The sequence below is a fragment of the Bacteroides sp. RCH18 genome (assembly GCF_058231005.1).
In genome coordinates, this window is sequence record NZ_JBIPTC010000001.1 from 288357 (window position 1) to 749729 (window position 461373).

Sequence of the window (461373 nt, forward strand, 5' to 3'; positions counted from 1 at the left end):
ATCAGCAATGAGAAAGTCAATGTATTGGAAGCTTTGGCGATGGCAGGTGACATGACAATTTACGGTGTACGTGACGATGTGAAGTTGATACGTGAAGATATCAATGGCAAGCGTAGTATCATTAATTTAAGCTTAAATGATGCTAGTATCGTTACATCTCCATTTTATTACTTGAAACAAAACGATATTATATATGTAACTCCGAACAAAACGAAAGCGAAGAATTCAGATATAGGTAATAGTACGACTTTGTGGGTTAGTGCCACGTCCATTCTTGTTTCTATAGCAAGTTTGTTAGTGAACATCCTTAAATAATTAGATAGCTAGACAAATGACAGACGAAAGAAATATTTCTACCGACAACATTGAAGCGGAACAGGAGATTGATTTAATAGCACTTTTTTTTAAATACTTTTTTTATTGGCGTTGGTTTGTTACTGGCGTATTAGTATGTTGTATAGTAACTTACCTGTTTCTACGTTATCAAACGCCAGTATATAAAATCACCAGTTCGGTACTGATTAAAGAAGAAGACAAACGTGGTGGATCTGTAGCTAATCCATTAGCCGCCATCCAAGATTTAGGTATGTTTTCTATGACGAACAATTTTAATAATGAAGTAGAGATATTAAAATCTCGTTCATTAATAAAGAAAGTAGTGAATGATTTAGGACTATACATCCGAACATCAGAAAAACGTCCGTTCGGCTATGCGATTCCACTTTATCAAAATACTCCGGTGAGGGTTTATATGACTCCTGAGGAAGCAGAAAATCTGAAAGAATCGATAAAACTAGATATCACTTACACGAAATCCGGTAAGCTATCAGCTAAGGTTGAATATGCATTGAATGATGAGAAACAAGAGGTAGAGCAATCTTTTGATCAATTACCAGCTGTATTCCCGACTCCAGTGGGCGTGTTAAGTTTTACACAAGGGGATTCTTTATATATGAAGAATAATGAGGTCAATTTGATTGCAACAATTAACACACCTACTGAAACCACTGAGACTTATATGAAGGACCTGAGTGTAACGGCATCGTCTCAAACAACAACTATCGCAAAGATTAGTGTTAAAAATACGGTGAAAGAACGAGGTGTGGATTTCATTAATTGTCTAGTAGCTATCTATAATCAAGATGCTAATGATGAAAAAAATGAAGTGGCGCAAAAGACGGCAGAATTTATTGAAGAGCGGATAGGCATCATTAATCATGAATTAGGTAGTGCAGAAAGTGAACTGGCAGATTTCAAACAGCGATCTGGTTTAACGGATTTGACGAGTGATGCTCGCTTGGCTTTACAAGAGAGTTCAAAATATGAGCAACAGAGCACGGAGAGCGCTACTCAGATTCGTCTGGTGCAATTCTTGCGTACTTATATTAATGATCCTGCAAATCAAGATGAGGTAATTCCTGCAAACGTAGGTTTACAGGATCCGAATCTAACGCGGGTAATTGAGCAATACAATACAATGATCATCGAACGAAAGCGGCTGTTGCGGACTTCGTCAGATAGTAATCCAGCGGTAATTAATATGAATACGGGGATTGAGGCAATGCGACGTAATGTTCAGACAACTGTGAACAGTGTCTTACGTGGCTTACAGATTACACAAACGGATATTGAACGACAAGCAAGCAAATTTGAGAGCCGGATCAGTAATGTTCCAAAACAGGAGAAAGAGTTTATGACAATCTCCCGGCAACAAGAGATTAAAGCGACACTGTATATTATGTTATTACAGAAACGGGAGGAAAATGCGATAACTCTCGCTTCTACGGCTAATAACGGTCGAATTATTGAGGAACCATTAGCTGCTAAAGATCCGGTTGCTCCGAGAAAGTTATTCTTTTTTCTAGCAGCTTTGGTAATCGGTTTGTTTATTCCTGTCGTTATAATCTTCGTTGTAGAGTTGTTGAAATATAAAATAGAAAACCGGGGTGATGTGGAGCTACTAACAGATGTGTCCATTCTGGGTGAGCTACCATTAAGTGACGTGCATTCAGGAAAAGGAGCTATTGTGGTACGTGAGAATAAGAATGATATTATGGAAGAAACTTTTCGGGGACTACGTACTAATCTGCTCTTTATGCTGAATAAGGATCAAAAAGTGATTTTATTTTCCTCTACACAACCAGGTGAGGGGAAATCTTTTGTGACAGGTAATCTTGCAGTCAGTTTGGCCTATCTGGGAAAAAAGGTTGTTGTGGTAGGTATGGATATCCGGAAACCAGGTTTGAATAAAGTGTTCGACCTATCTAAAAAGTCAGAGGGTATCTCTAATTATTTAATGGATCCGGAAGGTATTAATCTTTTTAATTTGGTAAGAAGTTCTGGCATTAGCCCGAATTTGGACATTCTTCCTGGTGGATCAATCCCTCCAAACCCGACAGAACTAGTGGCTCGTGATGCATTGGAGAAAGCTATTGATTTATTAAAAGCACGTTATGATTATATACTATTAGATACTGCACCGATTGGTATGGTGACTGATACGGCAATTATCGGTAGAGTAGCAGATATGTGTGTCTATGTTTGTCGAGCAGATGTAACCTCAAAAGCTGGTTTCTCTTATATCAATGTTTTGCGTGATGAAAAGAAGTTTGATAAACTGGCGATAGTGATCAATGGAATTGACCTGAACAAGCGCAAAAATACTTATGGATATGGCTATGGTAAAAAATATGGTTACGGCTATGGCAAGAAATATGGTTATAGATATGGTTATGGGTATGGATATGGTTATGGTTTCGAAGCAGAGATTAAGAAAAAGAAATAGTATGAGAAATATTTTATTTAGTCCTCCTGATATTACGGAGGTAGAAATTAACGAAGTAGTTGACGCATTGAAGTCTGGTTGGATTACAACAGGACCTAAGACTAAAGAATTGGAACGAATGGTTGCAGAATGTTGTCATACATCAAAGGCTGTTTGTTTAAATTCAAATACAGCATGTGCTGAGATGACTTTACGAATATTAGGTGTGGGGGCAGGGGATGAAGTGATAGTTCCGGCTTACACATATACAGCTTCTGCCAGTGTTATAGAACACGTTGGAGCGACTCTTGTAATGGTTGATTGTGAACCGGGAAAATTTACAATGGATTATGAAAGATTGGAAGCTGTAATTACTGAGAGAACTAAAGTTATAATTCCTGTAGATTTATTTGGAATTCCATGTGATTATGATAGGATTTTTGATATTGTAGAGCGGAAGAAAGGATTATTTAATCCAAGTGATAATAGCATTCAACAGGCTATAGGAAGAGTGATAGTTATGGCCGATGCAGCCCATTCTTTTGGTGCTTTTTATAAAAAACGTCCTATAGGGTCGATTGCGGATTTTACTAATTTTTCTTTTCATGCAGTTAAGAATCTTACAACTGCAGAAGGAGGAGCTGTAGTTTGGAGGGATATTTGTAATATTGATAATAATGAGTTATATCATAAATATATGCTGTTGAGTCTGCATGGTCAAAGTAAAGATGCGTTGGCAAAAACAAAATTAGGAGTATGGGAATATGATATCTTAGGACCATGGTATAAGTGTAATATGACGGATGTATGTGCGGGAATAGGTTTAGGACAGATGAGAAGATATAATCAGATTTTAACTCGCCGGAAAGAAATAATTAATCGTTATAATACGGCTTTCGCTGATCTTCCTCTTTCTGCAGTGACACATTATACAGATAGCTATACATCTTCAGGACACTTGTACATTGTGAAATTAGATGGATGTGGAGCGGAACAAAGAGATAAGTTTATAGAAAACATGGCGGAGCTTGGTGTGGCTACAAATGTTCATTATAAACCTCTCCCTATGCATACTGGATATCAGAAACTTGGGTTTAGAATAGAAGATTATCCAATGGCTTATGAACAGTTTAAAAATGTGGTAACATTACCCTTACATACTTGCTTATCAGATGAGGATGTGGACTATGTGATAGAATGTGTGGGAAAATGTTTAGAACAATGAAAAATGTTTTGTACAAGAAATATATAAAGCGGTGCTTGGATTTTATTCTCGCATTAATAATCTTACCATTTGTTTTGCTTTTAATCATTGTCATGACTCCTATTATTTATATCTCCGATCCTGGTCCGATATTCTATCGTGGATTGAGAAGAGGTATTGGTGGAAAAGCCTTTAAAATGTTTAAATTCCGTTCTATGTATGTCAACTCGCCTGATATAAGGAATCAGGATGGATCGACGTTCAATGGTGATAATGATCCAAGAGTAACAAAAGTTGGTAAGTTTATGAGAAAGACCTCTATAGATGAGATTCCGCAACTGCTAAACGTTTTGATAGGAGATATGAGCTTTGTAGGTCCGAGACCTACTTTGGCATCAAAATCATTTGATGAAGTTGAGATGGAGAGAAAGAAGCGATATGATGTGAGACCTGGTATTACAGGTTATGCACAAGCTTATTATAGAAATTCTATCTCACAGAAAGATAAGTTTATTTATGATTTACATTATGTAGATCATGTTTCGTTTCTGCTGGATTTTAGAATAATATTAAAAACAGCTTTATCGGTGTTGAAGCATGAAAATATTTATGTTTCCAAAGAAAAAACTATGATTGGAGGTAATGCTAAGGGAGGAGACTTATAGATGAAAAGATTATTAATTATTGGAGCGTCTATTCTTCAATTACCAGCTATTTTAAAAGCCAAAGAGTTAGGGTTATATGTGGGTGTAGCAGATTTTAATCCGGAAGCAATGGGGATTTCTTATGCTGACGAATATTTCAATGTAAGTACGATAGACGAATTTGGTGTTTACCAAGTAGCGAAAGAGTTTAAGGCTGATGGCATCATGACACTTGCTACTGATATGCCGATGCGGGCTGTTGCTTACGCTACACAAAAATTGGGCCTTGTAGGAATTACTTATGATACTGCAGTTAAGGCAACTGATAAAGGAGAGATGATAAAAGCGTTTGAATCTTCAGGCGTGGAGCATCCATGGTATTATATACTTCAAACGCCGGAAGAATTGGGTACGGTAATTCAAAAGATCACATATCCTTGTATCAGTAAACCCGTAGATAATGCAGGTAGTAGGGGAGTCATGTTGGTTGAAAGCAGTAAAGAATTAGAGAACGCAGTTCGATATAGTTCATCAAATGGACGGAATGGAGAAGTAATTATTGAGGAGTATCTGCAAGGTGATGAAGTAAGTGTTGAGATCATGGTTATTGATGGTGATGTCCATGTGTTGCAGGTTACGGATAAACTGACAACGGGAGCACCTCATTTTGTGGAGATGGGACACAGCCAGCCGAGTCGTTTAGGCGATGAAAATGTGGAGGTAATTAAGGATTTGGCTATAAGAGCGGTGAAGGCTGTTGGTATTGATAGGGGACCTGCTCATGTTGAAATTATGTTGACTTCCAAAGGGCCGAGAATGATTGAACTGGGGGCTAGAATGGGAGGAGATTGCATTACCACTCACCTTGTTCCACTATCTACGGGGATTGATATGGTAAAAGCAACAATACAAATAGCGTTGGGAGAAAAACCTAATATTGTGCCGGAGTTTGAAAAAGGAGCCGCGATACGCTATTTAAAGGAGAAATATGGTATTATTAAAGGTATTTCGGGTATTGATATTGCAGAAAAAATTGATGGTGTTAAACAAATAACACTTGTTAAAACATTAGGAGATAAGGTTGGGGAAATTGGCAGTAGCATTGATCGTATGGGGTATGTGATTACTCAGGCAAGTACTGTAGACGATGCTGTTATCTGTTGTGAGAATGCAATAAAACAAATAGTCATTACTATTTAAGAGTTTTGATTATTTGATTTGAGAATATGATATAAAAAGGAGTATTATCATGAATTTGAGAGGAAAACGTCTTTTGTATATTGGAGGTAGTGCATCAGTAACTGATATTGCAAGTTATACAAAAGCAAATGGAATCAAATTGCTGACGGCTGGAAAAGTGATTTCTGATGAAATGATAGCTTTAACAGATGAACAGTATGTGGTTGACATTTCTGATAGGGAATGTCTGAAAAAGATTGCGGTAGAGCAAAAAGTTGATGGTATATTAGTTATAGGTAATGAGGATATCATTACTTGTGTAATTGATGTTGCAGAGAACATCGGACTTCAGTTCTATGTAAATAGAGAACAATGGACAGAGTTACAGGATAAGAGAAATTTCAAGAAGAACTGTATAAAACATGGCATTTCAGTAGTGGAGACATATGAATTGGCAGATAGCTGTGATACAGTACTAATTCCAATGAATGCCTATCCTGTAGTTTTGAAGCCTGCCGATAGTTGCGGATCAAAAGGTATTTCAATCTGTAATTCTAGCGAAGAAGTGAAACAGGCTATGCAGAAAGCAGAATCGTTTTCCAGGACAAAACGCTTTTTGTGTGAGAAGTATATGGACTGCCCCGAGATCACTATTAAATATTTATTTGATCGTGGTAGTATATATCTTTGGGAAGTAAATGATCGGTATGTTAATCGAGAACAGAAAAACGTAGGTGCAATTGCTAATTGTACCGTATATCCATCGAAATATACAAAACTGTATTTGGATACTATGCATTCAAAAATGGTTGAAATCTTTAATGAGTTTAACTTCTATAATGGAACGATGTTCATTCAGGCATTTGTGGATGGAGATGTTATTCGTCCCTATGATCCGGGTATTAGGTTTTCTGGTGGATTATCGTACTTTATAACAGAATATGTTTTTGGTGTTAATCCTTTAGAGTTTATGATAAATGCAGCTCTTGTAGGGCAGATGTACTTGGGTGAAGAGAACCCTCTTGAGAAGATAAATGTGGATATGGACGGTAGATACATAGCGAATTATTCTGTTTTGGCAAAGGCTGGCATCATTTCAGAAATATATGGTATGGACACTGTCATGCAGATGCCGGAAGTTTTTAAATCATTGCAATTACTTAACATTGGTGATGAAGTGAGAATGGTAGGTACTTTGCAACAGGTATTTGCAAGATTTCAAATAGAAGCTAGAAGTAGAAAAGAACTGAATGAAGTAATAGTTACAATATATAATACCATTCAACTTAGAGGAGTAGATGGGGAAGATATGAAGCTTTATCAGAAAATCAATATTCTGTAAGGTATAGAAGATTATGGAGAACTATACAAAAGCATTAGTGGATTTTGCTGCGGAAATCGAATATAGGGATCTGTCTCATAGTGTTATTGAGCAAACTAAAATGTTCATTGCAGATTATTATGCGGCGAGTCTGGCGGGGTATCGGGTTAATGGAAAGTTTAACTCAGTGGTAATGGCTGTTCTGAAAGAAGAAGGAGGTACTGAGCAAGCATCCATATTGTTTGAAGAAAAGAAATATCCAATAAGTAATGCAGCTTTTATGAATGCAGTTTATGCGCATGGTGCGGATATGGATGATGGTAATCGAAAATCTGGAGGACACATAGGAACACACATAATGTCTTCTGTCTTTGCATTAAGTGAAAAGTTGGATGTGACTTGGAAGGATGTTATTGTTGCAATTAATATCGGGTATGATTTTTTCAACAGGGTAGCTGGGGCTGCACAACCAGGGCTTTATAGTAAGGGTTTTCATTCAACAGGAATTGCGGGTGCGATAGCTAGTGGAGCAGCCTGTGCCAAACTAATGGGGTTGGATAGAAATGGAATTTATAATAGCGTTTCTTTAGCTGCATTTCAGTCAAGTGGGTTAATTATTATAGATGAAAGTGGGCAAAGTTGTAAGCCTGTGAATCCTGCGAATGCAGCAAGAACAGGTGTAATTGCTGCTATGATGGCTGAAAAAGGTCTGGTAACTCCTCGGAATCCATTGGAGAGTAAAAAAGGCTGGTTTCATGCTTTTACAGATCAAGTTAATGAAACGGTTCTTTTGGATGGTCTTGGTATAGATTTTACAATTTGTGAGAGTTATCTAAAACTATATCCAACTTGTCGTCATACGCATAGTTGCATTGACGCTGCTATAGAGATCAGGAAACAAATTTATGAAAGTAATTACCTCTTATATGATATAGAAAAAGTCTATGTTTTCGTGTATCCGAGTGCGATTAAGTCAGCAGGGACAATTAGCAACCCACAATCACAAGAGGAAGCCAAGTTTTCGATTCATTATGCAGTGGCAACTGCCTTTAGTAAAGGCAACTTTTCCTTGGAGGATCTTGATACAGGAAACCAAGATCATACCATAATAGATAATTTATCGAAAAAGATAGAGTTGATAATTGATGATTCAATGGAGAATAGAGAGAAAGGAATTCGAGGAGCTAGAGTGAAAGTAATTCTTTGTAATGGAAGAATTTTTGAGAAAACTATACTCATCCCAAAAGGTGAAGGGATCAATTCACTTAATTGGGATGATATACAAATGAAAATGCAGGCATGCTCGCAAGGAATTGTTGAAGCAGAACAGGCAAGACTATTTGTAGAAAAGTGTCGATGTATTAATGATGATGATCGTTTTACTCCGATATTATCATTTTTAACCAAAATAAAATAACAAGGAAGGAGCAAAATCAATGAAAGAAAATATAAAACTAATCCTCGGAACAATGACTTTCGGGGAACAAGTATTTGGTGAGGATGTAAAATGTATGGTTCAGAGTTATCTGAATCACGGTTATAAGGAATTGGATACAGCCTACGTATATAATGAAGGAGAGTGTGAGCGTTTGTTGGGGACAGCTTTGAAAGAATTGGATAGAGATACGTATAAAGTTGCAACAAAAGCAAACCCAAGGATTACCGGACGATTGGATAAGGAGGCAGTAATATCACAGTTGAATGAATCATTGCAAAGGCTTAAAGTAAACTATGTAGATACCTTATATCTACATTTTCCAGATCCGGCAACACCTGTGAAATCTGTATTGGAGGGTTGTGCACAGCTTTATGAAGAAGGGAAATTTTTGGAACTGGGACTGAGTAATTTTCCCGCATGGCTGGTAGCCGAAGTTTGGCATATTTGTAAATCTCATGGTTGGATGTTGCCCAAAGTATATGAGGGACTTTATAATCCGTTAAGTAGGCATGCAGAGCGGGAATTGGATAGAGCATTAAATAATTACGGTATGCGCTTTTATGCTTATAATCCTTTAGCTGGAGGAATGTTGACAAATAAATATTCCAGTCAAGACAAAACAATAAAAGCTGGTAGATTTATAAATCGGCCAAATTATCAAAAACGTTATTGGAAAGATTCGTTCTTTGAAGCGATCGATCGCATAAAAGAAGTTTGTGCTGAACATAATATGAATATTGTAGAAGCGGTTTATCGATGGTTGGCATACCATTCAATGCTAAAAGTAGAGCGTGGAGATGGAATTATTATAGGTGCGTCGAGATTAGTTCAATTGGAGCAGAATATGGCAACGGTGGAAAAAGGTTCTTTGCCGGATGAGATAGTCGAGATTATTAATGATGCATGGGAAATAAGTAAAATGGATGCACCGGAATATTTTACATATTATGTACCCAAAAAGTAAAAACACAAAAGAAGTTTAAGAATATGATTAATCAAGAAATCTTTTTGCATACACTGCAGTTGGAAGGTGTGGAATTCTTCACCGGAGTACCAGATTCCTATTTGAATGGATTTTGTGACTATTTGTTAAGGAATATATCACAGGAAAAGAATGTTATAGCGGCTAATGAAGGAAATGCAATTGCCATAGCTGCCGGTCATTTTCTTGCTACTCAGGAGATTCCCCTTGTTTATATGCAGAACTCCGGATTGGGCAATACTATAAATCCTCTTGTTTCACTTGCTGATAAACAGGTTTATGCGATTCCTATGATTCTGTTGGTAGGTTGGAGGGGGCAACCGGGCACTGGAGATTGGGCACAACATGAACTTCAGGGAGAGATTACCCCCGGATTATTGGATTTGATGCATATTCCGTATGATATCTTACCGGATGACAATGATAAAGTGACAGGCATTTTAAAACAGGCTGTTTTGCTGGCAAGGAGCAATCGGAAGCCTTATGCATTAATTGCTCCTAAAGGAGTGATGGCAGGAGAAAAAATGAATAACAAAGATCAAACATATCCTATGAGTCGTGAAGAGGCAATAGAGGTAGTACTTGATCATATGCCTGCTGATACGATTTATAGTGCAACAACAGGGCGTGCAACACGGGAATTATTCTTTTTGCGAGAAAAAAGAAATGAGAGTAAAAAAACAGATTTTTTGAATATTGGTTCTATGGGGCATGCTTCGTCAGTAGCTTTTGGTATTGCTTTGGCAAAACCTCAAAGGAAGGTGGTCTGCCTTGACGGAGATGCTGCCGCAATGATGCATTTGGGAGCTATGACAATGTTGCATAAGTATAATGTACCGAACTATCTGCATATTATATTGAATAATGGAGCGCACGAGTCTGTAGGTGGACAACCTTCAGCGGGACATTTGATTGACTTTACAAAAATAGCGGAATCTTGTGGATACAAGACTATAGGGCATTCCGTAACGACTCGGGAGGAACTGACTCAAGCTATTGAAATATTGGCTAAAGAGCCTTTTGCAGCATTCATTGATGTGCGGATTCATAAAGGGATGAGGGGGAAACTTCCACCACTTGATTTTTCGCATAGAGAAGCCATTGATAACTTAATAAAAGAATTAAATAAGAAAGACTGAAAGGTCAGGGAGGATATGAAAGTGAATAATAGTATGGAACAAACAAGGGCCTTTTTGAAATCAATAGGTTTGCCGGAAGGTGATGCTTACAATTTGCCGACATCCATAAAGAGATTTGAAGATGGAGGTCAATACCGTTTTGAAGTGCCTGGTATCCAGGGACCTAAAGTTATGCAAGCGTTGCTTGAAGCAATGGATGACTATGGAATCTGTCTGCATCGCGTAACACAGACACAAGGTATCATGCGTTTGACTGATGATGAGATTGTTAGAATGGTAGAGTTGGCACACCAATGGAGTACAGACTTGATTTTGGCTATTGGTCCTCGTGCAACTACCGATACTAGTGCGTCTGTCAATACTCCTGAAGGAGTCCGTATGGGGTATCGTCTTCGTGGTCAGGAGCAGATTGTACGCGCTGTAGAAGATGTGAAACGTGCAGCCCGTTTGGGTTGTCGTTCTTTCCTTATTTATGATGAGGGGTGTTTGTGGCTGCTTAATGAAATGCGTAAAGCAGGAGAAATTCCGGAGGAATGTCATTTTAAAGTTTCAGCACATGCCGGTCACGGTAATCCATGTTCTGCTAAGGTTTTGGAGAAGATTGGTGCAAACTCTATAAATCCGGTTCGTGATATTCAGTTACAAATGCTGTCTGCAATGCGTCAGGCAGTAGATTGTCCTATTGATATTCATACGGAAAATCCAAAGTCGACAGGAGGCTTCATACGCCATTATGAAGTTCCGGAGATGATTCGTATTGCAGCTCCGATTTATCTTAAGACCGGTGGATCGGTTGCGCAAACACATAGTTGGGATAGTACACAGGATGATGCAAGGAAGCGTGCGAAACAGGTTGCATTAGTTAAGAGAATAATTGACGAATACTATCCTGAAGCACTTTTGTCACCGAAAGGAAGCATTCGATAAAAGAAATATAAATAAAAGCAAAGAAGAAATGAGACACCATAAATATAATCCGAATTTTGAGTTTATTGTAAAACCGGAAGAGTTTAACAAGTATTCGTATAAGGAAATACTCCAATATTGTCTTGGAGCGACCATGTATATGCCGGGGACAAAAGATTTTTCTCAAAAAATATTGGATAATGAAATACCGGGCTTAACTTCCATGGTATTTTGTTTTGAGGATGCATGCCCAGAGAGCCAGGTAGAAGAAGCGGAAAGAAATGTAATTCATGTACTGGATGTACTTTCTACAGCTCTTGATAATGGAAAACTTACTTATGATAATTTACCACTTATTTTCTGTCGTGTCAGAAATCAGGAGCAGTTTATTCGATTTGCAGGGCAGCTCACAAAACACCATGTGAAGGCTTTAACAGGTATTAATTTCCCGAAATTCAATGCTCATAACGGAAACGTATATATGTTTTATTTGAAGCAACTAAATGAGAGGTTAGGGGATATCATCTATGGAATGCCGATTATAGAAGACTCTGAAGTCGCATTTAGAGAGACGAGAATGACGGAATTGATTGGCATCAGAGAAATACTGGATAATTATAAGGATATAGTTTTGCAAGTACGAGTTGGTGCTACTGATTTTTCTTCTTGCTTTGGAGTACGTAGAGGAGTAGATTATTCTATTTACGATGTATTGACAGTCAGGGAAATTTTATCTGATATTATTAATGTATTTGGAAGAAATAATGACTATGTGATCTCTGGTCCTGTATGGGAATATTTTCGTGTGAGTAAACAAATGATGTTCGAACAACTTCCCAATTATGATATTGAAGACTGTCTGTTAAAAAGGATTCCTATTGTAAATACCGAAATTGACGGATTGTTGAGAGAGGTCGTTTTAGACAAGGCGAATGGTTTTGTAGGAAGAACTGTCATTCATCCATCTCACATTAAATATGTTAATGCGATGCAGGCTGTGACAAAGGAAGAATATCAAGATGCGATGAATATTCTTAATAGTGACAAAGGAGGTGTTTTTAAAGGTGAAAGTGGTAATAAAATGAATGAAGTAAAACCTCATACAAACTGGGCGACCAAGGTGTATATGAAATCCCGAGCTTATGGGGTGATCGATAACGAAAATAGCTATATTAAGCTGTTCTCATAAACGAAGGAGAAGCAATGAAGACAATAACGACACCAATTTCAGAAGAAATGGCTAGTGATTTGCATGTTGGAGATATGGTTCTGATAACAGGTAAGATATACTGTGGACGTGATGCTGTACTCCCGAAAATTTGCAAGTTGATAGAAAATGAAACTTTAGGTGAATACGATATTGATTTGCGGGGGAGTGTTATTTTTCATACAGCTGTTAGTCCGGCAGGAGTTGGGCCAACTTCCAGCAATAAGTTGGAGATAGAGGAAAGTTTTCCCTTGCTTTCTAAAGCAGGAGTGAAAATGCATTTGGGAAAAGGAGTAATTGGGAAAAATACGATTACTGCACTTGATGAATATAATTCCGTTTTTGCAGTGATCCCCCCAGTCACGGCATTGCTTGGGGAGAACATGCTCTCGCAAAGACTGGTTGCTTTCCCAGAGTTAGGAATGGAGGCATTTTATGAGTTGGAGGTAAAAGATTATCCAGCGATCATTGGCGCTGCACATAATGAAAGTATTTATTGAGGAGGACAAGGCATGAGGTATGATAAAAGAATTGTAAATAGAGTATGCGAAACATTGGTTAGTTCCGGTTCGACTTTCCTTCCGGATAAAATAAGAGCATATGAGAAAGCAATCCAGAGCGAAACTAATGAACAGGCAAAGTGGGCGATGAAAGCTATTTGGGAGAATGCATTGGTTGCAAAAAAGAATAGAAGCCCTCTTTGTGACGATACGGGCATACCGCATCTGATATTAGAAGTAGGACCTGATAGGGTAGTGACTGGCAATATGCTGGAATCTATAAAAGAAGGAATAAGGCAAGGATTAAGAACATTACCAGGACGCCCTATGGCAGTGAAAGGTGATGATAGCCACAGAATTGATCAGTCATTGGGGCTGGATGAGGATCCTGCCGCTTTGGAAGCAGCACCAATTTTGATTCGAAATATTGAAGATAATGTAATAAAACTTCATATTTTAATGTTTGGTGGTGGTCCTGCTATCAGAGGAAAAACTTATCGTGTTTTTCATAAGCATAATGTGCAAACAGTATTGGATGAGATTATATCATGGGCAACGGAAGGAACAACTATGCTCGGATGCACCCCATGTACTTTGGCTGTAGGTGTCGGTCGCTCTCATTATGAGGCTTCGTCAATGATGCTTCAGGCTTTGGTTGATGGGACCTATGACAAACAGAACGACATGGAGAAAGAAATAACAGCTAGAGTAAATGCGGTTGGTGTAGGGCCTTTGGGATTAGGTGGCAATACTACTGTACTTGCTACTTTTATGAAAGTCGGTCCGCAAAGAGCCAGTGGTGTTCGTGTGGTGTGTATGCGCCCATGCTGTTGTGTTGAACCGAGAATTGCAATGGTGGAATTGTAAATAAAATACAACGAATGCATGCGTAAGAAAATGTCAAACTATAAAATAGATAGGAATGCCAAAAGTATCGATTATTGTTCCTGTATATAACGCTGAGAAAACACTTTGTAAATGCCTTGATAGTTTGGTGGGGCAAACATACAGGGATATCGAAATACTGCTTATAAATGATGGATCTTCTGATAATAGTCAGAAGATATGTGAGTCATATGCAAATAGATTTTCGGAGGTGCTATTAATCAATCAGAATAACTCAGGGCCGGCAACGGCACGTAACACCGGAATAAATCGTGCGAGAGGCAAATACTTGTCTTTTGTAGATGCTGACGATTATGTTGAGAGTAATATGATTGAAAAGATGATTAGTGTTGCGGAAGATAATCATGCAGAAATGGTTATTTGCGGGTATTATCAGGAGTTTTCAGAAACGATCAAAAAACACGAATTCTCTTATGCTCCTGGATTATATGTAGGAGATGAGTCAAGAAAAATAGCAAAAGAATTAATAAGTGATGTCTCTAATACCAGAATCCCGCCTTACTCTTGGATAAGGATGGTTTTGAAAACTTCATTAGATAAGCCTGAAATACGATATGCCGCAGGAATGATACGAAGTGAGGATTATTATTTTTTTGTTCAACTTCATTTTCGCATAAATCGTTTGTTTTTGCTTACGGACAAACCGCTTTATCATTATATGGAGATAGATAGCTCCATAACTCATAGATATGTGCCTAAATATTGGAATTCTGTGAAAGAAATATACTTTGGGTTGAGGGATAGGCTTCCAAAAGACGAAGACATAACGAAGAGGCTGGATGTGATGCTTATTCAGCGTTCCCTGATAGCACTTAATAATTCGGCAAGATGTAATAATAAGGATGTATTCAGAAAAGAAGTATATGAAATTGTCAGTGATGATGATCTTAAATCAGTTATATGCCGGATGAGAATATCGGAAGGTGTCAGAAAATTCCGGGCTTATTATTTTTTAATGCGAATGGGTATGTATGTCGCTGTGTATTGGAGATTTCTGTTGAAATATAATAGAGAAATGAAATAAGCGGTTGTTTGAGATAACAGGAGAATTCTAAATGTTTAAAATAGATAAGAAAACTTTTAATTATATATTGTATTTTGGGGTAGCCTTTGGTGTGTGCGGAAGTTATATTCTGCTTACAGAAAGCTATTCATTACTAATTATCCTTCCATGTATCATTTTCTGCTTAGGGATGAAATATGCCTTAAGAGATTTTTACAATAATATTTTCTTGTTTTCGTTTCTGGTTTGTTTCTTTACCTTTTTATTAGGTGGTCAGGTTCTTAATAAAATTATGCATGTGTATGGTTATGATTTTCCAGAAAAGATTGAGATACATACAGATTTTGTTTTATTGATAAGCTTAGTTGGATTACTATTAGGGTATATACTTGTTGATAAGACGAAGACGAAAAAGAAAAAAACTGTAAATCTTATTGATTATGATAGTGGTTATTACAAAAACGTGAGGAAAATAAGTAAATACTATTTTTATGCAACGTATTTTCTGTGGATTCTAATTCTGTTAGATATTGTTCTTTATGTAGTACAGTATGGATATATTAATTACTATTTGTCATATTCGAGCAGAATACCTGCGGTTATGAGGGAAATAGGATATATGGCTCCAGCAGCATTGTTCATATATTTGGCTACAATGCCGAAAAAGAAAGAAGCAAAAATTCCAATAATTATGTACTCTATCTATCTACTTTTGTCGTTGGGGACAGGGAGACGTATTTATTTTATGACTGGCTTACTAGTAATTTTTGCTTATATGATGTTGCGGAATGTTATTCATCCGGAGGCAAAACCTTGGATCAGTAAAAAGAATATCATCAGGATTTGTATTGTAGTACCATTTTTGTTGATATTGATGTATTTGTTTGAATATATACGATCAGAAAATTATGTGGGGACTGCATCACAATACTCACCTTTATTCGGTTTTTTTGTTCGCCAGGGAACCTCAATTAATGTTATAAAATATACAGAACTATTTGAACTGAGACTTAATCCGGATGCTTATTATTCATTGTATAATACCTTGAGATGGCTACAAGACAGTTGGATTGACAAACTCTTGAATTTAGATATGTCATTTGCATTTGGAAGACAATCACCGGAGACAGCAACAACAGGAACATATCTGGCAGATTTTGTTTCATATAATGCAAACTCCAATATTTACTTGGATGGAATGGGATACGGTTCTTGCTATATTGAGGAATTATATGTTGATTTTGGTTACATAGGAGTCTTTTTGGGTAATATGCTATATGGTATTTTATTATGCAGACTTTTGAAAAACTCAATGCGAAAAGGTAATATATGGCTGATGGCGGTTGGATTGTTTATAATAGATGCGATATTTAAAGCACCTCGTGCCACTTATGATTCATTTTTTGGTCAGTTTCTATATTTTAATTCTTGGGGACCATTTTTGGTGGTTTTTCTTTTCGTCAATTTATATAGCAGACACGGTATAAGAAGTAACAAGTCTAATTGTGTTAATGTTTGATTATCAATAGTAGAAGATAGCAGAAAGCGATCATGACTAAAAATAAATCGTTAGGTGTAAATGCTTTATTGAACGGGATACGAACAGTACTTAATTTACTTTTTCCGATCATAACCTTTCCTTATGTGTCACGTGTTCTTCAAGTAGAGAATATAGGTAAGTATAATTTTGCATTGTCACTGAATCAATATTTTCTATTGATTGCTGCTCTGGGAATTACAACATATGCGATAAGAGAGGGAACAAAATATAGAGACCAGAGAAAAGAATTTGATCAGTTTGCCAGCGAGATTTTCTCTATCAATTTAGTGTCAACTATTGTAGCATATTTGCTTATGGTTATTTGTCTTATAACCGTTCCAAAGTTTTATAGTTACAGATTGATCATATTGATATTTAGTATTGAACTCATATTTACAACTATAGGTACCGAATGGATCTTCTCGATTTTTGAAGAGTATGCATATATTACGATTCGCAGTATTGTATTTAAGATCGTTTCCATCATTCTATTGCTGGTTTTAGTAAGGAAACCAGAAGATTATATTATTTATGCAGGAATTACAGTTTTTGCGAATGCAGGATCAAATATCTTGAATTTTATTCATGCCAAAAAGTACTGTCAATTAAGAATTACATTAGATTGTAATTGGAGAAAACATATAGCTCCAATTCTGGTTATATTCGCATCAACTATGGCTACCTCCATTTATGTGAATTCGGATATGACAATGTTGGGCTTCATGGCTACAAATTATGAGGTGGGCATATATTCTGTGTCATCTAAAGTTTATAGGATAGTAAAAATGATGCTTTCATCAGTTCTTGTCGTGTCTATACCTCGATTGGCATTGTTAATGGGACAGAATCGTATGGGAGAGTATAAGAAAACTCTCATGCGGATATTTAATGTATTGACTATTTTGGTTCTGCCGGCTGTTGTTGGATTGTATTTACTAAGTAAAGAGATTGTTTTATTGATTTCGGATGCTACATATATTCAAGCAGTAACTTCTTTGCAATTGCTTAGCATTGCGCTTGCTTTTTGTATATTCGGGTGGATTTTTAATCAGTGTGTATTGATTCCGGCAAAAAAAGAGAAAATAGTCTTAATAGCAACGATTGTTAGTGCAATTGCAAATATTGTTATTAACTTCGTATTGATTCCGGTTTGGAAAGAAAATGCAGCAGCATTTTCAACGGTTGTAGCAGAGGCTATTATGATGATTATTTGTTTATACTATGGATTGAAAGTTGTGAGACTGAATTCTGATGTAGTAAATAACATTGTGACAGTTGCTTTGGGATGTATAGTGGTTTCACTTATCTGCATTCTAATTCGACAGCTTGGCATGCCTGATATTTTCACACTATGTATAAGCGTTTTTGCATCTGTTTTAGGATATAGCTTTTCACTAATTCTATTTAGGAATAGAATTGCATTAGAGTTCACAAAAAAGGTTTTTATAAGACTAAAAAAATAAGAAACAGCTGGATTTTTACCGCTAAAAGAAAATAAGCATGATCATTTGTTTTCATAAATGCAAAAATAAAGGTGGTTGAAAACCACCTTTATTTTTAATACCTATAAAAGACTTTTATAAATTCTCATACTCCTTCCTCGCATCAAAACAAGGACACGTTTTATGAATACTCGCACTTAACTGATAATGCCCCACAATCTTTGCCTCGGGATAAAGTTGTTTCAATTCTCCCAATACCCGCCGAAGCGTTTCTTTCTGTAAAGGCGTCCGTGTATCGGCCGGCTTTCCCTGCTCGTCCAGACCGCCTTCATAGCAGATGGCAAGACTATGCAGGTTAAAACCTATTGCATGAGCACCGATCTGTGCCATGGGACGGGTATGGTGAAGCATTCCATCCTTGGTGACATAAAAATGATAACCGATGCCTTTAAAGCCGCGTTGCAGATGACATTGAAGCAGTTGTTCTTCTGTGAAAGGAATATTGACGCGGGTGGCGCTGCAATGTACTACGATGTACTGAATGCTTCGTGCTAAATATTCCTCTTTCATATACATGAGGTCACACCCAGGGCGGACACGATAGAAGTAGCTACTGTGATGATGATTTGAAGAATCTGTTTCCAAATTGATTTTTTCATGATTTTTGAATTTTATGTTAGAATTATACTGTCGGGTCCGGTGCTTCTTCGTCACCTCCTCCGGGATTAGGGTTCGGGTTAGGATCGACAACATCGTCGTCATCCTCTTCCTCCTTACCCGCTTTAATCAGCGAATATTTCATCGCCTTACACATATCCATAAGCATAGAGCCGGGATGGAAGCGTACGCGGGAAATTTTGATACAGCTGGAAGCCTTGAACTCCTTGGCTGTTTCGGTGGCAGTGCCGGTAACAATCGTCACACGGAAGCGTCCCAAATCACCGAGAATGACGATATTCCCCAATTCCAACTGATTCTTGATTTCTAACAGAAACTCAGTGATGCAGCCTTTCAATTCACCGATGGAATAAGAAGAACGTTCGGAGATACGCTTGATGACTTCGTTCGTATCCACCTTGCGGTTACTGTGAGCCGTTGCATAGAACTTCGCTGTCTCTAATGGTTTAAGCGGATTCTTCCGCGCTACTAATACATACTTTTGTGACATACTTTAATTTACAATTTAATGGTTACTTTTTTAATTGATTGTTCTCAAGTCAGGATCCTTTTCTCATTGATTACTCTGCAAAGATACAACACAAGGGAAAGAGAACGGACGACAGTGAACGGTACTAAACTATGGTTAATATATTTGACTAAATATTTGATATTCTACAGAAAAAGCAGTATCTTTATATCATTAAAGAACATACAAATCCAAACAAAATGGAAGATATTAAATTCAGTGTGAGATGTTATGATAAAGTAGAGTTGGCGAAAATGTATTTCCCGAAGCTTAGTAATCCGGTATCCGTAGCAAAGCTGCGCCGGTGGATGCGCAATTGCATGCCACTGATGGAAGAGCTGACGGCAGGAGATTTTCATCCGAAAATGAAAATGTTCAGCGCACGGGAGGTTCGCCTGATTGTACGTTTTCTGGGAGAACCGGACGGATACACAACGGCCTCGGAAGAGAATCGGAATAATCGACCGTTCAATTAAACTGAATCAACCGCTCGATCAGACTAAAATGACCGCTTGATTGAACAAAGATGACCGCTTGATTTACTCCACTCAACCGTATCTTTGTATCAGAACGACCGCTCGTTTTCACTTAATTGAGCGGTCGTTTTTCATGCCAATATAGGACGTGGGTAAAGGGACGGGTGACAAAATGACAAAGCATAAAAGGAGTAAAAGACTATATATAGGAAAATAATTAAATATCTATTTTTATTTTTTCTGTATTCTATTAATTATTTATTTTTCCTATATATGTTAGAAAACAGAGTTTATTTTTGCCACTTTGTCACCCATCTACTTATTTAGAAAAAGATATCAGGACCATCTGTCTCTTCTTTTGAAGGAGTATAGCGCTGGTTTTCAGCAATCTCTTTATTGGTAAGCTCTATGACCAGAAATCCCCGGAGTTTTTTGGTACGTGCCTGGCGAAACCCGAATTTCTCCAAAGCCTGACGGGTTTTCGTATGCGAAAGTACATACTTGGTTCCCAGGCTGACAGTCGTCATGATTCTGGTAACGGACAGTAACACCGGCTTTTCTCCCGGTAGGGGAAGACGGTAATGTTCCAGAACCAATTCTTCTTCAATGCTGGGTTCCTTAAACCATTCATTGTGCTCTTTGACATCTTGTGCTTCATCTCCCTCAAACCAGTAGCAGAAACCGGAACAGTAGAGTGACCAAGCCTGAGCATACATTCCATCGTAAGGAAGGGAATCCAGCGCCGAAGCATTGATGTTGAGTACATATATGGAGAGCCATCGGCGATTGTACCCATCCGGCAGGTAATACCGGTTGTTGCCTGTGGCACAGAAAGAACTGCAGTGTGACAGGTATTCTCTGTTGTGGGCATACGCGGCACGGGTATTGACTTCGGGCAGCGTCACGCTTGCCTTGATCCGGTTCATTTTCGACATACTCATGCTGTCGATCTCTTCCAGACAGATGATCAGGCTCTCGGCAATCTCCAGCAGATCGTCTTTGGTAAATGCACCGGTGCTGACTTTCGGACAGAAATATTTTTGCAATTCCGGTGGAATCAGTTTTTTGATGAAAGTGGTCTTATAGACTCCTTCTTCGCCAATGAGTGTCAGTATCTCATGGTTGATGACTTCCGGAACGAGATTGGATGCCACATACGCAACGAACCATTTTTTGAAAACATGCTGGAAATAACGGCGGTCGGTTGTCTCAACCAGATCGGCTACCTGAGAAATGTAATCGGTTACTCCGTCCCACTTCGACAGTCCCTCGACATACGTCTGAAACGGATGAAAGTTGCCTATAAATTCCGAATTCAGGATGCTTGAGAAAATCCTATAGGAAGTATATAATCCTTTTTTCTGAGCGCGCAGCCAAAGAGTGTTTTCATCACTATCCGTCAATGGCCGGAATTTTGTTTCTTCCACCATGCAGATTTCCCGGCGATGATTGAAGACATTAATACGAACCTCTGTCTGAGTATTGATAAAATCCTCTAGTTCCTCTATTGTAGCGTAGTTAAATTCGGGAGTATCTTTGCGCTTTCGGGAAGGGTGGGGAAGTGGCCGGCTACCATGTTCTTCGGTATGCTGGTAGACCGAATGACAGATGGAGGCGATGACGGAGGAGTTATAATCCTCGAAATGATTCACCGCCCAGTCACAGGCATCTTCTTCGGGTACTCCGAAACCGTTCATCAGATAAAGGGCGCAAGATACATATTCATTGTAGCGTCCTTCCGTATACGCCTTGCCTTGCTGTGCGAGCATGTCCAAAACGGCGGGTTCGGCAAGTCCGACTTCGGTACTGTGTATCTTGCGTGGGCGACCCGGTTTCTTTTTCGTCTTTTTTTCTTCGGAAGGGATTTCAATATGCATCCTCTCTGCCTCCGGATTGAAATAGGCATGCTTGTGCTCGCACAATACACTGCATCGGGTAGCATCCTTGCACTTCGGATCGGCTTTGAACGAAAGAAGGCGTGCGTAATGTTCGTTGCCTTGGGAATAAGCATGCGGATGACAGGCTATGTCCGTCACGTCTGTCCGGTAGATGATGCGCAGCCCTGCGTTGGAAATGGTAATGTAGGCAAGCACCACATAAGGATCATCGGCAAGCAACTCCAGGGCATGGAGAAGTTTCTCCATAGGCTGATCGTCGAAATCGACCATGCAGCGACCGGTGTAGGCAGTTACATGCTTTTGGGCGTGTCCTCCTTTGCAGGTCACACTGGGAGTGAAGCACAATGCTTTCGTTTTCTCCTTGTCGGCATCTGTATGGAGACCGACAGAAGTGAAGTAACGAAATTTCTCGGTAGAATCGTGAAGAGAATCACCGGTTATAAGACGATGGAGTTCCTCCATCGTGACGGGTACGGGAGCTTTGTCCCGCATACCCTTAAATAAACTAGCTTCTTCGTTGAGCTCAGGTTTATCCATGTTTATAGAGTTTATAATGAATTGAGATGGAACTGGATTTTCCAGCTCTGCGGTGGCAAAATTAGATTGAAAAAAATAGTCTTTGCTCCCGTTTTCGGGAACAAAAAGAAAATAATTTTTATAAGTAAAATAGAAATAGGTATACTAAAAAGTTTGATATGGAAAATAATGAAGAGACTTTACTGGAAAGAGTAAGAAGAATTGAGAAAATATTGCAGGGAAAAGGAAAAGGCCATATAACTTTCCGTGCGATAAGGGAAGAACTTTCGTGCGGATCGGGAAAGGCAAATGCTATGACACATGGGAAAGATTGCAAACTGATGAGTTATTCGGAGTTCTTTTCTTTTCTGTTCGACTGTCGGAACATGAAAATAGAAACTTCTCTGGCTTTGGACATGGTGGAAGAAGCGATAAAAAACAAAGAAGAAATCGCCATTGTCCGATTGGATAAACGTACGCATCAGGTGGTGGGGGAACTAGAAATTATCATGAAACAAGAGGGGTAATTGCTAAAAAACAAATTTTTTACGCATGCTTTGTGTTGAAACGAGGAAATTTTACCTATTTTTGTCTGTCTATTTTTGAATGCTATGATACAGGTAATACAATTAAAAGGAAAAGACAAACATTTATATCAGCTTTTGGCGCCTCTAGTAATGGATCCGGATGTAATACGTGCAAATAATAACTATCCGTTCAAAACAAGCGAAGATTTCGTTTGGTACATTGCGATTGATAACAGAGATGTGATAGGCTTTATCCCGATTGAACAGAAAAGCGGGAAAAAGGCTGTCATTAATAATTATTATGTAGCTGCGGTGGACGAGAAACGAAAAGAGATCTTGTCGCTTCTGCTATCTTCTGTAGTCACGGCATTTATACCTGCGGGTTGGACGCTTAACTCTGTCACGCTGATACAAGATCAGGAAACTTTTGAGAAATTCGAGTTTGCATCTATGGACAAGAAGTGGACACGCTATGTAAAAATGAACAGATGAATTATGGGAAAAAAAACAATCACAGGAACAAAAAATGTATATGAATTAGCACAAGAGCGACTGAAGGTAATATTTAACGAGTTTGATAATATTTATGTATCTTTCTCGGGGGGAAAGGATAGTGGGGTACTGCTGAATATGTGTATCGACTATATCAGGCGGAATAATCTGAAAATACGTTTGGGAGTATTTCACATGGACTATGAGATTCAATACAAGATGACCATCGACTATGTGGACAGAATACTGGAGGCGAACAAGGACATTCTGGATGTATACCGGGTGTGCGTGCCTTTCCGGGTATCTACGTGTACATCCATGTATCAGTCTTTCTGGCGCCCCTGGGAGGATAACAAGAAAGATATCTGGGTACGCTCCATGCCTAAGAAGGCCATGAAGAAGGAGGATTTTCCTTTTTATAATACGACCATGTGGGATTATGAATTCCAGATGCGTTTTGCGCAGTGGCTCCATCAGAAAAAGGATGCAGTGCGCACTTGCTGTCTGATCGGCATCCGTACGCAGGAAAGTTTTAACCGCTGGCGCTGTATCTACATGAGCCGCAAATTCCAGATGTATCACAAGTATAGATGGACTTCAAAGGTAGGAAACGACATCTATAATGCCTATCCCATCTTCGACTGGAAGACGACGGATGTGTGGACGGCGAATGGAAAATTCCAGTGGGATTATAATATCCTGTATGACCTGTATTATCGTGCCGGTGTGAATCTGGAACGTCAGCGGGTGGCAAGCCCGTTCATCAATGAAGCGCAGGAGAGTCTGGCGCTCTACCGGGTACTCGACCCTAACACCTGGGGAAAGATGATAGGACGGGTGAATGGTGTGAATTTCACCGGTATGTATGGCGGTACGCACGCCATGGGATGGCAGATGGTCAAACTTCCGGAAGGGTATACCTGGAGGGAGTTTATGTACTTCCTGCTCTCTACCTTGCCTGAACGGGCACGAAAGGGATATCTTCGCAAACTGTCTGTCAGCGTACACTTCTGGCGAACCAAAGGAGGTTGTCTGAGCGATTCGACCATTCAGAAACTGATTGATGCCAAAGTGCCGATTATCGTGATGGATAACAGCAACTATAAGACATTGAAGAAGCCGGTACGCATGGAATATCAGGATGATATCGATATTCCGGAATTCAGGGAAATACCGACTTACAAACGTATGTGTATCTGTATCCTCAAGAATGACCATGCCTGCAAATATATGGGATTCTCGCCTACAAAGGAGGAGATGAGTAAGAGAAGTCAAGTAATGGAACAATATAGAATCATAGTATCATGAGTGTAGATAAAAGTCCAGTCTACGAGGTGAAAGCAGTGCCCGTAGAAAAAGTATTAGCGAACGATTATAACCCGAATGTTGTAGCTCCTCCCGAAATGAAGTTACTGGAGCTTTCGATCTGGGAAGACGGTTTTACGATGCCTTGCGTGTGTTATTACAATAAAGAGGAAGATAATTATATCCTCGTAGATGGTTATCACCGGTATACGGTATTGAAGACATCGAAACGAATTTATAAGCGTGAGAACGGATTGCTTCCGATCGTAGTAATCGATAAGGATTTGTCCAATCGCATGAGTTCTACCATTCGCCACAACCGTGCCCGTGGGATGCATAATATCGAGCTGATGTGTAACATCGTGGCGGAACTGGACAGAGCCGGTATGTCCGACCAGTGGATCATGAAAAATATCGGAATGGACCGGGATGAACTGCTGCGTCTGAAGCAGATTTCGGGACTGGCGGATTTGTTTGCCAACAGGGAGTTCAGCATACCCGATGAAGTAGCGCCTACAGAGACGGAACGGAAATCTCTCTAATTCTCCGACTGAATATACAAACAGATATAAAAGCCTTTGAATGAACTCATTCAGAGGCTTTTTCAGATATATAACAGGGTTCGTGTAGTTTCGAAAAACGAACCTTGTTGATTCTTTTAGATTCTTATTTCGAAAAAGTGTGCCTTTTCTGTATTTTTGATTTTCGAAATTCGCAATCATGTTTCTTAATAATCTCATTATTAGCCTTTCTGCTGAACTTTCGTTGTCTATATGAGAAATGAATGGAATTCATCGTTCCGTAGAATATACCGAATTTTGCAGGGTGAAATTTGGAAGATATCAACTATTGGTAAAGACGTATCTTTTTATAAAATGTAAAACTTGGAAATTTGGAACAACTGATTCATTTAAAACAGAGAATAGTAATTGCTGCCGGAGATATACTGAAGTATATGCCTGCTGATAGTATGAACGCAAACGGTGATGAAATGAACTGTTTTTGCCTTACCGGGCAAATTGAAGATGGTGATGATGACCCTAAAAACTGGATAAGATTGTGTCCAGCTTCAATGACCGGACAAGAAATGACAGACCGCATTATTGTGGAAGACGGGAAGATATTCATCGAGGTACTGCCTAACCCGACTTCCGAATCCAGAACAGGTATTGTACATTTGGCAACAGTCGCGACTTCCCCGTATACAGGAAGTAATACGGTGAAACGGATTAAGATAAGCATCATGCAACTGGGACAGTAAATTATAGCTGTGAGATAAATAAAAGCCCTTGAATAATTACATTCAAGGGCTTTTATTTATAATGAGTTTATATATACTATTATAGTAATTTAATTTCGAAATTCGAAACTTTATGGTCTTATTTTTTCTTGTTGTGTAATAAATTGTTTTATGTATCGGTTTGTTTCATAATATGTAATTCTGTTTTTTGATAATATGAATAATAGTCTTATTCTGTGACTATTATTGTCTGTATGAGAAATGAATGTAATTCTTCCTTTCATGGAATATTCCGAAATTTGCATTATGAGATTTTAGACTATTACAAGAGCCAGTTGGAAAAAGGAATGTTTGATAGAGAATGGAGAAAATTAGAAGTATATATATTAAGGGCTTGTTCAATTTATTATTGATGTTGATTTTTTCATCTTGTATTGATGAAACTTTCACAGACAATAGCACAAGCAATAGCTCATATATTATGATAGGAGGAACGACGACGCGGGCTGCAACGAACCCGGGAGATATTCCTGATGATTATGTTATTAAATCAATTCGTGTTTTGGCGTTTGAACAAGTCAATGGAAAATGTGTATCTAACAAGCTGTATACTGCTGCTAACGGGGATATTATAAAACATCCCATTAATCCCGGAGATTACGATTTTGTCTTTTTGGCCAATGAACCGTCCAATACGCTTATTATAAGTGGGTTGGATGGAATAAAGGAATATACTGATCTGGATGGAATAGCATATCCTGAACGCTATTTTTCGTCCGAACAGATTATTCCGATGATGCAGGAGATTAAAGGCGTGGAAGTTCTGCCGGGTGGACGGGGAGCTGTATTGAGTGATAATTCAACTGTGAATCCATTGCAACTGGGGCTTGACAGACTAGCTGTGCGGATAGATGTTGTATTGGAGTCGGAAGATGATCTGGAGGATATTTTCTCAGGACTTACATTTGAGAACATTCCGGATGCGGTGCCTCTTACTTCTAATTATCAAGGTACGATCGGACAGGATAATGTGCGCATTCTCACCAGAGCAGATAATGAAAGTTATTTCTCAGATGCAACTCCGAGCAGTGGAAGAGTATGGGCGAAGAAAATAAGCAGAATTATATTACCTGCTAAGGAACTGAAGACAAAAGAAGATAAAACGAAGGCAGTGGTTCTTACGTTGGATATGGGAAACCATTATAGTCCTTCTTGTGAGCTGAAGATAGCTTCGAACCCGGTGGATTACAGTTTGCCTATTAATACAATGCTGGATTTTCATGGTGTTGTCAAGGAACCACTGGAGGTAAATATAAAGGCTTCCAAGTGGGTGGATGAAGATAACGATTGGGATATAGATAATCAGCGTATATTGAGAATTTCGCATACGGATGCTTCGATAACAGACTTTAACGGTGCCCGGATTTCATTCTCGTCAAATATGCCTGTAGTCAAAGTGTTGCCCAAAGCGTACAATGTAACTACCGGTGTGCCTGTGGAGGTAGAGACCAATCGTATTTTCAACAGCCTTGCGTTCCAGACCACTGCAAACGGTACTAATGCTCCCGAACGGTTTATGTATACAGTTCAAAATGATGGCGGACAATTGTCGGGTACAGGATATATGGATCTGTTGGCTGATGGATGGGTTGAGAATGATTATTGGGGAAGTGGGGAAAATGATTATTATAGTATGGCAAAAGATGTAAGCGGTACATATAAAATTACCTTGTCGGCAGAGAATGAAGATGGTAGTAATGCTTTGCAAAGGGAGATCACTGTGAAGATTGAACAAAATGGTAAACGTCTTCAATTCTATCATCCTGCCGCTTATCAGGCAAATGGTGCGACTGGTTATACCGGCGCTTTCTGGAAGGACAATCAGTATGGAGAACGTATTATTATGGGACAACATGCCAGAGCCGGAGCAGATGCTGAGATACTTCCGGATTGGAATGCATGGGTAGATGATGACCCCTATAATATGGTTATATTGAGTACGACACCTAGCCTCGATCCTAATGTCGGAACATCTAATCCGGGAGATGCTGAGAATTTCCGGGTAACGGCCAATCTCCTGAAAGGAGAGGATGGCAGGAGTGTAAATGGAAAGGGACGTATTTATTTTCGTGTCGGATTGACAGGTGCGAATACAAGGAGCACCCCAAGATATGCAACAGTAAAATTGAGATATAGATTGTGGGGATGGCATTATGAAGAAGCTACAATTTACTTGAGACAGGGCGAAAAACCGGATTATTTATATTCCGGACGAAAAGGATCGAGAGCATTTGCAGTTTATAATATGACTCATAGCAGTTTTCTAACTGCTCCTGCAACAAGTCCTTTTAGTGTGGAAGTTAATAAAGGAAATGCTTCGGAAGTCGATTTCCCGACAAAAGCGGGAGCGCATTTCCAATGGGCAAGACTGAAACCTGGATCATACGGTAATTACTCCGAAGGATTGGAATTGGACACAGACTATGATAATTTTGGTTATAGAGCACTGAATCCGCGTCCAGATATGAATGCTATCAATCTTACAGGGTGGGGATGGAGCTATTATAAATATAATCAGTATCTGATATGGGATAATGGAAATGCATCCGATAGTTATAGTAACGATTTTGAAATCTGCCCTACCGGTTATCATCGGCCGAATGACGGAAGTATATCCGGAGGGGCTTCACATAACAGTACACTTGCGGAAGCGAATGCGTCAGAATGGAGAGCGTCCATATTTGCGGAACCAATGACAGGGGATGGGAATGAAATGTATGATCCTGCTAATCTGTATTATAATTCGAATCCTCCAAATGATGGACAAGTAGGTACTGCGCCCTCATATTATAAACCTGTACCTCTTCCCGACAATATGACATTCGGTTTTTATGCAGACGGATATTTTGACAGACGTCCGATAGAACAGAATTTTCTCCCGGAAAACAAAGTACAATATGGAGTTGGAATACATAGTGCAGACCCCGCATACTGGGGGTGTCTCTTCTTTAATGGTAGCAAGTCTTTGTTCTTCCCTGCTGCGGGTAGACGGAATTATGGTGCAGGAACAGAAACAATAGCCGGAAAAGAGAGAGCAGGCATATTGGAACATCCGAGTGGTGGGTTTTATATGACGGCATCGGCTGCCGATATACCCGAAAAACCTGGTACAGTATGGGCTGATTGGAGTTCTATATGGAACATGGAATTAAGCTATATAGAACCAGCACCTATAAGCACCTCGTTTAAGCATGGGGTGTCTTTAAGATGTGTGAAAAATGAATGAATTAATGAGTAAAGAATGAGATTGCAGATTAAAACATATATGCTCTTTTGGTTACTTCTATGCATGGTATCATGCGTACAGGAGGAGGTGGCTTCTTTGGTTCCTGCTGAAGAAGTAGACCAAGTCAGCATCGAGCTGTTTACAAGGCTAAGATCATATGATACTCCCGTGTCCAGAGCGGAAGCGGAGGAAGATGAAGTGTCCAAAGATCCTTGGATTCTTGTATTCACAGATGTTGGTGGGGGCGTATCTGATAATGCGGTATTTGCAGAAGCGGCACAGGCAAACATTAATGTCGGTAACAAAAGTTATGTGTTGCTTAAGCCACAGAATGTTACCTCATGGATTCTGATATTGGCCAATCCACAGGAAAAGTTCTATATTGGCAATATGGCTTATGACTTTTCGATTGATAATTTCAATAATCGTTTTACAGGTCAGACGCTTGCCAGTGTGACTTCTCAGATTTCGGCTATACCGATGAGTACTGTAAATGAGCCTCCATTTGTCGGAAAAACACTGCCGATGAGCTACCTGTATGAGGCTACAGGAGGGATTAATGTAAATACGAAAATAGGTACGTCTGACGTTCCATTGGAACTGACGCGTGCGGTAGCCAAGATCGTTGTGAAAAGTAATACTGCTGACTTCACTTTGTTGGGAGTGCATTCGGTATACAATATGAACAAAAATACGGTGCTGCATAATCTTTCCGGCGTTCCGGAAACGGCAACAAATGTGCTTGATTATATCAAAAGTGACACCGATGAAGATTTTGTCTTTGCAACTATTAATATAGCAGATCCTATATATGTATATGAAGCAGAGGCGAATAGTAATACTTACATGATCATACATGGACTCTATAAAGGAACTGAATATTATTATAAAATGGCTATAGCTGATAGTGATTTTAATTATATGGATATAAAGCGTAATCACGAATATGAGTTCACGATAGTATCTGCTAATTCTCCGGGATTTGCGACTTACGCTGATGCGCTTTTGTCGAAGCCTAATAACATGAACTTGAAGCATGAGGTTAAAATAACAGATCTTGCTTCTTATGAGATTAAAGCCAACAGTGAATATTTTCTTGCTGTAAGTAACCGGCTTTGTATCATATATGACGATACGGAGAGTTCGGGAAATCAGTATATTGCTTTTACGCTGACAACGGATTGTACTTATGCGCATCAATTCTCGGATAAAAGCAACTATCTGAAAGTGTCGAATGGTGCGATGAGTATCGTTTCTCCCACACCTGCAAGAATTCCTTCTGCCGCGAATGCAAATTCTCCGGTCACGACAGAAGTGATAGTAAAGCTTCCTGCCGGCAGTGCCGATAAATCAAGTATTAATATCAAGCTTGGTAATATCGAACAGACAGTCAACGTGGTAAGAAAATCTATTATTCCGGTTGGAGGAGCGGTGGTAAACTATTATACGGAAAATGCCGGCGCATATGATTTTGAATATTATCTTCTTACGGCAAAAGTAGATAATAGTGCCAATGTGCCATGGATTACAATGAAGAACAAATACGGTGTGACCAGTGCCGATCCTAATAGTATTATGGTAGAGGATGGAGTAATTGATATCCATGTGGCTTCCACCTCTGTTGCAAGAAATACGGTGATCTATCTGACAACTATAAGAAATCCGAATAAACCCTTGGAGGATGACAAAGATATGCCGAGACGAATCAAAGCGTATTTATATCAAAAAGGATCTTGATAATAGAAAAAAATAAAAAACTGATAAATGAAGAAAGTATTCATACTCATATTAGTCATGCTCTGCACATTTGCAGTGAACAGTAAAGCGCAGAAAGTTGCCGTCAAAAGTAATCTTCTTTATGATGCTACTACTACCATGAATCTCGGACTGGAGGTTGGGCTGGCACGTAAATGGACGCTTGATGTACCATTCAACTATAATCCTTGGAAGTTTAATGACGGAGCCAGACTCCGGCATTGGGGAGTCCAGCCGGAAATCCGTTACTGGTTCTGCGAAAGCTTCAGACGTACCTTCATTGGAGTGCACGGACATTATGCCGATTTCAATGTCGGAGGATTCCCCGACTGGTCGTTTATCAGTGAGAATATGCAGAACAGCCGTTATCAGGGGCATCTGTATGGCGGAGGTATTTCTGTCGGTCATTCATGGATATTGAAGAAACGGTGGAGTATAGAGGCATCTGTGGGAGTAGGATATGCGCACATTGTATATGAAAAGTATCCATGTAAAGCTTGTGGTACCAAACTGAAAGATACCAGCAAGAATTATTTCGGTCCTACGAAAGCGAGTGTATCACTTATTTATGTAATTAAATAAAAGAGAATAGAATGATGAAAAGAAATATACAGTTCATCGTATGTGTGTTGGCTGTTTTATGTCAGAATATAGGTTCGGCTACCGCCCAGACACGCTCTTATGACGGAACCATTTCTGTGGCACCGGTACAACTGGAGCAGCGTGGTAAAGTAGTTCATATAGATATTGATTTTATTTTGGATGATGTCAAGGTGAAGTCAGCACACGGAGTGGATTTTATTCCACAACTGGTGGCTCCGGCGCGTACTCTTGCTCTTCCGAAAGTGTCGATCAAAGGTCATAATGAATACCTGGCTTATGAACGCTGGCTTTCGTTGATGAGTACGAAGGAAAAGAATAGCTACGAGAAACCGTATGTCGTAGAGAAGGGGAATAAGAGAAGAAGTGGTACGATTCAATATAGATATATATTGCCATACGAAACGTGGATGGATGATGCACGTGTAGACGTGCAGCGTGACGAATGCGGTTGTGGTGAAACTGCACTGATGGGGGTGGATCCCCTTGGACCGATTAATCTGGAACGCGTACTGGAACCATATGTAGTGATGCCCTACTTTGCTTATTTTCAGCCTGCTGCCGAAGAAGTGAAAAGTCGCGATATACAGGCGGAATGTTTCCTTGATTTCGAGGTGAATAAAGTTAATATTCGTCCCGAATACATGAATAATCCGAAAGAACTGGCGAAGATTCGTGCAATGATCGATGAATTGAAGTCTGATCCCAGCATAAAGGTGAACCGCCTGGATATTGTAGGATATGCTTCACCTGAAGGTTCATTGGCCAACAATAAGCGATTGTCCGAAGGACGTGCGATGGCATTGCGTGATTATCTGGCATCCAAATATGACTTCTCACGAAATCAGTACTACATCATCTTTGGCGGTGAAAACTGGGACGGTTTGGTGAAAGCGCTGGATACGATCGATATAGATTATAAGAATGAAGTGATGGACATCATTACCAACATTCCTATAGAAAATGGAAGAGAAACGAAGCTGATGCAGCTTCGTGGAGGAGTACCTTACAGATATTTATTGAAGTATATATTCCCAAGTCTACGTGTGGCTATTTGTAAAGTGAATTATGAGATTAAGAATTTCAATGTGGACGAAGCGAAAGAAATGATAAAGACGCGTCCTCAGAATTTGAGCTTGAATGAGATGTTTTTGGTAGCTAATACCTACCCGAAGGGTTCTCAAGAGTTCATCGATGTATTCGAGACAGCTGTCCGGATGTATCCTAAGGATGAAATCGCTAATATCAATGCTGCTACAGCAGCTCTTTCACGCAATGACTTGGTGTCTGCGGAACGCTATTTGAACGTGGTAAATGCTAATAAGCAATTGCCGGAATATAGCAATGCTATGGGTGTATTAATGTTATTAAAAGGAGAGTATGAAAATGCGGAGAAATATTTGAAAGCCGCTGCCGAATCGGGTCTGGAAGCTGCCGGACACAATCTGGAGGAACTGGCTAAGAAAAAAACGAATGCAGCTGAAATAGAGAAAAAAAATAGAGATAAATAAACTAGTTAGAAACGCTTTTATTAATTTGTACAAAACAATGAAGAAAAAGAATTTTTTTATGTTAGCGCTTGCTGCTATGGCATTTGCTGCATGTAGTAATGAAGACTTGGTGCCGACGGATAATCCGGGTGGAGATAATCAACTGGTGACAGACCCGACTGGAGATGCGTGGGTGGCTTTAGCAGTAAAGACTCCGCAGACTCGTGCATTACATGACCCGAATCAGGAGCCTGCAACTGAGGCTGAGTCAAAAATCACGAAAGTACGTGCTATTTTCTTTACAGCAAACGATGCTAATGAAGATGCCGCTACTGTTACTGCTGATATCACATTGACTAATGACCAAGCTGGTCTTGGTAGCAATGGTATACCTTCGGGGGCCGGTAAAGCTTTTAAAGTTCCTGCAACTTCTAAACGAATATTGATTATTGCGAATCCGTCTGCAAAGTTTGAAGCTAAGACTGCTTCTACGGATGGTAAATGGCCTGCTGGAACTACTACCTATGCAACAGTAAATGCTGCTCTGGATGATACTGCAGGTGATTTGAGTACTGCAGGTAGTTTTATGATGTCTAACTCTAAGGGATCCTTGGAACCTTCAAATGAGGATGAAAATCATGCGACTTTGAATTTAGGAGATCCGATTGATTTGAGTCTTTATAAAACAGAAGCGGCTGCAAATAGTAATCCACTGTCAATTAGAATAGACCGTGTTGTTGCAAAAGTTCGTGTTTATATAACTACAACTTCAGAAGCTAAAGCTACTATTTCTGATGCAGGATGGATATTAAATGCTACTAATAAGACATACTTCCCTATATCTAAGAGAACATTGACTTGGAATGAAAAGCCTGAAAATAAAAATGCAGGTATTGGTAATGCAGGTCGTGGAACATGTATTACTCCGTTTGACCAGTATAAGATAGGTTCATATAGAATTGACCCTAATTATGATACTCAGGTATTAACTAACTATAATGCGTATGATAGTAACAGTGATGTAAGTCTGATAAATTGGAACCTTGATAAAGCTAGCGAGTATTGTCTCGAAAATACTCAAACAGCTGAACATAACATGCACGCTTATACTACACATGTTTTGTTGAAGGCCAGATTTATTCCGTCTGAATATGGTTTGCCTAATGACGGTAAATCTACTGATCAGGAAGGTGAAAGTGATCCGGCAGGTACACCGGGTAAAGGTGACTGGATGTTAATCAGTGGTGGTTTTTATACTTATACTACACTAATGGTATGGATTGAAGCAGAATTGACTGAAAAGTATACAGATAAGGAACCTGCTACTTTCCCGACAACCCGGACTACTGCATTGAACAGATATTTAGATGCTGTTGGTGTTGGAGCAGTTTCTCTGCCTGCTAAAGTTGATGACCCGGCTAATATTCCAACTGTTGTTGCTGGTCTTATACAGGATTTTGAGGATAAGAAGCCTCTTTTATTAGCTAAGACTGATAAGGAAAGGGCTATCTCTGTAGTGGGTCTTACTTATTATGTGAACGCTGTTAGTTACTACAAAATCATGATCAAACATGATGATACAAGTGCTGCAGTAAATGAATTGGGTGAATTTGGTGTAGTACGTAACTCTGTTTATGATATTAATGTTACGAAGTTCAATAATCCGGGATATCCTGGTATTCCAGATCCGGAAAAAGAGACTCCAGATGAAAATGACGAAGGTTGGTTGTCTATTGAAATTAAGACTAATCCTTGGACTTGGTACACTCAGACTGAAGAATTCTAATTTTGAATCAGTAATTTGAATTCAATTTCTTTAAATAAGTTGTGGGAGAGTATCTCCCGCAACTTTACTCTCAACTCAATAAAAAGTTTCCGGAAACTTTTTGCAAAACTTCGGGATATTACTTTTAGACGGAATCAATGGTTATTCTGTCCCTTCATTTGGAAATAACGAGAAAAGAAATGTTTCTTTTCCTCTATATATAATTGAAAAAAAGGAAAATATGAATCTAAAAAGCTTTATATGTCACATTACTCTGGGAGTTCTTTTATTAGCCTCCGGAATAATGACTTCATGCGACAGCTTCAACGAAGACCTGCCGGAATGCCGCTTGTTGGTCAAATTTAAGTATGACTACAATATGCTTTTTACAGATGCTTTTCATACTCAGGTGGATAAAGTAGAGCTTTATGTATTTGATAAAGACGGAAAGTACCTGTTTAAACAAGCAGAAGAGGGGAGTACATTATCGACCGGCAACTATCAGATGGAGGTCGAACTTCCTGTCGGGCAGTATCAGTTTATGGCATGGGCTGGTGCACGTGATTCATACGATATAACTGCATTGACTCCGGGCGTTTCTACTATTTCAGACTTAAAGCTAAAATTGAAACGTGAAACATCTCTTGTCATTGATAAAAAGATAGAGACACTTTGGTATGGTGAAATTATCGATGTGAATTTTACCGGCACTGAACATCAGACCGAGACTATCAATCTTATCAGAGATACAAAAATGGTGAGATTCGGCTTTCAGGCTTATACAGGCAACTGGACATTAGATATGAATGATTATGACTATGAGATTATAGAATCCAATGGACATTTGGGGTATGATAATTCATTGTTGAATGATGATGTATTGAGCTTCCGGCCTTATTATATGGAACAAAAGGATCCGGCTACCGCTTTTGTTGATTTAAACACAATGAGGTTAATGGAAGATCGGGAAACCCGTTTGGTCGTGACTGAAAAAGCAACAGGGAAAAAAGTGTTTGATATCAATTTGATTGCCTACCTTGCTATGACTAAAATGGAAGGGTATAATATTGGTGTACAAGAATATTTTGATCGTCAAAGTGAATATCATATCATCTTTTTCATGTCTGAGTCATGGCTTGCCGTTCAGATTGTAGTCAATGGATGGGTGCATCGTATTCAGGAAGAAAATCAATAAGATATAAAGAAATATAATAGTGGGGAACTATTATTAGTGGGACAGGATGAATAATCCTGAAAAGGGAAGGCAGACCAGATTGATAACGATCTGGTCTGCCTGTTTTTTACAGCGTATCGATGATAGCCTGCTGTTTTTGCAGGAACTCGATACGTTGGGCTTCTCCACTTTCTGAAATCAGTGTAGAGTGGCGTTTCAGTGACTGGATCCAGTTCCGCTGTATCTGACAGATTTGCGGACTTTGCGAATCCATTGAATTGATAGAATACACCCGGAGCAGACTGACTTGGTAGTCTTTTTTCTCTATGTAGGTGTAAGTGGCCTCAAAATCGATGTTAGAGAGGTAGAAAGATACTTTATGTCCTTCGCTGAATTCTCCCTTGATCGACAGCATTTCCATGACTGCAAGTAGCTGATAAAGCTCTTCTTTCAGATGAGCTACATCCTCCTCCGTAATTAGATTCAGACTGGCGAAATACTTGATTTCTTTGATGAATGAAAGAAAGATGTTGCTATCCCAGATAAAGTAGGTCTTCGGACATTGCTTTACGCTTTCGCTCAGTTTCTTATGTGCATTTACAATCTTTTCATCAACCTGCATCTCCGCCAGTGAATTGGGAGTCTTCATCTGTCCGTTCTGATAAATCCATCGGCAGAGACGGAACTTGGACATGTATTCAAAAGACGAATAAAGGGTGAAGGGGAGAAGATTGGAAGCTGTATATACTTCCGTGGTTTCGTCTCCTTTCACATATTCGAATATCTTCTGATAACGATTAATAATCTCATAATAACTGTCTAAGGTGTTAGGTGAATTAAGCAGGTTCATGTCAAAAGTAACTCTGTTAGATAGATGGTTACCTATAATTTGATCAATAGAAATACCGAGCTTTTTGGATAGCAGTGCTACTTCATCGATAGTGAAGGCTACTTCGCCCCGAAGCCTGCGATAGACAGCTTCTTTTCCCATATACAAAATGTCTGCCAGAGAATTGGCTAGATTTTGTCCTTTAGGGATACGCTCTTTCATTGCAATAATCAACTCGTTTACAATACCATTTTTCATTGTTTGTTCTCTTTTATATACGTTAATACTCTATGTGATACATTCTATGCAAAATTACGGCATGTAAACGAGAGTTTTGTGTGGGAAAACAGCTTTGAGGGGTAAGGGATTTTTCTTATTTGATAGAATAGAGGTAGAAAGAGGACGTATAATGGAAAAAAGTAGGCAAGATGCTTGTCTACTTTCATGATTTGGAACTATAATTTTTAGTTAGTTTCGATTATCGAAAATGAGGAAAAAAACTACAGAGCATCAATAATTTCCCGCTGTTGCTTGAAAAATTGAATGCGTTGCATCTCGCCGCTTTCCGAAATTAGTGTTGAGAATTTCTTTAGTGATTGAATCCATTCTTTCAGACTTTGGAACATCTGAACGTCCTGCGTAGTGAGTGAATTAATGGAATAAACACGTATCAGACTAAGTTGCAGTGTATTTGTCTCCAGATAACTGTAAGTTGCCTCGAAGTTGATCTGTGACACATAGATATGCACGTCGTTACCAAAGTCTGTCTTTCCTTTTATAGCAAGTTTTTCCAGCTCATCTGTAAGTATCAGCAGTTCTTCTTTCAGGTTTTGCTTCATTTCGTCTGAAATGAGATGAATATCAGAGAAATACTGTATGTCATTGATCAGATGAAGAAACACCATACTGTCCCAGATGTAATCAGTAGAATGAATGTGATGAGAAAGCTTTGCGAAATCTTGTTGGGCATTGATTATCTTTTGAGGAATATCCAGTTCCTCGAAATGCTTACAGTTGATATGTTCATTCTGATACATCCACTTGAAGAAACGGAACTTGGCCAGAAGCTCATGTCTCAGATAGATCGTTTGGGGAATAACGTTGGAAGCAGTTCCCAGGGTAGCACTTGGGTCATCCCTCAATGTATGGAATAACTTGACGTGCTTGTTCAGGAAATCATAGTAGGTTTCGAAGGGCTCGCCATGATCTACTACATTGATATTGAACATCGCATTGTTGCTGAAGCTGACTCCTGCAATTCTGTCTAATGATATCCCCAGTTCTTTTGAAATAATAGCTGCTTCCTGGAAAGTGAAGGGGACTTCGCCGCGCAGCCTCCGGTAGATAGCTTCTTTACCCATATAGAGGGTATCCATTAGTATATTTGCCAATTGTCCTTTTGCAGGGAACTTTTCTTTGGCCGCTTCTATCAGGTTTGTATTAAGTTCATTCATTATCATAATCCAATTGAATTAGTGGTTTGTTTCCATTAATAACACTTGACACTGGGAAGTTGTTTCGGAAACTGAAACAATTTTATTTTTGCTTTTCTTAAAAAATATCCACCTCTAAAATTGTATATTATGAGCAAATCGTTTACATTTGCCTCTATAAACAAGACGGGGAAGTTATCTTCTCTGAAAAACAATAGTTAAAATTAGAAGATGAAAAGAATATTGGTAAGTGGCGGGGCCGGATTTATTGGTTCGCATCTTTGTACTCGACTTGTAAATGAAGGACACGACGTTATATGTTTGGATAACTTCTTTACAGGTTCTAAAGACAATATTAAGCATTTGATGGGAAACCATCATTTTGAAGTTGTAAGGCACGACGTTACTTATCCTTATTCTGCCGAAGTGGATGAAATTTACAATCTGGCTTGTCCGGCATCTCCGATTCATTATCAACATGATCCGATTCAAACTGCCAAAACATCTGTGATGGGTGCTATCAATATGCTCGGATTGGCGATGAGACTGGATGCCAAAATACTGCAAGCCTCTACCAGTGAAGTGTATGGCGACCCGATCGTTCATCCCCAGCCGGAAAGTTATTGGGGAAATGTGAATCCGGTAGGCTACCGGTCGTGCTATGATGAAGGTAAAAGATGTGCTGAAACCTTGTTTATGGATTACTACCGTCAGAATCAGACTCGCATCAAGATCATCCGTATCTTTAATACTTATGGTCCGAGGATGCTTCCTAACGATGGTCGTGTGGTCTCGAACTTTATCATACAGGCGCTGAATAATGAAGATATTACGATATATGGTGATGGAAAACAAACACGCAGTTTTCAGTATATCGATGACTTGATAGAAGGAATGGTTCGGATGATGGATACGGAGGATGACTTTACAGGTCCGGTGAACCTTGGAAATCCGAATGAGTTTCCGGTTCTTGAATTGGCGGAAAGAGTGATCCGGATGACCGGCTCTACTTCGAAGATAGTCTTTAAACCTCTGCCGACCGACGATCCGAAACAGCGTCAGCCGGATATAAAGTTGGCTAAGGAGAAACTGGGATGGCAGCCTACCGTTGAACTGGAAGACGGATTGAAGCGTATGATTGAGTATTTTAAAAATATCTGATGTAATATAAAAAATAGAATGATATGAATGTGGAAATTAATCCTTCCGAATATAAGGTCCTTATTGTGGACGACGTAATTTCAAATGTCCTTCTGCTGAAGGTGCTTTTGACCAATGAGAAGTTCAATATTGTAACAGCAGGCAATGGTACCCAGGCTTTGGAACAGGTGAAGAAAGAAAAACCTGATCTTGTATTGCTGGATGTGATGATGCCGGATATCAGCGGTTTCGAAGTAGCACAGCAAATGAAGGCGGATGAGGAAATGAGCGAAATTCCTATTATTTTCCTCACTGCTTTGAATAGTACGGCGGATATCGTGAAAGGATTTCAAGTGGGCGGTAATGATTTTATTTCCAAACCGTTCAATAAAGAGGAATTGATTATTCGTGTAACGCATCAGATATCATTAGTGGCGGCTAAACGGATTATCGTGGCACAAACAGAAGAGTTACGCAAGACTATTATGGGACGTGATAAACTCTATTCCGTGATTGCACACGACCTTCGTTCGCCTATGGGCTCTATCAAGATGGTACTCAATATGTTGATTCTGAATTTACCGAGTGAAACAATCGGCCCTGAAATGTATGAACTGCTGACGATGGCTAATCAGACAACAGAGGATGTATTCTCCTTGCTTGACAACTTATTGAAATGGACGAAGAGCCAGATTGGCAAGTTGAAGGTTGTTTACCAGAATATCGATATGGTAGAGGTCGTGGAAGGAGTGAGCGAGATCTTTACGATGGTAGCCGGACTGAAGAGTATCCACATCGCAATGGAAGTTCCGGAAGAACGCATGGAAGTACGTGCGGATATCGATATGATTAAAACAGTTATCCGTAACCTGATAAGTAATGCTATTAAGTTCAGTAACGAGGGATCGGAAATTTTGGTATCACTGAGAGAAGAGGATAACATGGCGATAGTGAGCGTGAAGGATAGTGGTTGTGGTATTGATGAAGAGAATCAGAAGAAATTGCTGCATACCGATACGCATTTCAGTACCTTCGGTACCAATAATGAAGAAGGTTCGGGACTCGGACTGTTGCTCTGCAAGGACTTTGTTACCAAGAACGGTGGTGAGCTTTGGTTCACTTCGAAGAAGGGAGAAGGTTCTACGTTCAGTTTCTCGATTCCGTTGTTGGAAAGCTGATATAAGCTCGATATAGGTTAACAAAACTGTCCTGTTATTCTGAGTGGACATTACTTTAGAGAAGTGATGACAACTCAGAATAACAGGACAGTTTTGTTTGATAGTTATAAATTATTCTTTCAGCATTTTATCGTTTGCAAATGGCCTTAAAATCACAATAAGTACATTTCTTTGTATCTTCAGTCTGTGTGAAAGGCTCATTCTCATCGAATATTTCTTCTAACAGTCTTTGCAGGCGTTCGCGGAATTCATCTTCAAAAAAGGCAAAGTTGTTGACCGGAATTTTCGGCTGGCGTGGCTCTCCCATTTCAATGACGGGCGAATAGCTTTCAGAGGCTGCCCGATGGATGTAGAGAAGGGAAGGAGCTACTTTCAGAGATTGCTGCCGACTCATAATGGCGGCATACAGGAAAGTCTGGAAGATATAGTTGGGACGCGTTTCCGACGGAGTAAACAATTGCTCGATGTTGGCAGGCGTCTTGGGGCTTCCTCCGGTCTTATAGTCTACGATACGTAGGGTGGTGTCTTTGGCATCCATACGGTCGATGGTTCCTCCCAATCGGAGGGTGATGGGACCTTGTCCGGTCTGAATCGTTATCTTCTCGGCAACAGGCTTTTCCATGGCAACCATTTCGAAGGGGGCGTATTGCAGGTCATTCCTCAGTAATTGTTTCAGGTAGGAGACGATTACTTTGGAGTTGATAAGCTGTACACCATTGTATTCGGGCTTTTCGTCTGCCGGAACTTTGAAAAGCTCTTGCTTGAAAGCGAGGTCAACATAGTTTTGTAGTTTGACTTCGTTGCGCAGCAAGCGTTCCAAATCTTCTTTTTGTATCATTTTCCCGTTGGCGGTCAGGTCTGTATAAGCTAATTGGGCGGAGAGGTGGAAGATGGTTCCGAACAATGCGGAGTCGATTTCCGCACTGACTTCGTCCGGTGCTTTTAGTCTGGTTACATAACGGTAATAGAATTTCAGCCGACAATCGAGATAGGCGTTGAGGGCTGAAGGAGAAAGTATATACGATTGGGGATTCGAACAATCATAAGAGCAGCGAAGTCGTTCGAATACTTCCGGAGTTTTCTCTATGCTGATATCTGTTGTGCCTTGGGGAGATTGTCCGGCTTCGAGATATTCGCGGGTAATCTTGTGAGGTCCTTCTACAAGTAGTTGCAGCATGAAACGGGATTCTTCTCCACGGTTCAGCCCATTGGAGGAAGTGTTGTAAAGCAAGGTGATGTTTTCCGCCCGTTGTATCAGTCGATAGAAATAATAGGCATAGACCGCATTTTTGTGTTCGATGGTGGTCATACCGAAAGCTTTCCGGAGGTTATAGGGAATAAAGGAAGAATCTCCTCCTGATTTAGGCAACTGTCCTTCGTTGAGAGAGAGAAGGATGATATTGCGAAAATCAAGGTTACGGGTTTCCAGTACTCCCATGACTTGCATACCAATGGCAGGTTCACCATGGAAAGGAATGTTGGAGGCGGTCAGCACTTTGCTGATCAGGCGTCTTAGTGTGTCGGTGCGTACGTTCAGCTCTCCGGTTTCTATCAGGCTATAGAGACGGTTGATAGTGGTATAGCTCTTGAAGAGGGATTCCCGGTAAAGTTGGTTGAAGATATCGTTGTACTCGTTTTCTTCCCGATAGAGAAGAGAGATGTCTTTGATTAATTCGGTCAGGTAGTCGCATAGCTCCTTGATGCCGCTTCGGGGAGTGAAAAGTTTGATCAGAAAATCATCCATTTTCAGTTCCGAAGGGAGTGGGTAGAAGCGGTTGGTCTTGGTCAGTTCCCGTTCCAGAGGTTCGGCGTTGATGGACAGCTGACGGGTATATGGGTGCTTCAGTATAGCGGATACGGTTTCGTAGGTGAAACGTCCGGTATCGGTACGATAGCCGTTGGTTTGTAATTCCATAGCGGCATTGATAAAGCTGTATACTGGAGTTTGTGCAAGCGGGAAACCCATCGTGATGTTGACGTTCTTCACTTCTTGCGGGATGGAGTGGAGTACGGGAAGCAGCAAGGCTTCGTTGCAGAGGACTACGGCGTTCTCTTTTTCTTCGTTGGCAGTGGAAAGAGTACTTTGTACCCATTCCGGAAGAAAGCGGGCTTGCGCGTTCTCGGTAGAAGCAGAGATATAGCGTATGTTCTTCGGCTTCCGCAGAGTGTCGAAACAACTTTCGGGCAATTCATTCGGGAATCGTTTCAGATTACGGTTGATGAATTCTCCGGCTTCGTGTTTGGGGATCTGAGTGGTATAGAAGATATCGTAATCCCAGTAAAACATGGCTTTATCCGCATCTTGTAATAGCTGGAAGAATTTGGTCTCTACTTTATTGAGCACGTTGAAGCCGACAAAGATGTATTTGTCATATTTCAGTCGGGTGGTATCGAGTTGCTCGATTACATTGCGATAGAGCATTCCTTCGTAGGCTATTCCGAGTTCCGCTAAGTTCTCACGGTAGCGGTGGTAGATAGTACCCAGTTTGTCCCAAAGGGAGATAAACTTCTCTTTGAGTACGGTACGGCGCTCGATAGAGAAGTTTTGGAAGAACTGTTGGATCGCTTCTTCCTGCTCTTTATCAAGGAATTCGTAATCGTCCATCAGATTCTTCAGGTCTTGCAAGTTGCTGAAGAGTTTATCCGCATCTACCAGGTTTTTATCTACATCGTCGAAATCGCTGATCAGCAGCTCGCCCCAAAAATAGAAGTCGTCCAGTGTTTCCTGACTTTCTGTTTCTTCACGGAATACTTTATATAGCTCGCAGACCAACCGGATAGGGTCACCCGCTTTCTGCACAGATAACTTCCGGAACAAGTCGCTGATACTCATTGCGGCAGGAGACCAGATCGGTTGGTCGGATTCTCCTGCCAGATATTCGTTGAAGAATAAGTTGGCACGCTTGTTAGGGAAGACGAGTACTGTACGAGACAGATCGTTTCCTATCTTGGCATATAAATCATGAGCGACTAGTTGGAGAAATGATTGCATATTTGTTCTATATTTTCTATCTTATATATTTGTTTATTGTTGCCTGAACATTACAGGGATCGTGAAGTGGACGGCAACTTTCGTTCCGTCATCCAGTTCTCCTGGTTTCCATTTAGGCATAAGACCGACAATACGTAATGCTTCTTTATCTAAATATGGATCTACACTACGTACCACTTTAGGTTGAATAATATTCCCTTCTTTATCAACGATAAATCGAACGATGACGCGACCTTGTCCCATGTCTCCTTGGGCTATTTCGGGATATTCTATGTTTGCACTAATGAATTTCATTAGTTCTTGTGCTCCTCCCGGAAATTCGGGCATGACAGCAGCTACTTCTAATACGTCGGTAAGCGAGTCTTTTTCAGTAAGCGAGTCTTTTACTGTTATTATTTCACCTGATATAGGGGTAATCTCAATTAATCCCATGTTTTGGGGTAGTTCAGGTAATTCTTGTTTGTTTACTGTATCTTTCTCTACCATAGGTATAGTATCCTCTACAGGAGTCGGGCATACTTCTCCAAACATTACACTTGCATTGGTAGAGTCACTGATAGTTTCCTGACTAGTCCCTTTATTAGGAGAACTACTACATGAAGTCATTGGTGCCATTGCTACCAGTCCGGCAGATAATCCTAATATAGTTATGGCCTTTCCAGCCATCCGTTTACGTTCCAGTTGCTGTTCCAGATAACGTACTTCAGCTTCGCACTTGGGACAAGTGCCCAGACAATCACCTTGATATTGACACTCGGAAGTAATGAATTCAATATCATTAGCTTCTGCTATTTGTCTGCGGATATCCTTCAATATCTTGCAGGTTTGTTTTCCTCGTTTCATGGCTGATAATTGTTAGGTGTTTTATAAGTAAACCGATCGAATTGGGTGATTCCCATTTCTTTCAGTAAACGGATGCTATAATCGACGTCGTTCTCTGTATTGTATGCGGGAATGACGGGGGTACGAACAATGATTTGTTCGTTTTTTCCGTGCTCAATCAAATATTGAAGATTATGCAGGACTTTTTCATTATCTTTTCCGGTGTACTTCTGGTATATGGCATTATTAATGTCTTTGATATCGATGATATAAGAATCAACAACAAGTACTAATTTCTCTATATTCTCTTGTGCTACATTGAGTGACGTTTCTACGGAAAGCTGCCATTCCTGTCCACAGAGTTGACGGAATTCATCAATGAAATCGCTCTGTAAACAAGGTTCTCCGCCTCCGAATGTAATGCCTCCGTGAGTGGCGAGAAAGTATAATTCATCCTGTCGGACTTCCTCATAAAGCTGCTCGCAGTTATAGTTCTTCCATATACCTTCCGAGTGAAGAGATTGCGGATTGAGGCAATATTTGCAGCGTAGCGGGCAACCATGGAAAGCCACCAGAGTAGTGACTCCCTCTCCATCAGTACTGAGCCGATGGCGGCTAATTCCTATGAGCGGTGCGGCTTTCATTATTTCACTTTTACAATTAGCTCTTCATCTACGTACCACAGGTAGCCGGTGATATTTTTATATCCCATCTTAGTAAGCAGTTGCATATATCCTTTTACCTGTTTGTTATATTGGAGGTTCTCTTTTCCGAATTTGAAGTCAACTACAACTACTTGACCGTCTTTCATCATTACACGGTCGGGACGCCGGGTTTGCAACACCCCTTTTTCTTTGTAGATGATGGCACATTCGTTGAACAGGGTCCATTCCCCCGAATACCAGTCCTGAATCTCCGGGGAAGAGAATGCTTTTCGGGCTACTTCCCGTATTTCTTCAGCCTTTTCGCTGCTAGCGATGACCCCTTCGAAAATGAGGCGCTCAATAGCCGGATCAATATCTTCTGCTGTTTCTATGGCAGAAAATAGCGTGTGCAACATACGTCCGCGATGAATGAAACGGTCATCCGATTCTTCTTCCTCGATCCCCTGAATGAAATCGGCGGAGCGGTTGGATTGACGGAATTCAATCTCATGACGCATGGATTCCATGCGGACAGGCAACTTATCTGGCTTCTGAGTCAGTTTATTGGTCGAAGTTTTTGCTTTTTCTTCTTCCGAAGGACAGAGTTCTCCTTGCTCATAGCAGTCCTCCTCCCAGTCGATGCCTTCTTTGAGGGCAACTACAGGCAGTGTATTGGCCAACAGTTCGGACATGGTTCCTTTTTGTCCTTTCTTGCTCCAGATGATAAGATTCTTTCCGGCACGGGTGAAGGCTACATAAAGCAGATTGAGATTATCCACCCACAGTTGAAGACGTTCCAGCAGATAATCGTTCCCATAGATGGATTCGGCCATTTGTGTCGAGTAATTGATGGGGAGGATATCCATGGCGTTGAACGGAGCTTCCTGAGGGGCACACCATACCAGTTGGTTATTCGTTTCATTCTCCAGTTTCCAGTCGCAGAAGGGAAGGAGTACTGTATGAAATTCCAATCCTTTGGATTTGTGGATAGAGAAGATTCGGATACCTTCCACTTCACCGCTGGGAATGGTTTTGCTGCACAACGTCTCATCCCAGTAGCGGATAAAACTGTCGAGCTCCGAGGAGTTACTTTGCAAATAATCCGTTACGGCATCGAAGAAGGCAAACAGATAGGCATCCTGTTCTTCAATGTGACTCATTTCGAAGATGCTGAATAGCTCTTCCAGCAATTCGTAGAGAGGCATGAGACGGAGTTCTTTCTGCTTTTCAAGAAATGCGGGCGGCAGATAGTTTTCTATCGGAAGGAGCAGAAGGGTGTTCCAGTCCAGATTCTTTTGCAGAACTTCGTTCTGATAGGCTATTGCCAGTTGGGCCCGTGCAATCTTATTGTTCTCGTCAGATAGAAATCGCAGTGCGTCTATCATCATGCAGATGGCAAGAGAGGCATCGAGGCGGAAGGCCTCGTCTGATACAATTTTATAATGTAACTCTTTGTCGAAGTAGTCCGCGATGCGGGGAATGCTTTTGTTCTTGCGTACAAGGATAGCTATGTCATTCAGCCGTACACCGGAAGAAAGCAGATGCTCTACTTCTTCACTGAGACTTATCAGTGTCTGTTCAGTATAGTCGTGCGCTTCGTCCGGTTCCAGAAAAGTGGCTTTGACATATCCTTTCTGTACACTTCTCGGAGATTCCTGTACCACATCGGCATAGGCTTTCTGAAGATCATCGCAATCTTTGCCCAACTGTTTTTTGTAGACTTCGTTCAAGTAATTTACAGCAGCAGTGAATATCTGATTGTTGAACCGGATAACATTGGTCTCACTTCTCCGGTTGGTGGCTAAGGTCTTTACCTTGATGGGGAAATGCTCGATGCGGTCGTTCAGACCGTTAAGGATTCCCCAGTCACCGTTTCGCCAGCGGTAGATGGACTGTTTGACGTCTCCTACTATCAGGCTGTCTGCTCCTTGTGAAAGCCCTTCGAGCAGGAGTAGTTTGAAATTTCCCCATTGCATCCGGCTGGTGTCTTGAAACTCATCGATCATGACATTGCGGATGTTGGTCCCTATCTTTTCGAACACGAAAGAGGAATCTCCGTCCTTAACCAGTTGATGGAGCAGGGCATTGGTATCTGATAAAAGGAACCGATTATTGTCATGGTTCAGCTGTCGTACTTCTTCGTCGATATTGGCGAGAAGCTGTACCTTGTTGAGATGCTGCAGGGAAAGCCGGCAACTATTTAGCAGGAGATTGTTTTTAGAACGCAGCTTCTCCGCATCCTCCAGTATCTGCATCAGGCTGGATTTCGCAAGGGCAATAATATCGGCAAACCGTGGAGATGTTTTGGTAGCCCAGTGTTTGGCATCTTCTAGGCATTTCTCTACAGTGGCATTGCGGATGTCATTACTTAGAATGCCATTATTCAGCTTACGGAAATAGCTGCCGATTCCCCGTGAACCGTTTTTTAGTTCATCTGCGGTAAGGGCGTGTCCTTCCAGTTCTCCTTCAAACTGATCATAGAATCCTTTCATCTGCTCCAGGATTTCTGTTTCCAGCGCTTTCAGCTGCTTGCGGTATTCTTTGATGGTATCCGGATTGCGGAGGCGTTGGCGGAGACCTTCGCCTTTTTCTATATATCCTTCGTCGAAGATGTTGCGCCCGAAATTTTTGACTTCATCCGATACATTCCAGCGTTTGTCATCGGCTATTCGTTCGTTGATGTAATCTAACAGCCATGCGAGGACAGGAGAGGTGGGACCCAGCTTCTCAATCATGCTGTCCACCGCATCACTGAGTACTTCCGCATTGTTCAGTTCGATATTCAGATTCGGACTGAGTTCCAGTTCACGTGCCAGATTGCGCATGACGGACTGGAAAAAAGAATCGATGGTCTCTACACGGAAGCGACTATAGTCGTGCAGCATATATCCGAGGGCGATTCCTGCGGCTTCCCGTATTTCTTGTTCTGTTCTCTTTGTTTCTTCTTTGATGCGGTTCAGGTAGGCCTCGGAATCTTTGTCGCCGATCTGAATGCCATATAGCTGACTGAGGATACGTTCCTTCATTTCCGCTGTTGCCTTATTGGTAAAGGTAACGGCGAGAATCTGCCGATAGGCACGTGGATTCAGTATCAGCAACTTTATGTATTCCACTGCAAGGGTAAAGGTTTTGCCTGAACCTGCCGAGGCTTTATAGACTAGGAGTTCACTCATGCTTTTGATATGAATTGTTTCATGATTGTTTGAATATGTCAAGCCCGAAATAAAGAATAAATAAAGGCAAATAGTCTTTTAGGGCAATGCGTAATAGCTTTAAAGCCTGTCCGATACGATAGTTAACGGTTTGGGGAGAGACGTTCAGCTTTTCTGCAATTTCTTTATGAGTCATCCGGTGATTACGATTCATCTCATATGCTTCCCGATAATCTTTGGGAAGCTGCTTCAGAGCATTCTCATAGAGGCGGAACAACTCATTTTCCAGATAAAAGTCAGGATTGTCGAATTCTTTCTCGAATTTTTCTGTAATCTCCTGATGTACTTTTCGTCTGATCTCGAAATGGGAAATACGGTTCAGGGCTTTGTTTTTGACAATCGTAAAGAGAAGTGTTTTCAATGTAAGCTCTTCCATAAGGCTACAGCGATTTTCCCATAACCACATCATCGTGTCCTGTACAATCTCCTCAATCTCCTCCTGCTCGCTGACATATTGCGAACAAAAGGCGCACAATCTACGGAAATAATGCCTGTAGACAGCGTCGAATACATATTCTTCGCCTGCTTTCAAGGCAGTGATGATAGATTTATTATTGTTAATATCTAGGTATATAGGAGGTTGTTGCATTCTTCATTATTTTTTATGCAGAGCAAAAATAATGAAAGCAATGAAAGAAACGAAATAAAACGGAAGAAAATATTTTTTTCTTTTTTAGTTTAGTATATTTGCGCTGCCAACTGTATTAATAACAGAGGTATTATATTTTTTTTATAGTAAAAGGATGATTGAACATGGATGAATCTATCTTGATGAACTACCTGAGGGGAGGATGCAATGACGAAGAATGTCAGCAGGTAGAACTATGGTGTGAAGAAGCGCCAGAAAACCGACAAATACTAGAGCAGCTATATTATACCCTTTTTGTAGGCGACCGTATGGCAGTGATGGATGCTGTAGACACAGAAGCGTCACTGACGAAGTTTAAGTCGCTCGTACGTGAAAAGGAGAAAAAAGCCAAGCGAAGAAGTATATCGGTTCGATGGGGACGTTATGCGTCCGCGGCAGCCGCTTTTCTCGCAGGTCTTGTTTTCGCAGGCGGAATTGCGTGGGGACTGCTTTCCAATAAACTTTCTGATTATACAGTGATGACTACCGGCGGACAGAGAGCGCAAACAGTACTTCCGGACGGTAGTAAGGTTTGGCTGAATGCATCTACGAAGCTCATTTACCGTAACTCTTTCTGGAGTACGGATCGTCAGATTGATTTGTCGGGCGAGGCTTACTTTGAAGTGGCTCGTGACAAGCATGCTCCATTTATCGTAAATACGAAGCATATTAAGACTTGTGTATTGGGTACAAAGTTTAATGTACGGGCACGTGAAGAAGAGGGCAGGGTAGTAACCACTCTGTTACAAGGTTCTGTACGAATGGAATCTCCACGAACCGTCAATAATGGCTATCTGCTGAAACCGGGACAAACGTTGAACATTAATACAACGACCTATCAGGCTGAATTAATAGAATATGCCGAGCCGACCGAAGTTCTTCTGTGGATTAACGGAAAACTGAAATTCAAGCAACATTCATTGCTGGAGATTACAAATATTATGGAGAAACTATATGACTTGAAGTTTGTGTATGATGACGAAAGTCTGAAGACCGAACGGTTTACCGGTGAATTCTCTACTGATAATCTTCCGGACGAAATATTGAATGTATTGATGCATACAAATCACTTCAGCTATAAGAAGGAAGGACGGATTATTCGATTGTCTAAAAAATAAAGAGGATAAAGAGAATGTTTAAAAAAGGTATGTCGCTGGGCGGCATACCTTTTTAAGTTTTATTCCAGTCCTATTTCATCTACGAATATAAATGCCGGTCTTCCTTTACCCCAATGCCATGCCGGTATGTTATATTCCGGACGGGCTGTTATTTTCACATAACGTGCCTGCACTGTATCGAAAGAAAGTTCATGGGTATAGATGCCATTCTTATCTTCCTTACTGACGGCGGGGTAAACTTCGGATTTTACTTCTTTGTACTCTTTCCCATCGTTTGATACGGCTACGGAAAGTTTGCGTAAATCAAGAATTTCTTCTCCTATTTCTACGTAGGTGCGTACCCATGCTTTGCTTATCGGAGTCTCCTGTTGCAGGTCAATCACTGCTTCAAGATCGTTCTGATAGAAGGCAATCCATCGTCCGGTACGGTAATTTCTGCTTCCTGCTAGTCCGTCAATGAGTGTATTCTTTCCTTCGAATTTATACTTTTCATTAATGGGCTGCTGCATGGTGATCGGCTTCATGGTGGCTTTGTTGAATTTGATATCCTCTTTCAACTCTGCACTACTGCCGTTGGGACGGATAGTGATTGCTTTCAGTGTGCAGCTTTGGCCGATTTTCAGTGTGTCCGTGTATATATTGGAACTGGCTGTAGGTTCACTGCCATCAAGTGTATAGTAGACCGGAGTATTATCAATAGTAGATAAGACAACATTCAATACGTTGGCTTCGGTATCAGGGATATATTGGGACTTTACCTGGAAGATATGTTTGGCATAGTTATATTGATTGATGTCATAGACAGCGATCAGTCCGGGTAATCGTTTCAGGAAATCCGCATATTCCTTTTTCTCCGGCATAGTCCACTGTATTTCTGATAATGCGGCCATACGGGGTAGTTCCATATATTCTACCTGACTATAAGTAGGGATATATTCCGTCCATAAGTTGGCTTGTACGCCTACGATATGCTTAGCTTCTTCGGGAGTGAGTATCTGAGGAACCGGTTCGTAGCTATATACCTTTTCTAAAGGTACATACCCTCCGATAGCAGGCGGTTCATTGTCTGTATCCATGGTCTGATAGTAATCGAAGTACAGGAATGAACTGGGTGTCATGATTGCGTCGTGTTTATGCTTCACTGCTTCAATTCCTCCTTCTATGCCTCTCCATGACATGACAGTGGCATTGGGTGCCAGTCCTCCTTCCAGTATTTCTTCCCAGCCAATGATCTGACGTCCTTTGCCGTTAAGAAACTGTTCCGCATAATTTATGATATAACTCTGAAGTCTTTGTTCGGCTGTGTGACCTTTATCGGCTTTTAGCCCCAGTTCCTTGATACGTGCCTGACATTTCGGGCATTTCTCCCAACGTACCTTCGGGCATTCATCACCACCGACATGAATATATTCGGATGGGAAAATATCTACAATTTCATTCAGGACATCTTCTATAAATGTCAGTGTCTTGTCATTTCCTGCACAGAGCACATCCTCTGATACTCCCCACATTTTCCATACTTCATAGGGGCCGCCCGTGCAACCCAGTTCGGGGTAAGCAGCAAGCGCAGCCTGCATATGTCCCGGAAGGTCAATTTCCGGTATTACTGTGATATGGCGTTCCTGTGCATATTTTACAATTTCCTTAGCTTCATCCTGTGTGTAAAAACCGCTATAGGGAATGCCGTCATATTCTCCGGAATTATGTCCGATGACTGTCTCCGAGCGTTTGGAACCGATAGTGGTCAACTCCGGACGTTTTTTGATTTCAATTCTCCATCCCTGGTCATCGGTCAGATGCCAGTGAAGACGGTTGATATTGTGTAAAGCCATCATATCAATAAAGCGTTTGACAGAGTCGGCCGGGAAGAAATGGCGTGAAACATCTAAATGTACCCCGCGATAGGAGAAACGTGGATAGTCGTTGATTTCGGCAGCAGGAAGGCTTATGTCTCCTTTGTTTGTAATTGGGAGTGACTTCCGCAAAGTCTGTATGCCATAAAAAGTTCCTGCTTCTGAAGTACCTATGATGGTTACGTTGTCTTGGGTTACTTTTAGTTGATATGCTTCGGCATTGTCTGCATTCAGACCTGTTGCTAAGATTATTGCATTTGAAGTGACTGGCTCGTCAGTGACTTTCAGCTTTTTGCCGGACATCTGATGAATGTATTCCGCCAACAGATTTGCATTTTGCTGCATTTCCTTGTTATCTTTCGGATAGACGATGGAAGTACGGTCATTTAGTACAAAGTTTCCGGTCGTAATTTTGATTTCCTGAGGCAGAGGAATAACTTCGTAGTTTGCCTGCTGAATAACTCCTGAAGAACAGGAAAATAGTCCACTGCATAAAAGAATGGCTCCTAATAGATGATGTTTTTTCATTTTATCTAATTTATGTTTGCTAAAGGTGGATTGTAGCTCTATATAAAAACAAGAGCAAACTTATACATTTTTTTTGTAAGTCTGCTCTTGTCCGGTATTTAATAGATGGAAAACCTATTCCATACGCTTATTCCCAAGAATATATATAGAATCTTGTAATATCTACACGACCGGGAACAGTGATCATCTGATACTTCAGATAGCGTGTTTTGACACTTTCTTCAAAAGTGATAGTCTGAGTTCCTCCCTTTGTGGTCCATTGACCGATGGATACCCATTTTTCGCCATCTTCAGATGTGAAAATCTCGACTTTCGTAGGAGCATATCCGGCTCCCCAATGTCTGGTTTGAATGCCTGTCAGAGTTTTCACTGTTTTTAGGTCAACAGTCAACCAGAAAGGTATTCCGTTGGTTGCAACATCACTGCTTCCTGTTCCTGCGACCGAGTTTGATTCAGGATTTTCTACTCCTTCCATAAAGGTGAAGATCCAGTCTTTAGCATTGGTGAGCAGTACATTCTCTTTTTTCCTTTCAGCGCTTTTAGAGATTTTCAGCACTATCTCCTGATAGTATGCTGCATTAGCAACATCTGTTGCTGTTGATTCTATACCTGTTATTTTTATTTTCAGAGTATAGTTTGCCTCTCCTTTGATACTTTCCAACTCATCCCAGTCCGTAATACTTAAGGTAATAGGTTCTGAAGCTGTAGCATTTGCCTTTATTACGGCTGTTTTGGAAGTTAAGTTGATTTTATCTGCTGAGATTCCATCACAGGTAGCGTCAATGTTTACATTTATATCCTGGGCGGCAGCTTTTTGTGTTGTAGCCATAAACTGAAACTCAACATTGCCTTCAATTCCTTCTTCTTCCACATGCTTCAGTGTAAACGAAGGAGTCGGTCTCAAATAATCTGCCGGCAATAAAGAAACATAGCTCATATCCCATTCGCTGACCGAATCATCATCGCTGCAAGATGAGAAGAAAGGGATCATTGCACTCATGAGTGCAATGATTATTGGTTGAAATACTTTATTCATAGTAACTATATTAAAATTGTGCCATCATTTTATTTCCATGGAGTAGCTTCGTCGGTAGACAGAATCTTATCTATCCACACAGGAGTGACTGTTGTGGTAATAGTATGCCCTTTACCGGTAGCATCTTCAAATACATTACCTTTACCTTCATTGAATCTCCAATAAGCTTCTAATCCCGGAGATTTCGGACTTGTGATAGTCATGTTGTTCTGAATCTGAATTTCCGACCGGCATACAGACCAGATACGGGCTTCACTTACCAAGATTTTACATCCGCTCCACCAGCTACCGCCACTGAACCAACTCATATTACCAAATATGCAAGGCCCACCGGCAACGTCTTTTGAACCTCCGTCTTTACCGTTAATATAGATACGATATTTAGAACCGTTGTATGTCACAGCAAGATGTTGCCACTTATTAGGTTCGAAAGAGTAGGTCGGGTTCAGATAGGTTTCATGAGTCTGAATCTGAACTAATGAGTGAGCTTTGTGGTCACTATTGTCGCTTTGCGGATCTTCGAAACGCAATAACAAGCTCTTGCCGTCGCTACCGGATGTGCTGAATACTGCACGGTTACGATTGGCTGTATTGCTTACCTGGAAACGAACTTCGACAGTAAACTCGTTGTAGGTTTCAGGAGCTTCAGAGAATTTTTGGGCTACGAGTTCTGTACTTCCGACAAATTGCGGGGCGGAAAATTCCATGATACTATTGGCAAGAATCACCAAGCTGCCGGTAACGGGCATTACATCAATACTACCTTGTTTTGCTACCAGGCGTACGGGTAAAGCATATGATTCACCGGATGCATTCATTTCTTCGGAGAATGCTTTGATATGTATGGAAATGGGATCTGCATTATAAGCGCCTGCCTTAATCGTTATATTGTCCGGAAGGGTGTAATGGGTTTCCGGCAATGCGATATAGTTTGTACCATTAGCCTTGTTGTATGCGTCAAGAGCAGCCTGATCTATTGCCAGACTATAGCTGTTGTCTTTCTGTTGTGTATTGCTGATATGCGCGTTCAGTGTGACATTGGTTTCACCGCTGCCCATAACAGTCACTTTGGTGCTTGTTGCAGTTAAAGCTTCTTCGAAGAAGACGTGTGTGTCCAATGTACTATAATTCGCATCGTCACAGCCGATCCATGCACCGCCTGCGATAAGCGATATCAACAAGAAGTTTCTTATGTTTTTAATCTGTTTCATAGTGAATTAATATTTAATTAACGGTTTGGTAGAAGGATTCATAATCTGGATGGCTTTGCGTAGATTCTTGTATTCTGGGTTTGTCGGATACTCCGCTTCCATATGATAGCTTCCTACTCCGCCTTTACGGAAACCATTTTTCGGTTGCCAGCGTGCCATTCCTTCCAAAGATTTCATGCTGTTGCCATAACGGTCGGTATAAGGATATCCACCATCCATAGCAGCATCTACAGCCTCAAAGTTTTCGGTCATGATGGTCATCTTTGTGATTTGCTCTTCGGACATTACGCTACCGTAAGTCTGAACGAGTCCCGGACCTGCTACACCACCGTCTATCAGACGTTTATCCAGATTGTTGTCATTACCGGGTTTATAGGCCTGAATGATAAAGTAATCAAAGTAAGGGCCTACATCGGGTCTGTTCTTTATACTTTGCGGTTCGCCGTCAATGATCAATAACTTGCCGGTTCCCGATTTAGGACCGAAGTGTTTGCCAAGTTCGTCTACGAATATGAACATTCTGTCATCGTCGTCCACAATGTTACCATTGTTTCCATAATTCGGTTCGTAGTCGATATCGAATCCGTCATAGCCGTATTTGTTGATCGTATCAGCGATAGCACTTGCATATTTGCGGATAGATGCTTCGACGGCTTCTTTATCAGATTCGTCCGAAGGCCAGCCCCAGAAATCATTAACGGCTTCCTGTTGGCTTGCAAATCCCATTGATTCCCAATTGTCATATATATGTTGCGGAGTGATCTGTGTACCTACCGAAGTGATGATAAAGCACATAGTGAAGCGAGTTCCTTTTACTTCTTGACAGAACTTGAGATCTTTCTTTTGTGCTTCTGTAATATTCGACCAATTCCCCCAGATGGAAACGACATCCACGCTATCCGGTATTCCTGCCATGCTGTTTACTAATGAAGCGCCTTCGCCTGTCCAGTTGCCGAACCATCCGAAAGCTTTGGGATGATCAGACTTTTTATATGCGCGCAGGGCTGCATAGTATTCTTCTGAAGGACCTTCGAAGTAATCTTTTGCTTCTGATTCTGTCCAGTCATTACAGCTCACCCATATTGGGGTGCTCAACGCTAACAATAAAAAATATAGTAAATAATTCTTTTTCATATTAATTCTAGTTAGGAGGTTATATTAATTAGTTTTTCCCCACGACAAATCTGTGGCTTCATTATCCGGACCACCATTTTTCAGATACGAAACACCTTGCTGATAATTGGAATGGTTGTTCTGTACTTCCGTGTAAGGGAATCTCAGACGACGCATACCACGCTTGCTGTCTACTCCTGATGGAGACAGATTGTCGATGCAAGGATAGAGTTCCGGATAACCGGTACGGCGATATTCAGCCCATGCTTCCAGTCCCAACGGATAGTTGGCTATCCATTTCTGAGTAATGATACGCTGAAGATTTTCTTCTTCATTGTTGTCATTCCATGCAACGGCAACGGTGTTGGAGATGGTATATGCATGGCCTCTGGGATCATTATTATGTGATACTGTCGGTTTTTCGGTATTTGTCAGATAATTGTCAGGCATTGTTGTGCCGTACTGTTCCATGGAGAGTTTGATTCCTTCTTCATAGTACTCTTTAGCCGATTTATTGCCGACAGACCAGTTCTTCAGTTTGCCTTCCGCACGGAGGAATGCTGTTTCAGCAGCGCAGAATACCAATAGCTTTGAAGTTCCTGTGATGGCCGGTATGGAATAACCTGCAACGTCACTTTTGGCAAAACCATCTTCTCCGGAGCGCATGCCCACATATTCCTGAGTGTGACCAGTGAATGTTGAATGGTTGAAGTATTTAGACATACGCGGATCACCGTATCCGTTCATATAATCAACGATATTGGCATTGACACGCAAATCACCCCAGCTTACAGCTGCCAATTGGTAAGGGTTTGTCTGCGAGCCGCAATCCATCATGGCATTGTCATTATTTGCTTCGATCAGTCCGGCTTCATGAGATGCGGCAGCTTCCGCATTTTCTTTTGCCATCTCCGGATATGCTGTACTGATGCGGATAGCCACCCTCAGTCGCATGGAATTTGCGAGTCTTGCCCAGTTGGCATAATTGCCGCTGAATACAGGGTCGTTGCTGGCGAGCGGTGCGTTACCATTGGTATCTTTGTAATAGTTATAGAGTACGTTGGCAGCGCTTGCAAAATCTTCCATTATATTCTTATAGACTTGTTCTTCTGTGTCATAAGCTACATAGAAGTTACCTTTTTTCACTTGACTGTAGGGCATCGGACCGTAACAATCGGCAACACGCAGCATGGTTATGGCCCGTATCATACGTGCAAAAGCATAATAGTGCCCGCTTTCATTAGTTGCTTCCTGTATCTGGAAGAAATTACCGTATATTTTCTCGAAATTAGTATTCCAGGGACCTGCATTCCAGGCATCACTTTGATTGAATGTGCCGAAGTTAGTGCCGCTCCATACATTCGCACATGTCAGATAGCCTCCTAACTGACCGACCATCTGATCCATCATCTGCGAGTCATTCTGTTGAATGTTTACGATCGTCTCAATCATTGACTTCATCAAAGTAGAAGGGTCAGCTTCATGAATCTGGAATTGATTGGTGTTGTATTCTTCAAAATTACCAGTACAACTCCCGGCAACTAATACCAAAGCAGTACCGACTGTTATATTTCTTAGATATTTCTTCATAATAATTTTCTCATTAATTTAGAATTGTACTTTTACATTAAATCCTATATTGCGCATGCTCGGTTGCATGAAGTAGTCCACATTCATATAGTAATTACTGGATGTAGAAGCAGACAATTCAGGGTCAAACGGTGCTTTGCAATAGATCATCCACAGGTTGCGTCCTACAAGCCCGAAGGTTACATTGGCTACATTGTTCAGCCATTTCTTGGGAAGTGTATAGCTAAGACTGAGTTCCTGAAGACGGACATTGGTGGCACTGTATAAATAGTATCTTCCGTAACCGCCTTCACCGGTACCGATGGTCTGATAGTATTTCTGTGTATCCACTTTTCCGTTATTCATTGGTACACCTTTATTGTCACGTGCATTTGCCGTGATACTTGATACACCATAGTAGTCCAGAACACCTTGCGTGGCTGAGTATGCCAGACCACCTACACGTGCGGAAAGTACGACTCCCAGATTGATTCCTTTGTAAGTGAAATTGTTGGTCCAGCCTAAATTATAGTTAGCGTTCAAATTTCCGACTTTGGTAGGAGTCTCTGCCGTATGCATACTAAGTCCTCCGGTTTGAGCATCCACTTTTATATTTCCGTTATTATCTTTGGTTAATTCATTGTACACGTATATGTCGGTCATTGTACCTCCTTCTGTCAAGATTACTCGGGGAGCTACATTCTCTTTACCAAGCCATCCTACAGGCATGTTTGGCATATCAATCAGTTCGCCCGTTACAGGGTTGGTGCTACCGCCTGCCAGACGTTTTACCTTGTTGCGGTTCAGAGTGAAAGTAGCATTTGATGCCCATCTGAATCCTGCCCATTCGTCGGTGAAGCCGAGCGCCAGCTCGATTCCCTGGTTCTGTACATTACCAGTCTGAACGATTGCCTTATTATATCCGGAGGAAGAAGGAATATCTACCTTAAATGTCTGGTTTAAAGTATTGGAACGATAATAGGTTGCGTCCAGATTGAAGCGGTTTTCCCAGAACTTCAAGTTCAGACCGATTTCCCATGATTTGGTTTTCTCCGGTTTCAGATTGTCCATCGGGTAAACTGTCGGGTTTGCCCAGTTGTGAGTCTGGCTGTTATATTCGTATCCCGGGTTAGTCAGGTAACGGTCGAAAGAAGAGGCTACAACTGTGTAAGAACCACGTACTTTTGCATAAGATATAATTTTAGGCAGAGCGAACATTTCCGTCAGTACAGCCGATAAGCCGACAGAAGGGTAGAAATATGAAGACTGATTGGAGAAAGCCAGTTTGGAATCCCAGTCATTACGTCCGGTCAACGTGAGGTAAAGTTGACTTCTCCATCCTAATTCGACATTAGCGAATATACTTTGTACTTCGTCATCGTATCCGTCCGGCAGCGGTTTATAGTTTGCAGCGTAATTAATATTATTCAGTGCAAAGAAGTTAGGGATTATCAGGTCACCTGCAAAGCCGATTGTCTGCATGGATGTGTGATAAAGTGACATACCGATATTGGTATTCAGACGGAAATCTCCGAATGTTTTATCAACAGTAGCCATTAAATCGGTATATAAAGAACGTTCCTGACGCATAGCATCTTCAAAACCACCATTGACAGAACAGAAAGTGGCAAGTGTTGAAGCGTATTTTTCTGTTTTGTTACGATAATCCGAATTGTCCAGATTGACACGTCCGGTGATATTTAACCAGTCTGTAACTTTCCATTTCAGAGAGGCATTCAGCATATAGCGTTTTTTGTCAGAGGTGCGTCTGATACGGTTTTGAGTCCAGTAAGGATTCTGCAAAGACAGGCCGCCGTCGCCATAAGGCCAGTATTGTTTCATAAATCCGTAATTTGTATCGTAACGTTCGTACAGGCGGATTTCATCAAAATTATCTCCGCGTGGAAACAGATACAAAGCGGGTAGGGGATTGTAATATTGTCCCTGAGATACCATATTGGTATTATTCTGTATGATGTATTGTGCACCGATATCCAGTGTCAGCTTATCATTTAGGAAGTTAGTTGTATTGCGTGCGGTAAAGTTATAGCGGTTGTAGCTGTTATTTGGCAAAATACCATCTGAATTTGTCGTGGAAGCTGAGAAGTAAGTCTGATTTTTATCGCTTCCTGTCGATAATGTGATGGAGTTAATGATATTACTACCGGTATTGAAGAAGTCTTTCGGATCATATCTTTTATCTGTCAGATCTCCCCAACTGAACAAACCTGAACTTGTTCCGTATCTGTTCTGCATCTCAGGCATAATATATGCCTTGGAGAAGGTCGTACTATTGGAAACTGTAAGTGATATCTTTTCTTTTTTCCCTTTCTTCGTGTTAACCAGGACCACTCCATTGGCAGCGGCAGAACCATAAAGGGCAGCAGCTGACGGTCCGGTCATCATACTTATACTTTCTATATCGTCCGGGTTTAAGTCTGCTACTGCATCAGAACCACCCATTGATCCGTACTGACCGTCACCACCACTTGAACCGGTGTTAAACATAGGTACACCATCAATCACATATAAAGCATTGTTGTTCTTGGTCAATGACTTCATACCCCGCATTACAACACGTGTAGCACCACCGGCACCTGTAGCACCGCTGCTGATCTGTACACCGGCTACTTTACCTGCCAGCGAATTGATAAAGTTGGCATCTTTCACCGCTGTTAAAGCTTCTCCCTTTACTTGCTGTACATTATAACTCAATGCTTTTTGTTCACGTTTGATACCCAACGCAGTAACTACTACTTCGTCCAAGGTTTGCGTATCTTCACCCATTGTGACTTTTAGGGGTTGGGCGTTAGCAAGCGTGATTGCTTGGGAGAAACTGGAGAAAGGAAATAAAAAGAAACTTTCAAAATACCATAGGCATCCTACTATTAGGATTTGAACAGCATTATAATGTCTTCAAAAATACAAATTTAAGAGATCTTTTTATGTACATGTTTTGGGGTTAGATATTTACAAAAAGAAAGCTGACCCAGTAAAATGAGCCAGCTTTCTCGTGCCATATTATTTATCAAACTTTAAACTTGTCATTCATTCGGAATATAAACATAAAATGCTGTTATATCTACACGAGAAGGCACTTTTATCATTTGGTATTTTAAATAGCGTGCTGTGACTGGAGCTATGAAAATGACATTTTGTGTGCCGCCTTTAATATCAAGAACACCCATGGACTTCCATATACTTCCATTATCGGAAGAAAACACCTCAATTTGAGTAGGTGCAAAAGTAGAAGCCCAGTGTCTAGTCTGTATCCCTTTTATCGTTTTAACTGTTTTAAGGTCTACTGTCAACCAAAATGGGACTCCATTGGTTGCGACATCGCTTCCACCATTTCCAATAACAGAATTTGAATTTTGATTTTCTACTCCGTCTTGGAAAGTAAAGCTCCATTCGGTTTTGGCAGTCCAAAGCTTGCTATCTGCTGGAGTACCACTTCTTAGGTTACAGAAAGCTGATTTATTAATAACAGCAGGTAAAGTTTTTAAGTTACTACTAATAGTTGTATTTCCATTACTTGTACTTATATTTTTGATCGAGATACTAAATGAGTAACTAACTTTATCATCGATAGTACCAAATATTGTTCGATCCACTGTTGCTATAACCTCTTCTGAGACTTGTTGTCCTGCCTTAATAGTAACCTGAGTTGAACTCAAAGATATTTTGCTTACATCAAGCCCTTCGGTATCACTTTTAACATCCAACGAAACAATAATATCTTTTGATACAGGTTTTTGAGTCTTGGCTGCAAAAGTCATACTTATCTCATCTCCTCCAACTCCTTCTGCATCATGAGTTAGATTGAATGTTTTTACATTGCCGACTAAGTAGTCCTCTCTTTGTAGATATACATAGGTAGCATTCCACTCATCAGCTTTTTCATCATCACTACAGGATGTGACGAAGGGAACAGCCCCCAAGGATAGAGCTGTTATAAGTATTATTTTATAGAAATTCTTCATAATCAATTAGCTTTAATGATTTTCATCTTATTTATCGAAACGGACATCATTCTCCCATTTTAGTTCATCTTCAACTGCCATGTCTCGTCCTTGCCCAGTGCAATCCTCAAACGTATTTCCCTGTCCCTCATCTAGCTTCCAATATCCCATCAGATTCGGATCTGTAGATCTTACAGCATAATACATATTGGAAATTATTTGAGTAGGAGTAATGGCTTTTCTCCATAAACGTACTTGTGCCAATTTACAATTATTTCTAAAATAGGTAGAACCACTACATACCATTTCAAGGAATGTAAATGTTAAAGGCCCACCTTTAGTCTGTAAAGTCACATCTTTTACTCCATTTATGTAAATTGTGAGTAATCCGGAAGCGTCATGAACAAATGCCACATGGTACCATTTATTGGGTAAGAAATGAGTAACAGTATTGACTTGTGATCCAAGCGTTTTTATCTGTAACAAGTCATAATCAATCATAGCATCTCCAAAACGAATATAAATATCTTCAGAATTAAAAATAGCTTGATTATTAATGCGGAATCCATCCATTTGCACCCAGAATTCAAGGGAATATTCTGTAACACTTTCATTCCATTTTTTCTCTTTATCAGTACTCGGATGATTTTTCCAGTTCATCACTGGTACTGCTTGAATTAAAGGCTGATTCAGCAAAATTAAATATTTACCGGAAGTACCTATTGTTGAAACATTACCTTTGGTAACACTAATAGCAACTGGTATAGCATATGATTCTCCATTTGGAGTTGCATAAGGTTTGATGGAAAAGTCAGTTGCTTCTGCACTCACATCACCAGCTTTGATTTTTATATCTTTGTTAAAAGTGTAATATTTCCCCGGTAATACTTCATATGATGTAGAGTTCGCTGCATTATACTCTTCCAAGATAGAAGGATCAATTATCAGAGTTGCTTCTACATCTTCTACCAATGCTTCTGCCAAACGAATATTGAGAGAAGTGGTTGTGACATTCTCCGGATCGGCCGTAATCTTCTCAAAGCTTCCACTTTCCGCCTCTGAAAAATAGATTGCATTGTCTAATATTTTATAGTCGGCATTATCGCATCCAGTCATGAAAGAAACTAGAGCCGCACATGCTATAAAATAGTTCTTTATATTATTTCTTTTCATTTTTCCAGTATATTAAGTTATTTAACAGAAGGATTCATGATTTGTATAGCTGCACGAAGCCATTTATACTCTGGAGTAAATGGATAATCATACTCCATGTGATAAGTACCGACTCCTCCTTTACGTACTTTTTCTCCATCTATTATTGGTGTCCATCGAGCCATACCTTCAAGTGATTGCATCTTGTTTCCATAGCGATCAGTAAAAGCAACACCACCATCTTGAGCATAAGACTCGAAATTTTCTGTTACTACATATTTCTTCGCTACTTCTTGGGGGATAAGTGTCCCTCAAAATTATTAATAGTAGATCGTAATCTCGAATCTAAATTGGCATCACCATAACATTGATAGGCTTGTACAATAAAATAATCTAGATATTTACCTGCTTCTGAGGCGATAGTCTGCGGCTCACCGTCTACAACTATTAGTTTTCCAGTTTCTTCTCTTGTTCCCAATCTTTCACGAAGTGTCTTAATAAATAAAAACATACGTTCATTATAAGAAGACATATTGCCTGCTGCACCATAGTTAGGTTCATAATCAATATCAAAACCGTCATAATTGTATTTATCAATCGTATCACAAATACAGTTAGCGTATTTTATGATTGCAGAATTGATACTTTCAGGATTATTATCATCCCATCCCCAATAAGCTTTTACAGCTTCTGTTTCTGAATTAAAGCCATTCGCTTCATAGTTAGTACGTACTTCTTCTGGGGTGAGTTGGTCACCAATGTTTGCTATAATAAAACACATTAGAGCTTTGGTGCCTTTTACTTCTTGAATGTACTTTAAATCTTTTTTTTGATCCTCAGTTAAGTTACGCCAATTACCCCAAATAGAAATAACATCGACACTATCCGGAATCCCTCTCATACAATTTACCAATGAAGCACCTACTCCTGTCCAGTTACCAAACCAGCCAAAAGAGATTTCATGATCACTTTTTTTATACTCACGCAAAGCTTCATAATAACTATCTGAAGGTGGAGTGAAAAAGTCTTTTGATTCGACTTCCGTCCAATCGCTACATCCCCAGAATATCCCTCCAAGCAATGCTACAAGTGCTATATAAATGTATCTTACTTTCATATTCATTTACTATTAATATTAAAACATTAGTTTTTCTTAGCCCACCACAAATCAGTAGCTTCGTTATCGGAACCACCTAATAAACGTATAGCAGTTTCTACATTAGCTTTGTTGTTATCCTTCTCTGACTTGGGAAATCTTAAACGACGCTGTTGACGTTTTGAATCAACACAATCACTTAAATTATCTACAGCAGGGAAAATTTCCGGATATCCTGTTCTTCTGTAATCGGCCCATCCTTCGAATCCTAATGGGAAATTTGCAATCCATTTTTGTGTGATGATACGTTCTAATTTTTCTGTATCAGATGCCCCTTCATTCCAGCTAACAGTTATAGTCGTTTTAGGAACATAACTGCACTTACCCGGTTCGACAGGAGAATTGTATGCTGCAGGAGTACTTTCACTGTCTTTTATGTAGGTTTCAGCTTCATTGGAAGAAATCCCTCTTTCACTAAAAGATAACTTGATGCCTTCTTCATAGAAGTGTTGTACAGTGCCACCCATATTCCAACCTTTTAATGCCCCTTCTGCACGCAAAAAAGCAGTTTCTGAACAATAGAAAATAGTGATAGGGTCTATCTTTTCATATTTAGGTTTTGAGAAATTGGCATATGTAGCAGGTTTTGCTCCTTGTATACCTGAACGCATACCCACATATGTACCATAATTTCCACCAATGGTAGATGCTGTAAAATAAGCAGAACGACGCGGATCATTATAACCATTCATATAGCTTGCGATCGTAGCATTTACGCGAATTTCGCCCCAATCGTTAGCAACTAGTTGATATGGGTTAGGTTCGGCACCGACACTACACATTGCATTATCTGAAGGAGTTTCAATCAGTCCTCCATTATCAGCAACAGCCTCTTCAGCCTTTTTCTGGGCCAAAACGGGATCAACAGAACTAATACGCAATGCCAATCTTAACTTCATGGAGTTAGCAAAACGTACCCATTTACTATAATCACCATTAAATACAGGGTCATATCCTTCAAGCGGTTTCATACCACCGGTTTCTGTAACATATTCTTTTAGTATATTGATTGCATAATCAAGATCTTCAAACATATGTTTATACACGTCTTCTTGAGAATCATACGGAGTAGCCGCAACCCCTTTAGATACTTGACTGTAAGGAATTGGACCGTATGCGTCGGTTACACGATGCATGGTGTTCACGCGAAGCAATTTAGCCATTGCCCAGAAGTGTCCTTTTTCTCCAGTGGCTTCCTGAATTCTATAATAGTTCGCATAAAACTTTTCAAATGGAGTATTAAATGGAATTTGATTCCAATTATCATCAGCATTGTAGGTATAGAAGTTATTTACTCTACCCCAGTCCTGTGACATTGAGAGATATCCTCCGAATGGTCCCCCTACCATCTGATCAATCATCTGATTATCATTTTGCTGTACATTTACTCCTGATGTAATCATTGTAGTGTAAAGCATCGGCGGATTCAGATCGTGAGGCTGATAAGGATTTGTATTGTAATCCTCAAAATTGGAAGTGCATCCACAGAATATAGGAGCTAATGCTGCAGCTGCAATCGTTTTTATTATTATTCTTTTCATAATTCAACTTGTATTAGAACTGGAATTTTAAGTTAAAACCAATGTTGCGAGTACTTGGCTGCATGAAGTAGTCTACACCTTGGTAGAAGTTACTAGTTGTAGAAGGAGTCAATTCCGGATCGAAAGGAGCTTTACAATAAATCATCCATAAGTTTTTTCCAACAATACCGGCTGTAATTCCTACTTTGTCATTAAACCACTTTTTAGGAAGTGTATAACTTAAACTTAATTCTTGCAAACGAACGTTCGTAGCACTATACAGATAATATTCGCCAACACCACCGGAAGAACTACCGATTGTCTGATAATAACTCTGTGCATCTACATAACCATTATTAATCCATACACCACCTGCATCACGGGCATCAGCAGTAGTTTGAGAGACGCCATAGTAATCAAGGATCCCCTGAGTATTGGATACAACTAAACCTCCTACACGAGCAGTTAAAGTAAAACCTAAGTTTATGCCCTTATAAGTAAAGTTGTTGCTGAATCCTAAATTACATTTAGCATATAAACTACCTACTTTACGTGGTTCCGGATATTCTGCAATACTAACTTTACCCGTTTGGGAATCGACTTTTATATTTCCATTGCCATCAGTTGCCAAATGTTTCTCTACATAAATATCTCCCATACCTCCGTCTTTCCGTAGAATAATTACAGGTGCATATCCAGCAGCCCCTAATGTAGCGACACGACGTTCTTCATCAGCAATCAATTCACCTGTTTCAGGATCTTTAGCACCTTCCATCAATTCTTTGATCTTGTTACGATTCATGGTGAAAGTAAAGTTGCTATTCCACTCAACATCGCCAAACTTATGCCTGTATCCTATACCCATTTCAATACCATAGTTTTGTACATTACCGCTTTGTACTACAGCAGTAGAGAATCCACTGGCTGAAGATTGGCTAATTTGGAATGTCTGATTATATGTGTTTGACTTATAGAATGTGAAATCAAAGCTTAAGTCATTCCAAAATTTAGTATTTAAACCGATTTCCCATGATTTCGTTCTTTCTGGCTTCAAATTGACAGCCGGACGAGTAGAAGAAGTACTCCATTGATGTGATTGTTCTAAAAACTCAAATCCCGGATTGGATAAAAAACGATCAAATGAAGATGCAACAGAAGTATATGAACCACGGATTTTGGCATAAGATATAAATTCTGGTAATTTAATCATCTCAGTCAATACTGCAGACAAACCTACAGAAGGATAGAAGAATGAAGAATGATCCGTAAATGCTAATTGAGACTCCCAGTCATTACGTCCTGTCAAAGTTAAATATAACATACTCTTCCAACCAATTTCCAAATTGGCAAAAATACCTTGAGATTGATCGTGATAACCATATTGCTTAGGTTTATAATTAGAGGTATAATCTAAATTATTTAAAGTAAAGAAGTTCGGTATACCAGCTAAATTACCTTCGCCACCAGCTTGTTCATACTTTAAGTCCTTAATAGATGCACCGATGTTAGCATTAATACTAAAATCATCAATACGTTTGTTTATATTCAACATAACATCTGCGTAAATATTCCGGTCAGTACGGGTTTGGTCTGAATAAAAACCATTAGTTCCAGAGAAGTTGCCCAATGTTGAAGCAAAACGTTTCTGAGTTAGTCTATAATGTGAATTATCTATTTTCACACGACCGGAAATGTCAATCCAATCTGCAATTTTATAAGTCAGATTTCCATTAATCATATAACGTTGCTTTTCAGTTTCGCGATTCATACGTTTCATAATCCAATAAGGGTTCTGTAAACTCATACCTTGGTGGCTATATGGCCAGTATTGCGTCTTAACACCTAATGCTTCATTATAACGTTCAAACATTTGCACTTCTTCAAAGCTATCGCCACGAGGGAATAGATAAAGAGCAGGAAGCGGATTAAAATATTGCCCCTGAGATATCATATTTTTATCATTTTGAACAATGTAACTAGCACCAACGTCTAATGTTAATTTATTATTCAAGAAACTAGCCGTATTCCGAATAGAGAAATTATAACGACTATATGAATTATTGGGTAGGATACCAGTAGAGTTTGTAGTAGAGGCTGAAGCGTAAGTTTGGTTTTTATCTGTACCGGTAGAGAAAGTTATTGCATTAATAACGTTTGCACCTGTATTAAAGAACTTTTTCGGATCATACCTCAAAGATGTTTTATCACCCCAGCTTGCAAATTCACCAGACTTATTACCATAGGTATTTTGCATCTCAGGCATAATATATGCATTAGAAAATGTAGTGTTATTACTTACGGTTAATGTAGTACGTTCTGCTTTTCCTTTTTTCGTATTAATAAGTACAACACCATTTGCTGCTGCATTTCCATAAAGAGCAGCTGCTGACGGTCCGGTCAACATGTTTATACTTTCAATATCATCAGGATTGATATCAGCTACACCATCGGATCCTGCCTGAGTTGCAAACTGTCCTTCACTTTCACCAAAGCTTACGTTAAACATTGGAATACCATCAATTACATATAAAGCATTGTTGTCTTTTGTGATGGATTTGGAACCACGCATAACAACACGTGCAGCACCGCCAGCACCTGTTGCACCACTGTTAATCTGGACACCGGCAACTTTTCCAGCTAATGAATTCATGAAATTGGCATCTTTCACAGTTGTCAACTCATCACCTTTAACTTGCTGCACATTGTAACTTAATGCCTTCTGTTCACGCTTAATACCCAATGCGGTTACAACTACTTCCTCTAATGTTTGAGTATCTTCTCCCATTACTATTTTTAGTGGTTGTGTATTAGCTAATGTGATTGATTGGGAGTAATGAATTTATAGCTGTTTTTATACTTCTTTATGTTCTATTTTTAAGAATAGCCAGGTAGTCAAAGTCTATGAAATCTGATAAATAGCAAAAAAAACGTATAATTTATTGCAAGATTATGCGATGTGTTTGCATAAAACAATTGCTTAGTGCATAAAAATGCCATCTTCAATTCTATGAAAGAGCTTTATAATATACGAATGGGGCAGTCGTTGGTTTAAAAGGAACGGCATTTTGTTTTTAAAGGAAACACCAGTTCCTTTAAAAACAAGATAAATATGGGCACTTTGAAAGAACTTTTTCTCTATTTGATTTAATTTTTCGCCTGACTCTGAAATGATAATATGATTATATATATTGTTATTTATATTAAAACATCTGTGTTTTACACGATTTAATAACTATATAATCATTAATAACGTTTATTTGAATCAAGCTGTTGAAAACAAATCGAGAATAAAGGCTTTATTTCTAAATTCTTATATAGTTTAGTGTAATATATACATTATAGACACATTAAATATGCATTTTTTTAAGAATGTGCTGATTTTACTGATTTCATATTTTCTATTATTTATAAAATGCGACATTACAAGATATGATTAGCCATATGGCTAATCATATCTTGTAATGATATTAGACACAATGAGATTTTTCTATAATTCATCATATTATCGTATAATCATTTATTTTATGCCTATGCAATAAACACCAAAAGTAGCGTTGTGCATACAATTTGCATGCACCATTCAAATTTACATTTTATTATCGAAATTAGTCAGTAATCGGGCATTTCTAATCCTCTCTTCCTTTTCAAAACATGCTAAATAATTCTCAGTAACAGCTAAATTAGAGTGACCAAGACTTTCGGAAATATAAGACGTTTTGGCTCCACCACGTTTTAGTACTGTCGCAAATGAATGTCTTGCTGTATAAGTAGTCAGTTGAGCAATACCTGTACCTTGGGCTATTTTTTTTAATTTTCTATTACATTTAGTGACGATACGACGCACTAATTTAATCTTTTCAAAAGCATCTTCATTCCCTTTGGCATATTTGAAAATATAGGTTTGTGGGCTTATATTAGGGTTTCCCCACTTATGAATGATATCCCACATCTCAGGAGTTATAGTAGCGCGTATTTCTTTACTATGTTTAGTAGTCCTGGATGTTTTGGAACGTATAAAACAGATTTCTCCATCTACAATATTTGAGTACTGGAGAAATAACAGATCCATAAAATTAATTCCATTACATAAATAAGAGAAAAACCATAAATCACGAAATTCCTCTAATTCATTGGTAGAATCCTGGAAAGACATGACTCTTTTTATCTCAGGAAGAGTGAGAGCCAGCTTTCGACCATGTCCTTCTGGTATTTCATATTTATTCTTTCCAAAAGGGAATGATGATTCTTTCAATATTCCATCTCGTACTGCACGGTTTAATATGCACTTTAAAGTTCGAAAATAAATACTCACACTTGAATAGCTCTTACCGTTAGAAATCCAAAACCGCTCACAGTGCTTCAGCCACTCCACTGTAATTCTGTCTAATGGAATATTGGTACCACCAAAACATTCTAAACTCTTCAAAGCACTTCGATAATTTAAATATGTACTTGCCTGCTCATTATCCTCTAATTCCTTCATCTTTAATTCGAAAGCTGTACGCAGATTAATTTCTTTCGTATGCCTTCCAAGTCTGATACTCAATATTTCAAAACTAAATTCTCCTTTTTGGATAAGTTCGCTGACTTGTTGTTTTATAATAGAAAAACTACTTTCTATATCAGTTCTTACCTCCATTAATAACTGACTTTTTGCCTTTAATAATCTATCCCAGTCCTCTTTTGATAATTCTTTCCCCGTAGAATAATATTTCTGCTTTCTCCGAAATACGACTTGAACTTTAACTGGAAATAATCCATTAATTTTAGCTCTTCTGGTGTCTAATATGGTCAATACAGAAACTCCATCTTTTGAATATTTGAACATAAAATGATTCTTTATATCTATCTGTTATTTGAATATATGCAAATTGCATGCAAATGTAATAAATTGAATAGTTTTTTAGAATTACTTAATACTCTATTTATCAAATGATTATGTATTTATTTTTCAAAAGAAAGCCTAGTCTAACCATTTTTTACGAAAAAAAATCTTATTTTCGTTTAGTATGGTTGCAGTATCAAATGTATTACTGATGAATAAGCGCTTATGAAAAATCATTTTTAGTGTAACCTTTAATTTTATAAATATGAGAAACAGAGATACATAGATCCTTTGTATGAGTGGCGGTTATATTTATTACCCGCACATGTTTGTTAACTACCTAAAAACTATTTCTAATTAAAAAGAATAAGATGAAAGAAATTATAAAACACAAGTTTCCATACTTGTTATTTTTCCTTTTATTGTTTTCGAGTTTTGCCTCAGCTTATGGGCAGGAACGAATGATTACCCTTAATCTATCGAAGGTACCTCTAAATACTGCATTGAAAGAGATAGAGAAACAAACTTCAATGTCAGTAGTATACAACACAAATGACGTCGATATTAATCGTGTCATATCTATTAAAGTTTCTAAAGAGTCGCTGACTAACGTTATGGGTCAGTTGTTTAAAGGAACAAATATCAGTTATTCAATAGTCGATAAACATATTGTACTTTCTGCTAAGAAAGAAGTAGAACAACAGAAAAAAACACCAATCGTTGCAACAGGAACAGTAACAGATGCACAAGGTGAACCTTTAATTGGAGTTAGTATTCTAGTGAAAGGAACCGCTACTGGTGCAATTACTGATATGGATGGAAATTTCAAAATACAAGCTGCCAAAGGTGATGTGTTAGAAATCTCCTATATCGGTTATGCCTCCCAAGCAATCACGCTTGCTAACGCCCAACCCCTAAAAGTCACAATGGGTGAAGATACGCAAACCTTGGACGAAGTAGTAGTTACTGCGTTGGGTATCAAACGTGAACAAAAAGCATTGAGTTATAATGTACAGCAAGTAAAAGGAGATGAATTGACTAATATAAAGGATGCTAACTTTATTAATGCTTTATCAGGAAAAGTAGCTGGCGTAACGATAAATGCTTCTTCAGCCGGTGCTGGGGCTGCGGCTCGTGTAGTTATGCGTGGTACAAAGTCTTTGGAGAAAAATGATAATGCACTTTATGTTATTGATGGTATTCCAATGTTTAATGTAAATTCAGGAGATAATGCTGGAGGTACGATGAACAAACAGCCAGGATCTAATAGCGTAGCTGATATTAATCCTGAAGATATTGAGAGCATGACAATTTTAACAGGACCTTCCGCTGCAGCCTTGTATGGTTCGGATGCTTCTAATGGAGTTATTCTTATCACTACTAAAAAAGGTACTGTAGGAAAAGTGCAAATTTCTTATAGTAATAGTACAAGTTTTTCATCTCCGATGATGATGCCGAAGTTTCAGAATATTTATGGTAATCGTGAAGGAGAGTTAGGCAGTTGGGGGAGCTTGATGGATACTCCTAACAAATTTGATCCATCTGACTTCTTCAATACGGGAATGACAGAGATGAATGGTTTCACGTTGACCACCGGTACTGAACAAAATCAAACTTACGCATCTGTCTCTACTACAAACTCCACAGGTATCTTACCTAATAATGCTTATAACCGCTATAATTTCTCTATTCGTAATACCGCTAAATTCTGTGATAATAAGTTGAGTCTTGATTTGGGAGCTCAATATATTATTCAAAATAATAAGAATATGGTAGGTAGTGGACAATATTTTAATCCCTTGGTATCTCTTTATCTTTTCCCACGAGGTGAAAACTTTCAGGAAGTACAGATGTATGAACGCTATAGTGAGGCTCGAAACCTTATGGTACAATATTGGCCGGAATCTATATTTGGTACTGATTTGGATATGCAAAACCCATATTGGATTATGAATCGGATGCAGAATGAGCTTTCTAAACGTCGTTATATGTTTAATGCTAGTCTGAAATGGGATATAACAGATTGGGTGAATGTAACAGGGCGAGTACGTGTGGATAATTCAGATAGCGATAGTTATGAAAAGTATTATGCTAGTACACGAGGTACTTTTACAGAAAGTAGTTCTAAAGGTTATTATGGACATACTAAACAAAATGATCGGTCTGTTTATGCTGATGTAATGGCTAGCATAAATAAGAATTTCTTTGATGACAAACTTTCATTGAATGCAACTGTTGGTGCTTCTATTAATGATATCCAGGAAGATGCTATGTATCTAAAGGGAGGATTGGAGCAAATTCCTAATTTCTTCCATTATGGCAATATCAATGTCAATACTTCCAAGCGTAATGAATCAAAATGGCATGATCAAGTACAGAGTGTTTTTGCAAGTGCAGAATTAGGATGGAATCATCAATTGTATTTGACTGTCACTGGGCGTAATGACTGGGCATCTCAATTAGCTTTTACTAGCAAAGGTTCCTACTTTTATCCGTCTGTTGGTCTGTCATGGCTTGTTAGTGAAGCTGTAAAGCTACCAAAAGCTATTTCTTATTTGAAAGTTCGTGGTTCGTGGGCGGAGGTCGCTTCTTCCCCTAATCGATACCTTACCCAAATGCAATATACTTATAATGAGCAAACAAATACATATGAATATCCTGCAAGTCATTATAATACTAATCTGAAACCAGAAAATACAAAGTCATGGGAACTAGGCGTCAATGCTAAATTCCTTGGCAACCGTATTAATTTAGATATGACCTTCTATCGTTCTAATACCTTCAATCAGACATTCTATGTTGATGCATCGGCTTCATCCGGATATAAGAATAATATTGTGCAGACTGGTAATATTCAGAATCAGGGTATTGAGCTGGCTTTAGGATATTCTGATACATTTGATAAAGTGAAGGTATCTACAAATTTCACTTACACTCTTAATCAAAACAAGATCGTTAGTTTAGCGAATGGTGCCATCAATCCGGAAACCGGCGAAGCTATCGAAATGGAGTATTACTCAAAAGGAACATTGGGAACTAGTGGTGGTCCGACTTTAAGACTCTATGAAGACGGATCAATGGGAGATATTTATATCAATCAGCGTTTGCGTCAGTCTCCTAATGGATATATTTGGAAAGACCCCTCCAATGGAAGTTTGGCTATTGAAAATACGGAATACCGCAAGGTTGGCTCTATTCTTCCTAAATATTATTTGGGATGGAATGGTAGTGTTGCTTGGAAGGGATGGAATCTTGGATTTGCATTCACCGGACGTTTTGGAGGATTAGTTGTATCGGATACACAAGCCATGATTGATAAATATGGTGTATCTGAAAGTTCTGCAGTTGCTCGTCAAGCAGGCGGTGTATGGGTTGGAGGCAGTAAAGTGGATGCTGAGGAATATTATAGTAAAGTAACTACCGCTGTTGGTACTTATTATACATATAGTGCAACGAATATTCGCCTTTCTGAACTGAGCTTGAGCTACCAACTTCCTAAAACATGGTTCAAAAATCATGTAAATATGACACTGGGGCTTACAGGAAAGAATTTATGGATGATTTATTGTAAAGCACCTTATGATCCGGAAAGTACATCTTCTGTCACTAGTAATTTCTATCAGGGGGTTGACTATTTTCAACAACCTAGTTTGAGAAGTCTCGGATTTAATGTCAAACTAACATTCTAGTTTAGATTATGAAAAAGAATAAGATAATAAAGAAGTTTGCAAAACTGTCTGTGTATACTTTGTTAGTAGCACTAGGAACAGGTTGTACCGATAAATTTGAAGAGTATAATACAAATCCCTTTGGACCTAAACCTGACCAGATGCTGGGTGATAATGCAATCACCGGATCATTGATTAAAAGCATGATTCCTGCATTAGTACAAGGACAACAGAACAATTCACAGATGTTGGATCAGATGATTGGATCTGAATATGGTGGAGAAATTACTTGTATCGCCCAATGGGGTAATGGAGGTAATTATTATACTTACAATCCAAGAGTAGGGTGGTATGGAAATATGTTTGATACTACTATGCCACAGATTTATACCGGATATTTCCAGATACGTGATCTTTCTGATGGCAAAGGATTGGCTTATCAATGGGCACAGATTCTTCGTGTGGCAGCTTCACTTAAAATTAGTGATTGTTATGGACCGATTCCTTATTCTCAAATTACAGGAACTGCTTTTACTGTAGAATATGACAATATGGAGGATCTTTATAAACATATGTTTGATGATTTGGATGAAGCGATTTCTGCTTTTAAAGTAGCTGTGTTAGGTAATGAAGATATGAGTTCTTTATCAGAATACGATCTTGTATTTAATGGAGATTTTAACAAATGGGTGAAATTTGCCAATTCTTTAAAGCTTCGTATGGCAATGCGCATTTCTAGTGTTTCTCCAGCACTTGCCAAGGAGAAAGCAGAAGAAGCTGTTTCTGATGTAATTGGTGTGATGACTTCTGCATCAGATGCTGCATATAGTAAATATAATGACGGTATGAATCCATATTATCGTGTTACTTCTTCATGGAATGAAATTCGTATCAGTGCTAATATCACTTCATATTTAAGCGGTTATAATGATCCTCGTTTGGCTAAATATGCATCAGAAGCAGATGCTTCTATCGGTGGAGGACAAATAGGAGTACGAAATGGTATTTACCAAAGTGCTACAACTCAGGCAAATTATACAAAATTCTCCCGCCTGAATATTGGTATAGATGATGAATTGCTCATTATGTCTGCATCTGAAGCTTATTTTTTACGTGCAGAAGCTGCATTGATGTATAAATGGAATATGGGAGGAACTCCCAAAGAACTTTATGACGCAGGAGTGACAGTGTCTATGGAAGAACGTAAAGCTACTATTGGCGATTATTTGAAAAGTGAAAAGGTTCCTGCTGCTTACAGTGATCCTTCGGATTCAGGTAAGGACATAGCAGCAGTGTCAACTGTAACTCCGAAATATAATGAATCAGCAAGTGTTACAGAGAATTTGGAGCGTATTTTGATTCAGAAGTGGATTGCCAATTTTCCGAATGGTTGGGAAACGTGGGCTGACATTCGTCGTACAGGTTATCCTAAACTATTCCCTATCGTGAATAATCTGAATACAGACGGAGTGACAGTGCAGCGTGGTATGCGTCGTTTGCCTTTCCCTCAGTCAGAATATAATACGAATAATGCAAATGTGAAAGCAGCTGTATCAATGTTAGGTGGTGCAGATAACTCTGCCACAGATCTTTGGTGGGCTAAGAAAAATTAAATCAGAACGTTAAAATAATTTTTATTATGAAAACGAGCAAATTGAAAAAAATAATATACGGAATAGGAATTTCTCTCTTTTTTTCGCAGGGATTCTTAAATACCGCATGTAGTGATTGGACCGACATAGAGGCGAAAGATTATTATGAACCTCCTACGCAAGGTTATGAAAATAATTTGAAGGATTATTTTAACTCTCCACATAAGATTATGTTTGGCTGGTTTGGTAACTGGGCAGGTAAGGGAGGTTCTTCCATGCAATATGCTTTATGTGGATTACCGGACAGTACGGATTTTGTGAGCCTTTGGCTCTGTTGGGGAAATCTGACGGTTGAGCAACAGGCTGATTTAAAAGACTTTCAGGCTAAGGGTTCCAGAGCAGTGCTTTGTTGGCGCGCAGGAGATATTGGTGATAATCTCACACCGGGGGGTAACGATGATGCAGTGAAGGAAGCGTTTTGGGGCTTTGATCCTAAAGATGAGCAATCTTGCATTGAGGCTGCTAAGAAATATGCACTTGCTATTGTAGATACATGTAACAAATATAATATCGATGGATTTGATTATGATATTGAGGATTGGGGGACTTTAATGAACTCCAGTATGCCATCAGTACCCAATGCGTTTATGAAGACTTTACGTGAGGAGTTTGATAAGACAGGGAAAATGTTGGTTGCTGATATCCCTGGTGGTGCAGGTTGGTTGAGCTTTTATGAAGTGCTTTCAGAGGAAACAGTTCTAAGTCTTGATTATATAGCTTGGCAGACCTATGAACTAGGACATTCTGGATTGGATTCTTTCTTTGAAGCTGTACGTAGAAGTCACCCTAATGTCTTTAAAGAAGCTATGGGGAAATCTATTGTGACTGCAACTTTTGAAAGAGCAGTGGATAAGCATTACTTTACCGAGCAACAGAGCTATCATCCGGCTTGTGGAATAGAACATGCAGGTATGGGGGCTTATCATATTGAGTATGATTATCCTGGAAATCCTGATTATCCCACAGTGCGTGCAGCTATTGCTGCACAGAATCCTCCTATTAATAACTAAAAGAAAGGGTTAAACAATGAAGAGAATATCTTTACTTAAAATAATGGCATTTGGGGTACTGGCACTGGTCCATACTGCATGTGAAAATGCTAAGTATGATGTTATAGATAATTTAGTCTATATAAATGAAGCGTCTACATCCAAAACTAAAGAATTGACATTGACAGAGGGTACGACGCGTACTTCGTTAACTGTACGTTTGGTGAATATTATTAATCAAACAATAAAAGCTAATTTATTTATTGACGAATCTGTATTAGATGCTTATAATAAGAAGAATGAAACTAATTATAAAATGCCTCCTAAAGAATATATATCATTTCCTGAATCAGTGACAATTGAAGCAGGTTCTGTAAGTGCAGATCCTGTGAATGTTGATATTAAAAGTTTTGAAGCTGAAGGCGGTGCTCAATATGCAATTCCCATCAGTATTAAGAATGTGGAAGGAGGTATTGAGAGGTCGGAATCCTCTTCCAGTTTTTTATTGGTTCTTGTGAAGCCTTTGAAACAAGCTGTTCCTAAATTAACATGGTATAATGGTATGCATGCAGCTCCGGAAGGAGCTTGGGGGTTAGCTTTGCCAAATTATACATTGGAATGGTGGAGTAAAGTCACCTCTAAATCAGGGAACGGTGGATATACTAAGAATAATCAGGCTATAATAAACTCAGGAGGTTCAGGGACAGAACTATATATACGGTTTGGTGACTTAATCTATTCCGAGAATGGTAGCTATAAAAATAATTTCCTACAAGTAAAAACGATGGGGTCTCAGTTTGATACAGGTGATCCAACTAAGGGAAAAGGTTTAGAAGCACAAAAATGGTATCATTTTGCAGTGAGTTATGATGCAGCATCCGGTACTACTTTATTGTACCAAAATGGTACTGTAGTTGCCTCATTATCTTCTTCAATAGGACAACCGATGAATATTGATCAATTTCAGATGATTTCTTCAGGAGAAGAATATTTTCCGGATTTCTGTGAAATGTGTCAGGTTCGTTTTTGGAAAGTTACACGCACAGTTAATCAGATAAAGAAATCTATGTATACCGAAGTTGACTATACAGACAAGAATTTGTTGTTGTATCTGCCAATGAATGAAGGTGAAGGAGCTACAATACTACACGATGTAACCGGTAATGGTCATGATGTGGAAATTGGCAATTCTAACCTGGGTAACGAAAACCGTCAAAAGGTGACATGGGAAACATATTCATTTGCTCAATAATTTAAAACAGTATGATATGAAAGCATTATTTAAATATATATTATACAGTACATTTTTTGCTATGTCATTGCCATTAGTCACAGCATGTGACGATGACGAAGCAACAGATCCGTATGATATCAATTATGTCTATATTTATAAACCAAGTGAAACAAATGCTACTTTAGAGTATAAAGGAGACGGAACTTTTTTGAAAGAAATCGCCACCGAACATATTTTGTCTCCTGTCAGGTGTACTAAACCTGCACCACAAGATTTGACCATCCAATTAGCTATTGACAGGTCATTGGTAGATGCATACAACAGTGAATATGGAACGAGCTATGTAGCTTTACAAAATGCAGAACTGGAAAATGCAACTTTGTATATAAAGCAAGGGGAATATATCTCTGCAGATACTTTAAAAGTGCATTATACTAATATGGAAGAATTTAAGAACGGATCGGAAAATTATATTCTCCCGATTGCTATAACTTCTATTAATGGAACAGGAGTATCAGCGAGTGAAAGTAATAGTAAGATATTCTTGACATTTGAATCGACTTACAAACCAAATCATGTCACACTGACTTCAAGTAAAGAATATCTGTTAGAGTATCAGTATAGTCAAGGATTTACAAATTTAAGCAGTGAATGGAAGCTTGACGGTATCTTAAAATCGGCATGGGCCGCAGATGGTGACACCAAAGTTACTCTTGCTATTAATCCGGCATTAGTTGGAACGTATAACGCATTGCATGGCACAGATTATTCTTTACTGACTAGTGCAAGTTTGAAGCAATCGACAATAATGATTAAACAAGGGAAAATAACTCCGGAAGAGAGTGTTGCCTTGAGTTTTTCGGATGATATGGCTTCTGTGCAGCTGGGTACTAACTATGTTATTCCAGTGACAATCACGAATGTTGATGGAGTAGGAGCAGATATAGGCGAGAATAAAGTTATATATATTGTTTATAAAACAGCACTTGTCGGATTTTTATCTTGTGTAGACAAACCGGTAGGTTCTGTAATAAATGACCATTCGGGTTGGAGTTTTACTTTGAATGGACAATCTAGCGACTTGTATGATTATGTTCCGGATGGCAGCATACTTGATATCGATTTGGGAAAACAAGAGAATATAAAAACTATTGCTTTACATTTCTATGAATGGTTTTATTCTTCGGAAAGTGCAAGTATAGCGATAAGTAATGATGGAGAGAAATATGAGGATCTTGGTGTAGCTTCAGGATTTGCAAATAAGACAAGTTATATTCTTCTTCTTGTGGCTAAACAAGCGCAATATATAAGAGTAACTTTCCATGGAGCTCTTTATTATTCTCCTTATATTAATACTGTAGGTATTTATACTGAAACTGAATAAAAAATGGCCCAAGTTTATTACTGAATGAGCTTGGGCTATTTGCTGTTTATATCATGTTGTGATCAGTTCTAAGTTTTCTTTGTTAATAAAACTTAGAACTGATTTTTTTCTTGAGTATCTTATATTTTTGGATTGTATTATCTAAAAACTAATTAAAGGAAATGCTATGAGAATCATTCGCCGTATTATTTTTCAGCTGCTTTGTTTGTTGGGAGCATGTTGTTATATTCCTGCAACAGCACAAGTCGTTTTAGTTGATAATGGAAAAACTAAATCCAGGATTATTCTATCAGAAAATGACCAGATTAATCAAATATCAGCAAATTTATTTCAATTGTTCCTTCAGAGAATTTCAGGTTGTACATTTCCCATTGTAAAAGGGCAGAATGCAAAAAAAGGAGATATTATAATCAGTAGCAAACCCCCAGCTGGAGTGACTGAAGACGGCTTCAGCCTATCTACGAAAGATGGAATCTTACGTATCTCAGGCAGCGGAAATGGGACAGTTTACGGAGTTGTAACTTTACTCGAACAATATCTTGGAGTGGATTACTGGGGAGAAAACGAATACTCTTTTAACCCTGCGAAGACAATCGAACTGCCGCTTATCGATAAAATAGATAATCCGGCTTTCCGTTACCGCCAGACACAATGTTATGCTATTCGTACAGACTCCATATATAAATGGTGGAACAGGCTGGAAGAGCCAAACGAAGTGTTTGCTGCCGGTTATTGGGTACATACTTTTGATAAGTTGCTTCCTGCTTCCGTATATGGAACAGACCATCCGGAATATTATTCTTATTTTAAAGGCAAACGCCATCCCGGGAAAGCAAGCCAATGGTGTCTGAGTAACCCGGAAGTTTTTGAAATCGTGGCTCAGCGGATTGATTCTATTTTTAAGGCAAATCCGGATAAGCATATTATGTCTGTGAGTCAGAATGATGGTAATTATACCAATTGTACATGTGATGCCTGCAAAGCGATAGATGATTATGAAGGAGCACTCTCAGGAAGTATCATTACTTTTTTGAATAAGCTGGCTGCCCGTTTTCCTGATAAGGAATTTTCCACGCTTGCCTATCTGTATACGATGAATCCTCCGAAACATGTGAAGCCATTGCCGAATGTGAATATCATGCTTTGTGATATAGATTGTGACCGTGAAGTGACTTTGACGGAAAATGCCTCAGGTAAAGAGTTTGTGAAAGCAATGGAAGGCTGGGCTGCCATCACTAATAATATTTTCGTGTGGGATTATGGTATTAATTTTGATAATTATCTGGCTCCGTTCCCTAATTTTCATATCTTGCAGGATAATATTCGTCTGTTCAAAAAGAATCATGCCACTATGCATTTCTCACAGATTGCAGGAAGCAGGGGAGGAGACTTCGCTGAGTTACGTGCCTATCTGGTATCTAAGTTAATGTGGAACCCCGAAGCGAATGTTGATTCTTTGATGCAGCATTTCCTGCATGGATACTATGGAGAGGCTGCGCCATACCTTTATCAGTATATCAAGGTGATGGAGGGAGCGTTGATAGGCAGCGGACAAAGATTGTGGATTTATGATTCTCCTGTTTCCCATAAATACGGAATGCTGAAACCACAACTGATGCGACGTTATAATCAACTGTTTGATGATGCAGAGAAAGCGGTGGCTGAAGATAATAAATTCCTGAAGCGTGTGCAGCGTGCCCGCTTGCCCATTCAGTATTCGGAATTGGAAATTGCCCGTACTGAGACTGGTACGGATATGAATGAGATCAGTCCGAAATTGGCACTTTTTGAAAAACGGGTGAAAGAATTTAATGTACCGACATTGAATGAACGTTTCAATTCTCCTGTGGAATATTGCCAGTTGTATCGGGAGAGATATATGCCCCGTGCAGAAAAAAGCGTTGCGATAGGAGCGAAGGTTACTTATCTTATTCCTCCTACCGGTAAATATGCAGAGATCGGAAAAACGGCATTAGTGGACGGATTATTCGGAGGATCTACTTTCGTTGAAAGCTGGGTTGGCTGGGAAGGAACAGACGGTACTTTTGTTATAGATTTGGGTAAAGAGAAAGAAATACATAGTATAGAGACGGATTTCCTGCATCAGATCGGAGCCTGGATTCTTTTCCCTCTGAAGGTGGTTTATTCCTATTCTGAAGATGGAGAGAATTATACACATTGGGGAACACATGATATGCCGGAAAACCGTTCGGGGAAAGTGGAGTTCCGCGGAGTGAAGACTGAATCGGAAATGCCAGTGCATGCCCGTTATGTGAAAGTTGAGGTCACCGGTACGAAAGAATGTCCCGAATGGCATTATGGTGTAGGGCATCCTTCGTGGTTCTTTATCGACGAAGTAACAATAAAATAAAAAAAAGTAGGGGCAAGCGTTAGTAGTTTGCCCTTCTTAGTTGTATTATATATAGATGGGTCAGAAAAACGACCCTTTCATCTATATACTATTGAACTATGCAACAGAATAAAACTGCTTCTCAAGGAAAAACTATCAACCCGATTTATTGGGTACCTACCGCTTATTTTGCAATGGGACTTCCCTTTATTGCTATCAATCTGGTTTCCGTATTCATGTTTAAGGATTTGGGTATTTCTGATACTCAGATAACGTTTTGGACTTCTCTTATCATGATGCCCTGGACACTCAAATTCTTATGGAGTCCTTTTCTTGAAATGTATCGGACCAAAAAGTTTTTTGTACTGGTAACCGAACTGTTGAGTGGTATATTGTTTGGAGTAGTAGCTTTTTCGTTATTCTTTGATTATTTCTTTGCTATCAGTATTTCCACTATGGCGGTGATTGCGTTCAGTGGAGCCACACATGATATCGCCTGCGATGGTGTATATATGGCGGAACTGAATAAAGAGAATCAGGCTAAATATATTGGAGTACAGGGAGCTTTCTATAATGTGGCAAAATTGGTAGCCAATGGTGGATTAGTTGCTTTGGCAGGTATGTTGGCCGAACACTTCGGGGCAATAGAAGGAGCTTCGATAGATGCCAATAAGGGTGCATATTCATCTGCGTGGATGATTATTTTTGCCGTAATTGCTGCAGTAATGGTATTGCTCGGTCTTTATCATATAAAGATGTTGCCTTCTACACAAGTTCCTGCTACCGGAAAAAAAACTACTTCAGAAATCATGCAGGATTTGGTAAATGTGATTGGGAACTTTTTTACTAAAAAACATATAGTATATTATATCTTCTTCATTATTCTCTACCGATTGGCGGAAGGATTTATAATGAAGGTTGCTCCTTTGTTTCTGCGTGCCTCCAGAGAGGTCGGAGGTCTGGGGCTGTCATTGACAGAAATCGGAACATTGAATGGCGTCTTTGGTTCTGCCGCCTTTGTTATCGGTTCATTGCTGGGTGGAATATTTGTGGCCAGATATGGATTGAAGAAAACTTTATTCATGCTTTGTTGCGTGTTCAACCTTCCTTTCCTTGCTTATACTTTCCTTGCTGTAGTCCAGCCGACCAGTCTTTATCTGATCGGAACATGTATCACAATGGAGTATTTCGGCTATGGTTTCGGATTTGTCGGACTGACCTTGTTCATGATGCAGCAGATTGCTCCTGGCAAACATCAGATGTCACATTATGCATTTGCTTCGGGAATCATGAATCTGGGAGTTATGCTTCCGGGAATGATCAGCGGCTATTTTAGTGATTTACTGGGATACCGTAGTTTCTTTATCTATGTACTGATCGCAACAATTCCTGCTTTTTTGATGACTTATTTTATACCTTTTACGTATGATGATTCAAAAAAGAAAAAATAAATTGCTATTTTTGAGTGATAATAGATAACCAATTACTAAATAAATAATTATTATGAATAAGATTCAAATTCCCTGGGAAGAACGTCCTGTCGGATGTACAGATGTAATGTGGCGTTACTCGCAAAATCCGGTCATCGGACGCTATCATATTCCTTCATCCAATAGTATTTTCAATAGTGCTGTCGTACCTTTCAAAGATGGATTCGCCGGCGTATTCCGTTGTGACAACAAAGCTGTACAGATGAATATCTTTACAGGATTCAGTAAAGATGGTATTCATTGGGATATTAGTCATGAACCGATTCAGTTCAAAGCCGGTAACACGGAAATGATCGAATCCGAATATAAATATGACCCACGTGTTACATGGATTGAAGACCGATATTGGATTACTTGGTGTAACGGCTATCATGGACCTACTATCGGTATTGCCTATACATTTGATTTTGTAGATTTCTTCCAATGCGAGAATGCCTTCCTGCCTTTCAATCGTAATGGAGTACTTTTCCCGCAAAAGATAGATGGCAAATATGCTATGTTAAGTCGCCCCAGCGACAATGGACATACACCGTTCGGTGATATTTATATCAGCTACAGTCCGGATATGAAATACTGGGGTGAACACCGTTGTGTTATGAAAGTGACTCCTTTCCCTGAAAGTGCCTGGCAGTGTACCAAGATTGGTGCAGGTTCGGTACCTTTCCTTACTGATGAAGGCTGGTTGCTTTTCTATCATGGTGTTATCACTACTTGCAACGGTTTCCGTTATGCAATGGGTTCGGCGATACTCGATAAGGATCATCCCGAAAAGGTACTTTATCGTACCCGTGAATATCTGATAGGTCCGGCTGCACCTTATGAACTTCAAGGTGATGTGCCCAATGTGGTATTCCCATGTGCGGCATTGCAGGATGGTGAGCGTGTAGCTGTTTATTATGGAGCTGCAGATACTGTTGTAGGAATGGCTTTCGGCTATATCCAGGAAATAATTGATTTTACAAAACGGACGAGCATTATCTAAGAAGGATATGAGACGTATATTATTAACTTGCACAATGGCTTTCACCCTTCTCCCCGTATTTGGGGGAGAGGGTAAGGCCCCCCCTATGAATAAGGAAAAGAGTCTGTTGATAGATTATGTAGATCCTTTTATTGGAACGACAAATTTCGGTACCACTAATCCCGGAGCTGTTTGCCCGAATGGAATGATGTCCGTAGTACCTTTTAATGTGATGGGTTCTGCTGATAATACTTATGATAAAGATGCACGTTGGTGGTCCACGCCTTATGAATATACCAATTGTTTCTTTACAGGATATTCTCATGTAAATCTGAGTGGTGTCGGTTGTCCTGAACTGGGTTCTTTATTGCTGATGCCTACTACCGGAGAACTGAATGTAGACTATAAGGAATATGGGAGCAAATATAAGGATGAACAGGCTTCTCCCGGCTATTATTCCAATTATCTGACGAAGTATAATATAAAGACAGAAGTCTCTGCTACTCCGCGTACAGGTATTGCCCGTTTCACTTTTCCTAGAGGAAAGAGTCATATACTTCTGAATTTGGGCGAAGGCCTGACCAATGAGAGTGGAGCCATGCTTCGTCGTGTAAGTGACAGCGAAATAGAGGGAATGAAACTATTGGGTACTTTCTGTTATAATCCCCAAGCTGTATTTCCCATCTATTTTGTGATGAGAGTGAACAAAGTTCCCACCACAACCGGATATTGGAAAAAGCAACGTCCGATGACAGGTGTGGAAGCAGAATGGGATCGAGACCAAGGCAAATATAAATTGTATACCCGCTATGGAAAAGAAATAGCAGGTGACGATGTGGGCGCTTACTTCACTTTTGAAACAGAGGAAGGAGAACAGGTCGAAGTACAGATGGGAGTTTCCTTTGTAAGCATAGAGAATGCCCGTTTGAATTTGGATAAAGAACAGTCGGGAAAAAACTTTGAACAGGTGCTTTCCGATGCCCGTGCACAGTGGAACGATGACTTGTCACGTATCACTGTAGAAGGAGGAACGGATGCACAGAAAACAGTTTTTTATACGGCACTTTATCATTTGTTGATTCATCCGAACGTTCTGCAGGATGTAAATGGTGAATATCCGGCTATGGAGAGCGATCAGATTTTGACAACGAAAGGTACCCGATATACTGTATTCTCTTTGTGGGATACATATCGTAACGTACATCAGCTTTTGACTTTGGTTTATCCCGAACGTCAGATGGAAATGGTACGTACCATGCTCGATATGTATCGTGAACATGGTTGGTTTCCTAAATGGGAATTGTATGGAAGAGAGACTCTTACGATGGAAGGTGATCCAAGTATCCCAGTGATTGTGGATACATGGATGAAAGGATTGCGTGACTTTGACGTAGATCTGGCTTATGAAGCTATGTACAAGTCGGCTACATTACCCGGGGCGGAAAATCTGATGCGTCCGGACAATGATGACTATATGTCAAAAGGATACGTGCCGCTTCGTGAACAATATGATAACTCCGTATCTCATGCACTGGAATATTATATCGCAGACTTTGCCCTTTCCCGTTTTGCGGATGCTTTAGGAAAGAAGAAAGATGCGGAAATGTTCTATAAACGCTCTTTGGGATATAAGCATTATTATAGTAAGGAGTTCGGTACATTCCGACCTATTCTTCCGGACGGAACTTTCTACAGTCCGTTCAATCCGAGGCAGGGAGAGAACTTTGAACCGAATCCCGGTTTCCACGAAGGTAATTCTTGGAATTATACTTTCTATGTACCACATGATGTATATGGATTGGCTAAACTGATGGGTGGAAAGAAACCTTTTGTCAATAAGCTGCAAATGGTGTTTGATGAAGGACTATATGATCCGGCTAACGAACCGGATATTGCTTACGCTCATCTGTTCTCTTACTTTAAAGGTGAAGAATGGCGTACACAGAAAGAGACACAGCGACTGCTGGATAAGTACTTTACGACCAAACCGGACGGTATCCCTGGAAATGATGACACAGGTACGATGTCTGCATGGGCTATTTTCAATATGATAGGTTTTTATCCCGACTGTCCGGGATTGCCGGAATATACATTGACTACTCCGGTATTTAATAAAGTAACGATCCGCTTGGATCCTAAATGGTATAAGGAAAATGAGCTGGTAATTGAGAGTAATCGTACCGGATCGGAAACTCTTTATATAAATAAGGTGTTATTGGATGGTAAGAAGTTCAATAAATACCGCATTACCCACGATGAACTTGTTCATGGTAAACGCTTGATATTTGATTTGAAATAACACACAGTGTTTCATAGGTATCGTTTTTGGGTTGACAAGGCTGTCGGACTTTTCAGGGTTCGGCAGCCTATTTTTTTTACATCTTACCTGAATAATCCTTTCAAAAAGATAGTGTCACTATATGTCTGCGATAGTGACACTATATCAGTGGTATAGTGACACCATTTACCTGGGATAGTGTCATTATCTTATTTTTATAAATATCCCCTTTTCCGTTTTAGTATTAAATATTTGGAATGTAGCCGATTACAAAGTTTCCTTTCATCCGTCTTTTATACGATCAGCGTATAATTAAGATGATGAATAGAAAGAAATTATTTCAACATATCCTTTGGATATTAATCGTAGCAGAATGTTTTCCAATGCTGGCTGTTGCTGCATCGAAACAAAAAGAACAACGTTACAAGATCGCCGTATGTGACTGGATGATATTGAAACGTCAGAAGATTGGTTCGTTCCAATTGGTGCATGAGTTGAAAGGAGATGGAGTCGAGTTGGATATGGGTAGTCTCGGTAAAAGAGAAATGTTCGATAACAAATTGCGTGAGCCCCATTTCCAGCAGCTATTTCGTGAAACAGCTCAGAACTATAATTTAGAGGTTCCTTCTATTGCTATGTCCGGTTTTTATGGACAGTCTTTTTTAGATCGTGCTAATTATAAAGAATTAGTCCGGGATTGTCTGGATGCAATGAAAGTAATGGGTGCCAAGGTCGCTTTTCTCCCTTTGGGTGGAGTGGAAGCAGGCTGGCAGGAAACTCCGGAACTTCGGACAGCTTTAATAAAACGGCTGAAGGAAGTAGGGGATATGGCTGCTTCGGAAAGAGTTGTAATTGGCATTGAAACTCAATTGGATGCAAGAGAAGAAGTGAAACTATTGAAAGAGATTAATTCTCCCGGTATCAAGATCTATTTTAAATTTCAGAATGCATTAGAGAATGGAAGAGATCTATGTAAGGAACTCAAGATTCTTGGAAAAAATAGAATTTGCCAGATTCACTGTACAGATACGGATGGAGTGACTCTTCCTTTCAATGAGCGGCTGGATATGAATAAGGTAAAAAAGACGCTTGACAAAATGGGCTGGAGGGGCTGGCTGGTTGTAGAACGCTCACGAGACAAGGATGATGTGAGGAACGTGAAGAAGAATTATGGAACGAATATTGAATATCTGAAAAAGGTATTTCAATAGAATATCTTAGATGTTTTAATCGACTGCTTCTTTGAGTGCAGTCAACCGTTCGTTTTACTTCAATCGATCGCTTCATCTGACCCAATCGACCGCATCTTTTTTTCTGATCGACCAATTGATGTATTCAGATCAACCGCTTGATTATATCTTGTAAATAGGACATTTTTTAGATTCTATGATTTTTTATTCTTTTTGAGTGATTACATATTTTTAAGTTGTACGTCATTAGTATATTAAGCGGATGGCAATATGAAGTTATATATGTCTAAAGTAAACAGATGAAAAAAGGAACAATTCTAAAGAAAAATTGAAGGTGTGAATATGCAGTTATTTTGTATTAATTAAAATTTAATTTATGAATAAACATTTATTTTCGCGTAGAAAGATGTATGGCCTAGCCTTTGTGGTTGCTGTACTACTTTTTAGTGGTTGTACTATAGGGTACGACGAAAATGCAACTTGGACCTCCAACGTGAAAAATGCACAGCTAGAATCTCCGACGGAGGTAATAGTGGCTAATAACAACGATGGAACTGCCACAATCAAATGGAATGTCGTGGAAGGTGCCGGTGGATACGAGGTCTCATTTTATAATGTAGATAATCCGGAAGAAAAGGTTCCGGTTGGAGAGGAAAACGAATTTGTAGATGGATGTAGTGTAACACGTGATATTGGTGATGATACTAAGTATCTGGCCTGCGTCAGAACTTTGGGAAATACTCAGTTAAACAATACGGAAGCGAAAGCTGCAGTTGAAAAAGATTTCACCACGTTGATTGAGACTACCGGAACTATTCCTGTAGGCACGGACATTGCCGAATATTTCAAGGCAAATCCTCTACCGGATTCGGCTACGGAACTTGCTTATGATTTGGTTGCCGGTGGTACATATACAATGAATGACGTTGTTGATTTCGGAGCTCGTGCAGTAACCTTCCGTGGCGATAAAGTGAATCATCCGAAAGTAACTTTTGGAGAATCTGCCAGATTCGTAACTTGTGCAGGTCTGAAAATCAAATTCATTGATTTTGATTGTAATGCGGCATCAAGCGGCTCTTCCAGTAACTCCTTTATTCTGCTTAGCAACGATGCAAGCGGAGCCGGTTTGACGGCATCAGCTCCCGGTCAATTTGTGATTACTGATCCTATTATGATTCAGTCTTGCGAAGTCAGAGGCATTAACCGACATCTGATTTACTGTAACAGTACGTCATATTGTGTGAAACAATTCACTGTAAACGATTGTATTCTGGGTTTTAACCAATCTAATATTATTATTCACATGAATTCGTCTAATGCATTCATTGCACACTTGGCTTTCCAGAATAGTACTCTTTATAGTACTGTAGCGTCTAATCAACGTTTCATACACTTTAGTTCTCGTGGACCACATTGGTTTATTAATCAACTTAAGAGTGACGTATATGGTATCAGTACTATGTATAATGGTGTGTCATACAGAGGTGGCCTTATTATTCAGAATTGTACATTCTATAATGTTGCCAACAAGGGAGATATGGCTAATTGGAGTGGAATGCTTCAGAATACTACTTTCATGAATATTTCAAATAATATTTTTGTAGACAGCGGAAATAATCAGGTTATCAGACGAATTACGAATAATAATAATAACGTAATAAAGAGTTTCTCCAGAAATTCTTATTGGTACGGAGAAAATTATTCTACAGACGGATCTATTGCCACTTATGAATCAAATCCGATTGAAACAGATCCTAAACTGACTGATCCGGGTAATGCTGTTGAAACAGCGAAAGACTTTACTCCTCGTGGAGATGAACAGTTATCTGCCCGTACTGGAGACCCGCGCTGGCTTCCTTGAGGAGAGATGAATAAATAATGTATAAAATAAAAATAAGATACTATGAGTAAAAAATATATTATATTTAATTTATGTCTGGTTTTCTTGCTGGCATTTACTCTGTCTGCCTACGCCCAAAATACACGGACGGTAACTGGTACAGTAATGGATGATTTGGGAGAACCGATTATCGGTGCTGCAGTCAAGGTAGTGGACTCTCCGGTCGGTACGGTTACAGACATTGATGGTAAATTCAGCCTTTCCGTTAAGGAGGGATCTAAGCTGACAATTTCATTTATAGGATACATTTCTCAGACGATAACGAATCTGAATAATCCGAAAATTGTTCTGATGGAAGATGTGGCTAAATTAGATGAAGTAGTGGTGGTCGGTTATGGAACGCAAAAAATGAAAAACGTGACAGGTGCCATTGAAACTCTTTCCACAGATGAGATTAAAGACCTTTCGGTAGGTAGCTTGGGAGATGCATTGAGCGGAATGATGAGTGGTTTGCATGTAAGTTCGGGCGGTGGTCGTCCGGGTAGTACGCCGAGTTTGCAGATTCGTCAAAGTAGCATTAATACAAGTGTTACTCCTACTTCCACAAGAGGTGGAGATGCTGACCCGAGTCCGCTGTATGTAATAGATGATTTTATTTCTACAGAAGAAGCTTTCAATAATCTTGATGTAAGTGAAGTAGAAAGTATCACTGTGCTGAAAGATGCTTCGGCAGCCGTATATGGAGCTCGTGCAGCTTACGGTGTAATATTGGTGAAAACGAAACGTGGTAAAGTAGGTACACCTTCGATTTCTTATAACGGACAGTTTGGTTTCACTGATGCGCTGAAGCTTCCTAAGATGCTGAGTGCTTATGACTATGGACGTATTTATAATGCGGCTCGTGCAGCTGGTACATCTACCAGTGATACGGAATCGGACAACTTAAGGACGCAGTATTTCCAAACAGACGAGTTGGATACAATGAGAGGGTTGAACTATGATTTGGTAGACAAGGAATGGAGTGCAGCATGGACTCAGCGTCATAGTCTGAATATTAATGGTGGTACGGATAAAGCAACTTACTTCGCAGGCGCTTCCTATTTTAGTCAGGAAGGTAACATGGGACGCCTGGATTATGACCGTTGGAACTTCCGTGCAGGTGTAAATGCCAATATTGGTAAATGGACAAAAGCTTCTTTTCAGATATCAGGTGATATGGGTGAACAGAATAATGCGCGTAATGGTATAAGTGGTGGTGGAACAGATGCTGATTTCAATTCACTGATGACTCACTTGCCTTTTGTGCCCGATTATATTGGTGGTCGCCCTGTTGTTTATACAGGTATGCAGAATGTATCTTCCAATTTAACAGCTGTGCAGTTGTACAATTTCAGAGCTGTTCAGAATTCTCCGGATAATACAGAGAATCAGACTAATAATATGTCTATCAATGGCTCATTGGAACATGATTTCGGTTGGTTTAAGTGGACAAAGGGATTGAAACTGAAAGCTTCTTACTCCAGAAATATCGTAAATGGCAAGAGCAATAATATTGGTACTAAAATAAATGTATACAGATTGTTGAACCGTGGCGGTAGTGGCGGTCATCTATATACAGGTGATGATATTGATCTTGATGAAAGTAACTTTGGTACTTTTACTTTGGATAATGGCAACTTACTGACTCGTACGATGAATAAGACGGATAGCTATCAGATGAACTTAACGCTCAGTTATGCCCGTCAGTTCGGTCTGCACAATGTTAGCGGTTTATTCTCAATTGAAAAGGCTGAATCGGAATATGAATATGTAACAGGCAATATTACCGATCCTTTCAGTTTCACTGACGGACAGTCTAATTCTACTGCTACCGGCGCTACTCAAACAACAACTTTCAGCCGTACAGAATCGGGTATGCTTTCTTATATCGGTCGTTTGAATTATTCGTATGCCGACAAATACTTGTTTGAGTTCCTGCTCCGTTCGGATGCTTCTACAAAGTTTGCTCCTGAAAATTACTGGGGAATGTTCCCGTCCTGGTCAGCAGGTTGGGTAATGTCAGAGGAGAGCTGGTTTAATAAAGAAAAATTGGGTATTGATTTCTTGAAAATCCGTGGTTCATTCGGTATTTTGGGACGTGACAATATACAACCTTGGTTGTGGACACAGCTTTATAGCCGTAATGCAGACAAGGGCCCCGTATTTGGTACTTCTAGCAACACGTCCAGTGGTGCATCATTCCAGATGCCTCAGAGAGGTGTAAACAGAGATGTTCATTGGGATAAAACTTATAAAACCAACTTGGGTATTGATGTCAGAATGTTAGATAACCGATTCGGTATCACGTTGGATGCATATTATGATATGGGACGTGAGTTGTTTACAACTTTCACCGGAACTTCTTTCTATCCGACCACTGTGGGTACACAGGCTACTCCTGAAAACTTTGGAGAGGTTGATACATATGGTGTTGAACTGACTTTGAACTGGAAAGATAAAATCGGCAAAGATTTCTCATATTGGGTAAAACTGACTACTGGTTATAGTGATAATAAGATTAAGGAAGCAGGATTCCAGGCTACTCCGGGTTTTGATGACATTGTTCGTGGTGAACGTTCTGACCGTGGTGTATGGGGGTATGAATGTCTTGGTATGTTCCGCAGCTATCAGGAAATTGAGGAATATTTTGCTACGAATAATATTACTTCATATTTAGGAAATTCTAAAGAGAATATACATCCGGGAACATTGATTTACCGTGACGTGCGTGGACAACGTAATGCTGACGGAAGTTATGGTGAAAAGGATGGTGTGATTGATGAAAATGACTATGTGAAGATTTCTCATCGTGCTAATAACCCGTATGGATTGACTATGAACTTTGGAGCTTCATATAAGAACTTCTCATTTAGTGCACAGTTTGGTGCCAGCTGGGGTGCTTATGCTCTGATGCAGACAAATTTACGTCAAGAAAGCTATTCCAATATGGAGTACAAAAATGTATCGGCAATCTGGAAAGATATGTATATATATGAAGATGTACTGGATGCAAGTGGAAATGTGACGGCAGCAATGAACCGGAATGCAAAATATCCGAATTTGAAATACAGTGCTATCAATGGTCAGGCTTCTACATTCTGGAAAGTTAGCGCAGCCAACATCAGATTGCGTAATCTGACAGTTGCTTACAGCCTTCCGAAAGAGTGGATGAAGCCACTTGGTATCAGTAGTTGTCGCTTAAACCTGACCTGCCAGAATCTATTGAGTTTCTACAACCCTTACGATGGTGGTGTATGGGACACATGGGCAGGCACTTATGGAAATTATCCTAACTTGCGTAAATTCACTTTAGGTGTTAATGTTTCATTCTAATAGTAAAAGAAGATTATGAAAGAAAAGAGAAATATATATTGTTTGAAAGCATTGACGGTAGCAGCGGTAATCTGTTTTGCCGGATGCAGCGATGATTTTCTGAAAGATAAGAAAGTATATGGAAGTTACGACTCTTCAGTTGTATATGAAAATTACGAAACGGCTACAAGCCGTGTGGATTATCTATACCAGTGTTTGTTGCCTAGCGCAACAGGAGGTTCCAATGCTTTGACTGATATAACCAGTGCCGGAGGAGATGATGACTTCTCAAAATGTACGGAAGAATATGGAGGTTATTCTGCATTTAATAATCCATCGGAAATATTGACGATACAGACTGTTCCTGACTATTTTTACGTTATCAATGGTGAAACGAGTCCTTGGGGACGTATCCGTGAATGTAATGATGTCATTGAGGGTGTAACAGGAAGTGCCACACTCTCTAAAGAAGAAAAAGAATTGTTGCTTGGGCAGGCTCACTTTTTCCGTGCATGGCGTTACTATCTGTTAGTGAAGATGTATGGCGGTGTACCTATCGTAGATCATGTCCAAAATCCGGTTATTGGTGACGGAAATGGTGAAAACCTGGTAATTCCCCGTTCTTCAACCAAAGACTGTGTGAAGTTTATATGTGATGACCTGGATTTGGCAGCTTCATATCTTCCTGCACGCTGGCCAAATGATGGTCAGGATTATGGTCGTATAACTTCCGGTGCCGCACTTGCTTTAAAGGGCCGTACATTGCTGCTTTATGCTAGCCCGTTATTCAACCGTGCTGATAATACTGAACGTTGGAAAGATGCTTATGAGGCTAACGAAGCTGCTATAACTGCATTGAAAGCAGGTAATTTCGGACTTGCTTACGAAAGTGATGGCGGAACGAGTAATGCCAAGAAATGGGCCCAGATGTTTGCTACTTATACAGGAGCTGATGAAGGTGTGTTCATTACTTTATATAATAACATATCTCCTGTCGCTTCACAGAATGTACACAAATATAATTTGTGGGAACAAGGAATCCGTCCTGGTAATATTAATGGAAGCGGAGGTAAAACTCCGACCTCAGAGCTGATAGATCTTTTCCCGATGGCTGATGGTAAAAAGCCTACAGAATCGGAATATGACTACCATCATAACAAGTTCTTTATGAATCGTGATCCTCGCTTCTATCGTACTTTTGCATTCCCGGGTGTGGAATGGCAGTTCAATAGCGGAGATGTCGATTTTTCTGGAGAAACGATGGTCAATTTATGTCCAAGCCGCTATAAAAGCGGTAATGACTACGAGCTATGGAACTATTGCTGGTATGCTACCGAGGCAGAGCGTGACGATGCAAACAAAAGTGGCTTTGCTGCTGATATGTTGGGAACAAAAAACAGAGGTATCTATGTACGTAAACGTTCGAATGATGATCCTACCAGTAGTCTTAATGTATTTTCTGATAAAAGTAGCGGCGATCAGCAAGGGTTTAGACGTTCGGCAGCTCCTTACATGGAAATCCGTTATGCGGAAGTATTACTGAATCTGGCAGAGTCTGCTTGTGGAGCAGGTGGAAGTTATCACGCAGAAGGAGTAAAAGCTTTGAAGGCTGTACGTGGTCGGGTAGGATATACAGAGTCTAATAATTATGGGTTGGATGCCGCTATTGAAACAGATCGTGCTAAATTATTTGAAGCGATTTTGTATGAACGTCAGATAGAATTGGCTTTCGAAGGTAAACGTGCGTATGACATGCGTCGTTGGATGCTTTTTGATGGTGGTGTAGGACAAGGTAATTTGAATCCTAGTTGGGCATTAACCGGATTTGGTGGCAATACTTGTAATTATCTAGGTGTGACTTCAATGAATGATCGTGGCAAGAGACACCGTATCGAAGTTTATATTGACGATTTGGGCTCTGCTGCTGATAGTAGTGATCCTTTGAAAGATGTAGAACGTCCCGCGGCTTTGACTCTGAATGAAAAAATCGGAACGGAAGCAGATGGAACAACCATTGCTAACGCAACTGTAAAAGCTGTGTGCGACTTCTATGACACATATTTCAAGCGTAAAGATATAAGTGTAGATGGTAACGTGGTTGATGTTAATCCTGTTTTTCAACCAAGATATTATTTCTTAGGATTGCGTCAAAGTGCTCAGCAAACAAATGCAACATTATATCAGACTATCGGTTGGGAAGATTATTCTCACGGTGGTATGGGGACATTTGATCCATTGGCAGAATAAAAACTTTTCTGATTTTTAGAAAAGAATAAGTTAATAAAAAGGTGAACTCAACGTATTTCCTTTCTCTAAAGGGATATTTTGAGTTCATTATTTGTCTTTTTGTCTGGATTAAAAAAGAAAATCTATTCCACTAAATAAAAAACTCTTTTTCCTGATTACAAACTCTTTTCTCTCTCGTCTTATTATTGTATTTTTGAATTAACAATCTCACAAAACCCAATAAAAATGAAGAAGAAACATGTACTTTTAGTAGCTTTTGCTGCTGCAATATTGACTCCGACTGTTGTCTGGGCACAATACCCGCAAATAAATGACGAAGCCAAAGAAAATTATAAAAAGATGATGACAGAAGAACGTCGTCTCTCTGATGAAGCATGGGAGAAAGCGTTACCAATAGTACTGAAAGAAGCCAAAGAGGGACGTCCTTATATTTCATGGGCCGGTCGTCCTTATGACTTGCCACAGGCTAAAATACCTTCGTTTCCGGGTGCTGAAGGAGGCGGAATGTATAGTTTTGGTGGCCGTGGTGGTAAGGTAATTACGGTTACAAATCTGAATGACCGTGGTCCGGGTTCTTTCCGTGAGGCGTGTGAGACTGGTGGTGCCCGTATCATTGTGTTTAATGTTTCCGGTATTATCAAATTGAATTCTCCGATTATCGTTCGTGCTCCTTACGTTACTATTGCCGGACAGACAGCACCGGGTGATGGTGTCTGCATTGCCGGAGAATCATTTTGGGTGGATACACACGACGTAGTTGTACGTCATATGAGATTCCGTCGTGGAGAAACAAAAGTATGGCATCGTGACGACTCTTTCGGTGGTAATCCGATTGGTAATATCATGATAGACCACTGTTCATGTACATGGGGACTGGACGAAAATATATCTTTCTACCGTCATATGTACGATCCGAGTGAAGGTCAATATGAAAGCAAGGATTTGAAGCTTCCGACAGTCAATGTAACTATTCAGAATACAATTTCTGCGAAAGCGCTGGATACCTATAACCATGCATTCGGCAGTACGCTGGGAGGTGAGAACTGTGCATTTATGCGTAACCTTTGGGCCAGCAACTCTGGTCGCAATCCGTCTGTAGGCTGGAATGGAGTATTCAACTTCGTTAATAATGTAGTATTTAATTGGGTGCATCGTTCTTCTGATGGTGGCGATTATACCGCCATGTTCAATATGATCAATAACTATTATAAACCCGGTCCTGCTACTCCAAAGAATAATACGGTAGGCTGCCGTATTCTGAAACCGGAAGCCGGACGCAGTAAACTGAATTATAAGGTATACGGTCGCGTGTATGCTGATGGTAACGTTATGGAAGGCTATCCGGAAATCACGAAAGATAACTGGAATGGTGGTATCCAAATCGAGAGTCAGCCAAATACAGAGGGATATACTGAGAATATGCGGAGCTATGAGCCGTTTGCAATGCCTTATATCAAAATTACATCAGCTAATGATGCTTATGATTATGTGACAAAACATGTTGGTGCCAATATACCCTGCCGTGATATCGTGGACGAACGCATCATAGAAGAAGTAAAAACAGGTATTCCTTATTATGACAAGAAACTTGCGAAGGATGCTAATGGTGATCTTACAGGCTTGTCTCCTAAGTCAATGGGAGAAGACGGTCAGTTTAAATATCGTCGTTTACCTAAAGATTCTTATAAGATAGGTATCATTACTGATATTCGTCAGATGGGTGGTTTCCCCGAATATAAAGGAACTCCGTATGTGGATACGGATGGTGACGGTATGCCGGATGAATGGGAAATTGCTAATGGATTGAATCCGAATGATCCAAGTGATGCTAATAAAGATTGTACAGGTGACGGATATACGAATATTGAAAAGTATATCAATGGAATCAGTACAAAACACAAAGTAGACTGGAGAGATTTAAAAAATAACTACGATACATTGGCTGAGAAAGGAAAATTAATGTAATCTGCAACTGGTATCGGTATAAGATGCCGGAACTGGGTTTCCTTTTGGCATATGGTATAAAAAATAAGATGAAATGAAAAAGATAGTTTTAATGTCTCTGTTGTTGCTTTGCGGTTGGATATCTGCCGGAGCAGTCGATTTGAACAAAGAGAATCGTGATCCGAAATATGTAGAGTCTATAGTCAATCGTTCGCAGAAAATTGTAGATAAACTAGGACTTACGGATGTGAAAGCAGCCGAAGACGTTTGTAATATTATTGCCAATCGCTATTTCGAACTGAATGATATTTATGAAATACGTGATGCAAAAGTAAAAACCGTTAAGGAATCAGGTTTGACCGGTGATGCGAAAAATGAAGCGTTGAAGGCTGCTGAAAATGAAAAAGATGCAGCTTTGTACCGTTCTCACTTTGCTTTTCCTGCCAGTTTATCTCTCTTTTTGAATGAGGAACAGATAGAAGCCGTAAAAGATGGAATGACTTATGGCGTAGTGAAAGTGACTTATGAAGCTACGCTTGATATGATTCCTTCTTTGAAAGAAGAAGAAAAGGTACAAATCTATGCTTGGTTGGTGGAAGCGCGTGAGTTTGCCATGGATGCGGAAAATTCAAATAAGAAACATGCGGCTTTCGGCAAGTACAAAGGACGTATCAACAATTATCTGGCTAAGCGGGGATATAATTTGACGAAAGAACGTGAAGAGTGGGCCAAACGTGTGAAAGCACGGGGAGGAACGCTGTAAAAGTATAGAATCTGGTAAGAAAGGATTGGTAACCAATGAGATACTATAAAAAGAAGTGGAATTCTTTCCCATTATTAAATGGTTAGTTTGTTTGATGGAGGAAAGGGTGGCTCGGAGAGTCGCCCTTTTTATCGTCTCTAAATTTTGATTCTGACGAATCTTCCAATCTATTTGAGTACAAATCCGGCTTTTCATCGTCTCTGTATAAAGGATATTAGTATAGTGTAAAAGAATCAATCATAGAAATGGGAAAGTTAAGAAATACATTAGCTGCAATAAGCATCCTGCTTTTAGCTTCTTGTGGAGGGAATAAAGATTATTATATGTTCACTTCATTTCATGAGCCGGCTGATGAAGGTTTGAGATATCTGTATAGTGAAGACGGAATGCACTGGGACAGTATTCCCGGTGTCTGGCTGAAGCCGGAATTGGGACAACATCGCCTGATGCGTGACCCTTCCATGGTGCGTACACCGGATGGTACTTATCATTTGGTATGGACCACCAGCTGGAAAGGGGATTTAGGCTTTGGTTATGCAAATTCCAAAGACTTGATTCACTGGTCGGAGCAACAAATGATTCCTGTAATGGCAGACGAACCGACCACTGTCAATGTATGGGCTCCGGAGATTTTTTATGATGACGAGAGCGAACAGTTTATGGTAGTATGGGCTTCATGTGTACCAGGTCGTTTTGAAAAGGGAATCGAAGAAGAAGAGAATAATCATCGTTTATACTACATCACTACAAGGGATTTTAAGACAGTATCCAAGACGAAAGTATTATATGATCCCGGTTTCAGCTCAATCGACGCTGTCATTGTAAAGCGTGCGAAAAATGATTATGTAATGGTACTCAAAGATAATACACGTCCCGAACGTAATCTGAAAATTGCTTTTTCAGACTCTCTGACAGGACCTTATTCGCCGTCATCACAACCATTTACCGAATCGTTTGTAGAGGGACCGTCTGTCGAGAAATTAGGTGATGATTATCTGATCTATTTTGATGTTTATAAAAAGAAAATATACGGTGCCATGTGTACCCGTGATTTTAAGAACTTCACGGATATCACAGAAAGTGTGAGTGTGCCTGTCGGGCATAAACACGGAACCATCTTTAAAGCTTCAGAATCAGATGTTAAAACATTGCTGGAAGAAAGCAAGAAGAAATAAACTTAAACCGGATAAGTTGAATCCGGAATAAACTAAAACCTGAAATAAATCATGAACAACTCAACGAAGATTCTTCTTGTATTGGCTGCCGGATGGATGGCGACTACCATTCAGGCGCAGACTCCGCAGGATAGAATCCATTACACAGGAAAAGAATTATCGAATCCCACCTATCACGACGGACAATTATCTCCGGTAGTGGGAGTGCATAATATTCAACTGGTGCGTGCCAATCGCGAGCATCCGGAAGCGTTGAACGGCAATGGATGGACTTACAATCATCAGCCTATGCTGGCTTACTGGAACGGTCAGTTTTATTATCAGTATTTGGCAGATCCGTCAGATGAACATGTACCACCTTCCCAAACGTTCCTCATGACCTCGAAAGACGGTTATCAATGGACAAATCCGGAAATAGTATTCCCTCCTTACAAAGTGCCGGACGGATATACCAAAGAATCCCGTCCGGGTATGCAGGCAAAAGACTTGATTGCTATCATGCACCAGCGTGTAGGCTTTTATGTATCTAAGTCGGGCAGATTGATTACGATGGGAAATTACGGAGTAGCTTTGGATAAGAAAGATGATCCGAACGACGGAAACGGTATCGGTCGGGTAGTACGTGAGATTAAGAAGGACGGTTCGTTCGGACCGATTTATTTCATTTATTACAATCATGGATTCAACGAAAAGAATACCGATTATCCCTATTTTAAAAAGAGCAAAGACCGGGAGTTCGTAAAGGCTTGTCAGGAAATACTGGATAATCCGCTTTATATGATGCAATGGGTAGAAGAAGCTGACCGTGAAGATCCGATCATTCCACTGAAAAAAGGATATAAAGCATTCAACTGCTATACATTGCCCGATGGACGCATTGCGAGTCTTTGGAAACACGCTTTGACTTCGATCAGTGAAGATGGGGGACATACCTGGGCAGAACCGGTGCTTCGTGCAAAAGGATTTGTCAACAGTAATGCGAAAATCTGGGGACAACGTCTGAGCGATGGAACCTACGCTACGGTTTATAATCCGTCGGAATTCCGCTGGCCGTTGGCTATCTCATTGAGTAAGGACGGATTGGAGTATACTACATTAAACTTAGTACATGGTGAAATTACTCCGATGCGCTATGGAGGAAATTACAAATCATATGGTCCTCAATATCCCCGTGGCATTCAGGAAGGAAACGGAGTGCCTGCAGATGGTGATTTATGGGTTTCATATAGTGTGAATAAAGAAGATATGTGGATTTCCCGCATTCCTGTTCCGGTAGAGATTAATGCTTCTGCACATGCGGATGATGATTTTTCGAAATTTGGATCAATAGCTGAGTTGACCAACTGGAATATTTACTCTCCGGTTTGGGCACCGGTTTCTTTAGAAGGAGCTTGGCTGAAGCTACAGGATAAAGATCCCTTCGACTATGCGAAGGTAGAACGTAAGATTCCGGCTTCGAAAGAATTGAAAGTCTCATTTGATTTGTTGGCAGAACAGAATGATAAAGGTAGACTTCAAATTGACTTCCTGGATGGGAACAGCATTGCCTGTTCGCGATTGGAACTCACTCCGGACGGTATTTTCCGTATGAAAGGTGGGTCACGTTTTGCAAATATGATGAACTATGAAGCAGGAAAGACTTATCATGTAGAAGCTGTTCTTTCGACTGCCGATCGTAATATTCAAGTGTATGTGGATGGTAAGAGGGTAGGGCTGCGTATGTTTTATGCTCCGGTAGCAACGATTGAACGGATCGCTTTCCGTACCGGAGAAATGCGTACATTCCCGACTGTGGATACTCCTGCCGACCAAACGTATGATTTGCCCGATGCAGGCGGACAGGAACCATTGGCAGAATATCGTATAGCCAATGTAAAGACTTCGTCCACTGGTAAGGACGCTTCTTCCGCTTTTTTGAAATATGCAGACTTTAGTCATTATGCCGAATCTTTCAATGGCATGGAAGATGAAAATATTGTTCAGGCAATTCCCAATGCCAAAGCTTCGGAATGGATGGAAGAAAATATCCCTTTGTTTGAATGCCCGCAGCGTAATTTTGAAGAAATGTATTATTATCGTTGGTGGTCATTGCGCAAGCATATCAAGGAGACTCCCGTCGGATATGGTATGACCGAGTTTTTGGTTCAGCGTTCTTATTCGGATAAGTATAACCTGATTGCCTGTGCTATCGGACATCATATTTATGAAAGTCGTTGGCTGCGTGATCCGAAATATCTGGATCAGATTATCCATACATGGTATCGTGGCAATGATGGAGGACCGATGAAGAAGATGGATAAGTTTAGTTCATGGAATGCAGATGCTGTACTGGCACGCTATATGGTGGATGGCGATAAGGATTTCATGCTGGATATGACGAAGGATCTGGAAACGGAATATCAGCGTTGGGAACGTACCAACCGTTTGAAGAACGGACTGTATTGGCAGGGTGATGTACAGGATGGCATGGAGGAATCCATCAGTGGCGGCCGAAAAAAGAAATATGCCCGTCCGACGATTAACAGCTATATGTTTGGTAATGCAAAAGCCCTTTCGATAATGGGAATCCTTTCCGGTGATGAAGGAATGGCTATGAGGTATGGTATGAGAGCGGATACATTAAAGAGTCTCGTAGAAAACGATTTATGGAATACACGCCATCAGTTCTTTGAAACGATGCGTACTGACTCTTCCGCCAATGTGCGCGAGGCAATCGGGTATATCCCGTGGTATTTCAATTTACCGGACACAACAAAGAAATATGAAGTTGCCTGGAAAGAAATTATGGATGAGAAAGGATTTTCTGCTCCTTATGGATTGACTACGGCAGAACGCCGTCATCCTGAGTTCCGCACGCGCGGAGTCGGTAAATGTGAATGGGACGGGGCTATCTGGCCGTTTGCTTCTGCACAGACGTTAACTGCCATGGCTAATTTCATGAATAATTATCCTCAGACAGTTTTGTCTGACAGCGTATATTTCCGTCAGATGGAATTGTATGTAGAGTCGCAGTATCATCGTGGACGTCCATATATTGGCGAGTATCTGGACGAAGTAACCGGATATTGGCTGAAAGGCGATCAGGAACGGAGCCGTTACTATAACCATTCTACTTTCAATGATTTGATGATTACCGGACTGGTCGGACTTCGTCCGCGTCTGGATGATACGATAGAGGTGAATCCGCTGATTCCGACAGATAAATGGGATTGGTTCTGTCTGGATAATGTTTTATATCATGGTTATAATCTAACGATTCTTTGGGATAAGAATGGCGATCGTTATCATTGTGGAAAGGGATTGCGTATCTTTGTGAATGGAAAAGAAGTAGGACATACAGATACGTTGACAAGACTTGTTTGCGAGAATGCATTAAAGTGATATATTTAGGCACGGATTACACGGTTTTGCTTCGACTGACCATGTGGGAAGAACCGTGTTCATCCGTGTAATCCGTGCCTAAACGATTATTCATAACGAATTAAAAAACGAATAATGACTTTTAAGAAATATCTTCTTCTTTTACTTTGTCTGCCATGCTTCGTACAGGCAAAGAATATAACGATCAGCCGCCTTACCTGCGAAATGCAGGAAGGGCTGGTGGTCGTTGAAAGCTGTCCCCGTTTGGGATGGGCAATGGAATCACCGGAGAATGGCACGAGACAGACTGCTTATGAAATAGAGATTAGGGAGGCTTTTACCGGACGTTCCGTCTGGAATAGTGGAAAGGTAACTTCTTCACAGAGTCAGCTGGTTCCGACTGAAGGAGCGGATATATGTCTGAATAATCCATTTAATTATAGTTGGCGTGTGCGTGTCTGGGATGAGACGGATACTCCTTCCGAATGGAGTCAGGAATCAAAATTCCGTTTGGCATCCGATGGCTTTTCTTCAGGGAAATGGATCGGCGTCATCACTCGTAAGGATTCGCACCTTCCCGAAGGGCGAAAGTTTCATGGCGGCGAATTGAAGAAACCGGAGGTGAAAGCTGCTTGGGAAGCGGTAGATACTTTGGCAAAGAAAAGTATTTGCTTGCGAAGAACGTTTCAGACAGGAGAGACAAAAGGGAAGAATGCGAATCGGAAATCCGGAAAGAAAATCGTGGAAGCTACTGCGTATGTTTGTGGCCTGGGATTCTATGAGTTTTCTCTGAATGGCAAAAAAATAGGAGATAGTGAATTTGCTCCGCTTTGGAGCGATTATGATAAGAGTGTTTATTATAATACATACGATGTAACAGAGCAGTTACGGGATGGTGAGAATGTTGTAGGAATCTTATTGGGGAATGGATTCTACAATGTACAGGGAGGGCGCTATCGCAAATTGCAGATTAGTTTTGGTCCTCCCACACTTTTATTTGAATTAGTAATCAATTATGAGGATGGAACACGCGAGACGATCCGTTCGGATCATGAGTGGAAATATGATCTGAGTCCGATAACCTTTAATTGTATTTATGGAGGGGAAGATTATGACGCCCGTCGCGAACAGAAAGGATGGAATCAAGTTGGTTTCAATGATAGCCACTGGCGTCCGGTAGTGGTTCAGGAAGCGCCGAAAGGAGTGCTCCGTCCGCAGATGGCACCTCCGGTGAAGATTATGGAACGGTATGATATTCAGAAAGTAACCAAGCTGAATTCAGAACAGGTGATGGCTGCTTCCAAATCTACCAAACGAACAGTAGACCCTTCTGCTATTGTTTTGGATATGGGACAGAATCTGGCCGGTTTTCCGAAGATAACCGTACGTGGTAAACGAGGACAGAAAGTCACCTTGATAGTAGCGGAAGCATTGACGGATGAAGGAGCTTGTAATCAGCGTCAGACAGGGCGTCAGCATTATTATGAATATACACTGAAAGGTGAAGGTGACGAAATCTGGCATCCTCGTTTTTCATATTATGGTTTTCGGTACATTCAGGTAGAAGGTGCTGTATTGAAAGGGCAGAAAAATCCTCAGAAACTGCCTGTCCTTAAAAACATTCAATCCTGTTTTATCTATAATTCGGCAAAGAAAGTCTCTACATTCGAATCTTCCAACCGAATATTCAATGCAGCTCATCGATTGATTGAGAAGGCGGTTCGCAGTAATATGCAATCCGTATTTACTGATTGTCCGCATCGGGAGAAACTCGGATGGCTGGAACAGGTGCACCTCAATGGACCGGGGCTGCTCTATAATTATGATCTGACAGCGTATGCTCCACAGATTATGCAGAATATGGCAGACGCCCAGCATCCGAATGGGGCAATGCCCACAACGGCTCCGGAGTATGTAGTCTTTGAAGGTCCCGGAATGGATGCTTTTGCCGAATCCCCGGAGTGGGGAGGTTCACTGGTTATTTTCCCGTTTATGTACTATGAAACTTACGGGGATGATTCTTTGATTAAGAAGTATTATCAGCATATGCGTCGTTACACTGACTATCTTAAGACTCGGGCAGATAACGGTATTCTTTCTTTCGGATTGGGTGACTGGTATGATTATGGAGATTTCCGCGCCGGATTCTCCCGTAATACACCTGTTCCGTTGGTGGCTACGGCACATTATTATATGACTGTTATGTATCTGATAAAGGCTGCCCGAATGGTAGGTAATGAATTTGACGTTCGTTATTACAGTTCATTGGCATACGATATAATGGTAGCGTTTAACAAACGGTTCCTGGATAGTAATACAGCACAATATGGTACAGGGAGTCAAGCTAGTAATGCACTTCCCATCTTCCTTCAGATGACTCAAAGTGCAGGAGATAAAGGAGATTACACGCCGGATGCAAGTCTGGCTGCCAAAGTGTTGACGAATCTGATTAAAGATGTGGAATCGCACGGCAATCGTTTGACTACCGGAGATGTGGGAAACCGCTATCTGATTCAGACATTGGCACGTAATGGACAGCATGAGCTTATTTATAAGATGTTCAATCATGAAGAAGCTCCCGGATACGGCTTCCAGCTGAAGTTTGGTGCAACTACATTGACGGAGCAGTGGGACCCGCGTCAGGGTTCTTCATGGAATCATTTCATGATGGGACAGATTGATGAATGGTTCTTTAATTCATTGATTGGTATTCGTCCGTCTACAACATTATCAGCTTCTGTAAATGAAAAGGATGAGCCAATGCAAGGTTATCAGAAGTTTGTCATTGCTCCGAAGCCGGTAGGAGACTTGAAATACGTTAAATCAACTTATGAGACTCTCTACGGTACGATTCTGGTAGACTGGACTCGTCAGAACGGAACTTTTACTCTGAATGTATCTGTACCGGTGAATACCACTGCTATCGTTTATCTTCCGGGTGAAAAAGAACCGAAAGAAGTACAAAGCGGGACATATAAGTTTGTTGCTGCCGAATAAGATATAAAAAAGAAGAACTATTTAATAATATAGAATATGAATTTACGAATTACTCTTTTGGCTTTTCTTTGCCTTTGCGCAACAGCGATCCTTCGTGCCGAACGCGTTGATATGTTGAAAGCGGGTGCAAAAGCAAATGGGAAAGCTCTCAATACAAAGCTGATAAATTCAACGATTGACCGTTTGAATCGTGGAGGCGGAGGTACGCTCTTTTTTCCTGCCGGAACGTATCTGACGGGAAGTATCCATCTGAAAAGTAACATTACACTGGAACTGGAAGCCGGAGCTACCCTGCTTTTTTCAGACAACTTTGATGATTATCTTCCTTTTGTAGAAGTACGTCACGAAGGAGTCATGATGAAAAGTTTCCAGCCGTTAATCTATGCGGTTGATGCGGAAAATATTACTATTAAGGGAGAAGGTACACTGGATGGTCAAGGTAAGAAGTGGTGGATGGAGTTCTTTCGTGTAATGATTGACCTAAAAGATAATGGTATGCGTGATATTAATAAATATCAGCCGATGTGGGATGCTCAGAATGATACGACTGCCATCTATGCAGAGACGAATAAAGATTATGTCAGCACTTTGCAGCGTCGTTTTTTCCGCCCTCCGTTCATTCAGCCTGTTCGTTGCAAGAAGGTGAAGATTGAAGGAGTGAAAATTGTCAATTCTCCTTTCTGGACTGTTAATCCGGAGTTTTGTGATAATGTGACCATCAAAGGGATCACAATAAATAATGTCCCTTCTCCCAACACGGATGGAATCAATCCTGAATCCTGCCGGAATGTACATATCAGTGATTGCCATATTTCTGTAGGCGATGACTGCATTACGATTAAATCCGGAAGAGACGCACAAGCCCGCCGCTTGGGAGTGCCGTGTGAGAATATTACTATTACCAATTGTACGATGCTTGCCGGTCATGGTGGTGTAGTGATCGGCAGTGAAATGAGTGGCAGTGTACGTAAGGTCACAATCTCTAACTGTGTATTTGACGGAACCGACCGTGGTATCCGCATCAAGTCAACCCGTGGAAGGGGAGGAGTCGTAGAGGATATCCGTGTCAGCAATATCGTAATGAGTAACATCAAGCAGGAGGCTGTCGTCTTGAATCTGAAATACAGCCAAATGCCTGCAGAAGCAAAGAGTGAGCGTACTCCGATATTTCGTAATGTTCATATCAGTGGTATGACTGTGACGGATGTAAAGACTCCGATTAAAATAGTAGGACTGGAAGAAGCTCCGATTTCTGACATTGTATTGCGTGACATCCATATTCAGGGAGCCAGACAGAAGTGTATCTTTGAAGATTGTGAACGTATCACTATGGATGACGTAATCATTAACGGTGAAGAAATGAAACTGAAATAAACCTCTTGGGAGGTTACATATTTATAAATATAAGAAAATGAAACGAATCCTTTTCTCATTGCTTCTCGCTGCATCTCTTTCGGCAGAAGCACAGACGCAGACATACGAGACGGAATTTGCCCGTCCCTTGAATGAAGTATTGGCAGATGTTCAAAATCGTTTCGGAATCCGTCTGAAATATGATATTGATACGGTAGGAAAGATTTTACCTTATGCTGATTTCCGTATCCGCCCTTATTCTGTAGAAGAATCTTTGACGAATGTGTTGTCACCATTCGATTATAAATTTGTCAGACAGAGCGGTAATCTATATAAGTTGAAGGCTTATGAATATCCTCGTCGTACAGATGCTGACGGAGAAAAAATGCTGGCTTATCTCAATACGCTTTATGCGGATAAGCAGGCTTTTGAACTTCGTGCCGATTCACTGAGAAAAGAGGTCCGTCAACGTTTGGGGATCGATACTTTATTGGCCCAATGTGTAAACTCTACCCCCATTTTATCGAAAATACGGAAGTTTGATGGCTATACTGTGCAGAATTTCGCACTTGAAACTCTTCCGGGACTATATGTTTGCGGGTCTGTTTATACACCTCAATCGAAAGGGAAACACGCTCTGATTATTTGTCCGAACGGACATTTTGGTGGCGGTCGTTATCGGGAAGATCAGCAGCAGCGTATGGGCACATTAGCTCGTATGGGAGCTGTTTGTGTCGATTATGATTTGTTTGGCTGGGGAGAATCAATTCTCCAGGTGGGAAGTGCGGCGCATCGCAGTAGTGCGGCACATACTATTCAGGCAATGAATGGATTGTTGATTCTCGATTATATGCTTGCTTCCCGTAAAGATATCGATACCAAGCGTATTGGTGCCAACGGTGGTTCCGGTGGTGGAACGCATACTGTACTACTGACAACGTTGGATGACCGTTTTACTGCTTCTGCCCCGGTGGTTAGTCTGGCTTCTCATTTCGATGGTGGTTGTCCTTGTGAAAGCGGTATGCCTATTCAGCTATCGGCAGGAGGTACTTGTAATGCTGAACTGGTTGCAACATTCGCTCCCCGTCCGCAATTAGTGGTTTCTGATGGCGGGGACTGGACAGCAAGTGTTCCTGCACTTGAATTTCCGTATTTGCAGCGTATCTATGGATTCTATGATGCGAAAGACAACGTGACGAACGTTCATCTTCCCAAAGAAAAACATGATTTCGGTCCGAATAAAAGAAATGCAGTCTATGATTTCTTTGCCGAAGTCTTCGATTTAGATAAAAAGATGTTGGATGAGAGTAAAGTAACTATCGAACCGGAGTCTGCCATGTACAGTTTTGGAGAGAAAGGGGAGTTACTACCGGAAAATGCAATTCGTTCGTTCGACAAGGTGGCTGCTTATTTTGATAAGAAGGCTTTTGCCAAATTGAAATCGGATGCTTTTCTTGAAAAGAAAGCAATGGAATGGGTAGCTTCACTCAATCTGGATGATGAAAAGAAATCAGGTTTTGCGGTGACGACTATTTATAATCATCTTCGCCAGGTTCGAGACTGGCATAATGATCATCCATATACGACAATACCTGCGGGTATCAATCCTACAACGGGCAAACCGTTAACTCAGCTCGAACGTGAGATAATAGCAGACTCAGCTATGCCCAAGGAGGTTCATGAAAGACTGATGAAAGGGTTGCGCAGAGTACTGACGGAAGAACAAGTTGAGCAGATTTTAGATAAATATACAGTTGGCAAAGTCGCTTTTACCATGAAAGGGTATCAGGAGATTGTTCCTGATATGACGGAGGAAGAAACAGCCTTTATACTTGAACAGCTGAAACTGGCTCGCGAACAAGCTGTTGATTACAAAAGCATGAAACAGATATCTGCTATCTTTAAAGCTTATAAAACGAAGATCGAACTGTATTTCTATGAACATGGCCGTAACTGGCGCCAAATGTATAAAGACTATGCAGAAAAGCGAAAGGCGGAAAAAGCAAAGGAAGGGAAATAGAGCCTCAAAGATACTTTTTTATTAATGCATACTATAAGCAGCAATATCTCTGACATAGAGAGAATTGCTGCTTTTTGCTTCATTTGCTTGTAGAATAATAGAGCTGGTCGGACATCTTTTATTGCGGAAAATGTGTTATATTGTGGACAGCTAATAAAAACGTATATTATATGGATAAGCAAAAAGTAGCATTAGTCCTTTCTATGGGTGGCGCACGTGGTATTGCGCATATTGGAGTTATTGAAGAATTGTTACGTCATAATTTCGAGATAACTTCTATTGCCGGAAGCTCGATGGGAGCGATGGTAGGCGCAATGTATGCTTCGGGAAAGCTGGAGGAATGTAAAGAATGGCTCTATAGCTGGGATAAACGTAAGATGTGGGAACTGGCGGATCTGACATTAAGTCGGGACGGCTTGGTGAAGGGAGATCGTTTTATCAAAGAACTGAAGCAGATTATTCCCGTTATGAATATTGAAGATTTGCCTATACCATACGTAGCAATGGCTACTGATATTGTTTGCGATCAGGAAGTGAGGTTCGATAGTGGTAATTTGTATGATGCTATCCGTGCTACTATTTCTATACCGATGCTCTTCCGGCCTTTACGGAAAGATGGTATGGTTCTGATTGACGGAGGAATACTGAATCCCCTTCCGCTGAATCAGGTGCATCGTACGGAAGGGGATATTCTGATAGCAGTCGATGTCAATGCTCCGATTGATTGCGGTAAGAAAAAGAAAATGAGTCCTTATAACTTGTTGACAGAATCTTCAAGAATGATGATGCAGCAAATTACCCGTTATCAAATAGAACGTTGTCAGCCGGATATCTTAATTCAGATGTCCGGCAATGCTTATGATATGCTGGAGTTCCATCATGCAGCTTCTATTGTGGAGACGGGAATAGAGATTACACGGGATGCGTTGAATACAGAACTTTATTCCGTATAAATCATCTTTTTCGTCATACCTCCGTCAATGGTTATATTCTCACCATTGATAAAATCATTCTCATCCCGGCAGAGAAATAAACACATACGGGCAATATCTTCCGGTTTGCCCACTCGTCGGGAAGGGTGCTGAGAATGGTCTTCCGGTCGGAGCTGATCATAATCTTGTGTTTGTATCCACCCCGGAGCAATGGAGTTTACTGTGATATTCCATTCGGATAATGATAAAGCTAATGCATGAGTCAGAGAATAGATACCACCTTTGGAAGCTGCATAACCTTCACTTCCCGGTTCACTCATCAAATAACGTGTTGAGCAGATATTAATGATTCTTCCATAAGGATTAGAATCAGACTGTGCTTTACGATGAATGGCAAATAACCGTGAAGTAATAAATACAGGACGAAGATTGACAGAAAGAATCTTGTCGAAATCTTCGACACTTGTTTCTGTAATGGAAGAAAATTTGCTGATACCGACATTGTTGATGAGGATGTCAATGTCCTTCCATTCATCCAATATCTGTTGCATACAGCTTTCAAGTGCTTCTTTATCACTAACGTCAACAGGATGAAATATGGCTCCGGTATCTCTTGCCGTTTGTTGACCGGACACAGCATTAATGTCACAGAAGGCTACTTGATGTCCGTCTTTACAGAATGCTTCTACTATTGCTCTCCCTATGCCTTCCGCTCCGCCTGTCACGAATACTCTTTTTTTCAGGCTGTCCGGTTTTGAAACTATTTCACCTGCTACCTCCGTTTTGACTTGACTGCTGGTAGTCGTTTTCTTTTTCCCATATTTCTGTGCCTGTTTCCAAGCAGCTTTTCTAGCCTCGTATTGTTCTTGTTGTCTTTCTATATAATTATCTGCCATGATTGTTTTACATTTAAATCTGAGGAACAAAAATAATATATTTATGTGGTCTATGCAATTTATACAGCAATTAGGAGTATTGATAAACCTGTAAACAACAAAATACCGCACTGATACGATAATTGTCAGTGCGGTATAATGATAACAGAGAATCTGTTTTTCTTTTATTCAGCTACTACTTAAACTTTGAGAGATCTATCTCCGTATACTTGATCCGTTGGCGACGCCAGGTATAGATTGCATGTAACTTTCCATCTTTTCCCTGAATAATGCTTGGATAAGAATATTGGCTGATAGGGCTGTCTTCTAATGTCAGAATCGGTTTCCAGTTGATTCCATCTTCTGATATGGCTACGCAGAGAGGAGTACGGGGACCTTTTGGTGTGCCTGACAATGTGGAGAAATGATTGTAAATGAGAATGTGACGTCCGTCACTCATTGTCACGGCATCTGTTCCGGAATTGTTGTTCGGAACATTGCTTAATGTCACTTTACTCCATGTTTCACCATTGTCGCTGCTCCATGATGTTGCAATCTTTGCATTGCGTGTACGGCAAAGTACCTGCAATCTTCCATCCTTATGCTTTAGAATACTGGGTTGGATGGCAAGAATCGGTTGTGCCCCTTCTCCCTGGATAGCTTCTCCCGCTTCCTGATCATCTACGTTAATACCACCTTTTTTACGGTTCTGAGTCGGGACAGACAGTTCGGCAGGTACCGACTCTGTCGTTTTCCAGGTTTTGCCTTTATCATCCGAATATTCAAAATGAATACGCCATCCCCCTTTGCCCTCTCTGCTTGACGGGCAGATGATGCGACCGTTGATGTATTCCGGTTTGTTCTTGATAGGACCTAGAAATCCTTCCGGCAAGGCTTCGCGTTTGCCCCAAGTTTTCCCACCGTCTTTTGAACGAACCAGCCAGCCGGTCCAGTCGCCTACATTTAATCCTATTTTGTAGAACAGAATTAAATCTCCTCCCGGTATCTGGAAAAGTACAGGATTCCAGCAAGCTTTCCGGCGGGCAGTCAGTTTTCCTTTGGCATCCAGTACAGGAGTGCAGGTCGAATCTATGCCGGCTAAAGCAGCCTGCGAATCTTTGAGTGAAAAAACTCCGTCGGCAGCCAGCTTGGGAGCCGTCCATTCTTTGGCACCTTTGGGCTTGCGGCAAACCCAGATACAGCAATCCGGATTACGTTCTTTGGTTCCACCGAAGAAAGAAGCAACGAGGTCACCGTTTTTCAGTTCTACAATGGTCGCCCCGTGACATTCCGGGAAAGAAGCTTTCTCGTATAGAAATTCATCGCTGATGATGGCAGCATTCCGTGTCGGTATATCTACGCTGAAATGATATTTGCCGGAACCTATTTTTTCTTTTCGTCCATCCGGCAGATGTACTTCTCCTGTAGTATTGGCAGGAAGTTCGATATCCCATTCCAAATGCATAGGAGTCTTTTTCCATCGGCTGGTAATCTTTCCGTAGATACTCATATAAGAAGCATCCACATTACTCAATTCCTGAATTTCGAAAGCAGGCTGGAAAACAATATGTTTGTAACCGGATTTCCAACGGTCGGCACGGATACCTGCCAGATTGTTGAAACACCAGGGGAGTAAGTCTCCTAATAACATAACATGATTTCCGCTGTTCATTCCGGGATTTGCCGTGTCACCGTTCCAAAGTTCCCAAATAGTGGTGGCACCTTGTGCTGCCATATATCCCCATGAAGGATATGTATCATTGGTGGCCAACAGATAAGCTACATCTGCATGCCCCCGACGACTCAATTCACGCATCAGCCATTGCGTACCGATTACTCCGGTACTGATATGCCCTTTGTTCGTTGTAATAATGGTGGTTACTGCATTCTTTGCTACTTCTTTGATATGCGCTTTGGGCACGAGACCGAAGGCAAGTGGCAGAATATTAGCTGTTACAGTATTATTCCCGTAGAAAACACTATCCGGATACAGAGTATGACCGGGTACAAGTGAAGTACCTTCCTTTATATGCAGGAAATGTGCATTGAATGCATCCTTCATTTTATGTTCCAGGTCTTCCCACTCTTTGGCATCCGCAGTCAATCCCTGAAGACTGGCGAAGCGATGCATCAGTTGCAACACTTTCAGGTAATAGGCAGTAGCAATCAAGGCACCATCCGTTTTGCGGGCAGGATCTTGACTGTGAATCATTTCCAACGATTCGGGTGGAACACACCAGTCTCCATATTTATCTTTGGTGATGATGTAGTCCTTTGTCATATAATACTCACGGATGTGCGATATCCATTTCTTGATAGCCGGATAATTATCTTCTATCGGACGTATGTCTCCATAATTGGTGAAGAGCATATCACAGACTAGGGGCAGGGTAGCAGGCCATGTGACATTATCCGAATAATAGTTCCAGTAAGCCGGAGCTACATCAGGAATACAGCCGTCTTCGCGCTGTGCTTCGCGGATATCACGTGCCCATTTGTTGTACATGGCATGATTGTCGAAGAACATACTTTCTCCCCAAGAGCCCATTGCATGATCTCCCAGCCAGGGCTGACGTTCGTTACGCTGGGGACAGTCTACCGGCATACCTTTATAGTTACTCCGAATCCCCCAGAATGCATTACGTATAACTTGGTTCAATGTTTCGTCCGAACAGGAAAAAGAGCCTGTATGATCCATCTCATCTTCTACGACTTCCACTACGAAATCCTCGGTCTTGGCATCCGGATATCCGCTGATTTCCACATAACGGAAACCATGATATACAAAACGGGGAGCCCAGGTGGCACCTTGCGGTTCACGTCCGCTAACTACATATATATCCGTACAATGTGCGTCGCGCAGATTTTTCGTGAAGATTTCTCCATCTGCTTCCAGACGTTCTGCAAAATGAAGACGAATGCTGTCGCCTGCCTGGCCTTTGATACGGAAACGTACCCATCCTGCCAGATTCTGACCAGTATCCATAATGTATTTGTCACCCATTTTTTGGATAGAAACAGGTTTCAGCGTTTCCGTTACTTTCATCCCCGGCATCATTTGAGCACGAAGTGTACCCGAAGGAATACTGACGCGTTCTGCCGGCATCCATTTTGTATCGTCATAACCTGTCTGCGTCCAGCTCCCCAGTTCTTTGCGGGCGTCATATTCTTCGCCGTCATATTCGTTATTGCTGCGGACAGGACCTTCGGTTGTCAGTTTCCATGAAGTATTCGTAGCGATTGTCTCCTTACTGCCATCAGCATATTCAACGATCAGATTCAGGCGTAGTTTGGGATATCCGAAGGTCGGAATCTTGTATGGCTTGTAATTCTGACGCATGGTATAAAAACGACCATTGCCTAAAGTAACACCGATGGCGTTCTCTTGCTGAAGTTGGGAAGTGACATCGTATGTGTTATACAAGATTGTCTTCCGGTAATCGGTAGGAGCGGGGGCTAGTACCTGATCACCTATGCGTTGTCCGTTGATGAACAGTTCATACAATCCCATTCCGGCAATGTGCACTGTGGCACGCTTTATTTCTTTCTTCAAGGCAAATTCCTTGCGAAGATAACGGGCTGCCAGGCGGCTCCATTGAGTTTCACTGTCCCCCGGAGCTGCACGGTCCAGACCGATCCACTGACCTTGCCAGTCTGCTTCATTGAATAGTCCCATGCTCCAGAAAGCCGGACTACTCCAATCACTTTCACCTTTATTGGTGTAAACCTTCACCTTCCAGAAGTAGGGAGCATTGCGCTTCAAATTTTCTCCCTGGTAGGTTATCCATTGGGAAGCATCTGTTTCTACTTTTCCGGAATCCCACATATCTCCTTTCCCTTGTGCCAATAGCTCGGGGGAAGATGCAACGAGAATGTGATACGCGGTTTGCATCACATTCTGTTCGTCCGATTCGATACGCCAACCCAGTCGGGGTTGGCGCGTATCGATACCCGACGGATTCTTTAGCTGCTCTGTCCGTAGGTTGGTTACGTCTATGGCTGCACGTATCGGACCTGCTGCAAGAAACAGAACAGAAAAGAATGATAATATAAGTATCTTTTTATTCATGAGTGTCAATTTGATAGCAGTCTTTCTTCACATAATCCTTACTACTGTCTACTACAATCAAGACATGATCGTTTCCGCTGCTGTAGCCGCTGTCGTGCTGGAACTTGTGCACACCGTTGTCAAATTCACCGATATATTCCAGTTTACCATCCTTGGTAGTGTACCACCATGCGTTCTTCTTGGCACCGCTGATTTTGCTGAAATCAACTTCCATCGGGCGTCCGGTGTAGTTATATACCATCAGATAGTCATTGCCGCGTGTTGCGATGGCACGGTCATAACGTTCGCCATTCTGTCCGGCGATGACAGACTGATCCGGTACTCGTTCGAAGAATGGGAAAGTCAGCATCAGATTCTTCAGATATTTCATTTGATTATATCCGGGATCATTCAGAGCATCATACCAAGGCTTTTTAGCACCATAAGCACCGCCTACGCCCGGTTTGATAAACTGCATGATGGAGTTATGACCATACGTATGTCCGAAAGAACCGGCAAATACAGACCAGTAAGCGTACCGGCGTACATCATAATCTTTCCAAAGTAATTCGTTCTCATCATGCAGACCGTGCGGTATTTCTTCGTAGATGGGTTCACCGTCTATAACGGGCTTCATCGGTTTCATAGCCATACTGCGTTCTACAAAACGCCAGTTGTCTTCTTCCGTATTTTCTTCGATGGGATAATCTCCGTCACCGAAACGTTGTCCATAACGGCGGTGTCCGCTCTGGAACATATTGAAATCCAGCCACGGTGCATTGTTGAACCAAGTAGCAGAAGTCGTTCTGCCACGCGGGTGGAAGGTCATCAGATGGTTCTTGTCGATTGCTTTGATGGAGGTTGCCAATGCTTCCCATTCGGCAGTCTTCACATCACCACGGATATCCCCACCGATAAACCAGATAATGTTAGGTTCGTCTTTATAGCGTTCTGCCAGGAACTTGCCGTATGCTTTTGCCTGATCTACATTCATTTCGCCATGACTTACCGGACTTCCCCAGATGCAGACCATGCCGATATAAAGACCTTTCTTTGCTGCGGTACGGATAATGTAATCCATATGATCCCAATAACCATATACACCTTTCTGATTGATATTCTTGAAGTTGTAGCCGTCAGTCATGGAATACTGTCCGTAGATATTCATAGACGGGACATTATTCAATGTCTGAACCTGAATCACGTTATATCCGCGGCGTTTGCATTGTTCCAGATAATATTCGGCTTCGTCACGATTCAGACGTTCAGGCAGCAGCCAGCCGGTTTCTCCCAGCCAGAAGAAAGGAGTGCCGTTTTCGTGTTTCAGATAACGTCCTTCTTCAGAAACGACGAGTTTGCCGTTGCTCCATGGGATATACGTCTTTTGTGTTTTCTTTTGTGCTGCGGCAGAGGTTGCCAATGTCAACAGCAGCAATAAGAGAGGAAGAATCTTAAATTTTCTCATTGTACTTTATCGTTTTTGGAGTTCATATCTTTACATTTATTTGTCTGTCATTTTCTCATATTCGATGGCCGCCAGAATAAACGATCCTACTGATTTCGGGTCATTCTCTATAACCGGTTCGCTGATATAATATTCGAATGAACCGTCACGGTATTTTTTGGAGTCTCCGCCCAGTCCGGCTACCGCACAACAATTCGTAATGGTATAGCTACCGTCTTCTTCAAGACGGGTAAATGTCTTGACCATTCCATCAAAAGCTTTGCGGGTAGGTTCGATGTAATCCTTGCTGATATATCCCTTATTGACAGCTTTGGCAAGTGTATAGATAAATAAGGCGGTTGCCGAAGATTCCAGGTAATTTCCTTCACGCGCTCCCTGATCTGTTACCTGATACCAGGTGCCGGACTGAGGATCCTGATATTTCACTAAAGTTTTTGCCAATCCCTGAAGAATCTGCATGACGCTGTCTCGTCCGGTCGTTTCCTGAGGGAGATAATCCAGTACGTCTACCAAGGCTGCTCCATACCATCCGATACTGCGGCTCCAAAAATTAGGAGAACAACCGGTTTCGGGATTTGCCCATTTCTGTTCGCGGCTTTCATCCCACCCGTGATAGTAAAGTCCTGTGGTGGGGTCGTATGTTTTGCGTGCTATCAGAAGAATCTGTTTCACAGTTTCATCGTATAGTGCCGGTTCCTGGAAAGTACTGCCGTACTGTACCAAGTAAGGAGAAGCCATGAAGATGCCATCCAGCCACATCTGATGGGGATATCTTAGCTTATGCCAGAATCCTCCTTCGCTTGTGCGGGGTTGTTCTGCCATCTGTTTACGTAGGGTATCCATGGCTATTTTATAGCGTTCATCTCCTGATTGTGCATAAAGATCAAAAAGAATCTTGCCGCCATTGACGTTATCAATGTTGAATGAAAGATATTTCATCGTTTTGATGTGGCCGTCCATATCGATCAGACTGTCTGCGTAGATTTTGGCATATTCATAGTAAGTGCTGTCTCCGGTATGTTTCCATTCTTCCAGCATAGACTTTACAACAAGTCCGTGGGTATATCCCCAACGGGGTACTTTTGCTTTTTCAATCATCCAGGGTTCGGGAAAACGTTTCATCTCAGAGCGTGCCATACGTTCGCTCCATTTTTCTGTTTCTGCTTTTTGAGGTGCTGTGCAGGCGATGAAGCAAGCAGCTCCGCAAGCAACAATCAGTTTTAACAAGTTTCTGTTCATATAGGTAGAGTTATTATTTTCCAATCAATATATATTCTTGCCCTGCTTTGGTAGGCAGGTCATACAAGTAAGTCCTTGCAATTTCCACTTTATTCAGGCTGGCTTTTTCATTCACCAATGGCTGGGGAATCGTGGGGACTGCATAGAGAGGGTTCGGGTTCTCTCCTTTGGCACGTTTCAAGCCCTTTCCGGTCAGTGGGTTGAGTGAACGTAGACGGCAGTTACCACCTTTATGAGATTTCACAACCAGGCGATTTACTTTTCCATTCTTCCAGTTTAAATCAAGTTCGAAACCTCCACGGGCGATAATACCTGTGACAGAACCGTCCTTCCAAAGAGTCGGAAGTGCCGGAAGCAGGTAAATAAAGCCATCGTAACTTTGCATCAGCATTTCGGCTATACCTGCAGCACAACCGAAGTTTCCGTCGATTTGGAAAGGCGGGTGAGCATCGAACAGGTTAGGGTAGGTACCTCCTTTTTTCTTTTCGTTACGTACCAGAGTCAATTGGTCGGTTATCAGTTTGTAGGCATGGTCACCATCAAGGAGGCGTGCCCACAGGCAAACCTTCCATCCCATGCTCCATCCGGTGGACGGATCTCCACGGTGAATCAGAGAAGTGCGTGCAGCGTCAAATAGTTCCGGAGTGCGGTAAGGAGAAATCTGGTTGCTGGGGAATAATCCATATAGATGGGATACGTGGCGGTGTACATCGTTCGGATCATCCCAGTCGAACATCCATTCCTGCAATTGTCCCCAATGTCCTACTTGCATAGGAGCCATTTCCTTGAGGCGTTGTTCCAGATGAGCGGCAAATCCTTTGTCCGTATCCAAAATTCGGGAAGCTGAAATAATAGCTGTCCAAAGGTCGAATATCAACTGATTGTCCATCGTGCATCCGACGGCTGTAGTTGCCTTGCCGTCGCTGCCGGAATGTACATTTTCGGGGGAGTTGCTCGGGCAGACTACCAACCAGTTGTGTACAGGTTCTTTCACCATAATCTCGTCAAAGAACAGTCCGGATTCTTTCAATATCGGATAAACGGAACGCAGGAACTCTGTGTCTCCGGTGTACAGATATCGTTCCCATAGATGACGGCATAACCATGCACCGCCGCTCGGCCACATACCCGAAGGGGCTTTGTCCAGTGCTCCTGTGATACGCCATATATCCGTGTTATGATGCAATACCCATCCATTGGCTCCATACATGATTTTTGCCGTTTCCTTTCCGCTTTCGCTTACCTCTTTTATCAGCCGGAAAAGTGGCTCGTTCAAGTCACTTAAATTAGTCACTTCCGATGGCCAGTAATTCATTTCCAGATTGATATTACAGGTATATTTGCTATCCCAGGAAGGGAAAAGTTTATCATTCCAGATACCCTGTAAGTTAGCGGGTTGTCCACCCGGTTGTGACGAGCAGATTAACAGATAACGGCCAAACTGGAAGTAAGTGGCAACCAGATGCGCGTCATGTGTGTCCTTAAAATTCTCTACACGCTTGTCGGTTGTCACATTTTTATATTGGTCTTCCCCTAAATCCAGAGATACTCTGGTCAGATATCGACGATAAAATTCTACGTGATTCTTTTTGGCTTCTGCGAATGGACGAACCAGCGCTTCGGACAAATAGCTCTTTGCACGTTCTGTCTGATTGCCTGTGATGTCCAGATAATTATTGAAGTTGGTGGCTATAGACACATAGATTGTGGCTTCGTCAGCTCCTTCTACAGAGAGGACGCCATCGGTACAAGCTATTTTTCCTCCTTGGTTGCGGGCGGTCAGCCTTCCCTGAAATTCTACTTTTCCCTTCAGTCCTTCATGTAAGGAAGACACCCCTGAAAGGGTCACACAGTTTCCTTCTTCAGAGTGAATCATTACATCCTGATGAGGGGAGGTGAGCTGTGCGTTGAAGGTTATTTGTCCCGGACGGTTGGCGGTCAGTCGTACCATAACTACCTGATCGGTAAATGAGGTGATCGTTTCACGTTGATATTGGACTCCGTCTACTTCATAACGGACGATGGCACGTGCCGAGTCCAGGCTCAGTTCCCGATAATAATCGGAATAGCGGGTATGTCCGGGGAAGGCAATTCTCAGGTCGCCGAAACTCTGATAAGGCATTCCCGAATTTGTTTTTGCCATCACTTTCTCCGTAGCGAGCGTTTGTGCTTCCAGATATTTTCCGGCAAAAACAAGTTCACGTACCTTCGGAATATACTCCAGTGCGTTCGGGTTTGCGTTGTTGTTGGGGCGTCCTGCCCAAATGGTTTCTTCGTTTAGTTGTATTTGTTCTGTTCCCGGCGTTCCATATACCATTGCCCCCAGACGCCCGTTTCCCAAGGGTAAAGCTTCGGTCCATACCTGTGCGGGACGGTCATACCATAGCTTATATTCCTGTGCAGATACTTTTTTCTCCTGCGCATGAATACATCCTGTAGAGACCATTACAAACAGATATCCGATTAATCTCTTTTTATTCATTTTCATCTAATCGCTTTTATACTTTTATAGGAGGACGATTAAAAAGGAATTTTGTACCCAATATACAGGCAATAAGAAGCAGGGATAATCAAAAGTTATCGGGTATAAAAAAAATGAACTTCAATATCTGCTCAAAAAGGTCTTACTTTGCATACGTAAGAGCACTAGGAAGAAGTTGTTTCCTGAGTGTGGATTCATATCTTTAATCTAAAAAACAGATAATTGAAAATGTATAATTTAATCGTTAGACCGTTATTATTTCTCATTGATCCTGAAAAAGTACATCGGATGCTCTTGAACTGGTTAAAAATCTATCGCTATCTGCTTCCGGTTCGTGCATGCGTAAGAGGACACTATCAAGTGGACGAACCTTTTTCATACGGAAGCCTGCGATTCAAAAACCGGATAGGCTTGTCTGCCGGATTCGATAAAAATGCGGAAACATTTGATGAGTTGGCAGATTTTGGTTTCGGATTTCTGGAAGTGGGGACTGTAACTCCTGATTATCAACCGGGAAATCCTTCTCCCCGTATCTTCAGGCTGGTAGAAGACGAATCACTGATCTCACGTACAGGGTTCAATAATTGCGGTGTCGATGTAGCTCTGGAGCATATCAGAAGACACAGAAAACATTCTTACATACTCGGAGTAAATATCAATAAGAATCCGCTTTCTGCCGGTGAGCAGATCATCAAAGATTTTGAGCTGGTTTTCACTCGTTTATATGAAAGTGTAGATTATTTTACGTTGAACTGGGGTAGTATAGATAAAGAATCATTTGCTAAAGTTTTAGAAAACTTCACAACATTCCGTGAGGCAGTGAACAAACGGTGCAGTATTTTCATTAAGCTCCCGGCCGATATTGATGAGAAGGAATTGGATCTGGTCATTTCCCTTGCATATAAATATTCCATAGAAGGCTTTATAGCCACGGGTCCGACGATGGACCGCTCAGAATTGCATCAGACAAAAACAAAACAGTTGGAAAAGATCGGTAACGGTGGCGTCAGTGGTCGGGGTATCGGAAAGAAATCGCAGAAGGTAGTGCGTTATCTGTCCGGGCACACCGACCGCCACTTTCTGATTATCGGGGCAGGAGGAATAATGACAGCAGAGGATGCAGCCAATATGATTTCCCAAGGGGCCGATATGATACAGATTTATTCGGCATTTATCTATTCCGGTCCTTCTGTTGTTCATAAAATAGGGAAGAAACTTAAACATTAATCGATATGAAGAAATTAATTTGTATTAGCTTGTATGAGGACTTATCCATGACGACCTATGATTTGGCGGAAGTGGACAATGCCGAACTGATTGGAATCGTAGAAAATGCTTCCGAAGGAACTTTGTTTGTTTTTACTTGTGACAGGCCCAATGGAAGCAGTGTTATTATGTGTCCCGGAGGTGGATTTCTGAAGACTAATCTGGAGAATGAAGGCATTGATTTTGCCGAATGGTTTACGAAGCTGGGAATTACATATATCGTCTTTAAATATAGAATGCCTCATGGTAATCCTGATGTTCCCGAACAAGATATCCGGTTGGCATTGAAGGTTGTGCGAGAAAAGTTTCCGGAGTTTTGTGATAAACTGGGAGTGATGGGGGCTTCTATCGGAGGATATCTGGCAACTTTTTCAGCTACGCTTTTGCCTGATGATGAGAAGCCGGATTTTCAGATATTGATGTATCCGGTAGTCAGTGTCGATGATCGTTTGACACATTTTCCTTGCCGTGAACGAATGTTTGCTCATTCCTATTCACCGGATAAGATGGAGCAGTATTCACCGATTGAGCATATTACTTCCGACACACCTGCCGCTTTCATTGTAGCAGCTGCAGATGATGCTGTGGTAAGCCCTCTGAATGGTATTATGTATGCTGCCAGACTACAGAAAGCAGATATCCCCATTTCTCTGCACATCTATCCTGCGGGAGGACATGGATTCGGTTATAATGATAGTTTTGTGTATAAGCAGGAGTGGCTTCAGGAACTTGGAGAATGGTTGGCAAAATTGTAATTCTTTTCTTGTAATTCGAAATATACTTCCTATATTTGTCATTAAAATATTTAATGAAAAGAAATTATGAGAAATTCAAAGGTTACATCTATGTTGGTAGTGCTGATGTTTCTGTTGGTCACAGGAATACAGGCGCAGACCGTTACTCCCAGTAAGAAATATATCACAAAAGAACTGAATAACGTAAGCAACTTCAGCTCAATCAGCGTATTAGGCAGTCCTGATGTTGAGTATCGTCAGAGTAATGGTTCTAAAACGACAGTTTCTATATACGGTTCGGATAATTTGGTAGACTTGCTGGAAGTTTCTACAGTAAATGGAGTATTGCAGGTGAATATCAAAAAGGGTGTCAAGATTCTTAGTGGAGAGCGTCGTTTGAAAGTGATAGCTTCTTCCCCTTCATTGAATCAGGTAGATATTAAAGGTTCGGCAGATGTATATCTGAAAGGTACAATCAAAGGGAATGACCTGAATTTGAATATAGCCGGTTCCGGAGATATCGAAGCGGAGAATCTGCAATATACTAATATATTTGCTTTGGTGAAAGGAAGCGGGGACATTGATTTGAAAAATGTGAAAGCGACTACTGTGGTGTCAGAAGTTAATGGTTCCGGTGATATCAATATGAAAGGTTCTGCACAGAAGGCGACACTGACAGTAAATGGTTCCGGAGATATTAGTGCTGAAAAACTGGCTGCAACTAATGTCGTTGCTACAGTTGCAGGTTCGGGTGATATAGTATGCTACGCTTCCAGACAGTTAGATGCGAGAGTTAGTGGTAGTGGTGATATTGAATATAAAGGAAGCCCTTCAGTTGTAAATAAGCAGGGGAAGAAAAATTCGATTACCGGTAAGTAAGATACGAATCTTATTTTTTATAGAAAGCGGGCAAATATGTTATTTATCACATATTTGCCCGCTTTTATTCAGACATTCATAGATCTCTTATCGAAGTATATACAATGACAATATGTTAAAAATATAGTTAGCCAAGATACAATTAACTTGCAGATCTGTTTTATTTATATGGGCTTATCTGTATTTTCTGATATTGCACATTATGAAATATTATTCAATTAAGTCAAGTAGTATATGAATTTAGATGAAGTTTTAAATTATCGTCGCTCTGTACGGGTATATGATAAAGAAAAGGAAATAGATACAGAGAAAGTAAAGCATTGCCTGGAATTGGCAACTTTGGCTCCCAATAGTTCTGATATGCAACTATGGGAGTTTTATCACATCACACAGCCTGAATTGATGGCAAAGGTATCAAGAGCTTGTCTTGACCAAAAAGCAACTTCCACGGCTTCGCAGATTGTTGTTTTCGTCACACGTCGTGACTTGTATCGGAAGCGGGCGAAATTCGTTCTTGATTTCGAGACAGGAAATATACGGCGGAATAGTCCTATAGACAGGCAGGAGAAACGTATTAAAGACAGAAAACTGTACTATGGGATATTGATGCCGTTTGTTTATGCCCGTTTCTGCGGTATCTTAGGACTTTTCAGAGTACTACTTGCTAATATTATCAGCATTTTCCGCCCTATGATGCTCGAAGTATCTGAAGGTGATGTGCGTGTGGTAGTACATAAATCCTGTGCGCTTGCAGCTCAGACATTTATGATTGCTATGGCGAACGAAGGATATGATACCTGCCCCTTGGAAGGCTTGGATAGCCGACGGCTCAAAAGGTTGCTTAAGTTGCCTCATGGTGCTGAAATAAATATGGTAGTTTCTTGTGGAATCCGGAATGGAAATAAAGGAATTTGGGGAGAACGGTGCAGGGTACCGTTTGAGGAAGTTTATCGTAAGATTTGATGTTATTGAAATTTTCATATTTATAGAGTTTGAGTATTACTTTCTTTCTTCTTTCACTAACTTCCTCCACCTTTGAAATGCTTTTATCAGGCTCTCTTCCTGTACCAGTTCCACCATTTCATAGTGTTCCACAAATAGTGCCATTGACTTCTTGAACATCACCCCCTTATTGAACTTATTGTCCAGCAGAAACGAATAGAGTTCCGCCTTCATTTCCGTTTCAATTTCCTTTTCTATGATCAATGCGCTTTCCTTTCCTATATAATTATACGTTTCGGGATTCTTTCCATAGGCTGGATTGGGCAGTACGAACGTGATATTTCCTGTTTCTTTCCAGGATACTTTGAGTGGATGCGGGACGGACAGGCGGTGTAGGAAATGATAGACAGGAGTGATGTGGGAGAGACGGATGGGAACCGGTTTTGGGGGAGAGGACGGTGAGGAAGGCGAGGGGCGACTTTCGGATTCGGGTTCTAGACTTTGTGCGTAACGTACGTACATATACCTCGCCAGATACGGCTTGATGGTAATCGTAACTGTAACCATGGGATTTCAATTCTTAATTGTAAATAAATCTTATATGCATCAGACCGCTTCGGGTCATGAATTCCGTTTTGTTTGTTGAGAAAAATCCCATAGGTTACGGGGACGGAATTCTGCTTTTATAAGAAATTGAAAATCAAGTAGTTACAAATGCCTCTTTTTGGTTTAAAACCAAAGGGCCGTTCCTTTAAAACCAACGCCCCGTTTCTTTAAAACCAAGAGGGTGTTTCCCGGTGAGAAACGGGCGATTAGTTAAAAACCGAAGTGCAAAGCTAGAGTGAATATTCGTATTTTTCAAAATGGAGGAAATACCGGTTGATATTAATATGTAATGAAATAAGAATCTTTTGCTACCAATTAAATTTGCGCGTATATACGCGGAAGGCGATGTCAATATATAGTACAGTAATTGTACACAGCGTATTTAACAAAGTTTATTACAGTCGAATCACTTCCCTGCGTCATTCACTGCCTTCTGATTCTTTTATAACTTGCTCACATCCTTTATTTTGCGTTTACAAACAATCTCCGTGTATGCCTGTTTGGAAAGACATGCGCATATCGCGCGGATATAAAATCGTGAAATTATGGATAAAGAAGAAATTGTAAATGAAAGGATGGTTACCGGCTTTCCCGTTTGTATGTCAGCCATTATCAGTGAACTGGAAGCTGCGGGAAAATATGCCGCCGTGCATACGTATAGCTGTACGCTGCGTTCCTTTACAGAGTTTTCCGGTGATACGTCAGGACTGCTGCCTGTATGCGAGTTGTTTACTCCCGGTCGTCTGAAAGCCTATCAGGAGTGGCTTTTGAGCAAGTCATTGAGCTGGAACAGCATTTCCACCTATATGCGTACCTTACGTGCGGTATTCAACCGTATCTTTCCTGTGGGCAGTTCCGGATATATTCCCGGTCTTTTCAATGATGTGTATACGAAGGTGGAATCCCGTACCAAACGTTCCTTGACGCAGAAACAGATGCGTCTGCTTTTGGAGAGTGATATAGGCTTATTGCCTGAGGATACGGGACGCTCGCTTGCTTATTTTCTGCTGATGTTTCTTTTCCGTGGGATGCCATTTATTGACCTTGCCCATTTGCGTAAACGTGACGTTCAGGGTAATGTGATTGTTTATTGCCGTCATAAGACCGGGCGTCAAATGACAGTCCGCATTCCCAAGGAGGCTTTACCGTTGATGAAGAAGTTTTCCGACAGGCGTCCGGGTTCTATTTACCAATTCCCCATTCTGGATAGTAGTTTGGATAACGGGGCGGCACTTCACCGTTGCTATCTGGATGCCTTGCGCAGCTTTAATGGTCGTTTGGTGAAAGTTGCTTCGTTACTCTTGCCGGGTGTGAAGTTGAGTTCTTACACCGCGAGGCATACGTGGGCTACATTGTCCTATCATTTGGGTACTCCTGTTGGGATCATCAGTGAAGCGTTGGGGCATTCTTCCGTTCGTGTCACTGAAACTTACCTTAAGCCTTTTGCCGGGGAACGGATAGACCGGGCGAATTATAAACTAATTACTTCGGTCGTGAGGCGGGATTTAGCTAAAAGTATGATTTGTAACACACTGTATACCAGCGATTAGTGTGGTGTATTACTTACCAAGTAATGGAATATTTCCGGTGACAAAGTTGAAAATATTTTTCCATTAAACCAAATAAAACGCTAATTTTTATGTCAAGGCACTAAAAAATCTTCATAAACAGAGACACAAACCCTGAAAACACAATATTGCCCACTGCTACCACTTAAAAAAGTGCATAAAGCCTGCCATCCATCTTTGACTCTTCAAAAACGGACTGTACTTTTATTCACCTAATGTCTAAGCAAAGTGTCTTTTTTCAATCGACAGTCACTTGGAAAACGCCTTTTCCTATAGTTCTGAAAGTATAGTTACCATTACTTGGTAAGTAATAAACCTCTTTTCAACCTGTTACTTGGTAAGTAACAGTAACAATAAACAAAACAACAAATGCTAACAGTTCTGACACAAGCCGCTATATCCGTTTTATACGACATCTCATTAGGAGCATGTCTGCAATCAGCAAACTTCCAGTTATCGGAAGAAGAGTTAAGTATACTGCTCCACAAGTTAGAAGCCGAAGGACTCGTTCGACGCTTGCCCGAAGAGAAAGAGTCATACGAATTATGCCGTCCCTTGTACGACCTCTCCCTGCTCGATGTGATCGAAGCGACAGGGGAACCTATTAATTGTAAATGTCCCACTCCCGAATCATTCTATACCCGTCACGGTAGGATAGCCCACAAAATGGGTGTTGTCAACCACATGATACGCGTGTTTCTAGGTGATATAAAACTTTCTGATTGGTAACCGATCGGAAAACAACCAGCTTATGACTATAATTAATGTACATATAAAACAGTTTCTCCTCAGTTGCGGAATGTTGTTTGCCATACTGTCAAGCTATGCACAGGAAAGATACAATCACAATATATACGTGCAAGATACGTTCAGCAAGCCGATGGTACTCCAATTCCGTATCAACGAGGCTGTAGTGGATAGCGAATACATGGATAATGCCCGTACCCTCCGTTATCTGGATGAAATATTCTCCAACCTCAGTCTGACGGAACGAATCGACTCTATCCATATCCTGTCTTTTGCCTCGCCCGAAGGCAGACGAAAGTATAACGAACGCTTGGCCCGGCAACGCTCGACAGTCGTAAAGGACTATCTGATATGGAAATACTCGAATCTTGTCCCATCCCGCATCCATCCCCGTCCACAGGGTGAGAACTGGAAAGAGCTCCGAGAACTGATAGCCGGTGACAAACGACTCCCCAACCGGAAAGAAGTGCTGAAAATCATAGACCGTACTCCTGACACCGATCGTTGCAAGGTATTACTGAAGGAACTGAACGGAGGAAGTACCTACCGATATATCCGAGACAGATTACTGCGTTATCTGCGTAATGCTTCTCTCTGTATAGTATGGATGCATCCGGACAGCCTGTCCGCACTTCCCACAGCTACCCCTTTGGATATAAACGGCTTGAGGGATAGAAATGACAGAAGTACTATTCTTCCACGTCTACAAGGAAATTCAGTAGCTACCCCCTGCCACCATCCTCTTTTCGCCTTGAAAACAAACTTACTGTTCGATGTCGCAATGATGCCGAACATAGAGCTTGAGATACCGATTGGCAGACGCTGGTCTGTGAATGCCGAGTATATGTTCCCGTGGTGGTTGTTCGATGGTGACAAATATTCCATGCAAATATTGATGGGCGGGCTGGAAGGCCGCTACTGGCTAGGCAGTAAGGAAAAACGGATAAACTCGGAAGTGCTTACCAGACATTTTCTCGGACTGTATGCCGGAGGCGGCAAATACGACCTGCAATGGAAAGAAGACGGCTATCAAGGAGAATTTTTTATCGCTGCCGGCATCAGCTATGGCTGGGCGACACGTATTGCCCGCAACCTGCATCTGGAATTTAATATCGGTATCGGTATACTCCGAACTGATTATCGTTACTACCATGCCCGTGATAACTACCAAACTTTACTGTGGCAAAATAATGGGCGTTACACCTGGTTCGGACCGACAAAGGCGAAAATCTCGCTGGTATGGCTGCTGAACCGCAAGGTGAAAATAAAAAAAGGAGGCACAAGATGAATAAGGCACGTAAATTCTGCATGAATCAATATATATGGTACATCTGTATCCTCCCCTTCCTATTGACGGCTTGTGACCGCCGCGAACTGACCTACTATGAAACAGCGGAAGTGACTCTCACCGCCGACTGGAGCCAATCTGGTTTGGAAGGTGAAGACAATTACGGAGCCACCGCTGTTTTTTATCCTAAAACCGGCGGAGAACCTAAAATAGTGCTGATGGGCAACCGCAACCGGACTATCGCCCTACTGCCTGAGGGACACTACAGCGCAGTGCTGTTCAACCGCTCATTCGATGATTTTAGTGCGATAGGCTTCCGTGGAATAAACTCTTTTAATACAATTGAAGCCTATGCCCGGCAAGTGGAAAACCGCAGTACTCCTGAAACCATCGTCAGTTCTCCAGATAAACTGGCAGTAGCGGTAATAGAAGAATTTGAAGTAACGGAAAACATGCTGGGTAACAATTATACTCCTGTCTCTTCCCAAAGTAAAAAAGAGATTTCGCAGGATTGCTCCCTACACTTCGTCCCCCTTGAACTGACCTGCACGGTTAAAGTGAAAATAAACGTAGACGGGCTGAACAATGTCAGGAAAGCTACTTGTCGGTTGAGTGGAGTTCCCGTTTCCGTCTTCCTTGCTACCGGGCATTCAAGTAGCGGACGGGTGACACAGGAGTTTCCCGTTGGTAATCCCGTTTTCAATGAAGACGATTACCCCAAAGGGAGTCTTACAGGACAGTTCAATGTCTTCGGCTTCAACAAGGCGGAAGAACATAACGTGGAAACCGTCTTTCTATTGGTAGATGAAAAAACCGAAATTTCTCAATCGCTGGTTCATGTTCATATTGCCGAATCAACCGATGAAACTGGCACGATTGTAGTGAATGTAGAAGCAAGTACCCCGGAGAAACTTCCCGATGTCGAACAAGAAGATGGTTCGGATTCGGGCTTCAACGCCGACGTTGACCAGTGGGGCAAGGAAGAGAATACAGAATTTCCCTTGTAAAACGGTACCGGGATATATTGATTAACATATATAACGCTAATAAACAAAGACAAACGCATAGGAAGTATTACTTAATTAACAAAAACAATATGAAAGCAAGAAATTTTCTGATGGTTGTATCAGCACTGTCGATAGCAGGCTGTTCGCAGAACGAGGTTACGGAAATGAGACAGGACACAAATCCTGTACTGGGATTCAATGTGTATACGGGCGTGCCGACCAGAGGTACGGACGTTTCGACTACAACAATGCAAGGTACGTGTGACGCCACGCACTTCGGCGGATTCGGCATTATGGGCTATTATACCGGCAGCAAAGCATGGGATACCGCCAAAGGAGATGTGGCACCCACTTTCATGTATAACCAAAAGGTGACGTGGGATGCAACCCTAAACAGCGGTACAGGTGAATGGACCTACAGTCCCAAAAAATACTGGCCAAACAATACAAACGATAAAGTATCTTTCTTTGCCTATGCCCCCTATGAGGAAACCGGCAATAATGGAAGCAGGGTAGGCATCGTTCCTTCCGGTATAACGGATACCGGAATACCCAGCATCGAATTTACACTAAAAAACAAAGATAATCTGGATAAGATGGTGGACCTTGTGGTAGCCGATGCGCTCGATAAGACTTATAATGACGGAACCATCGGATTCCAGTTTGCCCACACTCTCTCCAAAATGGGATTTAAAGCCAAACTGGGTGACGACTATGCCGACCTGGACGGAGACAATAGTTTCGTATATATTACCCACATGTGGATTGTAGGCAAAGACGGAAGCATGTCTATGCAAACTCCCGCACAAGTCAACAGCAACTCCAAATTCTATACTAAAGCTAAATGGGCAGATTTGCACTGGAATTATGAATCCGAGTATACAGAGATTCCTACAGCGGATTTCAGCATCGAAAAAATTATGAATATGGATGCGGAGAAAATCACCGAAATATGGGAAGATGGTTCGACAAACTCCGTTTCAGGAATCAAGCTGGTAAGAGCCAATAAAGATACCCCGAAAGACTTATTCAAAACCAACCAGTTCCTTTACCTGATTCCGGTAAACGATACTGATAAGACAGTAGCTGCAGAGGGCCAGGGCGGATGTGAAGAAGGTGACATCATGATTGGCTTCCATTATGACATTGTTACTAAAATAGTAGGCAGTTCTCCAGCTAAATATTCAGTGAGCCATTTTGAGACTTCCGTTCCACTTCCGGCACATCACATGAAACGTGGTAAATGGTACACCTATACATTTACCATCAACCTGAGAGAAATTAAAGTGAAGGCTGAAACAAGTGTCACCCCGTGGGGTACGGCAGGTGATGGCTTCACAATGGAGTAAACCACGATCCCTCTCCAAGCCCGGACAAGGTTGAATGTCCTTTTCCGGGCACATAATAATTAAAAAAGAATTGTAGAAAAAGTAATGTTCTTGAAAGCATAAAGATGATCAAAATAAACCTGTTGAACCGGATTCTTTCCGTTGCGGCCATTCCGTTATTCTTTTCTTGCGGAACAAATGAAACGGAAGAGATTCTTTCCTCCCGTCCTCTTGATTTTTCCACCACGGTGACGGGGACTTCCCATAACGCTGCATCTCACGATAGGGCTACCCGGGCAGGAGATATCACCACTGCCAACCTTCAATCAATGGGAGTGTTCGCCTACTTCACTCATGGAGATTTTGAGGAATCTTCTTCTACTCCCGGTTTCATGTACAACCAACTTGTAAGTAAACAAATGGGAGGTAACTGGACATACAGTCCGGTAAAATACTGGCCGAACAACCTGAACGATAAAGTCAGTTTCTTTGCCTATGCACCACACAATGCTACAGGAGTAACCCTCTGTAGCAACACTAATATAGGATATCCTTATCTGACTTACACAGTGCCTGCGGCAGAAGCCAACCAGACGGATTTATTGGTATCAGTACCGTTACTCAACAAAAATGGAGAGGAACTGAACTTTACCATGAAACATACCCTTGCGAAAGTAAATATCATCGTAAAAGACGGGGAAAGTGACGACACTCCCAAAGTATTGGACAGTTTCACCCTGAAAGCAAAGGGGAAAGGTAAACTGACTTATACGACAAGCGGATTCAACTGGAATACAGACGGTTCTCCTACCACCACATATACTATTTCTAAAAACAATTTCAACGTAACGAAAGGAAGTACAACCACCGTTGCTTCCCTCTACCTGATACCTGATAAAACAAATGCTACCTTCTCCATGAAATACACTATACACGGCACTATCGAGACAGGAGGTACTGCTCCTACACGCACGATAACCGTTACAGACAAGATGATGCCGGAAGCATCCGAATGGAAAGCAGGTGAAGAAGTGAATTATACGATTACTATTAAAAAGACAGGAGTGGAAATTGACACAGACACCAGTAACTGGTGGGAGGAAGACACAAGCAACAATGCTGAAATAAAAACTTATATTGCCGGAGACTTAAAACTAGGAGACTATTATTACACCGATGGCACATATAGCGATGGAGGATTACGTGTAGAAAATATGACTACCGGAATTTGCACTTTTGCAAACCCTTTATCCAAACCGGAAACCGGAAAAACTTGTATAGGAGTTGTATTCTATGCAGGAAGGCATCCCAAAGACGACTGTGTTTATGCTACTAAAGCGGGAACCAGCATGAAAGAAGTACATGGCTATGTTGTTTCGTTAACTGATTTGGGAATAGCTAATGATACTAAAGGGGGAGGGTGGGTTTATTATACTTATGGTGGCTTTGAAGAAAAAGAAGTTCTATATTTAGTAGGAACTCCAACTGATACCGATGATTATAGAGGATATTCCAATACACTTTTGATTGAACATACCGCCAAAGAAAGAGGAGTTTGGGATAAAGGTATTTATCTTCCTAACAAAGTATTGAACAATTATAGTCCGCTCGCACCTTCTGCTACCAGTGGGTGGTATATGCCTTCAGCCGGACAAATGCTGGATTTATATAAATATAAAGCAGCACTTAAAGTTGTTCTGGACCAATTAGGTAAAACACTGATAGGAAGTAGCGCCAATAACGGCACTTATTGGACAAGTACCGAAACCGGCTCAGGTACAGCATACAAGTTTGACAGATTTCGTCTAAATAGCGGATTTCTAAATTCCTATTGGAAAGGAGGCCGTGATGCCACCCGTCCCGTCTTCACCTTTTAATATACCCCCTAAAAAGATATAGCTATGGCAAATAAACCACTCATACTACATATCGCTTTCATACTTCTATTATTAAACTCATGCACGAGCGAAACTGAAATACCCGTTTCGCCCAATACGCTGACACTGGAAATAAAAGCAGAAAACTTTTTCCCTACAGACAATTCAACCACCCGTACAACCGACAAAGGTTATGAAACATTTTTCACAGATGGCGACAAAATAGGAATTACCATCGTAAAAGGCGGAAAGATAGTGGACAAAATAAATAATATCCCCGTCACCTACAACGTCAGCACCGAACAATGGGTTACCGACGGCACTCATCCCCTCTATGCCTATGACGACGCTACCTATCTGATTTACTATCCATATGATTCAGCAATAACCGGTGCCGTGAGCGAAGCTGATTTGGCCGGTAAACTAAGCAGCTTTATCCCGAATGCCGACCAAAGCACACGGAAAAACTTCGCCGCCTCCGACCTGATGATAGGCACAGGCACCCTATCCGGCACAGAACTGAAAGTTACATTGCAACACTACATGTCCCTCGTTGTACTCTGCCCGCAAGGCAACAAATACATAGCAGGAGATTATGAATATCACAGTTTGTACACCTCAATCACCTCACTTCAGGCAGGAGGCGTCACAGCCGGTTACGAACCGGGAGACGGAACGCTCCGCTTCATCCTTTCTCCGTCAGTATCTACCGATATAGCAATATCTTACACCACAGCCGAAAGCAGAACTCCGTCTTATACCCTTACAATGACCCCGACAAAAGGGAAATACAGCAAAATCAACCTCACCACAGGATCCAGTATAACTCCCTCCACTATCACTTTGGGCGACCGCTACATGGCGAACGGTGCTATCGTGCCTAAAGACGCCAACATGACAGATAGTTGGAAAAAGAACTGCCTTGGTCTTATTTTCAGCCTCGCCACCAGCGACATCGACCGGGGACATGGCTGGACGCACGGGTATGTGATGGCTGCCAAAGAAGAAAACTTCCCGAACGATATAATGACTAAATGCTGGAGTACTAATTCAAATTACGACGAACCTTTCTTGATAAATTGCGTTGGCCTTTCTCTATCTCGTGCCAATAAGGAGGGATATACGGAGACGGAAGCCTTGATCAATTCTTATGCTTCGGATGACCGCTATGGAGTGGTACAGCAGATATTGTATTACCGCAAACAAAACCCTTGTATGTCTAATGCAATCTATAGTCCCTGGTATGTGCCTAGTTGTGGACAATGGTATGATATACTGACGAATCTGGGAGAGATCAATATGGAATCGTTTTCAAATTATAATGGAGGATGGGAAGGAACCTCCGATGCGCGTGATACTATAGAAACTAAAATGAATGCAGCCGGAGGTACTTTCAGCTTAAATTCGGGCAGTAGTACTCGCAGTGCCTTTTTTCACTGTAGCTCGGAAAGTAGCACAACACACAATTGGAGTATGCGTTTTGATGACAGAAAAAGTACATTCTTAACCCCATTAGGAAAAAGTATAATAGGTGACAGCAACAAAGGATCGGAGTATGGTCGGAAGTTCCTTCGCCCAGTATTGGCTTTCTGAGCAATATTAGAACAAAAGTAGATTTATTAATGTGACTATATTGTTTGTTTTGTAGTACACTTCTGTGTCCGGCGGGGCAGGAAGTGTACTTTTATACATTATATAAACTGCTATGGAGTGATTACCGACGTGATTTAATCGAATTTTAATAAATGAAATTTATTTTTTCTTGATTATACAAATAGTACAAAAGGATCTTCTTCTCCGGTCTTATTTTTTATATTCCGCAACATTTCTTTCCTTGAGTCATAGTATTAGTCACCTTTCGAAACATTGATTGTTTGTATCCGACATGGATGGAGTTTGGCTAGTCCCCAAATATACGGATATTTGTGAAGTGAGATTTCACTATCAAAAGTATTGGTCCTTTCGGACCGGCCGCCTGTGAAGGTAGCTCTATTGTTTGTTTTGTTTGTGTTTGGTGCATCTTTTTTCAAGCGAGAAAGAAGATGCACTATTTATATCTATCTACCCTGACTATCGGATATTGAATGAAAATTTGCCTATGAAACAGATAAAGCATACATTTGAAGAAAAAAAGAAGATGGGCGGGAAAGCATCAATGTGGAACTTATGGCACGGCTGTCACAAATGGAGTGAAGGCTGCCGCCACTGCTATGTATATCGTACGGATGGCAAATACGGAAAAGACAGTTCGGTGGTGACAAAGACGGAAAAGTTCGGTTTGCCTTTGCAGAAGAAAAAGAATGGAGAGTATAAGATACCCTCGGGAAATTTAGTATATACCTGTTTTACCTCTGATTTTCTGATTGAAGATGCGGATGAATGGCGTGCCGAAGCATGGGAAATGATGCGGATACGACAGGACCTTCATTTTATATTTATTACGAAGCGGATAGACAGACTGCAACAGTGCCTGCCACCGGATTGGGGAGATGGATACGACAATGTGACAATTTGTTGTACAATGGAGAATCAGGACAGAGTCGATTATCGCTTACCTATTTATAAAGAAAGTCCTATTAAACATAAAATTATTATCTGTGAACCCCTTCTTAGTCAGATTGATTTTAGGGGAGAATTGGAAGGATGGGTAGAGCAGGTAGTGGCAGGAGGAGAGTCCGGTAAGGAAGCCCGCGTTTGCAATTATGACTGGGTGTTGGACATTCGCCGTCAATGTGTGGAAGCTCATGTCGGTTTCTGGTTCAAGCAGACAGGAAGTTATCTGTTGAAAGACGGACATGAGTATAAAGTCGCCCGACAGTTCCAGCACTCACAGGCGAGGAAAGCGGAACTGAATTATACTCCCGAAAAATAACGAAAGAACAAATAGGAATAAAGGAATGCGAAGGCTGTCGGACAGCTTTCACATCCCTTTATTGAGTACAAAATATGGATAATCACGTCTCTCCTTAAAGAGATAGTGTGTAAATTTTAAAATTATCCATATTAAATGAAACAGATAAAGCTGTTATTTTTTTTAGCTTCCGCCTCCGTCACGGGAGCATTTGCGCAGAGCAATGGGCTGACGGATATGAGTCAGAGCCGTTATGCAAAGATGGCGAATACCGGAATAGATGCCGTACACTGGACGAATGGATTCTGGGGAGAGCGTTTTAATGTATTTAGCGGAACTTCCTTGCAGAGTATGTGGAATACATGGAACACGCCGGAAGTTTCTCATGGTTTCCGTAATTTTGAGATTGCTGCCGGTGTATGCAAGGGAGAACATTGGGGACCTCCGTTCCATGATGGAGATATGTACAAGTGGATGGAAGGAGTCGCTTCTGTGTATGCTGTCAATAAAGATCCGGAATTGGACAAGTTAATGGACAACTTTATTGCTTGTGTCGTAAAAGCCCAGCGTGCAGATGGTTATATACATACGCCGGTTGTTATAGAAGAACTGAATAAGGGAATAGACAGCCATACGCTGGCTGATTCCCAACAACAGACAGTGATTGGTACGAAAGTAGGCTCCGAGGACGAAAAAGGTGCATTTGCCAATCGGTTGAATTTTGAAACGTATAACCTGGGACACCTGATGATGGCAGGTATCGTTCATCACCGTGCTACCGGAAAAACAACTCTTTTTGATGCTGCCGTGAAAGCTACGGATTTCCTTTGCCACTTCTATGAGACGGCTTCTGCCGAGTTGGCACGCAATGCAATTTGCCCTTCACACTATATGGGAGTGGTGGAGATGTATCGTGCTACAGGAAATCCCCGTTATCTGGAACTTTCAAAAAACCTGATTGACATTCGCGGTATGGTAGAAAGCGGCACGGACGATAATCAGGACCGTATCCCTTTCCGTGACCAATATCGTGCAATGGGACACGCCGTACGTGCCAATTACCTGTATGCAGGTGTGGCAGATGTGTATGCGGAGACGGGGGAACAACAACTGATGAAGAACCTGACTAGTATCTGGAACGATATTGTCACCCGAAAGATGTACGTGACCGGAGCTTGCGGTGCTTTGTATGACGGCACCTCACCGGATGGAACGTGCTATGAACCGGATAGCATTCAGAAAGTGCATCAGAGCTACGGTCGTCCGTATCAGTTGCCGAACAGTACGGCACATAACGAAACTTGTGCCAACATTGGTAATATGCTGTTCAACTGGCGCATGCTGGAAGTAACGGGAGATGCCAAGTATGCGGAGCTTGTGGAGACCTGTCTTTATAATAGTGTATTGAGTGGTATAAGTCTGGATGGAAAGAAGTATTTCTATACGAATCCTCTTCGTATCAGTGCCGATCTGCCTTATACACTCCGTTGGCCGAAAGAACGGACGGAATATATCAGTTGTTTCTGTTGTCCGCCCAATACATTGCGCACGCTTTGTCAGGCGCAGAATTATGCCTATACATTGAGTCCGGAAGGGATTTATTGCAACCTGTACGGTGCAAATACATTGACTACAAACTGGAAAGACAAGGGGGAACTTGCTTTGGTGCAGGAAACGGACTATCCTTGGGAAGGTAATGTACGTGTAACGTTGAACAAAGTGCCCCGTAAAGCAGGTGCTTTCTCCCTCTTCTTCCGTATTCCGGAATGGTGCGGGAAAGCTGCGTTGACAGTGAACGGTCAACCAGTATCCATGAATGCCAAGGCAAATACCTATGCGGAAGTGAACCGTACATGGAAGAAAGGAGATGTGGTAGAACTGGTCATGGATATGCCTGTTTGTCTGCTCGAAGCTCATCCGTTGGCAGAAGAAATCCGTAATCAGGTGGTAGTGAAACGTGGTCCGTTGGTTTACTGCTTGGAGAGTATGGACATTGCAAATGGAGAAAAGATCGATAACATCTTGATTCCTGCCGACATAAAGCTGACTCCGAAGAAAACGACGATTGAAGGCAGTTCGATAGTAGCCCTGGAAGGGAAAGCGCGTCTGGCATCGTCTGAGTCTTGGGAAGGCGTGCTTTATCGTCCGGTTGTCCAAGCAGAGAAAACAGTGGATATTCGTCTGATTCCTTATTATGCATGGGGAAACAGAGGTAAAGGAGAGATGACAGTATGGATACCGCTTGCAAGATAACCTATTGTACAAAAGAAAAATGAAAAAGTTATTAGTAACAACTATATGCCTGCTGGGTGCACATCTGCTGTCAGCAGGTGAAATCTGGATTTCGCCGCAGGGGAATGATCTCAATGACGGCACACGTCCATCTCCGAAAGCGACGTTGACTTCTGCTTTGCGCCAGGCACGCGAATGGCGCCGGACAGATGATGAACGGGTGCGGGGAGGAATTACGATCTGCATGGAAGGCGGTACATATGCACTCTATGAACCGGTGTTTATTCGTCCGGAAGACAGCGGGACGGAGGATTCTCCCACGGTGATCCGTCCGGTAGCTGATGAAAAAGTGGTATTGAGTGGCGGCATCCGGATCGGTGGATGGAAGAAGCAGGGAAAACTTTGGGTAGCGGATGTGCCCATGTTCAACGGGCGGCCATTGGATTTCCGTCAGTTATGGGTGAATGGTAAGAAAGCTGTCCGTGCCCGTGACGTAGAGGATTTTGAGAAGATGAACCGCATTTGCAGTGTGGATGAGAAGAATGAGATTCTTTATGTTCCTGCGGTTGCCATACGCAGACTGGTAGACGGAAAAGGGGCTTTGAAGGCCAAATACGCAGAGATGGTATTGCATCAGATGTGGTGTGTGGCCAATCTTCGTATTCGTTCTGTCGAACTGGCTGGAGACAGTGCCGCCATACGTTTTCATCAGCCGGAGAGCCGGATTCAGTTTGAGCATCCCTGGCCGCGTCCGATGGTAACGACAGATGGGCATAATTCTGCTTTTTATCTGACGAATGCCCGTGAACTACTGGATGTAGCGGGAGAATGGTATCACGATATAGATGCCCGTAAAGTCTATTATTATCCTCGGGAAGAAGAGAAGATGCAGGATGCCGGCACGGAAGTGATAGTGCCTGCCATAGAGACATTGATACAAGTAAAAGGGACGTTCGACCGTCCTGTTTCACATATCCGTTTTGAGAAAATTACGTTCTCTTATACAACTTGGATGCGTCCGTCTGAGAAAGGCCATGTTCCTCTTCAGGCGGGAATGTATCTGACAGACGGTTATCGTATTGACCCGAAAATGGAACGGGACTATCTGAATCATCCCTTGGATAATCAAGGATGGCTGGGACGTCCTGCCGCAGCTGTAAGCGTGGCTGCTGCCAATCAGATCGACTTTGAGCGCTGCCGGTTCGAGCATTTAGGCTCAACCGGACTGGATTATGAAGAAGCCGTGCAGGGTGGTGTCGTTCGTGGCTGTCTTTTCCGTGATATTACGGGGAACGGACTGGTGGTCGGCAGTTTCTCTCCGGCTGCCCATGAAACACATTTGCCTTATGACCCTACCGACCTTCGGGAAGTATGCGCGCATCAACAAATCAGTAATTGCTACTTTACCGAAGTGGGTAATGAAGATTGGGGATGTCTTGCAATCCTTGCGGGGTATGTGAAAGATATTAATATAGAACACAATGAAATCTGCGAAGTTCCTTATAGCGGCATCAGCCTTGGCTGGGGCTGGACGCAGACAGTGAACTGTATGCGTAACAACAGAGTGCACGCGAATCTGATTCATCACTATGCAAAGCATATGTATGACGTAGCCGGAATTTATACACTGGGCTCGCAGCCGAAAAGTTATGTAACTGAGAATTGCGTACATAGCATTTATAAGCCAAGTTATGTACACGATCCCAATCATTGGTTTTATCTCTATACGGACGAAGGCTCTTCTTTTATCACTGTACGCGATAACTGGACGGAAGGGGAGAAGTATCTGCAAAATGCGAACGGTCCCGGAAATGTATGGGAGAACAATGGTCCGCAGGTAGATACAGTCATTCGTGAACGTGCAGGATTGGAAGCCGGATATAGGGACTTGAAGAAATAAGAAGAAATGAAAAAGAAATGCATGATACTTCTGGGTGCCTTGTCATTGGCAAGCAGCACCTTTGCCCAAACTTGGATATGGTATCCGGGGGACTATGAAATCTGGCTGGGCAACCAGATGAACAACCGACGTACGGAACGTGGTGCTTTTTTTCCTCCTTTTTGGAAAACAGACAGTCATTATGTAGTCGTAGAGTTCAGCAAAGTATTGAATCTTTCCGAACCGGAAGAAGTGTTTATTACAGCCGAGGGAACATATAATGTGAAGCTAGACGGGAAACTTCAGTTCGGAATGCCTGAAACCTTGCTGCTTCCGGCAGGAAAACATAGCCTGAATATTAAAGTATGGAATCAGGCAACGCCTCCCACTATCTATGTGAAAGGAAAGACGGTAAACTCTGATTCGTCCTGGCGGGTAACTTATGAAGATAAGGAATGGATCGATGAAAGCGGTAAGGCTAGTGACACATCTGCCACCATCTATATGGATGCCGGATGCTGGAACTTTGACGGTGCCACTCAACGTCCTTCCCAATTCAGCCTGATGCGTGAACCTCAGCAACCTGTCGCTAAAACAGAACAGCCGGAAGGAGGCATACTGTATGATTTTGGAAAAGAAACTTTCGGATTTATCACATTAAAGAATCTTTCGGGCAAAGGAAAGATTGACCTCTATTATGGTGAAAGTCCGGAAGAGGCGAAAGACAAAGCATATTGCGAAACATTAGATAAACTCCTGCTGGAGCCTGGACAGATCACTGACCTCGCTATTCGCAGCACATCTCCTTTGCATCATTCTGATAATGAATATACACTGGAGAACAGCAAAGCATTCCGCTATGTATACATCACTCACGAACCGGAAGTACAAATTGGTGAAGTATCCATGCAATATGAATATCTTCCCGAAGAATATCGTGGCAACTTCCGTTGTAACGACGAGGAACTGAACCGTATCTGGGAAGTGGGAGCATACACGATGCATCTTACTACACGCGAGTTTTTTATAGACGGTATCAAGCGCGACCGTTGGGTATGGAGTGGCGATGCCATCCAAAGTTATCTGATGAATTATTATCTGTTCTTTGACAGTGAGTCCGTGAAGCGTACCATCTGGCTACTTCGTGGAAAAGATCCGGTGACCAGCCATAGCAACACCATTATGGATTACACTTTCTACTGGTTCTTAAGCGTATATGACTATTATATGTATAGCGGTGACCGGCATTTCGTCAACCAGCTATATCCACGTATGCAAACAATGATGGATTATGTATTGGGACGTACGAATAAGAATGGTATGGTGGAAGGAATGTCCGGCGACTGGGTATTTGTGGACTGGGCGGATGGCTATTTAGACAAAAAGGGAGAACTTTCTTTCGAACAGATTTTGTTTTGCCGGAGTCTGGAGACGATGGCACTTTGCGCAGACTTAGTCGGAGATAAGAGCGGACAACAAAAATATGAGAAGTTAGCTTCTGCGTTAAAAGCAAAATTAGAGCCGGCTTTCTGGAATAATCAGAAACAGGCATTTGTGCACAATTGTGTGGATGGACGTCAGAGTGATGCCGTAACCCGATACGCTAATATGTTCTCTGTTTTCTTTGATTATCTGAATGCGGATAAGCAGCAGGCCATTAAACAGTCCGTTCTCCTGAATGATGAGATTCTGAAAATAACGACGCCTTATATGCGTTTTTACGAACTGGAAGCCCTTTGTGCTCTTGGTGAGCAGGAGACTGTAATGAAAGAAATGAAAGCTTACTGGGGTGGAATGTTGAAAGAAGGAGCAACCTCTTTTTGGGAGAAATATAATCCGGAGGAAAGCGGAACACAGCATCTTGCCATGTATGGCCGCCCATACGGAAAGAGCTTGTGCCACGCTTGGGGAGCAAGTCCAATTTATCTGCTGGGCAAATACTATCTGGGAGTCAAACCAACGAAAGAGGGTTATAAAGAGTTTGCTGTCAGTCCGGTATTGGGAGGCTTGAAATGGATGAAAGGTACCGTACCTACTCCGAACGGAGACCTTCATGTCTACATGGATAATAAAACCATTAAAGTGAAGGCCACGGAAGGAAAAGGTTATCTGACCATCCAGAGTCGCCGTCAGCCAAAAGCCAATATGGGAACAGTGGAGAAGGTTTCGGAAGGTGTATGGCGCCTTTGGATTGATTCTCCGGAAGAAAGGATTGTTACCTATCGTTTGTAGTCAGAGATTCAGATTGAAATAAGGCCTCCGGTTGTATTGCTATAGCGGCAATAGGCCGGAGGTCTTTCTATCTGTGCATTATCGCACTCTTTTTGTGCGTATATGCACAAAAAGAATATATGCTGATAAATATAAATTGCTAGTATATAACGCTTTATGTTTTGGCACAGGATTTGAAGTATTCTTCTGCAAACAACAGAATATAATGAAAACACTAAAGTATGCATGGCGTTTCCTTGTGCGCTCCAAATCATATACAGTCATTAATATTGTCGGCTTGTCATTAAGTCTGGCGTGTACAATCATACTGGTACGTTATATTCATCAGGAGACACAAGTAAATACTCATTGCATAGATGCTGAAAATGTATATATACCGCTTCGGGATATTGATGGGAATGTATTTGCAGGTAGTGTATCAGATGGATATAGTGGAGCAGATACAGTTTTCTATTCTCCGGAAGCTGTGAAGGAAAAGGCCCGTTTTGTAACTTTCAGCAATGATAATGTTGCCATAAATGGTAAGCCGTATACCGTACAATTATTAGCGGCAGATACCGCTTTCTTTCATTTCTTCACGTATCCCCTCAGTGGTACACCAATGAAAGCTCCCAATGATGTACTTGTTACCCGCCAGTTTGCCGAGCGTGTATTTGGAAAGGAAAATCCAATTGGAGAAAAACTAAGTTATTCCGGTGGTCATCTTCTCACTGTCTGTGGTGTATTGGATGAACCGGCATGTAAATCTTCGTTAACATTTGACATCGTTTTAAACCTCGAACTCAAGAATGGAGAAAGAGGATGGGGAAAGATGCTGGTTGAACTTATCCGTTTTATGCCGGGAGTGGATGTAGATGCCATTAACGCTATTAGTAATATTTACCGTCAAGCTGATGGCGGTTACCGTATACGTTATGATTTTATTCCTGTCAGTGAACTTTATTGGAATAAGATATTAGCAGCAAAAGCCGACGCACCGGAAATGTGGCATTACAGCAGTCGATTTCATTTATGGGTACTGTCCTGTGTATGCCTGTTGCTCCTTTTGGCAGGTATTCTCAATTTCGTCAATATCTATTTGGTTTTTATGCTAAAGCGTTCCAAGGAGTATGGCATCAGGAAAGTATTTGGCATGAGAGGTCGTACACTTTTTCTTCAGTTATGGACAGAGAATGTCTTGATGGTACTCATCGCTTTATTTTTCGCATGGTTCTTTATAGAGATGTTTTCAGGATATGCCAATCGTTTGCTGGAAAGCAACGTTATGTATACAGCTTTCGATTGGCAGCTCTCTTTGGTAATATTTATATTGTTGCCACTGCTGACAACGATTTATCCTTATCTTAAATACAATTATTTGCCTCCGGTCGTGTCTATAAGTACGATTGGTACTTCACGTCAGTCAGTGAAAACACGCACCCTTTTCTTATTTGTGCAATATAGTATCACTCTTTTACTGATCATCTTATCGTTGTATTTTAGTAATCATCTTCATTTCCTGCTGAATACACCTCCGGGTTTCAGAACCGAAGGAATTTTATATGCTGATCTGATGCCAAAGCTTCCTAACCAATGGTGGGAGGATAGCCAGGAAATACAAAATAAGCGGTGGCATGACAGAGAAGTTATGGAACAGAAGCTGAATGAATGCCCATATATTGAACACTGGTTTGCCGGAGATACTGGTCGCGAAGGCATTTTATCGGCTGGTAGCATGTCAAGTATGATAAATGATAAGGGAGGAAAGTTAAATATGGCAATGATGTGGGTAACAGTGGATTTCTTTAAGTTATATGGATTGCATATAGTTGATGGTTCATTGCCCGATGAAGTAAATGGACATGCCGATTATCTGGTAGCTATGAACAAAGCGGCATTAAAAGCTTTTGGTTATACCCGTCGGGAAGATGCATTCGTCAAAGGTGAAAGTTCACTTTGGAGTTCTATATCTAATGGTAAAATAGTAGAAGGTGGATTGTCATTGATGCCTGTACAGGCTATTATTGAAGATTATTACTCTGGACATTTGACTGCTGGTAAAAAGCCGATTATATATATGATATCCAGCGCAGGAATTAATGCCCAGTGTCAAATATCCTGTGTGCCGGGAAAAGAAAAACAATTAGTTGATTATCTTAAGAAATGCAGGGAAGACATATATAACTCTAATGAATTCGATTATCGTTGGCTAAAAGATGATATTAGGGCACTGTATCAGGACGACCGCCGCATTGCAACTGTCTTCACCCTTTTTGCCACTATCTCTATATTTGTTTCCGCTTTGGGATTATTTGGTCTTTCGTTATTTGATATCCGCCAGCGATATCGGGAAGTAGCCATCCGGAAAGTGAATGGTGCCCGGCTCAGAAATCTTTATTCCATCCTGTTCCGCAAATATATATGGATTATAGGCGGTGCAACATTACTCACGATGCCATTATCATACTATCTGATATACATATATACATCAGATTTTGTGGTCAAAACTCCGGTAAGCATTTCTATCTTTGTGATGGCTTTGTTGGTTGTCGTAGCTATTTCCGCAGGTACATTGTTCTGGCAAGTGAATAAGGCGGCACGAATTAATCCTGCGGAGATTATAAAGACGGAATAAATCTGAATGGATGTATGAAAGAAGCATGGAGGACTTGACAAACCACTTTTAATGTTGTATCTTTGTAAGTGAAAACCGGAAGTAAATTCGATAACATTGATAATATAGACGAAAAAATGAGCAATAATAAGTATAATATAATAACAGTTTGCAGGCATTCCCACTCCGGGTAATGCTTGTTAGATAGTCTGACACAAGCTAAGGGCTGCGATTCTTTATGGGAATTGCAGCCCTTTTTGTTGCTTAAAATTGATATTCCTTGCAGTAAGATCGAAATCCTAGTTTATAATAAACTTGGGGGACGTTTATAATAAACGATGAAAGAATTTATTAAAATGACTGGAAGTTACTGTATCATTAGTCAATGTCTTTCGTATAGATGTTGGTGCTGATTTTGAAAAGTTCTGTATCTTCTAAGTGAATCGATAAATTATTGATACATTACTCCCTTTCTCTTTTTATGTCATTGCACTGAATACCTTACGATGAATGCTTTCTTAAATCTATGTGATACAACACGTGTCTATGTAACGGATGCTCAGCCGGAACAAGCGGATGACCAAATTCTCTAACCCGTTCCATCCCTATTTTCTGCATCACCCTTTCCGAACGTTGGTTGGGAAGAGAAGTAAACGAGAACAATTCTTTGATATCTAAACTCTTACGAGCATACTCCAAACAAGCGGTTGCTGCTTCCGGAGCATAACCACGTCCCCAATATTCGTGCGCCAATCGCCAGCCGATTTCTATACCCGGAGCAAAATCAACGTCAAATGTGATCTGATGCAGTCCGGTATATCCCATAAAAGCATGATCTTCTTTACGTTCTACAGCATACAAGCCAAAGCCACAGGTCTGAAACTCATTTTGGATACGGTGATAAAAAGCAAGTGATTCTTCCGGAGTCAGCGGATGGAGAAAAAATTCCATAACATGAGGGTCGGCGTTCATGCGGGCAAAAGCCGGAATATCTTCTTCCTTCCAATCGCGGAGAATTAAACGGGATGTTTCTATGTAAGTCTGCATAATAATGGTAATAAATGAAGTGCAAAGATATACCTTTTTTCACTCATTTGTGTGGTAAGGAAGTGTAAACCAAAAACAGGAGCCTGCTCCTTCAGTTGAATCTACCCCGATTTCTCCTTCCATCTGTGTAATGATGCTTTTACAGATAGAAAGTCCCAGTCCCGTTCCCTGGACAAAATTGTTCAGTTTTACAAAACGTTCGAATACGCTGTTTATCTTGCTGGTAGGGATTCCAACGCCTGTATCGCGCACATAGAACCTTATTTTCTGAGAAGATATCTGTTCGTATCCCAAAGCGATAGTCCCCTCATGGGTGAACTTTAGTGCATTATTTATAAAGTTAGTGATCACCTGCATAAACCGGTTCTTATCTGTATAGATATGGCATTCGGGGATTTGTTTTTCAAAAAGGAGCTTGATATTTCCTTTCACTTTCATACCAGTGGACTTGATAATTTCAGAGCAGACCTCATTTACATCCAAGTCGGCATATACAAAGTTGAATGTTCCTGCCTCTATCTTCGCAAGATCGAGAATGTCAGATATCAGTCGCAAGAGAAGGTCATTATTATCCTGTACAATCTTGATATAGTCCTGACATTCTTCCTTGCTTTCGGTTTCTGCCAACAGGCTGGAAAAGCCGACAATCGCATTCAGCGGAGTACGGATTTCGTGACTCATATTAGCCAGAAAAGCAGATTTCAGACGGTCCAGTTCTTCCGCTTTATCACGGGCGATAATCAGTTTCTGTTCAGTCTCTTTCAGAGTGGTAATATCATAATTGATACACAGCATTTCGATAATGCCTTCCTCCGGACGATAATCTCTGACCATAACATTGATACTGGTCCATGTATATTTCCCGTTCTCTCTGCTAACACGGACTTCATTCCGCAAACTGGTAGCTTTCCCTTCTTTGACTCCTCGGACAAAACTCTTCAGAACCGCCTGATCTTCAGGATGTACATGTGAGTATACTCCAATTACTTCAGTCATAGGAGTCCCTTCTTTTTCACCTAAATTCCGATACCATGTATCTTGGGCATAGCCATCCCTGGTCAGTACATTGAAGTGTGCAAACCCCACATTGGCATAATCACCAATCAGGAGAAACAGATTCTCAAATTCTTGTATCTTGGTGTATGCATTGGTGGTTTCTGTTGTATCTATATTGATAAACAGATAGTTGATGAACTGATTCTGAGAGTCATAAAGCGTAGTTACTTTCGTAGTGAGGTTAATGACTCCTTTCCGTTGAGTTTCTATATATTTATTTATTTTGGAGAAATCATAATTGATTGAAAAGTCTACATCATTCCGCGCCCTTAGCTTCTCTTTTATTTCTTGCGGAATATTGGGATTGTCAAACAGATTGATCCCCAAGACCTCATTTTTATCAGTTAAGCCGAATATTTCCAGTTCTTTATCATTGATATCAATCAGATAACCGTCTTTATCGTAAAGTTCGATACCAGCCGGCAGATTCTTATAGATATTACGGAGAATCTTTTCTCTATGATCCAGTGCCAGTCGGTCTTCCTTCGCTTGAAGTTCGGACTTGCGCAGTTCTATGCATATACTGATAATGTTTGCCAATGAAGAAAACCACTGAAGATCTACATTACTCCAACTGCGATAAGCCTTCACCATATCAATGCCCATATATCCCCATATTTTGTCTTTGGATATGAGCGGAACTGCCATTAGTGACTTAATATTCTGTGATTCGAGCAGCTTGCGGTATTCCTGAGCCTCTTGGGGCATATCGTCCAAAGTATTCAGAATAATGGACTTCCTGTTTGAAATCTGCCTGTTCCACCAAAAAGATTCATCCCAAAGTATATCCTGCAGATTATCCCGCTCTTCGGATACCCCTTCCGCCGTAGCTTCATACATGCAATTCTGAACCCTTTTCTTTCTGTCTATTTCGACGATATAGGTACGGTCTCCTCCGAACTGTTTAAGCAGGTCACCTAATATTTGATTGATTATCTCCGCGATATTATCGGATTGCAGAAAAGCGAGCAATGAATAGGAGATGCTGTTTTGCTGATAAAGCAGACTGTTTACATGAAAGAAGTCGATGTTTCCGCATCTGTTTTCCGCAGGTTTGTCCACGTATTGCAAATAACCGAATATGTCTCTGTATCCTTCTTTATCAGGTTTTCTGAAACTGATCTTGGAATATACCCATATTTCTCCGTTTTTAGCTTGGATAGGGAACATTTGCTCATAAGTTTCAAGATTTGAATGAGAGATAAATTCGTTTCTGAGACGCGTGCGGTGATCTTCGCGTATCCTGTGATGAAACTCTTGAAAGCTGATCCGATGGCTTTCAAGTCCTAACAGATCAACGATAAAATCAGAGCAAATATACTGTTGATTTTTTACATCAGACTCCCACCATCCCATTTTCGCCATTTGAGTAATTTGTTGAAATCGTTCACAGTCCAAATTCAATTGCCCTTCCATATTGTTTGCTCTTGTTTTCTTTTTTTATTATAGAATACTGTCCGGCAAATATAGATATTATTTTAAAGAATAAAGGGGATTACAGATGTTTTGGATGAATAATGTGGTAATATGGTATCAAAAAGTGGAAGAGTGGATAAATGAGTACAAACAAGGACTTACTTCGTCTTTCTTTTATAAAAGGACGAAATTATACATTTTATAATATATATCAGAAGAATGAAAAATACCAAATTGTTCATGTTTGCGGCATGCACCCTTTTCTTAGCTGCGTGTGGTAAGCAAACCGTGAAAATAATGACTCCGCCGGATGCGTCAAACCGTATTCTGTTCAGTGCGGAACAGTTACAGACTACCTTGGATAAAGCCGGTTATCAGGTAATGATGCAACAAGGGGATACCACATTCTCCGATCCTGAAATAAAGACGATTCTGCTGACGGAAGTGAATGATACGACGCTTAAGAAAGAAGGCTTTCATATTACGACTACCGGCAATCTGACAAGAGTAAGCGGCAGAGACGGAAGCGGAGTGATCTACGGAAGTCGCGAACTGATAGACCGTGTGAACGACTCTGATGGCAAGCTTGACTTTCCGGAAGAGTTGAAAGATGGTCCGGAAATGGTGCTCCGCGGCGCTTGTGTCGGTCTGCAGAAGATGACTTACCTGCCGGGACACGGTGTGTATGAGTATCCGTATACTCCGGAAAGTTTCCCTTGGTTTTATGATAAGAAACAATGGATTAAATACCTCGATATGCTGGTAGCCAACCGCATGAATTCCCTGTATCTCTGGAATGGTCATCCGTTTGCATCGTTGATCAAACTGGAAGATTATCCGTTTGCGCTGGAAGTAGACGAAGAGACGTTCAAGAAGAATGAAGAGATGTTTTCTTTCCTTACGGAAGAAGCGGATAAACGTGGTATCTTCGTGATACAGATGTTCTACAATATCATCCTCTCCAAACCATTTGCAGAGCATTATGGACTGAAAACGCAGGACCGTAACCGTCCCATCACTCCTCTGATTGCAGACTATACCCGTAAAAGCATTGCCGCATTTATAGAGAAATATCCGAATGTGGGACTGCTGGTTTGCCTGGGAGAAGCCATGTGTACGGTAGAAGATGATGTGGAATGGTTCACAAAGACCATCATTCCGGGTGTAAAAGACGGATTACAGGCATTGGGACGTACCGACGAACCGCCTCTTTTGCTGCGTGCACACGATACAGACTGCAAACTGGTAATGGATGCGGCATTGCCGATATATAAGAATCTTTATACGATGCATAAGTATAATGGTGAATCACTGACAACTTACGAACCTCGTGGTCCCTGGTCGAAGATTCATACGGATTTGAGCTCTTTAGGATCTATTCATATCAGTAATGTACATATCCTGGCAAATCTGGAACCATTCCGTTGGGGCTCTCCAGACTTCGTACAGAAGGCGGTACAAGCGATGCACAACGTGCACGGTGCCAATGCACTGCACCTTTATCCGCAGGCTTCGTACTGGGATTGGCCGTATACAGCCGACAAACTGCCGAATGGCGAACGGGAATTCCAACTGGACCGCGACTGGATCTGGTATCAGACCTGGGGACGTTATGCATGGAACAGCCATCGGGATCGTGCTGACGAGATCGGTTACTGGAATCATCAACTGGGACAGTTCTACGGAACATCCGACGAGAATGCAGGCAATATTCGCATTGCTTATGAAGAAAGCGGAGAAATTGCTCCGAAGTTATTACGCCGTTTTGGTATCACAGAAGGAAACCGTCAGACGTTATTGTTGGGTATGTTTATGAGCCAGCTTGTCAATCCGTACAAATATACCATCTATCCGGGATTCTATGAAAGCTGCGGACCGGAAGGCGAAAAGCTGATCGAATTTGTAGAGAAAGAATGGAAAAATCAGCCTCATGTAGGTGAGATGCCGCTGGACATTGTCGCTCAGGTGATTGAACACGGTGATAAGGCAATAGCAGCGATTGACAAAGCAGCCGGTTCCATCTCCTCTAACAAAGAAGAATTCGCACGTCTGCAGAATGATATGCATTGTTACCGTGAGTTTGCCTATGCGTTTAATCTGAAAGTGAAAGCTGCGAAACTGGTGTTGGACTATCAGTGGGGAAAAGACATGAAAAATCTGGAAGAAGCCATCCCTCTGATGGAACAAAGTCTGGAACATTACCGCAAACTGGTGGAACTGACAGACGAGCATTATTTATATGCCAACAGTATGCAGACTGCCCAGCGCCGTATTCCTATCGGCGGGGACGATGGTCATAATAAGACATGGAAAGAACTGCTGGTACACTACGAAAAAGAATTGGAGAACTTCAAAGCGAACCTTGCCATGCTGAAAGAAAAGCAAAATGGCAATGCGGTGACTGAAACGGTAGAGATCGCTGCCTGGGCTCCTGCGGATGTGAACTTAATATCGAATTATCCGACAGTGAAACTGAATGAAGGAACTTCCTTGTTCACAAATCTTCTGGGCAAAATAGAAGCAATAGCTCCTGAACTGAAGGGAATGAAGGCATTCCGCTTTAATGGAAATGAACAACGGGAAAAAGGAACAAGCATTACTTTTGAAACAAATGCTCCGGTCAAACTATTAGTAGCCTACTTTAAAGACGATCAGAAGAAGTATGCCAAAGCTCCGAAACTGGAGATTGATGCATCTGCCAACGATTACGGTCAGGCGGAACCTGTACTGACCAATGCAATCCATATCAATGGAATGCCATTAGCGAATGTACACGCATATAGCTTTCCGGCAGGAAAACATACGTTGATGTTGCCCAAAGGCTGCCTTCAGGTCCTTGGATTTACGACTGCGGATATGAAGGTTCGTAATGCCGGACTTGCCGGAGACGAAGAAACGATGGACTGGTTGTTTTACTAATGAACGATTGCTGTAAGCCGCTATTTAGTTTCAAGGCTTGAAACTATTGGTTTCTCTCTTTGAAACTATTAGTTTCATGACTTGAAACCATTTGTTCCAAAGCTTGAAACAAATAGCGGCAACTCAACAAAAAGATGATAGACAAAAGTATAATGAAGAAGTTATTACTGACATTTTTAAGTATAGCTGCCGTATGCTCACTGTATGCCCAACGTAAAGTCACGCAGGAACGGATGGAGCAGATTTATGAAGAGGTAAAGACGCCCTATAAGTACGGACTTGCTGTTGCCCCGACCGACAATTATCATAAGATTGATTGTCCTACTGTCTTTCGTCAGGGAGACAAGTGGCTGATGACTTATGTCGTTTATAATGGCAAAACCGGCACGGATGGCCGTGGATACGAAACCTGGATTGCAGAAAGTGATAATCTGCTTGATTGGCGTACTTTAGGACGTGTACTTTCTTATCGGGACGGTAAATGGGATTGTAATCAGCGTGGAGGATTCCCCGCGCTGCCGGATATGGAGTGGGGTGGAAGCTACGAACTTCAGACCTACAAAGGCCGCCACTGGATGACTTACATCGGTGGAGAAGGTACAGGTTATGAAGCTGTAAAAGCACCACTCTTTGTCGGACTGGCATCTACCAAAGGAGATATTTCCACCGCTCATGAATGGGAATCTCTGGACAAACCGATTCTGAGCATCCATGATAAAGATGCACAGTGGTGGGAAAAGTTGACTCAATATAAAAGTACCGTTTACTGGGATAAAGACAAAGCACTGGGTGCTCCGTTTGTGATGTTTTACAATGCGGGAGGACGTCATCCGGAAACTGATTTAAAGGGTGAACGGGTAGGAATCGCACTTTCCAAGGATATGAAAACCTGGAAACGTTATCCCGGCAATCCGGTCTTTGCACACGAAGCGGACGGAACAATCACCGGTGATGCTCATATTCAGAAGATGGGTGACGTGTACGTGATGTTTTATTTCTCTGCCTTTGAGCCATCACGCAAGTATAAAGCCTTTAATACGTTTGCTGCAAGTTATGATCTCGTCAACTGGACAGACTGGCATGGAGCTGATTTGATCATTCCTTCCAAGAATTACGACGAATTATTTGCGCATAAAAGCTATGTGATCAAACACGACGGAGTGGTTTATCATTTCTATTGTGCGGTGAACAATGCCGAACAGCGTGGTATCGCTGTTGCTACAAGTAAGCCGATGGGACGCTCTGCCGTTCGCTTCCCGAAGCCGGAAACGAAGAATCGCCGGATGATCACTGAACTGAATGAAGGCTGGAAAACCTGGTTAATTGACAATTCAAAAAGCAATCACCAATCCCCGATTATTAATTGTCAAATACCTCATAATTGGGATGACTATTACGGTTATCGCCAACTGACTCATGGCAACCTGCACGGAACAGCTATGTATGTAAAAGACTTCTCCCTCGATAATTATCCATTGTCAACTGTCAATTCTCAATTAAAAAAACGTTATTTCCTCCGTTTTGAGGGGGTAGGTACGTATGCTACTATTAAAGTGAACGGACATGATTTCGGACGTTATCCGGTAGGACGTACCACGTTGACACTGGATGTGACCGACGCGTTGAAACAGGGAACGAATCGTCTGGAAGTAAAAGTAGAGCATCCGGAAATGATAGCCGATATGCCGTGGGTATGTGGTGGCTGCTCGTCGGAGTGGGGATTCAGTGAAGGATCTCAGCCGTTAGGTATATTCCGTCCGGTGGTACTGGAGGCAACAGACGAGATCCGTATTGAACCCTTCGGAGTACACATCTGGAATGACGAAAAGGCGGCTAATGTCTTTGTCGAAACAGAAGTAAAGAACTATGGTAAGACCACGGAGACAATAGAAGTAGTCAATAAGTTGAGTAATGCGGACGGTAAACAAGTGTTCCGTCTCGTAGAGAAGGTAACATTGGCTCCGGGAGAGATGAAGGTGATTCGCCAACAGTCTCCTGTAGAGAATCCTGTTTTATGGGATACGGAGAATCCCTATCTTTATAAATTGGCAAGTATGATTAAGCGTGATACCCAAACAACGGATGAGATCTCTACGCCTTTCGGTATCCGTACAATCAGTTGGCCGGTAAAGAGAAATGACGAAGATGGGCGTTTCTATCTGAATGGAAAGCCTGTCTTTATCAATGGTGTATGCGAATATGAGCATCAGTTCGGGCAAAGTCATGCCTTCAGTCGGGAGCAGGTAGCTGCGAGAGTGAAACAAATGCGTGCGGCAGGTTTCAACGCTTTCCGTGATGCCCATCAGCCCCATCATCTCGATTATCAGAAATATTGGGATGAAGAAGGCGTCTTGTTCTGGACACAACTTTCTGCCCATGTATGGTATGACACACCGGAGTTTCGAGAGAACTTTAAAAAGCTGCTTCGTCAATGGGTGAAGGAACGCCGTAATTCTCCGTCGGTAGTGATATGGGGATTGCAGAATGAAAGTACATTGCCTCGTGAATTTGCACAGGAATGCAGTGAAATCATTCGCGAAATGGACCCGACAGCACGTACGATGCGTATCATCACCACCTGCAACGGTGGTGAAGGAACCGACTGGAATGTTATTCAGAATTGGAGTGGTACGTATGGAGGAGATGTTACGAAATACGGAAAGGAACTTTCGCAGAAGAACCAGTTGCTGAATGGAGAATATGGTGCATGGAGAAGTATTGATCTGCATACGGAACCCGGCAAATTTGAAGTGAATGGAGTATGGAGCGAAAGTCGTATGTGTCAGTTGATGGAAACAAAGATTCGTCTGGCGGAACAGGCCAAAGACAGTGTTTGCGGACAGTTCCAATGGATTTTCAGCAGCCACGACAATCCCGGACGTCGCCAGCCGGATGAAGCATTCCGGAAAATAGATAAAGTAGGTCCGTTCAACTATAAAGGACTGGTGACTCCGTGGGAAGAGCCACTGGATGTATATTATATGTATCGTGCCAACTATGTGCCGGCGGCAAAGGACCCGATGGTATACCTGGTATCACATACCTGGGCGGATCGTTTTGAGAAAGGACGTCGTCGGGCTACTATCGAGGCTTACAGCAATTGTGATTCCGTATTGCTTTATAACGACATGGTCAATGACAAAGTGACTTATCTGGGACGCAAAAAGAATAATGGAACAGGCACCCACTTCATGTGGGAGAATCGGGATATTCGTTATAATGTACTTCGTGCTGTAGGATATTACAAAGGGAAACCGGTTGCCGAAGACATAATTGTACTCAACGGACTGGAGCAAGCTCCCCACTTTGACGTACTATATCAGAATGCTAAACCTGTATTGAAAGGGGAAGACGGATATAATTACTTGTACCGTATCAACTGTGGAGGAGACGACTATACAGATAGTTTCGGTCAGTTATGGATGCAGGATAATACCCATTATTCCCGTTCATGGGCAACGAACTTTGAAGAGTTGAATCCATACCTTGCCAGTCAGCGCACGACGAATGATCCGATTCGGGGAAGCCGTGACTGGAAGTTGTTCCAGCACTTCCGTTTCGGACGTCATCAACTGGAGTACAATTTCCCGGTAGCTGACGGAACATATCGGATTGAACTCTACTTCACAGAGCCTTGGCATGGGACGGGAGGCAGTGCTTCCACCGACTGCGAGGGGTTGCGCATCTTCGATGTGGCAGTGAATGATTCGGTAGTATTGGATGATCTTGATATTTGGGCGGAGAGTGGACACGACGGAGTATGCAAGAAAGTAGTGTACGCTACAGTTAAAGGTGGAGTACTGAAGATTCATTTCCCGGAAGTGAAAGCAGGACAGGGGCTGATTTCAGGTATTGCCATTGCTTCTGTTGACTCGAATCTGCAACCTACTGTATTCCCCGCATCCGACTGGAGTTGGGAAAAGGCCGGCATAGAAATCATGGAAAAAACACCGAAAGAGTTGCTTCCCAAAGACAAGAATGCCCGTGTCAGTGTAGCGTATGAAGCTGAAACGGCAACCCTGCAAGGCAAGTTCCGGAAGAAAGAACATCGCAAGCAAACGGGAGTATTCTTTGATAAAGGAAAAGGTAACAGTATTGAATGGAATATCTCTACCGGACTGGCACAGGTTTATGCCCTTCGCTTTAAATATATGAATACTACCGGAAAACCAATGCCTGTTTTAATGAAGTTCATCGATTCAAAGGGAGTAGTGCTCAAAGAAGACATTCTGACCTTCCCGGAAACACCGGACAAATGGAAGATGATGAGTACCACCACCGGAACTTTTATCAACGCCGGACATTATAAAGTATTACTTTCAGCGGAAAATATGGACGGTCTGGCTTTTGATGCCTTGGATATTCAATAAATCTGTTAGCAGACTGAACTTTTGCAATAGTAGTAAAAAAGCGGGACGCAAAGAAGCTTGTATAGCTTTCTGCATCCCGTTTCTTATTTTGAAACCTTTTTCCTATATAATAGAATATATATGTTATTTTTTTATGATTCGATAGTCAGATTTTAATTATTTCGAGCGTAGATTTTAAATAATCTCTATATTTGAAGTAAAAAACAAAATAACGATGGAAAGCGATATACCGAGGTACGATTTAACAGTTGATTATATAGTGGGAGAAGGATTTGGGATAAACTTACTGAATGGGTATAAGAATTTTCATTGTAAAATAGAGGCAGGATTCTTCATACTTTGTGTGAAAGGGACAATACAGGCAACAATTAATGGAGAACGATATAATATTGTCGAAAATGATTTAATCACTCTGCCACCTAATTATTTCATGGAAATTCATGAGTTTTCATCTGATATTCAGATTTATTATGCAGGCTTTTCATCTCAGTTCATAGAAAATATAAATCTGATGAAATCCACCCAGCATCTGCTTCCGATAATAGTAGAAAATCCGGTTATCAATTTGTCTCCATTGCAAGCCTGTAGCTATAAGATGTTTTATGAGTCATTGATTCTTGCGTATGCTTCTGCCAAGACATTGGCCAATAAAGAAATCGTAAAGGCTGTACTCACTATGTTTATTCAGGGGGCAACAGAGATTTATAAGCTACAGAGCAATCGGTATTTATCTACTCAATCAAGAAAATATGAGATATATCAGGAGTTCCTGCAACTGGTCATGAAGAATTATACAGTTCATCATGGTGCCTCTTTTTATGCTGATCATTTGGGACTTAGTCTGCCTCATTTTTGTTCAACAATTAAAAAGGCAGCGGGGAATACCCCGCTGGAAGTCATTGCTTCCGTCATTCTGATGGATGCTAAGTCTCGTTTAAAGTCAAGTAATGAACCTGTGAAGAATATCGCTTTGTCTTTGGGATTCAATAATATCTCTTTCTTCAATAAATTCTTTAAGCAGCATACCGGTGTCACTCCGCAGGAATACAGAGGACATTAATCTTCTGTCTGCCTTTCAAATGGAAGAGTAACGATAAACCGGCTACCTTTTCCCATTTCAGACTCTACAGAGATGTCTCCTTGCAAATGTTCCACAATCGTTTTGCAGATAGAAAGTCCCAGGCCGGTTCCTTGTTTAAAAGTATCTACTTTATAAAAACGGTCGAATATTTCTTTTTGGCATTCTTGAGGAATTCCCGAACCGGTATCTTCCACAAAGATATTCACAGAGTCTGCATTGACTGGATCAACTGCATAACCAAAATGAATATACCCTTTTTCGGTAAATTTACGGGCGTTATTAATAAAGTTACATATGACTTGTTTCAGACGTGTAGCATCTGTGTTAATATAGACATCTTCATTGGGTAATGATGCTTTGATCTCTATTTCCGATATAGGTTTCATTGCCTGTTCTTTCTCTATATCCATCATGAGAGATCGGAGAGAACAGTCTGTGAAAGTAAATTTAATCGTATTTGATTCAATCTTGGATAAATCAAGTACATCATCAATCAGTCTTACTAAGTGTTCGCTGTTGATACTGATTAATCTCACAAAATCGGCACGTTCTTCCTCGCTTAATTCATCATACGTAGAACCAATTACATCAGAGAAGCCGACTATTGCATTTAGTGGTGTACGAATCTCATGACTCATATTTGCCAGAAAAGCCATTTTAAGTCGGTCGCTTTCTTCTGCCTTCTGACGTGCTTCGATTAAGGTATTCTCTATGTCCTTATATTCTTGAATACTCATACAGATACCGACCAACCGATAGGGATGCCCTGAGATATTGGCAATATAAGTAGACTGGCCTTCAAACCATTCCCAAGTTCCGTCTCCACGATGCAGGCGGAAGGGGACAGATTTATCGAACGTTTCCATGCCGCTAAGTTGCACAATAAAGGCGTCGGCCATAGCTTGCCGGTCGTCCGGATGAATCATGTTTACGTATTCTTCCATAGTCAGAGTGTTGTTTTCTCCGGCCGAAATACCTAAATGTTCGAAATAACGGTTGTCAAGAGTAAATTCACTTCGGTTTATATCATAATACCACGGATATATTTTGGTTCTTTGCAAGGCTGTGTTCAGAATATACTCTTGTGTCAGTTCTATTGTGATATTGCGAAAAAAGAATAAGATCTTTTTCAGATGACCTTCTTCTTTGATCGTTGCAAAATCACCTCTGATCGGGAATTGGGTATAATCCACCTGTTCTTGCATGAATGTTTGTTCCGGAAGCGAATATGTTTGTTCACCCTGACGAATCTTTTTTAAAATGACAGAAAGAATATCTTCTTTATTATTTAATAGTTTGAAAAGAATATTGGTTGAAAGAGGCATCATTGTATTGACTGATGAATGGACATGAAGTTCGGTTAAGGCCTGGTGGTTAAGTTGGATAACCTCTCCATTTACATTAAATATAATAACTCCGTCAGGCAGGATATTTAGCAACTCATCATTGTAAAGTGTTTGTTTATTCTCTTCCATTTCTTTTGTTTTTTAATGCAGAACATGAGATAAATGACATGAATGTATAACAAAGAAAAACATTTCCCGGAAGATAATACGATATTCATATATGTTTTTACCCCTATCTGAAGGAGTATTTTAATTCGCAAGACCTTAATTGTTAAAACGATGTTTGCATTTTAATAATTGATATTCTTATTTTAATTACGGTTTTAGTTCCGGATCTTCAATCGTATGCTCATACTGTGCGTGTGAAGCGAGACAACCCTTCATAGAGTGTTTCTCCTTTTATTATTCTTTAATATTAATGTAAAAGAAAGGGGTACAAAATGCCCCTTCGTCCGTCTTCTTGGTATGAAAAAAAAAGAACGAATGAAAATATATACATTACTGCTTGGAGCATTGGTCGCTTGCCCGATGCAGGCACAGACAATGCATGACTGGGAGAATCATCATGTTCTCCAGATCAATCGTGAACCGGCACGAGCTGCTTTTACTCCTTTCTCCGTACAGAAAGGAGACTGTTCGATGTCTTTGGACGGAACATGGAAGTTCCGATGGACTCCTGTTCCGGGCGAAAGAATCATAGATTTCTATCAGACTGATTTTAATGATAAAGACTGGAAGGACTTTCCTGTTCCTGCCAATTGGGAAGTCAACGGATATGGCACGCCTATTTATGTATCTGCTGGTTATCCGTTTAAGATAGATCCTCCACGGGTAATGGGAGAGCCGAAAGCCGACTATACGACCTATAAAGAACGAAACCCGGTCGGACAGTATCGGCGCACATTCGTTTTGCCTGTGGAATGGGAAGCGGACGGACAGACTTTTCTTCGCTTTGAAGGAGTGATGAGTGCTTTCTATGTCTGGATAAATGGCGAACGGGTAGGGTATAGCCAAGGCAGTATGGAGCCAAGTGAATTTAACATCACCGACTATCTGAAGACCGGTGAGAATCAGATAGCACTGGAAGTGTACCGTTATAGTGACGGGTCTTATCTCGAAGATCAGGACTTCTGGCGTTTTGGCGGTATTCATCGTAGCATTCATCTGATACATACACCTGATGTTCGTATGCGTGATTATGCGATACGCACTCTTCCTGCATCTGCCGGCAATTATGAGGACTTTATTTTGCAGATCGATCCGCAATTTAGTGTATACAGAGGTATGACCGGAAAAGGATATACCTTGCAAGGTGTGTTGAAAGACGCAAGTGGAAAGGAGATAGTAAAGTTGCAGGGAGAGGTGGAAGAAATACTGGATTTGGAGCACAAAGCAAGCCGGATGAATGAGTGGTATCCGCAGCGTGGGCCACGTAAGACAGGACGTCTGTCAGCCATAATAAAATCACCGGAAAGATGGACAGCGGAAACACCTTATCTTTATAAACTACACCTAACTTTGCAGAATGCGGAGGGAAAAGTGATAGAACAGGCAGAGCAGTCGGTCGGTTTCCGTACTGTAGAAATCAATAAAGGACAATTACTGATTAACGGTAATCCGGTTCGCTTCAGAGGTGTGAATCGTCATGAACACGATCCACGGACGGCACGCGTAATGAGTGAAGAAAGAATGCTTCAGGATATACTGCTGATGAAACAGGCAAATATCAATGCCGTTCGTACCAGCCATTATCCCAATGTGAGCCGCTGGTATGAACTCTGTGATAGTTTAGGGCTTTATGTGATGGATGAAGCGGATATCGAAGAGCATGGTCTGCGCGGGACACTGGCAAGTACTCCCGATTGGTATGCTGCCTTTATGGATCGTGCGGTCCGCATGGCAGAACGTGATAAGAACTATCCAAGTATCGTGATGTGGAGTATGGGAAATGAAAGCGGCTACGGACCGAACTTTGCAGCTATTTCTGCATGGTTACACGATTTTGATCCTACACGCCCCGTTCATTATGAAGGTGCGCAGGGAGTAGATGGCAATCCTGATCCGAAGACGGTCGATGTGATCAGCCGTTTTTATACCCGTGTGAAACAAGAATATCTGAATCCGAGCATTGCAGAAGGAGAAGACAAAGAACGTGCGGAAAATGCACGTTGGGAACGGCTGTTGGAAATAGCGGAACGTACCAATGACGACCGTCCGGTGATGACAAGCGAATATGCCCATTCGATGGGAAATGCGTTGGGCAACTTTAAAGAATATTGGGATGAAATATATAGCAATCCCCGTATGCTGGGCGGTTTCATATGGGACTGGGTAGATCAGGGAATTTATAAAGAATTGCCTGATGGCCGCATTATGGTGGCGTATGGCGGAGACTTCGGTGATAAGCCGAATCTGAAAGCTTTCTGCTTTAACGGTCTATTGATGAGTGATCGTGAGACGACTCCGAAATATTGGGAAGTAAAGAAAGTATATGCACCGATTCAGTTGGCCGTCAACAATGGACAATTGACCGTTACAAACAGGAATCATCATATAGACTTATCTCAGTATCGCTGCTTATGGACATTGACAATAGATGGTAAACAGAAAGAACAGGGAGAAATCACATTACCGGAAGTCGCCCCGGGTGAGAGTGAAACAATTACTTTACCTGCTTTCCGTTCCTTATCGGACAAGAAGGCTTTAAACAGAAAAAGCAACAACAGCAACTCAACGAATACGCTTTCTGATTGTCAGCTAAAAGTAAGCATCGTATTGAAATCTGATGCCCTTTGGGCAAAAGCCGGTCATGAAGTTACTTGGGAACAATTCTGCTTACAGCAAGGAGAATTGTTGTCTGCCGATCTGATCAATAAAGGAGCACTGCAAATAAAAGAGGATGATAAATCTTTATCGGTTAGCGGACGCGGTTTCTCGGTTCAGTGGGAAAAGAAAACAGTCGGAAGTATAACTTCCCTTATGTACAATGACAAAGAAATATTGACTCAGAATCATTTTCCGGTTCAGCCTGTCACGCAAGCATTCCGTGCTCCGACAGACAATGACAAGAGTTTCGGAAACTGGCTGGCAAAAGACTGGAAACTGCATGGCATGGACCATCCTCTGATTAGTCTGGAGTCTTTCGATCATGAAGTACGTGCAGATGGGGCAGTCATAGTACGTATCCGGACAACTAATTTATATAAAGAAGGCAACGTGACAACGATATCCGTCTATACCATTTCTTCCGATGGAGCCATTGATCTGAAAACTACTTTCTTACCACAAGGAGTACTTCCGGAATTGCCTCGTTTAGGGCTTGCATTCTGTCTGGCTCCTGCCTATAATACCTTTACATGGTATGGCAGAGGGCCACAGGATAATTATCCCGATCGCAAGACATCTGCCGCAACAGGGCTCTGGAAGGGAACGGTAGCAGAACAGTATGTACATTATCCTCGTCCGCAGGATAGCGGAAATAAGGAAGAAGTACAATTTCTTACGCTGACAGACAAACAGAATAAAGGTATCCGTGTAGACGCGGTAGAAGATGTATTTTCGGCCTCTGCTTTGCATTATACTGCACAGGATTTATATAAAGAAACCCATGACTGCAATCTGAAGCCACGTCCCGAAATTATTCTCAGTATGGACGCGGCCGTGCTCGGATTAGGGAATAGCAGCTGCGGACCGGGCGTACTGAAGAAGTATGCTATTGAGAAAAAAGAACATACGCTGCATATACGCATCAGCAAGCAGTAAAATAAGAATTGATACAATTAATAGTAACTAACACAATAATAAAAGTAACAATGAGAAAAGTAACCACTTTATTATCAACCTTGGCGTTGGCAACTACTCTGGCTGCTCAAACCCTTCCGCAAACGGAACGGCAATACCTTTCCGGTCACGGATGTGATGATATGGTAGAATGGGACTTCTTCTGTACTGACGGACGCAATTCCGGCAAATGGACGAAGATCGGCGTACCGTCATGCTGGGAGTTGCAGGGCTTTGGCACCTATCAGTATGGAATCACCTTTTATGGCAAAGCATTCCCCGAAGGTATCGCCGATGAAAAAGGAATGTATAAGTACGAGTTTGAGGTCCCCGAGAAGTTCCGCGGGCAGCAGGTAAATCTGGTATTCGAGGCTTCGATGACAGATACCGAAGTTAAAGTAAACGGGCGTAAAGTCGGCTCGAAACATCAGGGAGCTTTCTATCGTTTTTCATACAATGTCACAGATTTCCTTAAGTATGGAAAAAAGAATCTGCTGGAAGTAACCGTTTCAAAGGAAAGCGAAAATGCCAGTGTGAATCTTGCCGAGCGACGTGCCGACTATTGGAATTTCGGAGGTATTTTCCGTCCGGTATTTCTAGAAGTAAAACCTGCGATTAATTTACGTCACATCGCCATCGATGCACAAATGGATGGTTCCTTCCGTGCCAATTGCTATACCAATCTGTCTAATGACGGAATGAGTATCCGGGCACAGATTCTGGATAATAAAGGCAAAAAACTAACTGAAACGACCGTAGCTGTAAAAGCAGGAGGAGACTGGACTTCTTTACAGCTCAATGTCTCTGATCCGGCTCTATGGACAGCCGAAACACCGAATCTTTATAAAGCTCAGTTTTCTTTGCTGGACAAAAACGGAAAAGTGCTGCACAACGAGACAGAAACATTCGGTTTTCGTACCATCGAAGTACGCGAAAGTGACGGATTATACGTAAACGGCGTACGCATTATGGTGCGTGGTGTCAATCGCCATAGCTTCCGTCCGGAAAGTGGCCGTACATTAAGTAAAGCGAAAAATATCGAAGATGTTCTTTTGATGAAAGACATGAATATGAACTCCGTCCGTCTGAGTCACTATCCGGCTGATCCGGAGTTTCTGGAAGCTTGTGATTCTTTGGGACTTTACGTGATGGATGAATTAGGAGGCTGGCATGGCAAATACGATACTCCGACCGGAGTACGCCTGATCGAAGGAATGATAGAGCGTGACGTTAACCACCCGTCTATTATTTGGTGGAGTAATGGTAATGAAAAAGGATGGAATACCGAACTCGATGGAGAATTTCACAAGTACGATCCGCAGAAACGTCCGGTGATTCACCCGCAAGGCAATTTCTCAGGTTTTGAAACCATGCATTACCGTTCTTACGGAGAAAGTCAGAACTATATGCGCTTGCCGGAAATCTTTATGCCGACAGAATTTCTCCACGGTTTGTATGATGGCGGTCATGGTGCCGGATTATACGACTATTGGGAAATGATGCGTAAACATCCCCGCTGTATCGGTGGTTTCCTTTGGGTACTGGCAGACGAAGGAGTGAAGCGTGTCGATATGGACGGATTCATTGATAATCAAGGAAATTTCGGCGCTGACGGTATTGTAGGGCCACATCATGAAAAGGAAGGCAGTTTCTACACAATCAAGCAGTTATGGAGTCCGGTACAAATCATGAATACTTCTGTCGACAAGCAGTTTGACGGTAAGTTCTCCGTAGAAAACCGTTATGATTTTCTGAATCTGAACACTTGCCGTTTCCTTTGGAAACAGGTGAAGTTCCCTACCGCAACAGATGCTTCTAATACAACTGCCCAAGTTCTGAAACAAGGGGAAGTACAAGGAAGTGATGTCGCAGCCCATTCGGCAGGTGTGCTGGATATTAAAACAACGATCCTTCCGGATGCCGATGCCCTTTTCCTCACAGCCATCGACCGATACGGTCATGAACTTTGGCGCTGGACTTTCCCTGTGAACAAACTGAATCAGGCTAATGAAGTGCTTTCTCCCTTATCTAAGAAGGTAACCTCTACAGAAACAGAAAATGAACTTACCGTAAAAGCGAAGAATCATACTTTCATTTTCTCAAAAAAAGACGGTCAGCTGAAAGGTGTATCCGTAAACAATCGCAAGATCAGCTTTGCCAACGGCCCTCGTTTCATCGGTGCCCGTCGTGCCGACCGCTCATTGGATCAGTTTTATAATCACGATGACGAAAAAGCGAAAGAAAAGGATCGTACCTACAGCGAATTCCCTGATGCTGCTGTATTCACGAAACTGGATGTAAAAGAAGACGGAGGCAATCTGATTGTTACTGCCAATTATAAACTGGGTAATCTGGATAAAGCGCAATGGACAATCAATCCAAGTGGAGAAGCGGTGCTGGATTATACCTACAATTTCTCCGGTGTGGTAGATTTAATGGGAATCTGCTTCGACTATCCCGAAGATCAAGTGATCAGTAAACGCTGGCTGGGAGCGGGGCCCTACCGTGTATGGCAGAACCGTATTCATGGCACGCAATACGATGTCTGGGAAAACGACTATAACGATCCTATTCCGGGTGAAACCTTCACATATCCCGAATTCAAAGGATATTTCGGCAGTGTTTCCTGGATGAACATCCGTACGAAAGAGGGTACTATCAGCCTGACCAATGAAACTCCGGATGCTTATATCGGAGTATATCAGCCGCGTGACGGTCGTGACCGCTTACTTTATACGCTTCCTGAAAGTGGAATTTCTGTCTTGAATGTGATTCCTCCTGTACGTAATAAAGTAAATTCGACTGATCTATGTGGCCCGTCATCGCAGCCAAAATGGGTGAATGGTCCGCAGAGCGGACGAATCATTTTCCGGTTTATGGAATAAATAAATGAAATAAAGAGGTACTCACATTGCGTTGGGTACCTTTTTTTGTAATTCAAGAATAGCCTCCAAAGCCTGTTCCGCTTTCTCTTCAGGCACAAAGATATGGTCATGATAATAGGCCGCCACCACATTAGCACTAATATTTTTTTCTGCCAGCTTGGCAGAAAAGGCAGCAGTCAGCCCCACCGCATCCAGACTTGAATGTACATTGAGAGTGATAAGTCTGTAAACGGACAGGTAATCTATCTTTTTGTCTACAGCATTTTTCGTGTCAAGAATGAAGGTTACACCCTCTTTCTCATGGAAAATCCCGATGGGGTTCAGCTCCCGCATTTGATCCCAATCGAGCGTTGGGAAAGAACAAAAAACAAAATCCCGCTCATCCAACACAGGCTCCATATTGGATAATAATAGTTCTAACTCTTTAATACCTGACATAAGTTCAACTGATGATAATTGCGCAAATATAGCAAATATAAAATGGTTTAAAAGAGTCATAAGTGAGGAATAATCATTATTTTTGTTTCGTTTTATAGATTCAGATTAACGAGTTCTTTCCTATGTACACAATACTAATTATAGAAGACGAACCCAGAGTGGCAAGTTTGCTGATGAACGGGCTGGAAGAAAATGGTTATCAGACCATGGTAGCTTATGACGGATTAATGGGGCTGCGGCTTTTTCAGGCACATACGTTCGATCTGGTTATATCTGATATTGTTCTGCCTAAGATGGACGGATTTGAGCTGACGAAAGAAATCCGTAAGTCCAATCCCCGTATTCCTATATTAATGTTGACGGCATTAGGATCAACGAACGATAAGCTGGATGGTTTCGATGCCGGTGCAGACGACTATATGGTGAAGCCCTTTGATTTCAGAGAGTTGAATGCCAGAATCAAAGTTCTATTGAAACGTGTCTCAGGAAATGTACCGGAATTGCCGCAGGAACTTGTTTATGCGGATCTGCGCATTGATCTTCAGCGGAAGGACGTAGAACGAAATAACGTTTCCATTAAACTTTCTCCGAAAGAATATAACCTGCTGTTATATATGGTCGAAAATGCCGAAAGAGTATTGAGCCGGGTAGAGATAGCGGAGAAAGTATGGAACACACATTTTGATACGGGAACCAACTTCATTGATGTATATATCAACTACCTTCGCAAAAAGATAGACCGTAACTTTGAACCGAAACTTATTCATACCAAAGCAGGGATGGGTTTCATACTGACTGACAAATTATGAAAATCCGGGCAACGCTGACTCTGCAATATGCGGGCATTACAGCTGCGGTATTCTTCGCATTTGTCATAGCTGTCTATTACGTAAGCGAGCATTCGCGCAGCAATGCTTTCTTTCGCAACCTGCAAAGTGAAGCTATAACCAAAGCCCACTTATTTCTTAATAATCAGGTAGATGCAAAAACGATGCAGTCTATTTACCTGAATAATCAGAAGTTTATTAATGAAGTAGAGGTAGCCGTCTATACTACAGATTTTAAAATACTATATCATGATGCCCTTCAAAACGACATAGTCAAGGAAACACCCGAAATGGTAAAACGTATTCTGAAACGAAAGAATATCAGTTTCTATGTGGACGAATATCAGGCAATAGGACTTGTGTATCCGTTTGAAGGACAAGACTACATTGTCACTGCCGCTGCCTATGATGGCTATGGATACGCTAACCGGGATGCACTGAGAAATATGCTCATTCTGTTATTTATCGGAGGATTGACCATGTTGGTGATTGTCGGTTATATCCTCTCCCGAAGCACCTTAAAGCCTATACGCAATATCGTGAAAGAAGCGGAGAAAATCACCGCTTCACATATCGACAAAAGACTGCCAGTGAAAAACGAACAGGACGAACTAGGAGAACTGAGTATTACATTCAATGCACTGCTGGAACGTTTGGAGAAGTCCTTCAATTCGCAAAAGATGTTTGTCAGCAATGTATCTCATGAATTACGTACACCTATGGCAGCCCTTACAGCCGAACTGGATCTGGCCCTGTTGAAAGAACGCACCTCCGGACAATATCAGGCAGCTATCGGCAATGCACTACAAGATTCCCGACGGATCATAAACCTGATCGACGGATTGCTGAATCTTGCAAAAGCCGACTATCAGTCGGAACAGATTACAATGGAAGAGGTCCGGTTGGATGAACTGTTGCTGGATGCCAGAGAATTAGTCTTAAAAGCCCATCCGGATTATCATATCGAATTAGTCTTTGAGCAGGAAGCTGAGGAAGATAACGTGCTGACCGTAATTGGAAACAGCTATCTGTTGACTACTGCCTTTGTGAATCTGGTAGAGAATAACTGCAAGTACTCTTCCAACCGGACTTCATCCGTCCTGATAGCTTATTGGGAACAATGGGCTATTATCCGCTTGTCTGATAATGGCGTAGGAATGTCCGATGCAGACAAAGAAAACCTGTTTAAACTGTTTTACCGGGGAGACAATAAGAATATAGCTCCCGGAAATGGTATAGGTATGGTTTTGACACAGAAAATCATCCACCTTCACAAAGGCGAACTTACCGTAGCTTCTCATAAGGACGAGGGAACTACCTTTGTGGTAAAACTCCCGCATATCTAAGAAACTCTAATAGTTTTCTAATACCACTCTAATCATTCTCTAACGGCTTCCTCCCGAAGTCCTCCTTACTTTTGCATCGAATTAATAAATGCAGTTAGTAACTTAAAAAAAATAGAGAGTATGGTTTGGAAGAAAAAACTGCGTTCATCACAGTACACATTCAATTCAGAGAGAGTATTTTTGGTTGCCACGCAACCCGGTAAGTCAATTTATTCCTGTTTGCAGACTACAAAGCTTGGACTAACGCTGAGAGAAGTACAGGAGCGACAATCCATTTATGGAAGAAACGAAGTCATCCATGAACAGAAAAAGAATCCGTTTATACTGTTTGTCAGAACGTTTATCAATCCTTTCATAGGCGTTCTGACAGGACTTGCCATCATATCCTTGTTTCTGGATGTGTTGATGGCTGAACCCGGAGAGCAAGAATGGGCAGGGGTAATCATTATTTCGTCCATGGTATTATTCAGTGCTATTCTTCGTTTTTGGCAGGAATGGAGAGCAAGTGAAGCTACAGATTCTTTAATGAGGATGGTAAAAAACACTTGTCTGGCAAAACGTGCCGGAGAACAGGAAGAAGAGATCGATATAACAGAACTCGTTCCGGGAGATATTGTGTACCTGGCAGCCGGTGATATGGTTCCTGCCGATATACGTATCATCGATTCAAAAGACTTGTTTATCAGTCAGGCTTCATTGACGGGTGAGTCCGAACCGATAGAAAAGTTTCCGGAAGTACGGGGACAACAGTTTCGTAAGGGAAGTGTTATAGAGTTGGATAATATCTGCTATATGGGCTCCAATGTGATTAGCGGTGCGGCAAAAGGAATTGTTTTTGAGACGGGGAATAAAACCTATCTGGGTACGATAGCCAAAAGTCTGGTCGGACATCGTGCCACTACAGCCTTTGATAAAGGTATCAGCAAGGTCAGCTTTTTATTGATTCGTTTTATGCTGGTCATGGTTCCGTTCGTGTTTTTCGTGAATGGTTTTACGAAAGGTGACTGGTTCGAAGCCTTCATTTTTGCCGTATCTGTGGCAGTCGGTCTTACTCCCGAAATGTTACCTATGATTGTGACGGCTAACCTGTCTAAAGGAGCAATCGCCATGTCCAAAAAGAAAACAATCGTAAAGAACCTCAATGCCATTCAGAATTTTGGAGCAATGGATATACTTTGTACTGATAAAACCGGCACATTGACTTGCGATAAAATTGTGTTGGAGAAGTATATCAATGCAGACGGCAGCGATGACAACAGTAAACGTATTCTTCGTCACGCGTACTTCAACAGTTATTTTCAGACCGGCTTGAGAAACCTGATGGATAAGGCAATCCTCTCTCATGTAAGAGAGTTGAATCTGGAACATTTGAAGGATGCCTATACCAAAGTCGATGAGATTCCTTTCGATTTTACACGCAGAAGGATGTCTGTCGTTATAGAAGACAGGCAAGGGAAGCGGCAAATTATTACCAAAGGAGCGGTAGAAGAGATTCTCGATGTCTGTTTGTATGCCGAGTTCGACGGAGAGATACATCCTTTGACTGACTCCTTGAAAATAAAAGCGCAAAAGATCAGTGAGGAAATGAACCGGCAAGGTATGAGAGTATTGGCGGTTTCCCAGAAAAGTTTCATCGAAAAAGAGTGTAATTTTGCCATCGAAGATGAGAAGGAAATGGTGTTGATCGGATATCTTGCTTTTCTTGATCCTCCCAAACCTTCTGCCGCTGAAGCCATCGAACAATTATATATGCATGGAGTAGCAGTCAAAATATTATCGGGAGACAATGATACCGTAGTGAAAGCTATTGCCCGTCAGGTGGGGATTGATATCGGGCACTCCCTTACCGGAATAGAAATGGAGGAAATGGATGAAACAACATTGAAAGAAACAGTAAAAGACACCACTTTATTCTCCAAACTCACTCCATTGCAGAAGACGCAAATAATCTCTCTGTTGCAGGAGCAAGGTAATACAGTTGGTTTTCTGGGAGATGGCATCAATGACGCAGGCGCCTTGCGTCAGTCAGATATTGGCATATCTGTCGATTCGGCAGTAGATATAGCAAAAGAAAGTGCGGATATCATCTTGCTGGAGAAGGATTTGATGGTATTGGAAGACGGCGTACTCGAAGGTAGAAAGACATTTGGTAATATCAATAAGTATATAAAGATGACTGCCAGTTCCAATTTTGGCAATATGTTCAGCGTGATGTTTGCAAGCGCCTTTCTGCCGTTCCTGCCCATGATGCCGATACATTTGCTGATTCAGAACCTATTATATGATATATCACAGACAACCATTCCATTCGACCGTATGGACCCGGAATTTCTGAAGAAACCGCGCAAATGGGATGCATCCGACCTGAGTCGCTTTATGATTTATATAGGGCCTATCAGTTCTATCTTTGATATTGCTACCTATCTGGTCATGTGGTATGTGTTCAGTTGTAACAGTCCCGAACATCAGACTTTGTTTCAGACCGGATGGTTTGTAGAAGGTTTGTTATCCCAAACATTGATTGTCCACATGATACGTACCCGTAAGATACCATTTATACAAAGCCGGGCCACGTGGCCTGTTATGGGGCTGACGTTCTTAATTATGGCAGTAGGCATTCTTATTCCTTTCACAGCTTTCGGACGTTCCATCGGCCTGACGGCTCTTCCTTTGGGTTATTTTCCCTGGCTGATTGGTATTTTGCTTTCCTATTGTATCCTGACGCAATTGGTAAAGAACTGGTATATCAGGAAGTTTGTACGTTGGCTATAGCATTCGGCCTGTTTATCCCACAAATTATGTATATATAATGTGAAATATCTAAAATTGAGACAGATAACCTGTCAAAAGTTCTTGCCTCTAAAAATAATTTCATACATTTAGAGGCAAGAACTCTTAAATGTTAGATTTACGAACATACTAATATTCAAACACAATGAAACACAGTTTATACTTTCTGATAATAATTACCTTGTTGTTTGCCGGATGCCGTCAAAAAGCCCAGAGTAATTTCCAGTCCGAATCTTCTGCACAAACAGAGGAAAGCAATCCCTCATTGGAAGAGTATGCTGAAGAAGCAGTCATTACAGGCAAAGTTCTAAACCGGGATTTCTATCCTCAGGAAAAGGAACTGACTCTCATTATCCCATTTTTCAGAGATATGGGAAATCAGTATCGTTCGCCCATACAAAAAGATGGTTCATTCTCTTTCCGCTTTCCGGTTTATGCCAAATTAAGGGAGGTTTCTATCCGCAACTATGCAGAACATCTTTATATCCACCCGGGAGACAGCATACATGTAGAAATAGACTTCAAAGATCTTTTTCATCCTAAAGTGACAGGTGATGCCGAAAAGCTTAATCAGGAGATATTGGCGTTCACTGAAAGTGCATATTACTATATACAGAATTACAATATGAAACCGGAATCAGACGTTAAGGATTTTGAGGCTGAATTAAAAAAGGATTATAATTTTCGTTTGGAACGTAGGAATGAGTATCTGGTGAAGTACAAGCCAATGGAAGATGTAGTACTGTTTACTGAAGAATTGCTGAAGCAGGATTATTATTATGCGCTGTTATTCAATGGTATGTCATACTTGTTTAAAACGAGAAAAGAGATGGACCGTTATCATACACTTTTACCTGAAATCAATAGACTATATACTAAAGGTATACTCTCGGCACGCTTATACGATGTTGCTGATGAAGCAGAAAGATATATTGCTTATGGGATCGCTTTCAGAGATAAAAAGAATCCTTCAATAGAAGAGATCATGGCTACAATGGGGGAGAGTGAGATGAATCAGTATTTATATACTAAGTTGATAGCCGGTTCTTTATGTACTAATGACACACTTGCTTTTCACGAAAAACGTACACAGTTTGACTCAATCGTTAAAATGTCACATCTACGTGCACAGGTGATGCAGATCTATAATCAGACCAAATCGTATCTAAAAAATCCACAGCCTGTTTCCGACAATTTATTATATGGCGAATTCCATGAGAACTCAAAGCATACAACACGTATGCCATACATGAAACCTGTCTATGATGTGCTCGAAAAGAATCGTGGAAAAGTGATTTATTTCGACTTTTGGGCCAGATGGTGTCCTCCTTGTCTGGCAGAAATGGAACCTTTAAAACAATTGCGCAGCAAATTCTCTACAGATGATTTGATTATATATTCCATTTGTGTGAGTGAACCCAAAGAACAATGGGAGGAATGCCTGAATGAGTATTCATTGAAAAACCGGGGAATTGAATGTGTTCATGTGACTGATTATTTGGGAATAGATAACTATCAGAAAATTCGTAAGCAATGGAAAATAGACAGGATGCCTTACTATGTATTAATAAATAGAAAGGGGCAGATTATTGATTTCGGAACTGCGGCACGTCCCAGTAATCCGCAGTTAGTATCCCGAATAGAAGAAGCGGTGAAATGAGACTTATTTTGTAGAAAGCAATACTGCCTAAGAAATTAAATAGTTTAATTTGAGCAAGGAGAATACTGTGAGTACAAAACAGTCCGTTTTTCGTCTTATCTATAAGTAAAAATATAGATTAGAATGAAAAGCCGACTGAAACAACAAATATTTGCAATCTCATTATTGGCATGCACTGCTATATCTCCTGCCAATGCTCTGCAAACACATTCACTTCGCGAACAATTCCAAAATCCGTCTGACGAAGCAAAGCCTTGGACTTTTTGGTACTGGATGTTTGGAGCCGTATCCAAAGAAGGGATTACGGCTGACTTGGAAGCAATGAAACGTGCTGGGCTGGGAGGTACTTATCTGATGCCTATCAAAGGTATCAAAGAAGGCCCACAATACAATGGAAAGGCGCAACAACTAACACCCGAATGGTGGGAAATGGTTCGTTTCAGCATGGAAGAAGCCGACCGCTTGGGATTAAAGTTAGGAATGCATATTTGTGATGGTTTCGCATTGGCTGGTGGTCCGTGGATGACTCCGAAAGAATCGATGCAAAAGGTAGTCTGGAGTGATACAATCGTTGATGGTGGCAAAATCAAAGGACTACACTTACCGCAACCGGAGGCATACGAAGGTTTTTATGAAGATATTTCTTTATTTGCCCTGCCTGTAAAAGAAGAAGCGGCAGACGTTATGCCGGCCAAAATAACCTGTGCCAATATAGCCACAGGAAATCATATTGACATCAAGAAGACTGTGAACATGGATGATGCCGGAGTCATCCGTTCATCATATCCCTGCTATATTCAATATGAATACGAACAGCCTTTCACCTGCCGCAATATTGAAATCATTCTAAGTGGCAATAATTATCAGGCGCACCGCTTGAAAGTGATGGCAAGTGATGATGGGATTAACTACCGTTTGGTGAAACAGCTCGTCCCTGCACGCCAGGGATGGCAGAATACAGATGAAAATTCCACTCATGCAATTCCTGCTACAACTGCCCGCTATTTCCGCTTCTACTGGACACCCGAAGGCAGTGAACCGGGAAGTGAAGATATGGATGCCGCAAAATGGAAACCAAATCTGAAAATCAAGGAACTGCGTCTGCACCGGGAAGCCCGACTGGATCAGTGGGAAGGTAAAGCTGGACTGGTATGGCGTGTAGCCCCTTCCACGAAGAAAGAAGAAATAGGGGAGCAAGATTGCTATGCCCTTTCACAGATTATCAACCTGACAGATCCCTTTAAAAATAGTCCGAGCGACAATTTTAAAGAAAGAACACTGACAACTACTCTCCCCAAAGGAAAGTGGAAACTACTCCGCATGGGACATACCGCCACCGGACATACGAACGCAACTGCCGGAGGAGGAAAAGGACTGGAATGCGATAAGTTTAATCCAAGAGCTGTTCGCAAGCAGTTCGACAACTGGTTTGCGCAAGCATTTGTAAAGACAAATCCGGACGTTGCCCACCGTGTATTAAAATACATGCACGTGGATAGTTGGGAATGCGGAAGCCAGAACTGGAGCAATACTTTTGCCACAGAATTCCGGAAACGCCGTGGATACGACCTGATGCCTTATTTACCATTGTTGGCAGGTATTCCGATGGAGAGTGCCGAACGAAGCGAAAAGATTCTGCGTGATGTCCGCACAACGATAGGTGAACTGGTCGTCGATGTTTTCTATCAAGTCTTGGCCGACTGTGCGAAAGAATATGATTGCCAGTTCTCAGCCGAATGCGTAGCGCCTACCATGGTAAGTGACGGATTACTGCATTATCAGAAAGTAGACCTTCCCATGGGAGAATTCTGGCTGAACAGCCCAACCCACGACAAACCGAATGATATGCTGGATGCCATCAGCGGAGCGCATATCTACGGCAAGAATATCATCCAGGCAGAAGGTTTCACGGAAGTACGCGGAACATGGAACGAACATCCGGGAATGTTGAAAGCCTTACTGGACCGCAACTATGCTTTAGGCATCAACCGCCTTTTCTTCCATGTATATGTCCATAATCCTTGGCTGGACCGCAAACCGGGAATGACTTTGGATGGTATCGGCCTTTTCTTCCAGCGTGACCAGACGTGGTGGAATAAGGGTGCAAAGGCTTTCTGTGAATACATCACCCGTTGCCAATCATTGCTGCAATACGGGCATCCGGTGGCGGATATTGCAGTTTTTACAGGAGAAGAGATGCCAAGACGTTCGATATTGCCGGAACGTTTAGTTCCTTCTTTACCGGGCATCTTCGGTGCAGAGCGGGTGGAAAGCGAACGAATCCGTTTGGCAAACGAAGGACAACCCTTACGTGTGCGTCCTGTAGGCGTAACACATTCCGCCAATATGGCTGATCCTGAAAAGTGGGTAAATCCACTTCGAGGATATGCTTATGACAGCTTTAACAAAGACGCGTTACTCCGTTTGGCTAAAGCGGAAAACGGCAGGATGACATTACCGGGTGGAGCCAGTTACAAAGTGTTAGTATTACCACTTCCACGTCCGATGAATCCGGACCCCGCAGAACTGTCTCCGGAAGTAAAACAAAAGATAAATGAACTGAAAGAAGCAGGCATACTGATTCCTTCTCTTCCATATAAAGAAGATGATTTCTCCTCATACGGTCTGGAACGTGATCTGATCGTACCGGAAAACATTGCCTGGACACATCGGCAAGGAGAACAGGGGGATATTTATTTTATCGCCAACCAACTGGAAGAAACACGTACATTTACCGCCAGTATGCGCATCGACGGCAGAAAGCCGGAATGCTGGAATCCGGTGACGGGTGAGATTAACGCTGACATTCCTTACGAACAAAAAAGCCATCGTACGGAAATCACTTTAACATTAGCTCCGAATGAGTCTGTCTTCATCGTATACCCTGCAGAAGAAGATGATAAGGAAACTTCGGAAAAAGAGCGCAAGGAAAAGAAGGATTCGGTAAAAGAAGCTTCGGAGACAGGCTTGGAAGCAACAGAATATACCGTGACTTTTACAGCAAACGGTAAGACTATCCAAAGACAGGAACTCTTTGACTGGAGCAAAGAAGAAGATGAGCAAATACGCTATTACTCCGGAACAGCAGTGTATAAAACAACATTCCGCTGGAAAAGTAAAGTGAAAGAAGACCAACAAGTATATCTGAATCTGGGAAAAGTATGTGATCTGGCTACTGTTCGTGTGAACGGCATAGATTGCGGAACGATATGGACAGCTCCTTATCGGGCTGATATTACGGCAGCCTTAAAGAAAGGTGTGAATGAACTGGAAATTGAAGTAACCAATACTTGGGCGAATGCACTCAAAGGAGCCGATGAAGGAAAAGCTCCTTTCGATGAAATATGGACGAATGCCAAATACCGGAGAGCAGAAAACACCCTGCTTCCTGCAGGATTGCTCGGACCTTTGAATTTTGATGTAGCGAATAAAAACAAATAAGAATGAAAAGTTCAGGAATTAAAACAAGCACAGTATTAGCAAGCTTTCTGCTCGCTGCCTGCCTGTCAATGCGTGCGGAAGTGAAACTGCCCGCTATTTTCTCTGACGGCATGGTGATGCAGCAACAAACCAATGCCAACCTTTGGGGAACGGCAACTCCGAACAAGAAAGTAACAGTCACTACCGGCTGGAACGGAAAACAATATGCAGTAACAGCAGACAAGAACGGTTCATGGAAACTTTCAGTCTCCACTCCGGAAGCCGGCGGACCGTATACCATCACTTTCGACGATGGAACCCAAAAGACACTGAATAATATTCTGATAGGCGAATTATGGCTGTGCTCCGGTCAGAGCAACATGGAAATGCCGATGAAAGGATTCAAGAACCAACCTGTAGAGAATGCCAATATGGATATTCTTCGCAGCAAAAATCCTCATATCCGCCTGTTTACGGTAAAACGAACTTCTACCATTACCCCTCAGAACAACGTAGTCGGTTCATGGAAAGAAGCGGCTCCGGTCAGTGTCCGTGATTTCAGTGCGACGGCCTATTATTTCGGAAGACTGGTCAATGAAATATTAGAAGTTCCGGTAGGACTCGTAGTAGCGGCATGGGGCGGTTCTGCTTGTGAGGCATGGATGACTGCCGATTGGCTGAAAGCATTTCCGGATGCAAAGATACCTCAATCGGAAGCTGATATCAAATCGAAAAACCGTACCCCGACCGTACTCTATAATGGTATGTTGCATCCATTGATCGGCATGACCATGAAAGGAGTGATCTGGTATCAGGGAGAAGATAACTGGAATCGTGCCCATACCTATGCGGATATGTTTACCACATTGATTAACGGTTGGCGTGCCGAATGGAAACAAGGTGATTTTCCTTTCTACTATTGTCAGATAGCTCCTTATGACTATGGTATTATCACTGAAAAAGGTAAAGAGGTGATTAATTCTGCTTATCTACGGGAAGCACAGGCAAAGGTAGAACATCGTGTGTCTAACAGCGGTATGGCTGTACTGCTGGATGCTGGAATGGAAAAGGGAATTCATCCCGCAAAGAAACAGGCTGCCGGAGAGCGTCTGGCACTCCTTGCACTGACAAAGACGTACGGAATAGAGGGAGTAAACGGAGAAAGCCCTTATTACAAAAGTATTGAAATCAAGAATGACACTATTGTCGTCAGCTTTGAACGTGCGAATATGTGGATCAGCGGTAAAAACTGTTTTGAATCGAAAAACTTTCAGGTGGCAGGTGAAGACAAAGTATTCTACCCGGCGAAAGCATGGATCGAACGCAGCAAAATGCTAGTAAAAAGTGATAAAGTTCCGCATCCGGTAGCTGTCCGCTATGGATTTGAGAATTATGTGGAAGGAGATGTATATTGTGATGGGCTGCCGTTGGGGTCTTTCCGTTCGGACGACTGGTAATTTGAAAATATGAAGAGATTTTATCTGGCTATAGCAATGATATTCGTTGGCGTGTCGGTTCTTTGGAGCCAGCATGCCAATGTCGTTTGGGATACTCCCAGCCGGAATTCCTCCGAATCGATGCCATGCGGCGGGGGAGATATCGGCATGAATGTATGGGTAGAAGAGGGGGATATACTGTTTTATCTGAGCAGAAGCGGTACGTTCGATGAAAACAACTGTCAGTTGAAGCAGGGACGTTTTCGTCTCCGGTTATCTCCCAATCCTTTTGAAGACGCAAAGGATTTCCGGCAGGAATTAAAGCTGATCGACGGTTATGTTGAAATCTCCGCCGAAGGGACACAAGTACAACTCTGGGCAGATGTCTTTCATCCGGTAGTACACATCGAAGTGGTTAATGACCGGTCTTTGCAGGCGGAAATCTTTTATGAAAACTGGAGATACCAGGATCGGCTGATCAGAAAAGGAGAGGGGCAGCAATGTTCCTATAAGTGGGCTCCTCCAAAAGGAACGATGACGCATGCCGACTTCATTTCATTGGAGAATTCATCCGAAAAGGATAGTAAACGCCTTTTGTTTTATCATCGTAATGCGGAAGAGACAGTGTTTGACGTGGCAGTTGCCCAGCAAGGGATGAATGAAGTGAAGTCGCAGATGATGAATCCTCTTAAAAATCTGACTTTCGGAGGGTATCTGTCAGGAGAGAATTTGGAATATATAGGCACTTCAGACAGTGTATATGCCGGAACTGATTACCGCGCCTGGGGATTTCGTTCTCTGAAAGCTTCTAAAAAGCATCATTTCTCAGTTGTGTTACACACAGAACAGACGGAAACCGTCACCCAATGGGAGCAAGGTCTGAAAACAGCCTGGCAACGAATTGCCCCACAAGGAAAGATATCGTCTAAAGTGGTATCACAGGATAAAAAACAAACCCGCCTATGGTGGAATGCTTTCTGGCAACGGAGTTTTATCGAAACGATCGGTGAAACCGAAAACAAGGAGAACAGCAAAGTAGAAAAAGAAACTGGAAATAAAGAAAAGAGCGACGCGAAAGATGCATTGAAGGAAATCACCCGAAACTACACTCTTTTCCGCTATATGCTGGGCTGCAATGCTTATGGCAGTGTCCCTACCAAATTCAACGGTGGTTTATTCACCTTCGATCCCTGCCACATAGACGAGAAGCAGGCATTCACTCCTGACTACCGAAAGTGGGGAGGAGGAACGATGACTGCACAGAATCAGCGTCTTGTCTACTGGCCGATGCTGAAAAGCGGTGACTTCGACATGATGCCTTCCCAATTCAATTTCTATAACCGGATGTTGAAGAATGCGGAACTCCGCAGCCATGTATATTGGCAACACGAGGGAGCCTGCTTCTGTGAACAGATAGAAAACTTCGGCTTACCCAATCCCGCAGAATATGGTTTCAAACGTCCGGCTTGGTTTGACAAAGGACTGGAATACAATGCGTGGCTGGAATATGAATGGGATACTATTCTTGAATTTTGCCAGATGATTCTGGAAACGAAGAATTATGCCGGTGCCGACATAACTCCGTATTTGCCTTTGATTGAAAGTTCGCTGACCTTTTTCGACGAACATTATCGGCTACTCGCTTCCCGTCGGGGACGCAAAGCACTGGATGGTGACGGACACCTGATACTGTTCCCCGGCTCTGCCTGCGAAACTTACAAGATGACCAACAACGCCAGCAGCACCATCGCCGCACTGCGAACTGTATTGGAGACTTACATCAAGGTTTGCAACAACGAAAAGTGGCAAAAGATGCTGGAAACAATTCCTCCGGTTCCATTACGCTATATCGAAGTCAAGGATTCTCTTAATCTTCAGACTTCTACCATGACTCCGGCATGGAAACAAACGATTTCTCCCGCCAAAAGCTGGGAACGAATCAACAATATAGAGACACCACAACTCTACCCGGTTTTTCCCTGGCGCATCTACGGAGTAGGCAAGGAAAATCTGGAAATAGCTCGTGATACGTATTTCTATGACCCCGACGCACTCAAATTCCGCTCCCACACCGGATGGAAGCAAGACAACATCTGGGCAGCCTGTCTGGGGCTGACCGAAGAAGCCAAAAGCCTTTCTCTGGCAAAGCTATCAGATGGTCCCCACCGTTTTCCTGCCTTCTGGGGACCGGGATATGACTGGACACCCGACCACAACTGGGGAGGTAGCGGCATGATAGGACTTCAGGAGATGCTCTTACAAACGAATGGAACACAAATACTTCTGTTCCCCGCCTGGCCCAAAGAATGGAACGTCCATTTCAAACTCCATGCTCCGGGCAATACGACGGTAGAAGCAACTTTAAAAGACGGAAAAGTAACAATCCTAAAGGTGTCACCGGAAAGCAGAAAGAAAGACATTGTTATAATGATAGAAAAATAAAAAAAAAAGAATACATAAATAAAAAGCACTATGAATAAAAGACCGTTTTTAATCTTATCCCTATTTCTACTGCTATTCTCCTTCGATGGGCAGGCAGCAGATACTTACCGTCCCGAAACATCGGTTGCCGGATTTATTCCGCTTCCCGATTGCGGGCGACAAGTATATAACTTCAATCCGGGATGGCGATTCTTCAAAGGCGATATCCGGGGGGCGGAAGCTGTAAATTTTGACGATTGTTCCTGGGAGGTCGTTTCTACTCCTCACACAGTGGAACTGATGCCCGCCGAAGGCAGTGGTTGCCGCAATTATCAGGGTCCTGCGTGGTATCGCAAGCATTTTGTAGTTCCCACCGCGACGAAAGGACAGCGTGTACTCCTTCATTTTGAAGCGGCAATGGGAAAGCAAGTACTTTACCTGAACGGCAAACGTGTCCAGGAACATCTTGGAGGTTATCTGCCTTTCACACTGGACTTGACGGCAAACAGCGTACAAGCCGGAGACTCCTGCCTCCTTGCCGTCTATACCGACAACAGCAACGATAAATCATACCCTCCCGGAAAGCCCCAATACACACTGGATTTTGCTTATCATGGAGGTATCTATCGTGATGTATGGATGATTGCCAAATCTCCGGTTGCCATTACCGATGCCATCGACTCCCGCACAGTTGGCGGTGGCGGCGTATTCGTTCACTTTGACAAGATCAGCGAAAAGAGCGCACAAGTATATGTAGAAACGGAGATTCAGAACGATAATACCCGTTCGGAATCCGTCACTATAGAAACGACCCTTACAGATGCCGAAGGCAACGTTATCAAACGTACGTCCGGCAAACTTTCTCTGAACTCCGGAGAAAAGAAATCAATCCGTCAGCAGATGGAAGTGAGGAATCCGAAACTCTGGTCACCGGATGCTCCTTATCTATATAGAGTACAATCCCGCATAAAGAAAGGAAACCGTTCCATTGACGGAGGAACGACCCGTATCGGTATCCGCCTGGCGGAATTTCGTGGCAAGGAGGGTTTCTGGCTGAATGGAAAACCTTTCGGACAATTAGTCGGAGCCAATCGTCATCAGGACTTCGCATACGTAGGCAATGCTCTTCCCAATTCACAGCAATGGCGTGATGCAAAGCGTCTGCGTGATGCAGGATGTACCATCATCCGTGTAGCGCATTACCCGCAGGACCCATCCTTTATGGATGCCTGTGATGAACTCGGCTTGTTTGTCATCGTCGCTACTCCTGGCTGGCAATACTGGAACAAAGACCCGAAATTCGGAGAACTGGTTCATCAGAATACCCGTGAGATGATTCGTCGTGACCGCAATCATCCTTCCGTGCTGATGTGGGAACCCATTCTGAATGAGACTCGCTATCCGCTCGACTTTGCACTGAAGGCACTTGAAATTACGAAGGAAGAATATCCGTATCCGGGACGTCCAATAGCCGCTGCCGATGTGCATTCTGCCGGTGTAAAGGAACATTACGATGTAGTCTACGGCTGGCCGGGTGATGACGAAAAGGAGGACAAACCGGAACAATGCATCTTCACCCGTGAATTCGGAGAAAACGTAGATGACTGGTATGCCCACAACAACAATAACCGTGCAAGCCGCAGTTGGGGTGAACGTCCGCTGCTGATACAGGCACTTTCTCTGGCTAAAAGTTATGATGAGATGTACCGCACTACCGGTCAGTTTATCGGTGGCACACAGTGGCATCCATTCGATCACCAGCGTGGTTATCACCCCGATCCATACTGGGGAGGCATTTATGACGCTTTCCGTCAGAAAAAGTATGCGTATGAAATGTTCCGCAGCCAATCTCCGGCAAGCCTCCAACATCCGTTGGCAGAATGCGGACCGATGATATTCCTTGCTCATGAAATGTCACAATTCTCCGATAAGGATGTAGTGGTATTCAGTAACTGTGACTCCATCCGCCTTTCTATCTACGATGGAACAAAAACATGGACCAAACCTGTGGTACATGCCAAAGGGCATATGCCGAACGCACCTGTCATCTTCGAAAATGTATGGGATTTCTGGGAAGCGCGCGGATACAGTTATACTCAAAAGAACTGGCAGAAAGTAAATATGGTTGCCGAAGGTATTATCGACGGGAAAGTAGTATGCACACAAAAGAAAATGCCTTCCCGCCGGTCTACCAAACTTCGCTTGTATGCAGATACTCAAAAAGTAAACTTGGTAGCGGACGGTTCGGATTTTATAGTAGTAGTTGCCGAAGTGACGGACGATAGCGGAAACGTTCGTCGTCTGGCAAAGGAAAATATCGTATTCACGGTAGAAGGGGAAGGAGAAATCATTGGTGACGCAAGGATCGGCGCCAACCCTCGTGCCGTAGAATTCGGTTCGGCTCCTCTGCTGATCCGTTCCACACGAAAAGCCGGGAAGATTAAAGTGAAAGCTCATGTACAATTTGAAGGGACTCAGGCTCCGACTGCCGCTGAAATGGAATTTGAAAGTGTTCCTGCGGAGCTTCCTTTCTGTTATGACGAGAAGTACTGTATTAGTCAGGACACACCCTCATTAACTGTAAAAGCTACTTCATTCGAGAATGCAACCGACGGCAAAGTGCAACTAACAGAAGAAGAACGACAACGGGTGTTGGATGAAGTGGAACGGCAACAAACTGAATTTGGAATAGAAAAGTGAGCTTGGTCGAAACTGAATGACAGATCAATATGCTTCATTCTTTCAGACCTGAGTTATATCGAACACAGGCTATTAGCAAAAATGAATAAGCTAATAGCTAATCTGGTTTTGCTAATAGCTAATTCAGTTTTGCTAATAGCTAATTTTTGGCTTGCTGACACCTTAATTTCGGGACTTCAAAATCCAGTAAAGTCTAAAAGTCCATATTAGGTTTTTCAAAAATGCATAAATGAAGAAAATAAGTTCTCACGGAAAGGGAATAATGGTGATATATATATACATAAACCTTAAACAGGCTCTGTTTTTATATCCTATCATGAAATATTTCCCGAACATAGTGGGAACCGGTAGCAAGAATCGTGTTTCTAAAAAAGCAAATAGGCGTTACAAAGCTTATAGATGAGTTTTTATAGGTTTATTTACCCCTTTTGTTCTTTTTGAAAAGCCTAATACTGGATTTTTAGACTTTACTGGAATTTGAGAATGAAAAATGAGGTAGTTTAGATCGAAATACAGCATTTAATGTAAGTACTTAAATATGACATTCGCTTTTGTTGAATCTTTGCTTCGGATCATTGCTTTGGGGCTGTTTCCAGTTCAGCTTTAGCACTGAAATTCTCGCGAAATTTCAATGAATATCTTCGATGATAAAAAAGATAAGTTATAAAATTCAGTTTCTTTTTTAAAGATAAAATAGTATCTTTGATGCAAGATTCATTTCCACTAATACAATATACAATGAAGAAACACTTCTTTTTTATATTTATGTTTCTCTTGATGACGAGAATCTGTGCTTTTGCCTACCCTAACATGATTGTTGAACATTATACGGCCGAACGAGGCTTACCCAATAATATCGTCAATTGTACACTGAAAGGGCAGGACGGATTTGTATGGTTTGGTACCTGGTACGGACTATGCAGTTTCGACGGTACCAAATTCCGTTCCTATGATAATCATGACGGATTCTACTCCGCAGATATTCCTCCCCGTAAGATTCAGCGTATTGTAGAAGACAAGAACGGATACCTTTGGATCAAGACTATCGACCGCAAACTCTATCTGTTTGATAAGAAACATGAAAGTTTCCACGCAGTGTATGACGATGTAAAAGAGTACTCTGAAAACATTCAGATTATCAAGATACAGACGACAGATGACGGAGACGTACTGCTGCTGACCAAAGATAAAAGCCTGCTGCGTGCAAATACAGACCAGAACGGTAAAATCACCATGAAGCAGTTGCACGATTCGCGTCCCAATGTCAACGTCTACGACTTACGCCTCAAGCATAATGTGTTTTGTGAAACTGCCGAGTTTATCAATTGGATCGGTATGGACTATCAGATTCTTTCATTAAGAAAAGGAGAGGCTCTGAAAGATAAGCCTGTCGACTTTATTCAAAAGAAAGTTTCTGCCAATCCGGACCAGTTCACTTGTGCTTCCTACAGTTCCAAATTCTTATGGCTGGGAGATAAGAACGGACATATTTATAGCGTCGATCCGCAAAATGGAGTAGTCAACCGCTACGAAATACCGGAGATTGATCAACCGATTTCCAATATACTGGTCACTGAATCAGGATTAATGTATATCACCACCGTTGATGGTGCGTATGAATATAACATAGGCTACAAACAACTGACCAAACTACCGTTCTCCATCGCAGGGAAAAAAGTAGGAATGATATTCAATGACAAGTATGACAAAATTTGGTTTCAGGAAGGTAATGAGGCATTGACGTACTATGATCCTCTGAACAAAAGCAATCATCGCTTTCCTTTCCCCAAACAAAATGCCATCGGTAACTTTGAAAAGCAGGATGCCGGTGAACAGGGTATGTTTTTCCTCACCCCCGGTGGAGAAATTCTGCTCTTCGACAGGGAGAAACTGGAAATGACCCGTATCAATCAACTGAAACCTTTTTCCGACGACCTTCCCGATCAGCTCTTCTTTCATCTGTTGCTGGATAAAGACGGTATTCTTTGGCTGGCATCTACAGGCAGCGGAGTATACAAGGTTAACTTTCCCAAGAAGCAATTTCAACTGCTGACAGAAGTTTCTCCTGTCCCTGTAGACACAGAAAGAGCGACCTCTTGGAATCAGGGGATACGTGCACTGTATCAGGCTAAGAATGGAGACATCTGGGTCGGTACCCGTTGGCAGGCACTTTATCGTCTGGATAGCAACGGGCAGATAAAACAGGTTTTTACGGATCAGAATTATCTGATAGGCGCCGTATATCATATCATGGAAGATAAAGAAGGAAACTTGTGGTTTTCCACTAAGGGAAACGGACTTGTCAAAGCCGAACCGGATATGAACTCACCACATGGTCTGCGTTTTACCCGCTATAAGAATGATCCCAAGAATCCGAATTCTATCAGTAACAATGATGTGTATTTCACTTATCAGGATAGTCAGGAGCGTATCTGGGTCGGTCTGTTGGGCGGAGGGCTGAACTTGATTTCCGAAGAAAACGGGACACTTGTATTCAAGCATAAATACAACGGACTGAAACAATATCCCGCTTATGGTCTGTATATGGAAGTCCGTACAATGACAGAAGATGAAGACGGGCGTATCTGGGTAGGTACGATGGATGGTCTGATGTCTTTTGACGGACATTTTACGACTCCCGAACAGATTCAGTTTGAGACGTACCGACAGATCAGCGATCGTTCTAATGTGGCAGACAATGACATTTATGTACTATATAAAGACAGTGATTCGCAAATTTGGGTGAGTGTATTCGGCGGAGGTCTGAATAAGCTGGTCCGCTATGACAAAGAAAAACGTGAACCGATATTCAAGTCATATGGCATACGTGAAGGAATGAATAACGATGTGGTCAAGTCCATCGTGGAAGATAAAAACGGAAATTTGTGGTTTACTACCGAGATTGGTCTGTCCTGCTTTAATAAGGCGACAGAGCAGTTCCGTAACTACGACAAATACGATGGTTTCCTGAATGTTGAACTGGAAGAAGGCAGTGCGTTGCGTGCATTGAACGGAGACTTATGGCTTGGTTCGCGACAGGGAATTCTGACATTCTCTCCTGATAAACTGGAGACACAACATACCAACTATGACACCCGTATCGTAGACTTTAAAGTATCCAATCGTAATCTGCGAAGTTTGAACGACTGTCCGATTCAGGAGTCTATCACATACACCGATGCACTTCAATTGAAGTATAATCAGTCTATGTTCACAATCGAATTTGCCGCATTAAATTTCTACAATCAGAATCGCGTATCTTATCGTTACATACTCGAAGGGTATGAGAAGGAATGGCACTATAACGGCAAAAACCGTATTGCTTCTTATACCAATGTTCCTCCCGGAGACTACGTATTCCGTGTAGAAACGATGGATGAAGCTAATCCGGAACTTGTATCCACATGTACATTGGCTGTCACCATTCTTCCGCCGTGGTGGCTGAGTTGGTGGGCCACTCTTATCTATGTAATCCTTGGCATCGCGGCCCTCTATTTCGGTCTGCGCCTGGCCTTCTTCATGATTAAGATGAAGAACGACATTTATATCGAGCAGAAAGTCTCGGAAATGAAAATCAAGTTCTTCACCAATATTTCTCATGAGCTTCGTACTCCTCTGACACTGATAAAAGGACCGATACAAGAACTGAAGGAGCGGGAAGAACTGTCTCCGAAAGGACTGCAATACGTGGACCTGATGGAAAAGAATACGAACCAAATGTTACAACTGGTCAATCAGATTCTTGATTTCCGAAAGATTCAGAATGGCAAGATGCGTCTGCACGTATCATTGATTGATTTCAATGAAATGATAGCTTCCTTCCAAAAAGAATTCCGTGTACTTTCGGAGGAAAATGAAATCAGTTTCACATTCCAACTGCCGGACGAACCGATTATGGTATGGGCAGATAAGGACAAACTGAGTATTGTTATCCGCAACGTCATATCGAATGCGTTCAAATTTACTCCTTCCGGTGGAAGTATTTATGTAACTACCGGATTGACAGATGATGGAAAATCCTGCTATGTACGGGTAGAAGACAACGGTGTCGGCATTCCGCAAAATAAGCTGAGTGAAATTTTCGAGCGTTTCTCACAAGGAGAGAATGCGAATAATCCACATTATCAGGGTACGGGCATCGGACTGGCACTTTCCAAAGAAATAGTAAACCTGCATCACGGTATCATCCGTGCCGAAAGTCCGGAAGGGCAGGGGGCCGTGTTTATTGTAGAGCTATTGCTGGACAAGGACCATTATCGTCCGTCGGAAGTAGACTTCTATGTCAGTGATACGGAAACTGCTCCTGCCGCTACAGACAAGAAGATGGTTATCGATTCAGAAAAGGAACCGGAGGAGGAACTGGAAATTGATGCTTCATTACCGACTCTTCTGCTGGTAGAGGATAATAAAGACCTGTGCCAGCTGATAAAACTGCAATTGGAAGATAAATTCAACATCCATATAGCCAATAACGGCGTAGAAGGGCTGAAGAAAGTGCATCTGTATCATCCGGACATCGTAGTGACCGATCAGATGATGCCGGAAATGGACGGACTGGAAATGCTGCAATCTATCCGGAAGGATTTTCAGATCAGCCATATCCCTGTTATTATTCTGACAGCCAAGAACGATGAAGGTGCCAAGACCAAAGCGATCACTCTGGGTGCGAACGCATATATAACCAAACCATTCAGCAAAGAGTATCTGTTGGCACGGATCGATCAGTTGCTCGGCGAACGGAAACTGTTCCGCGAACGTATCCGCCAGCAAATGGAGAACCAGACGACAACGGAAGAAGACAGCTACGAACAATATCTGGTGAAGAAAGATGTGCAGTTCCTTGAAAAGATACACCAAGTGATCGAGGAAAACATGGACGACAGTGATTTCAATATTGATACGATCGCTTCCGGCATCGGACTGAGCCGTTCGGCATTCTTCAAAAAGCTGAAAAGCCTTACCGGACTGGCACCTGTCGACCTGGTAAAGGAGATTCGCCTGAATAAATCGATCGAACTGATTAAAAATACGGATTTGAGTGTTTCGGAAGTGGCGTTTGCTGTCGGATTCAAAGATTCGGGCTACTATAGCAAGTGTTTCCGCAAAAAATATAATCAGACTCCCCGTGAATATATGAATGAATGGCGGAAAGGATAGAAAGACCGATTACAAAATACTTTCTTAATCGTCTTTTTTTAAAACCTATTAAGATTCGGAAGAATGAACAAGATTAAGAAAGTATTATCAGCATGGATGTTGGTTGCCTGTGTGCTACCTGTGGCAGCCCAATATCCGGTGATCCCCGACTCGGTAAAAGAAAGAGGAGCAAAACAAGAGGCAGAGTTCGAACAGAAATCAAATGCGGCATGGGAAAAAGCCTTGCCAACAGTTTTGGAAGAAGCAAGGTTAGGAAGACCTTACAAACCTTGGGCCTCCAAACCGGAGGATTTGATAAAAAGTAATATTCCGGCTTTCCCCGGCGCGGAAGGTGGTGGTATGTACACTCCCGGCGGTCGTGGAGGCAAAGTGATTGTGGTAACTTCCCTGGAAGATTCCGGTCCCGGCACATTCCGCGAAGCCTGTGAAACCGGTGGTGCACGTGTTATCGTATTTAATGTGTCAGGTATTATTCGCCTGAAAAGCCCGATCAGTGTACGTGCCCCTTATGTAACGATTGCCGGACAGACAGCACCGGGAGACGGTATCTGCGTGACCGGTCATTCTTTCCTGATCGATACTCATGATGTAGTGATTCGCCATATGCGTTTCCGTCGGGGGGCACAGGATGTTGCTTTCCGTGATGATGCAGTAGGAGGAAATGCAGTCGGCAATATTATAATAGACCACTGTTCGGCAAGCTGGGGACTGGATGAAAATATGTCTATCTATCGCCACGTCTACAACAGGGATGAAACCGGGCACGGACTGAAGTTGCCTACTGTGAACATTACCATTCAGAATTCGATGTTCTCGGAAGCATTGGATACTTATAATCATGCGTTTGGCGCCACTATCGGAGGACATAATAGTATGTTCTGCCGTAATCTTTTCGCTTCCAATATCAGTCGTAACAGTTCGGTGGGTATGGACGGAGACTTTAACTTCGTAAACAATGTTGTCTTCAACTGGTGGAACCGTTCTGTCGACGGAGGAGATAACAAGAGTTTTTATAATATAATCAATAACTATTTTAAGCCCGGTCCTATCACCCCGTTGGATAAGCCTATCTCTTATCGTATATTGAAACCGGAAGCCGGACGCGATAAAAGCAAACCGATGTCCTTCGGAAAAGCTTATGTAAACGGTAACATCGTTCACGGAAATGCTAAAGTGACAAAAGATAACTGGGATGGCGGAGTTCAGCTTGCCAGTGAAGTGGATGAAGGAAAGTTCTTACCGCAAATCAGAGTGGACGAAGCATTCAAAATGTCGCCCGTGACGATTATGGATACCAAAAAAGCTTATAACTTTGTATTGGATAATGTAGGTGCTACTCTCCCGAAACGGGATGCGGTAGACGCACGCGTCATCAAGACTGTACAGACAGGAAAAGCGATTTATGCGAAAGACGCTCCGGAATTTGTCTCTCCTTATGTGAAAAGACGCTTGCCGGCAGACTCTTACAAACAAGGCATCATCACCGATATCCGTCAGGTGGGCGGACTTCCTGAGTACAAAGGAGAAGCATATCTTGATTCGGATGGTGACGGTATGCCGGACGCATGGGAAGTTGCCAACGGACTGAATCCGAACGATCCGACTGATGCAAAGGAGGACTGTAATGGAGATGGCTATACCAATATCGAGAAATATATCAATGGGCTGGATACAAAGAAGAAAATAGACTGGACAGATCTGAAGAACAACTACGATACCTTATCCAAACGGAAAAGTCTGTTTTAATCGTATGATTTCTTATGGTCAAATGATCTTTCAGGATTGAATAATTAGAAAACAACGTTTATTGTAATGAATATACAATTAAGAACTATCCTTTTAGGATTATTGAGCATAGGGTTTGCGCAGGGATATGCGCAAACCTTTGCTTTACAGGTTAAGGATGACCGGATCACTTACTTGAATGACGAACAGGGAAACCGGATTCTTGATTTCTCGTACTGTGGCTACAAGGGCTCCGAACAGGATATTCCTTCTGTCCGCAATGCCGTGTTTGTACCTTGGACAGCAGGAGATAATACATCACGTATTCAACGCGCCATTGACTATGTCGCCTCATTAGTACCTGATGCTTCCGGTTTCAGGGGAGCCGTGTTATTGGATCAGGGAGAATTTTCTTTATCCGGAAGCCTTCGTATAAATGCCTCCGGCATCGTACTGCGTGGAGTGGATAAAGAGAAAACGATACTTCTAAAAAAAGGAGTGGACAGAGGTGCCCTGATCTATATGGAAGGGACAGACGATCTGAAGGTGCAGGATACATTGCAGGTACTCTCGAAGTATGTTCCGGTAAATGCGAGGACATTGGAAGTTGTTTCAGGTACTTCGTTGAGAAAGGGAGATCGGGTGCTGGTGAACCGTCCGTCCGGCAAAGAATGGATTGCTTCGTTAGGATGTGATATCTTTGGAGGAGGAATCAGTGCACTGGGCTGGAAAGAAGGAGATATGGATCTTACCTGGGATAGAACCGTGACAGAAGTAAACGGTAATCAGATAACGCTGGACGCTCCGCTGACAGTGGCGCTGGATGCTAAATACGGTACTTCTTCCGTGATTACTTATCAGTGGAACGGGCGCATCCGGGAGTGCGGAGTAGAAAACATGACTCTGATTTCCGACTATGACAAACGGTACCCTAAAGATGAAGATCATTGCTGGACAGGTATTTCTATCGAAGATGCGGAAGATTGCTGGGTACGCAGGGTGAATTTTAAGCACTTTGCAGGAAGTGCAATCCTTGTTCAGCGTACCGGTTCCCAAATCACGGTTGAGGACTGTATCTCACGGGAACCTGTTTCTGAAATCGGAGGAATGCGCCGCTGTACTTTCTATACCTTAGGACAACAGACACTTTTCCAGCGCTGCTATTCGGAACAGGGTATTCATGACTTTGCAGCCGGATATTGTGCTGCCGGACCGAATGCTTTCGTACAATGTGATTCGTATGAGTCTTTTGGTTTCAGCGGATCTATTGACGCATGGGCGTGCGGTTTATTGTTTGACGTGGTTAATATAGACGGGCATAATCTGAGTTTCAAGAATCTGGGACAGGACAAGAACGGAGCGGGATGGAATACAGCAAATAGTCTGTTCTGGCAATGTACCGCTGCCGAAATAGAGTGTTATGCTCCGGCAAAAGATGCCATGAACCGTGCGTACGGATGTTGGGCACAATTCTCCGGTGACGGCGAATGGGCACAATCAAACAATCATGTGCAGCCCCGAAGCATTTTCTATGCTCAATTGGAGGATCGTTTGCAGAAGAAATGTGCAGAACGTGCCCGTATCCTGCCAAGGAATACAAGCGCCACCAGCAGTCCGACCGTTGAAGTTGCTATGGAACTGGCCAAAGAGGCTTACAATCCCCGCCTGACATTGGAACACTGGATTGAACAAGGAGCCTTTGCTCCTTCAATAGCTATGTCCGGAGTAAAATCAATCGATGATATGAAAGAAAAGAAGATAACTCCGAACAAGACATCAGCACAACCGGAAGTAACTATTGCAAACGGACGTATCCAAATGGACGGTACTTTGTTGGTAGGAGGTAGCCATACCACCCCTTGGTGGAATGGAAAACTTAAAACCAGCTTTCTGAAAAAAGCAAGTCCTGCCATCACCCGTTTTGTCCCCGGACGTGAAGGATTGGGACTGACAGATCGCATCGATTCCGTAATCGGCTATATGAAACAAAAGAATATATTGGTATTTGATCAAAACTACGGACTTTGGTATGACCGTCGCCGGGATGATCATGAACGAGTGCGCCGTCGTGACGGAGATGTATGGGGACCTTTCTACGAACAACCTTTCGGACGCAGTGGTCAGGGTACTGCCTGGGAAGGACTGAGCAAATATGATCTGAACCGCCCTAATGCATGGTATTGGTCACGATTGAAAGAGTTTGCCGAAAAAGGAAGTAAAGATGGACTATTGCTATTCCATGAGAACTATTTCCAGCACAATATTCTGGAAGCAGGTGCACACTGGGTAGATTGTCCGTGGAGAAGCACCAATAATATCAATCAGACCGGATTTCCGGAACCTGCTCCGTTTGCCGGAGACAAACGAATCTTTGTTGCAGATATGTTTTATGATATCACTCATCCGGTTCGCCGTGAGTTACACAGACAATACATCCGCCAGTGTCTGAACAACTTTGCAGATAACCCGAATGTCATTCAGCTGACAAGTGCCGAATTTACAGGTCCACTACACTTTGTACAGTTTTGGCTGGATGTGATTGCCGAATGGGAAACTGAAACCGGAAAGAAGGCCAAAGTAGCATTAAGTACCACAAAAGATGTACAGGACGCTATCCTTGCCGATCCGAAGCGTGCGGCTGTGGTGGATATTATTGATATCCGCTACTGGCACTATAAAACGGATGGAGTCTTTGCACCGGAAGGAGGGAAGAACATGGCTCCCCGTCAACATATGCGTAAGATGAAAGTCGGAAAGGTTACTTTCACCGAAGCCTACAAGGCTGTCCACGAATATCGTCAGAAGTTCCCGGAGAAAGCCGTAACCTTCTATGCACAGAATTATCCGGCTATGGGATGGGCTGTACTCATGGCCGGCGGTTCATGTCCTGTAATCCCGTGCACAGATAAAACATTCCTGAAGGATGCAGCGGCTATGGAAGTGGAAGAAACCGATACCGACAACTATAAGAAAATGGTAAAATCTGATATCGGCAGTATCATTTATTCCAAGTCCGGAACAGAAATTCCTGTTCAATTATCGTCCGGAAAGTATATCTTAAAGTACATACATCCCGGTTCAGGGAAGATGAATATTATAGATAAATCATTGAAAATTAATGGAGTATACAAATTAAAGGTACCGGATAAGAAAGAAGGTATTTATTGGTTCCATAAACTCTGAAACAAAAAATCCCGCTGATCAGTCATCAGCGGGATTTTTCCATTTTATAGGTAATTTCTAACAAAAGAGTGTTATAAAACATGATACTTATTTTTTCAACCTACAAACCAGATTTTACCGGTGGTTGAGGTCAGTTCTGCTTAGCTTTGCAACATCAAATCAATCGAATTAATGCTATGATGGAACAGACTAATAATTCAACCGACACTTTACTCGCTTCTTTTCAAGCGGGAAATATGGCAGCTTTTTCGCAGCTATATGATTTGCACATCAACATTCTTTTTAATTACGGATTGAAGTTGACCATTGATAAAGAGTTACTGAAAGATTGCATCCACGATATTTTCGTTAAGCTCTACACTAAAAAGGATGAATTAGGAACTATTGATAATTTGAAGTCTTATTTGTTCATCTCATTAAAGAACAAACTCTGCGATGAGCTCCGCAAACGTATGTATATGTCTGATACAGCCATAGAAGATGTAAATGCAGTAGCTCCCACAGACGTAGAAGATGACTATATGGAAGAAGAGCAACGCAAAAATGAGTTCTCGCTGGTGAAGCGTTTACTGGACCAGCTTTCTCCCCGGCAGCGTGAAGCACTTACATTATATTATATAGAAGAAAAGAAATACGAGGATATTTGTGAGATTATGAATATGAACTATCAGTCCGTACGCAACCTGATGCACCGTGGATTGACAAAATTGCGTAGTCTGGCAAGTTAATTTTAGTAAAAAGGATATTTGGTTGAGTACATACACAGGGTAACAGCGTCCTATCTATGTAAACGCTTAAAAAGGATGCGATATGTGCTCTAAGGTAAAAGATTTTTTGACGGATGATGATTTCATCAATTATGCACTGGGTGTAACTCCGGAAGCAGCTTCCCAATGGGAAACTTATTTCAGGGAACACCCGGAACAGATAGCAGATGCAGAAGAAGCTAAGGCCGTATTATTGGCTCCGGCAGATGTTGCCTGCGACTTTTCACTGGTTGAAAACCAAGATTTAAAGGATAGAATTGTTAGTAGTATAAAAGATTTTTCGAACATTTTGTAGTTAGATTAGATAGAAGTTAGGTTAGTTAAGGTTAGTAAAAAGATTGACGCAGTCTTTCACAGACGCTTGAGTGATCAAGTACTGTGAGAGACTGTGTTTTATATATTTACAGTTTATTTTCTTCCCGAATATCGAATGCGTTGCAGAAACTGACGATAAGTACGATACAACCTCCCAATATACCTATAATCATGTAAGCAATACGAATATCAAATGCCTGTGTAATAGCGCCTATAAGCAAAGGAGCGACCAGTGAACCAATAAAACTGATACTCGACAGGATAGTGAGCGCAATGCTGACGGGCGTCTTTGACTTGGCCCCTACAAAGCTATATAAAGTAGGTACGATACATGAGATACCTAGTCCGACCAGCATAAAGCCTAATGAATTAATGATCACTTTCATTGCCATTGACTCAAACGTATTGCCCAACAATGCGGAAATGAAGAAGCCGATACAAATAAGGCTGCCTGCCAGTTGCAGTACTTTTTTCTTCCCCCAAAGCTGGTAAGCATAATTCGTCAGGAATCGTCCCGTAGCCATCATGACCATAAATACAAGGAAGCCGATTTGCAATGATTTAGGCACATGGACAACCGATTCAAAATAAACAGCGCTCCAGTCGAACATGGCACTCTCTACGATGAGCGCGAATAATCCGACTAAACCTAATTGTAAAAGGAGCATTTCCGGCTTTTGGAATAACAGACGGAATCCATTCGGAGCTTTATCAGCCGCTTTGTCTGTTGTCTCAAAGCCCGCTTTCGGATTCTCATTTATAGGAAGCGTTGTTTCTTGCAGATATTTTCGTCCTGCCAGTACTATGATAAGGATAATAGCGGCTATCAGCATATAATGCCAGACAGGAGAGGTGCCCGTCAGAATCATCACAAAGCCGATAAGTGCTCCGGTACAGGCTCCTAAGCTCCATCCCCCATGAAAAGTTGCCATGATTGTCTTACCATACAAGCGCTCCACTTCGATCCCTTGCGTATTGAACGATATATCGCACAAGTTCCAGAACACTCCGAAACAAAAAAGCAGGAATCCCAGCAAATAGACTTCATGAGCCAATCCGACACAAAGTAAGGACATGGCATATCCCAAAATGCTGACTTGTACCATTGTGCGACTCCCTAATTTAGATACAAGATAACCCGCCAAAGGAATTGCTACAAACTTGCCGACCGGTATCATAAATAAAATCAGCCCCCAATAAAATGCATAATTGGCTGCAAATACATCTTTGAAATCCGGGATACGGCTTGCCCAGCTTGCCATACAGAGTCCTTGGGCAAAGAAGAAAGTAAGGATGGCAAAACGTATTTTCTCTTTCGGATATGTAAATTGGTTGTTCATGAGTCATTTTTTTAATGGAGGCAAAGGTATTTATTTTTTGTGTTTTACCTTTCCTGCTATTACTCTTTTTTGTACTTTTGCAGCCGATTTAAAAATATCACATACATGAAGACAAGCGAATCTTTATTATCTATAGGTAAATTCATAGCCGAATATTCAGCCCATCTAATGGGAGCGGGGGTACATACCTCCCGTGTTGTACGCAATTCCAAACGTATCGGAGAAGCTTTTGGCTTAGATGTCAAACTGGGCGTATTTCATAAAAATATCATTCTTACTATCATCGATAAGGAGACAAACGAAGCCTGCAACGAGGTTATAGATATTCCTGCACATCCCATCAGTTTTGAGCATAACTCCGAACTAAGCGCTTTGAGTTGGGAAGCAATAGACAAACAGTTATCGTTGGAAGAACTGAAAGAGAAATACAAAAAGATAGTCTCTGCTCCGATGATACATCCTCTGTTCGTTTTGATATTGGTAGGCTTTGCCAATGCGTCATTCTGCAAACTGTTTGGCGGCGACTTAATCTCAATGGGAATCGTTTTCTCCGCCACTATTACAGGACTATACCTGAAACAACAGATGCAAAAGAAGAAAATGAATCATTATATTATATTCATTGTTTCGGCCTTCGTTGCGTCGCTCTGCGCTTCTACCGCCTTGATTTTCGACACAACTTCCGAGATCGCACTGGCAACCAGCGTTCTATATCTTGTACCCGGTGTTCCTTTGATTAATGGAGTGATTGATGTTGTCGAAGGATACGTTTTGACAGGATTTGCCCGTTTGACAGAAGCCTCTTTGCTGATTGTCAGCATTGCCATCGGCCTTTCCTTTACATTATTAATGGTAAAAAACAGTTTAATTTGATATGGTAGCACTTGATATTCTTTCTGATGGTTTCTTTGCAGCGATAGCAGGTATCGGATTTGGCGCAATTTCCGATCCTCCGTTGCGTGCATTTAAAATGATTGCAATATTGGCGGCATTGGGACATGCGTGCCGTTTCTGTCTGATGACTTACTTGGGTGTAGATATTGCTACGGCTTCTTTATTCGGTGGATTAGTAATCGGGTTCGGCAGTTTATGGCTTGGAAAGCGAGTATATTGCCCGATGACGGTGCTGTATATTCCCGCATTGCTCCCGATGATTCCGGGAAAATTTGCGTACAACATGGTATTCTCTCTTATTATGTGCTTGCAGACAGCGAATAAACCGGAACTGCATGATAAGTATATAAAGATGCAGGAGATGTTCTTCTCCAACACTTTGGTGGCAAGTACAGTAATTTTCATGCTTGCGGTCGGAGCTACATTCCCGATGTTCCTGTTCCCGCACAGAGCCTTTTCTTTAACAAGACATTAATTAAACTACTTTTATGGAGATTTTTTGGAGAACAATTGCGTATTATAATTCAGCCACCTGGCTTTTGCAGATTATTGTCATTCTGATCGGTATTGTGCTGACCGCATTGCTGATCAGCAAACCACGTCCGTGGGTGAAGATGGGAATGAAGATTTATATGATAGGTCTTTATTCGTGGATTTCCATTGTCTATTACTTTATCTACTGCGAAGAACGCAGCTATAACGGGGTAATGGCGATGTTCTGGGGAGTGATGGCTATTATCTGGATATGGGATGCGATCACCGGATATACGACTTTCGAACGTACACACAAATATGATCTGCTATCTTATGTGTTGCTGGCCATGCCTTTCATTTATCCTATGGTATCGTTGGCACGCGGGCTATCTTTCCCGGAAATGACTTCTCCGGTGATGCCTTGCTCTGTAGTGGTATTTACCATCGGACTGCTGTTGCTGTTTGCACACAAGGTAAATATGTTTTTGGTACTGTTCCTTTGCCACTGGTCATTGATCGGATTATCCAAGACTTACTTCTTCCAGATTCCGGAAGACTTCCTTTTGGCAAGTGCGACTATTCCGGGACTCTATCTCTTCTTCAGAGAATATTTCCTGAATAATCTGCACGCAGATACCAAGCCCAAAGCTAAATATATTAACTGGTTATTGATAACAGTCTGTATCGGGCTGGCTATATTGTTGACGACTACTATGTTTTTGGAATTAGTTCCGAAGAACTGATTGCCGCACTATTACACGTTATTAGTTTCATGCCTTGAAACGATTAGTTTCATTGCTTGAAACAAAAAGTTTCAGCCGTTGAAACCAACAGTTTCAAGGCATGAAACTTTTTTTTATCTGATAGCATAAAATATTCGGAGAGCATATTGCATCACACTATCCGGCAGCCAGCTCTTGCTTTTAGCAAACAGAACTTGCACCAACGGACCTACTTTAGTCCGGAAAGGAGGATTTTTACGTGCTACTATTTTACAGATCGCAGCACCCAGCTTACGGGGATGGCATCCGTTACGCTCTTCTTTTTCAATGATCTTTAATGATCTCAGAAAACTGTCTGCATAATCTTCATTTTGTCCGGTCAGTTCAGAGATATTCCGGTTGTCGGTAAACCCGGTATTAAAATCTCCCGGCTGCACCAGGCAGACTTTGATATGAAACGGATGAACTTCCAGCGCCAAGGCCTCGCTGTATCCTTCTACTGCAAACTTGGATGCAGAATAAAATCCCTGATAGGGGATGCCCATCACTCCACCAATGGAACTGATATTGATGATCTTTCCCCGACGTGCCTTGCGCATATAAGGGAGCACCGCTTTACACATATTGACCACGCCAAAGAAATTTGTATTCATCTGCATGCTCACTTCTTCTTCGGTAGCCAGCTCCAATGCTCCGCCAATTCCCATACCGGCATTATTAATCAGTACATCCATCCGTCCCTGCTCGGATATTATTTGTTCTACAGCCTGACGAACAGAAATACTATTCGTTACATCAACGACAAGCATTCGGACCTTACCTATATTCTCTGAAGGTTTCCGGCTCGTACCGTAAACGATATGACCTTGTTCTGATAACATTTGCGCAGTAATCTTTCCGAATCCGGAAGAAGCTCCGGTTATGAGTATGATTTGTGGTTGCATATTCTTTTATTTGTGGCAAAGATAAAGAGAATATCCGAAAATACTGTTTTTGCCGAATAGTATTCTGATAAGACGGATTCAGAAGCTTCCTCCTGCAAAACTTGGTTTTCTGCAAAAGATATCCTATCTTCGGGAAAAATAACGATATGAAAAGAATACTTATATTCGGCATAGTATGTCTGACTTCAATTATAGTATCGCTGGGACAGTCAGTGGAAAGCACCATTCTTCCTCCTACAGGCTACACTCGTGAGGTATGCGATGAACATTCATTTGCCGCCTATCTGCGTCAACTCCCATTATTGCCCAAAGGGAGTAAGGTTTTACTTTACAACGGACAGGAGAAAAGGAATCAGGCAGCCGCATTCGCCGTAGTAGATATGGAAATAGGCAATCGTGATTTACAGCAATGTGCGGATGCAGTCATGCGCTTACGGGCAGAATACCTATGGGCACAGAAAAGATACGGAGAAATCAAATTTAACTTTACCAATGGCTTTCCGGCAGAATATAAGAAATGGGCGGAAGGAAACCGTATCAAAGTAACCGGAAATAAAGTAGAGTGGTATGCCGCAGGAGGCAAAGACTATTCATATAAGACTTTTCGTAAATACTTGAATATGGTATTTATGTATGCCGGCACTGCTTCCCTTTCAAAAGAGCTTCGTACGGTTCCTTATACTTCACTGCAAGCAGGAGATGTGTTTATCAAAGGAGGTTCACCGGGCCATGCCGTGATAGTAGTAGATGTGGCAATTCACCCGAAGACAAAAAAGAAAGTTTTTTTATTGGCACAAAGTTATATGCCCGCCCAGCAAATACATATTCTCGTCAATCCTGCCAACCGGAATCTGTCACCTTGGTATGAACTGACAGATACAGACAGTGGCAGACTGTATACACCGGAGTGGACGTTCGAAAAGAAAGAGTTGAAAAGGTTTTAGAAATTGTTTACCTGACACCTTCCCTTGCGGGGACTCCTCCTTCCAGTAGGAGGAGCATAGAGATACCTCTTCTCAACTATTTAGTATAGCGGTCAACTCTTCCCGCCAATCAGCACCGTTTTCCGGTTGAAAGGTTTCGAAGCCAAGTTCTTTGCCAATGTGAATATTAGAACTTCCATCGTCAACGAAGAGCGTTTCGGAAGGAATGATATGGCTGTCTTCTATCATAAAGTCGAATATTTCGGGAGCCGGTTTGGTATGTCCCAACTGGTAAGATAAATATAGCTTGTCGCAATAATCGTTCAGCGGTTTCCCTTCGGATGAAAACTCCGGACTGCATGCCCATGACATAACAAAAGGATTGGTATTACTCAAGAGATACACATGATATGATTTACGAAGCTCCATTATATAATCGAGTTTTCGCAAGTCCACTTCATTGAAAAAGCCTAACCACGCCTGTTTGGTTTCTTCCATCGTCAGTTCGCGACCGCACAGATCTCCCAATTGCTTCCGAAATTCATCGGCACTCAACTTTCCTTCTTCCAGTTCCTGGAAGATTCCGGTCTGATGGTATTTGTCCAAACGAGTATCGGCATCCGCCAATCCCAGTTTGATAAACGCCTGAACTGCTTTATCGCGATCAATGTCTACAATCACTCCACCAAAATCAAATACAATGTTCTTAATCATGATATATACAATTTTTATTTGTTACAAAGATACGGCTAATCTTCTTAATAAACAGCCCGTCATCGCTTGATCTTTGTCAAAAAAAACATGAGGGTAACCTGCGATATACCTAATAATAGAAGAAGAAATAATATAATGACACTATCCTGCCGTGATGGTGTAACTATGATCACAGTATAGTGTCACTATGAGAGGAGGATAGTGACACCATTTTTTGTATGGTTTATAGAGGTGTATGTATCATATTATTTTTTATATTTGCAAATCCAATCGTTTGTATACAAAGATAAAAGCAGAGTTATGAATAATCTTCGAATCTTATTATACGTGGTTGTCCTTTCACTGGCTGCATGCCATCCGGAAGGGACTAATGTAAAGCAGGGATTAGACAAAGCCGCACAGCTAATGGGACAGGACCCGGATACGGCATCTATTATTCTCGAGAATATCCAGATCAACCAGATGAACGAAGCACAGCTGGCAGAATATAATCTGTTGTGTACCCAGCTGAATGAAGATAAAAATATCGCCCATACGTCTGATAAGCAAATCCGTCAGGCAGTTTCATACTTTGACCAACACGGCGATGAACTTCAGAAATCAAAGGCTTATTTTTATCTGGCATGTGTAGAGAGTGATCTTGACCAGAAAAAGGAAGCGGAGACCCACTTCAAGGAAGCAATAAAGCTTGCTACTCTTACAGAGAAGTACGATTATGTAGCCAAGGTGTGCAGACGTTGCAGCCTTTATTATCAGAAATATGGTCATTTCAACGAAGCATTGGAAATGGAAAGAAAAGCCTATGCCAGCCAGTTAATGCAGAACGATCAGGCAGGCGATACGAAGATTATTCTTTCTTCTGCATTAGGAGTCTTTGGTGTGATGTCCTTGTTACTCGGGCTGCTCTGGAAGAAGAATAAGTTTGTATATTCTCAACTGACTACTTTTAAAGATGAAATGTTGCGAAAAGAGGCAGAGTCGGATAAGCTGATGTTGCAATGTAACTATCTGGAAGAAAAATATCAGTCGCTTCAACAGCATATTTATGAAAGTTCTCCGGTAGTATCGAAAGTCCGGCAAATAAAAGAACGGTCTGTTTCCCCTTCCAAGGTTGTTTCTTTTTCAGAGAAAGACTGGAGTGAATTATTAAGACTACAGGAGGGAGTATATGGACTTGTTTCCAAATTGAAAGAGATAAGTCCTAAACTTACAGAAGAAGATTTGAGAGTATGTGCTTTCCTGCGCGAAGGTATCCAGCCTGCTTGCTTTGCAGATCTAATGAAACTGACTGTAGAAACTCTTACCCGAAGAATATCCAGAATAAAAACGGAGAAACTTATGCTTGTAAGTTCCAAAGAATCACTGGAAGACTACATCAAATCATTGTAGTCCGCATTTGTCCGGAGTTGCCTGACAAAAAGCTTTGTTTTTCAATATCTTATAGGAATGGGGTGTCCGTATCCGTCCGGCTAAAAATGCCAGTTTTATATCACTGTTCTATAACTTTGCAAACAAAAAAGTTACAGAACTATGAACTACTTATTATTTAAAAGATGGAATGATTTCAGTGGTTGGCTTGTCTTCCTTATAGCAGCTTTCGTATATGGAATGACAATCGAACCTACTGCCAGTTTTTGGGATTGTCCCGAATTTATTTCATGCGCCGAGAAGTTACAGGTCGGACATCCGCCCGGTGCACCTTTTTATATGCTGGTAGGTAATCTGTTTACACAGTTTGCCTCCGATCCCTCCCAAGTTTCACGTACAGTCAACTTTCTGAATGCACTGCTGAGTGCAGGATGCATCCTCTTTCTTTTTTGGAGTATCACTCGTCTGGTCAGATATCTTCTGAAGGAAGAAAAAGAGAATCTGTCAGTAACCGACGTGATTATCATTCTCGGCTCCGGGTTGGTAGGAGCTTTGGCATATACTTTTAGTGATACTTTCTGGTTCAGCGCAGTAGAGGGAGAAGTATATGCTTTCTCTTCTTTTCTTACTGCCTTGGTTTTCTGGATGATTCTGCGCTGGCAGGATGAGTCGGACACCGTTTATGGTGACCGATGGATTATTCTGATTGCCTATATAATCGGACTCTCCATCGGAGTACATCTGCTCAATCTGCTTTGCATTCCGGCGATTGTACTGGTTTTCTATTATCAGAAATATCAAACGATTTCGCTTAAAGGAGCTATTGCGGCGATTGCTTTATCCGGTTTGCTTATTGTATTGATACTTTTTGTGTACATTCCCGGAATGGCGGATATTGGAGGATGGTTCGAACTACTCTTTGTCAACGCCTTGGGATTCCCTTTCCAAACAGGACTGATTGTCTTTCTGGCTATCACATTTTTCCTGCTCATAACCGGTATCTATCGTTTCAAAAAACGATTGATCAATACAGCTTTATGGTGCATACTTATGCTTACCGTAGGTTATACCACCTATGCAGTGATATTGATTCGTGCCAATGCCAATACACCGCTCAATGAAAATGCTCCGGATAATATTTTCGCACTCAAAAGCTATTTGAACCGGGAACAATACGAAAGCGCCCCTTTACTTTACGGCAAAACGTATGCCTCCGAACCAGAGTATGTGCCCGAAGGAGATTATTACAAAGTAAAAATGAAAACGGGTAGTGCTGTCTACAGACCGAATAAGGAAGAGGGAAAATACAAGGTGATTCGAAATAAAGAGGAAGTATGCTATACTCAAAACATGTTGTTTTCACGAATGTGGAATGATCGCATGGCTTCCTCTTACAAAAGCTGGTCGGGAGGAACGGACGAAGCTCCCACGCAAAAAGAGAATCTTACCTATTTCTTCACTTATCAGCTCAATTATATGTATTGGCGCTATTTTCTCTGGAATTTTGTCGGGCGTCAAAACGATATTCAGGGACATGGCGAACCGGAACATGGAAACTGGATCACGGGGATTCCTCTGTTAGATAATCTAAGACTTGGTGACCAGGAACTTTTGCCCGAATCTCTGCGTCAGAATAAAGGGCATAACGTATTTTATGCTTTGCCGCTATTATTGGGATTAATCGGGATTTACTGGCAATGGATGCGAGGCAAGAAGGGAATGCAACAGTTTAGCGTTGTGTTTTTCCTTTTCTTCATGACAGGTCTGGCTATTGTGCTATATTTGAACCAGACTCCCGGTCAGCCCCGTGAACGGGATTATGCATACGCAGGTTCATTCTATGCTTTTGCTATTTGGATAGGAATGGGAGCTGCCGGATTGTGTGACGCACTTCGAAAAAAGAAGTCGTCAGTACTTCAGGTCAGCCTGTTAATGTTTCTCTGCCTGCTGATTCCGGTTCAGATGGCTAGTCAGACGTGGGATGATCATGACCGGAGTAACCGTTTCACTTGCCGTGATTTTGGAGCCAATTATCTGATGACACTCCCCGACAAAGGAAATCCTATCATTTTCAGTAACGGAGATAATGATACTTTCCCCTTGTGGTATAATCAGGATACGGAAGGAGTACGCAGAGATACCCGCATCTGCAATTTGAGTTATGCGCAAACAGATTGGTATATTTATCAGCAGCAATGCCCGTTGTATGATGCACCCGGATTACCCATTACCTGGAGTAAAGATCAATATCAGGAAGGAAAAAACGAATACGTAGCCATCCGACCGGAACTGAAAAAACAGATAGAAGAGCTCTATCAGAAACATCCAGAAGAAGCCCGTGACAGTTTTGGCGATGATCCGTTTGAGGTAAAAAACATCCTGAAATACTGGGCATTATCGGAGAAGCAGGACTTTCACGTAATCCCTACCGATACGATCAGCATCAATATTGATAAAGATGCAGTGCTTCGATCAGGCATGATGCTTCCAGACTCCATCCGTCATCTGAAAGGTGAAGAACTGAGAAATGCGATACCGGATAAGATCTATATTTCTCTGAAAGATATGCGTATTCTAACCAAAGTAGATATGCTGATGCTGGAAATGCTTGCCAACTGCAATTGGGAACGCCCATTGTACATGGCAATATCCGTCGGTGAGGTCAGCAAGCTGAAGTTTGATCATTATTTCGTTCAGGAAGGATTAGCTTTTCGTTTCACACCTTTTGATTATAAAAAATGGGGAAATGTCAAAGGAGATAATAACTATGCGATAGATGTAGAGAGATTGTATGAAAATGTAATGAACAGATATAAGTATGGCGGACTGGACACTCCCGGACTCTATCTGGATGAAACCACCCTGCGAACCTGCTATTATCATCGGAGGCTTTTCGCCCAACTGGCAAAGGAACTGATCAGGCAGGGCGACAATACCCGAGCAAGGAAGGTACTTGCCTATGCAGAACAAGCTGTTCCGGCGTACAATGTCCCCGAGATCTATGAAAGCGGGTCATTCGACATAGCCAAAGCCTATGCTGCCCTAGGAGAAAAGACGAAAGCAATGCCTCTGCTAAAGTACCTGACAGCCGAATCGGAAGATTACATCAACTGGGCATTCTCATTAGGAGACAACAGGATCAGTATGGTCCAGAGAGATTGCCTGTATAAGTTCTGGCAATGGAATCAGTATAATGAACTTGTAAAAGAGATTGATAAAGAGGAATACAGGCTAAGTAATCAGCGCTTTGAGGAGAAATATGCTTTATTCTCTCAAATCGTGGGACTTAGAAACTAAAATCCGGAAATATAAACTTGAAAACAATAAAACTATCAGAAGTATGAGAAATGCATTGAGTAAAATAAATTATATTATTCTATCGATTGGTTCGATATTGATTATCACAGGATATATATTAATGAACGGCGAGGGGAGTACCCCTGCCGCCTATAACCCTGATATCTTCAGCAGACTTCGTATATGTATTGCACCCATTATTTGTTTACTCGGTTATTTGCTGAATGTAGTTGGCATTATTTATATTACAAAAAAGAATAATTAGCAGGGATACATCTTAAATATTTTCAAAAGAATGCGTTTTTAAGCCAAATAATTACTTCTTTTGTCCTCACTAATAAAAATGAAAGTCGGACAACATGAGTAATAACATTGACATAAAAACGCTTGAAGCCTTCCAGGATGGAAATCACAAGGCTTTTGAAACTGTTTTTATAGCCTATTACAATAAAACAAAGGCTTTCATCGACGGATATATAAAATCGGAATCGGATGCCGAAGAATTGACAGAAGACCTTTTTGTCAATCTTTGGATCAATCATGATTCGATTGATGCATCCAAGTCTTTTAGTTCTTATCTGCATACGATTGCCCGAAACTCAGCCATAAACTTTTTAAAGCATAAGTATGTACACGATACTTATCTGAACAATAATCAGGAGACAGAATATAGTTCTACTTCCGAAGAAGACCTTATAGCCAAAGAATTAGGCTTATTGATAGAGGACGTTGTCGGAAAAATGCCGGAACAGCGGAAAATGATCTATACATTGAGCCGTCAGGAAGGGTTGAGCAATGCCGAGATAGCAATACAGCTCAATACCACTAAAAGAAACGTCGAAAGTCAGTTAAGCCTCGCATTAAAGGAGATACGGAAAGCTATCTCGTGCTTTTTATTGTCTTTTTTATAAAAACATCCACTTTTTCATTGAGCTTTTTGCCATCAAACTGTATATATAGTAAATACAGCAAAAATGGAAAAGAGTAATATTATCACCAGAATCATCAAGAAGTTCCTTTCCGGACGTTTTTCTGCTGAAACGGAGGAAAAGGTACAGCGATGGATTATGAAGGAAGAAAACGCGGAGGAGAAAGAAAAAGCCTCATTGGAATATTGGAACGAACTGGATGCAGAAGCCGATTCAAAAACATACAGTGCTTTAGAGCGGGTCAATTTAAGAACAGGATACAACAAAGAACATCTTGAAAATATTGTTTTATATCATAAGTTTGTCCGCATTGTAGCCGTCGTTATTCCCATATGCTTATTGGCAGGGGGAGTGCTCTATTATATTCCTTCCGGACACGAGCAGATAGAAATATCCACAGCCTATGGCGAACAAAAACGCTTAGTGCTGCCGGATAGTTCCGAAGTATGGCTGAATGCAGGAAGTACAATTACTTATCAGGAAACTTTTACCAAAGAGAATCGTGTCGTAACCCTTGATGGTGAAGCCTATTTCTCAGTCAGAAAAGATGATGCAAAACCTTTCATAGTAGAAACATCGCAACTATCCGTCAAGGTACTTGGAACGAAGTTCAATGTAAAGGCATATGCTAATGATGCGAATATTACCACAACGTTGACTAGTGGAAAAGTGGAAGTGAGTACGCAATCCCGTCCTCCTCAAACTCTCAAGCCCAACGAACGACTCACCTATGATAAATCGACATCAGATATTGAGATATCGACAGTAGACACTGTTGACACTAACAGCTGGGTAAAAGGGAAAATAATCTTCACCAATGCTACTGCCGAAGAAATATTCAGAACGCTGGAACGACGTTATGATACTGTTATCGATCATTCTGCCAATTTTTCTGCCTCCAGGCGATACACCGTCAAATTCCTGAAAGATGAGAATCTGGATGAAATGCTGAATATATTAGGAGATATAATCGGCTTTAGCTATCGGCAGAGCGGGAACAAAATAATAATAACCAAATAACAAAAAAACAGCCTATGAACAAAAAGAACCGGGAAGCAGCTTGAGACCCTCTTCCCAGTTCTGAAATGTCTATCCTCATTTAAACCGCGAAGTAAAAACGAAGTATCAACGTACAAATATAAAATAATGAATCGAATTAATGCGAATAAAAAGCCAGATAAGATGATCATTCTTTTGTTTTTTTCTATTCTGTCATTGATGGCACTTTCCCAAAATGCAGAAAAGAAAATTACAATTCAAAACAAAAATATCTCTTTAAAAGAAGCCTTTGAGCAAATAGAACTACAAACAGACTATAGCATAGCTTACGAACAGTCAAACCTGAACCTGAAAAAGAGGCAATCATTGTCGTTAAAGTCCGCAAGTATAGAGAAGGCATTAACACAAATATTGAAAGGTACCGGATACACATACAAAATAAAGGGATATCATATTATTATCTCTTTGCCGGCCCAAAAAACAGAAACAATCGACGAAAAGACACAAAAACTGACGCAAACTATAAGAGGAATCGTAGTCGATTCCAAAACCAATGTTCCGATAGAGTATGCCTCCGTCTATATATTAGGGGAACCTTCCTTGAACAGCTCCACAGATAGTCTTGGAAACTTCAGAATCGGCAATGTTCCTATTGGCCGCTACAATATCCAGGCGTCTTTTACGGGATATCACACAAGCATAATCAGTGAAGTATCCGTAACTTCATCCAAAGAAGTATATGTAGAAATCCCGATGGACGAGAATATCCAATACCTGGCAGAAGTCCTCGTGAAACCGGAAATAAAGAAAGACCGGACGATCAATCCTATGGCTATCACAGGTGGCCGTATGATCAGCATGGAAGAAGCCGGCAGATTTGCCAACGGCTTCGATGATCCTGCACGATTAAGTGTCGCTTTCGCAGGAGTAGCGGGAGACATCGGCACCAATGCCGTAGCCATTCGCGGAAACTCCCCGCAATTCACACAATGGAAGCTGGAAGGAATCGAAATACCTAATCCGACCCATTTTGCTGATTTGTCGGGATTAGGCGGAGGTTTCCTGTCAGCTCTGAGTACACAGGTGATCGGAAATTCGGATTTTTATAACGGAGCTTTTCCCGCAGAATATAACAATGTATTATCGGGTGTTTTCGATATGCACCTGCGCAATGGAAATAATCAAAAGTACGAACACGCTTTTCAAGTCGGACTAATGGGTATCGATCTGTCATCAGAGGGACCAATCAGTAAAAAGCGAGGAAGTTCTTATCTCGTTAATTATCGTTTTTCTACTACATCACTGGCTACCAGCAATGACCTGAATCTTAAATATCAGGATTTAGCATTCAAGCTAAACTTTCCGACCTCCAAAGCCGGCACCTTTTCTATTTGGGGATTAGGTCTGATTGACAGGAACAAAGCTCCAATAGAGGAGCGTTCCAAATGGGAAACTCTGGGAGACCGGCAATCGGGAGAAAACAGGCTCGAAAAAATGGCAGGAGGGCTGGCACACAAGTATGTGATAAATGAAAACACGTATGTCCGTTCTTCCCTGTCTGCCACTTATTCCAAAGATCATACAGTGGTAGATCAACTAGCAGATGACAAACTAATCAGAGTAGGAGATATCCGGAACAGCAGGTGGGACTTCGTTTTTAATTCTTATCTGAATACGAAGTTCAGTCCGAGACATACTAACAGAACGGGAGTTACGATTACAAACCTTCACTATGATCTTGATTATCAGGTCAGCCGTTATTTCGGATTAAACAGACCTATGGAGCAGATTTCAAAAGGCAATGGCGAAAGCACAGTCTTTTCGGCCTATAGCAGTTCGGTTATCAATCTGAATAATAACTGGGTCACCAGCTTAGGAGTAACAGCCCAATATTTTACTTTGAACAATAACTTATCCATCGAACCACGGGTTGCCCTAAAATGGAAAATAAATCCGAAACATTCTTTGGCGTTAGCCTATGGGTTGCATAGTCGCAGGGAAAAGCTGGATTATTATTTTGTAGAAAAGGTTGTCAACGGCAAGAACCAGTCAAACCGATATCTGGATTTTTCCCGAGCGCATCATGTAGGGATGACATACGACTGGAATATCAATCAAAACCTGCATTTAAAGATAGAGCCTTATTTCCAATATTTACTTCGTATACCGGTTGAAAAGAACTCCTCCTTCTCGGTCATTAACCATGAGGAATTTTATTTGGACAGAATCTTGACCAACACTGGTCAAGGCAGAAATTATGGAATAGACATCACGCTGGAACAATATATGAAAAATGGCTTCTACTATATGATTACAGGTTCTTTGTTTAAATCGAAATATAGGGGAGGAGATAACGTTTGGCGTAATACAAGACTGGATAAAAACTATCTGCTGAACTTGCTTGCCGGAAAAGAGTGGATGGTCGGCAAACTTAAACAAAACGTACTGAGTCTCAACGGACGTTTATTCTTTCAGGGAGGGGAACGCTATACACCTGTAAACGAAGAAAGAAGTCAGGCAGAGCATGACATCGTTTTTGATGAAACGAAAGCATACAGTAAAAGATTCAGTCCTTCCATAAACGGTGACGTTTCTATCAGCTTCCGGATAAATAAGAAAAGAGTATCTCATGAGTTCTCATTGAAGATTCTGAATGTAGGTATGCGCACCGGAATGCACTTTTACCAATACAATGAAAAGACCCTTAAAATTGAAGAGAAAGAAGGAACAGGGTTAATTCCCAATATAAGTTATAAGATTTATTTCTAGACAAACTAAAATCCTAAATGTCTAAAAGTAATCATTATGCTCTGTCATTCAGACCTCCCGTTACCAAGAGAAATGTTCTGAATGACAGAAACTCTTATGTACAATGACTTTCGGTAATTATGATATAACAATCCAGAATTAAAAAAAATCCTAATCAGTAATATTGGTATAACTTTCTGTAATTTATATACTGCAAAAATCAATCACTCTGCTTAAATTTGCATCGGTTAAAAAGCATAAGATTCGATTCTAATGAAATTGAAAATAATTAAGATATAACTACTATAAATTGAAAATCTAATAAATTTATGTTGCGTACTATCAGACTTACAGCCGCAATCGTGTGTTTCACACTTATTACCCTGCTGTTCCTTGATTTCACAGGAACATTGCACACATGGTTCGGATGGCTGGCGAAAATTCAGTTCCTGCCGGCAGTATTAGCCTTGAACATAGGTGTAGTGCTATTCCTTATTGTGCTCACATTACTATTCGGGCGTATTTATTGTTCGGTCATTTGCCCGTTAGGAGTATTTCAGGATGCTGTTTCATGGTTCTCCGGCAAACAGAAAAAGAACCGCTTCCGTTATTCTCCGGCTTTAAAATGGCTGAGATATGGTGTATTGGCCGTATTCATCCTTGCCTTGGTTGCCGGACTGAATGCTTTTGTCGTTCTACTGGCACCTTACAGTGCATACGGCCGGATGGTTTCCAGTCTGCTGGCTCCGGTATGGCAATGGGGAAATAATCTCTTGGCATATTTTGCCGAACGGGCAGAAAGCTATGCTTTCTATGAAGTGGATGTCTGGATGAAAAGTCTTTCAACGCTGATCATTGCTGTGATTACACTTATTGTACTTTTTGTTTTGGCATGGCGTAACGGACGTACTTATTGCAATACCATTTGTCCTGTCGGCACCGTATTGGGATTCATATCACGATACTCCATCTTCAAGCCTGTGATCGATACTTCCAAATGTAATAGCTGCGGATTGTGCGCACGTAATTGTAAAGCATCCTGTATTAATGCCAAAGCCCATGAAATTGATTATAGCCGTTGTGTCGCTTGTATGGATTGCCTGGGAAAATGTAAGCAAGGAGCTATTAAATATACCAGACATATTCAAAAGAAAGAAGGGGTTAATACGGAAACGGTTAAAATAAAATCTGTAACCTCGGAACAGATTGACAATGCCCGTCGTAGTTTTCTTTCGGCATCGACTATTTTCGCTACTTCTACCATACTGAAAGCACAGGAGAAAAAGGTAGACGGAGGATTGGCAGCCATTGAAGACAAGAAGATTCCCAACCGGGAGAATCCGATTTATCCTCCCGGATCATTAAATGCACGCAACTTTGCCCAACATTGTACTGCCTGTCAGCTATGTGTCTCTGTTTGTCCTACTCAGGTATTACGTCCATCCGGTAATCTGGCAACTCTCATGCAACCGGAAATGTCCTATGAGCGTGGTTATTGCCGTCCGGAGTGTGCCAAATGTGCGGAAGTATGCCCTACAGATGCCATTCATCTGACCAGCCTGGCAGAGAAATCCGCCATCCAAATCGGGCATGCTGTATGGATCAAGGAGAACTGCGTACCGCTGACTGATGGAATGGAATGCGGCAACTGTGCCCGCCATTGTCCGGCAGCCGCTATTCAGATGGTAGCTTCCGATCCCGAAATAGCGGACTCACCGAAGATTCCGGCAATCAATGTCGAACGGTGTATTGGTTGTGGTGCTTGCGAGAATCTTTGTCCATCCCGTCCTTTCAGTGCCATTTACGTGACCGGACATCAGATGCACAGAATTGTATGATTTAAATCAGAACAAGATTATGGAAGAAAAAAATAAGAAAGACATAAACAGAAGAGATTTTATCAAAATCGTAGGTATCAGTGCGGCTACATCGACAGCGATACTATACGGATGCTCGTCAAAAGGCACTTCTTCATCAAGCAGTGCATCGGCAGAAGGGGAAATTCCTACCGACAAAATGACTTACCGCACGTCTCCAACAACAGGCGACCGCGTGTCACTTTTAGGATACGGCTGTATGCGCTGGCCTCTCAAACCGGCTCCCGACGGTAAGGGTGAAGTGATCGATCAGGATGCAGTGAACGGATTAATCGATTACGCCATCGCTCATGGAGTAAACTATTTCGATACATCTCCGGCCTACGTACAAGGTTTTTCTGAGAAATCCACAGGAATTGCGCTAAGCCGTTATCCACGTGATAAATACTTCATTGCTACCAAACTATCCAACTTCTCTCCGGATACATGGTCACGCGAAGCTTCCCTCAAAATGTATCATAAATCTTTTGCAGACCTTCAGGTGGACTATATCGATTATATGCTGCTTCATGGCATCGGTATGGGTGGAATGGACGCCCTTAAAGGACGATATCTGGATAATGGAATGCTTGACTTTTTGATAAAAGAACGTGAAGCAGGTCGCATCCGCAATCTCGGATTCTCCTATCATGGCGACATCGAAGTATATGATTATCTGCTTTCCCGACACGATGAGATAAAGTGGGATTTCGTACAAATACAGCTTAACTATGTGGACTGGGAGCATGCGAAAGAGACAAATGCCCGGAATACCGATGCCGAATATCTGTATGGTGAGCTACATAAAAGGGGGATTCCATCCATTATCATGGAACCGCTTTTGGGAGGTCGCTTGTCTAAACTGAATGACAATCTGGTGGCACGCCTCAAACAACGCCGTCCGGAAAGCAGCGTAGCTTCATGGGCTTTCCGCTTTGCCGGAACGTTCCCCGATATATTGACTGTATTAAGCGGTATGACGTATATGGAACATTTGCAGGATAACCTGCGCACTTATTCTCCATTGGAACCGCTGACTGATGAAGAGATGGATTTTCTGGAAGACACAGCACAGTTAATGCTGAAGTATCCTACCATCCCTTGCAATGACTGCAAATATTGTATGCCATGTCCGTATGGCCTGGATATTCCGGCTGTCTTATTACATTATAACCGTTGTGTCAATGAAGGCAATGTTCCTAAAAACGGACAGGATGAGAATTATGTCAAAGCCCGCCGGGCATTTCTTGTAGGATATGACCGCAGTGTACCTAAACTCCGTCAGGCTAGTCATTGCATCGGATGTAATCAATGCGTACCCCACTGTCCTCAAAACATAGATATACCCAAAGAACTGCACCGGATTGACCAATTTGTAGAACAACTGAAACAAGGAACCTTATAATGGAAGAATTAATCAACTTATTACACTCGGGAGGATATTCCTGTGTGATTGCCAATGGAGACAACATACGTACCTTTACCCAACGTGGCGTAGCGGATTTATATGATTTGCTGACACAGGAACCGGATTTCCTGAAAGGAGCTTCGATAGCCGACAAAGTAGTAGGGAAGGGGGCTGCCGCCCTCATGATTTTGGGAGGTATCCGGGAACTTCATACAGACATCATCAGTTCGAAAGCGTTGGATTTATTACGAAGCTCGGATATAAAAGTCCATTTCGTACAAGAAGTACCTTTTATATGGAATCGTGATCACACAGGCTGGTGTCCGGTAGAAACGATGTGTAGCGAAGAAGAATCGGCAGAAGCCATATTGCCGCTGATTCGTGATTTCCTCGAAAAAATAAGAAGTGGTAAAAAGTTGCAGGAGAAATAAAAGCGCGAAACAGAATATGAAAACAAATACAGTTTGTTTGTTTTTGTTCGGCAGCCTGCTTTCCATTTCAGGAATGGCACAACCCGGAAAAGACAGCACACAAGTCAAAAGAAACTATACTATCGACGAAGTCGTAGTTACCGGAACACGGAACGAGACGGATATTCGTCACCTTCCCATGACTATTTCAGTAGTAGGAAGGCAACAAATAGAGAAGAGATATGAACCTTCGCTTTTGCCGCTATTGACGGAACAGGTTCCCGGATTCTTTACTACCAGCCGTGGTATCATGGGATATGGTGTATCCACAGGTGCGGCAGGTGGCATGAGTCTGCGTGGTATCGGAGGCAGTCCGACGGCAGGTTTATTGGTTTTGATCGATGGACATCCGCAATATATGGGATTGATGGGACACCCGATTGCGGATGCATATCAGTCTATGTTGACAGAGAAAGTGGAAGTCTTGCGCGGCCCTGCCTCTGTACTCTATGGCTCAAATGCAATGGGCGGAGTAATCAATATAGTCACCCGCAAACAGCAAGATGAGGGAGTAAGAACGAATATGCAGATAGGGTATGGCTCATACAACACTTTGCAGACGGAATTTTCCAACCGTGTAAAGAAAGGACGTTTCAGCAGTATCGTTACCGGTTCTTACAATCGTACGGACGGACATCGTCCCGATATGGAGTTCGAACAATATGGAGGATACGCGAAGTTAGGATATGATTTCAGCTCTTCTTGGAAACTCTGGGGAGATGTAAATGTAACCCATTTCGATGCTTCCAATCCGGGAACGATACAAGTTCCACTTATCGACAATGATTCGCGTATTACACGTGGTATAACCTCGCTTGCCTTGGAAAACCATTATGAGAAGACATCAGGAGCTTTGAGCTTTTTCTATAATTGGGGACGGCATAAAATCAATGACGGATATAAAACAGGAGAACAGCCGCAAACATCACACTTTAATTCTAAAGACAAGATGCTCGGCATTTCCTGGTATCAGAGTGCTACGTTCTTTACAGGCAATCGTCTGACGGTAGGATTTGACTATCAGCACTTCGGAGGCGAATCATGGAACAAAGTCTTGGTTACCGGAGAGCGGAAACCGGGAGTAGACAAGCAAATGGATGAATTTGCAGGATATGTCGATTTCCGTCAGGATATAAATAGCTGGTTGTCATTGGATGCGGGTGTTCGTGTAGATCATCACTCTCATGTAGGTACTGAATGGATTCCACAGGGAGGACTGGCTTTTCATCTTCCCAAAAGTGCAGAACTTAAAGCGATGGTGAGCAAAGGATATCGCAACCCTACCATCCGGGAAATGTATATGTTTGCTCCTGCCAATCCGGAACTGAATCCGGAAAAACTGGTCAGTTATGAACTTTCCTATTCTCAACGGTTATTGGAAGGAGCCTTATATTACGGGTTGAACCTGTATTATATTAACGGTGACAATATTATTATGAGCAATGGCTTGACACCTCCGCTGAACGTCAATTCCGGAGAAATAGAAAACTGGGGAATTGAAGCGAATATCGGTTATCGGTTTAATTCTCATTGGAATGTGAATGCCAACTATAGCTGGTTGCACATGGAGAATCCGGTTCTCGCCGCTCCTGAACACAAATTGTATGTCGGAGCAGACTATACCGCAGGTCGCTGGACTGTATCGACAGGAATGCAATATATTAAGGGACTTTACACTTCTGTAATCGTTAATAATAAAGGCACCAAGCAACAGGATAGTTTTGTTTTATGGAATCTGCGAGGAAGTTATCGTGTTTGTAATTTTGCCAACATCTTTGTGAAAGGTGAAAACCTGTTGGCACAACGTTACGAAATAAATGCAGGGTATCCCATGCCCAAGGCAACATTCATGGGTGGTATTAATTTGAATTTCTAAAAGAATAAAGATATGGAAACAACAGTAAAACTCTATTCACTGAATTACAGTAATGTGAAGACCTATTTGGCAGCCTCGTTATTCATCGTTGACAATATCCTTTTTCCTAGGCTCTTTCATCTCATTCCACTAGGTGGATTAACCTGGCTACCTATTTATTTCTTCACTCTGATCGGTGCTTACAAATATGGCTGGAAGGTCGGTTTGCTAACTGCTATCTTGTCTCCAGTCATAAACTCTCTGCTCTTTGGTATGCCAGTGCCCGCAGTATTGCCTGCCATCCTATTGAAATCCGTATTATTAGCTATCGCCGCCGGATGGGCTGCGCAACGCTTCGGACGCATTTCTATCCCTGTATTAGCAGGAGTAGTTTTGTTTTATCAGATCATCGGAACATTGGGAGAGTGGATGTATATAGGAAATTTCTACAATGCCGTCCAGAACTTCCGCATCGGTATTCCCGGAATGTGCCTGCAAGTATCAGGAGGTTATTTGCTTATTAAATACTTGATACGTACGTAAATAATGTTTCTAATCATAAAATAATAAGCAGCTTTTTCTGCAAAGAAAAAGCTGCTTATTATTTTATTCATCTGAATCATCTTCTATAATACTGGAAGAAGAAATACTATATTCCTTAGCATATTGACTCGGACTCATCTTATATTCTTTCTTGAATACTTCCCGGAAATATTTGGATTCTGAAAATCCACACATCTCCGAGATTTCAGTAATATTATACTCACCTTCTTTTAATAGCTGCGTAGCACGTTTCAGCCGGGTCGTTTTTATCAATTCCTGAGGAGATAGTCCTGTTATTGCTTTCAGTTTATAATAGAAACGTGTACGGCTCATATTATGCAAATCGTTGAGAACTTCAACAGAAAAGGCAGGATTATTGATATTGTCTTCTATCGTTTTTTTCACAGCCGATAAAAATTGCCAGTCAAGGCTATTAGTACATTTCGCTAAAGGAGTCTTAACCTCTATATCTATTTCCAAATTCGCATATTTGCTGCGCAATAATGCCCGATTCGCCAATAAATTAGCAATACTGGCTTTCAGGATTCTTATGCTGAACGGTTTTACAATATATTCATCAGCACCAATATCCAGACCATCGAGAATATTCTGTTCTTCACCCAAAGCAGTAAGTAGCAAGACAGGAATATGTGATGTTTCAATATCATTCTTAATAGTGGAACACAGTTCGTCACCCCGCATTTCCGGCATCATAATATCGGATAGAATAAGCTCCGGCCAGAATTCTTTTACAATGATCAATGCTTCCTTACCATTACCGCAAGCCTGTACATTATACATCGGTGATAATGAATTGACCAGATAAGCACGTAGTTCATCATTATCCTCGACAATAAGAATACGTTGCAGATTCTCATCGTTTGTCTTTTCCGCCGCTTCGGATATAACCGGAGCATCCAGTACAGCTTCCTGTCTGCCAGTTTTTTCCGGATCTATCAGGTTCGAGTGACGGAAATGCTTATTACCCTTCGGGAAAACAACAGTGATAGTAGTGCCTTGTTGTTCAACACTCTCTATATTTATCTTACCACTATGAAGGTGCACCAATTTATCAACCAGCTTTAGTCCGATTCCACTACCGGTTATCTTTGCATTAATAGCATTTGTACCCCGGAAGTGCATCTTAAGCAGTTTACTCTGTTCGTTTGCCGGAATGCCTATTCCCGTATCTTTGACTTCCAGCTTCCATGAGTCTTTAGTCTCAGAAATAGATACGCTGACTATCCCATTTTCTGGAGTATATTTTAACGCATTGGAAATCAGATTTTTTAAGATAGAATCCATCTTATCTTTATCAAACCATACATTCAGATAATTAAAGTCACTCTTATAAGTAAAATCAATATGCTTGATATTGGCATACGAACGAAAACTATTACATATCTCATTCATATACGTGTTCAGTTCATATTCTGAGATACGCAATTCGGAAGAATAAACATCAGCCCGTTCAAAGTTGATTAAATTAGTGCTCAACCGTAAAAGGGCATTCACATTTCTCAATGCCGTATTAATACGCTGCGAACCGATCTCTGTCAGTGTTTCTTCCTCAACAAACTCTTCCAAAGGAGCCTTTATCAGCGTAAGCGGAGTGCGGATGTCATGAGCTGTATTAATAAAGAAATGTGTTTTCTCATCCGATATCTTTTTCTGCTTTTTCAGAATCATTATCCGGAAAGCAATGCTGAAAACAAAGACAATCAGAAGCATATATATGAATATAGCCCAGCCATTTAGCCATACAGGTTGCGATATGATAATTCCAACTTGCCGTTCTTCGAAAACGATACTAGGTTCTTCCTTCGATATGGCACGTACATAAAGTTTATATTTGCCGGGACTTAAATTGGTAAAACGAATTAAACTATTGCCACTCAGTTGTACCCATTCATTATAAGAAGAGCCTTCCAACCTCCAATAATAAACTGAATGAGAAGGAAAATCATAGTTGATGGAAGAAACACGAAACGAAAAAGTATTCTCACCATATTTAAGTCTCAACACATCAGTCTTATCAATGTCTTTCTCTAAAGGAGAATCTTTTTCTCCCGGATAAATCGGTTGATAGGAAATATGAAAATCGCTGAATATCATTTTCGAATATTCATAATCCGGCAACTTTATACCTGCCGGAAATTCAACTGCCCCATCAACACTGCCAAAAACAAAATTATTATTTTTACGTAACGCACCGGAAGTTGCATTAAAACAAGCAGACATCATTCCCTGTTCGCGACTCCAGTTATGAAATGATCTCTTTTCTATAGAAAAGCTGGTAATTCCATTTTCCGTACTCATCATTATCTGTCCGTTCATTTCCGGAAGAATCGTATAAATACTGTTAGATACAAGTGCCGAATTATCAGCGTAATAGTGTTCAAAACTCATGTTTCCAGGATCATATATAAGTACTCCCGAGCCGTTTGTACCGATATACAGTAATCCGTCATTGGCCTGATAAAGAGTATTGATGTATATTGATTCCACAGGCATTAATATATACTGATATTCACCGGAATTCCGGTTAAGCAGAAAAAGTCCAGTAGCTGTCCCCACCCACATGAAATTAGTATCTTTTTCCTCAATCGCCGTAACAGTATTGACTCCGGGATACAACCGGACAGTATTTTTTCTAGGATCAATACATTTTAGATTGTAATACCCTCCCGACCATATATATCCTTTTGAATCTTTAATCATATCCCTGATATACTTATCCGGACGTATGTTGACAGAGCTAAGAAGAAAAGGCGAAAAGTACTCTACAGACAATGTTTTCTTGTTAATCTTATAAATACCCGACGTATATCCTCCTGCCCAGATAACACCCGGAGAAACTTCGCATAAAGTAATGAAAATATGGTTCTTATCTTTCAGCTGCTTATCATAAGAACTCAGAAAAGAATGCCATTGACCGGTTTTTGAATCCTGGAAACTTATCCCATTACTGGTTCCAAACCATAAATCTCCTTCACTATCTTCAATAACCGCATGTACCTGATCATTGACGATAGACTGCTTATTACCGATAGAATGCTTTATCCAACGATAATTCTTATAACGGAAATCGACTACTGTAATTCCTGCCGGGTAATTGGCAAGCCAGATTCTTTTTTCTTCATCAATATAAATATCGGTTATATTATTTCCATTCATCTCATTATAACTTTCGTAGTTTGCCACAATGAACGGAGAGGTATTACAAGTATTTACATCAATTTTGTGTACTCCCATTCCTTCCGTAGCAACCAATAGTTCCTTTTGATTCAACGGTCTGATATGAGTAATACTCACATCACCCAACTTCGTATCTGATTTGATAATTTGATGAGCAGACATATCATAGGCAAAAGTACCATCACTAAAAGTTCCTACAAAAAGTCTGTGAAGCTGAGGATGGAAATAGAGACCGTTAATTTGCGTATAGACATGATCAAGCACATCTAAAGGAATGACTTTCAAAGCTTCGTTTTCAAACTGAGTATACCGGACCCCCATTTCTGTTGCTATAAAGAAATGAGTGTCATCAGCCTGTTCTACTACCGTAATATTATCTTCCAACAAATTAGGAAGCCGCATAACCTGAGTAGTCTTAGTATTATACAACAAAATAGAATCTTTGCCGCATAACCATAAATTGTTGTTACGGTCCAAATAACCGTAACTGATGGCATCAGTGACTTTCGGTGACTTATAGACCATCGTAAAACGATCATACTTTTCTTCATACTGGAAAATACGTCCTTTTTTTCCAATGACCCATATCCCGCCTTCTTTATCAGCATACAGCCATCCGAGATGTATTTCGGAACTCAATTGTTTGTTTTCTTCGATAAGTTTATAGTGCTTTATATCCTTACCGTTATATCGGTCCATACCCTCATTAGTAAGAAACCACATATATCCTTGGTGATCCTTCTGAATATTGTATATTCTCCGATTGCTCAAACCATCCTCTACTCCAATATGTTTGTATGTTTGTCCATATGCCATTAACGGCAGTAATAATAAAAATAGTATAATATTCCTCATATAAATAGTTGTATTTAAAGTAGTACTATGGTCTATCTCCAAATAATAGTTAACAAAATAAATAAAAAAGGACGAGATAATCAAGTAAAATGTTCAACAAAACATTTTTATTTCCATAGTTAATTATTCGTTGGTTGAAATATTATACTTTTGAACGATATCAGTTTAAAATATGCAACTAAAATACTACTTTCAGCTGAGTTTCTTTTTATATACCCATGCACTTAATATAAAATAGATAACTGCCTGAATCCATAAAGTAATATATTCGGGCCGGATATCAGCCATACTTGCTCCCATTGAGTTCAACTTCACAAAGGCGAGTGTAGCAGGTGCTGCCGGAAAAATATAATGAGCAACTTTCCAATACCAAGGCATCAGCTCCATCGGATAGGAAACACCGGAAAGAAAAATCAGTCCTACCGAGAAAAAGGCAATCATAAGCAATGGTGCTTCCGAATCAGTGAAATATCGGGAGGCTGCCAGCCCCAGAAAAGAGGTCGCCAGCAAGTAGGGGATCATCATCAATACAATATACAATCCGTTTCCAATATTGGGAATACTAAAGAAATGAGGAAGCAACCCTAATAGAAAGAATGAAAAAACAGCATACAAACTACAGTAGACAAACGTTTTCCCTGATACAATACGTATAGCGACTGCCCAGCTTTTTCCGAAGGGAGTATAAGCAAGGATGCCTTTTGTCATATGCTCTTCTCCGGTCAGCATACCAATGACCATCAGTAATGTCTGAAAAATGATAATGACCATAACGGCCGGAATCAGATAAGATCCATATCCTTCCGTATAGTTATAGAGTGCGGTTCCCACTACATTTACAGGCTGTGCCATAGCTACCGCCAATAATCCCTGAGGAGGCAGAAAGACTGCTCCGTCCGGACGATATTTATCATTGATAGCCAGCATCACACGTGAAGAAGCTCCTTGTAAGGCTTCAAAATAGAGAAAAGCATCGGTAGTGGCATACAGAGAAAACACGGCTTCATCTCCACGAAATACCCGTTCCTCAAAATCATGAGGGAGATATAAAATACCTTGTACTTTTCCAGCTTTCATCCATTCCTTAGCTTCGTGATAATCCATAGCCTGATCATAAATTTCCGCTTGAGGCGTAGCATCCAGCCATCGGATGAAGTTACGGCTCAACTCGCTATGTGAGTTATCGACTACGGCAACCGGGACATCCGTCACAATATTGGGGGCATACATATAATTATAGAGCAATCCGTATACGAAGATTCCACCCATCAATACTAGTAATACAGCATAGCTGGTACTGATAGCCAGATATTCACGTCGGATGATGAACGATAACTGTTGTAACTTATTTAATTTTTTCATATTTATGACTTTCTATGGCACGTTTCAGATGAGGAAGCAACACTAAAGCCAGCAACGGAAAGATACATAGTATCACAACCGATGGCCAAAGGTGGATAAAACCACTCCCCTCGTAGAGCATATTTTGCATCATTTCCGTAAAATGACGGACAGGAAAAAGATAGGAGGCATCTCGTACCAAAGGATACATATTGGTCACCGGAAAAGTGACACCGGATAAAGTAGCTCCCAAAGAGCCGACCATGGAAACAATACTTATGATCAGAGAGATAGCCGGAAATAGCGAAAACAGGAATAATCCCAATGCCTGTGTTGCCACGACAAAAAGCGCTGTCAGCATATTCATCAATAACCAGCTTCCTTGAAAAGGAATATGCAGAATGCCGAACATCACATAATTTGCCAGACATCCTATCAAAATAAAGATAATGGTGTAGGGGAGTAGTTTTCCTAAAACAGCCGTTACCATATTTCCTTTGGCAACAAACAGCCATTCATCGGCAGTGCGAAATTTAATCTCAATTCCGACTGCATATACAGTAATGAGTAAAATCAATACCTGAAACAAGACGAAGAAAAACGGTTGGCTCAGATAAACCGAATAATCCAAACTCGGATTGTATATAGGGTGATTGCTGGCTTGTACGGGCAACAGGAATGTAGTGATCCTGTCTTGTTCCACTCCGAGAGCGACAGCTTGCATCACAATGGGAGAGAGCGACACAGGAGCCAGCGACGTTTCGAAAGCAGCCATCAATTCGCCACCTACCGAAAGCAACGCATAATGATAATAATAGGAGAGAGTCGCATTCTTTCCCGAAATAGCATCTTGCTCAAATTTGGGAGGAATGGAGAGATAGCCATAAATTTCTTTCTTCTGTACGGCCTTTCGGGCAGCTTCCTCATTCACAAAATGCCTTGTCACTTTAAATGTTGGCACAGCAGATATATTTCGGGCGATTGCTCGTGAAAAGGCAGTATTGTCCTGATCGACAATACCGATGGGAATGTTTTCCATCTGCCCGTTGCCGAAGATTGTTGCCATGAAGAAAAGGGTAAATAGCGGCAGGATGATACACACACCCAGATAAAGGCGTCGTGAAGTCATCCGTCGCCACTCCCTGAGCAGCACGGAACGAAAAGGAGAATATGTTTGTGATAAACTCATTCTATCATTCATTTAATGTCAGTAATACGGACATACCGGGGCGCAGGTCATCCACTTTCTGAGTGGGACGGGCATGGATCTCGAAGGTTCGTAAGTCATAACTTCCGGTCTGCTTCGTTGATTTCCAAGTAGCAAAACTTCCTAACGGACTGATATAATAGATTTTAAACTCAATACCTTTTTTATCGATGGCAGGCACATCCGCAACAAAGGTGCCCTCCATCTTAAATTGTGGCATCAAGTCCTCACGCACATTGAGAACTACATGAATATCGTCCATGACAACCAGGTTCATAATAGGAGTTCCCGGCGCAACCAATTCCCCACGTTTAGGAAAGATGGTAGCTATCTGACCGTTTTCGGGTGCTGTCAGCCGAGCATCGACCAATAGTGCCGACACTTCTTCCACCGTACTTCTGGCAGCATTCACCATACTGGCGGCAGATTCTTTATCTTCTTTCTGTGCACCGTCTACCGCCATCTGATATTGTTCATAGGCTGCCCGTTCGGCTGCAACAGCAGCTTTATACATAGCTTCCACTTCATCTTTCCGCTGGGAAGTGACAACACTGTCTTTATATAAGGTAAGAATACGGTTATAAGTTGTTTTAGCCAGTGTAAGATCACTTTTTGTTTTGTTCCATAGCTGCAGCGCGGTAGCAACAATCTGTCGGCGGGTACCGGCATCTATTTTCTTGTTCTGCTGTACGGCTACTTGCTCCAATGCATTCACCTGCTGATACTTGGCATGTATTTCGGGGCTGTTGATCACAACGAGAGTATCTCCTTGACGTACCCAGTCACCTTCCTGAACCAAAAAGGTATCGATACGTCCGGGAAGTTTCCCGCTAATACGGATTTCTGTCGCTTCTGCCTGCCCTTGCAGGACGAGCGGTTGTTTGTGCATCAATATTATTCCCAGAGCAGTAAAAATACCGACTGCCAGCATAATAATGACGAATGCCCATGAAAGGGTTCTACTAGTTGGTTTCATTGTTTGTTACGGTTTAGGTTGATAGTTTACAAATTGTTCCGGTGTGCCGCAGAGTGAAAGAAGATTCATCAATGCCACATCATATTCATAATATGCTGCCAGACGAGCCACTTTTACATTGGCAAGCATGGTTTCAGCATCAATCACTTCGGTAGAGGTTGCCATCCCTTCAGTAAAGGATTTCTTTCGGATACGTACCAGTTCTTCACTCAGTTCGATGGTCGCATTCAGCGCTTTTACGTTATCCTGAGCTTTCTCCAATTGTGTATAGAGTTTATCCACTCCGACAGCAAGATCATCGCGTGCTTTCATTTTCCCTAAAGCCAGCGTTTGGTGGGTTAGCTTTGATTGCCGGATCTTCTTTTCCCGATCCAGTCCGTCAAAGAGATTCCATGTAAAACCGATCCCCACCATGGTACGCGGTAGTAAATTGCTTTGAATGCCATGCGAATAGAGGGTCTGTTTTCCAAAAAGGGCTATATTCGGCAAGTATCCGCTTTGGGCAATCCGTACTTCCTGTTTGGCGATATGTTCTTGCAGCTGCAGTTGATTAAGCATATAGTTTCCACTATTGACCGACATATCAAAAAGCATTTTGGGTGGTAACGAATCATTCATGAAAAGGGGAGAAGTAGGAACGATATTCTCATCCGTATCTTTTTTATTCAACAAAACTTTCAAGGCACTTTGCACCACTGTTTCTTCCTTTCGTGCAGCTTCCAATGCCCGCTTTGCTTCATCCATATTCACTTGGGCAAACAGTCGTCCTGCTTTGTCTATCATTCCGGCAGCTTCCAGTTTCAAAGCATTTTCATAATGCTTTTGCAGACCTTTATAAGTTTCTTCACGCACCGCTACGACCTGTTGTGCCAGTCGCAGACCATAATAACTTTCCGCCAACAGGTTTTGCTGGCTTGCAGCAGTCTGTGCACGATTCTCTCGCGCCAGATCCACCATTGTCCGACCAATATTTGTTGCACGAAATCTTTTTCCTCCGGAAAAGAGCACCCATTCTGCTGACAGATCAACAGTCGTCAAGTTTCTCGGAGTTAGTGGAAAGACAAGAGTATTGGCTCCTATTTTATCCAGAATAGCTGAGATTATCTGGTCATCCGGAATAACGGAATGTACAAAGTCTTTTGCCGGATCAGTAAACTGAGACAGTGGCTGCTTCACTTCAATCTTCTCAGACATATGCACAAATGCACCTGTAGACTGCAAGGTAGGATACCAAAAAGCATTGAGCTTGTCACGTTCTGCCTTGGCAATCTCTATCCCTTTATCAGCTATCTTCAAGCTCTGATTTCCCTGATTAAGCAGGTGCAACGATTCTTCGAAACTTAGCGGTGTCTGTGCATTTGTCCGAATGACGAAAAAACACAAAGCCCATAGTACAAAAAGTATCTTATTTTTTTTCATGCTGGTTAGGTTAAATCTAAAATTGAGACTTTCTAACAGATGAGAGGACGGGTTTGTTCACTTTAACAAACAGAGAAAGAATCTTAAAAAAATGTTCTATATTTAAGATTAGACAAAGAATAGCTCCGTACATGTTTCATCAAACAGCAGAAATAATGTATAAAAGCATGTAACAATATGCAGAATTTCAACACGTTTTTGCATATATATTATCGGATTATACAGAAAAAGAACGTTATTTGAGCTATTTCCTTTTAAAGGAACGACTCCTTGGTTTTAAACCAACGGGACATTGGTCGGTGAGGAACGTTCTGCTCCCTTAAAAGGAATGAATAAAACACAAGTGAAACAGGTTATTTGTTCCGGATACGACTAAAATCTCAATCATTTCAATCTTTCAGATTGAATCAGTTAGTAAGCATACAATTAACTTATCGTTAGCATAAACTGATAAAATCGAACATATTGACAAGAAGTAAGTCCAATAATATTAAGTTCTGAAAATATCTGATTAGAAATCCAGAGGATTTTATCGAATCATTTTATTTCTACCTGTATATTTTAAATTGTACAGCAATCGAATATACGATTTTTCATATCCGATTCTTTTTCTCATCTGGAATAGAAATTATAATATAGATTTTCCTCTACTAAAATTTGAAGAAATTTATTTGAGATATAAAAATTATGTTTACCTTTGCATCACCATTTCATAAGGCTTTTATGAAAGATACAAGTAATGCGGTAGTAGCTCAGTTGGTAGAGCATTAGCTTCCCAAGCTAAGGGTCACGAGTTCGAGTCTCGCTTACCGCTCTACTGAAAAAACAGGTAGTCAGACAATGACTATCTGTTTTTATATTTTTACAAGAGTTCTTTTAACTCATTTTCTTGATATTTTATGTATCAGATAAATACCATAAAATCCCAGTAAAGCAGAAATGAATATTAGGAATAGTAGTCCAATAACAATAAATTTCTTCATCTGAGTGAAATCCATAGATATACTCTTCCATGACACCAAGTAAAGTGACTATAATAGTAACTATAAATGGATAAATCAGTCACATAAGGCGGTATAAAGAAAATAATGCGAGAAGAATAGGGCAGTTCGTTCCTTTTTCGTATTTTTGCACCCTGTTTTAACATCCAAGAAAACTTAAATAGAAAAATATAATGGCAAAAGAACTGAAAGACCTCACCAAACGTAGCGAAAACTACTCACAGTGGTACAACGATTTGGTGGTAAAAGCTGATTTGGCAGAACAGTCTGCCGTACGCGGATGTATGGTGATTAAGCCTTACGGATACGCAATTTGGGAAAAGATGCAACGTCAACTGGACGATATGTTCAAGGAAACCGGACACGTGAATGCTTATTTCCCATTATTAATTCCAAAATCATTCCTGAGCCGCGAAGCAGAACACGTAGAAGGTTTCGCTAAAGAATGTGCCGTAGTGACTCATTACCGTTTGAAAAATGCAGAAGACGGCTCCGGCGTAGTAGTAGACCCTGCTGCCAAATTGGAAGAGGAACTGATTATTCGCCCTACATCAGAAACAATCATCTGGAATACATATAAAAACTGGATTCAGTCTTATCGTGACCTGCCTATTCTTTGTAATCAGTGGGCAAACGTTTTCCGTTGGGAAATGCGTACCCGTCTTTTCCTGCGTACTGCCGAATTCCTGTGGCAGGAAGGACACACCGCTCATGCCACACGCGAAGAGGCAGAGGAAGAAGCAATCAGAATGCTGAATGTATACAGCGAATTTGCTGAGAAATACATGGCTGTTCCGGTAGTGAAAGGTGTAAAATCCGCTAACGAACGTTTTGCTGGTGCACTCGATACTTATACCATTGAAGCTATGATGCAGGATGGAAAAGCATTGCAAAGCGGTACATCTCATTTCCTCGGACAGAACTTTGCCAAGGCATTTGATGTTCAGTTTGTAAATAAGGAAAATAAGATGGAATATGTATGGGCAACTTCATGGGGTGTTTCTACCCGTTTGATGGGTGCTCTGATTATGACTCATTCCGATGATAACGGTCTGGTATTACCTCCACATCTGGCTCCGATTCAGGTAGTAATCGTTCCTATCTATAAGAACGACGAGCAACTGAAACAAATCGACGCGAAAGTGGAAGGCATTGTTGCCAAACTGAAAGCACTGGGCATTTCTGTGAAATATGACAATGCGGACAACAAACGTCCGGGCTTCAAATTCGCAGATTATGAATTGAAAGGTGTCCCTGTTCGTCTGGTGATGGGAGGACGTGACCTCGAAAACAATACAATGGAAGTAATGCGCCGCGATACACTGGAAAAAGAAACTGTGACTTGCGATGGCATCGAAACATATGTTCAGAAACTGCTCGAAGAAATTCAGGCAAATATCTACAAAAAAGCATTGGATTACCGCAATTCTAAAATCACGACTGTAGATACTTACGAAGAATTTAAAGAGAAAATCGAAGAAGGCGGCTTTATCCTGGCTCATTGGGACGGAACAACCGAAACTGAAGAAAAGATTAAAGAGGATACAAAAGCAACGATTCGTTGTATCCCATTCGATTCATACGTTGAAGGTGATAAAGAACCGGGTAAATGTATGGTAACGGGTAAACCTTCTGCCTGTCGCGTCGTTTTTGCACGTTCTTATTAAAAACACATATCTATTTCAATAGTAAAAGAGTCAGATTTTCAAAGTTGAGAATCTGACTCTTTTTTTATCCATTTCAGTTTTATTTCAGAAATATCCCTTTTCTTTGTAGACAGTAATAAAGAAAGGAGAAGATTTTATGAAGATATTAATTGTAGAAGATGAACCCTCTTTAAGAGAATTGATACAACGTTCGTTGGAAAAAGAACGTTATGTCGTAGAGACGGCTGGAGACTTCAGCAGTGCATTATACAAAATAGAAGATTACGACTATGATTGTGTCTTACTGGATATTATGCTGCCGGACGGGAACGGCCTTGACCTTCTCGAACGCTTGAAAGCTCTCCACAAACGGGAAAATGTGATTATTATCTCTGCCAAAGATTCGCTGGAAGACAAAGTACTGGGACTGGAACTAGGCGCTGACGATTATTTGCCGAAACCATTTCATCTGGCAGAATTAAATGCGCGGATCAAAAGTGTAATCCGTCGGAATCAACATGATGGAGAAATCGATATCCGTCAGGGAAATGTAAGGATAGAACCTGACAAGTACCGGGTGTTTGTTAACGAACAGGAGCTGGAACTGAACAGAAAAGAATATGATATCCTCCTTTATTTTATAAATCGTCCCGGCCGTCTGGTCAATAAAAACACACTGGCAGAATCGGTATGGGGAGACCACATCGATCAAGTGGATAACTTTGACTTCATTTATGCACAAATCAAAAATCTTCGCAAAAAATTGAAGGATGCAGAAGCAAATATTGAAATCAAGGCCGTTTACGGATTCGGCTATAAACTGATTGTAGAATAATCGAAACCAGAAAGGACCATCCATGAAACTTATATATTATATCATTCTTCGCATCACCCTGGCTCTGACTCTTATCCTGACTGTCTGGGCAGTCTTTTTCTATGTTACGATGATCGATGAAGTCAACGATGAAGTGGATGATTCACTGGAAGATTATTCGGAAACAATCATTATCCGCGCATTGGCAGGAGAGGAACTTCCCTCCAAAAACAACGGTTCCAATAATCAATATTACCTGAAGGAAATAACCAAAGAATATGCAAAGAGCCAGGAAGATATCCAATATAAAGACTCCATGGTATACATTGTAGAAAAAGAGGAAACAGAACCGGCACGTATCCTGACCACTATCTTTAAAGATGACGAAGACCGTTATTACGAATTGACCGTATCCACTCCCAGCATCGAAAAAGATGATTTGAAAAGTGCGATTCAGGTCTGGATTATTTTCCTGTATGTAGCTCTGTTACTTTGTATCATCATCATATCCGTATGGGTATTTTATCGCAATATGCGACCGCTGTATGTACTGCTTCATTGGCTGGACAGCTATCAGACCGGAAAGAAAAACAAACCTCTGAAAAACGATACACGGATCACGGAATTCCGCAAACTGAATGATGCGGCCGCCCGTTACGTAGAGCGAACAGAACAAATGTTCGAACAACAGAAGCAATTCATCGGAAACGCCTCACATGAAATTCAGACACCGCTTGCTATCTGCCGCAATCGGCTGGAAATGCTGATGGAGGACGATTCTTTGTCCGAGAACCAGCTTGAAGAGTTGATGAAAACCCATCAGACACTGGAATATATCACCAAACTAAACAAATCTCTGTTGCTGCTATCAAAAATAGATAACGGTCAGTTCACCGACACCAAAGAGGTAGACTTAAACGTACTCCTCAGGCAATACCTGGAAGATTATAAAGAAGTCTACGACTACAAAAACATAGAAGTAAGTATAACAGAACAGGCAAATTTCCATGTGACCATGAACGAGTCTCTGGCCATTGCTTTACTGACAAACCTGTTAAAGAACGCATTCGTGCATAACGTAGACGAAGGACATATCCGGATTATCATAACCAAACATAGCATCACCTTCCGAAATTCCGGAGAGAAGCAACCACTGGATGAGACTCACATCTTTGAACGTTTCTATCAAGGACACAAAAAAGAAGGATCTACCGGATTAGGGTTGGCAATAACCGATTCCATCTGCCGTCTGCAACAGCTGAACTTGCGATATTACTTCGAACAAGGAGAACATTGTTTCGAAATCTCCAGTAAGAACCAGAAGTAAAACAACTGATAAAACACATCTGCCATCCAGAACAAAATAATGTACTGGATGGCAGAATTAATTGGGTACTGTCTAAGATTACACTTTATGACAGTGTCTGGTTTGGACTCCGCATATGATTATCGGGATCGGATTTCCCTTCTCATAAACATAATATACGAGATTGCAAAGCAGATAACAGTCGCTGCAATCAGCCCCGTGAGCTGTGGCCAAACAACAAGCAGACTCTGTCCCAACGGCAGCGGACTCGGAATAGCTCCTTGTACCTGTTCCATCGTAAGCGGTCCGATACTTCTGACAGAAGGCATCAGCAGCGTTGTAGTAGCTTCATTAAACAATTCACTGGGTGCCAGACGCATTAATCCAAGAATAAATTTCTGATAACTGATAATCTGATAAGGAGACGCCATCTGCGACGGACTTAATCCCTTTGCCACCAAATTGACAATCATCGTATAGAATACGCTGAAAAACAGCCAAACGGCTACGGAAGCCAGCGCAGAAGTAGCAGCCTGACGAAAACGGAGTGAGAATAAGATGGCCAGGTTCAACCAAAAGGCTACATAAAAGATACTCGTTATAAGAAAGAAAACGATTCTCCAGAATTCTTCAGCCGTAGGAGGAATGCCAATGGCAATCAATCCGAATCCCATCACCAAAAAGCCCAGTACAAACAGCATAATACCTATCACGATCAAAGCAGCCACAAACTTCGCATTAATGATACAATCACGATGAATGGGCTGAGACAGCATACGGCTCAATGTCCCCTTATTCTGCTCCGAATTGACAGCATCAAATCCTAAAGCAATTCCCAACAAAGGACCTAAAAAGTTAATAAACAGCACAAAAGAGGGGAGAGTCCCGTCCGAAGCTGTAAATAACTTCAAGAAGAGGAACGAACTGTCCGGATCATCCGGTTTGATAGCCGCACCGATATTAGTAAGCGCCGTGTATAGCGATCCCATACAAGTAAGTGCTATGATACCGATCAGAATAAGAAAACGCCAGCTTTTGACATGATCGGATATTTCCTTATGTACGATAACCCAAAAAGGATGATTGACTTTACTCATGCCCTTCGCCTCCTTCCTCAAAATAATGGTTATAAATATCAGACAATTCCTGTTTCTTTTCTTTCAGCTCTGCCATATCAATCAGAGCAAGTATTTTGCCGTTACTGAACAATCCTACTCTGTCACATACTTTCTGTGCCTGGTCCAGATGATGGGAAGAAAACAAAACCGTCAGCCCTTCCTCCTTGCTCAGCCAGCGAATCAGTTCGATAAATTCCTGAACACCCGCAGGGTCAATTCCCGAAGTCGGCTCATCCAGAATAATGATTTCGGGACTCTTAATAAGCACATCGGCCAGACCAAGACGTTGTCTCATACCGCGGGAATACTTTCCGGTTTTCTTTTTCAGCTGATCTTCAAGCCCTACGCGCTTCATCAGCTCCAGTGCTTTTACTTTCGCCTCCTTGTCAGGGATACCGTTCAGCCGTGCTGTGTACATCAGATTCTCCGGACCTGTCATGTCGTCATAGAATCCCACATCTTCGGGCAGATAGCCAATTTTCCTTTTCACTTCAATAGGATGAGTGGTAGAATTAATTCCACAAATCTCGACAATTCCCGATGTGGGCTCCGTTAATCCCAGCATCATCAAAATAGTAGTTGACTTTCCGGCACCGTTCGGACCCAGCAAACCGAAGATTTCTCCTTTCCGGATACTCAGGCGAATATGATCTACAGCAGTAAATTTACCGTATTGTTTGGTTAATTCGGTAAGTACGATCACTTGTTCGCCCATAATTTACCTCCTTCCATATTTACGGAACAGATAGTAGACAACACCGATAGTAGCCAGAATAATTAGAACGCCTACCCATCCCCAAATCATCGGAGTCTTTACGGCAATTCTGAATTGAGCGTCTGCATTCACTTCCGGAGTTTTAGCCATCATCGTAGTTACATAATCACCCGGAAGCGCTTTCTTAGATGCTTTCAAGATGGCTACAGCAGTAGCCGTTTCTCCGGCTTTCAGCATTTCTATCTTTGACGGTTCGAAAGCTACATCCCAGTCAACCGGCTTGTTGGCAGACAGCTGGATATCTTTCAATAAAGAAGAACCTGTATTTTTAATTTCCAGTTCGATTCGTTTGGTATCACCGGCAGTCACGTCAGAACTTAATAATCCTCTCGGGGTGGTCAGTTCCATCTGATAAGAACCGGTGACAACTACTTCCAGTTCCAGTTCAGCCGAAGTATTGCCTGTAGCGGCACGTACGGGAATTTTATAACTGCCAGCTTCCACATTGGCAGGAGGAGTGATGTCTATACTTACATTCTGGCTACTGTTGGCTTCTACTTGTGCGGAAGTTGCCTGCTTATAATTAGGTTTGAAAATAACATTCCAGCCTCTGGGTGCTTTAGCCATCAGCGCATACAGTTGCTGATCGGCAGTCTGATTCTTCAGTGTGGCATTAAAGGTGAAAGTTGATTTGGAATTTCCCTGCATATTGGGCTGGTCGGTGGTAAACTCCGTCTGATAAGTACCTTGTTGTGCCACAACGACATTCAGAGGGAGTTGCGCTTCTCCGGCAGACACTACAAAGTGGTAGCTGCCTCTGCTTACTTTTAAAGGAACATCTACCTTTAGATTAAAAGTCTTCTTTTCTTTAGGGAGTACGGCCAACTGACTGAGATTCCAACCACCGGATTTCATTTCATGTTTCCAGCTGCTTGATAGGCCACTGACGGAAAGATTGGCATTCACCAACTTGTCTGTATTGTTAATCAGGTCAATGCTGTAGTCAATAGACGCCCCCGGTGAAACGGAGATTTTTGTGTAAGGTGTGTACAAGATCACGCTTTTAGGTATAGAGTCGTTAGCGTGTGTGTTACTCATGGGAAGTATTCCCAGCAAAACAGTTAATAATAAAAAACAATTTGTTCTCATAGTCATACGAAAGTTCTTATGGTTGATTTAATATGAATATTGTCAAATTTGTGCCTGCAAAAATAAGCGATGAATTTATTAGTTGCTGTTAAAAGAAACAAAAGAATACAATAAGAAAGATTTCCTTTGTTTTTTTCGGATTTTGCCCAAAATTCCCAAATCTTTTCAGATTCTCCTCTCATCTTTGCATTATAAATTAAATGATAATAGTAAAACCAATTAAAAAAACAACGATTATGAAAAAGTTAGTATTCTTATTAGTATGCTTGTTCACTTTACAGACAGTAGCACGTGCAGATGACGATAAACCTATCCAGGTGACTCAAATGCCACAATTAGCACAACAGTTTATCAAACAGCATTTCTCTGACAGCAAAGTGGCACTGGCAAAAATGGAAAGTGACTTCCTTTACAAAAGCTATGAAGTGATTTTTACGAATGGTAACAAAGTGGAATTTGACAAGAAGGGAAACTGGGAGGAAGTAGATTGCAAGCACACCTCCGTACCTGTTGCCATTATTCCTGCCGCCATTCAGAAATATGTAACAACTAATTATCCGGATGCAAAAGTGCTGAAGATAGAACGTGATAAGAAAGATTACGAAGTAAAGCTGTCCAACCGTACAGAACTGAAATTTGACCTGAAGTTTAATCTGATTGATATTGATAATTAACTTTCTTAAAATCTACGACAACAATGAAACTCAGAATTTATACACTACTGATAGCATTCTGTGCAGCATGGAGCCTGCACAGCTGCGACAACGATGACGATGAATCAATTGCTGTTCCTACCGCATTGCAAGAAGCATTCTCGACCAGGTATCCTAACATCAAGAACGTAAAGTGGGAAACAAAGGCAGGATATTATGTAGCGGACTTCTATGATGGATATGAGGCATCCGCATGGTTTACGACGGATGGCAACTGGCATATGACTGAAACGGATATCCCGTACACCGCATTGCCCGATCCGGTAAAGAGTGCATTCGAAGTAGGTGACTATAAGACATGGAAAAGAGACGATGTGGATAAACTCGAGCGGCAAGGCATCGAAACAGTCTACGTCATTGAGGTGGAAAACCAGAATCAGGAAGTCGATCTGTATTATTCTGCCGATGGAGTGCTGATTAAAAGCATTGCAGACACAGACGATCATGAAAACGACCATCTTCCGACCACTCAACTGCCCGCCGCCATAAAGACTTTCATTGATGGAAAATATGCAGGAGCAAGAATTGTGGAAGTAGACGTGGAAGATGACAAAAACGACTGGGAGTTCGGATTTATAGAAGTAGATATCATCCATTTCGACAGTGGCTTGAACCGCAACGTTTCCAAAGAAGTGCTATTTGATAAAGACGGAGAGTGGTATTCTACCTCATGGGAGGTACGGAGAAACGAACTGCCCACAGCAGTGACCAATACCATCAGCGTTGAGTATGCAGGGTATCAGATGGATGATGCCGAATACTTTGAGATGGCAACAGAAACATCCTATTATCAGATTGAACTGGAAGGAAATAATTCTCCGGATATAGATATTAAAGTAACCGCAGACGGTACGATTCTCAAATAAAAATAAAATGAGTGTGTGTCCAAAATATTGTCACTATTGACTTTTGGCACACACTCATTTTGTTTTATTCCTGTGCCCGCTTTCTCTTTAGCTCCGACTTAGCTTTATCATCGGCAATGCTGTCTGTCTGCTGCTGTTGCACCTTTTCGGCTTCTTCACGTTTCCGCTTGCTGCGCAGTTTCCATTTATTCCAAAAGAAAAGGTCACTCCATTTATTGAAATCCTTCTTATACATGATACCGACTCCCTGCGTAGTAAGGTTTGTCTTTGTGTAGTAACGGTCATTTGTTTCATTATAAGCCTTCAGACGAATATCTCCCGAGCGATTGATCAGCCATTCAGCTTCGAAGTCGCCTATAAAGTTGGTATTCGCCATCGGATTGTCCCGATAGCCGAAATTACCATTAACCAACAGGCGGTTGTTCAGCAACTGACCGGACAGGATACCTTCTACTTCCATATCCGTCCATCCCTTATCACCCGTGCTCAGATTGGTACCGATATTCCAGTTATTAGTCTCAAAAACCTGAGATAAGGCATTATTCAACTGACCGGACAGGGTAGAAGAGAGTACCGATGACATCACGTTCGAGTTCTGATTGTTCCGTGCAGCATCTTCCGTATAGAACTTACCGATACCCAGCAGATAAAGAATCTGCATATTCATCTGCTCTTCCGTACTGATATAATTGCGCACCAACGTCTGAATTTCATCTCTTTCATTCGGAAGCTCGATACCCAGCTTAATGGTCGGCCGCAGTAAAATCCCACTCAGATTCATGATACAGTTTACCCGTACATTAGTCTGCTGGGCAATGGAGGAAACATCCGGATTCAAGTCGTTCAGTGAAGCGGAGTTTACCGTGTATGAAGCCTGAATATCCATATTCGCATCCAAAGGAGCACCGTTGAAAGTAATCGTACTTCCATCTTTGATAATAAAATCCTTGCGAATCACTTCCTGCAAGCTGAACTTATATATTCCCTGACTGATCCGGTAATTACCGAACATCTTCACATCCCCCTTATTATAAAACTCCGTGCGTATGTTTCCCGTTCCCTTCGCACTGATGTAGTCTCCGGCTATAGGGTCCATAATAATTTTCATGGTGGCATCGGGTGTAGCATCTACCAGAATATTCAAACGAATATCTGTCTGATGCTCTTCTTCGTCCGCCTGACGCTTCTGCTGCATCTGCTCAAAATAGGAATTTACCCGAATGGAATCCTGAATGCTTCGACGGGGCGTTTTATCTACAAACTTTATGAACTGGTTGCTGGCAGCCGACGCCACATTTCCGTTGATATAGGTGAATACCGTATTCCGGTTGGTCGTCATGGCGAGATTTACGTCCAGTCCCTGTATCGCATTCCCTGCAAGCAACGCATTTCCCGTAGCATATACCGTTCCAAAGAATGGCATATCCGTCGATTCCTTCGTATTCATCAAGAGCATATTATTAGCCTGTATCTCAAAACGGTAATTTATATTCTTGAAATGCTGGAAACGCAGATACCCGTTCAAGGTTCCCGAATGCCCTTCCATATCGGCAATATGCATATTATTGAATTTCAATCCGGTAGGAGCCAGATGAATCGTATCTCTAACGGCAAAGTGGGTATTCAGAATATCAAACTTCATGGAAGCATCCGTCATAACAGCCCCATCCAGATTCAATCCCTTGAACTTTCCGTAAAAATGTACTTTTCCCGTTCCCCGTCCTTTTATATCCTGTGCTATCGATTTCATATAAAATTCGAGGAATTTCAAATTCAGTTCATGGGCATCGATATTCAGATCAAGTCCGCTTTCCGGTTTCAACGGGTAGATCATACCGGTGACTCGCGATGGTGACGGTGATATATCCTGAATAGACGCATCCAGATAGATTCCTCTTTTCTCATTATCCCAGGCACCATATACGTTCAAATCACCTAAACGGCCTTGATTGAGCGAGAAGTTCTTGACAAAGAGGCGGGTATTCATCACAGGTTTCTTGAACACGCCACTGGCATAAGCTGTTCCCGTAGCATCTCCTTCAAAATTTACGTCATCGGATATGTTTGCAATATCAAATACGTATCCCATATTAATGTCTTTCAAGTCCACTTTTACGGTATCCGCCGGATTGTCGGAAAGCCGCCCGTTGATACGCACATAACGGTCATGATGACTGAAATAGAAATTATTCACATCCACCTTGCCCGAGTCTACCACTACCTGCGAAGGATGTATCTGCCAAAGCGTATCATTCAAGATAACGTCGGTCTGTTTCACATCCACCATCGCTTTCAGCAAAGGCTTTTCGCCTGTTGTACGCAGAAATTGTGCAACAGCCGCCAACTTTCCGCTATAAGTCGCTATGGCATTATTTCCCCAGTTCAGAGTCGTGCTGACTTTATCTTCTTTAGCCTGTGCTTCCAGAGAAAGATTCACGGCTCCATTCTTTTTCAGACTGGTCAGACGCACTTTCGCACTGATATGGTCCGAAGGATTCTCACACAGGATCATACCCGACTCGATAAAGTTGTTCTTATATTGCAGACGGGGGAAGTATCCTTCCACACGTAGCCGCTGCAAGGCATCATTAAAATACCCTTTCAACGTAGAATGTGTATATACAGTCAACGGAACATCAAATATCGTAGATAAAATGTCCGTATTATATATATGTACATCGAATGCGAAATTATTGTTCGTCTCTATCGGTTTCTTCGGAGGCAATATCAAAGACGGAACATACCGACGCATGATATTGAAAATACTTGCCGGTAAGGTGTGGTACTGGAATTTTCCCGCTATGCTTGCCGTCAGAAACTCAGAAGTCAGTTTAAGCTGATTTTCATTATCCTGCCGGGTAGCCCGTACATTCATGTTCTTCATGAAATATTCCTTGTCCGGTGCCCTGAACTCCAGACTGTCCACATTGATCTCTCCAATCATCTCGTCAATGGAACCTCCGGTAAAGTTGGCTTTTACCTTCAGAGAAAACTCCGCATCCTGGTAGTCAGGTGTAAGATTTAGATCATTAGGACGGAACTTGTCGACAACGGCAAGGAAGTTGAAAGTAGGGACCTTGGATGCCACATTCACATCTCCGTTCAGATAAATAGACCCATTCGGATCATCCAGCGCTATCTTCCCGTTAAATCCGCCTTGCTTGTATTCGCCGTCCAGCGTAATATTCTCATATTTATATCTGCTATATTCCACAGAAGCGATCAATCCCTTCAACTCCACAGCAGGAAGCTGGTTTTCGATATGCCGTCCATGTACATCCAGGTTAAAGGTGATTTCCCCAAACTTCTCATTATTCAATAACTTGCCCAGTTCAAACTCTTCTGTTTTGACAGCACCGGAATAAGCAAACAACCCCTTAGCTTTATCGGAACTTAACTTTAAGTCGGTTTTTACATTACCAATCCCGGTACGCAGCTGTCCATAAGTAACTAGATCGGTGAAGTATCCTGAAATCTCTCCACGGAAATCAATATCCCCCAAACGTTCCAGAAGAGGAGGTACCCCATTATAATTGCTGCTCAGATTACGTACCAGAAAACCGACGCCGCGACTGTTGGCGGAAAGCTCGGAAAGTTTCCCGTATACATACGCATCCTGCGGACTCGAAAGCTCTTGAAGTGATACATCCCCCGAAAGCCGGAACTGGCGATCGTCGGCCGTAATCTCCAGATGAGAGCAGGTGAGCTGGTCGACCGTTCCCTTCACCTGCATATCCAGCGTTATCGGTTCCTTGAAATGCGCCAATACAGGTACAAAAGGGGAAATATCTTTCAGAGTAATCTGCGAGGGTAACGTACGGAAAGAAAAGTGGACCTTCTCCGAGAACTGATCAAAAGCATTCAGACTGTCATACACCAAATGAATGGTATCCATCTTCAGTGAAGTTTCGGGCAGCTCGATGGCGAAATTCTCTATATTAGTCCGTTTATCATTGGCAACCAATTTCAGACTCATCTTTTTTAAAGAGAATCCGGAAGCCTTTTCATCGAAGCTCAGACGCTTGATACCAAGATTCAAAGAATCCCTGTTCATCGCCTTCAATGAAATATTGGCTATAATATTCTGAAGCTGAACATGCTTGGCATTAAACTTTCCGGGAGTCTTTTCCTCTGACAATACATGATAAGCCATCCTTCCCCGACGAATCAAAACGGAATTGATACGCAAATCCAGCGAACTTTCCTTTTTTACAGTGTCCTTGGAAGCAAAAGCATCCAATACGAACTTGAAATTCGGAGGAGAGTCGGGAGCCTCTTTATTCAGATTGATGGTAAAGCCGAATAACTGGACACTGCTAATGGAAATCTTTCCCTTAAAGAAAGGAAGGATATCAAACTTAGCCGATAAGCGGGTTACTTTGAGCATTTCCTTGCCGCTTTGGTCGTCAAGCAGCACATCATCAATGATAATACGGTTTAATAGACCGATATTTATTTTGCCGATAGTCAGGCGTGTATTCAGCACCTCGGACAATTCCTTGGCGATAAACACACTCATTGCTCGCTGAACATTTGGAATATTCAGCAAAACAATAGTTCCGATATATACTCCCAGTACAATACCAACTACCCAGCGTACAGTCTTTTTCAGCGTTCTGATAAGCGATAACTTTTATTTAGCGAACAAAAATATAAAATAGTTCGTTATGAATCGTAGTTTTATCATTACTTTTGCACCGTTTAATAGTTTAAAAACATATGAGTGCAATAATATTAGGAATTGAATCCTCCTGTGATGATACGTCGGCAGCCGTAATCAAGGATGGTTATCTGCTGTCAAATGTGGTATCAAGTCAAGCCGTACACGAAGCATACGGCGGAGTAGTACCCGAATTAGCTTCGCGGGCACATCAACAAAACATTGTTCCGGTGGTACACGAAGCACTGAAACGAGCAGGAGTTACCAAAGAAGAACTGAGCGCGGTAGCTTTCACACGTGGACCGGGATTGATGGGATCTTTGCTTGTAGGCGTCTCTTTCGCCAAAGGATTCGCACGTTCACTCGGTATTCCTTTGATAGATGTTAATCATCTGACAGGACATGTCTTAGCTCATTTTATTAAAGCAGAAGGAGAAGAGAATATCCAACCGAAATTCCCGTTCCTTTGCCTGTTGGTGTCCGGAGGAAACTCACAGATTATATTGGTAAAAGCCTATAATGAGATGGAAATTCTCGGTCAGACAATTGATGACGCTGCCGGAGAAGCAATCGATAAATGTTCAAAAGTGATGGGGCTCGGATATCCAGGCGGACCGATCATTGACAAACTGGCACGTCAAGGCAATCCGAAAGCGTTTACTTTCAGCAAACCGCATATTCCGGGGCTGGACTACAGCTTCAGCGGACTGAAAACTTCTTTCCTGTACTCCTTGCGTGACTGGATGAAAGACGATCCTGATTTCATCGAGCATCACAAAGTGGATTTGGCCGCCTCTCTGGAAGCAACTGTTGTAGACATCCTGATGGACAAACTGCGGAAAGCTGCCAAAGAATATAAGATTAAAGAAGTAGCCGTTGCCGGAGGAGTCTCTGCCAACAACGGATTGCGTAACTCTTTCCGGGAACATGCCGAAAAGTATGGCTGGAATATCTTTATTCCAAAATTCAGCTACACGACCGACAATGCAGCCATGATTGCCATTACCGGATACTTCAAGTATCTGGATAAAGACTTCTGCTCCATCGATCTTCCGGCTTATTCCCGTGTTACATTATAAAACAGTTTTTTACCGTCATCGTTACTTTATTCAATAACTAATTGAAGTATAGCAAATTAAACAGTGACACTTAAAGTGACGACAACAACAATAGTGACGGCAAACGCCGAAAAAAATGTCACCGCCCCAATAGGCGGCGACATAAAGAAGCCTTGCTGAAAACAAAATGCACCTATATATAATAGGGAAACAAAGGAGGATTAATGATATAAGAAGCCTTCATTAAGAATCTTTGTTTATAGCACTCCTTCGTTCCACGTGCGTGAACCGTCCGGTTCACATACATGATCCATTCAGCTCACGCACATGAACCGAATGGATCACGTATGTGGAACGAAAAAATGAAGTAAACCTAATGACTTAACATAGTGTATATACCTTATTAATATAGGTAGCATATTCTATTAACTAACGCAGGAAAAAATGTTTGCTGAGATTATTACCATTGGCGACGAACTGCTGATAGGGCAGGTAGTCGATACAAATTCTGCCTGGATGGGGCAGGAATTAAATAAGATAGGTATCGAAGTTCTACGCATTGTTTCGATCCGTGATCGGGAAGAAGAGATCATAGAAGCAGTAGATAACGCGATGAAAAGGGTGAATATTGTTCTGGTAACCGGAGGACTCGGCCCCACAAAAGACGATATCACCAAACAAACTCTCTGTAAATACTTCCACACCGAACTGATATTCAGCGAAGAAGTATTTGAGAACGTGAAGCGGGTGCTTGCCGGAAAAATACCGATGAATGCGCTGAATAAGAGTCAGGCAATGGTTCCCAAAGATTGCACAGTCATCAACAATCCGGTAGGAAGCGCTTCTGTCAGCTGGTTTGAGAAAGACAATAAAGTGCTCGTATCCATGCCGGGCGTTCCGCAGGAAATGACAACCGTTATGACTGAGTCTGTATTGCCCAAGCTACGTGAGAAGTTTCAGACGGATGTAATCATGCACCGGACCTTTCTGGTACAACATTACCCCGAATCCATACTTGCTGAAAAACTGGAACCGTGGGAGACAGCCTTGCCGGAAAGCATCAAATTGGCATATCTGCCCAAACTTGGAATCATCCGCTTGCGGCTGACCGGACGGGGACAGAACAAGACAGAAGTGGAAAGCGCACTGAACGACGAGCAGGCTAAGCTGGAAGCGATACTGGGCGATGATATTTTCAGCGAAGAAGATATCCCACTGGAGGTAATCGTAGGCGAACTGCTGAAAAAGAAGAATTTAACCGTTTCCACCGCAGAAAGTTGCACCGGAGGAAGCATTGCGGCACGTCTGACGTCCATTGCCGGAAGTTCGGAATACTTTAACGGAGGAATAGTGGCATATTCTAACGAAGTGAAAATGAATCTGCTCCATGTTTCACCGGAAACACTGGAAGTGTATGGCGCTGTCAGTGAGCAGACTGTGATCGAAATGGTAAAAGGAGCGATGAAAGCGCTGAAAACCGACTGCGCTGTCGCAACTTCGGGAATTGCCGGTCCCGGAGGTGGAACGCCGGAGAAGCCGGTAGGCACTGTCTGGATCGCTGCTGGTTATAAAAATGAAATTCGCACTTACAGGCAGGAAACGAACCGCGGAAGAGCCATGAATATTGAAAGAGCGGGCAATAATGCGCTATTAATTCTTCGTGATTTGCTCAAATAAGGAAAAATTGGTGTCTGGAAGTGAATTATTTTAAGAAATCCTTGTTTTATACGGATAAAAGTGCTTACTTTGCGTCCTGTTTGAAATAAGTATAGATATAAAACTATAAAAATAAGATAGAAATGTCGAAGATTTGTCAAATTACCGGAAAGAAAGCCATGATTGGCAACAATGTTTCACACTCAAAGAGAAGAACAAAAAGAACCTTTGATTTGAACTTGTTTAACAAAAAGTTCTATTATGTAGAACAAGACTGTTGGATCAGCCTTAGCCTTTGTGCTAACGGTCTGCGTATCATCAACAAAAAAGGACTGGACGCTGCACTGAACGATGCAGTAGCTAAAGGTTTCTGTGATTGGAAAAGCATTAAAGTAATCGGCTAAACGTAGAGGAGAAAACTTACAATGGCAAAGAAAGCAAAAGGTAACAGAGTACAGGTGATTCTGGAATGTACAGAACACAAAGAGAGTGGAATGCCGGGAACATCTCGCTATATCACAACTAAAAACAGAAAGAATACAACTGAAAGACTTGAGTTGAAGAAATACAACCCGATTCTGAAGAGAGTAACAGTACATAAGGAAATTAAATAATAATAGTATAACCCATGGCAAAGAAAACAGTAGCAAGTTTGCACGAAGGTTCTAAAGAAGGTCGTGCTTATACCAAGGTTATCAAAATGGTGAAATCTCCGAAAACTGGAGCTTACGTTTTTGATGAACAAATGGTTGCAAACGAAAAAGTACAAGACTTTTTCAAAAAATAATCAGAATAGCATAAAACGCTATAAACACAAAATCCCCTCATTGGCAAACAGTGAGGGGATTTTTTATTGCTTCTTTTTTTTACTTTTCCAATCCTTTGTTATATCTTTGTAGCATAATGTATTATACAAATAACTGTTGATATGGGATTTTTTAGTTTTTTTTCAAAGGAAAAGAAGGAAACTTTAGATAAAGGATTATCTAAAACCAAAGAGAGCGTATTCAGTAAAATCGCTCGTGCCGTGGCTGGTAAGTCGAAAGTAGACGACGAAGTATTGGATAATCTGGAAGAAGTTTTGATCACATCTGACGTGGGGGTAGAGACAACTTTGAATATTATCAAACGCATCGAAAAACGTGCAGCTGCAGACAAATATGTGAATACTCAGGAGTTGAATCACATACTGCGTGATGAAATTGCAGCCCTTTTGACCGAAAATAATTCGGATGACGTAGCGGACTTTGATGTACCTATCGAGAAAAAGCCATATGTAATCATGGTAGTGGGAGTAAACGGGGTAGGTAAAACAACAACAATCGGGAAATTAGCTTATCAATTCAAGAAAGCAGGCAAATCTGTTTATCTGGGTGCCGCCGATACATTCCGTGCAGCTGCCGTAGAGCAGTTGATGATCTGGGGTGAACGCGTAGGCGTGCCTGTTGTCAAACAAAAAATGGGTGCGGACCCTGCATCTGTCGCTTTCGATACACTGAGTTCTGCTGTTGCCAACAATGCGGATGTAGTGATTATCGATACGGCCGGCCGCTTGCACAATAAAGTAGGCTTGATGAATGAGCTTACCAAGATAAAGAACGTCATGAAGAAGGTAGTACCCAATGCACCGGATGAAGTGCTACTGGTATTGGATGGTTCTACCGGACAGAATGCTTTCGAGCAGGCCAAGCAGTTTACATTGGCTACGGAAGTGACTGCAATGGCTATCACCAAGTTGGACGGAACCGCCAAAGGCGGAGTAGTGATCGGTATCTCCGATCAGTTCAAGATTCCTGTAAAATACATTGGATTGGGTGAAGGCATGGAAGATTTGCAGGTCTTCCGCAAAAATGAATTTGTTGATTCCCTGTTTGGAGAGAATGCATGAAAAGAAAGAGAATAGATATTATAACTTTAGGTTGTTCTAAAAATTTAGTAGACTCGGAGCAGTTGATGCGTCAACTGGAAGAAGCAGGATACAGTGTAACTCATGATACAGAAAACCCGGAAGGGGAGATAGCGGTAATCAATACCTGCGGTTTCATCGGTGACGCGAAAGAAGAGTCTATCAATATAATTCTGGAATTTGCAGAAAGAAAAGAAGAAGGCGACTTGAAGAAACTGTTTGTAATGGGCTGTCTTTCCGAGCGTTATTTGCAAGAACTGGCCATTGAAATACCACAGGTAGACAAGTTCTACGGTAAATTCAACTGGAAAGAACTCTTGCAAGACTTGGGAAAAACGTACCATGAGGAATTGTATATTGAGCGTACTTTGACCACTCCCAAGCATTATGCTTATCTGAAGATTTCAGAAGGATGTGACCGCAAGTGCTCTTATTGTGCTATTCCCATTATTACAGGACGCCATATATCCAAGCCGATGGAAGAAATAGTGGATGAAGTCCGGTATCTGGTATCGCAAGGAGTAAAGGAGTTCCAGGTGATTGCTCAGGAATTGACATATTATGGAGTCGATCTGTATAAAAAGCAAATGCTGCCTGAATTGATCGAACGTATCTCGGAAATTCCGGGTGTAGAGTGGATTCGTCTACATTATGCGTATCCGGCACATTTTCCAACGGATTTATTTCGTGTGATGCGGGAACGCGATAATGTCTGCAAATATATGGATATTGCCTTGCAGCATATCAGTGACAACATGTTGAAACTGATGCGTCGGCAGGTAAGCAAAGAAGATACGTACAAGTTGATCGAACAGTTCCGTAAAGAAGTACCGGGCATCCATCTGCGCACTACGCTGATGGTAGGACATCCTGGAGAAACGGAAGAAGACTTTGAAGAGTTGAAAGAATTTGTACGCAAGGCGCGTTTCGACAGGATGGGAGCTTTCGCTTATTCTGAAGAAGAGGGAACTTATGCTGCCCAACAATATGAAGACTCTATACCACAGGAGGTTAAACAAGCCCGACTGGACGAACTAATGGACATCCAGCAAGGCATTTCAGCAGAATTGAGCGCTGCAAAAATTGGTCAGCAGATGAAAGTCATCATCGACCGGATCGAAGGAGATTATTATATCGGACGTACGGAATTTGATTCACCGGAGGTAGACCCGGAAGTATTGATCAGCGTTTCCGGAGAAGAACTTGAAATCGGACAATTCTATCAGGCAGAAGTAACCGATGCGGACGATTTTGATTTATATGCAAAGATATTAAACAAGTATGAATAATAAGGAATTTACATCGGAACTGGCAGACAGACTGGGATATACTATCAAAGACACTTCTGAACTGATAAGTTCTTTATTGTCTGACATGACACAGGAACTGGAAGACGGGAATGCGATTGCAATACAGGGCTTCGGTTCTTTTGAAGTGAAGAAAAAAGCGGAGCGCATTTCGATCAATCCGTCCACGAAGCAGCGTATGCTGGTTCCTCCTAAATTGGTATTGACGTACAGACCCAGCAATACACTGAAAGACAAGTTTAAATAATATATATTTCCCATTATGAATGAAAGACTGACAATTCAAGACCTTATCGACTTATTGGCGGCTAAACATAGCATGACCAAGAAGGATGCCGAAGCATTCGTCAAAGAGTTTTTTCTCTTGATAGAACAAGCCCTGGAGAATGAGAAGACTGTGAAAATCAAAGGATTGGGGACTTTCAAACTTGTGGATGTGGATAGCCGGGAAAGCGTTAATGTCAACACAGGGGAACGTTTTCAGATAAAAGGCCATACCAAAGTATCGTTTACTCCGGACACCAATCTGAGAGATACGATAAATAAGCCTTTTGCACACTTTGAAACGGTAGTATTAAATGAAGGTACGGTATTGGAAGATACCCCGATGGAAGAATCCGATGAGGAGGAAGGTGCGGTTTCTGATACTGAGACTGAAATGATCGACTCCGAAATAGCAGGAAATGAAAATGTCGGTGGAGATATTCAGGAAGAAATACAACCGGAAGAACCTGTAATCGAAAAGCAGCCGACTGCTGAAGAAGTAGCTGTAGCTGAAGTTCCTGAGACTGACGCGGATGAAACCGGTCAAACTGAAACGGAAACGGAACCAGTTGCAACAGAAGAACCTGAAGTTGAAGAATTGTCGGAAGTGGAAACTGAACCGAAACCGGAATCAGTATCTGAGGAAGCCCCAGAAGAAGAGCCTGTAGAGGAATCTTCGGAAGCTGTTTTGGAACCTGACTTCAGTCCGGTGACAGAGGAACCTATTGAGGAGCAATCGGAAGAAACAATTATAGAAGAGCAGAAACCGGAGACTGAAACAGCGGAGGCAGAAGAAGAGGAAACGGTTATTGCAGAAAAAGCGGAAGTTACCGCAGAGCAAATTATAGCCCAGGAGCTTCATAAAGCAAATATGGAGCCTGTAACTCCCAAAATGCAACCGGAAATAGAACAACCGAAAGCTACCTATACTGATAAAGACAGTAATAAAAAGGAAAAATCAGCTATTCCTTATTTAATAGCAACTATTATTATAGTCTTACTACTGTGTGGAGGAGCTATCCTGTTTATTTATTATCCGGATTTGTTCTCATCTTCGTCTGATAAGAATGTGGTTGATATGCCGGAGGTTACTCAACCTGTGCAGCCGGAAGCGCAACTTTCAGATACAATTGCACACAAGGATACTGTGGTGGAAGCAGTCCAACCGCAACCTGTTGTCAAGAAGGAACCGACAGCGGAACCTGTCAAAGCAGAAAGTAAACCTGCCCAACAACAACCAGCCGCTTCGGCATATTCGGATTCCGCATCCTACAAGATAACCGGTACCAAAACAAAATACACAATTAAAGAAGGAGAGACTTTAACGAAAGTTTCATTACGCTTTTACGGTACAAAAGCCATGTGGCCATACATCGTAAAACATAACCCGAAAGTAATCAAGAACCCCGATAACGTACCATACGGTACGACAATCGAGATACCGGAACTTACAAAAGAATAAAAACAAAAAACACCCATTCACCCGGCTCATACAGCAATGTATAGCCGGGTGAAATGTTACGTAAGTACAAAAGCGTATGAAAGTACCTTAATCTAAAGATTTCGCATTGTTTTTTAATAAAAATTAGTTGCAATCGTTAATTATATGGCGTACTTTTGGGAGCGAATTTAGAAGCCTTACACACTGGTAAGTCTTACACCTTATTAATGAGAATTAAATAATAAAATATTAAGTATTTATGGCTGAATCAATTGATATCCGCGAACTGAATGAGCGGATTGAAAGACAAAGTGCTTTCGTTACCAATCTTACGACAGGTATGGACCAAATCATCGTTGGTCAGAAACATTTGGTTGAATCACTGCTTATCGGATTGCTTTCCGACGGACATGTTCTTTTAGAAGGTGTACCCGGTCTGGCAAAAACTTTGGCTATCAAAACACTCGCTTCCCTGATCGATGCGAAATATAGCCGTATTCAGTTCACTCCCGACTTATTGCCGGCCGATGTTATTGGTACCATGGTTTACAGTCAGAAAGATGAATCTTTCAAAGTACAAAGAGGACCTATCTTTGCCAACTTCGTATTGGCGGATGAAATAAACCGTGCTCCGGCCAAAGTACAGAGTGCCTTGCTGGAAGCCATGCAGGAACGTCAGGTTACTATCGGTAAGGAAACATTCATGTTGCCGGAACCTTTCTTAGTATTGGCTACTCAGAACCCGATTGAACAAGAAGGTACTTACCCGCTTCCTGAAGCACAGGTAGACCGTTTCATGCTAAAAGTAGTGATTGACTATCCGAAGCTGGAAGAAGAAAAACTGATTATCCGTCAGAATATCAACGGCGAGAAGTTCAATGTGAAACCTATCCTGAAAGCGGAAGAAATTATCGAAGCCCGCAAGGTGGTTCGCCAAGTTTATCTGGATGAGAAAATAGAACGTTATATTGTAGATATTGTATTTGCTACTCGTTTCCCCGAGAAATACGATCTCAAAGAACTGAAAGACATGATCGGATTTGGTGGTTCACCTCGTGCTTCTATCAATCTGGCACTGGCTGCCCGCACATACGCTTTCATCAAACGCCGCGGCTATGTAATCCCGGAAGATGTACGTGCTGTTGCGCATGATGTTCTTCGTCACCGTATCGGACTGACATACGAGGCGGAAGCCAACAACATGACTTCGGACGAAATCATCAGCAAGATTCTGAACAAGGTTGAAGTGCCCTAATCTGCTATCATATTGCAATGCAGTAAAAGGTAGTCAAGTGCATTTTACTTAACTACCTGACTACTTACTACTTTAACTACTGTATAAATGGAAACAAGTGAAATATTAAAAAAGGTTCGTCAGATTGAAATCAAGACACGAGGACTGTCTAACAATATCTTTGCAGGCCAATACCATTCGGCTTTCAAAGGTAGAGGTATGTCGTTCTCTGAAGTCCGTGAGTATCAGTTCGGCGACGATATACGCGACATCGACTGGAATGTGACGGCACGATTCAACAAACCTTATGTGAAGGTGTTTGAAGAAGAGCGCGAACTGACAGTGATGTTGATGGTCGATGTTTCCGGAAGTTTGGAATTTGGTACGGTCAAACAACTGAAGAAGGATATGGTAACGGAAATTGCAGCTACTCTTGCATTTTCTGCTATACAAAACAACGATAAAATTGGTGTGATCTTCTTTTCAGACCGGATAGAAAAGTTTATTCCTCCTAAGAAGGGACGTAAACACATTCTATATATTATCCGCGAATTGATTGACTTCCAGCCGGAAAGCCGTCGTACAAATATTCGTCTCGCATTGGAGTATCTGACCAATGTAATGAAAAGACGTTGTACAGCGTTTATTCTATCTGACTTCATCGATCAGGATAACTTTAAGAACGCTCTGACTATTGCCAACCGAAAGCATGACGTAGTGGCATTACAGGTTTACGATAGGAGAGTGAGTGATCTTCCTCCGGTGGGACTGATGCGAATAAAAGATGCGGAAACCGGGCATGAACAATGGATCGATACTTCTTCCAAAGCTGTACGCCGGGCACACCGTGACTGGTGGATAAACAAACAGACCGAACTGAACGACACATTTACCAAAAGTAATGTTGACTCCGTATCTGTGAGAACCGACCAGGATTACGTAAAGGCATTGCTGAATTTATTTGCCAAACGAAATTAATGGAATCAAAGATGAATAGAAATATTATTCTGATAGCATTGTTATGTCTGCTTTCTATAGGTAGAGCTGTGGCACAGTCTGTTACGGTGGAAGCCAAGATAGATTCGTTGCAGATATTAATTGGCGAACAGGCGAAAGTACAATTACAAGTAGCGATGGACGCCAAACAACGTGCTGTCTTTCCTGCTTATACCGATACACTGGTGCGTGGGGTAGAAATTATAGAAACCGTCAAACCGGATACACAATTTCTGAATGATCGCCAACGAATGCTGATTACTCAGGAATACATCGTTACCTCGTTTGACTCAGCTCTCTATTATCTTCCGCCAATGCCCGTCACAGTGGATGGCAAAGAATATAGATCGAAAGCTCTGGCATTGAAAGTATATTCGATGCCAGTTGACACATTGCATCCGGACCAGTTCTTCGGACAGAAAACGGTGATGAAAGCGCCTTTCGCATGGGAAGATTGGTATGGACTGATCGGTTGCTCATTCCTTGCATTGCCTTTACTCGGCTTATTGATCTATCTGATCATTCGTATACGTGATAACAAACCGATTATCCGCAAGATAAAAGTAGAACCTAAGTTGCCGCCACATCAGGCTGCTATGAAGGAGATCGAACGTATCAAGAATGAGAAAGTATGGCAGAAAGGACAGCCGAAGGCATATTATACGGAATTGACAGATACTCTTCGTACTTATATTAAAGATCGTTTCGGATTCAATGCACTAGAGATGACTTCTTCTGAAATTATCGATAAGTTATTGGAAATGAATGATAAAGAGGCAATATCAGATTTGAAGGAACTCTTCCAGACAGCTGATTTAGTAAAATTTGCCAAGCATGATCCGCAAATGAATGAAAATGATGCGAATTTGATTAATGCAATCGACTTTATCAACGAAACAAAGCAACCGGAAGAGGAGAATCAGAAACCGCAACCAACGGAAATCACAATTATCGAGAAACGTTCTCTGCGTACCAAAATATTATTAATCTGCGGTATTGTATTCTTGTCAGCAGCATTAATAGGTACTTTTGTATATATAGGTATGCAGCTTTATGATCTCTTTGCATAATGTGGTGTGAATACTAAATAGTAAACTGTTAAATCGAAAATAAAATGGTTTTTGCCAATATTGAATATCTGTTTTTGCTATTATTGCTTATACCTTATATTGTATGGTATATCTTGAAGCGAAAGAAAACTGAAGCTACCCTTCAGATTTCGGATGCACGGGTATATGCGCATACTCCTAAAAGTTATAAGAATTATTTGCTACATGCTCCATTTATACTGCGCGTCATTGCATTGGCTTTGATTATTGTGGTATTAGCGCGTCCGCAAAGCACTAATAAGTGGCAAAACAGCGAAATAGAGGGAATTGATATTATGCTGGCTATCGACGTGTCTACCAGTATGCTGGCGGAAGACTTGAAGCCAAACAGACTGGAAGCAGCCAAAGATGTAGCTGCCGAATTTATTAACGGACGCCCGAATGATAATATTGGTATCACTCTGTTTGCCGGAGAAACATTCACTCAATGCCCGCTGACTGTGGACCATGCCGTATTGCTGGATATGATTCATAATATCAAATGTGGTCTTATTGAAGATGGTACAGCTGTTGGTATGGGAGTTGCAAATGCTGTAACTCGCCTGAAAGACAGTAAAGCGAAATCAAAAGTTATCATCTTATTGACGGATGGTACCAATAATAAAGGAGATATTTCGCCATTGACAGCCGCTGAGATTGCCAAAAGTTTCGGTATCCGTGTGTATACTATCGGAGTGGGTACGAATGGAATGGCTCCATATCCTTATCCGGTCGGCAATACAGTACAGTATATCAATATGCCGGTGGAAATCGATGAGAAAACACTGACTCAGATTGCCGGTACTACCGATGGTAACTATTTCAGAGCTACGAGCAACTCGAAACTGAAAGAGGTATATGAAGAAATTGACAAGCTGGAGAAAACAAAATTGAACGTAAAAGAGTATAGCAAACGGGAAGAAGACTATCGCTGGTTTGCACTGGCTGCTTTCCTTTGCGTACTACTGGAAGTTTTATTGCGTAATTCAATACTCAAGAAAATTCCGTAGGAATGTTTCGTCAATCGTGATTTGTAACGTAAAATAGGAAGAAGATGTTTCGATTTGAAGAACCTGCATATTTATATTTATTGCTGCTACTACCGTTTTTAGCAGCTTTCTACTTGTATTCCAATTACAGGAGACGGAGAAATATCCGGCGTTTTGGAGATCCGGAATTGTTAGCGCAATTAATGCCGGATGTATCTAAATATCGACCGGATGTGAAATTCTGGCTCATCTTTGCCGCTATCGGCTTATTCTCAGTATTGCTGGCTCGCCCGCAATTCGGTTCCAAGCAGGAAACGGTGAAACGTAAAGGAGTGGAAGTGATTATAGCTCTGGATATATCCAATTCTATGCTGGCACAGGATGTGCAGCCCAGCCGTTTGGAAAAAGCCAAGAGATTAATATCCAGATTGGTAGATGAATTAGATAACGACAAAGTCGGTATGATCGTATTTGCCGGAGATGCTTTTACCCAGCTACCGATCACGAGCGATTATATTTCCGCCAAAATGTTTTTGGAATCTATCAGCCCATCGCTGATTTCCAAGCAGGGTACAGCAATCGGAGAGGCAATTAACCTGGCAACCCGCAGTTTTACTCCGCAAGAAGGAGTGGGACGTGCTATCATTGTCATCACGGATGGTGAAAATCATGAAGGTGGCGCTGTAGAAGCTGCTAAAGCTGCTGCCGAAAAAGGGATTCAGGTAAGTGTGCTGGGAGTAGGTATGCCCGAAGGTGCTCCTATTCCGGTAGAAGGCACTAATGATTATCGTCGTGACCGCGAAGGTAATGTAATTGTAACCCGTCTGAATGAGGGCATGTGTCAAGAAATAGCCAAAGACGGAAAGGGTATCTATGTACGGGTAGATAATTCTAATTCTGCCCAAAAGGCTATCAGTCAGGAAATAAGTAAGATGGCTAAGTCTGATGTGGAATCGAAAATATATACAGATTTCAACGAACAGTTTCAGGCTATTGCATGGATCATTTTACTATTGTTACTAGCTGAGATGTTAATTTTGGATCGTAAGAATCCATTATTCAAAAACGTTCATCTGTTCTCTAATAAGAAGTAAGCTATGCGTATGTTAAAAATGAAATATATCTTGTTTGCTGCTTTTCTGTTATCGGCTGCCGGCGTTTCGGCACAGAAAGCAGAGCGTGACTATATCCGCAAAGGAAATCGTCTGTTCAATGATAGTGTATTCGTAGATGCAGAAGTTAATTATCGCAAGGCTTTGGAAGTTAATCCTAAATCTGCTGTATCCATGTACAATTTGGGAAATACGCTCTCACAACAACAAAAGTTTCAGGAAGCCATGGAGCAATATGATTCTGCCAGCAAAATAGAAAAGGATAAAATGAAATTGGCACACATCTACCATAATATGGGGGTGCTTTTTCAAGCTGGTAAAGATTATGCAAAAGCAGTGGATGCCTACAAAATGTCGCTGCGCAACAATCCTGCAGATCATGAAACACGGTATAACCTGGCACTCGCCCAAAAGATGTTGAAAGACCAACAGAATCAGCAGGATCAAGATCAAAATCAAGACCAGAATAAAGATCAGCAGCAGAAACAAGACCAGAAACAGGATCAAAACAAAGATAAACAGAACGATCAGAAGAAAGACGACCAAAAGGATCAGCAACAACCGCCGAAGCCTGAAAAACAAGATAATCAGATGTCAAAGGAAAATGCTGAGCAGTTACTTAATTCTGTGATGCAGGATGAGAAAGACGTACAGGACAAAGTGAAGAAACAACAGAAAGTTATTCAGGGCGGTCGTCTGGAAAAAGATTGGTAATAATAAAAAGTTGATGATATAAATTTCATAAGCAATGAAAAAACTGATTGTTATATTGATGGCATTGATAGCATATAGCACCCAAGCGCTTGCCGACAAGGTGTCATTCACTGCTTCCGCTCCCGATGTAGTGGTGGTAGGGGATCAATTCAGGCTATCTTATACAGTAACCACACAAAAAGTTAAAGACTTTCAGGCACCGTCTATCAAAGGATTCGACGTCCTGATGGGGCCAAGCCGTTCTCAGCAAAGCAGTACACAGATAATGAATGGTAATGTCACCTCTACAAGTAGTATTACATTCACTTATATATTGATGGCAAATACTGCCGGTGAATATACAATCCCCGGAGCTTCTATTGTAGCTGATGGCAACCAGATGGTTTCAAACTCCGTAAAGGTGAAGGTTTTGCCACAAGACCAAGCTAGTAATGGAGGACAAAATGACGGTAGCTCATCTGCACGCTCTTCATCCGGTACAAGTGTATCTAACCAGGATTTGTTTATCACAGCAACTGCCAGTAAAACGAATGTATACGAGCAGGAAGCATTTGTCTTAACCTATAAAATATACACCAGAGAACATGACTTGCAATTGAATAATGCCAAACTGCCTGACTTTAAAGGATTTCATTCTCAAGAAATTGAAATGAATGCAAATGCAAGATGGACACAGGAGCATTATAAAGGACGTAACTATAATACGACAATCTATCGCCAATTCGTATTATTTCCCCAGCAACCAGGTAAGTTATTTATAGAACCGGCACAGTTCCAGATGACGGTAGGTAAAGCTGTACAATCTGACGATCCTTTTGATGCATTTTTCAATGGTGGAAGCAATGTAGTTAAAGTACCGAAATCTATCGTTACTCCTAAAATAGCAATTAATGTCAATCCGCTTCCTGCTGGTAAACCTGCAAACTTTTCAGGTGGAGTGGGAGAGTTCAACATTTCTTCTTCCATTAATAGCAAGGAGCTGAAAACTAATGATGCTATCACCATTAAGTTGGTAATCTCCGGCACCGGAAACCTAAAGCTGATTTCTAATCCGGAAATTAAGTTCCCGGATGACTTTGAAGTATATGATCCGAAGGTGGACAACCAAGTCAGATTAACTCAGGAAGGTCTTACAGGAAACAAAGTCATTGAATATCTGGCTATTCCAAGACATGCAGGCAATTATAAAATCCCGGGGGTATCTTTCAGCTATTTCGATATCCGTTCAAAATCTTACAAAACGTTGAAAACGGAAGACTACGTAATCAATGTTGAGAAAGGTGCAGGAAATGCTGATCAGGTGATTGCCAATTTCACCAATAAAGAAGACTTGAAAGTATTGGGTGAAGATATCCGTTACATTAAGCAAAATGAAGTTACTCTCCAACCTAAGGGTAGTTTCTTCTATGGCTCAATGACCTATTGGCTATTCTATATCATTCCTGCTTTAGCCTTCATCATCTTCTTTATCATCTACCGCAAACAAGCCGCTGCAAATGCCAATGTTGCTAAGATGAAAACAAAGAAAGCTAATAAGGTAGCAACCAAGCGCATGAAACTAGCCGGTAAGTTGCTCTCTGAAAACAAGAAAGATGCCTTCTATGATGAAGTACTGAAAGCATTGTGGGGATATATCAGCGACAAACTCAGTATTCCGGTTTCCCGTTTGTCGAAAGACAATATTGAAGAGAAGCTGAGAAACCATGGAGTAAGTGAAGAACTAATTAAAGAATTCCTGAATGCATTGAATGATTGTGAATTTGCTCGTTTCGCTCCAGGTGATGAAAATCAGGCAATGGATAAAGTCTATTCTTCTTCAATAGAAGTGATAAGCAGAATGGAAAATTCAATAAAACATTAACCCAGAAGAGATTGTGTCATGAAAAAAATATTGTTTTTTATATTATTATCAATGTCAGTCACTTGTTTCGGACAAGGAACTCAAAGCATTGATTCTATACAAATAACTGAAGCTGATTCTATCCATGCGGGTTCACATACATTTTCTGATAGGAAATTGGAAGATGTAACAAAAGCCGAAGGAGATTCCGCATATATAAAAGATGATTATGCAACTGCTATCCAAATATATGAATCCTTATTAAAAAATGGGGAATCTGCGGATGTGTACTATAATTTAGGAAACAGTTACTACAAAGCTGGAGAAATTGCAAAAGCCGTACTCAACTACGAACGTGCTTTGCTTATGAAACCAGGAAACAGCGACATCCGTGCCAATCTGGAAGTGGCACGCGCTAAAACAATAGATAAAGTAGAACCTGTTCCGGAAGTTTTCTTTGTATCATGGACCAAAGCCTTGATAAACAGTATGAGTGTAGACGCATGGGCTACATGGGGAATTGTCTCCTTTATTCTATTTATCATCGCTCTTTACTTCTTTATTTTCTCCAAGCAGATTATACTGAAAAAAACAGGATTTATATCAGGTATCGTTTTCTTAATCGTTGTGATATGCTCTAATCTTTTTGCTTCAGAGCAAAAAGAACGTTTAGTAAATAGAAGCGAAGCGATCGTCATGAATCCTAGTGTAACAGTTCGCAGCACTCCGAGTGAAAGTGGAACAAGTTTGTTCATCCTTCATGAGGGACGCAAGATCAGTATCAAAGATAACTCAATGAAAGAGTGGAAAGAAATTCGCTTGGAAGACGGCAAAGTAGGATGGGTACCGGCTTCCGCTATTGAAGTGATATAAAATTCGTAAACAGAATTTAGGAATTTAGGAAAAAAGATAAGCAAATAATTTGTTTTATCTTTTTTTTTGCTTAAGTTTATAGCGTGATAAAAAATTAAATACAATATAGTATTAACCATTAAATTTATGAGACATGAGAACAATAACATTTAATGAACTTCGCAAGATTAAAGATTCATTGCCTAGCGGTAGCATGCATAGAATAGCAGACGAACTTGGTTTGCACGTAGATACAGTGCGCAACTTCTTCGGAGGCCACAATTTCAAGGAAGGAAAAAGTGTCGGAATACATCTTGAGCCCGGTCCGGATGGTGGGCTTGTAATGCTGGATGACACAACTGTTCTCGACCGGGCTCTAAAAATTTTAGATGAAATAAACATGAGTATGCAAAAAGAACAAGCTACCGAACCTATGCAAATTTAAAATATAAAACAAGAATCCCAATTGCCCAAACAATTGGGATTTCTTATTTGTTTACCTTCAAAAACAGATTATTATGGAAGATAAATTAGTAACCTTAGCTATTCTGACTTATACAAAAGCTCAGATTCTAAAGAATGTCCTCGAAAATGAAGGAATAGAAACATACATTCATAACGTAAATCAAATACAACCTGTTGTATCTTCAGGAGTACGTCTGCGAATTAAAGAAAGTGATCTACCACGTGCATTAAAAATAACGGAAAGTTCTACCTGGTTATCTGAAAGTATAGTGGGAGAGAAGACACCTAAGGTAGATAGTAAATCGAACAAAATTTTAATACCTGTCGACTTCTCCAGTTATTCGATGAAAGCGTGTGAATTTGGCTTTAATTTGGCCAAAACTGAGAATTCTGAAGTGATTCTATTACATGTTTACTTTACACCGATATACGCTTCGTCATTACCATATGGCGATGTATTCAATTATCAGATCGGAGATGAAGAATCTGTTAAAACAATCATCCAGCAGGTCCATTCAGATCTCAACGCACTATCTGATAAGATTAAGGAAAAAGTTGCATCTGGAGAATTTCCAGATATCAAATATAATTGTATTTTACGAGAAGGAATTCCGGAGGAAGAAATCTTAAGATATGCCAAGGAGCAACGTCCTAAGGTTATCATTATGGGAACGCGTGGAAAAAGCCAGAAAGACATTGACTTAATTGGCAGTGTAACAGCTGAAATTATTGATCGAAGCCGCACAGCAGTATTGGCTATTCCAGAAAATACTCCGTTCAAAGAATTCAATGAAGTAAAACGTATTGCTTTCTTAACCAATTTTGATCAGAGAGACTTGATTGCTTTTGAAGCATTTTTCAACACATGGAAATCTTTCCATTTTTCAGTCTCATTAATACATCTGGCTGAATCCAAAGATACTTGGAATGAAATTAAACTTGCAGGTATCAAAGACTATTTCCAAAAACAATATCCCGGGCTTGAAATTCATTATGATGTGGTAATGAATGATAATCTATTAAAAGGACTTGATCAATATATCAAAGATAATCAAATAGATATAATAACATTAACTTCCTATAAGAGGAATATATTTGCACGATTATTTAACCCGAGCATTGCTCGTAAAATGATTTTCCATTCTGATACGCCATTGCTTGTTATTAACGGATGATGAGAAAGAACGAAAATAAGCTGTTTACGTTTAGGGAATAATAATGATTATGTTTAATAGAAAATTGGTATAGCCTCTTTTTTATTTTCTCACAAAAAGAGAATCATCATTATATAGTTTGATAAAAATCAGAATCATCATTCAAGCTTCTTTATTTGTAAAAATAAAAAAAGACTATCCCAATTTAAATTTTGGGATAGTCTTTTATAATAACTGACTTAATATAATTATTTCATCATCTTATCGATTTCTTCAAATTCAGGACCCATGTTCAGATTATAGTAAACACGGTAAAGACCCTGTAACCACAAATCTTTTTGATCAGGTTTCAAAGCTCTGGCTTTTTCGTAGAATGGCTTAGCTTCTTCATAGAATTTCTTCACTGTAGCTTGTGCCTCTGCATATTTAGGATCATTGATATCTGTTGTAGCTTTATCAGCATAATCCTGAGCCTTCATCAAATACACTAATCCTACATTAGAATATGCTTCTGCATATTCAGGATCTGCAGCAATAGCTTTCTTGTAGAACTCAATAGCATTATCATATTCTTTCATATTATGATAAAGGTACGCTTTCACATAAAGATACAACTTGTTATTGGCATCAGTAGACAACATTCTATCAGCAAATTCCATAGCTTTAGAAGCTTGGTTAGAGCTAGTATAGTAATCTACCAAATTCGCAAAGAAATAATCATTTCCAGGGAATTTTAAAATACCTTCTTCCAATGATTTAACCCATGCCGCAGTATCACCTTTAGCTTTATATGCATCTGCCATCAATTGCATTGCAAACTTACCGCCATCTTTGTCATCCAATGCAGCAGGAGCATATTTAATAATTGCATCTTTATCTCCTACTCTGTCAGCAGCCAATGTTGCGTAATATGCTATTTGTGCCAAAAGAGTATCTGTTTTAGCTAAATTTTGCTCTGCCAACATAGGATAAGAAGCTGATTCTACGTATGTTGCAAAGAATTGCAAAGCTTCCTTATTCTTATCAAGGTTAAAGAATTGAATACCACCGTTGATCAAGTTAGGACGTTCAACCAATATAGTTGAAGCATTTGCTTTTCTATATTTGTTTTTAATTTTACCTTTTTCATTAGGTACTTGAGCTAGATCATCACATTTAGTATAATACTCAAACATTTTTAAAATGCTGTTGTATGCCTTCAATGTGTCAAACGGCTGTTTCAGAACACCTTTCTTATCACGTTCTTCTTCGATAAAACGTTTCTGAATAAATCCAGCAACGTCCCATGTGTCAGGAAGATCCTTGGTCTCAGGGTTCTTAATGGCTTCATTAATCAGCTTTTCAGCTTGATTAAAATTCGGTTTTACATCACTGGCAATGCTTTTGGCTTCTTTTACATTCTTCATTTGAGCGAATGATAAGCTTACGGCCATCAATAAAACCATTGAAAATAATACTCTTTTCATGATTGTTGTTTGATTAATTATTAATATTATGTCTATTCCTCAATTTCGTTGTTATTTTCATTAACATCTGTAGCAGTATCTGCATTGTCAACATCCTGATCAGTAGTCAGATCACTGACAATAGTACCTTCTGCTTCTTCTGCGGGAACTTCATCCTCAAGACTTTCTGTCATTACTTTACATACAGAACCAATCTGATCGTTACGTTTTTCAAGATTAATCAGACGAACACCTTGAGTAGCACGTCCCATAATGCGGACATCGGCAACTTTCAGACGGATAGTTATTCCAGATTTATTGATAATCATTAAGTCATTCTCATCGGTCACTGACTTAATTGTTACCAACTTACCTGTTTTTTCAGTAATATTCATGGTCTTTACACCCTTGCCACCGCGATTAGTCTTACGATAATCTTCAATTTCAGAGCGCTTACCATATCCCTGTTCAGAAACAACCATTACGGATTCTGTTTCCAAATCTTTAATACATATCATTCCTATTACTTCATCTTGACCATCATTATCCAATGTAATACCACGTACACCTGTAGCCGTACGTCCCATTACACGAACTGCAGCTTCATGGAAACGAATAGCCCGACCATTGCGATTAGCAATAATGATTTCATTATTACCATTCGTCATTCGAACTTCAATTACACTGTCATCCTCACGAATTGTAATAGCATTTACACCATTCTGACGCGGGCGTGAATATTGTTCAAGCAATGTCTTCTTGATAACACCCTTCTTCGTACAGAATAATACGTAATGACTATTGATATATTCAGTGTCATCCAGGCTCTTAACACGCAAATATGCAGTTACACTGTCATCAGAGTCTATATTTAACAGGTTTTGTATAGCACGTCCTTTGGAATTCTTCGTTCCTTCCGGTATCTCATAAACTTTCAGCCAATAACATTTACCTTTTTGTGTAAAGAACATCATGGTATTGTGCATAGTAGCCGGATATATATGCTCTACAAAGTCCGCATCACGAGTTTCTGTTCCCTTAGAGCCTACTCCACCACGATTCTGCGCACGGAATTCTGTTAATGGCGTGCGTTTGATATATCCCATATGAGAAATTGTGATAATCATCTGATCATCAGCATAGAAGTCCTCCGGATTAAACTCTTCGGAAGAATAAACGATTTCAGAACGACGTTCGTCACCATATTTCGCTTTAACTTCCAATAATTCATCTTTCATCACCTTACGACATACCTCATCATCAGCCAAAATACTTTCCAAATAAGCAATCTGTTTCATGATTTCTTCGTATTCAGCATGAAGCTGATCCTGCATCAGACCAGTCAACTGACGCAAACGCATCTCTACAATTGCACGTGACTGTATTTCTGTCAGATTAAAACGTTCTATCAAACCTGCAATAGCATCATTTGGAGTCTTAGCTGCACGAATAATACGAATAACTTCATCAATATTATCAGAAGCAATGATTAAACCTTCAAGGATATGTGCACGTTCCTTTGCTTTACGCAGATCAAACTGAGTACGGCGGATAACTACTTCGTGCCTGTGCTCTACGAAGTATTTAATCATATCTCTCAGATTCAATGTCTTAGGACGTCCGTGAACCAATGCAACATTATTCACACCGAAGGAAGTCTGCAAGGCTGTCATCTTATACAGCTTATTCAGCACTACGCTTGCATTAGCATCACGTTTTACATCAATAACGATACGCATACCGTCACGGTCAGACTCGTCGTTTGCATTCGAGATACCTTCTATTCTCTTATCATTAACAAGATCAGCAATATATTTGATCAGTTCAGCCTTATTAACATTATAAGGGATCTCAGTCACTACGATTTTATCATGTGTCTGTCCGGTTTCAATTTCCGCTTTTGCACGCATTACTACACGTCCACGACCTGTCAGATATCCTTCACGTACTCCGCTGATACCATATATATAACCACCTGTAGGGAAATCCGGAGCTTTGACATAAGTCATCAGTTCCTCTACTGTGATTTCCTGATTATCAATATATGCTTCACAAGCATCAATTACTTCCGAAAGATTATGAGGAGGCATATTAGTTGCCATACCTACCGCAATACCGGAAGCACCATTAACCAAAAGATTAGGAATACGGGTCGGCATCACCTTCGGCTCTGTCAACGTATTATCAAAGTTAGGTTCGAAGTCTACAGTTTCCTTATACAGGTCATCCATCATCGCTTCACCCAACTTGTTTAAACGAGCCTCCGTATAACGCATGGCAGCGGGGCTATCACCATCTACAGAACCAAAGTTACCTTGGCCATCTACCAAAGGATAACGCATTGCCCATTCCTGAGCCATACGCACCATAGCATAATAAACTGAAGAGTCTCCATGCGGATGGTACTTACCCAGTACTTCACCCACGATTCTTGCAGATTTTTTATAAGGTTTGTCTGAAGTATTACCCAATTCCATCATTCCGTATAAAATTCTACGGTGAACGGGCTTAAATCCATCTCTAACATCCGGAAGGGCACGTGAAACAATGACCGACATGGAGTAGTCAATGTACGATGACTTCATTTCCTCCTCGATGTTAATCTTTATAATTCTGTCTTGTTCAAGCATTTAAAATGATTATTAATTATACATTGTATGGTCTGTGAAAAACCACGCTAAAGTACTACTTTTCCACGATATACGAAAGTTTTTCCGAAGAAAGTTTTTTTCTGCTTGAAGGACAGTCTGTTTGTCTATATTTAGTTATTAAAATTAAAAATTTCAAGGAACGAATTGACTTCTAACCATTAATATTAGAAAAAGAAATGAGAAAAAGAATAAATACTACCATTAAGGAGACCATATTTGTGAAAAACAGGGAGTAATATTTGTTATACCTTATATATATAATACAAAGCCTTGTTTTTATGGCACGCCATTTGTAGATATAAGAAATAAAGCAAATATGCAATACAAACTTGATTAAATGCGTATATTTGCCAGTAAATAACCCCTTAGAAGAAAAGGAAAAAGTATGAATAATCAATTCTCACAAAGAGTTTCCGACATTATCGTCTATAGCAAGGAAGAAGCTAACCGGTTGAGGAGTAGGCATATCGGACCTGAGCACCTACTTCTGGGAATGCTTCGTGACGGTGAAGGAAAAGCTATCGAGATATTGTCAAAACTCAACACCAATTTAGCTGCAGTAAAGCAGCAGATTGAAGCTCGGCTGAAGACAGAAGCTGATGATATGCTATTGCCTGATGCAGAGATACCGTTGTCTAATGACGCGGCAAAAATATTAAAAATGTGTATTTTAGAAGCACGTGGAATGAAAAGTAATATAGCTGATACAGAGCATGTTTTGTTAGCGATCCTAAGAGAAAGAAACAATATGGCTGCTTCCGTGCTCGAAGCTAATGACGTTAATTACGTGAAAGTGTTGGAACAAGCCACATTGCAACCGGATGTAAATTCCGGTATGGGATTCCCGGAAGACGATGATGATGAAGAAATGTCTTCTCCCCGATCTGGTGGAAGCGGTTCGGAAGAACGCCAGCAACAGGCACAAACAGCTTCAAAAAAACCGGCCAATGACACGCCTGTACTTGACAATTTCGGTACAGATATGACAAAAGCGGCAGAAGAAGGACGTTTGGACCCTGTAGTAGGCAGAGAAAAGGAAATTGAACGCTTGGCTCAAATTCTGAGTCGCCGCAAAAAGAACAATCCGATTCTGATCGGTGAACCTGGTGTAGGAAAATCAGCAATCGTTGAAGGACTAGCTTTGAGAATTATTCAAAAGAAAGTCTCACGCATCTTGTTTGATAAGCGAGTCGTAGCTCTTGACATGACCGCAGTTGTGGCAGGAACAAAGTACCGTGGCCAATTTGAAGAACGTATTCGTTCCATTCTCAACGAGTTACAAAGGAATCCGAATGTGATCCTGTTCATTGATGAGATCCATACAATTGTAGGTGCAGGTTCTGCAGCCGGCTCAATGGATGCAGCCAATATGCTGAAACCCGCATTGGCACGCGGCGAAATACAATGTATTGGTGCTACTACCCTTGATGAATACCGTAAGAATATAGAAAAAGACGGTGCTTTGGAACGTCGTTTCCAAAAAGTTATGGTGGAACCCACTACTGCTGCCGAAACTCTTCAGATTCTGCGTAACATCAAGGATAAATATGAAGATCATCATAACGTGAACTATACAGATGAAGCATTGGAAGCTTGTGTCAAGTTGACAGACCGTTATATTACGGACCGTAACTTCCCCGATAAAGCTATTGACGCTTTGGATGAAGCAGGATCACGTGTACATCTGACCAACGTCAATGTGCCCAAGGAAATCGAAGAGCAGGAAAAACTCATAGAAGAAGCTAAAAGCAAGAAAAATGAAGCTGTGAAATCGCAGAATTTTGAACTCGCTGCCAGTTTCCGAGATAAGGAGAAAGAGCTTACGCTTCAGTTGGACAAAATGAAACGGGAATGGGAAAACAGCCTGAAAGAGAACAGACAGACTGTTGATGCAGAGGAAATTGCCAATGTTATTTCTATGATGTCCGGCATTCCGGTACAGCGTATGGCGCAAGCCGAAGGAATTAAGCTAGCCGGCATGAAGGAGGATCTGCAATCGAAAGTGATCGCACAAGATCCGGCTATAGAGAAACTGGTTAAAGCTATTTTAAGAAGCCGTGTGGGATTGAAGGATCCCAATAAGCCCATTGGAACCTTTATGTTCTTAGGCCCGACTGGTGTAGGTAAAACCCATTTAGCCAAAGAATTGGCAAAATATATGTTCGGCTCTTCCGATGCACTGATTCGTATAGACATGAGCGAATTTATGGAAAAATTCACTGTCTCACGTCTGGTCGGAGCTCCTCCGGGATATGTAGGATATGAAGAAGGCGGACAATTAACTGAAAAAGTACGTCGCAAACCTTATTCTATCGTCTTGCTTGATGAGATCGAAAAAGCACATCCGGATGTGTTCAATCTCCTTCTTCAAGTGATGGACGAAGGCCGTCTAACTGACAGTTATGGCAGAATGGTTGATTTTAAAAATACAGTTATTATCATGACTTCCAATATTGGCACCCGCCAGTTAAAGGAGTTTGGACGTGGTGTAGGATTTGCTACACAAAGCCGTCTGGATGATAAAGAGTTCTCGCGAAGTGTTATACAAAAAGCATTAAACAAATCATTCGCGCCAGAATTTATCAATCGTGTCGATGAAATCATAACATTTGACCAACTCTCTTTGGAAGCTATCACGAAAATCATTGATATTGAGCTAAAAGGACTATATGATCGTATTGAATCTATTGGATATAAGCTAGTTATTGATGATGAAGCAAAAAGATTTGTGGCCGAAAAAGGATACGACGTGCAATTCGGAGCCCGCCCTTTAAAACGAGCTATTCAAACTCATCTGGAGGATGGACTGTCAGAACTCATTATAACTTCTTCTCTGAAAGAAAAAGATGTCATTCAAGTCTCTCTGAATAAAGAGAAAGGTGAATTGGAGATGAAAGTTATTGCATCTTGAAAGAAGATTACTTAAATAAGATAAGTCATAAAATATGCCAGAATGTCAGACCTTAGGGTCTGGCATTTTTTTTGTCTCTATCTGAACAAATATCAATTAAAAACATTCTAATAAATAAACCAAAAAAATATACGTTATTATGCAAAAAGGTAATATTGGGGTTACAACAGAGAACATTTTCCCTATCATCAAAAAGTTCTTGTACAGTGACCATGAAATTTTTCTTCGCGAATTAGTGTCTAACGCAGTAGATGCCACTCAGAAACTGAATACCCTTGCTTCCATTGGAGAGTTTAAAGGTGAACTGGGCGATCTGACAATTCACGTTGAATTAGGTAAAGACACTATTACTATCTCCGACCGTGGTATTGGTCTGACTGCAGAAGAAATAGAAAAGTACATCAATCAGATTGCATTTTCAGGAGCAAATGATTTTCTGGAAAAATACAAAGATGACGCAAATGCAATCATCGGACATTTCGGTTTAGGCTTCTATTCTGCCTTTATGGTTGCAAAAAAGGTTGAAATTATCACCAAATCCTACAGAGACGAAGCACAAGCTATAAAATGGACTTGTGATGGTAGCCCTGAATTCACTATTGAAGAAGTAGATAAGACAGATCGTGGTTCAGATATCATCTTATATATCGATGACGATTGCAAAGAATTCCTCGAAGAAGCACGTGTTTCTGAGCTTCTGAAGAAATATTGCAGCTTCCTTCCTGTCCCCATTGCATTTGGAAAAAAGAAAGAATGGAAAGATGGCAAACAGATAGAAACCGCTGAAGACAATATTATTAACGATACCACTCCATTGTGGACTCGTAAGCCGAGCGAACTGTCGGACGAGGATTATAAGTCGTTCTATACCAAGTTGTACCCGATGTCAGACGAGCCATTATTTTGGATTCATCTGAATGTAGATTATCCCTTCCATCTGACCGGTATCCTCTATTTCCCGAAAGTAAAGAGCAATATTGAGCTGAATAAAAATAAGATTCAATTATATTGCAACCAAGTATATGTAACGGATTCTGTAGAAGGAATTGTACCGGACTTCCTGACTTTATTACATGGAGTTATTGATTCTCCGGATATTCCATTGAATGTATCCCGTTCTTATTTGCAAAGCGACTCGAATGTGAAGAAGATTTCTACCTATATCACGAAGAAAGTTTCCGACCGCCTGCAATCGATTTTCAAGAACGACCGCAAACAGTTTGAAGAGAAGTGGAATGATTTGAAAATATTTATCAATTACGGCATGCTTACTCAAGAGGATTTCTATGAGAAAGCGCAAAAATTCGCCCTTTTCACCGATACAGATAACAAACATTATACATTTGAAGAGTATCAGACCCTTATTAAAGATAATCAGACAGACAAAGATGGAAATCTGATCTATTTGTATGCTAATAATAAGGATGAACAATTCAGTTATATCGAGGCTGCCACCAACAAGGGGTACAATGTTCTGCTTATGGATGGTCAATTAGATGTAGCTATGGTAAGTATGTTGGAACAGAAGTTTGAGAAATCTCGCTTCACCCGTGTAGACAGCGATGTTATCGACAACCTTATCATCAAAGAAGACAAGAAAAACGAGACATTGGAAGGAGAAAAGCAAGAAGCTATCACAACTGCTTTCAAGAGCCAATTGCCCAAAATGGATAAAGTTGAGTTCAATGTAATGACACAGGCATTGGGAGACAATTCAGCTCCGGTGATGATTACTCAAAGCGAATATATGCGTCGTATGAAGGAAATGGCAAATATTCAGGCCGGAATGAGCTTCTATGGAGAGATGCCGGATATGTTCAATCTGGTTCTGAACTCCGACCATAAGCTTATCAAGCAAGTGCTTGACGAAGAAGAAGCAGCTTGTCACCCAGAAGTAGCTCCTATACAAACAGAGATGAATAGTGTCAGCAAGCGTCGCAATGAACTAAAAGACAGCCAAAAAGACAAGAAGGAAGAAGATATTCCTACTGCAGAGAAAGATGAATTGAATGAGCTGGATAAAAAATGGGATGAACTGAAAAATAAAAAAGAAGGCATCTTTGCAGGATATGCCAGCAACAACAAGGTAATCCGTCAACTCATCGACCTGGCTTTATTGCAAAACAATATGCTAAAAGGTGAAGCTCTGAACAACTTCGTGAAGCGCAGTATTGAGCTGATTTAATACCGCCCCTTTATTTATAACATAAATCAATGAAAGAGCATTCAACACTAAAACGTGTTGCAATGCTCTTTTTTCATCATAAAACGAACGCTAAAATATCGATAAATTGGAAAGTATTGTATATATTTGAACACTAAATGATAAATACTTCAATTGTTTGATTTGGGTTATGAGAAAAATACTTTTAGTGTTAATTGCTATATGGTTATTCATGCCGACTGTCTGTGCCCAAAAAGTAGGTCTTGTCTTAAGTGGTGGCGGTGCCAAAGGATTGACACACATCGGCATCATTCGCGCCTTAGAAGAAAATAACATTCCTATCGATTATATTACAGGAACTTCCATGGGAGCCATTATCGGCTCTCTTTATGCGATGGGGTATTCTCCTGATGATATGGAAGAATTATTGAAGTCAGAAGACTTTAAAAGATGGTATTCTGGACAAATAGAAGAGAAATACGTATACCACTTCAAGAAAAATGTCCCGACACCGGAGTTTTTTAATATCCGTTTCTCATTCAAAGACTCATTAAAAAACTTCAAACCACAATTTCTGCCCACAAGCGTAGTAAATCCCATACAGATGAATCTGGTTTTTGTAGATTTGTATGCACGCGCTACAGCTTCGTGTAAAGGCGATTTCGACAAGTTGTTCGTTCCTTTCCGATGCATAGCTTCTGATGTCTACAATAAAAAGCAACTCGTAATGAGAAACGGAGATTTGGGAGATGCCGTCCGAGCTTCCATGAGCTTTCCCTTTATGTTTAAGCCTATAGAGATTGACAATGTACTGGCATATGACGGAGGGATCTACAATAATTTCCCAACAGACGTTATGAGAGACGATTTTCATCCGGATATTATAATTGGAAGTGTGGTATCTACAAACCCCACCAAACCCAAGGAAAATGACCTCATGAGCCAGATAGAAAACATGGTCATGCAAAAAACCGACTATTCTATTCCGGATTCAATGGGTATTCTGATGACATTCAAATATGACAATGTCAGCTTGATGGATTTTCAGCGAATAGATGAATTGCATGATATCGGATATAACCGAACCATAAGCATGATGGATTCTATAAAAAGCCGTATACAAAGGAGGGTTAATTTGGATAATATACGTTTGAGAAGAATGGTATACCGAAGCAACTATCCGGAATTACGCTTCAAAAACATCATTATTGACGGAGCCAATCCCCAACAACAAGCATATATTAAAAAAGAATTTCATAGCTCTGACAATAAGGAATTCACTTACGAAGACTTGAAAGAAGGCTATTTCCGGCTGCTTTCAGACAACATGATTTCCGAAATCATCCCGCACGCCGTATATAATCCGGAGGATGAAACGTATGACCTGCATTTAAAAGTCAAACTGGAAAATAATTTTGCCGTACGATTAGGTGGGAATATTTCCACGTCCAACTCGAACCAGATTTATCTTGGACTCAGCTATCAGGATTTAAATTACTATGCGAAAGAATTTCTTTTTGACGGTCAACTCGGGAAAGTCTATAATAATGCACAATTCATGGCTAAGATCGACTTTTCTACTGCGATCCCGACCTCTTACCGCTTTATCGCATCTATTACTACTTTCGATTATTTTAAAAAAGACAAGTTATTTTCCAGAAATGACAAACCGGCATTTAATCAGAAAGACGAGCGCTTCCTTAAACTTCAGGTAGGGTTACCGTTCCTTTTAAGTAAACGAGCTGAGTTTGGAATAGGGATCGCCAGAATAGAAGACAAATATTTCCAGAGAAATATTATCGATTTTGAGAAAGACAGATTCGACAGAAGCCGTTATGATTTATTCGGCGGCTCTATCAGCTTCAATGGAAGCACACTTAATTCACGGCAATACCCGACACAAGGTTACAAAGAAGCTCTTGTTGCACAGATATTCATGGGACGGGAAAGATTCTATCCAGGTGAAGAGACCAAAGGAGTTCAAATAAATAAAGAACACCATTCCTGGCTGCAATTATCATATATGAAAGAAAAATACCATACGATGAGCGAACACTGGGTTTTGGGATGGTATTTAAAAGCTTTGTACGCTTCCAAGAACTTTTCCGAGAATTATACGGCGACTATGATGCAAGCAGGTGAGTTTTCACCTACTCTACATAGCAAACTCACCTATAATGAAGCTTTCCGCGCCAATCAATTTGTGGGAGCCGGCATTCGTCCCATCTATCGTCTCAATCAAATGTTCCATCTGCGAGGTGAATTTTATGGTTTTATGCCTATATATCCGATTGAAAGAAACTCATTAAATAAGGCATATTATGGAAAAGCCTTCTCTAAATTCGAATATTTAGGAGAAATTTCTGTTGTGTGTCAATTACCGTTCGGAGACATCTCTGCTTATGTAAATCATTATAGCTCACCGAGAAGGGAGTGGAATGTCGGGTTAAGTATCGGTTTCCAACTGTTTAATTACCGTTTCATCGAATAATTTTCTACAAAAAAAAGTCGCCGAATGCTTGCTAATTCGGGAAAAGTACGTATCTTTGCACCCGTTAAAACGAAACAATGGTCGCGTAGCTCAACTGAATAGAGTAGCTGACTACGGATCAGCCGGTTACAGGTTTGAATCCTGTCGCGATCACTTTTTCGGAAAAACAGAATGGCCGCGTAGCTCAACTGAATAGAGTAGCTGACTACGGATCAGCCGGTTACAGGTTTGAATCCTGTCGCGGTCACTTCTACTTCTACCAACATTTAACAAGGTCGCGTAGCTCAACTGAATAGAGTAGCTGACTACGGATCAGCCGGTTACAGGTTTGAATCCTGTCGCGATCACCAAAGTCCTCTGCATTCTTTGTGGAGGATTTTGTTTTTTACCCCATTCCATCGAAGAAATCCTGCATCACGAGAAAAAAATTAAGCGGTTATTTTATCTAAATCGAGCGGTCATTTCACATCAAACGACTGTATGATTATGTACAATCAATAGGATGTTTTATAAAAACACTTTAATAGTTATTTTCAAATATCAAGAAGTTTACTTTCAAACATTGGGAAGTTTAAAAAGTGCATGGCAACGTATGTTCAAACAATGCACTTTCATCTTCACCTTTTGCTCGAAACCACTATAAACAAGCGGATACAGGATGAAGGGAAAGCGTTTCACTTTTATACTACATTAGGTTATCAAATATGCTATTAGGTTATCGGATTTTGCTATTAGCTAATCAAATTATGCTAATAGCAAAAAATAGAAAGAACTAAAAAAAATCCCCCTTCACCTTGTATCTGCCTGTTCATGGGAGGCATGACAAAAAGGTGAAGGGGGAATACCTATTTATAAAATGTATGGAGAATCGATACTTCTCAGTATCAGATCAGCATTTAATATTCAGTTCGTTCAAGACTTTACGTATTGCCTCAAATGTCGTAATTCGAGTCGGAACCAACGGCAATCGAAGTTTATTTTCAATCATCCCCATTGCATTCAGCATGGATTTTACTCCTGCCGGATTTCCATCCACAAACAAAAGATCAAATAGCTCAGTAAATCGATGATGAATAGTGAGTGCATTAGCAAAATCACCTTGAAGCGCCAAACGTGTCATACGGCTGAATTCACGCGGGAAAGCATTGCCGATTACAGAGATCACTCCAACAGCTCCCAAGGTTATTAACGGAAAAGTAATACCGTCATCACCGGAAATAACATTGAAATTATCCGGTTTATTCTTGATAATGTCATCCATTTGAGTAATATTACCGGAAGCTTCTTTAATAGCGATTACATTACTAAAATTACGAGCAATGCGCAAGGTCGTCTCAGCAGTCATATTTACTCCTGTACGCCCCGGCACATTATACAACACGATAGGAAGTTCCGTAGCTTCCGATATGGCTTTATAATGCTGATAAATTCCCTCTTGCGATGGCTTATTATAATATGGCACTACAGACAATATAGCGTCAACTCCTGTAAAATCGTCATTTTTCAATGTTTCTACTATTGCACGTGTATTGTTACCGCCTACACCCAGCAAAATAGGAATTCTTCCGTTAACGCGGTCAATCACCATCTTTTTGATGGTTTTCTTCTCTTCTTCGGTAAGAGTCGGTGTTTCGGCTGTAGTCCCCAGCACACACAAGAAATCCGCATTATTCTGCAATAGATAGTCTACCAAACGCATCAACGCATCATAATCAACGCTTTCATCCTCTTTGAAAGGAGTAATCAGTGCTACCCCCATTCCTTTCAATTTAGTCTGTATCATGAGTTTTAATTATAATCTCTAATTTTATTAGGCGCAAAAGTACGAATATTTTTCATATCTTACGATATAAGTTTCAGAAATTCGTCCTCGCTTAGTATGGTTACTCCAAGTTTTTTTGCTTTTTCCAGTTTGGCTGGCCCCATATTGTCACCGGCAAGGATAAAACTGGTCTTAGCAGAGATACTTCCCACATTCTTACCGCCATTTTTCTCAATAAGATCTTTATATTCGTCCCGTGAATGATGCGTAAATACGCCGCTGATCACAATAGACTGACCGGCTAATTTATCCGTATATCCACTCATATCTTCTTCTGTACGATAGAGCTGTAACCCAGCCTCTTTTAACCTGCCAACTAACTCTCGGTTAGACTCATTTGAGAAATACAGAAGAATGCTTCGCGCTATTTTTTCCCCGATTTCATCGATACTTATCAGCTTTTCAAGGTCAGCCTGTCGCAGCTCGTCAATGTCCCCGAACGACTTGGCTATTTTCTTTGCTACCGTCTCGCCAACAAACCGAATTCCCAAAGCAAAGATGACACGTTCAAAAGGAACTGTCTTACTCTGCTCAATCCCCGTAATAATATTCTCAGCAGATTTTTCTCCCATACGATCCAACCCTTTGATATCATCGGCTTTCAATTCATACAAATCCGCCGTATTATGAATCAATCCCAAACGATAGAACATATCCACCGTTTCAGGACCCAATCCATCAATATTCATGGCTTTCCGACTAATAAAATGCTCTATTTTACCTTTAATCTGAGGGGGACATGCAGTTTCATTAGGACAATAATGGGCAGCTTCGCCTTCATATCTAATTAATTTGCTGCCACATTCGGGGCAATTGGTAATAAATCTGACCTTTTCACCAAGCATAAAACTACGGGCATCTTTATCCACTCCTGTAATTTTAGGAATGATCTCACCACCTTTTTCTACATAAACCATATCTCCGATATGCAGATCAAGCCCTTCGATAATGTCCGCATTATGCAATGAGGCACGTTTGACAATCGTTCCGGATAGCTGAACAGCATCTAAGTTGGCAACAGGAGTGACAGCACCTGTTCTGCCTACCTGATAAGTTACCATATTCAACCGTGTCAATGCACGTTCTGCCTGAAATTTATAGGCAATCGCCCATCTGGGAGATTTCGCCGTAAAACCGAGATTCTTTTGTTGTCTCAGACTATTTACCTTCAAGACGATTCCATCAGTAGCTACAGGCAGATTCTTTCGTTCTACATCCCAATAATTGATAAATTCAAAAACCTCTTCCAATGTCTGACATTTACGCATCAAATCTGAGATTTTAAATCCCCATTTTGCGGCTTCCTGAAGATTTTCATAATGTCCGTCACAAGGCAGATTATCTCCCAAAAGATAATATAAATACGCATCCAGCTTGCGAGAAGCTACAATAGAAGAATTCTGAAGCTTCAATGTTCCTGAGGCCGCATTTCTCGGATTAGCGAAAAGCGGCTCCTCACGTGCTTCTTTTTCGCGGTTCAACTCCTCAAATACTTCCCAGGGCATAAGGATTTCCCCACGAATCTCAAAAGAAGAAGGATAATTGTCACCATGGAGTACAAGTGGAATAGAACGGATTGTCTTTACGTTATCTGTCACATCATCGCCCTTTTCTCCATCTCCGCGTGTAACAGCACGAACCAGTTTTCCATCTTCGTAGGTCAAAGAAATGGAAGTACCATCATATTTCATCTCACAGCAAATCTCAAAATCCTCATTCAACGCTTTTCGTACACGCTCATAAAAATCTGTAACTTCGCCTTCAGAATACGTATTTGCCAAAGACAACATGGGGTATTTATGTGCAACCTGCGTGAAATTCTTGTTAATGTCACTGCCGACACGCATAGTGGGCGAATTTTCATCTTTATATTCCGGATGTGCCAGCTCCAGATCCTGGAGTTCACGCATCTTATCATCAAACTCCTTATCTGAAATTTCGGGAGCATTCAAAACGTAATAATTATAGTTGTGCCGATGAAGTTCAGCACGCAATTCCTCTATTTTTTCCTTTATATCCATATTTCTTCGATTGTTTAAGGCAAAAATACAGGTTTATCTTTGAATATTTGTACTTTTGCGAAAAATTATAAAGATTATGCGTATTGATATTATAACAGTTTTACCCGAGATGATTGAAGGCTTCTTCAATTGCTCCATCATGAAACGAGCTCAGGATAAGGGACTTGCAGAAATACATATCCACAATCTGCGCGATTATACCGAAGAAAAATATCGTCGTGTCGATGATTATCCTTTTGGCGGATTCGCCGGCATGGTCATGAAGATAGAGCCTATCGAACGCTGCATTAACGCTCTGAAGGCTGAACGCGACTATGATGAAGTGATTTTTACGACCCCCGACGGAGAACAGTTCAATCAGCCAATGGCCAACAGCCTTTCTTTGGCCCAAAACCTGATTATCCTTTGCGGACATTTCAAAGGTATTGATTATCGTATCCGTGAACACCTGATCACCAAAGAAATCAGTATCGGAGATTATGTGCTGACAGGAGGCGAACTGGCAGCAGCAGTCATGGCGGACGCAATTGTCCGTATCATCCCCGGAGTGATTTCAGACGAACAATCGGCACTTTCTGATTCTTTTCAGGATAATCTGTTGGCGGCACCTGTATATACTCGTCCTGCTGACTATAAAGGCTGGAAAGTACCCGATATTTTGTTATCCGGCCATGAAGCAAAAATAAAAGAATGGGAGCTACAGCAATCTTTAGAACGAACCCAAAAACTTCGCCCTGACTTACTGGAAGACTAAAAGATATATGTAAATAAAAACGACGGTGAGAAATATGAGAATTTTCACCGTCGTTTTTATTTATATTCTACAAGAAAGACAAATCTGTTATTTTACTCTTCGCACTGGGAATCTTCTTTTCATCTATCATTCCGGCATTGATTTTACTCAGTATACTTAAAAAGTAAAATAGCATTTTTCTTTCATATTATATGCGAAGAGTTATTGTATGTTTTCAATTATACCTCAAGCGCACCAATAATTTCTTTTACTGACTTACATCCGTGTCTTTCCAAGTAATTATTTATACCATCTTCAACTTTGATTGTAACAGCCGGATCTATAAAATTTGCCGTACCAATCTGGATCGCAGAAGCACCGGCAAGCATAAACTCAACAGCATCTTTCCAGTTCATAATACCTCCCAATCCTATGACAGGAATATTTACCACCTTTGCAACTTGCCAAACCATACGCAAGGCAATCGGTTTCACAGCAGCACCGGACATTCCTCCTGTCACTGTTGACAGAATGGGACGTTTACGTTCCGCATCAATAGCCATTCCTAGCAATGTATTGATTAATGATACACTATCCGCACCACTTTCTTCTGCTGCACGAGCAATTTCTGTGATATCAGTAACGTTCGGAGAGAGTTTAACGATAAGTGTCTTTTTGTAAGCTGCACGTACCGCTTTTACTACTTCAGAAGCACCTTTTGCTGACACACCAAAAGCCATACCTCCTTGCTTTACATTGGGGCACGAGATATTTAGTTCTATAGCAGGAATTTTGTCAAGTTCATTAATGATCTCTGCAGTTTTCACATAATCCTCAATAGCAGACCCTGACACGTTTACAATCATATTCGTTTGAATGTCTCTTATACGAGGATATATCTGTTCCACAAAGTAGTCAACTCCCTTATTTTGCAGTCCTACAGCGTTTAACATACCGGAAGGAGTCTCTGCCATACGAGGATATGGGTTACCTTCACGTTTGTGAAGAGTAGTTCCTTTTACAATAATACCGCCTATTCGCGCTATATCAATGAAATCCGAGAACTCTTCACCATATCCAAATGTACCAGATGCAGTCATCACCGGGTTCTTCATCTGCAATTCACCAATGTTTACACTTAAATCTGCCATAGTAGTTTATTTATATTAAAAACAGGACCTTCTTTACATACACACAAATGTCCTTCTGTCGTATTTTCCACACAACAGAGACATGCTCCAATTCCACAAGCCATTGTATTTTCCAAAGAAACTTCACATTCTATCTGATTACTTTTGGCATATTTTGCCACAGCCATCATCATCGGTTTAGGACCACAAGTATAAATCTGCTCAAAATGTACCTGATTTAATATAGAATGCTGGGTGACGTATCCTTTTTCTCCGTGACTTCCGTCTTCTGTAGTAGTATATACCTCTCCATATTTAGCAAATTCTTCCAGCTGCAACAAGTCTTTATTGCTACGAGCTCCTAAAAGGAAGGTAGGTTTATGACCATTTTTCGCCAATTGTTCACCTAAATATAACATAGGGGCTGTTCCGACACCTCCGCCCACAAGCAAAAGCTTATCAGAAGGCTTTTGAGGCATTGTATAGCCATTCCCCAAAGGAAGTACTACGTTGATCACATCGCCCGAATTTACTTCTGCTAAACGTCTTGTTCCGTCTCCAATCAACTGAATAAGGAACCACACTTCGTTTTGTCGCTTGTCTACAAAATTAATAGAAATAGGACGGCGTAAAAATGTAGTAGATGAACCGTCCACCCGAAGTTCGGCAAACTGCCCCGGCAACATCTCGGGCAGCAATGACTGAGAAGTCAATTTCAGCAATACATAGTTTGCATTCAATCTGATATTCTCAGTAACTGTCAGATCTAAAATAAATTTCTTCATGTATGGATATAAAAGTATAAATTCGTATTCCGGTGCAAAGATACAGGAATTTGCTCAAACCACCGATTTTACCTCTCATTTTTCAGGTCGAAAGGTTTCATAAGTATTATCATCAAAGAATATTCTTATTTCAGTGATTTTTCTGGCAGGCTTTTCTATGTACCTAATCTCCTGTTTTACAATCTCTTTAGGTGCATTTTCGGCTGTTCTTAATGCCATTTCCTTGCGATTTTCCGGATTAATCGTCTCTTTGGACGGATTTACAGGATTCTCATCAAACAAAGAAGGCTGATAATCTCCATTGGAAGAAACTGCAGAAGCATCTTCTGCAGATGCTATCATTTCGCCTTTACCATAAAGCAACCATTCAAGATTTACATAATTATAGGTCTGATGTACCTTCATTACAACCTCCAAGCTTGGTTTATTCCGATCATTCAAAATATGCGAGAGAGTAGATTGCTGGACTCCAATTGTCTCAGCAAAAACTCTTGGAGGAACTTTTTCTCTCTCCATTATCATTCTAATTCTGTCTTTTATCTCCATACAGCTTCTTTCTTGTTACAATTGTATGTATTAAACGTTGGTTTCACAAAAATACCAATAACCACTACGGATATACAAAGGTAAATATTACAAATCACAAATGCAAATTACAAATATAAAAATATAAATATTACAGAAGTATATGATTTATCACAATCGGAATAATACGTTTGTATAGTACAAAACAAGATGCAATATACAATGATATTTTAAATTTAACAAAAGAGCATAATATATTGATTTATAATGATATAATCTTCGACAGAAAACAAACAAATAAGAAATTCACAAAAATACACTTCATTCAAACTGCAATTTTAGAGTAATAATTCAATATTATAGTATATTCATATGATATACAATAACATAACACACAAAAAGCAGAATGTTAATCACTCTCCTATTACATTTATACATATTATTTCACTAGCGTAAAACCGACCGTGTACTTTTGTGATACATTCTATCGTTGTACATTTGTAGAACATTCACAGATATAAAATCCACAAGCATACAGACGTAATTACACAAACGTAAATACCAATAGTTGCAAAAACAATAAATCAAAGAATAAAATGCATTATTTACTTATGTATATTAAGAACTCTTCAAATCTTCTTTTACATTTTCTCTGAAGTACCTCGCAAATCGTAAATCCTTGCCATATTTCCGTACATTCCGTCGATCAATTGATTTTTTTCAATTCTAGAAGCTTTAAAATTGCATTAATTTATTGTATTACAATAAATTACCCCTATTTTGTCAATATCAAAATTAAGATCAACTAGAAAAATAGCAGAAAAATATCCCAATTATCCCACAAATTATCAAAATGACATTTTATCAGTTTAGGAGAAGAAAGATGATTCCTCCAATTTATGCAAAACCATTTATGCTAATACGATTTGCTATTCTATATTTATAGTCTGAATAAAATCAGATTTTTTCAATTTAGAAAATGAATATAACATAATCTCAAAAACTAGAAAAGAGGGAAATTACCAAAATAGAATTTAAAGAAGGAAAATAAAAGACCTTCTAGTTCCTTTCCATTTTCATAAAGGCCAAGAAAAAGAGAATAACAGATCCTTTGTAAAATATTCGTCTGAAAAAGGAGATTTGGTTATGAGTTTGACACGACTAATTTGTAGTATATAAAAAGGGCATATACTTAATCTGTTTTACAGTAAAAGTATATGCCCTTTGTTTATTTAGAGTATTCAGTTTTCCTAATGTAAAATTTTAAACACTAATTCACGAAGAATATCTCCATCAGACATTGAACTATTTTTCACTCCTTTTGATTTTGCATCGGCATATCGTATTTCACCAACAATCTGCATTGTCTTTACTCCACTATATTTGCGCATCGCAACTGCGTAATCCCGAGCTTGCCAAGTAGTTCTCAACCCTAGCATATTAGCAATACCCTGCTCCGATTTATCAGGCGCATAATATGCTAACATCAAGTTTGAATAAAAGCTGAACAACAAAGACAATGTCATTTGAATTGGATTCGTTTTGGGATTTTCCTCAAAGTATTTTATTATTTTATTTGCTTTCAGAATGTCTTTTTCAACCAATGCACTCCGCAATTCAAAGTTATTATAATCTTTGCTTATGCCTATGTTCTTCTCGATTTGTTCGGGAGTTACACGTTTCTGTCCCGTAGGCAAAGTGATAATCAGCTTTTCTAATTCGCCTGTCAAACGACTTAAATCCGATCCGACAAAATCAGCCAGCATAGCTGTTGCCTTAGGTTCCATATCTATTCCTTTTCTCTTCATGTAGGAAGCAATAAAGGCCGGAAGCTGGGCATCTTTTATCTTCTTAGACTCGAACAAAACACCGGTCTTTTCTACTTCAGCTGCCAACTTTTTCCTGCGATCCAATGTTCCATGCTTATGGCATATCACCAAAATAGTGGAATGAAGCGGTTTCTGAAGATAGTACGATAATTCTTCGATGTTCCGGACCGCTTGCGCTTCTTTGACTACCACCACTTGATGCTCGGACATCATAGGATAGCGTTTTGCAGCATTTATGATTGTCGCTACATCCACATCAGCACCGTACACTACAGTCAGGTTGAACTCTTTTTCCGTTTCGTTCAAGACATTATCAGTAATGTAATCGGCAATCAAATCGATATAATACGATTCTTCTCCCATCAAATAGTAGATGGGACGATACTGCTTTGCCCTCAGTTCTTTGAGGATGTCATCACAGGTCAGCTCTTGTTTTGCCATATATATTTTTTAGAAAGACCGGCAGTTACCAGTCGAATTTCAAGTGTTTTACAGTTTTCTTTGCATCAATAATCATACGCAGAGAAGCGATACCAATCTCAACATGCTCTTCTACATAGTTCTTGGTAACCAAATTATCGCTTTTATCAGTTTTCACTCCATCCGGAGTCATAGGCTGGTCAGATACCAATAACAATGCTCCTGTCGGAATATGATTGGCAAAGCCACAGCTGAACAAAGTGGCCGTTTCCATATCAACCGCCATCGCACGTGTCTTTTTCAGATACTCCTTGAATGCTTCGTCATGCTCCCAAATACGGCGATTGGTGGTGTAGACGGTACCTGTCCAATAATCACGGCCATAGTCACGAATGGACGAAGAAACAGCACGCTGCAACATAAATGCAGGCAAAGCGGGAACTTCAGGTGGAAAATAATCATTGGATGTTCCTTCACCACGAATAGCGGCAATGGGAAGAATTAAATCGCCAATTTGATTTTTTTTGTCGATACCACCACATTTACCTAAAAATAAGCAGGCTTTCGGATGAATAGCTCCCAATAAATCCATGATAATAGCGGCATTAGGACTCCCCATACCGAAATTGATCATTGTAATGCCTTCGGCTGTAGCGGAAATCATATTGGCATCTCTACCCAAAATAGGAACATCAAACTGATTTGCGAAAATCTCTACGTACTTGTTGAAGTTAGTCAACAGAATATACTCTCCAAAATCTTCCAGGTTACGTTTTGTGTAACGGGGCAGCCAATTAGCTACGATTTCTTCTTTCGTTTTCATAATTATCTATTAAATTTGTGGTTCCAATAATGGAAACCGTTATTTAACTTACAAAAATAATAAATGTTATCGTTAAACCTACCAGTATTCGACACTAAAATAAACGTACGAAACGGAAAAAATGTAATTTTCGACGTGATTCGCAAACGATATGTCGCACTTACCCCGGAAGAATGGGTACGGCAACACTTTGTTCACTTTCTTATTGCACACAAAGGATATCCGAACGCACTCCTTGCCAACGAAGTAATGGTAAAGCTGAACGGCACAACTAAAAGATGTGATACGGTGCTTTACCGGAGAGACCTTTCAGCACGAATGATCGTAGAATACAAAGCTCCGCACATCGAAATCACACAAGCGGTATTCGATCAGATAACCCGCTATAATATGGTGTTGAAAGTTGATTATCTGATAGTAAGTAATGGAATGCAGCATTATTGTTGCCGGATGGATTATGCACATCAGAGCTATACCTTTCTTCAGGATATTCCCGATTATAATGCCCTATAAAGATAGTGTCACTATAAGGTCAGGATACTTACACTATACCACACACATAGTGTAAGTATCCCAAGCACATAGTGACACTATCTTTTTCTTGTCTCCGAAGGCTTTGCAATCGATATTCTATTTTTACATATCCGTATTTTTTTTCACATCATCATTTTTCTTCCTGCTAAACTTCTCTTGCAGTTTCTGCATCAATTCATAGAAATTAGGAATATAGACTGTCGCTAATAAAGTATTCATCGCCATACCGAAAACAACCGCAGTACCCAACGCTATACGGCTCTGCGCACCAGCCCCGGTAGCAAACAGCAAAGGCATTACTCCCAATACAAAAGCAAAAGAGGTCATCAAGATCGGACGTAAGCGGACATGTCCTGCTTCGTATGCAGCCTCACGAATTGAGTTTCCTTCAGCACGGAAATCACGGGCAAACTCTACAATCAGAATACCATTCTTTGCCGAAAGTGCAACAAGCAGGATAATACCAATTTGTGTATATACGCTGACCGGAGTTCCCATTATCATACATCCTAGCATTGCTCCCAACAAGGCCACCGGCAAACCTATCACAGCAGCCACCGGACTGGTCCAGCTTTCATATTGCGCAGCCAAAACAAGGAATGCCACAATCAAGGCCATGACCAGAACAATGGTGGTCGTATTTCCCGCCTGCGTTTCCTGATAGGCAACTGACGTCCATTCATAACCAAATTCATCTCCCAGCTGTTCTTTAAACAAAGTTTCCATTTCTTGAATAGCCTGTCCGGAACTGCTTCCGGGCGCTACATTACAAGTCAGGGCAGCTGTTGAATACATATTGTAACGATTGATCTGATCCTGTCCCAACTGCTCTTCCACTTTGGTGAAAGAAGAAAAGGGTACCATCTCTCCTGCCGAGTTCGCCACACTGAGTTTTAAAACATCATCAATGACCCGTTGTGCCTGATCACGCGCTTCGATCTTTACCTGATAAATATGACCGAATTCAACGAAATCATTAACGTATGCCGCCCCCATATAATAGCTTAATGTAGAAAATACATCATTCAGAGCAATGCCCATAAATTGCACCTTATCACGATCGATATTCAGAAAATATTGCGGGACATTTGCCTGATACTGACTGGATACAGAAGCTAAGGCCGGTTTGGAATGAGAAGAAGCAAGCAATGCGTCAATAGCCTGCTGCATTTCTGTCGGTCCCAGATTTCTCCGGTCTTCCAATTGAAGTTGCAAGCCACCGGAAGCACCCAATCCGGGAATAGCCGGAGGAACCATAGCAAATGCCTGCCCCGCTTGTATCTCCATATACGCTTCGCCATTAAAACGGTCGACAACGGCAGCAGCCGTATGCTCCTTCCCTTTCCTTTCGTCCCAGTTTTTCAAGACAACAAAATAGGTCGCGGAGTTACTTTGCTCACCTCCGCCCATCACGGAGAAACCAGTGATTCCAATGTAATTCTCCACTTCCGGATAAGAATCCAAAATAGCATTGATTTTATCCCCGACAGCTTGTGTACGCTCCAGACTGGCTGCCGGAGGAAGCTGAACAACAGCAATAAAATAACCATCATCTTCATCCGGAATAAATGTCGACGGCCAACGCATAAAGAGTATTACGGCAATCACTGTCAGAATAGCAAAAGATACAAAAGAGACAAGCGGACGTTGAAGCAACCATTTTACCGTACTATCGTAAACTCCCTGCGTCTTATCATACGCTTTATTAAATCCTTTGTATATAAAGAAGTTAGACGGTTTGCTCTTTTCGAGGAATAGAGCACAAAGAGCAGGCGTCAGTGTCAGTGAGTTAAAACCGCTTAATACGGTAGAAGCAGCAATTGTCAGTGCAAACTGCTTATACAACTGCCCCGAAATACCGCTGATCATCATCGTCGGAATAAACACGGCAAGCAAAACAAGCACCACTCCGACAATCGGCCCCGTAATTTCCCCCATAGCTTTTGTGACTGCTTCACGAGTTGAATATTGTCCGGTCTCCAGCAATCTTGAAGCGTTCTCAACCACCACAATAGCATCATCCACTACAATGGCAACTGCCAAAATCAATCCGAACAGAGTCAGCGTATTGATCGAAAAACCAAATGCCGCCATAACTGCCAATGTACCGATCAGCGATACAGGAATTGTGATACAAGGAATAATAACCGCTCTCCAGTTCTGCAAAAACAGGAAAATAACCAGTACTACCAGCAGCGTTGTCTCAAAAAATGTCACCATTACTTCATCAATAGAAGCATGAATTACATCCGTTGTATCCAAAGTTACGTTATAGGCTACTCCTGTAGGGAAACTGGTCGCCAGTTCCTCCATCTTAGCCTTCACCCCCTTTGAAACGTCCAGCGAATTGGAGCCAGGCTGCTGATAGATAGCAATCGCTGCAGTAGGCATCCCCTTCAATCGTGATACTACACTATAAGAAGCAGACCCCAAATCTATTCGCGCAATATCTTTCAGGCGAAGCATTGCCCCATCCTGTTCCCGACGAATGATAATATTCCCGAATTGTTCCGGAGAAGTAAGTCGCCCCTGTACATTAAGTGTATATTGAAAGGCATTTTTATTGTCCTGTCCGATCGGTTGACCGATATAGCCGGCGGACACTTCCATATTCTGAGACTGAATGGACTGATATACTTGTGCCGGAGAAATGTTCCGGATACGCATAGCTTCAGGGTCCAGCCAGATACGCATGGAATAATCACCTGCTCCCATGACATTAACAGCTCCTACGCCAGGCACACGTGATAACTGATCGACCAAATTCAATTTGGCATAGTTAGTCAGATAGAGACTGTTGTAGACGGAGTCTTTCGAAGTCATTGTCAGGAACATGACAATGTTCGAAGACTGTTTCTGCACAGTTACCCCCTGCACCACTACCGGTTCCGGCAAGGATGATTGCGCAACACTTACCCTGTTCTGTACTTGTACGGTAGCCATATCGATATCTGTACCGACAGCAAATGTAATTGTCAGCGAATATGCTCCCGAAGAAGAAGAATTTGAAGACATATAGAGCATACCGTCCACCCCATTCACCTGCTGTTCGATGGGGAGCCCTACCGTTTGGGCTACAGTTTCAGCATTCGCACCGGGATAGACAGCCGATACCTGAACCGTCGGAGGTGTAATCTCCGGAAATTGCGCCACGGGCAATATATTGAGCGCGACCAAACCGGCTACCACAATGAGCAGGGCAAGTACGGTAGCAAAAATTGGTCGGTTAATGAAAAACTTAGAAAACATAATATATAAGTTTACGATTAATATTTATATAAGGACAAACAGTTACCTGCATCATCGTCTGAAGATAACCAACAAGCCGACCGCATCAAGGTATCGGCTTTATCTTCATTCCATCTCTGACCTTCATCAGAGCTTCGGTAACATATCGTTCCTGTGGTGAAAGTCCTCCCAACACTTGCCGTAAGGTATCATTAATCAGTTGTCCTATTTCAATATGCCGATAGTGTACTATGTCCGAATCATTGACGGCATACAGGAATTTACCGAGCTGATCGGTTCCGATGGAAGCCTCTTTCACAAGAATTGCATGATCGGCCTCTCCATAAGGTAAGGTAATGCTGACGTACAATCCACTCTTCAGTACTCCCTGCGGATTATCAAAATTGGCACGTACCATCAGAGTTCCTGTATTCAGGTCTACATTCGGTGACAGATAATCCAGTGTTGCCGGATAGGATTCGGTACCTTCTTTCCCCAGCTGAACCATGATCTTTTTCGGAAGCTCCTTCGTTGGCTGCTGATTGTTCATCGACATCTCCAGCCATTGATTATCAGCAACATTAAAATACGCATACATCTGATCGTCCTTATAAATAGTAGCCAGCGTAACCGGCTGCAAAGAACCGCCGACATAACTGCCGACATCCACTGTCGACTTGCTGATTGTCCCGTCAAAAGGGGCACGAACATAACAATATCCTAAATTTGTACGCGCTGTACTCAAAGCAGCTTCCGCATTGCTGACAGCTGCTACTCCTTCTGTCACAGACGATTCTGACTGCAACACCTGTATCTGACTCACAGCATCACTTTTCACAGCCTCCTTCATACGGCTATAATTATTACGGGCATATTCCAATTGTGCCTGAGCAGTTTTCAGTTCAGCTTCCGCTTGTGCCACCTTATCATTATATAAGGTAGGTTCTATTACAAACAGCAACTGCCCTTTTTTTACCCGTCCACCTGGTGCGTAAGAGATAGACTGTAATGTTCCGTTCACTCTGGCCACAAGATTTACAGTTTTTTCCGTTGTCAGATAGCCCGGATAATCTTTCGTCAGAGTGATGTCCTTCACTATAGGTTTCGCTACGCTAATTGCCAGAGTCGGCATTCCCTTCATTGCTCCGGCGTCTTTTTTCTCCTTGCAACCAGTCAATACCGACAACACAAGAAAAATATACATTAGTTTTTTCATATCCGTTAGGTTATATTTTATTTATAGATTCTTTTATTCTCTCCAACCACCTCCCAGCGCTTTATAAAGACTTATCAGTTGCAGTAACGAGCTACCCTGCGCCTGTACCAGTTGATTCTCATAAGATAACAAAGACCGTTGTGCATCAAGCACATTCTGAAAAGGAGAAAGCCCTTGTTTATAAAGTTCCAGTGAAAGTTTCAGAGTTTCAACACCTTGATTACGCACTTCCCTCAAAGCTACAATCTGCTTGATTGAGTTCCGATAGGAGTTCATGGCGTTATCCGTTTCCTGTACCGCAGTCAGAACTGTCTGATTAAATTGATTGATAGATTCATCCAACTGTGCCTTAGCCAGTCTTGTTGCATTCACTAATTGTCCTCCGCTAAAAATAGTCCAACTCAAAGACGGAGCAATCTCATAGGTCATACTTTTACTTTTCACCAGATCATTCAGATCACGGGCTGCATAGCCAAACGAGCCTTTCAGAAAGATCTTCGGCAGCCAATCGGACTTGGAAGCGCCGAGTAATGCAGCTTGGGCATTCACACTTCTCTCCGCACTTCGCACATCCGGTCTTCTCAGTAATAAATCAACCGGCATACCTACTCCGATCGGTTCCATATAATCAGGTAATGTTCCGGTAGTTTCCAATACAGGATGTATTTCTTGCGGATACATACCCAGCAAAACAGCCAGTGTCGTAATATATTGATTGATACCTGCCTCTAATTGTGGTATGGAGGCTTTAGTACTGTATAAAACGGATTTGGCCTGTGCCACATCCAGCTTGGCAACAAGTCCGGTATTATACCGTACTTCCGTGATTTTCAAGACTTCTTCCTGAGAAGCTACATTCTTATTTACCACTTCAAGTTCCTGCTGCAATTCCCGCAGGTTAATATAAGCTGAGGCTACCTCTGATGCCAGAGAAACCATAACCGCCGCATATTCTTCTTTGCTGGCGGCAAAGTTTTCTTTCTGCGCCTTTACCCGTTTGCGAATACTGCCGAAGACATCGATTTCCCAACTCATACTGAGTGCAGCATCATAATAATGATCTGTAGACTGAGGTAAGGTACTGGTATTTCCACTGGTTTCCTGTCGGGTCCATCCGGCATTCAGTCCGATAGATGGAAAGAAATTTCCACGTTCTGCCCAAAGATTGGCACGTGCAGCAGCTATACGATTAATTGCCATCGCTACGGAATAATTGCGATCTACTGCCAAAGCAATCAAAGAGTCCAGTTTGGTGTCCTGAAAAGACTTCCACCAATGGTCGTCCACCGGAAGAGTCTGTTGAAACACTTCTCCACTCTCTTCCCATTCTTTAGGAAGAGGGGTATTCAAATAGCGGTTCACTGTCTGTCCAACCGCAGTTACAGTTGAAAGAAACAAAAGGAGCGATATGCTCCACGCTCGTACATTCATATTCGGTTCAGGTTTTTATGAAATGAAAAGATAACAATTCAAGGTTAGGTTTGTTTAAAGGGGGTAGTAAAGTTAGAAGAAATAAAAAAGCCCCGCAATAATGCGAGGCTTTCGAATACATATTCAAATATGGTATCTTATTCAGCAGTTTTTCTTCTGATTGCTCTTTTGGTAGTAGTAGCCGGAGCTTCCTCTACTTTATGCTCAATTTGTACACCAGCCAATTCCGGGTCGATCATGATACGTCCGCAATATTCGCAAACGATCACTTTCTTACGAGAACGGATGTCCAACTGTCTCTGAGGCGGAATCTTGTTAAAGCAACCACCGCATGCGTCACGTTGTACATATACAACGCCCAATCCATTGCGGGAGTTCTTACGGATACGTTTGAATGACTGCAACAAACGCGGTTCAATCTTAGTTTCCAGATCTTTGGCTTTGTCTCTTAGCTTCTCTTCTTCCTGTTTAGTTTCAGAGATAATTTCATCCAATTCGCTCTTCTTCTGTTCAAGGTCTTTCTGTCTTTCGCTGAGTATTTGTTCGTTCTTTACTACTTCAGCTTCTTTTTCTTCTCTGTCCGCACTGAATTCTTTGATTCTTTTTTCGCAAAGTTCGATTTCCAGGCTCTGGAATTCAATTTCCTTCGTCAAGAAATCATATTCACGGTTGTTGCGGACATTGTCTTGTTGTGACTTATATTTTTCTACTGAAGCTTTTGCCGTTTCAATTTCGACTCTCTTACCTGCAATAGCAGACTTCAGTTCATCCACTTCAGCTTTGATCTTGTCGATACGGGTACTCAAACCAGCGATTTCATCTTCAAGGTCCTGCACTTCCAATGGAAGTTCACCTCTCAATGTCTTGATTTCATCAATCTTAGACAACATAGTTTGCAGCTGGAACAGTGTTTTCAACTTCTGTTCCACCGTCAACTCATTCGGATCTTTTTTTGCTTCTCTAGCCATTTTACTTACAAATATTTTATGGGATTCGTATTTATTTTACTCAATTGGAGCGCAAAATTAGGAAATAAATCCCGGATTATGGAATAAAAAATTTCTTTTGTATATTGTTCGCTTTCGTAATGACCGATTTCTGCCATCAGGATATCTCCTTCGTGACCAAAATAATCATGATACTTAATCTCACCTGTAATAAAAACATCGGCTCCCGACCGGATTGCCTGCGGAAGCAAAAATGTTCCGGCACCTCCACACAATGCCACTTTCTGTATTTCTCTCCCGGTCAGTTTGTTATGACGCAGACACTCTACTTCAAACGTTTTCTTTATACGTTTCAAGAATTCCATCTCCGTTTCCGGCTCTTCCAGTTCGCCAACGATTCCCGATCCTGCCTGTGCCCATTCATTTTGCAGCGGATACAAGTCGAATGCAGGTTCTTCATAAGGATGAACAGACAATAGTGCCCTGACTACTTCCGACTTTTTGAATACAGGAAGAATTGTTTCAATTCTCACCTCTCCTTCCCGATGGAGTTCTCCAATCGCTCCACAAAAAGGATGTGTTCCTTCTTTGGCACGGAATGTTCCTTCCCCTTCCAAATTGTAGCTACATGAGTCATAGTTACCGATATTACCACAACCGGCAGCAAAAAGTGCGTTCCTTACAATATCCGCCTGAGCAATGGGGACAAAAGTCACCAGCTTCATCAGGCTATTTTCTTTTGGTTCAAGCACTTTCAGATGTTTCAATCCGATTTTTTCGGCTATCTTATAATTTACCCCTCCCTGTGCATTATCAAGATTAGTGTGTGCTGAATAGATCACAATATCATTTTTTATTGCTTTCAGCATACAGCGTTCCACATAATCTTTGCCGGTAATGGATTTATAACCTTTAAATATCAAAGGATGATGCGATATGACGAGGTTGTACCCCAACGCGATAGCTTCATCTAAGATAGCTTCAGTAACATCAAGACACAACAAAGCCCCTGTTGCTTCCGCATCTGTCAATCCGATTTGCAGGCCGGCATTATCAAAACCGTCTTGCAATGGCAGAGGCGCGAATCGTTCAAGGGCGCTTACTATTTCCTTAATTTTCATTATTTAGAGAAAATTTGGTTGCAAATATAGCAAATAAAATAGGAATAAACTCCCATCTTATCGTTTTTTTAGTAAATTTGTCGCATATCCTTAAAATTAGAACACGATGAAAACAATTCTATCCTGCTGTTTGGTAATTATTCTGGCTGTTTCCTGCCAAATGAAACTGAATCAGAATTCCGATGATTCAATCGATGAAAACATGAGTGTTGATAGTACAGAAACTTGTATGGTAGATACCGTAAAAGCCACCGCTATCTTCTGGATAGACAAATCAGAAGTCAAGCATTGCAAAGAATATGGATTCCGTACTGTTAAAGCTAAAGTATTTGTCCATGAAGACGGAAAAGTCGATTTTCAGTCTTTCGTCAAAAAACAGTCAACAGATTTAGAGAAGTATATACGCCATCATCTTGCTAAATTCCAAGTTTCTGAACGGATGTTGGAAAGCGGATATATACAACCGGGAGAACAATTCGTTCAGCTTCGTTGCATGTGGGAAAAACTAAAAGGTAAATAACTTATTTGATTCCCAATCAGAAACGAGGAATCTTTTTTTATTTGTGAAACTTCATCTGCACCTTATTCTTTAGTGCATACCGTTCATCTACCACTTTGTCTGTAGGAAAGAAAGTGAAAATAAGACGCCACTCTCCTTCTGTATAGACAAATTTGCGTCCGTTTGCGCCATGAAGAATAGCCTGATATTTTTCCCAAATGAAGGATTCGATATGTTCCGGCATTTCATTTCCCACTACCGAGAACTCTACAGTAATGAAAAAATGCGGAACAGACAGTTCCGCCACATTTTGAAATATCCGGTCGGTAACAGTCATTTCTTCGTTTCTTTCGTTACTTCCAATAACTTCCCATATGCATCAAATGACCTTCGGGAAGCCAGTGAAATAGTAATCATCAGTGATAGCATGGAAGCCGTGAAGGTGATAACCATAATCATCATCTGATATTTGATTGCCACATTCGGACTGCTTCCTCCCAAAATTTGTCCGATCATCGTACCCGGCAGAGCCACCAATCCCATCACTGCAATATTCGCAATCAAAGGACTGAATGACTTGATAATGGCCTGTTTTATAAATGGTGCCTGAGCTTCCTGGCGTGTAGCTCCATTTCCTAATAAATAACGGTATAATTGTTGTTCCCGCTTCAGCCCGCTATAATAAGTATTCAATGCGATCACATTACTTGAAAGCATATTTCCCATTAAAATTCCGAATATTGGAATAAAATACTGAGCACTGAAAATGTTATCTAACTGGAGGACAACACCGATAAAGTACAATCCAACCACTACTACACTGCACAAAAAACCTATAGAAATCGGTATCAGCAAGATGCCCCGTTTCAGTTGAGTACGTACCAACGCCGTTTGTCCGGCAACAAATATCATGATAATCACCCAAAGGAAATTAATCCAAGGATTATTCCACAAGAAAAGATATTTCAGATATACACCGATAAAAAACAGCTGAATAATCATTCGAAGCGTACCTATCATGGCAGGCTTCAACAAACCCGTCTTGAACTTCCAAAGATAAAAGAACGGAATGGCAAGCAATAGCAAGCCGATAAATAAATTATAATATGAAATATCGATGGTTCCCAAAATAAATTCCCTTTATGCTAGTATTAAATATCGTTTATAGTTCTATTAAATAATGACAGCCCGAAGCAAAGTCTTTATCATGTGATACAGCTAACACAGCCGCCCCTTTCTCTGCCTGCCTCCGGAAGAAAGCCAGCACTTTGTCTGTTGACCCGGCATCCAACGCTGATGTCGGTTCATCAATAATGATCAAAGGTTTGTTGAGCATCGCAGCCACTGCCAGCATGATACGCTGACGTTGTCCGCCTGAGACTTCATTCACCCTTTTAGTATACAAATCATGTTCCAGCCCCAACTCATCAAAATATTCATAGAGCCTTTCTTCCGAAAAAGGGACGGAACGATTTACTTTCAGATCAAACGGAAGAGCTACCATTTCCTTTACCCATTCAAAAGGCAAGGCCAGTTCTTGTGGAATCCATGCAATTTGCCGCCGGATTATGTCTATAGTTGATTTATCCAACAAGGTATCTCCTACTTTTATGGTCCCCTCCTTCAACGGTACAAAACCCATCACCGCATTCAGCAATGAAGTCTTTCCACAGCCGGACTGTCCTACAATACAGGCAGTTTCTCCCCTCTCCAGATTCAGATTTAATCCGGAGAAAAGTACTTCTGTCCCAAAAGCGATACAAGCATTGTTGATATGTAACATGGCGTTTTCAATTCTTTCTTTCCGGCAAAGGTAGTATTTTCTTGAAAAACGTTATCTTTGCCTCACTAATTAATTCGAGAAAAGTTATGATACTGAATGAAAGAGATGCCCGTCATGAGCATATATTACAGGTAGCACGCCAAATGATGACTGCCGCACGCACTGCTCCGAAAGGAAAAGGGATTGATATCATTGAAGTGGCCCTGATTACCGATGAAGATATTAAACTGTTGTCGGACAAAATGATAGCTATGGTGGAAGAACACGGAATGAAGTTTTTCCTTCGGGATGCCGACAACATCTTAAGCGCCGAATGTGTTGTATTGATAGGAACACGCGAACAGGCACAAGGCTTGAATTGCGGACATTGCGGATTTGCGACATGTGCCGGACGCACGGAAGACGTCCCCTGTGCATTGAACAGTATTGACGTAGGCATCGCCATCGGCTCCGCTTGTGCCACAGCAGCCGATATGCGTGTAGATACCCGTGTCATGTTCTCTGCCGGATTGGCAGCACAACACCTCAATTGGCTGAAAGACTGCAAGATGGTTATGGCTATTCCGGTGAGCGCCTCTTCAAAGAATCCATTCTTTGACCGGAAGCCGAAACAGGAAGCCAAAGCATAAGGTATGTGTCAAAAGACTGGTACCTGCTCATTTTATAAACTGATTTTATAACTAAATATAATATAGTCTGATGGGAATCATGGTTGGACTTCCCAGCCCCAGTGGCTCGGAAAAAGATTTGCAATTAAACTTTGGAAAGAATATGACTGTACAGGTAGAAATGAGAGTTCCTCACCTGCCTGCCGAATGGCATCTGCAAAGCGGCATACAGTTGACATGGCCGCATGCCGGTACAGATTGGGCATATATGCTGAAAGAAGTACAAGAATGTTTTGTCAACATAGCCAAAGAAATTGCCAAACGTGAGTTATTATTAATCGTGACTCCCGAGCCCGAAGAAGTAAAGAAACAGATAGTGGCTACCGTAAACATGGACAATGTCCGCTTTCTGAAATGTGAGACAAACGACACATGGGCACGCGACCACGGAGCTATCACCATGATAGATACCGGCAACCCTTCCCTGCTCGACTTCACATTCAACGGCTGGGGATTGAAGTTCGCCTCCGAACTGGATAATCTGATTACCGGACAGGCTGTAAAAGCCGGAGCGCTGAAAGGCCAGTATATAGACTGTCTTGACTTCGTTCTCGAAGGAGGTTCCATCGAAAGCGACGGTATGGGAACACTGCTTACCACCACCGAATGCCTGCTCTCTCCCCACCGGAACGGTAAACTGAATCAAGTAGAGATAGAAGAATATCTCAAATCAACTTTCCACCTGCAGAAAGTCCTCTGGCTGGATCACGGTTATCTGGCCGGCGATGATACCGACAGTCATATCGACACCTTGGCACGCTTCTGTTCCACCGACACCATTGCCTACGTGAAATGCGACAATACCGAAGACGAACATTATGAAGCACTGCATGCCATGGAGGAACAATTAAAAACATTCCGCACATTGGCAGGAGAGCCCTATCGCCTGCTGGCTTTGCCAATGGCAGACAAGATAGAAGAAGACGGTGAACGACTGCCTGCTACCTATGCCAACTTTCTGATTATGAATGATGCAATTCTTTACCCCACCTATCAACAGCCGGATAATGACCGGAAGGCGGGAGAAGTATTACAACAAGCATTCCCTAAACATCAGGTCATCGGGATTGATTGTCGGGCATTGATCAAGCAACACGGTTCTCTGCATTGCGTCACCATGCAGTATCCGTCAGGTGTTATCCAATAACGGACATTTCAGTAGTATATTAAATAATTATTCATCATGAGAAAGATAAAAGTAGGATTAATCCAACAATCCAATACCGCAGATATTCGGGTCAACCTGATGAACCTCGCTAAAAGCATTGAAGCCTGTGCTGCTCACGGAGCACAACTGATCGTGCTGCAGGAGTTGCACAATTCACTTTATTTCTGCCAGACAGAAAATACGAATCTGTTTGACCTTGCCGAGCCTATCCCCGGACCATCTACAGGTTTCTACTCCGAACTGGCAGCAGCTAATAAGGTAGTGCTTGTTGCTTCACTCTTTGAAAAACGCGCACCGGGCCTATATCATAACACAGCTGTCGTTTTCGACCGCGACGGAAGTATTGCCGGAAAATATCGGAAAATGCACATTCCCGATGATCCTGCCTATTACGAAAAGTTTTATTTCACCCCCGGAGATATAGGTTTCGAACCGATTCAGACATCCTTAGGCAAACTGGGAGTACTGGTATGCTGGGATCAATGGTATCCGGAAGCTGCCCGCCTGATGGCTCTGAAAGGGGCTGAACTTCTAATTTATCCTACCGCCATCGGCTGGGAAAGTAGCGATACGGACGACGAAAAAGCCCGCCAACTCAATGCGTGGATAATCTCCCAACGTGCTCATGCAGTGGCAAACGGTCTTCCGGTTATCTCTGTCAACCGTGTAGGGCACGAGCCCGACCCTTCCGGTCAAACGAATGGCATACAGTTTTGGGGAAACAGCTTCGTAGCCGGACCGCAAGGAGAGTTTCTGGCACAGGCAAGCAACGATCATCCTGAAAACATGGTAGTTGAAATAGACATGGAACGTTCGGAGAACGTTCGCCGCTGGTGGCCCTTCCTCCGTGACCGTCGAATTGATGAATATGACGGACTCACCAAACGTTTTTTGGATTAACGAGCAGAATCACAATTGATCACCGATAGAAATAATACAAGAGGTCCACAAGAGTAAAAGCCTGAATAGCAACTCTTGTGGACCTCCGTATTATATCCTTTTTTATTGGAAAGTAATCTTCTTATTAGCAATAAAGTTGGCAGCTCCGTAAATAAACAATCCAAGGAACTGGGCCAGATATTCATTGACATCCAGACCTTCTACCAACAAAATAAGGAATAAAAACTGCGCAGTATAAGCAACCCCGAAAGCAGAACAGAAGAACAGTATCTGTTTCCAGACATTGTTCTTTCTTTTTTCTACGGGGAATATCCAATACTTGCACCAGATAAAGTTATGAATCTGGGCTATAATATACGCAGTTACATTAGCCACCATATAGTCACCTTCGAATGACATTTCTCTCATCATCAGCCACACAACAAGGGCCATGATCAAAGCATTCATCGTTCCGATTACTATAAAGCGAAATATGCGCACTGATTCTTTCATTTCACAACAAGTTCGTCGTTATTCATTCGTATCATGTACTGCTGGATGATTGCTTTCAGCTCATCTTCCATCAACTGTTGCACATCAATCTGTCCTAGAAGATTATGTTCCAGCAACTTATCCGTTTTAAACGCATACATGGCTACGGCGTTCCGGCCATCAAACTGCAATAAATAGTCACCTTTAAAGAATTGATATATTCCATTGATATAATTTACGGCATACGTATCCTCAGCAGGCGTATTCAATAAGTCACACCCGAAGGAAACAAATGGTTTGTCATACCCTAAATACCCCAATACAGTAGGCATAATATCAATTTGTTGTGCTATCACATCTTTACGGAAACCTTTCAAATTACTTCCCGGCTGATAAAACACTACAGGAACAGAGAACAACCCGCTTTCCGTCTCATACTCCGGACGTTCCGGCGAGTTGGTATGATCTGCTGTAAATACGAACAGCGTATTTTTATACCACGGTTCTTTCGAAACCTTTTCAAAGAACAACTTCAAAGCATGATCCGTGTATCCGATGCACTGACGAATAGCTTTATTCCCTTTCGGGAAAACGCCTTCGTATTCTGCCGGAACTGCAAACGGATGGTGGGAAGAAAGGCTGAACAACGCAGCTGCAAAAGGCTGCTGAAAACCGGATAAAGTATTGCCAAAGAACTGGAAGAATTTCTCATCCCAAATTCCCCAATGCCCATCAAAATCCTTGTTACCCGGATTAGCCTCATTATATTCCGTACGACCAAAGTAATTGGTGTACCCTGCCGTACGTGCAAAAGCTTCAAATCCCATAGAGCCATTGTCCGCCCCGTGGAAGAAAGCGGTGTAATATCCTTTTTTGCCCAACTCCCCGCCTATACTGGATACCGTGTTCAAAGAAGATGGTGTCAGAAAGAACGGTTCTATAAACATCGGGATACCTGACAATACGGAAGGCATTCCGTCGATACTCTTCATACCATTAGAGAATGAATATTTAAAAGTCAGACCTTCAGCCATCAACGAATCAAGGAAAGGCATATATCCCTTATAGGTTCCATTGTCCAATTCTTCATTCAGAAAGCCGCTATTCTCTTTGCTAAAGCTCTCCAGAATAAAAACAACCACATTCAACGGCCTGAATTGCACACTATCCGCAGGCATATGCACCGGCGTGTACAAAGCTTCCATCTTCTCTTTATCGAAATACTGAGGTATGGCAAATGAGGTCTTTCCAAACGTGCGGAAGATAGAAAAAGGGGTATTCAGTACGATCCCCGTCTCCATCGGCCGGTCTACATACTTATTGGCGTTGCTGATTGTGATTGGACGCACCATGCCGGTAAATCCGCCACGCATTCCGCCGATACACAAGTACACTCCAAGCCCCAAAGTAAGCAAATGAACCGTATAATAAACTGGCATACGCTCTACCTTTACCGGCTTCGGCTTACGATACAATTTAAATAAAGCATAACCAAAAGCAATGGCAAACAACGTCAGATACCAGTGATTCAATAATTCTGTCCCTATAATACCTCCCAGATTCCCTTCATTCTTAAATTCGCTGAATACGGACGCAGTCGTTCTTCGATGGGTATATTGGAAATAAACCGTATCCATCAAGTTCATAATAATGACAATCAGGTTGGTTGTCACAAAAATCCCCTTTGTAATCTTCTGATATATTACATTTTCCTTATAATGAAGCGGAATCAGCATCAGGAAAATATACAGAAGATTCGTATAAAGAATGGCAGAAGTATCAAAAAGGAATCCTCCCTCGAACATTCTCCAGATTCGTCCGGCTGAAAGATCGGAAAAAGCCTTCAGATTTTCTATCAGAAAGATGACACGACAGAGAATAAAGCACCCCATCACTAATAATAAATTAATTATGAGTGACAGGGTGGTATTATAAAGAGAACGATATTTGTTCATCGTTTACTTATTTTCTTTGATATCAACGATCAGGTTGAGTTCGTCAAGTTGAGTCTGATCAATTTCAGACGGTGCATCCAACATTACATCGCGTCCTGAGTTATTTTTGGGGAATGCAATACAGTCACGGATAGAATCCAGACCGACGAAAAGAGACACCCAACGGTCAAGACCGTATGCCAAACCACCGTGAGGAGGTGCACCATACTTGAAGGCATTCATCAGGAAGCCAAACTGAGCCTGTGCCTTCTCCGGTGTGAAGCCAAGGATTTCGAACATTCTGGCTTGCAACTGGGCATCGTGAATACGGATAGATCCTCCACCGACTTCCACGCCGTTGACAACCATATCATAAGCATCGGCACGCACAGCAGCCGGGTCAGTATCCAGCAATGGAATATCTTCTTCTTTCGGATGCGTAAACGGATGGTGCATAGCCATCAGACGACCTTCTTCCTCACTCCATTCAAACATTGGAAAGTCAATCACCCAAAGGCAAACAAACTTATTCTTATCACGCAATCCCAGTTGAGAACCCATTTCCAGACGGAGTTCACAAAGTTGCTTACGTGTTTTCATCACGTCGTCGCCAGAAAGAATCAGAATCAAATCACCTGGTTTAGCGCCAAATGCTTCCTTCATCTGTTGCAGCACTTCCTGTGTATAGAATTTGTCTACACTTGATTTCACCGTACCGTCTGCTTCTACACGAGCATACACCATACCTTTCGCACCAATCTGCGGTTTCTTGACGAATTCGGTCAAGGCATCGAGTTGTTTACGGGTATAGGTAGCAGCCCCTTCCGCACAGATACCGCCAACGTATGCGGCATTATCGAATACAGAGAAACCGTGACCTTTCATGATGTCCATCAGTTCTACGAACTTCATGCCGAAACGCAAATCCGGTTTGTCGCTGCCATAATATTTCATGGCATCAGCCCAAGGCATACGCTGGAACGGTTCGGTCAGTTCAACACCCCGAAGAGTCTTGAACAGATGTTTGGCCATTCCTTCGAAAGTAGAAATGATGTCTTCCTGTTCTACAAAACTCATTTCACAGTCAATCTGTGTAAATTCCGGTTGACGGTCGGCACGCAAATCTTCGTCACGGAAACATTTTGCAATCTGGAAATAACGGTCGAAACCGGAAACCATCAGTAACTGTTTCAGTGTCTGCGGAGATTGCGGAAGTGCATAGAATTGTCCCGGATTCATGCGTGAAGGTACCACGAAGTCACGTGCACCTTCCGGAGTAGAACCGATCAGCACAGGAGTTTCTACCTCTATAAAGCCCAAGCTATCAAGATACTTGCGTACTTCGATTGTCATCTTATGACGTAATTCCAGATTAGAGCGTACGGCATTACGACGCAAATCCAGATAACGGTATTTCATACGGATATCATCACCACCGTCCGTATTATCCTCAATTGTAAACGGAGGAGTCATGGCGGTGTTCAGAACGTTCAGTTCGGAAACGATAATTTCAATATCTCCGGTAGGGATGTTTGCATTCTTGCTGAAACGTTCATTCACTGTTCCTGTGATCTGAATCACGAATTCACGACCCAGTTTATTGGCACGGTCGCAAAGTTCAGCATTAATTTCTTCATTAAAAACTAACTGGGTAATACCGTAACGGTCGCGAAGGTCAATGAAAGTCATACCTCCCATTTTACGGCTGCGCTGTACCCATCCAGACAGCGTGATTTGTTTATTTACATCGGAGATTCTCAGTTCTCCACATGTGTGCGTTCTGAACATATTTTCTAATATTTATGATATTTTTCGTTAAGTAGCTTGCAAAAGTACACAATAAATCAGAAATCGGCATTTATTTCAGACTTTCTTTGTCAGCTTTTTCAATATTTTCTTGTTTTTATCTGTTATATTGTCCACAATCGCCTCATTAATCAGTTTTATTCCGTTCACATATTCCTGTGCTCTTTGAAGAACGTTGGCCGCATCTTTTTCTTCTGTCTTCGGCACAACTACGCGCAATCCGCTTTTAATAAGTTCGATATTTACATCCGCCTCCGTCTCCATCGGGTCACCGTCAAAATGCACGACTCCCGGCACAGCCCGTCGAATACACAACTTCTTACAACGGAATGTCTTGATCCGGCTGTTCTGATCAATAGTTTTATTAAATAACTGGAAAGCAAGAGAGGGTACATCCAAAACGGTAAAAGGCTCGAGGATGGTCACATCTAGCAAACCATCCGTCAATGTGGCTTGCGGAGCTATATATGCATTGTTTCCATATTGCGACGCATTTCCGCAGGCAATAAGGAAAGCTTTATACTTGCTGACTCCGTTTTCCGTTTCCAGTTCATATGTTTCGGGCTGATATTTAAGACTTTCCTGCAGCGTCTTTTCGAGATAAGTCAATAGTCCGCGCTTTCCGGCATGAGCAAATTTCAAACTGACAAATGCATCAAACCCTACTCCACAAGTACAGAAAAAGTCCGTACCATTAATCTTACCATAATCTATGGTATCCAGGCATCCCTCATTGAGCACTTCCAGTGCCTTCTTAGGTTCCATAGGTATATGCAGATGCCGCGCCAGTCCATTCCCCGATCCGCAGGGAATAATTCCCAATGCGGTATCAGTATGTACCAGCGAACGAGCTATTTCATTAATTGTTCCGTCCCCCCCGATAGCCACAACGATGTCAGCTTTCTCTTCCGCAGCTTTGGCAGCTATCTCTACTGCATGACCGGCTCTTTCCGTATACACTACTTCCCAAGTGTATCTCGCCTTATCAATTTTTTCATCCAGCAAGTTAAGAATCAATTCTTTACTTTGTGTTCCCGAAATAGGATTGACGACGAATATTATTCTTTTCATTCTTTCGTTCATGCTAATCTTTGTCAATTGTAGACGACAAAAGTAATACAAATATATTAAATTTTGATCTATTAGAGGTTTCTAATCTCATGGGAGCAACTTTTTTCTTTTAAAAAGAACAGATAAAAGCAAATTTTGTTATCTTTGCCCCCTGTTTTAAACACTTGTTAAGATAAAAGGAAATTAGATCATCAGCGAATGATCTGAGTATGAGTATAATAAATTATAATTCATGGGATTATTACAAGAGAAGTTAGCTAAGTACGACCTGCCACAGAAATTTATGGCACAGGGCGTTTACCCATATTTCCGTGAGATTGAGGGAAAGCAGGGTACAGAAGTAGAAATGGGCGGACAACATGTGTTAATGTTCGGGTCCAATGCATACACTGGCCTTACGGGAGATGAAAGAGTGATTGAAGCAGGTATCAAAGCCATGCGCAAATACGGTTCCGGTTGTGCCGGTTCACGTTTTCTGAATGGTACGCTCGATCTTCATGTTCAACTTGAAAAAGAACTGGCTGCCTTTGTTGGCAAGGATGAAGCACTTTGCTTCTCTACCGGTTTTACGGTTAATTCCGGAGTTATCTCATGCCTGACCGACCGAAATGATTATATAATATGTGATGACCGTGACCATGCCTCTATCGTAGATGGTCGTCGTCTCTCCTTCTCACAGCAATTAAAATATAAACACAACGATATGGCGGATCTGGAAAAGCAACTTCAGAAGTGCAATCCGGATTCAGTGAAACTGATCATAGTAGATGGTGTATTCTCTATGGAAGGTGACTTGGCAAACCTACCCGAAATCGTTCGCCTGAAACATAAATATAATGCTACTATCATGGTAGACGAAGCTCACGGTCTGGGTGTATTCGGAAAACAGGGACGTGGTGTATGCGACCATTTCGGTCTGACACACGAAGTAGACCTGATCATGGGTACTTTCAGTAAGTCACTGGCCTCTATCGGCGGTTTTATCGCTGCTGATTCTTCTATCATTAACTGGCTGCGACACAATGCACGTACTTATATTTTTAGTGCATCCAACACTCCGGCTGCAACAGCAGCTGCTTTGGAAGCGCTTCATATTATCCAGAACGAACCGGAAAGACTGAACGCTCTGTGGGAAGCAACCAACTATGCTCTGAAACGTTTCCGTGAAGCAGGCTTCGAGATCGGTGCTACCGAATCTCCTATCATTCCTCTTTATGTACGCGATACGGAGAAGACTTTCATGGTTACTAAGTTAGCTTTCGACGAAGGCGTATTCATCAATCCGGTCATTCCGCCGGCATGTGCTCCACAAGACACATTGGTACGCGTGGCATTAATGGCTACTCACACCAAAGAACAAATAGACAGTGCTGTAGAAAAGTTAGTGAAAGCTTTCAAGGCTTTAGACCTTTTGTAAGCAGCATCTCTGAAAAGCTATAAAAAAAGCTACTTTCCGAAAGACAAATCATCTGGAAAGTAGCTTTTTAAATTCTACAGCAACACAAATTACTTCTGCTTTGCGTACCGAATTTCCATTCCTTGGTTATCCAGAACCAAAGAATCAGCCGTCAGTCTCTTGATATCCATCGTATCCACAAATTCAATCGTCTGGCCATTTCCGATACTTTTTCCTGTCAGAATCAGTTTAGTTCCTTCCTGTTTCCAGCTTTCATAAACCAAGGTAGCCATATTGACAGAAGAAGCAACGCCTCCTTCTTCCATCTTAATACCTTGTACTTGTCCTTCCATACCTGGCACGGGTTCTACCCATGAGCCAACAATTGAGGCTGAGTTACCTCCACATGCAGCCAATAAACCCATTAGCAGAGTTGCTGCCAACATTTTCTTTTTCATTCTGTAGTTCTGATTAGATTATTAATTAGTCATTTGTCCGGTTCGCCTTCTTCCCTACTACAATCACTTTCTTTGCAGTTGGTATCGTATTCGATCCCGGCTCTTCCTCTTCTTCTATGTAATTCACCTGTACGGTGTCTCCCAGTTCGAAGCCACCGACTTCACTCGGTTCCTGATCCATCGTACTGACGAACACCGTATCTCCTTTCGAAGTAACCAACATAAAATTATTCATTGAAGCATCTTCTACTACCCCGAAGATTGTTTTCTCATCTTCTGTAGGAGCGACAGCCAGACTATCATCCATAGCATCCTGCTCTTGTCCCGCAGTCTGTCCGCTCTTTGATTGACAAGCACTTGTCACACCAACCAAAACAGCAAACAATAAAAAAACTCTCATTTTGTTCATATGCTTTTTATTTGAGATAAAACTTAGAATATTGCAAAGGTAATTTTTAAAATTGTTTTTCCCATGAACCTGCTTAAAATTAATTGAAATAAGGCATTAACAGTTTTTCTATACTGGCATACGCTCATTACAAAATAATAATACATATATAATTATACAAAATGTAAAATAAAGATAAGACAGACAAAACAGAAATATGTTAAATACTATTTTATGCTCACTTCAACTAAACAGCTAACACGTTAATAATCAAATAAATAATAGGAAGACCAAGAATGTATTCAGATAAGTTCATGGAGAACTTGGTAGCAGATTTTAGAAAAATAAGCTTTCATCTTTTGAAAATTTAAGGTTTACAAATATTGAATGACTTTCTTTGCTTTGTTGGCGACAAAAATAGTTATATTTTTAAGAAGTACGCTATAAATTGATGCTTTTTTTAAAGGTTATTTCTTCGTTTACCCTATCTTTTCCTTTTATAATTCTGATAAAGTAATATTTCCGGGGGTATTTGAAATTAATATGTACTCATAATACTAATCCCACCAAGTTCTCCATGAACTTATACCGCCTTAGAGTTTACTCAATTCTATATTTCATAACCTAGTTTTTAATCAAAAATCAACACACAATCAATGCCTATGGAAATATTACAGTATTATGATTTACTATCCCTATCGTTTACAAACAAAACCGGTAAACTAATTATTATTTTAAAATCAAAATTATGAAAAACATTTTATTTACTTCAAACAAAGTACACACAACCGCGCGAATCGGTGTTCTGTTCTTTTCTTTATGTTTTTCTCCACTCATAAATGCCGGCAATGCGGAAAAGCCGATGAATGGCATAGAGAGTTCAGAAACAACGCAACAAAATAAGATTAAAATAACAGGAGTAGTAACAGACAGCAAAGGAGAATCTATCATCGGAGCCAATGTTGTAGTAAAAGGACAATCAAACGTCGGAGCAATAACCGATGTAGAAGGACGTTATCAGATTATGGTTCCTTCCGACAATGCTATTTTGCAAGTATCATACCTTGGATACGTAACCGAAGAAATAAAAGTAAAAGGACGCCGCAACATCAATGTGATGCTGAACGAAGACTCCAAAGCGCTGGATGAAGTTGTAGTAGTCGGCTACGGACAGCAGAAAAAGGAAAGCGTAGTCGTTTCTATGAGTTCCATCAAACCAAAGGATATCGTTGTCCCTTCGCGAAGCCTGAATAACAGTCTTGCCGGACAAGTCGCCGGGTTGATTGCGGTACAACGTTCGGGTGAACCCGGATATGATAACGCAGAGTTTTGGATTCGAGGCGTAAGTACCTTTGCGGGTGGTACATCTCCGCTGGTACTTGTGGACGGTGTACCCAGAAGCATGAGTGACATTGAACCCGACGAAATCGAAACGTTTTCGGTTTTGAAGGATGCCGCTGCAACAGCCATTTATGGTGCCGAGGGAGCCAATGGTGTAGTACTTGTCACTACCAAACGCGGACGTGTAGAAAAGGCTAAGATTTCATTCAAGACAGAACACACCATTTCTTCCCCTACCCGTCTTCCCGAATTCGTTGGTTCGGCCGACTACCTGGACCTGTTCAACGAAGCACTCCATAATGATGGGGAATTACCGCAGTTTTCGGATGACTTAATTGCACATTACCGGAACAATGACGATCCGGACCTATATCCAAATACCAACTGGATCGACAAAATGTTACGTAAAAACACATTCACACACAGATATACCTTGAATGTACGTGGAGGTACAGAAAAAGCAAAATACTTTGTTTCGGCAGCATATTACAACGAAAGTGGTATTTTCAAAGGAAGTCCTACCAAACAATATAATACAAACATCGGCATCGACCGTATCAATCTTCGTTCAAATATTGATATGAACGTATCAAGCACTACAACTGTAGGAGTTGACCTCGCACTTCAGTATCTGGTTAATAATTATCCGGGAACAGGAACTGCCAATATATTCCGTTCCATGCTGATTACTCCTCCTTATACATTTCCGGCTGTGTACAGTGATGGTACTGTTTCAACCTACTCACAGGAACGTGACGCTAACATGCGCAACCCGTACAACTTATTGATGAACTCCGGATACGCCAAAGAATACCGTACTGCCATTCAATCCAAAGTTTATGTAGACCAGAAACTGGATTTTATCACCAAAGGTTTGTCTGTACGCCTGAACGCAAGTTATGACTATGATAGTGAAATGATCGTTCGCCGTGAATATAATCCGACAAGATATCATGCTACGGGACGCGACGAAAACGGCAATCTATTATTTGCCACAGTCGTATCCGGAAACCCTGAATTGCAGGACCCTAAGAATAGTGCGACAAGCGCAACCAAGAAGATTTACATAGATGCTGCCATCAACTATAAACGTACGTTCGACCAGCACGAAGTAGGTGCCATGCTATTGTACATGCAAAAGGAAACCCAATATCACAATGTAGCACTTCCCTATCGTAAGCAAGGTCTGGTAGGACGTTTAACTTACGGTTACGGCGGACGCTATTTCATTGAAGGCAACTTCGGATACACCGGTTCGGAAGCATTTGCTTCGGGCAACCGTTTCGGTTTCTTCCCGGCAGTAGGTCTTGCCTACTATATATCCAATGAGTCTTTCTACCCGGAAGTGATCAAAAAGTATGTCCCCAAACTCAAATTAAGAGCCTCTGTCGGACGTGCCGGTAACGACAACACAGGAGGAACCCGTTTCTTGTACCGTCCAACCTACAAAATGGATGCCGGAGGTTTTACGCAAGGTTACAATGATACCGGAGGCGGTCTGAACGGTATCGGCAATGGTATCATAGAAGGACGTTTTGCAGCTCCTTACTTAGGATGGGAAGTAGAAGACAAACAAAACTACGGTTTCGATATCGGCTTGTTTGACAACCGTCTTGAAATCATCTTTGATTACTTCGATTCTACCAGAAGCCAGATTCTGCTGCAACGTCAGACTGTTCCCCAACTTGGCGGTCTGAGAGACGATCCGTGGCAAAACTTCGGTAAGGTTCGCAACAGAGGTGTTGACATGTCTGTGAACGCTCACCAAAATATAGGCAAGGTAAAACTTAGTGCAAGGGGTACGTTTACATTTACCCGCAACAAAATTCTGGAATTTGATGAACTTCCTCCAAAGTATGATTACCAGGCTATTACAGGCAAACGTGTCAGTGATAAAGATAACCTCTATTACATCGCAGAACGACTTTATACCGAAGACGACTTTACCGTAAGCACCAACGCTAACGGTCTGAAGACTTATAAACTCCGCTCGGAAATTCCACAACCAACCTTAAGCGGACTCCTTGGCCCCGGCGATATCAAATATACGGATGTTAATGGAGACGGAATCATCGACTCTTACGACCGTGTACGAGGAATCGGCCATCCGGAAACTCCGGAAATCATCTACGGATTCGGTTTAAATGCCGAATATAAAGGAATATATGCCAGCATCTTCTTTCAGGGAGCAGGAAACACTTCTGTATTATTGGGTGGAAAGACTTCCGAAGGATGGTACCCGTTCTCATGGGGTGTAGACCAGTCCAACTATCGTACCTTTGCATTAAACCGCTGGACAGAGAATAATCCAAGTCAGGATGTAATCATTCCCCGCCTGCATAAAAACAATGCTAACAATGCCAATAACCGGGTTGCCAGCACGTGGTGGCTGCGCGACGGCTCTTTCCTCCGATTGAAAAATATTGAAATCGGCTATCAGATACCTAAGAAATTCTTAAGCAAAATCGGCTTCGAGGCTGCCCGTATCTATTTGATGGGATATAATCTGGCAGTATGGGATCATATCAAATATTTCGATCCGGAAGCCGGAAATGCGAATGCCGGACTTAACTATCCGCTGCCGCGAACCTACACAATCGGACTTGATTTCACATTCTAAAAACCATAAAAGATAAAAATATGAAAAGTAAAAGTCACATATATATGATGCTGATGGGATTATTCTTCTCCGTCAGTTCATGCGATTATCTGGCTGTTTCGGACCAAATGTCAGGAGGCTTGCAAAATACAGATCAGATATTTGAAAACGTATCCTATACCAAACGATGGTATGCCAATGTCTTTGCAGGAATCCCCGACTATTCGGGAATAAATAGCCTGAATGTAGGTGCTTTTAAAAATCCGTGGGCTGCAATCTGCGATGAACTGGTAGTAGGTTATGGAAATGCCGCGAAGGGCAACAACTCGGACAAGAATGCGGCAACCGCTGGTTTTCACCGCTATGGCGACTGCTATAAATACATCCGGCAGGCTAACATTTTTCTGGAGAAAGCTCATGTGATTACAACCAGCGGTACGCAAGGTGACAGACTGGAAGAAGATGAACTGAACGAGATGCGTGCCAACGTACGCTTCATGCGTGCGTTTTACAATTATCTTCTGTTTGAACAATACGGTCCCATCATCCTCGTAAAAGATAAAGTGTACGAGGCAACAGAGACCCAGGACGTTCCAAGAAATACTGTAGATGAAGTAATAGAGTATATTGATCAAGAACTACGTGAAGTAGCCAATGAGCTGCCACAGGAACCGATGCACGAGAATGAATCTTACCGTGTATGGCCCACCAAAGGTGTCGCATTAGCAGTACGTGCCAAATTGTGGCTATATGCAGCCAGTCCTCTTCTCAACGGTGGATACAGAGAAGCGCTGTCCCTGACCAACCCGGACGGTACAAGACTCTTCCCCGATCGTGATGACAACAAATGGAATACAGCATTAAGCGCTTGCAAAGACTTTATTGATTATGCAGAAACCGGAAACCGCTACGAACTGTATAAAGAATATACAACAAGCAGCACCGGTGAGCAGCTTCTAGACGTAGATGCCTCAGTTTACAATCTCTTCCAAAAATACAACAAAGAAATCATCTGGGGTACCGCCAACAACGACTGGGGAGGTCTGGATGGCGATGCATTCGACCGAAGAATCGTCCCTCGTTGCGAAAAGAACGGTTTAGGTTCGACCGGAGTAACGCAAGAGCTGGTAGATGCATTCTATATGAACGACGGACTTCCCATCAAGGAAACCGACTATCTGCCGAAATCAACACTTTATAAAGAAGATGGTTATGGAACTTACAAGGATAAGAATGACGGAAAATACTCTAAGAACTACACCAACGTTACAGTCAGCAACCGCTATCTGAATCGTGAAGCACGTTTTTACAATACTGTATTCTTTAACGGACGCCAATGGCCTGTCACCTGCAAACAAGTCCAATTCTACAATGGAGGTAATGCAGGCGTTCAGGAAGGACACGCCACTACAACCGGATATATGCTTTTCAAGCGCTTCAACCGGTCAATCAGCAAAACCAGCCCGGGGGTAACCAGTCAGAACCGCCCTTCCATAATCTTCCGTCTGGCGGATTTCTATCTGATATATGCAGAAGTTGCCAACGAAGTAAATCCGAGCGACTCACGCGTACTGACTTATCTGAACCTCGTACGCGAACGGGCAGGTTTACCGAAAATAGAAGTACTGAATCCCGGCATCGTCGGTAATAAAGAATTGCAAAGAGCAGCCATTCAGCGCGAACGCCAGATTGAACTGGCAACGGAAGGTCAACGTTATTTCGATGTACGCCGATGGATGATTGCCGACAAAGACGGTGAAGGACGCCAGAACGGATATGCACACGGTATGAATGTACGGGGAACTATTAATGATACTGAAGAGTTCAACCGTGTAGTGGAAACTGAAAAAATTGTATTCAATAGAAAGATGTACTTACAGCCAATACCGGATCATGAAATGAGAAAGACACAAAACCTCGTCCAGAATCCGGGCTGGTAATTGTATAAGCACAATAAATCAATGAACATTATGAGAAAAATAAGTTATATACTAATATCAGGTTGCATCACTCTCTCTATTATCGGTTGTGATGAAACCTTTGATACGAGCAATACATCCGAAGGGATTCTGTCATTGTCTGAAAACGGACTGACTATTCTGCAATCGTATAATGTAGGAGAAAAATACAATGCTGACTTATGGATACAACACGGGGGGCTGGAACTGAACAACAGTACCGTCACCTTCACCGTAGACAAAGGCTTGCTCGACTCACTCAATACTGCCGACGGAACCAGTTACCAGATACTTCCGGAAGATTGTTATCAAATGACTAACACAACGGTTAACGTATCTGCCGATGACAGACTGGCAAAAGGCACTATCGTATACGACCCGACAAAGATTCATGCGTTGTGCGGCTATGACAATGTTCGATACATTCTCCCACTCAAGGCAAGCACTACAGGAGAGAAGTTGAATCCCGACCGTTCCACCCTTCTGCTGGGATTTAAAGTTTCCGAACCCATTGTAACTATCATAAACGATGGTATACAGGAGACCAACGTCGACAATGTAAAAGAGTTGCCGATTACCATTGGAGTACCTTTTAGCAATAAATGGAACATCAACTGTACATTAGTCAACAACCAGTCGGTAGTAGATACGTACAACAGTGCCAATCAGACTTATTTCAGTCTTCTGCCGGCAGAGTGTTATACCAAACCCGAATCCCCGTCATTGTCTCAGGGAGTTGATCAGACCACAGTCAGTTACAAGCTGAAAGATAACATTCTTCCGGGAAATTATATGCTTCCTGTGCAAATAGGCGAAGTTACTTCCGATGCCACTATCCGTGCGGATAAAGACACCTACACAGGATTCTGCATCATAAAAGAAGGAACGAAAATATCAAAAAGCAACTGGGAAGTTCTGTCCTTTACGACACAGGAAGCTTCGGGAGAAGGAGCCGGCAATGGATTAGCCAAATGTCTGATAGACGGAGACACCGAAACATTCTGGCATGCCAAATGGCAAGGTGGAAGCGACCCGCTACCGTATGATATTGTAATAGATATGAAGCAAAACATACAAATAGCACAGGTGGAATTGCTTCCACGCGGCAGAGGTTCAAACAATCCTATCAAAGTGGTCGAGTTTGCGGCTAGTGAAGATAACGTGAACTGGACTCCTATCGGCAGATTCGGATTCACGAATCAGGATGCTGCCCTGGAATATTATGTAAAATCGATCAAAGCACGCTACATCAGACTCACGATTCCCGATGATGGAGGAAACAGTACTGTCGCTGCTATCAGAGAACTGGATGTAAAGGGCACTATTATTAACTGACACATGAGCATTCGATAGGTATTTTATAGCAAGTGCACTCTATAGTGTATCTTGAAGTCAAGCTACTCTCTTCCCCCAAAGAGAGTAGCTTTTATTTTGTCCGATGCCACCTTTCCTGTTTTTCCAACGGTTGATTAGCTTCAAAGTCAACGGCAAAAGAAGAACGTTTTATCTTCTTAGAAACTGGATACTGAAGAACTACATATTCATAGTGATCATTCCGTTTTAATAGTCTCAGCCGGATTACTTAATGCCGTATGATATCCGTTAAGGACAACTGTGACAAACGTTACAAGCATCAATAAGACGACAGGTACTATAAATACTTCTATTCCCCAATCCGCAGGATACACAAACTGTTCCCTCCACCGTTTCATCAAGGTATATACGATGGGGACAGCGATCATGTCGGCTATCAGAATATAATAGAAGAACGGACAATTCAACAACAATAGAATTTGGCGGGAAGAGGCACCGTGTACTTTACGAATCGCAATTTCTCTTTTTCGTTGTTCTACCGCATACCATGTAATTCCAAAGATACCAAAAAGGGTCAGGAACAAACTGATTATAGCATAAGCCAGTAATAATCGGGAGAAATTCACCATATCTGTATTGTTGGATATATATTGCTGATAGGCGTCTATGTAAACAAAAGAATGTCCCAGCTCGTGTTTCTCCCACAGCAACCGGAGATTTTTTACTATCTCATTGCGTCTGCCCTCATCTATACGACAAGACAGGTAGGTTGCCTGATCGACCGGAATCTCTTGAAGAATAATCTGCATCGGAGTAATGGCAGAGTTGAAAGAAGTCAGTCTGAAATCTTTGCACACACCGATAATAGTTCCTTCACCGGCGTTGTCCTGCTCATATTTGCTTAAGGTCTGCCCCACCGGATCTTCTCCTCCCGGTACAAAGAACTGTACAAAGGCTTCATTAACAACTACCGGATGGGCTACCTTGGAAAATAAATCCTCCGTTCGTTCCGGTTCGAGAAGTTCTATGTTGAATAAGTCCAGCAGTTCATAGTTCTCGGTCAATAAAACTTTATTTATCATTACTTCCTGCCCATTCCTGTTTAGTGGAATGATGATATTAAAAGGACTCGTTATCCGCCCTTTGGATAACAGGGCAGTTTGGATACCGGGCAGTTTTTTAATGTCATTATACAAAGGGATAGTCAGGGCAGTCCCCTCATTACCTAAGATTATAACTCCTTTAAAGCGTTCACCCTGCTCTTCTATGGTTGAAAGCTGAGAGCGTATCATCATAAAGGCAGTCATCAATCCGATGGAGATAACCATTTGCACGCCTACAAGGATCGCTACCAGGCTTCTTCTTTTTCTCCCTTGAAAGAATTGCCGATATCCGCTGATAGAAATGCGGTTCAGTTTCTTCGCCATATAGGTGGCCGGTATAATGGCCAAAAGAAAAACAAACAGAAGGATAAATGGAAAGACTTTCCATGAAAGAATGAAACTGAAAGTCAGACGGGCATCAAAAAAGTAATTAAAAAGAGAAAGTATGTCCCCCATTACAAGAATGGAAAGGATGAAAGCGATAAATACAGTAAGGAATGTATCGATAAAAAGTTGCCGGCAAATATATGAATGAGAAGCTCCCATTAATGTCTCTACATGAATCATATTTACTTGTTTCAGCAGGCGCGAAAAGCTTAGGTTTACGTAATTGAAGCAAGCGATGAATAAGACCAGAAAGGCTGATAATAAACCGATACTCAATAAAGCGATCTGCCGGTGACTGAATGTTTTCACGGAATCAGCCAGTTTTGTGTCGAAGTAGGATTCTTGTAATGTCTGGAGTTTATAATATCCGGGACCTGTCACTGTAGGCAGTTCTGTTGACTCAAAACGTTCGCGAAAGGCTGACACGTCAGTCCGTTCTTTGAGAAGAATCATACAGGAAGTTCCTTCTTCCTGCAGGTTCTGAGAATTACCGAGCAAATCAATACGTAGGGCTGACTGCGCATAAAACTGATATACAGCAGATACCCTTTTCATTTCAACTTTATCTCCATATACCAAAGACAGTTCCCGCCCGATACAATCGATCTTCCCGAAGTATTGCATGGCTTTTTCTTCACTCAAAGCAATACAGTCCGGCTTGGTCAAGGCTTCTTTCATATTGCCGGACAATATCTGGTACGGAAAAAAACGGCAGAAAGAACTGTCGGCCTCAACAATGACCTGTTGAGGAAAGCACTGGTTCTCAATTTCGATATGAGTTACTTCCTTCTCGGTCAGCCGGAGATAAGATTCAATCTCCGGAAACGGAGCTATCGTTCCGGCAACCGATCCTCCGTAGACAAATGATACTTGTCCGGTGCTCTGCATGGATGGTAGTTGCTGGGTCAGACGCAGGATACGGTCTTTCTTTGGATTTTCCCCTTCTATCGTATATTCATGGATGACAAACGAAATCAGAAGATTGGTACAGGAAATACCGACCACAAGACTAACCAAAGAGATGACCGCAAAAAGTTTATTGCGCCACCAGTTTCTGAATATAAGTTTTAATAGTACGAGGTTTTCCATAGCAGTTCGTTCCATTCGTTGTAATCTTAGTCGTTTTTAATCTTATTCGTTCTTCATGATCAATGCCGGATTGATGCGGACAGCTTTGCGTACCTGCCAGAGTAATGTACCCAGTGAGATAAGCAAGCTAAGGATGAAGCCTGTCACAAAAATCCCTGCTCCTATCGGAGCTTTCACCGCAAAGTCTTTGGTATAGTCATTAATAATATAATAAACCAAAGGAATAGCAACAACAAAGGCGGCTCCCAAAATAGATAGATACTTCCTGACCAATAACAAAGTGATCTGTTTGCCTGTAGCTCCGTTCACTTTACGCAATGCAATTTCTCTATAGCGCTGACGAATGTCATACAATGACAATCCGAACAGTCCGAGACAGGAAACGCAGATAGCCAATCCGGCAAAGGTGACGTAGATGCGGGTCGTTCTCTTGTCATCATCGTACAGCTTTTCAACTTCATCTTCGACAAAGGAATAATTGAACTCCCCCTCACCCATTACTTCGTTGTGTAGTTCCTTCAAGAATTGAACGGCTTCCTTGCGTTTACCTTCGGCTATTTTAGCCATTAAAGGTTCGGTAGGGTTTTCTCCTTCATCATACAGAATAGCCAGTGGTGCATCCCCCATAGATAAGTGTCCGGTCCGGAAGTCTTCTATCACACCTACTACCTGATAAGCAGGATTTTTACTTTCATCTGTCCCCACACTCCACCATAGACGGGACTCAGTTTGCAGTGAAGCTTCATTTATATCTTTTATCTGGAAGAGCTTTCTGGCTGTTTCATTTATCATCATTTTATATTGGGCAAACTGGTCCTTATCATTCCACGTTCTTCCTTCTTTCAACTTCAGGCCAAACATATCCATATAATTATTATTAACATACATGATAGCCATTTTATGTTTCTCTCCGTTACTCTCCACATTGACGTATGGTTCCAGATTGATAGGGGCTTCACCATATCCCCATGAAATGAATAAAGGGCATGCATCCATCTTTTGTTTGATAACTTGTATTTTATGCCGCTCCAAGTCACGTTCTCTCTGCCATTCTTCATCATTTGCATATCTTCTGTTTTGTGTCTCGAATGACAGGAACTGGCATGAAATGATATTCTTTGTCTGATATCCTAAATCCGCATTCAGCATTGTGTACAACTGGCGAACAAAAAACAGTGCAACTACTATCAGACTGAACGTAATGACATATTGAATAAATAAGAATACTGCACGGGAAACAATTGAATTTCCTCCGGCATTTACAGAACGCAAAGAGGTGATCGGAGAAGAATAGTTGTAACGTAAGAAAGGAAAGACAGACGTCACCAACGGCAATACGAACAATAAAATGAGAGACAGCGACAGATCAAAAGCGATATCCGGTTTTACAGGAATTGCATATACCGAGGCGAATATCCCGGCTGAAGTTTCGATCAGCATCCAGATAATAAGCAAGGCGACTGCCACCATATATATATTCTCTACATAAATCTGGGTAAATATCTGAAAGCCGCTTGCGCCATATACTTTTTTTACACCAAACTCACGTGCCCGCTTTAGAACGATAACCGTGTAGATATTGATAAAATTAAAGACTCCCACCAACAACAGCATACAAGCCACTACAGTCAAAATCATCACATGGTTGATATTCCCTCGCAAAAAAGAAGTTCCCGAAGGTTCGACAATCTTATTGAAATACAATCCTTTCAAGGGAGTAAGCCCATACTGTATAGGGGAATGACTGTAACATATTAATGACTGTGGCTTGGAAATCTTTTCATTATACTTTTTCAGATCTGTTCCGTTTGCCAGCCGGACCATGCAGAATCCCACCCGACTCCAGTCTGCATATTTCCCCTGATTCACCGGAGCTATCAGGTCGAATTGCAAAGATGCCTTGGTACTCGGTTCATCCACAATGCCACGAATGGTAAGTACAGAACCTGATGATGAAGTTAATTGTTTCCCTATCGGATCTTCGTCACCAAAAATATGCCGGGCATATTTCCGGGTAATAATTGCATCATCCGGTTTCTGAATAGTTTTAATTCCCGAAACTATCGGATAGTCCATCAACTGCAAAAGCAAGCTATCAGTTACCAAAACATTGGCCCGGTAACGGTGATTATCGACTACAATATAATCATCGTCAAAAGAAACACTATAAGAATATGCTTCTACTTCCGGATTCTTTAAAGGGTCTATAAAATTAGGATCATTATTCCTGTCTGTATTATCTGCGATCGAAATGCTGCCATTACTCCTTTGAATAGTCAGCAAGTACAATCGGTCCAGGTCCTTACAGAAATGGTCAACTGTTATCTCCTGATGGATATAGCGTACAATTATCAACGTTGCAGCCACACTGACTGCAAGCCCGATAATATTGATCATCGTGTATGTTCTGAAACGGGATAAAGTCCTGATAGCAGATAATTGGTTCTTCATATTGCTTTTATAATAAGGATGTTATTCACTTTTGATTACTTCCGCCGGATTCTGTCGGGCAGCTTTCCATACTCTCCAGATGATGCTAAGGAATATTATAAGTAACATACCTGCAAATATGCTTCCATATATCCAAAGATTTATCGGCGTCTGCTTTACATATCCTTCGAGCCAGTGTTTCATGATAAGGTAACTTAATGGAAAGGCCATGAATGACGCTATGACAAGTAAAATCAAATACTCTTTAAAGAATAAGTTCAAAATAACTTTAACACTTGCACCGTTTACTTTCCGAATGGCAATCTCCTTTCGACGATGTTCGCATGATAAAGTCACTAAGGAGAATATACCAAATACGGCAATCACTATACAGATAAGAGAAACAACACTCAATAACTTGCTTAATGTGTTTTCTGACTTCATGTATTCATTGTAGGTATCTCCCATATTTACCAAATCTACTATCGCATTAGGATTAACCTTATTCACCTCCTCATACAATTTCTGTGATACTTTATTCCATGTGCCTTCCTTTACTTTAAAAATAATATGTCCATTTTCACGACCCTTTTGCAAAGAAAACATAGCGGGAGCCACCGAATGTATGGGAGCATTGTAATATATATCTTTGATAACACCTTTTACTTTATATTCCTTATTAAACTTTTTTCCTATCGGTTCGTTCCATCCAAAAGCCTTTACAGCAGCCTCATTAATGACAACTGTTCCTTTTTCATCTTTCTCATCCGGTATGCTACCTTCTAAAATCTCGATATGGAAAAAATCGACAAAATCCTGATTTATAGTTTCATCTTCCATATTGAAACTTTGCTCCTCATCTGACTTCCCTTCCCAATCACACACTTTAAAAGTAGAATATAACATTTTTGGAATCGGGGTATAGAATCCCTCCAAATGTTCTGTGATATCAGGTATCTGATCTACTATCTGTTTTACCGCGGCACTCTCACAGCCTAAAGCATGGGCAATCACTCCTACATTATGACGTTCAAGCCCCAGTTCTCTTGAATTCTGTAGAAAGTTTAATTGCTTCATCATAACAAAAGTACAGAAAATAAAGCCAATACTAACAAAGAGTTGCAACAGAATACTGCTTTTATAAAGCCAACCAGAAAGATGAAGATTTGACTTTTGCCTGATATTTTCAAGTAAAGTCTGCTTATTGATATAGTGTATAAGCACAGCAGCAATGCCTACGGTGATTACAACTAAAGACAAGATATAAATCAGTACTTCGCTATAAAAAAACGAAGTATTCTCATTTATTTGAGATAAATATTTAAAAACAGGCAGAATCAACTCCATTAACATAGCACCTATCCCTGCAGAAAGAACAAGTATCAAGGCCAGTTCCGAAAGTAGTAACGATAGCAAATTCGCATTAGAAGCTCCATTTACTTTTCGTAATGCCAATTCACGTTTACGCATTCGGATACGAGTAACAAGCATCGTTAAATAGTTGCACAATCCACAAATAATAACCAAAGCACCCATACAGGCAAAAAGACGAACATGATTCAACTTGACATTTACATCCTTCCTTGGGTGAGTACTTCTCAATGTTGACAATAAAGCAATTGGCGTTGATCTTAACCATTTATGTGAATCTTGTTCTATCTCGTAGTTTGTCAGTCTCTGTTCCAGTACTTTTATATCACTATCAGGATAGACACGTAAAAAAGTTTGGCATTCTGATCTATTCCAATTGAGATCATCAGGTTCATAGGACAATAAAATATCAAAAGAAAGTAAAGAATGCCCTTTCCATGACTTTACAATCGCCACGATAGTTTTTTCAGAATTATTACTCTGCGGAAAGAGTAATTGTTTACCTATCGGATTTTCTTTTCCAAAAATCTGTTTTGCTATCTCCTCTGTAATGGCTATTTCATTTTTATCTAATATTAAACGACTTTTTCCATCTAACACACTAATATTGAACATAGAAATAAAACTGGAATCAATTTCCATCTGTAACATCTTGTATTCTGTATCTTTATATTTCATCGGTTTTCTGCTCGAATCATAACGGATATGACATACCTTCTCTACTTCCGGACAATTTGTTTTTATATAATCAGCCAATAAATTAGGAGAAAAATAAGAGAATCCGTCCCCCTGCAATTCAAACTTGTTACCTGCCAAGTAGATGCGTTCCGCCCCTTCATGAAACGTATCGTATGTCATTTCATAACGTATCCATAAGGCAGACAATGCAAAACAGATGAAACCGATTGCCAAGCCGACTATACTTACAATACTCTGCGTCTTGTACTTGATCAGATTGCGAAAAGCTATTTTTAAATAATGATATATCATGATATTGTGTTTACGTTATTCACTCTTGATAATTTCTGCCGGATTCTGCCGGGCAGCTTTCCATACTCTCCAAATGATGCTAAGCAAAAGAATAATAGCTATCACAACAAAGATGCTTATATATACCCAGCTATCTATCGATGTTTGTCTCACGTAGCTATCGATCCATCTCCTCATTACAACATATCCTGCGGGGAATGCAATAACAGCAGCTATGATCAATAACAATAAATATTCCCGGAAGAACATTTGCAGGATATGATGGATTTGCGCTCCGTTCACCTTACGTATAGCAATCTCTTTCTGACGCTGTTCACAAGACAGCGTTACCAATGAGAAAACTCCGAATACAGAAATAATGACGCAAACCAATGATACAAAACTCAATAATTTCATCAGTGCATCTTCGGAACGGAGGTACTTGTTATATTCCTCTTCTTCATTGAACAATCGCATATAAGCATTTGGAAATTCCTCTCTGTATAGTTTCTCTATAGTCGCACGACATTCATTCCAAGTGCCCTCTCTAAATTTAAACAGAATGCTGGCACGATTCAACAGATAATCTTGCGCTTTAGGATGCTGAAAAGCAATCAGTCCCGGTTCACTCGTAGGAGAACGATAGCTAAAGTTCCTGACTACTCCGACAACCTTATATAAGCTACGCTGACCATTATATTCATGATAGAAACTTTTGCCCAAAGCCCGTTTCCATCCAAATTTACGGCATGTATTTTCATCTATCACTACTTCATTTTCTTGATTCTTGTCCGATATAAACTCGCCTTCCAATAAATTCAATTTATAGAATTCAAAGAATTCTTCTTTAGCAGGCATCATACCAACAGTTAAAGGTTCTTCAACCGCTTTCGGCGAATCATCCCAGTTGTTTATTTCGGCATACATCATCGGCCCTGTAGGAATAATCGGGAAATACGAAGGGGGCAAAGTCTCTGTCACCATGGGTAAAGCAGCTATCTTCCCCGACCATTGCTTGATATCTCCATTCCATAAGGCTACATTACCGACATTATGACGTTCCATTCCTAAATCCGTATTTTTCAGAAAATAGAGCTGCTTCATCATAACAATCGCACAGAAGATAAAAGCAAGACTGACAACTAACTGCATGATAATTCCTATCTTACGAAACAGATAAGGTCTGGTAGTTACCACTTTTCCTTTTATCGCTTCCTGCAATGTCCGACGGCGAAAATAAGATAACGGCATCTGTGCTAACAGAAAAGACAGAATGATTACAATCAAAAGATATGCAATGATCTCTCCATAATATGAACCTGTCTTTATCTGTGTGAAGTTCAGGAAGCCGGACATGCTCACCTCTATCATCAACAATCCGCATAGCAGGGCGATACATAGAATCAATAACAGTTCAATGGCAAACTGAACCGACAAAGATGTATTACTTGCACCATTTACTTTACGAAGCGCCATTTCACGACTACGCATACAAAGCCGGCTGATATAAAGCGTCAGGTAATTGAATAAGGAACAAATAATGACCAATCCGCCTGCTAAAGAGAAATAGAAAATATAACTGAAGGAGATGACTACATCTACTTTAGAAACATAATCCGAATAACGCAAAGCCGAAATGGGCGTGATCAGAAGCTTCACAAGTTCGCTCTCTTTGGGAATATCCAAAATATCAATGTCTTCCATCTTCTTTTGAAAAGTATCCCTATCCACTCCTGCGCGAACACGGATAAACAGTTGTTCTCCCTTACTACTCCAACGTGGATAGCGCCTTGCCGAACTCAATACACTATACGGTATATTGGAATGACGGGACCATCCGCTCACAATGGCGCCTATTTTACGGGGACGTCCGCTCAGTTCTACTTCTTTCCCCAAAGCATCCTCTTCACTGCCGAAAAGCTTTCGGGCAAACTCTTCCGTAATGGCGATTTCCGGGTCATTTTCTTTCAGGAAGTTGACAGTTCCTTTCAGCAGCTGTATATTGAAAAAGTTCATGAAAACAGAATCTGCTGTAGCCATTACTACTTCCTGTTCATTATCTCCCAGACGGAATTTCATATCCCGATATATGGAAGTGGAAGCAGTAGCTTCTATCTCCGGCATTTTCTCCTGCAAATAGTTCGCCAAAGGGTAAGGAGTAACATTGGATGTACTACTGGGGGAATCAGTATAATGCGCACGTACCATATAGATACGGTCGGCCCCGTTATGGAAAGTATCATAAGTCATTTCATAACGAATCCATAAGACAGACAGCGCAAAACAAGTGAAACCAACAGCTAATCCAATGATACTGACAAGGCTCTGTGTCTTGTACTTTACCAAATTGCGAAAGGCTACTTTCAAATAGTGTTTAATCATGGTACTTTATGAATATATTACATACTGACTTCCGTTACTACCTGTCCGTCGAACAAATTAATGATACGGTCGGCATAACCGGCATCGTGCTGTGAGTGTGTTACCATCACAATAGTGGTTCCTTCCTTATTTAGTTCACTCAATAGCCCCATCACTTCTTTACCGTTCTTTGAATCCAGATTACCAGTAGGCTCATCGGCCAGGATCAGCTTAGGATTGGCAACTACTGCACGGGCAATAGCAACACGCTGCTGCTGACCTCCGGAAAGTTGTTGCGGGAAGTGTTTGCTGCGATGTGTGATAGCCATTCGTTCCATAGCAGTCTCCACCCTTTTTTTGCGTTCGGAGGCCGAGATACCCATGTAGAGCAGAGGCAATTCAATGTTTTCATAGACATTCAATTCATCTATCAGATTGAAACTCTGAAAGACGAAACCGATCACTCCTTTACGAAGGCTGGTACGCTGTGACTCTGTGTACTTGGAAACTTCTGTTCCATTGAGGTAATACTCCCCTCCTGTCGGATTGTCCAATAAACCAAGAATGTTGAGCAATGTTGACTTTCCACAACCGGAAGGTCCCATAATGGCAACGAACTCTCCTTGTTTCACTTCGATACTTACGTTATTCAACGCCCAAGTTTCTACTTCTTCGGTCTTGAAAATCTTCTGTAAATTAATTGTTTTGATCATAATTGTAATATTTAAAAGTTATTGTGTTTATTCGTTTTTAATTACTTCTGCCGGATTAAGACGGGCAATCTTCAATATCCGGAAGAGAACTGTTATTGCAGTCAATAAAGTTACTCCTGCAAATATACCACTCCAATATAGGATTCCATAACTGAAAAATACCTGATACATTTCCTTCCACATCTGAAGAATAATACATATGACAGGGAATGCTAATATGGCAGTTATTATTAAAAGCAACATGTATAATCGGGCAAATAACATAATGATCTGTTTCATCCCAGCCCCATTCACTTTACGAATCGCTACCTCCTTCTGCCTGCGCTCGGTATCAAGAGTTATAGCTGCATATACTCCCAGCAAGGTTATAATCAAGCTTACTACAGAGAAAAACAAGATAATATCTTTGAGTTTGGTTTCTAATGCTTGTTCCTCATTGATGTCTTCCAGGAAAGTGGATACTTCAGGGTCAATACTTTCCGGCAGCACATCTCGCAAGATTTGATAAACCCATTGAGTAACTTCTTCCTCTTTTCCTGAATAGCACTTTATATAGCAATGACCAACATAATAATCAAATTCAGAGGGTAAAAACACATATCCAGGCTGTTCTGCCCCACGACTATAAACTGAAGGATTGAAAGAAGAAAGTACACCACAGACTATATATCCATTTTGATAATTATAAAGAGACATTCCCAATATATCTTTTCCATTTTTATCTCTGAATACATCATCTACAAACATATCACTATCACTTTCCATATTCCGTCCGACCAACAAAGGTATCTGCATGAAAGATATAAAATTAGGACTTACATTCATAACATTCGCTTCCATATATTTATCCGGATTATCTTTTTCAATTTGCATGCCTGTACCTGATACTCCTTTTAAATATCCAATATCAGCAAGCAAGATGTCTTTTATACCGGAATGCTGACGGATACGGTCAACAAGGGCTAACTTTTCCTCATTCTTCATAAAAGCATAATCGAGCTCAATACTCAGAATTTCACTTTTTTCCGTTTTAGTCAGTGTATTGAATAAGGTAGAAGTCGTTTTTTCTGTCTGAAGATAGAGCGCAACAGTCATAGATACAAAGAGCCAGCAAATAAAGAACTGTATACCTAACATAATGTTACGAAAACGGTTTTTCCCTCTTATATGATGACTGCGGATACTAGTCTGTACACTTACTTTGCGAATGTAGTAAGAAACCAAAAAACAAATACATAAAGTGACTAAAAGAAGCAATAAAATATATTCTCCGGCTTGGTTCATCAAACTATCTCTTTCGACAGACATCGTTAAATCAAAAAATGAAATCTGCATTCCGGAAGCTAAAACTTCTATAAAACCAAACATAAATATTGAAGCCAGAATGATAACAAGAAATAATTGAGTAAAAAGCATCATGGATAGTTGAATTGTGCCATTACCCAATACCTTTCGAATACTAAACTCGCGCTGTCTATTTATCATGCTCCCAATCTGAAAATGAAAAAAGTTAAGCAATGATACCAACAAAATAAGAATGCCGACAATACTAGTCGTCAAACTAAAAATCATAGCAATTTTAGAACTATCAGTCTCTTTGCCAATAGGAGAAACAAGTACATCGCAATCCTGACCAAACATCCGATGAGTAAATTTGACTTTTTTATATTGATTCTCTAAATCTTTCGCAGTTTGTCCTTTCCACAACAAGCCATAGGTATAAGTTCCTGTTTGATCATTGTTACCCTTCATTCTAAATAATCCTTCACTGTCATTCAAAACCAAGGCATCAATCTTTCGCATGAAACTCATGCTGACATTGGTAGGAATATCTTTAATCACAGCCTGTATGGTATAAGTAATCCCTCCGTCCCGAGGAGTTGTTTCGGGAGAAGTATATAATCTGCTAGTTATCACCATACGTTTGCCAACGGCATCCTGAAGATAAGGAAAAACTTTACGTGCTGTACTTTCCGTCAATACTATGGCATTAAAAGTATGGGCCGCCGTTGTCCATGAACCGGCTACAATATCCGGAGTGAACAAACGATCAAAAAGTGAATCAACCTCTATGCAATCAAAAGTATAAGGTAGTTTCTTTTCATCATTTAAATATACATTAAAAGGACGATCCCGAATATATGATACTCTTGAATAGCCCTCCACAAGCTGTCCGTGCTCTTTTATTAAGTTCTCTGTTAATACGGCGGGAGTACCTGCGTACGGTTCTCCATCACCAGACAGACGTATATCGACCAAACGATGATAATTATCAAAACATTGGTCCATACTCTGCATGTATCGGCTACAATAGAAGCAAATGCTAAAGCATAGCAATCCGACTGCCAGTCCTATAATGGATATAAAATTCTGTGTCTTATATTTCAGAAAGTTACGAAAAGCAACTTTTAAATAGTGTTTTATCATCATTACTATGCTGTTTTTGTCTAATCTCTATTTTTATTTCAATATCAACTCCTCTGCATCGCCAAAGGTATCATATCCTGTCGTAATTACCCAATCTCCCGTCTGTAAACCTTCTGTAATTTCATACTGCTGCGGATTCTGCCGCCCAATACTTAATGGCACACGGATTGCTTTTGTCTTCGAAGCATTCACTTTGTAAATCCACTGCCCTCCTGTAGACTGATAGAAATTACCCCGTGGAATAATGAGCGCCCGTTCTGGCTGACCTAATTCAATCTGTACACGGAAGCTTTTGCCGACTCTCACATTATCGGGCATATCACCGGTAAAGACAAGATCGACATCAAACATACGGTCTTTTACTTCAGGGACTACTTTCGTTATTTTTAGCGGATATTTCTTTCCCTGATAATTGACGGTAGCAGGCAGTCCGGTAGTGATCCTGTCAATGTAATATTCGCTTAGCGAAGTATGTATCTTATACTGATCGAGTACCTTTATTTCGGCAATGCTTTCGCCGGAAGAAACCTGCTGCCCCGGAGTGACTCTGACAAAGCTTAGTTGCCCTTTTATAGGAGCCGTCACCACCAGGTTATTCAATCGCTCGTGGGTACGTTCATATTTCTTGCGCTCCCGTTCACGGTCATTGCGAATCAGTTCTTTACGAATCATCGTAACGGCCGAATCATGTCGCAAGCTTTCTTGTTGCAATGCCGCGTTTTTTAGTTTGTAGTTATATTCATCTTCGGCTACTTGTAGTTGAGCCTTACTCTTTACTCCCATCTGAAACTCTTCCCGATCAAGGGCAATGCTCTTTTTCAGTCGTTCCAGTTCGTAATTATTCGTCAGAGCCTGCTGCTTCAGATTAAGACTTTTCTGTTCCATCTCAATCTCCTGTTCCTGATAGGTGATCATTTGTTTTTCCCATTCGTCACGCTGGTCTTCGATGCTGCGGAGCAGATCCGGATTGGAAAGGACGATGATGGTATCCCCCTGCTGGAGCAGACTTCCTTCCTCACCAATGATGCTTTCAACACTTCCCGCTTCGCGGGTATTGATTTTGATAGTCAGTATAGGCTGAATCAGACCCTCCACATCTACATATTCCATAAAATTATCCTCTTTCACTTCCGCTATCTGAATATTTTCGGCATCAATACGTAATTTTCGGGGGCCTAATGACAGAACAATTACATAAATCAGAAAGGCAGCAAACAAAAGTCCGCCTATCAAATAGTATCTGTACCGAATGTACCAAGGTTTCTTTTCTAATTTTATATCCATGACTTTATCAGGTATTTTATATTTTTATTTATTACAGCTGAATGAGTAAGTTGCTATTCTATCAGAAGATTGTAATCTTCGGTCAACAGCGTGTTTCGTTCAAAATCGTAGAGTGTCATACTTCGAAGTGTGTAATATAAACTCCAGTAATTATACAAAGCCGACACGTAATTACGGCGGGCAGTATCTTTCTCGGCAATGGAAGCATTCAGATCGAGGATAGTGGATTTTCCCAGTATATAAAGTTTGCGGGCAACTTCATTTCTTCGTTGAGCCGTTTCATCTGTACGGGCAGCAATACGTACCCGTTGCGTTTGCAGATTAAATTGTTTCACCAGTTTGCGGACATTCAATTCAAAATCCGTCCGGTTTTGCTCCACTTGCGTATATACCAGATCACGATTGGAACGGGCTACCCGCACTTGTCCTTTCCCTCTTCCCCAATCTAAAATAGGTAGAGCGATACTCAGACTTACATATTGCTGGTCTAACAGATTCCGATAAGCATCCGGCAACTTTTCGGCAGTCTGCGTCAGTCCGAAACGTAGATAAATATCTGCTTTCAGTCCCGCATTGGCACGGGCTCTTGCCACAGCACTCTCGCTTTCCAGTTTTCTTCGTTTCATCGTCTGTATATCCGGACTATTTTCGTATGCCAATGCCAATGCTTCATCCAGATTGACACTGAAATCCGGCACTTGGGAGTTGATACGCACACGAAGTTCCCGATCTTCCTGAATGCCCAGATAAGAACGAAGTTCCTGCATACAATTATCCATTTCTATACGGGCATTCATACGATTTGTTTCTTCGGTCAGACGATTCAATTCTAACTGCAGCATTTCATTCTCTGTGATCGTGCCTATATTGTAGCGCCCCTGAGCGTAACGATAGAGCGTGTCGGCATTTGCATAATTGAAAGAAGCAATATCGTAATTACTTTGAGCGGTAGCCAAAGCGAAGAATTTATTAATTGCATTGGCGGAAACAAGTTCCAGTGTTTCCACATAACTTTTCTTGGCTTCCTGATAGCGTACCGGTTCTATACGTTTATCCCATTTCAGACTATTATAACCAAAAAGCGACTGGCGATATCCTATCATGACAGGAGAAGTTTGCCATGAGTATTTATGTTCGCTGAACAAGTCCATACGTTGCGCAGATGTTTCGAGAAAAAGGGAACCTCCGGTCCAGGGAATATTCTGCGACAGGTTCAAAGTCAAATCGGTATTCAACAGATTTTGCTCGACAAACTTAACGGAACCGTCCCCCATTGTAATCTTATTGATGGCACGATTCAAATTAGGATCAGATGACAAACTCAAAGATGGCAAATAGTTAGCCCGATAATATTTGTAGTTCCAGTAAGCCGAACGAAAACTATGTCGTGCAGTCTGTGCATCAGGTGATTCCAGACGGGCTATTTTCACCACCTGCTCCAACGACATCTCCATTGTTTGATTTTGAGCAGCCAGCAGTTCAGTCGACAGGATTCCGAGTGTTATATAGAGTATTTTCAGATTCATTCTTAGATTTATTTGTTATTTACTATTCAAAACCTGTGCCATTCTTATATTTCATTATAATTCAGCTATTTACATTTACCACACTATTACAAGCAGCGTGCAAATACGCACAAATTTAGTGCGCAATCGCACATACAACACATGATTATTATCCATATCTTTGCCCTTGCATTAAAACTTTAGGATAAGTAACGAATCATATACCCCATACCCTATGGATGAAGTCAACAAACTAGGAAAGATACTCATTGTAGATGATAACGAAGATGTGCTCTTTGCCCTCAATCTACTACTCGAACCTTATACGGAAAAGATAAAGGTAGCTACCACTCCCGACCGGATTGAGCATTTTATGACTACCTTTCAGCCCGATCTTATCTTATTAGATATGAATTTCAGCCGTGATGCAATTAGCGGTCAGGAAGGTTTTGAAAGTCTGAAGCAGATTTTGCAGATTGATCCGCAAGCTATTGTCATCTTCATGACTGCATATGCGGATACAGATAAAGCTGTACGGGCTATTAAAGCCGGTGCAACAGATTTTATCCCCAAACCTTGGGAGAAGGAGAAATTGCTGGCTACTCTCACCTCCGGTATGCGTCTGCGCCAATCTCAACGGGAGGTAAACATCTTAAAAGAGCAAGTAGAAGCACTCAGCGGACAAAGTTCTCCGGAAGGGGATATTATCGGAGAATCTCCGGTCATGCAGGAAGTATTCGCAACCATAAACAAACTTAGCAGTACAGATGCCAACATTCTGATTTTGGGAGAAAACGGAACGGGAAAAGACGTGATTGCCCGACTGCTATACCGCTGCTCTCCCCGATACGGCAAACCTTTTGTCACCATCGACCTGGGAAGTATCCCCGAACAACTTTTCGAAAGTGAACTGTTCGGATTTGAAAAAGGAGCTTTCACCGATGCTAAAAAGTCAAAAGCCGGACGGATGGAAGTTGCCACCAATGGTACTTTATTCCTTGATGAAATCGGTAATCTTTCGCTTCCCATGCAATCGAAGCTGCTCACTGCGATCGAAAAACGGCAGATCAGCCGCTTAGGAAGCACACAGGCCGTGCCTATTGATGTTCGTCTGATTTGCGCAACGAATGCGGATATTCGCTGTATGGTGGATGAAGGAAGTTTCCGTCAGGACTTACTATATCGTATTAATACAATTGAAATACATATTCCCCCGCTCCGCGAACGTGGGAATGATATCATTCTGCTTGCCGAATATTTTCTGGACCGTTATGCACGCAAATATAAAAAAGAAATGCGTGGCTTGACACGGGAAGCCAAAAATAAGTTACTGAAATATACGTGGCCGGGCAATGTACGGGAGTTGCAACATACAATGGAACGTGTCGTAATATTGGGAGACGGTTCTTTGTTAAAACCCGAAAACTTCCAGTTCCACGTCACCCCCAAGCAAAAAAAGGAAGAAGAAATTGTTTTGAACCTTGAACAACTGGAACGGCAAACCATTGAAAAAGCAATGAAACTTAGTGAAGGGAATATCTCACGTGCTGCCGACTATTTAGGCATTACCCGCTTTGCCTTATATCGCAAACTTGAAAAACTAGGCTTATGAGACGATTTGCATTCAGAGTAATTTTACATATTTTACTGATAGTATTGTTTTCTATCGGCAGCTACCTGTTATTTCAAAAGCAATTATGGTTCAGTACTACTATCAGCCTTATATTACTGATAACCACGGCTATACACCTTTACCGTATGCAGTTCAAACAAATTGCCCTGTTGCGACGACTGACAGACGGCCTTCGCTATAATGACATGATGCAAACTTTCCATCCACCTTTCAAAAACAAAATAATGAATGAATGGGCGGAAGAACTTTCGGATACTTTAAAAGATTTTCGGGGAAGATTGCTGGCAGAAGAGATCAAGCACCAATACTACGAGAACTTATTGAACAAAGTTGATACAGCAGTGCTTGTTGCCGATAAAGCCGGACATATAGAATGGATGAATCAGGCGGCCGTTATCCACTTAGGACAAATATCACAATTGCCGGAAACATTGCTGAAGGCTTCTGTTGCCCATGACACCCCCGTCATCCGTATCGAACAAAATAGCATTGTGCTGGAAATGGCCATATCACGCACTACATTTGCCACTCAAGGTAGAGAACAGCAGTTAATCAGTTTAAAAAACATTCATTCTGTATTGGAACGCAATGAAATGGAAGCCTGGCAAAAGCTGATACGCGTGCTGACTCATGAAATCATGAACTCTATCACACCAATCATTTCTCTTTCGGAAACATTAAGCGAGAGAGGAATCCCCAGTCAACTGGGAGAAAAAGAATATTCTGTTATGCTGCAAGCCATGCAGACCATTCACAGAAGAAGCAAAGGATTACTGGAATTTGTAGAGAACTATCGCCGGCTCACACGAATCCCTGCTCCTATTCGTACACAAATTTCTATTACGGAATTATTCACGGATTTAAAGAAATTATTTCCGGAAGAAGAGTTTCAGTTTGAGATTCCCTCGCCCGAACTAAAATTAAATGTGGACCGAACACAAATAGAACAGATTCTTATCAACTTGCTGAAAAATGCCCGTGAAGCATGCAGTCGGAAATCAGATAAGAAGATTCAGGTAAAAGTAAGAAGACTTTCTGCCGGAAATACTACATTAACAATATCTGATAATGGAGAAGGTATTCTGCCCGATGTATTAGATAAAATATTTGTTCCTTTCTTTACCACCAAAACATCCGGTTCAGGTATCGGATTAAGTTTATGCAAGCAAATCATGACTTTGCATGAAGGAAGTATTAATGTTAAGTCGGAAGTAGGTAAAGGAAGCAGTTTTATCCTTACTTTTCCTAAATAAGAGCCTTTGATATTTGCATCTTGATGTGTTATTCTTAAGATTGCGTCCCAAAATTATTGTACCAAAAGCAACAAACCAGAAAATAAACTGCATAAATAAATGCAATAATATGCGAAAACGCAGCCTGATATTGCATAAAACGACATAATATATACATCTTTTCGTATGTACAAAACACTTATTGGTTTAAAAGGAACACCTCGTTGGTTTTAAACCAACGCTACCTTGCTCACCGAGGAACCTATTTTCATTCATGGGAAAGAGATAAAAAGGCGATTCGGTGCTTATTTTCATCTGATTTATTAGAATTATAAGCAAGGTAAGAAGTAGCATAATGATTATCATTAAGCCATTCATCCAGCTTAATGATTAGTAACAAGGGAAAGAACAGTTCAAGTCGATCAGTATATCAGACAATTAATAAAATTATGTACTTTCCTATTTAAAAATGCAGGCGTTTATTGATTCTTAGCTTATGACAGATGTAATTATAGCCCTTCCTGCCTGTTTAAATATTCTTTTTTTCAGAATGATCGTTTTTTCACTAAACGAATAGACTAATCTGAGTCCGGTATAGCCCGAATATTCATTAAGCCTGCCGATCGTCTACTTAAAGCAGAGGACTCAATCATCCTCTGCTACCCAAACTATTTGTATCAGGATTCAACTCCTTTACAGCATCTTTTACCGCTTTCTGGGTCGGTTTACGGTAAGTTTCCGCTTGTTGTACCGGAACAATCTCATTGACCATTCTTTCATATCCTTTTTGTTCTAACAAATGAACTTCCTTTTCATTCGTTTCTTTTTGTTTTTCCGTTTTCATATGGCTTTTTCATTTTTAGTTTTCTACTTTGAAAACAGAAAACAGCAAAAGATGGTTCATCCTATCTGATTTTATTTTCAGTTAATTCGTCCCAATAATCGCATAAATGCATATATTTGCCCATCTAATATGAACCTCATTGAAGTTATGAAAGAAAATAAATATGACGATGACCGCTTCTTCAGCCAATATGCTCAAATGTCACGCTCTGTAAAAGGATTGCAAGGTGCCGGAGAATGGCATATATTACAGAAAATGCTACCGGACTTTACAGGCAAGAGAGTACTGGACTTAGGCTGCGGATTTGGCTGGCACTGTATCTATGCCATCGAACATGGTGCAAAGTGTGTTACAGGAATTGATATTTCCGGGAAGATGCTGGAAGAAGCTCAAAAAAGAAATTCTTCACCACTCATCGAATATAAATGTATGTCAATCGAGGATTTCGACTTTCAACCGGATACTTATGATATCGTAATCAGTTCCTTGACCTTTCATTATCTGGAATCTTTTATTAATATATGCCGTAAAGTCAACAGCTGCCTCACAGCAGGAGGTTCTTTTGTTTTTTCAGTAGAACATCCGATATTCACAGCCTATGGTAATCAGGATTGGTATTACGACCAAGATGGAAAACGTGCTCACTGGCCTGTAGACCGCTATTTCAGTGAAGGCAAACGTACTGCTGTTTTTTTAGGAGAAGAAGTCGTGAAGTATCATAAGACTTTAACTACATATATTAATAGTCTTCTTCAGACTGGATTTGAAATTTGCGAATTAATAGAGCCCCAACCAAGTGAAATGATGCTGGATACTATTCCGGAAATGCAAGACGAACTTCGGCGTCCAATGATGCTTCTTATTTCTGCCAAGAAAAAAAGTTGACTTGCAAACAGATGAATTTCAGTCGATTGTAATTTAATCAACAAAAAACATTCATTTAGTTATTGATAATTAAAAAATACTCCCTATCTTTGCACCGCTTTTGAAAAGAACAACCCTTTAAAAGTAGCGGGGTGTAGCGCAGTCCGGTTAGCGCACCTGCTTTGGGAGCAGGGGGTCGTGGGTTCGAATCCCGCTACCCCGACTACAAAGAAAAAGGGAGTTCGGTTAAAAGTTTTCGGGGTGTAGCGCAGTCCGGTTAGCGCACCTGCTTTGGGAGCAGGGGGTCGTGGGTTCGAATCCCGCTACCCCGACGAAAAAGGAGTTACATTAAGTAGCTCCTTTTTTATTTGTGAAAAAATATTATTTCAAATGCAAATAGTATTCACGGGTCAATGCTTTATACTCTTCACTATATTGATGACGGGCTACTTCAGTCAACAGCTCCTCAACAGTACATCCTCCATTGTCAAAAGAAAAAGCAATTAAGGTCCGTTTTGGAGTTCCTCCCGGCTTGGTTATTACATTTAGCTGGCGAGTTGCATATAAATGATATTCGGAAGCTGCAGTCTTCACCCTGTCAGCCACGTCTGTCGGTATTACGATTGTAAAAACACCTTCTTTCTTCAACAAATCAGCCACGCCCTTCAACAACTTTTCATAAGTCAGAGAATCGTTATGTCGTGCCATGCTTCTCTGTTGGTCCGGACAACTAAGCGAATCCACAAAGTAAGGAGGATTGGAAACGATCACATCAAATTTATCCGAAGACTGATAGAACAAGAAATCTTGCTTCACCACTTCTATCCGATCCTTCCAGGGAGAACGAGCTACATTTTCCTTAGCCTGCACGGCAGCGGCTTCGTCTATTTCCAGCGCCACAATATTTGCATCCGGCAGACTACGTTGAGCCAGCATCAAAGCAACCAACCCCGTCCCGGTTCCAATATCTAAAATTCGATGAGCCCCTTGAACAGAAGCCCACGCCCCTAAAAGTACCCCATCCGTACCTACCTTCATGGCACATTTGTCATGCCATACTGTAAACTGCTTAAACTGAAAGAAAGGATTCGCCATCTTATTAGCCATCTAAACCTGTTTTTTACTGATCTTTGCTGAAAACCGTCAAAAATAAATAATTATTATGGAATAAATCCATTAACGCCCGATATTTTGGCATTGTTTTTGTGTTTTTATTCCACACTGTGCTTTATTATTAAAGAGAATCAATTAACTTTGCAAACGATTTATGCATATTATGTATGACATAAACTAAATTAAAACGAAAAGATGAAAGAAAGATACTTATTGGAAGAAGAAGTTGGTGAGAACGGCTTCTCACTGATTACCGACTATGATGGCAATGACGAACATGTGTTTGATGTGAATATAAAATCCGGTGATATTCTTCCGGTTCTCCCCCTTCGTAATATGGTGTTGTTTCCCGGAGTATTTTTACCTATTACAGTAGGTAGAAAGGCTTCATTAAAGCTGGTTCGCGAAGCTGAAAAGAAACACAAAGATATTGCAGTGATTTGCCAGAGATCGGCACACACGGAAGACCCCAAACTGGAAGATTTGCACAATGTCGGCACTGTCGGACGAATTGTACGGGTACTGGAAATGCCTGACCAGACAACAACAGTCATCCTTCAGGGAATGAAACGTCTGCGTCTGAAAGATATTGTAGATACACACCCTTATCTGAAGGGCGAGGTCGAACTTTTGGAAGAAGATGTCCCAAACAAAGACGATAAAGAGTTTCAGGCTCTGGTGGAAACATGCAAGGACTTGACGATGCGTTATATCAAATCATCAGAAATGCATCAGGACTCGTCATTTGCTATAAAAAACATCAGTAATCCAATGTTCCTCATTAATTTCATTTGTGCCAACCTGCCATTCAAGAAAGATGAGAAGATGGATTTATTAAGTATCAACTCACTAAGAGAGCGTACTTATCATCTATTGGAAGTCTTGAATCGCGAAGTACAGCTGGCAGAAATCAAGGCATCCATCCAAATGCGTGCCCGTGAGGATATCGATCAGCAACAGCGTGAATACTTCCTCCAGCAACAGATCAAAACGATCCAGGATGAACTGGGCGGCAGCGGTCAGGAGCAGGAAATTGAAGAAATGCGCCTGAAAGCAGTTAAAATGCACTGGAATGCGGAAGTAAGAGATACTTTTCTGAAGGAACTGGCGAAACTGGAACGTACACATCCGCAATCACCGGACTTCAGCGTACAGCTCAACTACCTGCAAACAATGCTCAACCTGCCTTGGGGTGTTTATACAACAGATAATCTGAATTTGAAAAATGCAGAAAAGACGTTGAATAAAGACCACTACGGACTGGAAAAAGTAAAAGAACGTATTCTGGAACACCTTGCCGTATTAAAACTGAAAGGCGATATGAAATCACCTATTATCTGCTTGTACGGCCCTCCGGGAGTTGGGAAAACATCCCTCGGAAAATCCATCGCATCAGCACTGAAACGAAAATATGTCCGTATGTCTTTGGGTGGTGTGCACGATGAAGCAGAAATTCGTGGTCACCGCAAAACTTATATTGGCGCTATGCCCGGACGAATCATCAAGAGCCTGATTAAGGCAGGAGCCTCTAACCCTGTATTTATACTGGATGAGATCGACAAAGTCAGTGCCGACCGTCAGGGCGATCCGTCATCAGCTTTGCTGGAAGTACTTGATCCGGAACAGAATACCTCTTTCCATGATAACTTCCTGGATGTAGATTATGACCTTTCCAAAGTACTGTTCATTGCAACTGCCAATAATCTGAATACGATCCCTGGCCCGTTGCTCGACCGTATGGAGTTGATTGAAGTCAGCGGATACATCACAGAAGAAAAAGTTGAAATAGCCCGTAAGCACCTGTTGCCGAAAGAACTGGAAGCAAACGGACTCAAAAAGACGGATATCAAGATTCCGAAAGATACTTTGGAAGCGATTATCGAATCATATACCCGTGAAAGCGGCGTCCGTGAACTAGAAAAGAAAATCGGCAAGATTCTCCGCAAATCTGCCCGTCAATATGCAACAGACGGTTATTTCGCCAAATCAGAGATTAAACCGACTGATTTGTATGAATTCTTGGGAGCGCCGGAGTATACACGTGACAAGTATCAGGGAAATGACTATGCAGGCGTAGTCACCGGATTGGCATGGACTGCCGTCGGCGGTGAAATACTCTTTGTAGAAACGAGTCTGAGCCGTGGTAAAGGTGCACGTCTTACACTAACAGGTAATCTGGGAGATGTAATGAAAGAATCAGCTATGCTGGCACTTGAATACATCAAAGCACACGCTTCAATCCTCAATCTGAATGAAGACATCTTTGACAACTGGAACATACACATCCATGTGCCCGAAGGTGCCATTCCGAAAGACGGACCGTCAGCTGGTATTACCATGGCCACTTCTTTAGCTTCTGCCCTGACCCAACGGAAAGTAAAAGCCAATCTTGCCATGACAGGAGAAATCACCCTCCGTGGCAAAGTGCTTCCTGTCGGTGGCATCAAGGAAAAGATTCTTGCCGCCAAACGTGCCGGAATCAAGGAAATTATCATGAGTGCCGAAAACAAAAAGAACATAGATGAAATTCAGGACATATATTTGAAAGGACTGCAATTCCACTATGTAAACGACATAAAAGAAGTATTCGCAATTGCACTGACAAACGAAAAAGTTGCGGATGCCATTGATTTATCTGTAAAGAAACCCAGCCAGGAATGACATTTGAGTTACAATATACAGACACTAAAAGTAATGCCCGTGCCGGTCTGATAACAACAGACCACGGGCAGATACAAACACCTATCTTCATGCCTGTGGGAACACTGGGCACTGTTAAAGGGGTACATGTAACAGAACTGAAAGAAGATATCCAGGCACAGATTATTCTGGGCAACACCTATCATTTATACTTGCGTCCGGGACTGGATGTAATTGAAAAGGCAGGCGGACTGCATCGCTTCAATGGCTTTGATCGTCCTATGCTGACCGATAGCGGTGGCTTTCAGGTATTCTCATTAGCAGGGATACGAAAACTTCGGGAAGAAGGGGCCGAATTCCGCTCGCACATTGATGGCAGCAAACATATCTTTACCCCGGAAAAGGTGATGGATATAGAACGTACCATTGGCGCTGATATCATGATGGCTTTTGATGAATGTCCTCCGGGAGATTCAGATTATGCATATGCCAAAAAGTCATTAGGACTGACACACAGATGGCTCGATCGTTGCATTCAGCGTTTCAATGAAACTGAACCGAAATACGGTTACAATCAGTCTCTTTTCCCCATCGTGCAAGGATGTGTTTATCAGGATTTGCGTAAGCAATCCGCTGAATTCGTCGCCTCCAAAGGAGCGGATGGCAATGCAATCGGCGGACTGGCCGTAGGCGAACCGGTAGATAAGATGTACGAGATGATAGAGGTTGTCAACGAGATTCTTCCCAAAGACAAGCCCCGCTATCTGATGGGAGTCGGTACCCCCGTAAATATCCTTGAAGGCATTGAACGCGGAGTCGATATGTTCGACTGTGTTATGCCTACCCGAAACGGACGAAATGGCATGTTGTTTACCAAAGACGGCATCATCAATATGCGAAACAAGAAATGGGAAACAGACTTCTCTCCCATCGAGGCGGACGGTGCTTCTGCTGTAGACACGCTATACAGCAAAGCATACTTGCGTCACCTTTTCCACGCACAAGAACTACTGGCAATGCAAATTGCTTCTATACACAATCTGGCATTTTACCTGTGGCTGGTAGGTGAAGCCCGGAAACATATCATTGCCGGAGATTTCTCTACCTGGAAGCCGATGATGGTAAAAAGAGTGTCAACAAGATTATAAAGAATGAAAAGCAATCGATTAATAAAACGGCTGGATTGGTATATCATCAAGAAATTCTTGGGGACATACGTATTTGCCATTGCATTGATTATCTCAATTGCGGTGGTGTTCGACTTCAACGAGAAGATGGACAAGCTGATGGAGCATGAGGCCCCTTGGGACAAGATCATCTTTGAATACTACATGAACTTCATCCCCTACTTCTCCAATCTGTTCAGCCCGCTGTTCGTATTCATCGCCGTTATCTTCTTTACCTCCAAACTGGCGGAGAACTCTGAGATCATTGCCATGTTCTCCACCGGTATGAGTTTCAAAAGAATGATGCGACCTTATATGATCTCTGCCGCCATCATTGCCGCGGCAACATTCATGATGAGTTCGTTCATCATTCCCAAAGGCAGTGTTACCCGTCTGAACTTTGAAGATAAATACATCAAACCCAAGAAAGTCAACTCGGTCCGGAACGTGCAGCTGGAAGTGGACAGTGGTGTCATAGCCTATATCGATAATTACAATGACGGAATGAAAACCGGCAACCGCTTTTCATTGGATAAATTTGTCGACAAGAAACTTGTCTCCCACTTAACGGCACGCCGTATCACTTACGATACAACAACGGTCAACAAATGGACCATTCACGACTATATGGTACGTGAACTGGACGGACTAAAAGAAAAAATCACCAAAGGAGACCGGATCGACTCTATTATAAATATGGACCCGTCGGACTTCCTGATCATGAAGAATCAACAGGAGATGCTGACCAGTCCGGAACTGAGCGAATATATCGAAAAGCAGAAACGACGGGGATTTGCCAATATCAAAGAGTTTGAAATTGAGTACCACAAACGAATTGCAATGTCATTTGCTTCGTTTATTCTGACAATCATCGGAGTTTCTCTTTCATCACGAAAAACGAAGGGTGGTATGGGACTTCATCTGGGTATCGGATTAGGGCTTAGCTTCTCTTATATCCTGTTCCAGACAATCACTTCTACCTTTGCCATAAACGGTAACGTGCCTCCTGCAATTGCAGTCTGGATTCCCAATATTCTCTATGCAGGCATCGCATTCTATCTGTATCAGAAAGCACCTAAATAAGGAAACATAAAACTTAGATTCAGGAGATAAAAAATAGAAGTTCCGCCTATTCTTGCCGAAAGCAAGTACAGGCGGAACTTTTTTGTTGTATCCATTTCCTCTTTTGTCTATTCTCCATTTTAATCACCAAACGGTGATCCGGAAAATCCCTCTTTCTCCTTACTTTTTTGAGACTGTCAACCAATCTCGTTTACATAAGCAGAAAGATCTGCAGCAGAGATGTTTTTGGCTATAATCACACCATTTCCATCCAATAAATAGTTTGTGAACCCCCGATTCAAACGGTACTTTTTAAATAATCCGGAGTCCTCGCCTTCTGTTTCCACGAAACAAGTGGGCGTAACTATTTGGTCCTTACGAACGGTTTCCTTAAAAATTGACTGGTATTCGTCAAACGAAACAGAAACCATTTCCACATTACGGGAAGAACGAAGCACATTGCTCAAACTTACGTTTTGCATCCGGGATTGCGCGTCATAACTTGCCCAAAAACTAAGCAACACATATTTACCTTTCAAATTACCCAACTTAAAAGCCGGTTGCCCATTCGACGCAGATTCGATTTTAAAATCAGGGGCTACGTCACCCTCACTCAAACCTCCGGTAGGTTTGTCTTTCTCAACGAAAGCGGTCAAGGAACAAATCAGTAATACAACAAAAATCCATTTTACATAAGAATTCATGTAATGCGGTTTTAGTTAATACTATCCGGGGACTGTCCTTAAACAGTGGTTTCTTCCCGAAACGTTGTCTTTTCAGGCATCAGGCGAAGAGGAATCCGCTGATTATCAGTGCCTTTAATTTTGAAACCGGGTGCAAAGGTAAGTAATTATTAAATTAACTTCCAAAAAAACAAGCCATTTTCTTACTTTTTGGGTATAACTTTTTATGTTATTTAGCATAAAAACGAACTTTTTTCCCTACTTTTGTAGCGTTAAAGTCTATTTTCTTATGCAACCATCAAATACTGAATTGATTCTGATTCGAGTTACCGGCGAAGATCGTCCGGGACTTACCGCTTCCGTAACTGAAATACTTGCCAAGTATGACGCTACTATCCTTGATATCGGACAGGCGGACATCCATAATACGTTGTCGTTAGGCATTCTTTTCAGAAGCGAAGAAAGGCATTCCGGATTCATTATGAAGGAGCTGCTGTTTAAGGCATCTTCATTGGGAGTAACCATTCGTTTCGAACCGATAGGAACCGACCAGTATGAGAACTGGGTAGGTATGCAGGGGAAAAACCGCTATATACTGACGGTATTGGGCCGCAAACTGTCCGCCCGCCAGATATCCGCCGCTACCCGCGTACTAGCAGAACAAGACTTAAACATTGATGCCATCAAACGTCTGACGGGGCGTATCCCTTTGGATGAGGACAAAACGGATACCCGTACCCGTGCCTGTATCGAGTTCTCCGTACGCGGTACCCCGAAAGACCGTATCGCCATGCAGGAGCGGCTGATGCAGCTGGCTAGCGAACAGGAGATGGACTTTTCTTTCCAGCAAGATAATATGTACCGCCGTATGCGCCGTCTGATCTGTTTCGATATGGATTCTACCTTGATCGAAACTGAGGTAATCGACGAGCTGGCTATCCGTGCAGGTGTAGGTGATGAAGTAAAGGCCATTACAGAAAGCGCCATGCGTGGAGAAATAGACTTTACAGAAAGCTTCACACGTCGTGTGGCCCTGTTGAAAGGACTGGATGAATCAGTCATGCAGGAAATAGCAGAAAGCCTTCCTATTACGGAAGGAGTAGACCGCCTGATGTATGTACTGAAAAAGTATGGATACAAAATTGCTATTCTTTCCGGAGGATTCACCTATTTCGGTCAGTATCTGCAAAAGAAATACGGCATAGATTACGTATATGCGAACGAATTGGAAATTGTAGACGGCAAATTAACCGGACGCTATCTGGGAGACGTAGTAGACGGCAAACGAAAAGCCGAACTCCTCCGTCTGATCGCTCAGGTAGAGAAAGTAGATATTGCTCAGACGATAGCCGTTGGAGACGGTGCCAACGACCTTCCTATGCTGGGAATCGCCGGACTGGGAATCGCCTTCCACGCAAAGCCCAAAGTAGTGGCAAATGCCAAACAATCCATCAATACCATCGGGCTTGACGGAGTGCTCTATTTCCTGGGATTCAAAGATTCTTATTTGAATATGTAATTGAGACCAAAAATTATTTTATCTTTGTCGGCAAATAAAAAGAAGTAATGAAGTTTTCCGAACTAAAACTAAATGCAAATGTGCTTGATGCGCTTGACGCCATGCGATTTGACGAGTGCACGCCTATACAGGAACAAGCAATTCCAATCATACTAGAAGGTAAAGATTTGATAGCGGTTGCACAAACGGGCACTGGTAAAACAGCAGCATTCCTGCTGCCTATCCTGAATAAGTTATCCGAAGGAGGACATCCCGAAGATGCCATTAATTGTGTCATTATGTCCCCTACCCGGGAATTGGCGCAGCAAATCGACCAGCAAATGGAAGGCTTCTCCTATTTTATGCCCGCATCGAGTGTTGCCGTATACGGCGGAAACGACGGAATCCTTTTCGAACAACAGAAGAAGGGACTTACGTTAGGTGCAGATGTAGTAATAGCTACTCCCGGACGGCTGATAGCCCATTTAAGCCTTGGATACGTAGACCTTTCCAAGGTTTCTTATTTTATACTGGACGAAGCAGACCGTATGCTTGATATGGGATTCTACGAAGATATCATGCAAATCGTGAAATATTTGCCGAAAGAACGACAGACAATCATGTTCTCGGCAACTATGCCTGCCAAAATACAGCAACTGGCTAAAACGATTCTGAATAATCCGGCGGAAATCAAACTTGCCGTTTCAAGACCGGCAGATAAAATCATCCAGGCAGCTTATGTATGTTACGAGAATCAGAAGCTAGGTATCATACGCAGCCTTTTTACTGACGAAGTACCCGAACGTGTGATTATTTTCGCTTCCTCCAAAATCAAGGTTAAAGAAGTAACAAAGGCTCTGAAAATGATGAAACTGAATGTAGGAGAAATGCATTCGGATCTTGAACAGGCACAACGTGAAGTGGTCATGCACGAATTTAAAGCCGGAAGAATCAATATTCTGGTTGCTACGGATATCGTGGCCCGTGGTATCGATATTGACGACATCCGATTGGTTATCAACTTTGATGTACCCCATGACAGCGAGGATTATGTGCACCGTATCGGACGTACAGCACGTGCCAACAATGACGGAGTGGCACTTACCTTTATCAGCGAGAAAGAACAGAGCAACTTCAAATCCATCGAGAACTTTCTTGAAAAAGAAATATATAAAATTCCCGTTCCCGCCGAATTAGGAGAAGCACCGGAATACAAGCCCCGCTCTTACAACAATAAGAGAGGTGACAGTTCTAAAAGAAGAAGCTTCGGAGGAAAAAGGAATAACAACAATGGGAAAAAAGGCAATAACCGCCCCTCTTCTCCTGCAAGAAACTAAAAAACACTTGGTTATTTCGTCGGAGTAATAGCCAACTTGCCGCTAAAGCTGACAGTCAAATTTGCTATACTGTAAATAGAACTTTCCGGAATGGATAAAACAGCCTGATAATGGAAACCATTCCGGTCTACCTTTACAAATTTAGTATCAGATAAGATTGCCTGCACCAGGAAATCCGCAGGAACCACACTTTCAAACATCTGCTTGGTAATATCACTGGCAAACAGGCTCTTCTTGCCTTCATACACACAAATGTGCATCACATTATCGTAGTACACATTGTCCATACTAATACCGTCTTCAGTATATATCGTCTTGATCACCCTCATTTTGGATGGATTGATATATACATAAGCACGATAGCGGCTACCATCATAGTTCACAATACTATCGCGCTTCGTTACTTCCGTATAGGTGGGAATAATCATTTCCTGACCGACAAAAGATAATGAATCATTAGGATCTTCAGATTTATGCAATCTGATCATATTATCCGTAATCGAATGAAACCAGAAAATATGCTCACCTTGCTTATCTATCTTATAATAGGTAGTATCATTGCCATAAGTATAAAGAGTATCCCGTATGATTTTGAATGTAATAGGAGCACTCTGAGAATCCGCATAATAGATGGTATCCCCTTCTATACGCATCAAGGGGCTCTCAGTCTCATCATCCAGCCATATTCCTTGCAACAGTTCTTTCGCACTCAAATCCTCCTCTTGTCCGGAGGAAGAGTGCGGATTCTTACTGCTGTTACATGCTGCGAGCAAGATCGCTACTAACGATATCGCTACATATTTTGTCATTTGTCTAAATTTTGTGTATAAAGATACTCTAATTATCTTATTTACCAATGCATGAGTAAATAAATCCGAGCTCTTCCATTTCTTTTTTATCATAGATATTGCGTCCGTCCAACACAATTTGCTGATTCATAGTCTTTTTAATGACAGCCCATGAAGGCAGACGGAATTCTTTCCATTCGGTAATCAGCATCAGGACATCAGCATCAAGTACCGCATCATACATATCGCGGGCGTAATAAATAACATCACCGATACGACGCTTGCACTCATTCATTGCAGCCGGATCGTATGCACGTATCTGACAACCTGCTTTCAGAAGTTTATCGATCAATACCAATCCCGGAGCCTCACGCATATCATCCGTTTCCGGTTTAAAAGCCAATCCCCACAAGGCGATGGTCTTACCTTTCAAATCACCATTAAACTGCTTCATCAGTTTTTCAAACAAGACTCCTTTCTGCGCCTCATTCACATCTTCCACCGCACGAAGTACACGCATAGTATACCCGTTTTGCTCGGCAGTCTTGATCAATGCTTTCACATCTTTAGGAAAACAGGAGCCACCATATCCGATACCCGGATATAGGAACTTGCGTCCGATACGAGTATCAGAACCGATACCACTACGTACCATATTTACGTCGGCACCTACCAGTTCGCATAAGTTCGCGATGTCATTCATAAAGCTGATACGGGTTGCCAACATGGAGTTAGCCGCATATTTCGTCATTTCAGCCGATGGGATATCCATGAAAATAACACGGAAGTTATTCAATAAAAACGGCTTATAGAGTTTCGACATCAGTTTCTCCGCACGGACAGACTCCACTCCTACCACTACACGGTCCGGACTCATAAAGTCGCTGATAGCATTGCCCTCTTTCAGAAATTCCGGATTGGAAGCCACATCAAACTCAATGTTTACTCCTCTTTTATCCAGTTCTTCCTGTATAGCGGCACGAACTCTGCGCGCAGTACCTACAGGAACCGTGCTCTTCGTCACTACCAACTTATATTGATTCATATTACGACCGATGGTGCGGGCAACTTCCAGCACATAACTCAAATCAGCACTGCCATCTTCGTCCGGAGGCGTACCGACAGCACTAAATATAACCTCAACATCGTCCAGGCAACTCTCAAGCGAAGTCGTGAATTTCAGTCTTTTTGCCTTGACATTGCGAAGTACCATTTCTTCCAATCCATTCTCATAGATCGGAATCACTCCTTTCTGCAAAGATTCTATTTTCTCGCTATTCGTATCTACACAAGTTACATTTACGCCAATTTCAGCAAAACATGTTCCAGTTACCAAACCAACATAACCGGTTCCGACAATCGCTATTTTCATATCTATCGTTTGTTAGAGTTTATTCAAAATATACAGCATCTCTGAAAGCCATGCCCTCTTTATCCTTGGGCGACAAAAGCATCTGCGACTCCCCAAGCATCCAGTCGATGCCTAACGTTTCATCATTATATACTATAGACGCTTCCGCTTGCGGAGCATATTTATTGTCTACCTTATACATGAACACAGCTTCTTCGCTCAACACCACAAAGCCATGAGCAAAACCACGGGGAATAAAAAACTGCCTTTTATTTTCTTCACTGAGCAATGCGCTGACATGTTTTCCAAAAGTCGGTGACGACCGGCGCAAATCGACAGCAACATCCAGCACCTTTCCTTTCAGAACGCGAACTAACTTTGCCTGGCTGTATTCACCCTTCTGATAGTGCAGTCCCCGCAATACGCCAAAGGACGATTTCGATTCATTATCCTGCACAAAGTCTACCGGACCGATTTTCGCTTCAAACTCCTCTTTCTTAAAGGCTTCCATAAAGTAGCCCCGTTCATCAGAATAAACATTGGGTTCTATCAGCCACACCCCATCTATTTCTGTCTGTATATAGTTCATCGTTAGTAGTAATAAGTAAAACGATGCAAAAGTAGTGATTTTTTCGAAGTTTTCTGGGATATATTCAATTAATCTCTTAATTTTGCACTATGATTGAATTAGCACAACACATAGAGGCTCTGTTGTTAGAGAACGATTGCGTAATCGTTCCTAATTTTGGCGGATTCGTAGCACACTACGCTCCCGCAACCTATGTAAAAGAAGAAAATCTTTTTTTACCTCCTACCCGTATCATCGGTTTCAATTCTCAGCTTAAACTGAATGACGGCGTGTTGGTACAGTCCTATATGTCTGCGCATGACACCAGTTTTGCCGATGCTACCCGTATGGTGGAGAAAGAAGTGAACGCCTTCGTCGAGATTCTTCATGAAGAAGGTAAAGCCGATTTGGAAAACGTGGGTGAAATCCGTTATAACATTTACGGGAACTACGAATTCACTCCTTATGATCATAAGATAACGACTCCTTCATTATATGGATTGGATTCTTTTGAGATGCGTGAGCTCTCTGCGTTGCAGCGAAAAGAAAGAATACTGGTACCTGCCAGTCTGACGAAAGAAAAGAAAACGTATGAAATCAGCATCAGCCGTACCCTTCTTCGTAATGCTGCGGCAATGATTGCCGTTATCGTTATGTTCTTCGCATTCTCTACTCCTGTAGAAAATACGTATGTCGAGAAGAACAATTATGCCCAGTTGCTGCCTGCCGAGCTTTTTGAGCAAATAGAAAAACAATCGGTTGCAGTCACTCCTGTTTCTGTAGAAACAAAGCATAATCAAAAGAATGCGACTGGTCAGACGAAGAAAGTTACCGCTGATAAAGCCAGAACTTCAAGACCTATCGCTGTCAAAGAAGTCAAGGTTGCCAAGCAGGAAACAACACCGGCCGCACCGACAGCAACAATACCGACTACAACCGCAGTGACAACTCCGGTTGCACCCGCAGTTCAGCCACAGGCCAATCATCCCTTTCACATTATCGTAGCAGGAGGAATCGGTCTGAAAGATGCTGAAGCAATGGCAGAACAATTAAAGGCAAAAGGATTTGCCGAAGCGAAAGCCTTGAACAGCGATGGCAAAGTACGTGTCAGCATCCGTTCATTCGGAAATCGCGAAGAAGCTACCAAACAACTACTGGAGCTTAGAAAAAACGAAACTTATAAGAATGCCTGGTTACTGGCAAAATAAATCCCCTTTTGAAACATGAAACGAGTTCTTTGTCCTAAATGTGAGAATTACCTTTTTTTTGATGAAACCAAATACAGCGAAGGTCAATCGCTTGTATTCGAATGCGAACATTGTGGCAAACAATTCAGCATCCGTCTCGGAAAAAGCAAAGTAAAAGCCCTTAGAAAGGAAGAGAACCTGGAAGAAGAAGCGGAGGTTCATAAAGAAGAATTCGGTTATATTACGGTTATTGAAAACGTGTTTGGTTTCAAACAAGTACTTCCGTTGCAAGAAGGTGATAATGTGATAGGCCGTCGTTGCGTGGGTACCGTTATCAATACTCCGATCGAAAGCGGTGACATGAGTATGGACAGACGCCACTGCATCATTAATGTGAAGCGTAACAAACAGGGAAAGCTTGTCTACACATTACGGGACGCCCCCAGCCTCACAGGTACCTTTCTCATGAATGAGATTCTGGGAGATAAAGACCGCGTCCGCATGGAAGACGGAGCAATCGTAACTATCGGAGCTACCACATTCATTCTTCATACAGCTGAAGCTGAATAGAAAGAAAACTGTTTTTCTCCTTTCTATCAGAACTATCTTTGATATCATATATACACATAAAAACAGCGTCACCATTCACAACGAACAGTGACGCTGTTTTTATATGATATTACTTACTTAAAGGATACCCTTTACCGTTTCAAGCATACCTTTCTCCTGAATAGAATCCAGATCAGCCTTTACAGCTGCTGCCAGTCCCGGAATCTTATTCAAATCTTCGCCCCAGATAAACTCTGCTGCCAGTACACCTTCGGTAACCTTCTTCGTGCAACCGGTAGCCCAAAGCTCTTTCAGCAAGTTCATGATTTCAGGAGCATCGTTCGGTACAATTTCAGCCCCGTCTGCACGTACACCACCTTTATAATAAGTGATAATAGCAGCCAATCCGAGTACCAGTCCTTTCGGCAGTTCCCCTTTACGTTCCAGATAAGTCTTCAATCCCGGAAGATCACGAGTTTCATATTTCGGGAATGAGTTAAGCATAATGCTTGTTACCGCATGATCGACGAACGGATTGTTGAAACGTTCCAATACATCCTCTGCAAACTTCTTCAGTTCCTCTTTCGGAAGATTCAATGTCTCCATCAATTCATCAAACATCACTTTATGAATATACTTGCCGATTACCTCATGTTGGCAAGCATCACGCACGATATTCACACCCGACAAGTATGCTACCGGAGAAAGAACCGTGTGAGGACCATTGAGCAAAGTTACTTTGCGTTCGTGATAAGGAGCTTCCGACGGAACAAACAACACATTCAGCCCTGCCTTATCAGCCGGGAATTCTTTTGCCACTTCCTGCGGAGCTTCAATTACCCACAGGTGGAAGATTTCAGCCTGCACAACAAGGTTATCATCGTACTGTATCTTTTCCTTGATAGCAGCAATATCCTTGCGAGGGAATCCCGGAACGATACGGTCTACCAATGTCGCATATACTCCGCAAGCTTCCTCAAACCAAGTCTTGAATTCATTGCCAAGATTCCACAGGTCGATATACTGATAAATCGTTTCTTTCAGCTTGTGGCCATTCAGGAAGATCAGTTCGCAAGGGAAAATGATCAGACCTTTCGTCTTGTCACCGTTGAATGTTTTAAAACGATGATACAGCAATTGAGTCAGCTTGCCCGGATAAGATGAAGCGGGAGCATCTTCCAGTTTGCAAGTCGGATCAAAGGCGATTCCGGCTTCTGTAGTGTTCGAGATAACAAAGCGCATTTCCGGTTGTTCAGCCAGCTTCATAAACTCGTCATTCTGCGTATAAGGATTCAATGCGCGACTGATTACATCAATCATTGTCAAGCTGTTAACCACTTCTCCTTTATCCAATCCTTGAAGGTTAACATGATACAAATCATCTTGTGCATTCAGCATATCGACCATACCTTTATCAATCGGTTGAACCACTACCACACTGCTGTTGAAGTCAGTCTTCTGGTTCATGTTGTAAATAATCCAATCTACAAATGCACGTAAAAAGTTACCTTCGCCAAATTGGATAATGCGCTCCAGACGTTGTACTTTAGGAGCTGTTTCTTTGTTTAATGCTTTCATGTTAGTTGTAATTTATAAAGTTGATATTATACAAATTCGAAATAAAAATCAATATTTTCCTTTATCATAATGTCGATAGGCATGTACTTTACCGGTTCAACGGATTTCTTGAAAACGACGTGGTCGCAAAGAGCTTTTACGCCACAATATCCCTGCAGCCCCGGACGTTGTCCGATCAGATAATGCACATCACCGGATTTCAGCAATTCCACGTTTGCTTTCAGAAGGTCATATCCTATCAACCCCTTCATGCTTCGTCCCGCACTACGGAGATATTCGCCCAGCTGATAAACTCTGGAATTGAATACGACCCCCAACGTAGCTTTCGGATGCAGCCGGAAAAATTCATCCAATGTCTTTTGATTATTTTCCTGATTAGACTTGTTCAGTACCACTTCATGAATCACCAACTCTTCATACTCTTCGGTGATAAAGCTCATAAATCCTGCCAAACGCCGTTGCATCTGTATTTCTGCCGGACTGTTCTTATTATTGCTCAAGAACAAAACCAGCTCCTGCCCCTCACCGGCCTGATAGTTGCGCATTAATATTTTGGCGGCAATGTATCCGCTTTTATAAGAGTCCTGTCCGATATAGGTCAGTGCGTTCGCTTCCTCCATATTGAAGTCAATGAATGCATAAGCTATTTTTTTAGCTTGCAGATAGTCTGTCAAAGCCAATGTCTCATTTCTGAAGTTCGGAGCAATCAGTACAGCATCGACATTACTTTCTTCAACCCTGCGACACACTTCCTGATAACTGTCCTTGTCCCCTTGATGGTAACAAAGATAATCCACACTCACATTGAAAGGACGCAATTCCTGACGTGCCCGCTCGATGCCTCCCACTACCGAATGCCAGTAGTCGTGCTCTATATAATAAGGTATCAGACAAACGAAAGAATATTTCTTCTTGGCAGCCAGTCCGATAGCAAATACATTAGGCTGGTAGTGAATTTCATCCAATACCTTTTGTACTTTAGCCTTGCTTTGAGGAGATACGTCGCCGCGATTGTGCAGCACTCTGTCAACCGTTCCGGCGGAAACACCCGCCATACGGGCAATGTCTTTGATGGTATAGTTCTGGTCCTCCATAGTGCTAAAACTTAAATATTATAAATAATCGCTGCAAATATACGAATTATTTTGTTACTCCAAGTAAATTTTCTATTTTTGTGTTCGATAACGGTTAATAAAACTAAAACGAAGATTTACACCTATTAGCTTTAAAATCAATACTATATAGGTATAAATGCAGAAAGTAATAATTTTATATACTAAAAACACAGTAACAATGAAGAACTTCATGGATGAAAACTTCTTGCTGCAGACAGAAACTGCACAAAAGTTGTATCACGAGCATGCGGCTAAAATGCCGATTATTGACTACCACTGTCATCTAATCCCCCAAATGGTAGCTGACGACTACAAGTTTAAATCACTGACTGAAATCTGGTTGGGTGGCGACCATTACAAATGGCGTGCAATGCGTACAAATGGCGTAGACGAACGCTATTGTACAGGAAAAGATACCACAGACTGGGAAAAGTTCGAAAAATGGGCTGAAACCGTTCCTTATACCTTCCGCAACCCGTTGTATCATTGGACACACCTGGAATTGAAGACTGCTTTCGGCATCGACAAGATTTTAAGCCCCAAGACTGCACGCGAGATTTACGACGAGTGTAACGAGAAGTTGGCTCAGCCAGAATACTCAGCTCGCGGAATGATGCGTCGTTACCACGTGGAAGTAGTATGTACTACGGACGATCCGATTGATTCTCTGGAATATCATATCCAGACACGCGAAAGCGGTTTTGAAATCAAAATGTTGCCTACCTGGCGCCCGGACAAGGCAATGGCAGTAGAAGTTCCTGCCGACTTCCGCGCTTATGTAGAAAAACTGTCTGCAGTAAGCGGCGTGACAATCTCCAATTTCGACGATATGATTGCGGCTCTCCGCAAACGTCATGACTTCTTCGCCGAACAGGGCTGCCGCTTGTCCGACCACGGTATCGAAGAGTTCTATGCAGAAGATTACACCGACGCAGAAATCAAAGCTATATTTAATAAGGTATATGGCGGAGCTGAATTGACTAAAGAAGAAATTCTGAAATTCAAGTCTGCTATGTTGGTAATCTTCGGAGAAATGGACTGGGAAAAAGGATGGACTCAGCAGTTCCACTACGGTGCTATCCGTAACAACAATACGAAGATGTTCAAATTGTTAGGACCCGATACAGGCTTCGACTCTATCGGCGAATTTACAACAGCCAAGGCAATGTCTAAATTCCTCGACCGCCTGAACGTTAACGGCAAGTTGACCAAGACAATCCTTTATAACCTGAATCCTTGCGCCAATGAAGTGATTGCCACTATGCTGGGCAACTTCCAGGATGGCTCGATAGCCGGCAAGATTCAGTTCGGTTCCGGATGGTGGTTCCTCGACCAGAAAGATGGTATGGAAAAACAAATGAACGCGTTGTCAGTACTTGGACTTTTGAGCCGTTTCGTAGGTATGCTGACAGACTCCCGTTCATTCCTTTCCTATCCACGCCACGAATACTTCCGCCGTACATTATGTAATTTGGTAGGACGTGATGTGGAGAACGGAGAAATTCCGGTATCTGAAATGGATCGCGTAAATCAGATGATCGAAGACATCAGCTACAACAATGCCAAGAACTTCTTCAAATTCTAAAACAAGAATTACTAAATAGTAATACCGCTGTCGGGGCACGATGCTCCACAGCGGTATTTTTTTTTAAAACTAACGTTCCTCTCCTTGTAGTTTCATATACGATTCTATTGTCACTTGTCACCTTTTATAGTTAAAGAGTTAGTAATCAATAAAATAGTGGTGACAATAAGCGGTGATAATAAGGTGATAATAGAATTTATATGAATTCATTTATCACCTTCTATTATCACCCATATTTCCTACTACACTGATTACCAACATTTAAACAGAAACTAACATCTTTTTCTCTTTATCACAGAGAACTGTATTTTCGACCCGAGAATTGTATTTTCACCCCCTTTTTGCCTTCTATAATTCCTATTAATCCATTATTTCTCCCTCCAGTCAACAACAAAATTTTATTTGCTAAAGCATTAAACGATGCTTCTTTGGCCTCCTAAGAGATTTTAGATGGCATGTATAATAGTTAAAGCCGGTATACCTAATACATCAACAAGCCTTGATTAATACATTTTGCAGGATATATGCTCTCGTTTTACGTACGTGAAACATTCAGACTACGCACGTGATCCCATCAGCCCACGTACATGAACCGATGGGATCACGTACCTGAAACTTGTTCTTATTGCTTTCAAAAGACATTAACTTAGCATACAAAAGGGATTAATCAACGAAGCATAGACTATTAAACCAGGCAGGTCTGATTAAATCGGCAAGCATCTTTCGGGCTAAGGAGCAACAAGTCCCGAAGAGTAGGCTCAAATTGAGTTGAAGAGTAGTCCTCACAAGATTTACAACTGATCCCTTACAAGGCAGTTCATATAAACAAAAAAAGAAGTAACTAAGTTACTTCTTCATTCTTTGTACACCCTCAGGGATTCGAACCCTGGACCCACTGATTAAGAGTCAGTTGCTCTACCAACTGAGCTAAGAGTGCAACATTTTTTTATATTGCAACTTTGGATTTGTACACCCTCAGGGATTCGAACCCTGGACCCACTGATTAAGAGTCAGTTGCTCTACCAACTGAGCTAAGAGTGCTTATTTCCTCGTTTGCGGTTGCAAAAGTAGGTCTTTTATTTCATTTGACCAAACAATAATGCAGCTTTTTTACTATCTTTTTTTCGTTATTATTCGAACACATAAAGCTCAGAAGGCGTATTTCGCTTTAAAGCAAGTAGTTGCACATCTTTACCTACAATTACACCTTTGTTCTTTAATTTCCATTCTACCGTTTTATATGCCAGCTCCGGATGATTATTGTCTTTGCTCAGATGACACAACCAGATATAACGCAGGTGCTCGGTGATATTTTCTGCCAGGAATTCAGCAGTAGCAGAATTGCTCATGTGTCCGGTCCTGCTCATGATCCGTTCCTTCAGATATTGGGGATAAGGTCCCATTTTAAGCATTTCTTCGTCATAGTTCGCTTCCAGAATCAGATAGTTTGCCTTGCTGATATAATCTGCCGCCGTCGGAGTGATTTCCCCTAAGTCGGTTAAGAAAGAAAAGACTTTGCCGTCTATTTCTATACAATATCCTACATTATCCGTCCCGTCATGAGGAACTTCAAAAGATTCGATACGGAAATCTTCGAGCATCATAGGCACTTGCTTTTCAAGATAACGAACCGATGTGCTGAGCTTTTCCGTCATACAATAACTACGATTAATCCCCTCATGAATACGAGCCGTGGTGTAAACAGGTATATTCATCTTTTCCCCCAAATGCCCTACAGCCTTGATGTGATCCGCATGATCGTGCGTTACAAATACGGCACGTATACTTTCCATCAGAATATTGAAATCTTTCAGTGTTTTCTTGATGGTACGGATGCCGATACCGGCATCTATCAGTATTCCATAGGTATCAGTACCCAGATAATAGCAGTTCCCACTGCTGCCACTCGCCAGGCTTATAAATCTTACTTTCATGTTTTATCTTTCTTTATTAAAATGCAAAATGCCGTCAACTTTTACAGCAAAGTGACGGCAAATATACATAAAAAAGAAGATAATTACCGAGAAGATTTCTTCTTTTTGTCGATGGATTCGGTGATTTTTGCGAATAATAGCAAAGCTATAGCGGCAATCAGCCCGATAGCAGCGAAATAATACCAGATATAATGCGCATTCGCACTGGCGACCTCCCATGCCGCACGAGTTTCAAACAAGGCAGGGTCCGGACAATATTTTGTCAACAGAATACCAGCCAGCCCGAAACCGAATATAGAAGAAAGGAATGAGTGCAGATGACTGAATCCTAAATACATACCTTCCTCTCCCTTAGGAGCCTGCAGAGAGAAATACTCCAGATACCGCGGCGAAATGAAACATTCGGCAAGCGCCTGTACAACAATACCAGCCACCATCATCAGAGTAATATTGCTCATTCCTGAGATAATATCATTTCCCAATATGTTTCCACAAGCCATCAGCAATGCAGAAACAGGAATTAGGAACATACCCACATTCATCGAAGTAATCGCACTGCGCTTTGCCATCAAACGAGTGATAAAGCTGACACAACATACCACCACAAAAGGATTAACGTTCGCGATCCATCCCGGTTTGGCCGTTTCGCCTGCGAGACGGATGACGTACTTAGGCATAGTGGCATAAAGTTGCTGTTGTACCATCCAGAAGCCTGTTACGATTAAAATGAGAATCAATAAACGCCAGTTAGTCATAATCCGCATAAAGCCCTGCCCTATCTCACGCAGACTTTTTCCTTCACCTGCCGTATGAGTCGATTTATATAGCAGGATCACTGCCAGCAAGGCAATCACCGTCATCGCCCCGGAGAAATAGTTAATGTAAATATAAGCTTGTTCGCCGATCACATTTCTCAAAGGGTCGATAATTGTCTTACCCGTAAAAGCACCGACATTGACCATCATATAAAAAATAGAATAACCACGGGCGCGGGTCGCTTCCGTTGTCTCCTTAGCCACAGATGCGGAAATAATAGACTTGATAAAAGAACCTCCTATCATAAGGATAAACAGGATAGGAACGATAATCCACCGGGAAGAACTGTCCGGCAAACCATTAAACCGGGTAGTCGCACCGTAACTCACCAACCCTGCCGCTTCGAGCAATGTAGGGAATACGCCCAGCCCCAAATAACCGATAGATAATAAAGAAAAGGCAATAATCATCGACTTCCGGAAACCTATCTTATCTGCATAAGCACCCGAAAATATAGGAAGCAGATATAATCCTCCGGAGAAAAGGCCGGAAATCATACTTGCTTCGAAATCATTAAAACCTAAAATACTGGATAAATAAATAGTGAGAACGATAAAAACAGCATAATATGCCATACGTTCAAACAGTTCGACTGTGTTACTCACCCAAAAGGCTCTTGTAAAACCTTTGGCGGCACGCTGAGGGGAATTGTTCATGTAATCTCTGTTTTTTTATTAAAATGTTAATTCAGCGCAAATATACGTTTTTTTAGCTTACAGTCCGTATCTTTGTCCTAAATTACGTATTCTAAATATATCATAATGACTATAGCTGTTGATTTTGACGGAACGATTGTAGAGCATCGTTATCCACGTATTGGTGAAGAAATTCCATTTGCAGTTGAAACGCTGAAATTGTTACAACAAGAAAAGCACCGTTTAATCTTGTGGAGTGTACGCGAGGGAGAACTTCTAGACGAAGCCATAGAATGGTGCAGAGCCAGAGGACTGGAGTTTTATGCAGCCAATAAAGACTATCCGGAAGAAGAAAGAGATCATCAGGGCTTTTCCCGAAAACTGAAAGCCGATCTGTTTATAGACGACCGGAATGTCGGCGGCATTCCCGACTGGGGAATTATCTATGAAATGATAAAAGAGAAAAAGACATTTGCCGATATATACAGCCAGCAAAGAGAAGAAAATACCAGTCAGAAGAAAAAAAGAAAATGGTTGCCGTTTTAATCTCCGACGCGAAAGATCAGACTTACATCCATTAATAAAAATGCATAATGCACTCCGGGCACATCGCTTCAGAGTGCATTATGCATTTTCTGAGGAGATCTGAAACTTACATTACTCCTTTTGACCTTCCCACTTTTCTCTATATTCCCACAGTTGCTCAATGGTAGGATGAAAAGTCGGATTTTCCCAGTTTTTGGAAATCATCGAAATTAAAGACTCCAGATAAAGTTTACCATCAATGATTGAAGTACACGCATTAACCTGATACTTTTCTGTCGGGTAATTCTTTGTTTCAAGCATCTTTTTCGCCCAGCCCAACAGCTCCTGGACCGATTCTTCATCATAAGTATGTTGTGCCATATTTTTATATTTTCCTACAAAGATAAAGATAAAAACGAGAATATGCAGACCCGGACAAGCACTTTTAGTATTTCACCTTATATAATATAGATTTCCCGAGAGTGAAAAGATGCCTTTCATGCTTTCCTGGCATTAATCAAAAGCAAAGTTGTCATTCACTTTTATTAGTGTTAATTTCTTTATTCCATATTTTTATTGTATGTTTGTGAGCATATAGCTTCTTGCAGCAATCAAGAAGTTGTATAAATTAATCAATAGCAAACAAATCAGAGCATCATACATAGACAAAAACAAAGGACAAATGAACCCAAGTGAAACAGAACCTACCCAAAATGTAATGTCATCTTCAGCACCAGAAACATTCCCTTTAATAAAAGATCAACTTCTATTTGCAGAAAGTATCTACGCTTGTCTGCCAATGAGTATTGAGATCTATGATACAAATGGTATCTTGCGCAGTATCAATGAACATGCATTGCAGATGTATGGAGTCACTGATAAAACGACTGTAGTTAATATCGTCAATCTTTTTAATAGTCCTTATGTGGACGAAACTCTCAAAAATCGCATTCAGAGAGGCGAAGATATTGTTCTGGAATTCGAATACGACTTTGACCGGATAAAAGACAACGCATACTTCTCTACCCAAAATAAGAACACGATCATTTATGAAGCAAAGGTCGTTCCCCTGCGAAGCAAGGAGGGAGAAATCATCGGGCATATATTGCTTTCCAACGATGTGACTGCCATAAAAGAAGCTGAATTCCGTACGGATGAAAGCAAAAAGAATCTGGAAATGGCAATGGAAGCGGCCTCTATGTCGTCTTGGGTATATGACGTGTATAAAAAAACATTCAATCCATTACATGGAGATCCTATAGCTAAAAAAAACACGACATTAGATCAGATTCTAAATATACTGCATCCACAAGATCATGAACCTTTAATACAACTTTTATCACAACTGACCAACAAAGAAATTCTGCAAGGAAACATCACCTTACGTTTCTATAATGAAGAAGAAAAGCAATACCGCTATTATGAAAGCATGATGCGGTTATCTTTCGAACATTTTGGGAAATTGCTGATTATAGGAACCCAACTGGATATAACGGAAAGGATGCAAATGGTAAAGAAGACGCAGGAATTAATCGCCAAGCGTGAACTGGCCATGAAAGTCAGCAATATCATTCATTGGGATTTCGATGTACGGACTCAAGAGTTCGAAGCCTATAATGACCCGATCAATGATTATGCCAGTGATAAACTGGTGAGCATCCAACGATACATGGATGTTATTCATCCTGAAGACCGTTCTTCATCCTATGACGCCATACAGTCTATGCTATCAGGCAAGGAACTCACCATTAACTTCACTTGCCGTATGCAAACGAAATATGATGAATCCTGGCAATATTGTAATATCATAGGTGTTCCATTCGAGAAAGACGAATATGGCAACAACGTACGATATACCGGATTCAGACAAAATATCTCTAAACTTCATCAACTGAATGAGGAACTTGAAGAAAGAAACTACAAAATGCAGCTCACCTTCAAAACTGTAGGCATGTCTTACTGGGATTTTGAAGTAAAAAGCAAACAATTCAAAGCATTTAATGACCCCGTGAATGACTTCCATTCTGAAAATGTAATCACACCTGAAGACTATCTGCATGTCACCCACCCGGAAGACATCGAGCTGGTCCGCAACCATATTAATTATATGATTGGAGGAGCAACTAAGGATCTCAACTTCAAATTCCGATCCAAAACTAAATGGGACAAAGAATGGCAGACTCTCATTGTTACCGGCATACCAGTGGAAAGAGACAAGAAAGGCAATGTAATTCGCTACACCGGTATTAAAGTCAACAATACGAAATGGGAGAAAATGGCACAGCAACTAAAGGAACTGAAAGACAAAGCCGAACTTTCCGACCATCTGAAATCGGCTTTCCTTGCCAATATGAGTCACGAAATACGTACGCCTCTGAACGCGATCGTCGGCTTCTCCGAACTGATGGTATATTCTGAAGATCCGGCAGAAAAAGAAGAATACATGAGCATCATCCAATCCAATAATGAGTTGTTATTGCGATTGATTAATGATATCCTCGACCTTTCCAAGATTGAATCGGGAATTCTTGAATGCAAAAGAGAAACATTCAATTTAGCCAAAGTATGCAACGAACTTTATACCATGATCCAGCCAAAGATAACCAATCCGGATGTTGAGTTTCAAATGGACAATTCCGGTCCGGACTGTTGGATTTTCCTGGATAGAAGCCGGCTCAAGCAAGTATGGATGAACTATCTTACAAACGCTGTCAAATGCACCAAATCCGGATATATAAAAATGGGATACAGCATCGAAAGAGAAGGAATCCGGATCTATGTGGAAGATTCCGGAGTCGGTATCCCGGAAGAATTACAGGAACGAGTGTTTGGACGTTTCCAGAAGCTCAATGAGTTTGCCCAGGGCACCGGACTCGGACTGGCTATCTCAAGAGCTATCATTGAAGGAGCCGGAGGAGAAGTCGGATTTACTTCCACTCCCGGTATTGGATCGACTTTCTGGGCATGGATTCCTTGTGAAATCAGCACTCAGAAGGAACATACCCCAACTATTTCACTGCCATTGCAACACCAGCTTTCTTTGAACGAAATCGACAAGAAGGAACTGAAGATATTAATTGCCGAAGATAATGAAAGTAACTATTCGTTAGTGCAACATATTCTCAAAAGCTACCATCTAACCCATGTTCAAAATGGAGCTGAAGCAGTAAATAAAGTACGTGAGGAAGAGTTCGATCTTGTTCTCATGGATATGAAAATGCCTGTCATGGGAGGACTGGAAGCAACCCGCAAAATCCGTGAGTTTAATAATAGGATACCTATTATTGCACTTACAGCCAATGCTTTTGATGCTGACAGAATCAGCGCTCTTGACGCAGGATGCAATGAATTTCTTGCCAAACCATTGAAAAAAAGTCAGTTGCTTGAACTCTTCTCAAAGAAATGGTAAGTTATATGTTAACATACAATTATAAAGTTTATCTAAGTACTCTGATAGTATTGACCGTTTATAAATTCATAAATTAAGTTGTTCGGTTCTTTTTATTGCCCGGATTCAACTTATTATTTATACCTTTACGAACTATAAACTTAATTAGATAAACTATTAAAAGTAACGATCATGAAAAAAGTTATCATTCTGGCATGTTCCTGCTTTCTTTTGGCAGCATGCGGAAACAGTGCGAAAACAAACAATAGTACAAGTGCGGACAGTACAGCAACCCAAGTGGCTGATATACATAATGCCGAAACATCGCTTGATTATGAAGGGACCTATAAAGGGGTCTTTCCTGCTGCCGACTGTCCGGGCATTGAAACAACTCTGACATTAAATCCTGATAAGACGTTTACTCTTCACTCTGTATACATCGACCGGGACAGTTCATTTGATGAAAAAGGAACTTATACACTGGAAGGTAATATCCTGACTTTAAAAGAAGAAGGTGGAGAAATATCTTATTATAAAGTAGAAGAAAACAAAGTTCGTCTGTTAAACGATGACAAACAAGAAATAACGGGAGCACTTGCCGAACATTATATTCTAAACAAAGAATAGACAAGAAAATCCTGTCCTTATCAAAAGATACCGGAAACAAAGCGGCTGATCAGTCATTTTATTTCCGGTATCTTTTTTTGTTTCTATGTTTTATCGTTTTCAGAGAACAATTTCAATATTTTTTATGTTTATATAAATAAAAAGCAAACTTATAAAAAGAACGACTTATGATTTATAATTTTTTATTCCCCACAAAGCCAAATACAACAAAAGTATCCTTGTTTTTATTGGCAGTCCGCATCATTTTCGGAATATTATTAATGAACCACGGTATACAGAAATGGAGCAATTTCCAGGAGTTATCCACGGCTTTTCCTGATCCGATCGGGCTGGGCAGTTCCATATCCCTCGGTTTAGCGATCTTTGGTGAGTTGGTATGTTCAATGGGCTTCATCTTCGGCTTTCTGTACCGCTTGGCAATGATCCCGATGATTTTTACTATGATAGTTGCCTTTTTTGTCATCCATGCTAATGACGTATTTGCAGTAAAAGAATTGGCATTCATCTACTTAGTAGTATTTGTATTAATGTACATTGCCGGACCCGGTAAATTTTCCATAGATCATTTCATTGGAAACAAGTTGGCACACAACAAACGTAAATGATATAAAAACAAGAAATAATAACCTTGATTAATTTAAAAATGTTATATTTGCATCTATTAAAAAGAGAATTTATCAACATTTTATTAATCAAAAAGTAAAGTAAACATGAAAAAAAGCAAACTGACATTAGTAGCGGTTGTACTTAGTGGTAGCTTATTATTCAGCTCCTGTGTTGGATCATTTGGCTTATTCAACCGTTTAAGTTCCTGGAATCAAGGAGTCGGAAACAAATTTGTAAATGAACTTGTATTTTTAGCTTTCAACATTGTTCCGGTTTATGGCGTAGCATACCTTGCTGATGCCTTAGTAATCAACTCTATCGAATTCTGGAGTGGTTCCAACCCGATGGCTAATGTAGGCGACGTGAAGAAGGTAAAAGGAGAAAACGGTAACTATATGGTTAAAACGCTTGAAAATGGCTATTCAATCACGAAGGAAGGCGAAACAGCTTCTATGGATTTGATCTACAACAAAGAAGCTAATACCTGGAATGTAGTTGCAAACGGCGAAAGCTCTGAGTTGCTAAAGATGAATAACGACGGTACTGCTGATCTGTTCTTACCAAACGGCGAAAAAATGAACGTTACATTGGACGCTCAAGGTATGATGGCTGCCCGTCAGGCTACTATGAGCAACCTGATGTTTGCCGCTCGTTAAAAGCATATACCATAAACAAAAAGGAGATGAAACCGTACAACCAGTTTCATCTCCTTTTTTATTAGCAATGATTGATCAGAAAGGATATCCTACCGCAAAATGGAAAGCAAAATCACGACTGAACTTAGGATGGATAATCGGATAACGATCTTTCCCCTTTTCATAAACAGGATTAAGCGCCTTCATACCTCCGTCAAAACGAAGAATGAAGAAATCCAGATCCAGACGAAGCCCTAATCCGTACGCTACCGCTATTTGCTTATAGAATTTATCGAATTTAAAGACTCCTCCCGGCTGATTGTCATAATCACGAATGGTCCATATATTACCGGCGTCCACAAAGATGGCTCCCTGAAACTTCCAGAATAATTTGCTTCGATATTCAATACTGGCATCCAGCTTGATATCACCGGACTGATCCAGTAAATTGGTATTTTCATCCCTCACAAAAGAGCCCGGCCCCAAGTCACGTACCGTCCACCCGCGAACACTGTTGGCACCACCGGAAAAGTATTGTTTCTCAAACGGGATAGTCTTCGCATTCCCGTAAGGAACAGCAATGCCCATACCTATATGAAACGCAAACGAGTTACGATGATCTATCCTTATATTCTTAGAAAAGTCAAATTCTCCTTTCACATATTGTGCATATGGAATGCCCAGAATAGCATATTCCCCATCATTATTCTTACGGATATTCGTTGCTTTGGATAAAGCATACATGATATTTCCCGCTGATTCGAAATTAAAACGGATGGAATATGAATTGGAAGCAATTGTATTATTAATGATGGCACCACCAATACTATTGTAATGATAGCTATATCCCATATTAATAATCAAACGGTCCTGATAATTATACTGAAGAATATGGCTCTGCCCTTTGTTAATAAAATCATCCTTAAACCTCTCCGAAATTCTCGGCAAATAAAGGAAACCGATATTAATCAAATCGATACGATGTTGTATTTTCTGGCGTTGAGTCCACTTATAGCTCCATGAAGCCGATGCCATGGTACGTAGAAATTCGGGACGCATCTGATAATTATACTGTAATCCGAACTCTGTAGTGGCCCTAATCTTCCGTTTATAGTCCAAAGAGAGAAAAGGAAACAGGAAATTAGGAAAGTTGATACTTGTCTCCACCCCGTATTCCGTATAATTATTGTTAGAATAGCCTGCCTGAAGTCCGGAAATCACTTCATAAGCACCACGAAACTTGATCATAAAAGTCTCCGAACCGCGAAAGAGATTCCTGTTTTGAAAAGAGACGGAAGCTGCTGCTCCCAAATCACCGGCTGAATTGGTTCCTTCCAATTCAAAAGCTACCGACTTGTGTTTACTCTTGGTCAACATCACATAGCAGTCAAGCTTCGCCGTATCCCCTACCTGATTTTCAAGAAAACGGATATTGGTATATTTCAAGGCGGACAGACGTCCGAAATTGGAATAAGTCTGCTGCACATCCTGTTCATCGAACAAATCCCCCGGAGCAAAGCGAAGATTATCAGTAAGCATCTTCGGGCGTAAATAGAGTTTATCTTTATAATAAATAGGGTACCCTTTAAAATGAAGAGAATCATTGATATCCATACTGTTCAGCGCAGAAGATTGCAGGACATCATAATCCGTAATAAAGTTAATCTTATTTATCCAATATTGTTGGTGTGCTTTCACCGAATCGCTCACATGCGCTCTGTAGGCGTGCAAATGCAAGGTCAAGTCTACCTGATAAGTACCCCGAACCGTATCTGCCGTATAACCGACATAATCCTTATTGAACTTATAATAACCATTCCGAAGCAACTTGTCAGTAATTCGCTGACGCTCGGCATCCAGCACGTTCACATCAAATATCATTCCTTCTTTCAGCAGACTTTTGGCGGAATCCTGCTTCAGAAAATCAGCAATCTTAGGATCACGAATATCATATTTTAATGAATTGACAATATAAGGATCGCCGGCTGTCACCTCATAATACAGCTTGATCTTTTTCTTCTTTATTTTAGTCGAACGCTTCACTGTGGCCGCCATATAGCCCATATTACGCATTGCCTTTGTAATTTCATCCTGCGAGCGCTGCGCTTCAGTCTCACTATAGATTACAGGAGCATCCCCGATTCTTCTCAGGAACTTATTTCCCCATTTAGTAGAGTCTCGTCCTGAAAGGTTGTAAACATAAAGCTGTGTTTTGATTAAACTGAACCATTTGGCATTAGGGTTCTGTCGCACATACATTCGTAAGGAAGAAGGACGGACATTTTTCTGATCTGTATGAATCTTGACTTCATCCAGCAGATAAGAGCCATCCGGCACATACTTAGTGGCAGTGCACGAAGCGAGCGACAGAATGATAACGGCAAAAGTAAATAAGTAAAGAAATCCTTTCCTCATACAGTATCTCTATAAAAGCGGAAGCAAATATATAGGGACAAAGATAGAGCATATTTTTCGTTCGGGGAAATTATCAAAACAATAATTAATGCGACAAAAGTTCTTTTCACCACGAATTATAGAAATTTGCAAGGTATGCTTTGCTAATACCTATATATTACTGACTATGTATCCTTGCAATTATTTCTATAAATCGTGGCGAATAAGATTCCTAATTTTGTTGATTTCTGAATACAATAGGAACTGTAAACTTCACAGATACAGGCTCCCCTTTTTGCATTCCCGGCTTCCATTTTGGCATCGAATTAATCACTCGAAGAGCTTCTTTATCCAAATCCGGATCAACGCTACGTACTACTTTCGCACCAGAAATACTACCATCTTTGTTAACCACAAACTGTACAATAACACGACCCTGAATTTTATTTTCTATCGCCTTCGTCGGATACTTGATATTGCGACTCAAAAAACTCAGTAGTTCTTTCTGTCCTCCGGGGAAATCCGGCATCGTTTCCACTACTGAATAAATAGAATCACCTTTCGTCTCCGTGATCGTTATATCAACTTGAGGCTCTGCTGTTTTCTCCGGTTCAGCAGTCAACTCTATGGTATCTGCTTTTTCGGTATCAGACTGGACTTTATCCGCTTTCTTATTGGCGCAATTACTGAATAACAGCAATAATGCGGCCACTGGTATAAACATCAGATACTTACCTACCATGATGTTATGAGTTCTTTTTCTGTTTAGCATTTTAATTCGTTTTTTTAAGGGTAATACACTAAAGTTGTTATAGAAGTTTGCTGCAGCCAATGAAGTATGTTTAATTCCCAACAAATGATATTGATACGATTTCTTGTCATAGCCGGACGTCACTACTTGCTTGTCCGCCAGATACTCATGATTCATACGTATTTCACTGCGTATCAACCAGGAGAACGGATTAAACCAACATAATAATATAACCAGTTGAACCAGTATTATATCCAATGAATGCAACTCACGGACATGAGTTTGTTCATGTATCAATATCTCATTAATTTCCTTATCCGAATATTGCATCGGATTTATGAATATCCAGTGAAAGAAGGAACAGGGCTCCCCTACGTCTTCCGACTGATAAACAGGTACACCTTTCAGAGAATAGCGCTGAGAGCAGGCTAAAGAGTGATGTATTTTACTAACTTCTAAAAGATTACGCAGTAACAACATACCTATTCCCAATCCATAAATAATCCATAACCAAGTACCGGCCTGCCAGGTTGTCCCTTCAACTTCAGTTGTAGCAACGGGTACAGCTGTAGTAACCAGCACTTCCGGTAACAGTTTATTGTAAACGGTAGTAATCGTTTCTCCTATTGCATACTCGTCCGTCCAGCCTGAAAAATCAATCAATGGATAAATCAGCGAAGTCACACATATCAGCAGCAACATGATACGTCTCAGCCTGAAAAATGTATCCTTGCTGAAAGAGAGCTTATAGAATGCATATAATACAATCAAAGCTACATTTACTTTAATCAAATAGATTGCAAAAGATTCCATGCCTATCTTGATTTATGATTCTTCATCCTCAATAATATTGATTAAATCCTCGAGTTCTTTCTTGCTGATTTTACGATCGCGGACAAAAAAGGAAACCATTTCTTTGTACGAACCTGTAAAATAGTTACTTACTACTCCATTCATAAAGCTACGCTTATAGTCGCTTTCTTTCACCAGCACATGATACTGAATAGAATTCCCTAACTTGAAAGGAGACAAGAATTTCTTTTTCTCCAGATTACGGACTACAGAGGCAACACTTGTATATGGCGGTTTTGGTTCCGGCATTTCATTCACAATCTCCCGGATAAAACTCGGTCCCATTTTCCAAAAGTAAATCATCACTTCTTCCTCTTGTTGTGTCAATCTTTCCATATCGTTATCTTTTATACTGAATATCAAACTACTAATTTTAAGCAAATCTACTAAAATTAAGTAGATAATCAATTTTTATTCATACAAATATTGTTAATATGAGAAAGAATTATTTTCAAAAAACTTGTTCAACAGCCGATTTATTAAAAATATATTTATAGCTTTGCGGTAAATAAAGAAGTAAAAGAATAATGCTAAGCAAAAATAAAATAAAGTATATCCATTCACTGGAACTAAAGAAAACACGTAAAGAAGAACAAGTATTCCTAGCCGAAGGTCCTAAATTAACAGGAGATTTACTAGGACATTTCCCTTGCCGTTTTCTAGCAGCAACTTCTTCGTGGTTACAAGCGCATCCCGACATTCAAGCAAATGAAATTGCAGAAGTCTCTCAAGAAGAACTATCACGTGCCAGCCTGCTAAAAACGCCACAGCAAGTACTTGCTGTTTTCGAGCAACCGCAATATACGTTAAGTCCGGATTTCGTACGACAGTCTCTTTGCCTGGCGCTGGATGACATTCAGGACCCGGGAAACCTGGGTACGATTATCCGACTGGCGGACTGGTTCGGTATCGAACATATTATCTGCTCTCAGAATACGGTAGACGTATACAATCCCAAGACCATACAAGCCACTATGGGAGGAATTGCCCGTGTTAAGGTTCATTATACCTCTCTTCCCGAATTTATTCATTCACTCGGTGATGCTCCTGTATTCGGAACATTTTTGGATGGAGAAAACATGTACGAACAACCATTATCCACTAACGGACTGATCGTAATGGGAAATGAAGGTAACGGAATAGGAAAAGAAGTGGAAGCACTCATCAATCGAAAACTTTATATCCCCAATTATCCACAAGGAAAGGAGACCTCGGAATCTCTCAACGTGGCTATCGCTACCGCAGTAATCTGTGCCGAGTTCCGGCGACAGGTTGCATGGAAGTAAAATCAAAAGGATAAAATAAATAAGGAAACAGTACTTCTCCCCTCTTTGCAGACGCTGTGAGAGCCTCTTTAAAGCATGGGAAAGTTTGTCCTGAAACTATTGGAAGATTAAATTGAAACACTGAGATGCTTTTGCTGAACATCTCAGTGTTTTTTATTTCATTCACGGGGAGTAATGCTATCAGCCCGGGCATCCATTCAACAGACTCTATTTCTTCTGTCAACGGAAAAACATCCCGTACATATCCTTCATCAGCAATCTCTACTACTTGTTGTCTGATAAAGCCAACATCAGGCAGAAGCAAATAATGAGCGGCAAAGCGTTTCATAATATTAACGGGAAGGTGACTGACGTCTTTGCTGATTTCTACGCTGATTCAATTGCCGTTCCCTTCTTTGCTCAATCTTCTCCTGCTGGATATGTTGCTCTACTTCAATCTGTTCCGGCTTCTTTTCAGGAGTCACCGTACGACGGCGGTTCATTTCTTCCGGTGATATACGTTGATTATCCTTCAGATCATCGACTTTTCGCAAAGAGTCTTTCGAAATCTTAGTATCTTTTTGATCAGATACCTTCTTTAAAGAATCTGTCTTCAGAGCTTCCAGCTGATTAATCGAATCACGTTCGGCTACAGAAAGCGAGTCTGAGCAATGATAACGGGTTAAAGAAAAACGATCAGCCAGTAATGCACCGGCTTTCTCTCCCTGTACTCCCGGGTAATAGATAAAACCTTTTATTTCCTTCATCACACCCAATGTATCTGCATACAAACGTAACTGGTGAACACCCGGATCAGTGATTGTTTCCAGGCGATTTAATGTATCCTTTTCATAAATAACCTGCATGGCCATCGTAACAGCTCTCAAAGAATCGGCAAGCATCGGTTCGAGGAAATGATAACGTACTTCCCAAACTAATGTATCACGATCTTTATAATTAGTATCGGCAGGTAATACAAAGGCATACTGGTCATTCATCATCTCACCCGTCAGACGTATCAGACGTTTCCAGGGCCAGACATCAATACTATCACCCGGTTCCGACATCTTCGGTTTATTGTCACGCAAAGCTATCAGATGATTTATTTCATTCTGCTGGGCTTTCAGGCGTTTGCTCACCTTCTCATAAATTTTCGATAATACCTCCGTGTTGCGTGTGTACCACACCAAAGACGAATCGAATACGGCTTCTGTCGTACCATATTTCTTGAAAACGGCATCGAGATACAAAGCCTTCTTATAATTCTCACTATAAGGCAGATTATCTCCCATAGACTTTGCCAGATGATAATCATACAGCAAATTCTCCATCTTCGATTCTGAGATTACATCGTCAGGTCTTTTGACTTTACAGCCTGCTATCGCAAGCGCCAACATGCAAACACAACACAGATGAAACCGAAACCTACTCTTCATGACCTACGCTTTCCTTTTTATTTTTATCCAGTGAATGGTAAGATTCGTTCAGATACTTGCTATAGAAAAGTAGCAAAGCAATGATACCGCAACTGATAGCAGCATCTGCAAAGTTAAAGATCGGACTGAAGAATATAAAATGTTCTCCACCTACGAAAGGCATCCATGTGGGCCAATTTGTGTCGATAATCGGGAAATAGAACATATCCACTACTTTGCCATAGAACCAGGTAGAATATCCACCGCCTTCGGGCATAAAGCTGGCAATCTGTGAATGAGTACTTTCATTGAAAAAGACGCCATAGAATACACTGTCTATAATATTCCCCAAAGCCCCGGTCAGAATGAGGGCCACACAGACGATATATCCGGTCTTGAAGCCTTTTTTTATAATCTTATAAAGATAGTAGCCTATCAGCCCTACTGCTACAATACGGAAAGTGGTCAGAAACAACTTTCCAAATATTTCCATACCGAAAGCCATACCGTTGTTTTCGGTGAAATAGATATAAAACCAGTCCGTCACACGTATGCTTTCATGCCAATACATGTGAGTCTTAATCCAGATTTTAATGATCTGGTCAATAATCAGTACGGAAAAGATAACAAGCAGGGCAATTCTACCCTTCGTGAATAGTTTCTTCATTTGTTCATCATAAATTAAACATAACGAGCTACAAGTTGCCGTGCGTAAACATTGCGCAGCTACTTGTAGCTCGTCATCCGTAGCTTGTAGCTATCTATTATTTTTTACCACTGTTCTTAGCCTCGATGCTGAGTGTAGCATGAGGAACAGCACGCAAGCGTTCTGCCGGAATCAACTTTCCAGTCTCACGGCAAATGCCATACGTTTTATTCTCAATACGTACCAAAGCTGCCTGCAATCCTTGGATAAACTTCAGCTGGCGCTGTGCCAGACGTGTCGTTTCTTCCTTTGAAAGCGTATTAGCTCCTTCTTCCAACACTTTATAAGTAGGAGATGTATCGTCGGTATCATTACCATCCAATCCCATCAAGCTCATCTTCAACTGATCGTAATCACGTTGAGCCAACTCCAACTTCTCCATAATAATGGCACGGAATTCCTCGAGTTCCGCATCCGAATATCTAGTCTTTTCTGCCATAACTTTACTAGTTTAAAAGGTTAATCAATATTAGTATTAGTCTTTTATCACATTGACAAACAATGAGAAATCGTCAAAATTAAGTTCTGTGCCGTCTTTCACTTCATCTGCCAAATCAAGGGATGTTCCTAAAACCTGGTTACAAATATAAGTATTATATTCGTTCACCGCATCATCTGTTTGCGTATTTTTGGAGATTGTGATCTTTATTTTGTCCGTAATCTCGAAACCGCTGGACTTACGTATATTTTGAATACGATTCACCAATTCGCGGGCTATACCCTCACGACGCAGTTCTTCGGTAACTGTAACTTCAAGAGCAACAGTCAGTTTACCTTCATTGGCAACCAGCCATCCCGGAATGTCTTCGCTGAAGATTTCGACATCCGCAGCTTCGATCACAGCTTCCGCTCCATCCAGATTCAATGTATACTTTCCGTTCTTTTCGAGTTCAGCTATCGCTTCCTGAGACATTTCCGCTACAGCAGCAGCCACAGCCTTCATCTGTTTGCCGAATTTCGGGCCTAACTTCTTAAAGTCACATTTCACCTTCTTCACCAATACGCCGGCATCACCATCCACAAACTTGATATCTTTTACATTCACCTCGTTCATGATCAATGCTTTCACTGCTTCGATGTGAGCTTTCTGTTCTTCATCCACTACCGGAATCATGATACACTGAAGCGGCTGGCGAACTTTGATGTTCACTTTACGACGCAATGCCAATACCATAGAAGTTACGTCCTGTGCCATTTGCATACGGGCTTCCAGTTCCTTGTCTATCATTTCTTCCTGATACTTCGGGAATTCAGCCAAATGAATGGAAACCACATTATCACGTCCTGTAGCAGTGATCAAATCCGTATACAGACGATCGGCATAGAACGGAGAAATAGGCGCCATCAGCTTCGCAACTGTTTCAAGGCAAGTATACAATGTCTGATAAGCAGACAGTTTATCCTGAGTAAATTCACCGCCCCAGAAACGTTTACGGTTCAGACGAACATACCAGTTAGACAGATTGTCATTGACAAAGTCGGAGATCAAACGTCCTGCCTTAGTCGGTTCATATTCATTATAGCAAGTATCTACTTCCTTGATTAAGGTGTTCAATACTGACAAAATCCAACGGTCAATTTCCGGACGCTCTGCCATCGGAACATCTGCTTCTTTATATTCGAATCCGTCTACATTGGCATACAGCGCAAAGAACGAATATGTATTATATAAGGTACCGAAGAACTTACGGCGAACTTCTTCGATTCCTTCAACGTCGAATTTCAAATTATCCCATGGAGATGAGTTAGTAATCATGTACCAACGCAACGGATCAGAACCATACTTCTCAATCGTAGTAAACGGATCGACAGCATTGTTAAGACGCTTGGACATCTTATTACCGTTCTTGTCAAGTACCAGTCCATTAGAGATCACGGCTTTATACGACACACTATCAAATACCATAGTAGCGATAGCATGCAGTGTAAAGAACCATCCGCGTGTCTGATCCACACCTTCCGCGATAAAGTCAGCCGGATATACTTCACGGTTATCCAGAATGTCTTTATTCTCGAACGGATAATGAATCTGCGCATAAGGCATAGCGCCGGAATCAAACCAGACATCAATCAGGTCAGATTCACGCTTCATCGGCTGGCCGTCTTCCGATACCAGAATGACATCGTCTACATACGGACGATGAAGGTCTATCTTATCATAATTTTCTTCGGTATATTCACCAGGTACAAAACCTTTATCCTTGTACGGATTGGATTTCATAAATCCGGCAGCTACCGATTTTTCGATTTCATTATAAAGTTCTTCTACAGATTCGATACATATTTCGCTCGTTCCATCTTCTGTACGCCAGATAGGCAGTGGAGTACCCCAATAACGGGAACGGCTTAAGTTCCAGTCATTCAGATTTTCCAGCCATTTGCCGAAACGACCCGTTCCGGTAGACTCCGGTTTCCAGTTGATCGTCTTGTTCAGTTCCATCATACGTTCCTTGCAGGCTGTAGAGCGGATAAACCAGCTATCCAACGGATAATAAAGCACCGGCTTGTCTGTACGCCAGCAATGAGGGTAGTTGTGTACATGCTTTTCGATTTTGAAAGCCTGATTGTTTGCTTTCATCATCATACAAAGAGCGACGTCCAAAGATTCGGCAGCCTGTGCTGCTTTCTCATCATATTTGCCGTCTACCATAAACTGCGGATCATAGGCATTCTTTACCCATGCACCCTGATATTCTTTGTATTTGTCTACATCCACACATTCTTTCACGAAGTTTTCATCCAGTTCATCCAGTATATAGAACTTACCGGTAAGGTCTACCATCGGACGGGTTTCGCCCTTCTTGTTAATCATGAAAAGTGATGGTATACCTGCCGCACGAGCCACGTTCGCATCATCCGCACCAAACGTCGGTGCAATGTGAACGATACCTGTACCGTCTTCTGTCGTTACATAATCACCCGGGATAACACGGAAGCCTTTATCACTTACTTTCCAGCTACCGTCTTCCGATACTTCAACCGGTTTCACCCAGGGAATCAGTTGCTCATATTCCATACCAATAAGATCAGCACCTTTGTATTCGGCGATTACTTTGAATGGTACGAGTTTATCTCCTGCCTTATAATCTTCCAGTTTCAGATCAGCAACTTTCGGATTGAAATGTGTATTTAATAAAGCTTTGGCCAGAACAACTGTAATAGGTTCTCCTGTATAAGCATTATATGTCTGAACTGCAACATAATCAATCTTTGGTCCTACACAAAGCGCTGTGTTTGAAGGCAATGTCCAGGGAGTTGTTGTCCAAGCGATAAAGTAAGGAGTTCCCCACTCCGCCATTTCCGGTTTCGGATTTTTCATCTTAAACTGGGCAACAGCGGTCGTATCCTTTACGTCACGATAACAGCCCGGCTGGTTCAGTTCATGAGAACTCAGTCCTGTTCCGGCAGCCGGAGAATATGGTTGGATTGTGTATCCTTTATACAGCAAACCTTTCTTATGCAGTTGCTTCAGCAGCCACCACAATGTTTCGATATAACGATTGTCATACGTGATATAAGGATGCTTCATATCCACCCAATATCCCATCTGATGAGTCAGGTCTTCCCATTCCTTGGTATATTTCATCACGTCCTTACGGCAAGCAGCGTTATAATCTGCTACAGAGATTTTCTTACCAATATCCTCTTTTGTGATACCTAATGCTTTTTCTACACTTAGTTCCACAGGCAGTCCGTGGGTATCCCATCCGGCTTTACGCTTTACCTGGTAACCTTTCATTGTTTTGTAACGACAGAAAATGTCCTTAATGGTACGAGCCATTACATGGTGAATACCCGGCATACCATTAGCCGAGGGAGGTCCTTCGAAAAACACAAACGAAGGGCAGCCATCACGTTCTGTCATACTCTTGGCGAAAACCAGGTTTTCGTCCCACTTCTTCAACACATCTTTGTTCACCTGTGAAAGGTCAAACTGCGAATATTCAGTAAATCTCTTACCCATAGCTATATCTACGATTTTACTATTTACAATTTACAATTTGAGGGGTATCCCCATTTTTAAGGGTGCAAATTTACAAAAACATTTGTTTAGTTGAGCAAAAAGCAAGGACTTTTAATTGGAATCATGTGAAGTTATCGTTTATAAATGGATGTTGCATTAAACAAAACCGATATCTCCTTGTTTTAGTGGGAAAATAAAAAGCACTTAAGTTATGAATTACGGTATTAGTATTTTATTCAGAGCAATCCCTTTGGCGATGGCGGTCTTTTGCTTCGGATACGGAGCATTCATTTACGGTTATGGTGATGCGGGAAACCGTCTGGTGGCAGGTCCTGTTGTATTTTCACTAGGTATGATATGCATTGCGCTGTTCTGTACGGCAGCCACAATAATCCGGCAAATCATACATACCTATAATGAAGCGACAAAATACGTTTTACCTGTTGTGGGCTATCTGGCAGCTATCATAACAATTATCGGAGGTATATGCATTTTCAATAGTGCTACCACTACTTCAGCCTTCGTCGCAGGGCATGTCATAACCGGTGTAGGATTTATCACAGCCTGTGTAGCTACCGCCGCTACCTCTTCCACCCGATTTTCTTTAATTCCGGCCAATGCCAAAGCTACCGGAAATGAAGTGCCGGAGGGAGCGTTCTCTATTGGCCAAAGACGGGCAATGATCTTTCTCGCAATCGTCATTTCCTGTATCGCATGGATATGGGCGTTCATCCTGTTAAGCAACAGTCATTCCCATCCTGCTTATTTTGTAGCAGGGCATGTGATGGTAGGGCTCGCATGTATTTGTACCAGTCTGATTGCATTGGTAGCAACCATAGCCCGTCAGGTCCGGAACGACTATTCGGAAAGAGAACGTAACAAATGGCCGAAACTGGTTTTACTCATGGGATCGATCTCTTTTGTATGGGGCATATTCGTCATCCTTGCCGACTCGGGAAGTGCAAACGGCACTACCGGATACATCATGCTTGGCCTTGGTCTGGTATGTTACAGTATTTCCAGCAAGGTGATTCTGCTCGCTAAGATATGGAGACGGGAGTTCAAGCTGGCCAACCGAATCCCTATAATTCCGGTACTGACAGCATTAACATGCCTGTTTCTGGCTGCCTTTGTATTCGAGCTTGCTACCGTAAACGCTGATTATTTTATTCCGGCACGAGTTTTAGTAGGACTGGGAGCTATTTGCTTCACACTGTTTTCTATCGTCAGCATCCTCGAAAGCGGTACTTCCGGAAAGGGTTAAAAAACATTCCTTTTATTGGTTTTAAACCAAAGCCCTCTTGGTTTAAAAGGAAAGCCTCGTTGGTTTTAAACCAACGGGGTCTTGGTTTGAAACCAACTAAACAGTCTCCTTTTACTTCTTCAGCCGCACTTCATATACATCATTTCTACGATCCTTCAGATTGCGCACACTACCGTAAGTATGGAGTGCATTCAATAAATCCAGATCGACATCCGAAACCAGAATCATTTCCGTATTCGGAGTGGCCTCCGCCCGTTTTCCATCAGTTGGAAAAGCAAAATCACATGGAGTGAATACTCCCGACTGTGCATATTGAATATCCATATTATGAACACGGGGAAGATTTCCGACACAACCTGCTATGACTACAAAGCATTCATTTTCAATCGCACGTGCCTGGGCACAAACACGAACACGGGAGTAAGCATTCTGTGTATCAGTCAGGAAAGGTACAAATAAGATTTGCATTCCCTGATCTGCCATCAAACGGGAAAGTTCAGGAAATTCCACATCATAACAGATCAGCACTCCGACCTTCGCACAATCTGTATCGAAAGTTTGCAGCAGTTTACCACCACTCAATCCCCAACTCTTGATTTCATCCGGAGTAACGTGCATTTTTTCATACATCTCATAAGTTCCGTCACGCCTGCAAAGGAAGCCTACATTATATAACAAACCATCTTCCTTTACATACGGCATACTTCCTGTGATAATATTGATATTGTAACTGATAGCCAGGTTTATAAAACGGTCTCTGATCTCATCGGTATACTTTGCCAATCCACGAATAGCCTGTGATTCTCCTTTATCATTAAACTTCGACATCAAAGGAGCGTTGAAATATTCCGGAAAAAGAACAAAATCACTTTTATAATCTGATACGGCATCTACAAAGAACTCCACTTGTTCGAAGAGGTCGTCCAATGTCTTGTAACTACGCATCTGCCACTGTACCAGTCCCACACGGACAGTCGTCTTTGGGTTGATATATTCCTGTGTAGGCGGCTGATAATAAATATTATCCCACTGCAACAAACAGGCATAATGCTTGGATTCCTCATCATTCGGCAAATAATTGGTCATTACCTTGCGAACATGGAAATCATTCGATAATTGGAAGGTAAGAACCGGATCATAAATTTCACGCTGGCGTACCCGTGCGATATATTCTTTCGGGCGCATCTTATCGGCATATTTATGATAATTCGGAATACGACCACCGAACATGATAGCTTTCAAATTCAATGTTTCGCAAAGTTCCTTGCGATATTCATACATACGACGAGCCAGACGCAAACCGCGGTATCCCGGATGAATAAATACCTCAATACCGTACAGGATGTTTCCTTCCGGATTATGAGTATTGAATGTTTCCTTACCCGTAACTTGTGCATACGTATGGTCGTTCTTTACCTTGTCATAGTCAACTATAATAGAAAGAGCACAACCTACAATCTTGTCGTCAACGACTGTAACAATCTGCCCTTCCGGAAAAATACTTATTAATTTCTTTATCTGGGCATGAGTCCAGAAGACATCGCTACCATCAGAATAAACACGGGTAAACGATTGGGATAACTGTGCATAGTCTTCAATTTGAAGATTACGTATCTGTACTTTATTGATTTTAATAGGATGTTGTTCCATAACAATACATGTTTTATAAAAAGACAGTGCAAAGGTACAGCTTATACTTTAATAGTGTTTTTAAACCAATGAATATTTATCATTCTTACTTCAAAGTCTCCTATTCGATGTCTTGATTTCCTGTACGCACAATCCGGAGTATTCTATTTACTCATACTTGATTTTATTGTAAACCAACTGTATGTATTATTTGCAACTCTCACTAACATCAGCATGACCGGAACTTCTACCAATACCCCTACCACTGTAGCCAATGCAGCACCGGATTGCAAACCAAAAAGCGATATGGCCACAGCCACCGACAATTCAAAGAAATTGCTTGCACCAATCATTCCGGCAGGTGCAGCTATACTGTGAGGCAATTTCCACCATTTCGCCCAACTATAGGCCACAAAGAATATCAGAACTGTTTGCAACACAAGCGGAACAGCAATCAATACGATGTGCAATGGATTGTTCAATATGGTTTCTCCTTGAAATGAAAATAAAATGATAAGCGTTAATAGTAATCCGCCAATCGTATAATTATCAAACTTACGGATAAATACAGTATTAAAATATTCTATCCCTTTTCGCCGAATGACCAGTATACGGGTTATTATTCCGGCAGAAAGAGGAATGACAACAAACAATACAACTGAAAGCAATAATGTATCCCACGGAATCGTAACGCCACCTATACCCAATAAAAAAGCAACAATAGGAGCGAAAGCAACCAATATGATTAAATCATTCACTGCAACCTGTACCAATGTATAGGCAGCATCCCCTTTGGTCAGATAACTCCATACAAATACCATTGCCGTACAAGGTGCAGCACCCAATAAGACTGCCCCGGCTAAATATTCCTCGGCCAATTCGGCAGATATTAGAGACTTAAAAATAACGTAAAAGAATAGATAAGCTATTCCAAACATTGTAAAAGGCTTTATAAGCCAATTTGTAATACAAGTGATGATAATTCCTTTCGGACGCTTACCAACGTTTTTAATACTCTGAAAATCCACTTTCAGCATCATGGGATAAATCATTAACCAAATCAGGATAGCCACAGGTATAGACACATTGGCGTATTCTAATTTACTCAATGTTTGCGATATTGCCGGAAACCATTGTCCGATAGCAATACCAGCAACAATACACAAAGTTACCCAAACAGTCAGGTATCTTTCAAAAAATCCAATTCCTATATATTTTTCCATCCGATCAAGGCAGCATTACCTTTTGACAATTGTTCTACTTTCTCAATCCAATTCACTTCATTTTGCGCTTTCGCCTGCAAGAATGTATTTTCCGTATTTGTCATTGACAGGCAGGCATTTACTACCCACCATTTGTTATTAATTCCGGCACGCTGCAAATCCATTTGCAGGCGTTCAGCTTCAAACACAGGTGTCGCTTCAGGTAAAGTAACAATTACAACTTCCGTTTCCTTTGGATTACGCAAGCGAGGCAATAAATTGGCTACTGCTCCCGTAACTGCTCCTTGTGTACGTTCTACTTCTTTATGGTAGCTTTGGGTAGCATCCAAAAGCAACAATGTATGACCTGTCGGTGCTGTATCAATCACTACAATTTCATTGTCCGCCTTATCTACAATTTCGGCAAATGCCTTGAAAACTGCTATTTCTTGTGTGCATGGCGAACGTAAATCTTCTTCAATATATTCCATATCTTCGGCAGTCATGGTCTCTGCCGCTTTGCTACGAACTTCATTCTTGTAGTTTTCCAATACTTCCGCTTCATCAATATGACTGACTGTGATACCCGATTTTATAGCGATGTCATAGTTCAGATGATTTGCCGGGTCAGTGGTAGTAAGATGTACCTTTGCACCAAGTTTTATTAATTTCAGAGCTATTTCAGTTGCTAAGGTGGTTTTACCTACACCGCCTTTTCCCATTGTGAACACTACCCTCTTACCGGAAGTATAGAGGTCATTAACCAAATCGTCTATACTTTTGGCATCACTTATCGGCTGATAACAAATATCATCCGTTAGGCTGTCGCTGTATAACATACGGCGTATATTAGCTATATCAGATAAATTATAAGAACGTAGAGGAACGCTGTACATAGGATATTCAGATAGTTCAGCAGGCATACCCTGTAATGCTTTTTGCTGCCTGTTATGCAGTTGTCGTGACACATCATCCGCTTCATTCAGTTGCTGTAAAATACCATTTATCACCAATAACTGATTTTTAATTCCCAATAGCTGTAATTCATGTGAAGAGCGGGCAGCTTCTTTCAATGGAGCAATTTCTGGACGACTGACCAATACTAACCGAGTTGCGCTTGTATCAGATAGGGTTTCTACCGCCTGTTTATAAATTCCTTTCCGTTCCTCCAAGCCTGATAACTGCCCTAAACAGGATGCACCATGTGTACTTTCACTAATAAATGTACTCCACGCAGATGGAAGCTGCAACATTCGCAATGTATGTCCGGTAGGTGCTGTATCAAAAATAATATGGTCATACTCCTTTGCTTTAACAGCATCGGTAATAAAATCTGAGAACTCATTAAAAGCAGCGATTTCCACCGTGCAGGAACCTGAAAGCTGTTCTTCCATATTCTGAATAACACTTTCAGGTAATTTTCCCCTGAAAGGTGCGATAACGCTTTCTCTGTATTCTGCTGCTGCCTGCTCAGGGTCGAGGTTTACAACAGTCAGTCCCGGCACTTCTGAAATTGCTGTACCGTGTCCGTTTAAGGATTGATCGAAAACATCTTGTAAGTTAGAAGCCGGATCTGTACTGATAAGAAGTATTTTCTTTCCCTTATCAGCCAAACCAACTGCTGTGGCACAAGCAATGGAAGTCTTTCCTACTCCACCTTTACCTGTAAAAAACAGGTATTTAGTCAGTGCTATATCGGATAAATTGAATGCTTTCATTTTTTTTAATATAAATCTGTTATACATTTATTTAGCGGGCATTAAATCTAAATTTACTCCCGTCCATTCACTCATTTGTTTAGTGGTAGGATAAACTTTAGAAACTGCAATTTCACCATCTACCAAAGTAATAGGTAAAGCTTCTGCACCATTCTTTTGAAGATATTCATTTACTGTTTTATTACTCACATACACCTGTGGTTCATCCCGTAAGTTGTGACGGATAACAATAACACCCTGTCTTTTCAATGTTTCGACAACAACTGCAATCCTCATTAATTCAGGATTGATATTTGTTCCACACAAACCTGTAGGGCAACACATTGCCGGGTCAAAAATTTCTATCTTTTTCATACTGTCTTTTATTTTAATTTATCAAATTGTTCAGAAATAAAAAACGACCGCATAATAGATTCCTATGACTATAAAGAGTATAGCAACAATTTTGCGAAACCATTTTTCAAAAATTTGTACGCTGTTATAAAACCGACCTAATCCGGCTACACTATACGCCAATATCCAAGCAACAAGGATTACAGGCACCCCTGTAGCGATAGCATATATTACGGGTAAAAAATACCCGCCCGTTTCTGCTGCCGCCAAAGGCATAAGTATACCGAAATAGAAAATTCCACTGGTGGGGCAAAAGGCTAGAGCAAACAAAATACCCAATAACAAAGCTCCCCAACTACCTTTTGTATTCTTCTTTAGCCCCTCTCCGCCAATATTGATTTTGGGTATATTTAGCTTTATAATATCGAGCATGAATATCCCTATGATAATTAATACCGGAGCAATCAACATCTCACCGTATTTGCTTACCACCTTTTGAACCATATACATACTTGCCCCCTCACGAAGAACCGGAATCAGAATAAACCCAAGTACTGTATAAGTCACTATCCTGCCAAATGTATAAAGTAACCCATTTATGAATATACGGTGACGGTTTTCTATATCCTTACTAATAAAACCTATTGCCGTTATATTAGTAGCCAAAGGGCACGGACTGATTGCCGTTAAAATTCCTAAGATAAAGGCTGTTATAACAGGGACAGAACTATTGTCTAATAGTGATTGAAGAAAATCCATCCTACAACTGTTTTAGCAATTCATCAACTTTATTTTTAATTCCCTCTTTAAATTTGTCCGGTGATTTTCTTGCATTGGAAAAACTGAACTCTGTCATGTTGTTTACATTTTCTTTTCCATCTTTCCAACCATTCACAAACAGGGACGACCAAGTAACTTCGTACTTGTCTGCAATTTGCCCGTTTTCCTTTCTTGAAATATCTATAACCTTATAGATAATCCTATCGTCTGCCTGCTCTTTGGAATAAAGGCTATCCAAAAGGGCTACTATATTAGTTTCTATTGCCCGACAGGTGATACAACGCTGCGCTCCGTGGAAATAAAGCACCTCAATATGGTCAGGCTGCTTTTCTTCCATACTCTGTGCCTCTGTTTTTGCTTTTGCACCATTACCACAGGATATTAAGATAATGGTTGAGAATAGTAAATAAAAGAATTTCTTCATAACTATAGTATTATTGGGTTATCAATTCTTTTACTTCTGCAAGTGATAATCTTTTCCCAGCGGATACGATTTTTCCGTCAATGACTAAAGCCGGAAGACTTAAAACATTATATTCCATGATTTTTAATAAATCTTCCTCTTTAATTAATACGACATCGTAACCCAATTCAAAAATTGCTTGTTTAGTTGTTTCATACAATGCCTTACAGCCTGCACACCCGGTTCCCAATACTTTGATTTCCATTTTCTATTCTATATTAAAGTTTTTCTCTTAATCGTAATTCGTAGAACTACGAACAATATCCTCAAAAAAAAGTGCTATTATCCACAGCACGATGTTCCTGTACATTTACAATCTCCCCAAAATGCAGCAAATAATTTGCGGGCAAGTTCCCAATTTTCCTTGTTAATACAATATCGCACCTTGGGCGTTTCTATTTCTCCCTGAATTAATCCTGCATCTTTCAGCTCTTTCAAGTGCTGTGAAACGGTTGCTTTAGCAATAGGCAATTCTTCGTGAATATCTCCAAAGAAACAACTTTCCTGTTTAGCCAAGAAACTAAGAATAGCCATTCGTGCCGGGTGTCCCATAGCTTTAGCAAAACGAGCTATCTGCTCCTGTTCTACTGTATACTGCTTTTCTTTCACTTCAATATCTCCTCTATATTTATTGTTCGCAAAACTACGAACAATATTTTAATCCGCAAAATTAATTCGGTATTTTTTCAAGGAGTAAGCATAAAATGTATATACCAGCAAATCACTTTTCACAATAACCACCTGTATAATAACGCATTACAATGACACTTCTTTTTTCTCAGCCGAAAGATTAAACACATAATACTGATTTCCAAAAGACGTATGCTTTACCATATATCCCATGGCTGAAAGTTTCAGACCCAATTGACGTGCAGAGACTTCTTTCAAAGCTGCAGAGTTGAATTTACGCATCACTTGAAATATTTCAGCTGTTGTCAGCCAGATACCTTTTTCCGTTTCCAAAGGATGACGGAAACAACAATGAAACACATCTTCTAGTAAGGATTGGCGATAATATGCCTTGTTATGTTTCTGCAAAGCCTTTTCTTCTTCTTTGTTTAAATAATCCGGTGCGCCGGATTTCAGTTCTTCTTTCAGTTGCGCATATATTTGCTTATGCTCCAAAGGTTCTTCCGAAATAGGTTTTAACACCTCCACACACAGAAAACGACGACTTCCTGTGGAGTCAATCAATACCTGATAGACATTTGTTGTGGCTATAAAAGAAGCAAGACGGGACTCATTCACCCATCCCAGTCGCTTGCCGCGAAAAACGGGAACATTCACCATTTGAAGAAGATTCTTTAATGTAGCCTGTTGACTCTCTTTAATCTTATCAAATTCGTCTAAATTAATCAATCCGTTTTTCACGAGTTTCTTCTCCGGCGAACTACCTGCTGTCAGATTCAGATTATCAATAAAATAATACCGTAATGAGTCGGGCATCAGCAATCGGCAAAAAGTACTTTTACTCAATCCCTGCTTCCCGCTTATCAATACAGGAGTAAGTACATTGGCGTGCAGACGTTCTTCCCCACTCCACTGTGAAAGCATTGCCCGTAACCAGCAACGTCCTCCTCTTAGCCATATCTCATTATCTGAAACACGTAACAATAAAGGGGTCACACGATCTACTCCATCCCAACCCGGCAATTCCTTTACATAAAGATGGAAAGGATTATAAGACTCCACTTTATTTGAAAGAATCATGGTGGGTACATCCCCTCTCCAGCAAGGTATTCCTTCCAGGCGGGCATCCACAATCATTCCATTCATTTCGCGTTCATCAATAGGTCGGAAACAGTTCTTTCCACTCTTCTCCCTATATTCCGTAGCTCCTGTCAGATTGTTATAACGGAAATCAAAATTGTCATTCAAATACTCTTTTAATTGCAAAGTCAACGATTGACTCCATTTATTAGATTTACCCGTTTTTTCACCTGCCTTCTCAAGCTCCTCCTTCTTCTTCAGTGTCTTTTGTTCCACGATTCCGGATACCTCGTAATTGGCAACTACCGGCTCCTGCATTTGTTGTTTCTGTGCAAACAATTGTTTTATTGTCTCTACCATTTCTCTAATTATTGTTTTCATACTTGCTGTTTTTTTAATTATTATGAGGTTTGAGACACAAAAATAGACTACCGAATACCGGATTTGCAAATAAGCCGACTCATTCTTTTTTGAAAAATGATCTAACAGAAATAAGCCTTTGGAGTGTTGTTTTTGATTAGAATTATTAGTAATTTTGACGCATCATATTAGGCGTAGCACCATTCGTGCGATAGCTGTCGCACATAATGAGCGACAGTTATTACACAATATGTGAGTTAGCTGTTGCACATAATGTGAGCCAATCAATAGAAAGGCACAAAATAAATAAAATGACTGCGTAAGTCTGCTAATTGATACGCACAAAACAACTAAAGCAATGAATGCACTTTATGATTTCTTCCTGACTCCCCAACCTAAAGATTCCAATAAAACCAGATATCACGCCCGACTGGTTGTACGGGACACCATCACACTGGAAGATATAGCCGAAACGATTGAATCCAGAAGTAGTTTAAGACAAAGCGACGTAATAGGGTCTTTTATAGAGTTTGCCAATGTTTTCAAACAAGAATTATCCAACGGGAATAGTATTCACATTCCGGGAATCGGTTCATTCCGTATCAAAGCGGAATCACCCGAAGTACGTTCTCCCAAAGAAATCCGTGCCGAAAATATCCATTGCAGCGGAATCGTTTTTACTCCGGAAAAAGATTTGCTTCGCGAATTAAAGGCTACGACTTTTGAAAAGGTTAGTGAGACCCGCAGGTCACAGGAATTGAGCGATATAGAAATAGACGGGAGATTAGCTGAATTCTTCAAAGATAACCCTTGTATTACCACACAGCAGCTTTGTTCATTATGTGGACTTCGAAAAGCCACTGCACTCCGCAGATTACAAAAGCGGGTGGATGAAGGAAAGCTGACTCATCCGGGCTATATCCGTTCTCCTTTTTATTTTCCTGTGCCGGGATGGTTCGGAGTATCCAGAAATAGATAATGCAAAATAAACCACTGATTCACAGATTATAATATCCATATATGATTATGACATCATACAATTTGCATGATGTCATAATCTTAATAATCTCACGTCACAATGACATGATAAAAAACACTAACCTAATTTATTTGTTTTTCTTCCAGAGCTTACTCATATCTTCCAGCGTCTTCCCTTTAGTCTCGGGTACCCAACGCCAGACAAAGATAGCGGCAGCGACACAGATGATTCCGTATAAGCTATACGCAAACATCGGACTGAAGTCATACAATGCCGGGAAAGTAGAAGATACGATGTAGTTGAATATCCATTGGAAAGCCACTGCAATAGCAACCGCTTTACCACGAATCGTATTCGGGAAGATTTCTGAAATCAAGACCCAGCAAATCGGTCCCCATGACATCATGAAGAAAGCAGCGTATACGATGATGGAAAGTACCGGAAGAACACCTTTGATTGCCATACTATCACACATTGCCACTGCAAATGCTCCTACAGCCATACCAATAGATCCGATAATCAGCAATGGTTTACGACCAAAGCGGTCTACCGTAAAGATAGCAACCAGCGTAAAGATAATGTTCACAATACCCATAATCACTGTCTGCATCATGCCACCACCTTCGGCACCTGCATTTTCGAAAATACGCGGAGCATAGTAAAGTACTGCATTAATACCGATCGCCTGCTGGAATACGGACAATAGAATACCGATCACAATCACTGTTACTCCATAAGTAAAGAGTTTCTCTGTTTTTTCCTGAGCAGTAGCCTTAATATCATTAAGAATTTCCTGAGCTTTATTCTTACCGTTAATTTTCTCCAGAATAGTGTAAGCCTTTTCTTCCTGCTGTACAAGAACCAAATAACGAGGAGTCTTTGGAACAAAGAACAGCAACAGACCGAAGAAAGCAGCCGGGAAAGCTTCCGAACCAAACATATAACGCCATCCTTCCTGAACTGTCCACATATCCGACTCAGCACTTACTGACAACACACCGGCAGCATCTTTCAGAATAATCGGATTCTGATGGTCACCCATAATCAGATAATTCACAAAGTACACAACCAACATACCAAAGATAATGGCAAACTGGTTGCACGAAACAAGGGTTCCACGAATATTGGAAGGAGCAATTTCAGCAATATACATCGGACATACCGCTGAAGCCAGTCCTACTCCGATACCTCCCAGAACACGATACAAATTGAATGCTATCAACAAATCCATATTCGGTTTTCCGTATTCGAAGAAAAGAACTTCCGGATAATAAGAGCCGAGTGCCGAGAGGAAAAATAACACAGCAGCAAGCCGCAATGAGTTACGACGTCCCAAACGCGAAGCAAAGATACCGGACAGAGCACCGCCAAGTACACAGCCAATTAATGCACTGGAAGAAGTAATGCCATGCATTACTTTATTATACTGAAAATCGGAAGCGGACAGAAAGAAGGCTTCGAGCCCTTTTTCCGCGCCGGATATAACCGCCGTATCATAACCGAAGAGCAAACCGCCCAAAATAGCAACAGAAGTAATCGAATACAAGTAGAGTTTACTTCCTTCGTTCGTTGTATTATTCATAGTTTTAAAAAGTGGATAAAGTAGTGTAGTAGTTGGATTAGAAAAAGTCAGGCGATAAAGCAGCAGCCCTACCGCTGCTTTACCGCCTGTTTTAAATATTAATTAGCAATACATATTCAGAATTGCTTCATAAAGTTCTTGCTTGCCGCTAGTCTGTTTCGGTTCGCCTTTTGTTTTTGCATAAGCAACCACATCCTCCAGAGTCAGCTTGCCGTCTTCAAATTCTTTACCTTTGCCGCCATCGAATGAAGCATAACGGTCAGCCAGCATCTTCTTATAGGGAGATTCGTTAAGCAGAGCCGCTGCACTTTCAAGTGCACGGGCCATAGCGTCCATACCTGCAATGTGAGCGATAAAGATATCTTCCAGATCAGTAGAATTACGACGAGTTTTAGCATCAAAGTTTGTACCACCGGTACCGAGACCACCATTACGGATAATCTGCATCATAGCCTGAGTCAGTTCATAATTGTCGATCGGGAATTGGTCTGTATCCCAGCCATTCTGATAGTCACCACGATTGGCGTCAATTGAGCCCAACATACCATTGTCTACAGCAACAGCCAATTCGTGTTCGAAAGTGTGACCTGCCAAAGTTGCGTGATTCACTTCGATATTTACTTTGAAATCCTTATCCAGACCATGAGCTTTGAGGAAGCCGATTACAGTTTCCGTATCTACGTCATATTGATGTTTAGTCGGTTCCATCGGTTTCGGTTCGATCAGGAAAGTACCTTTGAAACCACGGGCACGGGCATAGTCACGAGCAATCGTCAACATCTGTGCAAGGTGTTCTTTTTCACGTTTCTGATCTGTGTTCAGAAGAGACATATAGCCTTCACGACCACCCCAGAATACATAATTCTCTCCGCCAAGCTCAATCGTTGCATCAATCGCATTCTTAATCTGAACAGCAGCACGAGCTACTACATCGAAGTCAGGATTGGTAGCTGCACCGTTCATATAACGGGCGTGACCGAATACATTAGCAGTACCCCACAGTAGTTTGATACCGGTTTCTGCCTGTTTCTGTTTTGCATAAGCTACGATTTCTTTCAGGTTAGCTTCGTACTCTTCTACACTGGCACCTTCCGAAACCAAGTCTACGTCATGGAAGCAATAGTATTCGATACCCATCTTCTGCATGAATTCAAATCCTGCATCCATCTTATCTTTTGCTGCCTGTATAGCATCTGCATTACCATTCCATGGGAATTGCTTTGTTCCGCCACCGAACTGGTCACCACCTTCAGCGCACAATGTATGCCACCATGCCATAGCGAATCTCAGCCAATCCTTCATCTTTTTACCATTAATCACCTTCTCTGCATCGTAATAACGGAATGCCATCGGGTTCTTACTATCTTTACCTTCAAATTTAATCTTTTCAATTCCCGGAAAAAATTCTTTTGTTGCCATAATTCTTGTTATTTAAAAAGTTATTATATCGTTATTTATATTATATTTCCATCTGGCGTATGCGTCGGCGTATTCCTGACGTTTAGCTATATTCGGCTCGATAACATCCAGTTTATCAAGTATTGCAAATGCCTCATTATTATCTTTATAAATACCTGCACCGATACCCGCGCCCTTCGCTGCTCCTACAGAACCGTCCGTATCATAAAGTTCGATAGTAGCTCCGGTCACTCCTGCCAATGTATCACGGAAGATGGAGCTAAGGAACATATTTGCATGTCCGGCATGAATCTTTTTGACCGGAATTCCCATTTGTTCCATAATGTCGATACCGTATTTAAAAGAAAATACAATTCCTTCCTGTGCAGCACGAATAATATGATGTTTGCCATGTGCATTGAAGTCTACCCCCCGAATGCTGCAACCTATCTCCTTATTATTCAGCATACGTTCCGCACCATTACCAAAAGGCAGGATGCTGATACCTGCGCTCCCGATCGGCGCCTTGGAAGCCAACACATTCATTTCATTGTACGAGATACCTTCGGGAGCTATATTTCTTTTTACCCATGAATTGAGAATACCTGTTCCGTTGATGCAAAGTAACACTCCCAGACGCGTCTGTTCCATCGTATGATTCACATGCGCAAAGGTGTTGACACGGGATTGAGGATCATAATTCACTTCACCATTCACCCCATAGACAACTCCCGATGTTCCTGCCGTAGAAGCGATTTCTCCAGGATTAAACACATTCAAAGAAAGCGCATTATTCGGCTGGTCACCGGCACGGTAAGTAATCGGTGTTCCTTCCTTCAATCCCAGTTCATTCGCAGCAACTGCATTCACACGTCCTTGTTCTGCAAAAGTCGGTTTGATATCCGCAATAAGTGAAGAGTCGAAGCCATAGTAATCCATCAAGAAATCGGCTACACGATTATTTTTGAAGTCCCAGAACATTCCTTCCGAAAGACCGGAAACAGTCGTGCAGATATCTCCGCTTAACTTCATGGCGATATAATCCCCCGGAAGCATGATCTTATATATCTGCTCATAGACAGCCGGTTCATTTTGTTTGATCCAAGCCAGTTTAGATGCTGTAAAGTTACCAGGCGAGTTCAGCAAATGAGAAAGGCATCTCTCCTCTCCGATTGTTTCAAATGCTTGCTGCCCAAAAGGCACCGCACGAGAATCACACCAGATAATGGCAGGACGCAATACTTGCTGATTCTTATCTACACATACCAGTCCGTGCATTTGATAGGAAATACCGATAGCTTTAATCTCAGCAGCACTCACTCCTGACTCCACCATAATAGCTTGCGTGGATAACTTCAGGTTTTCCCACCAACTCTCAGGATCTTGTTCTGCCCACCCGGGATTAACAGCGATAATCTTCGCTTCTGTTTTCGGGAAAAACGCTGACGATACACATTTACCTGTTTCAGCATTGACCAGACTCGCTTTAACGGACGAGCTACCTATATCATAACCTAATAGAAACATGATGATTTTTAAAATTTTGAATTATATATTTAAACAAACAACCTGTTCACTTATTACCTATTACTTATTACCTACTACCGTCTCACCTTATTATATATCTTCTTATCAAATTTATAATAACGTGCTGCACGATGGGCTACTCCCTGCTGTTTTTCTTCCAAAGGAACTACATATTCCATCATCGCTATTTTCTTATGGAAGTTGCGTACATCCACAGGCTTGTCATATACCAACTCAAAAAGAGTCCTCAACTGGGCAGCGGTAAATTTACGCGGAAGTAACTCAAACAGCATGGAAGGATTGAACTCCACAAACTGACGGATATAGGTCATTGCCTCTTTAATAATCAGATTATGGTCGAAAGCCAATGTCATCACATCTTTCAAAGCAATCCAACAGGCCTGATGATCATCCAGATTCTTGTCCAGTGCCCGGTCTATTTTCACCATCGACAGATAAGCAATTGTCACGATACGTTCAACTTTTGACTGCATAGCCCGTTCCAGCCAGCGTACATCCTTTGGATTGCTGGTTCTGTTTTTAGAACCGAATGCCTTGAATTGCATCAGGTTTACATTTCTGAGCCCCGTCAATTCATACAGTACACGTTGTGCTGCTTCATCCAAATCTTCATCCATATAGATAAGGCTACCGGGAAGTTTCATATCGTGATACACTTCACCATTATCTTCGCCCGCACGTTTTACAAGTAACACTTTGAGTTGTTCTCCGTCAAAACCAATCACTACACAGTCTACTGATATGTGATTGTTTGCCAAGGGTGCTTTTTTCTGTATACTTTGCATATCCTTTTCTTTAATACGATGCAAATATAGGGGCGCTTTATGATTCAAACAATAACAAATGATATGCTATAAAACATTGTTTTTCATAGATATACATATCATACAATCTACAATATGAGTACTTAGTGTTATCTTCTGAATTACAATATGTATTTTACCCGTTCCGGCAACGAGTAATTGTATAAAGTACAAAAAGCGGAATGACTCTTTATTATCAGCACTTTTCATATTCACCCCTTGTCTTCTCCGGCAACGGACTTATTGTATTTCAAACGATATCCCATTTTGTATCTTGCCGTTTTTATTCTATCTTTGCCGGATAAATATTAAAAAATCTAAAATGGAACGTCATCCCGTCATTTTATCCATTGCCGGTTCCGATTGTTCGGGAGGAGCGGGCATTCAGGCAGATATCAAAACAATCTCGGCATTAGGAGGCTATGCGGCATCTGCTATCACCGCCGTCACTGTGCAAAACACTCTAGGGGTACGCGCCGTCCATGCAATACCACCCGAAATTGTTTGCGGACAAATCGAAGCGGTGATGGAGGACTTGCAGCCTGTCGCTATAAAAATAGGCATGGTTAACGATATTCAGATCGTTCATGTCATTGCCGACTGTATACGGAAATATTCACCGGAGCACATCATTTATGACCCGGTGATGGTATCTACCAGCGGCCGGAAGCTGATGACAAATGAAGCCATCGAAGAGATTAAGAAAGAACTTTTGCCGCTTGTTACATTAGTCACCCCCAATATCGATGAAGCAAAGGTGCTGACAGGCAACAGCATCCAAAATACACAGGATATGCTGGAAGCCGCCAAGCAACTCTCCCACAGTTATCAGACCCATATCCTGATCAAGGGCGGACATCTGGAAGGCAATCAAATGTGCGACCTCTTATATTCTCCGGATCACACCTATTATATATATGAAGAAAAAAAGATAGAAAGTAAAAACCTGCATGGGACCGGGTGTACCCTCTCCTCCGCTATTGCAAGCTATCTGGCAAAGGGATATTCGATGAAAGAATCCATCCGTCACGCTAAAGAATACATTACTCATGCCATCATTGCAGGCAAAGACTTGAATATAGGTCATGGCAACGGACCTCTGTGGCATTTTCCCGACTCCATTGCACAAATGTGTACATTTTGTGCGGTCGTATCATAAAAATCTGTAACTTTGCACCCGCATTTAAAAATCAATTAAATAATAAAGATATGAAAGCATTTGTATTTCCCGGTCAAGGTGCTCAGTTCGTAGGAATGGGTAAAGACCTGTATGAAAACTCAGCTTTAGCAAAAGAATTGTTTGAAAAAGCAAATGATATCCTCGGATATCGCATTACAGATATCATGTTCAATGGTACAGACGAAGATCTTCGTCAGACAAAGGTTACTCAACCTGCCGTATTCCTTCACTCTGTTATCTCTGCTCTTTGTATGGGCGATGATTTCAAACCGGAAATGACAGCCGGACACTCACTCGGTGAGTTCTCTGCATTGGTGGCTGCTGGTGCCCTGAGCTTTGAAGACGGATTGAAACTGGTTTATGCCCGTGCAATGGCTATGCAGAAAGCTTGCGAAGCAACTCCTTCTACGATGGCCGCTATCATTGCATTGCCGGATGAAAAGGTAGAAGAAATCTGTGCATCTGTTAATGCAGAAGGTGAAGTTTGCGTACCTGCCAACTATAACTGCCCGGGACAAATCGTAATCTCCGGTTCTGTACCAGGCATCGAAAAAGCCTGCGAACTGATGAAAGCTGCCGGCGCAAAACGTGCTCTCCCATTAAAAGTAGGTGGTGCTTTCCACTCTCCGTTGATGGACCCGGCTAAAGTTGAGCTGGAAGCTGCTATCAACGCAACAGAAATTCATACTCCCAAATGTCCGGTATATCAGAATGTGGATGCACTTCCTCATACTGATCCCGCAGAAATCAAAAAGAATCTGGTTGCCCAGCTGACTGCTTCCGTACGTTGGACTCAGTCTGTTAAGAATATGGTTGCCGATGGTGCTACTGATTTTACAGAATGCGGACCGGGTGCAGTATTGCAGGGATTGATCAAGAAAATAGATGGTACAGTAAGCGCTCACGGCATTGCATAAGCATTCGTAGATATACTTTACCTTTTCTCAACTATAGAGCGTGTCGACTAGTTTGCCGATACGCTTTTTTTATGCTTATTAGTCAAACATGAGACAATTAATATGCTGTAAAACACACCATTAGTCTTCTCTACGAGCAAACATTCCGAATCTTTCACTTGTTTTCATTATAGGAATCATTTATTCAAATTCGCGGACCATGAAAATACATGAATATCAAGCAAAAGAAATTTTCTCCAAGTATGGGATCCCTGTTGAAAGGCATACCCTATGTCGAACGGCTGCCGGTGCAGTTGCCGCATACAGGAGAATGGGCTCAGACAGAGTGGTTATTAAAGCACAAGTGCTGACCGGCGGACGGGGAAAAGCCGGAGGTGTTAAACTGGTAGATAACACAGAAGATACCTATCAGGAAGCTAAAAACATTCTGGGTATGAGTATTAAAGGGCTTACTGTCAATCAGATACTGGTCAGCGAAGCGGTTGATATTGCCGCAGAGTACTATATCAGCTTCACCATTGACAGAAATACACGCTCGGTCATCCTTATGATGAGTGCGTCCGGTGGTATGGATATCGAAGAAGTAGCCCGGCAATCACCGGAAAAAATAATTCGCTATGCTATTGACCCGTTCATCGGTCTGCCTGATTATCTGGCACGCCGTTTCGCATTCTCGCTCTTCCCTCACATAGAACAAGCCGGCAGAATGGCCGCTATTCTGCAAGCACTCTACAAATTTTTCATGGAGAATGACGCATCGCTGGTTGAAGTAAATCCATTGGCTCTTACCGCCAAAGGCATATTGATGGCTATTGACGCCAAAATTGTTTTTGACGATAATGCTCTTTACCGCCATCCGGATGTACTGAGTTTGTTTGATCCTACAGAAGAAGAAAAAGTAGAAGCGGATGCTAAAAACAAAGGGTTCAGCTACGTTCACATGGATGGAAATATAGGCTGTATGGTAAATGGCGCCGGACTTGCTATGGCAACAATGGATATGATAAAACTTCATGGGGGAAATCCTGCCAACTTCCTTGATATTGGCGGTAGTTCGAACCCTGTCAAGGTGGTTGAAGCTATGAAACTTCTATTACAGGACGAGAAAGTAAAGGTCGTCCTGATAAACATTTTCGGAGGAATCACCCGTTGTGACGATGTAGCCATCGGTCTTATTCAGGCATTCGATCAGATTAAGAGTGATATACCTGTCATTGTCAGGCTCACAGGAACCAATGAACATATCGGACGTGATCTTTTACGCAACCATAGCCGTTTTCAGATAGCTACAACTATGCAGGAAGCCGCTTTAATGGCTATCAAATCTTAAGATGAAATCACATAAAAAATGAAGGAACAATGAGTATATTAATAGATAAATCCACCCGTTTGATTGTACAAGGTATCACCGGTAGAGACGGGCTTTTTCATGCCAAGAAGATGAAAGAATACGGAACGAATGTCGTTGGCGGCACTTCTCCGGGCAAGGGAGGTACGGAAGTAGACGGTATTCCGGTATTCAATACGATGCATGAAGCTGTAAAACAGACACAGGCTAATACTTCCATCATCTTTGTGCCGGCCCGTTTTGCAGCAGATGCTATTATGGAGGCTGCGGATGCAGGCATCCGGCTAATAGTCTGTATCGCAGAAGGTATTCCGACCCTGGATGTCATCAAAGCACATCGGTTTGCCGAACAAAGAGGGGCAATGTTGGTTGGCCCCAACTGTCCGGGACTTATTTCTCCCGGAGAAAGTATGGTAGGAATCCTTCCGGGACAAGTCTTTCAGAAAGGAAATGTCGGTGTCATCAGCCGTAGCGGAACACTCACTTATGAAATAGTGTATCACTTAACGGCAAATGGTATGGGACAGTCTACTGCAATCGGCATCGGAGGAGATCCTGTAGTAGGTCTGCATTTCCTTAAACTACTGGAAATGTTCCAGAATGATCCTGAAACGAAAGCAATTGTGTTAATCGGAGAAATCGGAGGAAACGCGGAAGAACAGGCTGCTGAATATATTCGCAGTCATGTAAATAAGCCTGTAGTAGCATTTATTGCCGGACAGTCTGCTCCTCCGGGAAAACAGATGGGCCACGCAGGAGCTATTGTTTCGGGAGGTTCCGGCTCGGCAAAAGACAAAATAGAGGCTTTAGAAGCTGCCGGCATACGAGTTGCACAAGAGCCTTCGGATATTCCTAAGTTACTGAAAAGATAAACAGAACCACACGGAGAAATAGAGCTTTGGGCTTTTGTTTCTCCGTGTGGTTCTATTTTATGTACCAATATATCCCCGCGATGATAAAGTAATATCTGAAATTTACATTCCCTTTTTCACGCCTAACTTTATTAATAAAGCATTCATCGGATAAGCACAGAAAAAGCCAAAAAGCATAGCCAGCTGCATCATAAACCAAAATATCCATGTGTCTTTAGGCAAAGGCTCATTGACAAATAAAACAAAATAAACGATTGCCATCCAGCCATACATTCCGATTTGCCAAGACAGCAGAGAAAAGAAATCTGCTTTAAAAGCACGGGACAGCGCCTTTCCCGCCGATATCCTCTCCATCTCCCGAATAGCATAGAATTGAAAATAAACTCCTATGATCAACGCCAATATAAAATCAAGTACCCAGTTTCCAATAAGCTGACTTCCTGCAACGGTTACCGGGATATAATTAGTGAACCACTCTCCTATTATATCAGCCAATGTGCAGCCTGCTCCACAATGTAAAGCCGATAAAGCCACAGACTGCCAATGAGGACGTCTCACGGACATATCTCCCATCGACATATCCATATTCATGTCTTTCATACCGGACATACTCATCCCTTTCATGTCCGACATCTCCATCCCCATGTCCGACATATCCATTTTCATTTCACCACCTCCCATCTTTATGGGAGCACCTTGTCCGAACTTATTATAAGCCCATAAAGCTAAGTAACTTCCCCACAATGCAGTCAATATCCATACTGCATTCATTATCTTCATTGATTGTGGACGATGTGTCAGATCGATTGCTATGTGAACTGCAATTCCGATACCTGAACAGACTAAAAACACGGCTAATAAATTGAGCATAATTGTATATTTAAAAAGATTTTAGACTACAACAGCCCTTATTTATAAATAGTTCATCCCGTCCATTTTTAAATTTATCCCATCGAACTATTCTCCTGGCTGTTTGTTTACAATTTTATTAATTAAATATTGAATTGTATGAGTAGACGTAGTCAATTAGAGCATGAAGTATCTGTTGCTCAGGAAAGAATCAAGAAGGCAGCCAAAGATACACCGAAAGATATCATAAAGTTATGGGAACAAGACTTGGTAGACTTGGAACTTGAACTCAATAACCTGGTAGATGATGAAGAAGATAACAATGAAGATTAACTAAAAGAGGGTGCCACCGCGATTGTGAAGTGCACCCTCCTTTATTTGTAGTATTTTTATAAGCAGAATGCTTTTATTGCTTATCCACAGTGGAAATACTTATGTACCAGTTCCAGCATTTCTTCCGGTTTGCCTTCCAGATCGGCACGTAATGTTTTGTCCTCATAACTACGGAGCTTGCGTATAATACCGTCAATCATAGCCGGACTAAATACATTATATTGCTCGAAGACAGCACGTTGTTTTAGCAAACATTCGGCAGATGCCGCACAACTATCCGGCAATTGAGCCAATGCTTTCAGCTTGTCCTCATTCTCTTTCTGATGGATATTTACATTTACATACGTTCTCTTTGCAATGTCCAAAGCCTGTTCTATCTCAAAACCATGACGGCAGGCAACAGCCAGTCCCGCAAGCAGCTGATACAAATCTGCCGAACCATCCGGAGAACGCATTTCTACCGTTTGTTTCTGGCTGGTATCAAAATGACTTTCGCTTTCCAATGGATTTGCCAAAGTACACATATCGGTCTTGGCAGCCCAGCCCAACGGTACACGCACTAATACAGAACGGTTGCGATCTCCCCAGCAAACATTGGTCGGTGCTTCCTGATGAGGAACCAAACGGAAGTAAGAAGTAGGATTGGTATTTCCAAAGGCTGTAATAGAAGGAGCAAGTTCCATCATTCCGGCGATTGCCTTACGGGCTGTTTCCGACAATACACCGTCTTTCAGCATCTGATTTTGTCCGTCCTTTACAATACGCATATGAATATGTAAACCCGATCCGGCTTTTCCAGCCGTAATCTTAGGCGCAAATGTCACATTATACCCATATCTGTATCCCAAGTTACGAATCACCCATTTGGCAATCATCAATTGATCTGCCGCATCTTCGGCACGAACAGGCAGGAACTCTATTTCGTTCTGTTCATAAATCATGCCATCCAATGTAAAATTACCAACCTCGGAATGACCATATTTTATCTGCCCACCCGTCTGAGCTATATACGACATACACTGCGTACGGAAATCGTTAAACTTAGCATACGGAGCAGATTCATGATAACCACGTTGATCTGTAGCCTGAAACATTCCTGTATCCGGTGAAATAACATAGTATTCCAGCTCACCCATCGCCTGAAACTCCATACCTGTGACATCAGTAAATGCTTTACACGCTTTATGCAAAGTATGTTCCGGAGAACTTTCCAATGGCTCACCGTCTTTATTGAAGAAAGAACAAAGCATCGAAAGTGTCGGTATTTCTGCAAACGGATCGACAAAAGCGGTACGGAAACGAGGCACTACATACAGGTCGCTACTCCCCGCCTCTATAAAAGGAAACAGGCTGGAACCGTCCACCCGCTCTCCACAAGTAAGGATCGCATCCAGATAAGCCGCATTATTAATTACAAAATTCAATGTTTTCAGTCGCCCGTCAGCGGCAGGATACATGAAATTGACCATACGGATATTATTCTTCTGAATAAAAGAAATAATATCTGCCTTAGTAAACTCGGCGGCAGGCTTTTCCAAAGCAGCCACCAGACAGTTAGGATTCATTAAAAGTTCTTGATTCATCTTCTATCGGTTTGTTGTTAGTGAATCAAAGGTAAGAAAAAAATAACCGCAGACAATAAAAAGAGAGATAAATTCTTTGGACTTTAAGAAATAGTCCGGCAGGATTCTGCAGAAACGAAAGAAGGTGTGTTAGGATCACCAACACACCTTCTTTTTATATACTGATTGTTATTCAGTCAATTAGTTCTTCGGCAAAGCCTCTTTAACTACCATCGGACGGCCTACATATTCAGCACCATTCAATTCTTTGATAGCGTTAGCTGCTTCTGTATCATCCGGCATTTCAATAAAAGCAAAGCCTTTTGATCTTCTTGTTTCACGATCTGTGATTAATTTAACTGAAGCAACTGCTCCATACTCTTCCATTACGTTTCTCAAGTCTGATTCCTTAACGTTATAGTTAAGATTTCCAATGTACAAATTCATAAAATACAAATATAAAAAATTAATAATTTCAATAACAAAGTTCTTTGGAAGTTCTTAATCAGAGATGGATATGCTCAATAAATGAGAAGATTCATGTGAAATAATCAAATCGAAATAAACCTTTTATTGTTTAGTGAGTGCAAATAACGGCATTTCGCGGGAATAATGCACTATGTTCTCTCCTTTTTCTTTTGCAAAATACCCTTTTTTATGAAATAAGACCAAAACTTAACGTATGGGTGTTCCAGTGAGAGTCTGTAATAAAGTCAGAAGCCATATTGAATGCTTTGCGCAAACTCTATCCCGGTGATACCGGGCACCTGAATATCAAGGATATGATCAGAAATACCCCTATGACTTTTAATGCTGAATATAATGTTCGTTTCACTGACATGGCGATAAAGTTACTACTTTTTCAGAACTTATACTTCATTCCCATCGAAACATATACAGCCGGTTTGAAATAAGGGTCCGTATCTCTGGACATATCTTCGAAAAAGGTCTTCAGTGTACGTGTTGTGTAATAAGCAATCCGGCTGCACGATAATCCTCCCATCTCTGCTATCAGACTTAGCTTCAGATATTTATTCAGATTCATTCCTGCCGATAGTTCCATCATAGAAACTTTGATCTGATAGCGTCCCTCAGTGCTTCATCGCTCCGTATACCAAACGCATATTTTCGGACTTTATTCTTTGCTCCTTGCTTTTTTAGTTTAACTTTGTACGTAGATAAAATAACCAATTATGGAAATAAAAAAATTCATCGAAAACTATCGGGAAGCTTTTGGCGAATATGCCGAATTACCTATCGTATTCTGGTACTCGGACATTCTTGAAAATGAAACGGGGAAAGTGAACGGGTGCTTCTTTAAAAGCATGAGTAAAGTCAGGGAAGGTAATACCATCAGCCTGAATGCGGAAACAATTGGTTGCGGCGGCGGTAAGTTTTATACCGGATTCACTGATATGCCCGAGCACGTGCCGACGTTCGTATCTCTAAAGGAACGATATAAGCAGACGCCGGAAATGGTAAAAAGCTTTATTGAACAATTGGGAGTACCAAGGGCAGAAAAGGAATATCTGCATTTTGCCCGTATAGATAAAGTGGAAACGTTCGATCATTTGGAAGGAATCCTTTTTCTGGCCAATCCTGATATATTATCCGGACTGACCACCTGGGCTTTCTTCGATAATAATAAGGAGGATACAGTGATTTCCACTTTCGGGTCGGGATGTAGTTCTGTGGTCACACAGACGATTCTGGAGAATCGTAAAGGCGGATACAGAACATTCATCGGATTCTTTGATCCTTCTGTACGCCCTTATTTTGAGGCCGATATACTGAGTTATACCATTCCGATGTCGAGATTTAAGGTGATGTATGAGACTATGCGCAGCAGTTGCCTGTTTGACACACACGCATGGGGAAAGATTCGGGAAAGAAACCATAATAGCTACAAAGAATAAGAATATGGATTTTATACTTCGTCCCTGGAAAAAATCTGATGCCAAAGCCTTAGCAAGGCATCTGAATAATAAGAAGATATGGGATAACTGCCGTGACGGGCTGCCTTTTCCATATACAGAAACAGATGCTGATGCCTTCATTAAATACGCTTCGGAACAAGTGGAACAGAATGAATATTGCATCGAGGCGAATCATGAGGCAATCGGTAATATCGGATTCGTCCGCGGGACGGATGTCGAACGCTTCAATGCAGAAGTCGGTTACTGGATTTCGGAAACATACTGGAACAAGGGCCTTGCAACAGCTGCTTTAGAAAGAGCTATAGAACATTTTTTTCAGCATACAGATGTAATACGCCTATACGCTACGGTATATGAACACAATGCCGCATCAATGCGTGTGCTGGAGAAAGCAGGATTTCAGAAAACAGGAATACATCGTAAGGCTTGCTTCAAGAATGGCCAGTTCATTGATGCACATTATTATGAATTACTTAAAAATAAATCGTAAACCTCCTTGCTTTGTTACCGTATATATTACTGCCGACTATCTTTATACAGAACCTAATACATAGAACGAGAGGTCCCGATTCATCACGAACCGGAACCTCTCTATGAGTTATTACTTTCGAAGTTTTACTTTATCTCTTTAACTTCTTCTCCTTTTTCATTCAGAAGTACGGTTACTTCCTGGGCGTCTTTTGTAGTGATAATTACTTTATAAACCTTACCGGTTTCTTTTTCGGCAACATACGCTTCCTTGATGGTAGCATCTTCATAGCTTTTCGCTATTGCCTGTGTCACTGCTTCCGGCAAATCTTTCACTTCAATCTTTGTATACTCATCCTGTGGAGCTTGTGTCTGAGTTTCCACTGCCGGAGTGTTACTTACTTCCTGTGCGAATGCTACAGAACTACCTAATCCCAATACCAATGCTACTGCTACTAATACCTTTTTCATAATCGTAATTTTTTAAGTGTGAATAATAGAACTATTGTTTTTATTGTTTCTTGTACTTAATATATGGCAAAGCAGATGCCAAACGTTTCACTCCGTCATATATAACTGATAATCAAATACATAAACAGTAGACAATATAAATATAACTGTGGAATTAGTGTGGAATTATGTGGAATCTGTTGATACATAATTGGGGAATTACTATTCAACGCTCTTAATTTGGCAAGAACTGATTTCTTTATTCAACTGTTATATACCTATAACAACCTAATTATACAACAATGAAAAAAGAAGTCTTAAAAGAGCTTACAGCCAAACCGGGGAAGGAACATCATGTATCCGATTTCAATCCCTCATTTACTGCTGATATGTCCAAACAGGATGCCAAAGAACAGTTAGCCCAAAATATCGAAAAGCTGTCAGAACTGCAAAGTATGCTTTATGCACAAGAGCGCTACTCGGTTCTGGTTATTTTTCAGGCAATGGATGCTGCCGGAAAAGACGGAACGATCAAGCATGTAATGTCCGGCATCAATCCGCAAGGGTGTCAGGTGTACTCCTTTAAGCAACCTTCTGCCGAAGAACTGGATCATGACTACTTATGGAGAATTAATCGTTCGCTCCCCGAACGGGGACGAATCGGAATCTTCAACCGTTCCCAATATGAAGATGTACTGATAGCCAAAGTGCATCCCGAAATCCTGTTATCCAACAAGCTACCCGGAATACTAAAAGCGAAAGATATAGACAACGAATTTTGGAAACGCCGCTACCGGCAGATTAATGATTTCGAACGTTATCTGACTGAAAACGGGACGGTCATCATCAAATTCTTCCTGAACGTTTCGAAAGCCGAACAAAAGAAACGATTCATGGAGAGGCTGAACGATGAATCAAAGAACTGGAAATTCTCTTCTGCCGACGTCAAAGAACGGCAATACTGGGACGACTACATGAAAGCCTACTCGGATGTACTGACAGAAACTTCAACAGAGATTGCCCCGTGGTATGTGATTCCGGCAGACAACAAATGGTTCATGCGATATGCCGTCGGGCAAATTATCTGTGAACGCATGGAAAAACTGGACTTACATTATCCGCAGTTATCCAAGGAGGCGCTGGAAAGACTTGAAGAATGCAAAAAGAACGTATCCGATATTAATTTCTAAACAAGATACTTTCTCAGAGTTTAACGGGTTATTTCTGTCAGGACTTGACAAAGCCCTTTTAATGTTGTATATTTGTAAGCAGAACAATAATAAACCTATAAAACCGTAACTAATGAAAAGAAGTCTGTCTTTCAACATACCTGCTGTAATGTATCACATGAACGGTAACATACAGTCAAGATTGATCAGTCCGTAAGGCAAGTACAATATTACAACAAGACATATATATTTCCCTATAAAGAATAAGATATGAGTCATCGGTATACAAGCTGAAGGCTGCGACTTCCATTGGAAGTCACAGCCTTTTTTGTTGCCAAATTTCAGCATAAAAAGCCATAAACGGAATTACATCGTTTATAATAAACTCAGATACCGTTTTACTAAAACTATCACAAAGTTTATTATAAACACAAACACCGATGATTCATAAATCATACATTTTTTTCATTGTCACCGGAAGGAGAAATCCACTGTTCCGGTTCACGCACTTCAATGAATAAACAAAAAACGATAAAATAATACGTTTCATTGAAAATTTGCACTACTTTTGTAAACATCAAAGCCCAATCATGATTTGACCGGCCAAGAAATTATGAGACCGATTAAACTTTTTCAAACGAGAATAGTCTAATCTTTAAGATATCATCAATCTAAACATTAAAGTCATCAATGAAAATGGAAACATCCGCCAAACTCTATTCGCTGAATTACAGCAATGTGAAAACTTACCTGTTCGCCCTGTTATTCGTAGCAGGCAACATCGCACTTCCACAACTGTGCCACCTCGTTCCTTACGGTGGACCGACTTTATTACCAATTTACTTTTTTACCTTAATAGCCGCTTATAAGTACGGTTTTCGGGTAGGATTGCTGACAGCTGTTCTTTCTCCTGTCATCAATCATATCTTGTTTGCCATGCCATCCGAGGCCGTTCTCCCGATTATATTGATAAAATCAACCTTGCTTGCCGGTGCTTCCGCCCTTGCAGCACGTACCGTGAAAACCGTTTCTTTGTTAGCCGTCCTTGGAGTAATACTCTCCTATCAACTCATAGGAACCGCTTTTGAATGGATGATCGAGGGAGATTTCTATATCGCAGTACAAGATTTCCGTATCGGTATTCCGGGTATGCTCATTCAATGGTTTGGCGGATACGCCCTGTTAAAGGCAATTGCAAAACTCTAAACTAAAAAAGAAAGATGGACAGAAGGGATTTTTTAAAGACAGTAGCTATTACTGGTGCCGCCATGACTATACAGCGTTCAGAGGCGATGGAGATACTGACTCAGACAATCAATAAGGCAAATGGTGACAAACCGGACCTGGTGGCCGTCATGGGCGGCGAACCGGAAACTATGTTCCGTCGTGCTATCAGCGAGCTGGGCGGTATGAAGCAATTTGTCAAGCCCGGACAGAAAGTAGTGGTAAAGCCCAATATCGGATGGGATAAAGTGCCCGAACTGGCAGGAAACACGAATCCGAAACTGATCACGGAAATCATCAAACAATGTTTTGCCGCCGGAGCCAAAGAGGTCACCGTATTCGACCATACCTGCGACGATTGGCAGAAGTGCTACAAAAACAGCGGTATTGAAGCGGCAGCGAAAGAAGCCGGAGCCAAAGTTATGCCCGCCCACCTGGAATCTTACTACAAACCCGTTGATCTGCCAAAGGGACAAAAGATGAAGAAGGCGAAAATACATGAAGCCATCCTGAATTGTGATGTATGGATTAATGTCCCTATCCTGAAGAATCACGGAGGCGCCAATCTGACTATCTCCATGAAAAACCATATGGGTATCGTCTGGGACCGCGGCTTCTTCCACCAGAACGACCTGCAGCAATGCATTGCGGACATCTGTACACTGGAAAAGAAAGCTGTGCTTAATGTCGTAGACGCCTACCGTATCATGAAGACCAACGGACCGCGAGGACGTTCCGCTTCGGACGTGGTACTGGCAAAAGGTCTCTTTATCTCACCGGATATTGTAGCCGTAGATACAGCCGCAGCCAAATTCTTCAATCAAGTACGCGAAATGCCGCTGGACACCGTAGGTCACCTTGCCAAAGGAGAAGCACTGAAAGTAGGAACGATGGACATCGACAAACTGAATGTCAAGCGAATTAAGATGTAAACCACCATGTTAAGAAAGATACGTATCGGAATATCAGTCGTCCTTTTTGCACTGATTACTTTTTATTTTCTCGATTTTGCTAATATTCTGCCGAACAGTTTTCATCGGTTGGCACATATACAGTTTGTCCCTGCCGTGCTATCTCTCAGTATAGGCATACTGATTGTGCTGATTGCGTTAACCCTGTTGTTCGGACGTATCTATTGCTCTACCATCTGTCCGATGGGAATATGGCAGGATGTTATAGCACGCATTTCAAAGTCTGTGGGCAAGAAGAAAAAAAGATATCGGTACAGTCCTGCAAAGAATATGCTGAGATGGACCGTGCTCGGAGTGACTGTAATTGCCTCCGTATGCGGCTTCTCGGTGGTATTGGGATTGCTGGACCCGTATAGCGCATACGGACGCATTGTAGTACATATCTTCAAACCGGTGTATATGCTGGGAAACAACCTGCTGGAATCCGTATTTTCCAGATTCGAAAACTACACGTTTTATCAGGTAGACACCTCGGTATTAAGTCTTTCTTCCCTTCTTATAGCGATACTGACCTTTGCCGCCATTCTTATATTAGCATGGAAACACGGCCGCACGTGGTGCAATACCATTTGTCCGGTAGGTACGGTATTAGGATTTTTGAGCCGTTACTCTTTGTTCAAAGTCCGTATCGATACCGCAAAATGTAATGGTTGCGGACTTTGCGCTACCAAATGCAAAGCTGCCTGCATCCACAGCAAAGAACACGCTATTGACTATAGCCGCTGTGTAGACTGTTTCGACTGTCTCGGTGCCTGCAAACAGAAAGCGCTGGTTTACGCCCCTGCTTCAAAGGGACAACAACGTTCTTCCGCTACAGAAAAACAAGCGGCGGCAACAGAACCATCTTCCGTTACTGCAGATTCTTCCAAACGTCGTTTTCTGCTTGCCGGACTGGCTACTGCCGGAGCAACTCCCACGCTTCTTACAAAGGCGCAAGAATCCATTGCGACGATGGAAGGCAAAAAGGCATACAAAAAAGAAAATCCGATTACTCCTCCGGGATCTGTCAGCCAGAAGCGTTTCCAGCAACATTGTACATCATGCCATCTTTGTGTCAGCAAATGCCCGTCGCATGTACTGAAACCCGCTTTCATGGAATACGGTCTGGGAGGTGTGATGCAGCCAACGGTCAGTTTCGAAAAAGGATTCTGTAATTTCGACTGTACCGTATGTAGCGATGTCTGTCCCAACGGTGCCATCCCTCCGTTGACGGTAGAACAGAAACATCTCACTCAGATGGGCTATGTCGTCTTTATAGAAGAAAATTGCATTGTCCTCACTGACGGAACCAGTTGCGGAGCCTGTTCAGAGCATTGTCCTACGCAAGCCATTGCTATGGTACCCTACAAAGACGGACTGACTCTTCCCCACGTCAATACGGAGATCTGTGTCGGATGTGGCGGCTGCGAATACGTCTGCCCTGCCCGCCCGTTCCGTGCCGTATACATCGAAGGAAACCCTGTGCAGAAAGAAGCGAAACCTTTCAAAGAATCAGAAGAACATAAAGTTGAGATAGACGATTTCGGATTCTAGCAGCATCAGCCCCAAATATGGATAGCTTTCAGAGGATTGTATACAATTCAAAAAAACTATCCATTATATTCCTCCTACTTTCAATAAATTCACTAAATTCGTGGCGAACTAAAAAAGAAAGTAACTCATGGAGGTATTCACAAATAACTGGAATAGCCGTAAATATCAGATAGGCTATGCTTTAAGCGGAGGATTTATTAAAGGATTTGCGCATTTGGGGGTGATGCAGGCTCTGCTGGAGCATGATATCAAACCGGACATTATCTCCGGAGTAAGTGCCGGTGCGCTTGCCGGAGTTTTTTATGCCGACGGAAATGAACCTCACCAAGTGATTGAATACTTCTCCGGCCATAAGTTTCAGGACCTGACAAAGTTAGTCATCCCCAAGAAAGGACTATTTGACCTCTGTGAATTTATTGACTTTCTCCATACCAATCTGAAAGCCAAGAATCTGGAAGAGTTGCAAATCCCCTTAATCATCACGGCTACCGATCTGGACCACGGACGTATGGTTCATTTCCACCGTGGCTCCATAGCCGAACGTGTGGCTGCTTCCTGCTGTATGCCTGTCATGTTTGCTCCGGTCAATATCGACGGAACCAATTACGTAGATGGCGGATTAATGATGAACCTTCCAGTCTCCACCCTTCGCAGAATATGCGACAAGGTGGTAGCCGTCAACGTAAGTCCCATCATGGCGCAAGACTATAAAATGAATATCGTAAGCATTGCCATGCGCTCCTTCCACTTTATGTTCCGTGCCAATACTTTCCCCGAAAGAGAAAAATGTGACTTGCTGATCGAGCCATACAATCTTTATGGATATAGCAACACCGAACTGGAAAAAGCGGAAGAAATCTTCGAGCAAGGTTATAAGATAGCCAATGACTTACTTGACCAGACATTGGCGGAAAAAGGGAAAATATGGAAGTAATACCTTACTTTTCGCGAAAACATTTATGATATGAAATAAAATCTACTCTATATGAACAACGAAAATAAAATGATTATCTATCAGGTGTTTACACGCCTGTTCGGAAACAATAACAACCATTGTGTCTACAATGGAGACATTACCGCCAACGGATGTGGTAAAATGGCCGACTTCACCCTCAAGGCACTTGGAGAAATCAGAAAACTGGGTGCTACCCATATCTGGTATACAGGCATTATCGAGCATGCAACGGAGACGGATTACCGTCGTTTCAACATACGTCCCGACCACCCCGCCATCGTGAAAGGCAAAGCGGGCTCTCCCTACGCCATCAAGGATTATTATGATGTAGATCCGGACTTGGCAACCGATGTGCCGGAACGAATGAGGGAGTTCGAGAATCTGGTACATCGCACTCACCGTTCCGGACTGAAAGTTATTATAGATTTTGTCCCCAACCATGTAGCACGCCAGTATCACTCGGATGCACAACCGGACGGCACTACCGAACTGGGAGCAAACGATGACCCGAACTACGCTTTCAGTCCGTACAATAATTTCTACTATATACCGCAGTCCGAGTTGCGTGCCCAGTTCGACATGAAAGAAGGTGCAGTGGAGCCTTACCACGAATATCCGGCCAAAGCCACAGGTAACAACCGTTTTGACGCTACACCGAACATCAACGACTGGTACGAAACCATCAAGCTGAACTATGGAGTAGATTATCTGAATGGCGGCACTTGCCATTTCTCCCCGACTCCGGATACCTGGATAAAGATGCTGGATATTCTTTTATTCTGGGCCTCAAAAGGTATCGATGGTTTCCGCTGCGATATGGCGGAAATGGTTCCAGTAGAATTTTGGGAATGGGCTATTCCACAAGTTAAGGAAGCGCATCCGGAAATTCTTTTCATTGCCGAGGTCTATAATCCCAACGAATACCGCAATTATCTGTTCCGTGGAAAATTTGACTATCTATATGATAAGGTCGGTTTATACGATACACTCCGCAATGTATCTTGCGGCTACGAATCCGCTGCATCCATCACTCACTGCTGGCAAAGTCTGAACGGAATAGAAAAGCAAATGCTGAACTTCCTGGAGAACCATGACGAACAGCGCATCGCTTCCGATTTCTTTGCAGGCGATCCACGTAAAGGAATCCCCGCTCTGATCGTTTCTGCTTGTATGAACACCAATCCTATGATGATTTATTTTGGTCAGGAGTTCGGCGAACTGGGAATGGACAGCGAAGGTTTCAGCGGAAGAGACGGGCGGACTACGATATTCGATTACTGGAGCGTAGATACAATTCGTCGCTGGCGCAATGGCGGTAAGTTTGACGGTAAAATGCTGACCGAAGAGCATAAACGCCTGTACAGCATTTACCAAAGAGTACTGACGCTGTGTAATGAAGAAGCAGCCATTGCCAAAGGAGTATTCTTCGATCTAATGTACGCCAATAAAAACGGATGGCGTTTCGACGAACATAAGCAATATACTTTTATGCGAAAGTATAAGAATGAATTGCTGTTCATCATCGTCAATTTCGATAGCCAACTGGTTGATGTAGCAATCAACGTACCTTCTCACGCGTTTGATTTCTTACAGATACCACAAATGGAAAAATATCAGGCTACAGACTTATTGACCGGTGCCAAAGAGGAAATCTGTTTATTGCCTTATAAAGCCACTGAGGTTTCCGTAGGGGCCTATAACGGGAAGATTCTGAAGATTACATTCTGATGCCTGCTGCTCTGATTGGAGCTAGATAAGATTATAAAGTTCAGGCACGGATTACGCGGATAAACACGGTTTTTAGTTACTCAACTCTTTAAACCGTGAAATCCGTGTAATCCGTGCCTAAGAAGAATTATAAATTATACCTTTAGCTCATACTCAAACCTTTTACAAGTTAATTCCACCCACGCATTATACCTATTTATTTCCCTTAACTGATTTATTCCCCCCAACTGAAAACAAAAATTCTCAAAGGCTGTTTAGTTAGATAAATAATTTCCTAAACCAGAACCTTATGAAGAAAATTAGTTTTTTGGCAGTCATATTGTTATTGTCTCTATCTGCCTTCGCAATCTTACCTCCCGGCAATGTACAGGCTGCCTTCAAAAAGATGTACCCCAAAGCCAACGGTGTAGCATGGTCGCAGGATGATGGCTATTATTGCGCTAACTTTATCATGAATGGATTCACTAAAAACATCTGGTTCAATACGCAGGCTCAATGGCAAATGACACAGACGGACCTTGTCAGTCTCGACCGGGTGACACCTACCGTATACAACGCCTTTGTATCCGGTCCTTATGCCAGTTGGGTAGTAAATGATGTAACCATGGTGGAATTTCCTAAATGGCAGGCAATCATCGTCATTAAGGTAGGACAAGATAATGTAGATATCAAATACCAGCTCTTTTATTCCCCGCAAGGAATGTTGCTAAAAACCCGCAATGTCAGTTATATGTACGACATTCTCGGTCCGGGAACATTTTTATAGAAAAAAGTCCTTGCCAAACATCAAATGCTCGGCAAGGGCTTTCTTATTTTATTCCTTGAGTTATTTCTTCTTTCTCAAAACAACAGCTGTACGTGCAGGAATATAGAGTTTCAGCCACTCTTTCTTTTCCTTCTTATACAACGGATCGGCAATCGTGAAATGAACTACTGAATCATCTGCAAGACCATTTCCGCCAAATGCAACATTATCCGTATTCAAGATTACTTCATAAGCTCCCGGACTAACAAGGAAACCATAATCCACAAAAGACTGTCTCGGATTGAAGTTAAATACAAATATCAGATCCTTACGTCCATAAGCCAATACCTGATCACCATCATTATGCCAGATCTCCTGAACCGGAGTCGCCTGGAAATCTTTCACACTCTTGATCACTTTCAGCATCTCAGCATCAAAGTCCCCCATGTAGTGATAAGCCAGATTCTTGTTATCTACCAGATCCCACTGACGACGGGCATACTTACAAGACCATCCATTACCTTCACGCGGAAAATCGATCCATTCGGGATGCCCGAACTCATTACCCATAAAGTTCAGATAACCGCCATTGATCGTCGAAGATGTCAGCAAGCGGATCATCTTATGTAAAGCGATTCCACGATTGACTACATAATTCTCATCGCCTTTCTGCATATGCCAATACATATCGGCATCAATCAGACGGAAAATAATAGTCTTGTCTCCTACCAATGCCTGATCATGACTTTCCGCATAAGAGATCGTCTTTTCATCCTGACGACGGTTGGTTACTTCCCAGAACATACTGGAAGGTTTCCAGTCCTCATCAATCTTTTCCTTGATAGTCTTGATCCAGTAATCAGGGATGTTCATAGCCATACGGTAATCAAATCCGTAACCGCCATCCTCTACTTTGGCCGCAAGTCCCGGCATACCGGAAACTTCTTCAGCAATAGAGATAGCCTTCGGATTGACCTGATGAATCAACTCATTCGCCAATGTCAGGTAACAAATGGCATTGCCGTCCTGATGACCATTGAAGTAATCTCCGTAATTACAGAATGCTTCTCCCAACCCGTGGCTATAATACAACATAGACGTCACACCGTCAAAACGGAATCCGTCAAACTTATATTCTTCCAGCCAGTATTTACAGTTGGACAATAAGAAATGAATCACTTCATTTTTGCCATAATCAAAGCATAGTGAATCCCATGCCGGATGCTCACGACGAGGAGCCGGATAGAAATACTGGTTCGGATCACCGGCAAAGTTACCCAAACCTTCCACTTCGTTTTTCACCGCATGAGAATGGACAATATCCATAATAACGGCAATACCCATCTCATGAGCAGCATCAATCAGCGCTTTCAGTTCGTCGGGCGTACCAAAGCGGGAAGAAGCAGCAAAGAAACTGGATACATGATAGCCAAAACTACCATAATAAGGATGCTCCTGAATGGCCATAATCTGAATACAGTTATAGCCTTCCTGTGCTATGCGTGGAAGTGTTTTTTCGCGGAATTCATTGTATGTGCCTACTTTTTCCTCTTGTTGTGCCATTCCAATATGACATTCATAGATCAACAAAGGATTCGTAGTAGGCTTAAATGTCTTTTTCTTGAATTTATATGGCTTTTCCGGTGCCCAGACTTGTGCACTGAATATCTTGGTCTGTTCGTCCTGCACTACCCGTGTAGCCCATGCAGGAATGCGTTCACCTTGTCCGCCATCCCAATACACATTCAACTTATATAAGTCTCCGTGCTGAATGGCATCTGCCGGAAGATTGATTTCCCAATTACCGTTTTTCAGTTTTTTCAGCTTATAAGCAGCTTTCTCTTCCCAGTTGTTGAATGTACCTACCATATAAATATGAGTAGCATTCGGTGCCCATTCGCGGAACGTCCATCCTTTGGGAGTACGGTGCAGACCAAAATAAAGATAGCCTGATGCAAAGTCCGAAAGAGTTTGTTTTCCTTTATTGGTCAGCTCGGCTTCCTTGTTCAGTGCATACTGGTGACGACCAGTAATGGCATCTGCGAAAGGTTCCAGCCAGGGATCGTTTTTGATAATGTTGAGTGTCTCTTTCATATCAGAATTGAATTAGGTTTATGCTTTTACTTTTACGATCACTTTCTTCACTCCGTCGGGAGTAATGCCGGGAGCATGTCCGTCTTGCGGGAAGAAAATGGCAAACATTCCCGGTTTCACGGCTACATATGTTTCTGCCAGTCCTTCGAAGAAAGTAATATCTTTTTCTGCATTGTAAGGAGCGTCGGCAGGCACACAATCTTTGGCAGCAGTATACCCCATCACCTCTGTTCCCGACAATGGGATCTGAATATCAATAAATTCATTATGCGTTTCCAGTTTCGCCTCTTCCTTAGTCTTAGGCTTTGTCTGTGCGATATTCACTAGCAGATCTTTTCCTTTCAGTTCAGTCTTGCCTATTTCCATGGCTTGGAGGTCATGAGATTTCAAGAACTCAATAGCTTGTGCAAACAAAGGATTCAAAGACGCATATTTTTCCAGATTTTCTAAAGTATCTACTACCATATGAGTTTAATTTTTAAGTTTATATTTTTAGGTATTATTTTATTCAAAATCATCAATTGTGTAATTGATGAAATCGGCAAATCTCTTGAACTGTCGGAATGCTTTCTCTATCTGCTCCATCATGTCCGCCCGAGTGAAAAAATCATCGGGAACAAGATAAGAACAGACAAACTGTCTGCACTTCAGATAATCAATATATTTAAAATCTTTCGGGAATCCCTTGGGAGCTGTTTTCATGAAGTCCTCTCCCACTACAGGAAAATATTTTTTGAATTCGGGGTCTTCTACAATGGAGATATACTCTTCCACATTGTCATAAATGGCTTGGCGGACAGCTTTCAGTACGTTGGGAGGCAAACACAGGCTTCCTCCGGCAAGCATGCTTCCATCAGGCTGCAGATGCACATAGTATCCGCAATGATCGGATTTCTTGCCTTTGGCATTGATATAGCCGCCAAAATGTATCTTATAGGGTGTCTTATCCGCAGAGAAGCGGGTATCCCGATAAATACGATAGGTACAATCTTTGGGTTGGATTCCCCGGATTGTTTCATCGAACAAAGAGATGCGGGCGATTACTGTTGCCAGAAAGTTATCAAACTCGGCACGGGCTACTTCATATTCTGACCGGTGCTCATTGAACCACTCACGATTATTATTCGCAGAAAGATCTTTTAAAAACTGAAAGATAACGGGTATGTTCATCTTCATCATTTTCTATTATTACCCTACAAACGTACAAATTTTATTTCATATAAACTACAAAACGCAACAAAAGGACATAAAAAAAGCATCGGCCTAGTAAAACCGATGCTCTAACACATTTATCAAAAAAACAGACTCTTCTGCTTCTGATGTACTCTAAGCTTTCACAAGTGAAGTACAATCTCTTTTAATTAATCTTTATCTAATACTATGAAAAACACATAAATATAACAGATTAAAAAGAGGCTTTGTTCAACGGTTCTGTATATAATTCCGTTAATTTTAGTTATAGAATAAAATGTTTTTCATTGACAGGTATGATGAGCCGTTTCCAATCGATCATCGCATTGAACAACATGATATGGGAGTAATCGCCCAATTGCGCCTGCCGGATATCTTTCTCCACAATGAACCGATTATCCAACAGTTCCGCACGCTTCGTCCCCTGAAGCAAGGGATGGGCCGGAGTATACCATGTATGTCCGTCATACAACGCTATGTTGGCAATGGAGGTATCTGTCAGATATCCGTCTTTCACTATCAGAATATCGTCTGCCTTCCCTCTCCGGGCAAACAGATCATTCAATTCTCCCCGATTGATACTCTTGTAACTATAATCAATAGTGTCCGAAGCAACCGGACGCAAGGAAGAAACCATTCTCATTTGATAAGGAGCGTATCCAACCTCTTCGATTTCCTTACCGTACACAATCCGGCACTTCCAGATACCGGACAGAGACGGAGGAGATACAAAGCCGGACAAATCAATGGGAGCCGCTTCTTTCCAAAAGGCGGCACGAGTCCGGTTCATGCGCGCTGTGTGATACGACAGATTATACACCTGTCCGTCTTCTATGCGAATCGTTTCAATAAATTGGCACATATACTTTTTGTTTCATTTCATGATATTCACTTTCCACTTCACTGCGGCAGGTTATTCCGCCTCCGCTCTTAAAATACATTCTGTCGCCTTCCTGCTCCACAAAACGTATCATAACAGCACTATCAAGACTGCTTCCGTCGAAATACCCCATCACGCCCGTATAAAATCCTCTCTCATACGTCTCGGCTTCATTGATAATCTGCATCGTCTTTTTCTTGGGAGCACCAGTGATAGAACCGGCAGGCAAGAGTTTGAAAAGAATATTTCCCAGACTTTCCCGATAATTATCCGGCAAAGTCCCCTGTATCTCAGAACTTGTCTGAAGAATAGTTCCGCGATTCGTCTGAAGCTTATCGATATACCTGTATCGGGACACAGATACCCGATCGGCCACTATGCTTAAATCATTGCGGATCAAATCTACGATAGTAGCATGTTCGGCTGCCTCTTTCGGATCATCCATCAGCTGCCGGACAGCCGAAGGCAATGATGCATCAAGAGTACCTTTCATCGGATAAGAACTGATTTTTCCCTGTTGGATTCTGACAAATATCTCGGGAGAGAAAACAGTGAACTGATCCCTGACCCACAATTTATACATTGCTTTTGAACGGAAGAAAATATCTTTCAGACTAAGGTTCGTCTCTATCGGCGTGCGGCATGTCAGATTGGTCAGAAAGCTGTTTCCGGCAAATATATTCCGTTGGACAATATCAAATGACCGACGGTAACTATCGAAAGATTCGGGATAAGAATTCCAGCGGACAGGCTCTTCAGAACAAGAAAGCACATCATTCAATGAAGATTGGTTGGTAAATCCATTTAGGTTATATACTACTTCAGAAGGGTCAACAGAAGCAACTTCTTCTACATAAGAGGCATCCTGCAAATAATTAATGATAAAAATAAAAGGCCGGCAGGATTGCCCTAAATGGTTCATTCTCCGAATCGTTTCTTCTCTTGTATATAATTGCATAAAGTCTTTCTTTTTGGGAGAGCAAAAGTACGCAAAAAGTAGATCATTCAAAAAAAGAAGCAATAAAAAAGGGTTGCCAAAATGTTCCCCGGCAACCCTTTCTATCTGGAATTGGTAGTTTACTTCATAGCTGCTTGCACTTGAGAAAGCATAGTTTTAGACTTTGTATCTTCCGGAGAAACTTTGGTAGCTTCTTCCAAGTAACCTATAGCTTCTTTAAATCTGCCATCCGCCTTTTCCTTTTCTGCAGCATATTTGTCTGCATCAGAGTTTGCCAGAGGAGCAGCCTTTTTCAGGATATTCGCACCGTCGTTATAGCATAAAACGCCCAGGCTATACAAAGCATTGGTTTTATATGTTTTATGATCCAAAGGAATCACTTTCTTAAAGCATTCTTCTGCTTCTTCAGCTTTTCCGGCTTTCTGCGCAGCAATACCTGCTTTCAGGTAGTGGAGACCATAGTTCTTAATCATTGTTTTATTGTCCGGGTCTACTTTCAGACCTTCTTCCAAGGTAGCAACATACTCGTCAGTCTTCTTCATAGCATCCAGTGCCAGCGCTTTACGGGCATAAGCATTACCTATATTGAATTTCTTTTGAATAGCAATATCAAAGAAAGTCACAGCTTCTGCATACTTTTTCACTTCGTCTGCAGCCATACCACAGTAATAAGCGATAGCAGAATCCTGGTTATTCGTTTGTTTCAGATACTCGCTGAATTTAGCATAAGCTACGGGATAGTTCTTGGCATTAAAAGCGTCGCTTCCTTCTTTTTTCAATTGGCTAGGGTCAGTTTGAGCGAAAATGTTAGTCACAGTAAGGCAAAATGCAAATAAAAAAATCAATTTCTTCATAACTTTATTGTGTTTTTTAGTTGTTAATCGTCCAAAAGTATAAGTAATAACAGAGAATCGCAACATCATTTTACCTTTTTTGAGCTTTTTGAAACCTATATAACGTTCGTTATTCTTCGTAAAAATAGATTTGCGAGTATCCGGCAGGGAGGAAAAAAGACACTCCTTCCGCCTCAATAATTCAGCGAAAGGAGTGATATTCAAATAGTTTAGTTATTGGTCAGATAGCGTTTTTATTAGCATATTCGGAAAACTCACAGCCAAAAGTATCTACCAGATAATTATCCAGATCGTCTGCCTTGAAAGCAAGATGGGTCAGATTCGTCTTAACATCTTCCGAATAATCCGAGAATATATCAGAAATATGCACACGATAAGAAAGATAAATCTGATTTCCATCCAGTCCGAAACGATAAGGAGCAATCTCTGTCTGAAGTAAATAGGTCAGCACAGGTTCCAGGTTCTTCTTTGGCAGAATATTCAGCGGGGAGGTGGCAAACAGATAAGAACGGTCGTATACAAACATACGTATCTCCGAACTTCCCTTATAGAATTTCCAGCCTTCGTATCCCACACGTGCCAATACCGGATTGATTCCCATCGCTTCAATGGCTTCTTCGCAGAATACAGCCAGATCAGTCAGTCCCCTCTCCTTAAAGATTTCTTCCGGCAGTTTGTCACCGCAACAAGGGCAATATTCATCTTCTTCGGAAATGAATTCATCGCAACTATTACACTGCACATTGAAAACAGAGCGATCCAGACTTTCTATATTCTCCAGTACCTTTTTCAGTGTATCCACAGGAATACCAAATCCCATATTATCCGCATCGGTGATCTTACTGGCGGTAATGGCGATCAGTTCCCCACGTTCATTGAACATGGGACCTCCGCTATTTCCCGGATTGACCGCAGCATCTGTCTGAATATAATAACTGTTATTAATCAGCTGTCTGGGAGAAGAAACCGTACCTTCAGTCACGGTGAACGGCATACCAAACGGATAGCCGGCCACATTTATCTTCTGTCCGATCGCGACTTCTTTCAACTCCGATAACCGGATATCCGGAAGAGCGGAAAAATCCCCTTCCACAGACAGCAAAGCAATATCCAATACGGAATTTACCATAACGACCCTGGCCAGGAACGAATTCTTATCATTATCCTGGATCGCTACCTGACGGAATCCCTCTACTACATGATAATTGGTAACAAACAGATCATATTGTTTCAGATAAAAACAACTGCCGCAGCCACCGGCATGATTCACTTTATAAATGGCATTGTATATATTCTGTTCCATAGTCTTGTTCTTTATTTGTTAGTGTCCTCTTCCGTATTGTTATTGTTGCCATACATACCGGCCATCATCTTTTGCATATTCTCCATAGCAAGTTGCTGCATCTTCTGTATTTGCTCCATATCGATATTCTGCATCGCCTGCTGCATCATTTCCTGTTGCATCTGTTGTAGTTGTGACATGTCGAAGCCCATTGTTTCTCCGTCTTCGTCACCACCTTCTTCGTCATCATCTACATCCAGTTCTCCTTCCATGATATTGTCCATCGCTTCATATAATATCGGAGCTGCTTCTTCCCATGACATGGCAGAGGTAGCCTTCATAGCTTTCACAACTACCGCATTCACATCATCCTGCACATTATTATAATAGTACAATTCATAGAACTTATTAATAATAAGCAAGCAGCAAACAATGAAGTCACCTGATTCTAATGCCGAACCGGCTTTCTCGTATGTATCTTCAAAGTTATCCTGAATGTTTTTCAGTACGGAACGGCGTCTGTCCGAAATGAAAGTTTCAACAAAGTAAAGATCGGCAGCCAGTTGCTCCTTCGTCATTTCCTGAAGGCGTGTGACAACAGATTTGGTACGGGATACGATCTCCGGCAATGGCATATCCTCGCGTCCATGATCTGTAATCGCCTTATCAAGATCATTCAGCAGTTGCCCCTGCGGACAGACAAAATAGCATATTTTAAGAAGCGTACTGGATAATATATTCCAGGCATAACCATACTTTCGTTCTGTCTCAAAGTATTTTACAGCGTCCATACATTCCTTGCAGGTCTGCTGAAGAGCTTCGTATACCTTATCTACCGTTTCATCGTCGTATGGAGTAATTTTGGGTTCATAAATACGCTCGGCCTTGAACTTAGTCACAAATTCATCATCATATTTATCTCCTATCCGGCAAATTTCCTCAAGCACATAGTATATCTTGTAAGGATTGCATAAGGCCACCGGACAATGAAAGTCAAAGAACAACTTATCATTCTGCAAAGAGATACATGCTAATGTCAGTTCTGTCAGATTCAAAGCTGCCACCTGCCGCAGCAAAGGTATCCTTCCCTTTTCCGGCAGCAACAAAAACGGAGCTGTAATATTCAGTTGGTCACCCTCCAGCTTCAGATAGACCATAATGGAACCATGAGGCACAGCAAACTCCGTTCCTTCCGCATTACCAAATTTGCTGCGTAACTCCGGATCAATATAATCCAGCAACAGATAAAAAGACTGTAAGTGCTCTCCCTTTTCAAAAGCATCTGTACTCTTCTCAAAAGCTTCTACATCCACCTTGCTCTGTGTAGAAGCAATGATCGGACTATGAAAACTCAGTGTTTGTTTCATAATTCTAATGTTTGGTTTAACAAATTATTTCATTCTCATTCTTAATCATTTAAAAGTCCCGAAGCACAGCCTCCAATGTCGTTTCCTGCGCTATCCCCATCTTTTCGGTACGAATTCTTTTCAGTCTTTTCTTCACCGAATCTTTCTCCAGATGCATGATCTTAGCAATATCAGTCTGCGAAAACTGCATTTTCACCATACAGCAATACCGCAAATCCTCCTCATTCAGTGCAGGATACTGATTCTTCAGACGTTCTGTAAAATTCAGGAAGATACTGTTGGCATTCTTGAATATTACTTTCCAGTCCTCATTCTTGAGCATTATATTCTGCTGGGTCTTCGGATTTTCAATCACAGGAATACAAGTTTCATTCAGGCGCTTAAAGAACTCAACCTTTAGTAAAGCCTCTTTCTCCCGAATCTGCGCTTCCCTTTCCTTAGCTTCCGACAAGTCTTTTTCTGCCTGTAGTTTTTCTATTTCACGGTACTTCAACAACTCCTGCTGATGGGCAATCTGTCCTTTCTGACGCAATACTTCCTGTTGTTTCCTTTTATATAAAAAGAAGTAGATGCATACCCCTAACAAAATCGCCAGGCAACAAACAATAGTCACAACATACAGTTGCAGCTTCCTTTCTACCGCCTGTTGCCAGAGACGGGTATTGGCTTTTTTCAATTCATCATTGTGATAATTCCGGTGCAAAGTCAGTAAGCCTTCCTTATCTCTCTCCTCTATGAGCCTATCCCGCAAGTCAGCATGTCGGTTCATATAATAATATGCCGAATCCATCTGCCCGGTAGCAGCATAAATTTCAGCCTTAGCCAAAGACTTTCGAGTTGTATATTGTATATCTGTTGTATCTTCCACCGCTTTATTAATGTAGTAGAAAGCAGAATCATACTGATGCAGTTCAGTCAGTGTGTTTGCCTTATTTATATAATGATCATAGATATATTCATTTTCCTCTCCGAAAAGTTCAAATAGAATAGCCAAATCTTTATCGCGATACATCAACGCCTGTTTATAGTCCTTCATCGCCATGCAAAGATGGGCATGCTGTGAATAAATATGTGATAATGCCCGGACCAAGTTCTCTTTCTCAGCCAGTTGTATCGCTTGCACAGAATATTTATAGGCGCTATCCAGTTGATTTGTCTGCATAAATCCGTGAGTGATATACGGCAACAGTGCACAGATATACAAAGGGTTGCCTGTCCGTTCGGCATAAGGTAACGCTGCCTTCCCCAACCGTAGTTCCTCATCAGGAATCAGTCGCAAGTTGAAAAGACGACTCATTTTATACCTGACCATGAACTGAAGTTCATCGTTATCACTCTCTCCCAACCAATCGATTGTCTTTAGGAAATTATGCAGGGAAGCTTCCGAATCTTCATTATCCATTGCTACCAGACCGGCATTATAATAAGCCAGTGCCGCATGAACAGAGTCCGTGGTTCCTTTATAATAATCAATTGCAACAGATATAAGTGAATCACTTTTATGCTCCTCATCAGATGACTGATTGATCACCTGAGTCATTAGCAATGCATACAAAGCCCTATTTGAATCCGACAGCTTCTCTGGATACTGAATTTGGCGAAGTAAAGAAAGAGCGCTGTCCGGTTTCAGCTTGATCAATTGTTCGATAGATAACAATCGGTCGGCTGTATGATGACAAGCAGTCAATAAGAATCCTAACAATATAAAAAGTACAGTTTGTCGTAAATGCTTCATGAACAAAAGGTTTATGTTTCCCAACTAAAGAGACGAATCTCTGAATGCAAATGTAGGAATAATAATGGGAGTTGCTTTATAAAATAGGGGGTATAAATATATTCTTAATTAAATCAAATATTTGCCTGTTTATCAAATCAATATAGTATACAGCAAAGGGGGACATAGGGGGACATTTACTGTTTTATAGGGGATAATCGCAATAAAAATCCAATCAGTATTCAATAAATCTGATATATCCTAAACAAAAGAAAAACGTTGACTATTATTAAATAATCAACGTTTACATCAGTGATTCCGAAGCGATTCGAACGCTTGACCCACGCCTTAGAAGGGCGTTGCTCTATCCAGCTGAGCTACGGAACCATCCTTATTTGCGGATGCAAAGGTAGTGCTTTTTGCGAGAACTCAAAAACTTTTCGATACTTTTTTATTCATATTTTTCTTTATAGCTAGAAATCAGTAATTTATAAAAGTACTATTCAGAACCCTGTTCTAGGGTTGAATTATTTTTTCTTATCCCGATATCCCATATATCATATATCTTATTTATCTTTGTGCACCGTTAAATATAAAATCAAAAACTATGTTGAGTCGTATTATCGTATTGGTCATAGCCGGAGTTGCTGTCGTTTATATCGTCCGCTTTATAGATAACTTCTTGTCCCAGCACAGAAGAAAATATTAAATAAGATATATATCCAATCAGGAGAAGTTCATTTAAAACTTCTCCTTCCGTTCAAATTCACCTTCTTCGGTGTAATACTTCCATGTGCCTTTAGGCTGATTATTTGAATATTTCCCACGAAGCTTGAGCTTTCCATTTTCGTGATATTCACGATAACGTCCGTGACGTTTTCCTTCTTTCACTTCCGCTTCGCTTTTCAGTGCTCCTTCCGGATAGAACTCACGCAGAACATTTCCTTCAAACTTCTCAATATAGAAACGCTTTAACTCGCTCATCTGCTCCTTTTCGGTCACAGCCTCTTCGTCCATATCCTGATCTTCCTCATCGCTGACAACGGCAACTACCTCTTCCGGCTCGTATGGACGGTAATCCATCACATACTGCAGAGAAGCTTGGTTGTTATCTCCGATCACCTGCATCGTCCAGTAAGGAAATGAATACAAGACATCTTTATTCGATTGTATTTCATTCCATGTAGCGGGATTCATCATAGGTTTCAATTGTGAGTAGAACTTGTGCATATCTGTATACAAGAAGATCGTGGAACTTGATTTCATATACGAATAAGCATCCTTAAATCCTGCATTATTCTTCAGTAAATTCTTCTGTTCGTAATCTTCTACAAAGGAAAGCAAGGAAGCAGCTTTATTACTGAAAACGACGTAATCATCCACATAAGTATAATATGGCTTCTCAAATTTATCAAACAGCTTTCCGAAGAACAGACGGAAGAAACCTTTCATTTCAACATAATTGATTTCAAAGTCCTTATAATTAACTGACTTTATCTTAACCGGAGACCGGCGTTTGATCTTCTTTTCAATAAACTCCATATTCTTACGGGCGTCTTTGATGCTTTTTGCCCGAATAGCCAGAATCACTTCAGGATCATGTCCTAATAACCCCGGTTCGGATTGTGTTATGGCAAACTCTCCGGACATCCAGCTCAGGAAGTTCTCTTCCAGAGAAATACCAAACAGGCTTTCTATCTTTTTCCGCGAACTCTGATAAGAGTCATACAACAGTTTATCATGAACAGACAGAGCGTTCTCCAGTTCCTTCACGAAAGTTACCGGACTATCGAAGCCGATATTTGTATAAAGAGCCGTTCGCCCGGACAAAATCTCGTGAGCTTTCATTTTATGCTTTCCCGAATTCAGCAAGGCAGTGATATAAGGATCCACCGAATCTTTCTTCAACGTATAACCTTTCACTTCCATCCGGTCCTTATCCATATTCAGGTAAAGGCCCGCAAAATTCATAGAATTACTGAACAGATCGACATATTCATTTCTCGCTCCCAGATAAATGGACATAAACTGAGGAATACGGGCATAGTTGATAAATACCCTGACAAGCCCTTTACCGGAAACTAATTTTTCCGTTTCAATAAAAGACTGGTCAAGTCCGATCTTAGGCTTATTACGGGAGTTGATGGCAGATTCAACAAGGCCGGAAGTATAAGAGCCTACCAGGTGATTATCCACAAAAGCAGTATAAAAGACATCACGGGTATCCGGATCACGCATTTCAAGAATGTTAATTCCATTATGCATTCGATTAGTGACAGTAAAGCCGGACATTGCCAGCACTGTTTCGACCTGATCCTTCAATAAATCCATTTTAGAAGCTTTCTGCATATCTACTATAAGCAGAAAATCCCAATCGGTAGCGCGGGTCTTATGAAGTGAGATAAGCAGATCCCGCTGACCGACCAGTGATAACAGTACTTTATTGCTTTTGACAACCGAGTCAAGCTTTTCCACGCTCTTCGCAACTTCTTCAAATGATTTCGCTTTTCTCAGACATTGCCAGGTTTCGCTTCCACTAAACTTTTCCCAATCTTCAATCGGAGCAGATGACTGAATGATAAACGCCGCATCCTCCGGCACCAGATAAATCTGCTGAATATTACGGTCGGGCGAAATAAACAGATAAACGATGGAGTATACCATGTATACAGCCAAAGCTAGTCCTGCCGTAATCAAAGTTCTTTTTACAATTTTTCGTGTATTATTTTTCTTCTCATTTTTCCCGGGTTCAACATATTGTCCTTGTTCCCCATTGTTTAATTCATCCATTATTTATTTGTTATTGAGTTGATTGGGCAAAATTACTAAAAATCTCTGGAAAAGACGAATAAAAAGGGATAAATGTCTTCGTAACGCCTGTCAATAAGGCGTTTGCGGAGCCAAATGAGGACAAGCGAAAAATCGGGGTAACGCAAAGGAAAGCGGATTTATGAAGCAGAACGGTCTCCAAATCGTTACCCGCCGGATGGTGATTTTTAACATACCGTGTTGTATCTGGCAGTTTGTGGCACAGGTTGGCATATCAAGGTCTAACTCGTTGAGTAATAACTTTGCAAACAAAAAACGAGTATGGCAAGAAGCACATTCAAGGTGCTGTTCTACGTGAACGGCAGCAAGGAGAAAAACGGTATTGTCCCCATCATGGGACGGGTTACAATCAACGGGACTGTGGCGCAGTTCAGTTGCAAGCAGAGCATTCCGAAAACGCTTTGGGACGTGAAAGGGAACAAGGCAAAAGGCAAGAGCCACGAGGCGCGGGACATCAACCTTGCCCTTGACAACATCAAGGCGCAAATCATCAAGCATTACCAGCGCATATCCGACCGTGAGGCATTCGTCACGGCTGAAATGGTGCGCAACGCCTTTCAGGGAATCGGCAGCGAGTACGAGACCTTGCTCAAAGCTTTTGACCGTGAGAACGAGGTGTTCAGGAAACGTGTGGGAAAAGACCGTACAATGGCGACCTATCGTTCCCGTGTGGTGGCAAGAAACTACGTTGCGGCGTTCATCAAGTCGTTCTACAAGCGTACGGACATGGCTATGCCGGAACTTACTCCCGATTTCATCAAGGAGTTCGCCGCATACCTCTCAACGGAAGCCGGACTGCATAACGGGACGATATGGGAGAAATGTATGTGGCTGAAAGGCGTGGTGATGCGTGCGCACTTCAACGGACTGATACCACGCAACCCTTTCGCACAGTTCCACATCAGCCCCAATGTGAAGGAGCGGGAATATCTGACGGAAGATGAACTGAAAGCGGTCATGACACATGAGTTCGAGGATAGCAAGCTCGCATACATCCGTGACATCTTTGTCTTTGCCAGTTTCACCGCCTTGTCGTTCGTGGACATTCAGGAACTGACGAATGACAACATCGTGGAGGTGAACGGCGAGAAGTGGATATTGTCCAAACGCCACAAGACCAAAGTCCCCTTCCAAGTGAAGCTGCTGGATATACCCTTGCAGATAATCGAACGCTACCGACCGATACAGAAAGACAACCGCATATTCCCCGGCTTGAACTACTGGTCTATCTGTAAACCTCTGAAACGGATGATAAAGGAATGTGGTATAACCAAGTCAATTTCATTTCATTGCAGTCGTCATGGCTTCGCAACATTAGCTTTGAGCAAGGGCATGCCCATCGAGAGCGTAAGCCGTGTATTGGGACATACGAATATCGTCACAACCCAAATCTACGCAAAGATAACCACGCAGAAACTCGACAATGACCTGACGATGTTCGGTGATAAATTGAGCAAGACGTTTAACGGGATAACGATGTCATGAGTATGGAAAGAAACATCATAACCATGAACGAATCCGGCAACATCATTGTGCCGGAAAATGTCACTGATATATGGATGAGTGAACCGGAACTTGTGGAACTGTTCGGGATAATTGTCCCGACACTTCGTGCAGCTATCTGTGCCGTGTATAAAAGTGGCGTATTGAAAGAATACGAAGTACAGAGATATGTCCGGCTGGAGAACGGGTATTATGCCGATGTGTTCAGTTTTCCGATGGTAGTCGCGCTTGCTTTCCGCATCAACAGCTTCGGTGCGGAGCAGGTGCGCAATGCCATATTTGAAAGGCTGTACTTGCGAAAAGAGAAAACAATGTTCTTCTTTTCGCCGGGTATTCACAATATGAATATGTCTAATTATCAAGCATAAAGCCCAATGATATGGCGACATGAAATAGTGAAACCGACAAATCGTTATATGTCAATCTATTGCCGATAAAACGCATTATCAATAAAACGTACTGCTGATAAAACGTATTTGTGGTCAGTTGAACAGACGTATTGCCGTTTTACCAGCAATACGTATTACCAACAAAAGTCCGAAGAAGCACCTTTTTCGGGCTTTTGTCGTATGCTTTTAAGCCAAATCCAAGAAAATCTTACGTGAGTCACGTGTGAGTTGTCAATCCGTCTTGTTTGTATTGCCGAATTTTGCGCCAGACAAACATTCGACAATCATAAAGCAATATGTGCCTATGGACAAGAAAAATACAGAAAAGGAGGAGTTTATCCGTGTGGGTACGACCCTCTATAAGTTAGTGAACCAGCCCCGTTTGAACGGAGGCTATGTGAAGAAACGCATCGTGTGGAACAACGAGACGCTACGGCAGGACTACGGCAAGGACTATCTCGCCACTGTGCCAAAGTATGACGGCTTTTGCACCGTCCCCGACCATGTGGGCTACCGTCCCGTGGTGGACAAGTTCCTGAACCTATACGAGCCTATAGAGCACCGCCCGCAACAAGGCGGGTTTCCCTGTATCCAGTCATTGGTGCGCCACATCTTCGGTGAACAATACGAGTTGGGCATGGATTACCTGCAACTGCTCTACCTGCAACCTGTACAGAAACTGCCTATCCTGTTGTTGGTGTCGGAAGAGCGCAATACAGGTAAAAGTACGTTTCTGAACTTCCTGAAAGCCGTGTTTCAGAACAATGTCACGTTCAACACCAACGAGGATTTCCGCAACCAGTTCAATTCCGACTGGACGGGCAAACTGCTCATTGTGGTGGACGAGGTGCTGCTCAACCGAAGGGAAGACAGCGAACGGTTGAAGAACCTCAGCACCACACTCTCCTACAAGGTCGAAGCAAAGGGCAAAGACCGTGACGAGATAGCCTTCTTCGCCAAGTTCGTGCTGTGTTCCAACAACGAGTATCTGCCTGTCATCATTGACGCTGGCGAGACACGTTATTGGGTGCGAAAGATAAACCACCTGCAATCTGACGATACCAATTTCCTGCAAAAACTGAAAGCGGAAATCCCGGCTTTCCTGTATCATTTGCAGCACAGGATGATGGCAACGAAAAAAGAAAGCCGGATGTGGTTTGCTCCGTCATTGCTGCATACCGAAGCCTTGCGGAAGATTATCCGCAGCAACCGCAACCGTCTGGAAATCGAGATGTGCGAGCTTATACTCGACATCATGGACGGTACAGGCACGGACACGTTCTCATTCTGCTATAACGATGTTCTTCTTTTACTGGTACACTCACAGGTAAAGGTGGAAAAACACCAAGTCCGGAAAGTGATACAGGAATGTTGGAAACTCACTCCTGCATCCAATACGCTTACCTACACCACCTACCAAGTGGACTGTACCCGTGAATGTCACTATTCGCCCATACGGAAAACCGGAAGATTCTATACCGTGACAAAAGAATATCTGACAACTCTCTGATTATTTTGATGAAATGATGAACAAGCATATAACCATACTGAAACATACAGGTTTATATTCTCATCAGATATTCATCAAAAGTATTCCGATGATGAAAAGGAGAAATGGGACTGACACACCATGCCCGTCACTATCAATGATGAATTTCTCTTTTGGCGAGTACTTTGATGAAAGGATGATGAATATGTATTATGCTGTCATTCTATAAAATGATGTACGGATTCATCAGATCATCGTTTTTACATTCATCACTAAATCTATTGTAAGATTATGACTACACAAGAAGCGAAACAAATCAGAATCGCAGACTATCTGCAAAGTCTGGGCTACACGCCCGTAAAGCAACAGGGAAACAGCCTGTGGTACAAATCCCCGTTCCGGCAGGAAACGGAAGCCTCGTTCAAGGTGAATACCGACCGTAACCTGTGGTTCGATTACGGGCTGGGTAGGGGCGGCAACATCATTGCACTGGCGCAGGAACTATACGCATCCGACCATGTACCGTACCTGCTTAACAGGATAGCGGAACAGGCTCCACACATCCGTCCCGTGTCTTTCTCTTTTCACCAGCAGGCATCAGAGCCGAGTTTCCAACATCTGGAAGTGGGAGAACTCACCCATCCGGCACTGCTCCGCTACTTACAGGAACGGGGTATAAACATAGCTTTGGCAAAACCGGAATGTAGGGAACTGCACTTCATCCATAACGGCAAGCCCTATTTCGCCATCGGGTTCCCGAACGTGGCTGGAGGATATGAGGTTCGTAACCGTTTCTTCAAAGGCTGTATCGCACCGAAGGACATCAGCCATATCCGGCAACAGGGAGAGCTGAGAGAGAAATGCCTCGTGTTCGAGGGCATGACGGACTATCTTTCCTTCCTCACGTTGCGGATGAAGAACTGTCCGGCCATGCCCAACCTTGACAGGCAGGATTATGTCATCCTCAATTCCGTCTCCAATGTTTCCAAAGCCGTAGATGTGCTGCACGGGTACGGGCGCATCCATTGCCTGCTTGATAATGACGAGGCGGGAAGAAAGGCGTATTGGGAACTGGAGAGGGAGTTTGCCGGACGCATCCGCGACTTCTCCGACAACTACAAAGGACATAAAGACCTGAACGATTACCTGTGCGGCAAACGGCAGGAATTAGCCGTTAGTCCACCACCAAGAACTATCGTAAAACAGAAGAAGAAAGGATTGGGACTATGACATTCCAAACAGCAAAAACGGGAGCTGCCCGAAACTCATTCTTCAAGGATTGGGAGGTAGCAAGTTTGTGTTTCGGGTGTACCGAAACCGCTTGCTACCCACCATCCATGTTGAAGGAGGTGGCATCCCGTTGGTCTATACAGTAAAATCAGTAACGTGATAGAATAAATGAAATATGGAACAGAATAAGGAACACAAGGAACGTAACAAGGGCGGTCGCCCGAAGAAAGGGGCGACTGAAAAGCTGAGCTATCGCATCAGCGTGAAGATGGTGGCAGCCGACTACTTCCGCTTGCTGACACGGGCGCATGAGGCGGGCGTATCGCCGAGCGAGTACATGAGGGAATGTTACCGGAACGGTCATGTGCAAGAACGATTGTCTGAGGAACACGCCGGATACATCCGCCAACTCTGCGGCATGGCGAACAATCTCAACCAGCTTGCGCACAAGGCGAACGCCGGAGGCTTTCATGATGAAAGGTGGGACTGCAAGGTGGCAGTGGCAAGGATTCACGAACTCTTGACCAAGATAGAGATATGATGGCGAAAATTGTAAAGGGCAGCGACTTTAAAGGTGTTGTGAATTACATTCTTGACAAAGAAAAGAATGCCAAAGTTGTTGCATTCGAAGGCTTGTTCATGGAAAATAAAGATACTATCGCCATGAGTTTCAATACACAGTCGCAAATGAACAACAAGGTATCGAAGCCTGTCGGACACATCGCATTGAGTTTTTCAAAAGAGGATGAGCCACGCTTGACGAATCGCGTAATGGCAAGCATTGCGCTTGAATACATAGAGCGGATGGGCATCCGTGACACCCAATTCTTCATCGCTCGGCACTTCGACAAAGAACATCCGCACGTGCATATAGCTTTCAATCGCATAGACAACAACGGCAACACAATTTCGGACAGGCACGAGCGTTTGCGCAGTACCCGTGTCTGCAAGGAACTTACGCAGAAATACGGTTTGTATATGGCAAACGGAAAGGACAATGTCAAGCGTAACCGCCTGAAAGAGCCGGACAAGACAAAGTACGAACTTTACGACATCCTCAAAGCAGAAGTCGGCAGGTGTGGAAACTGGAATGTGCTTGTTGCCAATCTGAAACGGCAGGGCGTGGATGTATATTTCAGTCACAGAGGGCATACAAACGAGATACAAGGCGTTGTATTCACCCTGAACGGCTATCATTTCAACGGATCCAAAGTGGACAGGAGTTTCAGTTATTCCAAAATTGGCGCAGCTTTGCAGCGCAACAGGCATGAGGAACGTATGAGAATGGCAACCAAAGCACATGAATCGGCTACACCAAGCACACCACCCGGCACAGTACAAAGTGAGTTGTTCAACGATTCGTTGGGATTGCTGAACGGCGGTGGCTCATCTTACAACGCTGCTGATGCGGAAGCCAATCAGGAATTGGCAGAGATACTTCGTAGAAAGAAGAAAAATAAGCAAAAGAGAAGTATGAAATTATAAATCAATAATTTGCATTATATTTTTTCTCAAAAACTTCATGATTCATTTCTCCCCACGTAATCATGGCATCAAGTATTGGTAATAGCGAGCGTCCTAAGTCTGTAATAGAGTATTCTGAACGGGGTGGAAGCTCTGGGTAAATGGTTTTCAGTACCAAACCATCATCAACTAATTCTTTTAGTTGTATATCAAGAACTCGTGGTGTGGCTTCGGGCAAAGCTTTGTGAAGTTCACTCGGTCGCATGGGTGTATTGCGCAATTCGTCCAAAATACAAGACTTCCATTTGGAATCAATCAAACTCATTGTAAGACGTAACGGACAACTTAAATCAACAGGTATTTTTCTTTCGTACATATTGTAATTCCTTTAATACTTTGCAAAGGTAAGTATAATTATCTAATTTAGAGGATACCGAATAATTTTTCGGTATATGAATAATTTTTCGGTACTTGTGTATATAGGCGTTACACCGTAACTTTGCAAACGATTAATAAAAACAATAAAAACATTATGAGAGATTCTATTAAAGAATATGAGGCAGTACAAGAAGCTGCTATGAAGTTTGTAAAGAGTGTGGCAGAAGGCGATAGCAAGTATGCACGCGAGTTATTTACCGATGACGCTGTTCTATTCGGTTTTCTTGATGGAGAGCTGGAACATGGTTCCATTGAACAGTTCTACCATAATGTAGACACTATCAGTGGCGGTGAAGCATTTAAGGCGCGTATTGATGTGGTGGCAGTGGAAGAAACACTGGCGGTTGTTCGTGTTCTTGAAGAGGGTTGGGGAAATCGTATTGATTTTACAGACTATCTGCTTCTGCTGAAAATCGGTGGTGAATGGAAGTGTGTAGCCAAAGCTTATAATCAAAATTCAAATACGATACAAAAGAAATAGGAACAATGAGCAAGAAAATTGTCATATTAAACGGAAGTCCACGTATGAAAGGGAATACGGCAGGACTGGTGGAAGCTTTCAAGCAAGGTGCGGAAGAAGCCGGACATACAGTGGAAGTTTTTAATTTGCAGCGGATGGACATTCATCCCTGTCTAGGGTGTTTAGGTGGGGGAGGCGATTCGAAAAGTCCTTGCGTGCAGAAGGATGATATGGCAAAGATATATCCGTATTATGAAACGGCGGATGTATTGGTGTTGGCTTCACCGATGTATTATTGGAGCATTACGGCACAACTTAAAGCCGCTATCGACCGCTTGTTTGCCGTTACTGAAAAAGACCCTGACTATCATACCCCAAAACGACATTGTGTATTGCTTATGGCAGCAGAAGGCGACACTCCTGATAACTTTGAACCAGTAGAGCATTACTATCATGCACTGCTTCATCATCTTGGTTGGGAAAATTTGGGAGAAGTATATGCCGGAGGTGTTATGCTGATTGGTGATATTGCCGGACACCCTTCATTAGATAAAGCATATTCATTAGGCAAAAATATCTGAAGCTATGAAAGTATTATTGATAAATGGCAGCCCTCATAAAGATGGCTGCACATTTACAGCATTGAATGAAGTTGCACAGACTCTGCGTAAATATAATATTGAAACAGAAATGTTGTATCTTGGGAACAAGCCGATTGCCGGATGTATCGCTTGCATGAAATGTTTTGAAACAGGACATTGCTTCCGTGACGATGCTGTGAGGAAGATACAAGACAGACTTGCCGAATTTGACGCTATCATACTTGGCTCTCCGGTATATTACAGCCAGCCTACCGGACAGATTACCTCATTCTGTCAGCGGCTGTTCTTCTGTAAAGAAGGAGATATGGCTGGAAAACTCGGAGCTTCTGTGGTTTCTTGTCGTCGTGGAGGAGCTTCAGCTACATTTGAGCAACTAAACCAATATTTCACCATATCTAATATGCCTGTTGTGTCATCGCAATACTGGAACTCTGTACACGGTTTTACTACTGAAGATGTCCGCAAGGATAAAGAGGGATTACAGACCATGCGCTCTCTCGGAGAGAATATGGCATGGTTATTAAAAAGCATGGAAACGGCAAAGCAACATGGCATAGATAAACCTGTATATGAGGAAAGATTGCGTACTCATTTTATACATGATTAAAAATAAAAAGAACAATGAAGACATTTTCAATATCGCTAATGACTTGTTGTATAGCAATGCTATTTATGACCAATTTAGTGTCAGCTCAAAATGTGAAAGAGCCTTGTAAAATACAAAAACAGTGTATTTCGAATTGTCAGTCAAATCCAGAAATGGCAGGAATAATTAAAGCCATTGAATATTATGTTGAAGGTGGAAGAAAAGGTAACAGTAAAATCACGGCAAAAGCTTTTACAGACAAAGCAACGATGTCTTGGTCTGAAAACGGGCAAATAAAAACTGTTCCGGTCAAAGTCTTATATGACATAGTAGATAAAAGCGGTGCATCAACAGCAAACTATAGATTGTTAGATTGCAATATAGATCAAAGTGTCGCAATAGTTAAGATCCAATCCCAATTCGGCACTCAGGAATACATTGATATGTTTACACTGGTGAAAAGTATTGACAACTGGGTGATTGTTAGCAAAATTTATCGTGTAATAAATTGAGTAAAAAAAAATAAAATGATTTATCAGATCTCACAATAAAAATGCTATTATAGTTCAAGATGTGAAATCTATACATAATATTATTGCTTTTGGTTATTTGCTGATAGTATTGTTTATATATGGTATAGCCAATACTTGGTATAAAGAATGGCAAGAAATAAAAACGTGGGAGTCTAATAGTCGAAAAAATGAAGAATTACGAAAGGAGATAAGTGACATCCATATACTACTGATAGAGTTTTTTCTATTGGGTGAAACTATATTGGAGTGGAATGAAGAAGAACTGGAGCATTACCATAACCAACGAATGGCAATGGACGGTAAGCTGTGCCACTTCAAAGGAATTTATCATACAGAACGCATTGACAGTGTACGCCATCTTCTTGAAGATAAGGAACGGCAAATACGCTTGATTGTACAGGTACTTGATGAGCAACAAGCTCTCAATGAGAAGATAGCCCGTCAAGTACCTGTAATCGTACAGAAAAGCGTACAGGAACAGCCCAAGAAACCGAAGCGAAAAGGGCTCTTGGGCATTTTAGGGAAGAAAGAGAAAGCCAAACCTTCCGTGATTACCACGATGCTCCGTTCGCTCAATCGTAACATGATTGCCGAACAACAATCGCAAAGCCGCCGTTTGCTGGAATACGCTGATAGCCTTGCAACACGGAACGCAGAACTTAACCGGCAGTTGCAAGGCTTAATTCGCCAAATAGAAAGTAAAATACAAGCCGACTTGCAAATGCGGGAAGCCGAGATAACCGCCATGCGTGAGCAATCCTTTATACAGATAGGGGGCTTGACAGGGTTCGTTCTTTTGCTACTGATTATTTCGTATATTATCATACATCGTAATGCCAACCGTATCAAACGGTATAAAAAAGAAACGACAGACCTAATCGGGCAACTGAAACAGTCTGTGGAGCAAAACGAGACACTGATTGCCTCTCGCAAGAAAGCTGTGCATACCATTACCCATGAACTGCGCACACCGCTGACAGCAATAACGGGCTATGCGGCACTGATGCAGAAAACTTGCAGCGCGGACAAAACCACCTTGTACGTGGACAATATCCGGCAATCCTCCGACCGTATGCGTGGGATGCTCAACACGCTGCTGGATTTCTTCCGTCTGGATAACGGCAAGGAACAGCCCAGCCTTTCCCCATGCAGGATTTCATCAATCACGCACATTCTTGAAACAGAGTTTGTGCCTATTGCCATGAACAAGGGATTGTCCCTTACCGTTACAGACTGCACGGATGCCGTTGTCCTGACCGATAAGGAACGCATTTTGCAAATCGGGAATAATCTTCTGTCAAATGCCATCAAATTTACCGAGAGCGGTGGCGTATCCCTGACAACGGATTATGATAACGGTATATTGAAATTATTTGTCGAAGATACAGGGACAGGCATGACCGAAGAGGAACAACGACGGGTGTTTGATGCGTTTGAACGCCTTTCAAATGCCGCTGCGAAAGACGGCTTCGGATTGGGTTTGTCCATCGTGCAGCGTACCGTGGCAATGCTCGGCGGAACAATCAGATTGGAAAGTGAGAAAGATAGAGGCAGCCGTTTTACGGTGGAAATACCTGCACTGGTTACCCAAGAACAACAGCCACAACAGACAGTCAGGAATTATATCCGCAACAATGAGAGATACCATGATGTTATCGCTATCGACAATGACGAGGTATTGCTCCTTATGCTAAAAGAAATGTATGCCCACGAGGAAATACATTGTGATACCTGCATTGATGTGGCGGAGCTGATAGAACTGATACGGAAAAAGGAATATAGTTTACTTTTGACGGATTTGAATATGCCGGATATAAACGGCTTTGAGTTGCTGGAACTGTTGCGCTCGTCCAACGTGGGCAACTCAAAGACAATCCCGGTAGTAATAACAACCGCTTCGGGCAGTTGCGACAAGGAGGAGCTTATGGAACGTGGATTCGCCGGTTGCCTGTTCAAGCCGTTTTCCATATCGGAACTGATGGAGATTTCAGACAAATGCGCCATAAAAGGCAACCAAAATGAAAAACCGGACTTTTCCACTTTGCTGTCCTACGGCAATGAATCCGTCATGCTGGAAAAACTGATAGCGGAAACAGAAAAGGAAATGCAGGCTGTCAGGAACGCGGAACAGCGAAAAGACATGCAAGAACTGGACACCTTGTCACACCACCTGCGAAGTTCATGGCAGATACTCAGAGCCGACCAGCCATTAAAAGAGCTTTATAACCTGCTTCATGGAAGTGGCTCTCCAGATGACAAAGCGATAGGCAAAGCCGTGACCGCCGTATTGGATAAAGGTTCGGAAATCATACGGCTGGCAAAAGAGGAAAGGAGAAAATACAATGGATAAGACAAAAATCACAGTGGTGGAGGACAATATCGTCTATTGCCAGTTTGTCTGCAACCTGCTGGCACGGGAAGGATTCCGTACCGTGCAGGCCTACCGCCTCTCAATGGCAAGGAAACTGTTGCAGCAAGCCACGGACGAGGACATAGTGGTATCCGACCTGCGTCTGCCCGATGGTGACGGCATCGACCTCTTGCGGTGGATGCGCAAAGAAGGCATGATGCAGCCGTTTATCATCATGACCGATTACGCTGAAGTGCATACGGCAGTGGAAAGCATGAAACTCGGCTCGCTGGACTATATACCCAAACGGCTTGTGGAGGACAAACTCGTGCCGCTGCTCCGCACCATCCTGAAAGAACGTAACACCGGGAGAAGCCGTATGCCCGTGTTCTCCCGTGACGGTTCGGCATTTCAAGACATTATGAAACGGATAAGGCTGGTTGCTCCTACCGATATGAGTGTTCTTATATTCGGTGAGAACGGTACGGGCAAGGAACATATCGCCCACCACCTGCACGAAAAGAGCAAACGGGCAGGAAAACCGTTTGTTGCTGTGGACTGCGGTTCACTCACCAAAGAACTTGCGCCCTCGGCATTCTTCGGACACGTCAAAGGCGCGTTTACGGGTGCGGACAGCACCAAGAAAGGATATTTCCATGAGGCAGAGGGTGGCACGCTGTTCTTGGACGAAGTAGGAAACCTCGCATTGGAAACCCAACAGATGCTGCTGCGTGCCATACAGGAACGGAGATACCGACCGATAGGTGATAAGACGGATAGGAGTTTCAACGTCCGCATCATCGCCGCCACCAATGAGGAATTGGAACAGGCGGTCATTGAAAAACGTTTTCGGCAGGACTTGCTGTATAGGCTGCACGATTTCGAGATAGTAGTTCCGCCTTTGCGTGACTGTCAGGAGGACATCATGCCTTTGGCTGAGTTCTTCCGTGAGGCAGCGAACAAAGAACTGGAATGCGATGTTATCGGTTTTAACGGAGAAGCCCGTAAAACATTGCTGACCCATGTTTGGCCGGGCAATGTCCGTGAGCTTCGACAGAAAATCATGGGTGCGGTGTTACAGGCGCAGACCGGACTTGTCACGAAAGAACATCTGGAGCTTGCCGTGACGAAACCGACTTCACCCGTCAGCTTCGCCCTGCGTAACGACGCGGAAGACAAGGAGCGTATCCTACGTGCGTTGAAGCAGGCGAACGGGAACCGCAAGGTTGCCGCCGAACTGCTCGGGATAGGACGTACAACGCTGTACAGCAAGTTGGAAGAGTATGGGTTGAAATACAAATTCAGGCAATCATAGCCGGAATTAACTGAAATATAGGTAACGACTAAACCGGATATATTCATCGAAGATAAGAAACGTCCTATGATAAAAAATCATGGGACATTTTGATATGTTTTCGATTTTTATTGTTACTTTTGCATCAAGACGAGTGACATTGACAGCAACTCACAGCAAAGCGCAGAAATAAATACGGTTGCCAATTCGTTACCTCTATTTTAACCTTTCTCTTAAACCTCTTATAAATAAAGAGGTTATAAAAGACTTCCAGAATTACACAAAAAAGATGGAAGTTGAAATTCACAGGTCGGTTTATACTTTAAATCTTCTCATCCATCTACATCCACCATAAATCAGAGCTATTCCCCCCAATATAAATATCCCTCTTTTCCACCTATTGACACGTTTCACAGAAACAGTTTTCTTCACCTCTTCACTCGTTCTGAACTCTACCCCGGACTCCAAAGACAGAGAATCTTCTTCCGCTGACATACTGCCGGCAACCACCTGCTGCAGCTTCCCTGTCCTTCGGTCAAGAGAATTCTTCATGATCTTCACAGAAACCGACGAAGTCGTATCCACAGGATATATGAAAACGATCTGTTCCCAATGCTCTTCCACTACTTCCGAATCACTTCTCGAAATGAAAGCCTGCTGAAGCAAACTGTTCCTGCGCCCGACCGTAGAACTCGAATCAATTTTAACCTCCCGACTCTTACAGACAATCTCCTTCTTACCTCTGCACCCCAAGCACAAAAAAGGAATCATTAAAGCCACCAACCATACAAACAAGGCTTCCCTCCCACTTCTCAGAAACTCCTTCACATCAAAACAAGGACAAACCTTTACGTATTCATTAGCCTCAATTACCCCATCTCCATTCAAATCCGGCGAAGTGTCCCGATGTCCCCAAACCTGAAGGATACCATACTCCTTCTGCAAATCCATGATCAATTGATAAAGTACCCTTTTCTGAGCATTCGTCCGAGTATCCGCAGGATGCCCGTTTACATCCAGCCCACCAATATAGCATATCCCGATGCTACGCTCATTCCAGCCTTTGCAATGAGCCCCCACCAAAGAAATATCCCGTCCTCTCTCCAATCTTCCGTCCAGACAGACAACATAGTGATATCCTATACCATTAAATCCACGTTCACGATGCCAACGATCAATATCTGCTGCTGTAAAATCCTGCCCGACTTTTGTAGCCGAACAATGTATGATAATAGAATCTATTTTTCTCATGATATTCATATATTAGTCATTATTTAATAATCCGAAGGTGGCATTCTTTGGGTGCATCCTCTGATCTCACACTTTTTCACTTCAGATTCCTTTTGAATCAGCTCCACTTCATGACACTTATGTATCCAGTTTATTTTCTCCTCCTGTTCCTTACGCAGTTCGATATAGAGGCCATCTATTTTTTCATCCCGCTGAGTCAGGCGATCTTCCAGCCAGTCCACCTTCTTACGTCGGTTTTCTTCTTCCAGATTACAGACCGAAGCTTCCTCTTTTCTGGCATCCGTCTTGCGACAGGAGATGTATCGTACTATCCATTTCACTGCTTCCAGGCCGCCCATAGCAGTAATAAAAGCAAAGATTGTTGTTATTTGCATACTCTTATTTATTTGTAGATAAGTTGAGACTTTAATTAGCTTTCGAAAAGCTTATAAGAAAGAATGAGGCCGAAGCCCCATCCTTATAATCACTCTGTTGTAATGAGCTACCTTACTTTTCACATTATACTGTCGGGTCCGGTGCTTCATCATCGTCACCCGATCCACCACCCGGATTCGGGTTTTCTCCATCATTCCCGTCATCCGGATTTCCTCCGATAACATCCGATTTATTAATATGATCCAAATCTTTGAATTTCAAGCCATCCGAACGAGTTGATGTTCCGGTAGACAGACGAATGTCCGAACTAGCACGGAAACAGATGCGTAACCCTTGAATATCAGCTGCGGTAAAGTCTTCCGCTTTCTTTGTCCCTTTACTTTGGGCAGACAGGAAAAAATACCCCAGTCCTTCGATATTTACCGAACGACCCGCCAGCAATTTTTTCTTTAATAAGGTACGATAATCCTTTAAAACACTAAATGTGGTTCCCTCGCTTACTCCCGAATTAAAGGAGATTTCTTTTGCAATTTCTTTCAGAGTGACACTTGTGTCGTATTGGTAAGAGATTACCGGATACACTTTCTTTCCTAATTCTTTGTTGGTAGGGTCACACAAACGAGACACTCTTCTAAATCTAATTGCCATAATTTTGGTCCTTTCTTTTTAAGATAAATACTAATGATTATTACTTCGCTAACGTTAACGGTGCAAAGATGCGGCATCTTCATTGGGAATGAAAGGACAAGGTAAAATCGTAAACAGGAGATACAGAAACTGTTTTTTTTAGATAAGAATGCTAGTTTAAGACGAGAAAAGGGACAAAAGAAGGGAAGCAACAAGCCTAAATATCAACCTTAAACAAGTTTCTTCCCATATAAAGAAACCAAAAAAGAAGTTTTAAATAAAATAATCTGAGTACGATAGCAGAGAATAAGTTGATTGCATCAACGACTTTTATATCGTACTCAGATTTTCATATCCATTCAACAGCTGAAAGTCTCAAAACGCCAATGTAGCAATAGGAGAATACCATCCTGCCCCTTTCCCGGCAGAGTTTGGACTACCAGTGCTAAGATTGTACCCATAGGAATGTTGTCCTGTCGATCCTGTCTCGGTACTTGTCCATGAATACCTGTTAGTAAACAACGTGTTTCTACCAAGTTTATTCAGATTCTCCGTCAACTTATCTTTTTGAGAACGTACTGCAGATAATTGTCCGTATGACGGCAAAAACCAACCGCTGCATCCTTTGGGAGAAGGGCAGTCTTTTTCAAAAACAAACAAAGCATAATAAGTTGCCGGATAATTATTATTTGCATCAGTCGATAATCCCGATGTTGCCGTAGCATCCGAATTCTTTGTTAGTGCTTTAGTCTTTATTTTCTGAGTATTATCATATCCCATAAAATCACTCGTATTCTTCGAAGTTCCCACTCCATCAGGCCGATCTGTATCCTGACTTCCCCAAGCACATGAATAAATTTTCGGGGCAGCCACAATTACATATCCATGCACATCCATTACCCCACCATTTTTATCCGTATATGTTCCGCTATCTGAGGCATGCTTGCCTGAATAAAACACAAGACCTGCACAATTCTTTTTATGTGCTTCAGTCAATGTTGCTGTATTATGGGGTAGCAACCCACCATCAGTGAAAAAATAATCGCCGACGGAGAGTATATAAGGTAATGCCGGACTCGCTGGAGTCAATAACAATTCATTGTACTTCCCAACTGCAGTAGTCAGAGTGCCTGTATATTGCAAAGTAACATCTTCCGTTGTTACATAGCTTATTGTTACATCAATCGTGCCAGGTGGAACAATAGCACGATACGTACAATCTCCCGGCTGATAAGCAGCCGTCACAGAGCCAATCTGAAATGTTGTAACTTCTTTAGGAGGCGCATAAAAATCATAACCGTCAGATGTCTGATAATGTTGTCCACGTGGATGAATTATGACTAAAGACATTTGGCGAATAAAATCTATTTTCAATTTAGGATTCTCACTGTTTAACGAAGATGACTGAACTTCACAAGTCATCAAATCAGCAGCAGTATAACCAGAATATTCATCTTGTTCCAGATTCATGGAAGCAATGAAGGTAGACTTTATATCCGCTATACTCATCTTCCCATTCATAGTCATCGGTTGATAAGGATAATAAGCCAGATAAGTTACTCCCGGATAGTAAAATAAACCAGACACACTGGGGTCAGGTTCCCAACTTCCGTTATTATAGGTATAACAAACATTATCCATTCCATCGACTATGGAGCCTCCGGCAACCATAGTGATACCTATCTTATCTCCATTAGTAAAAGTCGTAGTATAACCCACTTCCGATGTACGTGTATTCACTAGCTCATGTTCCGATACAAAATTCGAAGCATGAACTTCAACACAAAACGGAACAGTCGATTCTCGCATTATTATTTCTATTTCATGGCTACAACTGCAAAATAACGGAATCAACCCACTTATTATAAAGTATAGCAACTTTCTTTTCATAATCATATCATTAAAAAACTAAAACAGCACGTGTCTGAGCGCACTGCCATTTATTCTTTGTACCAATTCCTCCTGTATTCCAATCAGTAATACAAAATGCAGTTGCCGCAGTAGCTTCAGTGCTACTCCAATAAAGTTTCTGCCAACCATTTCCCATAATAGATCCACACTTTTGAAAATTCTTATGTATACCTTGTTTATAATTACTTTTCAAATAAACCAATTGTCCTATTGATGGCAAGAACCATCCACTTGTAATATCGGGAGCTCCAGCCAGACCATTTATATAAGACATCAGATTATTATATCCTGTATGTCCCTGCATCTTCTGCGTATTGAAATAACCATTAAAATCGGTTTGACTTAAATAAGTGCCAATCAGAGAACTCGGACCATTATAATATCGGTCTGTTGTTTCTGATTTGTTTATTACATAACCATGTACCTCCATCGAATTTCCGTTTTTGTCTACATACACACCGTTGTCCTCCGGATGCCGTCCTACATAAAAAACCACTCCGACAACTGTTTTACTACCATCAGGTGCCTCGCCAGTATACTCCTGCGCAACATCATTCACCATCACACGCAACCCACCATCGCTTGTTGTTCCATCACTATAATAATAATCACCTAGTTTTACGTCCGTACTTTCAAACAGACGAATATCCTGAGCATCATTCTCACTCCATTCAACATCACTAATTTCAACTATCTCCACTCCGGTTTTCTTTATAATCAGCATATAGGATCTAGCTTCCCCTGCCACCCACGCTGCATCAACAGGCAGTTTTATATCAGTCACCGTTTTTTCTTCAACAGGAGGATCGCCACTTTCAACATTACCATACATATTGTAGGATATTGATACAGTTATATCCGATGCTTCCGGCAACAGATAGTAAGTTGCCAAACGAACCTTTTCATCTTTTTGTGTATTCCCAGGAATAGTAGCAAGACTTCCTGTTTGTTCTTTATATTCTATGTCAGACGATAATCCCCAACTACATCCTGTGGAACTGAAATTAAGTGTTCCTTTTTTCCTAATGCCATCCAATCTTAATTTTGTGATCTTCTTCTCTCCCGGTGAAACATCACCATTTTTAGCGTAAAAACTGACTTTAGTAAGTTGATGTTCCATTTTAAACTGGAGTGTACCGTTTGATTTAGTCTGATTCATTAGTGGAGTTGCTACTAAAAAGTCAGTCTCACAACTCATATTTTCATAATTTAATATAGGACAACCCTTTTTTGCCTTATCTGAAATTGTAACCTCAGGAATATTATGCGGTGCATACGCAAAGAAACTAATTTTATCGCTTTCATTATTCGGCCAATACTTCTCCGGCGAATAAGTCCATGTACTACCGTTTTTCTCCAATTTCTGATTGTACATAAAATTAGGGATAGCCGTACTAGCATTAAAATCCCCCTGAGTGAAATAGGCAAATACCCCCGCAGAGGTAAGGTTGTCCGTAGTCAGTTCCGTGGCTGCACGTGTCGGTGTGTTCACAGAAGTAGAAAACGAAAGTGGGACGGGAACAACCTCCGTTTCTTCGTTTGCTGTACAACCAGCCATAACTAGTGCGGCATTCGTCAAAGCAATAGTGGTTAAAAGCTTCATTCCTTTCATGTCTTTGTTTGTAGTTTTCTTCTTATTTTTTAGTGACCGGGAAGGGAACATTCAACCCCGCCCGGCCTGTGCTGATAATTATTCGATTGTAGCTTCGTCTTTCAAATCCGACCAAGGCGTTACCTCCGCCTTGTCAATCTTAATCTCGTGCAGATTGATTTTAAGCGTATACAAATATGACTTGTTTCGTTGCAAATGTCCGGCAGGAAGGTCAATAAACGCTTCCGCATGACTGGCAACGTATTGCCCTGCAGTAGTCTGGTCCTTGGTCACAATATCATAATGGAAACCGATTTTGATATCTCCTTTCTTACAACCATTATTCAAGCTTACGTCCGCATTATCATCGCCCACAGGAATGAGATACAGGTATTGCTTGTCAGGAAACAAGGCAACAGCCTTGTCGGTTCCCTGAGAATCTTTAGTGATTCTTATCCCCTTGGTGGCTCCGGCATGTCCGGCGGCAGGATTCGATTCTACAATACCCGGTTCCTCCAAATTCAGCATCTTGTTAAGGCTAAAGTCGGCCGTAGCAATAGTGGCATCCGTCGAACCGTAGTTCCAATGCAACTGTGACCATTTAGCTTTTGTATAGAATTTAGAATTGGTATTGACAGGCGATGCAGTGTCTATCATTGACAGATTGCTGCCTGCAGCAGAATGATCTGTCCCCACAATCCACATGCGAGTGATATAGACGAAACTGTTCGTCCCATCCATACCTGTGAAATCACCGTCACCCAGTTGTGCCTTGAACGAAATGCGGGAAAGTGTATGTTCAAATGTAAAGCTGACTTTTCCTCCCGTTACAGGACTGTATGACTGGTCTTGTGCATTAGCTACCACAAGGTCTACCATTTTATCAAGTTTATCTTCCGGCTTGAGAGTAAAGTTAATATAAGGAATACCTTTCTCGTTTGCAGCAGAGAGAATAACTCCCGATTTCGTTCCGTTCTGCCAATCGTTTTCATAAGGGGCGTATGCGAAAAAGGATATCTTGTCACCCGGACGATTGGGCCAGTATTTCACCGGGCTATAAGTCCAAACACTATTTGTTTTGTCATACTCCACCATCTGATTGTGCATATAGCTGGGGGTAACTTCGTTCTTTGCCGTCTCAAAGTTGTCCTGTCCGGTAAAATATGCCATGATGCCAAAGCCACCATATTTGTTAGCATCAGTAGGAGCATCTTTCATACTTTCTGTGGTCATGTCAACACCACGGACAGATGCTCCGGTGTACACACCAAAACCGACCTGTGGGTAAGCGTCTGGACTCACTTCAGTCACTTCATTTTGCGAACAGGCTGATAACAGCAGGACCGCAAGCAATGTCATCATTACATTAATCGTTTTCATTGTCTCATTTTTTTTGTGATTATACATTATTTACTAATTGTTTTTAATCTGTTGTTTCCATTATTACTGGATAGGAATGTCCGTACCGACTTCATCACCCCAACCATCCACATCTACATCAAAACCCGATCCGGAACCACCTTCGGGCTTCACGTCAGGTATCTTTTCAGTCGTGACTTCCACCTGAAGAAAAATTTCTCCTCCGCCATTATCTTTTTCTTCCACCTCTACCTGATCGTAATCGTCCGTATATCGGGTTTTACCATCTACCAACAAAGCATCAAGGTATAAATGATGGTTGCCGGAAGCTCGAAATCCAAACACCTCGAACGTACCTGTGAGTGTACCGTTGAAAGGGGATCCGGGAGTAAATCCGGAAGTCGAAGGGGTGAATTCCTGTATCACGGTATGTGGGGATACCTCACCCGTAGCGAGAAATACGGATTCCGCCACACCTTCCAGACGGCAAGTTGCCGAACGGATATTGTTCAGTCCTTCTACATGAAGTACAGCGACCACTTCACGAGTCAATTTCTTCGGGCACAGACGAACGGTAAAAGTCTCTTTATCCAGTGTATCTTCTGCAGTACGGGAAGGTATTGCCCGACCATAAGTTATCTGGCTATAGTTACCCAGCATATCCTCCGTCACGGTGAAACCTTCTAGTGTTCCCACAGCCAGTTCATCGGGAGAGGATACAATGATACGAGTTTCTGTTCGGAAGGCATCGTCCTTACGCGTTTCCACTTTACGGGCATAAGCTTCCAATGTTCGGTAGGCATTCGTGCCTCGAAAAGATATATTACCGAAATCATTAAAAGAACGGTTAAAAATAACCGCATCGTAGACACCCATCGGTAAACGAACCACTTCACCCGAACGATCTCCCATCCTAAATATTTTCGGCTCGCCACCACCACGGGGATAGAATATAGCGGTAGCGCCATATTGTTGTTCGTCTTCGTTCAGGCCAGAATCGTTCCAGTCCGCCATCACGGTTATTTCAGACACTTCGTAATAGGTCAGTTCGCGACGCTCGCAAGAACATAGCGCCAACAATAAGAGGAAAAACAGCATATGCCACCCGTATACACCATACAAAACACCTTTATTTCTTAACTTTCCATTTTCAATAGTTCGAATCATCTTGCGCCTCCTTTCTTCACCTTATGGTTCAGCAGCCATACGAACGAAATTTTAGCTTTTGTAGGTCCGAACCAAGTATATCTGCCATTCTCCTGCCAAAGTAATGTCTGATAATTGTCACGCGCATGGTAATGACGGTAATCGGTACGAAGCAGACCGATACCAATGTTAAACTCCAGTCGTAAGTTGTTGGCAATGCGGGTCGCCCAGCCATAGCTGATGCCTGCGGCAATAAAAAATTCACCCTGATAGCCGTTATCGTCCCATTGGAGATCATACTTACCACCCCCGGCATAAAGACCGAAAAAATGACCGGTCAGCACTTCTGACTGTTGACGTTTTTTACGGCTACTTAGCCAATAGCGCCCTTCCAACCCTCCCATAAGTATCTGCATACAATATCTGTCGCTGTCAAATACCCACCAAGGAAACATATACTCCGCGTTGATGGACCAGCAGTTGCCTATCGGAACTTCTATCTCTATATTCGGCATCATTGCAGCATCGAAAAGTAAATTGGTTTTCAGAGCGAATAGCTGACGCTTTGTTATAAAAGACTCCTTTACTACCGATACAGGATTTAACATAACTTGCGGTTTGTCCACTATTGCCGTACATGGATTGACAGGTCCTGGCAATGTAGACAAACTATCTGCACGTAACCATACGACACAGACGGCAGCATTACGCAGGTATTGCGACAACCATCCTTGAATATAACGATAAGGAACGCCTTTGTGAAGATTACGCAGCAAAACCTTGCAACGGTCATTATCAGGAGTATTGTCAATGATTCGCAGCACTTCTTCACGGGCAGGCAGTTGCTTGTCTGCCACTATCAGACGACGAAGTTTATTCCAGTTCTCGCCTTGGGGGCAAGAGTGAATACAGTCTTCGTTCAAGTATGGATATTTTCTGAGAAGATAACCTTTCACAGCGAACGAACGACGTTCCGTCAATTGTTTGTTATACAAACATTTACCATCAGGGGAAGCGAATGAAAGAATGTTTATTGAATCGATCAATAAGGTCCTGATCGTGTCAGAAAACACTTCATCCAGATGACGGAGACTGTAAATATTATCCATATACCCACTGTCTACCACAGCCTTGTCAAAGCGAAAATAAAGGACTGTCGGCCGTTTCTCTTGAGCATTAACCCTAAGCGATACAGAAAGAAAGCAACAGATAAAGAATAATATCTTAAACAAATCTTTTTTCATATATAACTGAATAATATCGTTAGTCATTAATAATCCTCCTTATAAGTCGACCAAACGAATATCAGAAAGATAAATACGCGTTATATGATTAATCACGCCTAGTTTATTGGCAGCACGACGATAACAACTGTACATTTCTTCACGAGTGGGATGATTGCAATTCAAATGCTCCCCTATGGATTCCAAAATGTCTAAAAGAGAAATCTCGTAACTGGGACGAGTCAAACGATAAGAATCCATTAATCCTGGAATGCAACCTTCTTTGAGACTGATTAATCCGGCCCTTTCGAGCTTAAATAACAAAGTGGGTAATTCTTGCTGATAAGAAGAATACTCTTGCAAACGACAAAGAATTCCACCATTAGAAATATCGTAGAGAAGGGCGATAGCTGTTTGTGTTAAGGATGTAAGCATAAACCTGTTTTTTATTTGTTATTGTTTGCTGTAAAGTTGATATTCATTCATAGCTAAAATCCATTACTTACCAAGTAATGGTAACTATGCTATCAGAACTATGGGAAAAGGAGTTTTCCAAGTGACTGTCGATTAAAAAAAGACACTTTACTTATACATTAGGTAAATAAAAGTACAATCCGTTTTTGAAGAGTCAAAGATGGATGGCAGGCTTTATGCACTTTTCTAGTGGTAGCGGTGGGCAATATTGTGTTTTCTGGGTTTGTGTCTCTGTTTATGAAGATTTTTTAGCGCCTTGACATAAAAATTAGCGTTTTATTTGGTTTAATGGAAAAATATATTCAACTTTACCGCCGGAAATACTCCATTACTTGGTAAGTAATTTACCACATAATCAACTATCATACAGCAAATTAAATTCACTACTATTTTCCTGTTTACATTTTATCACAGAAGTAATTAGTTTGTCATTCGCTTTATCCACCCGCTCATTTTCAAAAGGCTTTAGGTAAGTTTCCGTCACACGAACAGAAGAATGTCCTAGTGCTGCACTGATAATCCCGACAGGAGTTCCTAGATGAAAAGATAGAGTAGCCCATGTATGGCGTGCTGTGTAAGAACTCACTTTAACACCTGAAAGAAGCCGTGAGGACAACTGTACCAACTGTTTGTTGAACCGACATAAAGCACTCTGATAAGATCGGTGAAGTTCCCCGCCGTTCTGTAATTTTCCTTCTAAAATAGGAAACAGATAAATGGAATCCGAATTTTTATCTGAGAACTCTTTCAATAGCGATAAAGCAGCTTTAGGGATACGTACCGTCAGCCGTCTGCCCGTTTTATGGCGACAGTAAATGATCACATTACCCTGTACGTCCCGCTTACGCAAATGCGCCAGATCAATAAAAGGCATGCCACGGAAAAGAAACATCAAACGGAAGTAACCTAAAGCGCGACGCAGTTCAATGGAGACTCCCCTGAAATCCACAGACAACAAAGTCTGCATCTGCCTCCCGGTCAATGCACGTTTGGTTTGAGACTCTACTTTCGTATATACATTGTCAAATAGTCCCGGAATATGCCCAGGACTGCCCGGAGGAAATATGCGGTTTACTACTGCACGCAAAGTACGCATATAAGTAGAAATACTGTTCCAACTCAATGCTTTATTTAAAAGCCACTCTTGATAGGATTTCAGATTGCCCGGAGTAAAAATTTCGTTTATGGAAGCCTTCACTGCCTCACCACCTAAAAACTCCGTAAAAGAGTGAAGCGTACAAGTGTAAGTATGTACAGCAGCATATTTGCCAGCACCCTCTAACTCTCTGATGAAAAACGACATACACTCAGAAAAATAGTGCATCTTTTTTCCTTCTTTCACAAATTCATCTTTCGTTAATTCTTTTTTATCCATAATTTCATGATTTTAATCCATACGTTATGCACGTGCTTTCTCAAACAGGCATAGCTAGGGATTGTTTGTGAATACAAAATAAAGGTTGTGAGCAAGTTATAAAAGGATAGACAAGCAATAGATGACACAACAGAAAGACACCGCTGTAATAAATTTCGTTAAAAATGCCATATGCCAATTATGTACTATTTATTAACACCATTTCATACGCATGTGCGCGCAAATTAAACAAGTAGAGGAATAAATCATACATCTTTACATTATATTATCAAACAACAATTCATCCATTTTGAAAAATACGAATATTCACTCTAGCTTTGCACTTCGGTTTTAACCAATACCTCCGTTTCTCACCGAGAAATACCCTCTTGGTTTTAAAGAAACGGGGCGTTGGTTTTAAAGGAACGGCCCTTTGGTTTTAAACCAAAAAGAGACATTTGTAACTATTTGATTTTCAATTTCTTATAAAAGCAGAATTCCGTCCCCGCAACCTATGGGATTTTTCTCAACAAACAAAACGGAATTCATGGCCCGAAGCGGTCTGATGCATATAATATTTATTTACAATCAAGAATTAAAATCCCATGGTTACAGTTACGATTACCATCAAGCCGTATCTGGCGAGGTATATGTACGTACGCTACGCACAAAGTCTAGAACCCGAATCCGAAAGTCGCTCCTCGCCTTCTTCGTCAGCCTCTCTCCGAAAACCGGTTCCTATCCATCTCTCACACATCACTCCCATCTATCATTTTCTCTATCAGTTATCCGTCCCACATCCATCCAAAGTATCCTGGAAAGAAACAGGAAATATCACGTTTGTACTGCCCAATCCAGCCTACGGAAAGAATCCGGAAGTATATAATTATATCGGGCAGGAAAGCGCATTAATCTTAGAAAAGGAAATCGAAGTGGAAATGAGGTCGGAACTCTATGAATTTCTGCTGGAGAATAAATTCAAAAACGGAATCATGTTCAAACGCTCGATGGAACTTTTTGTGGAACATTATAATATGGTAGGTACAGTGGAAGAAGATAGCCTGATGAGGGCTTTTAAGAGATGGAGAAAGTCGATGAAAGATAATAGAAAATACTAATACATCTAAAAAAGGGGCTGTCCGATTTTGGACAGCCCCACACAAAAATAAGTCTTATATTTAGGTGCACTAATAAAGCTACCTAAATCTTTATATATTTCCTCTATTTTAACAAACTACTATCAGAGAACTATCTGTCCGATTCATCATCTCTCCAATGTTCAGGTTTGTTCAACTCATCCGAACACCTGATCTTTCCTTTATCCACATCAAATCCTTTCGGACTGATTGCCTGAACCATCCAATAATCCGAGAACTGTTCCAGTATCGGGTAAGGAGCAGGATAACCCAGCCTGGCTGCATCCGGTATAAAACCATATTTCAGATAATATTCTTTATGCCCCAATACAAACACAAGGCACGAACCTTTTTCCTGCAACCTCTCTATGCCTGCCCGTATCAGCATTCCGCCTATACCCTGCCGTTGATATTCCGGTTTGACAGCTAAAGGTGCAAGAATGTGCATCATCTGTTGTGCTCCCTGACCATCAAAATAGGCTCTGGTGAAGAGAATGTGTCCGACAGCCTCACCTTTGTAGAAAGCGAGCAACGAAACCATTGGTTCTGCAGTTTTGTCAGCCAACAGGTCGGCTACCAACTGTGCTTCTTTATCATAGCCAAACGCTTGTTTTTCAACAGTCATTATACTATCGAAATCATCTGTATTGGTCTCTCTGATTTGTATATCAATTGAATTTATCATTTCTTTACACATAGTCCGTAAAGGTAATGCTTTCCATTGTATTATGCTATAGTTTGCAGCGGAAACTATCCGTCAATTTTATTTTTTTATTGATAGAAACTACTTTTATTTCATTCTCTCCCGGCTGCAACTCCACATTCTTCCATTCCAAAGTAGCATACTGATCCGGCATTGCCTTACCATAGCTTTTTCCATTGACAAACAGTTCCGCCCCAGGCTGATTAGTGAATGCAGTAATCGTTTGCAGGCGTCGGGAACGTACGGTGTTACGTTTTCCGGCCAAATAAAGCACAGGTTCTTCCTTGTTCCAGTTAGCTTTATAGAAATAGAACGCGTCCTTACGTACTTTCCGGTCAAAGGTAACCAGCCCCTTATCATTAATTCCCGGACGATCGCCTTCCATACGGTGAGCCGCACCGAAATCAAACATATTCCATACAAAGCTACCCCATATATAAGGACGGGCAGAAATCGCTTTCCAGTTCTCTATATGATAATAGGTCTGCCAATTCTCCGGATGCCACCAACTGTTTGGCACGGATTTTACCAACGAATCCTGCTGATGATAAATGCTGGCACCGGCACCATACTCACTGATGGCAATACGAATTTCCGGATGATCTCTATGCATACCGTCCAGCCAGCGTCCTAAATCGGCCGGGGTGCCTCCATACCATCCGTCGTACCGATTCCATGCAATGGCATCTGTTATAAAATTCAAGTCACCCATTTGATTACTTGCCGAAGTGGTAGGGCGGGTAGTATCTTCCTGATGCGCCAGCTCATTTAATTCCTTGATATATTCCACCGGATTATCGCCGGATTCAAGCAGTTCATTGAACAGCCCCCATACACAGATGGAAGGATGATTAAAATGTTGGCGGATCAGCTCCTTCAGCTGTTCTTTCCCATTGGCACGGAAAGAAGGCAGATTAACAAATCCTTTATCATCATATCCTCCGGGACCGATAAAAGGTATTTCTGCCCAGACAATAATCCCATTCTTATCCATCAGATCATAGAAATAGGTAGCTTGCGGATAATGTGCCAGCCGAACCGCATTCACTCCCATTTCCAGCATCAGGGCTGCATCTTCTTCATGATGCTGAGGACGTAAAGCATTACCCACCTCACTCCTGTCCTGATGCCGGCAAACACCGTGAAGAGGCAGATGCTTACCATTCAAAAAGAATCCCTTATCCGGATCAATCCGATAATAACGAAGTCCTAAAGGCTGCGTCACACAATCTACCAACTGCCCTCCTCTCGACAAGGATACCTCCGCCTGATAAAGGAACGGGTCCTGACGACCATTCCACAGATGAGGATTATTTATCTCAAGTGTAAGTTCCTGCTGCAAAGCTGCATTCCCGGCAAGAGAAAGTGTCTGTTTCTGCTCCGCCACCACTTTTTGACCATCCAGCAAACGGACACCTAGTTCTACTTCCTGACCGGCGTTATTGCCATTTGCCAAATCAACGACCGCCCTTACTTTCGCATATTGATGACTGACACTATCCTGTATCAGACGAACTCCCGGAGAAGCATAATTCAAAGGAGAAATACATGCCTCATCAGTGATCAGCAGATGCACATCCCTGTAAATACCGCCATAAAAATTAAAGTCACCCACCAAAGGCATCACATCCAGTTGTTCTCCATTATTCACCCGCACTAATATAGAGTTCTCTTTTCCATAATTCACCTCTCCGGTTATTTCAAAGACAAAAGCTCCGTATCCTCCACGATGTTCGCCGATATGACGGCGATTGATAAATACATCTGCTATACTGTTCACGCCTTCGAAGCGAAGGAAAAGACGCTTGCCTTGCCATTCGGGACGAATAAACAGCTTCTTTTCATAATTACCGATTCCCCGTTTATAGTCGATCTTTCCGGACAAAGCATCCTGCGCATTCCAGGTATGGGGCAGATCTACTCTTATTTCCGACCCTTTCTGCACCTGATGCGAGAACCGGAACTTCCAGTTGTCGTTTAATAAAATATCCTGCCGCTGAGCAAAGAGCGGCATACTGCAAAACAGGAATAAAACAGCTGCCATCAAGCGGCAGCATGACATAATTGGTGTTCTCATATTATTTCTTTAATGATGATTTCTTCACTTTGATAAAAGAAGAGAGTGATTCAACTTTACTCTTATATTTTTTCTCATTGACTCTATTTTTGTTTTCTTCTTTATCTATCCGATGATCGAACAGCATACTTGCTTTCTTTACGTCCCCTTTCATCCATTCGGCATAACTAAAACGTTGGTCAACCGCATTGTCTCCCCCTTCCCACTGAATATAGACTTCATCCTTCGTCTTAGCCTTCAGGTTGCTGAATACTTTCGCAAAGCTCTGTCCATCCAACTGCTCTGCAGGTTGTGGTATCTGACATAACTCGCACAAAGTAGGATACAAATCTACAAACTCAACCATCGACCGGGTCTTTCCTTTTTTCATTCCGGGCACACGGATAATCAACGGCACATGAGTAGAACGGTCCATCAGATTATGTTTACCCACAAAAGCATGTTCGCCCAGATTCCAGCCGTGATCTCCCAACAGTACCACAATCGTATTCTCCGCCAGGCCTAACTCATCCAGAGCGTCCAGCACTTTTCCGATTTGTGCATCCACATAGCTCAGGCAAGCATAATATCCATGCTTCACTTCCCGCTGAAAATCAGCATCACTTGTATCAGTCACCCGTGCATAAGCATATATCTCACTCGAATTACGGACTTGTTCCGGCAAGTCTTCCGGTCTGAAACGGTTGGGAGCCAAAGGTATCTCTTCCCGCTTATACAAATCCCAATATTTCTTCGGGGCATTAAACGGCAAATGAGGTTTCCAAAATCCGCAAGCCAGGAAAAACGGCTTGTTCATCTCTTTCATACGCCGCAAGTCACGAATGGCACGTTCCGCCAGTTTTCCGTCATCGTATGCCGTATCCGGAACATCCGCTGACTCGCAAAACGGTCCGCGCATAGTCTTGGGATTGATCGTCTTGCCTGATTCTGAGTTCATCCAAAGTTCCCATTTATTATATTCCGCCCAATAGACATCGTATCCATCCGGATGATTCCGGTAGGGAGGTTCGCTCCACGATGCAGCATGATCGCTCATGTGGTGAAAAACTTTGCCATCCGAAACCGTATGATAACCATTCTTTGTAAACCATCCGGAAAGAGGTATCGCCTCCGGACAATCCTTGCTGGCATAAGCCGAGAAATTCACAAAACGATCGGGATAGTGAGGATATACGCCTGTCAAGAGGCTGGCACGGGAAGCGCCACTCACCGGAACATTGCAATATGCGTTCTGAAACAAGACTCCGCTCGATGCCAGACGATCCATATTCGGAGTCTTGACCGTCTCCACTCCGTAACAACCCAGTTCGGGACGCATATCGTCAGCCATCAGAAAAAGAACATTCATTCTGGAAACATCGGAGACAGTGCGCTGCGCCTGCACATCAGAGGCCATACAGCAAGCTGTCCCGCAAAAAAGGGTATATTTTACCGAAATAGCGTTCTTCATTTTATAGTTTAAATTTTCAAGACCTGCAATATACAAAATATTACAGGTCTTGCCTCTGTTTTTACTCAAAAAATTATTTAGTCCATACCGGATTCTGTTCCAGATTCGTATTCAGTGCCAATTGCTTCAGAGGCAGCGGATATAGGTAATAATGTTCCTGCCATCCGAGCGGAGCGTCAAAGAAGTAGACATATCCTTCGTCATTGTTCGGTCCGCCGGTCACTTTCAGATTTTTAGCCGAAGCTCCCGTCACATATACTCCCAACGGGCGTTTATTGACATAGTCTCCTTTCTTCCATCTGCGGAGGTCGTCCAGACGGAATCCTTCCCCCATCAGTTCCACACGTCTCTCCCTGCGTACCTCCCACAGAAGAGCAGGAACGGAAGGATCACGGGCCGTATCAAAATCATCCGTAATGTCTTCGACCGTCATTTTCGCTACATGTCCGCGTGCACGAAGTTTATTAATGGATTTATCGGCCGCCGTCTGATCAAACTTACCTAATTCGCACATGGCTTCGGCATAATTCACCATCACCTCTCCTACACGGAACAAAGGCGCATCCGTTGTATTCACTCCGTTGGCATTGGTAGCTACGGTATGCGTATTATAGTACTTCCATACCCAGAATCCCATTTGAGAAGCATTCCAGCCCTGTCCCCAGTTCTGATTCTTGAAGTGCGGCTGCCCCTGCACCGTGAATCCTTTGAAGTTGGAAGACGGCAAACGATGATAAGTCTCACCGGAGATTGTAGCAAGAAGATCTATAAACTCTCTGTCCTGCGCATCATCCGTATATTTCCAGTCAGCCGTGCTCGGACCATTTTCTTTCTTTACCATATAGGGAGGACATATCGTCAGATACAACCGGTAATCACGGTCGCGGAACTGTCCACAAATCTCCTTATCACCGCCATACCGACTGGTGGTAGTACTTACCGGATGACCATCCGTACACAGATAACTGTCTACCGCATCCTTTGTCGCCTCAATATAAGATTCACCGGTACGCACCATACGTGTCAGGCCATGCATCAACTGACCGGTTTCATAGGCTTTATACAAGATAATACCCGTCACCCCATCCAAAGATTCCGAATTGAAAAGCTCGTCATACTGTGGATGCACATTCGGATAAACCTTCAAGACTTCTTCCGACGCACGTACACATTCTTTCAAGTAAGTCTCGGCATCAGACAATCCATGATACTTCCGCCAAGTACCCTCGAACAAGGCAAAACGGGAAATAAGTGCCTGCACCACAGATATACCAATGGTGTTTTTGCCATCGTCCGCACCGATATGTGTCTCCGCATATTTCAGATTGGACAGGATATTCGAAGCCACCAGATCGCGACTATCCCGTTTGCCGTACAGTTCCGGACTGTCTTCTTTCAACGCATTCTCCACCCAGGGGATATCTCCAAAGCGGGAAAGCATCTGAAAGTATTTATATGAACGGAAGAAATAGCCGACACTGCGCCAGTGCTCCTTCTCCGTATCATTTATCTGCGAACCGTCGATATTGTCCAGCATCAGATTTACCCGGCGGATATAGTCGTAATCCCATTCCTTGGCTTCATCTGTCGCCTTCGCCTTCTGGTATGCCCACTGCCCTTCATATCCGGACAAACCTTTGATCATATTGTCCGACTCAAAATCTCCGCGGAATATTTCGTCCGTCTGCCCCGTATCATACGTATATCCGAAGAATACATTATATAATCCCCATGCATACGTTTTAAAGTTATCATAGGTAGTAAAGACTGTCGCTTCCGTCTGTTGTCCTTTCGGATAAACTTCCAGAAAAGAGTCATTCAAACAAGACGACATCAGCAAACAGAGACTAATGCCCGTACCCAGTATATATTTCTTCATAATAATTACTCTTTTAAATAGTGAAACAATCAGAATGAAAGGTTGATACCAAACGAATACTGCCGCATATACGGATAGGTAAAACCACGTTGTCCCAGGTCATCCGTTACCGAACGTTCCGGATCGAGTCCTTTCGGCAAATGATCGAATGTATAAAGATTCTCACCGCTAAAGAAGACAGCCAGATTATTGACACCGATCTTAGCCATCCACTTGGACGGGAAATTATAAGATAAGGTGATGTTCCGGATACTCAGGTAGGAACCATCCTGCAGATAACGGGTCTGAATACGTGTATTGGCAGCTGTATTTCCGGCAGCTTTCTCATACAAACGGGGGAAATAGCTGTCTGTGCGTTCCGGCGTCCAGTAATTCAGTTGTGTGTCATATACCGTCGTCCATGCGTCATAGTGCGGATAGAACAAGTCATTCATAATCCACAAATCACGTTTGCCTACTCCTTGCAACAGGAAAGATAAAGAGAACCCCTTCCAGCTTGCACCACCGTGGATGCCATACTGATAACGACGGGTACTATTACCGATGATCTTACGGTCGCCCGGATCTTTTGTCGTACTTGTGCCTCCGTTGATAATATCGTTGTCATCCAGATCTTTATACAGGATATCACCCGGATTCGGATTGTAGCCTTCCACTTTTGGAATACCTGCTTTCAGCTTGCCATCGGCATCGAAATCATCAACAGTATACAGGCGGTCGGTAACATATCCCCAGATTTCACCCAGTTCCATGCCTACACGGTAAGTATCTTTATCGTTCTTATCCTTGCCGAAGAGACCTGTCTCGTTATTATACTTGGTAATCTTGGTTTTAGCATCATAAAGGTTGAAGCCCAGATTATATTTCACTTTTCCGATCTGATCATTCCAGTCTACAGTGATCTCCCATCCTTTGGAACGAAGATCGGCGGTATTCTGCAAAGGAGCACTTGCACCCAGCACAGCCGGTAATTCCGCTCCCGGAGCGAGCATACCTTTCGTATCACGACGATACCAGTCGAATACAAGATTCAGCCTGTTGTTCAATAAACCCAGATCAAAACCGACATCGACAGTCGTCACTTTCTCCCAGGTAAAACTATTACTGACCAATGCGGCTGGTTTAAGGGTAGTAACCTTGATACCCGAAACGGTCCAGTAAGCCTGCTCGGCATCCATACCCGGAATATAAGCGTATGGAGTGATACTCTGATTGCCGATATTACCCCACGAAGCACGCAATTTTAAGTTAGACAATACGGATGTCAACGGTTTCATAAACGCTTCTTCGCTCACACGCCATCCGGCAGAGACGGAAGGGAAGAAACCGAAGCGGCTGTTTTTCGGAAATTTGGAAGAGCCGTCATAGCGTCCGTTCGTCTCAATCAGATATTTGCCGGCAAAGGAGTAGTTGATACGATAGAACAATCCTCTTACCGTATAGCGTTCGAATTTATCTTTGGCAAAATAATCTCCCGTAGCCTGCGATATGGAAGGAAGGTCTTCGTTAATCATGTTCATACGCGACATTTCCGCATAGCGATAGTCACTGCTCTCCTGATTGAAACCTCCCATCACGGTGACTTCATGCTTGCCCCATGTGTTATTGTAATTTCCGTAGAAGTTCAGGGCATTATAATCGGTAATGCCGTTGGAGTTTTCATATTTAGAGTTTGCCGTCGAAGTCTCTTTCACAAAGTTACCTCCGTGGGCATAATAGAACTTCTTTTCAAACTTGGTCTTTTCATTACTCAGATGGTTGTACGTATATTCACCCACCAGTTTGACGTTCTTCAAAGGAGTAATCGTCACCTTTCCGAAGATACGGATATTGTTTTTCTGGATAGTCGTCGGATAAGCGAGACTGATCAGATTTCGGGGAGTATTAATCGGCAGCTCTTCTCCGTCGATATTCATTGTTCCGGTAGGGAAATAAGACGGGAAGGCAACGGCAGCTCCCCAGATTCCATATCCTCCCGAAGTCTCCGGCAATTCTGATTTCGAGTTCGTGTATTTGATATCCAGTTCCGGAGTAATCCATGAGAATACGTCCGAACGGATATAAGAAGACACATTGTAACGTTTATACGCATCCTTGTCCGAGGCCAGCACTCCATTCTCATCGACCATACCGAAAGAGAAACGATAAGATATATCTTTCGTGCCGCCACCTACAGAAAGATTGTGCGTCTGTTGGAAACCGGTCTCCATCATGTCATCAAACAGATTGGTTTCCGCCAGACTATAGCGCAATCCGTCCACCATTGCATACCCATCGGGATAAGCCGAAGGATTGGCATTGTATTCTTTCAATAAATCCAGCCACGTATCCACATTCTGTCCACTCTGATAGTTGATGGTTCCCATGTCTTTATAAGCCTGCACTGTCTGAAGCGGTGTTGCCTTGCGAGGCATATTGGCAGGTCTGCTAAATGAGAAATTATTAGAGTAATTAATGGAAAGTCTGGTTGAATCCGATCCTTTCTTTGTCGTAATCAGAATGACGCCAAATGCGGCACGTGCCCCGTAGATAGCCGAAGAGGCAGCATCTTTCAAGACCGTTACAGATTCAATATCATTCGGATCGAGCATGTTGATATCCATTTCTACGTTATCCACCAGCACCAACGGTTTGCCATTCTTATCCAGACTGTTGACACCACGGATATTGAAACTCATTTCCTCTCCCGGCCTACCGGAGTTACCCGTAATCTGCAAACCGGGCATCGCACCTTTCAAGGCATCGCTGACCGACGCTACCGGACGGTCTCCCAATACTTCATCCATCTTCACGCTGCTTACCGCACCGGTCAGATTCGCTTTCTTCTGTACACCGTAGCCTACTACCACCACTTCGTCAATCAGACGGCTGTCTTCTTTCAGAGCAATGTGCAAAGGAGTCTGATTCTTGACGACGACTTCCTGCGTAGCATATCCGATATAAGACACGGACAAACGTGCATTCGGAGTCACCGACAGAGAGAAGTTTCCATCCATATCCGTGATCGTGCCTTCCGTAGAATTCAGCACTTTCACATTGGCACCGATCACTCCTTCACCCGAAGGATCGGTCACTTTGCCTTTCAGGACAAACGCTTTTCCCTGTTCCTTTTCAGGCACTGCGGCATGGAATATGACCACCCGGTTTCCGTTTACTTCATAACTGATACCCGTACCGGTCAGCAGTTGGGCCATCACGTCATGAATCGTCCCGTTATCCACGTTCACAGAGACTTTCTTGTTCAAGTCAATATCGTTATTGCGAATCAGAAAAGAATAATTTCCCTGCTTCCTGACTACTTCAATGGCTTCTTTCAAAGTAACGTTATCTGCTTTGACACTGAACTTCTTGTTTTGTTCCTGCGCTGAAAGTTGAAAACCGATCAGGACATTACTTAGGGACAAAAGCAGAAACATCAATAATGTTTTTCTTATTATCAATCTCATTTTTTTCACTATTAAAGGTTAACATATAGTTATTTATCGTAGCTGCGGACTACCGGTATATCTATCGGCTGTGTCCATGTTTTTTCTTCTTTCTTTTATCTTACCCCCTTTCTTTTATCGGTAATAAAGATGGTGTCACCACTGACTTTCCACGTGTATTGTTTCTCAACGTTGATTTCGCGTAATATATCATAAATATTCTGATTGCTGTCGAAGGAACCGGAGAAGTGTTCGGCCTTCAGACGTTCGCTTTCTATGCTGATCTTCACCTGGAATTTACGTTCCAGACGATGGGCAATATCAGCGAACGAAGCATTCTCGAAGGTCAGCCCGCCGTCCAGCCAGTCGCAGGCTTTACTTGCATTGGTCTTCAGCTTTTCCATGCGTCCGGTGTTCTTGTTATACAGTGCCTGTTCATTGGGGAATAATTTCATTACGGAATTAGCAGACGCCGATAAATTCACCCTGCCTTCCAGCAGAGACACCATCACATAATTATCGTCATCATAAGCACGGACATTGAATACCGTGCCGACTACCTGCACCTGCACATCGTTCGTCTTCACAAAGAAGGGAACCTCTGCATTTTTCGCTACCTTGAAGTATCCTTCGCCATCCAGCGTCACATTACGTTCGCGGATACCGAAACCACGGTGATAGCGCAATACAGAACCTGCATTCAGAGAAACCTCCGTCCCGTCAGGAAGAACGATATTCGTTCTCGATCCGGCAGGAACCTTGATTTCGTAAGGAGAATCGGCATTCGTATATACTTCCGTCAGATTTTCCGTATACGTATACCAGAAATAGTTGCAGCCGATCAGCAGAATAACGGCGGCAGCCACTTTCAGCCAGACAGGTATCAGTTTCCGGACAGGCTTCGAAGAGACAGGAGCAGTCATTCTCTCCTTTATCTGCACTAAATTGGAATTTTCTATTTCTGCAAACGACGGCACGGAAGAAAGTGCCCATACGGCAGACATTTCCCGGAAAGTCCGGGCAGCTTCTTCATTGGAAGCCAGAAAGGCAAGCAACGTTTCTTTTTCTTCATCGGTGCTATTGCCCGACAAATAATTACTAATCTGTAATTCCAGTTCTTCTTTATCGTAATATTCTATCATAAACCGTTCTTTTTCTATGGGTGTATATAACTAGATACGCAATAAAAAAAGAAACGTTTAAAAGAAAACCGTTTTTTTTTTAGAGAAACATCAAAATAGCTATCATATAGGGAGTACCAAGGGATTCGCGCAATTTAGTCAGCGCAATTTTCATCTGCACCCTGACGGTGGCGACATTAATATTCTGCTCTTCCGCAATCTCACTGTACGACTTGCCTTCATACAGGCTTGCCTTAAAAACAGCACGGCATTTGGCAGGGAGCTCCTCTACTTTCCGCAGAATGATCTCGTTCATTTCGCTGCTTTCCAATGCCTGTAACGGATTGTCGGAAGAAAGAATATGATTTTCAAGAAAAGCCCATATTTCCTCCATCTGCTCGGTCATCATACGCTCATTAAAAGCGGAAGACCGCAAATAACTGATACTTGCATTCTGAATAGCCCGACGAAGATACGGAAGGGCAGGATAAGTGATATGGTGGCGATTCTGCCAGAAAGAAACGAAGACATCATTGACTATTTCACCGGCGACTCTCTTGTCATGTACGTAGTAAACAGCTATCGCACACAGGTATAAATAGTACGTATGATAAATTTTATCAAATGCTTTGGTGCTACCGTGATTCAGTTGTTCGATTAGTTTTTCAGAGACTTCTGGTAAATTCATTCGTTCTTTTTCTTTAAGGGACGGGTGCAAATATAGCGATTAATTCAGAAACTCAAAATTCCGGTTTTAATAACCGGAATTTTGAATCGTGAATTATAACCCCATCGGTATCTTCAACAGATACCAGACGATAAACAGCAATGTCCATGCTGCCAGAATGCACAAGGAGTACCTCCATGTATATTTCAGCAACGATCCGTATGTGATCTGTTTGTCATATTGCCGCATATACGTCAACACCAGCGGCATATAGAACAAGAAAGGAGTAATGGCATTCGTCGAACTGTCTCCGATACGAAAAGCACACTGCGTGACGTCCGGCGAAATCCCCATCTGCGCAAACATCGGGATGAAGATGAAAGACATAAATGCCCATTTGGAAGTGGCGGATACCATAATCAGATTGATAAACGCCGTAAACAGGATAAACAAGATGAGTGCGGACAAGGGAGCCGGCTCAAAAGAAGAGAGCAGGTCCGCTCCCATAATCGCAAGACACTTGTCCAGATGAGAATACTCGAAACAGGCAAACATCTGGGCAGCGAAGAAAGCAATAACGAAATATACACCCAGCAGTTTGATCGGCTGGGTAAGTCCTTCGATCACATCATTATCGCTGCGATAACGACCGGAGCTGAATCCGTAAGCCATTCCCGTAAAGCCTGCGCCCAGAGATAGCAGAAACAGGATACCGGCTATGAAGGGTGAGTGCATCAAACCTCCGTTAACGCCACGCAGGATACCATAGGAAGAAAAAGTAAGCCACAAAATAAGGACAACGTATATCCCTGCCACTGTAACAGCCACCATCAGCGCACGACGTTCTTTCCGTGACAAAGGGCGGTAGGCTTCGACTTTCACACTTCCCTCATATTTTCCTAGGTTCGGGAGAAGCCATTTCTGAGTCACCCAATAAACGATCCCTGTAATCACCACTGTCGAAGCGCTCATAAAGAAGTAGTTGCACAGCGGCTCCGTGTTTCCCTGATATCCCATCAGTGTGAGCGCGGCTTCCTGAGTGGTATGCGCCAAGAGTGGGTCCATCGTACTCAGTACGATATTGGCACTATATCCGCAGGCCACGGAAACGTAAGCTGTCACAATCCCCGCTATCGGATGAAGTCCCACCCACTGAAACAGCATGGCGGCAATGGGAAGCAGAATAATATAACCGCCGTCACCAATGACGTTCGACAGCAATCCGAGAACAATCACCCACAGGATAACTTTTCTTTTCTCTTTCCGGTTTCCCACTCCCAGACGGATGCACGCATCGATAAATCCGGAATGTTGGGCCACCCCCAGTCCGAACATGGCGATAATCACCATACCCAGCGGAGCAAAACCGGTAAAGTTCTTGATAGCATTCCGCAACCACCAGCGGATTCCCTCAGGACTCAGCAGGCTTTGCACCCGAATATCCTCCCCTGATTGCGGCAGCGTTACTTTCAGTCCGTAGATATCACATATCCACGAAAGAAAGACCACCGCCATTGTCAACAGCAGGAACATCGTAGCGGGATGCGGCATACGCCATTTACTCTTCATCAGCTTCCAGATTATCCAGATCGATAATGCGTAATTCCAATGCACGGACAGCCAGACGGGTCGCGTTCACTCCCACCCGTTCTCCATTCGGGAAGAGACGTCCGATCAGGTCATTCTGTCGTTTCTCCAGTGATTTCACGCCGAATGGCATTCCTTTCAGGTTGGCAATCATATCTTTGGTGTAGCCTAATGCCAGATGGCGAAGAAAACGCTCGTCATATTCATCAATATCATAGTTGATTACCGCTTCCTGACGCTTGGCATCATTCGCTACCGACTTTTTGAAACGATCTACGATCTTCTCCAGAATCGGATAGTTGAATACCAGCTTCTTGCCGTCCATTACAGCTTGTACGTCTGTCTTGGTCAGCAATTCTCCTGTTTTGAGAATAATGCCGTCCGCTCCTGCATTCAGCACATCCACCCACAGTTTTTCATTCAGTATTTCCCCCGTAAAGATCAATACACGAACCCCCTTATAACGTTTGAAAATATTCCGGCAGATATCAACGCCAATCGTCGTAGAACCTCCCAGTCCCAAATCCAGCAAAACCAGATCGGGAAGCTGCGCTTCCATCAACGGCCAGAACTCGCTTTCTGTCATTGCCGTGCCGATCACTTCTGCGTTGGGTATCTCATGACGGAAAATTTCTTCTGTGCCTTTCAATTCCAGTTTTACGTCCTCTACAATAATAACTTTAAACTTCTGTTCTTCCATTTTATTTATCTAATAACTTTTATGTGTCTTCTTTCTTATCTGCGCGGGATGGTGAAGTAAACCGTAAATCCTCCCCCTTCTGCCGGTTCGGCATTGATACGGCATCCTCTGCGCCCCGCAAATTCATCATGGTCACGAATAATCTGCTTGCATATCAGATATTCCGTTCCCCTCAACTCCCCTTTTTCGCCGGAAGTCATACGAGCCAGGTTCGGATAGAACAACTGGTTCAGCTCCGTCACACTCTTCTCGCGTCTGGTATCCGTAAAGAGGAAACGGATATATTCATTGTCCTTACGAGCCTGCAAGCGTATCACTCCTTCTTCACGAACCGCCAATGCTTCATCAATCAGATTCTCAAACAGGAAACGCAACTGATTCACGTCACCGATCACTTTGGCTTCCATCGGTTCTATGATTAGTTCTACCTTTTCCGTCCGGTTTTTCATGACCTTCCTGAAGTATTTTCCGGCAGCATCAAAAAGCTCCTGTACCGGAATCGTATTCCGGCGGAAAGTAACCTCCTCCAGCTGTCGGGCAGCGCATGAGCTCAGAATTGTAAAGATCCCTTTATAATATTCTATCAGTTCCGTAATCGTCTCCACAGCTTCCCGCTCATCCTTTTCCGGAAGGTTCTGCATATTCAACCGACCGATAATCTGTTTAATCTTGTTCGGATAATAAATTGTCTCATGCTTAATCGTCGAAAGGCAGTTATCGAGCACCATGTTCTGCACATGGAGCATACTGTCTTCCCACGAAGCACGGCGTGTTTCCTCGTGTGCCGACTCGATATCCCGGTATTGCGTGGCAAGCTTTACCACTGCATTAAACACCACAATCGATACATAACGTGCTACCAGCTCAAAAAGAAGATGATCCGTTTCCTGTTGCGTTCCTTCCCTCCGTTCCAGATAAAGCACACCTACACATTGATGCTCACCTCCGGCTTCCACCATCAACGGAATCGCCTGCAAATTCTGTTCTGAGAGATATTCCCCTGTTTCAAAACATTGCTGCACCATTTCCGGCATTTCCTGCCCGGGACAGGAAGCATATTCCAGCCGATGCGTGGTTTCGTTATAAACAGCAATGCCCATCAGGCTGATTGTCAGCAACTCATTTACTGAGCCAAAAGCCTCATTCACGATGCGCTGCGGAATCTCTTTAAGTGTATTTTCCTCCCTCTGAAGCGCTTCCTCGTTCTCCTGAGTCTGAGGTCTGACCAAAGAGGCGGCAAAAACTTTCTGATTTATCTCAAGCACCTGTTCCAGGTTCAAACGGTTCTGCAACATCTTCCTCATATACAAGAGATAATAGCCGATCAGAGAAACGATCAGCAAGACGAAACAGAGGATGATACCAACCGTCTTATTCGTGTTGGATCGTTCCAACTGCCTGCAATACCCTTCCAAAGTCTGGTCTTCTCCCTGTACCTTATATAAATCTGTAAAAGCAGAATTATTATAACTGTAGGCATCAATTTGTTTCAAAGCAAGGAATGCTACCGCCGCTTCATTTCTGATATCCAAAATCACATGATAGTCTGAATCAAAAAGTTCATTCCACCAAAACAGTTCAGCAGGGGTTCCTTTTCCCACCAGTTTCATGTATCGATGCGGCTTCGGGGTACGCGTATATTTCTTATAATGCTCATTCAACGACATCATTGCCGAATCTATATACTGCAATGCTATTTCGTAGTTCTCATCCACATTGGCAAAATAAGCGGCATTGGCATAATCAGAGGCTGCATCAAGCAGATCTTCATAAGTAGAATCTGTAGTAATCGCAATGGAGTCACTATCCTGCAATATCGACGGAAGGGGTTCATGCAGACAAGAAGCCATTCCCAACGGAAGCAACAGGCAGAGCAACACGCCAATCACTTTACGTACTCCCGAAGGCAAGCGGAAATAAAAACGGCTTCCCTTTCCCGGTTCGCTTTCTATATCGAATACACAGACCCGGAACAGTTCATTCGTTTTCTTATATTTCTCTATGATTCCCTTGCAGTTCATCAAACCAAAACCGCTTCCTTTATTCTCTTTCAGTTCTTCCGGATCTGCCGCGTCTTTCATGCCGATAGCACGCGAATCATATACCTTTTCACCAATGATATGCGCGATATCTTCTGCTGAAAGCCCTCTCCCATTATCTTCTACGGAGATTTCCACGTACGCGTCGGTAGCATGCGCATATACTTTTACCGTTCCTCCCTCGGGCGTATACTTACGGGCATTTTCAGCCAGTGTATTAATCATAAACAAGGTCAATGCGCGATCGGCCTTTACCATCAGGGTGGTCGGTCCGATTTCCAGCTTTTGCTTTTTCATTTCAAAAGCACGCCGTCCTTTTCCCAGCAAATCAAACAGTTCATTCAGACTGAATGTCTCGATGTTCAGACTAAGCGTACCTTGCTTCATCTTGATCCAAAGTGCCAGAATATCATTGTATTCGTTGATGGTAGTCACCAGTTCATCAATGTACTGGTATTTCTCTTTCTTTATCCTGGCGTCATCAATATATCCTTTTTCCGTCAGCTTATGTACTTCGTTCAGAATCCGGTCGATATAAGGATTAATCCCGTTCACGATGGCCATACAAGCCTTCTTTATCAGATTCTGACGTTTGTTTCCTGCAATATGCTGCTCGTAGATATACCGCTGTTTCTCCAGCTGATTTCGCTCGTCGCTCAACGTAGCCACCATTTGTTCATTTTCAGCAGCCCATACGATATAAGGTTCCACTACATGCACCAATGCCTTCTCGTCCCGGTTCAGTCGATGGGAAGAAGGTACCAGTGCAGCTTTTCCTTCTTCCGGAATTTCCAGCGTCAGACGTCCTTTCCCGAACAGCTGGTCAATGCCTTGCTGAATCAGAGGTACGTTCATCGGTATAGAAGAAGTGATATCCCGACAAAGAGAGAGAATCCGTTGCAGACGCTCCACATCCACCTGATTCCTGATTTTGGAACGTTTGTTGAAGAACCACCAAAGGATAATCACCAGTACCAAGCCGACAATAACCAAAAAAAGAACGACCGTCATCTGTCGCGAACCTGCTTCCAAAGACAGGTAACGGCTTTCCAGCTCCTTATCCTGACGGGTAAAGTTCAAAATATCCAGATAGATATTCCGGTTATAATCAGAAGCATCCTTCATCCCCAGCCCGGCATATGAAACGCTCAACTGCTCCCTTATCCGTGAGATCCATTCGGGAACGGTCTTTACCTTCTCCTGTCCAATCCATGGAACTCCGGTATATGTGGTATCTCCCTCGGCAAACGTATATAATTTATCCAGCGTATCCACTTCATTATGATAATAGAGCATATGATGATGGTTCACACAGTTCAATGCTTTTGATAAAGTATCCAATGCTTCCTGATAACGTCCGTGCGCATTCAGGTATTTGCCGATAGATACATAAGCTCCGGCAATCTGATACAAATCATTATATTCGCGAAATTTCTCCAATGCCAGTTGGGCCAGACGCAAAGGAAACAAAGAATCTACCGGAAAATCAAACTGATCCAACGCATGTGTACGCCTTGTCTTGAAAAACTCAAAATTAGACGGGGATGCCATCAGATTGGCAAGTCCCTGCATTCCATTCCCCTCAAAATATGGATGCTTGCTCTTCACGGCTGTCCGCCAAGTGAAATAAAGTTCGTCAAACTCGCGGAGTTTCCGTTCTTCCGGAGTATTCGCTGCGACCAAAGAAGCCGATCCTTTGAGATAATGATAATAAAGAAGCTGATTGGTATCGCTCAACGCTTCGTCTTCCTGAATATTATCAATAGAGATTATCGCTTCCTGCCGTTGCTGGAGATAGTAATAGTAAATGGAGGAAACGAGAAAAAATTCGGTAAATGCGTAATCCAGCCGAAGCGCTTCGTGACGGTCGGCAAAGAGGTCGCTCTCTTCACGAATACGCTTCATCCGTCGGAGGGCACTGTTCCGGTAATCATAAAATTCTTTGTTGAGTGCTGTCCGTTGGCAGATTTTCATCAGTCCGATGTCTGCTATCAACAGTTCAAGCTCATTTTTAGTCAGCTTGTATACCTCTTTATGATACGCCTCGGCACGGTCGAAATCCATATTCATGAAAGCACAGAACCCCAGATTATTGGAAGCTTCCGCTTTCCCCGACTTATACAGGTTTACTTGCCGATATGCTTTATAGGCGTATTTGTAGGAAGAGTCCAGATTACGGTAACGATAAGCATACGCTTTTCCATTCAGCGAGTCGATAAGCCTCACTTCTTTTGTGGGCACCATGTCGGTACACGAAAAAAGGGAGGAAAGCAACAATACTCCTATTATATATAATGGAGAATGGAAAATGGAAAATGGAGAATAAAAAGACAGGCGATAACTATCTTTCATTCTTCGCTCTTCATTTTCTGTTTTTCGTCCATAATTCTTCATTCTTCATTCTCAGTTCTTCGTTCTTACTTGCAAATCTACAAATATTTCCGATAAGTTGGAGAGAAAATTATTTTTTCTACAATAAGTCTTTCTAAATAATAAGAGAAATTCCTACCTTTGCAGGCAAATTAACAAATAGGTAACATCTATTACAAAATGAGCGAAAAAGCACCCTTTATGGTATTCTCGGGAACTAACTCGAGATATCTTGCAGAGAAAATCTGCGCAAGTCTCAATTGTCCTCTGGGAAACATGAACATCACCCACTTTGCAGATGGTGAGTTTGCCGTTTCTTACGAAGAATCAATTCGTGGCGCACATGTATTCCTTGTGCAGTCTACTTTCCCTAACTCAGACAACTTAATGGAACTTCTCCTGATGATCGACGCCGCCAAACGTGCATCTGCAAAGAGCGTCGTAGCTGTTATCCCCTATTTCGGATGGGCACGTCAGGACAGAAAAGACAAACCTCGTGTATCTATCGGAGCTAAATTGGTAGCCGACCTGCTTTCAGTAGCAGGTATCGACCGACTGATTACCATGGATTTGCATGCAGACCAGATTCAGGGATTCTTCAATATCCCCGTAGATCACCTGTATGCATCAGCCGTATTCCTCCCCTATATCCAGTCATTGAAACTGGAAGACCTGGTGATTGCTACACCGGACGTAGGTGGTTCAAAACGCGCCAGCACTTTCTCCAAATACCTTGGTGTACCTTTGGTACTCTGCAACAAGTCACGTGAAAAAGCCAATGAAGTAGCTTCTATGCAAATCATCGGTGATGTGAAAGACAAAAACGTAGTATTGATCGACGACATCGTAGATACAGCAGGCACCATCACCAAAGCTGCCAATATCATGATGGAAGCCGGAGCCAAATCCGTACGCGCTATTGCCAGTCACTGTGTAATGTCTGACCCAGCTTCTTTCCGTGTGCAGGAATCCGGACTGACTGAAATGGTATTTACAGACAGTATCCCTTACGCTAAGAAATGCGCGAAAGTGAAACAACTGAGCATCGCTGATATGTTTGCCGAAACAATCAAGCGGGTAATGAATAACGAGTCCATCAGTTCACAATATATCATCTAAATGAAGAATGATGAGTAAAGGATAAGATAAAGAAAGCCGGCTAAACTTGGATTTAGCCGGCTTTCTTATTTATCTATAATTCTTTCTTTTAAAGAAGTCTTCCCATTTTATAGGTTCCTTTTTTGATCACCTTTCCGTCTTTATCTGTTTCTACAAAAGGACCATCTTTCTTTCCTTGTTTGAAGAAGCCTTCGAAGCGGTTACCGTCTTTGTCGATCTGAACACCTTGTCCTTCTTCCAGTCCGTCTACGAAACCACCTTTATATTGCATACCGGCAACGGTTTTCAGAGAGCCCTGACCGTGAGGACGATTGTTCTTCCAGTCTCCTTCGTAAACATCCCCGTTACTCCATTTATAGATACCTTTGCCTTCGCGTTTATTGTTTTTCCAGTCACCTTCATACACAGCACCGTTTGCCCACGTGAATGTACCTTTTCCGTCCTGCATACCGTCTTTGAAGTTTCCTACATATTTATCGCCGTTGGCATGATAATAAACGCCTTCTCCGGTGCGTTCTCCCAAAAGGTAAGAACCTTCGTATCGATCTCCCGTATGAAAAAAATAAGTACCTTTTCCATGCTGGATGTCATCTGCCCAGTCACCATCGTACTTATCTCCGTTAGTATATTCGAATACGCCTTTTCCGTGACGTACATCATCTTTCCAGTCACCGTCGTACTTGCAGCCGTCATCCCAGTTCATGGTACCTTTGCCGTTCTTCTTGTCATTCTTCCAGTGACCGCTGTATTTAGCACCGTTCGCCCACGTATAAGTACCTTCGCCTTCACGCTTGTCGTTCGCCCAATTGCCTACGTACAAGTCTCCATTATGATAATACATCGTTCCTGCACCATGCTGATAATCCTGGAACCACATACCGTCATAACGGTTATTATTCATAAAATAATAGATTCCTTTTCCGTGTTGCTGATCCTGGAACCACTGACCTTCGTACTTCTCTCCATCCGGAAAAGAATAGATTCCGTAACCTTCACGTTTTCCTTTGATATATTCCCCTTCGTAGACATCCCCATTTTTAAAGACCGTTTTCCCTTTTCCGTTCGGTTTGCGTCCTTTCATTTCTCCTGTATAGACGCTACCATCTTTGAAAGTATAATTTCCGATTTTTATTTCTGTAGAGAATGTGTCTTTCAACTTTCCGAAGAACCCACCTTTGCTGGTATTGTTATCTTGTGCCATCACTCCTCCCTGTGCAAGAAGAGTCAAAAAAAGTGTAGTATATAGATATTTCCTCATTAGTTTTACTCGTTACTCATTAAAATTACAGTTTGGACAAAGATACAACTTCTCTCCCAAAAAGTGCCATACCGGAAAGCAAATTATGACAACTTTTTACCAGCAATGACCTCTTTTAATGTCTCTTTGCACAAATAGCGCTGTGCCAATTCCTGTATTTCCTGAGGTGTCACCTCATTTACAGCCTGCAAAGAACGGGAGAAATACTGGTCATCCAGCCCCGAAGTAGCAATAAAAATCCACGCATCCGCCAGCGAGAAAGGCGATTCGTAGCTCCGGCACATTTCGCCCAGCATATAGTTGCGCACCATCGTCAGTTCTTCCATAGGAACAGGCTCCCGGTGTAGTTTGTCTATCTCATTATATACTTCCTGTATCAGCGGTTCCACGTATTCATTATCCGTTTCGGTCGAGATTCCCAGCAAACCGCTATCCGGATAGAACATAATTCCGGCAGAAATTCCATAAGTATATCCTTTCTCTTCACGGATATTAGACATCAGACGGCTGCCAAAGTATCCTCCGAACAGCGTCATCAGTACACGTAATTTCAGATAGTCGGGGTTCTGGCGGGTTATGGTAGTACATCCCATCTTTACCGCACTCTGCAAAGCGTCTTCACGCTCTATGAAAATTCTTTTTTCGGGAACGGCAACGAATGAAAATACCGGTTTTGATGCTTTCAGCTGATATTGTCCGAAAGGAGTCCCGAAAGCATCGGTCACCCGGCGGATGATATCTTCCGTCACCTTACCCGACAAGAAAATGGAGCAATTGCCCGAATGATAATGCCGTCCGTAGAATTCACGAAGGACTTCCGGCGTAATGGCATGATAATCTTCCTCCACTACGATTTGTCCGCATGGATGCTGCGCCCCGTAAAGTGCCTGCAACAGACCACGGTGTGCAAGGAAGTCTACTTTGGAAGTATTGACCAGATATTGCTGGATATTCGTATCCAGGATGGTATGCAGTTCTTTCTCCGGAAACAAGGGTTCCTTAATCATGGATTCCACGACTTCCAGCGTTTTTGCCAGATACTTGTTCAACGAGTAGACAGTGATATAAGCATACTCCGACGAACTGGACAGTTCGAGCCATGAACCATAATAATCCAGCTTCTCTGCAATGGTTGCCGCTGTATACTTCTGCGTGCCTTCGCGTAATATCCGGTTTGTAAACAGCGCCTGCAACTTCTGCGACTGCTGCCAACGACCTCCGGCAAAAAGAATATCCATACGGACCACCTCCTGTTCACCGGCATTGACAACCGTCAACGGGACGCCGTTCGGCAAAATAGTCCGGACGGGAGGAAGGATATGGAAATTTTTCAGGGCCTGTATTTCAGGTTGTATCGTACGATCCATAAATCAGCTTCTGTTCTTCAAAAATTCTTCTGCATGTTTCAGATCCTGCGGCGTGTCGATACCGATCGTTTCCACATCACTGATGCCTACCTTTATTTTATATCCATTCTCCAGCCAGCGCAACTGTTCGAGCGATTCTGCCAACTCCAGAGAGGATTGCGGAAGAGCGGTGATCTCCTTCAATACTTCCGTGCGATAAGCGTACAGACCGATATGTTTGTAGTAGGTATGTCCCTTCAGCCAGTCTTCCTTGTCGGCATTGCGCTGAAAAGGTATGATGGAACGGCTGAAATAAAGTGCGTTCCAGTTCTTGTTGACCACCACTTTCGGGGAGTTGACATTCTCCAGTACAGCAAACGGTTCATCGGCTGTGAAAGGCTTCACCAACGTAGCAATCTGCGTGGTAGGGTCTTCGAAACAAGCCTTTACAGCATTCAGCTGGGAAGGCTGGATGAAAGGTTCGTCCCCCTGTATATTGACCACCACATCAAAATCGCCTCCGATCTTAGTGCACGCCTCATAGCAGCGGTCGGTACCACTTTTATGGTCGACGGAAGTCATGACTACTTTTCCTCCGAATGCTTTTACGGCAACTTCAATACGTTCGTCATCGGTAGCCACATAAGCATCATCCAAGATGCCCGCTACTTGTTCGTATACACGCTGTATCACCGTCTTTCCCCCCAGCATAGCCAATGGTTTCGCAGGGAAACGGGTGGATGCATAGCGGGCAGGTATTATTCCCAGAAATTTCATATCTGATTGTATTTTAATTCTTCTAATCCTTTCACTACATACTCTCTTTTCAGGTCTTCCGGCTTCAACACCCGGTCATCGAAAGAGAGCAAATCAATATCCAGACTGACTTTTTCTTCCTTCTTATCCTCCGGACGACGCCCGGCGGACTGCTCGATAGCTTTCAGCTCCTTGCGCACTCTTTCCTCCTCCGCTTCCGAGAAGAACATCGCCACCTGATTGGAGAACAATGCCGGACTTCTGAAAAACAAAGGGCGTGTCTCCTGTTCAGACGTAAAACGGATGGTAGGAAACAAATCCACCAGTCTCCTGCGAGCCAGAAGAAGATTCTCTTTCCGGTTGTAGTTACTTCCGATACAAATGATACATTTATGCACGATGAGAGGTTTAATTAAACAAATCGTCCAGTCCCGTTTCTTCGAAGACTTCTCCGTCCGGTGTTTCCGAACCGGCACAAGGGTCAAAACCTTCGGGCAATTTAAACGTTTCCGTCTGGCTGTATCCCAAAGTCGGGTCATCGTAGACTTTCTTCATATAAGTTGCCCAGATAGGCAATGCGGCAGCGGCTCCCTGTCCATAAGTCATTGTACCAAAGTGGATGTCACGTTCATCACCTCCTACCCAGCAACCGGACACCAATGATGGAGTAAAGCCCATAAACCAGCTATCCGAGTTATCATTGGTCGTACCTGTTTTACCGCCCATATCGGCCGTAATTCCGTAACGGCGAACACGTCCGCCTGTTCCTTCATTGATAACGGAACGAAGCATTACCAACATCTTGTATGCGCTCGAAACACTGATAACTTCTTCCATCTGCGGTGCAAACGTAGAAAGCACATTGCCGTCACTATCTTCAATGCGGGTGACGAATAACGGAGCTACCCGAATCCCCTTATTGGCAAAAGCTGTATATGCGCTTACCATTTCACCGACAGAAATTTCGCAGGGACCCAGACAAAGTGAAACAACAGGGTCGATCGCCTTGTTTCGTACACCAAAACTATGAATCAGCCTTACAAGGTTATAAGGATTCAGTTTACCCATCAGGTAAGCCGAAATCCAGTTATCCGAATTGGCCAGTCCCCATTTCAGAGTCACCATTTCACCATAACGTTTATTATTGGCGTTTCGGGGAGTCCATGCCTCTCCTGTTTCGGTAATCAGCGTTTGTTCTACATGACGCACCTGATCACAAGGTGAAAATCCGTTCTCCATCGCCAGTGTATACAGATACGGCTTGATAGTAGAACCTACCTGACGGCGTCCCACCATTGCCATGTCATATTGGAAATATGTATAATTCGGTCCTCCAACATACGCCTTCACATATCCGGTCATCGGGTCCATCGACATGAATCCTGTACGCAGGAAGTGTTTGTAATAGCGAATAGAGTCCATCGGAGTCATAATCGTATCCTTCTCACCTGCCCAAGTGAAAACAGACATTTCCTGAGGAGTATCGAATGCTTTGCGAATCTCCTGTTCAGAAGCACCCGCCGACTTCATTACATTATAACGTTCGGTTTGTTTCATGGCTCTGGTCAGCAATTCTTCCACCCGCGCCTGCGGCAATGCCCTTGCATACGGGGCGTTCTTACTTCCTTGTTTTTCTTTAAAGAACAGAGGTTGCAAGAAGTCGCCTAAATGTTCTTTGATAGCATCCTCAGCGTATTGCTGCATATGCGAATTGATGGTGGTATAAATCTTCAGACCATCCGTATAGATATTATAATTCGAGCCGTCTTTCTTTTTATTTTTGGCGCACCAGCCATACAACGGATTTGTTTCCCATGAAAGTGAATCTTCATAATACTTCTGCATCTGCCAGCCGCGGTACTCGCTCTTAACCGGTTTCTTGGCGGTCATCACGCCACGAAGATATTCGCGGAAATAGGTTGCCAGACCTTCTTTATGGTCTACACGGGTATATGCAAGTTTCAGCGGAAGTGCCTGCAGAGAATCACACTCCGCATCCGAGATGTAGCCAGCTTTTTCCATCTGACGCAGTACGACATTACGACGTCCCAGCGCATTCTCACGGATTTTCGGATTTCGGGATACCGGATTATAACGGGACGGATTCTGACACATTCCCACCAGCATCGCTGCCTGCTCTATTTTCAAATCTTTGGGTTCACAGCCGAAATAAGTAGATGCGGCTGTCTTTATACCTACAGCATTATTCAGGAAGTCGAACTTATTAAGATACATTGTCAGAATCTCTTCTTTCGTATAGTAACGTTCCAGTTTTACGGCAATCACCCATTCGATCGGTTTCTGCAACAGACGCTGCATAGTATTGCTTGCCACCTTTTCCGTAAACAACTGTTTTGCCAGCTGTTGTGAGATCGTACTACCTCCACCTGCGCTTTTCTGCAACAATAATCCACGCTTGACGATAGCACGGAAAAGTGCCTTCGCATCAATACCGGAATGTTCGGCAAAACGAACATCCTCCGTCGCAATCAGCGCATGAATGATATTGGGAGAAAGATCGGCATAGCTGCTGTACACACGATTGTTTTTTTCCATCGAGAATGTACCCAGCACCTTCCCGTCTTCCGAGAAGACTTCCGTTGCAAATTTATAATTGGGGTTTTCCAGTTCTTCCACAGGAGGCATATAGCCTATCCAGCCTTTAGAGATAGACACAAAAACTACTACGATAGCTATTAAAGCAACTGCCAACAATACCCAAAGAACGTTTATTATTTTTCGAATCATGTTTCTTCTAGCTTAAAAAAGATGCTTATAATTAAGCCGCAAAGGTAGATAAAATATAGCATACAGCAAACGAGTTTTTGATTTATTTGATATTTTAAAACCAACCGAAAAACGAATAAAAAGAGAAAAAAAGTTTGTATTTTACATTTTCTTCGTACCTTTACACTCCGGTAAAACAAGTTCTATCCACATAAAAGATAACAAAATGGAAAACAGAAGTTTAGTAACCATTGCCGAACATTCTAAAGAAAAAATCCTCTACATGCTCGAAATGGCGAAGCAGTTTGAAATGAACCCCAACCGCCGGTTATTGCAAGGTAAGGTAGTAGCAACCCTGTTCTTTGAACCTTCCACCCGTACCCGTCTGAGTTTCGAAACAGCAGCCAATCGCCTCGGCGCACGCGTCATCGGATTTACTGATCCGAAAGCAACCAGCTCCTCAAAAGGAGAAACACTCAAAGACACGATCATGATGGTTAGCAGCTATGCGGATATCATCGTCATGCGACACTATCTCGAAGGAGCTGCCCGATATGCCAGCGAAGTAGCCCCTGTGCCCATCGTCAATGCAGGAGACGGAGCCAACCAGCACCCGTCACAAACGATGCTCGACCTCTACTCCATCTACAAAACTCAGGGAACACTGGAAAATCTGAACATCTTTCTGGTGGGAGACTTGAAATACGGCCGCACCGTCCACTCACTACTGATGGCTATGCGTCACTTCAACCCTACATTCCACTTCATCGCCCCCGATGAACTGAAAATGCCGGAAGAATATAAGCTATACTGCAAAGAGCATCAGATCAAATACATTGAGCATACGGAATTTACCGAAGAAATTATCGCCGACGCCGACATCCTGTATATGACCCGTGTGCAACGTGAACGCTTCACCGACCTGATGGAATACGAACGAGTGAAAAATGTATATATCCTGCGCAACAAGATGCTGGAAAATACCCGTCCGAACCTCCGCATCCTGCACCCGCTGCCCCGTGTCAACGAGATTGCTTACGACGTGGACAACAACCCGAAAGCATACTATTTCCAACAGGCGCAAAACGGTCTGTATGCCCGTGAAGCCATCCTTTGCGACGTGTTAGGTATCACATTAGAGGACGTTAAAAACGATATTTTATTATGAGCGAAAATAAACAAGCATTGCAAGTAGCTGCCCTGAAAAACGGGACAGTGATTGACCATATCCCATCAGAAAAACTCTTTACTGTCGTACAACTTCTGGGCGTGGAGCAAATGAAGTGTAACATCACCATCGGCTTCAACCTCGACAGCAAAAAGCTAGGGAAAAAAGGCATTATCAAAATCGCCGACAAGTTTTTCTGCGACGAAGAAATCAACCGCATATCGGTAGTAGCACCTTACGTAAAACTGAACATTATCCGCGACTATGAAGTCGTTGAAAAGAAAGAAGTCAGAATGCCGGACGAACTGCACGGCATCGTAAAATGCGCCAATCCGAAATG

At 41.7% G+C, this 461373-nt stretch carries 334 protein-coding genes, 9 tRNA genes and 2 pseudogenes (2 of these 345 running past the window's edge); 193 read left to right on the forward strand and 152 right to left on the reverse strand.

Going from position 1 to position 461373, the window contains the following annotated elements; translation table 11 throughout:
* The 16 genes in view from ACHLI0_RS01130 to ACHLI0_RS01205 are tightly spaced (at most 55 nt apart) and all read left to right on the forward strand, a layout consistent with a single transcriptional unit that may run on beyond the window.
* On the forward strand, nucleotides 1–315 hold the 3' portion of the coding sequence (locus ACHLI0_RS01130) for a polysaccharide biosynthesis/export family protein (RefSeq protein WP_178069595.1). 483 nt of this gene lie to the left of the window's left edge; only the last 315 of its 798 coding nucleotides appear in the window; its start codon lies beyond the left edge, outside the window; it ends in the stop codon at nucleotides 313–315.
* Between the two features lie 16 nt (nucleotides 316–331).
* Nucleotides 332–2785, forward strand: a complete 2454-nt coding sequence (locus ACHLI0_RS01135; RefSeq protein WP_178069594.1) for a GumC family protein — start codon at nucleotides 332–334, stop codon at nucleotides 2783–2785.
* 1 nt (nucleotide 2786) lies between these two features.
* Nucleotides 2787–3989 (forward strand): DegT/DnrJ/EryC1/StrS family aminotransferase, encoded by a 1203-nt coding sequence (locus tag ACHLI0_RS01140; RefSeq protein WP_178069601.1) that lies wholly within the window; start codon nucleotides 2787–2789, stop codon nucleotides 3987–3989.
* A gap of 8 nt (nucleotides 3990–3997) precedes the next feature.
* Nucleotides 3998–4633: a sugar transferase gene (locus ACHLI0_RS01145; RefSeq protein WP_178069600.1), complete on the forward strand. Its 636-nt coding sequence runs from the start codon at nucleotides 3998–4000 to the stop codon at nucleotides 4631–4633.
* Nucleotides 4634–5812 carry an ATP-grasp domain-containing protein gene (locus ACHLI0_RS01150; protein ID WP_178069593.1) on the forward strand — a complete coding sequence of 393 codons (1179 nt, stop codon included), beginning with the start codon at nucleotides 4634–4636 and terminating at the stop codon, nucleotides 5810–5812.
* A gap of 49 nt (nucleotides 5813–5861) precedes the next feature.
* Nucleotides 5862–7133 (forward strand): ATP-grasp domain-containing protein, encoded by a 1272-nt coding sequence (locus ACHLI0_RS01155; protein ID WP_178069592.1) that lies wholly within the window; start codon nucleotides 5862–5864, stop codon nucleotides 7131–7133.
* Between the two features lie 13 nt (nucleotides 7134–7146).
* The gene (locus ACHLI0_RS01160; protein ID WP_490748267.1) at nucleotides 7147–8529 is read left to right on the forward strand and encodes an MmgE/PrpD family protein; all 1383 of its coding nucleotides are present in this window, start codon (nucleotides 7147–7149) and stop codon (nucleotides 8527–8529) included.
* 19 nt (nucleotides 8530–8548) lie between these two features.
* Nucleotides 8549–9514 carry an aldo/keto reductase family protein gene (locus ACHLI0_RS01165; RefSeq protein WP_490748268.1) on the forward strand — a complete coding sequence of 322 codons (966 nt, stop codon included), beginning with the start codon at nucleotides 8549–8551 and terminating at the stop codon, nucleotides 9512–9514.
* Nucleotides 9515–9537: 23 nt separating this feature from the next.
* Nucleotides 9538–10671, forward strand: coding sequence for a phosphonopyruvate decarboxylase (aepY, locus tag ACHLI0_RS01170; RefSeq protein WP_490748269.1), 1134 nt, complete (start codon nucleotides 9538–9540; stop codon nucleotides 10669–10671).
* Nucleotides 10672–10704: 33 nt separating this feature from the next.
* Nucleotides 10705–11598: a peptidase gene (locus tag ACHLI0_RS01175; RefSeq protein ID WP_178069599.1), complete on the forward strand. Its 894-nt coding sequence runs from the start codon at nucleotides 10705–10707 to the stop codon at nucleotides 11596–11598.
* A gap of 28 nt (nucleotides 11599–11626) precedes the next feature.
* Nucleotides 11627–12766 carry an HpcH/HpaI aldolase/citrate lyase family protein gene (locus ACHLI0_RS01180; protein ID WP_490748270.1) on the forward strand — a complete coding sequence of 380 codons (1140 nt, stop codon included), beginning with the start codon at nucleotides 11627–11629 and terminating at the stop codon, nucleotides 12764–12766.
* A gap of 14 nt (nucleotides 12767–12780) precedes the next feature.
* Nucleotides 12781–13284 (forward strand): fumarate hydratase C-terminal domain-containing protein, encoded by a 504-nt coding sequence (locus ACHLI0_RS01185; protein ID WP_178069587.1) that lies wholly within the window; start codon nucleotides 12781–12783, stop codon nucleotides 13282–13284.
* 12 nt (nucleotides 13285–13296) lie between these two features.
* Nucleotides 13297–14151, forward strand: a complete 855-nt coding sequence (locus ACHLI0_RS01190; protein ID WP_321673534.1) for a fumarate hydratase — start codon at nucleotides 13297–13299, stop codon at nucleotides 14149–14151.
* 55 nt (nucleotides 14152–14206) lie between these two features.
* A complete protein-coding gene (locus tag ACHLI0_RS01195) occupies nucleotides 14207–15214 on the forward strand; it encodes a glycosyltransferase family 2 protein (protein ID WP_490748271.1) in 1008 nt (335 codons plus the stop codon).
* A gap of 31 nt (nucleotides 15215–15245) precedes the next feature.
* Nucleotides 15246–16712, forward strand: coding sequence for an O-antigen polysaccharide polymerase Wzy family protein (locus ACHLI0_RS01200; RefSeq protein WP_490748272.1), 1467 nt, complete (start codon nucleotides 15246–15248; stop codon nucleotides 16710–16712).
* A 32-nt stretch (nucleotides 16713–16744) separates the two neighbouring features.
* Nucleotides 16745–18196, forward strand: a complete 1452-nt coding sequence (locus tag ACHLI0_RS01205) for a flippase (protein ID WP_490748273.1) — start codon at nucleotides 16745–16747, stop codon at nucleotides 18194–18196.
* A 114-nt stretch (nucleotides 18197–18310) separates the two neighbouring features.
* Here ACHLI0_RS01205 and ACHLI0_RS01210 read toward each other — a convergent pair whose 3' ends face one another.
* The 3 genes from ACHLI0_RS01210 to ACHLI0_RS01220 are packed head-to-tail and all read right to left on the reverse strand — an operon-like array spanning nucleotide 18311 to nucleotide 19343.
* Nucleotides 18311–18745, reverse strand: coding sequence for an N-acetylmuramoyl-L-alanine amidase (locus tag ACHLI0_RS01210; RefSeq protein WP_490748274.1), 435 nt, complete (start codon nucleotides 18743–18745; stop codon nucleotides 18311–18313).
* Entirely contained in the window at nucleotides 18742–18834 is a 93-nt protein-coding gene (locus tag ACHLI0_RS01215) for a smalltalk protein (RefSeq protein WP_155521379.1), read from the reverse strand. Before ACHLI0_RS01215 ends, ACHLI0_RS01210 begins: the two co-directional genes overlap by 4 nt.
* A gap of 23 nt (nucleotides 18835–18857) precedes the next feature.
* Nucleotides 18858–19343, reverse strand: a complete 486-nt coding sequence (locus tag ACHLI0_RS01220; RefSeq protein WP_490748275.1) for an HU family DNA-binding protein — start codon at nucleotides 19341–19343, stop codon at nucleotides 18858–18860.
* Between the two features lie 218 nt (nucleotides 19344–19561).
* Here ACHLI0_RS01220 and ACHLI0_RS01225 point away from each other — a divergent pair, with 218 nt between their 5' ends.
* Nucleotides 19562–19837, forward strand: coding sequence for a DUF4248 domain-containing protein (locus ACHLI0_RS01225; protein WP_055218532.1), 276 nt, complete (start codon nucleotides 19562–19564; stop codon nucleotides 19835–19837).
* A 323-nt stretch (nucleotides 19838–20160) separates the two neighbouring features.
* On the opposite strand, the gene ACHLI0_RS01230 is transcribed toward ACHLI0_RS01225, so the two are convergent.
* Nucleotides 20161–22272: a VapE domain-containing protein gene (locus ACHLI0_RS01230; protein WP_490748276.1), complete on the reverse strand. Its 2112-nt coding sequence runs from the start codon at nucleotides 22270–22272 to the stop codon at nucleotides 20161–20163.
* Between the two features lie 158 nt (nucleotides 22273–22430).
* On the opposite strand from ACHLI0_RS01230, the gene ACHLI0_RS01235 reads away from it, so the two are divergent.
* The 11 genes from ACHLI0_RS01235 (at nucleotide 22431) to ACHLI0_RS01285 (ending at nucleotide 35906) form a co-directional block, all read left to right on the forward strand.
* Nucleotides 22431–22778 (forward strand): hypothetical protein, encoded by a 348-nt coding sequence (locus ACHLI0_RS01235; RefSeq protein ID WP_055217666.1) that lies wholly within the window; start codon nucleotides 22431–22433, stop codon nucleotides 22776–22778.
* Nucleotides 22779–22862: 84 nt separating this feature from the next.
* Nucleotides 22863–23270: a hypothetical protein gene (locus ACHLI0_RS01240; RefSeq protein WP_055218534.1), complete on the forward strand. Its 408-nt coding sequence runs from the start codon at nucleotides 22863–22865 to the stop codon at nucleotides 23268–23270.
* Nucleotides 23271–23273: 3 nt separating this feature from the next.
* Nucleotides 23274–24578, forward strand: a complete 1305-nt coding sequence (locus tag ACHLI0_RS01245) for a DUF3440 domain-containing protein (RefSeq protein WP_055217667.1) — start codon at nucleotides 23274–23276, stop codon at nucleotides 24576–24578.
* Nucleotides 24575–25117: an IbrB-like domain-containing protein gene (locus tag ACHLI0_RS01250; protein WP_055217668.1), complete on the forward strand. Its 543-nt coding sequence runs from the start codon at nucleotides 24575–24577 to the stop codon at nucleotides 25115–25117. The genes ACHLI0_RS01245 and ACHLI0_RS01250 overlap by 4 nt, the downstream gene beginning before the upstream one ends.
* 350 nt (nucleotides 25118–25467) lie before the next feature.
* The gene (locus ACHLI0_RS01255) at nucleotides 25468–25836 is read left to right on the forward strand and encodes a hypothetical protein (protein ID WP_258973558.1); all 369 of its coding nucleotides are present in this window, start codon (nucleotides 25468–25470) and stop codon (nucleotides 25834–25836) included.
* Nucleotides 25837–26296: 460 nt separating this feature from the next.
* Nucleotides 26297–29101: a fimbrial protein gene (locus tag ACHLI0_RS01260; protein WP_490748277.1), complete on the forward strand. Its 2805-nt coding sequence runs from the start codon at nucleotides 26297–26299 to the stop codon at nucleotides 29099–29101.
* A 15-nt stretch (nucleotides 29102–29116) separates the two neighbouring features.
* Nucleotides 29117–30838, forward strand: coding sequence for a hypothetical protein (locus ACHLI0_RS01265; RefSeq protein ID WP_055217673.1), 1722 nt, complete (start codon nucleotides 29117–29119; stop codon nucleotides 30836–30838).
* A gap of 27 nt (nucleotides 30839–30865) precedes the next feature.
* Nucleotides 30866–31438 carry a DUF3575 domain-containing protein gene (locus tag ACHLI0_RS01270; protein WP_234117696.1) on the forward strand — a complete coding sequence of 191 codons (573 nt, stop codon included), beginning with the start codon at nucleotides 30866–30868 and terminating at the stop codon, nucleotides 31436–31438.
* Nucleotides 31439–31449: 11 nt separating this feature from the next.
* Nucleotides 31450–32967: a DUF3868 domain-containing protein gene (locus ACHLI0_RS01275; protein WP_490748278.1), complete on the forward strand. Its 1518-nt coding sequence runs from the start codon at nucleotides 31450–31452 to the stop codon at nucleotides 32965–32967.
* 37 nt (nucleotides 32968–33004) lie between these two features.
* Nucleotides 33005–34732, forward strand: coding sequence for an Mfa1 family fimbria major subunit (locus tag ACHLI0_RS01280; protein WP_055217677.1), 1728 nt, complete (start codon nucleotides 33005–33007; stop codon nucleotides 34730–34732).
* Nucleotides 34733–34952: 220 nt separating this feature from the next.
* Nucleotides 34953–35906, forward strand: a complete 954-nt coding sequence (locus ACHLI0_RS01285) for a FimB/Mfa2 family fimbrial subunit (RefSeq protein ID WP_055218537.1) — start codon at nucleotides 34953–34955, stop codon at nucleotides 35904–35906.
* A gap of 106 nt (nucleotides 35907–36012) precedes the next feature.
* Here the strand turns inward: ACHLI0_RS01285 and ACHLI0_RS01290 are convergent, their stop codons facing one another.
* Together ACHLI0_RS01290 and ACHLI0_RS01295 are read right to left on the reverse strand one after the other, a co-directional pair.
* On the reverse strand, nucleotides 36013–36972 hold the full coding sequence (locus ACHLI0_RS01290; RefSeq protein ID WP_234117702.1) for a helix-turn-helix domain-containing protein: 960 nt from the start codon (nucleotides 36970–36972) through the stop codon (nucleotides 36013–36015).
* Between the two features lie 242 nt (nucleotides 36973–37214).
* Entirely contained in the window at nucleotides 37215–38174 is a 960-nt protein-coding gene (locus ACHLI0_RS01295; protein ID WP_055217681.1) for a hypothetical protein, read from the reverse strand.
* Nucleotides 38175–38378: 204 nt separating this feature from the next.
* On the opposite strand from ACHLI0_RS01295, the gene ACHLI0_RS01300 reads away from it, so the two are divergent.
* Together ACHLI0_RS01300 and ACHLI0_RS01305 are read left to right on the forward strand one after the other, a co-directional pair.
* The gene (locus ACHLI0_RS01300; RefSeq protein WP_055217683.1) at nucleotides 38379–39308 is read left to right on the forward strand and encodes a UDP-glucuronic acid decarboxylase family protein; all 930 of its coding nucleotides are present in this window, start codon (nucleotides 38379–38381) and stop codon (nucleotides 39306–39308) included.
* Between the two features lie 23 nt (nucleotides 39309–39331).
* On the forward strand, nucleotides 39332–40465 hold the full coding sequence (locus tag ACHLI0_RS01305) for a hybrid sensor histidine kinase/response regulator (RefSeq protein WP_055217688.1): 1134 nt from the start codon (nucleotides 39332–39334) through the stop codon (nucleotides 40463–40465).
* Nucleotides 40466–40592: 127 nt separating this feature from the next.
* On the opposite strand, the gene ACHLI0_RS01310 is transcribed toward ACHLI0_RS01305, so the two are convergent.
* Genes ACHLI0_RS01310 through ACHLI0_RS01330 form a run of 5 tightly spaced genes read right to left on the reverse strand, consistent with a single transcriptional unit; the run spans nucleotide 40593 to nucleotide 48724 of the window.
* On the reverse strand, nucleotides 40593–43457 hold the full coding sequence (locus ACHLI0_RS01310; protein ID WP_490748279.1) for a PD-(D/E)XK nuclease family protein: 2865 nt from the start codon (nucleotides 43455–43457) through the stop codon (nucleotides 40593–40595).
* Nucleotides 43458–43490: 33 nt separating this feature from the next.
* Nucleotides 43491–44300, reverse strand: a complete 810-nt coding sequence (locus tag ACHLI0_RS01315) for an energy transducer TonB (protein WP_490748280.1) — start codon at nucleotides 44298–44300, stop codon at nucleotides 43491–43493.
* Entirely contained in the window at nucleotides 44297–44923 is a 627-nt protein-coding gene (locus tag ACHLI0_RS01320) for a radical SAM protein (protein ID WP_490748281.1), read from the reverse strand. Before ACHLI0_RS01320 ends, ACHLI0_RS01315 begins: the two co-directional genes overlap by 4 nt.
* On the reverse strand, nucleotides 44923–48096 hold the full coding sequence (locus ACHLI0_RS01325) for a UvrD-helicase domain-containing protein (RefSeq protein ID WP_490748282.1): 3174 nt from the start codon (nucleotides 48094–48096) through the stop codon (nucleotides 44923–44925). Before ACHLI0_RS01325 ends, ACHLI0_RS01320 begins: the two co-directional genes overlap by 1 nt.
* Before the next feature lie 19 nt (nucleotides 48097–48115).
* Nucleotides 48116–48724, reverse strand: a complete 609-nt coding sequence (locus ACHLI0_RS01330; protein WP_016267702.1) for an RNA polymerase sigma-70 factor — start codon at nucleotides 48722–48724, stop codon at nucleotides 48116–48118.
* 164 nt (nucleotides 48725–48888) lie between these two features.
* Here ACHLI0_RS01330 and ACHLI0_RS01335 point away from each other — a divergent pair, with 164 nt between their 5' ends.
* Nucleotides 48889–49881 (forward strand): FecR family protein, encoded by a 993-nt coding sequence (locus tag ACHLI0_RS01335; protein WP_234117706.1) that lies wholly within the window; start codon nucleotides 48889–48891, stop codon nucleotides 49879–49881.
* Nucleotides 49882–49940: 59 nt separating this feature from the next.
* Here the strand turns inward: ACHLI0_RS01335 and ACHLI0_RS01340 are convergent, their stop codons facing one another.
* From ACHLI0_RS01340 to ACHLI0_RS01395, 12 genes and pseudogenes are all read right to left on the reverse strand, one after another.
* Complete coding sequence (locus tag ACHLI0_RS01340; protein WP_490748283.1) at nucleotides 49941–52262, reverse strand: glycoside hydrolase family 20 protein; 2322 nt, start codon at nucleotides 52260–52262, stop codon at nucleotides 49941–49943.
* Nucleotides 52263–52389: 127 nt separating this feature from the next.
* Nucleotides 52390–53298, reverse strand: coding sequence for a DUF4999 domain-containing protein (locus ACHLI0_RS01345; RefSeq protein ID WP_055217699.1), 909 nt, complete (start codon nucleotides 53296–53298; stop codon nucleotides 52390–52392).
* 29 nt (nucleotides 53299–53327) lie between these two features.
* Nucleotides 53328–54509: a DUF1735 and LamG domain-containing protein gene (locus ACHLI0_RS01350; RefSeq protein WP_258972751.1), complete on the reverse strand. Its 1182-nt coding sequence runs from the start codon at nucleotides 54507–54509 to the stop codon at nucleotides 53328–53330.
* Between the two features lie 6 nt (nucleotides 54510–54515).
* Nucleotides 54516–55643, reverse strand: a complete 1128-nt coding sequence (locus ACHLI0_RS01355) for a glycoside hydrolase family 18 (protein WP_055217703.1) — start codon at nucleotides 55641–55643, stop codon at nucleotides 54516–54518.
* A 24-nt stretch (nucleotides 55644–55667) separates the two neighbouring features.
* The gene (locus tag ACHLI0_RS01360; protein WP_011107596.1) at nucleotides 55668–57212 is read right to left on the reverse strand and encodes a SusD/RagB family nutrient-binding outer membrane lipoprotein; all 1545 of its coding nucleotides are present in this window, start codon (nucleotides 57210–57212) and stop codon (nucleotides 55668–55670) included.
* An 18-nt stretch (nucleotides 57213–57230) separates the two neighbouring features.
* Nucleotides 57231–60014: a SusC/RagA family TonB-linked outer membrane protein gene (locus tag ACHLI0_RS01365; protein ID WP_081029618.1), complete on the reverse strand. Its 2784-nt coding sequence runs from the start codon at nucleotides 60012–60014 to the stop codon at nucleotides 57231–57233.
* A 221-nt stretch (nucleotides 60015–60235) separates the two neighbouring features.
* Entirely contained in the window at nucleotides 60236–61174 is a 939-nt protein-coding gene (locus ACHLI0_RS01370) for a DUF4999 domain-containing protein (protein ID WP_490748284.1), read from the reverse strand.
* A 27-nt stretch (nucleotides 61175–61201) separates the two neighbouring features.
* A complete protein-coding gene (locus tag ACHLI0_RS01375) occupies nucleotides 61202–62326 on the reverse strand; it encodes a DUF1735 and LamG domain-containing protein (protein ID WP_490748285.1) in 1125 nt (374 codons plus the stop codon).
* Nucleotides 62327–62343: 17 nt separating this feature from the next.
* A pseudogene (locus tag ACHLI0_RS01380) lies at nucleotides 62344–63422 on the reverse strand (glycoside hydrolase family 18).
* Between the two features lie 26 nt (nucleotides 63423–63448).
* Complete coding sequence (locus ACHLI0_RS01385; RefSeq protein WP_490748286.1) at nucleotides 63449–65002, reverse strand: SusD/RagB family nutrient-binding outer membrane lipoprotein; 1554 nt, start codon at nucleotides 65000–65002, stop codon at nucleotides 63449–63451.
* A gap of 13 nt (nucleotides 65003–65015) precedes the next feature.
* Complete coding sequence (locus ACHLI0_RS01390) at nucleotides 65016–67820, reverse strand: SusC/RagA family TonB-linked outer membrane protein (protein ID WP_413555243.1); 2805 nt, start codon at nucleotides 67818–67820, stop codon at nucleotides 65016–65018.
* 747 nt (nucleotides 67821–68567) lie between these two features.
* On the reverse strand, nucleotides 68568–69809 hold the full coding sequence (locus ACHLI0_RS01395; protein WP_008763867.1) for a site-specific integrase: 1242 nt from the start codon (nucleotides 69807–69809) through the stop codon (nucleotides 68568–68570).
* Nucleotides 69810–70177: 368 nt separating this feature from the next.
* Between ACHLI0_RS01395 and ACHLI0_RS01400 the strand changes: the two genes are divergently transcribed.
* The 21 genes from ACHLI0_RS01400 to ACHLI0_RS01500 all read left to right on the forward strand — a co-directional run bounded on the left by ACHLI0_RS01400 (nucleotide 70178) and on the right by ACHLI0_RS01500 (nucleotide 109005).
* A complete protein-coding gene (locus tag ACHLI0_RS01400) occupies nucleotides 70178–73495 on the forward strand; it encodes a SusC/RagA family TonB-linked outer membrane protein (protein ID WP_490748287.1) in 3318 nt (1105 codons plus the stop codon).
* Nucleotides 73496–73503: 8 nt separating this feature from the next.
* Nucleotides 73504–75087 carry a SusD/RagB family nutrient-binding outer membrane lipoprotein gene (locus ACHLI0_RS01405; RefSeq protein ID WP_011107590.1) on the forward strand — a complete coding sequence of 528 codons (1584 nt, stop codon included), beginning with the start codon at nucleotides 73504–73506 and terminating at the stop codon, nucleotides 75085–75087.
* 26 nt (nucleotides 75088–75113) lie between these two features.
* Nucleotides 75114–76136 carry an endo-beta-N-acetylglucosaminidase gene (locus tag ACHLI0_RS01410; protein ID WP_055217712.1) on the forward strand — a complete coding sequence of 341 codons (1023 nt, stop codon included), beginning with the start codon at nucleotides 75114–75116 and terminating at the stop codon, nucleotides 76134–76136.
* 16 nt (nucleotides 76137–76152) lie between these two features.
* Entirely contained in the window at nucleotides 76153–77367 is a 1215-nt protein-coding gene (locus ACHLI0_RS01415) for a BT_3987 domain-containing protein (protein ID WP_236092867.1), read from the forward strand.
* 16 nt (nucleotides 77368–77383) lie between these two features.
* Complete coding sequence (locus ACHLI0_RS01420) at nucleotides 77384–78733, forward strand: DUF4999 domain-containing protein (RefSeq protein ID WP_490748288.1); 1350 nt, start codon at nucleotides 77384–77386, stop codon at nucleotides 78731–78733.
* 166 nt (nucleotides 78734–78899) lie between these two features.
* Nucleotides 78900–81104 (forward strand): glycoside hydrolase family 20 protein, encoded by a 2205-nt coding sequence (locus ACHLI0_RS01425; protein WP_490748289.1) that lies wholly within the window; start codon nucleotides 78900–78902, stop codon nucleotides 81102–81104.
* Between the two features lie 98 nt (nucleotides 81105–81202).
* Nucleotides 81203–82534, forward strand: a complete 1332-nt coding sequence (locus tag ACHLI0_RS01430; protein ID WP_236092870.1) for an MFS transporter — start codon at nucleotides 81203–81205, stop codon at nucleotides 82532–82534.
* 52 nt (nucleotides 82535–82586) lie between these two features.
* A complete protein-coding gene (locus ACHLI0_RS01435; RefSeq protein WP_195381076.1) occupies nucleotides 82587–83555 on the forward strand; it encodes a 1,4-beta-mannosyl-N-acetylglucosamine phosphorylase in 969 nt (322 codons plus the stop codon).
* Nucleotides 83556–83562: 7 nt separating this feature from the next.
* On the forward strand, nucleotides 83563–85833 hold the full coding sequence (locus ACHLI0_RS01440; RefSeq protein WP_032840927.1) for a GH92 family glycosyl hydrolase: 2271 nt from the start codon (nucleotides 83563–83565) through the stop codon (nucleotides 85831–85833).
* A gap of 299 nt (nucleotides 85834–86132) precedes the next feature.
* On the forward strand, nucleotides 86133–87023 hold the full coding sequence (locus ACHLI0_RS01445) for a sugar phosphate isomerase/epimerase family protein (protein ID WP_055218543.1): 891 nt from the start codon (nucleotides 86133–86135) through the stop codon (nucleotides 87021–87023).
* 355 nt (nucleotides 87024–87378) lie between these two features.
* Nucleotides 87379–88863: a DUF4992 family lipoprotein gene (locus tag ACHLI0_RS01450; RefSeq protein ID WP_072067367.1), complete on the forward strand. Its 1485-nt coding sequence runs from the start codon at nucleotides 87379–87381 to the stop codon at nucleotides 88861–88863.
* A gap of 42 nt (nucleotides 88864–88905) precedes the next feature.
* Nucleotides 88906–92214: a SusC/RagA family TonB-linked outer membrane protein gene (locus ACHLI0_RS01455; protein WP_061473197.1), complete on the forward strand. Its 3309-nt coding sequence runs from the start codon at nucleotides 88906–88908 to the stop codon at nucleotides 92212–92214.
* Nucleotides 92215–92229: 15 nt separating this feature from the next.
* Nucleotides 92230–94440, forward strand: coding sequence for a RagB/SusD family nutrient uptake outer membrane protein (locus ACHLI0_RS01460; RefSeq protein WP_061473196.1), 2211 nt, complete (start codon nucleotides 92230–92232; stop codon nucleotides 94438–94440).
* Nucleotides 94441–94665: 225 nt separating this feature from the next.
* Nucleotides 94666–96405 carry a thrombospondin type 3 repeat-containing protein gene (locus tag ACHLI0_RS01465; protein WP_022470289.1) on the forward strand — a complete coding sequence of 580 codons (1740 nt, stop codon included), beginning with the start codon at nucleotides 94666–94668 and terminating at the stop codon, nucleotides 96403–96405.
* Nucleotides 96406–96478: 73 nt separating this feature from the next.
* Nucleotides 96479–97147 (forward strand): DUF3826 domain-containing protein, encoded by a 669-nt coding sequence (locus ACHLI0_RS01470; RefSeq protein ID WP_054958977.1) that lies wholly within the window; start codon nucleotides 96479–96481, stop codon nucleotides 97145–97147.
* A gap of 245 nt (nucleotides 97148–97392) precedes the next feature.
* Nucleotides 97393–98322 (forward strand): glycoside hydrolase family 43 protein, encoded by a 930-nt coding sequence (locus tag ACHLI0_RS01475; RefSeq protein WP_061473195.1) that lies wholly within the window; start codon nucleotides 97393–97395, stop codon nucleotides 98320–98322.
* 51 nt (nucleotides 98323–98373) lie between these two features.
* A complete protein-coding gene (locus ACHLI0_RS01480) occupies nucleotides 98374–101703 on the forward strand; it encodes an MGH1-like glycoside hydrolase domain-containing protein (protein WP_490748290.1) in 3330 nt (1109 codons plus the stop codon).
* A 114-nt stretch (nucleotides 101704–101817) separates the two neighbouring features.
* Nucleotides 101818–104679 (forward strand): glycoside hydrolase family 78 protein, encoded by a 2862-nt coding sequence (locus ACHLI0_RS01485; protein WP_490748291.1) that lies wholly within the window; start codon nucleotides 101818–101820, stop codon nucleotides 104677–104679.
* A 36-nt stretch (nucleotides 104680–104715) separates the two neighbouring features.
* Complete coding sequence (locus tag ACHLI0_RS01490) at nucleotides 104716–106053, forward strand: glycoside hydrolase family 28 protein (RefSeq protein ID WP_490748292.1); 1338 nt, start codon at nucleotides 104716–104718, stop codon at nucleotides 106051–106053.
* 37 nt (nucleotides 106054–106090) lie between these two features.
* Nucleotides 106091–108052 carry a 6-O-methylesterase gene (locus ACHLI0_RS01495; protein ID WP_490748293.1) on the forward strand — a complete coding sequence of 654 codons (1962 nt, stop codon included), beginning with the start codon at nucleotides 106091–106093 and terminating at the stop codon, nucleotides 108050–108052.
* Between the two features lie 170 nt (nucleotides 108053–108222).
* The gene (locus tag ACHLI0_RS01500) at nucleotides 108223–109005 is read left to right on the forward strand and encodes a patatin-like phospholipase family protein (RefSeq protein ID WP_217740974.1); all 783 of its coding nucleotides are present in this window, start codon (nucleotides 108223–108225) and stop codon (nucleotides 109003–109005) included.
* Here ACHLI0_RS01500 and ACHLI0_RS01505 read toward each other — a convergent pair.
* From ACHLI0_RS01505 to ACHLI0_RS01525, 5 genes are all read right to left on the reverse strand, one after another.
* On the reverse strand, nucleotides 108993–109880 hold the full coding sequence (locus ACHLI0_RS01505; RefSeq protein ID WP_490748294.1) for an SDR family NAD(P)-dependent oxidoreductase: 888 nt from the start codon (nucleotides 109878–109880) through the stop codon (nucleotides 108993–108995). The two genes, ACHLI0_RS01500 and ACHLI0_RS01505, sit on opposite strands and share 13 nt — an antisense overlap.
* A 175-nt stretch (nucleotides 109881–110055) precedes the next feature.
* Nucleotides 110056–113928: a family 78 glycoside hydrolase catalytic domain gene (locus ACHLI0_RS01510; RefSeq protein ID WP_490748295.1), complete on the reverse strand. Its 3873-nt coding sequence runs from the start codon at nucleotides 113926–113928 to the stop codon at nucleotides 110056–110058.
* Entirely contained in the window at nucleotides 113921–115372 is a 1452-nt protein-coding gene (locus ACHLI0_RS01515) for a glycoside hydrolase family 140 protein (protein WP_011107572.1), read from the reverse strand. The genes ACHLI0_RS01510 and ACHLI0_RS01515 overlap by 8 nt, the downstream gene beginning before the upstream one ends.
* Before the next feature lie 36 nt (nucleotides 115373–115408).
* The gene (locus tag ACHLI0_RS01520; protein WP_490748296.1) at nucleotides 115409–116611 is read right to left on the reverse strand and encodes a glycoside hydrolase family 88/105 protein; all 1203 of its coding nucleotides are present in this window, start codon (nucleotides 116609–116611) and stop codon (nucleotides 115409–115411) included.
* A gap of 13 nt (nucleotides 116612–116624) precedes the next feature.
* The gene (locus ACHLI0_RS01525) at nucleotides 116625–119093 is read right to left on the reverse strand and encodes a glycoside hydrolase family 95 protein (RefSeq protein ID WP_490749543.1); all 2469 of its coding nucleotides are present in this window, start codon (nucleotides 119091–119093) and stop codon (nucleotides 116625–116627) included.
* 228 nt (nucleotides 119094–119321) lie between these two features.
* On the opposite strand from ACHLI0_RS01525, the gene ACHLI0_RS01530 reads away from it, so the two are divergent.
* The 4 genes from ACHLI0_RS01530 to ACHLI0_RS01545 all read left to right on the forward strand — a co-directional run bounded on the left by ACHLI0_RS01530 (nucleotide 119322) and on the right by ACHLI0_RS01545 (nucleotide 122935).
* On the forward strand, nucleotides 119322–120320 hold the full coding sequence (locus tag ACHLI0_RS01530) for a quinone-dependent dihydroorotate dehydrogenase (protein WP_055217755.1): 999 nt from the start codon (nucleotides 119322–119324) through the stop codon (nucleotides 120318–120320).
* A 5-nt stretch (nucleotides 120321–120325) separates the two neighbouring features.
* A complete protein-coding gene (locus tag ACHLI0_RS01535) occupies nucleotides 120326–121114 on the forward strand; it encodes an alpha/beta hydrolase (RefSeq protein WP_490748297.1) in 789 nt (262 codons plus the stop codon).
* Between the two features lie 66 nt (nucleotides 121115–121180).
* A complete protein-coding gene (locus tag ACHLI0_RS01540) occupies nucleotides 121181–121972 on the forward strand; it encodes a head GIN domain-containing protein (protein ID WP_490748298.1) in 792 nt (263 codons plus the stop codon).
* A gap of 234 nt (nucleotides 121973–122206) precedes the next feature.
* Complete coding sequence (locus ACHLI0_RS01545) at nucleotides 122207–122935, forward strand: nitroreductase family protein (RefSeq protein ID WP_008761650.1); 729 nt, start codon at nucleotides 122207–122209, stop codon at nucleotides 122933–122935.
* 36 nt (nucleotides 122936–122971) lie between these two features.
* Here the strand turns inward: ACHLI0_RS01545 and ACHLI0_RS01550 are convergent, their stop codons facing one another.
* Complete coding sequence (locus ACHLI0_RS01550) at nucleotides 122972–123481, reverse strand: hypothetical protein (protein WP_065421894.1); 510 nt, start codon at nucleotides 123479–123481, stop codon at nucleotides 122972–122974.
* A 584-nt stretch (nucleotides 123482–124065) separates the two neighbouring features.
* Between ACHLI0_RS01550 and ACHLI0_RS01555 the strand changes: the two genes are divergently transcribed.
* The 12 genes from ACHLI0_RS01555 to ACHLI0_RS01610 all read left to right on the forward strand — a co-directional run bounded on the left by ACHLI0_RS01555 (nucleotide 124066) and on the right by ACHLI0_RS01610 (nucleotide 143143).
* On the forward strand, nucleotides 124066–125070 hold the full coding sequence (locus tag ACHLI0_RS01555; protein WP_490748299.1) for a tyrosine-type recombinase/integrase: 1005 nt from the start codon (nucleotides 124066–124068) through the stop codon (nucleotides 125068–125070).
* 387 nt (nucleotides 125071–125457) lie between these two features.
* Nucleotides 125458–125817: a hypothetical protein gene (locus ACHLI0_RS01560; RefSeq protein WP_490748300.1), complete on the forward strand. Its 360-nt coding sequence runs from the start codon at nucleotides 125458–125460 to the stop codon at nucleotides 125815–125817.
* 22 nt (nucleotides 125818–125839) lie between these two features.
* Nucleotides 125840–127123 (forward strand): DUF3575 domain-containing protein, encoded by a 1284-nt coding sequence (locus ACHLI0_RS01565; RefSeq protein ID WP_490748301.1) that lies wholly within the window; start codon nucleotides 125840–125842, stop codon nucleotides 127121–127123.
* Complete coding sequence (locus tag ACHLI0_RS01570) at nucleotides 127120–128130, forward strand: DUF5119 domain-containing protein (RefSeq protein WP_490748302.1); 1011 nt, start codon at nucleotides 127120–127122, stop codon at nucleotides 128128–128130. The genes ACHLI0_RS01565 and ACHLI0_RS01570 overlap by 4 nt, the downstream gene beginning before the upstream one ends.
* 89 nt (nucleotides 128131–128219) lie before the next feature.
* Nucleotides 128220–129479 carry a fimbrillin family protein gene (locus tag ACHLI0_RS01575; protein WP_234117758.1) on the forward strand — a complete coding sequence of 420 codons (1260 nt, stop codon included), beginning with the start codon at nucleotides 128220–128222 and terminating at the stop codon, nucleotides 129477–129479.
* 104 nt (nucleotides 129480–129583) lie between these two features.
* Complete coding sequence (locus ACHLI0_RS01580) at nucleotides 129584–131335, forward strand: fimbrillin family protein (protein WP_490748303.1); 1752 nt, start codon at nucleotides 129584–129586, stop codon at nucleotides 131333–131335.
* A 24-nt stretch (nucleotides 131336–131359) separates the two neighbouring features.
* Nucleotides 131360–132928: a fimbrillin family protein gene (locus tag ACHLI0_RS01585; RefSeq protein ID WP_490748304.1), complete on the forward strand. Its 1569-nt coding sequence runs from the start codon at nucleotides 131360–131362 to the stop codon at nucleotides 132926–132928.
* Between the two features lie 544 nt (nucleotides 132929–133472).
* A complete protein-coding gene (locus ACHLI0_RS01590; protein ID WP_055217761.1) occupies nucleotides 133473–134207 on the forward strand; it encodes a DUF5131 family protein in 735 nt (244 codons plus the stop codon).
* Between the two features lie 135 nt (nucleotides 134208–134342).
* Nucleotides 134343–136439, forward strand: a complete 2097-nt coding sequence (locus ACHLI0_RS01595; protein WP_490748305.1) for an aceric acid hydrolase — start codon at nucleotides 134343–134345, stop codon at nucleotides 136437–136439.
* Nucleotides 136440–136458: 19 nt separating this feature from the next.
* Nucleotides 136459–138318 carry a right-handed parallel beta-helix repeat-containing protein gene (locus ACHLI0_RS01600; RefSeq protein WP_490748306.1) on the forward strand — a complete coding sequence of 620 codons (1860 nt, stop codon included), beginning with the start codon at nucleotides 136459–136461 and terminating at the stop codon, nucleotides 138316–138318.
* Nucleotides 138319–138324: 6 nt separating this feature from the next.
* Nucleotides 138325–140529 carry an alpha-L-rhamnosidase-related protein gene (locus ACHLI0_RS01605; protein ID WP_490748307.1) on the forward strand — a complete coding sequence of 735 codons (2205 nt, stop codon included), beginning with the start codon at nucleotides 138325–138327 and terminating at the stop codon, nucleotides 140527–140529.
* A 205-nt stretch (nucleotides 140530–140734) separates the two neighbouring features.
* Nucleotides 140735–143143 (forward strand): ABC transporter permease, encoded by a 2409-nt coding sequence (locus ACHLI0_RS01610; RefSeq protein ID WP_490748308.1) that lies wholly within the window; start codon nucleotides 140735–140737, stop codon nucleotides 143141–143143.
* A gap of 480 nt (nucleotides 143144–143623) precedes the next feature.
* Here ACHLI0_RS01610 and ACHLI0_RS01615 read toward each other — a convergent pair whose 3' ends face one another.
* Together ACHLI0_RS01615 and ACHLI0_RS01620 are read right to left on the reverse strand one after the other, a co-directional pair.
* Complete coding sequence (locus tag ACHLI0_RS01615; protein WP_055217769.1) at nucleotides 143624–144169, reverse strand: GNAT family N-acetyltransferase; 546 nt, start codon at nucleotides 144167–144169, stop codon at nucleotides 143624–143626.
* A gap of 39 nt (nucleotides 144170–144208) precedes the next feature.
* Entirely contained in the window at nucleotides 144209–146641 is a 2433-nt protein-coding gene (locus ACHLI0_RS01620; protein ID WP_490748309.1) for a sensor histidine kinase, read from the reverse strand.
* A 219-nt stretch (nucleotides 146642–146860) separates the two neighbouring features.
* Between ACHLI0_RS01620 and ACHLI0_RS01625 the strand changes: the two genes are divergently transcribed.
* The 3 genes from ACHLI0_RS01625 (at nucleotide 146861) to ACHLI0_RS01635 (ending at nucleotide 154990) form a co-directional block, all read left to right on the forward strand.
* The gene (locus tag ACHLI0_RS01625) at nucleotides 146861–149560 is read left to right on the forward strand and encodes an alpha-d-galacturonidase (protein ID WP_490748310.1); all 2700 of its coding nucleotides are present in this window, start codon (nucleotides 146861–146863) and stop codon (nucleotides 149558–149560) included.
* A 152-nt stretch (nucleotides 149561–149712) separates the two neighbouring features.
* Nucleotides 149713–153930: a beta-d-glucuronidase/beta-L-arabinofuranosidase gene (locus ACHLI0_RS01630; RefSeq protein WP_490748311.1), complete on the forward strand. Its 4218-nt coding sequence runs from the start codon at nucleotides 149713–149715 to the stop codon at nucleotides 153928–153930.
* A gap of 214 nt (nucleotides 153931–154144) precedes the next feature.
* Complete coding sequence (locus ACHLI0_RS01635) at nucleotides 154145–154990, forward strand: helix-turn-helix domain-containing protein (RefSeq protein ID WP_490748312.1); 846 nt, start codon at nucleotides 154145–154147, stop codon at nucleotides 154988–154990.
* Here the strand turns inward: ACHLI0_RS01635 and ACHLI0_RS01640 are convergent.
* Nucleotides 154987–156486, reverse strand: a complete 1500-nt coding sequence (locus tag ACHLI0_RS01640; RefSeq protein WP_490748313.1) for a sensor histidine kinase — start codon at nucleotides 156484–156486, stop codon at nucleotides 154987–154989. The two genes, ACHLI0_RS01635 and ACHLI0_RS01640, sit on opposite strands and share 4 nt — an antisense overlap.
* A 354-nt stretch (nucleotides 156487–156840) precedes the next feature.
* On the opposite strand from ACHLI0_RS01640, the gene ACHLI0_RS01645 reads away from it, so the two are divergent.
* Both ACHLI0_RS01645 and ACHLI0_RS01650 read left to right on the forward strand, forming a co-directional pair.
* Nucleotides 156841–160119 (forward strand): glycoside hydrolase family 2 TIM barrel-domain containing protein, encoded by a 3279-nt coding sequence (locus tag ACHLI0_RS01645; RefSeq protein ID WP_490748314.1) that lies wholly within the window; start codon nucleotides 156841–156843, stop codon nucleotides 160117–160119.
* A gap of 50 nt (nucleotides 160120–160169) precedes the next feature.
* On the forward strand, nucleotides 160170–163022 hold the full coding sequence (locus tag ACHLI0_RS01650) for a glycoside hydrolase family 2 protein (RefSeq protein WP_413554769.1): 2853 nt from the start codon (nucleotides 160170–160172) through the stop codon (nucleotides 163020–163022).
* Between the two features lie 21 nt (nucleotides 163023–163043).
* On the opposite strand, the gene ACHLI0_RS01655 is transcribed toward ACHLI0_RS01650, so the two are convergent.
* The gene (locus ACHLI0_RS01655) at nucleotides 163044–163460 is read right to left on the reverse strand and encodes an ACT domain-containing protein (RefSeq protein WP_032840993.1); all 417 of its coding nucleotides are present in this window, start codon (nucleotides 163458–163460) and stop codon (nucleotides 163044–163046) included.
* A gap of 122 nt (nucleotides 163461–163582) precedes the next feature.
* On the opposite strand from ACHLI0_RS01655, the gene ACHLI0_RS01660 reads away from it, so the two are divergent.
* The 13 genes from ACHLI0_RS01660 (at nucleotide 163583) to ACHLI0_RS01720 (ending at nucleotide 191187) form a co-directional block, all read left to right on the forward strand.
* Entirely contained in the window at nucleotides 163583–164269 is a 687-nt protein-coding gene (locus ACHLI0_RS01660) for a response regulator transcription factor (RefSeq protein WP_008765779.1), read from the forward strand.
* Complete coding sequence (locus ACHLI0_RS01665; RefSeq protein ID WP_490748315.1) at nucleotides 164266–165633, forward strand: sensor histidine kinase; 1368 nt, start codon at nucleotides 164266–164268, stop codon at nucleotides 165631–165633. The genes ACHLI0_RS01660 and ACHLI0_RS01665 overlap by 4 nt, the downstream gene beginning before the upstream one ends.
* Nucleotides 165634–165753: 120 nt before the next feature.
* Nucleotides 165754–168405: a magnesium-translocating P-type ATPase gene (mgtA, locus tag ACHLI0_RS01670; RefSeq protein ID WP_490748316.1), complete on the forward strand. Its 2652-nt coding sequence runs from the start codon at nucleotides 165754–165756 to the stop codon at nucleotides 168403–168405.
* 163 nt (nucleotides 168406–168568) lie between these two features.
* Complete coding sequence (locus tag ACHLI0_RS01675; protein ID WP_055217792.1) at nucleotides 168569–170083, forward strand: TlpA family protein disulfide reductase; 1515 nt, start codon at nucleotides 168569–168571, stop codon at nucleotides 170081–170083.
* 156 nt (nucleotides 170084–170239) lie between these two features.
* The gene (locus ACHLI0_RS01680; RefSeq protein ID WP_490749544.1) at nucleotides 170240–173524 is read left to right on the forward strand and encodes a glycosyl hydrolase; all 3285 of its coding nucleotides are present in this window, start codon (nucleotides 170240–170242) and stop codon (nucleotides 173522–173524) included.
* Between the two features lie 2 nt (nucleotides 173525–173526).
* Nucleotides 173527–174960 (forward strand): sialate O-acetylesterase, encoded by a 1434-nt coding sequence (locus ACHLI0_RS01685; RefSeq protein WP_490748317.1) that lies wholly within the window; start codon nucleotides 173527–173529, stop codon nucleotides 174958–174960.
* Nucleotides 174961–174969: 9 nt separating this feature from the next.
* Nucleotides 174970–177381 (forward strand): DUF5703 domain-containing protein, encoded by a 2412-nt coding sequence (locus ACHLI0_RS01690; protein ID WP_490748318.1) that lies wholly within the window; start codon nucleotides 174970–174972, stop codon nucleotides 177379–177381.
* A gap of 30 nt (nucleotides 177382–177411) precedes the next feature.
* Nucleotides 177412–180060, forward strand: coding sequence for a glycoside hydrolase family 2 protein (locus tag ACHLI0_RS01695; protein WP_490748319.1), 2649 nt, complete (start codon nucleotides 177412–177414; stop codon nucleotides 180058–180060).
* A gap of 738 nt (nucleotides 180061–180798) precedes the next feature.
* A complete protein-coding gene (locus ACHLI0_RS01700) occupies nucleotides 180799–185217 on the forward strand; it encodes a hybrid sensor histidine kinase/response regulator transcription factor (RefSeq protein WP_490748320.1) in 4419 nt (1472 codons plus the stop codon).
* A gap of 63 nt (nucleotides 185218–185280) precedes the next feature.
* Nucleotides 185281–186963 (forward strand): polysaccharide lyase, encoded by a 1683-nt coding sequence (locus ACHLI0_RS01705; RefSeq protein ID WP_258972795.1) that lies wholly within the window; start codon nucleotides 185281–185283, stop codon nucleotides 186961–186963.
* Nucleotides 186964–187029: 66 nt separating this feature from the next.
* Entirely contained in the window at nucleotides 187030–190125 is a 3096-nt protein-coding gene (locus ACHLI0_RS01710) for a DUF6298 domain-containing protein (RefSeq protein WP_490748321.1), read from the forward strand.
* Nucleotides 190126–190301: 176 nt separating this feature from the next.
* Nucleotides 190302–190853 (forward strand): RNA polymerase sigma factor, encoded by a 552-nt coding sequence (locus tag ACHLI0_RS01715; RefSeq protein ID WP_008765767.1) that lies wholly within the window; start codon nucleotides 190302–190304, stop codon nucleotides 190851–190853.
* A gap of 82 nt (nucleotides 190854–190935) precedes the next feature.
* Nucleotides 190936–191187 (forward strand): hypothetical protein, encoded by a 252-nt coding sequence (locus tag ACHLI0_RS01720; RefSeq protein WP_008765766.1) that lies wholly within the window; start codon nucleotides 190936–190938, stop codon nucleotides 191185–191187.
* Nucleotides 191188–191293: 106 nt separating this feature from the next.
* Here the strand turns inward: ACHLI0_RS01720 and ACHLI0_RS01725 are convergent, their stop codons facing one another.
* Complete coding sequence (locus ACHLI0_RS01725; RefSeq protein WP_055217806.1) at nucleotides 191294–192547, reverse strand: MFS transporter; 1254 nt, start codon at nucleotides 192545–192547, stop codon at nucleotides 191294–191296.
* 105 nt (nucleotides 192548–192652) lie between these two features.
* Between ACHLI0_RS01725 and ACHLI0_RS01730 the strand changes: the two genes are divergently transcribed.
* The 3 genes from ACHLI0_RS01730 to ACHLI0_RS01740 are packed head-to-tail and all read left to right on the forward strand — an operon-like array spanning nucleotide 192653 to nucleotide 194658.
* Nucleotides 192653–193420 (forward strand): threonine/serine exporter family protein, encoded by a 768-nt coding sequence (locus tag ACHLI0_RS01730; RefSeq protein WP_490748322.1) that lies wholly within the window; start codon nucleotides 192653–192655, stop codon nucleotides 193418–193420.
* A gap of 1 nt (nucleotide 193421) precedes the next feature.
* Nucleotides 193422–193916 carry a threonine/serine exporter family protein gene (locus tag ACHLI0_RS01735; protein WP_008761611.1) on the forward strand — a complete coding sequence of 165 codons (495 nt, stop codon included), beginning with the start codon at nucleotides 193422–193424 and terminating at the stop codon, nucleotides 193914–193916.
* 13 nt (nucleotides 193917–193929) lie between these two features.
* A complete protein-coding gene (locus ACHLI0_RS01740; protein ID WP_008761610.1) occupies nucleotides 193930–194658 on the forward strand; it encodes a DUF6064 family protein in 729 nt (242 codons plus the stop codon).
* Between the two features lie 113 nt (nucleotides 194659–194771).
* On the opposite strand, the gene kdsR is transcribed toward ACHLI0_RS01740, so the two are convergent.
* Nucleotides 194772–195581 (reverse strand): 3-ketodihydrosphingosine reductase, encoded by an 810-nt coding sequence (gene kdsR, locus ACHLI0_RS01745; RefSeq protein ID WP_236092890.1) that lies wholly within the window; start codon nucleotides 195579–195581, stop codon nucleotides 194772–194774.
* A gap of 146 nt (nucleotides 195582–195727) precedes the next feature.
* Between kdsR and ACHLI0_RS01750 the strand changes: the two genes are divergently transcribed.
* Nucleotides 195728–196525 (forward strand): DUF4846 domain-containing protein, encoded by a 798-nt coding sequence (locus tag ACHLI0_RS01750; protein ID WP_016267633.1) that lies wholly within the window; start codon nucleotides 195728–195730, stop codon nucleotides 196523–196525.
* A 72-nt stretch (nucleotides 196526–196597) separates the two neighbouring features.
* Here ACHLI0_RS01750 and ACHLI0_RS01755 read toward each other — a convergent pair whose 3' ends face one another.
* On the reverse strand, nucleotides 196598–197218 hold the full coding sequence (locus ACHLI0_RS01755; RefSeq protein ID WP_234117797.1) for an HAD family hydrolase: 621 nt from the start codon (nucleotides 197216–197218) through the stop codon (nucleotides 196598–196600).
* Nucleotides 197219–197518: 300 nt separating this feature from the next.
* Between ACHLI0_RS01755 and ACHLI0_RS01760 the strand changes: the two genes are divergently transcribed.
* The 11 genes from ACHLI0_RS01760 (at nucleotide 197519) to ACHLI0_RS01810 (ending at nucleotide 212691) form a co-directional block, all read left to right on the forward strand.
* Nucleotides 197519–198607: a tetratricopeptide repeat protein gene (locus ACHLI0_RS01760; RefSeq protein ID WP_490748323.1), complete on the forward strand. Its 1089-nt coding sequence runs from the start codon at nucleotides 197519–197521 to the stop codon at nucleotides 198605–198607.
* 141 nt (nucleotides 198608–198748) lie between these two features.
* Complete coding sequence (locus tag ACHLI0_RS01765; RefSeq protein WP_490748324.1) at nucleotides 198749–201883, forward strand: glycosyltransferase family 117 protein; 3135 nt, start codon at nucleotides 198749–198751, stop codon at nucleotides 201881–201883.
* Nucleotides 201884–201926: 43 nt separating this feature from the next.
* Nucleotides 201927–202148, forward strand: coding sequence for a DUF3098 domain-containing protein (locus ACHLI0_RS01770; protein WP_490748325.1), 222 nt, complete (start codon nucleotides 201927–201929; stop codon nucleotides 202146–202148).
* A 94-nt stretch (nucleotides 202149–202242) separates the two neighbouring features.
* Entirely contained in the window at nucleotides 202243–202794 is a 552-nt protein-coding gene (locus ACHLI0_RS01775; RefSeq protein WP_211478893.1) for an RNA polymerase sigma-70 factor, read from the forward strand.
* Nucleotides 202795–202857: 63 nt separating this feature from the next.
* Entirely contained in the window at nucleotides 202858–203832 is a 975-nt protein-coding gene (locus ACHLI0_RS01780; RefSeq protein ID WP_490748326.1) for a FecR family protein, read from the forward strand.
* Between the two features lie 126 nt (nucleotides 203833–203958).
* Nucleotides 203959–206580, forward strand: coding sequence for a carboxypeptidase regulatory-like domain-containing protein (locus ACHLI0_RS01785; RefSeq protein ID WP_490748327.1), 2622 nt, complete (start codon nucleotides 203959–203961; stop codon nucleotides 206578–206580).
* 308 nt (nucleotides 206581–206888) lie between these two features.
* Entirely contained in the window at nucleotides 206889–208397 is a 1509-nt protein-coding gene (locus ACHLI0_RS01790) for a 4Fe-4S dicluster domain-containing protein (RefSeq protein WP_490748328.1), read from the forward strand.
* A gap of 19 nt (nucleotides 208398–208416) precedes the next feature.
* A complete protein-coding gene (locus ACHLI0_RS01795) occupies nucleotides 208417–209820 on the forward strand; it encodes an aldo/keto reductase (RefSeq protein WP_490748329.1) in 1404 nt (467 codons plus the stop codon).
* Complete coding sequence (locus tag ACHLI0_RS01800; RefSeq protein ID WP_008761597.1) at nucleotides 209820–210254, forward strand: DUF1893 domain-containing protein; 435 nt, start codon at nucleotides 209820–209822, stop codon at nucleotides 210252–210254. Before ACHLI0_RS01795 ends, ACHLI0_RS01800 begins: the two co-directional genes overlap by 1 nt.
* Nucleotides 210255–210270: 16 nt before the next feature.
* Nucleotides 210271–212169, forward strand: a complete 1899-nt coding sequence (locus ACHLI0_RS01805; RefSeq protein ID WP_490748330.1) for a TonB-dependent receptor plug domain-containing protein — start codon at nucleotides 210271–210273, stop codon at nucleotides 212167–212169.
* Between the two features lie 12 nt (nucleotides 212170–212181).
* Complete coding sequence (locus ACHLI0_RS01810) at nucleotides 212182–212691, forward strand: ECF transporter S component (protein WP_258972807.1); 510 nt, start codon at nucleotides 212182–212184, stop codon at nucleotides 212689–212691.
* Between the two features lie 63 nt (nucleotides 212692–212754).
* Here ACHLI0_RS01810 and ACHLI0_RS01815 read toward each other — a convergent pair whose 3' ends face one another.
* From ACHLI0_RS01815 to ACHLI0_RS01835, 5 genes are all read right to left on the reverse strand, one after another.
* Nucleotides 212755–216744: a hybrid sensor histidine kinase/response regulator transcription factor gene (locus ACHLI0_RS01815; RefSeq protein ID WP_490748331.1), complete on the reverse strand. Its 3990-nt coding sequence runs from the start codon at nucleotides 216742–216744 to the stop codon at nucleotides 212755–212757.
* A 192-nt stretch (nucleotides 216745–216936) separates the two neighbouring features.
* A complete protein-coding gene (locus ACHLI0_RS01820; protein WP_055217844.1) occupies nucleotides 216937–218106 on the reverse strand; it encodes an ABC transporter permease in 1170 nt (389 codons plus the stop codon).
* Nucleotides 218090–219274, reverse strand: a complete 1185-nt coding sequence (locus ACHLI0_RS01825; RefSeq protein ID WP_225679474.1) for an ABC transporter permease — start codon at nucleotides 219272–219274, stop codon at nucleotides 218090–218092. Before ACHLI0_RS01825 ends, ACHLI0_RS01820 begins: the two co-directional genes overlap by 17 nt.
* A gap of 4 nt (nucleotides 219275–219278) precedes the next feature.
* The gene (locus tag ACHLI0_RS01830) at nucleotides 219279–220268 is read right to left on the reverse strand and encodes an HlyD family secretion protein (RefSeq protein WP_011107544.1); all 990 of its coding nucleotides are present in this window, start codon (nucleotides 220266–220268) and stop codon (nucleotides 219279–219281) included.
* A 6-nt stretch (nucleotides 220269–220274) separates the two neighbouring features.
* On the reverse strand, nucleotides 220275–221687 hold the full coding sequence (locus tag ACHLI0_RS01835) for a TolC family protein (protein ID WP_234117809.1): 1413 nt from the start codon (nucleotides 221685–221687) through the stop codon (nucleotides 220275–220277).
* Between the two features lie 741 nt (nucleotides 221688–222428).
* Between ACHLI0_RS01835 and ACHLI0_RS01840 the strand changes: the two genes are divergently transcribed.
* The 4 genes from ACHLI0_RS01840 (at nucleotide 222429) to ACHLI0_RS01855 (ending at nucleotide 226475) form a co-directional block, all read left to right on the forward strand.
* Nucleotides 222429–222501, forward strand: a tRNA-Gly gene (locus ACHLI0_RS01840).
* 360 nt (nucleotides 222502–222861) lie between these two features.
* The gene (gene proS / locus ACHLI0_RS01845) at nucleotides 222862–224355 is read left to right on the forward strand and encodes a proline--tRNA ligase (protein WP_008761590.1); all 1494 of its coding nucleotides are present in this window, start codon (nucleotides 222862–222864) and stop codon (nucleotides 224353–224355) included.
* A 136-nt stretch (nucleotides 224356–224491) separates the two neighbouring features.
* Nucleotides 224492–225169, forward strand: coding sequence for a response regulator transcription factor (locus ACHLI0_RS01850; RefSeq protein ID WP_490748332.1), 678 nt, complete (start codon nucleotides 224492–224494; stop codon nucleotides 225167–225169).
* 22 nt (nucleotides 225170–225191) lie between these two features.
* Nucleotides 225192–226475, forward strand: a complete 1284-nt coding sequence (locus ACHLI0_RS01855; RefSeq protein WP_234117811.1) for a sensor histidine kinase — start codon at nucleotides 225192–225194, stop codon at nucleotides 226473–226475.
* A 119-nt stretch (nucleotides 226476–226594) separates the two neighbouring features.
* Here the strand turns inward: ACHLI0_RS01855 and ACHLI0_RS01860 are convergent, their stop codons facing one another.
* Genes ACHLI0_RS01860 through ACHLI0_RS01870 form a run of 3 tightly spaced genes read right to left on the reverse strand, consistent with a single transcriptional unit; the run spans nucleotide 226595 to nucleotide 229442 of the window.
* Nucleotides 226595–227551, reverse strand: a complete 957-nt coding sequence (locus tag ACHLI0_RS01860) for an ABC transporter permease (RefSeq protein ID WP_008761587.1) — start codon at nucleotides 227549–227551, stop codon at nucleotides 226595–226597.
* A complete protein-coding gene (locus tag ACHLI0_RS01865) occupies nucleotides 227544–228287 on the reverse strand; it encodes an ABC transporter ATP-binding protein (RefSeq protein ID WP_490748333.1) in 744 nt (247 codons plus the stop codon). The genes ACHLI0_RS01860 and ACHLI0_RS01865 overlap by 8 nt, the downstream gene beginning before the upstream one ends.
* A 3-nt stretch (nucleotides 228288–228290) precedes the next feature.
* Entirely contained in the window at nucleotides 228291–229442 is a 1152-nt protein-coding gene (locus ACHLI0_RS01870; protein WP_008765743.1) for a COG1470 family protein, read from the reverse strand.
* A 230-nt stretch (nucleotides 229443–229672) separates the two neighbouring features.
* On the opposite strand from ACHLI0_RS01870, the gene ACHLI0_RS01875 reads away from it, so the two are divergent.
* Both ACHLI0_RS01875 and ACHLI0_RS01880 read left to right on the forward strand, forming a co-directional pair.
* Nucleotides 229673–230110 (forward strand): PepSY-like domain-containing protein, encoded by a 438-nt coding sequence (locus ACHLI0_RS01875; protein WP_008765741.1) that lies wholly within the window; start codon nucleotides 229673–229675, stop codon nucleotides 230108–230110.
* Nucleotides 230111–230133: 23 nt separating this feature from the next.
* Nucleotides 230134–231015: a PepSY-like domain-containing protein gene (locus tag ACHLI0_RS01880; RefSeq protein WP_490748334.1), complete on the forward strand. Its 882-nt coding sequence runs from the start codon at nucleotides 230134–230136 to the stop codon at nucleotides 231013–231015.
* A 64-nt stretch (nucleotides 231016–231079) separates the two neighbouring features.
* Here ACHLI0_RS01880 and ACHLI0_RS01885 read toward each other — a convergent pair whose 3' ends face one another.
* Nucleotides 231080–235534, reverse strand: a complete 4455-nt coding sequence (locus ACHLI0_RS01885; protein WP_490748335.1) for a translocation/assembly module TamB domain-containing protein — start codon at nucleotides 235532–235534, stop codon at nucleotides 231080–231082.
* Nucleotides 235535–235734: 200 nt separating this feature from the next.
* Here ACHLI0_RS01885 and tsaD point away from each other — a divergent pair, with 200 nt between their 5' ends.
* The 19 genes from tsaD to ACHLI0_RS01980 all read left to right on the forward strand — a co-directional run bounded on the left by tsaD (nucleotide 235735) and on the right by ACHLI0_RS01980 (nucleotide 253772).
* Nucleotides 235735–236754, forward strand: a complete 1020-nt coding sequence (gene tsaD / locus ACHLI0_RS01890) for a tRNA (adenosine(37)-N6)-threonylcarbamoyltransferase complex transferase subunit TsaD (protein ID WP_008765738.1) — start codon at nucleotides 235735–235737, stop codon at nucleotides 236752–236754.
* Between the two features lie 423 nt (nucleotides 236755–237177).
* Nucleotides 237178–238410 (forward strand): competence/damage-inducible protein A, encoded by a 1233-nt coding sequence (locus ACHLI0_RS01895; RefSeq protein ID WP_055217866.1) that lies wholly within the window; start codon nucleotides 237178–237180, stop codon nucleotides 238408–238410.
* Nucleotides 238411–238532: 122 nt separating this feature from the next.
* Nucleotides 238533–238793, forward strand: coding sequence for a 50S ribosomal protein L28 (gene rpmB, locus ACHLI0_RS01900; protein ID WP_008765736.1), 261 nt, complete (start codon nucleotides 238533–238535; stop codon nucleotides 238791–238793).
* 21 nt (nucleotides 238794–238814) lie between these two features.
* On the forward strand, nucleotides 238815–239003 hold the full coding sequence (gene rpmG, locus ACHLI0_RS01905; RefSeq protein ID WP_008761579.1) for a 50S ribosomal protein L33: 189 nt from the start codon (nucleotides 238815–238817) through the stop codon (nucleotides 239001–239003).
* Nucleotides 239004–239017: 14 nt separating this feature from the next.
* A complete protein-coding gene (locus tag ACHLI0_RS01910) occupies nucleotides 239018–239176 on the forward strand; it encodes a DUF4295 domain-containing protein (protein WP_008761578.1) in 159 nt (52 codons plus the stop codon).
* 141 nt (nucleotides 239177–239317) lie between these two features.
* The gene (gene ftsY, locus ACHLI0_RS01915) at nucleotides 239318–240277 is read left to right on the forward strand and encodes a signal recognition particle-docking protein FtsY (RefSeq protein WP_010537997.1); all 960 of its coding nucleotides are present in this window, start codon (nucleotides 239318–239320) and stop codon (nucleotides 240275–240277) included.
* Nucleotides 240274–241584 (forward strand): 30S ribosomal protein S12 methylthiotransferase RimO, encoded by a 1311-nt coding sequence (gene rimO / locus ACHLI0_RS01920; RefSeq protein ID WP_234117818.1) that lies wholly within the window; start codon nucleotides 240274–240276, stop codon nucleotides 241582–241584. The genes ftsY and rimO overlap by 4 nt, the downstream gene beginning before the upstream one ends.
* On the forward strand, nucleotides 241577–241849 hold the full coding sequence (locus tag ACHLI0_RS01925; protein ID WP_008761575.1) for an HU family DNA-binding protein: 273 nt from the start codon (nucleotides 241577–241579) through the stop codon (nucleotides 241847–241849). Before rimO ends, ACHLI0_RS01925 begins: the two co-directional genes overlap by 8 nt.
* A 15-nt stretch (nucleotides 241850–241864) precedes the next feature.
* Nucleotides 241865–243328: an HU family DNA-binding protein gene (locus ACHLI0_RS01930; protein ID WP_490748337.1), complete on the forward strand. Its 1464-nt coding sequence runs from the start codon at nucleotides 241865–241867 to the stop codon at nucleotides 243326–243328.
* 238 nt (nucleotides 243329–243566) lie between these two features.
* Nucleotides 243567–244562 carry an AAA family ATPase gene (locus ACHLI0_RS01935; RefSeq protein WP_008761573.1) on the forward strand — a complete coding sequence of 332 codons (996 nt, stop codon included), beginning with the start codon at nucleotides 243567–243569 and terminating at the stop codon, nucleotides 244560–244562.
* A gap of 87 nt (nucleotides 244563–244649) precedes the next feature.
* Nucleotides 244650–245519 carry a DUF58 domain-containing protein gene (locus ACHLI0_RS01940; protein ID WP_008761572.1) on the forward strand — a complete coding sequence of 290 codons (870 nt, stop codon included), beginning with the start codon at nucleotides 244650–244652 and terminating at the stop codon, nucleotides 245517–245519.
* Nucleotides 245519–246607: a BatD family protein gene (locus tag ACHLI0_RS01945; protein WP_055217872.1), complete on the forward strand. Its 1089-nt coding sequence runs from the start codon at nucleotides 245519–245521 to the stop codon at nucleotides 246605–246607. Before ACHLI0_RS01940 ends, ACHLI0_RS01945 begins: the two co-directional genes overlap by 1 nt.
* A gap of 44 nt (nucleotides 246608–246651) precedes the next feature.
* Nucleotides 246652–247635 (forward strand): vWA domain-containing protein, encoded by a 984-nt coding sequence (locus ACHLI0_RS01950; protein WP_008761570.1) that lies wholly within the window; start codon nucleotides 246652–246654, stop codon nucleotides 247633–247635.
* A gap of 44 nt (nucleotides 247636–247679) precedes the next feature.
* On the forward strand, nucleotides 247680–248708 hold the full coding sequence (locus ACHLI0_RS01955) for a VWA domain-containing protein (RefSeq protein WP_008761569.1): 1029 nt from the start codon (nucleotides 247680–247682) through the stop codon (nucleotides 248706–248708).
* 9 nt (nucleotides 248709–248717) lie between these two features.
* A complete protein-coding gene (locus tag ACHLI0_RS01960) occupies nucleotides 248718–249440 on the forward strand; it encodes a tetratricopeptide repeat protein (protein WP_172685117.1) in 723 nt (240 codons plus the stop codon).
* 34 nt (nucleotides 249441–249474) lie between these two features.
* A complete protein-coding gene (locus ACHLI0_RS01965) occupies nucleotides 249475–251301 on the forward strand; it encodes a BatD family protein (RefSeq protein ID WP_055217876.1) in 1827 nt (608 codons plus the stop codon).
* Between the two features lie 18 nt (nucleotides 251302–251319).
* Nucleotides 251320–252153: a tetratricopeptide repeat protein gene (locus ACHLI0_RS01970; protein ID WP_055217878.1), complete on the forward strand. Its 834-nt coding sequence runs from the start codon at nucleotides 251320–251322 to the stop codon at nucleotides 252151–252153.
* 133 nt (nucleotides 252154–252286) lie between these two features.
* A complete protein-coding gene (locus ACHLI0_RS01975; protein WP_008761566.1) occupies nucleotides 252287–252577 on the forward strand; it encodes a hypothetical protein in 291 nt (96 codons plus the stop codon).
* A gap of 73 nt (nucleotides 252578–252650) precedes the next feature.
* On the forward strand, nucleotides 252651–253772 hold the full coding sequence (locus ACHLI0_RS01980) for a universal stress protein (protein ID WP_490748339.1): 1122 nt from the start codon (nucleotides 252651–252653) through the stop codon (nucleotides 253770–253772).
* Nucleotides 253773–253999: 227 nt separating this feature from the next.
* Here the strand turns inward: ACHLI0_RS01980 and ACHLI0_RS01985 are convergent, their stop codons facing one another.
* Together ACHLI0_RS01985 and gyrA are read right to left on the reverse strand one after the other, a co-directional pair.
* Nucleotides 254000–255217 carry a tetratricopeptide repeat protein gene (locus tag ACHLI0_RS01985; protein ID WP_008765728.1) on the reverse strand — a complete coding sequence of 406 codons (1218 nt, stop codon included), beginning with the start codon at nucleotides 255215–255217 and terminating at the stop codon, nucleotides 254000–254002.
* Nucleotides 255218–255249: 32 nt separating this feature from the next.
* Nucleotides 255250–257826, reverse strand: a complete 2577-nt coding sequence (gene gyrA, locus ACHLI0_RS01990; RefSeq protein WP_008765727.1) for a DNA gyrase subunit A — start codon at nucleotides 257824–257826, stop codon at nucleotides 255250–255252.
* A gap of 406 nt (nucleotides 257827–258232) precedes the next feature.
* Here gyrA and ACHLI0_RS01995 point away from each other — a divergent pair, with 406 nt between their 5' ends.
* The 6 genes from ACHLI0_RS01995 (at nucleotide 258233) to ACHLI0_RS02020 (ending at nucleotide 265763) form a co-directional block, all read left to right on the forward strand.
* Nucleotides 258233–260758 (forward strand): ATP-dependent Clp protease ATP-binding subunit, encoded by a 2526-nt coding sequence (locus ACHLI0_RS01995; protein ID WP_490748340.1) that lies wholly within the window; start codon nucleotides 258233–258235, stop codon nucleotides 260756–260758.
* A 139-nt stretch (nucleotides 260759–260897) separates the two neighbouring features.
* On the forward strand, nucleotides 260898–262943 hold the full coding sequence (gene htpG, locus ACHLI0_RS02000) for a molecular chaperone HtpG (protein ID WP_490748341.1): 2046 nt from the start codon (nucleotides 260898–260900) through the stop codon (nucleotides 262941–262943).
* Between the two features lie 169 nt (nucleotides 262944–263112).
* The gene (locus ACHLI0_RS02005) at nucleotides 263113–265413 is read left to right on the forward strand and encodes a patatin-like phospholipase family protein (protein WP_234117840.1); all 2301 of its coding nucleotides are present in this window, start codon (nucleotides 263113–263115) and stop codon (nucleotides 265411–265413) included.
* Between the two features lie 79 nt (nucleotides 265414–265492).
* A tRNA-Arg gene (locus ACHLI0_RS02010) sits at nucleotides 265493–265566 on the forward strand.
* Nucleotides 265567–265586: 20 nt separating this feature from the next.
* A tRNA-Arg gene (locus ACHLI0_RS02015) sits at nucleotides 265587–265660 on the forward strand.
* 26 nt (nucleotides 265661–265686) lie between these two features.
* A tRNA-Arg gene (locus tag ACHLI0_RS02020) sits at nucleotides 265687–265763 on the forward strand.
* Between the two features lie 539 nt (nucleotides 265764–266302).
* Here ACHLI0_RS02020 and dapA read toward each other — a convergent pair.
* Nucleotides 266303–267196, reverse strand: coding sequence for a 4-hydroxy-tetrahydrodipicolinate synthase (gene dapA, locus ACHLI0_RS02025; protein ID WP_008761561.1), 894 nt, complete (start codon nucleotides 267194–267196; stop codon nucleotides 266303–266305).
* Nucleotides 267197–267255: 59 nt separating this feature from the next.
* Nucleotides 267256–269256, reverse strand: a complete 2001-nt coding sequence (gene ligA, locus ACHLI0_RS02030) for an NAD-dependent DNA ligase LigA (protein WP_202572529.1) — start codon at nucleotides 269254–269256, stop codon at nucleotides 267256–267258.
* A 76-nt stretch (nucleotides 269257–269332) separates the two neighbouring features.
* Between ligA and trmD the strand changes: the two genes are divergently transcribed.
* Nucleotides 269333–270010, forward strand: coding sequence for a tRNA (guanosine(37)-N1)-methyltransferase TrmD (trmD, locus tag ACHLI0_RS02035; protein WP_490748342.1), 678 nt, complete (start codon nucleotides 269333–269335; stop codon nucleotides 270008–270010).
* A gap of 218 nt (nucleotides 270011–270228) precedes the next feature.
* Here the strand turns inward: trmD and ACHLI0_RS02040 are convergent, their stop codons facing one another.
* From ACHLI0_RS02040 to ACHLI0_RS02060, 5 genes are all read right to left on the reverse strand, one after another.
* The gene (locus ACHLI0_RS02040) at nucleotides 270229–271140 is read right to left on the reverse strand and encodes a dihydroorotate dehydrogenase (RefSeq protein WP_022472029.1); all 912 of its coding nucleotides are present in this window, start codon (nucleotides 271138–271140) and stop codon (nucleotides 270229–270231) included.
* A complete protein-coding gene (locus tag ACHLI0_RS02045) occupies nucleotides 271128–271904 on the reverse strand; it encodes a dihydroorotate dehydrogenase electron transfer subunit (protein WP_008765719.1) in 777 nt (258 codons plus the stop codon). The genes ACHLI0_RS02040 and ACHLI0_RS02045 overlap by 13 nt, the downstream gene beginning before the upstream one ends.
* 75 nt (nucleotides 271905–271979) lie before the next feature.
* A complete protein-coding gene (locus ACHLI0_RS02050; protein WP_032813412.1) occupies nucleotides 271980–272450 on the reverse strand; it encodes a helix-turn-helix domain-containing protein in 471 nt (156 codons plus the stop codon).
* Between the two features lie 1229 nt (nucleotides 272451–273679).
* Complete coding sequence (gene holA / locus ACHLI0_RS02055; RefSeq protein WP_055217891.1) at nucleotides 273680–274699, reverse strand: DNA polymerase III subunit delta; 1020 nt, start codon at nucleotides 274697–274699, stop codon at nucleotides 273680–273682.
* Between the two features lie 25 nt (nucleotides 274700–274724).
* Complete coding sequence (locus ACHLI0_RS02060; protein ID WP_008761555.1) at nucleotides 274725–275501, reverse strand: AMP nucleosidase; 777 nt, start codon at nucleotides 275499–275501, stop codon at nucleotides 274725–274727.
* Nucleotides 275502–275564: 63 nt separating this feature from the next.
* Here ACHLI0_RS02060 and ACHLI0_RS02065 point away from each other — a divergent pair, with 63 nt between their 5' ends.
* A complete protein-coding gene (locus tag ACHLI0_RS02065) occupies nucleotides 275565–276014 on the forward strand; it encodes a type I restriction enzyme HsdR N-terminal domain-containing protein (RefSeq protein WP_008761554.1) in 450 nt (149 codons plus the stop codon).
* A gap of 123 nt (nucleotides 276015–276137) precedes the next feature.
* Here the strand turns inward: ACHLI0_RS02065 and ACHLI0_RS02070 are convergent, their stop codons facing one another.
* The 5 genes from ACHLI0_RS02070 to ACHLI0_RS02090 form a co-directional block, all read right to left on the reverse strand.
* Nucleotides 276138–279284 carry an efflux RND transporter permease subunit gene (locus tag ACHLI0_RS02070; RefSeq protein ID WP_258972821.1) on the reverse strand — a complete coding sequence of 1049 codons (3147 nt, stop codon included), beginning with the start codon at nucleotides 279282–279284 and terminating at the stop codon, nucleotides 276138–276140.
* A gap of 85 nt (nucleotides 279285–279369) precedes the next feature.
* The gene (locus tag ACHLI0_RS02075; RefSeq protein ID WP_055217895.1) at nucleotides 279370–280479 is read right to left on the reverse strand and encodes an efflux RND transporter periplasmic adaptor subunit; all 1110 of its coding nucleotides are present in this window, start codon (nucleotides 280477–280479) and stop codon (nucleotides 279370–279372) included.
* 33 nt (nucleotides 280480–280512) lie between these two features.
* Nucleotides 280513–281910 (reverse strand): efflux transporter outer membrane subunit, encoded by a 1398-nt coding sequence (locus ACHLI0_RS02080; protein ID WP_490748343.1) that lies wholly within the window; start codon nucleotides 281908–281910, stop codon nucleotides 280513–280515.
* 137 nt (nucleotides 281911–282047) lie between these two features.
* Complete coding sequence (locus ACHLI0_RS02085; protein ID WP_055217899.1) at nucleotides 282048–282878, reverse strand: zinc ribbon domain-containing protein; 831 nt, start codon at nucleotides 282876–282878, stop codon at nucleotides 282048–282050.
* Nucleotides 282879–282883: 5 nt separating this feature from the next.
* Nucleotides 282884–283978 carry a Nif3-like dinuclear metal center hexameric protein gene (locus ACHLI0_RS02090; protein ID WP_490748344.1) on the reverse strand — a complete coding sequence of 365 codons (1095 nt, stop codon included), beginning with the start codon at nucleotides 283976–283978 and terminating at the stop codon, nucleotides 282884–282886.
* 106 nt (nucleotides 283979–284084) lie between these two features.
* On the opposite strand from ACHLI0_RS02090, the gene ACHLI0_RS02095 reads away from it, so the two are divergent.
* Nucleotides 284085–284498, forward strand: coding sequence for a DUF4891 domain-containing protein (locus ACHLI0_RS02095; protein WP_490748345.1), 414 nt, complete (start codon nucleotides 284085–284087; stop codon nucleotides 284496–284498).
* 37 nt (nucleotides 284499–284535) lie between these two features.
* Here the strand turns inward: ACHLI0_RS02095 and ACHLI0_RS02100 are convergent, their stop codons facing one another.
* The 3 genes from ACHLI0_RS02100 to ACHLI0_RS02110 are packed head-to-tail and all read right to left on the reverse strand — an operon-like array spanning nucleotide 284536 to nucleotide 286260.
* Complete coding sequence (locus tag ACHLI0_RS02100; RefSeq protein WP_490748347.1) at nucleotides 284536–284814, reverse strand: hypothetical protein; 279 nt, start codon at nucleotides 284812–284814, stop codon at nucleotides 284536–284538.
* Nucleotides 284811–285605, reverse strand: a complete 795-nt coding sequence (locus ACHLI0_RS02105; protein WP_055217909.1) for an ABC transporter permease — start codon at nucleotides 285603–285605, stop codon at nucleotides 284811–284813. Before ACHLI0_RS02105 ends, ACHLI0_RS02100 begins: the two co-directional genes overlap by 4 nt.
* Nucleotides 285606–285639: 34 nt before the next feature.
* Nucleotides 285640–286260: an ABC transporter ATP-binding protein gene (locus ACHLI0_RS02110; RefSeq protein ID WP_490748348.1), complete on the reverse strand. Its 621-nt coding sequence runs from the start codon at nucleotides 286258–286260 to the stop codon at nucleotides 285640–285642.
* An 86-nt stretch (nucleotides 286261–286346) separates the two neighbouring features.
* Between ACHLI0_RS02110 and ACHLI0_RS02115 the strand changes: the two genes are divergently transcribed.
* From ACHLI0_RS02115 to ACHLI0_RS02125, 3 genes are all read left to right on the forward strand, one after another.
* Nucleotides 286347–286889, forward strand: a complete 543-nt coding sequence (locus tag ACHLI0_RS02115; protein WP_117981273.1) for a ferredoxin domain-containing protein — start codon at nucleotides 286347–286349, stop codon at nucleotides 286887–286889.
* Between the two features lie 70 nt (nucleotides 286890–286959).
* Nucleotides 286960–288075 carry an agmatine deiminase family protein gene (locus tag ACHLI0_RS02120; protein ID WP_490748349.1) on the forward strand — a complete coding sequence of 372 codons (1116 nt, stop codon included), beginning with the start codon at nucleotides 286960–286962 and terminating at the stop codon, nucleotides 288073–288075.
* Between the two features lie 36 nt (nucleotides 288076–288111).
* Nucleotides 288112–288996, forward strand: a complete 885-nt coding sequence (locus tag ACHLI0_RS02125; RefSeq protein WP_022472024.1) for a carbon-nitrogen hydrolase — start codon at nucleotides 288112–288114, stop codon at nucleotides 288994–288996.
* A 102-nt stretch (nucleotides 288997–289098) separates the two neighbouring features.
* Here ACHLI0_RS02125 and ACHLI0_RS02130 read toward each other — a convergent pair whose 3' ends face one another.
* From ACHLI0_RS02130 to ACHLI0_RS02145, 4 genes are all read right to left on the reverse strand, one after another.
* Nucleotides 289099–289488 (reverse strand): GtrA family protein, encoded by a 390-nt coding sequence (locus ACHLI0_RS02130; RefSeq protein WP_008761542.1) that lies wholly within the window; start codon nucleotides 289486–289488, stop codon nucleotides 289099–289101.
* Complete coding sequence (locus tag ACHLI0_RS02135) at nucleotides 289485–291422, reverse strand: LTA synthase family protein (RefSeq protein WP_490748350.1); 1938 nt, start codon at nucleotides 291420–291422, stop codon at nucleotides 289485–289487. The genes ACHLI0_RS02130 and ACHLI0_RS02135 overlap by 4 nt, the downstream gene beginning before the upstream one ends.
* Before the next feature lie 3 nt (nucleotides 291423–291425).
* The gene (aspS, locus tag ACHLI0_RS02140; RefSeq protein WP_490748351.1) at nucleotides 291426–293189 is read right to left on the reverse strand and encodes an aspartate--tRNA ligase; all 1764 of its coding nucleotides are present in this window, start codon (nucleotides 293187–293189) and stop codon (nucleotides 291426–291428) included.
* Between the two features lie 75 nt (nucleotides 293190–293264).
* A complete protein-coding gene (locus ACHLI0_RS02145; RefSeq protein WP_008765709.1) occupies nucleotides 293265–294290 on the reverse strand; it encodes a diacylglycerol/lipid kinase family protein in 1026 nt (341 codons plus the stop codon).
* 220 nt (nucleotides 294291–294510) lie between these two features.
* Between ACHLI0_RS02145 and spt the strand changes: the two genes are divergently transcribed.
* Nucleotides 294511–295695 (forward strand): serine palmitoyltransferase, encoded by a 1185-nt coding sequence (gene spt / locus ACHLI0_RS02150; RefSeq protein WP_008765708.1) that lies wholly within the window; start codon nucleotides 294511–294513, stop codon nucleotides 295693–295695.
* Between the two features lie 89 nt (nucleotides 295696–295784).
* On the opposite strand, the gene ACHLI0_RS02155 is transcribed toward spt, so the two are convergent.
* Nucleotides 295785–296132, reverse strand: a complete 348-nt coding sequence (locus tag ACHLI0_RS02155; protein WP_008765707.1) for a lipocalin-like domain-containing protein — start codon at nucleotides 296130–296132, stop codon at nucleotides 295785–295787.
* A 25-nt stretch (nucleotides 296133–296157) separates the two neighbouring features.
* Nucleotides 296158–296541 carry a hypothetical protein gene (locus tag ACHLI0_RS02160; protein ID WP_234117860.1) on the reverse strand — a complete coding sequence of 128 codons (384 nt, stop codon included), beginning with the start codon at nucleotides 296539–296541 and terminating at the stop codon, nucleotides 296158–296160.
* A 727-nt stretch (nucleotides 296542–297268) separates the two neighbouring features.
* On the opposite strand from ACHLI0_RS02160, the gene ACHLI0_RS02165 reads away from it, so the two are divergent.
* The 3 genes from ACHLI0_RS02165 to ACHLI0_RS02175 are packed head-to-tail and all read left to right on the forward strand — an operon-like array spanning nucleotide 297269 to nucleotide 303753.
* Nucleotides 297269–300481 (forward strand): SusC/RagA family TonB-linked outer membrane protein, encoded by a 3213-nt coding sequence (locus ACHLI0_RS02165; protein WP_055217923.1) that lies wholly within the window; start codon nucleotides 297269–297271, stop codon nucleotides 300479–300481.
* 20 nt (nucleotides 300482–300501) lie between these two features.
* Nucleotides 300502–302400, forward strand: a complete 1899-nt coding sequence (locus tag ACHLI0_RS02170; protein ID WP_062695091.1) for a RagB/SusD family nutrient uptake outer membrane protein — start codon at nucleotides 300502–300504, stop codon at nucleotides 302398–302400.
* A 30-nt stretch (nucleotides 302401–302430) separates the two neighbouring features.
* Nucleotides 302431–303753, forward strand: coding sequence for a BT_3987 domain-containing protein (locus tag ACHLI0_RS02175; protein ID WP_490748352.1), 1323 nt, complete (start codon nucleotides 302431–302433; stop codon nucleotides 303751–303753).
* 215 nt (nucleotides 303754–303968) lie between these two features.
* Here ACHLI0_RS02175 and ACHLI0_RS02180 read toward each other — a convergent pair whose 3' ends face one another.
* The 8 genes from ACHLI0_RS02180 to ACHLI0_RS02215 are packed head-to-tail and all read right to left on the reverse strand — an operon-like array spanning nucleotide 303969 to nucleotide 319392.
* Nucleotides 303969–306326, reverse strand: a complete 2358-nt coding sequence (locus tag ACHLI0_RS02180) for an ABC transporter permease (protein WP_272200905.1) — start codon at nucleotides 306324–306326, stop codon at nucleotides 303969–303971.
* 27 nt (nucleotides 306327–306353) lie between these two features.
* Nucleotides 306354–308762, reverse strand: coding sequence for an ABC transporter permease (locus ACHLI0_RS02185; protein ID WP_272200907.1), 2409 nt, complete (start codon nucleotides 308760–308762; stop codon nucleotides 306354–306356).
* A 21-nt stretch (nucleotides 308763–308783) separates the two neighbouring features.
* Nucleotides 308784–311102: an ABC transporter permease gene (locus tag ACHLI0_RS02190; RefSeq protein WP_490748353.1), complete on the reverse strand. Its 2319-nt coding sequence runs from the start codon at nucleotides 311100–311102 to the stop codon at nucleotides 308784–308786.
* 15 nt (nucleotides 311103–311117) lie between these two features.
* Nucleotides 311118–313463 (reverse strand): ABC transporter permease, encoded by a 2346-nt coding sequence (locus ACHLI0_RS02195; protein ID WP_490748354.1) that lies wholly within the window; start codon nucleotides 313461–313463, stop codon nucleotides 311118–311120.
* Between the two features lie 17 nt (nucleotides 313464–313480).
* Nucleotides 313481–314155, reverse strand: a complete 675-nt coding sequence (locus tag ACHLI0_RS02200; RefSeq protein ID WP_008761529.1) for an ABC transporter ATP-binding protein — start codon at nucleotides 314153–314155, stop codon at nucleotides 313481–313483.
* Nucleotides 314156–314182: 27 nt separating this feature from the next.
* The gene (locus ACHLI0_RS02205) at nucleotides 314183–316582 is read right to left on the reverse strand and encodes an ABC transporter permease (protein WP_490749545.1); all 2400 of its coding nucleotides are present in this window, start codon (nucleotides 316580–316582) and stop codon (nucleotides 314183–314185) included.
* Nucleotides 316583–316615: 33 nt separating this feature from the next.
* Nucleotides 316616–317866, reverse strand: a complete 1251-nt coding sequence (locus tag ACHLI0_RS02210) for an efflux RND transporter periplasmic adaptor subunit (RefSeq protein ID WP_055298439.1) — start codon at nucleotides 317864–317866, stop codon at nucleotides 316616–316618.
* A 53-nt stretch (nucleotides 317867–317919) separates the two neighbouring features.
* Nucleotides 317920–319392, reverse strand: a complete 1473-nt coding sequence (locus ACHLI0_RS02215) for a TolC family protein (protein ID WP_234117873.1) — start codon at nucleotides 319390–319392, stop codon at nucleotides 317920–317922.
* Between the two features lie 214 nt (nucleotides 319393–319606).
* Here ACHLI0_RS02215 and ACHLI0_RS02220 point away from each other — a divergent pair, with 214 nt between their 5' ends.
* Nucleotides 319607–320983, forward strand: a complete 1377-nt coding sequence (locus tag ACHLI0_RS02220; RefSeq protein WP_234117874.1) for a sigma-54-dependent transcriptional regulator — start codon at nucleotides 319607–319609, stop codon at nucleotides 320981–320983.
* Nucleotides 320980–322257 (forward strand): sensor histidine kinase, encoded by a 1278-nt coding sequence (locus ACHLI0_RS02225; RefSeq protein ID WP_258972835.1) that lies wholly within the window; start codon nucleotides 320980–320982, stop codon nucleotides 322255–322257. The genes ACHLI0_RS02220 and ACHLI0_RS02225 overlap by 4 nt, the downstream gene beginning before the upstream one ends.
* Nucleotides 322258–322885: 628 nt before the next feature.
* Here ACHLI0_RS02225 and ACHLI0_RS02230 read toward each other — a convergent pair.
* Nucleotides 322886–323080, reverse strand: coding sequence for a hypothetical protein (locus ACHLI0_RS02230; protein WP_008761523.1), 195 nt, complete (start codon nucleotides 323078–323080; stop codon nucleotides 322886–322888).
* A gap of 147 nt (nucleotides 323081–323227) precedes the next feature.
* On the opposite strand from ACHLI0_RS02230, the gene ACHLI0_RS02235 reads away from it, so the two are divergent.
* The 3 genes from ACHLI0_RS02235 to ACHLI0_RS02245 all read left to right on the forward strand — a co-directional run bounded on the left by ACHLI0_RS02235 (nucleotide 323228) and on the right by ACHLI0_RS02245 (nucleotide 324276).
* Complete coding sequence (locus ACHLI0_RS02235; protein ID WP_258972836.1) at nucleotides 323228–323965, forward strand: class I SAM-dependent methyltransferase; 738 nt, start codon at nucleotides 323228–323230, stop codon at nucleotides 323963–323965.
* 127 nt (nucleotides 323966–324092) lie between these two features.
* Nucleotides 324093–324167, forward strand: a tRNA-Pro gene (locus ACHLI0_RS02240).
* 34 nt (nucleotides 324168–324201) lie between these two features.
* Nucleotides 324202–324276: transfer RNA gene (locus ACHLI0_RS02245), tRNA-Pro, on the forward strand.
* A gap of 49 nt (nucleotides 324277–324325) precedes the next feature.
* On the opposite strand, the gene ACHLI0_RS02250 is transcribed toward ACHLI0_RS02245, so the two are convergent.
* A complete protein-coding gene (locus tag ACHLI0_RS02250) occupies nucleotides 324326–325039 on the reverse strand; it encodes a tRNA1(Val) (adenine(37)-N6)-methyltransferase (RefSeq protein WP_258973424.1) in 714 nt (237 codons plus the stop codon).
* A 213-nt stretch (nucleotides 325040–325252) separates the two neighbouring features.
* Between ACHLI0_RS02250 and lon the strand changes: the two genes are divergently transcribed.
* Genes lon through ACHLI0_RS02265 form a run of 3 tightly spaced genes read left to right on the forward strand, consistent with a single transcriptional unit; the run spans nucleotide 325253 to nucleotide 329946 of the window.
* On the forward strand, nucleotides 325253–327718 hold the full coding sequence (gene lon, locus ACHLI0_RS02255) for an endopeptidase La (RefSeq protein WP_118336919.1): 2466 nt from the start codon (nucleotides 325253–325255) through the stop codon (nucleotides 327716–327718).
* Complete coding sequence (gene tgt / locus ACHLI0_RS02260) at nucleotides 327715–328845, forward strand: tRNA guanosine(34) transglycosylase Tgt (RefSeq protein WP_008761519.1); 1131 nt, start codon at nucleotides 327715–327717, stop codon at nucleotides 328843–328845. The genes lon and tgt overlap by 4 nt, the downstream gene beginning before the upstream one ends.
* Nucleotides 328846–328848: 3 nt before the next feature.
* Nucleotides 328849–329946 carry an LptF/LptG family permease gene (locus ACHLI0_RS02265; RefSeq protein WP_008761518.1) on the forward strand — a complete coding sequence of 366 codons (1098 nt, stop codon included), beginning with the start codon at nucleotides 328849–328851 and terminating at the stop codon, nucleotides 329944–329946.
* A 176-nt stretch (nucleotides 329947–330122) separates the two neighbouring features.
* On the opposite strand, the gene ACHLI0_RS02270 is transcribed toward ACHLI0_RS02265, so the two are convergent.
* A complete protein-coding gene (locus ACHLI0_RS02270) occupies nucleotides 330123–330629 on the reverse strand; it encodes a thioredoxin family protein (protein WP_008765690.1) in 507 nt (168 codons plus the stop codon).
* Nucleotides 330630–330897: 268 nt separating this feature from the next.
* Between ACHLI0_RS02270 and serB the strand changes: the two genes are divergently transcribed.
* Complete coding sequence (serB, locus tag ACHLI0_RS02275; RefSeq protein WP_008765689.1) at nucleotides 330898–332127, forward strand: phosphoserine phosphatase SerB; 1230 nt, start codon at nucleotides 330898–330900, stop codon at nucleotides 332125–332127.
* A 47-nt stretch (nucleotides 332128–332174) separates the two neighbouring features.
* Nucleotides 332175–333443: a DEAD/DEAH box helicase gene (locus ACHLI0_RS02280; RefSeq protein WP_008765688.1), complete on the forward strand. Its 1269-nt coding sequence runs from the start codon at nucleotides 332175–332177 to the stop codon at nucleotides 333441–333443.
* Nucleotides 333444–333454: 11 nt separating this feature from the next.
* Here the strand turns inward: ACHLI0_RS02280 and ACHLI0_RS02285 are convergent, their stop codons facing one another.
* Genes ACHLI0_RS02285 through rfbC form a run of 3 tightly spaced genes read right to left on the reverse strand, consistent with a single transcriptional unit; the run spans nucleotide 333455 to nucleotide 336171 of the window.
* Nucleotides 333455–334252 (reverse strand): DUF4738 domain-containing protein, encoded by a 798-nt coding sequence (locus tag ACHLI0_RS02285; RefSeq protein WP_008765687.1) that lies wholly within the window; start codon nucleotides 334250–334252, stop codon nucleotides 333455–333457.
* 37 nt (nucleotides 334253–334289) lie between these two features.
* On the reverse strand, nucleotides 334290–335603 hold the full coding sequence (locus ACHLI0_RS02290) for a UDP-glucose dehydrogenase family protein (RefSeq protein ID WP_016267541.1): 1314 nt from the start codon (nucleotides 335601–335603) through the stop codon (nucleotides 334290–334292).
* 19 nt (nucleotides 335604–335622) lie between these two features.
* Nucleotides 335623–336171, reverse strand: a complete 549-nt coding sequence (gene rfbC / locus ACHLI0_RS02295; RefSeq protein WP_008761514.1) for a dTDP-4-dehydrorhamnose 3,5-epimerase — start codon at nucleotides 336169–336171, stop codon at nucleotides 335623–335625.
* An 89-nt stretch (nucleotides 336172–336260) separates the two neighbouring features.
* On the opposite strand from rfbC, the gene ACHLI0_RS02300 reads away from it, so the two are divergent.
* Together ACHLI0_RS02300 and ACHLI0_RS02305 are read left to right on the forward strand one after the other, a co-directional pair.
* Nucleotides 336261–337358, forward strand: a complete 1098-nt coding sequence (locus ACHLI0_RS02300) for an HU domain-containing protein (RefSeq protein WP_011107471.1) — start codon at nucleotides 336261–336263, stop codon at nucleotides 337356–337358.
* Between the two features lie 15 nt (nucleotides 337359–337373).
* The gene (locus ACHLI0_RS02305; RefSeq protein ID WP_011107470.1) at nucleotides 337374–337907 is read left to right on the forward strand and encodes an FHA domain-containing protein; all 534 of its coding nucleotides are present in this window, start codon (nucleotides 337374–337376) and stop codon (nucleotides 337905–337907) included.
* Nucleotides 337908–338024: 117 nt separating this feature from the next.
* Here the strand turns inward: ACHLI0_RS02305 and ACHLI0_RS02310 are convergent, their stop codons facing one another.
* Both ACHLI0_RS02310 and ACHLI0_RS02315 read right to left on the reverse strand, forming a co-directional pair.
* Nucleotides 338025–339464: a tagaturonate reductase gene (locus ACHLI0_RS02310; RefSeq protein WP_061473266.1), complete on the reverse strand. Its 1440-nt coding sequence runs from the start codon at nucleotides 339462–339464 to the stop codon at nucleotides 338025–338027.
* Nucleotides 339465–339490: 26 nt separating this feature from the next.
* Complete coding sequence (locus tag ACHLI0_RS02315) at nucleotides 339491–340558, reverse strand: LacI family DNA-binding transcriptional regulator (RefSeq protein ID WP_061473267.1); 1068 nt, start codon at nucleotides 340556–340558, stop codon at nucleotides 339491–339493.
* A 199-nt stretch (nucleotides 340559–340757) separates the two neighbouring features.
* Here ACHLI0_RS02315 and uxaC point away from each other — a divergent pair, with 199 nt between their 5' ends.
* Nucleotides 340758–342164: a glucuronate isomerase gene (uxaC, locus tag ACHLI0_RS02320; RefSeq protein WP_008765680.1), complete on the forward strand. Its 1407-nt coding sequence runs from the start codon at nucleotides 340758–340760 to the stop codon at nucleotides 342162–342164.
* An 864-nt stretch (nucleotides 342165–343028) separates the two neighbouring features.
* Here the strand turns inward: uxaC and ACHLI0_RS02325 are convergent.
* From ACHLI0_RS02325 to ACHLI0_RS02340, 4 genes are all read right to left on the reverse strand, one after another.
* A tRNA-Lys gene (locus ACHLI0_RS02325) sits at nucleotides 343029–343101 on the reverse strand.
* A gap of 31 nt (nucleotides 343102–343132) precedes the next feature.
* A tRNA-Lys gene (locus ACHLI0_RS02330) sits at nucleotides 343133–343205 on the reverse strand.
* 89 nt (nucleotides 343206–343294) lie between these two features.
* Nucleotides 343295–344098, reverse strand: a complete 804-nt coding sequence (locus ACHLI0_RS02335) for an MBL fold metallo-hydrolase (protein ID WP_008761509.1) — start codon at nucleotides 344096–344098, stop codon at nucleotides 343295–343297.
* Between the two features lie 83 nt (nucleotides 344099–344181).
* Nucleotides 344182–345570: a peptide MFS transporter gene (locus ACHLI0_RS02340; protein WP_225700607.1), complete on the reverse strand. Its 1389-nt coding sequence runs from the start codon at nucleotides 345568–345570 to the stop codon at nucleotides 344182–344184.
* A gap of 105 nt (nucleotides 345571–345675) precedes the next feature.
* On the opposite strand from ACHLI0_RS02340, the gene ACHLI0_RS02345 reads away from it, so the two are divergent.
* Nucleotides 345676–346095, forward strand: a complete 420-nt coding sequence (locus ACHLI0_RS02345) for a BT0820 family HAD-type phosphatase (RefSeq protein ID WP_008761508.1) — start codon at nucleotides 345676–345678, stop codon at nucleotides 346093–346095.
* A gap of 111 nt (nucleotides 346096–346206) precedes the next feature.
* Here ACHLI0_RS02345 and ACHLI0_RS02350 read toward each other — a convergent pair whose 3' ends face one another.
* A complete protein-coding gene (locus ACHLI0_RS02350) occupies nucleotides 346207–346455 on the reverse strand; it encodes a DUF6965 family protein (RefSeq protein WP_011107467.1) in 249 nt (82 codons plus the stop codon).
* Nucleotides 346456–346756: 301 nt separating this feature from the next.
* Here ACHLI0_RS02350 and ACHLI0_RS02355 point away from each other — a divergent pair, with 301 nt between their 5' ends.
* The 4 genes from ACHLI0_RS02355 (at nucleotide 346757) to ACHLI0_RS02370 (ending at nucleotide 351351) form a co-directional block, all read left to right on the forward strand.
* Nucleotides 346757–349483 (forward strand): hybrid sensor histidine kinase/response regulator, encoded by a 2727-nt coding sequence (locus ACHLI0_RS02355; protein WP_490748356.1) that lies wholly within the window; start codon nucleotides 346757–346759, stop codon nucleotides 349481–349483.
* 171 nt (nucleotides 349484–349654) lie between these two features.
* A complete protein-coding gene (locus ACHLI0_RS02360) occupies nucleotides 349655–350089 on the forward strand; it encodes a copper resistance protein NlpE (RefSeq protein ID WP_011107465.1) in 435 nt (144 codons plus the stop codon).
* 167 nt (nucleotides 350090–350256) lie between these two features.
* Nucleotides 350257–350694, forward strand: a complete 438-nt coding sequence (locus ACHLI0_RS02365; RefSeq protein WP_011107464.1) for a DoxX family protein — start codon at nucleotides 350257–350259, stop codon at nucleotides 350692–350694.
* Nucleotides 350695–350799: 105 nt separating this feature from the next.
* Nucleotides 350800–351351: a DUF3332 domain-containing protein gene (locus tag ACHLI0_RS02370; RefSeq protein ID WP_008765673.1), complete on the forward strand. Its 552-nt coding sequence runs from the start codon at nucleotides 350800–350802 to the stop codon at nucleotides 351349–351351.
* 75 nt (nucleotides 351352–351426) lie between these two features.
* Here ACHLI0_RS02370 and tamL read toward each other — a convergent pair whose 3' ends face one another.
* From tamL to ACHLI0_RS02385, 3 genes are all read right to left on the reverse strand, one after another.
* Nucleotides 351427–353745, reverse strand: a complete 2319-nt coding sequence (gene tamL, locus ACHLI0_RS02375) for a translocation and assembly module lipoprotein TamL (RefSeq protein ID WP_490748357.1) — start codon at nucleotides 353743–353745, stop codon at nucleotides 351427–351429.
* Nucleotides 353746–353956: 211 nt separating this feature from the next.
* Nucleotides 353957–355288, reverse strand: coding sequence for a M56 family metallopeptidase (locus ACHLI0_RS02380; protein WP_258972841.1), 1332 nt, complete (start codon nucleotides 355286–355288; stop codon nucleotides 353957–353959).
* Between the two features lie 12 nt (nucleotides 355289–355300).
* The gene (locus tag ACHLI0_RS02385) at nucleotides 355301–355663 is read right to left on the reverse strand and encodes a BlaI/MecI/CopY family transcriptional regulator (RefSeq protein WP_008761500.1); all 363 of its coding nucleotides are present in this window, start codon (nucleotides 355661–355663) and stop codon (nucleotides 355301–355303) included.
* 191 nt (nucleotides 355664–355854) lie between these two features.
* Here ACHLI0_RS02385 and ACHLI0_RS02390 point away from each other — a divergent pair, with 191 nt between their 5' ends.
* Complete coding sequence (locus tag ACHLI0_RS02390) at nucleotides 355855–356613, forward strand: TrmH family RNA methyltransferase (RefSeq protein WP_490748358.1); 759 nt, start codon at nucleotides 355855–355857, stop codon at nucleotides 356611–356613.
* Here ACHLI0_RS02390 and ACHLI0_RS02395 read toward each other — a convergent pair.
* The 5 genes from ACHLI0_RS02395 to ileS form a co-directional block, all read right to left on the reverse strand.
* Complete coding sequence (locus tag ACHLI0_RS02395) at nucleotides 356564–356941, reverse strand: hypothetical protein (protein ID WP_490748359.1); 378 nt, start codon at nucleotides 356939–356941, stop codon at nucleotides 356564–356566. The genes ACHLI0_RS02390 and ACHLI0_RS02395 overlap by 50 nt on opposite strands.
* Before the next feature lie 4 nt (nucleotides 356942–356945).
* A complete protein-coding gene (locus tag ACHLI0_RS02400; protein ID WP_196071630.1) occupies nucleotides 356946–358028 on the reverse strand; it encodes a DUF4296 domain-containing protein in 1083 nt (360 codons plus the stop codon).
* Nucleotides 358018–358674 (reverse strand): lipoprotein signal peptidase, encoded by a 657-nt coding sequence (locus tag ACHLI0_RS02405; RefSeq protein WP_113748493.1) that lies wholly within the window; start codon nucleotides 358672–358674, stop codon nucleotides 358018–358020. Before ACHLI0_RS02405 ends, ACHLI0_RS02400 begins: the two co-directional genes overlap by 11 nt.
* A 97-nt stretch (nucleotides 358675–358771) precedes the next feature.
* The gene (locus tag ACHLI0_RS02410) at nucleotides 358772–359152 is read right to left on the reverse strand and encodes a TraR/DksA family transcriptional regulator (protein ID WP_005931903.1); all 381 of its coding nucleotides are present in this window, start codon (nucleotides 359150–359152) and stop codon (nucleotides 358772–358774) included.
* Between the two features lie 36 nt (nucleotides 359153–359188).
* Nucleotides 359189–362677: an isoleucine--tRNA ligase gene (ileS, locus tag ACHLI0_RS02415; protein WP_490748360.1), complete on the reverse strand. Its 3489-nt coding sequence runs from the start codon at nucleotides 362675–362677 to the stop codon at nucleotides 359189–359191.
* A gap of 211 nt (nucleotides 362678–362888) precedes the next feature.
* On the opposite strand from ileS, the gene ACHLI0_RS02420 reads away from it, so the two are divergent.
* Complete coding sequence (locus tag ACHLI0_RS02420) at nucleotides 362889–363941, forward strand: DUF2776 domain-containing protein (RefSeq protein WP_196071632.1); 1053 nt, start codon at nucleotides 362889–362891, stop codon at nucleotides 363939–363941.
* Nucleotides 363942–364052: 111 nt separating this feature from the next.
* Here the strand turns inward: ACHLI0_RS02420 and ACHLI0_RS02425 are convergent, their stop codons facing one another.
* The 9 genes from ACHLI0_RS02425 to ACHLI0_RS02465 all read right to left on the reverse strand — a co-directional run bounded on the left by ACHLI0_RS02425 (nucleotide 364053) and on the right by ACHLI0_RS02465 (nucleotide 372157).
* On the reverse strand, nucleotides 364053–365591 hold the full coding sequence (locus tag ACHLI0_RS02425; protein WP_008761493.1) for a carbon-nitrogen hydrolase family protein: 1539 nt from the start codon (nucleotides 365589–365591) through the stop codon (nucleotides 364053–364055).
* Between the two features lie 143 nt (nucleotides 365592–365734).
* On the reverse strand, nucleotides 365735–366793 hold the full coding sequence (arsB, locus tag ACHLI0_RS02430) for an ACR3 family arsenite efflux transporter (RefSeq protein WP_196071633.1): 1059 nt from the start codon (nucleotides 366791–366793) through the stop codon (nucleotides 365735–365737).
* Entirely contained in the window at nucleotides 366778–368490 is a 1713-nt protein-coding gene (gene arsA / locus ACHLI0_RS02435; RefSeq protein ID WP_490748361.1) for an arsenical pump-driving ATPase, read from the reverse strand. The genes arsB and arsA overlap by 16 nt, the downstream gene beginning before the upstream one ends.
* Before the next feature lie 27 nt (nucleotides 368491–368517).
* Nucleotides 368518–368844, reverse strand: a complete 327-nt coding sequence (arsD, locus tag ACHLI0_RS02440) for an arsenite efflux transporter metallochaperone ArsD (protein WP_008765660.1) — start codon at nucleotides 368842–368844, stop codon at nucleotides 368518–368520.
* A 30-nt stretch (nucleotides 368845–368874) separates the two neighbouring features.
* Nucleotides 368875–369582: an aromatic aminobenezylarsenical efflux permease ArsG family transporter gene (locus ACHLI0_RS02445; protein ID WP_490748362.1), complete on the reverse strand. Its 708-nt coding sequence runs from the start codon at nucleotides 369580–369582 to the stop codon at nucleotides 368875–368877.
* A gap of 1 nt (nucleotide 369583) precedes the next feature.
* Complete coding sequence (locus tag ACHLI0_RS02450) at nucleotides 369584–370027, reverse strand: nitrophenyl compound nitroreductase subunit ArsF family protein (RefSeq protein WP_490748363.1); 444 nt, start codon at nucleotides 370025–370027, stop codon at nucleotides 369584–369586.
* Nucleotides 370028–370037: 10 nt separating this feature from the next.
* Nucleotides 370038–370271 carry a thioredoxin family protein gene (locus ACHLI0_RS02455; RefSeq protein WP_055228747.1) on the reverse strand — a complete coding sequence of 78 codons (234 nt, stop codon included), beginning with the start codon at nucleotides 370269–370271 and terminating at the stop codon, nucleotides 370038–370040.
* Nucleotides 370272–370348: 77 nt separating this feature from the next.
* Nucleotides 370349–370675, reverse strand: a complete 327-nt coding sequence (locus ACHLI0_RS02460) for an ArsR/SmtB family transcription factor (RefSeq protein WP_055228746.1) — start codon at nucleotides 370673–370675, stop codon at nucleotides 370349–370351.
* 147 nt (nucleotides 370676–370822) lie between these two features.
* Complete coding sequence (locus tag ACHLI0_RS02465) at nucleotides 370823–372157, reverse strand: DUF3874 domain-containing protein (protein ID WP_490748364.1); 1335 nt, start codon at nucleotides 372155–372157, stop codon at nucleotides 370823–370825.
* 337 nt (nucleotides 372158–372494) lie between these two features.
* Between ACHLI0_RS02465 and ACHLI0_RS02470 the strand changes: the two genes are divergently transcribed.
* Nucleotides 372495–373115 carry an HU family DNA-binding protein gene (locus ACHLI0_RS02470; RefSeq protein WP_074855612.1) on the forward strand — a complete coding sequence of 207 codons (621 nt, stop codon included), beginning with the start codon at nucleotides 372495–372497 and terminating at the stop codon, nucleotides 373113–373115.
* A gap of 127 nt (nucleotides 373116–373242) precedes the next feature.
* Here the strand turns inward: ACHLI0_RS02470 and xylE are convergent, their stop codons facing one another.
* The 4 genes from xylE to ACHLI0_RS02490 all read right to left on the reverse strand — a co-directional run bounded on the left by xylE (nucleotide 373243) and on the right by ACHLI0_RS02490 (nucleotide 378428).
* A complete protein-coding gene (gene xylE / locus ACHLI0_RS02475; RefSeq protein WP_225722365.1) occupies nucleotides 373243–374697 on the reverse strand; it encodes a D-xylose transporter XylE in 1455 nt (484 codons plus the stop codon).
* Nucleotides 374698–374799: 102 nt separating this feature from the next.
* Nucleotides 374800–376116 carry a xylose isomerase gene (gene xylA, locus ACHLI0_RS02480; protein WP_055217966.1) on the reverse strand — a complete coding sequence of 439 codons (1317 nt, stop codon included), beginning with the start codon at nucleotides 376114–376116 and terminating at the stop codon, nucleotides 374800–374802.
* A gap of 12 nt (nucleotides 376117–376128) precedes the next feature.
* The gene (locus ACHLI0_RS02485) at nucleotides 376129–377622 is read right to left on the reverse strand and encodes a xylulokinase (protein ID WP_490748365.1); all 1494 of its coding nucleotides are present in this window, start codon (nucleotides 377620–377622) and stop codon (nucleotides 376129–376131) included.
* Between the two features lie 74 nt (nucleotides 377623–377696).
* Nucleotides 377697–378428: an NUDIX hydrolase gene (locus ACHLI0_RS02490; protein WP_011107446.1), complete on the reverse strand. Its 732-nt coding sequence runs from the start codon at nucleotides 378426–378428 to the stop codon at nucleotides 377697–377699.
* A 340-nt stretch (nucleotides 378429–378768) separates the two neighbouring features.
* Between ACHLI0_RS02490 and thiD the strand changes: the two genes are divergently transcribed.
* The 4 genes from thiD (at nucleotide 378769) to sucD (ending at nucleotide 382763) form a co-directional block, all read left to right on the forward strand.
* The gene (gene thiD / locus ACHLI0_RS02495; protein WP_055217970.1) at nucleotides 378769–379605 is read left to right on the forward strand and encodes a bifunctional hydroxymethylpyrimidine kinase/phosphomethylpyrimidine kinase; all 837 of its coding nucleotides are present in this window, start codon (nucleotides 378769–378771) and stop codon (nucleotides 379603–379605) included.
* 50 nt (nucleotides 379606–379655) lie between these two features.
* The gene (fabD, locus tag ACHLI0_RS02500; protein WP_008765648.1) at nucleotides 379656–380543 is read left to right on the forward strand and encodes an ACP S-malonyltransferase; all 888 of its coding nucleotides are present in this window, start codon (nucleotides 379656–379658) and stop codon (nucleotides 380541–380543) included.
* Nucleotides 380544–380742: 199 nt separating this feature from the next.
* Complete coding sequence (sucC, locus tag ACHLI0_RS02505) at nucleotides 380743–381873, forward strand: ADP-forming succinate--CoA ligase subunit beta (RefSeq protein WP_490748366.1); 1131 nt, start codon at nucleotides 380743–380745, stop codon at nucleotides 381871–381873.
* A gap of 29 nt (nucleotides 381874–381902) precedes the next feature.
* Nucleotides 381903–382763: a succinate--CoA ligase subunit alpha gene (sucD, locus tag ACHLI0_RS02510; protein WP_490748367.1), complete on the forward strand. Its 861-nt coding sequence runs from the start codon at nucleotides 381903–381905 to the stop codon at nucleotides 382761–382763.
* A gap of 102 nt (nucleotides 382764–382865) precedes the next feature.
* On the opposite strand, the gene ACHLI0_RS02515 is transcribed toward sucD, so the two are convergent.
* Nucleotides 382866–383633, reverse strand: coding sequence for a DUF4396 domain-containing protein (locus ACHLI0_RS02515; protein ID WP_490748368.1), 768 nt, complete (start codon nucleotides 383631–383633; stop codon nucleotides 382866–382868).
* Between the two features lie 138 nt (nucleotides 383634–383771).
* On the opposite strand from ACHLI0_RS02515, the gene ACHLI0_RS02520 reads away from it, so the two are divergent.
* A complete protein-coding gene (locus ACHLI0_RS02520) occupies nucleotides 383772–383945 on the forward strand; it encodes a hypothetical protein (RefSeq protein WP_008761485.1) in 174 nt (57 codons plus the stop codon).
* An 80-nt stretch (nucleotides 383946–384025) separates the two neighbouring features.
* Here ACHLI0_RS02520 and ACHLI0_RS02525 read toward each other — a convergent pair whose 3' ends face one another.
* The 3 genes and pseudogenes from ACHLI0_RS02525 to ACHLI0_RS02535 form a co-directional block, all read right to left on the reverse strand.
* The gene (locus ACHLI0_RS02525) at nucleotides 384026–385528 is read right to left on the reverse strand and encodes a glutamine synthetase family protein (RefSeq protein ID WP_234117983.1); all 1503 of its coding nucleotides are present in this window, start codon (nucleotides 385526–385528) and stop codon (nucleotides 384026–384028) included.
* 180 nt (nucleotides 385529–385708) lie between these two features.
* A complete protein-coding gene (gene rbpA / locus ACHLI0_RS02530) occupies nucleotides 385709–385954 on the reverse strand; it encodes an RNA-binding protein RbpA (RefSeq protein WP_008765643.1) in 246 nt (81 codons plus the stop codon).
* A 415-nt stretch (nucleotides 385955–386369) separates the two neighbouring features.
* Nucleotides 386370–386591 (reverse strand): annotated as a pseudogene (locus ACHLI0_RS02535) (DUF6268 family outer membrane beta-barrel protein); the annotation flags it as partial.
* Nucleotides 386592–386700: 109 nt separating this feature from the next.
* Between ACHLI0_RS02535 and ACHLI0_RS02540 the strand changes: the two are divergent.
* Nucleotides 386701–387423: a DUF169 domain-containing protein gene (locus tag ACHLI0_RS02540; RefSeq protein WP_022471996.1), complete on the forward strand. Its 723-nt coding sequence runs from the start codon at nucleotides 386701–386703 to the stop codon at nucleotides 387421–387423.
* A gap of 4 nt (nucleotides 387424–387427) precedes the next feature.
* The gene (locus ACHLI0_RS02545) at nucleotides 387428–387934 is read left to right on the forward strand and encodes a GNAT family N-acetyltransferase (protein ID WP_490748369.1); all 507 of its coding nucleotides are present in this window, start codon (nucleotides 387428–387430) and stop codon (nucleotides 387932–387934) included.
* A 125-nt stretch (nucleotides 387935–388059) separates the two neighbouring features.
* Here the strand turns inward: ACHLI0_RS02545 and ACHLI0_RS02550 are convergent, their stop codons facing one another.
* Nucleotides 388060–388383 carry a hypothetical protein gene (locus ACHLI0_RS02550; RefSeq protein ID WP_016267505.1) on the reverse strand — a complete coding sequence of 108 codons (324 nt, stop codon included), beginning with the start codon at nucleotides 388381–388383 and terminating at the stop codon, nucleotides 388060–388062.
* A 281-nt stretch (nucleotides 388384–388664) separates the two neighbouring features.
* Here ACHLI0_RS02550 and ACHLI0_RS02555 point away from each other — a divergent pair, with 281 nt between their 5' ends.
* The 7 genes from ACHLI0_RS02555 (at nucleotide 388665) to ACHLI0_RS02585 (ending at nucleotide 396708) form a co-directional block, all read left to right on the forward strand.
* Nucleotides 388665–389552: a polyphosphate kinase 2 family protein gene (locus ACHLI0_RS02555; RefSeq protein WP_490748370.1), complete on the forward strand. Its 888-nt coding sequence runs from the start codon at nucleotides 388665–388667 to the stop codon at nucleotides 389550–389552.
* A 675-nt stretch (nucleotides 389553–390227) separates the two neighbouring features.
* On the forward strand, nucleotides 390228–390737 hold the full coding sequence (locus tag ACHLI0_RS02560) for a hypothetical protein (RefSeq protein ID WP_055218567.1): 510 nt from the start codon (nucleotides 390228–390230) through the stop codon (nucleotides 390735–390737).
* Between the two features lie 14 nt (nucleotides 390738–390751).
* A complete protein-coding gene (locus ACHLI0_RS02565; RefSeq protein WP_490748371.1) occupies nucleotides 390752–391687 on the forward strand; it encodes a DUF362 domain-containing protein in 936 nt (311 codons plus the stop codon).
* A gap of 6 nt (nucleotides 391688–391693) precedes the next feature.
* A complete protein-coding gene (locus ACHLI0_RS02570) occupies nucleotides 391694–393259 on the forward strand; it encodes a 4Fe-4S binding protein (RefSeq protein ID WP_221655840.1) in 1566 nt (521 codons plus the stop codon).
* A 127-nt stretch (nucleotides 393260–393386) separates the two neighbouring features.
* Complete coding sequence (locus tag ACHLI0_RS02575) at nucleotides 393387–394193, forward strand: patatin-like phospholipase family protein (RefSeq protein WP_008761475.1); 807 nt, start codon at nucleotides 393387–393389, stop codon at nucleotides 394191–394193.
* Nucleotides 394194–394244: 51 nt separating this feature from the next.
* Nucleotides 394245–395942 carry an alpha-amylase family protein gene (locus ACHLI0_RS02580; protein ID WP_490748372.1) on the forward strand — a complete coding sequence of 566 codons (1698 nt, stop codon included), beginning with the start codon at nucleotides 394245–394247 and terminating at the stop codon, nucleotides 395940–395942.
* A gap of 289 nt (nucleotides 395943–396231) precedes the next feature.
* Complete coding sequence (locus ACHLI0_RS02585; RefSeq protein ID WP_221655839.1) at nucleotides 396232–396708, forward strand: PepSY-like domain-containing protein; 477 nt, start codon at nucleotides 396232–396234, stop codon at nucleotides 396706–396708.
* Nucleotides 396709–396768: 60 nt separating this feature from the next.
* Here the strand turns inward: ACHLI0_RS02585 and ACHLI0_RS02590 are convergent, their stop codons facing one another.
* From ACHLI0_RS02590 to ACHLI0_RS02640, 11 genes are all read right to left on the reverse strand, one after another.
* A complete protein-coding gene (locus tag ACHLI0_RS02590; protein WP_055217997.1) occupies nucleotides 396769–398781 on the reverse strand; it encodes an alpha amylase C-terminal domain-containing protein in 2013 nt (670 codons plus the stop codon).
* 18 nt (nucleotides 398782–398799) lie between these two features.
* Nucleotides 398800–399246: a NanQ anomerase/TabA/YiaL family protein gene (locus ACHLI0_RS02595; protein WP_022471985.1), complete on the reverse strand. Its 447-nt coding sequence runs from the start codon at nucleotides 399244–399246 to the stop codon at nucleotides 398800–398802.
* Nucleotides 399247–399285: 39 nt separating this feature from the next.
* Nucleotides 399286–399960, reverse strand: coding sequence for a DUF2461 domain-containing protein (locus ACHLI0_RS02600; RefSeq protein WP_008761471.1), 675 nt, complete (start codon nucleotides 399958–399960; stop codon nucleotides 399286–399288).
* Between the two features lie 277 nt (nucleotides 399961–400237).
* Nucleotides 400238–400834, reverse strand: a complete 597-nt coding sequence (locus ACHLI0_RS02605) for an aminotransferase class IV family protein (protein ID WP_490748373.1) — start codon at nucleotides 400832–400834, stop codon at nucleotides 400238–400240.
* The gene (locus ACHLI0_RS02610; RefSeq protein WP_490748374.1) at nucleotides 400818–401810 is read right to left on the reverse strand and encodes an aminodeoxychorismate synthase component I; all 993 of its coding nucleotides are present in this window, start codon (nucleotides 401808–401810) and stop codon (nucleotides 400818–400820) included. Before ACHLI0_RS02610 ends, ACHLI0_RS02605 begins: the two co-directional genes overlap by 17 nt.
* Before the next feature lie 119 nt (nucleotides 401811–401929).
* Nucleotides 401930–402664 (reverse strand): tetratricopeptide repeat protein, encoded by a 735-nt coding sequence (locus ACHLI0_RS02615; RefSeq protein WP_008761468.1) that lies wholly within the window; start codon nucleotides 402662–402664, stop codon nucleotides 401930–401932.
* Nucleotides 402665–402884: 220 nt separating this feature from the next.
* Nucleotides 402885–403967, reverse strand: coding sequence for a trypsin-like peptidase domain-containing protein (locus tag ACHLI0_RS02620; protein ID WP_055218004.1), 1083 nt, complete (start codon nucleotides 403965–403967; stop codon nucleotides 402885–402887).
* An 11-nt stretch (nucleotides 403968–403978) separates the two neighbouring features.
* Nucleotides 403979–405313 carry a type III secretion system chaperone family protein gene (locus ACHLI0_RS02625; protein ID WP_490748375.1) on the reverse strand — a complete coding sequence of 445 codons (1335 nt, stop codon included), beginning with the start codon at nucleotides 405311–405313 and terminating at the stop codon, nucleotides 403979–403981.
* A 49-nt stretch (nucleotides 405314–405362) separates the two neighbouring features.
* Entirely contained in the window at nucleotides 405363–407048 is a 1686-nt protein-coding gene (locus ACHLI0_RS02630; protein ID WP_258972859.1) for a transcriptional regulator, read from the reverse strand.
* A 292-nt stretch (nucleotides 407049–407340) separates the two neighbouring features.
* Nucleotides 407341–407414 (reverse strand) — tRNA-Arg (locus ACHLI0_RS02635).
* Between the two features lie 354 nt (nucleotides 407415–407768).
* On the reverse strand, nucleotides 407769–409817 hold the full coding sequence (locus tag ACHLI0_RS02640) for a DUF3352 domain-containing protein (protein ID WP_055218052.1): 2049 nt from the start codon (nucleotides 409815–409817) through the stop codon (nucleotides 407769–407771).
* 300 nt (nucleotides 409818–410117) lie between these two features.
* Between ACHLI0_RS02640 and ACHLI0_RS02645 the strand changes: the two genes are divergently transcribed.
* The 6 genes from ACHLI0_RS02645 (at nucleotide 410118) to ACHLI0_RS02670 (ending at nucleotide 415952) form a co-directional block, all read left to right on the forward strand.
* Nucleotides 410118–411341 carry a site-specific integrase gene (locus tag ACHLI0_RS02645; protein ID WP_490748376.1) on the forward strand — a complete coding sequence of 408 codons (1224 nt, stop codon included), beginning with the start codon at nucleotides 410118–410120 and terminating at the stop codon, nucleotides 411339–411341.
* On the forward strand, nucleotides 411338–411727 hold the full coding sequence (locus ACHLI0_RS02650) for a virulence RhuM family protein (RefSeq protein ID WP_278451388.1): 390 nt from the start codon (nucleotides 411338–411340) through the stop codon (nucleotides 411725–411727). The genes ACHLI0_RS02645 and ACHLI0_RS02650 overlap by 4 nt, the downstream gene beginning before the upstream one ends.
* 325 nt (nucleotides 411728–412052) lie before the next feature.
* Nucleotides 412053–413258 (forward strand): primase-helicase family protein, encoded by a 1206-nt coding sequence (locus tag ACHLI0_RS02655; protein WP_490748377.1) that lies wholly within the window; start codon nucleotides 412053–412055, stop codon nucleotides 413256–413258.
* A 270-nt stretch (nucleotides 413259–413528) separates the two neighbouring features.
* Nucleotides 413529–414467: a toprim domain-containing protein gene (locus ACHLI0_RS02660; RefSeq protein WP_490748378.1), complete on the forward strand. Its 939-nt coding sequence runs from the start codon at nucleotides 413529–413531 to the stop codon at nucleotides 414465–414467.
* Between the two features lie 175 nt (nucleotides 414468–414642).
* Nucleotides 414643–415008 (forward strand): MobC family plasmid mobilization relaxosome protein, encoded by a 366-nt coding sequence (locus ACHLI0_RS02665; RefSeq protein WP_490748379.1) that lies wholly within the window; start codon nucleotides 414643–414645, stop codon nucleotides 415006–415008.
* The gene (locus ACHLI0_RS02670; protein ID WP_490748380.1) at nucleotides 415005–415952 is read left to right on the forward strand and encodes a relaxase/mobilization nuclease domain-containing protein; all 948 of its coding nucleotides are present in this window, start codon (nucleotides 415005–415007) and stop codon (nucleotides 415950–415952) included. Before ACHLI0_RS02665 ends, ACHLI0_RS02670 begins: the two co-directional genes overlap by 4 nt.
* A gap of 1 nt (nucleotide 415953) precedes the next feature.
* Here the strand turns inward: ACHLI0_RS02670 and ACHLI0_RS02675 are convergent, their stop codons facing one another.
* On the reverse strand, nucleotides 415954–416307 hold the full coding sequence (locus tag ACHLI0_RS02675; protein ID WP_281862578.1) for a winged helix-turn-helix transcriptional regulator: 354 nt from the start codon (nucleotides 416305–416307) through the stop codon (nucleotides 415954–415956).
* 156 nt (nucleotides 416308–416463) lie between these two features.
* Here ACHLI0_RS02675 and ACHLI0_RS02680 point away from each other — a divergent pair, with 156 nt between their 5' ends.
* The 6 genes from ACHLI0_RS02680 to ACHLI0_RS02705 all read left to right on the forward strand — a co-directional run bounded on the left by ACHLI0_RS02680 (nucleotide 416464) and on the right by ACHLI0_RS02705 (nucleotide 422215).
* Nucleotides 416464–416850 carry a nuclear transport factor 2 family protein gene (locus ACHLI0_RS02680; protein WP_490748381.1) on the forward strand — a complete coding sequence of 129 codons (387 nt, stop codon included), beginning with the start codon at nucleotides 416464–416466 and terminating at the stop codon, nucleotides 416848–416850.
* A gap of 5 nt (nucleotides 416851–416855) precedes the next feature.
* The gene (locus tag ACHLI0_RS02685) at nucleotides 416856–417410 is read left to right on the forward strand and encodes a flavodoxin family protein (RefSeq protein WP_490748382.1); all 555 of its coding nucleotides are present in this window, start codon (nucleotides 416856–416858) and stop codon (nucleotides 417408–417410) included.
* A 4-nt stretch (nucleotides 417411–417414) separates the two neighbouring features.
* A complete protein-coding gene (locus ACHLI0_RS02690) occupies nucleotides 417415–418038 on the forward strand; it encodes a flavodoxin family protein (RefSeq protein WP_281862581.1) in 624 nt (207 codons plus the stop codon).
* Between the two features lie 14 nt (nucleotides 418039–418052).
* Entirely contained in the window at nucleotides 418053–418529 is a 477-nt protein-coding gene (locus tag ACHLI0_RS02695; RefSeq protein WP_281862582.1) for a nuclear transport factor 2 family protein, read from the forward strand.
* Nucleotides 418530–418590: 61 nt separating this feature from the next.
* Nucleotides 418591–420900, forward strand: a complete 2310-nt coding sequence (locus tag ACHLI0_RS02700; protein WP_490748383.1) for a hybrid sensor histidine kinase/response regulator — start codon at nucleotides 418591–418593, stop codon at nucleotides 420898–420900.
* Nucleotides 420893–422215 (forward strand): sigma-54-dependent transcriptional regulator, encoded by a 1323-nt coding sequence (locus tag ACHLI0_RS02705; protein WP_490748384.1) that lies wholly within the window; start codon nucleotides 420893–420895, stop codon nucleotides 422213–422215. The genes ACHLI0_RS02700 and ACHLI0_RS02705 overlap by 8 nt, the downstream gene beginning before the upstream one ends.
* A gap of 294 nt (nucleotides 422216–422509) precedes the next feature.
* Here ACHLI0_RS02705 and ACHLI0_RS02710 read toward each other — a convergent pair whose 3' ends face one another.
* From ACHLI0_RS02710 to ACHLI0_RS02755, 10 genes are all read right to left on the reverse strand, one after another.
* Nucleotides 422510–423445: an N-acetylmuramoyl-L-alanine amidase gene (locus ACHLI0_RS02710; protein WP_490748385.1), complete on the reverse strand. Its 936-nt coding sequence runs from the start codon at nucleotides 423443–423445 to the stop codon at nucleotides 422510–422512.
* 23 nt (nucleotides 423446–423468) lie between these two features.
* On the reverse strand, nucleotides 423469–423819 hold the full coding sequence (locus ACHLI0_RS02715; RefSeq protein ID WP_490748386.1) for a hypothetical protein: 351 nt from the start codon (nucleotides 423817–423819) through the stop codon (nucleotides 423469–423471).
* Nucleotides 423820–423943: 124 nt separating this feature from the next.
* A complete protein-coding gene (locus ACHLI0_RS02720; RefSeq protein ID WP_234117999.1) occupies nucleotides 423944–424468 on the reverse strand; it encodes an HU family DNA-binding protein in 525 nt (174 codons plus the stop codon).
* A 354-nt stretch (nucleotides 424469–424822) separates the two neighbouring features.
* Nucleotides 424823–426256, reverse strand: coding sequence for a fimbrillin family protein (locus tag ACHLI0_RS02725; RefSeq protein ID WP_490748387.1), 1434 nt, complete (start codon nucleotides 426254–426256; stop codon nucleotides 424823–424825).
* Nucleotides 426257–426347: 91 nt separating this feature from the next.
* A complete protein-coding gene (locus tag ACHLI0_RS02730; RefSeq protein WP_490748388.1) occupies nucleotides 426348–427970 on the reverse strand; it encodes a fimbrillin family protein in 1623 nt (540 codons plus the stop codon).
* 78 nt (nucleotides 427971–428048) lie between these two features.
* Nucleotides 428049–429329, reverse strand: coding sequence for a fimbrillin family protein (locus ACHLI0_RS02735; RefSeq protein ID WP_490748389.1), 1281 nt, complete (start codon nucleotides 429327–429329; stop codon nucleotides 428049–428051).
* A 63-nt stretch (nucleotides 429330–429392) separates the two neighbouring features.
* Nucleotides 429393–430475: a DUF5119 domain-containing protein gene (locus ACHLI0_RS02740; protein WP_490748390.1), complete on the reverse strand. Its 1083-nt coding sequence runs from the start codon at nucleotides 430473–430475 to the stop codon at nucleotides 429393–429395.
* On the reverse strand, nucleotides 430472–431563 hold the full coding sequence (locus tag ACHLI0_RS02745; RefSeq protein WP_490748391.1) for a DUF3575 domain-containing protein: 1092 nt from the start codon (nucleotides 431561–431563) through the stop codon (nucleotides 430472–430474). The genes ACHLI0_RS02740 and ACHLI0_RS02745 overlap by 4 nt, the downstream gene beginning before the upstream one ends.
* Nucleotides 431564–431737: 174 nt before the next feature.
* Complete coding sequence (locus ACHLI0_RS02750) at nucleotides 431738–432112, reverse strand: hypothetical protein (protein ID WP_490748392.1); 375 nt, start codon at nucleotides 432110–432112, stop codon at nucleotides 431738–431740.
* Between the two features lie 394 nt (nucleotides 432113–432506).
* The gene (locus ACHLI0_RS02755; protein ID WP_490748393.1) at nucleotides 432507–433526 is read right to left on the reverse strand and encodes a tyrosine-type recombinase/integrase; all 1020 of its coding nucleotides are present in this window, start codon (nucleotides 433524–433526) and stop codon (nucleotides 432507–432509) included.
* A gap of 584 nt (nucleotides 433527–434110) precedes the next feature.
* Between ACHLI0_RS02755 and ACHLI0_RS02760 the strand changes: the two genes are divergently transcribed.
* A complete protein-coding gene (locus tag ACHLI0_RS02760; RefSeq protein WP_490748394.1) occupies nucleotides 434111–434623 on the forward strand; it encodes a hypothetical protein in 513 nt (170 codons plus the stop codon).
* Nucleotides 434624–434753: 130 nt separating this feature from the next.
* On the opposite strand, the gene ACHLI0_RS02765 is transcribed toward ACHLI0_RS02760, so the two are convergent.
* From ACHLI0_RS02765 to ACHLI0_RS02810, 10 genes are all read right to left on the reverse strand, one after another.
* Nucleotides 434754–435326 (reverse strand): GNAT family N-acetyltransferase, encoded by a 573-nt coding sequence (locus tag ACHLI0_RS02765; protein ID WP_490748395.1) that lies wholly within the window; start codon nucleotides 435324–435326, stop codon nucleotides 434754–434756.
* Between the two features lie 46 nt (nucleotides 435327–435372).
* On the reverse strand, nucleotides 435373–437421 hold the full coding sequence (gene lacZ4, locus ACHLI0_RS02770) for a beta-glucuronidase LacZ4 (protein ID WP_490748396.1): 2049 nt from the start codon (nucleotides 437419–437421) through the stop codon (nucleotides 435373–435375).
* A 1-nt stretch (nucleotide 437422) separates the two neighbouring features.
* Nucleotides 437423–438871 carry a sulfatase gene (locus ACHLI0_RS02775; protein WP_490748397.1) on the reverse strand — a complete coding sequence of 483 codons (1449 nt, stop codon included), beginning with the start codon at nucleotides 438869–438871 and terminating at the stop codon, nucleotides 437423–437425.
* 73 nt (nucleotides 438872–438944) lie between these two features.
* On the reverse strand, nucleotides 438945–440750 hold the full coding sequence (locus tag ACHLI0_RS02780) for a RagB/SusD family nutrient uptake outer membrane protein (protein ID WP_490748398.1): 1806 nt from the start codon (nucleotides 440748–440750) through the stop codon (nucleotides 438945–438947).
* 29 nt (nucleotides 440751–440779) lie between these two features.
* Nucleotides 440780–444166, reverse strand: coding sequence for a TonB-dependent receptor (locus tag ACHLI0_RS02785; RefSeq protein ID WP_490749546.1), 3387 nt, complete (start codon nucleotides 444164–444166; stop codon nucleotides 440780–440782).
* A 125-nt stretch (nucleotides 444167–444291) separates the two neighbouring features.
* Nucleotides 444292–445317 carry a FecR domain-containing protein gene (locus ACHLI0_RS02790; protein ID WP_490748399.1) on the reverse strand — a complete coding sequence of 342 codons (1026 nt, stop codon included), beginning with the start codon at nucleotides 445315–445317 and terminating at the stop codon, nucleotides 444292–444294.
* A gap of 79 nt (nucleotides 445318–445396) precedes the next feature.
* The gene (locus ACHLI0_RS02795) at nucleotides 445397–445984 is read right to left on the reverse strand and encodes an RNA polymerase sigma-70 factor (RefSeq protein WP_055218065.1); all 588 of its coding nucleotides are present in this window, start codon (nucleotides 445982–445984) and stop codon (nucleotides 445397–445399) included.
* A gap of 93 nt (nucleotides 445985–446077) precedes the next feature.
* Nucleotides 446078–447532: an AbgT family transporter gene (locus ACHLI0_RS02800; RefSeq protein WP_490748400.1), complete on the reverse strand. Its 1455-nt coding sequence runs from the start codon at nucleotides 447530–447532 to the stop codon at nucleotides 446078–446080.
* The gene (locus ACHLI0_RS02805) at nucleotides 447522–448250 is read right to left on the reverse strand and encodes a DUF5932 domain-containing protein (protein ID WP_008761423.1); all 729 of its coding nucleotides are present in this window, start codon (nucleotides 448248–448250) and stop codon (nucleotides 447522–447524) included. The genes ACHLI0_RS02800 and ACHLI0_RS02805 overlap by 11 nt, the downstream gene beginning before the upstream one ends.
* Before the next feature lie 35 nt (nucleotides 448251–448285).
* Nucleotides 448286–452533, reverse strand: coding sequence for a DUF5113 domain-containing protein (locus ACHLI0_RS02810; protein WP_490749547.1), 4248 nt, complete (start codon nucleotides 452531–452533; stop codon nucleotides 448286–448288).
* Nucleotides 452534–452839: 306 nt separating this feature from the next.
* Between ACHLI0_RS02810 and ACHLI0_RS02815 the strand changes: the two genes are divergently transcribed.
* Nucleotides 452840–453778 (forward strand): ribose-phosphate pyrophosphokinase, encoded by a 939-nt coding sequence (locus ACHLI0_RS02815; protein WP_008761422.1) that lies wholly within the window; start codon nucleotides 452840–452842, stop codon nucleotides 453776–453778.
* 88 nt (nucleotides 453779–453866) lie between these two features.
* Here ACHLI0_RS02815 and ACHLI0_RS02820 read toward each other — a convergent pair whose 3' ends face one another.
* The 5 genes from ACHLI0_RS02820 to ACHLI0_RS02840 form a co-directional block, all read right to left on the reverse strand.
* Entirely contained in the window at nucleotides 453867–455036 is a 1170-nt protein-coding gene (locus ACHLI0_RS02820; protein ID WP_055218070.1) for an MORN repeat-containing protein, read from the reverse strand.
* 83 nt (nucleotides 455037–455119) lie between these two features.
* Complete coding sequence (locus ACHLI0_RS02825; protein WP_490748402.1) at nucleotides 455120–456403, reverse strand: M16 family metallopeptidase; 1284 nt, start codon at nucleotides 456401–456403, stop codon at nucleotides 455120–455122.
* Nucleotides 456404–456406: 3 nt separating this feature from the next.
* The gene (gene kdsB, locus ACHLI0_RS02830) at nucleotides 456407–457159 is read right to left on the reverse strand and encodes a 3-deoxy-manno-octulosonate cytidylyltransferase (protein ID WP_234118012.1); all 753 of its coding nucleotides are present in this window, start codon (nucleotides 457157–457159) and stop codon (nucleotides 456407–456409) included.
* Nucleotides 457156–457536: a 2-amino-4-hydroxy-6-hydroxymethyldihydropteridine diphosphokinase gene (locus tag ACHLI0_RS02835; protein WP_008761418.1), complete on the reverse strand. Its 381-nt coding sequence runs from the start codon at nucleotides 457534–457536 to the stop codon at nucleotides 457156–457158. The genes kdsB and ACHLI0_RS02835 overlap by 4 nt, the downstream gene beginning before the upstream one ends.
* Nucleotides 457537–457546: 10 nt before the next feature.
* Complete coding sequence (locus ACHLI0_RS02840; RefSeq protein ID WP_008765610.1) at nucleotides 457547–459886, reverse strand: transglycosylase domain-containing protein; 2340 nt, start codon at nucleotides 459884–459886, stop codon at nucleotides 457547–457549.
* Nucleotides 459887–460091: 205 nt separating this feature from the next.
* Between ACHLI0_RS02840 and pyrB the strand changes: the two genes are divergently transcribed.
* Both pyrB and pyrI read left to right on the forward strand, forming a co-directional pair.
* Nucleotides 460092–461033: an aspartate carbamoyltransferase gene (gene pyrB / locus ACHLI0_RS02845; RefSeq protein ID WP_008761416.1), complete on the forward strand. Its 942-nt coding sequence runs from the start codon at nucleotides 460092–460094 to the stop codon at nucleotides 461031–461033.
* Nucleotides 461030–461373: the 5' portion of an aspartate carbamoyltransferase regulatory subunit gene (pyrI, locus tag ACHLI0_RS02850; RefSeq protein WP_008761415.1), read on the forward strand. Its footprint extends 118 nt past the window's final position; 344 of the gene's 462 nt are visible here — the first part of the coding sequence; it begins with the start codon at nucleotides 461030–461032; the stop codon falls past the right edge of the window. The genes pyrB and pyrI overlap by 4 nt, the downstream gene beginning before the upstream one ends.

Excerpts from the sequence above, each read along its gene's own strand:
- ACHLI0_RS02540 (WP_022471996.1), top strand. The coding sequence starts at position 386,701 with ATGGAAATAAAAAAATTCATCGAAAACTATCGGGAAGCTTTTGGCGAA.
- ACHLI0_RS02205 (WP_490749545.1), bottom strand. The coding sequence starts at position 316,582 with ATGATAAAACACTATTTAAAAGTTGCTTTTCGTAACTTTCTGAAATAT.
- ACHLI0_RS02800 (WP_490748400.1), bottom strand. The coding sequence starts at position 447,532 with ATGAAGAGTAAATGGCGTATGCCGCATCCCGCTACGATGTTCCTGCTG.
- ACHLI0_RS01625 (WP_490748310.1), top strand. The coding sequence starts at position 146,861 with ATGAAAAATACCAAATTGTTCATGTTTGCGGCATGCACCCTTTTCTTA.
- ACHLI0_RS01345 (WP_055217699.1), bottom strand. The coding sequence starts at position 53,298 with ATGAATAAAGTATTTCAACCAATAATCATTGCACTCATGAGTGCAATG.
- ACHLI0_RS02360 (WP_011107465.1), top strand. The coding sequence starts at position 349,655 with ATGAAAAAAGTTATCATTCTGGCATGTTCCTGCTTTCTTTTGGCAGCA.
- ACHLI0_RS01835 (WP_234117809.1), bottom strand. The coding sequence starts at position 221,687 with ATGAAAAAAAATAAGATACTTTTTGTACTATGGGCTTTGTGTTTTTTC.
- ACHLI0_RS01270 (WP_234117696.1), top strand. The coding sequence starts at position 30,866 with ATGAAGAAAGTATTCATACTCATATTAGTCATGCTCTGCACATTTGCA.
- ACHLI0_RS02515 (WP_490748368.1), bottom strand. The coding sequence starts at position 383,633 with ATGCTCAATTTATTAGCCGTGTTTTTAGTCTGTTCAGGTATCGGAATT.
- ACHLI0_RS02680 (WP_490748381.1), top strand. The coding sequence starts at position 416,464 with ATGAGAGATTCTATTAAAGAATATGAGGCAGTACAAGAAGCTGCTATG.
- ACHLI0_RS02365 (WP_011107464.1), top strand. The coding sequence starts at position 350,257 with ATGATTTATAATTTTTTATTCCCCACAAAGCCAAATACAACAAAAGTA.
- ACHLI0_RS01360 (WP_011107596.1), bottom strand. The coding sequence starts at position 57,212 with ATGAAGAAATATCTAAGAAATATAACAGTCGGTACTGCTTTGGTATTA.
- ACHLI0_RS02710 (WP_490748385.1), bottom strand. The coding sequence starts at position 423,445 with ATGAGAAAAATAGATTCTATTATCATACATTGTTCGGCTACAAAAGTC.
- ACHLI0_RS02075 (WP_055217895.1), bottom strand. The coding sequence starts at position 280,479 with ATGAAAAAACTAATGTATATTTTTCTTGTGTTGTCGGTATTGACTGGT.
- ACHLI0_RS01500 (WP_217740974.1), top strand. The coding sequence starts at position 108,223 with ATGGATAAGCAAAAAGTAGCATTAGTCCTTTCTATGGGTGGCGCACGT.
- ACHLI0_RS01710 (WP_490748321.1), top strand. The coding sequence starts at position 187,030 with ATGAATATACAATTAAGAACTATCCTTTTAGGATTATTGAGCATAGGG.
- ACHLI0_RS01950 (WP_008761570.1), top strand. The coding sequence starts at position 246,652 with ATGGTTTTTGCCAATATTGAATATCTGTTTTTGCTATTATTGCTTATA.
- ACHLI0_RS01285 (WP_055218537.1), top strand. The coding sequence starts at position 34,953 with ATGAATCTAAAAAGCTTTATATGTCACATTACTCTGGGAGTTCTTTTA.
- ACHLI0_RS01770 (WP_490748325.1), top strand. The coding sequence starts at position 201,927 with ATGAGAAATGCATTGAGTAAAATAAATTATATTATTCTATCGATTGGT.
- ACHLI0_RS01945 (WP_055217872.1), top strand. The coding sequence starts at position 245,519 with ATGGAATCAAAGATGAATAGAAATATTATTCTGATAGCATTGTTATGT.
- ACHLI0_RS02080 (WP_490748343.1), bottom strand. The coding sequence starts at position 281,910 with ATGAATGTACGAGCGTGGAGCATATCGCTCCTTTTGTTTCTTTCAACT.
- ACHLI0_RS01470 (WP_054958977.1), top strand. The coding sequence starts at position 96,479 with ATGAAAAAGATAGTTTTAATGTCTCTGTTGTTGCTTTGCGGTTGGATA.
- ACHLI0_RS01795 (WP_490748329.1), top strand. The coding sequence starts at position 208,417 with ATGGAAGAAAAAAATAAGAAAGACATAAACAGAAGAGATTTTATCAAA.
- ACHLI0_RS02210 (WP_055298439.1), bottom strand. The coding sequence starts at position 317,866 with ATGGATATAAAATTAGAAAAGAAACCTTGGTACATTCGGTACAGATAC.
- ACHLI0_RS01865 (WP_490748333.1), bottom strand. The coding sequence starts at position 228,287 with ATGGGCGAACAAGTGATCGTACTTACCGAATTAACCAAACAATACGGT.
- ACHLI0_RS01275 (WP_490748278.1), top strand. The coding sequence starts at position 31,450 with ATGATGAAAAGAAATATACAGTTCATCGTATGTGTGTTGGCTGTTTTA.
- ACHLI0_RS02315 (WP_061473267.1), bottom strand. The coding sequence starts at position 340,558 with ATGGAGGACCAGAACTATACCATCAAAGACATTGCCCGTATGGCGGGT.
- kdsR (WP_236092890.1), bottom strand. The coding sequence starts at position 195,581 with ATGCAACCACAAATCATACTCATAACCGGAGCTTCTTCCGGATTCGGA.
- uxaC (WP_008765680.1), top strand. The coding sequence starts at position 340,758 with ATGAAGAACTTCATGGATGAAAACTTCTTGCTGCAGACAGAAACTGCA.
- ACHLI0_RS01450 (WP_072067367.1), top strand. The coding sequence starts at position 87,379 with ATGAATAAACATTTATTTTCGCGTAGAAAGATGTATGGCCTAGCCTTT.
- ACHLI0_RS01200 (WP_490748272.1), top strand. The coding sequence starts at position 15,246 with ATGTTTAAAATAGATAAGAAAACTTTTAATTATATATTGTATTTTGGG.
- ACHLI0_RS02390 (WP_490748358.1), top strand. The coding sequence starts at position 355,855 with ATGCTAAGCAAAAATAAAATAAAGTATATCCATTCACTGGAACTAAAG.
- sucC (WP_490748366.1), top strand. The coding sequence starts at position 380,743 with ATGAAAATACATGAATATCAAGCAAAAGAAATTTTCTCCAAGTATGGG.
- ACHLI0_RS01230 (WP_490748276.1), bottom strand. The coding sequence starts at position 22,272 with ATGGATAAACCTGAGCTCAACGAAGAAGCTAGTTTATTTAAGGGTATG.
- ACHLI0_RS01655 (WP_032840993.1), bottom strand. The coding sequence starts at position 163,460 with ATGTCAGGTATTAAAGAGTTAGAACTATTATTATCCAATATGGAGCCT.
- ACHLI0_RS02310 (WP_061473266.1), bottom strand. The coding sequence starts at position 339,464 with ATGAAAGCATTAAACAAAGAAACAGCTCCTAAAGTACAACGTCTGGAG.
- rpmB (WP_008765736.1), top strand. The coding sequence starts at position 238,533 with ATGTCGAAGATTTGTCAAATTACCGGAAAGAAAGCCATGATTGGCAAC.
- spt (WP_008765708.1), top strand. The coding sequence starts at position 294,511 with ATGGGATTATTACAAGAGAAGTTAGCTAAGTACGACCTGCCACAGAAA.
- ACHLI0_RS02750 (WP_490748392.1), bottom strand. The coding sequence starts at position 432,112 with ATGCTTACATCCTTAACACAAACAGCTATCGCCCTTCTCTACGATATT.
- ACHLI0_RS01985 (WP_008765728.1), bottom strand. The coding sequence starts at position 255,217 with ATGAAAAGAGTATTATTTTCAATGGTTTTATTGATGGCCGTAAGCTTA.
- arsD (WP_008765660.1), bottom strand. The coding sequence starts at position 368,844 with ATGAAAAAGATAGAAATTTTTGACCCGGCAATGTGTTGCCCTACAGGT.
- ACHLI0_RS01485 (WP_490748291.1), top strand. The coding sequence starts at position 101,818 with ATGACTTTTAAGAAATATCTTCTTCTTTTACTTTGTCTGCCATGCTTC.
- ACHLI0_RS01935 (WP_008761573.1), top strand. The coding sequence starts at position 243,567 with ATGGCTGAATCAATTGATATCCGCGAACTGAATGAGCGGATTGAAAGA.
- ACHLI0_RS01550 (WP_065421894.1), bottom strand. The coding sequence starts at position 123,481 with ATGGTTACAGTTACGATTACCATCAAGCCGTATCTGGCGAGGTATATG.
- ACHLI0_RS01885 (WP_490748335.1), bottom strand. The coding sequence starts at position 235,534 with ATGAGTGTGTTTATCGCCAAGGAATTGTCCGAGGTGCTGAATACACGC.
- ACHLI0_RS01530 (WP_055217755.1), top strand. The coding sequence starts at position 119,322 with ATGTATAATTTAATCGTTAGACCGTTATTATTTCTCATTGATCCTGAA.
- ACHLI0_RS01495 (WP_490748293.1), top strand. The coding sequence starts at position 106,091 with ATGAAACGAATCCTTTTCTCATTGCTTCTCGCTGCATCTCTTTCGGCA.
- ACHLI0_RS01375 (WP_490748285.1), bottom strand. The coding sequence starts at position 62,326 with ATGAAAAGAAATAATATAAAGAACTATTTTATAGCATGTGCGGCTCTA.
- ACHLI0_RS01785 (WP_490748327.1), top strand. The coding sequence starts at position 203,959 with ATGAATCGAATTAATGCGAATAAAAAGCCAGATAAGATGATCATTCTT.
- tsaD (WP_008765738.1), top strand. The coding sequence starts at position 235,735 with ATGAGTGCAATAATATTAGGAATTGAATCCTCCTGTGATGATACGTCG.
- ACHLI0_RS02060 (WP_008761555.1), bottom strand. The coding sequence starts at position 275,501 with ATGAAAACGAAAGAAGAAATCGTAGCTAATTGGCTGCCCCGTTACACA.
- ACHLI0_RS01565 (WP_490748301.1), top strand. The coding sequence starts at position 125,840 with ATGACTATAATTAATGTACATATAAAACAGTTTCTCCTCAGTTGCGGA.
- ACHLI0_RS02520 (WP_008761485.1), top strand. The coding sequence starts at position 383,772 with ATGAGTAGACGTAGTCAATTAGAGCATGAAGTATCTGTTGCTCAGGAA.
- ACHLI0_RS02385 (WP_008761500.1), bottom strand. The coding sequence starts at position 355,663 with ATGGAAAGATTGACACAACAAGAGGAAGAAGTGATGATTTACTTTTGG.
- ACHLI0_RS01515 (WP_011107572.1), bottom strand. The coding sequence starts at position 115,372 with ATGAGAAAATTTAAGATTCTTCCTCTCTTATTGCTGCTGTTGACATTG.
- htpG (WP_490748341.1), top strand. The coding sequence starts at position 260,898 with ATGCAAAAAGGTAATATTGGGGTTACAACAGAGAACATTTTCCCTATC.
- ACHLI0_RS01445 (WP_055218543.1), top strand. The coding sequence starts at position 86,133 with ATGAATAGAAAGAAATTATTTCAACATATCCTTTGGATATTAATCGTA.
- ACHLI0_RS02780 (WP_490748398.1), bottom strand. The coding sequence starts at position 440,750 with ATGAAGAAATATATACTGGGTACGGGCATTAGTCTCTGTTTGCTGATG.
- ACHLI0_RS02580 (WP_490748372.1), top strand. The coding sequence starts at position 394,245 with ATGAACAACGAAAATAAAATGATTATCTATCAGGTGTTTACACGCCTG.
- ACHLI0_RS02795 (WP_055218065.1), bottom strand. The coding sequence starts at position 445,984 with ATGAATTTACCAGAAGTCTCTGAAAAACTAATCGAACAACTGAATCAC.
- ACHLI0_RS02525 (WP_234117983.1), bottom strand. The coding sequence starts at position 385,528 with ATGAATCAAGAACTTTTAATGAATCCTAACTGTCTGGTGGCTGCTTTG.
- ACHLI0_RS02655 (WP_490748377.1), top strand. The coding sequence starts at position 412,053 with ATGGACAAGAAAAATACAGAAAAGGAGGAGTTTATCCGTGTGGGTACG.
- ACHLI0_RS02775 (WP_490748397.1), bottom strand. The coding sequence starts at position 438,871 with ATGAAGAACGCTATTTCGGTAAAATATACCCTTTTTTGCGGGACAGCT.
- ACHLI0_RS02695 (WP_281862582.1), top strand. The coding sequence starts at position 418,053 with ATGAAGACATTTTCAATATCGCTAATGACTTGTTGTATAGCAATGCTA.
- ACHLI0_RS02345 (WP_008761508.1), top strand. The coding sequence starts at position 345,676 with ATGACTATAGCTGTTGATTTTGACGGAACGATTGTAGAGCATCGTTAT.
- ftsY (WP_010537997.1), top strand. The coding sequence starts at position 239,318 with ATGGGATTTTTTAGTTTTTTTTCAAAGGAAAAGAAGGAAACTTTAGAT.
- ACHLI0_RS02190 (WP_490748353.1), bottom strand. The coding sequence starts at position 311,102 with ATGATATATCATTATTTAAAAATAGCTTTTCGCAATCTGATCAAGTAC.
- ACHLI0_RS01690 (WP_490748318.1), top strand. The coding sequence starts at position 174,970 with ATGAAGAGATTTTATCTGGCTATAGCAATGATATTCGTTGGCGTGTCG.
- ACHLI0_RS02395 (WP_490748359.1), bottom strand. The coding sequence starts at position 356,941 with ATGAAACGCTTTGCCGCTCATTATTTGCTTCTGCCTGATGTTGGCTTT.
- pyrB (WP_008761416.1), top strand. The coding sequence starts at position 460,092 with ATGGAAAACAGAAGTTTAGTAACCATTGCCGAACATTCTAAAGAAAAA.
- ACHLI0_RS02455 (WP_055228747.1), bottom strand. The coding sequence starts at position 370,271 with ATGGAAATCAAAGTATTGGGAACCGGGTGTGCAGGCTGTAAGGCATTG.
- ACHLI0_RS02600 (WP_008761471.1), bottom strand. The coding sequence starts at position 399,960 with ATGATGAAGATGAACATACCCGTTATCTTTCAGTTTTTAAAAGATCTT.
- ACHLI0_RS01570 (WP_490748302.1), top strand. The coding sequence starts at position 127,120 with ATGAATAAGGCACGTAAATTCTGCATGAATCAATATATATGGTACATC.
- lacZ4 (WP_490748396.1), bottom strand. The coding sequence starts at position 437,421 with ATGAGAACACCAATTATGTCATGCTGCCGCTTGATGGCAGCTGTTTTA.
- ACHLI0_RS01210 (WP_490748274.1), bottom strand. The coding sequence starts at position 18,745 with ATGAAAGAGGAATATTTAGCACGAAGCATTCAGTACATCGTAGTACAT.
- ACHLI0_RS01605 (WP_490748307.1), top strand. The coding sequence starts at position 138,325 with ATGAAAAAGAAATGCATGATACTTCTGGGTGCCTTGTCATTGGCAAGC.
- ACHLI0_RS01520 (WP_490748296.1), bottom strand. The coding sequence starts at position 116,611 with ATGAACAGAAACTTGTTAAAACTGATTGTTGCTTGCGGAGCTGCTTGC.
- ACHLI0_RS02650 (WP_278451388.1), top strand. The coding sequence starts at position 411,338 with ATGAGTATGGAAAGAAACATCATAACCATGAACGAATCCGGCAACATC.
- ACHLI0_RS01215 (WP_155521379.1), bottom strand. The coding sequence starts at position 18,834 with ATGAAAAAATCAATTTGGAAACAGATTCTTCAAATCATCATCACAGTA.
- ACHLI0_RS02180 (WP_272200905.1), bottom strand. The coding sequence starts at position 306,326 with ATGGAACGAACTGCTATGGAAAACCTCGTACTATTAAAACTTATATTC.
- ACHLI0_RS01505 (WP_490748294.1), bottom strand. The coding sequence starts at position 109,880 with ATGGCAGATAATTATATAGAAAGACAACAAGAACAATACGAGGCTAGA.
- sucD (WP_490748367.1), top strand. The coding sequence starts at position 381,903 with ATGAGTATATTAATAGATAAATCCACCCGTTTGATTGTACAAGGTATC.
- ACHLI0_RS02200 (WP_008761529.1), bottom strand. The coding sequence starts at position 314,155 with ATGATCAAAACAATTAATTTACAGAAGATTTTCAAGACCGAAGAAGTA.
- ACHLI0_RS02785 (WP_490749546.1), bottom strand. The coding sequence starts at position 444,166 with ATGTTTCTGCTTTTGTCCCTAAGTAATGTCCTGATCGGTTTTCAACTT.
- ACHLI0_RS01410 (WP_055217712.1), top strand. The coding sequence starts at position 75,114 with ATGAAAACGAGCAAATTGAAAAAAATAATATACGGAATAGGAATTTCT.
- ACHLI0_RS01965 (WP_055217876.1), top strand. The coding sequence starts at position 249,475 with ATGAAAAAACTGATTGTTATATTGATGGCATTGATAGCATATAGCACC.
- ACHLI0_RS01610 (WP_490748308.1), top strand. The coding sequence starts at position 140,735 with ATGAAAACACTAAAGTATGCATGGCGTTTCCTTGTGCGCTCCAAATCA.
- ACHLI0_RS02285 (WP_008765687.1), bottom strand. The coding sequence starts at position 334,252 with ATGACAAAATATGTAGCGATATCGTTAGTAGCGATCTTGCTCGCAGCA.
- ACHLI0_RS02300 (WP_011107471.1), top strand. The coding sequence starts at position 336,261 with ATGATTGAATTAGCACAACACATAGAGGCTCTGTTGTTAGAGAACGAT.
- ACHLI0_RS01615 (WP_055217769.1), bottom strand. The coding sequence starts at position 144,169 with ATGCAGACTTACATAGAAACATCCCGTTTAATTCTCCGCGATTGGAAG.
- ACHLI0_RS02805 (WP_008761423.1), bottom strand. The coding sequence starts at position 448,250 with ATGGAAGAACAGAAGTTTAAAGTTATTATTGTAGAGGACGTAAAACTG.
- ACHLI0_RS01955 (WP_008761569.1), top strand. The coding sequence starts at position 247,680 with ATGTTTCGATTTGAAGAACCTGCATATTTATATTTATTGCTGCTACTA.
- ACHLI0_RS02620 (WP_055218004.1), bottom strand. The coding sequence starts at position 403,967 with ATGGAACAGAATATATACAATGCCATTTATAAAGTGAATCATGCCGGT.
- ACHLI0_RS01665 (WP_490748315.1), top strand. The coding sequence starts at position 164,266 with ATGAAAATCCGGGCAACGCTGACTCTGCAATATGCGGGCATTACAGCT.
- ACHLI0_RS02250 (WP_258973424.1), bottom strand. The coding sequence starts at position 325,039 with ATGGCGAATCCTTTCTTTCAGTTTAAGCAGTTTACAGTATGGCATGAC.
- thiD (WP_055217970.1), top strand. The coding sequence starts at position 378,769 with ATGGAACGTCATCCCGTCATTTTATCCATTGCCGGTTCCGATTGTTCG.
- ACHLI0_RS02625 (WP_490748375.1), bottom strand. The coding sequence starts at position 405,313 with ATGAAACAAACACTGAGTTTTCATAGTCCGATCATTGCTTCTACACAG.
- ACHLI0_RS02755 (WP_490748393.1), bottom strand. The coding sequence starts at position 433,526 with ATGGATAAAAAAGAATTAACGAAAGATGAATTTGTGAAAGAAGGAAAA.
- ACHLI0_RS02280 (WP_008765688.1), top strand. The coding sequence starts at position 332,175 with ATGAAGTTTTCCGAACTAAAACTAAATGCAAATGTGCTTGATGCGCTT.
- ACHLI0_RS02790 (WP_490748399.1), bottom strand. The coding sequence starts at position 445,317 with ATGATAGAATATTACGATAAAGAAGAACTGGAATTACAGATTAGTAAT.
- kdsB (WP_234118012.1), bottom strand. The coding sequence starts at position 457,159 with ATGAAATTTCTGGGAATAATACCTGCCCGCTATGCATCCACCCGTTTC.
- ACHLI0_RS01765 (WP_490748324.1), top strand. The coding sequence starts at position 198,749 with ATGAACTACTTATTATTTAAAAGATGGAATGATTTCAGTGGTTGGCTT.
- ACHLI0_RS01555 (WP_490748299.1), top strand. The coding sequence starts at position 124,066 with ATGGATAAAGAAGAAATTGTAAATGAAAGGATGGTTACCGGCTTTCCC.
- ACHLI0_RS02615 (WP_008761468.1), bottom strand. The coding sequence starts at position 402,664 with ATGAAGAAATTGATTTTTTTATTTGCATTTTGCCTTACTGTGACTAAC.
- ACHLI0_RS02590 (WP_055217997.1), bottom strand. The coding sequence starts at position 398,781 with ATGAAAGAGACACTCAACATTATCAAAAACGATCCCTGGCTGGAACCT.
- ACHLI0_RS02340 (WP_225700607.1), bottom strand. The coding sequence starts at position 345,570 with ATGAACAATTCCCCTCAGCGTGCCGCCAAAGGTTTTACAAGAGCCTTT.
- ACHLI0_RS01480 (WP_490748290.1), top strand. The coding sequence starts at position 98,374 with ATGAACAACTCAACGAAGATTCTTCTTGTATTGGCTGCCGGATGGATG.
- ACHLI0_RS02815 (WP_008761422.1), top strand. The coding sequence starts at position 452,840 with ATGAGCGAAAAAGCACCCTTTATGGTATTCTCGGGAACTAACTCGAGA.
- ACHLI0_RS01140 (WP_178069601.1), top strand. The coding sequence starts at position 2,787 with ATGAGAAATATTTTATTTAGTCCTCCTGATATTACGGAGGTAGAAATT.
- ACHLI0_RS02760 (WP_490748394.1), top strand. The coding sequence starts at position 434,111 with ATGGTTACAGTTACGATTACCATCAAGCCGTATCTGGCGAGGTATATG.
- ACHLI0_RS02305 (WP_011107470.1), top strand. The coding sequence starts at position 337,374 with ATGAAACGAGTTCTTTGTCCTAAATGTGAGAATTACCTTTTTTTTGAT.
- ACHLI0_RS01800 (WP_008761597.1), top strand. The coding sequence starts at position 209,820 with ATGGAAGAATTAATCAACTTATTACACTCGGGAGGATATTCCTGTGTG.
- ACHLI0_RS01400 (WP_490748287.1), top strand. The coding sequence starts at position 70,178 with ATGAAAGAAATTATAAAACACAAGTTTCCATACTTGTTATTTTTCCTT.
- ACHLI0_RS02095 (WP_490748345.1), top strand. The coding sequence starts at position 284,085 with ATGAAAACAATTCTATCCTGCTGTTTGGTAATTATTCTGGCTGTTTCC.
- ACHLI0_RS02740 (WP_490748390.1), bottom strand. The coding sequence starts at position 430,475 with ATGATTCGAACTATTGAAAATGGAAAGTTAAGAAATAAAGGTGTTTTG.
- ACHLI0_RS01185 (WP_178069587.1), top strand. The coding sequence starts at position 12,781 with ATGAAGACAATAACGACACCAATTTCAGAAGAAATGGCTAGTGATTTG.
- ACHLI0_RS02425 (WP_008761493.1), bottom strand. The coding sequence starts at position 365,591 with ATGGAACAACATCCTATTAAAATCAATAAAGTACAGATACGTAATCTT.
- ACHLI0_RS01585 (WP_490748304.1), top strand. The coding sequence starts at position 131,360 with ATGGCAAATAAACCACTCATACTACATATCGCTTTCATACTTCTATTA.
- ACHLI0_RS01560 (WP_490748300.1), top strand. The coding sequence starts at position 125,458 with ATGCTAACAGTTCTGACACAAGCCGCTATATCCGTTTTATACGACATC.
- xylE (WP_225722365.1), bottom strand. The coding sequence starts at position 374,697 with ATGAATAATACAACGAACGAAGGAAGTAAACTCTACTTGTATTCGATT.
- ACHLI0_RS01775 (WP_211478893.1), top strand. The coding sequence starts at position 202,243 with ATGAGTAATAACATTGACATAAAAACGCTTGAAGCCTTCCAGGATGGA.
- ACHLI0_RS01580 (WP_490748303.1), top strand. The coding sequence starts at position 129,584 with ATGATCAAAATAAACCTGTTGAACCGGATTCTTTCCGTTGCGGCCATT.
- ACHLI0_RS02070 (WP_258972821.1), bottom strand. The coding sequence starts at position 279,284 with ATGTTTTCTAAGTTTTTCATTAACCGACCAATTTTTGCTACCGTACTT.
- holA (WP_055217891.1), bottom strand. The coding sequence starts at position 274,699 with ATGGCAAAACAAGAGCTGACCTGTGATGACATCCTCAAAGAACTGAGG.
- ACHLI0_RS01645 (WP_490748314.1), top strand. The coding sequence starts at position 156,841 with ATGAAAATATATACATTACTGCTTGGAGCATTGGTCGCTTGCCCGATG.
- ACHLI0_RS02120 (WP_490748349.1), top strand. The coding sequence starts at position 286,960 with ATGGGAATCATGGTTGGACTTCCCAGCCCCAGTGGCTCGGAAAAAGAT.
- ACHLI0_RS02350 (WP_011107467.1), bottom strand. The coding sequence starts at position 346,455 with ATGGCACAACATACTTATGATGAAGAATCGGTCCAGGAGCTGTTGGGC.
- tgt (WP_008761519.1), top strand. The coding sequence starts at position 327,715 with ATGACATTTGAGTTACAATATACAGACACTAAAAGTAATGCCCGTGCC.
- ACHLI0_RS01205 (WP_490748273.1), top strand. The coding sequence starts at position 16,745 with ATGACTAAAAATAAATCGTTAGGTGTAAATGCTTTATTGAACGGGATA.
- ACHLI0_RS02595 (WP_022471985.1), bottom strand. The coding sequence starts at position 399,246 with ATGGTAGTAGATACTTTAGAAAATCTGGAAAAATATGCGTCTTTGAAT.
- ACHLI0_RS01320 (WP_490748281.1), bottom strand. The coding sequence starts at position 44,923 with ATGAAAGCCGCACCGCTCATAGGAATTAGCCGCCATCGGCTCAGTACT.
- ACHLI0_RS02005 (WP_234117840.1), top strand. The coding sequence starts at position 263,113 with ATGAGAAAAATACTTTTAGTGTTAATTGCTATATGGTTATTCATGCCG.
- ACHLI0_RS02405 (WP_113748493.1), bottom strand. The coding sequence starts at position 358,674 with ATGAAGAAACTATTCACGAAGGGTAGAATTGCCCTGCTTGTTATCTTT.
- ACHLI0_RS02270 (WP_008765690.1), bottom strand. The coding sequence starts at position 330,629 with ATGAATTCTTATGTAAAATGGATTTTTGTTGTATTACTGATTTGTTCC.
- ACHLI0_RS02675 (WP_281862578.1), bottom strand. The coding sequence starts at position 416,307 with ATGTACGAAAGAAAAATACCTGTTGATTTAAGTTGTCCGTTACGTCTT.
- ACHLI0_RS01830 (WP_011107544.1), bottom strand. The coding sequence starts at position 220,268 with ATGAAACCAACTAGTAGAACCCTTTCATGGGCATTCGTCATTATTATG.
- ACHLI0_RS02490 (WP_011107446.1), bottom strand. The coding sequence starts at position 378,428 with ATGCAAAGTATACAGAAAAAAGCACCCTTGGCAAACAATCACATATCA.
- fabD (WP_008765648.1), top strand. The coding sequence starts at position 379,656 with ATGAAAGCATTTGTATTTCCCGGTCAAGGTGCTCAGTTCGTAGGAATG.
- ACHLI0_RS01460 (WP_061473196.1), top strand. The coding sequence starts at position 92,230 with ATGAAAGAAAAGAGAAATATATATTGTTTGAAAGCATTGACGGTAGCA.
- ACHLI0_RS02630 (WP_258972859.1), bottom strand. The coding sequence starts at position 407,048 with ATGAAGCATTTACGACAAACTGTACTTTTTATATTGTTAGGATTCTTA.
- ACHLI0_RS01225 (WP_055218532.1), top strand. The coding sequence starts at position 19,562 with ATGGAAGATATTAAATTCAGTGTGAGATGTTATGATAAAGTAGAGTTG.
- rfbC (WP_008761514.1), bottom strand. The coding sequence starts at position 336,171 with ATGAACTATATACAGACAGAAATAGATGGGGTGTGGCTGATAGAACCC.
- arsA (WP_490748361.1), bottom strand. The coding sequence starts at position 368,490 with ATGAAAGCATTCAATTTATCCGATATAGCACTGACTAAATACCTGTTT.
- ACHLI0_RS01405 (WP_011107590.1), top strand. The coding sequence starts at position 73,504 with ATGAAAAAGAATAAGATAATAAAGAAGTTTGCAAAACTGTCTGTGTAT.
- ACHLI0_RS01180 (WP_490748270.1), top strand. The coding sequence starts at position 11,627 with ATGAGACACCATAAATATAATCCGAATTTTGAGTTTATTGTAAAACCG.
- ACHLI0_RS01300 (WP_055217683.1), top strand. The coding sequence starts at position 38,379 with ATGAAAAGAATATTGGTAAGTGGCGGGGCCGGATTTATTGGTTCGCAT.
- ACHLI0_RS02825 (WP_490748402.1), bottom strand. The coding sequence starts at position 456,403 with ATGGATCGTACGATACAACCTGAAATACAGGCCCTGAAAAATTTCCAT.
- ACHLI0_RS02465 (WP_490748364.1), bottom strand. The coding sequence starts at position 372,157 with ATGAAAACAATAATTAGAGAAATGGTAGAGACAATAAAACAATTGTTT.
- lon (WP_118336919.1), top strand. The coding sequence starts at position 325,253 with ATGAAAGAAAGATACTTATTGGAAGAAGAAGTTGGTGAGAACGGCTTC.
- ACHLI0_RS02820 (WP_055218070.1), bottom strand. The coding sequence starts at position 455,036 with ATGAGGAAATATCTATATACTACACTTTTTTTGACTCTTCTTGCACAG.
- ACHLI0_RS02155 (WP_008765707.1), bottom strand. The coding sequence starts at position 296,132 with ATGAAAAAGAAAATGTTGGCAGCAACTCTGCTAATGGGTTTATTGGCT.
- ACHLI0_RS02715 (WP_490748386.1), bottom strand. The coding sequence starts at position 423,819 with ATGCAAATAACAACAATCTTTGCTTTTATTACTGCTATGGGCGGCCTG.
- ACHLI0_RS01600 (WP_490748306.1), top strand. The coding sequence starts at position 136,459 with ATGAAAAAGTTATTAGTAACAACTATATGCCTGCTGGGTGCACATCTG.
- ligA (WP_202572529.1), bottom strand. The coding sequence starts at position 269,256 with ATGGATATAAAGGAAAAAATAGAGGAATTGCGTGCTGAACTTCATCGG.
- ACHLI0_RS02235 (WP_258972836.1), top strand. The coding sequence starts at position 323,228 with ATGAAAGAAAATAAATATGACGATGACCGCTTCTTCAGCCAATATGCT.
- ACHLI0_RS01815 (WP_490748331.1), bottom strand. The coding sequence starts at position 216,744 with ATGAGGAATATTATACTATTTTTATTATTACTGCCGTTAATGGCATAT.
- ACHLI0_RS01355 (WP_055217703.1), bottom strand. The coding sequence starts at position 55,643 with ATGAAAAAGAATTATTTACTATATTTTTTATTGTTAGCGTTGAGCACC.
- ACHLI0_RS01475 (WP_061473195.1), top strand. The coding sequence starts at position 97,393 with ATGGGAAAGTTAAGAAATACATTAGCTGCAATAAGCATCCTGCTTTTA.
- ACHLI0_RS01730 (WP_490748322.1), top strand. The coding sequence starts at position 192,653 with ATGAAGACAAGCGAATCTTTATTATCTATAGGTAAATTCATAGCCGAA.
- ACHLI0_RS01635 (WP_490748312.1), top strand. The coding sequence starts at position 154,145 with ATGGAAAGCGATATACCGAGGTACGATTTAACAGTTGATTATATAGTG.
- ACHLI0_RS01790 (WP_490748328.1), top strand. The coding sequence starts at position 206,889 with ATGTTGCGTACTATCAGACTTACAGCCGCAATCGTGTGTTTCACACTT.
- ACHLI0_RS02660 (WP_490748378.1), top strand. The coding sequence starts at position 413,529 with ATGACTACACAAGAAGCGAAACAAATCAGAATCGCAGACTATCTGCAA.
- rimO (WP_234117818.1), top strand. The coding sequence starts at position 240,274 with ATGAAAAGAAAGAGAATAGATATTATAACTTTAGGTTGTTCTAAAAAT.
- ACHLI0_RS01675 (WP_055217792.1), top strand. The coding sequence starts at position 168,569 with ATGAAACACAGTTTATACTTTCTGATAATAATTACCTTGTTGTTTGCC.
- ACHLI0_RS01820 (WP_055217844.1), bottom strand. The coding sequence starts at position 218,106 with ATGAAAAAATTAAATAAGTTACAACAGTTATCGTTCATCATCCGACGT.
- ACHLI0_RS01430 (WP_236092870.1), top strand. The coding sequence starts at position 81,203 with ATGCAACAGAATAAAACTGCTTCTCAAGGAAAAACTATCAACCCGATT.
- arsB (WP_196071633.1), bottom strand. The coding sequence starts at position 366,793 with ATGGAAAAATATATAGGAATTGGATTTTTTGAAAGATACCTGACTGTT.
- ACHLI0_RS02370 (WP_008765673.1), top strand. The coding sequence starts at position 350,800 with ATGAAAAAAAGCAAACTGACATTAGTAGCGGTTGTACTTAGTGGTAGC.
- ACHLI0_RS02380 (WP_258972841.1), bottom strand. The coding sequence starts at position 355,288 with ATGGAATCTTTTGCAATCTATTTGATTAAAGTAAATGTAGCTTTGATT.
- ACHLI0_RS02065 (WP_008761554.1), top strand. The coding sequence starts at position 275,565 with ATGTTATCGTTAAACCTACCAGTATTCGACACTAAAATAAACGTACGA.
- ACHLI0_RS01575 (WP_234117758.1), top strand. The coding sequence starts at position 128,220 with ATGAAAGCAAGAAATTTTCTGATGGTTGTATCAGCACTGTCGATAGCA.
- ACHLI0_RS01455 (WP_061473197.1), top strand. The coding sequence starts at position 88,906 with ATGAGTAAAAAATATATTATATTTAATTTATGTCTGGTTTTCTTGCTG.
- ACHLI0_RS01280 (WP_055217677.1), top strand. The coding sequence starts at position 33,005 with ATGAAGAAAAAGAATTTTTTTATGTTAGCGCTTGCTGCTATGGCATTT.
- ACHLI0_RS01715 (WP_008765767.1), top strand. The coding sequence starts at position 190,302 with ATGATGGAACAGACTAATAATTCAACCGACACTTTACTCGCTTCTTTT.
- ACHLI0_RS01325 (WP_490748282.1), bottom strand. The coding sequence starts at position 48,096 with ATGAGTGAACTCCTAGTCTATAAAGCCTCGGCAGGTTCAGGCAAAACC.
- ACHLI0_RS01650 (WP_413554769.1), top strand. The coding sequence starts at position 160,170 with ATGAGAAAAGTAACCACTTTATTATCAACCTTGGCGTTGGCAACTACT.
- dapA (WP_008761561.1), bottom strand. The coding sequence starts at position 267,196 with ATGATACAGACTAAATTGAAAGGAATGGGGGTAGCACTGATTACTCCT.
- ACHLI0_RS01995 (WP_490748340.1), top strand. The coding sequence starts at position 258,233 with ATGAATAATCAATTCTCACAAAGAGTTTCCGACATTATCGTCTATAGC.
- ACHLI0_RS01315 (WP_490748280.1), bottom strand. The coding sequence starts at position 44,300 with ATGAAACGAGGAAAACAAACCTGCAAGATATTGAAGGATATCCGCAGA.
- aepY (WP_490748269.1), top strand. The coding sequence starts at position 9,538 with ATGATTAATCAAGAAATCTTTTTGCATACACTGCAGTTGGAAGGTGTG.
- ACHLI0_RS01780 (WP_490748326.1), top strand. The coding sequence starts at position 202,858 with ATGGAAAAGAGTAATATTATCACCAGAATCATCAAGAAGTTCCTTTCC.
- ACHLI0_RS02110 (WP_490748348.1), bottom strand. The coding sequence starts at position 286,260 with ATGTTACATATCAACAATGCTTGTATCGCTTTTGGGACAGAAGTACTT.
- ACHLI0_RS01265 (WP_055217673.1), top strand. The coding sequence starts at position 29,117 with ATGAGATTGCAGATTAAAACATATATGCTCTTTTGGTTACTTCTATGC.
- ACHLI0_RS02175 (WP_490748352.1), top strand. The coding sequence starts at position 302,431 with ATGAGAAAAATAAGTTATATACTAATATCAGGTTGCATCACTCTCTCT.
- ACHLI0_RS01760 (WP_490748323.1), top strand. The coding sequence starts at position 197,519 with ATGAATAATCTTCGAATCTTATTATACGTGGTTGTCCTTTCACTGGCT.
- ACHLI0_RS02555 (WP_490748370.1), top strand. The coding sequence starts at position 388,665 with ATGAAAAAAGAAGTCTTAAAAGAGCTTACAGCCAAACCGGGGAAGGAA.
- ACHLI0_RS02265 (WP_008761518.1), top strand. The coding sequence starts at position 328,849 with ATGAAAAGCAATCGATTAATAAAACGGCTGGATTGGTATATCATCAAG.
- ACHLI0_RS01425 (WP_490748289.1), top strand. The coding sequence starts at position 78,900 with ATGAGAATCATTCGCCGTATTATTTTTCAGCTGCTTTGTTTGTTGGGA.
- ACHLI0_RS02705 (WP_490748384.1), top strand. The coding sequence starts at position 420,893 with ATGGATAAGACAAAAATCACAGTGGTGGAGGACAATATCGTCTATTGC.
- ACHLI0_RS02690 (WP_281862581.1), top strand. The coding sequence starts at position 417,415 with ATGAAAGTATTATTGATAAATGGCAGCCCTCATAAAGATGGCTGCACA.
- ACHLI0_RS02225 (WP_258972835.1), top strand. The coding sequence starts at position 320,980 with ATGAGACGATTTGCATTCAGAGTAATTTTACATATTTTACTGATAGTA.
- ACHLI0_RS01340 (WP_490748283.1), bottom strand. The coding sequence starts at position 52,262 with ATGAAAAAACATCATCTATTAGGAGCCATTCTTTTATGCAGTGGACTA.
- ACHLI0_RS01310 (WP_490748279.1), bottom strand. The coding sequence starts at position 43,457 with ATGCAATCATTTCTCCAACTAGTCGCTCATGATTTATATGCCAAGATA.
- ACHLI0_RS02735 (WP_490748389.1), bottom strand. The coding sequence starts at position 429,329 with ATGAAAACGATTAATGTAATGATGACATTGCTTGCGGTCCTGCTGTTA.
- ACHLI0_RS02195 (WP_490748354.1), bottom strand. The coding sequence starts at position 313,463 with ATGATTAAACACTATTTGAAAGTAGCCTTTCGCAATTTGGTAAAGTAC.
- ACHLI0_RS01630 (WP_490748311.1), top strand. The coding sequence starts at position 149,713 with ATGAAGAAGTTATTACTGACATTTTTAAGTATAGCTGCCGTATGCTCA.
- ACHLI0_RS01335 (WP_234117706.1), top strand. The coding sequence starts at position 48,889 with ATGGATGAATCTATCTTGATGAACTACCTGAGGGGAGGATGCAATGAC.
- ACHLI0_RS01705 (WP_258972795.1), top strand. The coding sequence starts at position 185,281 with ATGAACAAGATTAAGAAAGTATTATCAGCATGGATGTTGGTTGCCTGT.
- ACHLI0_RS01150 (WP_178069593.1), top strand. The coding sequence starts at position 4,634 with ATGAAAAGATTATTAATTATTGGAGCGTCTATTCTTCAATTACCAGCT.
- ACHLI0_RS01825 (WP_225679474.1), bottom strand. The coding sequence starts at position 219,274 with ATGAGTTTATCACAAACATATTCTCCTTTTCGTTCCGTGCTGCTCAGG.
- ACHLI0_RS02745 (WP_490748391.1), bottom strand. The coding sequence starts at position 431,563 with ATGGATAATATTTACAGTCTCCGTCATCTGGATGAAGTGTTTTCTGAC.
- ACHLI0_RS02545 (WP_490748369.1), top strand. The coding sequence starts at position 387,428 with ATGGATTTTATACTTCGTCCCTGGAAAAAATCTGATGCCAAAGCCTTA.
- ACHLI0_RS02130 (WP_008761542.1), bottom strand. The coding sequence starts at position 289,488 with ATGAAAGAATCAGTGCGCATATTTCGCTTTATAGTAATCGGAACGATG.
- ACHLI0_RS01750 (WP_016267633.1), top strand. The coding sequence starts at position 195,728 with ATGAAAAGAATACTTATATTCGGCATAGTATGTCTGACTTCAATTATA.
- ACHLI0_RS01415 (WP_236092867.1), top strand. The coding sequence starts at position 76,153 with ATGAAGAGAATATCTTTACTTAAAATAATGGCATTTGGGGTACTGGCA.
- ACHLI0_RS01870 (WP_008765743.1), bottom strand. The coding sequence starts at position 229,442 with ATGACTATGAGAACAAATTGTTTTTTATTATTAACTGTTTTGCTGGGA.
- ACHLI0_RS02420 (WP_196071632.1), top strand. The coding sequence starts at position 362,889 with ATGAATTACGGTATTAGTATTTTATTCAGAGCAATCCCTTTGGCGATG.
- xylA (WP_055217966.1), bottom strand. The coding sequence starts at position 376,116 with ATGGCAACAAAAGAATTTTTTCCGGGAATTGAAAAGATTAAATTTGAA.
- ACHLI0_RS01190 (WP_321673534.1), top strand. The coding sequence starts at position 13,297 with ATGAGGTATGATAAAAGAATTGTAAATAGAGTATGCGAAACATTGGTT.
- ACHLI0_RS01135 (WP_178069594.1), top strand. The coding sequence starts at position 332 with ATGACAGACGAAAGAAATATTTCTACCGACAACATTGAAGCGGAACAG.
- ACHLI0_RS01350 (WP_258972751.1), bottom strand. The coding sequence starts at position 54,509 with ATGAAACAGATTAAAAACATAAGAAACTTCTTGTTGATATCGCTTATC.
- ACHLI0_RS02645 (WP_490748376.1), top strand. The coding sequence starts at position 410,118 with ATGGCAAGAAGCACATTCAAGGTGCTGTTCTACGTGAACGGCAGCAAG.
- ACHLI0_RS02125 (WP_022472024.1), top strand. The coding sequence starts at position 288,112 with ATGAGAAAGATAAAAGTAGGATTAATCCAACAATCCAATACCGCAGAT.
- ACHLI0_RS02335 (WP_008761509.1), bottom strand. The coding sequence starts at position 344,098 with ATGAAAGTAAGATTTATAAGCCTGGCGAGTGGCAGCAGTGGGAACTGC.
- ACHLI0_RS01880 (WP_490748334.1), top strand. The coding sequence starts at position 230,134 with ATGAAACTCAGAATTTATACACTACTGATAGCATTCTGTGCAGCATGG.
- ACHLI0_RS02485 (WP_490748365.1), bottom strand. The coding sequence starts at position 377,622 with ATGTTTCTATTAGGTTATGATATAGGTAGCTCGTCCGTTAAAGCGAGT.
- ACHLI0_RS02765 (WP_490748395.1), bottom strand. The coding sequence starts at position 435,326 with ATGATAAATTCAATTGATATACAAATCAGAGAGACCAATACAGATGAT.
- mgtA (WP_490748316.1), top strand. The coding sequence starts at position 165,754 with ATGGTTTGGAAGAAAAAACTGCGTTCATCACAGTACACATTCAATTCA.
- ACHLI0_RS01720 (WP_008765766.1), top strand. The coding sequence starts at position 190,936 with ATGTGCTCTAAGGTAAAAGATTTTTTGACGGATGATGATTTCATCAAT.
- ACHLI0_RS02560 (WP_055218567.1), top strand. The coding sequence starts at position 390,228 with ATGGAAACATCCGCCAAACTCTATTCGCTGAATTACAGCAATGTGAAA.
- ACHLI0_RS01545 (WP_008761650.1), top strand. The coding sequence starts at position 122,207 with ATGAATTTAGATGAAGTTTTAAATTATCGTCGCTCTGTACGGGTATAT.
- ACHLI0_RS02040 (WP_022472029.1), bottom strand. The coding sequence starts at position 271,140 with ATGGCAGATTTAAGTGTAAACATTGGTGAATTGCAGATGAAGAACCCG.
- ACHLI0_RS02670 (WP_490748380.1), top strand. The coding sequence starts at position 415,005 with ATGATGGCGAAAATTGTAAAGGGCAGCGACTTTAAAGGTGTTGTGAAT.
- ACHLI0_RS01240 (WP_055218534.1), top strand. The coding sequence starts at position 22,863 with ATGATACAGGTAATACAATTAAAAGGAAAAGACAAACATTTATATCAG.
- ACHLI0_RS02220 (WP_234117874.1), top strand. The coding sequence starts at position 319,607 with ATGGATGAAGTCAACAAACTAGGAAAGATACTCATTGTAGATGATAAC.
- ACHLI0_RS01245 (WP_055217667.1), top strand. The coding sequence starts at position 23,274 with ATGGGAAAAAAAACAATCACAGGAACAAAAAATGTATATGAATTAGCA.
- ACHLI0_RS02840 (WP_008765610.1), bottom strand. The coding sequence starts at position 459,886 with ATGATTCGAAAAATAATAAACGTTCTTTGGGTATTGTTGGCAGTTGCT.
- ACHLI0_RS02290 (WP_016267541.1), bottom strand. The coding sequence starts at position 335,603 with ATGAAAATAGCGATTGTCGGAACCGGTTATGTTGGTTTGGTAACTGGA.
- ACHLI0_RS01535 (WP_490748297.1), top strand. The coding sequence starts at position 120,326 with ATGAAGAAATTAATTTGTATTAGCTTGTATGAGGACTTATCCATGACG.
- ACHLI0_RS01330 (WP_016267702.1), bottom strand. The coding sequence starts at position 48,724 with ATGCAACAACCTCCTATATACCTAGATATTAACAATAATAAATCTATC.
- ACHLI0_RS02145 (WP_008765709.1), bottom strand. The coding sequence starts at position 294,290 with ATGAACGAAAGAATGAAAAGAATAATATTCGTCGTCAATCCTATTTCG.
- ACHLI0_RS02605 (WP_490748373.1), bottom strand. The coding sequence starts at position 400,834 with ATGTGCCAATTTATTGAAACGATTCGCATAGAAGACGGACAGGTGTAT.
- ACHLI0_RS01700 (WP_490748320.1), top strand. The coding sequence starts at position 180,799 with ATGAAGAAACACTTCTTTTTTATATTTATGTTTCTCTTGATGACGAGA.
- ACHLI0_RS01440 (WP_032840927.1), top strand. The coding sequence starts at position 83,563 with ATGAGACGTATATTATTAACTTGCACAATGGCTTTCACCCTTCTCCCC.
- ACHLI0_RS02575 (WP_008761475.1), top strand. The coding sequence starts at position 393,387 with ATGGAGGTATTCACAAATAACTGGAATAGCCGTAAATATCAGATAGGC.
- ACHLI0_RS02090 (WP_490748344.1), bottom strand. The coding sequence starts at position 283,978 with ATGAAAATTAAGGAAATAGTAAGCGCCCTTGAACGATTCGCGCCTCTG.
- ACHLI0_RS01370 (WP_490748284.1), bottom strand. The coding sequence starts at position 61,174 with ATGAAGAATTTCTATAAAATAATACTTATAACAGCTCTATCCTTGGGG.
- ACHLI0_RS01660 (WP_008765779.1), top strand. The coding sequence starts at position 163,583 with ATGTACACAATACTAATTATAGAAGACGAACCCAGAGTGGCAAGTTTG.
- aspS (WP_490748351.1), bottom strand. The coding sequence starts at position 293,189 with ATGTTCAGAACGCACACATGTGGAGAACTGAGAATCTCCGATGTAAAT.
- ACHLI0_RS02400 (WP_196071630.1), bottom strand. The coding sequence starts at position 358,028 with ATGAAGAGTAGGTTTCGGTTTCATCTGTGTTGTGTTTGCATGTTGGCG.
- ACHLI0_RS01155 (WP_178069592.1), top strand. The coding sequence starts at position 5,862 with ATGAATTTGAGAGGAAAACGTCTTTTGTATATTGGAGGTAGTGCATCA.
- ACHLI0_RS01510 (WP_490748295.1), bottom strand. The coding sequence starts at position 113,928 with ATGAATAAAAAGATACTTATATTATCATTCTTTTCTGTTCTGTTTCTT.
- ACHLI0_RS01435 (WP_195381076.1), top strand. The coding sequence starts at position 82,587 with ATGAATAAGATTCAAATTCCCTGGGAAGAACGTCCTGTCGGATGTACA.
- ACHLI0_RS01525 (WP_490749543.1), bottom strand. The coding sequence starts at position 119,093 with ATGAATAAAAAGAGATTAATCGGATATCTGTTTGTAATGGTCTCTACA.
- ACHLI0_RS02215 (WP_234117873.1), bottom strand. The coding sequence starts at position 319,392 with ATGAATCTGAAAATACTCTATATAACACTCGGAATCCTGTCGACTGAA.
- ACHLI0_RS01620 (WP_490748309.1), bottom strand. The coding sequence starts at position 146,641 with ATGGAAGGGCAATTGAATTTGGACTGTGAACGATTTCAACAAATTACT.
- ACHLI0_RS02450 (WP_490748363.1), bottom strand. The coding sequence starts at position 370,027 with ATGAAGAAATTCTTTTATTTACTATTCTCAACCATTATCTTAATATCC.
- rpmG (WP_008761579.1), top strand. The coding sequence starts at position 238,815 with ATGGCAAAGAAAGCAAAAGGTAACAGAGTACAGGTGATTCTGGAATGT.
- ACHLI0_RS02665 (WP_490748379.1), top strand. The coding sequence starts at position 414,643 with ATGGAACAGAATAAGGAACACAAGGAACGTAACAAGGGCGGTCGCCCG.
- ACHLI0_RS01810 (WP_258972807.1), top strand. The coding sequence starts at position 212,182 with ATGGAAACAACAGTAAAACTCTATTCACTGAATTACAGTAATGTGAAG.
- ACHLI0_RS01640 (WP_490748313.1), bottom strand. The coding sequence starts at position 156,486 with ATGGAAGAGAATAAACAAACACTTTACAATGATGAGTTGCTAAATATC.
- ACHLI0_RS02135 (WP_490748350.1), bottom strand. The coding sequence starts at position 291,422 with ATGAACAAATATCGTTCTCTTTATAATACCACCCTGTCACTCATAATT.
- ACHLI0_RS02570 (WP_221655840.1), top strand. The coding sequence starts at position 391,694 with ATGTTAAGAAAGATACGTATCGGAATATCAGTCGTCCTTTTTGCACTG.
- ACHLI0_RS01975 (WP_008761566.1), top strand. The coding sequence starts at position 252,287 with ATGAGAACAATAACATTTAATGAACTTCGCAAGATTAAAGATTCATTG.
- ACHLI0_RS02115 (WP_117981273.1), top strand. The coding sequence starts at position 286,347 with ATGATACTGAATGAAAGAGATGCCCGTCATGAGCATATATTACAGGTA.
- ACHLI0_RS01385 (WP_490748286.1), bottom strand. The coding sequence starts at position 65,002 with ATGAAAAGAATAATAATAAAAACGATTGCAGCTGCAGCATTAGCTCCT.
- ACHLI0_RS01165 (WP_490748268.1), top strand. The coding sequence starts at position 8,549 with ATGAAAGAAAATATAAAACTAATCCTCGGAACAATGACTTTCGGGGAA.
- gyrA (WP_008765727.1), bottom strand. The coding sequence starts at position 257,826 with ATGCTTGAACAAGACAGAATTATAAAGATTAACATCGAGGAGGAAATG.
- ACHLI0_RS01220 (WP_490748275.1), bottom strand. The coding sequence starts at position 19,343 with ATGTCACAAAAGTATGTATTAGTAGCGCGGAAGAATCCGCTTAAACCA.
- ACHLI0_RS01980 (WP_490748339.1), top strand. The coding sequence starts at position 252,651 with ATGGAAGATAAATTAGTAACCTTAGCTATTCTGACTTATACAAAAGCT.
- ACHLI0_RS02100 (WP_490748347.1), bottom strand. The coding sequence starts at position 284,814 with ATGACTGTTACCGACCGGATATTTCAAAATGTGGCGGAACTGTCTGTT.
- ACHLI0_RS01420 (WP_490748288.1), top strand. The coding sequence starts at position 77,384 with ATGAAAGCATTATTTAAATATATATTATACAGTACATTTTTTGCTATG.
- ACHLI0_RS02165 (WP_055217923.1), top strand. The coding sequence starts at position 297,269 with ATGAAAAACATTTTATTTACTTCAAACAAAGTACACACAACCGCGCGA.
- ACHLI0_RS02355 (WP_490748356.1), top strand. The coding sequence starts at position 346,757 with ATGAACCCAAGTGAAACAGAACCTACCCAAAATGTAATGTCATCTTCA.
- ACHLI0_RS01540 (WP_490748298.1), top strand. The coding sequence starts at position 121,181 with ATGAGAAATTCAAAGGTTACATCTATGTTGGTAGTGCTGATGTTTCTG.
- ACHLI0_RS02170 (WP_062695091.1), top strand. The coding sequence starts at position 300,502 with ATGAAAAGTAAAAGTCACATATATATGATGCTGATGGGATTATTCTTC.
- ACHLI0_RS01195 (WP_490748271.1), top strand. The coding sequence starts at position 14,207 with ATGCCAAAAGTATCGATTATTGTTCCTGTATATAACGCTGAGAAAACA.
- ACHLI0_RS01160 (WP_490748267.1), top strand. The coding sequence starts at position 7,147 with ATGGAGAACTATACAAAAGCATTAGTGGATTTTGCTGCGGAAATCGAA.
- ACHLI0_RS02565 (WP_490748371.1), top strand. The coding sequence starts at position 390,752 with ATGGACAGAAGGGATTTTTTAAAGACAGTAGCTATTACTGGTGCCGCC.
- ACHLI0_RS01290 (WP_234117702.1), bottom strand. The coding sequence starts at position 36,972 with ATGAAAAATGGTATTGTAAACGAGTTGATTATTGCAATGAAAGAGCGT.
- ACHLI0_RS01740 (WP_008761610.1), top strand. The coding sequence starts at position 193,930 with ATGGAGATTTTTTGGAGAACAATTGCGTATTATAATTCAGCCACCTGG.
- proS (WP_008761590.1), top strand. The coding sequence starts at position 222,862 with ATGGCAAAAGAACTGAAAGACCTCACCAAACGTAGCGAAAACTACTCA.
- ACHLI0_RS01925 (WP_008761575.1), top strand. The coding sequence starts at position 241,577 with ATGAATAATAAGGAATTTACATCGGAACTGGCAGACAGACTGGGATAT.
- ACHLI0_RS02185 (WP_272200907.1), bottom strand. The coding sequence starts at position 308,762 with ATGAAGAACCAATTATCTGCTATCAGGACTTTATCCCGTTTCAGAACA.
- ACHLI0_RS01590 (WP_055217761.1), top strand. The coding sequence starts at position 133,473 with ATGGGCGGGAAAGCATCAATGTGGAACTTATGGCACGGCTGTCACAAA.
- ACHLI0_RS01695 (WP_490748319.1), top strand. The coding sequence starts at position 177,412 with ATGAATAAAAGACCGTTTTTAATCTTATCCCTATTTCTACTGCTATTC.
- ileS (WP_490748360.1), bottom strand. The coding sequence starts at position 362,677 with ATGGGTAAGAGATTTACTGAATATTCGCAGTTTGACCTTTCACAGGTG.
- ACHLI0_RS01250 (WP_055217668.1), top strand. The coding sequence starts at position 24,575 with ATGAGTGTAGATAAAAGTCCAGTCTACGAGGTGAAAGCAGTGCCCGTA.
- ACHLI0_RS02470 (WP_074855612.1), top strand. The coding sequence starts at position 372,495 with ATGAATGCACTTTATGATTTCTTCCTGACTCCCCAACCTAAAGATTCC.
- ACHLI0_RS02640 (WP_055218052.1), bottom strand. The coding sequence starts at position 409,817 with ATGGATGAATTAAACAATGGGGAACAAGGACAATATGTTGAACCCGGG.
- ACHLI0_RS02160 (WP_234117860.1), bottom strand. The coding sequence starts at position 296,541 with ATGAACAAAATGAGAGTTTTTTTATTGTTTGCTGTTTTGGTTGGTGTG.
- rbpA (WP_008765643.1), bottom strand. The coding sequence starts at position 385,954 with ATGAATTTGTACATTGGAAATCTTAACTATAACGTTAAGGAATCAGAC.
- ACHLI0_RS01735 (WP_008761611.1), top strand. The coding sequence starts at position 193,422 with ATGGTAGCACTTGATATTCTTTCTGATGGTTTCTTTGCAGCGATAGCA.
- ACHLI0_RS01755 (WP_234117797.1), bottom strand. The coding sequence starts at position 197,218 with ATGATTAAGAACATTGTATTTGATTTTGGTGGAGTGATTGTAGACATT.
- ACHLI0_RS01465 (WP_022470289.1), top strand. The coding sequence starts at position 94,666 with ATGAAGAAGAAACATGTACTTTTAGTAGCTTTTGCTGCTGCAATATTG.
- ACHLI0_RS01860 (WP_008761587.1), bottom strand. The coding sequence starts at position 227,551 with ATGAGTAAAGTCAATCATCCTTTTTGGGTTATCGTACATAAGGAAATA.
- ACHLI0_RS01490 (WP_490748292.1), top strand. The coding sequence starts at position 104,716 with ATGAATTTACGAATTACTCTTTTGGCTTTTCTTTGCCTTTGCGCAACA.
- ACHLI0_RS01960 (WP_172685117.1), top strand. The coding sequence starts at position 248,718 with ATGTTAAAAATGAAATATATCTTGTTTGCTGCTTTTCTGTTATCGGCT.
- ACHLI0_RS01685 (WP_490748317.1), top strand. The coding sequence starts at position 173,527 with ATGAAAAGTTCAGGAATTAAAACAAGCACAGTATTAGCAAGCTTTCTG.
- ACHLI0_RS01940 (WP_008761572.1), top strand. The coding sequence starts at position 244,650 with ATGGAAACAAGTGAAATATTAAAAAAGGTTCGTCAGATTGAAATCAAG.
- ACHLI0_RS01895 (WP_055217866.1), top strand. The coding sequence starts at position 237,178 with ATGTTTGCTGAGATTATTACCATTGGCGACGAACTGCTGATAGGGCAG.
- ACHLI0_RS02410 (WP_005931903.1), bottom strand. The coding sequence starts at position 359,152 with ATGGCAGAAAAGACTAGATATTCGGATGCGGAACTCGAGGAATTCCGT.
- ACHLI0_RS02085 (WP_055217899.1), bottom strand. The coding sequence starts at position 282,878 with ATGGCTAGAGAAGCAAAAAAAGATCCGAATGAGTTGACGGTGGAACAG.
- tamL (WP_490748357.1), bottom strand. The coding sequence starts at position 353,745 with ATGAGGAAAGGATTTCTTTACTTATTTACTTTTGCCGTTATCATTCTG.
- ACHLI0_RS01595 (WP_490748305.1), top strand. The coding sequence starts at position 134,343 with ATGAAACAGATAAAGCTGTTATTTTTTTTAGCTTCCGCCTCCGTCACG.
- ACHLI0_RS01395 (WP_008763867.1), bottom strand. The coding sequence starts at position 69,809 with ATGTTCAAATATTCAAAAGATGGAGTTTCTGTATTGACCATATTAGAC.
- ACHLI0_RS02445 (WP_490748362.1), bottom strand. The coding sequence starts at position 369,582 with ATGGATTTTCTTCAATCACTATTAGACAATAGTTCTGTCCCTGTTATA.
- serB (WP_008765689.1), top strand. The coding sequence starts at position 330,898 with ATGCAACCATCAAATACTGAATTGATTCTGATTCGAGTTACCGGCGAA.
- ACHLI0_RS01260 (WP_490748277.1), top strand. The coding sequence starts at position 26,297 with ATGATAGGAGGAACGACGACGCGGGCTGCAACGAACCCGGGAGATATT.
- ACHLI0_RS02730 (WP_490748388.1), bottom strand. The coding sequence starts at position 427,970 with ATGAAAGGAATGAAGCTTTTAACCACTATTGCTTTGACGAATGCCGCA.
- ACHLI0_RS01305 (WP_055217688.1), top strand. The coding sequence starts at position 39,332 with ATGAATGTGGAAATTAATCCTTCCGAATATAAGGTCCTTATTGTGGAC.
- ACHLI0_RS01235 (WP_055217666.1), top strand. The coding sequence starts at position 22,431 with ATGGAAAATAATGAAGAGACTTTACTGGAAAGAGTAAGAAGAATTGAG.
- ACHLI0_RS02050 (WP_032813412.1), bottom strand. The coding sequence starts at position 272,450 with ATGGAGATAAAAGACAGAATTAGAATGATAATGGAGAGAGAAAAAGTT.
- ACHLI0_RS02810 (WP_490749547.1), bottom strand. The coding sequence starts at position 452,533 with ATGGTGCCCACAAAAGAAGTGAGGCTTATCGACTCGCTGAATGGAAAA.
- ACHLI0_RS01295 (WP_055217681.1), bottom strand. The coding sequence starts at position 38,174 with ATGATAATGAATGAACTTAATACAAACCTGATAGAAGCGGCCAAAGAA.
- ACHLI0_RS01855 (WP_234117811.1), top strand. The coding sequence starts at position 225,192 with ATGAAACTTATATATTATATCATTCTTCGCATCACCCTGGCTCTGACT.
- ACHLI0_RS02230 (WP_008761523.1), bottom strand. The coding sequence starts at position 323,080 with ATGAAAACGGAAAAACAAAAAGAAACGAATGAAAAGGAAGTTCATTTG.
- ACHLI0_RS01725 (WP_055217806.1), bottom strand. The coding sequence starts at position 192,547 with ATGAACAACCAATTTACATATCCGAAAGAGAAAATACGTTTTGCCATC.
- ACHLI0_RS02585 (WP_221655839.1), top strand. The coding sequence starts at position 396,232 with ATGAAGAAAATTAGTTTTTTGGCAGTCATATTGTTATTGTCTCTATCT.
- trmD (WP_490748342.1), top strand. The coding sequence starts at position 269,333 with ATGCGTATTGATATTATAACAGTTTTACCCGAGATGATTGAAGGCTTC.
- ACHLI0_RS01930 (WP_490748337.1), top strand. The coding sequence starts at position 241,865 with ATGAATGAAAGACTGACAATTCAAGACCTTATCGACTTATTGGCGGCT.
- ACHLI0_RS01910 (WP_008761578.1), top strand. The coding sequence starts at position 239,018 with ATGGCAAAGAAAACAGTAGCAAGTTTGCACGAAGGTTCTAAAGAAGGT.
- ACHLI0_RS01970 (WP_055217878.1), top strand. The coding sequence starts at position 251,320 with ATGAAAAAAATATTGTTTTTTATATTATTATCAATGTCAGTCACTTGT.
- ACHLI0_RS02610 (WP_490748374.1), bottom strand. The coding sequence starts at position 401,810 with ATGCAATTATATACAAGAGAAGAAACGATTCGGAGAATGAACCATTTA.
- ACHLI0_RS02720 (WP_234117999.1), bottom strand. The coding sequence starts at position 424,468 with ATGGCAATTAGATTTAGAAGAGTGTCTCGTTTGTGTGACCCTACCAAC.
- ACHLI0_RS02725 (WP_490748387.1), bottom strand. The coding sequence starts at position 426,256 with ATGCGAGAATCGACTGTTCCGTTTTGTGTTGAAGTTCATGCTTCGAAT.
- ACHLI0_RS02685 (WP_490748382.1), top strand. The coding sequence starts at position 416,856 with ATGAGCAAGAAAATTGTCATATTAAACGGAAGTCCACGTATGAAAGGG.
- ACHLI0_RS02045 (WP_008765719.1), bottom strand. The coding sequence starts at position 271,904 with ATGAAGAAATTTATTTTAGATCTGACAGTTACTGAGAATATCAGATTG.
- ACHLI0_RS01850 (WP_490748332.1), top strand. The coding sequence starts at position 224,492 with ATGAAGATATTAATTGTAGAAGATGAACCCTCTTTAAGAGAATTGATA.
- ACHLI0_RS01805 (WP_490748330.1), top strand. The coding sequence starts at position 210,271 with ATGAAAACAAATACAGTTTGTTTGTTTTTGTTCGGCAGCCTGCTTTCC.
- ACHLI0_RS02550 (WP_016267505.1), bottom strand. The coding sequence starts at position 388,383 with ATGAAAAAGGTATTAGTAGCAGTAGCATTGGTATTGGGATTAGGTAGT.
- ACHLI0_RS01175 (WP_178069599.1), top strand. The coding sequence starts at position 10,705 with ATGGAACAAACAAGGGCCTTTTTGAAATCAATAGGTTTGCCGGAAGGT.
- ACHLI0_RS01875 (WP_008765741.1), top strand. The coding sequence starts at position 229,673 with ATGAAAAAGTTAGTATTCTTATTAGTATGCTTGTTCACTTTACAGACA.